351 protein-coding genes, 4 tRNA genes and 3 pseudogenes (1 of these 358 cut by a window edge) are annotated in these 368,874 nt (G+C 69.1%); 183 read left to right on the top strand and 175 right to left on the bottom strand.

Annotated elements, in window-relative coordinates; translation table 11 throughout:
• Positions 1 to 133 precede the first annotated feature (133 nt).
• Positions 134 to 1,111 (top strand): homoserine dehydrogenase, encoded by a 978-nt coding sequence (locus NO930_RS08620; protein ID WP_256403148.1) that lies wholly within the window; start codon positions 134 to 136, stop codon positions 1,109 to 1,111.
• 57 nt (positions 1,112 to 1,168) lie between these two features.
• On the opposite strand, the gene NO930_RS08615 is transcribed toward NO930_RS08620, so the two are convergent.
• The 6 genes from NO930_RS08615 to NO930_RS08590 form a co-directional block, all read right to left on the bottom strand.
• Positions 1,169 to 2,056 carry a class I SAM-dependent methyltransferase gene (locus NO930_RS08615; protein ID WP_256403147.1) on the bottom strand — a complete coding sequence of 296 codons (888 nt, stop codon included), beginning with the start codon at positions 2,054 to 2,056 and terminating at the stop codon, positions 1,169 to 1,171.
• 133 nt (positions 2,057 to 2,189) lie between these two features.
• On the bottom strand, positions 2,190 to 2,666 hold the full coding sequence (locus NO930_RS08610) for a hypothetical protein (protein WP_256403146.1): 477 nt from the start codon (positions 2,664 to 2,666) through the stop codon (positions 2,190 to 2,192).
• Positions 2,667 to 2,732: 66 nt separating this feature from the next.
• Positions 2,733 to 3,569, bottom strand: coding sequence for a deoxyribonuclease IV (locus NO930_RS08605; RefSeq protein ID WP_256403145.1), 837 nt, complete (start codon positions 3,567 to 3,569; stop codon positions 2,733 to 2,735).
• 65 nt (positions 3,570 to 3,634) lie between these two features.
• Positions 3,635 to 4,564, bottom strand: coding sequence for a lipoate--protein ligase family protein (locus NO930_RS08600; protein WP_256403144.1), 930 nt, complete (start codon positions 4,562 to 4,564; stop codon positions 3,635 to 3,637).
• 80 nt (positions 4,565 to 4,644) lie between these two features.
• Positions 4,645 to 6,009, bottom strand: a complete 1,365-nt coding sequence (locus tag NO930_RS08595; RefSeq protein ID WP_137783647.1) for an MFS transporter — start codon at positions 6,007 to 6,009, stop codon at positions 4,645 to 4,647.
• A 105-nt stretch (positions 6,010 to 6,114) separates the two neighbouring features.
• The gene (locus NO930_RS08590; RefSeq protein WP_199242219.1) at positions 6,115 to 7,008 is read right to left on the bottom strand and encodes a TatD family hydrolase; all 894 of its coding nucleotides are present in this window, start codon (positions 7,006 to 7,008) and stop codon (positions 6,115 to 6,117) included.
• Between the two features lie 371 nt (positions 7,009 to 7,379).
• Between NO930_RS08590 and NO930_RS08585 the strand changes: the two genes are divergently transcribed.
• A complete protein-coding gene (locus tag NO930_RS08585) occupies positions 7,380 to 8,288 on the top strand; it encodes a serine/threonine-protein kinase RIO2 (protein WP_256403143.1) in 909 nt (302 codons plus the stop codon).
• Positions 8,289 to 8,362: 74 nt separating this feature from the next.
• Here the strand turns inward: NO930_RS08585 and NO930_RS08580 are convergent, their stop codons facing one another.
• Positions 8,363 to 8,788: a Tfx family DNA-binding protein gene (locus tag NO930_RS08580; protein ID WP_137783664.1), complete on the bottom strand. Its 426-nt coding sequence runs from the start codon at positions 8,786 to 8,788 to the stop codon at positions 8,363 to 8,365.
• 58 nt (positions 8,789 to 8,846) lie between these two features.
• On the opposite strand from NO930_RS08580, the gene NO930_RS08575 reads away from it, so the two are divergent.
• From NO930_RS08575 to NO930_RS08555, 5 genes are all read left to right on the top strand, one after another.
• A complete protein-coding gene (locus NO930_RS08575) occupies positions 8,847 to 9,860 on the top strand; it encodes an extracellular solute-binding protein (RefSeq protein ID WP_137783663.1) in 1,014 nt (337 codons plus the stop codon).
• On the top strand, positions 9,861 to 10,676 hold the full coding sequence (locus NO930_RS08570; RefSeq protein ID WP_256403142.1) for a molybdate ABC transporter permease subunit: 816 nt from the start codon (positions 9,861 to 9,863) through the stop codon (positions 10,674 to 10,676).
• The gene (locus NO930_RS08565; RefSeq protein ID WP_137783662.1) at positions 10,667 to 11,725 is read left to right on the top strand and encodes an ABC transporter ATP-binding protein; all 1,059 of its coding nucleotides are present in this window, start codon (positions 10,667 to 10,669) and stop codon (positions 11,723 to 11,725) included. The genes NO930_RS08570 and NO930_RS08565 overlap by 10 nt, the downstream gene beginning before the upstream one ends.
• A 194-nt stretch (positions 11,726 to 11,919) precedes the next feature.
• A complete protein-coding gene (locus tag NO930_RS08560; RefSeq protein WP_256403161.1) occupies positions 11,920 to 12,705 on the top strand; it encodes an FAD-binding protein in 786 nt (261 codons plus the stop codon).
• Between the two features lie 82 nt (positions 12,706 to 12,787).
• Positions 12,788 to 14,902 (top strand): DUF7997 domain-containing protein, encoded by a 2,115-nt coding sequence (locus NO930_RS08555; protein WP_256403141.1) that lies wholly within the window; start codon positions 12,788 to 12,790, stop codon positions 14,900 to 14,902.
• 85 nt (positions 14,903 to 14,987) lie between these two features.
• Here the strand turns inward: NO930_RS08555 and NO930_RS08550 are convergent, their stop codons facing one another.
• From NO930_RS08550 to NO930_RS08530, 5 genes are all read right to left on the bottom strand, one after another.
• A complete protein-coding gene (locus NO930_RS08550; RefSeq protein WP_256403140.1) occupies positions 14,988 to 15,875 on the bottom strand; it encodes a bile acid:sodium symporter in 888 nt (295 codons plus the stop codon).
• Between the two features lie 130 nt (positions 15,876 to 16,005).
• On the bottom strand, positions 16,006 to 16,542 hold the full coding sequence (msrA, locus tag NO930_RS08545; RefSeq protein ID WP_137784096.1) for a peptide-methionine (S)-S-oxide reductase MsrA: 537 nt from the start codon (positions 16,540 to 16,542) through the stop codon (positions 16,006 to 16,008).
• Positions 16,543 to 16,632: 90 nt separating this feature from the next.
• The gene (locus NO930_RS08540; RefSeq protein WP_137784097.1) at positions 16,633 to 17,382 is read right to left on the bottom strand and encodes an SIMPL domain-containing protein; all 750 of its coding nucleotides are present in this window, start codon (positions 17,380 to 17,382) and stop codon (positions 16,633 to 16,635) included.
• Between the two features lie 59 nt (positions 17,383 to 17,441).
• Entirely contained in the window at positions 17,442 to 19,790 is a 2,349-nt protein-coding gene (locus tag NO930_RS08535; RefSeq protein ID WP_256403139.1) for a formate/nitrite transporter family protein, read from the bottom strand.
• Between the two features lie 178 nt (positions 19,791 to 19,968).
• A complete protein-coding gene (locus NO930_RS08530; RefSeq protein WP_256403160.1) occupies positions 19,969 to 21,243 on the bottom strand; it encodes a TIGR00341 family protein in 1,275 nt (424 codons plus the stop codon).
• A 148-nt stretch (positions 21,244 to 21,391) separates the two neighbouring features.
• Here NO930_RS08530 and NO930_RS08525 point away from each other — a divergent pair, with 148 nt between their 5' ends.
• Positions 21,392 to 21,643 carry a DUF8006 family protein gene (locus NO930_RS08525; RefSeq protein WP_256403138.1) on the top strand — a complete coding sequence of 84 codons (252 nt, stop codon included), beginning with the start codon at positions 21,392 to 21,394 and terminating at the stop codon, positions 21,641 to 21,643.
• A 110-nt stretch (positions 21,644 to 21,753) separates the two neighbouring features.
• Positions 21,754 to 22,635 (top strand): homoserine kinase, encoded by an 882-nt coding sequence (locus NO930_RS08520; RefSeq protein WP_256403137.1) that lies wholly within the window; start codon positions 21,754 to 21,756, stop codon positions 22,633 to 22,635.
• 24 nt (positions 22,636 to 22,659) lie between these two features.
• Here the strand turns inward: NO930_RS08520 and kdgK1 are convergent, their stop codons facing one another.
• Complete coding sequence (gene kdgK1 / locus NO930_RS08515) at positions 22,660 to 23,625, bottom strand: bifunctional 2-dehydro-3-deoxygluconokinase/2-dehydro-3-deoxygalactonokinase (protein WP_321169341.1); 966 nt, start codon at positions 23,623 to 23,625, stop codon at positions 22,660 to 22,662.
• A 210-nt stretch (positions 23,626 to 23,835) separates the two neighbouring features.
• On the opposite strand from kdgK1, the gene NO930_RS08510 reads away from it, so the two are divergent.
• The 3 genes from NO930_RS08510 to NO930_RS08500 all read left to right on the top strand — a co-directional run bounded on the left by NO930_RS08510 (position 23,836) and on the right by NO930_RS08500 (position 28,043).
• The gene (locus NO930_RS08510; RefSeq protein WP_256403135.1) at positions 23,836 to 24,213 is read left to right on the top strand and encodes a hypothetical protein; all 378 of its coding nucleotides are present in this window, start codon (positions 23,836 to 23,838) and stop codon (positions 24,211 to 24,213) included.
• Between the two features lie 212 nt (positions 24,214 to 24,425).
• Positions 24,426 to 26,696, top strand: a complete 2,271-nt coding sequence (gene purL, locus NO930_RS08505; protein ID WP_256403134.1) for a phosphoribosylformylglycinamidine synthase subunit PurL — start codon at positions 24,426 to 24,428, stop codon at positions 26,694 to 26,696.
• A 189-nt stretch (positions 26,697 to 26,885) separates the two neighbouring features.
• Entirely contained in the window at positions 26,886 to 28,043 is a 1,158-nt protein-coding gene (locus NO930_RS08500; RefSeq protein ID WP_137784348.1) for an ABC transporter ATP-binding protein, read from the top strand.
• Positions 28,044 to 28,162: 119 nt separating this feature from the next.
• Here NO930_RS08500 and NO930_RS08495 read toward each other — a convergent pair whose 3' ends face one another.
• Positions 28,163 to 28,309 (bottom strand): DUF7550 family protein, encoded by a 147-nt coding sequence (locus NO930_RS08495; RefSeq protein ID WP_196219603.1) that lies wholly within the window; start codon positions 28,307 to 28,309, stop codon positions 28,163 to 28,165.
• Between the two features lie 140 nt (positions 28,310 to 28,449).
• On the opposite strand from NO930_RS08495, the gene NO930_RS08490 reads away from it, so the two are divergent.
• The 7 genes from NO930_RS08490 (at position 28,450) to NO930_RS08460 (ending at position 41,158) form a co-directional block, all read left to right on the top strand.
• Positions 28,450 to 29,082: a DUF7504 family protein gene (locus tag NO930_RS08490; RefSeq protein WP_256403133.1), complete on the top strand. Its 633-nt coding sequence runs from the start codon at positions 28,450 to 28,452 to the stop codon at positions 29,080 to 29,082.
• 558 nt (positions 29,083 to 29,640) lie between these two features.
• Positions 29,641 to 32,718, top strand: coding sequence for a surface glycoprotein (locus NO930_RS08485; protein ID WP_256403132.1), 3,078 nt, complete (start codon positions 29,641 to 29,643; stop codon positions 32,716 to 32,718).
• Positions 32,719 to 32,722: 4 nt separating this feature from the next.
• Complete coding sequence (locus NO930_RS08480; RefSeq protein ID WP_256403131.1) at positions 32,723 to 36,643, top strand: CARDB domain-containing protein; 3,921 nt, start codon at positions 32,723 to 32,725, stop codon at positions 36,641 to 36,643.
• Positions 36,644 to 36,750: 107 nt separating this feature from the next.
• Positions 36,751 to 38,277: a PGF-pre-PGF domain-containing protein gene (locus NO930_RS08475; protein WP_256403130.1), complete on the top strand. Its 1,527-nt coding sequence runs from the start codon at positions 36,751 to 36,753 to the stop codon at positions 38,275 to 38,277.
• A 239-nt stretch (positions 38,278 to 38,516) separates the two neighbouring features.
• Positions 38,517 to 39,482, top strand: coding sequence for a hypothetical protein (locus tag NO930_RS08470; RefSeq protein WP_256403129.1), 966 nt, complete (start codon positions 38,517 to 38,519; stop codon positions 39,480 to 39,482).
• Positions 39,483 to 39,571: 89 nt separating this feature from the next.
• Positions 39,572 to 39,976, top strand: a complete 405-nt coding sequence (ribH, locus tag NO930_RS08465; protein WP_256403128.1) for a 6,7-dimethyl-8-ribityllumazine synthase — start codon at positions 39,572 to 39,574, stop codon at positions 39,974 to 39,976.
• A 27-nt stretch (positions 39,977 to 40,003) separates the two neighbouring features.
• Complete coding sequence (locus NO930_RS08460) at positions 40,004 to 41,158, top strand: pyridoxal phosphate-dependent aminotransferase (RefSeq protein ID WP_256403127.1); 1,155 nt, start codon at positions 40,004 to 40,006, stop codon at positions 41,156 to 41,158.
• A 127-nt stretch (positions 41,159 to 41,285) separates the two neighbouring features.
• Here the strand turns inward: NO930_RS08460 and NO930_RS08455 are convergent, their stop codons facing one another.
• Positions 41,286 to 42,458, bottom strand: a complete 1,173-nt coding sequence (locus NO930_RS08455; RefSeq protein ID WP_256403126.1) for an MFS transporter — start codon at positions 42,456 to 42,458, stop codon at positions 41,286 to 41,288.
• Between the two features lie 194 nt (positions 42,459 to 42,652).
• Between NO930_RS08455 and gatC the strand changes: the two genes are divergently transcribed.
• The 6 genes from gatC to NO930_RS08425 all read left to right on the top strand — a co-directional run bounded on the left by gatC (position 42,653) and on the right by NO930_RS08425 (position 47,976).
• Complete coding sequence (gene gatC, locus NO930_RS08450; RefSeq protein WP_256403125.1) at positions 42,653 to 42,991, top strand: Asp-tRNA(Asn)/Glu-tRNA(Gln) amidotransferase subunit GatC; 339 nt, start codon at positions 42,653 to 42,655, stop codon at positions 42,989 to 42,991.
• Positions 42,991 to 44,292, top strand: a complete 1,302-nt coding sequence (gene gatA / locus NO930_RS08445) for an Asp-tRNA(Asn)/Glu-tRNA(Gln) amidotransferase subunit GatA (protein ID WP_256403124.1) — start codon at positions 42,991 to 42,993, stop codon at positions 44,290 to 44,292. The genes gatC and gatA overlap by 1 nt, the downstream gene beginning before the upstream one ends.
• Positions 44,289 to 44,795 (top strand): DUF5797 family protein, encoded by a 507-nt coding sequence (locus NO930_RS08440; protein ID WP_256403123.1) that lies wholly within the window; start codon positions 44,289 to 44,291, stop codon positions 44,793 to 44,795. Before gatA ends, NO930_RS08440 begins: the two co-directional genes overlap by 4 nt.
• 70 nt (positions 44,796 to 44,865) lie before the next feature.
• A complete protein-coding gene (locus tag NO930_RS08435; protein ID WP_256403122.1) occupies positions 44,866 to 46,686 on the top strand; it encodes a DNA polymerase/3'-5' exonuclease PolX in 1,821 nt (606 codons plus the stop codon).
• The gene (locus NO930_RS08430; RefSeq protein ID WP_256403121.1) at positions 46,687 to 47,244 is read left to right on the top strand and encodes a Mut7-C RNAse domain-containing protein; all 558 of its coding nucleotides are present in this window, start codon (positions 46,687 to 46,689) and stop codon (positions 47,242 to 47,244) included. It abuts the gene before it with no gap.
• Between the two features lie 48 nt (positions 47,245 to 47,292).
• Positions 47,293 to 47,976, top strand: coding sequence for a DUF7095 family protein (locus NO930_RS08425; RefSeq protein WP_256403120.1), 684 nt, complete (start codon positions 47,293 to 47,295; stop codon positions 47,974 to 47,976).
• A gap of 58 nt (positions 47,977 to 48,034) precedes the next feature.
• On the opposite strand, the gene NO930_RS08420 is transcribed toward NO930_RS08425, so the two are convergent.
• Positions 48,035 to 49,006, bottom strand: coding sequence for a transcription initiation factor IIB (locus NO930_RS08420; RefSeq protein WP_137784087.1), 972 nt, complete (start codon positions 49,004 to 49,006; stop codon positions 48,035 to 48,037).
• Between the two features lie 210 nt (positions 49,007 to 49,216).
• Here NO930_RS08420 and NO930_RS08415 point away from each other — a divergent pair, with 210 nt between their 5' ends.
• The 3 genes from NO930_RS08415 to NO930_RS08405 all read left to right on the top strand — a co-directional run bounded on the left by NO930_RS08415 (position 49,217) and on the right by NO930_RS08405 (position 50,939).
• Positions 49,217 to 50,020 carry a cobalamin-binding protein gene (locus tag NO930_RS08415; protein WP_256403119.1) on the top strand — a complete coding sequence of 268 codons (804 nt, stop codon included), beginning with the start codon at positions 49,217 to 49,219 and terminating at the stop codon, positions 50,018 to 50,020.
• Positions 50,017 to 50,532 carry a DUF84 family protein gene (locus NO930_RS08410; RefSeq protein WP_256403118.1) on the top strand — a complete coding sequence of 172 codons (516 nt, stop codon included), beginning with the start codon at positions 50,017 to 50,019 and terminating at the stop codon, positions 50,530 to 50,532. The genes NO930_RS08415 and NO930_RS08410 overlap by 4 nt, the downstream gene beginning before the upstream one ends.
• A 152-nt stretch (positions 50,533 to 50,684) precedes the next feature.
• Positions 50,685 to 50,939 carry a DUF7123 family protein gene (locus NO930_RS08405; RefSeq protein ID WP_137783614.1) on the top strand — a complete coding sequence of 85 codons (255 nt, stop codon included), beginning with the start codon at positions 50,685 to 50,687 and terminating at the stop codon, positions 50,937 to 50,939.
• Here the strand turns inward: NO930_RS08405 and NO930_RS08400 are convergent, their stop codons facing one another.
• Both NO930_RS08400 and NO930_RS08395 read right to left on the bottom strand, forming a co-directional pair.
• Complete coding sequence (locus tag NO930_RS08400) at positions 50,940 to 51,545, bottom strand: winged helix-turn-helix transcriptional regulator (protein WP_256403117.1); 606 nt, start codon at positions 51,543 to 51,545, stop codon at positions 50,940 to 50,942.
• 75 nt (positions 51,546 to 51,620) lie between these two features.
• Complete coding sequence (locus tag NO930_RS08395; protein ID WP_137783616.1) at positions 51,621 to 52,763, bottom strand: SPFH domain-containing protein; 1,143 nt, start codon at positions 52,761 to 52,763, stop codon at positions 51,621 to 51,623.
• Between the two features lie 161 nt (positions 52,764 to 52,924).
• Here NO930_RS08395 and NO930_RS08390 point away from each other — a divergent pair, with 161 nt between their 5' ends.
• Positions 52,925 to 53,674 (top strand): protein sorting system archaetidylserine synthase, encoded by a 750-nt coding sequence (locus NO930_RS08390; RefSeq protein WP_256403116.1) that lies wholly within the window; start codon positions 52,925 to 52,927, stop codon positions 53,672 to 53,674.
• Between the two features lie 64 nt (positions 53,675 to 53,738).
• Here the strand turns inward: NO930_RS08390 and psmB are convergent, their stop codons facing one another.
• Complete coding sequence (gene psmB, locus NO930_RS08385) at positions 53,739 to 54,470, bottom strand: archaeal proteasome endopeptidase complex subunit beta (RefSeq protein WP_137783618.1); 732 nt, start codon at positions 54,468 to 54,470, stop codon at positions 53,739 to 53,741.
• Between the two features lie 148 nt (positions 54,471 to 54,618).
• Positions 54,619 to 54,792, bottom strand: a complete 174-nt coding sequence (locus tag NO930_RS08380; RefSeq protein WP_199242217.1) for a hypothetical protein — start codon at positions 54,790 to 54,792, stop codon at positions 54,619 to 54,621.
• A gap of 338 nt (positions 54,793 to 55,130) precedes the next feature.
• On the opposite strand from NO930_RS08380, the gene NO930_RS08375 reads away from it, so the two are divergent.
• Positions 55,131 to 55,787, top strand: coding sequence for a uracil-DNA glycosylase family protein (locus tag NO930_RS08375; RefSeq protein ID WP_256403115.1), 657 nt, complete (start codon positions 55,131 to 55,133; stop codon positions 55,785 to 55,787).
• A gap of 320 nt (positions 55,788 to 56,107) precedes the next feature.
• On the opposite strand, the gene NO930_RS08370 is transcribed toward NO930_RS08375, so the two are convergent.
• The 4 genes from NO930_RS08370 to NO930_RS08355 form a co-directional block, all read right to left on the bottom strand.
• Entirely contained in the window at positions 56,108 to 57,340 is a 1,233-nt protein-coding gene (locus tag NO930_RS08370) for an asparagine synthase C-terminal domain-containing protein (RefSeq protein WP_256403114.1), read from the bottom strand.
• A gap of 5 nt (positions 57,341 to 57,345) precedes the next feature.
• Positions 57,346 to 58,029 (bottom strand): PHP domain-containing protein, encoded by a 684-nt coding sequence (locus tag NO930_RS08365; protein WP_256403113.1) that lies wholly within the window; start codon positions 58,027 to 58,029, stop codon positions 57,346 to 57,348.
• Positions 58,030 to 58,159: 130 nt separating this feature from the next.
• A complete protein-coding gene (locus NO930_RS08360) occupies positions 58,160 to 58,426 on the bottom strand; it encodes a DUF7513 family protein (RefSeq protein ID WP_256403112.1) in 267 nt (88 codons plus the stop codon).
• The gene (locus tag NO930_RS08355; RefSeq protein WP_256403111.1) at positions 58,423 to 60,069 is read right to left on the bottom strand and encodes a Na+/H+ antiporter NhaC family protein; all 1,647 of its coding nucleotides are present in this window, start codon (positions 60,067 to 60,069) and stop codon (positions 58,423 to 58,425) included. The genes NO930_RS08360 and NO930_RS08355 overlap by 4 nt, the downstream gene beginning before the upstream one ends.
• Positions 60,070 to 60,385: 316 nt before the next feature.
• On the opposite strand from NO930_RS08355, the gene NO930_RS08350 reads away from it, so the two are divergent.
• From NO930_RS08350 to NO930_RS08325, 6 genes are all read left to right on the top strand, one after another.
• Positions 60,386 to 60,856 (top strand): 30S ribosomal protein S15, encoded by a 471-nt coding sequence (locus NO930_RS08350; RefSeq protein ID WP_137784031.1) that lies wholly within the window; start codon positions 60,386 to 60,388, stop codon positions 60,854 to 60,856.
• Between the two features lie 44 nt (positions 60,857 to 60,900).
• On the top strand, positions 60,901 to 62,127 hold the full coding sequence (locus tag NO930_RS08345) for an exonuclease RecJ (RefSeq protein ID WP_256403110.1): 1,227 nt from the start codon (positions 60,901 to 60,903) through the stop codon (positions 62,125 to 62,127).
• Positions 62,124 to 62,477, top strand: coding sequence for a KEOPS complex subunit Pcc1 (locus tag NO930_RS08340; RefSeq protein ID WP_137783354.1), 354 nt, complete (start codon positions 62,124 to 62,126; stop codon positions 62,475 to 62,477). Before NO930_RS08345 ends, NO930_RS08340 begins: the two co-directional genes overlap by 4 nt.
• Positions 62,474 to 63,121, top strand: a complete 648-nt coding sequence (locus NO930_RS08335) for a 30S ribosomal protein S3ae (RefSeq protein ID WP_256403109.1) — start codon at positions 62,474 to 62,476, stop codon at positions 63,119 to 63,121. The genes NO930_RS08340 and NO930_RS08335 overlap by 4 nt, the downstream gene beginning before the upstream one ends.
• Before the next feature lie 181 nt (positions 63,122 to 63,302).
• The gene (locus tag NO930_RS08330; protein WP_137783355.1) at positions 63,303 to 63,581 is read left to right on the top strand and encodes a DNA-directed RNA polymerase subunit L; all 279 of its coding nucleotides are present in this window, start codon (positions 63,303 to 63,305) and stop codon (positions 63,579 to 63,581) included.
• An 89-nt stretch (positions 63,582 to 63,670) separates the two neighbouring features.
• Positions 63,671 to 64,699, top strand: coding sequence for a glycosyltransferase family 4 protein (locus NO930_RS08325; protein WP_137783358.1), 1,029 nt, complete (start codon positions 63,671 to 63,673; stop codon positions 64,697 to 64,699).
• A 24-nt stretch (positions 64,700 to 64,723) separates the two neighbouring features.
• Here NO930_RS08325 and NO930_RS08320 read toward each other — a convergent pair whose 3' ends face one another.
• Entirely contained in the window at positions 64,724 to 65,041 is a 318-nt protein-coding gene (locus NO930_RS08320; RefSeq protein WP_256403108.1) for a DUF7510 family protein, read from the bottom strand.
• Positions 65,042 to 65,217: 176 nt separating this feature from the next.
• On the opposite strand from NO930_RS08320, the gene NO930_RS08315 reads away from it, so the two are divergent.
• The 4 genes from NO930_RS08315 (at position 65,218) to NO930_RS08300 (ending at position 69,520) form a co-directional block, all read left to right on the top strand.
• On the top strand, positions 65,218 to 66,492 hold the full coding sequence (locus NO930_RS08315) for a Single-stranded DNA binding protein (protein ID WP_256403107.1): 1,275 nt from the start codon (positions 65,218 to 65,220) through the stop codon (positions 66,490 to 66,492).
• Entirely contained in the window at positions 66,489 to 68,093 is a 1,605-nt protein-coding gene (locus NO930_RS08310; protein ID WP_256403106.1) for a hypothetical protein, read from the top strand. The genes NO930_RS08315 and NO930_RS08310 overlap by 4 nt, the downstream gene beginning before the upstream one ends.
• On the top strand, positions 68,093 to 68,875 hold the full coding sequence (locus NO930_RS08305) for a metallophosphoesterase (RefSeq protein ID WP_256403105.1): 783 nt from the start codon (positions 68,093 to 68,095) through the stop codon (positions 68,873 to 68,875). The genes NO930_RS08310 and NO930_RS08305 overlap by 1 nt, the downstream gene beginning before the upstream one ends.
• Positions 68,876 to 68,944: 69 nt before the next feature.
• A complete protein-coding gene (locus NO930_RS08300) occupies positions 68,945 to 69,520 on the top strand; it encodes a putative phosphothreonine lyase domain-containing protein (RefSeq protein ID WP_256403104.1) in 576 nt (191 codons plus the stop codon).
• A gap of 22 nt (positions 69,521 to 69,542) precedes the next feature.
• On the opposite strand, the gene NO930_RS08295 is transcribed toward NO930_RS08300, so the two are convergent.
• The 4 genes from NO930_RS08295 to NO930_RS08280 form a co-directional block, all read right to left on the bottom strand.
• Entirely contained in the window at positions 69,543 to 70,016 is a 474-nt protein-coding gene (locus NO930_RS08295) for a PhlB family protein (RefSeq protein ID WP_137784185.1), read from the bottom strand.
• Positions 70,013 to 71,173, bottom strand: coding sequence for a thiolase family protein (locus NO930_RS08290; RefSeq protein WP_256403103.1), 1,161 nt, complete (start codon positions 71,171 to 71,173; stop codon positions 70,013 to 70,015). The genes NO930_RS08295 and NO930_RS08290 overlap by 4 nt, the downstream gene beginning before the upstream one ends.
• Positions 71,174 to 71,280: 107 nt before the next feature.
• Positions 71,281 to 73,641: a DNA mismatch repair endonuclease MutL gene (gene mutL / locus NO930_RS08285; protein WP_256403102.1), complete on the bottom strand. Its 2,361-nt coding sequence runs from the start codon at positions 73,639 to 73,641 to the stop codon at positions 71,281 to 71,283.
• Between the two features lie 198 nt (positions 73,642 to 73,839).
• On the bottom strand, positions 73,840 to 74,871 hold the full coding sequence (locus tag NO930_RS08280; protein ID WP_256403101.1) for a glutathione S-transferase family protein: 1,032 nt from the start codon (positions 74,869 to 74,871) through the stop codon (positions 73,840 to 73,842).
• Positions 74,872 to 75,143: 272 nt separating this feature from the next.
• Here NO930_RS08280 and NO930_RS08275 point away from each other — a divergent pair, with 272 nt between their 5' ends.
• From NO930_RS08275 to NO930_RS08220, 12 genes are all read left to right on the top strand, one after another.
• On the top strand, positions 75,144 to 75,560 hold the full coding sequence (locus NO930_RS08275) for an NADH-quinone oxidoreductase subunit A (protein WP_137783901.1): 417 nt from the start codon (positions 75,144 to 75,146) through the stop codon (positions 75,558 to 75,560).
• Positions 75,560 to 76,258 (top strand): NADH-quinone oxidoreductase subunit B, encoded by a 699-nt coding sequence (locus tag NO930_RS08270; protein WP_006113007.1) that lies wholly within the window; start codon positions 75,560 to 75,562, stop codon positions 76,256 to 76,258. The genes NO930_RS08275 and NO930_RS08270 overlap by 1 nt, the downstream gene beginning before the upstream one ends.
• Positions 76,255 to 77,919 (top strand): NADH-quinone oxidoreductase subunit D, encoded by a 1,665-nt coding sequence (locus NO930_RS08265; protein WP_256403100.1) that lies wholly within the window; start codon positions 76,255 to 76,257, stop codon positions 77,917 to 77,919. Before NO930_RS08270 ends, NO930_RS08265 begins: the two co-directional genes overlap by 4 nt.
• The gene (locus NO930_RS08260) at positions 77,919 to 78,992 is read left to right on the top strand and encodes a complex I subunit 1/NuoH family protein (RefSeq protein WP_256403099.1); all 1,074 of its coding nucleotides are present in this window, start codon (positions 77,919 to 77,921) and stop codon (positions 78,990 to 78,992) included. Before NO930_RS08265 ends, NO930_RS08260 begins: the two co-directional genes overlap by 1 nt.
• Positions 78,992 to 79,453, top strand: a complete 462-nt coding sequence (locus NO930_RS08255; RefSeq protein WP_049984193.1) for a NuoI/complex I 23 kDa subunit family protein — start codon at positions 78,992 to 78,994, stop codon at positions 79,451 to 79,453. Before NO930_RS08260 ends, NO930_RS08255 begins: the two co-directional genes overlap by 1 nt.
• 49 nt (positions 79,454 to 79,502) lie before the next feature.
• Complete coding sequence (locus NO930_RS08250) at positions 79,503 to 79,769, top strand: NADH-quinone oxidoreductase subunit J (protein ID WP_137783897.1); 267 nt, start codon at positions 79,503 to 79,505, stop codon at positions 79,767 to 79,769.
• A gap of 65 nt (positions 79,770 to 79,834) precedes the next feature.
• Entirely contained in the window at positions 79,835 to 80,110 is a 276-nt protein-coding gene (locus NO930_RS08245; RefSeq protein WP_241996983.1) for a hypothetical protein, read from the top strand.
• Positions 80,107 to 80,427, top strand: coding sequence for an NADH-quinone oxidoreductase subunit NuoK (gene nuoK, locus NO930_RS08240; protein ID WP_137783899.1), 321 nt, complete (start codon positions 80,107 to 80,109; stop codon positions 80,425 to 80,427). Before NO930_RS08245 ends, nuoK begins: the two co-directional genes overlap by 4 nt.
• Before the next feature lies 1 nt (position 80,428).
• Entirely contained in the window at positions 80,429 to 82,456 is a 2,028-nt protein-coding gene (gene nuoL / locus NO930_RS08235; protein WP_256403098.1) for an NADH-quinone oxidoreductase subunit L, read from the top strand.
• A complete protein-coding gene (locus NO930_RS08230; protein ID WP_199242248.1) occupies positions 82,453 to 83,985 on the top strand; it encodes a complex I subunit 4 family protein in 1,533 nt (510 codons plus the stop codon). The genes nuoL and NO930_RS08230 overlap by 4 nt, the downstream gene beginning before the upstream one ends.
• Positions 83,978 to 85,486: an NADH-quinone oxidoreductase subunit N gene (locus NO930_RS08225; protein ID WP_256403097.1), complete on the top strand. Its 1,509-nt coding sequence runs from the start codon at positions 83,978 to 83,980 to the stop codon at positions 85,484 to 85,486. The genes NO930_RS08230 and NO930_RS08225 overlap by 8 nt, the downstream gene beginning before the upstream one ends.
• A gap of 92 nt (positions 85,487 to 85,578) precedes the next feature.
• Positions 85,579 to 85,875: a hypothetical protein gene (locus NO930_RS08220; RefSeq protein ID WP_256403096.1), complete on the top strand. Its 297-nt coding sequence runs from the start codon at positions 85,579 to 85,581 to the stop codon at positions 85,873 to 85,875.
• A 40-nt stretch (positions 85,876 to 85,915) separates the two neighbouring features.
• Here NO930_RS08220 and NO930_RS08215 read toward each other — a convergent pair whose 3' ends face one another.
• Together NO930_RS08215 and srp19 are read right to left on the bottom strand one after the other, a co-directional pair.
• Positions 85,916 to 86,146 carry an H/ACA ribonucleoprotein complex subunit GAR1 gene (locus tag NO930_RS08215; protein ID WP_137783715.1) on the bottom strand — a complete coding sequence of 77 codons (231 nt, stop codon included), beginning with the start codon at positions 86,144 to 86,146 and terminating at the stop codon, positions 85,916 to 85,918.
• 2 nt (positions 86,147 to 86,148) lie between these two features.
• Entirely contained in the window at positions 86,149 to 86,427 is a 279-nt protein-coding gene (gene srp19, locus NO930_RS08210) for a signal recognition particle subunit SRP19 (protein WP_137783714.1), read from the bottom strand.
• 191 nt (positions 86,428 to 86,618) lie between these two features.
• On the opposite strand from srp19, the gene alaS reads away from it, so the two are divergent.
• From alaS to citZ, 5 genes are all read left to right on the top strand, one after another.
• Entirely contained in the window at positions 86,619 to 89,396 is a 2,778-nt protein-coding gene (alaS, locus tag NO930_RS08205) for an alanine--tRNA ligase (protein ID WP_256403095.1), read from the top strand.
• 12 nt (positions 89,397 to 89,408) lie between these two features.
• Complete coding sequence (locus NO930_RS08200) at positions 89,409 to 90,212, top strand: alpha/beta fold hydrolase (RefSeq protein WP_256403094.1); 804 nt, start codon at positions 89,409 to 89,411, stop codon at positions 90,210 to 90,212.
• 51 nt (positions 90,213 to 90,263) lie between these two features.
• Positions 90,264 to 90,980: a type 1 glutamine amidotransferase gene (locus NO930_RS08195; protein ID WP_137782829.1), complete on the top strand. Its 717-nt coding sequence runs from the start codon at positions 90,264 to 90,266 to the stop codon at positions 90,978 to 90,980.
• Positions 90,981 to 91,044: 64 nt separating this feature from the next.
• Positions 91,045 to 92,946, top strand: coding sequence for a PINc/VapC family ATPase (locus NO930_RS08190; RefSeq protein ID WP_256403093.1), 1,902 nt, complete (start codon positions 91,045 to 91,047; stop codon positions 92,944 to 92,946).
• A gap of 127 nt (positions 92,947 to 93,073) precedes the next feature.
• Positions 93,074 to 94,222 (top strand): citrate synthase, encoded by a 1,149-nt coding sequence (citZ, locus tag NO930_RS08185; protein ID WP_256403092.1) that lies wholly within the window; start codon positions 93,074 to 93,076, stop codon positions 94,220 to 94,222.
• Positions 94,223 to 94,273: 51 nt separating this feature from the next.
• Here the strand turns inward: citZ and NO930_RS08180 are convergent, their stop codons facing one another.
• Complete coding sequence (locus NO930_RS08180; protein ID WP_137783477.1) at positions 94,274 to 94,918, bottom strand: FAD-dependent oxidoreductase; 645 nt, start codon at positions 94,916 to 94,918, stop codon at positions 94,274 to 94,276.
• A 303-nt stretch (positions 94,919 to 95,221) separates the two neighbouring features.
• Between NO930_RS08180 and NO930_RS08175 the strand changes: the two genes are divergently transcribed.
• The 4 genes from NO930_RS08175 (at position 95,222) to NO930_RS08160 (ending at position 101,609) form a co-directional block, all read left to right on the top strand.
• On the top strand, positions 95,222 to 96,979 hold the full coding sequence (locus NO930_RS08175; RefSeq protein ID WP_256403091.1) for a 2-oxoacid:acceptor oxidoreductase subunit alpha: 1,758 nt from the start codon (positions 95,222 to 95,224) through the stop codon (positions 96,977 to 96,979).
• 3 nt (positions 96,980 to 96,982) lie between these two features.
• Positions 96,983 to 97,846, top strand: a complete 864-nt coding sequence (locus tag NO930_RS08170) for a 2-oxoacid:ferredoxin oxidoreductase subunit beta (RefSeq protein ID WP_137783475.1) — start codon at positions 96,983 to 96,985, stop codon at positions 97,844 to 97,846.
• A 69-nt stretch (positions 97,847 to 97,915) separates the two neighbouring features.
• Positions 97,916 to 100,261, top strand: coding sequence for a PAS domain S-box protein (locus tag NO930_RS08165; RefSeq protein ID WP_256403090.1), 2,346 nt, complete (start codon positions 97,916 to 97,918; stop codon positions 100,259 to 100,261).
• 115 nt (positions 100,262 to 100,376) lie between these two features.
• Positions 100,377 to 101,609 (top strand): digeranylgeranylglycerophospholipid reductase, encoded by a 1,233-nt coding sequence (locus tag NO930_RS08160; protein ID WP_256403089.1) that lies wholly within the window; start codon positions 100,377 to 100,379, stop codon positions 101,607 to 101,609.
• Between the two features lie 4 nt (positions 101,610 to 101,613).
• Here the strand turns inward: NO930_RS08160 and NO930_RS08155 are convergent, their stop codons facing one another.
• Together NO930_RS08155 and btuC are read right to left on the bottom strand one after the other, a co-directional pair.
• A complete protein-coding gene (locus tag NO930_RS08155) occupies positions 101,614 to 102,894 on the bottom strand; it encodes an ATP-binding cassette domain-containing protein (protein WP_256403088.1) in 1,281 nt (426 codons plus the stop codon).
• Positions 102,891 to 104,033: a vitamin B12 ABC transporter permease BtuC gene (btuC, locus tag NO930_RS08150; protein WP_256403087.1), complete on the bottom strand. Its 1,143-nt coding sequence runs from the start codon at positions 104,031 to 104,033 to the stop codon at positions 102,891 to 102,893. The genes NO930_RS08155 and btuC overlap by 4 nt, the downstream gene beginning before the upstream one ends.
• Before the next feature lie 62 nt (positions 104,034 to 104,095).
• Between btuC and NO930_RS08145 the strand changes: the two genes are divergently transcribed.
• Entirely contained in the window at positions 104,096 to 105,277 is a 1,182-nt protein-coding gene (locus tag NO930_RS08145; RefSeq protein ID WP_256403086.1) for a PGF-CTERM-anchored ABC transporter substrate-binding protein, read from the top strand.
• Between the two features lie 29 nt (positions 105,278 to 105,306).
• On the opposite strand, the gene NO930_RS08140 is transcribed toward NO930_RS08145, so the two are convergent.
• Positions 105,307 to 106,041, bottom strand: coding sequence for an MBL fold metallo-hydrolase (locus tag NO930_RS08140; protein WP_256403085.1), 735 nt, complete (start codon positions 106,039 to 106,041; stop codon positions 105,307 to 105,309).
• A gap of 55 nt (positions 106,042 to 106,096) precedes the next feature.
• Positions 106,097 to 108,094 carry an ATP-dependent DNA ligase gene (locus NO930_RS08135; protein ID WP_256403084.1) on the bottom strand — a complete coding sequence of 666 codons (1,998 nt, stop codon included), beginning with the start codon at positions 108,092 to 108,094 and terminating at the stop codon, positions 106,097 to 106,099.
• 123 nt (positions 108,095 to 108,217) lie between these two features.
• On the opposite strand from NO930_RS08135, the gene NO930_RS08130 reads away from it, so the two are divergent.
• Complete coding sequence (locus NO930_RS08130) at positions 108,218 to 109,777, top strand: glutamate-cysteine ligase family protein (protein WP_256403083.1); 1,560 nt, start codon at positions 108,218 to 108,220, stop codon at positions 109,775 to 109,777.
• An 87-nt stretch (positions 109,778 to 109,864) separates the two neighbouring features.
• On the opposite strand, the gene NO930_RS08125 is transcribed toward NO930_RS08130, so the two are convergent.
• From NO930_RS08125 to NO930_RS08110, 4 genes are all read right to left on the bottom strand, one after another.
• A complete protein-coding gene (locus tag NO930_RS08125) occupies positions 109,865 to 111,109 on the bottom strand; it encodes a glycosyltransferase family 2 protein (RefSeq protein WP_256403082.1) in 1,245 nt (414 codons plus the stop codon).
• 82 nt (positions 111,110 to 111,191) lie between these two features.
• Positions 111,192 to 112,148, bottom strand: a complete 957-nt coding sequence (locus tag NO930_RS08120) for a segregation and condensation protein A (protein WP_256403081.1) — start codon at positions 112,146 to 112,148, stop codon at positions 111,192 to 111,194.
• The gene (gene smc, locus NO930_RS08115; protein ID WP_256403080.1) at positions 112,141 to 115,719 is read right to left on the bottom strand and encodes a chromosome segregation protein SMC; all 3,579 of its coding nucleotides are present in this window, start codon (positions 115,717 to 115,719) and stop codon (positions 112,141 to 112,143) included. The genes NO930_RS08120 and smc overlap by 8 nt, the downstream gene beginning before the upstream one ends.
• 21 nt (positions 115,720 to 115,740) lie before the next feature.
• Positions 115,741 to 116,169, bottom strand: a complete 429-nt coding sequence (locus NO930_RS08110) for a DUF7518 family protein (RefSeq protein ID WP_256403079.1) — start codon at positions 116,167 to 116,169, stop codon at positions 115,741 to 115,743.
• 324 nt (positions 116,170 to 116,493) lie between these two features.
• On the opposite strand from NO930_RS08110, the gene NO930_RS08105 reads away from it, so the two are divergent.
• The 4 genes from NO930_RS08105 (at position 116,494) to NO930_RS08090 (ending at position 119,856) form a co-directional block, all read left to right on the top strand.
• On the top strand, positions 116,494 to 117,072 hold the full coding sequence (locus NO930_RS08105) for a double zinc ribbon domain-containing protein (RefSeq protein ID WP_256403078.1): 579 nt from the start codon (positions 116,494 to 116,496) through the stop codon (positions 117,070 to 117,072).
• 217 nt (positions 117,073 to 117,289) lie between these two features.
• Positions 117,290 to 117,469: a ribbon-helix-helix domain-containing protein gene (locus NO930_RS08100; protein WP_049984220.1), complete on the top strand. Its 180-nt coding sequence runs from the start codon at positions 117,290 to 117,292 to the stop codon at positions 117,467 to 117,469.
• 4 nt (positions 117,470 to 117,473) lie between these two features.
• Positions 117,474 to 118,691, top strand: coding sequence for a cell division protein FtsZ (gene ftsZ, locus NO930_RS08095; RefSeq protein WP_137784159.1), 1,218 nt, complete (start codon positions 117,474 to 117,476; stop codon positions 118,689 to 118,691).
• Positions 118,692 to 118,857: 166 nt separating this feature from the next.
• Entirely contained in the window at positions 118,858 to 119,856 is a 999-nt protein-coding gene (locus NO930_RS08090; protein WP_256403077.1) for a zinc-dependent alcohol dehydrogenase, read from the top strand.
• A gap of 45 nt (positions 119,857 to 119,901) precedes the next feature.
• On the opposite strand, the gene NO930_RS08085 is transcribed toward NO930_RS08090, so the two are convergent.
• The 3 genes from NO930_RS08085 to NO930_RS08075 all read right to left on the bottom strand — a co-directional run bounded on the left by NO930_RS08085 (position 119,902) and on the right by NO930_RS08075 (position 123,232).
• Positions 119,902 to 120,681 (bottom strand): CDP-alcohol phosphatidyltransferase family protein, encoded by a 780-nt coding sequence (locus NO930_RS08085; protein WP_303650505.1) that lies wholly within the window; start codon positions 120,679 to 120,681, stop codon positions 119,902 to 119,904.
• Between the two features lie 71 nt (positions 120,682 to 120,752).
• A complete protein-coding gene (locus NO930_RS08080) occupies positions 120,753 to 121,139 on the bottom strand; it encodes a DUF7475 family protein (RefSeq protein WP_256403075.1) in 387 nt (128 codons plus the stop codon).
• 74 nt (positions 121,140 to 121,213) lie between these two features.
• On the bottom strand, positions 121,214 to 123,232 hold the full coding sequence (locus NO930_RS08075) for an aldo/keto reductase (RefSeq protein ID WP_256403074.1): 2,019 nt from the start codon (positions 123,230 to 123,232) through the stop codon (positions 121,214 to 121,216).
• Positions 123,233 to 123,348: 116 nt separating this feature from the next.
• Here NO930_RS08075 and NO930_RS08070 point away from each other — a divergent pair, with 116 nt between their 5' ends.
• From NO930_RS08070 to NO930_RS08055, 4 genes are all read left to right on the top strand, one after another.
• Positions 123,349 to 124,221, top strand: coding sequence for an alkaline phosphatase family protein (locus tag NO930_RS08070; RefSeq protein WP_303650503.1), 873 nt, complete (start codon positions 123,349 to 123,351; stop codon positions 124,219 to 124,221).
• Between the two features lie 70 nt (positions 124,222 to 124,291).
• Positions 124,292 to 124,669, top strand: a complete 378-nt coding sequence (locus NO930_RS08065) for a 6-pyruvoyl trahydropterin synthase family protein (protein WP_137784108.1) — start codon at positions 124,292 to 124,294, stop codon at positions 124,667 to 124,669.
• Complete coding sequence (locus NO930_RS08060; RefSeq protein ID WP_256403072.1) at positions 124,666 to 125,802, top strand: glycosyltransferase family 4 protein; 1,137 nt, start codon at positions 124,666 to 124,668, stop codon at positions 125,800 to 125,802. The genes NO930_RS08065 and NO930_RS08060 overlap by 4 nt, the downstream gene beginning before the upstream one ends.
• Positions 125,799 to 126,848: a hypothetical protein gene (locus NO930_RS08055; protein ID WP_256403071.1), complete on the top strand. Its 1,050-nt coding sequence runs from the start codon at positions 125,799 to 125,801 to the stop codon at positions 126,846 to 126,848. The genes NO930_RS08060 and NO930_RS08055 overlap by 4 nt, the downstream gene beginning before the upstream one ends.
• Positions 126,849 to 126,920: 72 nt before the next feature.
• On the opposite strand, the gene ncsA is transcribed toward NO930_RS08055, so the two are convergent.
• The 5 genes from ncsA to NO930_RS08030 all read right to left on the bottom strand — a co-directional run bounded on the left by ncsA (position 126,921) and on the right by NO930_RS08030 (position 131,537).
• Positions 126,921 to 127,943 carry a tRNA 2-thiolation protein NcsA gene (ncsA, locus tag NO930_RS08050; protein ID WP_256403070.1) on the bottom strand — a complete coding sequence of 341 codons (1,023 nt, stop codon included), beginning with the start codon at positions 127,941 to 127,943 and terminating at the stop codon, positions 126,921 to 126,923.
• A 133-nt stretch (positions 127,944 to 128,076) separates the two neighbouring features.
• Positions 128,077 to 128,862, bottom strand: coding sequence for a response regulator (locus NO930_RS08045; RefSeq protein WP_256403069.1), 786 nt, complete (start codon positions 128,860 to 128,862; stop codon positions 128,077 to 128,079).
• A gap of 98 nt (positions 128,863 to 128,960) precedes the next feature.
• Positions 128,961 to 129,914: an alpha/beta fold hydrolase gene (locus NO930_RS08040; RefSeq protein WP_137783533.1), complete on the bottom strand. Its 954-nt coding sequence runs from the start codon at positions 129,912 to 129,914 to the stop codon at positions 128,961 to 128,963.
• A gap of 66 nt (positions 129,915 to 129,980) precedes the next feature.
• Positions 129,981 to 131,117 (bottom strand): methylmalonyl Co-A mutase-associated GTPase MeaB, encoded by a 1,137-nt coding sequence (gene meaB, locus NO930_RS08035; protein WP_137783534.1) that lies wholly within the window; start codon positions 131,115 to 131,117, stop codon positions 129,981 to 129,983.
• Entirely contained in the window at positions 131,118 to 131,537 is a 420-nt protein-coding gene (locus tag NO930_RS08030) for a cobalamin B12-binding domain-containing protein (RefSeq protein WP_137783535.1), read from the bottom strand. It lies immediately after the preceding gene.
• 125 nt (positions 131,538 to 131,662) lie between these two features.
• Between NO930_RS08030 and NO930_RS08025 the strand changes: the two genes are divergently transcribed.
• Positions 131,663 to 132,607, top strand: coding sequence for a VOC family protein (locus NO930_RS08025; protein WP_256403068.1), 945 nt, complete (start codon positions 131,663 to 131,665; stop codon positions 132,605 to 132,607).
• 57 nt (positions 132,608 to 132,664) lie between these two features.
• On the opposite strand, the gene pstB is transcribed toward NO930_RS08025, so the two are convergent.
• The 4 genes from pstB to NO930_RS08005 are packed head-to-tail and all read right to left on the bottom strand — an operon-like array spanning position 132,665 to position 137,292.
• A complete protein-coding gene (pstB, locus tag NO930_RS08020) occupies positions 132,665 to 133,495 on the bottom strand; it encodes a phosphate ABC transporter ATP-binding protein PstB (protein ID WP_137784215.1) in 831 nt (276 codons plus the stop codon).
• 1 nt (position 133,496) lies between these two features.
• Positions 133,497 to 135,263, bottom strand: coding sequence for a phosphate ABC transporter permease PstA (pstA, locus tag NO930_RS08015; protein ID WP_256403067.1), 1,767 nt, complete (start codon positions 135,261 to 135,263; stop codon positions 133,497 to 133,499).
• Entirely contained in the window at positions 135,263 to 136,237 is a 975-nt protein-coding gene (pstC, locus tag NO930_RS08010; RefSeq protein WP_137783544.1) for a phosphate ABC transporter permease subunit PstC, read from the bottom strand. Before pstC ends, pstA begins: the two co-directional genes overlap by 1 nt.
• Positions 136,238 to 136,293: 56 nt before the next feature.
• Positions 136,294 to 137,292: a PstS family phosphate ABC transporter substrate-binding protein gene (locus tag NO930_RS08005; protein WP_256403066.1), complete on the bottom strand. Its 999-nt coding sequence runs from the start codon at positions 137,290 to 137,292 to the stop codon at positions 136,294 to 136,296.
• A gap of 237 nt (positions 137,293 to 137,529) precedes the next feature.
• Between NO930_RS08005 and NO930_RS08000 the strand changes: the two genes are divergently transcribed.
• Positions 137,530 to 137,856 (top strand): DUF7853 family protein, encoded by a 327-nt coding sequence (locus NO930_RS08000; RefSeq protein WP_256403065.1) that lies wholly within the window; start codon positions 137,530 to 137,532, stop codon positions 137,854 to 137,856.
• A gap of 5 nt (positions 137,857 to 137,861) precedes the next feature.
• Here the strand turns inward: NO930_RS08000 and NO930_RS07995 are convergent, their stop codons facing one another.
• From NO930_RS07995 to NO930_RS07980, 4 genes are all read right to left on the bottom strand, one after another.
• Positions 137,862 to 140,069 carry a heterodisulfide reductase-related iron-sulfur binding cluster gene (locus NO930_RS07995; protein ID WP_256403064.1) on the bottom strand — a complete coding sequence of 736 codons (2,208 nt, stop codon included), beginning with the start codon at positions 140,067 to 140,069 and terminating at the stop codon, positions 137,862 to 137,864.
• 86 nt (positions 140,070 to 140,155) lie between these two features.
• A complete protein-coding gene (locus NO930_RS07990; RefSeq protein WP_137784519.1) occupies positions 140,156 to 140,869 on the bottom strand; it encodes an energy-coupling factor transporter transmembrane component T family protein in 714 nt (237 codons plus the stop codon).
• The gene (locus NO930_RS07985) at positions 140,866 to 141,624 is read right to left on the bottom strand and encodes an energy-coupling factor ABC transporter ATP-binding protein (RefSeq protein ID WP_256403063.1); all 759 of its coding nucleotides are present in this window, start codon (positions 141,622 to 141,624) and stop codon (positions 140,866 to 140,868) included. The genes NO930_RS07990 and NO930_RS07985 overlap by 4 nt, the downstream gene beginning before the upstream one ends.
• 31 nt (positions 141,625 to 141,655) lie before the next feature.
• Complete coding sequence (locus NO930_RS07980; protein WP_256403062.1) at positions 141,656 to 142,237, bottom strand: biotin transporter BioY; 582 nt, start codon at positions 142,235 to 142,237, stop codon at positions 141,656 to 141,658.
• Positions 142,238 to 142,367: 130 nt separating this feature from the next.
• Between NO930_RS07980 and NO930_RS07975 the strand changes: the two genes are divergently transcribed.
• Entirely contained in the window at positions 142,368 to 142,997 is a 630-nt protein-coding gene (locus NO930_RS07975) for a hypothetical protein (protein ID WP_256403061.1), read from the top strand.
• A 35-nt stretch (positions 142,998 to 143,032) separates the two neighbouring features.
• On the opposite strand, the gene NO930_RS07970 is transcribed toward NO930_RS07975, so the two are convergent.
• Both NO930_RS07970 and NO930_RS07965 read right to left on the bottom strand, forming a co-directional pair.
• Complete coding sequence (locus tag NO930_RS07970) at positions 143,033 to 144,427, bottom strand: signal recognition particle protein Srp54 (protein ID WP_256403060.1); 1,395 nt, start codon at positions 144,425 to 144,427, stop codon at positions 143,033 to 143,035.
• 143 nt (positions 144,428 to 144,570) lie between these two features.
• Complete coding sequence (locus NO930_RS07965; protein WP_137784672.1) at positions 144,571 to 145,419, bottom strand: pantoate kinase; 849 nt, start codon at positions 145,417 to 145,419, stop codon at positions 144,571 to 144,573.
• 135 nt (positions 145,420 to 145,554) lie between these two features.
• On the opposite strand from NO930_RS07965, the gene NO930_RS07960 reads away from it, so the two are divergent.
• The 3 genes from NO930_RS07960 to NO930_RS07950 all read left to right on the top strand — a co-directional run bounded on the left by NO930_RS07960 (position 145,555) and on the right by NO930_RS07950 (position 147,734).
• Positions 145,555 to 146,085, top strand: coding sequence for a zinc ribbon domain-containing protein (locus tag NO930_RS07960; RefSeq protein WP_256403059.1), 531 nt, complete (start codon positions 145,555 to 145,557; stop codon positions 146,083 to 146,085).
• Positions 146,086 to 146,184: 99 nt separating this feature from the next.
• The gene (locus NO930_RS07955; RefSeq protein WP_256403058.1) at positions 146,185 to 146,685 is read left to right on the top strand and encodes a FlaD/FlaE family flagellar protein; all 501 of its coding nucleotides are present in this window, start codon (positions 146,185 to 146,187) and stop codon (positions 146,683 to 146,685) included.
• On the top strand, positions 146,682 to 147,734 hold the full coding sequence (locus tag NO930_RS07950) for an actin-like salactin (protein WP_137783882.1): 1,053 nt from the start codon (positions 146,682 to 146,684) through the stop codon (positions 147,732 to 147,734). Before NO930_RS07955 ends, NO930_RS07950 begins: the two co-directional genes overlap by 4 nt.
• A gap of 86 nt (positions 147,735 to 147,820) precedes the next feature.
• Here NO930_RS07950 and NO930_RS07945 read toward each other — a convergent pair whose 3' ends face one another.
• Positions 147,821 to 148,291, bottom strand: coding sequence for a hypothetical protein (locus NO930_RS07945; RefSeq protein WP_092563717.1), 471 nt, complete (start codon positions 148,289 to 148,291; stop codon positions 147,821 to 147,823).
• Between the two features lie 239 nt (positions 148,292 to 148,530).
• Positions 148,531 to 148,603 (bottom strand) — tRNA-Gln (locus tag NO930_RS07940).
• 319 nt (positions 148,604 to 148,922) lie between these two features.
• Between NO930_RS07940 and NO930_RS07935 the strand changes: the two genes are divergently transcribed.
• Positions 148,923 to 149,282, top strand: coding sequence for a hypothetical protein (locus NO930_RS07935; RefSeq protein ID WP_141651420.1), 360 nt, complete (start codon positions 148,923 to 148,925; stop codon positions 149,280 to 149,282).
• Between the two features lie 57 nt (positions 149,283 to 149,339).
• On the opposite strand, the gene NO930_RS07930 is transcribed toward NO930_RS07935, so the two are convergent.
• Complete coding sequence (locus tag NO930_RS07930) at positions 149,340 to 150,452, bottom strand: ICP22 family protein (protein WP_256403057.1); 1,113 nt, start codon at positions 150,450 to 150,452, stop codon at positions 149,340 to 149,342.
• Positions 150,453 to 150,672: 220 nt separating this feature from the next.
• Here NO930_RS07930 and NO930_RS07925 point away from each other — a divergent pair, with 220 nt between their 5' ends.
• The 3 genes from NO930_RS07925 to NO930_RS07915 all read left to right on the top strand — a co-directional run bounded on the left by NO930_RS07925 (position 150,673) and on the right by NO930_RS07915 (position 153,875).
• Positions 150,673 to 151,845 (top strand): DUF7504 family protein, encoded by a 1,173-nt coding sequence (locus NO930_RS07925; RefSeq protein ID WP_256403056.1) that lies wholly within the window; start codon positions 150,673 to 150,675, stop codon positions 151,843 to 151,845.
• Positions 151,846 to 151,948: 103 nt separating this feature from the next.
• Entirely contained in the window at positions 151,949 to 153,067 is a 1,119-nt protein-coding gene (locus NO930_RS07920) for a DUF5305 domain-containing protein (protein WP_256403055.1), read from the top strand.
• A 55-nt stretch (positions 153,068 to 153,122) separates the two neighbouring features.
• Entirely contained in the window at positions 153,123 to 153,875 is a 753-nt protein-coding gene (locus NO930_RS07915; RefSeq protein ID WP_256403054.1) for a long-chain fatty acid--CoA ligase, read from the top strand.
• 4 nt (positions 153,876 to 153,879) lie between these two features.
• On the opposite strand, the gene NO930_RS07910 is transcribed toward NO930_RS07915, so the two are convergent.
• A complete protein-coding gene (locus tag NO930_RS07910; RefSeq protein WP_256403053.1) occupies positions 153,880 to 155,775 on the bottom strand; it encodes an ABC transporter substrate-binding protein in 1,896 nt (631 codons plus the stop codon).
• A gap of 170 nt (positions 155,776 to 155,945) precedes the next feature.
• Here NO930_RS07910 and NO930_RS07905 point away from each other — a divergent pair, with 170 nt between their 5' ends.
• Positions 155,946 to 156,443 carry a LabA-like NYN domain-containing protein gene (locus tag NO930_RS07905; RefSeq protein WP_137783763.1) on the top strand — a complete coding sequence of 166 codons (498 nt, stop codon included), beginning with the start codon at positions 155,946 to 155,948 and terminating at the stop codon, positions 156,441 to 156,443.
• A gap of 37 nt (positions 156,444 to 156,480) precedes the next feature.
• Here NO930_RS07905 and NO930_RS07900 read toward each other — a convergent pair whose 3' ends face one another.
• From NO930_RS07900 to NO930_RS07870, 7 genes are all read right to left on the bottom strand, one after another.
• Complete coding sequence (locus NO930_RS07900) at positions 156,481 to 157,698, bottom strand: M20/M25/M40 family metallo-hydrolase (RefSeq protein WP_256403052.1); 1,218 nt, start codon at positions 157,696 to 157,698, stop codon at positions 156,481 to 156,483.
• Positions 157,695 to 158,687: a diaminopimelate epimerase gene (locus NO930_RS07895; protein ID WP_256403051.1), complete on the bottom strand. Its 993-nt coding sequence runs from the start codon at positions 158,685 to 158,687 to the stop codon at positions 157,695 to 157,697. The genes NO930_RS07900 and NO930_RS07895 overlap by 4 nt, the downstream gene beginning before the upstream one ends.
• Complete coding sequence (lysA, locus tag NO930_RS07890) at positions 158,684 to 160,108, bottom strand: diaminopimelate decarboxylase (protein ID WP_256403050.1); 1,425 nt, start codon at positions 160,106 to 160,108, stop codon at positions 158,684 to 158,686. Before lysA ends, NO930_RS07895 begins: the two co-directional genes overlap by 4 nt.
• Complete coding sequence (locus NO930_RS07885) at positions 160,105 to 160,944, bottom strand: 2,3,4,5-tetrahydropyridine-2,6-dicarboxylate N-succinyltransferase (protein ID WP_256403049.1); 840 nt, start codon at positions 160,942 to 160,944, stop codon at positions 160,105 to 160,107. The genes lysA and NO930_RS07885 overlap by 4 nt, the downstream gene beginning before the upstream one ends.
• Before the next feature lie 76 nt (positions 160,945 to 161,020).
• Positions 161,021 to 161,833 (bottom strand): 4-hydroxy-tetrahydrodipicolinate reductase, encoded by an 813-nt coding sequence (gene dapB, locus NO930_RS07880; RefSeq protein WP_256403048.1) that lies wholly within the window; start codon positions 161,831 to 161,833, stop codon positions 161,021 to 161,023.
• Positions 161,830 to 162,816, bottom strand: coding sequence for a 4-hydroxy-tetrahydrodipicolinate synthase (dapA, locus tag NO930_RS07875; protein ID WP_256403047.1), 987 nt, complete (start codon positions 162,814 to 162,816; stop codon positions 161,830 to 161,832). The genes dapB and dapA overlap by 4 nt, the downstream gene beginning before the upstream one ends.
• Positions 162,817 to 163,113: 297 nt before the next feature.
• Positions 163,114 to 163,797, bottom strand: coding sequence for a haloacid dehalogenase type II (locus NO930_RS07870; protein WP_256403046.1), 684 nt, complete (start codon positions 163,795 to 163,797; stop codon positions 163,114 to 163,116).
• Positions 163,798 to 163,936: 139 nt separating this feature from the next.
• Between NO930_RS07870 and NO930_RS07865 the strand changes: the two genes are divergently transcribed.
• The 12 genes from NO930_RS07865 to NO930_RS07810 all read left to right on the top strand — a co-directional run bounded on the left by NO930_RS07865 (position 163,937) and on the right by NO930_RS07810 (position 175,845).
• Positions 163,937 to 164,845, top strand: a complete 909-nt coding sequence (locus NO930_RS07865; protein ID WP_256403045.1) for an HD domain-containing protein — start codon at positions 163,937 to 163,939, stop codon at positions 164,843 to 164,845.
• On the top strand, positions 164,842 to 165,360 hold the full coding sequence (locus NO930_RS07860; RefSeq protein WP_137784000.1) for a PUA domain-containing protein: 519 nt from the start codon (positions 164,842 to 164,844) through the stop codon (positions 165,358 to 165,360). Before NO930_RS07865 ends, NO930_RS07860 begins: the two co-directional genes overlap by 4 nt.
• A gap of 69 nt (positions 165,361 to 165,429) precedes the next feature.
• Positions 165,430 to 166,383 carry a rhomboid family intramembrane serine protease gene (locus NO930_RS07855; protein WP_256403044.1) on the top strand — a complete coding sequence of 318 codons (954 nt, stop codon included), beginning with the start codon at positions 165,430 to 165,432 and terminating at the stop codon, positions 166,381 to 166,383.
• On the top strand, positions 166,384 to 167,250 hold the full coding sequence (locus NO930_RS07850; protein ID WP_256403043.1) for an endonuclease V: 867 nt from the start codon (positions 166,384 to 166,386) through the stop codon (positions 167,248 to 167,250).
• Positions 167,251 to 167,367: 117 nt separating this feature from the next.
• Positions 167,368 to 167,640 carry a DUF7385 family protein gene (locus tag NO930_RS07845; protein ID WP_137783451.1) on the top strand — a complete coding sequence of 91 codons (273 nt, stop codon included), beginning with the start codon at positions 167,368 to 167,370 and terminating at the stop codon, positions 167,638 to 167,640.
• A 51-nt stretch (positions 167,641 to 167,691) separates the two neighbouring features.
• On the top strand, positions 167,692 to 168,459 hold the full coding sequence (locus NO930_RS07840) for a nucleotide-binding protein (protein WP_256403042.1): 768 nt from the start codon (positions 167,692 to 167,694) through the stop codon (positions 168,457 to 168,459).
• Complete coding sequence (locus NO930_RS07835; RefSeq protein WP_137783449.1) at positions 168,456 to 169,106, top strand: DUF8054 family protein; 651 nt, start codon at positions 168,456 to 168,458, stop codon at positions 169,104 to 169,106. The genes NO930_RS07840 and NO930_RS07835 overlap by 4 nt, the downstream gene beginning before the upstream one ends.
• A gap of 30 nt (positions 169,107 to 169,136) precedes the next feature.
• The gene (locus NO930_RS07830; protein WP_486607892.1) at positions 169,137 to 169,868 is read left to right on the top strand and encodes a DUF8116 family protein; all 732 of its coding nucleotides are present in this window, start codon (positions 169,137 to 169,139) and stop codon (positions 169,866 to 169,868) included.
• 426 nt (positions 169,869 to 170,294) lie between these two features.
• Complete coding sequence (gene ppsA / locus NO930_RS07825; protein WP_256403041.1) at positions 170,295 to 172,610, top strand: phosphoenolpyruvate synthase; 2,316 nt, start codon at positions 170,295 to 170,297, stop codon at positions 172,608 to 172,610.
• An 84-nt stretch (positions 172,611 to 172,694) separates the two neighbouring features.
• On the top strand, positions 172,695 to 173,762 hold the full coding sequence (gene mfnA / locus NO930_RS07820; protein WP_256403040.1) for a tyrosine decarboxylase MfnA: 1,068 nt from the start codon (positions 172,695 to 172,697) through the stop codon (positions 173,760 to 173,762).
• 245 nt (positions 173,763 to 174,007) lie between these two features.
• Positions 174,008 to 174,688 (top strand): 2,5-diamino-6-(ribosylamino)-4(3H)-pyrimidinone 5'-phosphate reductase, encoded by a 681-nt coding sequence (locus NO930_RS07815; RefSeq protein ID WP_256403039.1) that lies wholly within the window; start codon positions 174,008 to 174,010, stop codon positions 174,686 to 174,688.
• 233 nt (positions 174,689 to 174,921) lie between these two features.
• Positions 174,922 to 175,845 carry a coiled-coil protein gene (locus NO930_RS07810; protein ID WP_137783225.1) on the top strand — a complete coding sequence of 308 codons (924 nt, stop codon included), beginning with the start codon at positions 174,922 to 174,924 and terminating at the stop codon, positions 175,843 to 175,845.
• 203 nt (positions 175,846 to 176,048) lie between these two features.
• Here the strand turns inward: NO930_RS07810 and NO930_RS07805 are convergent, their stop codons facing one another.
• Positions 176,049 to 177,578: a uracil-xanthine permease family protein gene (locus NO930_RS07805; RefSeq protein WP_256403038.1), complete on the bottom strand. Its 1,530-nt coding sequence runs from the start codon at positions 177,576 to 177,578 to the stop codon at positions 176,049 to 176,051.
• A 242-nt stretch (positions 177,579 to 177,820) separates the two neighbouring features.
• Between NO930_RS07805 and sppA the strand changes: the two genes are divergently transcribed.
• From sppA to NO930_RS07790, 3 genes are all read left to right on the top strand, one after another.
• Entirely contained in the window at positions 177,821 to 178,756 is a 936-nt protein-coding gene (gene sppA / locus NO930_RS07800) for a signal peptide peptidase SppA (protein WP_256403037.1), read from the top strand.
• Positions 178,757 to 178,833: 77 nt separating this feature from the next.
• Positions 178,834 to 179,958, top strand: coding sequence for a DUF373 family protein (locus tag NO930_RS07795; protein ID WP_256403036.1), 1,125 nt, complete (start codon positions 178,834 to 178,836; stop codon positions 179,956 to 179,958).
• Between the two features lie 77 nt (positions 179,959 to 180,035).
• The gene (locus NO930_RS07790) at positions 180,036 to 180,860 is read left to right on the top strand and encodes a shikimate dehydrogenase (protein WP_256403035.1); all 825 of its coding nucleotides are present in this window, start codon (positions 180,036 to 180,038) and stop codon (positions 180,858 to 180,860) included.
• Positions 180,861 to 180,904: 44 nt separating this feature from the next.
• Here the strand turns inward: NO930_RS07790 and NO930_RS07785 are convergent, their stop codons facing one another.
• Positions 180,905 to 181,363, bottom strand: a complete 459-nt coding sequence (locus tag NO930_RS07785; protein ID WP_256403034.1) for a transporter — start codon at positions 181,361 to 181,363, stop codon at positions 180,905 to 180,907.
• Between the two features lie 113 nt (positions 181,364 to 181,476).
• Here NO930_RS07785 and NO930_RS07780 point away from each other — a divergent pair, with 113 nt between their 5' ends.
• The 7 genes from NO930_RS07780 (at position 181,477) to NO930_RS07750 (ending at position 187,952) form a co-directional block, all read left to right on the top strand.
• A complete protein-coding gene (locus NO930_RS07780; protein WP_256403033.1) occupies positions 181,477 to 181,962 on the top strand; it encodes a helix-hairpin-helix domain-containing protein in 486 nt (161 codons plus the stop codon).
• 101 nt (positions 181,963 to 182,063) lie between these two features.
• Positions 182,064 to 183,698, top strand: a complete 1,635-nt coding sequence (locus NO930_RS07775; protein ID WP_256403032.1) for an anthranilate synthase component I family protein — start codon at positions 182,064 to 182,066, stop codon at positions 183,696 to 183,698.
• The gene (locus NO930_RS07770; RefSeq protein WP_256403031.1) at positions 183,691 to 184,374 is read left to right on the top strand and encodes an anthranilate synthase component II; all 684 of its coding nucleotides are present in this window, start codon (positions 183,691 to 183,693) and stop codon (positions 184,372 to 184,374) included. The genes NO930_RS07775 and NO930_RS07770 overlap by 8 nt, the downstream gene beginning before the upstream one ends.
• On the top strand, positions 184,367 to 185,359 hold the full coding sequence (locus NO930_RS07765; protein WP_137783208.1) for an aminotransferase class IV: 993 nt from the start codon (positions 184,367 to 184,369) through the stop codon (positions 185,357 to 185,359). Before NO930_RS07770 ends, NO930_RS07765 begins: the two co-directional genes overlap by 8 nt.
• A gap of 86 nt (positions 185,360 to 185,445) precedes the next feature.
• Positions 185,446 to 186,045 carry a DUF5789 family protein gene (locus tag NO930_RS07760; RefSeq protein ID WP_256403030.1) on the top strand — a complete coding sequence of 200 codons (600 nt, stop codon included), beginning with the start codon at positions 185,446 to 185,448 and terminating at the stop codon, positions 186,043 to 186,045.
• A gap of 125 nt (positions 186,046 to 186,170) precedes the next feature.
• Complete coding sequence (locus tag NO930_RS07755; protein WP_256403029.1) at positions 186,171 to 186,641, top strand: Rieske (2Fe-2S) protein; 471 nt, start codon at positions 186,171 to 186,173, stop codon at positions 186,639 to 186,641.
• A gap of 123 nt (positions 186,642 to 186,764) precedes the next feature.
• Positions 186,765 to 187,952 carry a S24/S26 family peptidase gene (locus tag NO930_RS07750; protein ID WP_137783211.1) on the top strand — a complete coding sequence of 396 codons (1,188 nt, stop codon included), beginning with the start codon at positions 186,765 to 186,767 and terminating at the stop codon, positions 187,950 to 187,952.
• A gap of 33 nt (positions 187,953 to 187,985) precedes the next feature.
• Here the strand turns inward: NO930_RS07750 and NO930_RS07745 are convergent, their stop codons facing one another.
• Positions 187,986 to 188,933, bottom strand: a complete 948-nt coding sequence (locus tag NO930_RS07745) for a DUF5658 family protein (RefSeq protein ID WP_256403028.1) — start codon at positions 188,931 to 188,933, stop codon at positions 187,986 to 187,988.
• Positions 188,934 to 189,022: 89 nt separating this feature from the next.
• Entirely contained in the window at positions 189,023 to 189,733 is a 711-nt protein-coding gene (locus NO930_RS07740) for a TetR/AcrR family transcriptional regulator (protein ID WP_256403027.1), read from the bottom strand.
• Between the two features lie 240 nt (positions 189,734 to 189,973).
• On the opposite strand from NO930_RS07740, the gene NO930_RS07735 reads away from it, so the two are divergent.
• Together NO930_RS07735 and NO930_RS07730 are read left to right on the top strand one after the other, a co-directional pair.
• Positions 189,974 to 191,632, top strand: coding sequence for a COG1361 S-layer family protein (locus NO930_RS07735; RefSeq protein ID WP_256403026.1), 1,659 nt, complete (start codon positions 189,974 to 189,976; stop codon positions 191,630 to 191,632).
• Between the two features lie 3 nt (positions 191,633 to 191,635).
• A complete protein-coding gene (locus NO930_RS07730; protein WP_256403025.1) occupies positions 191,636 to 194,116 on the top strand; it encodes an efflux RND transporter permease subunit in 2,481 nt (826 codons plus the stop codon).
• Positions 194,117 to 194,136: 20 nt separating this feature from the next.
• Here the strand turns inward: NO930_RS07730 and NO930_RS07725 are convergent, their stop codons facing one another.
• Both NO930_RS07725 and NO930_RS07720 read right to left on the bottom strand, forming a co-directional pair.
• Positions 194,137 to 195,621: a tubulin/FtsZ family protein gene (locus NO930_RS07725; protein WP_137783592.1), complete on the bottom strand. Its 1,485-nt coding sequence runs from the start codon at positions 195,619 to 195,621 to the stop codon at positions 194,137 to 194,139.
• A 60-nt stretch (positions 195,622 to 195,681) separates the two neighbouring features.
• Positions 195,682 to 196,854 (bottom strand): tubulin/FtsZ family protein, encoded by a 1,173-nt coding sequence (locus tag NO930_RS07720; protein ID WP_256403024.1) that lies wholly within the window; start codon positions 196,852 to 196,854, stop codon positions 195,682 to 195,684.
• A 226-nt stretch (positions 196,855 to 197,080) separates the two neighbouring features.
• Here NO930_RS07720 and NO930_RS07715 point away from each other — a divergent pair, with 226 nt between their 5' ends.
• From NO930_RS07715 to NO930_RS07700, 4 genes are all read left to right on the top strand, one after another.
• The gene (locus tag NO930_RS07715; protein ID WP_256403023.1) at positions 197,081 to 197,512 is read left to right on the top strand and encodes a DoxX family membrane protein; all 432 of its coding nucleotides are present in this window, start codon (positions 197,081 to 197,083) and stop codon (positions 197,510 to 197,512) included.
• A 120-nt stretch (positions 197,513 to 197,632) separates the two neighbouring features.
• Complete coding sequence (locus tag NO930_RS07710) at positions 197,633 to 197,851, top strand: ribbon-helix-helix domain-containing protein (protein ID WP_137783412.1); 219 nt, start codon at positions 197,633 to 197,635, stop codon at positions 197,849 to 197,851.
• Positions 197,844 to 198,569: a queuosine precursor transporter gene (locus NO930_RS07705; protein WP_256403022.1), complete on the top strand. Its 726-nt coding sequence runs from the start codon at positions 197,844 to 197,846 to the stop codon at positions 198,567 to 198,569. Before NO930_RS07710 ends, NO930_RS07705 begins: the two co-directional genes overlap by 8 nt.
• Before the next feature lie 77 nt (positions 198,570 to 198,646).
• Complete coding sequence (locus NO930_RS07700) at positions 198,647 to 199,378, top strand: DUF5781 family protein (RefSeq protein WP_137783410.1); 732 nt, start codon at positions 198,647 to 198,649, stop codon at positions 199,376 to 199,378.
• A 73-nt stretch (positions 199,379 to 199,451) separates the two neighbouring features.
• Here NO930_RS07700 and NO930_RS07695 read toward each other — a convergent pair whose 3' ends face one another.
• Positions 199,452 to 200,831 carry a hemolysin family protein gene (locus NO930_RS07695; protein WP_137783409.1) on the bottom strand — a complete coding sequence of 460 codons (1,380 nt, stop codon included), beginning with the start codon at positions 200,829 to 200,831 and terminating at the stop codon, positions 199,452 to 199,454.
• A 136-nt stretch (positions 200,832 to 200,967) separates the two neighbouring features.
• Between NO930_RS07695 and NO930_RS07690 the strand changes: the two genes are divergently transcribed.
• Both NO930_RS07690 and NO930_RS07685 read left to right on the top strand, forming a co-directional pair.
• A complete protein-coding gene (locus NO930_RS07690) occupies positions 200,968 to 201,228 on the top strand; it encodes a glutaredoxin family protein (RefSeq protein WP_137783408.1) in 261 nt (86 codons plus the stop codon).
• 1 nt (position 201,229) lies between these two features.
• Positions 201,230 to 201,739, top strand: coding sequence for a redoxin domain-containing protein (locus NO930_RS07685; RefSeq protein ID WP_137783407.1), 510 nt, complete (start codon positions 201,230 to 201,232; stop codon positions 201,737 to 201,739).
• 44 nt (positions 201,740 to 201,783) lie between these two features.
• Here the strand turns inward: NO930_RS07685 and NO930_RS07680 are convergent, their stop codons facing one another.
• Genes NO930_RS07680 through NO930_RS07665 form a run of 4 tightly spaced genes read right to left on the bottom strand, consistent with a single transcriptional unit; the run spans position 201,784 to position 206,032 of the window.
• On the bottom strand, positions 201,784 to 202,767 hold the full coding sequence (locus NO930_RS07680; protein ID WP_256403021.1) for a replication factor C small subunit: 984 nt from the start codon (positions 202,765 to 202,767) through the stop codon (positions 201,784 to 201,786).
• 46 nt (positions 202,768 to 202,813) lie between these two features.
• Positions 202,814 to 203,764, bottom strand: a complete 951-nt coding sequence (locus tag NO930_RS07675) for an electron transfer flavoprotein subunit alpha/FixB family protein (protein ID WP_137784175.1) — start codon at positions 203,762 to 203,764, stop codon at positions 202,814 to 202,816.
• Entirely contained in the window at positions 203,761 to 204,549 is a 789-nt protein-coding gene (locus NO930_RS07670; RefSeq protein ID WP_137784174.1) for an electron transfer flavoprotein subunit beta/FixA family protein, read from the bottom strand. The genes NO930_RS07675 and NO930_RS07670 overlap by 4 nt, the downstream gene beginning before the upstream one ends.
• 40 nt (positions 204,550 to 204,589) lie before the next feature.
• Positions 204,590 to 206,032, bottom strand: a complete 1,443-nt coding sequence (locus NO930_RS07665) for a DUF7345 domain-containing protein (RefSeq protein WP_256403020.1) — start codon at positions 206,030 to 206,032, stop codon at positions 204,590 to 204,592.
• A gap of 129 nt (positions 206,033 to 206,161) precedes the next feature.
• On the opposite strand from NO930_RS07665, the gene NO930_RS07660 reads away from it, so the two are divergent.
• Positions 206,162 to 207,496 carry a DUF7094 domain-containing protein gene (locus NO930_RS07660; protein ID WP_256403019.1) on the top strand — a complete coding sequence of 445 codons (1,335 nt, stop codon included), beginning with the start codon at positions 206,162 to 206,164 and terminating at the stop codon, positions 207,494 to 207,496.
• A 76-nt stretch (positions 207,497 to 207,572) separates the two neighbouring features.
• Here NO930_RS07660 and NO930_RS07655 read toward each other — a convergent pair whose 3' ends face one another.
• Entirely contained in the window at positions 207,573 to 207,935 is a 363-nt protein-coding gene (locus NO930_RS07655; RefSeq protein WP_256403018.1) for a hypothetical protein, read from the bottom strand.
• A 157-nt stretch (positions 207,936 to 208,092) separates the two neighbouring features.
• Here NO930_RS07655 and NO930_RS07650 point away from each other — a divergent pair, with 157 nt between their 5' ends.
• The 4 genes from NO930_RS07650 to NO930_RS07635 all read left to right on the top strand — a co-directional run bounded on the left by NO930_RS07650 (position 208,093) and on the right by NO930_RS07635 (position 213,106).
• Positions 208,093 to 209,499, top strand: a complete 1,407-nt coding sequence (locus NO930_RS07650) for a cryptochrome/photolyase family protein (RefSeq protein WP_256403017.1) — start codon at positions 208,093 to 208,095, stop codon at positions 209,497 to 209,499.
• Positions 209,500 to 209,777: 278 nt separating this feature from the next.
• Positions 209,778 to 211,265 carry a cysteine--tRNA ligase gene (gene cysS, locus NO930_RS07645; RefSeq protein ID WP_256403016.1) on the top strand — a complete coding sequence of 496 codons (1,488 nt, stop codon included), beginning with the start codon at positions 209,778 to 209,780 and terminating at the stop codon, positions 211,263 to 211,265.
• 85 nt (positions 211,266 to 211,350) lie between these two features.
• Positions 211,351 to 211,830 (top strand): cation:proton antiporter regulatory subunit, encoded by a 480-nt coding sequence (locus NO930_RS07640; protein WP_137782997.1) that lies wholly within the window; start codon positions 211,351 to 211,353, stop codon positions 211,828 to 211,830.
• Between the two features lie 58 nt (positions 211,831 to 211,888).
• Positions 211,889 to 213,106: a cation:proton antiporter gene (locus NO930_RS07635; RefSeq protein WP_137782996.1), complete on the top strand. Its 1,218-nt coding sequence runs from the start codon at positions 211,889 to 211,891 to the stop codon at positions 213,104 to 213,106.
• A 115-nt stretch (positions 213,107 to 213,221) separates the two neighbouring features.
• Here NO930_RS07635 and ilvA read toward each other — a convergent pair whose 3' ends face one another.
• The gene (gene ilvA, locus NO930_RS07630) at positions 213,222 to 214,433 is read right to left on the bottom strand and encodes a threonine ammonia-lyase (protein ID WP_137782995.1); all 1,212 of its coding nucleotides are present in this window, start codon (positions 214,431 to 214,433) and stop codon (positions 213,222 to 213,224) included.
• Positions 214,434 to 214,779: 346 nt separating this feature from the next.
• On the opposite strand from ilvA, the gene NO930_RS07625 reads away from it, so the two are divergent.
• From NO930_RS07625 to NO930_RS07600, 6 genes are all read left to right on the top strand, one after another.
• The gene (locus NO930_RS07625; RefSeq protein ID WP_256403015.1) at positions 214,780 to 215,850 is read left to right on the top strand and encodes an ATP-binding protein; all 1,071 of its coding nucleotides are present in this window, start codon (positions 214,780 to 214,782) and stop codon (positions 215,848 to 215,850) included.
• 29 nt (positions 215,851 to 215,879) lie between these two features.
• Complete coding sequence (locus NO930_RS07620; protein WP_256403014.1) at positions 215,880 to 217,358, top strand: MATE family efflux transporter; 1,479 nt, start codon at positions 215,880 to 215,882, stop codon at positions 217,356 to 217,358.
• 52 nt (positions 217,359 to 217,410) lie between these two features.
• On the top strand, positions 217,411 to 218,919 hold the full coding sequence (locus NO930_RS07615; protein WP_256403013.1) for a stage II sporulation protein M: 1,509 nt from the start codon (positions 217,411 to 217,413) through the stop codon (positions 218,917 to 218,919).
• 55 nt (positions 218,920 to 218,974) lie between these two features.
• The gene (locus NO930_RS07610; protein WP_137783185.1) at positions 218,975 to 219,589 is read left to right on the top strand and encodes an Hsp20/alpha crystallin family protein; all 615 of its coding nucleotides are present in this window, start codon (positions 218,975 to 218,977) and stop codon (positions 219,587 to 219,589) included.
• 102 nt (positions 219,590 to 219,691) lie between these two features.
• Positions 219,692 to 220,102: an archaeal heat shock protein Hsp14 gene (hsp14, locus tag NO930_RS07605; RefSeq protein ID WP_256403012.1), complete on the top strand. Its 411-nt coding sequence runs from the start codon at positions 219,692 to 219,694 to the stop codon at positions 220,100 to 220,102.
• Positions 220,103 to 220,331: 229 nt separating this feature from the next.
• On the top strand, positions 220,332 to 220,754 hold the full coding sequence (locus NO930_RS07600; protein ID WP_241996861.1) for a type IV pilin domain-containing protein: 423 nt from the start codon (positions 220,332 to 220,334) through the stop codon (positions 220,752 to 220,754).
• Between the two features lie 67 nt (positions 220,755 to 220,821).
• On the opposite strand, the gene NO930_RS07595 is transcribed toward NO930_RS07600, so the two are convergent.
• A complete protein-coding gene (locus tag NO930_RS07595) occupies positions 220,822 to 221,445 on the bottom strand; it encodes a methyltransferase domain-containing protein (RefSeq protein WP_256403010.1) in 624 nt (207 codons plus the stop codon).
• 177 nt (positions 221,446 to 221,622) lie between these two features.
• Between NO930_RS07595 and NO930_RS07590 the strand changes: the two genes are divergently transcribed.
• The gene (locus NO930_RS07590; RefSeq protein ID WP_256403009.1) at positions 221,623 to 222,420 is read left to right on the top strand and encodes a DUF6663 family protein; all 798 of its coding nucleotides are present in this window, start codon (positions 221,623 to 221,625) and stop codon (positions 222,418 to 222,420) included.
• A gap of 80 nt (positions 222,421 to 222,500) precedes the next feature.
• Here the strand turns inward: NO930_RS07590 and NO930_RS07585 are convergent, their stop codons facing one another.
• On the bottom strand, positions 222,501 to 223,475 hold the full coding sequence (locus tag NO930_RS07585) for a C-terminal binding protein (RefSeq protein ID WP_256403159.1): 975 nt from the start codon (positions 223,473 to 223,475) through the stop codon (positions 222,501 to 222,503).
• A 138-nt stretch (positions 223,476 to 223,613) separates the two neighbouring features.
• Between NO930_RS07585 and NO930_RS07580 the strand changes: the two genes are divergently transcribed.
• Positions 223,614 to 223,913, top strand: coding sequence for a DUF7536 family protein (locus NO930_RS07580; RefSeq protein WP_425601443.1), 300 nt, complete (start codon positions 223,614 to 223,616; stop codon positions 223,911 to 223,913).
• Between the two features lie 29 nt (positions 223,914 to 223,942).
• On the opposite strand, the gene NO930_RS07575 is transcribed toward NO930_RS07580, so the two are convergent.
• Positions 223,943 to 224,221: a MarR family transcriptional regulator gene (locus tag NO930_RS07575; protein WP_137783190.1), complete on the bottom strand. Its 279-nt coding sequence runs from the start codon at positions 224,219 to 224,221 to the stop codon at positions 223,943 to 223,945.
• 265 nt (positions 224,222 to 224,486) lie between these two features.
• Between NO930_RS07575 and NO930_RS07570 the strand changes: the two genes are divergently transcribed.
• The 3 genes from NO930_RS07570 (at position 224,487) to NO930_RS07560 (ending at position 226,970) form a co-directional block, all read left to right on the top strand.
• Positions 224,487 to 224,795, top strand: coding sequence for an EMC6-like membrane protein (locus tag NO930_RS07570; protein WP_137783191.1), 309 nt, complete (start codon positions 224,487 to 224,489; stop codon positions 224,793 to 224,795).
• A 1-nt stretch (position 224,796) separates the two neighbouring features.
• Positions 224,797 to 226,617, top strand: a complete 1,821-nt coding sequence (locus NO930_RS07565; RefSeq protein ID WP_256403008.1) for a ribosome biogenesis/translation initiation ATPase RLI — start codon at positions 224,797 to 224,799, stop codon at positions 226,615 to 226,617.
• A gap of 86 nt (positions 226,618 to 226,703) precedes the next feature.
• Positions 226,704 to 226,970 (top strand): HAH_0734 family protein, encoded by a 267-nt coding sequence (locus NO930_RS07560; protein ID WP_137784530.1) that lies wholly within the window; start codon positions 226,704 to 226,706, stop codon positions 226,968 to 226,970.
• A 14-nt stretch (positions 226,971 to 226,984) separates the two neighbouring features.
• Here NO930_RS07560 and NO930_RS07555 read toward each other — a convergent pair whose 3' ends face one another.
• A complete protein-coding gene (locus tag NO930_RS07555) occupies positions 226,985 to 227,641 on the bottom strand; it encodes an L-threonylcarbamoyladenylate synthase (RefSeq protein ID WP_256403007.1) in 657 nt (218 codons plus the stop codon).
• Between the two features lie 110 nt (positions 227,642 to 227,751).
• Between NO930_RS07555 and NO930_RS07550 the strand changes: the two genes are divergently transcribed.
• A complete protein-coding gene (locus NO930_RS07550) occupies positions 227,752 to 228,270 on the top strand; it encodes a metallophosphoesterase (protein ID WP_137783858.1) in 519 nt (172 codons plus the stop codon).
• Positions 228,271 to 228,302: 32 nt separating this feature from the next.
• Here the strand turns inward: NO930_RS07550 and NO930_RS07545 are convergent, their stop codons facing one another.
• The 3 genes and pseudogenes from NO930_RS07545 to NO930_RS07535 form a co-directional block, all read right to left on the bottom strand.
• Positions 228,303 to 231,008, bottom strand: a complete 2,706-nt coding sequence (locus NO930_RS07545) for a TRAP transporter permease (protein ID WP_256403006.1) — start codon at positions 231,006 to 231,008, stop codon at positions 228,303 to 228,305.
• Entirely contained in the window at positions 231,005 to 231,517 is a 513-nt protein-coding gene (locus NO930_RS07540; protein ID WP_394348292.1) for a DUF1850 domain-containing protein, read from the bottom strand. The genes NO930_RS07545 and NO930_RS07540 overlap by 4 nt, the downstream gene beginning before the upstream one ends.
• Before the next feature lie 145 nt (positions 231,518 to 231,662).
• A pseudogene (locus NO930_RS07535) lies at positions 231,663 to 232,707 on the bottom strand (TAXI family TRAP transporter solute-binding subunit).
• Between the two features lie 516 nt (positions 232,708 to 233,223).
• Between NO930_RS07535 and NO930_RS07530 the strand changes: the two are divergent.
• The 3 genes and pseudogenes from NO930_RS07530 to NO930_RS07520 all read left to right on the top strand — a co-directional run.
• Positions 233,224 to 233,367, top strand: a pseudogene (locus NO930_RS07530) (DUF7859 family protein); the annotation flags it as partial.
• 1 nt (position 233,368) lies between these two features.
• Entirely contained in the window at positions 233,369 to 234,547 is a 1,179-nt protein-coding gene (locus tag NO930_RS07525; protein WP_256403004.1) for an inorganic phosphate transporter, read from the top strand.
• 177 nt (positions 234,548 to 234,724) lie between these two features.
• Positions 234,725 to 234,985, top strand: coding sequence for a type II toxin-antitoxin system HicB family antitoxin (locus tag NO930_RS07520; protein ID WP_256403003.1), 261 nt, complete (start codon positions 234,725 to 234,727; stop codon positions 234,983 to 234,985).
• Between the two features lie 133 nt (positions 234,986 to 235,118).
• Here NO930_RS07520 and NO930_RS07515 read toward each other — a convergent pair whose 3' ends face one another.
• Positions 235,119 to 236,393 carry an RNA-guided endonuclease InsQ/TnpB family protein gene (locus NO930_RS07515; protein WP_256403002.1) on the bottom strand — a complete coding sequence of 425 codons (1,275 nt, stop codon included), beginning with the start codon at positions 236,391 to 236,393 and terminating at the stop codon, positions 235,119 to 235,121.
• Positions 236,394 to 236,446: 53 nt separating this feature from the next.
• Between NO930_RS07515 and NO930_RS07510 the strand changes: the two genes are divergently transcribed.
• Both NO930_RS07510 and NO930_RS07505 read left to right on the top strand, forming a co-directional pair.
• Positions 236,447 to 236,581 (top strand): hypothetical protein, encoded by a 135-nt coding sequence (locus NO930_RS07510; RefSeq protein ID WP_007276028.1) that lies wholly within the window; start codon positions 236,447 to 236,449, stop codon positions 236,579 to 236,581.
• Positions 236,582 to 236,654: 73 nt separating this feature from the next.
• Positions 236,655 to 236,828 (top strand): annotated as a pseudogene (locus NO930_RS07505) (type II toxin-antitoxin system HicA family toxin); the annotation flags it as partial.
• Positions 236,829 to 237,021: 193 nt separating this feature from the next.
• Here NO930_RS07505 and ygfZ read toward each other — a convergent pair.
• The 3 genes from ygfZ to NO930_RS07490 all read right to left on the bottom strand — a co-directional run bounded on the left by ygfZ (position 237,022) and on the right by NO930_RS07490 (position 239,217).
• Positions 237,022 to 238,176: a CAF17-like 4Fe-4S cluster assembly/insertion protein YgfZ gene (gene ygfZ / locus NO930_RS07500; protein ID WP_256403000.1), complete on the bottom strand. Its 1,155-nt coding sequence runs from the start codon at positions 238,174 to 238,176 to the stop codon at positions 237,022 to 237,024.
• Positions 238,177 to 238,294: 118 nt separating this feature from the next.
• Positions 238,295 to 238,594 (bottom strand): DUF6432 family protein, encoded by a 300-nt coding sequence (locus tag NO930_RS07495; RefSeq protein ID WP_137783691.1) that lies wholly within the window; start codon positions 238,592 to 238,594, stop codon positions 238,295 to 238,297.
• A 101-nt stretch (positions 238,595 to 238,695) separates the two neighbouring features.
• The gene (locus NO930_RS07490; RefSeq protein ID WP_137783692.1) at positions 238,696 to 239,217 is read right to left on the bottom strand and encodes an archaemetzincin family Zn-dependent metalloprotease; all 522 of its coding nucleotides are present in this window, start codon (positions 239,215 to 239,217) and stop codon (positions 238,696 to 238,698) included.
• Positions 239,218 to 239,256: 39 nt separating this feature from the next.
• Between NO930_RS07490 and NO930_RS07485 the strand changes: the two genes are divergently transcribed.
• Positions 239,257 to 239,754 (top strand): UPF0146 family protein, encoded by a 498-nt coding sequence (locus tag NO930_RS07485; RefSeq protein WP_256402999.1) that lies wholly within the window; start codon positions 239,257 to 239,259, stop codon positions 239,752 to 239,754.
• Positions 239,755 to 239,872: 118 nt separating this feature from the next.
• Positions 239,873 to 240,736, top strand: coding sequence for a TIGR01548 family HAD-type hydrolase (locus NO930_RS07480; protein WP_256402998.1), 864 nt, complete (start codon positions 239,873 to 239,875; stop codon positions 240,734 to 240,736).
• A gap of 66 nt (positions 240,737 to 240,802) precedes the next feature.
• Here NO930_RS07480 and NO930_RS07475 read toward each other — a convergent pair.
• Together NO930_RS07475 and NO930_RS07470 are read right to left on the bottom strand one after the other, a co-directional pair.
• Positions 240,803 to 240,877: transfer RNA gene (locus tag NO930_RS07475), tRNA-Ile, on the bottom strand.
• 115 nt (positions 240,878 to 240,992) lie between these two features.
• Positions 240,993 to 241,065, bottom strand: a tRNA-Asn gene (locus NO930_RS07470).
• Between the two features lie 198 nt (positions 241,066 to 241,263).
• On the opposite strand from NO930_RS07470, the gene cca reads away from it, so the two are divergent.
• On the top strand, positions 241,264 to 242,739 hold the full coding sequence (gene cca, locus NO930_RS07465; protein ID WP_256402997.1) for a CCA tRNA nucleotidyltransferase: 1,476 nt from the start codon (positions 241,264 to 241,266) through the stop codon (positions 242,737 to 242,739).
• A gap of 22 nt (positions 242,740 to 242,761) precedes the next feature.
• On the opposite strand, the gene NO930_RS14090 is transcribed toward cca, so the two are convergent.
• The 4 genes from NO930_RS14090 to NO930_RS07445 all read right to left on the bottom strand — a co-directional run bounded on the left by NO930_RS14090 (position 242,762) and on the right by NO930_RS07445 (position 245,229).
• Complete coding sequence (locus NO930_RS14090) at positions 242,762 to 243,115, bottom strand: hypothetical protein (protein ID WP_256402996.1); 354 nt, start codon at positions 243,113 to 243,115, stop codon at positions 242,762 to 242,764.
• 90 nt (positions 243,116 to 243,205) lie between these two features.
• Positions 243,206 to 243,574: a fluoride efflux transporter FluC gene (locus tag NO930_RS07455; protein WP_256402995.1), complete on the bottom strand. Its 369-nt coding sequence runs from the start codon at positions 243,572 to 243,574 to the stop codon at positions 243,206 to 243,208.
• Positions 243,575 to 243,617: 43 nt separating this feature from the next.
• Positions 243,618 to 243,965 (bottom strand): fluoride efflux transporter FluC, encoded by a 348-nt coding sequence (locus tag NO930_RS07450; RefSeq protein WP_256402994.1) that lies wholly within the window; start codon positions 243,963 to 243,965, stop codon positions 243,618 to 243,620.
• 19 nt (positions 243,966 to 243,984) lie between these two features.
• A complete protein-coding gene (locus NO930_RS07445; protein WP_256402993.1) occupies positions 243,985 to 245,229 on the bottom strand; it encodes an ATP-binding protein in 1,245 nt (414 codons plus the stop codon).
• 117 nt (positions 245,230 to 245,346) lie between these two features.
• On the opposite strand from NO930_RS07445, the gene NO930_RS07440 reads away from it, so the two are divergent.
• Entirely contained in the window at positions 245,347 to 245,823 is a 477-nt protein-coding gene (locus tag NO930_RS07440; RefSeq protein ID WP_137783992.1) for a DUF7382 domain-containing protein, read from the top strand.
• Between the two features lie 74 nt (positions 245,824 to 245,897).
• On the opposite strand, the gene NO930_RS07435 is transcribed toward NO930_RS07440, so the two are convergent.
• From NO930_RS07435 to NO930_RS07405, 7 genes are all read right to left on the bottom strand, one after another.
• Positions 245,898 to 246,749, bottom strand: a complete 852-nt coding sequence (locus tag NO930_RS07435; protein ID WP_137783993.1) for a protein-L-isoaspartate O-methyltransferase family protein — start codon at positions 246,747 to 246,749, stop codon at positions 245,898 to 245,900.
• 40 nt (positions 246,750 to 246,789) lie between these two features.
• Positions 246,790 to 247,425, bottom strand: coding sequence for a protein-L-isoaspartate(D-aspartate) O-methyltransferase (locus NO930_RS07430; RefSeq protein WP_137783994.1), 636 nt, complete (start codon positions 247,423 to 247,425; stop codon positions 246,790 to 246,792).
• Between the two features lie 10 nt (positions 247,426 to 247,435).
• Positions 247,436 to 248,446 carry a hypothetical protein gene (locus tag NO930_RS07425; protein ID WP_256402992.1) on the bottom strand — a complete coding sequence of 337 codons (1,011 nt, stop codon included), beginning with the start codon at positions 248,444 to 248,446 and terminating at the stop codon, positions 247,436 to 247,438.
• 184 nt (positions 248,447 to 248,630) lie between these two features.
• The gene (locus NO930_RS07420) at positions 248,631 to 249,176 is read right to left on the bottom strand and encodes a DUF7344 domain-containing protein (protein WP_256403158.1); all 546 of its coding nucleotides are present in this window, start codon (positions 249,174 to 249,176) and stop codon (positions 248,631 to 248,633) included.
• A gap of 157 nt (positions 249,177 to 249,333) precedes the next feature.
• On the bottom strand, positions 249,334 to 249,876 hold the full coding sequence (locus NO930_RS07415; RefSeq protein WP_256402991.1) for a hypothetical protein: 543 nt from the start codon (positions 249,874 to 249,876) through the stop codon (positions 249,334 to 249,336).
• A 69-nt stretch (positions 249,877 to 249,945) separates the two neighbouring features.
• Positions 249,946 to 250,845 (bottom strand): hypothetical protein, encoded by a 900-nt coding sequence (locus NO930_RS07410; protein WP_049984338.1) that lies wholly within the window; start codon positions 250,843 to 250,845, stop codon positions 249,946 to 249,948.
• Positions 250,846 to 251,087: 242 nt separating this feature from the next.
• On the bottom strand, positions 251,088 to 251,663 hold the full coding sequence (locus NO930_RS07405) for a hypothetical protein (RefSeq protein ID WP_256402990.1): 576 nt from the start codon (positions 251,661 to 251,663) through the stop codon (positions 251,088 to 251,090).
• Between the two features lie 203 nt (positions 251,664 to 251,866).
• Here NO930_RS07405 and NO930_RS07400 point away from each other — a divergent pair, with 203 nt between their 5' ends.
• The 3 genes from NO930_RS07400 (at position 251,867) to NO930_RS07390 (ending at position 257,864) form a co-directional block, all read left to right on the top strand.
• Positions 251,867 to 252,511, top strand: a complete 645-nt coding sequence (locus NO930_RS07400; protein ID WP_256402989.1) for a hypothetical protein — start codon at positions 251,867 to 251,869, stop codon at positions 252,509 to 252,511.
• A 310-nt stretch (positions 252,512 to 252,821) separates the two neighbouring features.
• The gene (gene csg / locus NO930_RS07395) at positions 252,822 to 255,884 is read left to right on the top strand and encodes an HVO_2072 family ArtA-dependent S-layer glycoprotein (RefSeq protein WP_303650478.1); all 3,063 of its coding nucleotides are present in this window, start codon (positions 252,822 to 252,824) and stop codon (positions 255,882 to 255,884) included.
• A gap of 309 nt (positions 255,885 to 256,193) precedes the next feature.
• Positions 256,194 to 257,864 (top strand): DUF7827 domain-containing protein, encoded by a 1,671-nt coding sequence (locus tag NO930_RS07390; protein ID WP_256402988.1) that lies wholly within the window; start codon positions 256,194 to 256,196, stop codon positions 257,862 to 257,864.
• Between the two features lie 427 nt (positions 257,865 to 258,291).
• Here the strand turns inward: NO930_RS07390 and NO930_RS07385 are convergent, their stop codons facing one another.
• Positions 258,292 to 259,848: a hypothetical protein gene (locus NO930_RS07385; RefSeq protein ID WP_256402987.1), complete on the bottom strand. Its 1,557-nt coding sequence runs from the start codon at positions 259,846 to 259,848 to the stop codon at positions 258,292 to 258,294.
• Positions 259,849 to 260,220: 372 nt separating this feature from the next.
• Between NO930_RS07385 and NO930_RS07380 the strand changes: the two genes are divergently transcribed.
• Positions 260,221 to 260,811: a 50S ribosomal protein L15e gene (locus NO930_RS07380; protein ID WP_049984342.1), complete on the top strand. Its 591-nt coding sequence runs from the start codon at positions 260,221 to 260,223 to the stop codon at positions 260,809 to 260,811.
• Between the two features lie 117 nt (positions 260,812 to 260,928).
• Positions 260,929 to 261,321, top strand: coding sequence for a DUF7475 family protein (locus NO930_RS07375; RefSeq protein WP_256402986.1), 393 nt, complete (start codon positions 260,929 to 260,931; stop codon positions 261,319 to 261,321).
• A 71-nt stretch (positions 261,322 to 261,392) separates the two neighbouring features.
• Here NO930_RS07375 and NO930_RS07370 read toward each other — a convergent pair whose 3' ends face one another.
• From NO930_RS07370 to tpiA, 5 genes are all read right to left on the bottom strand, one after another.
• On the bottom strand, positions 261,393 to 262,709 hold the full coding sequence (locus NO930_RS07370; RefSeq protein ID WP_256402985.1) for an RNA-guided endonuclease InsQ/TnpB family protein: 1,317 nt from the start codon (positions 262,707 to 262,709) through the stop codon (positions 261,393 to 261,395).
• A 179-nt stretch (positions 262,710 to 262,888) separates the two neighbouring features.
• On the bottom strand, positions 262,889 to 263,209 hold the full coding sequence (locus tag NO930_RS07365; RefSeq protein WP_137782668.1) for a cupin domain-containing protein: 321 nt from the start codon (positions 263,207 to 263,209) through the stop codon (positions 262,889 to 262,891).
• Positions 263,210 to 263,303: 94 nt separating this feature from the next.
• The gene (gene dnaJ / locus NO930_RS07360) at positions 263,304 to 264,464 is read right to left on the bottom strand and encodes a molecular chaperone DnaJ (RefSeq protein ID WP_256402984.1); all 1,161 of its coding nucleotides are present in this window, start codon (positions 264,462 to 264,464) and stop codon (positions 263,304 to 263,306) included.
• Positions 264,465 to 264,512: 48 nt separating this feature from the next.
• Entirely contained in the window at positions 264,513 to 266,444 is a 1,932-nt protein-coding gene (dnaK, locus tag NO930_RS07355; RefSeq protein ID WP_256402983.1) for a molecular chaperone DnaK, read from the bottom strand.
• 214 nt (positions 266,445 to 266,658) lie between these two features.
• Positions 266,659 to 267,303 (bottom strand): triose-phosphate isomerase, encoded by a 645-nt coding sequence (gene tpiA / locus NO930_RS07350; RefSeq protein ID WP_137784447.1) that lies wholly within the window; start codon positions 267,301 to 267,303, stop codon positions 266,659 to 266,661.
• Between the two features lie 440 nt (positions 267,304 to 267,743).
• On the opposite strand from tpiA, the gene NO930_RS07345 reads away from it, so the two are divergent.
• Positions 267,744 to 268,055, top strand: coding sequence for a hypothetical protein (locus NO930_RS07345; protein WP_256402982.1), 312 nt, complete (start codon positions 267,744 to 267,746; stop codon positions 268,053 to 268,055).
• 36 nt (positions 268,056 to 268,091) lie between these two features.
• Here NO930_RS07345 and NO930_RS07340 read toward each other — a convergent pair whose 3' ends face one another.
• On the bottom strand, positions 268,092 to 268,469 hold the full coding sequence (locus NO930_RS07340; RefSeq protein ID WP_137782941.1) for a zinc ribbon domain-containing protein: 378 nt from the start codon (positions 268,467 to 268,469) through the stop codon (positions 268,092 to 268,094).
• Positions 268,470 to 268,796: 327 nt separating this feature from the next.
• On the opposite strand from NO930_RS07340, the gene NO930_RS07335 reads away from it, so the two are divergent.
• A complete protein-coding gene (locus NO930_RS07335; protein WP_137782940.1) occupies positions 268,797 to 269,645 on the top strand; it encodes a DICT sensory domain-containing protein in 849 nt (282 codons plus the stop codon).
• A 14-nt stretch (positions 269,646 to 269,659) separates the two neighbouring features.
• Here NO930_RS07335 and NO930_RS07330 read toward each other — a convergent pair whose 3' ends face one another.
• The 5 genes from NO930_RS07330 to NO930_RS07310 form a co-directional block, all read right to left on the bottom strand.
• Entirely contained in the window at positions 269,660 to 270,187 is a 528-nt protein-coding gene (locus NO930_RS07330; RefSeq protein ID WP_137782939.1) for a multiprotein bridging factor aMBF1, read from the bottom strand.
• Between the two features lie 90 nt (positions 270,188 to 270,277).
• The gene (locus NO930_RS07325; protein WP_256402981.1) at positions 270,278 to 270,733 is read right to left on the bottom strand and encodes an arsenate reductase/protein-tyrosine-phosphatase family protein; all 456 of its coding nucleotides are present in this window, start codon (positions 270,731 to 270,733) and stop codon (positions 270,278 to 270,280) included.
• A gap of 92 nt (positions 270,734 to 270,825) precedes the next feature.
• On the bottom strand, positions 270,826 to 271,800 hold the full coding sequence (locus NO930_RS07320; protein ID WP_137782937.1) for an arsenic resistance protein: 975 nt from the start codon (positions 271,798 to 271,800) through the stop codon (positions 270,826 to 270,828).
• 46 nt (positions 271,801 to 271,846) lie between these two features.
• The gene (leuS, locus tag NO930_RS07315; RefSeq protein ID WP_256402980.1) at positions 271,847 to 274,561 is read right to left on the bottom strand and encodes a leucine--tRNA ligase; all 2,715 of its coding nucleotides are present in this window, start codon (positions 274,559 to 274,561) and stop codon (positions 271,847 to 271,849) included.
• A gap of 356 nt (positions 274,562 to 274,917) precedes the next feature.
• On the bottom strand, positions 274,918 to 278,004 hold the full coding sequence (locus tag NO930_RS07310) for an FAD-binding and (Fe-S)-binding domain-containing protein (protein WP_137782935.1): 3,087 nt from the start codon (positions 278,002 to 278,004) through the stop codon (positions 274,918 to 274,920).
• A gap of 207 nt (positions 278,005 to 278,211) precedes the next feature.
• On the opposite strand from NO930_RS07310, the gene NO930_RS07305 reads away from it, so the two are divergent.
• A complete protein-coding gene (locus NO930_RS07305) occupies positions 278,212 to 278,580 on the top strand; it encodes a VOC family protein (protein WP_137782934.1) in 369 nt (122 codons plus the stop codon).
• 136 nt (positions 278,581 to 278,716) lie between these two features.
• On the opposite strand, the gene NO930_RS07300 is transcribed toward NO930_RS07305, so the two are convergent.
• The 4 genes from NO930_RS07300 to NO930_RS07285 all read right to left on the bottom strand — a co-directional run bounded on the left by NO930_RS07300 (position 278,717) and on the right by NO930_RS07285 (position 282,142).
• Positions 278,717 to 280,954 (bottom strand): hypothetical protein, encoded by a 2,238-nt coding sequence (locus NO930_RS07300; protein ID WP_256402979.1) that lies wholly within the window; start codon positions 280,952 to 280,954, stop codon positions 278,717 to 278,719.
• 69 nt (positions 280,955 to 281,023) lie between these two features.
• Complete coding sequence (gene hisE / locus NO930_RS07295) at positions 281,024 to 281,350, bottom strand: phosphoribosyl-ATP diphosphatase (protein ID WP_137784587.1); 327 nt, start codon at positions 281,348 to 281,350, stop codon at positions 281,024 to 281,026.
• Positions 281,347 to 281,940: a pyridoxal 5'-phosphate synthase glutaminase subunit PdxT gene (gene pdxT, locus NO930_RS07290; RefSeq protein WP_256402978.1), complete on the bottom strand. Its 594-nt coding sequence runs from the start codon at positions 281,938 to 281,940 to the stop codon at positions 281,347 to 281,349. Before pdxT ends, hisE begins: the two co-directional genes overlap by 4 nt.
• A 37-nt stretch (positions 281,941 to 281,977) precedes the next feature.
• Positions 281,978 to 282,142, bottom strand: a complete 165-nt coding sequence (locus tag NO930_RS07285) for a preprotein translocase subunit Sec61beta (protein ID WP_049984357.1) — start codon at positions 282,140 to 282,142, stop codon at positions 281,978 to 281,980.
• Between the two features lie 193 nt (positions 282,143 to 282,335).
• Between NO930_RS07285 and NO930_RS07280 the strand changes: the two genes are divergently transcribed.
• Both NO930_RS07280 and NO930_RS07275 read left to right on the top strand, forming a co-directional pair.
• Positions 282,336 to 282,605, top strand: coding sequence for a thioredoxin family protein (locus NO930_RS07280; protein WP_092566346.1), 270 nt, complete (start codon positions 282,336 to 282,338; stop codon positions 282,603 to 282,605).
• Positions 282,606 to 282,681: 76 nt separating this feature from the next.
• Complete coding sequence (locus NO930_RS07275) at positions 282,682 to 282,831, top strand: 50S ribosomal protein L40e (protein ID WP_004049145.1); 150 nt, start codon at positions 282,682 to 282,684, stop codon at positions 282,829 to 282,831.
• 71 nt (positions 282,832 to 282,902) lie between these two features.
• Here the strand turns inward: NO930_RS07275 and rad50 are convergent, their stop codons facing one another.
• The 4 genes from rad50 to NO930_RS07255 all read right to left on the bottom strand — a co-directional run bounded on the left by rad50 (position 282,903) and on the right by NO930_RS07255 (position 287,585).
• Positions 282,903 to 285,596, bottom strand: coding sequence for a DNA double-strand break repair ATPase Rad50 (gene rad50, locus NO930_RS07270; protein ID WP_256402977.1), 2,694 nt, complete (start codon positions 285,594 to 285,596; stop codon positions 282,903 to 282,905).
• Complete coding sequence (gene mre11, locus NO930_RS07265; RefSeq protein ID WP_256402976.1) at positions 285,593 to 286,915, bottom strand: DNA double-strand break repair protein Mre11; 1,323 nt, start codon at positions 286,913 to 286,915, stop codon at positions 285,593 to 285,595. Before mre11 ends, rad50 begins: the two co-directional genes overlap by 4 nt.
• A 79-nt stretch (positions 286,916 to 286,994) precedes the next feature.
• Positions 286,995 to 287,261, bottom strand: coding sequence for a DUF7966 family protein (locus NO930_RS07260; RefSeq protein WP_256402975.1), 267 nt, complete (start codon positions 287,259 to 287,261; stop codon positions 286,995 to 286,997).
• Between the two features lie 60 nt (positions 287,262 to 287,321).
• A complete protein-coding gene (locus NO930_RS07255) occupies positions 287,322 to 287,585 on the bottom strand; it encodes a MarR family transcriptional regulator (protein ID WP_092563577.1) in 264 nt (87 codons plus the stop codon).
• Positions 287,586 to 287,723: 138 nt separating this feature from the next.
• Between NO930_RS07255 and pan1 the strand changes: the two genes are divergently transcribed.
• Positions 287,724 to 288,938: a proteasome-activating nucleotidase Pan1 gene (pan1, locus tag NO930_RS07250; RefSeq protein ID WP_256402974.1), complete on the top strand. Its 1,215-nt coding sequence runs from the start codon at positions 287,724 to 287,726 to the stop codon at positions 288,936 to 288,938.
• 29 nt (positions 288,939 to 288,967) lie between these two features.
• On the opposite strand, the gene NO930_RS07245 is transcribed toward pan1, so the two are convergent.
• The 12 genes from NO930_RS07245 to NO930_RS07190 form a co-directional block, all read right to left on the bottom strand.
• The gene (locus tag NO930_RS07245; RefSeq protein ID WP_199242237.1) at positions 288,968 to 289,105 is read right to left on the bottom strand and encodes a hypothetical protein; all 138 of its coding nucleotides are present in this window, start codon (positions 289,103 to 289,105) and stop codon (positions 288,968 to 288,970) included.
• Positions 289,102 to 290,277 (bottom strand): DHH family phosphoesterase, encoded by a 1,176-nt coding sequence (locus NO930_RS07240; RefSeq protein ID WP_256402973.1) that lies wholly within the window; start codon positions 290,275 to 290,277, stop codon positions 289,102 to 289,104. Before NO930_RS07240 ends, NO930_RS07245 begins: the two co-directional genes overlap by 4 nt.
• Before the next feature lie 78 nt (positions 290,278 to 290,355).
• A complete protein-coding gene (locus tag NO930_RS07235) occupies positions 290,356 to 291,288 on the bottom strand; it encodes an SDR family oxidoreductase (RefSeq protein ID WP_137783821.1) in 933 nt (310 codons plus the stop codon).
• Positions 291,285 to 291,752 (bottom strand): DUF5791 family protein, encoded by a 468-nt coding sequence (locus NO930_RS07230; RefSeq protein ID WP_256402972.1) that lies wholly within the window; start codon positions 291,750 to 291,752, stop codon positions 291,285 to 291,287. Before NO930_RS07230 ends, NO930_RS07235 begins: the two co-directional genes overlap by 4 nt.
• 93 nt (positions 291,753 to 291,845) lie before the next feature.
• On the bottom strand, positions 291,846 to 295,091 hold the full coding sequence (locus NO930_RS07225; RefSeq protein WP_425601442.1) for a DUF7286 family protein: 3,246 nt from the start codon (positions 295,089 to 295,091) through the stop codon (positions 291,846 to 291,848).
• On the bottom strand, positions 295,085 to 295,672 hold the full coding sequence (locus NO930_RS07220; RefSeq protein WP_137783307.1) for a DUF7284 family protein: 588 nt from the start codon (positions 295,670 to 295,672) through the stop codon (positions 295,085 to 295,087). The genes NO930_RS07225 and NO930_RS07220 overlap by 7 nt, the downstream gene beginning before the upstream one ends.
• The gene (locus NO930_RS07215; RefSeq protein ID WP_241996875.1) at positions 295,669 to 296,154 is read right to left on the bottom strand and encodes a DUF7285 family protein; all 486 of its coding nucleotides are present in this window, start codon (positions 296,152 to 296,154) and stop codon (positions 295,669 to 295,671) included. The genes NO930_RS07220 and NO930_RS07215 overlap by 4 nt, the downstream gene beginning before the upstream one ends.
• Positions 296,135 to 296,632 (bottom strand): DUF7283 family protein, encoded by a 498-nt coding sequence (locus NO930_RS07210; protein ID WP_137783306.1) that lies wholly within the window; start codon positions 296,630 to 296,632, stop codon positions 296,135 to 296,137. Before NO930_RS07210 ends, NO930_RS07215 begins: the two co-directional genes overlap by 20 nt.
• 101 nt (positions 296,633 to 296,733) lie before the next feature.
• A complete protein-coding gene (locus NO930_RS07205; protein WP_256402971.1) occupies positions 296,734 to 298,542 on the bottom strand; it encodes a type II secretion system protein in 1,809 nt (602 codons plus the stop codon).
• Complete coding sequence (locus tag NO930_RS07200; protein ID WP_256402970.1) at positions 298,539 to 300,506, bottom strand: ATPase, T2SS/T4P/T4SS family; 1,968 nt, start codon at positions 300,504 to 300,506, stop codon at positions 298,539 to 298,541. The genes NO930_RS07205 and NO930_RS07200 overlap by 4 nt, the downstream gene beginning before the upstream one ends.
• Positions 300,507 to 300,539: 33 nt before the next feature.
• Positions 300,540 to 301,010 carry a DUF7311 family protein gene (locus NO930_RS07195; RefSeq protein ID WP_256403156.1) on the bottom strand — a complete coding sequence of 157 codons (471 nt, stop codon included), beginning with the start codon at positions 301,008 to 301,010 and terminating at the stop codon, positions 300,540 to 300,542.
• A 99-nt stretch (positions 301,011 to 301,109) separates the two neighbouring features.
• Positions 301,110 to 301,679: a DUF7310 family coiled-coil domain-containing protein gene (locus NO930_RS07190; protein ID WP_256402969.1), complete on the bottom strand. Its 570-nt coding sequence runs from the start codon at positions 301,677 to 301,679 to the stop codon at positions 301,110 to 301,112.
• Positions 301,680 to 301,801: 122 nt separating this feature from the next.
• Between NO930_RS07190 and NO930_RS07185 the strand changes: the two genes are divergently transcribed.
• On the top strand, positions 301,802 to 302,500 hold the full coding sequence (locus tag NO930_RS07185; protein WP_137783678.1) for a phosphoglycerol geranylgeranyltransferase: 699 nt from the start codon (positions 301,802 to 301,804) through the stop codon (positions 302,498 to 302,500).
• Between the two features lie 33 nt (positions 302,501 to 302,533).
• Here the strand turns inward: NO930_RS07185 and NO930_RS07180 are convergent, their stop codons facing one another.
• The gene (locus NO930_RS07180) at positions 302,534 to 303,163 is read right to left on the bottom strand and encodes a riboflavin synthase (protein ID WP_137783679.1); all 630 of its coding nucleotides are present in this window, start codon (positions 303,161 to 303,163) and stop codon (positions 302,534 to 302,536) included.
• A 131-nt stretch (positions 303,164 to 303,294) separates the two neighbouring features.
• Here NO930_RS07180 and NO930_RS07175 point away from each other — a divergent pair, with 131 nt between their 5' ends.
• Positions 303,295 to 303,600 carry a DUF7533 family protein gene (locus NO930_RS07175; RefSeq protein ID WP_256402968.1) on the top strand — a complete coding sequence of 102 codons (306 nt, stop codon included), beginning with the start codon at positions 303,295 to 303,297 and terminating at the stop codon, positions 303,598 to 303,600.
• A 23-nt stretch (positions 303,601 to 303,623) separates the two neighbouring features.
• Here the strand turns inward: NO930_RS07175 and NO930_RS07170 are convergent, their stop codons facing one another.
• The 8 genes from NO930_RS07170 to NO930_RS07135 all read right to left on the bottom strand — a co-directional run bounded on the left by NO930_RS07170 (position 303,624) and on the right by NO930_RS07135 (position 309,650).
• On the bottom strand, positions 303,624 to 304,892 hold the full coding sequence (locus NO930_RS07170) for a M24 family metallopeptidase (RefSeq protein ID WP_256402967.1): 1,269 nt from the start codon (positions 304,890 to 304,892) through the stop codon (positions 303,624 to 303,626).
• Positions 304,889 to 306,733: a UvrD-helicase domain-containing protein gene (locus NO930_RS07165; protein ID WP_256402966.1), complete on the bottom strand. Its 1,845-nt coding sequence runs from the start codon at positions 306,731 to 306,733 to the stop codon at positions 304,889 to 304,891. The genes NO930_RS07170 and NO930_RS07165 overlap by 4 nt, the downstream gene beginning before the upstream one ends.
• Positions 306,734 to 306,838: 105 nt before the next feature.
• Entirely contained in the window at positions 306,839 to 306,997 is a 159-nt protein-coding gene (locus tag NO930_RS07160; RefSeq protein WP_196219649.1) for a DUF7563 family protein, read from the bottom strand.
• A gap of 88 nt (positions 306,998 to 307,085) precedes the next feature.
• Positions 307,086 to 307,268: an HVO_0416 family zinc finger protein gene (locus NO930_RS07155; RefSeq protein WP_049984376.1), complete on the bottom strand. Its 183-nt coding sequence runs from the start codon at positions 307,266 to 307,268 to the stop codon at positions 307,086 to 307,088.
• 156 nt (positions 307,269 to 307,424) lie between these two features.
• A complete protein-coding gene (gene hisH, locus NO930_RS07150; RefSeq protein WP_137784518.1) occupies positions 307,425 to 308,084 on the bottom strand; it encodes an imidazole glycerol phosphate synthase subunit HisH in 660 nt (219 codons plus the stop codon).
• Positions 308,085 to 308,147: 63 nt separating this feature from the next.
• On the bottom strand, positions 308,148 to 308,759 hold the full coding sequence (locus tag NO930_RS07145) for a uracil-DNA glycosylase (RefSeq protein WP_256402965.1): 612 nt from the start codon (positions 308,757 to 308,759) through the stop codon (positions 308,148 to 308,150).
• A 50-nt stretch (positions 308,760 to 308,809) separates the two neighbouring features.
• Positions 308,810 to 309,463 (bottom strand): endonuclease dU, encoded by a 654-nt coding sequence (locus NO930_RS07140; protein WP_256402964.1) that lies wholly within the window; start codon positions 309,461 to 309,463, stop codon positions 308,810 to 308,812.
• A gap of 4 nt (positions 309,464 to 309,467) precedes the next feature.
• Positions 309,468 to 309,650: a DUF5786 family protein gene (locus NO930_RS07135; protein WP_137784941.1), complete on the bottom strand. Its 183-nt coding sequence runs from the start codon at positions 309,648 to 309,650 to the stop codon at positions 309,468 to 309,470.
• Positions 309,651 to 309,790: 140 nt separating this feature from the next.
• On the opposite strand from NO930_RS07135, the gene NO930_RS07130 reads away from it, so the two are divergent.
• Complete coding sequence (locus tag NO930_RS07130; RefSeq protein ID WP_256402963.1) at positions 309,791 to 310,432, top strand: MBL fold metallo-hydrolase; 642 nt, start codon at positions 309,791 to 309,793, stop codon at positions 310,430 to 310,432.
• 75 nt (positions 310,433 to 310,507) lie between these two features.
• Here the strand turns inward: NO930_RS07130 and NO930_RS07125 are convergent, their stop codons facing one another.
• The 3 genes from NO930_RS07125 to NO930_RS07115 form a co-directional block, all read right to left on the bottom strand.
• The gene (locus NO930_RS07125; protein WP_137783178.1) at positions 310,508 to 310,933 is read right to left on the bottom strand and encodes a DUF7346 family protein; all 426 of its coding nucleotides are present in this window, start codon (positions 310,931 to 310,933) and stop codon (positions 310,508 to 310,510) included.
• 27 nt (positions 310,934 to 310,960) lie between these two features.
• Positions 310,961 to 311,368 carry a DUF7322 domain-containing protein gene (locus tag NO930_RS07120; protein ID WP_137783177.1) on the bottom strand — a complete coding sequence of 136 codons (408 nt, stop codon included), beginning with the start codon at positions 311,366 to 311,368 and terminating at the stop codon, positions 310,961 to 310,963.
• Between the two features lie 75 nt (positions 311,369 to 311,443).
• Complete coding sequence (locus NO930_RS07115) at positions 311,444 to 311,617, bottom strand: DUF7331 family protein (RefSeq protein WP_196219650.1); 174 nt, start codon at positions 311,615 to 311,617, stop codon at positions 311,444 to 311,446.
• Positions 311,618 to 311,718: 101 nt separating this feature from the next.
• Here NO930_RS07115 and NO930_RS07110 point away from each other — a divergent pair, with 101 nt between their 5' ends.
• The 6 genes from NO930_RS07110 (at position 311,719) to NO930_RS07085 (ending at position 320,757) form a co-directional block, all read left to right on the top strand.
• A complete protein-coding gene (locus NO930_RS07110) occupies positions 311,719 to 315,831 on the top strand; it encodes a DNA polymerase domain-containing protein (RefSeq protein WP_256402962.1) in 4,113 nt (1,370 codons plus the stop codon).
• Between the two features lie 137 nt (positions 315,832 to 315,968).
• On the top strand, positions 315,969 to 316,895 hold the full coding sequence (locus NO930_RS07105; protein WP_137783175.1) for an ABC transporter ATP-binding protein: 927 nt from the start codon (positions 315,969 to 315,971) through the stop codon (positions 316,893 to 316,895).
• 52 nt (positions 316,896 to 316,947) lie between these two features.
• Positions 316,948 to 318,375, top strand: coding sequence for a Fe-S cluster assembly protein SufB (gene sufB / locus NO930_RS07100; protein WP_256402961.1), 1,428 nt, complete (start codon positions 316,948 to 316,950; stop codon positions 318,373 to 318,375).
• A gap of 1 nt (position 318,376) precedes the next feature.
• The gene (gene sufD, locus NO930_RS07095; protein WP_137783539.1) at positions 318,377 to 319,597 is read left to right on the top strand and encodes a Fe-S cluster assembly protein SufD; all 1,221 of its coding nucleotides are present in this window, start codon (positions 318,377 to 318,379) and stop codon (positions 319,595 to 319,597) included.
• A 163-nt stretch (positions 319,598 to 319,760) separates the two neighbouring features.
• Positions 319,761 to 320,246 carry an enoyl-CoA hydratase/isomerase family protein gene (locus tag NO930_RS07090; RefSeq protein ID WP_137783540.1) on the top strand — a complete coding sequence of 162 codons (486 nt, stop codon included), beginning with the start codon at positions 319,761 to 319,763 and terminating at the stop codon, positions 320,244 to 320,246.
• A 73-nt stretch (positions 320,247 to 320,319) separates the two neighbouring features.
• Positions 320,320 to 320,757 carry a metal-dependent transcriptional regulator gene (locus NO930_RS07085; RefSeq protein ID WP_137783538.1) on the top strand — a complete coding sequence of 146 codons (438 nt, stop codon included), beginning with the start codon at positions 320,320 to 320,322 and terminating at the stop codon, positions 320,755 to 320,757.
• A gap of 17 nt (positions 320,758 to 320,774) precedes the next feature.
• Here NO930_RS07085 and prf1 read toward each other — a convergent pair whose 3' ends face one another.
• Together prf1 and argS are read right to left on the bottom strand one after the other, a co-directional pair.
• On the bottom strand, positions 320,775 to 322,025 hold the full coding sequence (gene prf1, locus NO930_RS07080; protein ID WP_137783537.1) for a peptide chain release factor aRF-1: 1,251 nt from the start codon (positions 322,023 to 322,025) through the stop codon (positions 320,775 to 320,777).
• A gap of 99 nt (positions 322,026 to 322,124) precedes the next feature.
• Positions 322,125 to 323,906, bottom strand: coding sequence for an arginine--tRNA ligase (argS, locus tag NO930_RS07075; RefSeq protein ID WP_256402960.1), 1,782 nt, complete (start codon positions 323,904 to 323,906; stop codon positions 322,125 to 322,127).
• Positions 323,907 to 324,058: 152 nt separating this feature from the next.
• On the opposite strand from argS, the gene NO930_RS07070 reads away from it, so the two are divergent.
• The 5 genes from NO930_RS07070 to NO930_RS07050 all read left to right on the top strand — a co-directional run bounded on the left by NO930_RS07070 (position 324,059) and on the right by NO930_RS07050 (position 328,114).
• Complete coding sequence (locus NO930_RS07070; protein ID WP_137783457.1) at positions 324,059 to 324,901, top strand: polyprenyl synthetase family protein; 843 nt, start codon at positions 324,059 to 324,061, stop codon at positions 324,899 to 324,901.
• 122 nt (positions 324,902 to 325,023) lie between these two features.
• Complete coding sequence (locus NO930_RS07065; protein ID WP_137783456.1) at positions 325,024 to 325,737, top strand: phosphoribosyltransferase family protein; 714 nt, start codon at positions 325,024 to 325,026, stop codon at positions 325,735 to 325,737.
• Between the two features lie 134 nt (positions 325,738 to 325,871).
• Positions 325,872 to 327,251 (top strand): NCS2 family permease, encoded by a 1,380-nt coding sequence (locus NO930_RS07060; RefSeq protein WP_137783455.1) that lies wholly within the window; start codon positions 325,872 to 325,874, stop codon positions 327,249 to 327,251.
• Positions 327,252 to 327,363: 112 nt separating this feature from the next.
• Complete coding sequence (locus NO930_RS07055) at positions 327,364 to 327,618, top strand: glutaredoxin family protein (protein WP_137783454.1); 255 nt, start codon at positions 327,364 to 327,366, stop codon at positions 327,616 to 327,618.
• 97 nt (positions 327,619 to 327,715) lie between these two features.
• Entirely contained in the window at positions 327,716 to 328,114 is a 399-nt protein-coding gene (locus NO930_RS07050) for a DUF192 domain-containing protein (RefSeq protein ID WP_303650493.1), read from the top strand.
• Positions 328,115 to 328,159: 45 nt separating this feature from the next.
• Here the strand turns inward: NO930_RS07050 and NO930_RS07045 are convergent, their stop codons facing one another.
• From NO930_RS07045 to NO930_RS07030, 4 genes are all read right to left on the bottom strand, one after another.
• Positions 328,160 to 329,653 (bottom strand): sensor histidine kinase, encoded by a 1,494-nt coding sequence (locus NO930_RS07045; RefSeq protein WP_256402959.1) that lies wholly within the window; start codon positions 329,651 to 329,653, stop codon positions 328,160 to 328,162.
• An 84-nt stretch (positions 329,654 to 329,737) separates the two neighbouring features.
• Positions 329,738 to 332,332, bottom strand: coding sequence for a DNA topoisomerase I (locus NO930_RS07040; protein ID WP_256402958.1), 2,595 nt, complete (start codon positions 332,330 to 332,332; stop codon positions 329,738 to 329,740).
• 70 nt (positions 332,333 to 332,402) lie between these two features.
• Positions 332,403 to 333,656: a DR2241 family protein gene (locus NO930_RS07035; protein WP_425601441.1), complete on the bottom strand. Its 1,254-nt coding sequence runs from the start codon at positions 333,654 to 333,656 to the stop codon at positions 332,403 to 332,405.
• Between the two features lie 2 nt (positions 333,657 to 333,658).
• Positions 333,659 to 334,528: a CbiX/SirB N-terminal domain-containing protein gene (locus NO930_RS07030; protein ID WP_137782798.1), complete on the bottom strand. Its 870-nt coding sequence runs from the start codon at positions 334,526 to 334,528 to the stop codon at positions 333,659 to 333,661.
• Positions 334,529 to 334,671: 143 nt separating this feature from the next.
• Between NO930_RS07030 and NO930_RS07025 the strand changes: the two genes are divergently transcribed.
• The 6 genes from NO930_RS07025 to NO930_RS07000 all read left to right on the top strand — a co-directional run bounded on the left by NO930_RS07025 (position 334,672) and on the right by NO930_RS07000 (position 339,972).
• A complete protein-coding gene (locus NO930_RS07025) occupies positions 334,672 to 335,190 on the top strand; it encodes a DUF7523 family protein (protein ID WP_137782799.1) in 519 nt (172 codons plus the stop codon).
• Positions 335,191 to 335,394: 204 nt separating this feature from the next.
• On the top strand, positions 335,395 to 336,210 hold the full coding sequence (locus NO930_RS07020) for a hypothetical protein (protein ID WP_256402957.1): 816 nt from the start codon (positions 335,395 to 335,397) through the stop codon (positions 336,208 to 336,210).
• A gap of 67 nt (positions 336,211 to 336,277) precedes the next feature.
• Positions 336,278 to 337,084, top strand: coding sequence for a prephenate dehydratase (gene pheA / locus NO930_RS07015; RefSeq protein ID WP_137782801.1), 807 nt, complete (start codon positions 336,278 to 336,280; stop codon positions 337,082 to 337,084).
• A 94-nt stretch (positions 337,085 to 337,178) separates the two neighbouring features.
• Positions 337,179 to 337,556, top strand: a complete 378-nt coding sequence (locus NO930_RS07010; RefSeq protein WP_137782802.1) for a DUF7562 family protein — start codon at positions 337,179 to 337,181, stop codon at positions 337,554 to 337,556.
• Positions 337,557 to 337,697: 141 nt separating this feature from the next.
• A complete protein-coding gene (locus NO930_RS07005; RefSeq protein ID WP_256402956.1) occupies positions 337,698 to 338,594 on the top strand; it encodes an E3 ubiquitin ligase family protein in 897 nt (298 codons plus the stop codon).
• Positions 338,595 to 338,670: 76 nt separating this feature from the next.
• A complete protein-coding gene (locus NO930_RS07000; protein ID WP_137782804.1) occupies positions 338,671 to 339,972 on the top strand; it encodes a ribonuclease catalytic domain-containing protein in 1,302 nt (433 codons plus the stop codon).
• Between the two features lie 27 nt (positions 339,973 to 339,999).
• On the opposite strand, the gene NO930_RS06995 is transcribed toward NO930_RS07000, so the two are convergent.
• The 3 genes from NO930_RS06995 to NO930_RS06985 all read right to left on the bottom strand — a co-directional run bounded on the left by NO930_RS06995 (position 340,000) and on the right by NO930_RS06985 (position 342,314).
• The gene (locus NO930_RS06995) at positions 340,000 to 340,725 is read right to left on the bottom strand and encodes a MaoC family dehydratase (RefSeq protein WP_256402955.1); all 726 of its coding nucleotides are present in this window, start codon (positions 340,723 to 340,725) and stop codon (positions 340,000 to 340,002) included.
• 139 nt (positions 340,726 to 340,864) lie between these two features.
• Complete coding sequence (locus tag NO930_RS06990) at positions 340,865 to 342,109, bottom strand: MFS transporter (protein ID WP_256402954.1); 1,245 nt, start codon at positions 342,107 to 342,109, stop codon at positions 340,865 to 340,867.
• A gap of 70 nt (positions 342,110 to 342,179) precedes the next feature.
• The gene (locus NO930_RS06985) at positions 342,180 to 342,314 is read right to left on the bottom strand and encodes a hypothetical protein (protein ID WP_255511552.1); all 135 of its coding nucleotides are present in this window, start codon (positions 342,312 to 342,314) and stop codon (positions 342,180 to 342,182) included.
• Positions 342,315 to 342,768: 454 nt separating this feature from the next.
• On the opposite strand from NO930_RS06985, the gene dpsA reads away from it, so the two are divergent.
• The gene (gene dpsA / locus NO930_RS06980; RefSeq protein ID WP_137782806.1) at positions 342,769 to 343,314 is read left to right on the top strand and encodes a DNA starvation/stationary phase protection protein DpsA; all 546 of its coding nucleotides are present in this window, start codon (positions 342,769 to 342,771) and stop codon (positions 343,312 to 343,314) included.
• Positions 343,315 to 343,368: 54 nt separating this feature from the next.
• Here the strand turns inward: dpsA and NO930_RS06975 are convergent, their stop codons facing one another.
• From NO930_RS06975 to NO930_RS06950, 6 genes are all read right to left on the bottom strand, one after another.
• Complete coding sequence (locus NO930_RS06975) at positions 343,369 to 343,725, bottom strand: amphi-Trp domain-containing protein (RefSeq protein WP_137782807.1); 357 nt, start codon at positions 343,723 to 343,725, stop codon at positions 343,369 to 343,371.
• A gap of 2 nt (positions 343,726 to 343,727) precedes the next feature.
• Positions 343,728 to 343,895 carry a hypothetical protein gene (locus NO930_RS06970; RefSeq protein WP_256402953.1) on the bottom strand — a complete coding sequence of 56 codons (168 nt, stop codon included), beginning with the start codon at positions 343,893 to 343,895 and terminating at the stop codon, positions 343,728 to 343,730.
• 61 nt (positions 343,896 to 343,956) lie between these two features.
• A complete protein-coding gene (locus tag NO930_RS06965) occupies positions 343,957 to 344,358 on the bottom strand; it encodes a metal-dependent transcriptional regulator (RefSeq protein WP_256402952.1) in 402 nt (133 codons plus the stop codon).
• A gap of 11 nt (positions 344,359 to 344,369) precedes the next feature.
• Positions 344,370 to 344,531 (bottom strand): hypothetical protein, encoded by a 162-nt coding sequence (locus tag NO930_RS06960; RefSeq protein WP_158298366.1) that lies wholly within the window; start codon positions 344,529 to 344,531, stop codon positions 344,370 to 344,372.
• 75 nt (positions 344,532 to 344,606) lie between these two features.
• Positions 344,607 to 345,272, bottom strand: a complete 666-nt coding sequence (locus NO930_RS06955) for a thermonuclease family protein (RefSeq protein ID WP_256402951.1) — start codon at positions 345,270 to 345,272, stop codon at positions 344,607 to 344,609.
• Positions 345,273 to 345,942: 670 nt separating this feature from the next.
• Positions 345,943 to 346,014: transfer RNA gene (locus NO930_RS06950), tRNA-Ala, on the bottom strand.
• Positions 346,015 to 346,289: 275 nt separating this feature from the next.
• Between NO930_RS06950 and NO930_RS06945 the strand changes: the two genes are divergently transcribed.
• The 3 genes from NO930_RS06945 (at position 346,290) to NO930_RS06935 (ending at position 349,004) form a co-directional block, all read left to right on the top strand.
• Positions 346,290 to 347,039 (top strand): DUF120 domain-containing protein, encoded by a 750-nt coding sequence (locus NO930_RS06945; protein WP_137783172.1) that lies wholly within the window; start codon positions 346,290 to 346,292, stop codon positions 347,037 to 347,039.
• Positions 347,039 to 347,752 carry a 3,4-dihydroxy-2-butanone-4-phosphate synthase gene (ribB, locus tag NO930_RS06940; RefSeq protein ID WP_256402950.1) on the top strand — a complete coding sequence of 238 codons (714 nt, stop codon included), beginning with the start codon at positions 347,039 to 347,041 and terminating at the stop codon, positions 347,750 to 347,752. The genes NO930_RS06945 and ribB overlap by 1 nt, the downstream gene beginning before the upstream one ends.
• Positions 347,753 to 348,074: 322 nt before the next feature.
• Positions 348,075 to 349,004 (top strand): branched-chain amino acid transaminase, encoded by a 930-nt coding sequence (locus NO930_RS06935; RefSeq protein WP_256402949.1) that lies wholly within the window; start codon positions 348,075 to 348,077, stop codon positions 349,002 to 349,004.
• 70 nt (positions 349,005 to 349,074) lie between these two features.
• Here NO930_RS06935 and NO930_RS06930 read toward each other — a convergent pair whose 3' ends face one another.
• Together NO930_RS06930 and NO930_RS06925 are read right to left on the bottom strand one after the other, a co-directional pair.
• Positions 349,075 to 349,869: a DUF502 domain-containing protein gene (locus tag NO930_RS06930; RefSeq protein WP_256402948.1), complete on the bottom strand. Its 795-nt coding sequence runs from the start codon at positions 349,867 to 349,869 to the stop codon at positions 349,075 to 349,077.
• A gap of 98 nt (positions 349,870 to 349,967) precedes the next feature.
• The gene (locus tag NO930_RS06925) at positions 349,968 to 350,807 is read right to left on the bottom strand and encodes a proline dehydrogenase family protein (protein ID WP_256402947.1); all 840 of its coding nucleotides are present in this window, start codon (positions 350,805 to 350,807) and stop codon (positions 349,968 to 349,970) included.
• Between the two features lie 83 nt (positions 350,808 to 350,890).
• Between NO930_RS06925 and NO930_RS06920 the strand changes: the two genes are divergently transcribed.
• Complete coding sequence (locus NO930_RS06920; RefSeq protein ID WP_137783735.1) at positions 350,891 to 351,433, top strand: CDP-2,3-bis-(O-geranylgeranyl)-sn-glycerol synthase; 543 nt, start codon at positions 350,891 to 350,893, stop codon at positions 351,431 to 351,433.
• Positions 351,434 to 351,504: 71 nt separating this feature from the next.
• Here the strand turns inward: NO930_RS06920 and NO930_RS06915 are convergent, their stop codons facing one another.
• The 3 genes from NO930_RS06915 to NO930_RS06905 all read right to left on the bottom strand — a co-directional run bounded on the left by NO930_RS06915 (position 351,505) and on the right by NO930_RS06905 (position 353,568).
• Positions 351,505 to 351,642, bottom strand: a complete 138-nt coding sequence (locus NO930_RS06915; protein WP_256402946.1) for a DUF7560 family zinc ribbon protein — start codon at positions 351,640 to 351,642, stop codon at positions 351,505 to 351,507.
• A gap of 76 nt (positions 351,643 to 351,718) precedes the next feature.
• On the bottom strand, positions 351,719 to 352,474 hold the full coding sequence (locus tag NO930_RS06910; protein ID WP_256402945.1) for an ABC transporter permease: 756 nt from the start codon (positions 352,472 to 352,474) through the stop codon (positions 351,719 to 351,721).
• Entirely contained in the window at positions 352,471 to 353,568 is a 1,098-nt protein-coding gene (locus tag NO930_RS06905) for an ABC transporter ATP-binding protein (RefSeq protein ID WP_256402944.1), read from the bottom strand. The genes NO930_RS06910 and NO930_RS06905 overlap by 4 nt, the downstream gene beginning before the upstream one ends.
• Positions 353,569 to 353,678: 110 nt before the next feature.
• On the opposite strand from NO930_RS06905, the gene folP reads away from it, so the two are divergent.
• The 4 genes from folP to NO930_RS14085 all read left to right on the top strand — a co-directional run bounded on the left by folP (position 353,679) and on the right by NO930_RS14085 (position 360,328).
• The gene (folP, locus tag NO930_RS06900; protein ID WP_256402943.1) at positions 353,679 to 356,441 is read left to right on the top strand and encodes a dihydropteroate synthase; all 2,763 of its coding nucleotides are present in this window, start codon (positions 353,679 to 353,681) and stop codon (positions 356,439 to 356,441) included.
• A 36-nt stretch (positions 356,442 to 356,477) separates the two neighbouring features.
• The gene (locus NO930_RS06895) at positions 356,478 to 357,914 is read left to right on the top strand and encodes a DHH family phosphoesterase (protein ID WP_256402942.1); all 1,437 of its coding nucleotides are present in this window, start codon (positions 356,478 to 356,480) and stop codon (positions 357,912 to 357,914) included.
• 152 nt (positions 357,915 to 358,066) lie between these two features.
• Entirely contained in the window at positions 358,067 to 359,137 is a 1,071-nt protein-coding gene (locus NO930_RS06890) for an NAD(P)/FAD-dependent oxidoreductase (RefSeq protein ID WP_256402941.1), read from the top strand.
• Positions 359,138 to 359,341: 204 nt separating this feature from the next.
• On the top strand, positions 359,342 to 360,328 hold the full coding sequence (locus tag NO930_RS14085; RefSeq protein WP_256402940.1) for an aminopeptidase: 987 nt from the start codon (positions 359,342 to 359,344) through the stop codon (positions 360,326 to 360,328).
• A 38-nt stretch (positions 360,329 to 360,366) separates the two neighbouring features.
• On the opposite strand, the gene NO930_RS06880 is transcribed toward NO930_RS14085, so the two are convergent.
• The 3 genes from NO930_RS06880 to NO930_RS06870 all read right to left on the bottom strand — a co-directional run bounded on the left by NO930_RS06880 (position 360,367) and on the right by NO930_RS06870 (position 362,467).
• Positions 360,367 to 360,819 carry a DUF302 domain-containing protein gene (locus NO930_RS06880; protein ID WP_256402939.1) on the bottom strand — a complete coding sequence of 151 codons (453 nt, stop codon included), beginning with the start codon at positions 360,817 to 360,819 and terminating at the stop codon, positions 360,367 to 360,369.
• Between the two features lie 98 nt (positions 360,820 to 360,917).
• On the bottom strand, positions 360,918 to 361,214 hold the full coding sequence (locus tag NO930_RS06875) for a DUF5789 family protein (protein ID WP_137783587.1): 297 nt from the start codon (positions 361,212 to 361,214) through the stop codon (positions 360,918 to 360,920).
• Between the two features lie 71 nt (positions 361,215 to 361,285).
• Complete coding sequence (locus tag NO930_RS06870) at positions 361,286 to 362,467, bottom strand: aminopeptidase P family protein (RefSeq protein ID WP_256402938.1); 1,182 nt, start codon at positions 362,465 to 362,467, stop codon at positions 361,286 to 361,288.
• Between the two features lie 207 nt (positions 362,468 to 362,674).
• On the opposite strand from NO930_RS06870, the gene NO930_RS06865 reads away from it, so the two are divergent.
• Together NO930_RS06865 and NO930_RS06860 are read left to right on the top strand one after the other, a co-directional pair.
• On the top strand, positions 362,675 to 362,863 hold the full coding sequence (locus tag NO930_RS06865) for a hypothetical protein (RefSeq protein WP_256402937.1): 189 nt from the start codon (positions 362,675 to 362,677) through the stop codon (positions 362,861 to 362,863).
• Between the two features lie 23 nt (positions 362,864 to 362,886).
• Positions 362,887 to 363,114 carry a DUF7543 family protein gene (locus tag NO930_RS06860; RefSeq protein ID WP_256402936.1) on the top strand — a complete coding sequence of 76 codons (228 nt, stop codon included), beginning with the start codon at positions 362,887 to 362,889 and terminating at the stop codon, positions 363,112 to 363,114.
• A gap of 43 nt (positions 363,115 to 363,157) precedes the next feature.
• On the opposite strand, the gene NO930_RS06855 is transcribed toward NO930_RS06860, so the two are convergent.
• Entirely contained in the window at positions 363,158 to 364,585 is a 1,428-nt protein-coding gene (locus NO930_RS06855; protein WP_256402935.1) for a tRNA(Ile)(2)-agmatinylcytidine synthase, read from the bottom strand.
• A gap of 192 nt (positions 364,586 to 364,777) precedes the next feature.
• On the opposite strand from NO930_RS06855, the gene NO930_RS06850 reads away from it, so the two are divergent.
• The gene (locus NO930_RS06850; RefSeq protein ID WP_137783883.1) at positions 364,778 to 365,749 is read left to right on the top strand and encodes a transcriptional regulator; all 972 of its coding nucleotides are present in this window, start codon (positions 364,778 to 364,780) and stop codon (positions 365,747 to 365,749) included.
• Between the two features lie 36 nt (positions 365,750 to 365,785).
• Here NO930_RS06850 and minD read toward each other — a convergent pair whose 3' ends face one another.
• The gene (minD, locus tag NO930_RS06845) at positions 365,786 to 367,288 is read right to left on the bottom strand and encodes a cell division ATPase MinD (protein WP_256402934.1); all 1,503 of its coding nucleotides are present in this window, start codon (positions 367,286 to 367,288) and stop codon (positions 365,786 to 365,788) included.
• A gap of 180 nt (positions 367,289 to 367,468) precedes the next feature.
• Between minD and ahaH the strand changes: the two genes are divergently transcribed.
• Positions 367,469 to 367,825: an ATP synthase archaeal subunit H gene (ahaH, locus tag NO930_RS06840; protein WP_049984424.1), complete on the top strand. Its 357-nt coding sequence runs from the start codon at positions 367,469 to 367,471 to the stop codon at positions 367,823 to 367,825.
• Between the two features lie 4 nt (positions 367,826 to 367,829).
• Positions 367,830 to 368,874, top strand: partial view of a V-type ATP synthase subunit I gene (locus tag NO930_RS06835; RefSeq protein WP_256403154.1) — the 5' end (the start) only. It continues 1,157 nt past the right edge of the window; 1,045 of the gene's 2,202 nt are visible here — the first part of the coding sequence; it begins with the start codon at positions 367,830 to 367,832; the stop codon falls past the right edge of the window.

The raw sequence follows: 368,874 nt of genomic DNA, 5'->3' as shown, positions 1-368,874 counted from the left end.
CGAGAAACACCTCGAGCGCCAAGCTCCGGCTCGCCGTCGAAGAGGGAGAAGTCAATGAGACGGTCGAGAGCGTCCGCGCCATCGCCGACGAGAAGGATCTACACCTCATCGAGTCGCTGACGGGGGGTGAGGCGTGAGACTCGCGATCGTCGGCGCGGGCGTCGTCGGCCGATCCGTCGCCGATCTCGCTCCCGACCGAGGTCACGAGGTCGTCGCGATGGGCGACTCGACGAGCGCGGTCGTCGCCGACGGCCCGGGCGAGTCGGTCGACGTCGACGCCGCGCTCTCGCGCAAGGCCGAGCGGGGAATCGTCGGCGACGGAGACCCGGCGGACGTGCTCGCGGCGGAGTACGACGCGTTGGTGGAGGCGACGCCGACGACGCTCGGCGACGCCGAACCCGGGTTCTCGCACGTCACCGCGGCGCTGGAGCGGGACCGCCACGTCGTGCTCGCGAACAAGGGGCCGGTCGCGGAGCGGTTCGGCGACCTCCGAGCGGCCGAAGCCGACAGCGCGGGCGAGGTGCGCTTCGAGGCCACCGTCGGCGGCGCGATGCCGGTCCTCTCGACGATCGAGGACCACGGAGCCGCCCACGTCGCCGCCGTCCGTGGCGTCCTCAACGGGACCGCGAACTTCGTCCTCTCGCGCATGGCCGCGGAGGGACTCGACTACGAGCACGTGCTGGCGGAGGCACAGGACCTGGGCGTCGCCGAGGCGGACCCCGCCTTCGACGTGGACGGCACCGACGCGGCGCTCAAGTGCGTCATCCTCGCGAACGTGCTCTCGTTCGGCGCGGCCGACGACCCCGCCGACGCCCGCGAGTTCACCCTCGACGACGCCGACGTCGCAGGGATTCGGAACGTCGCCGGGAGCGCGCTGGACCTCGCCGGCGAAGACGGGCTGACGGTCCGGCTGATCGGCGAGGTCGCCGGCGGCTCGGTCCGCGTCGCGCCGCGGTTGGTGAAGCGCAACTCGCCGCTCGCGGTGTCCGGAACGACGAACGCCGCACAGATCGAGACGGCCTCGGCGGGAACGCTCACCGTCTCCGGGCGCGGGGCCGGCGGAGAGGAGACCGCGAGCGCGGTTCTGATGGACCTCAACCGGCTCAGCTAACGCGGCGACGCCGGCAGCCGCCTGACGACGCGCGGCCGGCGTCGGCCCCGAAGCCGATCAGTCGACCCGCCCGACGGTGACGTCGAACGGGACGCGCTCGACGCGTTCGTACTCGCGGGCGCGCATCGCGTCCACGACCGCGCGGCCCATCTCCCGCCAGCGCCCGCGGAGGTCGTCGTAGGCGTGCTCCGAGGTCGCCGCCACCAGCTCGTCGCGGTGGTCGGCCAGCCCCGCACCGGAGGCTTTTCTCGCCGCCGAGGTCAACGCCGCGTCCGCGTACGGCGGCTCGGTCCGCTTCTCGTGGACGTATCGCCGGGTTCGAACGTCGCGAAGCCCCGCCGCCGCGAACGCGTCGCGGACGCGATCGCCGAGCGCCACGTCGGTCCCGACGCCGTCGACGTACGCCTCCCGCGCCTCGCGCTCCAAGCGCTCTTCGGCCGGGACGGTCGAGGCGACGGTCACGTCCGCGTTGTCCGGTTCGATCGCGGCCACGAGATCGGACGAGACCCGCGTGAACTCCCGGACCGCCGCCGCCGGATCGGGGAGGTTGATCAGGAGCGCCTGACAGACGGCGAGGTCCACGGCGTCGTCGGAGATCGGGAGCCGCGTGGCGTCGCCGGCGAGGTAGGTTTGGGTTCCGTCGGTCGTCTCGCAGTCGGCCGGCTCGCTCTCGACCGTCGCGCGATCGATCGTCTCGCCCTCGACCGCCCCGCTCTCGGCCGCTCCGCGGGCGACCGCGAGGAGGTCGCGGTCGGCGTCGACCCCGATCACGGTCGCGTCCGACGGCGCTTCCGCGGCGAGCACGCGCGTCAGCTCACCGGTGCCGCAGCCGACGTCGAGGACGCGCCGACGGGTCGGCAACTCGAGGTCCGCGAGCGCCTCGCGGCCGTCGTCCCACATCCCGCGGCGGGTGTGTTCGAGGTACTCTGCGGAGAAGCGTCGCACGGGACCGGGTTCGGCCTGAGAGCGAATAAGCGTGCGGGAACGCGGCGCGGTGGGGTGCGGGAACACGGCGCGGTGAGGGCGGGACGCGGCGCGGTGAGGTGCGCTCAGGCGGAACACCGGGAGCCACCGCGCCTCAGTCGGTGTCGTTCGCCGTGCGGCCGTCGGCGTCGTCGCCGACTCCGGCGAGGTCGGCGAGCATGGCGGCGGTGACGCCGGCGCAGTACCCGACGAACGCCCCGCTCACGCCGACGAGCGCGAACGAGACCGTGACGCCTCCGAGCGGCGAGTCGGCCGCACCCACGCCCGGGACGCCGAGGACGGTTCCGACGAGGACGAGCGCGGCGAACACGACCGCGGGAACTACCCCCACGGCGAGACAGGCCGGGCCGCCACAGCGCGCGTAGGCACCGGCGGCCGCGATCGGGGCGGGCGCGTAGAACACGAGCAGGGGGACGAGCCGGTCGGCCAGCGCGGCCGCCCCCTGCAGATCCGCGAGGTCGGCGATAACGGCGCTCGCGAGCGCGATCGCCACGACGACGGCGAACCCGGCGACCATCGCGACGGCCAGCCGCCGTCGTCGTCCGAGGAGGAGCGCCTCCGTGGTGGTCATACCCACGGTATCGTCACGCAATATATATAAAACCGCGTCGGACGCGGGGCTGTCGACCCGCTCGGCTCACTCCGCCCGCAGTTCGCGGACGCGGTCGATGTTCCACGCGAAGCTCTTCCCGTCCTCCGTCGGGGTCTCGAGCGCGAGCGGCACGTCGAGGAGATCCGGGTGGTTGAGGAACCGCTCCATGCCGTCCTCGCCGATCTCGCCTTCACCGATGTGTGCGTGCTCGTCCTTGTTGGTGCCGCAGGCGTGTTTCGAGTCGTTGAGGTGGACGTACCGGAGGTGGTCGAGACCGACCACGTCGTCGAACTCCGCTATCGTCCGATCGACCGCCTCGGGCGTCGAGAGGTCGTAGCCCGCGGCGAAGACGTGGGCGGTGTCGAGACAGACGTCGATGTCGGTCTCGGTGCGGTCGATGACGCCGGCGAGGTGCTCGAACTCGCCGCCGAGTTTCGTCCCCGCGCCCGCGTCGCTCTCGATCAGGATCGTGACGCCGTCGGGCACGTCGATCTCGTCTATCACCGACGCCGCGTTGTCGAGGCCGCCGTCGACGCCCGCGCCGGTGTGTGCGCCCAGGTGGACGTTGACGTAGGGGATATCGAGCGCCTCTGCCGCGTCGACCTCCGCCTGCATCGAGTCGAGCGACTTCTCCCGAAGCCCGTCTTTGGGCGTACAGAGGTTCACGAGGTAGGAGGTGTGGATGACCCACGGCCCCGCAAGCTCGCGTTCGGTCCCCTCGCGGAACCGTTCGGCCTCCTCGTCGCCGATGTTCGGATCCTGCCACACCTGCGGCGAGTGGGTGAATATCTGTCCGCAGTTGCCGCCGACTTCGAGCTGGTTCTCCACGGCGTTGTCCACGCCGCCCGCGATGGAGACGTGCGCGCCGACCTTGAGACTCATACGGATCCCACGCTGCCGTGGGAAAAAGCCCCTTCGGAACGTGGGTTGTCGAGCCGACCAGTCGTCTACCCGTCGCTCCCGGGACGCGTCCGAACCCACGCCGGGTCGCGGTACTTCGTCTCGGCGAGCTCCGCGGCCCGTTCCAGTTCCGCTTCCGTCCACGAGCCGTCGCGGTCGACGTCGGGAGTCACCGTCGTCTCGTCTGTCCCCGCTACTGCGCGGTTACCGGCCGCCTCGTCGATCCCGGCACTTACCCACGCGGCGAGCGCGTCCGCGACCGCGGCCACGGCATCGTCGCGGTCGGCGTCGGTGAGTTCGTCCATGCCGACGACGCGGTCACGGAACGCCGCGGGCGTCACGGGCGGGTCCGCGAACGTTCCGAGGTGGCGCTCGGCGTCGACCGAGAACGTGAGCGAGCCGTGCTGGATCACGGCGTCGCGCTTCCGGTACTGCGCGTTGCCGGCGATCTTTCGCCGCGCCGGGGCGTCGGCCTCGTGTGCGCCGGCCTCGGATGCGCCGGGAGCGGCCGCGACCACGTCGTGTGCGGGGTGGAGTTCCCGGAGGTAACACGCGGGGTGATACAGCTCCGGCGTCGCCTCGTCGACGTAGTCGGCGTCGATCCCGAGCCGGTCGAACGCGTCGAAGATCGGCTCACAGAGCAGGTGATAACAGTCGAGCAGCTCGCCCGGAACCCGACTCGCCGGGACCGCGATCGAGTAGGCGATATCGCCGCGTGCGTCGTGGTAGATCCCGCCGCCGCCGGTCTGCCGTCTGGTCACCTCGATCCCCTCCCGGTCACAGAACGCCCAGTCGACCGTCTCCGGGTCCTGCCGGTAGCCGAGGGTGAGACAGCTCTGCTCCCAGCGGTACGTGCGGACCGTGGCGGGCCCGCCGGCGGCGGCCGTCTCGGCCGCGACCTCGTCGAGCGCCATCTGCATCGGCCCCGGTCGTGCCTCCTCGGCTATCAGCCGCCAGTCGACGGCCGGTGCGGTCATATCAACACCGAACCCGCCGGCTCCGATAGCCGTTTCGTTCGCCGCGTGCCGCCCGAGGCGGGGAGCGGCCCGTCCGCATCTCACCTGTACGCGTCGAACTCCTCGCCGAAGACGAGGAAGTAGCCGGTCCCGACGACGCCGATCGCGGCCGCGATGGTGAACGCGACCTCGGGACTCACGAACTCCCAGAGGAAGCCGCCGAGCGCGGCGCTCGGGATGACGACCGTGTTCCGCAGGAGGTAGTAGGTCCCGGTGACGCGCCCGCCGGCACCGCGCTCTGCGGGCCCGACGATCAGCGCTTTGTGGGAGGGGAGCCCCGCGAAGCGGAGTCCGGAGAACGCGAACACGAGGACCATCGCCCACGGGAGCGGCAAAAGCGGCGTGAGCACCTCCGGTCCGCCGATGAGCACGAGCGGAAAGAGCGCGTACACGGCGAACCCCAGCGCGACGATCGGTTTGAGACCCACGCGCTCTGCGGCCTTCGCCGCCGGGACCATAGAGAGGAGCGCGACCAGCATCTCGACGCCGAGCAGGTAGCCGAAGAAGGCCGCAGGCGAGAGGTCGACGGCGCGGGAGACGCCACCCAGCGCGACCGTGGCCTCGAATCCGACCTCGTAGAACTGCGTGACGACCAGGACGAAGAAGACGTAGACCATCCCGTTCGCGAACCTGACGAGCGTATCGCCAACCAAGAGCGGTCGGAGCGGCTCAGGCATCTCGCGGAGGTCCCGCCTGATCTGCGTTATCCCCGCGAAAGAACTCCCGATCGAGTCTCCGTCCGCGTCGTAGAGGACGTGCTGTGCGACCGTCCCGACGACGCCGAAGACGACCGCCACGGCGAGGACGTACCGGAAGCTCACGGTGAACTCCGGGTGGAGACCGATGAGGACGGCCGCGAGCACCGGACCGACGAGGAAGGCCGTCCGCCGGAACGTCTCGGTGCTGGCGAAGCCGGCGGCCAGCCGCGAGGGGTCGGTCGCCTGCTTGACGACGGCGAACGTCGCCCCCAGCCCGAACGACTTCCAGCCCTGTGCGAACAGGAGCCCGACGAAGATCCAGACCCACGGTTCGACGGTGACGCCGGCGACCGTCACCGACCCGAGAGCCGGGGCAACGAACCAGACGGCGAACCCGAGCGTCGAAACCAGCCCGAACAGCGTGAGCGCGTACCGCGATCCGACGCGATCCGAGATCGCGCCGCCGGGGTACGGGAACACCGCCGAGATGACGTTGCCGACGGTCCCGAAGAGCCCGACGACGAACCCCGACGCGCCCAGCGCGACGATGTACTCGGGGAGAAATCGGTTCGTCATCTGAAACCCGAGGCTGAACGCGAACATCGCGAGCGACAGCACCAACACGTCTCGTTCGAGCGCGAAGAACCGCCGGAACGCGGCTAACGCTCCCGACTCGTCTCGCCCGTCAGCGGATCGGTTTCGTCCCATGGTCTGAGCCGAGCGCACGGACCTACGCTGCCGTCGCGTACGTCGTGCGGGATATTGAACTTCCGGGGCGGAGACGGACCCCCCGTGGGTCGATCCCGCGGCGGTTCACGCCAGACCCAGAATCTCCCGCGGGTTCTCGTAGACGACCCGGCGGACGTCCTCGCGGTCGACGCCGAGGCGGAGCAGGTCGAGCATCGTCCGCTTCATCACGAACGGGTCGTTGTCCATCGCGCCGATGAGGTCCGTGTCGACCACGATCCTGTCGCTACCGTGCGCGTCGATCGCCGCGGCGATATCGCGGGCGTCGATACCGCGGAGCCACGGCGCGCTCACGCTGTACGCGAGATAGCAGTCCGTGTTCTCCAACACGAAGTCACGAACGCTCCGACCGGCGTGGTCGATCACGAGCTGCTCGTCGGGCAGCCCGACTTCGTCGGCGAGCGCGAGGTCGATTTCGACGGCCTCCGTCTTCGGATCGTCCGAGTGTAACACCGGGTCCGTGAAATTGCGATTCCCCTCCTCGTAGCTCTGGACGTGTCTCGGGTCGACGTCACCCTTGCTCGACCCCGGGGTGTGGACGAGCACCGGGAGACCCGTGTCGCGTGCGACGCGGAACTGCTCGCGGACGACCTCTTTCTGACCGTCCAGCGGCCACGACACGGTGTGTTGTGTCGACTCGATTCCCGTTTCGCCGATGGCGATCACCCGGTCGTCCTCGCAGTACTCGGGGAGCACGGAGACGAGCTCCTCGGCGTTCTCGACCCGAGACCACGTGTGAATCCCGACGGCGACGTACTGGTCATAGAAGTGTCGGTGATCGAACGCGGCCGCACGCCGAAGTGCGTCGTCCCACAGAAACCGAACGTCGTCGGCGCTCACCGGGCGGTACGGTGCCCAGTAGTACCCCGCCGCTATCGCGACCGCCGCCTGCCCGCCGCTCAGATCGAATTTCTCTCGGTCGTTCCACGTCAGCGACTGGGTGTGCTGGTGAACGTCCACCCACGGTATGTCGACCGGATCCGGCGCAGCTCCCGCTTCCGGCGGGTCACCTATCGGCCGTTTCGACGGTCCGCTCATCGGTACCGCCGCTCGGGACGCTCAGGGCATCCGAGACGGTCCCGCCTCCGGTCTCGTGTCGATGGTGCGCCGTTCTCGCTTCGATCGGAATGTTCTGTCATGCGTTAACATGACTGTCTCGCCCAACGAGTTATAACGTTACTGAAGCGGCGTCGTAGTCAGGTATACCAGGCAAAGGTTCGTGACTACGATCGACCGTCCCGGAGACCTTGCTTTTGATATTGCGGTATATGATTTATATTCACCTCGTCGAACGCGCGTGCCTTTTAGGATTCGCCGGAGTACGGGTCCGTATGGTTCGAAACGTCGCCGGCGAGATGGCGGACCTCGACGCCGAGGACTTCTATCTCCTCTCGGGCGTCGAGCAGGGGATGCGGTTTTCGGAGTGGGTTCGCCGCGACAAGCTCCCCGAGTACGCCAGCCTGACGCGTGAGGAGGTCGACTACCGGATCGATCGGTGTCTCGACCGCGAGCTGATCCAGCGGAAGACGATCCAGTACGAGGGGTATCAGCTCACCTTCGAGGGGTACGACGCGCTCGCGCTCCGGACGTTCGCCGAGCGCGAGACGATAGACGGCGTGGGGTCGCCGCTCGGGCTCGGCAAAGAGGGCGACGTGTACGAGGTCCAGTCGTTCAAGCCGCTCGCGCTGAAGTACCACCGGGAGGGCTACACCAACTTCCGAGAGGTGAACCGCGAACGGGAGTACACGGCAGACCGCGACCACGTCTCGTGGCTGTACACCGCGCGAAAGGCGGCCGAGCGCGAGTACGAGGCGATGGAGGCGCTGTACCCCGAGGTGTCGGTACCGCGACCGGTCGATCAGAACCGCCACGCCATCGTGATGGACAAATTCGAGGGGGTCGAACTCGCCCGCGCGACGCTCGATCCCGAACAGGCCGTGGGGGTCTTGGATCTGGTGCTCCGTGAACTACAGACCGCCTACGACCTCGGATGGGTCCACGCGGACGCGTCCGAACACAACGTCGCGGTCGCCGAAAGCGGCGTGACGATCTTCGACTGGCCGCAGGCCGTGAGCGTCGATCACGAGAACGCGCGCGAGTTCCTCGAACGCGACGTGGCGAACCTCTGCCGATACTTCGGGCGGAAGTATCCCCACGAGGTCCCAGACGTCGATACCGGCGAGATCGCCGACGCCATCGCCGACGATTCGTTCGAGAGCGTCCGAACACCAAATCCATAAATCACATATCGCAATATGAAATTGAGCGGCACGGGGATAGATGAACCGCGTGCACCGGCGTTGGTGCCGCCGACTCAGATCTCTCCGGTGAAGATCCGCACTTCGCCCTCGGTTGTGAGGCCGACGTCGATGGTCGCTTCGAGTTCGTTCTGGTTCGTGCACCCGTCGAGCGCGCCGTAGAGGTGCGTGTAAAGCTCCGGTCGGCAGTACGCGATCTTGATGCCGGCCTCGTCTCCGTGTGCGTACACGCTGGCGACCAAGTCGTCGAAGCTCGTCCCCGGGGAGACGGAGAACTGGACCGGAGACCGGATCGTCCGAACGAGTTCGAGCGTTCGGCGCGCCTTCTCGACGTTCTGTTCTGCCGCCCGTTCGATGGCGCTGATGTTCGAGTCGGTCGTCCCGAGTCGATCCGCCACTTCCTGTTGGGTGTGTCCGCGTTCTCGGAGTTCGAGCACCTCGACCTGCCGTTCGGTCAGTGTCGTCGAGTCAGCAGCGACCATGTGAGTCAAACAGATGTGTTTGAGATAAGCTTTTCTCCGAAACGCATGTCTTCCCGATATGGTGACTGACCGGCGCTCGTCGAGGCGGGAGTTCCTCGTGACCGCCGGGACGGGCCTCATAGCCGGGAGCGCCGGCTGTACGGGTGGACGGGACCGCGACGGCGGCCGGTCGGCGACGGTCGCTATCCTCGCGGCCGGTAGCCTCCAGAACGCGATCGCGAACGGGCTCAAACCCGCCGTGGACGTTCCGGTCGAAGTCGAGGCGCACGGTTCGGCGACGGTCGCCCGGATGATCGCCGAGGGACAGCGTGACCCGGACATCGTCTCGGTCGCCGACGTGGCGCTTTTCGAACGTCCGCTGTCGCCGCCGTGGTATTCCGTGTTCGCGAGCAACTCGATCGTCGTCGCGTACAACCCGGACACGGTCGGCGGGGAGCGCGTGGCGGAGGCCGGAACCGAGCGGTGGTACGAGCCGATGGCCGAGGGGAGCGTACGGATCGGCCGAACCGACCCCGATCAAGACCCGCTCGGGTATCGGACGCTCTTCGCGCTCGAACTCGCCTCGCGGTACTACGACGACGCCTCGGACCTCGGCGCGCAGATCCTCCGACGAGACCAGACCTATCCCGAGACGTCGCTGATCAGTCAGTTCGAGACCGGGTCGATCGACGCGGCGTTCGCCTACCGGAGCATGGCCGTAGAGCGCGGCTACGAGTACGTCGAGTTACCGGCGCAGATCGACTTGAGTGACCCGCGGTACGCCGAGGAATGGTACTCGAAACCGTCGTACACGCTCCCGAGCGGTCAGGAAGTCCGAGGCGGGCTCATCAGTTACGGGTCGACTGTCCGACACGTGAGCGACGCGGCAGTGGCGGTGTTCGACGCCCACACGACCGGGACGTACCTCGAAGACCACGGGTTCCTCCTGCGCGAGCAGTTTCCCGCTTACACGGGCGAGGTACCTCGGCGCGTCACCCGGACGGCGGACCGATCCGACGAGAATCGATCCCGGCTCGATCGCGACGGAGAATCGCTATCGGCTGCGGTCTCGGACATCACCGTTCTGATTTGAATGACGGCAGAAACACACTCGGACAGATCGGAACGGAACGCGTTCGGACTCGACTGGCTCGACGTGTCGCTTCTCGGCGGCGGCGTGTTGCTCCTGTACTACGTCGTGCCGTTGGTGTCGCTGTTCCTCTCGGTGCCGGTCGGAGACGTCCTCTCCCGGATGAGCGATCCGACCGTCGTGGACTCGGCGACCACGTCGCTGCTTTCTGCCTCGGTCAGCACGGTTCTCGCCGCACTGTTCGGCCTGCCGCTCGCGTACTGGCTCGCGCGCACCGACGGACCGGTGGCGAAGGTCGCCCTCGCGGTCGCGGTCCTTCCGCTGGTGCTCCCACCGACGGTCGGCGGGATCGTGTTGCTCACCGTGTTCGGTCCGGGGTCGCCGCTCGGCGAGGTCGCGGCCGCCGCCGGGCTCCCGCTCACGCGGTCGCTCGCCGGGGTGGTGCTCGCCCAGACGTTCGTCGCGTCACCGTTCGTGGTGGTGACGGCGAAGGCGGCCTTCGAGAGCGTGGACCGAACGCTCGAACACGCCTCGCGGTCGCTCGGGAAGAGCCGACTGACGACCGCCCGCAACGTGACGCTACCGCTCGCCGGACCGGGGATTCTCGCCGGAGTGACGCTTGCGTTCGCGCGGGCGATAGGCGAGTTCGGCGCGACGATGATGATGGCGTATTACCCCCGGACGATGCCGGTCCAGATCTGGGTGTCGTTCGTCGAACTCGGACTGGACAACGCCTATCCGGTGGCGATACTGCTGGTACTGATCGCCGCGACGACGCTCGTGTGCCTCAACACCGTCGCCTCGAACCCATGGGACTGACGCTCGAACTCTCGCGGGTGCACAAAGCCTACGACCAGTTCGACTTCGGCCCGCTGGACCTGCGGGTCGACGACGAGGTGCTCGCCGTCCTCGGCCCGTCCGGAAGCGGAAAGACGACGCTGCTCTCGGCGATCGCCGGGATCACGGCCCCGGACGCCGGATCGATCCGGCTCGGCGGACGAGAGCTGGTCGGGCTGCCGCTCGAAGACCGGCGCGTGGGGATGGTCTTTCAGGAGGGCGCGCTCTTCCCGCACATGACCGCCCGCGAGAACATCGAGTACGCGGCTACGGAAGGCGGCCGCGCGGGGGAGCTCGCGACGCTCCTCGAAGTGGACGACGTGCTCGATCGAACCCCGTCGACGCTCTCAGGGGGCGAACGTCAGCGGGTCGCCCTCGCGCGGACGCTCGCGACCGAGCCGGACGTGCTGCTCCTCGACGAGCCGTTGTCGAGTCTCGACGCCCCGATCCGGACCCGGCTTCGGGACGAACTGCACGGGCTGTTCGACTCGCTCGATATCCCCGTCTTGTACGTCACACACGATCAGCGGACGGCAACGGCGCTCGGGGACCGGATCGCCATCGTTCGAGACGGTGACCTCGAACAGGTCGGAACGCCGTCGGCGGTGCTCACCCGCCCGAACAGTCGGTTCGTCGCCGCCTTCACCGGAAACGAGAACCTCCTCGAAGGGACGGTGGCCGAGGAAACGCCGGACGGAGCGCGGGTTCGCGTCGGCGACTGCGACTTCCGGACGGCCGCGTCGGCCCCCGCCGCGTCGACCGTGACGGTCTGTCTCCACCCGTCGCGGATAGCGGTCGAACCGCCGAACGACGCGACCGGTGACCGCGCGGCGAACGCCGTTTCCGGGACGGTGTGTCGGTGGCTGAACGAGGGGAGCGCGTACCGGCTCGACGTCGACGTCGGGACGGCACAGCCGCTCGCCGTGAACGTGCGCCCGACGACGTTCGAACGCCTGTCGCTGGAGACCGGCGCGGAGGTCCGGGTGCTGGTCCCGCGGGAGTCGATCCACCTGATCCCAGACGGCGCTTGACGGCCCCGAACTGACGCGCGAGGCTGTCTCCCTTACTGTAACCGTCGGGCGCGTCGGCGGGTAGCAGCGGCTCGGCGTGCGAAGCCGGCGGACCGTAAGCGATTACGCTGGCGCGCGCCTGTCGCCGGAATATGGAGACGGAATCCGATGCGCGGCGGAACGAGACGGGGGCGAATGAGACGGGAGCGAACGAGATGGGAGGCGAGCGACGCGGACGCGACGTGGTGGTCGTCGGTGGCGGCGTCGCGGGGCTCTCCGCGGCCGTGTTCACGGCGCGACACGGGCTGGACACGCTCGTCGTCGACGCCGGCGGCTCGGTCCTCAGGCGAAACGCCAGACTGGAGAACTTTCCGGGGTTCCCCGTGGGCGTCGACGCTCGGCGGCTGCTCGACCTCCTCGGCGAGCAGGCCGACGCGGCCGGAGCCGACCGGATCGAGGGGCGAGTCACGCGGGTCGAACGACTCGACGCGTCGGCCGCGGACGACGCGCCGCCCGAGGGCGGCGACGGTGACGCGCGCCGCTTCGGCGTCGAGACCGAGTCTGGCGACCGGTTCGCGGCGAGCAACGTCGTGGCCGCGAGCAAGAACGAGGTCGGGTACCTCGCGGACCTCGCCGGCGTCGGCGTCGTCGACCGCGGGAAGGCGTACCTCGACGTCGACGAGCGGGGACGGACCGGCGTCGAGGGGCTGTACGCCGCCGGTCGGCTCGCGCGGAAGCCCCACCAGGCGGCGGTGTGTGCCGGCCACGGCGCGGAGGTCGGCGTGACGGTCCTCGAAGACGCCGAGCGGCCGTTCTACCACGACTGGGTCACGCCGGACGGGTACTTCACCGACCGCGGTCGGGACCTGCCGCCGGGCTGCGAGGAGATCGACGCGACAGAGCGACGAGAGCGGGAGTCGGACGCCCGCGAGCGGATGCGGTCGGCGTTCGCGGAGCCGCACCCGGACCCGCAGGAGACGCACCCGAGCCTCGAAGAGTAGGGACGACGTCGCCGTCTCCGCCGCCGCACGGCGACGAAATGGTACAAAACATTAATACGATTTCGAGTCAATACGTTCGCAGATGCAGCTTCGAGACGCCCTCGACGACTACAAGCGCACCGCCGGGCACGAGACGCGGTTCCCCGGCGAGCGGCGGACCGTCTCCGGCCGGTTCTCCGGCGGTGACGGCCGTCTCGTCCACGTCGACGGCGACGGCGACCTCCGCGACTTCGGCTATCCGCTGACGGGGCAGACGGGCCTCGTCCGAGCGCGGTTCGGGCTCTCGCTCGACGGCGAGGTCGTCTGGTTCGACGCGGACGCCACGCGACAGCGGTACGTGGGTGGCGCGCCGCTCGTCGAGACCACACACGAGACCGAGGGCGCGACGGTGACCCGCCGTGACGCGACCGTCGGCGACGCTCACGTCACGCGCGCGAGCCTCGCCGTCGACAGCGACGTCGACCTCGCGGCCGAGGACTGCTCGCTCGTCGTGTACGCCCGGTTCGCGCCCGACGGGCGAGACGAGCGCGTCGGTCAGCTCCGGTACGACGACGCGGTCGAGGTGTATCACGCCGACGAACACGACTTCCTCGCGAGCGCCACGGGTTTCGCCGACCTGCGCGGACAGCTTCCGGCGACCTTCGAGGAAGTCCTCGACGACGCGCCGACGGAGCTGCCGCGCGACCGCGACGACGCGCGCTACGACGAGGAGCGGCTCTCGGGGGAAGTCGTCGTCGACGTCCCCTTCGACGACGGGGTCGCGGCCGTCGGATCGCTCCTGACCGACCGGAGCGAGACGAGCCGTGAGGCGGCACGCGAACGGCTCTCGACGCTCCTCGATGACGCGATCGCCGTCGGCACAGACACCGGGAACCGGCTCGTCGAGGCCGCACGCGAGACGGTTCCGGACATGCCGGAGTCGGTCCCCGCCCGCGATTCGGTGGTCGCGGACCTCCGCGTGCTCTCGCTGCTCTCGGCGGAGTCCGGGCTCCGGATCGCCGGCCCCGACTTCGACCCGCACTACCAGCACTCGGGCGGGTACGGCTACACGTGGTTCCGCGACGACGCCGAGATATCGACGTTCGTCTTGGACGCCGACGACCGGCTCGGACTCGGGCTCGGCGACTGGCACGCCCGGTCGGCCGCGATGTACGTCGACGCCCAGCGGCCCGACGGGTCGTGGCCGCACCGAGTGTGGCCCCGGAACGGCGCGCTCGCTCCCGGCTGGGCGAACGCGCGCATCGAGGACGGGCCGGACACGGACTATCAGGCCGACCAGACGGGGAGCGTCATCGCGTTCCTCGCGAGAGCGCGCGCCGCCGACGTCGAGGTCGACGGTCTCGACCGGACGCTCGTCGCCGCGCTCGCGGGACTCGACGAGACGCTCGCGCCGGACGGCCGCCCCGTCGTCTGCCAGAACGCGTGGGAGGATTCGATCGGCCGGTTCGGACACACCGCAGCGACGTTCCTGGAGGCGTACAGCGACCTCGCGCGCCACGGCGAGGGGCTCGACGCCGCGGCACTCGACGCGGACTCGTCGGCCACGAGTCGGACGGACACGGATCTGCCGGACGACCTCACCGCCCACGCCCGCGAGCAGGCCGCGCGGGTGTTCGACGCGATAGACGACCTGTGGGTGCCCGATCGGGGGTGTTACGCGCTGCGCGAGACGGCACACGGAGAGATCGACGACCGACTCGACTCGGCGACGCTGGCGCTGGCGAGCGCGCACCGCTCGTTCGACGCCGTCGGCGATATCGGCGCGGAACGACTGGACCGGCTGGTCTCGCACGTCGAGCGCGTCGTCGAGGGGCTCGCCCGCGAGACTGACGCCGTGTCGGGATTGATACGCTACGAGGGCGACGGCTGGCGGCGTGCGGGCCAGCGCTCGGAGAAGGTGTGGACCGTCTCGACCGCGTGGGGGGCGAACGCCTGCGCCGAACTCGCCGTGCTGCTCGACGCTCACGACGACCCGCGGGCCGACGAGATGTTCGCCCGAGCCCGCGAGCTGCTCGGGTGCGTCTCGCCGGACGGATCGCTGTGTGCGCCAACCGGGTACCTCCCAGAGCAGTTCTTCGACGACGGGACGGCCGACAGCGCGACGCCGCTCGGGTGGCCGCACGCGATCCGGCTCGCGACGGTCGCGCTGCTCGCCGACGCCGACCGCCTGTCGCCGTCTCCCGTCGCCGCCGACTGAGCGCAATAGAGGCGTCGCGGCCCGCCGGAAGAGGCGGCGCGGCCGGCCGGACCGCAGCTGCCGATTTGGCCGCTGCGAGCGGTGTTCAGGTCGCGTCCGCGAGCACGGCCCCGCCGGTCTGCTGAACGACGTAGTAGACGATTATCGCCGCGGTGACGAGCGGGTCCGCGAACGGCAAGGAGACGAGAAGCGCGATTCCGAGGTTCTTGAGGTTGGTGGTGAAACACAGCGCGATCCCCCGCTCCCGACCGATGTCGAACGCGCGCAGACAGCCCGCGGTGAGCGCCGCGCCGACTGCGAAGAGGAGGACCGCGACGCCGACGACGGCGAGAAGCGTCGGTCCGTCGATGCCGAAGACGCCGACGCCGGCGACGGCCGTGTAGATAAGGAGGAGTATCGCGAGCGTCGAGGCTCGATCGACCGTCTCGGTCGAGAGCGCGTCGGCGGGGACGACGACCGTGAGCAGTACCCCACCGCCGACGATCACCGCGAGGTCGGTGAGGATCGAGGCCGTGGGGACGGTGATCCGCGAGCCGACGAGCCGGGTGAGCACGAGAGGCGTCGCCGCGGGCGCGACGAGAAGCGACGCGATCGAGCCGATCGTCGCCAGCTGTGCGTCGCCGCGCGCGAGCCGAGTCCAGATTATCGCGCTTCCGGCGGTCGTCGGGACCGAGAGCGCGATGGCGAATCCGATCACGGCCGCGTCCGAGAGCGCGAGTTCGACGAGTCGCATCCCCGCAAACGGCAACACGACGTACGAGAGGCCGAGCGAGAGCGCGACGATCGCGGCGTACGACGAGTAGTCGATAGCCGCGAACCGGACGCCCCGGAGTGACGTGAACACGAGGAAGACGACGAGCGGCGTGATGAGCGGGTCGAAGTACGGCGACAACTGCGGAGCGAGGACCCCGACGCCGGCGGCTCCGAGGACGAGGAGCACGTTCGAGAATCGCGCGAGTGCGGTTCGGATCATGACGAGTGTCTCGTCGGTCCGACTCACTCTGACGGGGACCGAAATATACCTGCTGGTGACGCGTGCAAATGTCCCGGAACGTCGACGACTCGGCCGGTCGAAACTGTGGTCTCCACCACCACGCGACCGCCTACTCCGCGACCGTCGCCTCGAACTTCTCGCGCACCTTCTCCATCTTCGGCTTCGCGTGGAAGGTGCAGTAGGCGTCGTCGGGGTTCTTCGCGAAGTAGTCCTGGTGGTGCTCTTCGGCACGGTAGAACGTCTCCAGCGGCTCGATTTCGGTGACCACGTCGTCGTCGTACGCCGAGCCGAGCGCGTCGACGTACGCCTCGGCGACCTCCCGCTGCGTCTCGTCGTGATAGAGGACGATAGACCGGTACTGACTGCCCACGTCCGGCCCCTGTCGGTTGAGCTGGGTCGGGTCGTGGATCTCGAAGAACGCCTCCAACACGTCCTCGTAGGCGATAACGGCCGGGTCGAACTCGACTTGCACGACCTCGGCGTGGCCGGTGCTCCCCGAGCAGACCGCCTTGTAGGTGGGATCGTCGACGTGGCCGCCGGCGTATCCGGATGTGACCGACTCGACGCCGGCGAGCTGTTCGAGCGCCGCCTCCGTACACCAGAAGCACCCGCCGCCGAGCGTCGCCGTCTCTCGTGTCTCAGACATGCTCAGTGATAGGGCGCGGAGACGTATGAATCGTGTGCGTCCGGGAGTCTCGGTCGCCCTCTCGGGAGCGCGTCGCGTCCGCGACCGGCGCTACTGCACCTCGTAGACGACGTTGACCGACACCCGGACGCTCACGTCGCCGGTCTCGATGCCCGTCGACGCGCCGCCGGCGTCGCCCTCGGTCAGCGCCGCGGCGTCGGCGACCCGGTACGGCGTCACGCCGGATCCGCCGGTCGAGACGGCGTGGACGCCGTCGATCGTCAGGTCGCTCGCGTTCGCGAGGACGTCGGCGTCGGCGCGGGCGTTCGTCATCGCGTTCTGGAGCGCCCGCTCGCGCACCTCGGCCTCGCGCTCGTCGCTCAGTCCGAACTCGATCCGCTGGACTTCGTCCGCGCCGGAGTCGATCGCGACGTCGATGACCTCGCCGACCGCGTCGACGTCGTCAAGTTCGATCGCGTACTGGTGGACGCCTCGGTACTGCTGGCGCTCGGGATTCTCTCGTGACTCGTACGTCTCGCTCACGTCGTACCGAACGGTCCGGATGTCTTCCTCGGTGAGGCCCCACTCCGTCAGTCCGGCGCGCAGCGAGTCGTCGGCGGCCGCGAGGTCGTCACCGACCGCCTGCGCGTTCGAGCCCGACGCAGTGACCGCCACGCGGATCGTCGCGCGGTCGGGGCTCGCCGCCGCTTCGCCGTCTGCGGCCACGTCGATTCGCCCGTCGAGGGCCGTCTGATCGCCCGCTCCGTTCCCGGGACCGCCGGTCGATCCAGCGAGTCCCGCACAGCCCGCCAGCGCGACGAGCAGCGTCACCCCGACGACAGCAGTGAGTCGTCTGTCCATACGAGAGGACACGTCGCATACCGGCAAGAAGCCGCCGATGAGACAAAGAGCCGTTTGTGTTACCTGCCGCGACCGGAGGCGTTCGAGTCGTCAGCGTCGTCTTCGGCGTCCGCTCCGTCCGCGTCCGCCTCACTCACATCCGCGTCGTCCGCGCCGTCTCCGTCGTCCGTCTCGTTTTCGTCGTCCGCGTCGTCTCCGTCGTCGTGATCGGTGACCACCGCCGGTTCGGGAGACTCCTCGCTGTCGGTCTCCGAATCGGTTTCGTCGTCCGCGTCGTCATCGTCGTCCGCCTCGTCTCCGTCGTCGTGATCGGTGATCACCGCTCGTTCCGGTGGCCGGTCCGCGTCGGCGTCCGAGCCCCGTTCCGCGTCGAGGTCGGCCGTCTCCCCGCTGTCGGGAGCGCCCGCGCGAGTCGGCTCGTCCTCGCTCCCTGCGTCGCCCGCATCGGCGCTCGTGTCGACTTCGGACCCGGTGGTGTCACCGGACGCGTCGGACTGCGGCTCGGCGTCCGCCTCGTCGAGGTCGGCACCGCTCGACTTCTCGGGATCGCGTTCGACGCCGTCGAGGACGGGAGTCGTGTCGCGACGGCCGGAGCCGAACAGCCGCTCTCGGAACGACCGCCTGCTCGGGCGCTCGGCGAGAAGCAGCGAGCAGTCGACGTCGTTGGTGATGTCGATGTGTAGCGAGTTGGAAACGAGCCGTGAGAGCATCCCTTTCTCTGTCGCACCGAGGATGACGAGCGTGTTGTCTGCCGCCTCGCGGACGATCGCCTCCTCGACGTCGCCGCTGTCGTCGACGACTCGCTCGGCGTCCGCCAGCCCGTTCTCTCTCGCCCACGCCGCGAGGAACCCCTCGCCCTCCTCGCGGTTCTCCGGACCGTCGACGACGTGTAACAGCCGCACCGTCGCGCCGGCGGTCCGCGAGAGGACGCTCGCGACCTCCGCGCCGAGCGTCGAGTCGGGACCGCCGGAGGTGGGGAGGAGTATCCGGGAGGTGTCGAGGTCGTGGTCGTTCAAGATGAGGAAGTCACAGGGGAGCTGGTTCGTGAGCTCGTCGATGGGGCGCTCCGCGCGGGCGGCGCTCCAGAGCTGGTCGTCGCCCCAGCCCATCAACACGGCGTCGGGGCGGGTGCGGCGGGCCATGTTGAACACCTCCTCGAACGAGCGGTGCGTGACGACGGTCGAGGTGGAGACGTCGATGTCGTACTCCTCCGCGGTCGCTTTGAGCCCCTCCATCCCCTCCTCGGAGATGTCCGCGATCCGGCCGGCACCCGCAGACAGCGACATCCGCTCCGGGGCCTGCACGACGTGGACGATGTGGACGAGCCCGTCCTCGCGGTCGCTCGCGAGCCGGCTCGCCAGCTCGACGATCTGGCCGTCGGTCCGCGGATTCGTGATCGGAACCATGATCCGGTGGCCCTCGTTGGCGAACAGCGTCGCCTCCGTGGCGTCCAAGATCGGGACGTACGACCGCCCGGCCGCGCGACCGAGCGTCCACTCGGGCACGGTGAGTCGCCGGGTCATTCCCTCGAAGCGCGCCTCTTCGAGCCGCTCCTCGCTCGTCTGGAAGTAGTTCACCAGCGTGACGAGGACGACGCCGCCGATGGTGTTCCCGAGCAACACGGGGAGAACGAACCCGACGATCCCGCCGTACAGACTCACCTCACCGGCGTACAGCCCCAGATCCGCCGCGAACAACAGATACAGGACTTCAGTGAAGGAGACGACGACGTGGTACAGGTCGCCGAGCGGGATCGCGAGGAACGCGAGGTAGACGACGAGCAGCCGGGTGACGGAGTTCGTGGAGGCGAACCCGACCCAGACGACGCCGGCCACGATCAGCCCCGCCATCGCGGCCTTGAAAAAGAGCGGCCAGAAGCCGACCTCGAAGCCGCCGCTGGAGATGTAGATCGCGGCGTCGACCGTCTCGCCCGTGAAGACGCCGCCGTACGAGAGCACGACCGCGCCGAACGCTCCCCCGGTGAAGTTGCCGGCGAGAACGATACTCCAGTGGCGCAGCAGCGTCGGGAGGCTCGCGAGCCGTTCGAGCGTCAGCGCCACCGGCGGCAGGGTGTTCTCCGTGTACAGCTGGTAGCCGCCGATGATGATGTAGACGAACCCGAGCGGATACAGGAGGACGCTCAGTATCGGATGCCCGTCGGTGGACGCCGTGAGCGACGCGTACAGCATGAACGTGATCGTGATCGCGAGCCCCGCGGCGAGCCCGCTGAAGAAGAGTTCGCGGCTCCCGGAGGTCACCTCCTCGTCGGCGGCGGCGATGATCCGCTGGAACACCTCGTCCGACGAGAACCGGTCCCGGACGGCCTCCCCGACCGCCGGCGCGCCGCTGCGGGAGCGCTCGACGACCTCCCGCATCGAATCGTCGTCCGGTGACGTTGAATCGGTCACTACCCTACCACTGGAGCCGCGGTAAAAAGTAGTTCCTCTTTCGGCATCCGCGCCGAAAATGTCTATCTCTACAGTTCACTACCGAGTATCGAGACGTTTCGGATCGAATGTACACTATATTCCGTCGTTCGTCTCGCGCGGGTGCGCTCGGACGGTCGCACGCCCCGGCCCGCGAGCGTCAGGCCCGTGCGACCGTCACGAACCGGACTTCAACGCTGACCTCGCCGCCGATCGTCGCCTCGATCCGATCGTCGAGCGCGGCCGCCACGCCGTCGACCGTCCCGCCCGGCGGCGCGCCGACCGTGACGGTCACGCGCTCGGTGTCGAGCGGCGGGACCGTCCCGCCGCGTTCGACGTCCAGTTCGAGCAGCTCCAGCCCGGGGTCCAGCGTCGCCAGCTCGTCGCCGGTCGCGGACCGGATGTCGGCCTCCGTCGTCGACGCCACGTAGGACTCGTAGGTGACCCCGCCGAGGAACACGGAGAGGACCGCGATGGCGGCGACGAGCACGGCGGCGCGCTTGACGAACGCGGCGCGGGCGTCGTCCTCGCGGAACCAGCGCTGCGGCCTGTACCCCTCGTACCAGAGGACGACGAGCGCGGAGAGGTTAATGGAGAGCACGTTGACGGCGACGATCACGCCGGAGCCGAGCACGAGACGCGGAATGCCGAAGGCGACGCCGATGCCGACCGCGGCCGCGGGCGGGATCAACGCGACGGCGATCATGACGCCGACGAGCGTCGCCGAGACGCCGGTCATCAGCGAGACGATGCCCGCGATCCCGGCACCGATCGCCACGACGAGCACGAGGACGTTGGGCGCGACGCGCTCCGACACCTCGGCGAGTTCGAGCGGGTCGAGCCCCGGCGGGACGAAGGCGAGAGAGCGCACGGCGAACGCGAACACCGTCGCGGCGACGATCGCCACGGCGACGCCGAGTATCTGCATTCGCACGCCGCGCCGGAACGTGTCCTCGTCGTCGACGACGGTTCCGATCGCCGCCGACATGGCGGGACCGATGAGCGGAGCGATCACCATCGATCCGACGACGGTCGCCGGCGAGTCCAACAGGAGTCCAGCGGTCGCGATCACCGCCGAGATGACGGTCATCAACACGTACGTGCCGAGCCCGGAGGCGAGGTCGTCGGCCTTCGTCTGTAGCTCCTCGCGCGAGATGCGGTCGCCGCCGTGTTCGGACTCCTCGGCGTACTCCTCCTCTAGGGCCTCGAACCGCCGAGAGATGACCGTCTCGGCGGCGACGATCACGGTGTAGGTTCGCTCGTCGATGCCCGCTTCACGGAGCCGTTCGAGGACGGGCTCGACGGCGGCGGTCGGCAGGGGGAACGTCGCGACCGCGGTGTACTCGCGCCCGCTCGTCTCGTCGGTGACGACGTAGTCCACCCCCTCGTCGTCGAGCGCACGCACGACGGCCGCGCGCTTCCCCGCCGGAATCATGACCTGAACGAGTCGCACGGTCTGTGCTCTCTCCCGCGGACCTTATAAACGGGCGGTGATCACCGGAGCGGATCGGGGGGTACCGTTCCAGGGCACCCCGCGCGAAACGGAACTTTAATGCGCGAATCCCACACACCTTCGGACAAGAATGCTCTCGCCGCTGGCCATCGACACGTTCCTGCTCGACTACCACCTCGGGCACGTCATACTGCTCGGGTTCATCGTCTCGCTTCTGGGAGCCGTGCCGCTGAAGTCGCAGAAGGTGTTCGCGTCGGTCTTCGCCGGGTTCGGGCTGATCTTCATGATCTCGCCGTTCACGACGATGCCGAAGGTGTACATCCTCGCCGGCATCCCGCTGATCCTCGTCGGCGCGCTGTTGTGGACGATGAGCGGTCGCTGACCGGGCGTCGCCGACCGACGCGCTGAGCGGCCGCGGCTCCTCGGTCGCTCAGCAGTGTCCGCCGCCGGTCGATCCCGCTCCTTTTTGCACCCCGAGCGAAACTGGTCGCCATGGTCACGGTACGAGCACCCGCCACGAGCGCGAACCTCGGCAGCGGGTTCGACGTGTTCGGGGCGGCGCTCACGCGACCGGCCGACGTCGTCACCGTCGAGAAGGCGGCAGAGACGACGATAGAGGTCACCGGCGTCGGCGCGCAGTACATCCCGGAAGACCCCGAGAAGAACACCGTCGGCGCGGTCGTCGAGGCGCTCGACGCCCCCGCGCGCATCCACATCGACAAGGGCGTCCGGCCGGCGTCCGGGCTCGGCTCCTCGGCCGCCAGCGCCGCCGGCGCGGCCGTCGCGCTCAACCGGCTGTACGACCGCGGGCTCTCCCGGTCCGACCTCGTGCCGATCGCCGCGGAGGGCGAGGCGGTCGTCTCCGGCGTCGCGCACTCGGACAATGTCGCGCCCTCGATCCTCGGCGGGTTCACGGTGACGACGCGAGAGGCGACCCACGCGGTCGACGCCGCGGTCCCGCTCGTCGTCTGTCTCCCCGACGTCGCGGTCTCGACGCGGGACGCGCGCCGGGTCGTCCCCGAGACCGCCTCGATGGACGACCTCGTCGAAACCGTGGGCAACGCGGCCACGCTCGCCGTGGGGATGTGTCGGTCCGACCCCGAGCTCGTCGGCGCAGGAATGAGCGACCCGGTGGTCACGCCCGAGCGCGCTCGCCTGATCACGGGCTACGACGACGTGCGGGCCGCCGCCTTCGACGCCGGGGCCGCGGGCGTCACGGTGAGCGGTGCCGGTCCCGCGATCCTCGCGGTCTGTCGCGACGGGGACCGCCGCGGCGTCGCCGCCGCGATGCTCGACGCCTTCGCGGACGCCGGCATCGACGCCCGCGCCTATCAGACGCGGATCGGCCGCGGGTCAACTGTTCTCGACGAGTAGGCCGTCGCGGCTGCCGGACTCGCTCTACCGGTCGATACCGGTCGCCCCGTCGACGACGTCAGTAACCTCGTCGGGCGAGATCACGGCCATGTCACCGCCGATCGTGCGCTTCAACGCGGCGGCCGCGGCGGCCCACTCCAGCGCGTCGGCGACGCCTCCGCCGGCGATACGTTTCGCGAGGTACCCGGCGACGAACGCGTCGCCGGTGCCGATCGCGTCGAAGGTGTCGGCGTCGAAGACGCCCTGTTCGTGTACCGCGCCGTCGCGCAGCGCGACCGCGCCCTCCGCGCCGCGGGTGACGACCACCGTCTCGAAGCCGAAGTCGGCGGCGAGCCCGTTGGCGATGGTGACCGCGTCGCCCTCGCGGTCCAGCACGCGGCGGGCGTCGCGGCGGGGGACGAACAGCGTGTCCACGTGGTCGAACAGGTCCTCGTAGGCGGCGCGGGCGGTCTCCGGGTCCCAGAGCTTCGCCCGGTAGTTCAGGTCGAACGACCGAGTCGCGCCGGCGTCGCCCGCGGCGCGGAGCAGGGCGGCCGTCGTCGCGGCGGCGCGCTCGGAGAGCGCCGGCGTGATCCCCGTCGTGTGGAACCGCGAGGCCGCCTCCAGCGCGCCGGTCGGCAGCTCTTCGGGCTCGACGGTGGTGATCGCGGCGTCGGCGCGGTCGTAGACCACGTTCGTCCCGCGGGGCTCGCCGCCGTGTTCGAGGTAGTACGTTCCGACGCGGCTCGCGGCGGGGTCGGCCCACGCGACGCCGGTGCGGACGCCGTGGCTCCGCAGCTCCGAGACGACGCGGCGACCGAGCGGCGAGTCCGGGAGCTTCGAGAGCCAGACCGCGTCGGCACCGAGCCGCGCCGCACCGACGGCGACGTTGCTCTCGGCACCGCCGGCCTGCACGTCGAACGTCTCGGTCGTCTCCAGCCGCTCGCCGCGCGGCGGCGACAGGCGGAGCATCGTCTCGCCGAACGCCACCAGATCGGTCACGCCGACCACCCGGCCTGTGGGGTCGGCCGAGCGCGCCGGGTCGGCGCGGTCGTCACGGCACCGCTCCTCAGCGCGGTCGCCGTCGTCGTTGCGGTGTGCATGCCGGAGCCTCGACGGGCGAGTACAAAAGGGTCAGCGATCGGTCGAGACGGCGGCGACCGCACTCCGCGTGCGTCGGATCCGGACGCGTTTTTGTTCGCGGAGCCCTATCAGATCGGTATGAACTACCAGCCCGGCGTCTGTAACATCGGACCGGCACAACAGCGGCGGCGGCTCCTGCTCGGGGTCGGGTCGCTCGTCGCCGCCGTCGCCCTCGTCGGCGCGACGTTCGCGCTGTCGTGGCCGCGACTGGTGCTTCTCGCGTCCGTGTTTCCGCTGTACGGGGCGGCGATCGGGGTCATCCAGTACCGCGAGCGGTTCTGTATCGGCTTCGCCGGCATCGGCGTCTTCGACGTCGGCGACGGGACGAGCGAGGTGGCCGACGAGGCGGCGCTGGCGGCCGACCGCGAGAAGGCGGTGCGGCTGAACCTGAAGGCGGTCGCCGTCGCGGTCCCCGTCGCCCTCGCGGTGTACGCCGTCGCCGTCTTCGTCGCGTGACTCGCCGAGCGACAGTCTCGCTCGACGGACGAGTCGGTCGGCGACACCGCCGCAGCGGGCTCTCTCTAACGGTCCCTCCACCGCGATTCGTACGACCTCTCTCGCGGACGCGTCGCTCCTCGCCGCGATCCGTTTCTCGCCGAACACGCCGGAGACCCCACGAACGTGCGCATAGAAAAGCATTAGAACGGGCTCGATAACCACGTAAGTGAATGAGTCTGTCCGATCCGGACCACGAGCTCGTCGTCGCGGAGCTGGGCCGGGAGCCGACGGCGGCCGAGGCCGCGCTGTTCGAGAACCTCTGGAGCGAACACTGCGCGTACCGCTCCTCGCGGCCGCTCCTGTCGGCGTTCGACAGCGAGGGCGACCAGGTCGTCGTCGGCCCCGGCGACGACGCGGCCGTCCTCGCCCTTCCCGAACCGGACGCCGCGGACACCCCCGCGCCCGAGCGCGACGCCGACGACTACGGCGACCAGTACGTCACCTTCGGCGTCGAGAGCCACAACCACCCCTCCTTCGTCGACCCGTTCGACGGGGCGGCCACGGGCGTCGGCGGCATCGTCCGCGACACCATGTCGATGGGCGCGTACCCGATCGCCCTGCTCGACTCGCTGTACTTCGGCGGCTTCGACCGCGAGCGCTCCCGGTACCTCTTCGAGGGCGTCGTCGAGGGGATCTCCCACTACGGCAACTGCATCGGCGTGCCCACCGTGGGCGGCAGCGTCGCCTTCCACGGCGGCTACGAGGGGAACCCCCTCGTCAACGTCGCCTGCGTCGGCCTCACGAACGACGAGCGGCTCGTCACGGCCACGGCCCAGGAGCCGGGGAACAAGCTCGTCTTGGTCGGCAACGGCACCGGCCGCGACGGCCTCGGCGGCGCGTCGTTCGCGAGCGAGGACCTCGCGGAGGACGCCGAGACGGAGGACCGCCCCGCGGTGCAGGTCGGCGACCCCTACGCGGAAAAGCGGCTCATCGAGTGCAACGAGGCCCTCGTCGACGAGGATCTGATCGTCTCCGCGCGCGACCTCGGCGCGGCCGGCCTCGGCGGCGCGTCCTCCGAACTGGTCGCGAAGGGCGGGCTCGGCGCCCGGATCGACCTCGACCGGGTCCACCAGCGCGAGCCGAACATGAACCCGATGGAGATCCTGCTGGCCGAGAGCCAGGAGCGGATGTGCTACGAGGTCGCCCCCGACGACGTCGAGCGCGTCGAGGACCTCGCGGAGCGGTTCGACCTCGGCTGTTCGGTCATCGGCGAGGTGACGGACGGGAACTACGTCTGCGAGTTCGCGGGCGACGGGAGCGACGCGGACGATTCCGAGAGCGAGGTCGTCGTCGACGTCGACGCCGAGTACCTCGCCGACGGCGCGCCGATGAACGACCTCCCGAGCGAGGCTCCCGCCCGGCCCGACCGGGACCTCCCCGACCCGGCCCCCGCGCTCGACGAGGCGGTCGAGTCGGTGCTCGCCGCGCCCTCGACCGCCAGCAAGCGCTGGGTGTACCGCCAGTACGACCACGAGGTCGGGACGCGAACGGCGCTGAAACCCGGCGACGACGCCGCGATCATGGCGATCCGCGAGACGGCGGGAGACGGCGAAGACGACTCCGCGGGCGTCGGCCTCGCGCTCTCGTCGGGCGCGAACCCGAACTGGACCGCGACCGCGCCGTACGAGGGGGCCCGCGCGGTCGCCCTCGAGAACGCGACGAACCTCGCCGCGAAGGGCGCGGTCCCGCTCGCCGCCGTCGACTGTCTCAACGGCGGCAACCCGGAGAAGCCGGACGTGTACGGCGGGTTCGAGGGGATCGTCGACGGGCTCGCCGACGCCTGCGCCGACCTCGGTACCCCGGTCGTCGGCGGGAACGTCTCGCTGTACAACGACAGCGTCGAGGGGCCGATCCCGCCGACGCCGACGCTCGCGCTGATCGGCACGAAGCGGGGGTACGACGCGCCGCCCGCGGCGCTCGACGCGGACCGCGCGGCCGACTCCGAACTGCTCCTCGTCGGCGCGGGCGGGGAGGCGCTCGGCGGGTCGGAGTACCTCGCGCAGGTCGGCGGCTCGGACCGGTTCCCGTCGCTGCCGGACGGGTCGGGTGACGCCGACGGCGAACTCGGTGACGGCGAGGGGCTCGGCGACCTCGTCGCGTCGCTCGCGGCGGTCGCGCGACACGAGTCGACGCTCGCGGCCCACGACGTGAGCGACGGCGGCCTCGCGGTCGCGCTCGCCGAGATGGTGACCGACGACGCCGGCGCGGACGTGCGCCTTCCGGACCGCGTCGCGGCCTTCGAGGAGACGCCCGGACGGCTCGTCGTCCAGACCACGGACCCCGACGCGGTCGCCGACCTCGCGGGCGAGACGCCGGTGCTCCGCCTCGGCGACGTGACGACGGACGGGACGCTGTCGCTCGGCGTCGGCGAGGAGTCCGTCGCGCTCGGCGCCGACGCGATCCGCGACCACCGCGGCGTCATCGACCGCGAACTCGCCTGACCCGGGCTCCGGTCGCGGCGAATCACGGACCCCGGCGGCGCGTCGCCGGGGCGCGATCGTCCGCCGGCCGCGGCGGGCCGTCCCGCGGCGCGTTTTCGACGAGAGAGACCGAGCGATACGTTTTTAGGGATTCCTAAAATAGGTAGCGGCACTCACGGGACACCGGTCGCTCCGGTGCCCGCCACACCGATGGCTCAAACGCAATCAGTCGGAACGACGCAGTCGGACGGGGAACGCGAGGAGGCGAGCGGATCGCCCGACGCGACGCGGCCGGCGACCGCGGAGTCGTCCGACCCGGTGCTGTCGCTGTCGAACGTTCGGAAGGAGTTCGGCCCGGAGACCGCCGTCGACGGCGTCTCGCTCGACGTCCGCCCCGGCGAACTGCTCACCTTCCTCGGCCCCTCCGGCTGCGGGAAGACGACGACGCTTCGCACGGTCGCGGGACTGGAAGAGCCGACCGACGGCCGCGTCGTCCTCGGCGGCGAGACCGTCGCCGGCGACGGCGCGCTCGTGCCGCCCGAGGCGCGCGACGTCGGTATCGTCTTCCAGAACTTCGCGCTGTTCCCGCACCTCACCGTCCGAGAGAACATCGCGTTCGGGCTGGAGGACGCGGACGCGACGGAGACCGAAGCGCGCGTCGACGAGCTGCTCGAACTCGTCGAGATGACCGACCACGGGGAGAAGACGCCGGACCAGCTCTCGGGCGGACAGAAACAGCGCGTCGCGCTCGCTCGCTCGCTCGCGCCCGAACCCGAGGTCCTCCTCTTGGACGAGCCGTTCTCGAACCTCGACGTGCGCCTGCGCGTGGAGATGCGCGAGGAGGTGCGCCGCATCCTGAAGGAGGCCGGCGTCACCGCCGTCTCGGTCACCCACGACCAGGAGGAGGCGCTGTCCATCTCCGACCGCGTCGCCGTGATGAACGACGGGCAGATCGAGCAGGTCGGTCGCCCCGAGGAGGTGTTCGAGCGGCCCGAGTCGAAGTTCGTCGCCTCCTTCCTCGGCCGCGCGTCGTTCCTGGAGGGCCGCCTCCACGACGGGAACGTCGAGACGGAGATCGGTCGGTTCGACGCCGTCACCTTGGAGGGGTACGACACGGTCTACGACGGCGCGCCGGTCGACGTCTTGGTCCGCCCGGACGACCTCCGAGCGACCCCGGCAAGCGCCGAGTTGGCCGACGGCGTCATCGTCTCCAGACAGTACGTCGGCCCCTCCTTCGTCTACCGCGTCGAGCTCGATTCCGGCGACGCGGTCCACTGCCTGCACAACCACGTCGAGGAGTTCGACCTCGACGAGCCCGTCACGCTGGAGCTGTCGGCCGACCACCCGCTGGCGTGGTACCCGAGGTAGCGACGGAGTTCGCTGTAGCGGCGGAGTTCGCTGGACGCACGGAAACGTCGGTCACGACTTTTAACGACTGCCTAAACGGCGGGTTCAAAGCGGTGTACCCGGATCAGAAGGTGACCGGATCAGAAGGTGAACAGGAAGGGGAGCACGTACGCGACCAGGAGTCCGACGAGGGTGACGGCCGCGCCGATACCGACCTCGCGGCTGCCGAACTCTTGCATAGGGGCGGTCACGCGCTTGTCCGGGTCGGGCTCGGAGTGATCGTCCATACCCGCGTGTCGGACCGGGGGATACATAAGCGCACCTGAACGGGCCGGGCAGCGTCGAACGCCGCCGCCGGAGCGAACTCGCGGCACCGTCGGCCGCCACGGAAAGGTTTAGTTATCGCGCGTGAAATTCAGTTTCGTTGATGGATTCGCTCGTCGGCGAGGCCGAGTCGGTGCTCGTCGCAGGTCCGGTACTGTCGGGGCGGCGGCGGGTGCTCCACCGAACGCTTCACGAGCGGTCGGAGCGCCCCGTTCTGGTCTCGACGCGTCAGCCGGCGGGGGCCGCGCGCTCGACGCACCGACGGATGGCCGCCGCGGCCGCCGGAACCGCCGCGGGAGACACCGCAAAAAGCGAGGTGGACGACCCCGTCGTCGTCGACTGCGTGACGAACGCTATCGGCGAGTCACCGGCGGACGACGGCGACGAGACGAAGTACGCACAACACCCGAGCAACCTCACCTCCATCGGCACGAAGTTCACGGAGTGCGTGGAGGAACGCGACGAGGAGTCTGTCGCGGTCGGAATCGACACGGTCTCGCCGCTGCTCGCGTACGCCGACGCCTCCAGCGTGTTCCGGTTCCTCCACATCGTCGTGCAGAAGGCCACCGCGGCCGGTCACCCCGTCGTCGTCGGCATCGACGCGGGCGCACACGACGAGCAGACGATAGAACAGTTCGTTCCCGTCTTCGAGCGAGTGATCGAGACGCGTCGCGCGGGCGACGAGAGGGAGTGTCGGGTCCGCTATCCCGCCCCGACCGAGTGGCGGTCGATCTGAGCTCTGTCCGATCGCGAGGCGGTCGCCACGCCGCTTTGCGAGCACCGCGCGCGAGCGCTCCGTCGACGGCGGGCCGCTCGGAGCCGACGGCCGTTCGGTATGACGGAATCGCACGCCACGGCGTGTCATACGCTCGTCTACCGCACTTTTCATCGAATTTTCACGTTCGGCGGACCTCGAACCGCGCTCGATCGGACCGCCGCAGACGCTCGATCGACCGCCGCCGGGAACCATGTATGCTCAGATTAATTTCACACCGAAACTACATGTAAACACAGCGAAGCGTGTCTGACACCTGTGATGGCGGCACGAGCCCCGAAACCCGCGATCGTCCGCTCGCAGTCTCCGAAATTCCCCACCTCCGGTAGTTTCATATTATAGTAGCTAACTGACTGTCATGTATCGGCGGCGGACGGTTCGGCTGCGTCGGACATCCGGGGGGATATCCGATCGCGGTCACGCCGCTGACGATTCACGACAAACGATGACAGCACGAAATCGGCGGTACGAGACAGGGGTACAGCGACGGCGTTCCCGACGGAACGGGAGTGATGCGCGATGACGGGAGCGTCGCGCCGGAAGCGAGCGCAGGCGGTGCTGTTTTCGGCGATCATGGTACTGTCCATGGTCGCCGTCGGCGTCGGTGGGTTGGCGGGGAGTGCGGCGGCGCAAGGAGAAGTGACCCCAGCAGAGGGAGAGGTCCTTCTCCTCAACAGTAGTGGTACGGAACTCGGAGAAAGCCCTTATGATAGCATTCAAGCAGCAATCGATGCCGCAGACGAGTCACCTGATGCTGAACGCATCGTTGTTGGCTCCGGAAACTACGGGGAAATAGTCACAGTTGATGTTAGTGGCTTGACTCTGGAAGGTGTCGACAAGCCGGTGATTAGGGCTCCAGATGACTTCAGTGGACCAGGTGGAACACCGAATATCGAAGTCGCCGAAAGTGCAACCGATGTCACGATCAGAGGATTTGAGGTTGATACTCGTGGTGTTGGAGGAAGTGTCCCGAGTGGGATTATACTCAACGGTAATGGCGGCAAGGCAATCAATAACACCGTGAGTTACTCTGATGAAGGTGCTAACGGTCAAGGATTTATTTCTGGTAGCGGTGACGGCCTGCTAATAAAGAACAACACCATTGACGATACTGTGATCGCTTACGGGGGAGATGGATCTGTCGAAATACTAAATAACACATTCAAGGGGCCGAAAATCACAGAAGCACTGTGGTCAACTTCTTCTGGCAGTCTAACCATCAGAAACAACAATTTCACTGACGCTGACCCCGGAACAACGACGATAAAACTCACCAATCAGGATGTGACTGTTAACGGTGAAACGGAGGCTAATGGGCAGTTTTCTGCCCTTGCTGATGCCAACGACGGCGTTGAAACAGTCCTACTTCAGGGTGCTAACTTCGCCGGCGTGACCGAAGAGGGCGTAATTAACGATGCAGTCGGGGTCGCAGATACTGGATATACAGTCTATGTCGAGCAAGGAACATATGATATCGAGGAGTCGATTATCCTCGACTCAGAGAACATGGAACTGGTGGGTAATGATGCGACTATCAACGTAACTGCAGATGGCGGGTACTCTGAGTCTACGACGGCTATACAAGTGTATGCAGATGGGACAACCATATCTGGATTTACATTTGAGAATTTCCTACCGAGAGATGGTGCGAATGCGATCAGCGTGTCTGGAGCTGACAACAATGGAGTGCAAGGCGCAACGATAACCCAGAACACATTCGATGCTACGCTTGATGAGAGCGACGATCAAGGAGAATCAGCTTCGACAGCGGTTCTGGCGTACCAGACAACCGGAGAAGTAAATGTTACCAACAATAACTTCGATGTTGACGGGCCGTCAGTCTATGCAGTCTACGGAACGAGTGATACTGACGTAGATGCTACTTCCAACTGGTGGGGATCATCAACTGGACCATCGAGTGATGCAGTGACCGATAATGTAGAGGTCAATCCGTGGCTCGACGCACCTGTTGGCGAAGGCGGCGAGGTCGCTGTCGCAGCGACGGTCGACGGCGAAGAGTTCTCCAGTATTCAGTCGGCTGTGAGTACAGCAAAAGACGGTGATACTGTCATTATTCAGTCCGGTGTCCACAGCGAGAACATCACCGTATCTACGCCGAACGTCACCGTCGACGGCCAAGATTCGGCAGTCATCGACGGACGCATTGATATCCCCGTCGATGAGGTTACTGTCACAAACCTCACTGTTCAAAACGGCGCACCGAGTGGATCCAGTGAGGTAGAAGGCATCTTCATAGGAAACGCAGGAGGCTTCGACGACTTAGACGGCGACGTTACGCTGCGCAACGTGGTCGTCGAGGACGTGCACGGGCACGGCACCGGAAGCACCGTTGAAGGAGTTCACGTCAAGTACTATGACAACGGTGACGAGATAGACGGGATCACGTTCGACAACCTCACCGTCCGAAACGTCACGCAGACCGCGGCCGGTGCAGACGGGGTGAAACTCCAAGCCGAGGTCGATGACGTTTCGATAACCAACTCGACGTTCAGCGATATCGAAGGTGCTTGGGCGTACGGTGTCGTGTCGACGCCGTCCAGCGTCGAGATGGGCGTGCCTGACGACGTGACGCTCCGCCGGAACACGATCGAGAACGTCACTGCGACGGAATATGACGGTATCGGGCTCGGCATCGACGGAAAGGACAAAAATGGCTACGCGGACGCAAGCGATGTCAGAGCCACGCAGAACGACTTCCTCAACAACGATCTCGACATCGTGAACAAGGAACCTGACGGAGGTCCGATGTTCGCACCGCTGAACTACTTCGGCGAAGACGGGCCTAACGTCACCGGTAACGTCGTCTACGATCCCGTCTTGACGACGTCCGAGGAGAACGTTGCGGCTGATTCGCCGCGGAACATCTCTGAGTACGGTTCCGTTCTCGAGCTACAGTCCGACGGATCGCGTGCGCTTGCCGTCGGCTTCTCGGCTCGGCCGGACGAGTCCGTCGGAGAGATCTTCGGTGAGATGGACATCAGCGGGAACGCCTTCGTGTACGACAACGAAGCCGGTGAATACCAGGATATCAGCGGAGACTACGTGCCGAGCGTTGGCGAGGTAGTCGTGCTCACCAGCGAGGGTGGGATAGACGAGACGGTGACCGTCCCAATCGAAACCAACGTCGACAACGAGGCCGCGACGCCGGAGTCCGTCTCACTCAGTAACGGCTGGAACCTAGTGGCGACCGGCGGCACCGTCGGCTTCGATTCGAGCACGCTGGACATCGCCGGTGCAGAAGTGCAAAACGACCTGCAGCTACAGGCACAGCCGAGCCAGCCCGGACTCGCTGAAGGGGAAGAACTCCCGCCGAGTGAGGTGTACACTGGTGCATTCGAAGGAACGTGGATCTTCGTCGACGACGAACCGAACTCCGACGCGCAGCTGGCAACCGGATACGCAGAGGATCAGTCCGTAGAGGAATACGTCTTCGAAGTGGTCTATCCGAACGATCCTCAAGCAGAGTACCCGCCGGTGCCGATAGATCCGAGGTACCCGCCGGAGTTCGCCTACCCGCCAGAACTCATTTACGAGAATCCAGACGCGATTCTCGCGGAAGAGAACACTGACGAATAGACCAATGCACGGAAAACGCATCGCAGCGGTGCTGGTCGCGGTCCTCATGGTCACCTCCATGGTGGCCGTCTCGGGGAGCGTGACAGCCCAAACCGAGGAACCGGACGCCGCGGAGCCGGCGTCGTACTACGGCACCGTCGACGTCGACGGTGCCCCTGCACCGCCGGGGACCGTGATCGAGGCGGTCGCGCACGCGCCCGGTGCGGACCCGACCGCCGGTGACGGCGACATTCGCGACTCGATCACGGTCAGCGAGGACGCGCTGGGTGAGTTCGGCGGACCGAACCTGTTCGACGAGAAGCTCGTCGTCGATCGAACCGCCGACGACCCCGACGACCTGCGGGTGAGCTTCCTCGTCGACGGTCAACTGGCGCGCACGATCGAGTGGCGCGCCGGCGACGTCCGCGAACTCGACCTCGCCGCCACCGACGAGCCGACGCCCGTGTTCGACGTGTCGATCGACGATATCTCGCCCGACTCAGGCGACGCGATCGTCGCCGGACAGTCGTTCACGGTGACGGCGACGGTCGAGAACATCGGCACCGCGAGCGGCGAGGGGACGGTCGACCTTCTCGTCGGCGGTGAGGAGACGGACGAGACGACCGTCGACCTCGATCCGACCGAGAACGAGACGGTAGAGTTCACGGTCGAAACCGACGATGGCGACGCGCCCGGAACCGAGGTCACCGTGGCGACCGCCGACCGGAGCGCGAGCCAGACCGTCGTGATCGAGCGGCCGGACCCGCCGGCGTTCGACCTGACGGAGTTCGAGATCACGGACGGCGAGAGCCAGATCGACGAGGCCGCGCAGGGCGACGAGGTGACGCTCAACGCGACCGTCGAGAACGTCGGCGAGCGCAATGGAAGCGTCACCGTCGACTTCGCGCTCGGCGACGAGGACGTCACGGTCGTCGACGAGTCCGCGGAGGTGTCGGTCGACGCGAGCGCCGACGAGGGGACCAGCAGCGAAACGGTCTCGGTCACCGCGACGATCGAGGACGCGCCGCGGGCGGGCGTGCACACGCTCGACGCGAGCGCGTCGATCCCCGAAGACGCCGCCGGCAGCGAGAGCACGGCGACGCGAGAAGAGACGCTCGACGTCGACTACGAGAGCATTCAGTCCGGCGTCGACGCGGCGGTCGATGGAGACGACACGGTGGCCGTCGCCTCGCCCGACGGCGACGCGTTCACCGAGAACGTCGACGTCACCGAAGGCGTCACCGTCGAAGCCGCTACCGATGGCATTTCGGTCGAGCCGGCTTCCGACGACAACCCAGTGTTCACGCTGCAGTCCGACGCGACCGTCTCCGGACTGACGGTGTCGGAAAACGAGAGTACGAACCCGGACACGGCGATCGCGGTCGCTGGTGACGGTGCGACGGTCGAAGGCGTGACCGTCGACGGATTCACTACCGGCGTCGACGTCGGCGGCTCGAACGCCGCGGTCCGCCGGAGTGCGTTCGCCGGCCAGACCACGAGCGTCGACGTCGGTTCGGCTGCGACCGGCGCGGCGGTCGAGTACAACGAGTTCACCGTCGACGGCGCGGACACCGTCGTCGACATCGACGCGACCGGCGTGCAGGTCACGGCGAACGTCCTCGAACCGGATTCGGGGACCGCCGACGTCGGGATCGCGCTCAACGAGGACGCTCGGGCGAACGTCCGAGAGAACACGATCCTGACGCGGACTGACGACGCCGACGCCAACACCGCGGGTATCGAACTCAACACCAGCGCAAACTTCGGCGATAGCCTTGCCGTGCGGAACAACTTCGACGACTCCGAGACGGAGTTCACTGGCGACAACGGCGTCGACATCCGCGTCGTCGGTGATCAGAGTAACGTCGGAAACGAAACGTTCAACGCGACCCGGAACTGGGCCGGCGGCGGTCAACCGACTGCAGCAGCGCTTGGAAACGCTGAATCGCAGGTTCGGGCTCCGATCTTCGCGTCGGGAGCCGCCCGGCTCTCACCGATTACAGCGGCGACAGACGTCTCCAGCGTCGACACGAGCAACCAGCTCAATGGTTCGGTCGAGCCGGCCAACTTCTCCGTCGGCATCGACTCACCGGCTGCCGACTTCGAGGCCGTCGCCGGCGAGACGCTGACAGTCGACGCGACGATCGAGAACGACGGAAACGCCAGCGGACGGCAGACGATCGCGCTCGAAGACGGTTCGGGAACGACGCTGGACGAGACGATCGTTGAGCTCAACCGTAGCGAGTCAGACGGGGTCTCGCTGTCGTACACGCCCGAATCGACGACGAATGACCTGACGCTCAACGTCTCCAGCGGGGATGACGACGCGCAGGTCACGGGGAGCGTGATCGCTCCCGCCGAGTTCGGCGTGTCCGGACTCGACGCGCCGGACCGGGTGCAGTCCGGGAACACCGTCGACGTGTCGGCGACCGTCGAGAACGTCGGCGACGCGTCCGGAAGCGACGAGATAGAGCTTCGCTTCGGCGACGACGTGACCGGAACCGAGGGAGACGACTACGCGGTGCTCGACACGAGCGGAACCGGTACCCTCGACGGTGGAGCGAGTGCCCCCGTGGAGTTCACTGACGTCGCGCTCGGCGAGGACGGCGTCTCCGAGATCGGCGTCGCGAGCGGCGACACGGTCGTCAGACAGGCGATCGTCGTCGAGCCCGCGGCGGCGTTCTTCGACGTCTCGCTCGATGCCGGCGAATCGGACACCACGGTGACCGCCGGCGAAACGGCGACCGTCACCGCGGTCGTCGAGAACGTCGGCGGACAGGAGGCCGCACAGCTCGTCGAAGTCCTCGTCGACGGTGCGGAAGACGCCGACTCGACCGGTGTGCGAGAACTCGCAGACGGAGGCACGGCTGCCATTCCGGTATCGGTCGACACGGCGACGGGCGCCACGGGAGCGATCGAGGTGGTCGTCTCGACCGACGACGACGAGGTCACGCAGTCGGTCTCGATCGAACAGCCGACTGAGACCGGTGACGGCACTGACGGGGACGACGACGGCACCGACGACACCGACCCCGTCTCCTCCGGCGGCGGAGGGGGCGGTGGCGGCGGAATCGGGTTCGATTCGGACCCGGCCGACTCGCTCGAACTCGACGCGGTCGAGACCGAGACGGTGACGCCCTCGGCCGACTTCGAAGAGAGTCAGCGGGTCGCGGCGTTCGAGTCGGTCGAAAACGTCGAGTCCATCGCGTTCGACTCGACGGATCAGGTCGGCGAGGTCGCGGTCTCGGACGTCGACCCCGCGTCGGCGGACGTGAACCCGCCGGGCGCGGCCGTCACGGTGCAGGAGATATCGGTCCCCGACGACGCGACCGACCGATCGGCGACGATCGAGTTCGGCGTCTCGGCGGACCGACTCGACGCGATCGGAGCCGAACCGAGCGAACTCACCGCGGTCCGGCTGAACGAGGGGGAGTGGGAGACCCTCGATACGACGGTGGCCGCGGAGACCGCGGACGGCGTGACGCTCGAAGCCGAGACGCCGGGCTTCTCCGTGTTCGCGGTGAACGCGGTGAGCGAGCCGGAGGCGGCCGCGGCGGTCGACCCCGGCACGGTGTCCGCCGGTGACGAGGTCACGCTCGACGGCAGCGGCTCGACAGACGAGTACGGCGAGATCGTCGCGTACGACTGGTCGGTCGCCGGGGAGTCGCTCTCCGGCGAGACCGCGACCGCGACGATCGACGAGACGGGCGAGTACGCGGTCGAACTCACCGTCACCAACGACGCCGGCGAGACCGACACCGCCACCGCCGACCTCGTCGTCGGCTCCGGCACAGACGCCGGCGACGGCGCGACCGGCGGTGACGGAACGGACGGTGGAGATCCGACGGACGAGCCCGCGGGGCTCGGGACCACGGCGATCGCGCTGCTCGTGGCTCTCGCGCTGCTCGCGGCCGCGACGGTCGTCTGGGTCCGCCGAAACGGCTGATCCGGACCGCCTGCGACCGGCGGCATGCGGGTCGCAGGTCGCGATCGCCCGTCCGACGGGCCCGACTGAGGAACCGCCCGAACGAACGACCACACGAAACACAACCGATGACAGATCCCACACCCTCGAACCGCACGACGCGATCGACAGACACAGAGCGGCGCACGGCCCGCGCGCCGGCGACCGTCCGCGGGCTCGCAGCGCGAGCCACGCGAGCCACCGGAACACCACTCCGAAGGCGGCTCCACGCGGGGGTGATCGTCCTCCTCGCCGTGCTCGTCGCGACGGCCGCCGTCCCCGGACTCGCCGCGGGACAGGAGGCCGTCCCGGCGTCCTACTACGGCGACGTGACGGTCAACGGCGAGCCGGCCGAACCCGGCACGGAGATCGAGGCGGTCGTCGACGGCACCGTCTACGACACGATCACCGTCGAGGAGGCGGGGTCGTTCGGCGGGTCCGGCCCGTTCGAAGAGAAGCTCACCGTCGAGGAGCCCGACTCCGGTGACACGGTCGAGTTCCGGGTCGGCGACGTGACAGCAGACACGACCGTCACGTGGGAAGAGGGCGACGTGCGCGAGGTGAGCCTCTCGTTCGAGGGTGTCGCGACCGACGGAGGCGATGGAAGCGATGGAGGCGATGGAAGCGATGGAGGCGACGGTAGCGACGGTAGTGATGGAAGCGACGGCGCGAGCGGCGGCGGTGGCGGTGGTGGCGGTGGTGGCGGGGGCGGCGCGGCCGCAGTCGACGAGGGCGACGCAGAGCCGAGCGGCGACGGATCGGTGGTTCAGAGCGCCGAGGCGTCGATCGAGGCCGCCGACGGCGGCGAGGGCGCGCAGGCGACGTTCGACGCCGGCGCGCCGGTGGAGTCCGTCGCCTTCGAGAGCGCAGACGTGCAGGGGTCCGTCGACGTGACGACACAGACGTCCGAACCGGCCGACGTCACCCCGTCGCCGGGCACCGCGGTGCAGGTCTCTGAGATCACCGTCCCCGACGACGCGACCGACGCGCCGGCAACGATCCGCATGCAGGTCTCGGCCGACCGGCTCGACGAGACGGACGCGACCGCTGACGAACTCCGGGTCACCCGGCTGTCGGGCGGCGAGTGGGAGACGCTCGACACGACCGTCGCCGAGGAGACCGCTGATGGCGTGACGCTCGAAGCCCAAACGCCCGGGTTCTCGTACTTCGCGGTGAACGCGGTGAGCGAGCCGGAGGCGGCCGCGGCGGTCGACCCCGGCACGGCGTCCGCCGGTGAAACGGTCACGCTCGACGGCAGCGGCTCGACGACCGAACACGGCGAGATCGTCGCGTACGACTGGTCGGTCGCCGGGGAGTCGCTCTCCGGCGAGACCGCGACCGCGACGATCGACGAGACGGGCGAGTACGCGGTCGAACTCACCGTCACCAACGACGCCGGCGAGACCGACACCGCCACCGCAGACCTCGTCGTCGAATCCGGCACGGACGCCGGCGACGGCACGGACGGCGGGACGGACGACGGAGAACCGACCGAGGAGCCGGCCGGTCTCGGTCTCCCGGCGATCGGCGGACTGATCGCCCTAGTGGTCGTCGCCGCGGCCGCGGTCGCGGTGCGTCGCCGGCGGCGGTCGAACGACAAGAACCCGTTCCGCTGAGGACGGAACCGATCGGTTTTTCGAGTCGTTTTCTGAACCGTTGCCGCGTCGGTTCGTGACCGAGTTCCGAGTCGATCGCTGGATCGATAGCTCCAGCCGCGGCGGCAGTTATCAGCGAAACAAGGAATTCGGACGGATGCGCGGCTGTGTCGGTCGGTGTGTGACCCGCCGCGACCACAGAAATCAGTCGAGATAATTTGCGACGAACAGCTAAACCGGTCGCGTGCGTCTCTCCGCATGTGACAGTGACGGACTGCGGGGAACCGGCACACGAGGGGCCAGACACCGGAGGATCCGAGTCGGCGACACGCGCGGGAACGACCCGTGTCGTCGCCGATGCGGCCGCGCTTCTCGTCGTCCCCGCCGTGTTGCTCGCGGTGTTCACGCTGCCCGAGTCGACGAAACGAGCGGCCGCGTTCTCGTACACCGAGCCGACGCTTCCCACGGCGTTTACCGCCCACTACGTCCACCTGACGGTGCCCCACCTCGTCGGAAACGTGGTCGGCTTCGCGCTGTTGGCGTCGGTCGCGTACGGACTGAGCCTGTTGGCCGGGCGGCGGCGGCTCTTCTTCGCCGCCGCGGCCACGTTTCTCCTCGCGTTCCCGTTCGTCCTCTCCGGGCTGAACCTCGCGGTCCCGCGGAACGCGATCGGATACGGCTTCTCGGGCGTCAACATGGCCTTCTTCGGCTATATCGCCGTCGTCCTACCGCTCGCGATCGACGAGCGGTTCGGCGTCGGGTGGCGACGGTACGCGCCCGGCCAGTTCTTCGTCTCGATCGCGTACATCGCTCTCATCGCGCTGCCCGTGTCCGTCGTTTCCGCCGGCGTCGGGGTCGCCAGCGTCGCGTTCGCGCTCCCGTACGGACGCGAGGCGGTCCGCGACCGTGCCGAGACACGAGGCCGAGCCGCCGCCCGCGACCGGGACGCTTCCCCGAAGCGCGGTCGTGGCGACGGGCACGAACCGCCGCGAGTGACGCTTCGGCGGATCCTCTCTCGGCCGGGGTGCGGCGAGCTGGTCGCGGTCGCCGTCGTCGTGCTGCTCGCGTATCCGTTCATCGGGTTCCCGACCGTCTCGGCCACCGGGCCGCGGGTCAACGTGTACGTCCACTTCCTCGGCTACGCGCTGGCGTTCATCGTGGTTCACGTCTCGCTGCTCGCGGACCGAGACGAGACGACGTGGCGCGACCTGCCGGCCGCGCCGTGACCGATCGAGGAGTCCGGCGGCTCGCGAGCGGGAGGCCGAGACGCCGGTCGAACGGCAGACCTTTGACGCCTCCCGTGTGACCGACGGGTATGGTCTCGCTGGGACTGGTGGTGGCACGGTTCAACGACTCCGTCACGGAGCCGATGGCCGAGGCGGCCCGCGAGGCGGCGGCCGCGCGCGACGCCGTCGTCGTCGACGAGCTGTCGGTGCCGGGCGCGTACGACAGTCCGCTGGCCGCCGACCGGCTCGCTCGCCGCGACGACGTCGACGCGGTCGCCGTCGTCGGAGCCATCGTCACCGGCGACACCGACCACGACCGCGTCATCGCGAACGCGACCGCCGAGACGCTCACGGAGGTGAGCCTCGACCGCGACACCCCCGTCACGTTCGGCGTGAGCGGTCCGGGGATGTCCGGGGCCGAAGCGCGCGAGCGGATCGACAAGGGCGCGGACGCGGCCGACGCCGCGATCGACCTCGCGACAGAACTCGACTGACAGACCGACTCCGATTCACACACGACAATGACTGACGCATACGACTTCTCGGACCGCATCGAACGCGTAGCACCCAGCGCGACGCTGGCGATATCGAACCTCGCCGCCGAAAAGGAGGCCGAAGGGGCCGACATCGTCGATCTGTCCGTCGGCGAGCCCGACTTCGACACGCCGGAGAACATCGTCGAAGCGGGCAAAGACGCCCTCGACGCCGGCCACACCGGCTACACCTCCTCGAACGGGATCCCGCAGCTCAAGGAGGCGATAGCGGAGAAGCTCCGCGGGACCGGAATCGACGCCGACGCCGACGAGGTCATCGTCACGCCGGGCGGCAAGCAGGCGCTGTACGAGACGTTCCAGACGCTGATCGACGAGGGCGACGAGGTCGTCCTCCTCGACCCGGCGTGGGTCTCCTACGAGGCGATGACGAAGCTCGCGGGCGGCGACCTCTCCCGCGTGGATCTGTCTCCGCACGGGTTCCAGCTGGAGCCCGCGCTCGACGAGCTCGCCGAAACGGTCTCCGACGACACCGAGCTGCTCGTGGTCAACTCCCCGTCGAACCCGACCGGTGCCGTCTTCTCCGAGACGGCCCTGGAGGGCGTCCGCGACCTCGCCGTCGAACACGACATCGCCGTGATCTCCGATGAGATCTACGAGCGGATCGTCTACGACGCAGAGCACGTCTCGCTCGCGAGCCTCGACGGCATGGCCGACCGCACGATCACGGTCAACGGCTTCTCGAAGGCGTACTCGATGACCGGCTGGCGGCTCGGCTACATCCACGCGAAGGGCGACTTCGTCGGCGAGGCCGGCAAGCTCCACTCGCACTCCGTCTCGTGTGCGGTCAACTTCGTCCAGCACGCCGGCGTGGAGGCCTTAGAGAACACGGACGAGGCCGTCGCGGAGATGCGGGAGGCGTTCGCCGACCGGCGCGACCTGCTCGTCGACCTGTTCGACGAACACGGGATCGACGTCGACGTCGGCGACGGTGCGTTCTACATGATGCTCCCCGTCGACGAGGACGATCAGGCGTGGTGTGAAGCGGCGATCGAGGAGGCCTCGGTCGCGTGCGTCCCGGGAAGCGCGTTCAACGCACCGGGATACGCGCGCATCTCCTACGCCGCCAGCGCGGAGCGGCTCCGCGAGGCGGTCGACCGGCTCGTCGCGAACGATCTGTTGTAGAGCCGGGCAGACCGCCGAGGATCTGTTGTAGAACTGGCGAATCGCCGACGACCTGTTGTAGACCGGCAGACCGCCGACGAGCCGCTGACCGGGACGCGGCGGGGGTTCCTCTCCATCGAGTGCCGTTTCAGTACCCCGTTCCGAGCAGTTTGTTCCCGACCAACACCGCGAGCGCGACGACGTACAGCCCGGAGAGCAGCGCGAAAGAGACGCCCCAACCGAACAGGTCCGCGGCCAGTCCGACGCCGAAGGAACCGGTCGAGCCGACGACCGTGTAGACGGTGCGGACGAGCCCGAAGCCCGCGCCCCGCTCGGTGTCGCTCAGCGCGTCCATGAACCGCGGGTCGATGGCCGAGAAGAAACTGGAGCCGAGCCCGGCACCGACGACGCCGAGCGCGACGCCGGCGACGCCGGGGACGGCGACGAATCCGGCGGCACCGACCGCGCCGGCGGCGATCGAGATCCCGATCCCGGCGTCGCGGCCGAACCGGTCCGCCGCCTTCCCGGTGGCGACCTGCGCGACCGTCCGGACGACGAAGAACGCGGAGAAGATCGCGGCGGCGGTCCCCGGCGAGTAGTCCCGGAACGCGACGAGGAACGTCGGGAGGAACGACATGACCCCCTGGACGACGTACGTGCCGATCATCGCGACGAAGAGCGGCAGCAGGATCGCGGGCCGCGAGAGCAGTTCGACGAGCGGGGCGAGCTTGAGCCGGTCGCGCATCGGCTGGTCGGGTCGGCGGGGTTCGGTCGGACGGACGCCGCGGACGAACAGCACGAAGACGGGCACGCCGACGACGGCGGCGAGCGCCACCGCCGGCCGCCACCCGTACCTGACGCCGATCCACGCGGCGGCGACGGGGGCGGTCAGCCCGGCGAGCGGCCCGCCGACGGAGTGGAGCCCGACCGCGGTGCCGAGCTCGTCGAACGTCCGCGAGAGCAGCGTCGTCGCGACCGCGTAGTGGAGGCCGGCGGCGAGGCCGAGGAGGACCGCCACGAGCACGAAGGCGGGGAACACCGGCGCGAACGCGAGGAGGGCGCTCATCGCCGCCGAGCCGCCGACGGCGACGAGGATCACCCGGCGCTCGCCGAACCGGTCCGCGAGGATGCCGCTCGGGAACTGCGAGACGCCGTAGGCGAGCCACATGCCCGACAGCGCCGCTCCGATGGCGGTGTTCGACACCGCGAAGTCGTCGACGATGAAGGGGACGACGGGGCTTATCGCCAGCCGGGCGAAGTACGTCACGAAGAAGGCGAGCATACAGAGCGCCAACACGGTGTGGCGGTACTGCCAGTTCATGGGCCGCTCCACCCCGTCGGATCGTCGCATCGTCCGCAGACGCCGACGACCCGTCGCCTACCCCGACACATGCACCCGCCTTTCCGGCGCGGTGAAATGTACCCTCCGATAGCGGTCGGACACGCGCCGCGCGTCGACGGCCGGGCCGTGCGGCGTTCCGAAACCCTTACTCCCGGTCCGGGACACCTCGACGTATGAGCGATACGTCCGAGTCGACGGACGAGGCGGCCGAGGAGACGCCCGCCGAGGGCGACGACGCCGCCGCGGCCGTCGACGCCGACGAGGTCCGTCACGTCGCGGAACTGGCTCGCGTCCGCCTGGACGACGAGGAAGTCGCGGCGTTCACAGACCAGTTCGGCGACATCCTCGACTCCTTCGAGGCCCTCGATGAGGTCCCCGAGACCGACCGCGAGGAGGACCTGATAAACGTGATGCGCGAAGACGAGATCGAGGAGGGACTCACCCAGGAGGAGGCGCTGGCGAACGCCGCCGAGACGGAGGACGGCTTCTTCGTGGGGCCGAAGGTGTCGTGATGGCGGACGATCACAACGCCTTCATCACCGAGGCGACGATCGACGGCGACGCGGACGCCGACGGGCCGCTCGCGGACAAGACGGTGGCGGTCAAGGACAACATCTCGACCGACGGAATCCGGACGACCTGCGGCTCCGAGATGCTCGCCGACTACGTCCCGCCGTACTCCGCGACGGTCGTCGAGCGGCTGACCGAGGCCGGCGCGACGGTCGTCGGCAAGACGAACATGGACGAGTTCGGGATGGGGACGACCACGGAGACCTCCGCGTTCGGTCCCACGCGGAACCCCGCCGACCCGGAGCGCGTCCCGGGCGGCTCCTCCGGGGGGTCCGCGGCCGCGGTCGCGGCGGGCGAGGCGGACGTGGCGCTCGGCTCCGACACCGGCGGCTCCGTGCGCTGTCCGGCCGCCTTCTGCGGCGTCGTCGGAATCAAGCCCACCTACGGGCTGGTCTCTCGATACGGGCTGATCGCGTACGCGAACTCGCTCGAACAGATCGGCCCGATCGCGGGGACCGTCGAGGAGGCGGCGGCCGCGCTCGACGTGATCGCCGGCCCGGACCCCAACGACGGCACGACGCGGGACCTCGCGGACGTGGAGGGGGCGGACCCCGACGCGAGCTACGCCGCGGCCGCCGACGGCGACGTCGACGGGCTCACCGTCGGGATCCCGACGGAGCTGTTCGACGGCGCTGACGAGCGCGTCGTCGAGACGGTCGAGGCCGCGATCGCGGACCTGGAGGCGCAGGGCGCGGAGACGACCGAAATCTCGCTGCCCTCGGTCGAGCACGCGGTGCAGGCGTACTACGTGATCGCGATGGCGGAGGCCTCCTCGAACCTGGCTCGCTTCGACGGCGTCCGGTACGGCCACCGGAGCGAGAGCGACGGGAACTGGAACGAGTCGTTCGCGGAGACCCGCGAGGCGTTCGGCCCGGAGGTCAAACGCCGCATCCTGCTCGGAACGTACGCGCTCTCCGCGGGGTATCACGACAAGTACTACGAGAAGGCCCAAGACGCCCGCGCGTGGGTCCGGCAGGACTTCGACGAGGCCTTCGAGGACGTCGACGTGATCGCCTCGCCGACGATGCCGGTGCTCCCCTTCGAACTCGGCGAGAGCCTCGACGACCCGCTGCGGATGTACCTCGCGGACGCGAACACGACGCCCGTCAACCTCGCGAACCTCCCCGCGGTCTCGGTCCCCGCCGGCGAGGCGGACGGGCTCCCTGTCGGGCTCCAGCTCGTCGGGCCGAAGTTCGGTGAACGGACGGTGATCCGCGCGGCGAGCGCGGTCGAGGGGCGATGAGCCTCACCGACGAGGAGCTGAGCCGGCTCGCCGACGTGGTCCGGCTGCAGCCGACGAAGAACGGCGAACTGCAGGAGGCGTGGGAACTCGAGAGCGGCAGTGAGGTCCATCAGTACCTCGAAAACCACCTCAAGGAGTACTACTACCGCGACGACGACAGCCTGATCCGGTCGACGGTCGAGGCGAACGACCTCGTCGACGTCGAGCCCGGCATCGAGGCCGACGCGGTCGCGAAGGGCGGCGTCCCCGAGACGATCCGCGTCCCCGAGCTGGAGGCGCGGGTGTTCGAGGTGGTCGCCGGCCCCGACGAGCGCTCGCAGTCGGTCGTCGCCGTGCTCGACGCCGTCCGCGACGCGTTCGGTATCGATCCGGACGTCGACGCGGTGCGGCGCGCGCTCCGCAGCCTCGAACGCAAGAACGTGGTCGAGGTCGTCTACCGGACGGTCCCGACGTTCAAACTCGCGGTCGAGCGCGACGCGGTCGCGGTCGAGATCGCGGAGTGAGCCGGCGCGCGTGTCGGCGGCGACCCGGCGACGCAGCGGTATAAGTATCGGCCGGCCGAACGGACGGCCAATGAGCCGGAACGACGAGGTCGCCGACCGCCTCGACGAGTTCGCCGACCTACTCGAAGCGACCGGCGTGGAGTACAAGCCGACCGCGTACCGCCGCGCCGCCGAGAACGTGCGCGAGCACCCCGCGGCCGTCGAGACGCTCGCGGCCGACGGGGAGGACGCGGTCGCGGAGATAGACCGCGTCGGCGACGCCATCGCGGCGAAGATCGTGGAGTACGTCGAGACCGGATCGATCGGGGAGTTGGAGGAGCTTCGCGCGGAGCTTCCGGCCGACATGGCGGCGCTGACCGCGGTCGAGGGCGTCGGCCCGAAGACGGTCGGATCGCTGTACGAGGCGCTCGAAATCACGACGCTCGACGAACTCGAATCGGCGGCGGAGGTGGGCGAGATACGGGAGGTGTCGGGGTTCGGCGCGACGACGGAGCAGAACATCCTCGACAACGTCCCGTTCGCGCGCGAGTCGCGCGAACGCACCCGTCTGGGGGACGCTCGCCCCGTCGCCGACGCAGCGCTGTCGTACCTCGACGCGCTCGACGCGGTCGCGGCCGCCGAGGTATGCGGCTCGATCCGTCGCTGGAAGGCGACGATCGGCGATATCGACCTGCTCGTCGCGAGCGACGCGCGCGAGCCGATAGTCGAGTCGTTCACCGCGTGGCCCGACGCCGACGCGACGATCGAGGCGGGCACCGGGAAGGCGAGCGTCCGCTCGGACGGTACCCGCGTCGATCTCCGGATCGTCGATCCCGACGAGTTCGGCGCGGCACTGCAGTACTTCACCGGGTCGCGCGCGCACAACGTCGCGGTCCGGAACCGAGCGATAGAGCGGGGACTGAAGCTCAACGAGTACGGCCTGTTCGACGTGAGCGGCGTCGACGGCGCGGAGGACGGAGACCGTGACGCGGACGCGGAGAGCGGAGACGACGACGCCGGAGACGACCCAGCCGAGGCGACCGCCACCCGCGCCGGGGAGCGCGTCGCGGGCGCGACCGAAGACGGCGTCTACGAGGCGCTCGATCTGGACCCGATACCACCCGAACTCCGAGAGGACACCGGCGAGGTCGCGGCCGCCGCCGAGGGGGAGCTTCCGGACCTCCTCACACGCGACGATATCCGCGGCGACCTCCACACGCACACCGACTGGTCCGACGGCGGGTTCGCGATCGAAGAGATGGTCGCGGCCGCCGCAGAGCGGGGGTACGAGTACCACGTCGTCACCGACCACGCGACCGGTCCCGGGATGGTCGGTGGCGTCGGCCTCGATGAAAGTGAGATCGCCGAGCAGGCCGACGCGGTCGCCGAGGTGGCAGCGGAGGTCGACGGCATCGAGGTGCTCCACGGGATCGAGGCCAACATCGACGCCGACGGCGACCTCTCGACCGCCGACGAGACGCTCGCCGACCTCGATCTGGTCGTCGCCTCGCCGCATTCGGGGCTCGGACAGGACGCGGATCGCGCGACCGAGCGACTGGTCCGGGCGGTCGAACACCCTCACGTCGACGTGCTCGGTCACCCGACCGGCCGGCTGATCAACGAGCGACCGGGGCTCGACCCGGACGTCGAATCGGTCGCCGAGGCGGCCGCCGCGGCCGACACCGCGATCGAGGTGAACGCGAACCCCGCCCGGCTGGACGCCGACGGCGGGTTCGTACGCGCGGCGATGGAGGCTGGCGCGACGATCGCCGTCAACACCGACGCGCACGCGCCCCGGGAGCTCGACAACGTCCGGTACGGCGTCCACACGGCTCGCCGCGGGTGGGCCGAGACCGCGGACGTGCTCAACGCGCGCTCGCTCGACGATCTGCTGGCGTTCCTCGACGCGTAGATGCCGCCGCAGCCGCCGACTCCCGCCGGCGAGGGGCCGCCGCGGGTCCTCCTCGACGCGATGTGCGGCTCGCTCGCGACGTACCTCCGGATGTGCGGCTACGACGCGGCGTACGCTCTCGATCGAGGCGTCGAAGCCGACGACCGGATGCTGGCGCTCGCAGCCGAGGAGGACCGAACCCTCGTCACCCGCGACCGCGACCTCGTCGCTCGCGCGGAACAGGCCGGGAACGCGGAGGAGAGCGTGACGGATGCGGGCGGTGACGCGGTCCTGCTCACCGAGCGCGACGTGATCGGTCAGCTCCGCGAGTTACGGGCCGCCGGGTTCCCCGTCGAACTCGCGGACGAACCGACGCGCTGTGGGGCCTGCAACGGGTCCGTCGAGCGCGTCGAGCGGAGAGCCGACGTCGGCTCCACCGATCGTCCGGTCGACCGTCCCGAATACGTTCCCGACGACGTCGCCGTCGACAGGCCGGGGTGGCGCTGTCGAGACTGCGGCCGCTGGTTCTGGAAGGGAAGCCACTGGGACGACGTGGGCGCTCGGCTCGACGCGCTCTGACGCGCGCGAGCGTAACGCGTTTGCCCGGCGGCCGCCTACCCGACGGCGATGGAAAGAGATCGGGCCGTCGACAGACTGGAGGCGCTCGTCGACCGCGTCGAGCGCGAGCCGATGCCCGTGCCCGTTCGCGAGGTATGGGCGTTCGGAGACGTGGCGCTCGGGCTCGACCCGATAGAGCGGCTCGACGTCTACCTCACCAAGGACGTGATCATGGGCGGCGACGCCGAGGCGGCCGCCGAGTTCGAGGCGGCGTACGGCATCAAGGGGGTCGGTACCTCCGTCAACGCCGAGTGGGCCGAGGCGCACCCGGACCGCGTGCGCGCGAGCGACAACGGGTACGCGGCTCCCGAGAAGTGTCTCGCGGCGGAACTCGTCGGCAGCGAGGGACAGAGTCCCTCGGGCAGTCGGGCGAATCCCGACGACGAGCCGATCCACCTCGAAGTGTGCAACGCGAGCTTCGAGGACAACGTGCGCCAGCGACTGAAAGGCGCGCTGGCCCGCGACGCCTACGAGGAGGTGCTCGACCCGCGGGGCGTCTGTCTGTGGGTCGACGGCACCCGCGACGAGGAGGCGTTCGACCGGCTGCGGGCGGCGTCGTTCGCGATGCCGACGCTCTCCGACGCGCTCGGTATGCTCGGTGCGGACGAGGAGGTCGCGACCGCGGCCGCGGAGACGCTCGCCGCGAGACGGGCCGAACAGGAGGGCGCGTCGGTGCGGGGCGATATGGTGTGACGCGACACTAGAAGTGTGACGGGGCGCTAGAATAGGGACTCTCGATCGGCGACCGAGATCAGGCGACGAGGCCGTCTTCGGCCTCTAACAGCTCGTGGTACCGGTTTCGGATCGTGACTTCGCTGATGTCGGCGACGTCAGAGACGGCCGCCTGCGTCGTCTTCTCGTTGGTGAGCAGCGCGGCGGCGTAGACGGCGGCCGCGGCGAGGCCGACCGGCGACTTCCCGGAGTGGACGCCCTTCTCTTTGGCGTTGCGCAGGAGGCTCTTTGCGCGCATCTCCGACTCCTCGCTCAGTTCGAGGTCGGAGGCGAACCGCGGGACGTACTGCTCGGGGTCTGCCGGCTTCACTTCGAGCTTGAGTTCGCGCACGACGTAGCGGTACGTGCGGGCGATCTCGGCCTTCTCCACGCGAGACACGTCCGCGATCTCGTCGAGGCTGCGCGGGACGCCGGCCATCCGGGCGGCGGCGTACACACAGGAGGTCGAGACGCCTTCGATGGAGCGGCCGGGGAGCAGGTCCTCGTCGAGCGCGCGGCGGTAGATGACCGACGCGGTCTCGCGGACGTTGTCGGGAAGCCCCTGCGCGCTCGCCATCCGGTCGATCTCGCCGAGCGCCTGTTTCAGGTTGCGCTCTTTCGAGTCGCGCGTGCGGAATCGCTCGTTCCACTTACGGAGCCGCTGCATCTTCTGGCGCTGGCGCGCGCCGAGCGAGCGGCCGTACGCGTCCTTGTCGCGCCAGTCGATGTTCGTCGAGAGCCCCTTGTCGTGCATCGTGTTGGTGGTCGGGGCCCCGACGCGGCTCTTCTCGTCTTTCTCGCGGGAGTCGAACGCGCGCCACTCCGGTCCGCGGTCGACCGAGTCGGCCTCGACGACGAGCCCGCAGTCGGCACAGACGCTCTCGCCGTGCTCCTCGTCGTTGATGACGTTCCCGCTGCACTCCGGACAGCTCAGCGTCTCGTCGGTGCGTTCCGATTCGTCTTCCGTCTCCGTTCGGGAGCGACTCCCCCGTGTGTGTAATCGTTCACTCATGGCGTAACCCTCTCCCGGTAACTGAACACTGCCCGAGAGCGATCTTGCCCGATAGACGGCGGAACCGAACTTAAAACGACCGGAACGTGTCGCCGAAAACCCGACGAAAGAACACGATCTATCACGCGTTACCGGCGATCGCGGGGAAAACGAGCCGGACCGAACGCACCGATCGAAACGCTTGGGCCGGTCGCGCTCGGACGTCGAGCTATGACGTCACCCCGCGTCGTCTCGCTCGCGCCCAGCGCGACGGCGACCGTCTCGGCGCTCGGTGCCGCCGACCTGCTCGTCGGCGTCACCGGCCACTGCGATCCGCCCGACGACGCCGGCAGGGCACACGACCGAGACGGGCCGCCCGAGACGGTCGGCGGCTGGCTGAACCCCGACCTCGACCGCGTCGCCGACCTCGATCCGGACGCGGTCCTCACGAGCGACGGATTGCAGGCCGACCTCGCCGAGACGTGTCGCGACCGAGGGCTCTCGGTCAGCCACCGCGAGCCGGCAGACCTCGACGCGGTCGTCGAGACGTTCGCGGCCCGCGGCGACGACGTGGGGCGACCGGCGGCCGGCGAGCGGCTCGCGTCCGCGGCCCGCGAGCGCCTCGACCGCGTCGCGGCTGCGGTCGCCGGCCGACCCCGACCGACCGTCTACTGCGAGGAGTGGTCCGACCCGCCGATGGCCGCCGGCAACTGGGTCCCCGAAGCCGTCCGCGCCGCCGGCGGCAGGTACCCCTTCGTCGACGCCGGCGAGCGCTCGCGAGAGATCGGGCTCGACGCGGTCGCCGCGGCCGACCCGGACCACGTCGTCGTCCACGTCTGCGGGCGCGGCGATCGCGTCGACCCCGCGACCGTCGACGACCGCGACTGGGCGGTCGACGCGCCGACCCACGTGATCGACGACTCGCTTTTGAACCAACCGAGCCCGACCCTGATAGACGGGATCGAGCGACTGGCGCGGGTGTTTCACCCCACGGCGTTCCGGTCGGCCGACCAGGGCGAGGAGGGAGACGCGTGACCACGTACCGGATCGGCGTGGGCAGCGGGAACCCGGTGAAGCGACGCGCCGTCGAACGGGTGCTCGACGCGGACGCGATCGAATCGGTCCCCGTTCCGTCCGGGGTGAGCGAACAGCCGGTCGGTCGCGCCGAGACGATTGCCGGCGCGGAGAACCGGGCCGCGGCGGTCCTCGGGGAAGGGGCGTACGACCTCGGCGTCGGCATCGAAGGCGGCGTGGCGCGGGTCGACGGAGCGGACGGCCTGTTCCTCGTCATGTGGGCGGTCGCCGACGACGGGGAGCGCGTCGGACGAGGTGCCGGTCCGAGCCTCGCGCTCCCCGACCGTATCGCGGCCCGAATCGACGCCGGCGAAGAGCTCGGACCCGTGATGGACGACGTGCTCGACACCGAGGGCGTCGCTCGCCGCGGCGGGGCCGCCGGCGCGCTCACCGACGGACGCGTCGAGCGCGCCGACGCGCTCGCGACCGCCGTCGCCGGCGCGCTCGGTCCGGTCGTCTCGGGGCTGTACTGACGGGCGACGCCGACCGCCGCCGTTCACGGATCGTACCCAAACGCGCCGCTGGAGCGGTCCGTCGCGAGCACGGGATCCGGAAAACCGCACGACCAGAGCGTGTTAACCCGCTCTACCAACCGCCTTATGTGACGAGCCGACGAGTGTCAGGTATGAGCACGGCATCCCCAGACGCGGCTGTCGTCGAGCCCGCCGGCCTCTCGGCGAAACAGACGCAGATCCTGCGGTACCTCCGCGAGAACGCCGACGACCGGACGTACTTCAAATCGCGGCTGATAGCCGACGACCTCGGCCTCTCGGCGAAGGAGGTCGGCGCGAACATGGGTCCCGTCGCGGACGCCGCCGCCGACATCGACGTCGAAAAGTGGGGGTACTCCTCGGGAACGACGTGGATGGTCACGAGCTGACTACGGGTCGTACGCGACGAGGTCGGCGGCGGCGTCCGCGAACGCGACCGCGTCCGCGTCGAAGGAGTCCGCGTATCGGACCACGAGCGTGAGCAGCCGTTCCGGCTCGGTGAGCGCGTACCCGTCGGTCCGATCGAGGAGGCCGGCGTCTTCGAGCGCGGCCGCGGTCGCGCTCACCGTCGGACGCGACACCTCGAGGGTCGCTGCCAGCTCCGCGCCCGTCGCGTCCGGGTCACGCAACAGCGCGAGGATCAGCCCGCGTGCGGTCTCGCGTCGGAGGTAGCCGAGCGCTCGCTTGTCGAGGTCGTCGAAGCGTCCGGCCGGGAAGTACCGGCGGTAGTCGGCGTCTTTCGTCGATTCGATCTCGCCGGCGTCGGCCAGCGTCCGCAGGTGGTACTGCGCCTCGCCGGTACCCAGCTTGAGGTCGTCGCGGAGCTTCGAGAAGTGCGCGCCGGGCGTCGTCGGAACGTACCCGCGGATCGCCTCGCGGGTCTCGTTGTCGTCCCCGGTGTCTGCGCTCGCCGTTCCGACGAACGGGGCGGCGGCTCCGATGGCGGCGAACCGCCGGAGCGTCTCCCGCTTCCGTCCGTCGAAGTCGTCGGTCACGGCGTTCGCTAGTCGTCGACAGCGCAAAAGCACTTCGTTCGGGGCGAACGGGCTCGAATCGCCCCTTTCGGCGTCTCAGGACTCGGGCTCGCGTTCGACCTCGGCGTCCGCGTCCTCCTCGTCCATCTCTTGGATGACCTCGTCTGCCGACCTGATGTTCGCGCCCGCGTCGCCCGCTTTCACCGCCTCCGCCTCTTTTTCTAGCTCTTCGACGTCCATCTCCGCGGACTCCTCGATCTGTCCGAGGATCTCGTCGATGTCGTCGAGTCCCAGCATGGTGCGCGTCTCCTCGTCGAACTCCTTGCCTTCGAGGCCGTCCATCTGTTGGACGTCGGAGCCGGAGAGCGCCTTGCCGTAGCGGCCCACGAGACTCGTGAGTTCCTGCGGGAGGACGAACGTCGTGGACTCGCCTTTCCCGATCTCTTCGAGGGTCTCCATGCCGCGCTCGATGATGGCGCGTTCGCCCATCGACTCGGCAGACCGCGCGCGCAACACGGTCGAGATCGCGTCGCCCTGCGCTTCGAGGATCTGCGACTGCTTTTCACCCTGCGCGCGGATGATGTTCGACTGCTTGTCACCCTCGGCCTGCTCGACCGCCGAGCGGCGCTCACCCTGCGCTTCGAGGATCATCGCCCGGCGGCGACGCTCGGCGGAGGTCTGTTGTTCCATCGCCTGCTGGACGTCCTTCGAGGGGTTGACCTCGCGGACCTCGACGCTCTCCACGCGGATCCCCCACTCGTCGGTCGGCTCGTCCAGCTCCTTGCGGATCTTCGCGTTGATCTCCTGGCGCTTGTTCAGCGTGTCGTCGAGTTCCATGTCGCCGAGGACGGCCCGTAACGTGGTCTGGGCGAGATTCGAGACGGCCTTCTTGTAGTCGTCCACTTCGAGGAACGCCTTCTTGGCGTCCATCACCTTGATGTAGACGACCGCGTCCGCCGTCACCGGCGAGTTGTCCCGCGTGATCGCCTCTTGGCGGGGGACGTCGAGCGTCTGGGTCCGCATGTCGAACGGGTACGTGCGGGAGACGAACGGCGGGATGAGGTTGATACCCGGTTCGAGCAGCTTCCGATACTCGCCGAACACCGTGAGCGTCTTCTTCTCGTAGGCGTCGACGATCTCGACCGACTGCCACAGGGTGATGATCGCCAGAAGCAGAAAGAGCAGACCGACGCTCACCAGCCCAAAGCCGAGACCGGATTGGAGGGTAATCGGGCCCATACCGACGGTTAGGCCATCGGACGCTTAATACTTCGGCCGCCGCCCGTCGATCGGCTCGGCGGCCGCAGCGGTCTCGGCGGCTCGCTGGACGCGCTCGTCGTGCCGCTCCCCCGCGGCTCGTGATAATAAACCCTAAACCCCGGCTCGTCGACCGATCCGGTATGTACCTGCGGTTCGTCGAGCGGTTGGGGCTCGCGGACGCGGTGACGGTGGCGAACGCGGCGGTGGGCTTTCTCGCCGTCGTGGTCGCGACCGTCGACGCCACGCTCGCAGCTCGACTGATCCTCCTCGCTGCGGTCGCAGACGGTCTGGACGGCGTCGTCGCCCGACACCGCGGCTCGACGGAGGCCGGTCCGTACCTCGACTCGCTGGCCGACGTCGCCTCGTTCGGCGTCGCTCCCGCCGGGCTGGTCGCGTTCCTCGTCCTCGACGCGCGGTCGTTCGCGACCGATCCCCTGTTCGTCGGTGGCGGCGTGGGGGCGGCGGCGCTGTTCGTCGCGGCCGCGGTCGCCCGGCTGGGGATGTACACCGCGTACGACAGCGACAGCCGCGAGACGGTCGGCGTGCCGACCACGCTCGCCGCGACGGTGTTGGCCGCGGGAGTCATCGCTGGATACACCGCGCCGGGGGCGCTCGCCGCGGTCACGGCCGCGTTCGCCCTACTCATGGGGTCGACGATCACCTACCCCGACCTCCACGCGCAGGACGCGCTCGTCATGGGCGTCGTGCAGGCCGCCGTGATCCTCACGCCGGCGGCGCACATGGCGACGGCGCGACTTCCGCCGTGGATCGGCGAGGGGTTCGCGTTCGCGCTGTTGTTCCTCTCGTGTGGCTACCTGCTCCTCGGTCCGCGGTTCTACTGGGGCGACGGGATCCGGTCGCCGGAGGAGACGAGGGAACGACGGGCCTGAGCGCGGGCTGCGGGGCCGCGAACGTCGGAAGGAAAAACAGCGTTGACGGGGAGACGAGACCGCCCTACAGCAGCTCGTCGAACTCCTTGTAGCGGGTGATGTCGACGCCCTCGTCGGTGACGACGGCGACGTTGATCCCGTTGCCGGACGCGAGGTCGCGCTCGACGGCGGACTGGATCGCCTTGGCGGCGACGCCCTTCGCCTCGTCGACGGTGAGTTCGTCGTGGTACTCCTGTTCTAAGACACCGAGGGCGTACTGCGAGCCGGAGCCCGTGACGGTGTACTCCTCTTCGGTCGTGCCGCCGAGGGCATCGATGGAGTAGATGTGTGCGCCGTCGTCGTCGACCCCGCCGAGGATCGGCTGGACGATGAAGAACGCGCCCGTCCGGAGGAGGTTGCCGGTGAGCGTGGAGAGCGCCTCCATCGACATGTCCTTGCCCCGGCGAGTCTCGTAGAGGCTCGTTTCGGCTTTGAGCGTGGAGATGAGGTTCTGTGCGGCGGAGACGGATCCGGCGATGGTGAGCGCGCCGCGGGGGTGGACCTCCTCGACCTTCTGGACGTCCTTCGAGGAGACCATGCCGCCCATGGAAGCGCGCATGTCGGTCGCCATCACGACGCCGTCGGCTGTGCGGATGCCGACGGTCGTCGTGCCGGTCTTCATCTCGCCCTCGCCGTCGGCCTGCGCCGCACGGCGCTCGCTGTGTTCGAACTCGCCGATCTCCGGTCCGAAGACGGGCTGGTCGCGGCCCAACTCGTCGACCGGGCTGCTGGAGAGATCGCCAGTCGGTGGTCGCATTACGCAGTTGTTGGCTCGGCGCGCTGATAAAGGCAACCCTTCGAGGACCGACCGCCGGTTCCGACGGGACTATCAGTCCACCGCGACCGGGCCCGCCTCGGGCGGGACCGCGTGCTCCGTCGCAGCGACACGCCGGGGCCGTGGATCCTCACTTGCTGACGTTCTCGTACGCGGAGCCGGTGGTCTCGACGAGCCGGCCGATGGGGACGTTGATGCCGAGTCGGTTGCGCGCGAAGACGGCAACCGGGAACAGCGAGATGCCGATGGCGACGGTCGCCTGGTGCAGCCCGAAGAGGGCCGCCGAACGGATGCGGTCGAACATTGGTCTTCACCCGAGCCGAGCAGCGGGGTGTATATATACTTTCCGTGGCGCACGTCGTATCGAACCCGTCGCAGTCGTGCGGTTTGGTGAATTTGTATCTCTATGTTGAAATGACTCGGCCGGTCGACCGAGCGATCCGTATCACAGGCCGTGTGAACCCCGTTCGTTTCCATAAGTTATGTGAATTACTACCGACTCGTGCGCCTCGCTTCGCGCGTCGTACGGTTCGGAGTGTCGGACCGTGACCGGCACCCGGTGTCGCCGAGGGCGACCGAGATCGACTGAGGATGGAGAGCGGACCGAACGGGATATATCCGAGCGCCCGCCTATCGGTTCGCGTGCAGAACGTCACGGACCGGACCCGCAACCCGTTCGGGATGCGGCCCGACTGTCAGTCGTACGTCCCCGGCTACGGCGACGCCAACGCGGACTTCCACGTCGTCGGCGATCACCCCGGCGTCCACGGCGGCGTCGAGACCGGCGTCCCGTTCACCGGTGAGCCGTGGTCGGCCGCATTCCTTTCGGCGCTTTCCGACGCCGGGCTGATCGCGGAGTTCGATCCGGACGGCGCGTCAGCGGCCGGCGAGACGCCGATCCGATCCGAGTGTTCGTTCTTCTCGTACCTCCACATGTGTGCGACGGCGGGGACGCCGAGCGAGGACGACTACGCCGACATGGAGCGGTTCTTCGACGCGGAGCTCCGGGCGATCGCTGCCCACGTTCTCCTCCCGGTCGGCGCGCGAGCGACCGACCACGTTCTCCGGCAGTACACCGCGCGGGCGTGGAAGACCGACGTCGACATGGAAGCGCTCCACGCCGAGGAGATCCTCGGGTCCGGCTGGCTCGTCGTCCCGATCAGAGACCCCGCGGAGTGGAGCGACGGAGACGCCGGCCGGCTCGTCGAGTCGCTCCGAGAGCTTCGGTCGACCGACTTCCGCCGAGAGAGCGACCTCGGTCGCTTCATCGCCGGCAGCGACCCGTATCTGGTCAGGTGATCCGAGCGGGCGACCCGCGCTCCACCGGGCGGTCGAGCCGGCCGCTTGACCTCTCCGATCGTCTCGCCTGATACACGTGGAGTTCCGGCGGCACTCTGGGTCGCAGATCGGATCGTTCGACAAGAAGCGGACGGAGGACAGCCCGATCGTCAGCATTTCGCTCGTAGAACAGCTATATTTGTCACTACTGCCCGTGTTTTATAACGGTCGCCGCTTTGTGACACCAGACGCCCGAACGATCGGGCGTCGGCCGTAGGACTGGTACTCCATACGGCGGCTTGGTCAGCATCGGCCCTCACGGGCCTTTTTTCAGCCGAGGCTCAGTCGTCGCTCAACAGCTCGTCGAGGTACCGCCCGACGTGGTCGTCCATGCGACGCTTGAACCCCGCCCGTCGCGCGAGCCGGTCGAGTTCGCGCGAGACGTACGTCCCGTACTGGACCGCCTTCTTGTCGGCCGTTCGGACCGATTCGGGGACGCGTCCCGCCGCCGCGCGGCGCAGGGCGATTTTCCGCTCGCCGCCGGCGGACAGAAGCGCCCCCGGGAGCGCGAGCGCGGCGTCGACGATCCGGTCGTCGAGGAGGGGAGCGACCGGCTCCGCTCCCGCGGCCCGGATCGCGAGCACGTCCCGTTCGAGTTGGTCCGGGAGCGTGCGGACGGTCTCGGTCCGCGCCCCCCGGACGGTGTCCGCGTCGACGCGGTGGTCGTCGGCCGGATCGACGACCTTGCTGTAGCCGCCGAACAGCTCGTCCGCCCCCTGTCCGACCGCGATCCGATCGAACCCGTCGTCGGCGGCCGCCTCGGCGACGAGGTACAGCGGGACCGCGATGGCGACGTCCATCGGGTTCCGTCGCCCCGTGGCGTGAGCGACCGCGCGGGCGGCGCGGACCAGCTCCTCGTGTGTGATCTCGACGACGCGCAGGTCGACCGGTCGGTCCGCCGCCGCGGCCGCCTCACGCGCGGCCGCGACGTCGTGACATCCCTCGAATCCGGCGACGTACCGGGGAGCATTCGGCACCGCGGCGGCGACGACGCCGGAATCGACGCCGCCGGAGAACGCGACGGCGAGGTCGCCGGCCCCGCTCTCGCCGACCGAGCCGGCTCCGTCGGCTCCGTCGGCCGACCCCCCGTCGCGAGCGAGGTCGTCGAGGACGTCGTCGAGCGCGGTGTCGACGGCCGCCTGCCCGGCGTCCGGATCGACGGGTCCGTCGTCGGGGAGGGTCCAGACGCGCTCCGTCCCCTCGGCGGACGCGACGCCGCCGGCGGGAACTGACACCGGATCGTCGAGATCGTGCCGGTCGAAGCTCCAGTTGGTCGGAGCGGTCGGATCGCGGTCGGAAGTGGGTGGGTCACGGTCGGTCTCCGGCGTCGCGTCGCGTTCGACGAAGATCGGCTCGCGGCCGAGCACGTCGCGGACGAGGACGGGGCCGGACCGGCCGGGGGGATCGGCGATCCGCCCCGCGAAGCCGCGGCCGCCGGGAAGCGGGTCGCGCGTGCCGAGGGCCGCCCGAACGCGACCGACCGGCGCGCCGCGGAGCGTGGGCGTCCGCGTCATCGGCGTCAGCGGAGCCCCCGGAGCGCGCGGAGCGCGCGTCGCTTCGCGCCGCCGCCGAACTGCCGGAGCGAGACGCGCCACGGCGTCCGCTTTCCGACGACGCTGGTCCGCCCCTCCCGGATCGCGTCGAGGATCGCGTCGGCGGACCGCTCCTCGGCCGCGACCTCGGTCACCGCCTGTCCGACCATCTCGGAGATGTGCGCGTCGCTTCCGGCGGTCATCGGGAGCCCGTGGCGTATCGCGAACGTCTCCGCCTGTCGGTTCGAGCGGCCGGTGAACAGCCGGGAGTTGTACACTTCGAGGGCGTCGGCGCTCGCCAGCTGCTCGTCGGAGATGTGAGCTGCGACGCCGTGGCGGGACTTCTGGAAGGGGTGGGGAACGACCGCGATCCCGCCCATCTCGCGGATGCGGTCGAGCGTCTCGTCGAAGGGGAGGCCGCTCTCGACGCGCTCGTCGATGCCGAACGCGAGGACGTGGCCCGCGGCGCAGGTCACCTCCATGCCGACGATGCCGACGAGCCCGTAGTCGGCGGCCTTCTCGGCCGCCTCGATGCTGGCGTCGATCTCGTCGTGGTCCGTGACGGCGAGCGCGTCGAGGCCGACCCCCGCCGCCTGCTCCAAGAGGAGGTCGACCGGGTCGCGCCCGTCGTACGAGAGCGCCGAGTGCGCGTGCAGCTCGACCGATAGCACGCGTTCACGTTCGCGAGTCGACTTAAAAAGCGCCTCGGTCCGGAGCGGCCGGCCCCGTTCCGGTGGCACCCCGGCGTGCGGCGGCCGGCACAGGTCGGTGACGCCGGGGAAGGCCGGCGGTGTCGACCGGTCAGAACGCGCTCTCGCCGACCGTCTCGCGGTAAGTGCCCGTGCCGCGGCGCTCGCCCGCGTCCCACGTCTCGACCTCGACGAGCACGCGGGTGTCCACCGCGTCGGCCGGAGCCTCGCCGATCTGCAGCGTCGAGTCGCCGATACGGGCGATCGCCGTCTCGCCCTCGCGGCCCGTCACCATCACCTCGATCGTCTGGCCCGGCTCGTAATCCGGGGTCGAACTCCGGAACGACCAGCCGGCGAGGAACTTGTCGAAGACGCTCATGCGCGCGACACCTCCTCGGAGGTCCGGTCCGGGATGTACTCCCGGCCGAAGCCGGTCACGGCGGCGATCAGGAAGACGATCACGAGGAACCAGCCGTGGAAGACGTACGGGACGGCCTGTATCGGGTTAACGACCATCTCGGGTCCGTACTCCGCGCCGAGCCCGTTCGGTCCGACCATCACCTGATAGCCGACGAGGACGCCGCCGGCCCACGGGAAGATGTAGCCGAGCGCCGACGTGTTGGCGTCGAGAATGTTCGCCCGCCGGTAGCCGTTGATGTTGAACTTCTCGCCGATCCGGGCGATGTACGGCGCGATCGCGATCTCGGCCGCGGTGTTGATCGTTATCATGCCGTTGATCGCGGCGGTGCCGAGCACCATCGTCACCTCGGCGCGGCGGACGGTGGTCGCGACGGAGTTCAACAGGAACTCCAAGATCGCCTCGAACCCGCCGCCGCGGATCATGATCCGCGCCATCCCGACGATCAGGAGGGTGAGCACGATGAGCGGGAAAAAGCCGATCGCGCCGGCGTAGAGGCTCCCCCCGACGCCCGCCGTCTCGCCGACAGCGACGAACGGAAGCGAGGTGAACGCGCCCGCCTCGGTCACCGTGAACACGAGGATATCGGACACGGAGGAGAGCCCGAACGCGAGGTTGAAGGCGATCGCGACGATCAGCCCCCACGAGATCGCCTCGACGATGTGGCGGCCGGCGACCGCGGTCGCGATCACGACGCCCATCGATATCAGGTGGACAAGCCCGGGCGCGGTCGCCGACTCGCGGAGCGCGGCCGCGCCCTCGAGGCTCGCGCCGGAGAGGACGGACCCCATCACGAGGTACGCGACGAACGCGGGCACCGCGGCGAGGATCGCGTACTTGAACCGCGAGGCGACCACGCCGCCGATGTCGGCGTCCTGCGTCACCGCGCTCACGATCGTGGTGTCGCTCACGGGCGCGAGGTTGTCGCCGAAGACGGCCCCGGACAGGATCGCGGCGAAGAGCAGGACGGGGTTCGCGCCGATGAGGACGCCCGCGGGGAAAAACAGCGTCACGAACGCGACGGTCGCGCCGTACCCGGTCCCGATGCCCGTCGCCAGCAGGCCGCAGAGGACGAACGCGGCCGCCGGGAACGTCGCCGCGCCGACGTTCAGCGCGTCGGCGGCGTAGATGAGCCCCTCGACGAACCCGCCGACCTGCAGCGTCTCGGCGAACATGCCCGCCCACAGCCACGCGACGATCGCCGTGGCCGCGACGCGCTGGGTCATCCCCTCGAAGATGGTGTTCGCGTACGCCTTCCAGTCGCCGCGCACGAAGAACATCCCGAGGATGGTGCCGAGAAGCGCTCCGATCACGAGGCCGTTGGTGTCGCCGATGCCGAGGACGCCGCTCTGGAAGATCGCCCAGAGGATGAACACGACGAGCGGGATCGTGCTGGCCCACTTCCCGCCGTAAAAGGAGATCCGCGGGCCGACCGCGGCGTCCGGGTCGTCCGCGAACCCGCCGTCCGCGACGGCGACCGGCTCGTCGTCGGTGGTCGTCTCGGCTCCGCCACCGCCGCTCCGTGGTTCGTCGCCACGCGGCGCGTCGCCCGGTGGCGCGTCGTCGGTTCGATCCGTCGAATCGTCGTCGGGTGGGTTGATCATGTGTCGCTCCTACACCCCCTGTGCCCGACGATCCACCTAAATCCTCGTTTCTGTGCCGCGGCCGAGCCACACGAACACGCTTAAGAACCTCGGCGGCAACCGGTCGAACGGGAACAGCACAGCCGCAGATCCGACGCGCCGGGGCCTCTTCGCCCACGGCTTGGGAATGTGGCAGTGCGCCGACGCCTCCGGCGTCGCGGCCGGGACGGGTCCGCGTTCGCGGGTCCGTCCGCCGGGTCGCTCGCAGCCGCGAGCATCCGGTAGCCGCGTCGTCCGGAGCCGCACGTTGTGGTTGTGCCGTTCCAATTTCGAAACAATGGCACGAATGCACACGCGCCGTCGCGGTTCGTCCGGTTCGGACAAGCCGGCGACGGACGAGAACCCGGAGTGGAGCGACGTCGACGCAGAGGACATCGAGTCCCGCGTCGTCGAACTGGCGGAGCAGGGCCACGACCCCAGCGTCATCGGACTCAAGCTCCGTGACGAGGGCGTCAAGGGCGTCCCGGTCCCCGACGTGAAGCTGGCGACCGGCAAGAAGGTCACCGAGATACTCGAAGAACACGACGCCGACTCCGAGTACCCCGAGGACCTCCGCAACCTGATGGCACAGGCCGTCCGCCTGCGCGAGCACATGGAGGAGAACGGGCAGGACTACCAGAACAAGCGCGCGCTACAGAACACCGAGTCGAAGATCCGTCGCCTCGCGAACTACTACCGCGGCGACGAGATCGACGAGGAGTTCACGTACACCTACGAGCGCGCCGCCGAGCTGCTCGCCGACGAGTAACGCAGACACATCCACCTGCGACGACAGACACGACCCGCCCGACCATGACCGAAGCGACATCCGCCACGACCGCCCCCGACGCCCTCGCCGGCGTCCTCGCCGACGCGCCGTTCGTCCGGCTCGTCGCGACCGACGACGGCGACGCGCTCGCAGCCGCCGGGCTGCTCGCGAGAGGCCTCAGAGCGGCCGGCGCGCCGTTTCAGGTCCGCGTCGACCGCGATCCGGTTCCCGACGACGTCGACGACGGGGTCGCGGTGACTGTCGGCGTCGATCGGGGCGCACACGCGATACCGGGAACGGCCCGGCCGGCGAGCGCTGACGCGTTCGCCGTCGCCCGACAGTTGGGCGTCGACCCGGATCCGATCATCGCGCTCGCGGGCGTTGTCGCCGCCGGTTCCGTCCCCGGCACGGACGGGTCCGGCGACGCGCTCGACGCCGCCGAGCGAGACGGGCTGGTCGAGCGACGCCCGGGAGTCGCGATCCCGACCGCGGACCTCGCGGACGGTCTCGCGGCCTCGACGCTCGTTCGGACGCCGTACTCCGGCGACCCGGAGGCGGCCCACGCGACCCTCGCCGACCTCGGCCTCCCGGCCGAGATGGACGGGGACGCGCACCGGCGGCTCGCGTCGCTCGTCGCCGTCGACGTCGTCGGCGAGGAGGACGCGGCCGCCCGCTCGGCCTCGGCCGTCGAGCGCGCTCTCCGTCCGTACGCGGTAGCGGGAGGTGCGGCACCGGTCGAGACGGTCGGCGGCTACGCCGACGTGCTCGACGCGCTCGCGCGAGAGGCCCCCGGAACCGGGATCGCGCTGGCGATCGCCGCCGACCCGAGCGACGGGGTGCGGACCGCGGCGCTTGACGCGTGGCGGTCCCACGGGCTCGCGGCACACCGCGCGCTGGACGCCGCGACGGTCAGCCGATACGACGGCTGCGTCGTCGCCCGCGTCAAGGGGCGCGAGTCGACGGACGACGCCGGCACGCCGCGTGCCGTCCTCCCGACGGTCGCCCGGCTGCTCCGCGACTTCCGGTCGCCGGAACCGGTCGCCGTCGCGGTTGACGAGACCGGCGGCCGGCTCGCGGCGGCCGCCACGGAACCGATGAGGCTCGGCGACGCCTGCCGGTCGGTCGCGGCCGAGTTCGACGCCGACGGCTGGGGGACCGCCGACCGCGGCGGGCTCGCGGTCGTCGAGCGCGACGGAGCGGCGACGGACGGGCGAAGCGAGCCAGACGCCGACATCACGAGCGCGCTCGCCGCGCTCAGGGAGGCGATATGACCGGGACCGAGTCCGACTCGGCTCGGACGGCGACTCTCCGGACGACCCACGTCGACGCCGCGCTCGTCGCGGCCGCGCTCGCGCCCGACGACACCGAGTCGATGGCGACCCGAGTCGACGGGGACGCGATCGCCTGCGAGATCGAGCGAGGGACGACCGGCGGGCTGCAGTCGACCGTCGACGACTACGTCGTGAACCTACACGTCGCAGACCGGATCGCGGAGCGGGCGCGGGCACACCGAGCCGCCCGCGGTCCGGACGCAAACACAGCAGACAGCGCGAACGCTGCAGACGCCGAAGACGGCGCGAACGCTGTAGACACAGCAGACACCACAGACACCAACACATGAGCGAACGATCCGTATCCAAGAGCAGAGAACAGAAGCGCTGGTACTCCGTGCTAGCGCCCGAACAGTTCGACCGACAGGAGATCGGCGAGACCCTCGCCGAGGAGCCCCAGCAGGTCGTCGGCCGCACGATCACGACGACGCTCGGCGAGCTCACCGGCGACTCCGGCGCGAACAACACGAAGCTGACGTTCAAGATCACCGACGTCGGCAGCGACTCGGCGTACACCGAGTTCGTCAAGTACGAGCTGACGCGCGATTACCTGCGCTCTCTCGTCCGCCGCGGGGCCTCGAAGGTCGAGGCGTCGATCACGGTGCTGACGACGGACGACTACCGGATCCGCGTCCAGCCCGTCGCGCTGACGACGAAGAAGGCCGACCGGTCCCAGGAGAAGGCGATCCGCCGCGTCATGATCGACAAGGTCAACGCGGCCGCCGCGGACCGGACCTTCGAGTCGTTCGTCGACGCGATCGTCGAGGGTAACCTCTCGTCTGCGGTCTACGGCGAGGCGAAGACCATCTACCCGCTGCGCCGCGTCGAGGTCCAGAAGCTGACCCTCGAAGCGCGCCCGTCCGAGGTCGCCGCCGAAGAGGAGGCCGCCGTCGACGTCGACGCCGACGAAGTGGCCGTCGACGCCGACGAGTAACGCCTCGCCGCGCGGACCGACGTTCTCCGTTTATTCCCCTTGGCTAGCGGCCGCGCTTTCCAGCCGTATCGGACCGCTCTCGTCGGCGTTCGGGCCGAGCGGGGGATCTGAGAGGGCGTCCCGCGACCGCCGCGATCAGAGAGACGAAAGCTTGAAACGCCGCTCGCCCGAGGTTTCGAGCATGGAACTGCGGGTCATCGAAAAGACCGACACGGAACTCCGCATCGAGGTCGCCGGTGAGGATCACACCTTCATGAACGTGCTGAAGGGCGTCCTGCTGGAGACCGAGGACGTCGCGGCCGCGACCTACGACGTGAACCCCGAGCAGTCCGGCGGACAGACGGAGCCGGTGTTGACGGTGAAAGCCGAGTCCGGCGACCCGCTCGATCTGGTCGGCGAGGCGGCGGACTCGATCACGGACCAGACGGCCGATCTTCGCGACGCGGTGCAGGCGGCCTGACCGGTCGGCGCGGTCGATTCTCCGAGCGAACGAGGGGCATACCTAAGTGGTGACTCCCGAAACGGATGGGTATGCCGCCGAGCGTACTCATGTTGGGATGGGGGTATCCGCCGAACATCACCGGCGGTCTCGACGTCCACGTCGGTGAACTGTTCTCAGGGCTCCGCGACGACCTCGGGGTCGACGCCACCCTCGTGTTGCCCGCGGAGTTCGCGCCGGACGACGAGCCGGGGCTGGAACCGGTCGAGACGGGCGAGGGCGACGTCGCGACGCGGGTCGAGCGGCTCAGCGACCGGTTCGCCGAGCTCGCGCCCGACCACGACGTGATCCACACCCACGACTGGTTCGGCTACGCGCCCGGCCGACAGGCAGCTCGCGTGTCGGACGCGACGTGGGTGTCGTCGTTCCACTCGCTCGCGAGCGACCGGAACATCGATCCGCCGAAACGCGAAGTGGAGACGGAGCGCCGGCTCGCGAACGCGGCCGACACGAACGTCGCCGTCAGCGAGATCGTCCGCGAGGACATCCGAGAACTGTACGACGCCGACTCCCGCGTCGTGTACAACGGCTTCTCGACGCCGACGTTCTCGGGAAAAGACGTGCGCGCGGACCTCGGGATCGACGGCGAGATGCTGTTCTTCGTCGGTCGCCACACGGACCAGAAGGGTATCTCGCACCTGCTGTACGCGATGAAGAAGCTCCGGGGACGCGACACGACGCTCGTCGTCGGCGGCTCCGGCCACCAGACGGAGCAACTGAAACGGTTCGCAGAGCTGCTCGGCATCGAGGAGCGCGTCGAGTTCGTCGGCTACGTCCCCGAGGAGGAGCTCGGCGACTACTACGCCGCCGCCGACGCGTTCGTCTCGCCCTCCTTCGCGGAGCCGTTCGGGATAACCATCACCGAGGCGCTGGAGGCGGGCACGCAGGTCGTCGCGACGCGCTCCGGGGTCGCCGAGGTGCTCCCCGACGGGTGTCTCGTCGAGGTCGAGACCGACTCGGAGTCTATCGTGGAGGGACTGATCACCGCGCTCGACCGCGACGCGCCGCCCGCGTACGAGCGCCGCGAGTGGTCGGCGGTCGCGGAGGACACGCTCGCGGTGTACGAAGACGTCGCCTGAGACACCTCTCGCGTCGCCGGCGGCCTACTCGTCGCCTCGGAACACGTCGAACTCCGTCGCGGCCGCCGGGTGCGTGATGCGGAACCCGTCGGCGGTCTCGACCACGCCGCGTGTGCTGCCAGAGGTTCCGCCGTACGGACTCTCCTCGCCGTCGATCCCGCTTCCGCCCTGATACGGCGACGTGTACGGCGACTCGGACACCGGCTCGTCGAACCCCTCCGGCGGGAGGTAGATCCGTTCGCCGCCGTCCGACCGGACGACGACGGCGACGTCGCGGGTACCGGTCACGTCGATGACGGTGCGGTCGTCCGTGACGCGCGCGTCGATGTCGATCTCGTCCATGCCTCACGGTCGGACGGGAGCGGTTTAGCCCTACCGGCCGGGGCGGGTCGTCGGACGACGTCGGCGAGGGGGACAGCGGTCACCCGTCTGGCAGGCGAGTCACTGATCTGGTGTGCGAGTCGCTGAGCCGGCGTGCGGGTGAATCCTTTTGTGCGGTCGCGTCGAATCTCGCTTCGATGGACGTCAACAGCCATGCCGAGGAACTCGCCTCCGACCTCGGTGTCGACAAAGAGGAGGTCAAAGCCGACCTGCAGAACCTACTGGAGTACAGCGTCCCGATAGACGAGGCGAAACAGAGCGTTCGCCGGAAGCACGGCGGCGGGGGCGGGGGGTCGACGCCGACGCCCGATTCCGTCGACGTCGGCGATATCACGACCGACCACGACGGCGTGACGGTCACGGTCCGCGTGCTCACGCGAGGGACTCGAACCATCCGCTATCAGGGGGACGACCTCACGATTCGCGAGGGGGAGTTCGCCGACGAGACCGGTGTCGTCTCGTACACGGCGTGGCAGGACTTCGGTTTCGAGCCGGGCGACTCGCTGACGATCGGCAACGCCGGTGTCCGCGAGTGGGACGGGGAGCCGGAGCTCAACCTCAACGACTCCACCACCGTCGCGATCGCCGAGGAACCGGTCGAGGTCGACCGCGAGGTCGGCGGGGACCGCTCGCTCGTCGACATCGAGGCGGGCGACCGCGGTCGAAACGTCGAGGTCCGCGTGCTGGAGGCGGAAGCGAAGACCATCTCCGGGCGCGACGGGGAGACGGAGATAGTCGAGGGCGTCGTCGGCGACGAGACTGCGAAGCTCCCCTTCACCGACTGGCAGCCGCGCTCAGCCCTCGATCCCGGGGCCGACCTCCGGATCGAGGACGTGTACGTCCGCGAGTTCCGCGGCGTCCCCTCGCTCAACCTCACCGAGTTCTCGACTGTGACGCCGCTCCCCGACCCCGTCGAGGTCGCGACCGACGCCCCGCGGCTCTCCGTCTCCGACGCGGTCGCCTCCGGCGGGATGTTCGACGTCGAGGTCGTCGGTAACGTCCTCGAAATCCGGGACGGCTCCGGGCTCATCGAGCGCTGTCCGGAGTGCGGTCGCGTCGTCCAGAACGGCCAGTGTCGGAGTCACGGCGCGGTCGACGGCGAGGACGACCTGCGCGTGAAAGCGATCCTCGACGACGGGACGGACACGGTCACCGTCGTCCTAGACGACGAGCTGACCGCGGAGGTGTACGGCGGCGGGCTCGACGAGGCGCTGGCCGCGGCACAGGAGGCGATGGACAAGTCGGTCGTGTCCGACGATATCGCCGACGAGGTCGTCGGGCGGGCGTACCGCGTCCGCGGGAACCTCTCCGTGGACGATTACGGCGCGACGCTCGACGCGACCGAGTTCGCGGTCGCGGACGACGACCCGGCGGACGCCGCTCGCGCCGCGCTCGCGGAGGTGGGCGAATGAGCGCCGACGGGCCGGGGACACGCGAGGTCGCACGCCGCGTGTTCGCCGCCGAGTTCGACGACGCCTCGCTGTCGTACTCCGAGAGCGACGAGGAGCGCGCCCCGAACTACGTGGTCACGCCGACGGGCGCGCGCGTGAATCGGCTGTTCGTCGCGGGCGTGCTCACCGAGGTCGAGCGCGTGAACGACGAGACGCGGCGCGGACGGGTCGTCGACCCCTCCGGCGCGTTCGTCACCTACGCCGGCCAGTACCAGCCGGAGGCACAGACCTTCCTGGAGCGCGCCGACCCGCCGGCGTTCGTCGCGCTGACCGGGAAAGCGCGCACCTTCGAACCCGAGGACTCCGACCGCGTGTTCACCTCGGTCCGTCCGGAGAGCCTCACCGACGTGGACGCCGACACCCGCGACCGGTGGGTCGTCTCGGCCGCGGAGGCGACGCTCGACCGGCTCGCCGTCTTCGCGCGAGCGCTCGACTCGGACCTCCGCGGAGACGCCCTCCGCGAGGCGCTCGAGGCCGGCGGCGCGCCGGCGGCGCTGGCGGACGGGATCCCGCGGGCGATCGACCACTACGGCACTTCGACGGCCTACGTCGAGGCCGTCCGGCGGCTCGCGGTCGACGCGCTCGAACTCGTCGCCGGCGACCGCGACGAGGTCCGCGCGCCCGAGTTCGCGCCCGACGGCGGCGGCGACGCCGTGATCGGCCCGCTCCCAGAGACCGAGGTGTCGATCGACGCGTCCGCGGACGCCGCGACCGACGCACCCGCGGATGACGGTGGCGCGGACGCGGAACCGGAAGTCGCCGATGCGGAGCCGGAGGCCGCGGACGCGGAGGCGGAGGCGGAAACTGCGGATCCGAAGCCGGAAGCCGCGAACCCGGAGCCCGCGGTGTCGACGACCGACGCGCCCGACTCGGCGACCGAACCGGCAGGTGAGACGAAAGCGGCCGACTCGGCGACCGAACCGGATTCGATCGACGAGGACACTGCCGACGCCGTCGGAGCCGAGGCGAACGAGACCGACGATGCCGGCCCCGAAGACCAACCGAGCGACGCCGGACTGGGCGACTTCGACGCCGGGGGAGACGGAACGGATCCGGCCGGGGACGACGACGGCGAGCCCGCCCCGGACGACATGTACGAACTCGACGACGAGGAGCGCGAGGAGATCGAAGCCGAGTACGGGACTGACTTCTCGACCGGCACGGAGGTCGACGAGCCCGGCGAGGCCGACATCGACGTGCCCGACCCCGACGAGATCGCCGAAGAACCGATCGACGACGCCCCGTCGACCGACGGCGCTGCGACCGATGAAGCGCCGACCACCGAGACCGACGAAGCGTCCGTCGATCCGACCGCCGCCGAGACAGAAGACGACGGCGACGACGCGGACGACGCCGAGACCGACGACGTCGACCTCGAAGCCGCGGCCGTCGACGCGATGGCGGCGCTCGACGACGGCGACGGAGCCGAGCGCGAGGCCGTCGTCGAGCGCGTCGTCGACGAGCACGGCGCGGACGCGGACGACGTCGACGACGCGATCCAAGACGCGCTGATGAGCGGGAAGTGTTACGAGCCCGGCGACGGCGTTCTCAAGCCCATCTGATGGCGCGCGTCGAGCCGGTCGTCGGCGAGCCGGCCGCGGTCGCGGACCTCGGCGAGGAGCGAGCAGTACTCGTCGCCGACGTCCACGCCGGCATCGAGACCGGACTCCGCTACGAGCGCGGCGTCGAACTCGACAGCCGAGCGGATGAGCGGCGCGGGCGGCTCTGTGCGCTTATCGACGAGACGGACGCCGACCGACTCGTCGTCCTCGGCGACCTCGCACACCGGATCGCCGCGCCGGAGGGCGACGAGCGCGAGGAGCTGGCGGCGCTCGTCGGGGCGGTCACCGACCGCGTTCCGCTGACGCTCGTCGAGGGGAACCACGACGCGGGCGTCGCGGAGGCGTTCGCCGACCGCGTCGACGTGATCGGACCGGAGGGGGGTGTGATCGGGACGGACGGCGCGGGCGGCGGTCGGGGCGTCGCCCTCCTACACGGCCACACGTTGCCCGACCCCCGTCTGCTCGACGCCGACGTGGTCTGTATGGGTCACGAGCACCCGCAGGTCCGGCTGGAGGACGCGGTCGGCGGCTCTCGCGTCGAGCGCGCGTGGCTCCGCGGCGAGGTCGATCCGGACGCGTTCGTGGAGGCAGCGGGAGGATCGACCGGAGACGGGGATCCGCCCGAACTCGTCGTCTTTCCGGCGTTCAACGACCGGTCCGGCGGAACGTGGGTCAACGTCGAGGGACGGTCGTTTCTCGCGCCGTTCCTCCCCGCGGCGCTGCCGGACGCGGACGCGTACCTGCTAGACGGGACGCGACTCGGCGACTATCGCCGGGTCTGAGCGCCGCGATCCCGCCGTCTCGTCACGGCCGGCGGGACCGTTTTCCCTCGCGGCGCGGAAACCGGACCCATGGTCACCGACCGCTCGCCCACGGCGATCGACGAGGCCGGGTGGCACTGGCTCCGAGTGAAACACGTGACCGGGTTCCCCCGGCAAGCCCGCGACGGCTACTTCCCGGACCACGACGTGACCCGGCCGGCGGCGACGACCGAGGCGGACCTGCCGGACATCGATCCCGGGGAGAAGCCGCTCCCGGCCGACCGCGAGACCGTCCGCGACGCCGACCGACTCGCGCTGGAGGCGACCTACCTGAGCGGGAAGTGGCTCGTCGAGCGTCCCGCGGCGACGGTCGACGACCTCTGGGAAGCGGTGGTCGAAGACGTCGCGGCCGGGCGGTTCTGGGACGCGAAGGCGACGACCCGCGCCGGCCGCGAGGCGTTCGACGAGACGGAACACGCCGTGCTGGTGTTCACGCCGAACTACTTCGATCGAGCGGACGTCGATCGGGTGCGGCGCCGGCTCAGAGACGCCCACGGAGTGACCGAAGAGATCCGATACCGCCCCGACGCCTACACGCTCGACGGGGTCCACGAGGAGCGGCTCGGCGCGCTCACGGATTCCGCCGCGTCGCGGTTCCGAGCCTGAGACCCGCAAACGGGGCGTCCGGCTACTCGACCGGGCGGAACCGGAACCCGTCCCACTCCTGACTGTCGGGCTCGCGGATGCCGGCTCCGGGCTCGCGGATCTCGTCGGCGTACACCGGTTCGACGCGGTCACCGATCTCGACGCCGAACTGCTCGCCGTCGCCGTCCTCGGAGCCGTCCCCCGAGCCGTCGCGGTCGGCGACCTGTCCGAGCGCGCGGACCGGCGGCCCGTCGTAGCCGTCGCCCATCTCGAACTCGACGATAGCGAGCGTGTTGGGCTCGCGGACGCCCGGCGGCGTCGCCGTCGAGGTCGTCCACGTGACGACCCGCGCCTCGTACTCGCGGAGGTCGATCGATCCCGTTCGGTCCGCGCCGTTCGGGCTCACGGTGTGGGGCGGGTACGTGACCGACCCGTCAGCGTACTCGGCCGCCTCGAAGGTCGGTTCCATGCCCGTCTCCCCGCCGCCGTCCGTTCGCGTTTCGTCGTGGTCGCTCATTGGTTGCCCTCTAAGATCGCGGTAGTCACGCAGTTGCCGAACCCGCCGACGTTGCAGGCGAGACCCGTGTCGGCCTCGACCTGTCGCGCGCCGGCGTCGCCAGTGACCTGTTCGAATATCTCGTACACCTGTGCCACGCCGCTGGCCCCGAGCGGGTGTCCCTTCGATTTGAGTCCGCCGGAGGTGTTGATCGGGAGGTCGCCGTCTCGGTCGGTGACGCCCTCCTCGACCGCCTTCCACCCCTCGCCCTTCTCGAAGAAGCCGAGATCCTCCGACTGGAGGAACTCCAAGATGGTGAACATGTCGTGGAGTTCCGCCACGTCGACGTCGTCCGGGCCGACACCCGCCATCTCGTAGGCGGTCTCGGAGGAGTCGACGACGCCGCCCATCGTCGTCGGGTCGACGCGCTCGTGGACGACGTGGGTGTCCGTCGCACCGCCGATCCCGGATATCACCGCGTACTCGTCCGCGGGAACGTACTCCTCGGCGACGGATTCGGGACAGAGCACGAGCGCCGCGGAGCCGTCCGTGATCGGACAGAAATCGTACAGCCGCAGGGGGTCGGCGACGATCGGTGAGTCGAGAACCGTATCGAGGTCGACCTCCTTGCGGAACTGGGCGTGCGGGTTGTCGACGCCGTTTCTGTGGTTCTTCACGGCGACCTTGCCGAGGCTCTCGCGGGGCGCGTCGTACTCGTCGAGGTAGAGCCGCGCCGTCATCCCCGCGAAGGAGGGGAGCGTGACGCCGTGTTTGTACTCCACCGGGTGCGTGAGCGACGCGATCACGTCGGTCGCTTCCGAGGTGGAGCGGTGAGTCATCTTCTCGCCACCGACCAACAGCGTGAGGTCGCTCGCGCCGGACGCGACCGACTGCCACGCGTTGTACACGCCGGCTCCACCGGAGGCGGACGTCTGGTCGATGCGGGCGGTGTACGCCGGCGTCGCGGCCAAGTCGTGAGCCAGCGCGTTCGAGACGCCCGTCTGTCCCTCGAACTCGCCGCTCGCCATGTTCGAGACGTACAGGTGGTCGAGGTCGTCGCCGTCGACCCCGGCGTCGTCGAGCGCCGCCGCGCCCGCCTCTGCCAACAGTTCTCGCACCCACGCGTCACGCTGCCCGAACCGGGTCATCGACGCGCCGATGATCGCTACGCGTTCCATACCCGTCGGTTCACCGCGGTCGACTAAAACGTACCTCTCTGCGGGCGAGTGAGAGCGCCGGCCCGCGAGCTGCCGTCGGCCGCGAACGCGTCTCGGCTCCGGGCGGGCTACTCCGCGCGGCGTCCGGCGTGCCCGGGGTAGTCGCGCTCGAACCGGGAGCCGATCTCCTCCCGATCGAGCCGTATCACGACCGGTCGCCCGTGCGGGCACGCGTACGGGTTCTCACACGCGTCGAGCCGGTCGAGCAGGTCGACGACCCGCCCCTCGGTCAGCGAGGTGTTGCCGGTGACGGAGGGGTAACACGCCAGGTCCGCGAGCAGCTCGTCGACGACGTCCGCGACGGGCTCGTCGCCCTCGGTCGCGTCGCCCACGAGCGACGAGAGCACGTCGCACAGGAGGTCGGGGTCGAGCGCGGTGTCGAACACCGCGGGGACAGCCTCGACGACGACCTCCCGGTCGCCGGCCCGCTCGGCCCGGAAGCCCATCTCGACGAGCTCGTCCGTGAACTCCGAGAAAAACGCCGCCTCCCGCGCCGTCAGTTCGACGCGGACCGGATCCGCGAGCGCCTGCGCGTCCGCGCCGTCGGCGAACGTCTCGCGGAGCCGCTCGTAGTGGACCCGCTCGTCGGCCGCGTGCTGGTCGATCAACACGAGGCCCTCGGGCGCCTCCGCGACCACGTACGTCTCGTGGAGCTGTCCGAGCACCCGAAGCGGCGGCAGCGAATCGTAGACCCGCTCGCTCCCCGTCGTCTCGCCCCCGAGCGTCGACTGGTCTGTCGGCACGGACCGGGCGGCGCGGTCGGTCGTGGAGGCACGCTCGGGGTCGGACGGGTCGCCGGCTTGCGGGTTCGTCTCAGTGGGCTTCGCCTCGCCCGACTCCGACCGCTCGGTCCGCGGTGACGGGCGGTCAGTCGCAGCCGGCGCAGTCGCGGCGTCTGTGTCCTCCGCGGTCGCCGACGGTTCGGCGTCCGACTCCGTCGCTGGACCTGTCGTCGTCGGATCCGTCGTTGATGGCTCCGCCGTCGGTGGCTCCGTGGTCGCCGTCCCCTCGTCGGATCCGGATTCCGGTCCCGCCGTTTCGGGGTCAGCACTCGCGGTCGCCTCCGGCCGCCGATCCGCGCCGCCGCCCGAAGGCCGGGGTTCGCCGATGTCGTCGACCGCCCACGCGTCCGCGTCGGTGGGGTCGAGTTCGGCGGCTTCGCCGGTCTGGTCGCCTTCGGTCTCGCTCTCGCGGGGGCTCCCGCCCGCCTCGCGTTCGGCGCTGTTCTCGCGCGTGTCCTCCTCGCGGCTCGCGCGCGCCGCGCGCTCGTGATCGGTTCCGGCGCCGCCGACGGCGGCGTGGTCCGGCGACTCCGGACGGACCGCCGTCTCGTCGGGCGCGGACCGTCCGCGCGGGGCCGTCGACCGGACCAGTCCGTGGTCGAGAAGCGCCGACTCGACCGCGGTCTCGACGGCCGACCGCACCGCCGGCTCCTCGTCGAACCGGACTTCGAGCTTGCGGGGGTGGACGTTCACGTCCACGTCGCCGGGGGGGACCTCGACGAACAGCACCGCGAACGGGTACCGGTCGGGAGCGAGCTGGCCGCCGTAGGCGTCGAGCGTCGCGTCGCGAAGCGCGTTCGCGGTCACGTACCGGCCGTTGACGTACGTCGAGAGGTACTCGCGGGTCGAACGCGTCGTTTCCGGGTGCGAGACGAGCCCGGTCACCCGAGAAACGGGCGGCGAGTCGGCGGACCCGCCGGGGTGGTCACCGCCGTCGCCGTCGGTGCGTCCCGCGGGCGTCCACTCGACGTCGATCATCGACTCGGCGACCTCGCGGCCGTACACGGCGAGCACGGCGGACCGAAGGTCGCCGTTCCCCTCGGTCGCGAACGTCTCTCGCCCGTCGTGCTCCAGTGAGACGGCAACGTCTGGATTCGCGAGCGCGTAGCTCGTCGCGACGGTGTTGACGTGGTCGAACTCGGTCGCCGTCCGCTTGAGGAACTTCTTGCGCGCGGGCGTGTTGAAAAAGAGGTCCTCGACCTCGACAGTCGTGCCGGCGGGGCAACCCGCGGGGCGGACGTCGCCGACCTCGCCGCCCTCGACCGTGATCTCCGCGCCGGCGTCTGCGCCCGGCGGTCGCGAGCGGACGGTGAGCCGGGAGACGGCACCGACGGTGTACAGCGCCTCGCCGCGGAAGCCGAGCGTCGAGACCCCGCGATCGAGATCGTCGATGTCGCCGATCTTCGAGGTGGCGTGTTCCGCGACGGCCGCCTCCAGCTGGTCGGCGGGGATGCCGACACCGTCGTCGCGGACCCGGATCCCCTCGGTGCCGCCCGACTCGACGGCGACGGCGACCCTGCTCGCGCCCGCGTCGAGGCTGTTTTCGATCAGCTCTTTCACCACGCTCGCCGGGCGCTCGACGACCTCGCCGGCCGCGATCCGCTGGACGGTCCGCTCGTCCAGACGCTCGATGTTCGGCGACTCCATAGCTGGGATCCGCTCCGTCGACCGCGCACTTGAACCCGTTGGCGACCGCGCCGAGGCGGGCGGGCCCGCGCCTGCGCCGAACTGCGGCGGAGTGACGACAGGCTGAGCGAGGCCGAACAGTTCAGACGACGAACGGTGCCGCCGCCGAAGTGCCGTCGACGACCCCGTCGCCGAACGGTAGCACCGCAAGAGCGGGTGTCAGTCGCCGGCCGTCGGGGTCGGCGCGGTGCCGTCGAGTTCCTCGCGGTCGTGTGCGTCGTCGAAGTCCAGGTCGGGTCCGCGCGCGACGATGCCAGACGGGGTCACGTCCGGGTGCGTCGTGTAGTAGTGCTCTTTGATGTGGCTCATGTTCACCGTCTCCGCGACGCCCGGCGTCTGGTAGAGGTCTCGAAGGTACGGCCAGAGGTGGTCGTACTGGTGGACGAACTTCCGGTTGCACATGAAGTGGGTGTGATACACCTGATCGAAGCGGACCAGCGTTGTGAACATGCAGATGTCCGCCTCGGTCAGGGAGTCGCCGACGAGGTATCGCTGGTCTGCGAGGTGGTCGTTCCAGCGGTCCAACGCCTCGAACAGGTCGTCTATCGCCTCGTCGTAGGCGTCCTGAGAGGTGGCGAACCCGGCGCGGTAGACGCCGTTGTTGATCGGCTCGTAGATGTCGGAGATTGCGTCGTCGACGTCCGCGACGGTCGCCTCGTCGTCGGGGGCGGGGAGCAGCGACGCGCCGTTGCCCAGCTCCGCGAACGCGGTCGACAGCATCCGGAGGATCTCGCGGGACTCGTTGTTGACGATGGTCCCCTCCTTCGTGTCCCACAGGACAGGGACCGTCACTCGACAGGTGGCGTCGGGGTCGGCGTCGACGTACAGCTCGCGGAGGTAGTCGCTACCGTGGAGTCGGTCCGGGGTACAGCCGTCCTTCTCGGGTGAGAACTGCCAGCCGTCCTCCCCCCGCCACGGGTCGACGACGCTCACGCCGATCGCGTCTTCGAGTCCGAGAAGCGACCGCGCGAGAAGCGTTCGGTGCGCCCACGGGCAGGCGTACGAGACGTACAGGTGGTACCGTCCGGCCTCCGGCTGGAACCGCTCGTCCGGCTCGGCGTCGACGTGGGCGGGAACGTCGCTGCCCGCGACCCAGTTCCGGAACGTCGTCGTCCCGCGCTCGAAGGCCCCGTCCGCGTTCGTGGTCTCGTACGCGTCCGTTCGCCACTCGCCGTCGACGAGTTGGTTCATACCCCGACGTGGGGTTCTATGCCCATAACGTGGCCGGGGACACGCGTGTCACCGGCCCGCCGCCGAGTCCGCCGCGTCCGTCCACCGGCTCGGGGACGCCGGCCGCCGTACCGGACCCGCTCGATCGGTCGGCGAAACGGATCGAGGTCAGGGCGGCGCTTCGGCGGCGCTTCGGTCGAAAACGGCTGTTCTCGAGGCAGACGCACGCGGGCGTACAAGACTCAACGCTTATGAGGGGGCGGTCCAAATCCCCGCACGTTACGGAGACCTATATGAGCGATTGGATAGCGATCGGCGCCTTGGCGGCCGTCGGCCTGCTCATCCCCGTCGGGATGATGAGCGTGTCGGCGTTGCTCCGTCCGAGCGTGCCTGAGACCGGTAAAAGTACCACCTACGAGTCCGGCGAGACGCCGACGGGCACGACGCGGATCCGGTTCAACATCCAGTATTACATGGTCGCGTTGTTGTTCGTCGTGTTCGACATCGAGACCGTGTTGTTGTTCCCGTGGGCCGTCATCTACCGTCCGGCGATACAGGCCGGCGTCCCGATGACCGCCCTCCTGTGGCCGATGCTGGCGTTCGTCGGCATCCTCGCCATCGGGCTCGTCTGGGCGTGGCGGTCCGGGGCCATCAGCTGGGCCCGGAGCCCCCGCGCGACCAGCAGAAAGACGGAGCGTGACCTCAACTAATGAGCAGCGATCAACCTTTCATCACCGACGAATCGCAAGTCGTAACCGAGACCCGCGACGCCCGGATGACCGGGCAGGGCGATCGGTTCAACTCTCGGCTTCGGGAGGCGTTCGGCTCCTCGCCGTTCATCCTCACCAAGTTCGACAAGTTCCTGAACTGGTGCCGCGGCTCCTCGATGTTCATGCTGCAGTTCGGGATCGCCTGTTGCAGCATCGAGATGATGCACACCTACGCGGTGAAACACGACCTCGACCGGTTCGGGTCGGGCGTCCCGCGCGCGTCGCCGCGACAGGCCGACGTGATGATCGTCCCCGGGACGATCGTCTCGAAGTTCGCGCCGCGGATGAAACGCGTCTACGACCAGATGCCCGAGCCGAAGTTCGTCGTCGGCATGGGATCGTGTACCATCTCCGGCGGCCCGTTCCAAGAGGGGTACAACGTGATCAAGGGCGCGGAGGAGGTCATCCCGATCGACATCCACGTCCCGGGCTGCCCGCCCCGTCCCGAGGCGCTCGTCTACGGCGTCGTGAAGCTGCAAGAGCGCGTCGCGAACGGCGAAGCGGCACCGGTGACCGTCAAGCCCTACGAGCTTGAGGAGTTCTCGGACCTCGAGCGGGACGAGCTCGTGGACAAGCTCGCAGACCAGATCGACGACGACGAACTCGTCATGCGGTACAACTTCGCTGATTCGCCATGAGCCTCGAACGACCAGACACCGTCGACGACGGGGTCCCGGCGCAGACGCCGGACGAACTCGAAGCCCTGCTCGGTGACCTCGTCGTCGGCCGCGACGACCATCTGAACGCGCCCGGGTTCGTCATCCGCCCGGACACCGTTCAGGAAACGCTCTCGATCCTGAAAGAGCAGGCGGGGTACGACCACCTCTCGGTGGTCACCGCACAGGAGTACGAGAATCGCTACGAGTCGATCTACCACCTGAAAAAGTACGACGATCCGACCCAAGAGGTCAGCGTCGTCGTCCCCGCCGACAAGGACGACCCCGTCTCCGAGACGGGAGAGCCCGTCTTCCGCACCGCCGACTGGCACGAGCGGGAGGCGTACGACCTGATCGGCATCGAGTACGAGGGACACCCAGACCTCCGGCGTATCCTGTTGCCAGAGACGTGGCAGGGCCACCCGCTGTCGATGGACTACGACAGGGACCGGCCGCAGATCGCCACGCTCCCGGAGCACGCGAACCCGCTACAGGACCATCACAAGGACGACGAGTCCGACACGATGTTCCTCAACATCGGGCCGCACCACCCGGCGACCCACGGCGTGCTCCACCTGAAGACGGTGCTCGACGGCGAGCAGGTGGTCGACGTCGAGCCCGACATCGGCTACCTCCACCGCAGCGAAGAGCAGATGGCCCAGTCGGGGACCTACCGCCACCAGATCATGCCGTACCCCGACCGCTGGGACTACATCTCGGCGGGGCTGCTCAACGAGTGGGCGTACGCCCGCGCGGCAGAGGACCTCGCCGACATCGAGGTGCCGGAGTACGCGCAGGTCATCCGCACGATGGGCGCGGAGATGTGCCGCATCGCCGCGCACATGCTCGCGCTCGCCACGTTCGCGCTCGACGTGAACGGCGACTTCACGGCGACGTTCATGTACGCCATCAACGACCGCGAGCGCGTACAGGACCTCTTGGAGGATCTGACGGGCCAGCGGCTGATGTTCAACTACTTCCGGCTCGGCGGCGTCGTCTGGGACCTCCCGGAGCCGCGCGAGGAGTTCTTCTCGAAGACGCGCGATTTCCTCGACCAGCTTCCGGAGTCCGTCGAGGAGTACCACAACCTCGTCACGTCGAACGAGATCTTCCAGATGCGGACGATCGACACGGGGATCCTGCCGCCGGACGTCGCGAAGAACTACGGCGCGACCGGTCCGGTCGCTCGCGGGTCCGGTGTCGACTACGACCTCCGGCGGGACGACCCGTACGGCTACTACGACGAGCTCGACTGGGACGTCGTGACCGAGGACGGCTGCGACAACTTCAGCCGCCTGCTCGTCCGGATGCGCGAGGTCGAGGAGTCGGCGAAGATCATCGAGCAGTGCGTGGACCTGCTCGAAGACTGGCCGGAAGACGAGCGGACGATTCAGGCGAACGTGCCGCGCACGCTGCGTCCCGACGACGACACCGAGATCTACCGCGCCGTTGAGGGCGCGAAGGGCGAACTCGGGATCTACATCCGCGCGGACGGCACCGACAAGCCGGGGCGGTTCAAGATCCGGTCGCCGTGCTTCTCGAACCTCCAGACGCTCCCGGAGATGGCGAACGGCGAGTACATCCCCGACGTCATCGCGGCGCTCGGGAGCCTGGACATCGTGCTCGGGGAGGTGGACCGCTGATGGGGACGGCACCCGCACAGCTGTTCCCCGAGTGGCTCGCGGAGACGTTCGGGCTGCCGGGCGTGCTCGGCGAGGTCGTCGCGGCGCTCATCGCCGCGGCGGTCGTCGGCAACATCGTGCTCGCGTTCACGGGCGTCGCGGGCCCGTGGGCGAAACGGAAGATCACGGCGGCGTTCACGGACCGGATCGCGGTGAACCGCGTCGGTCCCTTCGGGCTTCTCATCATCCCGGCGTCTGCAGTGCAGCTGCTCGCGAAGGAGCTCATCGTCCCCGAGGGCGTCGACCGCCCCTCGTGGGACATCGCGCCCATCATCCTGCCGGCGTCCGCGCTTTTAGGCTTCGCCGTGATCCCGATGGGACGGCTCGGTCCGATAAACTTCCACCTCGCCGACCCCGAAGTCGGGTTCGCGCTGGTGTTCGCGTTCGCGTCCATCGCGTCGGTCTCGCTGGTGATGGCCGGCTACGCGTCGAGCAACAAGTACTCGCTTTTGGGCGGGCTCCGCGCGGTCGCACAGAACCTCGCGTACGAGATCCCGCTCATCGTCACGGCGATGTCCGTCGTGATCTTCTCGGGGACGCTCCAGATGAGCGGCATCGTCGGCGCACAGACGGAGACCCTCGTCACGATCGCCGGACTCGATATTCCGGCGTGGTACGCGTTCGTTAACCCGTTCGCGTTCGTGTTGTTCCTCACGGCGAACCTCGCTGAGATCGGGCGGAATCCGTTCGACATCCCGGAGGCACCGACGGAGATCGTCGCCGGGTACCAGACCGAGTACTCCTCGGCGTACTTCGTCCTCTTCTATCTCGGCGAGTTCGTGCACATCTTCCTCGGCGGCGCGATCCTCGCCGTGACGTTCCTCGGCGGCGCGTCCGGCCCCGGGCCGGAGAGCATCGGCTTCATCTGGTTCGTGGTGAAGCTCTGGGCCTTCTTCCTGTTCACGCAGTGGGCCCGCTCCGCGCTGCCGCGCGTCCGCATCGACCAGCTCATCGAGATCGGCTGGAAGGGCATGTTGGTGCTGTCGTTCGCGAACCTGGTTCTCACGGCCGTAATCGTGGGGGTGATCGCGTAATGATCGGACTCATGAAATCCATGGCGACGACGATGAAACACGCGCTGGACGGGTCGACGTTCACGGTGGAATACCCGGAGGACGCACCCGAGGTGAGCCCGCGGTTCCGCGGCGTTCACAAGTTCAGCCAAGAGCGGTGTATCTGGTGTCGACAGTGCGAGAACGTCTGTCCGAACGACACGATCCAGATCGTTCAAGACGACCAGCGCAACGGGGAGCAGTACAACCTCCACATCGGCCAGTGCATCTACTGCCGGCTCTGTGAGGAGGTCTGTCCCGTCGACGCGATCTTGTTGACCCAGAACTTCGAGTTCACCGCCGACACGAAAGACGACTTCGTGTTCAACAAAGAACAGCTCAAGAACGTCCCGTGGTACAAGGGGATCGACCCGCTGGAGTCCCGGAACCCCGATCGCAGCGCGTGGATCGGGGAGGGAGACGGCGAGGTCGACTACCAGTAGCGGGCGCGTCTCGAAATCTTCAAAGGGACTCTCATAGGAGACACACACAATGGTTTATGCTACCATCGCGTTCGGGCTGTTCGCCGCTGTCACGCTGGCGTTCAGCCTCGGGGTCGTCTTGGCGCGCGACGTGTTCCACGCCGCGTTGCTTCTGGGCGGTGCCCTGACGAGCGTCGCGGTGCACTACGTGATGTTACAGGCGGAGTTCATCGCCGCCATGCAGATCCTCGTCTACGTGGGCGGGGTTCTCATTCTCGTCACGTTCGCCGTGATGCTCACGCGAACGGACACGGAAACGGAGGTGAATAGCGCGTGAGCGACTCGAGTTCCGGCGTCGGCCGGATCGTCCCCGTCATCGCGGTCGCGGCCCTGTTCGTCGTGATGGCTCTCACGGCCCTCTCGGCGGAGTTCGGTGCGGTGGCCGGCTTCCCGGCCGACGCGTCGATCGTTCACAACATCGGGTACGCCCTGTTCGGGCTCGGCGAGTACGACGTGACGACGGTTCCCGCCGAGGGGTTCCTCGCGGCCTTCCTGATCGCCGCAGTGGCCCTCGACGTCGCCGTCGACGGCGCGGTGTATCTGGCCAAACGCGAGGAGGACGGCTCCATCGTCGCGGCCGTCGGGCAGGCGCTCACCGACGGGGGTGAGCGGGAGTGACCGCCGTCGCCGCGTCCATCCCCCCGTCGTGGTACCTGCTTTTGGCGGCCACGGTGTTTTGTATCGGACTGCTCGGCGTGCTCACGCGACGGTCCGCGCTGTACTTCCTCATGAGCGTCGAGCTCATGATGAACGCCGCGAACATCAACTTCGTCGCGTTCGCGCTGTATTACGGCGACCTCACGGGCCAGGTGTTCGCGCTGTTCGTCATCGCGCTCGCCGCCGCCGAGGTCGCGATCGGCATCGGAATCATCCTCGTGTTGTACCGTAACTTCGGCGTCACAGACGTCACCGTTCCAACGGAGATGAGGTGGTAACATGATAGACGTGTTCTCGTACGTTCCGGCGATCGTTCTCCTGCCGTTCTTCTCGTTCCTGGTCGCGCTCGGCGCGGGCAAGTACCTCCCGAAGGGGGGTGCCTTCGGCGGCATCGCCGCGACTGCGGGGTCGTTCCTGCTCTCGTTGTGGGTGCTCGCCACCGTGGCCGGGGGACAGGCAGCGAACCGGACCATCTACACCTGGGCGAGCGCCGGCGGCATCGGCCCGACCGACGTGGAGCTCACGTTTGGCATCCTCGTGGACCCGCTTTCGGCGCTCATGCTCGTCATCGTGACGCTCGTGGCGCTTCTTGTCCACGTGTTCTCGCTGGGCTACATGAACGACGAGGGCGAGACCGGGCTCCCGCGGTACTACGCTGGGCTCGGGCTCTTCACGGCGTCGATGCTCGGATTCGTCGTCGCTGACAACCTGCTCATGGCGTTCATGTTCTTCGAACTGGTCGGGCTCTGCTCGTACCTGCTCATCGGCTTCCACTTCCGGGAGCCGGGGCCGCCGTCGGCGGCGAAGAAGGCCTTCCTGGTCACCCGCTTCGGCGACTACTTCTTCCTGATCGGCGTCGTGGCGGTGCTCGCGACGTTCGGCACCGCGCAGTTCGCCGGACCGGAGTCGTTCCCGGCGCTCGCGGAGGCCGGTGAGGTCGCGTGGACGCCCGGCGGACTCGCCGTGGACACGTGGTTCACGATCGTCGGGCTGCTGGTGCTCGGCGGCGTGGTCGGGAAGTCGGCGCAGTTCCCGCTGCACACGTGGCTACCCGACGCGATGGAGGGTCCGACGCCCGTCTCCGCGCTGATCCACGCCGCGACGATGGTCGCGGCCGGCGTCTACCTCGTCGCGCGGATGTACGGCTTCTACGCGCTGTCACCGACCGCGCTCGCGGTGATCGCCTTCATCGGCGGCTTCACCGCGCTGTTCGCGGCGACGATGGGCGTGGTGAAAGACGAGCTGAAGCAGGTGCTCGCGTACTCGACCATCTCGCAGTACGGCTACATGATGCTCGCGCTCGGCGCGGGCGGGTACGTGGCCGCGGTCTTCCACCTGACGACCCACGCGTTCTTCAAGGCCCTGCTCTTCTTGGGCGCGGGCTCGGTCATCATCGCGATGCACCACAACGAGGACATGTGGGACATGGGCGGGCTGAAGTCGAAGCTTCCCGTCACCTACTACACGTTCCTCGCGGGGTCGCTGGCGCTCGCGGGCATCTTCCCGTTCGCCGGATTCTGGTCGAAAGACGAGATCCTCTACGAGGCGCTCGTCCACGCGCCCGGCGAGCCGCTGCTGTTCGGCGGCTACCTGATGGGGCTGCTCGCGGTTCCCGTCACCGCCTTCTACACCTTCCGGATGGTCTTTTTGACCTTCCACGGCGAGCCGCGCAGCGCCACTGCCCGCGACCCTGAACCCGTTCGCTGGAACGTGAAGGGGCCGCTCACGGTGCTCGGGTCGCTCGCCGTCGTCACCGGCGTGATCAACATGGTTCCGGTCCAGAAGGTGCTCGGGATCGAGGGGATAGACGTGCTCCACCGCTGGCTCGACAACGAGTGGGGCGGAATCGAGGGACTCTCCTCGCACCACTACGCCGACCTCGGTCCGTACAGTAGCGAGTACCTCGTCGGCGGCGAGGTCGGCACGGTCCTCGTCGGCGCGGCGGTCTCGCTCGGGCTGGCGCTTGCCGGCCTCGGGCTCGCGTGGCGGCTCTACGGCGTTCCGTCGCCGACGGAACACACGGCGAAGCTCGGCGGGATCAAAGACGTGCTGTACAACAACTACTACCTCGACGAACTGCAGGTATGGCTCGCGTATCGCACCGAGGACGTGGCCGGCGTGGCCAACGTCTTCGATCAGGGGATCATCGACGGCGTCGTCAACGGCGTCTCGTCGGTGAGCCTCTTCGGCGGGAACCGCATCCGTCGGCTCCAGAGCGGCGTCGTCTCGCAGTACACGGCGCTTCTGACGCTGGGGCTTGTCGCCTTGGTTCTAGTCCTCGGCGTGACCGGGGGGTGGTTCCTGTGATACTCGAAGCGCTCATCGCGGTCGCGTTCGTGAGCGCGCTCGTCGTCCTCCTCGCGCCCAACGAGTGGGCGGGGAAGTTGGCGTTCGCGCTCAGCCTGATCCCGTTCGCGGGGTCGCTGTACCTGTGGTCCGCCTTCGACGGCTCCGGAAACGCGCTCACGGGCGGTGACATCGCGTTCCGAACGCAGGTCGAGTGGCTCGAAGTCGGCGGCAGGTCCGTGTCGTGGTTCGTCGGCCTCGACGGGATCAGCCTCCCGCTCGTGGTTCTCACGACGTTCCTCGTCCCGCTCGCTATCGTGAGTGCGTGGACGCCGATCGACTCCCGGCAGAGCCAGTTCTACGGGCTCATGCTGTTCATGCAGGCCAACCTGCTCGGCGTGTTCACGGCGCTCGACTTCTTCCTGTGGTTCATCTTCTGGGAGGCCGTGCTCGTGCCGATGTACTTCCTCATCGGCATCTGGGGCGGTCCGCGTCGGAAGTACGCCGCGATCAAGTTCTTCGTGTACACGAACGCGGCGTCGCTCCTGATGTTCATCGGGTTCATGTCGCTCGTGTTCGCGCTCGGCGACTCGGTGAGCTCGTTCGCGCTCCCGGAGATCACGCAGGCCATCGCGGCCGGAGACCTCTCGGCGTGGTTCGGGATCGCGCCCGAGCGGATGGCGCTTCTCGCCTTCCTCGCGATGTTCCTCGGGTTCGCCGTGAAGGTCCCGATCGTTCCGGTGCACACGTGGCTGCCCGACGCCCACGTCGAAGCGCCGACGCCGGTGTCGGTGCTTCTGGCGGGCGTGCTCCTGAAGATGGGGACGTACGCGCTGCTCCGATTCAACTTCACGATGCTCCCGAATCAGGCGTCCGCACTCGCGATTCCCATCGCGGCGATAGCCGTCATCAGCGTCATCTACGGCGCGATGTTGGCGCTGGCACAGAAGGACCTGAAACGCATCGTCGCGTACTCGTCCGTCTCGTCGATGGGGTACGTCATCCTCGGGCTCGTCGTGTTCACCGAGTACGGCGTCGGCGGCGCGACGTTCCAGATGGTCGCTCACGGGCTCATCTCCGGGCTGATGTTCATGGCCGTCGGCGTCGTCTACAACGCGACGCACACGCGGATGGTCGGCGACATGGCCGGGATGGCCGACCGGATGCCGATCACGGTCGGGATCCTGGTCGCCGGCGCGTTCGGCTACATGGGGCTTCCCCTGATGGCCGGCTTCGCCGGCGAGTTCTTCATCTTCGTGGGCTCGCTTTCGGCACCGGCGCTCCCGTACGCGCCCGTGTTCACCGCGCTCGCGATGTTCGGTATCGTCATCGTCGCCGGCTACCTGCTGTCGGCGATGCAGAGCACGCTCTTCGGGCCGTTCCACCTCGAGACGGACTACGAGGTCGGTCCCGCGCCGTTCCACGACGTCGCCCCGCTCGCGGTGCTTCTGGTGGCGATCATCGTGCTCGGCGTCGCGCCCGACATCTTCTTCGAGATGATTCGTGACGCAGCCGTTCCCGTGGTCGAGGGGGTGACGCTCGATGGTTAACGCGCCGACGGCGGTGACGGCGCTGCTCCCGGTGTTGCTTTTCGCACTCACCGGACTCGCGCTGCTCTTGATCGACACGATCCGCCCGTCCGGGCGGTCGAACACCTCGATGGCAGTCGTCAGCGCGCTCGGGTCGCTGGGCGCGCTCGGGGCGACCGCGTGGCTCGTGGTCTCTGGAACGGTGGGCGTCGACGCGGGCGCGGTCCGCCTGTTCGCGGACACGATTGCGGTCGACACGATGGCGCTGTTCTTCATCGCCATCTTCGCGTCGGTGACGGCGCTCGTCGTCGTCGCCGCCCACGACTACTTCCACGACCACGCGAACCCCGCGGCGTTCTACTCGCTCGTGCTGTTCGCGACGACGGGCATGGCGCTTCTCGCGGTGGCCAACTCGCTCGCGGTCGTCTTCGTCGCCTTGGAGATGGTGTCGCTGCCGTCGTACGTGCTCGTCGCGTTCTTGAAACAGAACCGCGGGAGCGTCGAGGCGGGGATGAAGTACTTCCTCGTCGGCGCGCTCTCGTCTGCGATCTTCCTGTTCGGGATCTCGCTCGTGTACGCGGCGACCGGGTCGCTGCTGTTCGGTGACGTCGCCGAGGCCGTCGGATCGCTCGACGGGCTCGCGGGCGTCGCCGGGCTCGGCATCGTGATGATCGTCGGCGGCGTGGCGTTCAAGACCGCCTCCGTCCCGTTCCACTTCTGGGCTCCGGAGGCGTACGAGGGCGCGCCCGCTCCCGTGAGCGCGTACCTCTCGTCGGCGTCGAAGGCGGCCGGCTTCGTGGTGGCGTTCCAGCTGTTCACGGAGGCGTTCCCCGTCGGGGCGTCGGTCGGTGCCAACATCGACTGGGTGCTCGCGTTCGGGATCATCGCGGCCGTGACGATGACGCTCGGGAACTTCGCGGCCGCCGTTCAAGAGGAGGTCAAGCGAATGCTCGCGTACTCCTCTATCGGTCACGCCGGCTACGCGCTCATCGGTCTCGCCGCGCTCTCGGCCGGCGGTCAGGCCAACGGGACCGTGATGGGCGCGGCGATGGCGCACCTGCTCGTCTACGGGTTCATGAACACCGGCGCGTTCCTCTTCGTCGCGATGGCGGAGCGGTGGGGCGTCGGTCGGACCTTCGCGGACTACGCCGGACTGGCGCGTCGCGCGCCGGTCGCGTCGACCGCGATGGCCGTGTTCATGTTCTCGCTCGCGGGGCTCCCGCCGTTCGCCGGGTTCTTCTCGAAGTACTTCCTGTTCCAGGCGGCCATCGACAACGGCTTCGTGTGGCTCGCGGCGCTCGGCGCGGTGAACAGCGTGATCTCGCTGTACTACTACAGCCGGGTCGTGAAGGCGCTGTTCATCGACGACCCCGACTCGCCGAGCGCGCTCGACGCGATCGACGTGCGGCCGACGGCGCTGTACGCCGCGGTCGTGTTCGCCGCCGTCGCGACGGTGCTGCTCTTGCCCGGCTTCGGGCCGGTCATCGAGACCGCCGAGGCGGCCGCGTCCGCGCTGTTCTGACCGCCTCGGAGACGGCGGTTGATCCGCTCGTTTTTCGCGTTCGATTCGACCGGTACCCGCAGATATTCGAGTGTCCGGCGCCTCCGATCGGTATGGGACGCACTCGCACGTACCGGTGTCTGGGCTGTCTCGATCACACGCTAGACCGCGAGTTCGACACGTCTCACCTCTCCGTGACGTGTCCGTCGTGTGAGTCGTTCGAGCGGTTCGTCAACGAGGCGGTGTTCCAGACGTTTCGGGAGTTCGAGGAGTCGCCGCCGGAGGAGTTCGACTGGGCGCGGCTGGACCGGACGGAGAAGTTGCTGATCGCAGAACGGCTCACTCGGACGACGAAGACGCTTTCCGACTTCGACGTGGTCGACGGTCCCGACGCGACGGCGGTCGAGTGATCCGGTCACCTCGACGCGAGGGTCGTTCGCCGATGTCGACCTATCGAGCGTACAGTTTCCCGCCGACGAGCGACGCGAGTCCGACGCCGTCGTTCGGCGTCACCGCCACGTAGGGGCGGTCGACGGGACCGAACACGTCGACCACCCGGCCGACCGTCGAGAGCGACTCGTCGACGACGGACGAACCGATCCGCGGCGGTTCCTCGTCGGCGTCGGCGCGGGCGATAGCGAGTCCCCCGGCGGTACGGACGACCGAACCAACTCGCCGCATCGCTACTCTCGGATGACCCCGAGGTAGGCGGCGATCGCCTGCACGAGGTCGTTTTTCGCCGTGTCGTCCGTTCCGCGGACGACGACCATTCCGCGGGGTTCGAACTCGCGGGAGTACGCCTTGTCGCGTTCGATCACCGCGTCGTAGCCGATCTGCTGGACGGCCTTCGCGATCTCGTCGACCGTCGGGTCCTCGACCGCCAGGTCCGTCGGGACGCGGCGGCCCGCGGACCGCGACCGATCGGCGTCGAAGTACGCGGGATAGACGACGTTCTCGACCATATACCGGAGAGGCGAGCGCGCGGCGTAAGGTCGTTTCGGACGCGGTCGGCGTCGTTCGAGGGCCGGTGTGGGCGTCGGATCGCACTCGCACGGGCCGCGCGGGGACGCAGACGACGGGCCCCACGGTCGGCGGAGCCGTTGCGGGATCCACCCCGGAACCCTTTTGGAGCAACACGGGCCACGTTCGTGTAATGAGCGATCTCGAAGCGGAGTACCGTCTCGACTACTTCGAGGAGGAGGGGTTCGAGCGCAAGGAGTGTCCCTCCTGTGGCGCACACTTCTGGACCCGCGACGCCGACCGCGAACTGTGCGGCGAACCGCCCTGTGCGGACTACAGCTTCATCGACGACCCGGGCTTTCCGGAGCCGCACTCGCTGTCGGAGATGCGCGAGGCGTTCCTCTCCTTCTTCGAAGAGCACAGTCACGAGCGGATCGATCCGTACCCGGTCGCGGCGAACCGCTGGCGCGACGACGTGCTCTTGACGCAGGCGTCGATCTACGACTTCCAGCCGCTCGTCACCTCCGGACAGACGCCGCCGCCGGCGAACCCGCTCACCATCTCACAGCCCTGCATTCGGATGCAAGACATCGACAACGTCGGCAAGACCGGCCGACACACGATGGCGTTCGAGATGATGGCTCACCACGCGTTCAACACGCGCGAGGACGCCGAGGCGGAGTACGCCTACGAGGGCGAGGTGTACTGGAAAGACGAGACGGTCCGGTACTGCGACGAGTTGTTCGAGAGCCTGGGGGCCGATCTGGAGGAGATAACCTACATCGAGGACCCGTGGGTCGGCGGCGGCAACGCGGGGCCCGCCATCGAGGTCATCTACAAGGGCGCTGAGCTGGCGACGCTCGTCTTCATGTGCATGGAGCGGGACCCCGACGGCGACTACGAGATGAAAGACGGACACACGTACTCGTTCATGGACACCTACATCGTCGACACCGGGTACGGGTTAGAGCGGTGGACGTGGATGAGTCAGGGGACGGCGACGGTGTACGAGGCCATCTATCCGGACGCCATCGACTTCCTCAAAGAGAACGCCGGCATCGAACACACCGAGGCGGAACGCGAGATCGTCCACCGCGCCGCGACGCTCTCCGGCCGGCTCGACATCGACGACGTCGACGACGTGGAGGCCGCCCGCGGTGACATCGCCGACCGGCTCGACGTCGACGTGGAGCGGCTCCGCGAGCTTGTCGAGCCGCTCGAAGCCATCTACGCGATCGCGGACCACTCGCGGACGCTCGCGTACATGTTCGGCGACGGCATCGTCCCGTCGAACGTCGGGACGGGCTACCTCGCGCGGATGGTGCTCCGTCGGATGAAGCGGCTGGTCGACGAGGCCGGCGTCGACGCGCCGCTCGACGAGCTGGTCGATATGCAGGCCGAGCGGCTCGGCTACGAGAACCGCGACACGATCCGCGAGATCGTTCGCAGCGAGGAGCGGAAGTACCGCAAGACGCTGGAGCGCGGCTCCCGGAAGGTCGAACAGCTCGCAGACGAGTACGCCGGGACCGACGAACCGATCCCGACGGAGACGCTGTTGGAGCTGTACGACTCACACGGCATCCAGCCGGACATGGTCGCCGACATCGCGGCGGAGCGCGGTGCGACCGTCGACGTTCCCGACGACTTCTACGCGCTCGTCGCCGACCGCCACGAGGAGGCCGACGGCGACGACGCGGCCGCGGAGCGCGACGAGCGGTTCGACGACCTCCCCGAGACGGAGAAGCTCTTCTACGACGACCAGGGCCGAACCGAGTTCGAGGCGGTCGTCCTCGACGTGTTCGAGCGCGAGGAGGGGTACGACGTCGTGTTAGACCAGACGATGTTCTACCCCGAGGGCGGCGGACAGCCCGCGGACCGGGGACAGCTCACGGTCGGCGAGACCACGGTCGACGTGACGGACGTACAGGAGGTCGGGGGAGTCGTCCTCCACCGCGCCGACGCCGATCCCGGGAAAGGTGAGTTCGTTCGCGGACAGGTCGACGGCGACCGCCGCGACCGGCTGCGCGCGCACCACACGGCGACGCACCTGATCGGGCACGCGGCCCGCGAAGTGCTCGGAGACCACGTTCGTCAGGCGGGCGCACAGAAGGGGATCGACTCCTCTCGGCTCGACGTGCGCCACTACGATCGGATCACGAGAGATCAGGTCAAAGCGATAGAGCGGGTCGCGAACGAGCTGGTCCGCGATAACGTCCCGGTCCGACAGGAGTGGCCGGACCGCAACGAGGCGGAGGCCGAACACGGATTCGACCTCTACCAGGGCGGCGTCCCGCCGGGAACCAACGTCCGTCTCGTCCACGTCGGCGACGCCGACGTGCAGGCGTGTGCCGGCACGCACGTCGACCGCACCGGACAGATCGGCGCGGTGAAGGTGTTGAAGACGGAGCCCGTCCAGGACGGCGTCGAGCGGATCGTCTTCGCCGCCGCCGGCGCGGCGGTCGAGGCGACCCAGCGCACCGAGGACGCGCTGTACGACGCCGCCGACGCGCTCGACGTCGACCCGCTCGACGTGCCGGAGACGGCAGAGCGGTTCTTCGAGGAGTGGAAGGCGCGGGGCAAAGAGATCGAGTCGCTGAAAGAAGAGCTCGCGGCCGCGCGCGCCTCCGGCGGCGCAGACGCAGAGGAGGTCGAGGTCGACGGGGTGACGGTCGTGGTCCAGCGGCTCGACGGCGACGCGGACGAGCTTCGTGCGACCGCGAACGCCCACGTCGACGACGGAAAGGTCGCCGTCGTCGGGAGCGGTGCCGACGGGTCCGCGAGCTTCGTCGTCGGCGTGCCCGACGACGTCGGTGTCAACGCCGGACAGGTCGTCTCTGCGCTCGCCGACCGAGTCGGCGGCGGCGGCGGCGGGCCGCCGGACTTCGCCCAGGGCGGCGGCCCGGACGCCGACGCGCTCGACGAGGCGCTTGAGGCGGCACCGGAGATCGTCCACCGCGTCCAAGAGGCGTGAGTTGAGACGCCGATGCCGAGAGCAGACAACGCGGGCGTCTCGATCCGGTACGAGGTCGACGCGACCGGCGCGGGCGACCCGGACGAGGCGGTCGTGTTCTGTGGCGACGCCGGCCTCGGCGCGTGGCAGTTCGGCTGGCAACACGCCGCGGTCGCGGGGCCGCACACGGTCGTCACGCCCGAGACGCGTGGCGTCGGCCGCTCCGACGCGCCACCGGGACCGTACTCGGTCGAGACCCTGGCGAGCGACGTCGACGCCGTCTGCGCCGCGGCGGGAGTACGGAACGCCCACGTCGTCGGGTACGGGCTGGGCGGGATGGTCGCGCTCGCGTACGCCCTCACGTCGTCGCGGCCCGCGAGCCTGACCGTCGTCGGGACGCCGCCGTCGGGGGCGGACTACAACGCCCGCGGGGTGTGGGCCGACCCGTCGACGCCGACGGCGGTCGAGGGGTCGCTGACCGGACTCCTCTCCGAGTCGTTCCGCGAGGTGCACCCGGACGTGCTCTCACGGATCGCCGACTGGCGGACGAGAGAGGACGCCGACCGCGAGACGTTCGAGGCGCACCGCGCGGCCGTGGAGGGGTTCGACGTGTCGGATCGGCTGTACGAGATCACGACCCCGACGCTCGTCGTCCACGGCGCGGCGGACACCGTCTGTCCGCGTACGGCCGCGGAAACGCTCGCCGACGGGCTTCCACGCGGCGAGTCGCTCGTCGTCGATGACGCGAGACACCTCGTCGGCGTGGAGGCGTCCGCGGCGGTCAACGACGCGCTGGTCGGATGGCTCGCGGAGCACGCCGCCGATCCGCTCTCCTGAGTGAACCGCGCGCCACAACCGTTTTCAGTGTCTCTGTCCACCGTTCGGTCAATGACACGCCTCCGGTTCGCGCTGTTGAACGCGGCGCAAACAGACGGGAACACCCGGCGGAACTTCCGCCGCGAACTCGACGCCGACCTCGCGGAGTTCGACGCCGCGAACGGCCATCTTCCAGACCACACCGACTTCGACGGCGTCGTGGTCACCGGGTCGCGGTCCTCCGTCTACTGGGACGAGGCGTGGATCCCCCCGCTCGTCGAGTACGTCGCCGACGCCGCCGACGCGGGCGTTCCGGTGCTCGGGGTCTGTTACGGCCACCAGGTGCTCGCAGAGGCGCTCGGCGGCCGCGTCGCCGGGATGGACGGGTTCGAGATCGGCTACAACACGGTGCGACACCGCGGGAACGATCAGTTGTTCGAGGGGATAGACGAGGAGTTCACCGTCTTCACGACGCACGGCGACACGGTCGTCGACCTCCCGCCGAGCGCGACGCTGCTCGCCGAGAACGACCACGGCGTCCACGCGTTCCGCGACGGGCACTGCTGGGGCGTGCAGTTTCATCCGGAGTACGACGTCGACACGGCGCGCGACGTCACGGACGGCAAGCGCGAGCGTCTGGGCGACGCCCGCGTCGACGCCGTCTTGGAGGAGATCACGCCAGACGCCTACGACGCCGCGTGTGAGGCGAAGGGGATCTTCGACAACTTCGTCGCGTACGCTCGGCGGCTGAAAGCCGATCGGGAGTCGGCGGCCGCGGCCGGGGACTGAGCGCGTCCGCTCGGAGCGCGTCCGGGTCGAACACCCTTATACCGCTCCCGCTCGGAGCCACGGTATGAAGGTAGTACCGGACACCAGTGCGGTCGTCGACGGCCGCGTGTCCGAACGCGTCGCCGCCGGGAGCTACGAGTCGGTGACGGTCCTCGTCCCCGAGGCCGTCGTCGGCGAACTGGAGTCGCAGGCCAACGACGGCCTGGAGTCGGGGTGGGACGGCCTGAGCGAACTCAAGCGGCTCGCCGACCTCGCCGACGACGGGACGATCGAACTGCGATACGTCGGGGAGCGCGCGAGCGGCGACGCCCGGTCGCACGCGCACGAGGGCGACGTCGACGCGCTGATCCGCGATCTGGCGACGGACCACGGGGCCACGCTCCTATCGAGCGACATCGTGCAGGCCGAGGTCGCCCGCGCGAAGGGGCTCGACGTCGAGTACGTCGAGCCGGTCGCGCGGGGCGTCGTCGACGATCTCCCGATACAGGACTTCTTCACCGACGAGACGATGTCGGTCCACCTCAAGACCGACACCGTTCCGAAGGCCAAACGGGGCCAACTCGGGGAGATGCGGTACGTCGAGATCGAAGAGGAGCCGACCGACGAGGCGCAGATGCGCGAGTGGGCCAACTCGATCGTCGACCTCGCGCGCCAGTCGAACGAGGGGTTCATCGAACTCTCCGACGACGGGATGGACATCGTCCAGTTCCGCAACTACCGGATCGCGGTCGCGCGGCCGCCCTTCGCCGACGGGATCGAGATCACGGCCGTCAGGCCGATCGCGAAGACGACGCTCGACGACTACGAGTTCGCCGACGAACTCCGCGAACGGTTCCTCGAACGGAAGCGCGGCGTGCTCATCTCCGGATCGCCCGGCGCGGGGAAATCGACGTTCGCGCAGGCGGTCGCGGAGTTCCTGAACGACGCCGACTACGCCGTGAAGACGATGGAGAAGCCGCGCGACCTGCAGGTCGGTCCGGAGATCACCCAGTACGGCGCGCTCGGCGGCGACATGGCGAACACCGCCGACTCCCTGCTCCTCGTCCGTCCCGACTACACTGTCTACGACGAGGTCCGGAAGACCGACGACTTCGAGGTGTTCGCCGACATGCGGATGGCCGGCGTCGGAATGGTCGGCGTCGTCCACGCCTCCCGCGCCATCGACGCGCTCCAGCGGCTCGTCGGCCGCGTCGAACTCGGGATGATCCCGCAGATCGTCGACACGGTCGTCTACATCGAGGCCGGCGAGGTCCACACGGTCTACGACGTCGAGACCGAGGTGAAGGTGCCGGCGGGACTCACCGCAGAGGACCTCGCGCGGCCGGTCATCCAAGTGTCGAACTTCGAGACCGGCCGTCCGGAGTACGAGATCTACACGTTCAACCGGCAGGTCGTCACGGTGCCGCTCGACGACGCGGACGATGGCGACGCGGAGTCCGGGGTCGGTCGGATCGCCAAACAGGAGATCGAACGGGAGATCCGATCGGTCGCGCACGGGCACGTCGACGTCGAACTGAAAGGCAACGACAAAGCCGTCGTGTACGTCACGGAGGGCGACATCGGCACCGTCATCGGCAAGGGCGGCGGGCGCATCAGCGACATCGAGAACCGGCTCGGCATCGAGATCGACGTGCGGACGCACGCGGACAAGCCCGGTGGGAGCGGTAGCGCCTCGACCGGTGCCGGAACCAACGGAACGGGCGGGACGGACGGGAGCGCCGGCGGACAGGTGGGCGACGAGCGCGGCACCGTCGTCGAGCCGGAGATCACCTCCCGGCACGTCGTCATCGACGTCGACGACGGCGTCGGCGAAACCGTCGAAGTCCGCGCGGACGGCGAGTACCTCTTCACCGCTACCGTCGGTCGCGGCGGCGAAGTTCAGGTGTCACGCGGCTCTGCGATCGCGGAGGAGCTCGAAGACGCGATCGACCGGAAGCGGCGGGTGACGGTCGTCCCGGCGCGCTGACTCTCCCGGCGCCGACCGAGACCGCTCCACCGCCTCCGTCGTTCGGTTCAAATGAAGTACCACGATCGTCGAATCGTATCCCTCCTGAAAGATAACGCTTTTTTGGTGGTGGAAGGAACCCTCCTCCATGTCAGACGAGTTAAAGCGCGGGCTCGAAGGCGTCCTCGTCGCGGAGTCGGATCTGAGTTACGTCGACGGCGAGGTTGGCAAGCTCGTGTACCGCGGGCACGACATCGAAGACCTCGCGCGCGGCGCGAGCTACGAGGAGGTGTTGTACCTCCTGTGGTACGGCTCGCTGCCGACGCGCGAGGAACTCGACGCGTTCACCGCGGAGCTCGCGACCGAACGGGACGTCGACGACGACGTGCTCGAAACGGTCCGCACGCTGGCAGACGCCGGCGAGCGGCCGATGGCGGCGCTCCGTACCGCGACGTCGATGCTCTCCGCGTACGAGCCCGAGCCCGACGCGGACCCGGAAGACCTCGAGGCGACGCTCCGGCAGGGACGTCGGATCACGGCGAAGATCCCGACGGTGCTGGCCGCCTTCGAGCGCGCGCGGCAGGGCGAAGACCCGATCGCGCCCGATCCCGACCTCTCGCACGCGGCGAACTTCCTCTACATGCTCACTGGGACCGAACCCGACGCCGTCAGCGCGGAGACGTTCGATATGGCGCTCACGCTTCACGCCGACCACGGACTCAACGCCTCGACGTTCACCGCGATGGTGATCGGCTCGACGATGGCCGACGTCTACTCCGGCGTCACCGGCGGTATCGGGGCGCTCTCCGGATCGCTCCACGGAGGGGCGAACCAAGACGTCATGGAGGTGCTCTACGAGATCGACGCGTCCGCGAAAGACCCCGTCGAGTGGGTGAAAGACGCTCGGGACGACGGCCGGCGAATTCCCGGCTTCGGCCACCGCGTCTACGCGGTCAAGGACCCCCGCGCGAAGATCCTCGAAGAGAAGCTGCGTGACCTCGCCGAGTCCTCGGGCGACACGAAGTGGCTCGACTACACCACCGCGATCGAGGAGTACCTCACCGATCAGGGGCTCTTAGAGAAGGGGATCGCGCCGAACGTCGACTTCTACTCGGGGTCGGTGTACGACTCGCTTGGCATTCCCGTCGACATGTACACGCCCATCTTCGCGATGAGCCGCGTCGGCGGCTGGATCGCACACGTCGTCGAGTATCAAGAGGACAACCGCCTCATCCGGCCGCGGGCGCGGTACACCGGCCCCGACGACGTCTCGTTCGTTCCCGTCGACGAACGCTGATTCGGCCGATCGGTCGCCGGTTCTGACGGGCTGGCCGTCGCAGTCGCGTCGTCAGCCGAAGTTCTCGACTTTCGCCGCGTCCGGGTCGCCGCCGACCGCCTCGATCGCCGCGGTCGCGTCGTCGACGAGGTCGGCGAAGCCGTAGACGAAGAGCGTTTCGTCGGCCGATCCGGTCACCACGTCTTCGAGCGCGTCGCGAAGGTCCGCGTCGGCGTCGAGGAGGTGAACGGTCGCGCCGCGCGCCGTCAGCGCCTCGATCCGGTCGGCGTGTGCCACGTCGGCGTCGCGGTAGACGATCGCCGCCTCGCCGCCGTCGTCGAGCGCGCGTTCCGCGATGGCCACCGCCGGTCCGACGCCGGGGCCGCCGGCGACGACGACCGCCCGATCCTCGCCGTCGTAGTGCTGGTCGCCGTACGGCCCGGAGAGCGTCATCTCGGTTCCGGCCTCCGCGTTCGCGAGGAACGCGGAGAAGTCGCCGCCGTCGTCGGGGTCGATGCCCACGGTGACCTCGAAGGTGTCGCCGACGGTCGGCGAGGAGAGCGTGTAGAAGCGAGCGACCGACTCCCCGCCTATCTCGGTGCCGAGCTTCACGAACTGTCCCGGCTCGGCGTCGAAGCCGTCCGGCGCGTGAAACCGGAGGGCGTACGTGTCGCGACCGACCGTCTCGACCGCGCTGACCGTGGCTGTCGTGTCCATGGCGTCGATCCGGCCGGCGGACACAAACGTGTTCCCGTCGGCGTCGGTCCTGCCCCGGCCGAAACCCCGAGCGGATCGCGTCCGGCCGGCCCACTGACAGTTCGACGAACGTCGAAACACACTGCGACAGAAAGGGTCGATCGTGAGGGAAACAGAGTACGTATGTCCAGTTATTTTTGTATGAGCCATCATATGTTTTTTAAGGAGGCAATAATTGCGATTTAAAACACGGACGTACAGATCTCCGTCGGTGGCTCCTTCCAGAAGTCTTTTGATGAGTCCGGTGAAACGTCCGGCTATAGCATGGCTGCGGACTTCAACTGGGCCGTCGGCGGAGAGGCCGGTGACGGCATCGACTCGACCGGGAAGATCTTCGCGCAAGCGCTCTCTCGGGCGGGTCGGCACGTGTTCACGTCGAAGGACTTCGCGTCGCGTATCCGAGGGGGATACACCGCGTACAAGGTGCGGACGTCCGTCGACAAGGTACAGAGCGTCGTCGACCGTCTGGACGTGCTCATCGCGTTGACCCCGCGGACCATCGAGGAGAACCTCGACGAGCTTCACGAGGGGTCGGTGATCATCTACGACGGCGAGCGGACGACGATGCAGGACGTCGAAATCCCCGACGAGATGATCGGGATCGACGTGCCGCTCAAGCGGCTCGCCGAGGAGGCGGGCGGGGCGATCATGCGGAACGTCGTCGCGCTCGGCGCCGCCTGTGAGGTCGCCGATTTCCCGATCGAGAACCTCGACTCGGCGCTCGAAAAGCGCTTCAAGGACAAGGGACAGAAGCTCGTCGACAACAACAAGGAGGCCGCGCGGGCGGGGCAGTCGTACGTCGCCGAGGAGTTCGATCACGAGTTCGACTACGACCTGGAGACGACCGACGAGGACTACGTCCTCCTCAACGGCGACGAGGCGATCGGGATGGGGGCCATCGCGGCCGGCTGCCGCTTCTACGCCGGCTATCCGATCACTCCCGCGACCGACGTGATGACGTACCTCACCGGTCGAATCGAGCGGTACGGCGGCCACGTCGTGCAGGCCGAAGACGAGCTGTCCGCGATCAACATGGCGCTCGGGGCCGCCCGCGGAGGCGCGCGCGCCATGACCGCCACGTCCGGTCCGGGGATCGACCTGATGACGGAGACGTTCGGGCTCATCGCCACCTCGGAGACGCCGCTCGTCATCTGTAACGTGATGCGTTCCGGCCCATCGACCGGGATGCCGACGAAACAGGAGCAGGGCGACTTGAATCAGATGCTGTACGGCGGCCACGGCGAGGTCCCGCGGTTCGTGCTCGCGCCCACGACGATCGCCGAGTGCTTCTGGAAGACCGTCGAGGCGTTCAACCTCGCCGAGAAATACCAGCTGCCGGTGTACATCACCGCGGACCTCTCGATGGCGGTCACGGAACAGACGTTCACGCCCGAGACGTTCGATATGGACGCAGTCGAGATCGACCGCGGCTTCGTGGTCGACGAGTCCGCGATCGACGACCACATGAGCGAGTCGGGCGGCTTCCAGCCCCACGAGATCACCGATGACGGCATCTCGCCGCGCGCGTTCCCCGGCACCGCTGACGGCGCGCACATGTCCACGGGCCTCGAACACGACGAGCAGGGCCGCCGGACGGAGGACACGGAGATGCGCGTCGAGCAGGTCGACAAGCGCAACCGGAAGGTCGAGACCGCCCGCGAGCGCGAGGACTGGGGTCCACGCGAGTTCGGCGACGCGGACGCCGACACGCTCGTGATAACGTGGGGATCGAACGAGGGCGCGCTCGCGGAGGCGATCGAGTTCCTCGACGACGAGGGGATCGACGTCCGAGTGCTCTCCGTTCCGTACATCTTCCCGCGGCCGGACCTGTCCGAGGACGTGGCGGCGGCGGAGAACGTCGTCGTCGTCGAGTGTAACGAGCAGGGACAGTTCGCCGACCTCGTGGAGCACGACGTGCTCGAACGGGTCGACCGGATAAACAAGTACAACGGCGTGCGGTTCAAGGCCGACGAACTCGCAGCGGAGATAAGAGCCACCCTCGCGGCGGAGGTGGAGGCGTAACCAATGAGCTCAGACATTCGATTCACCGACTTCAAGTCCGACAAGCAGCCGACGTGGTGCCCGGGATGCGGCGACTTCGGCACGATGAACGGCATGATGAAGGCGCTCGCGGAGACGGGCAACGACCCCGACAACACCTTCGTCGTCGCCGGAATCGGCTGCTCCGGAAAGATCGGCACGTACATGCACAGCTACGCGCTCCACGGCGTTCACGGTCGGGCGCTCCCCGTGGGAACGGGCGTCAAGATGGCCCGCCCGGACATCGAAGTGATGGTCGCCGGCGGCGACGGCGACGGCTACTCCATCGGCGCGGGCCACTTCGTCCACGCCGTCCGGCGCAACGTCGACATGACGTACGTCGTGATGGACAACCGCATCTACGGGCTGACGAAGGGGCAGGCGTCGCCGACCTCTCGGGAAGACTTCGAGACGTCGACGAGCCCGGAGGGCCCCAAACAGCCGCCGGTCAACCCGCACGCGCTGGCGCTGGCGTCGGGCGCGACGTTCATCGCGCAGTCGTTCTCCTCCGACGCGCTCCGCCATCAGGAGATCGTCCAGCAGGCGGTCGAACACGACGGGTTCGGCTTCGTGAACGTCTACTCGCCCTGCGTCACGTTCAACGACGTCGACACCTACGACTACTTCCGCGACTCGCTCGTCGACCTGAAGGAGACCGACCACGACCCGTCCTCCCGCGAGGACGCCAAAGACGTCATCTTAGACAGCGAGCAGGAACATCAGGGCGTCATCTATCAGGACGAGGAGTCGGTGCCGTACCACGAGCAACACGGCGTCGACGAGGACATGTCCGTCATTCCCGACGGCGCGCCGGAGGGCGCGACGGACCTCGTCCGCGAGTTCTACTGAACGCGGTCGTCCGATTCGTTTCACCGACGGACAACACAGCTATTTATTCTCGACGCGAGCACCACGGGTATGGACGAGATCCGGGTTCTCCACGTGGACGACGAGCCCGACTTCGCCGATCTCACTGCGGCCTTCCTTGAGCGGATAGACGACCGGTTCACGGTGGAGACGGTCGCGTCGGTCGCGGCGGGCCTCGACGCGCTCGACGAGGGACCGACCGTCGACTGCGTGGTGTCCGATTACGACATGCCGGAACGGTCGGGGATCGAGTTCCTCCGCGCCGTCCGTGAGGACCGACCGCACCTCCCGTTCGTGCTGTTCACGGGGAAGGGTTCCGAGACGGTAGCGAGCGAGGCGCTCCGGGCCGGCGCGACCGACTACCTCCAGAAGGAATCGGGCACGGAGCAGTACGAACTGCTCGCGAACCGCGTTACGAACGCCGTATCGCAGTTCCGCGGTCGGCGCGCGGAACAGCGGCTCGTCGAGGTCGCGGACAACACCGATCAGCTCATCTTCGTCTTCGACGCCGACTGGGGCGAGTTGCTGTTCGTGAGCGCCGCCTACGAGGATCTGTGGGAGCGGCCGATAGCCGAGCTGAAGAGGGATTCGACCGCGTTCCTCGACGGCGTCCATCCCGATGACCGCGGACGCGTGCGAGACGCCATGGACCGGCTCACAGCCGGCGAGTCGGTCGAGCTGACGTTCCGCGTCACGGCGAGTGAAGACACCCTGCGGTGGGTCGAGGTCCGCGGCGAACCGATCCGCGACGAGACGGGATCGGTCGTTCGAGTCGCCGGGTTCGGCGTGGACGTGACCGACGCGAAGCGCCGGCGACAGCGCCAGCGGCGGCAACGGGAGACGCTGCTCCGGTTGGCCACGGACGACGCGGTGGCCGACGGCTCCTTTGAGACGGCGATCCGGACGATCACGGAGGCGACCGCTCGGGTGCTCGACGTCGACCGCGTCAACGTCTGGTTGGCCGATCCCGAACCGGCGATCGAGGAGGGGGAGACTTCCGAAAGGGTCCTTCACTGCGTCGGCGACTACGACCGTCAGGCCGGCGAACACGGCGCGGGAGCCCGGTTGCGGATCGACGAACACCCCACGTACCTAGAGGCGCTCGAAACGAACCGCGCGGTCGCCGTCGACGACGCCGAGAGCGACCCGCGAACGGCCGAGTTGGCGGACTACCTCGCGGACCAGGACGTCGGTGCGCTGCTCGACGGGACGCTCCGGTCCGGCGGCGACGTGATCGGGATGGTCTGTCACGAGCACGTCGGGGGGAGACGCGAGTGGACCGACGACGAGGTCGAGTTCGCGAGCGACGTGGCGGAGATCGTCCACCGCGCGGTCCGGAACCGCGAGCGGGCCGCGCGCGAACGCGACCTCGAACGGTACGAGACGATCGTTCAGTCGCTCGCGGACGCGGTGTACACGCTGGACGACGAGGGGCGGATCGACTTCGTCAACGACGCGTACGCGGAGATGAAGGGGGCGAGCCGCGAGGAGCTGACCGGGAGACCGATACGCGAACTCGTCGGCGACGAGGTGATCGCACAGACGACCGCGATGTACGAGTCGCTGGCCCAACGCGACCAGGACGTCGCCCGGATCGAGTACGACTTCCGGACGATAGACGGCGAGACGATACCGGCCGAACTCCGGTTTACCTCGCTTCCGGGGTCGGAAGACGGGGCCGCGCGCGTCGGGGTGATCCGCGATATCAGCGATCGAAAAGAGCGGGAGCGCGAACTCGAACGGCAGAACGAGCGGCTCGACGCGTTCGCGAGCCTCGTCTCCCACGATCTGCGGAGTCCGCTCCGCGTGGCCGCCGGGAACCTCGATCTCGCGAGGGAGTCGTGTGAGGACCCGCGGCTCGACGACGCCGCGAACGCGCTCGACCGCATGGAGGTCCTCATCGACGATCTACTCGCGGTCGCGCGCGAAGGGAAGCCGGTCGAGGACCGAGAAGAGATTCGCCTCGAAGCCGTGGCGGAGGCGGCGTGGCGGACGGTCGAGACCGGTGACGCGACGCTCGCGGTCGAGGCTGACGCGCGGGTCAACGCCGACGAGAGCCGGCTTCGACAGCTCTTCGAGAACCTCTTCCGGAACGCCGTCGAGCACGGACGTGCCGAGAGGGCGGAGACCGACGGGTCGTCCCTGTCGATCACCGTCGGACCGCTCGCGGATCGGACGGGATTTTTCATCGAAGACGACGGCGTCGGAATCCGTGCCGACGAGCGAGACCGCGTGTTCGAGGGGGGCTACTCCACGGACCCCGACGGAACCGGCTTCGGGCTCACGATCGTGCGGGAAGTGGCCGAAGCGCACGGGTGGTCGATCGACGCGGTCGCCGGTGAGTCGGGCGGAGCGCGGTTCGAGGTCTCGGGCGCGACGGTCGTCGGGAGCGAATGAACGGCGGGCATTCCGACCTCTCTGTTCGGCCAAAATACGCCGGTAGCGAGGGGTCAGCGGTCGGTCACGACCGGTTTCAGCAAGCCTAATTACGTGGGTCCGTATTCACCGGTATATGGTTGACCGCTACGACGTCGTGATCGCAGGTGCTGGACCGGCGGGGGCACAGTGCGCCCGCGATCTGGCGACCCGCGGCTACGACGTCGTCGTCCTCGAAACGGAGCCGGAGGCCGAGTTCCCCCGTCAGAGCAACAAATCGACCGCCGGCACCTTCCCGTCGATGATGTCCGCGTTCGGCATCCCCGACGACGTGGTGATGTCGTACACCGACGACGTGGTGTTGGAGTCGCCGAACAGCTACTACGAGAGCTACCAGCCCGGCGCGGTGTTGGAGTTCGCGGAGTTCAAACGGTTCCTCGTCGAGGACGGTCGGGAGAACGGCGCGGAGTACCGGTTCGACGCGCGGGTCTCGCGGCCGATCCTCGACGACGACGGCGTCGTCGAGGGCGTCAGGTACAACGGCGACGAGGAGGTCTACGCCGAGGTCGTGATCGACGCGACCGGGCCGGCCGCGCCGATCGCGAGCGCGCTCGACGTGGTCGATCTCGAACGCGAGAACCAGGCGATCGGGATCGAGTACGAGATGGAGGGCGTCGAGATGAACCACCCGGAGTACGCCGACCTGCGGCGGGCGATGATGCTCCGGCTCGACCACGACATCGCCCCGGGGGGGTACTCGTGGATCTTCGCCACGGGCGAGGACACGGCGAAGGTCGGCATCTGTTACATCCAGAACGACCGTCACCGCGAGTTCGCAGACGAGGGACAGACCGTCGACGGCTACCTGAACGAGTGGGTCGACAGCGACCCCCGCTTCGCCGACGCCGAGCAGATCGACGGGAAGGTCCACCGCGGCTCCGCCCACATCCAGATGCCGGACGAGATGCACACCGACCGCTTCCTCGCGATCGGGGACACGGTCCCCACCATCGATCCGCTGTGGGGCGAGGGGATCCACAAGGGGATGAAGTCGGCCCGCGCCGCCGCGGCCACCGTCGACCGCTGCCTCACCGACTCCGAGCGCCGCCTCGACGCGGAGAGCCTCGCCGTCTACGAGCGACTCTGGCACCGCGACGTCGCACCGCGGATGAAAGCGCGGCTGATGCTCACGCGCCTTCTGTACCTCGCGCCGAACGAGCGGTACGACCGGTTCATGCGCGACCTCCGCGCGACCGACGAGAACACGCTCGAAAAAGCGAATCAAGGCGACACCGGGGCGATGGCGAAGCTGCTTCACCTCGACGACATCCCGCTTTTGGCCACCTTCGCCCGCGAGCACTTCCTGTAGCGCGTCACTCGATCGCTTCTCTCACGCCGCGTTCGATCGGCGGTCCTCGTCCCTCCGTCTCCGGATCGCCCTCGCCGCTTTCGGACCCGGACTCGCGAACCGCCGCCAGCACCGCCTCGTCGGTCGCGTCTCCGTCGACCGAGACGACGCGGTCGGCGGCCGCGAGAACGGGCGCGTTCGGTCCCGCATCCCCGCCGACCGCGACCGTCACGTCTGCCTCGCTCGCGAGGGCGACCGCGGCCTCCAGCGTCTCGTCGTCGACCGGCTCGAACGCCGGAGCGGAGACGACCGCCGCGCCAGCGTCCGCGGCGACCGCGGCGGCCGCGTCGCCGGCGGGAACGACGCCGACAGACAAGTCGTGACCGGCGGCGGCGAGTCGAGCGATCGTCCTCGCCGCGTCGCGGCCGCTCCCGACGACGTGGATCCGGCGGGTGCCGGACTGCACGGTCTCTCCGGAGGGGTCGTCGGCGTCGACCGCGGCGAACGCCGTCACCGCGGCCTCGCCGGTCGCGGGACTTCGGCCGACGAACGCCTCGGCGTCGAAGGCCGCGCGCAGCGTCTCCGCGGTCAACACGTCTTCCGGCGACCCGGCGGCGTGGACGCCGCCGTTCGCGACGACGACGAGTTCGTCGCAGTACCGGGCGGCCGCGTCGAGGTCGTGGATCGCCGCGAGCGCGCCGCGCCCGTCGTCGACGAGGTCGCGGACGAGTTCGAGCGTCTCGACGGCGTGGTTCACGTCGAGACTCGCGGTGGGTTCATCGAGGAGCAGGGCGGGCGTCTCTTGAGCCAGCGCCCGCGCGAGGAGCACCCGCTGTCGCTCGCCGCCGGACACCGCGGTGATCGGCCGGTCGGAGAACCGAGACACGCCGGCGGCGTCCATCGCCTCGCGGACCGCGCGCTCGTCGTCGGCTCCGTGGCCGTCGAATCGCCCGAGGTGAGGGGTCCGACCCATCTCCACGACGTGTCGCACCCGGAAGTCGAACGCGAGGTTCGTCTCTTGGGGGACGCTCGCGACGCGGCGGCCGGTCTGGCGCGCGGAGAGGTCCGCGACCGCCTCGCCGTCGAGCCGGACCGAACCGGCGTCCGGGGTGATCGTCCCCTTGATAGCCCGGAGGATCGTGGTCTTCCCGGCCCCGTTCGGGCCGACCAGTCCGACGAGGTCGCCGCGGTCGACGCGGAGGTCGACGCCCGAGACGACGGAGACGTCACCGAAGGCGACGGCGAGGTCTTCGACGTCGACGAGCGGGGCGTCGCGGTCGGACGGCTCCGGGGCACCGGGGCTCAAAGCTCGTGCACCTCCCGGTTCACGAGCAGGTAGACGAAGAAGGGCGCGCCGACGGCGGCGGTGACGATGCCGACCGGGAGCTCCGTGCTCCCGGAGCGGGCCACGGTGTCTGCGGCGACGAGGAACGACCCGCCGGCGAGCGCCGCGGTCGGTAGCAGGACGCGGTGGTCAGGGCCGACCACGAGCCGGAGCATGTGCGGGACGATCAGCCCGACGAATCCGATCACGCCGGCGAAGGCGACCCCCGCGGCGGTGATGAGCGCGGAGGCACCGAGCAGGATTCGCTTCGTGCGTTCGACGGCGATGCCGAGCCCGCGCGCCTCCTCTTCGCCGAGAAGCAGGACGTTGAGGTCGCGAGCGTACGCGAGAAGCAGGAGGAAAAGCGGCGGGACGACGGCCGCGGTGACGGCCACGTCGCTCCACGCGGCGCCCGAGAGGTGACCCATGAGCCACGCGACGATACGGCGGAGCGACTCGCCGGCTTGCAGTTGGAGGTACGAGATCACCGCGCCGAGGAACGTCTGGACCGCGACGCCGGCGAGGAGGAGGGTCGCCACCGGCGTCCGACCGCGAGTGGTCGCGATCGCGTAGACGCCGAACGCGGCGGCGAGCGCGCCGACGAACGCGAAGAGGCTCAACCCGGTGCCGTCCGAGACGCCCACGTCGACCGCGCCGACGATCGGGAGAGGGAGGGTGACGGAGACCGCGACGGGAAACACGATGAACGCGACCGCGCCGGTGGCCGCGCCCGACGAGACGCCGATGATCGACGGGTCCGCCATCGGGTTGCGAAAGAAGCCCTGCATGACGGTTCCGGCGGCCGCGAGCGCGAAGCCGACGAGCGCGGCCAAGAGGATCCGCGGGAGCCGCACCCCGACGACGATCTGGCGGTGGACGTCGTCGACGGGGAAGGCGAACGGGGAGCGGTAGGCGACGTCGACGCCCGGCAGCAACAGCGGCCCGCCGCCGAGTGACGTGAACTCGACGCCCACGGGGACGACAAGCGCGTTCACGACCGCCTTCAGCACCTCCGTAGGCGGGATGGTGACCGGACCGATCGCGGCGCTCACCACCATCACGGCGACGAGCGTCGCCGCGAGCGCCGCGGACCACGCCATCGATCGCGTCCACGCGTGCATCTGTTCACCAAGGAGACTTGTGGTAGGTAAGTACTTATTGGGTGCGCGCCGTCGTCGATCCGATGCGACTCACATCCGTCTTCGTCGCGGCCCTGCTCGTGACGAGCGCGATCGCCGGCGGCGTCACCGCCGCACCCGTGGACGCCCAGCCAGCGGCAGCACATGCCGACCACGCCGCCTCCGCTACCGCCGCAGCTTCCGGCGGTGCGGCGCTGCAGGCCGGCGGCGGAGCCACCGACGCGTGTGAATTCCCGGTCGAACTGACTGACGCGACGGGGACGACGGTCACGCTCGACGAGCGACCCGAGCGGATCGTGACGGTGAACCCATCGGCCGCCCAGACGCTCTGGGAGATCGGCGCGCGCGACCGCGTCGTCGGCGTGACGCAGTTCGCGGCGTACCTCGACGGAGCCGGAGAGAAGACGGACGTCTCGGCCGAGGGGCTCGGCGTCAGCGTCGAGAAGGTCGTGAACGCGGACCCGGACCTCGTGCTCGCCCCGAACGCCTCCGCCGATCAGGTCGCGGACCTCCGCGAGCAGGGGCTCACCGTCTACCACTTCCCCGCGGCGACGAGCGTCGACGACATCGCGGCGAAGACGACGACGACCGGTCGGCTGGTCGGCAACTGCGAGGCCGCGGCGGCGACCAACGAGGAGATGGCCGCGGCCGTCGCGGACGCGGAGGCGCGGACCGCGGACGTCGACCGGCCGAAGGCGCTGTACCCGCTCGGCGACGGGTTCGTCGCCGGCGGCGACACGTTCATCGACGAGATCATGCGCGTCGGCGGCGTCGACAACGTCGCCGCCGAGGAGGGAGACGGCTACCCGCAGCTGTCGAACGAAGTGATCCTCCAGACCGACCCCGAGCTGATCATCGTCACCGATCCCGACGCGCCGATCCTCGACGAGGAGCCGTACGCGAGCACGACCGCGGGCGTCGAGCGGAACTACGTCGTGTTAGATCGGAACTACCTCAACCAGCCCGCGCCGCGCAGCGTGATCGAGACGACGACGGCGCTCTCGACCGCGATCGCGGACCGGCAGGCGCAGGCGGAAACGAATGACGACGGGAGCGGAGCGGACGGGAGCGAGACGGACGAGAACGGAGCGGACGGGAACGGGGTGGACGAGAGCGAAACGGAGGCTTCCGACGGGGACGAGACCGGCGCTGCCGCGCCCGGCTTCGGGGTCGTCGCCGCCCTGCTCGCGACGCTCGCGGTCGCGCTGCGAGCGCGTCGGAACTGAGATCGGAGCCCGAAAGACGGCGACGCGACCTACTGGTTCGCCGAGCGCGCGTCGAGCGCGACCGGGATCGACCGCGCGGCCACGTCGCCCGCGAACGCCTCGCCGTCGGCTTCGAGTCGGTCGAAGGTGTCGTAGTGGATCGGGACGACCAGATCGGGGTCCAGCTCCTCGGCGAGGTCGGCCGCCGCGCGGCGGTCGGAGACGAGTCCGCCCCCGCCGATGTTCGCGAGGAATATCGAGACGTCGAGCTCGGCGAACCCGTCGAGCGCGTCGGAGTCGCCGGGCCAGAACACGGTTCGGCCGCCGACGGAGAGGAGGAAGCCACAGCCGAACCCCGGCGGGTGGACCACCGAGCCGTTCGGGCCGGCGTTCGGCCCCTCGGGGTCGTTGTGCGCCGGAACGGACCAGCACGTGACCGCGCCGGCGGGGGTGTCGACGTCCACGCGCGCCGCGTCGTCGACGCGGACCACGTCGTAGTCGGCCGCGAGCGACTCGATCGGATCCACGTCGCGGTCGATCCCGGCCGGGTCGACGGCGTCGTAGATCACGACCGTCGCGTGGTCGGCGGCGACGGACCGGATTCCCGCGGGGTCGTAGTGGTGGTCGTGGGTGACGACGACGAGGTCGCCGTCGCGCGCCCAGTAGTCGTCCAAGACGCCGTATCGGCCGGGGTCGGTGTAGACGACCGGGCCGCCCGCGGCCTCCAGCCGCGCCGTCGCGTAGCCGAGCCACTCGACGGTGAACTCGTCGTATCGAACGGTCATGGAGTGAGTCCGACGCCGACCGTCTTGAGCGTGGCCATCGCGCGTCTCGGTCGGATCACTCGTCCGCGTCATCGACCGACTCGTCATCCGCATCGTCAGCCGACTCGCCATCCGCGCCCGCCAGCCGCTCCACCCGCTCCAGCGAGTCGGCGTCGCCCACGCTCTTGTCCTCGCGGACGCCCACGAACCGCGGGAACCGGAGCGCGTAGCCGGCCGAGTACGTCGGCGACGGCTGGATCTCCTCGTATCCGACCTCGACGACGAGCGCCGGGTCGAACGCGACCGTCGTCCCCTCCTCGCGGACGACGTGCGGCTTCAGCCGTTCCGTGAGATCTGCGAGTTCCGCGTCGGTGACGCCCGTGGCGACTTTTCCCACGGTCGCGTAGCCGCTGGTCGACGCGGTCTCGACGGTGACGTCGGTGTCCGCGGGGCCCGACGCGCCCGACGCGCCCGACTCACCCGACCCTCCCGACTCGTCACGAACCCCGAGTAGGAACGTCCCGAACTGCTCGGCGCGACGTCCCTCGCCCCACTCCGCGCCCACAACGACCGCGTCGAGCGTCTCCACGTCGGGCTTGCGCTTCAGCCAGTCGCGGCCGCGGTCGCCGGGCGTGTACGTCGACTCGGGGTTCTTCAGCATGACGCCCTCGTGGCCGGCCTCCAGCGCGGCTCGCTCGGCGGCCGCGATCGCCTCGGCGTCGGTCGCGACCTCTAGGCCGGCGGCCGCGTCCGGGAGCGCGTCGACGAGCCGCTCGTGACGGACCCGGAGGGGCGAATCGAGGAGGTCTGTGCCGTCGGCGTGGAGGCAGTCGAACGCGTGCAGCCGGAGCCGCACCTCCTCACGCATCCGGTCGACCTCGTGTTTCCGCCGGAAGCGTCGTAACACCTCCTGAAAGGGGAGCGGATCGCCGTCGTCGTCGACCGCGACGACCTCGCCGTCGAGGATGACCGGCGCGTCGACCCGCGATTCGACGTACTCCGCGATCTCCGGGAGGGCGGCCGTCACGTCGTCCATGTTGCGCGAGTAGACCCGGGGGCCGAGGCCGTCGGGTTCGGCGTCGGCTCTCCCGTCGGCGTCGGCCGTCCCGTCCGCGGTCGAGCCGGATCCGGGTTCGCCGCCGGGCGCGTAGTGTATCTGCACCCGCGCGCCGTCGAACTTCGTCTCGACGGCGACCTCGCCGAACGACTCGACCGCGTCGGTCGCGGTCCCCGCCTGCGCGAGCATCGCCTGGACCGGGCGACCGACTTCGAGGCGTTCCTCCCGGAGTCCCGCGACCCCCTCGTCGCGCGCGAGCCGGGCGACGCGTCCGTAGTCGTTCGTCACCTGCAGGGCGCGCTCGACGGCCGAGACCGACTCGCTGTCGGCTCGCAGAGCCGGCTCCTCGCTCCCTGTGTCCTCGCCGTCTGCGTCGCCAGACGCGTCGCCCTCGGCCGTGAGAAACGCCTCCGCGACCGCGTCGCGGACGGTTCCCTCGCCGACGCCGAGTCGCATCTCCCCGAGCACGAGGCGGGCGAGCAGCTTGGCCTCGGCCGGGCCACAGCGGTTGAACAGTCCGAACAGCGCGTCCAGTTTGCGCGACTCGCTGCCGTCGCCCGCGGCGGCCGCGATCGATCGAAGCTCCGCGTCGACCTGGCGAACGGTGAGCGCGTCGCGACCGACGTCTCCGGGCTCGCTGTCCCCGCCGAACGCGGCGAGCCCGCGCTGCCCGCCGAGGTCGAGGTCGGCGGCGACCGCGCCGATCTCGCCTTCGGCCGCGAGCCGGTCTTCGACGTCGGCCGCGGTGACGTTGGGTCCGGCGGCCTTCGCGAGCGCCTCTCGGCACATGGCCGGCCCCACGTCCAGCGTTCGCGTGTCGTGGGCGGGGAACACGCTGCCGAGCAGGAACCGGACGACCGTGGAGAGGTCGTCTGCGTCGATACCGTCGCCCGCGTCGTCGTCTCCGGATGCGTCGCCCGCGGCGACGAGCAGCTCGGCGACCGCGAGCGTCGTCTCGATGTCGCCCGGCTCGTCGGCCAGCCGCTCGGCTCGCTCCGCGAACGCGGCGAACTCCATGCGCCGAGTCGTCGATCGGCGGGCAAAAACGCGCCGGTACGTCGGACGCCGGGGCGTGGTGACCGCTCGCACGCCGCCGATCGGCCGTTGCCCTTTTTAGGTGGGCGGTCCGTCGACCGTCGCATGAGCACCGAGTCCGCCCTCGCCGACGGCGTCCGCGAGGCGCTCGCGGTCGACCCCGACGAGTTCGCCGCCCGCGCCGAGGAGGAGGCGGAGATCGTCAAACAGGAGCTTCGAGACGGCTCGTTCGACAACCACCAGTCGATCGTCGGCTTCGAGTACGAGTTTTACGCCGTCGCGGACGGGCGGTGGAGCGAGGAGTCCCGCGCGGGCGACTACGCGCTGATGCGCGTTCCGCGCCGAATGCTGGAGCTCATGGGCTTCGAAAAGGAGCTCGGCTTACACAACGCGGAGATGTCCACGAGCCCGCAGCCCCTCTCGGACCACGGGCTGATGGCTCAACTCGCGGAGGTCCGCGCGCGGCTGGAGGCCGCCGAGAACACCGCCGGCGTCGAGGGGATGCGGCTCGTCTCAGACGGGATCTGGACCATCCCCCCGGCGGGCGAGACGGCCGCGGGATACCTCACCGACAGCGTCGACGTCGACGGGGTGACCGTCGCGGTCAACATGAGCGACTCGGTCCGGTACCACGCGATGGCCAACACCGAGGGCGCGGGCGCGACGGACGTGTCAGTCGACGCGCCGGGCGTGTCGCTTTCCGCCGACACGGTGATGCCGGAGAGCCTCATCACCTCGATCCAGCCGCACTTCCAAGTCGCGCAGGCGACGACGCTGCCGCGGCACTTCCGGTACGCGCTCCGGATCGCCGGGCCGCTGCTCGCGCTCGGCGTCAACTCTCCCTTCTTCCCGCCGGAGCTGTACGACGACGACTGGGACGGCGAGCGCGTGCTCGCGGAGGGGGCGACCGAGAACCGGATCCACGTGTTCGAGTCCGTGCTCAACGCCCGGACCGACGCGGACAAGGTCCGGTTCCCGCGGGAGTTCCACGACGTGGAGACCGCGGTCGACCGGATCGCCGGCGACGAGACGCTGATCCCGATGCCGGAGTCCGACGGGACGGACCGGTTCGACGACGCGTTCGCGACCTTCCGGACCAAACACGGGAGCTACTGGCGGTGGGTCCGTCCCGTCTTCGAGGGCGCGAGCCGCTCCGCCGCGAACGCCCGCATCGAGTTCCGGCCGATTCCCGGTCAGCCGACGGTCCGCGACTCGATCGCGTTCCAGAGCGCGTTCGCCGGGCTGATGCAGGCGCTCCCGCAGCGCGAACACCCCGTGATCGGGTTGGAGTGGGAGACCGCACGCGACAACTTCTACGCCGCGGTGGCCGACGGACTCGACGCCGACATCGAGTGGATCGGGCCCGACGGCGAGCGAACGACGGACACCGACGCGCTGTTCGCCGACATCCTCGACCACGCGGAGGCCGGGCTCCGGACCGCGGGCTGTGCGGACGACGAGGCGGCCGCGTGGATCGCGCCGCTTCGGTGGCGCGTCGCGAACCGCACCACGCCGGCGAGCTGGAAGCGCGACCGCGTCCGCGCGCGGCTCGACGACGGCGACGACTTCGAGACCGCCCTCTCCGACACCCAGCGAGAGTACATCGACAAGCAGTCAGAGACGCTCATCGACGGCGGGTTCTCCGCGTGGATCGACGGCGAGTGAGCGGTGAGTGGCCGGAAACGAGCGGCAACCGAGCGGGCACGGAGACCGGCGCGATCCGCGGCCGCGGTCGCTGACGGCGGCCGCGCGCTAGTCGTCGAACACGTCGAAGGTGAACTCCTCGTCCGCCTCGCGCATCAGCCGCTCTGCGCCGTCGTGCTCGCTGAGCGCGCCGTCTTCCATCGACTCGTGGACGGATTCGATCACGTCCGGCGTCACCTTTTCCGTCACCTCGAAGGTCGTCACGGGGCTGACGACGCCCCACAGCGCCCCGGCCGAGTGAGCGAGGAAGGCGACGGGCGTCAAGAGGAGGTACAGCGGCCACGTGAGCGGGTGTTTGTCATATGCGGCCGCACCGACGAGCGTGTAGACGAACAGGATGCAGAAAAGCGCCAGCGAGGCGGTCCGATACCACTCCATGCCGGGAGCGGTGCCCGGGAAGACGAGCGACGCGAGCACGAGAAGCGGAACGAGCGGTGAGAACGCCCACGCGATTATCCGCGTGTAGTACAGCGGCCGGTACGCGAGCGGGAGCAGGTGTCCGTCGGCGCGCGTGCCCGAGATCCACCGTCGGCGCTGTTTCGTCATCGCGCGCAGCGACGGGGGAGCCTGATTGCGGAACCGCACGTCGAGCACGGCGAATGAGACGCCGACCTCGTCCGCGGCCCGCCAGATGAAGTTCGTGTCCTCCGTGATCGTCGCCACGTCCCACGTGATCTCGCGTTCGAGCGACGACCGGACCGCCACGCCGCCGCCCCACGCGTACAACGGGTATCGCAGCCGGTGGAACGCGAACTGCTCGTACTGGTAGCCGACCCGGAACACCTCGCTCAGATACGCGATCCGCGAGCCGGTGTACAGCGGTTTCTCCGTGAACTGGACCACGTCGGCGTCCGGGAGCCCCTCGAAGCCGGACATGATCGTGTCCTCGTCGAGGTAGAGGACGTACTCGCGGTCGCAGGGGACGTGTCGGCGCGCCCACTCGACCGCCCGGCCCTTGTTCGTCGCGTCACACTCGAAGGTGCCGGGGACGACGTGGACGTCCGCGCCGTCGACTTCGATGTCCGCCTCGGCGATCACGCGGACGTCGTCGATCCCGTCCGGGACGGCGTTCACCGTCGCCTGTACCACCGGCTCGGCGTCGATGGTCAAGATCCGCACTTGGACGTCGTCGTACCCCCACTCGACCTCCTCGGGGTCGACGCCACCCCCGCGCGCGAGCACGGTCGCCTCGACGAGCCACCACGCGGCAGACGCGCCGTACAACGCGAGGGCGATCCAAAGCGCCGCGACGACGGCGGCGAGCGCCGGGTTGGCGGCGGCGAACTCGATCACTGTCAGTCACCTCTGTCGGAAGCGACATCAACGTGTTGACCTGTCTCAGTCGGACGCGCCGTGACTCTCGCGGACCTCTCGTTCAGTCCGCGACCGCCTCGGAGTCGGCGGTCGTGGCCGCGGGGTCTCTCACCCAGAGGTCGCCGAACAGTTCGTCCTGTTGCAGTCGGACGGTACCGCGGTGTGCCATGAAAAGCAGCGCGAGGTACGTCATGAACGGGCGGCCGCCGGCCGTCTCGATCTCCGCGAACAACACCTCCGTGCGGCCGCGGTCGAAGTGGGTCCGGAGGGCGTTGTCGATCTCCACGATGACTTCCTCTATGTCCTCGTCGTGGGTGCGGTCGGTCGCCTCTCCCGCGGTCGGCTCGCCGTCCCGACGGAACTCGTCGCCCGTGTGGTAGTCGAGCGTCTGCGTGCCGCGGGCGTAGCCGCTCGGCGAGTCGGAGGTGTCGTACTCGCGGGACTGTTTCCACCACGAGCCGCGCTCGGCCTCCCGAAGCTCTCGGACGAGCTCGTCGAGCGTCTCCGGCGACCCCCGAGTGCTCTTGCGGTCGAGCCGCCGGTCGATCTCGGCTTCCAGCTCGTCGACCGGATCGAAATCGCCGTCGGCGGGGTCCGGCGCGCCGCCCTCCATCGCGCGTTCCCACGGCTCCGGCTCAGGCTCGGCGTCCTCGCCGTCGTCGTCAGACAACATTCCGTCGCTTTTCATCCGCAGGAGGACGCTGGCGTAGAACAGCGCGCGGCCGGTGGTCCGAAGGTCCGTCTCGTCGAGCCGGTCCAAGAACGCGTCCGTCACCTGTACGATGTCGATGTCCCACGGCTCGATCTCCCCCTCCTCGGCGAGTTGGACGAGCAGTTCGACGGGTTCGACCTCGTCGTCGTCCGCCTCGGCAGCGCCGCCGTCGCCCGGCGGGGTGGAGTCGTCTCCGCCGCCGAACGCGGGGCCGTCGCCCCCACGGCCGCCGTCGCGCTCGCTCGTCAGGTCGAGGTCGGGAACGCCGCCGCTCGCGCCGGCGTCGGCCGCGCCGTCGTCAGTCATCCGCGGTCACCTCCTCGTCGCCGTCGCCGAACTGCATCCCGGTCACGGCGGAGAGGTTGTCGCCCTGCATGGTGACGCCGATGGCGCGGTCGGAGCGCTCCAAGAGCGCAGAGCGGTGGCCGACGACGACGAACTGCGCGTCCGCGGCCAGCTCCTCTATCATCTCGCCGACGCGCTCTGCGTTGACCGCGTCGAGGAACGCGTCGATCTCGTCGAGCGCGTAGAAGGGGGCCGGGTTGTGCCGCTGGACCGCGAAGATGAACGAGAGGGCGGTCAGCGACTTCTCGCCGCCGCTCATCGCGTCGAGCCGCTGGACTGGCTTGTCCGCCGGCTGCGCTTTCATCGTCAGTCCCTCCTCGAACGGGTCCTCCGGGTTCTCCAAGAGGAGTTCGCCGCTGCCGGCCGACAGGCGCGCGAAGATGTCCTCGAAGTGGTCGTTTATCGACTCGAACGTCTCCATGAACGTCCGTTTCTTCTCCGCCTCGTACCCCTCGATGCGCTCTTCGATCCCGTCGCGCTCCTCGACGAGCACGTCGCGACGCTCCTGGAGCCGATCGAGCGCCTCCTCGACCTCGTCGTACTCGTCTATCGCGAGCATGTTCACCGGCTCTAACGCTTCCATCTCAGACTCCAGCTCCTCGATCCGCGACTCGACCTCGTCGAGGTCGGGTATCTCTTCGGGGTCGTACGCGCCGACCTGTGACTCCAGCTCGTCGATCTCCCACTCCAGCCGGTCGCGGCGGTCGGTGAGGTTCTCCAGCGTCGACTCCGCGTCCGCGACGCGGGACTGCTGTTCGTCGCGCTCGCGGGTCGCCTCCGTGATCGCCTCGCGGAGGTCCTCGCGCTCCGCCTTCAGTTCGGTCAGCTCCTCCTCTAGGTCCGCTATCGCCTCGCGTTTCTCTTCGAGAACGGCCTCTTTCTCTTCGATGGCCGTCTCGTGCTCGGCGACCGCCTCCTCGGCGTCCGCCTTCCGGTTTTGCGCCTCTTCGACCGTGTCGTGGAGATCGTCGAGCGCGTCCTCGGCGTACCCCTTCTCTAACTCCAGTTCGTTCTGTCGGCCGTCGAGCGACCCCATCCGGTCTTCGAGGTCGTCGATCTCGGCGCGGATCTCGTCGGCGCGCTCGGAGAGCTCCGGGATCTTCGAGTCGGCGAGTTCGCCTTCGATCTCCGCGATCGAAGACTCCACCTCGTCGATCTCGGCGTCGAGGCCGTCGATCTCGCTGTCGAGATCGCTCATCTGCTCGTCGACGGACTCGCGTTCCGCCTCCAGGTCGTCGAGTTCCGTCTCCAACTCGTCGATCCGCGATTTCGCCTCCGCGAGTTCGTCTTCGGCGCGCTCCACGTCGGCCTCGAGCGACCGGACGCGCTCCGCGGCGTCCGCCTTCCGGTCGCGGGCGTCGTCGATGTCGCTTTCCAGCCCGTCGATTTCGGTCTGCAGCGACTGTCGCTCGTCTTCTAACTCGGATATCTCCGCCGCGAGCCGTTCGAGCTTGCCGCCGCCGGACTTGGTGAACGAGTAGCGGGAGCCGCCGCCGGAGCCGCCGGTCATCGCGCCGGACTTCTCGACTAAGTCGCCGTCGAGCGTCACCATCCGGTAGTCTCCCATCAGCTCGCGGGCGGTCGCCATGTCCTCGACGACGAGCGTCGAGCCGAGCACGTACGAGAAGATCGACTCGTAGGCGGCGTCGTACTCGACGAGGTTTCGCGCGAAGTCGACGACGCCGGGTTGGGAGGGCTTTCTGGGGAGTCCCCGATCGTCCATCTTCGTGATCGGCAGGAACGTCGCGCGGCCGGCGTTCCGCCGCTTGAGGTAGTCGATACACGTCGACCCGACCCCGTCGTCGTCGACGACGACGTTCGCGAGCCGCCCGCCAGCGGCCGTCTCGCAGGCCTCGGCGTACTCCGCGTCCACTGATCCGAGCTCGCCGACCGCGCCGTGAACGCCGTCGATGCCGCCGTTTTTTACCTCGGTCACCGCGCGGGGCCACGAGGCGTCACCGCGCTCGTCCGCCGCCGCCTCCAGTTTCGCGTACTCGTTCTGCTTCTCGCGGAGGTCGGCCTCCACCTCTTCCAGCCGTTCGCTGACCTCGGCCTTCTCCGCGAACAGGTCCGCGACCCCGTCTTCGATGGTCGACTGGTTCTTTTGTGCCTTATCGAGTTCGCTGTGCAGCTCCGAGATGCGCGCTTTCCGCTCCGGGATCGACTCGCGGGCCTCCTCTAACTCCTCGCGCGTCTCGCTCACCGCGTTCGAGCGCCGGCGGGCCTCGTCGAGGAGCCGATCCTTCTCGCGTTGCAGCTCGTTTTTCTCCTCGCGCAGCGACTCGACGCGCTCTTTTTTGTCGGACAGCTCGGATTTCAGCTCGTCGAACTCGGTGTCTGCGCCCTCGATTTCGGCCTCCACGTCCGCCAGCTCTGAGCGCTTCGTCGCGATCTCCGATTTGACCGACGCCTTCTCGACTTTCACCTCGCGGATCTCGGCGTCGAGGTCGTCTATCGTCTCCTCTTTTCGGTCGATCTGGACGAACGCGTCGCGACGCTCGGTCTCCGCGTCGGCCGCGCGCTCTTCTCCCGTCTCGATTTTGTCTTCGAGCCGCGAGATCTCGCCTTTGATCTCCTCTATCTCCGAGCGGATCTCGATCTGTTCGTCCTCGCCTTTGGTCTCGATCTCGCGGTTGAGGTCGGCGAGATCCCCCTCCAACCGCGTGAGCTTCCCCTGTTTCGCGTCGAGCTCGTCTCTGCGGTCGTCGAGCTCGGCTTCGGCGTCGTCGATGTCGCTCTCGACGTCCGCGAGCGTCTCGCGTTTCTCCTCTAACTCGGAGGCTTTCAGGTAGCCGCGGTACTCCGCTAGCTCGTCGCGGAACTCCTGATACTGGAGGGCGGTCTCGCGCTCGTCTTCGAGCCGGTCGAGCCGGTCTTGTTTCTCGCCGATCCGGAGGTCCGCCTCGCCGATCCGGTCTTCGACCGTGTCGAGTTCCTCGTAGGCGGCCTCCTTCTTTTCGTCGAACTCGGCGACGCCCGCGATCTCGTCGATGATCCCCCGCCGCTGGTAGGGAGTCATGTTGATGATCTCCGTTACGTCCCCCTGCATCACGACGTTGTACCCCTCCGGCGTGACGCCCGCGGCCGCGAGCAGGTCTTGGACGTCGGAGAGGTTCACCGACCGGCCGTTGAGGTAGTAGTACGAGTAGTAGTTGTCCTCCGTCTCCTTGACGCGACGTTTGATCGTGATCTCGGAGACGTCACCGACGTTCTCCGTGCCGGCCGCGGAGACGACCTGCGAGCGATCCAGCGTCCCGTCCTCGTTCGAGAGCACCACCGTCACCGAGGCCTCGCTCGGCCCGTCGGCCTCCTCGTCGCCGTCGTGGCCGGGGTTGTAGATGAGGTCGGTGAGCTTCTGGGCTCTGATCCCGCGGGTGCGCGCCAGTCCGAGCGCGAAGAGGACGCCGTCGATGATGTTCGACTTGCCGGAGCCGTTCGGCCCCGTGACGACGGTGAAGTCGTCATAAAAGGGGATCCTCGTCGTTCGCCCGAAGCTCTTGAACCCGTCCAAAACGACTTCAGTGATGTGCATGTGTCGCGGTGTGACGTCGGCTTACGCGACGATGATGTCGCTGTCCGACTCCGCCTCGTCGTCCGTGTCGGTCTCCGAATCGGTCGCGGCGTCCGGCGTCGTCGCCTCCTGTTCGGGGACGACCACGTCGTCGCCGGCGTCGTCTGCGGCCGATTCGGGGGACGCGGTCTCGTCGCCGGTGCGCTCTACGACCTCGACGTGGTCGTCCGAGTGGGTCCGCCGCTCGCCGTCGGCGTCTGCGTCGGCGTCGGCGTCCGCCTCCTCGTCTGCGGGCTCCGGATCGGGCGCTTCTGCGGTCGCTTCGGTCGCCGCCGTGTCGGCGGGCGCGCTCTGTGCGTCCTCCAGTTGTCTGACGCGCTCTTTCATCTCCACGAGCTCTTCGGTGAGCCCGTTGACCGCTGCCTGAAGTTCCGAGACCTGCCGTTCGAGATCCTCGACGCGATTGCTCATATACTCACGTATGCCCACGCGGGCCGTATAAATCTGCGTCAGACACATGTGTGATCACACCGCATGAGCAACGATGACTCACGGCGGATCGGAACAGACACCCGCCGCACGGCAGGTCAGGTGATTCCACACTGCCGGTGGCCCGTCTCACACAGTGAGACACGTACCAGATATCTGATTATTGGACGCTCATTGGCGACGACGCGTGCCACACGCTCGGACGCGATCCGGTCGCCTGACCGATGTTTCGCGCGGCTGAAACGAGTCTGACGCGGGACAGACGTCAGGGGAAGTTTCTTGTACCATGACCGATATCTCCGGGATATGAGCAAGATCACCTTCCGGGCCGACGACGACCTCGTCGAGCGGCTGGAAGCGTGTGACGCCTCTAAGAGCGAGGTGATGCGGGAGGCCCTCCGGACGCACCTCGGAGACGCGGATTCCGCGTCCGACGCGTCGGACGCCACGCTGGACGCCGCGGTGGCGGACCGGATAGACGACCTCATCGCCGACCGCCTCGACGCCGCGTTAGACGACCGGCTCGGCGATCGGCCCGGCGACCGCGCGTATACGCCCGGAAACGCCGGTGAGATCAACGTAAACGTCACACTCGACGCCAACAATGCCGAAGACGGCGACGCGCGTGTGACACGGGAGACGGCGACAGACGCCGAGTCGGAAACGCGTAAGACGCCGGGCGATCCCGACGTGCAAACACGGGAAAACGTCTGTGGCGGATGTGGCGAAAACGTACCCTCTGACCACGTTTACTGCCCGAACTGTGGTGAAAAGCAGTCGCACCGAGCGTTCTGTGAGTGCGGTGACGAGCTCCGGACCGACTGGGCGTTTTGTCCCGGATGTGGCCGTCGGACCCCGGCGGCGGACGTGTTGAACGATCGGTGATCACACTCCAGACGCTCGTATACGCCCGAATCCCGGCGTTTTCGCCTCGTGTCTTACGTCCGGCGGTAGTTTTATAAGCCTAGCATCGGTGGATACGACTGCGTAAGACGGTCGTCTTACAGCGGCCGTCCGGGGCGGGGGAAGACCTCGCAGTCGGGCGATTCGTCGCTGTAAGACACACGCGTCGCGTGCCTGCCGTCTTACCGGGGGAATACCAATGGAGCGTGTGACACTACGAATCCCGAAACAGCAGATCGACGAGGTCGAACAGATGGTCGAGACGGGGGAGTTCCCGAATCGGAGCGAGGCGATCCGCTCTGCCGTCCGCGACATGTTGAACGAACAGGACGGCGAGCACGAGGAGCGCAGCCGCAACCGCAACTGGGCGAAGGTGTAAACTGATGCAAGATCTCGTTCAAGAGGCCCTCGACAACGCGGAGGCGGAGAAGCGCGAGATGGACGCCAGCATGGACGACGACGACGAGTTCGGGGACCCCCGGATCGTCATCGTCGGTGCCGGCGGTGCCGGAAACAACACGATCAACCGTCTGTACAACATCGGCGTCGACGGCGCGGACACGGTCGCGATCAACACCGACAAACAGCACCTCAAGATGATCGAGGCCGACACCAAGATCCTCGTGGGCAAGTCGCTCACGCAGGGGCTCGGTGCCGGTGGCGACCCCAAGATGGGCGAGCGCGCGACCGAGATGGCCCAAGGGACGATAAAAGAGGTGCTCGGCGACGCCGACCTCGTCTTCGTCACGGCCGGGATGGGCGGCGGCACGGGGACCGGCGCGGCCCCCGTCGTCTCGAAGATCGCGAAAGATCAGGGCGCTATCGTCGTCGGGATGGTGTCGACGCCGTTCAACGTCGAGCGAGCCCGCACGGTGAAAGCCGAGGAGGGGTTAGAGGACCTCCGCAACGAGGCCGACTCGATCATCGTCCTCGACAACAACCGGCTCCTCGATTACGTGCCCAACCTGCCGATCGGGAAGGCGTTCTCGGTGATGGACCAGATCATCGCCGAGACCGTGAAGGGGATCTCGGAGACGATCACCCAGCCCTCGCTCATCAACCTCGACTACGCCGACATGTCGACCATCATGAATCAGGGCGGCGTCGCGGTGATGCTCGTGGGCGAGACCCAAGACAAGAACAAGACCCAAGAGGTGGTCAACGACGCGATGAACCACCCGCTCTTGGACGTCGACTACCGCGGCGCGAGCGGCGGGCTCGTCCACATCACGGGCGGCCCGGACCTGACGCTGAAGGAGGCCGAGGGAATCGCGAACAACATCACGGAGCGGCTTGAGGCGAGCGCCAACGTCATCTGGGGCGCGCGTATTCAGGACGAGTACAAGGGGAAGGTCCGCGTCATGGCGATCATGACGGGCGTTCAGAGCGCGCAGGTGCTCGGCCCCTCCACGCAGAAGCAGGCCGACAAGTCCCGTGCCGCGGTCAACGGCGAGGACCTCGGCGACTCGCGCTCCCGTGCGGCAGAGGCGAGCGGTTCCGCGGGCGGCGCGGCCGCCTCCGGCGGCGAACGCGGCGCGTGGGAGTCCGACGGCGGCAGCGAACCCGTCGAGAAGAACAACGGCCTCGACGTCATCCGCTGAGTTCGACTCGCTTCGACGGTCACCACTTTTTGTAGTTCGTCGCGCGACGGGCGCGAGGACTTAACATCGCGCGAGCCTAGCGGTGTCACGTGTCGACTCTCCAGTCGCCTCGGCCGGTGTGGAACCGACCGACCACCGACCGCACCCTGCACCGAGTAGTGTACCGATGACGGACGCCGCGCTCGCGTTCACGGGACCGAAGGCGGTCGAGGTCCGCGAGGCCGACGTCGGGGATCCGACCGCCGACGAACTCCGCGTGGACACGCGTGCGTCGGCGATAAGCGCCGGCACGGAGCTGCTCGTCTACCGGGACCAGACGCCGTCGGACGTGCCCGTCGACGAGACGCTCGACGCGCTCGACGGGGAGTTCTCGTATCCGCTCCGGTACGGCTACGCCGCGAGCGGCGTCGTCGACGCGGTCGGTGAGGACGTCGACGCGGACTGGCTCGGCCGGTCGGTGTTCGGGTTCGTCCCGCACCAGACGCGGTTCGTGGCCGAACCCGACGACGTGGTCGCGCTTCCCGACGGGACCGAACCCGCGGTCGGCGCGCTCCTCCCGTCCGTCGAGACGGCGACGAATCTCGTCCTCGACGCGGCCCCGCGGCTCGGCGAGCGGGTCGTCGTCTTCGGGGCCGGCGTCATCGGCCTCTGTGTCACCCGGCTGCTCGCGTCGTTCCCGCTCTCCTCGCTCGTCGTGGTCGATCCCGTCGAGCGCCGGCGCGACCTCGCCGTCGGTATGGGTGCCGACCGGACTGAGACGCCGAAAGCCGTCGGCGACGCGGTCTCCGACGCGGACCTCGCGATCGAACTGTCCGGACGGCCGAGCACGCTCGACGACGCGATCGGTGCCGTCGGCTACGACTCGCGGATCGTCGTCGGCTCGTGGTACGGCGCGAAGCGCGCGCCGGTCGATCTCGGCGGGCGGTTCCACCGCGACCGGATCGACCTGATCTCCAGTCAGGTGTCGACTATCAGTCCGTCGCTGCGGGGGCGGTGGGACCGCGAGCGCCGGATGGACGAGGCGCTCGGCTGGCTCGATCGGATCGACGCCGACGCGCTGATCACGCATCGGATCCCGTTCGAGCGCGCACCGGAGGCCTACGAACTTCTCGACGCGCGGTCCGACGACGCGGTACAGGTAATCTTAGAGTACGGCGAGTCGTGACGGGCGACGAGCGCGGCGCGAGCGGTTCGGTCCCGCGCCGGGGGCCTACTCCGGGCCGCCGAGGGTCACGGCGCGGCGCGACACCCGTCCGCTGACGACGAGGTAGTCGCGAGCGAACACGCCGAGCGAGGGCGCGAGGACGACCGGCGCGGCCGCCCGGACGAGGTGATCCGGCGCGGCGGGGACGAGCGCGACGGTGAGGAAGATCATCTGTACGCCCGCCAGGTACTTACCGAGGTCGCTGTCGGGGAGGTCGAAGACCGGGCGGCCACGGGCGCGGCGCAGCCCGACGGCCCCGCGGAAGACGTAGCGCGCGGCGGAAAGAGAGAGGTACCAGACGGGGAGGATCCCCCAGGCGACCGCGACGAGCGGTGCCGCGACGAACCCGAACGTGTCGTACGCCATGTCGAGACGTCTCCCGATGTCTGTCTCGGTCCCGATCGTTCTGGCGACGCGCCCGTCGAGCCCGTCGAAGAGGACGCCGACGCCGTATCCCGTCGCCGCGACCCACGCGACGCCCGCGTCGGGGGACGCGACGGCGAGGCCGGCGACGGCGGCGTAGAGCGCGCCGCGGACGAGCGTCACGCCGTTCGCGAGGCCGAAAAGGCGGGGACCGTCGCCGCGCTCTGTCGACCCGTCCGTCGATTCGTCCGCGGGCGTTCGGACCGCGTCGACGCCGCCGAGTCCGAACGCGACGTACCAGAGCTGGCCCGCCAGACAGAGCCCGGCGACGGCCGCCGGCGGGACGCCCAAACGGCCTGTCGCCGGGAACGCCGTCGACAGGGTGACCGCGAGCGCGACGCCGGAAAGCGGCGGAAAGATCAGTCCCGCGAGCGCCGCGGAGCCGCCGCCGACTCGGCCGCCGAGCGCTCGCCGGGAGGTTCGGTCCGACACGACTACCGACGCAGCAGGACGACGAGCACCGCCACCAACACGACCTGTGCGAGCTTGTCGACCGCGCCGAGCGTCCCCACGTCCGCGGGAAACGCCCGACCGCCGCCGGCGAAGTTGACGACGTACCATAGGAGTATCTGCACGAGCGTGAACGCGATGCCGACCCCGTACAGCGCCCGGCGGCGGTACCCGCGAACCAAGAGGACGATCCCGCCGAGGAACCCGAACCCGGCGAGGACGAAGCTGATCCCGAGCGCCGAGGGGACCATCCGCGCGCCCAAGAGGAGGTGGACGGCCGCGGAGACCAGAGCCGCGAGGATCCCCACCCAGTGGAGGCCGTTCAACGACTCGACGCCGGCGGTCGGCTGTTGTGATGTAGTCGTCGCCATACGACATCCATGTCCCTCACTCACATAGGTATACTGGACGTACCGGCGGCGCGAGCGCCACCGCGGCCCACCGGTCACCCCCCGCGCGGGTCGAACTCGGGGTCGGAGAGCGCGTCGACGCGGGCGAGTTCGTCGGGCGTCAGCCGCTCTGCCGCCGCGGCCGCGTTGTCGACGATGTGCGCCTCGGTGGTGCTCGACGGGATGGGAACCACCCCCCGAGAGACGTGCCACGCGAGCGCGACGCCGGCGGGTGAAAGGTCCCGATCCGCGGCGATCTCGGCCAGAGCGGGCTCGTCGAGGAGCCCCGGCGCGGACAGCGGCGAGTGAGCGACGACTCGGATCCCGCGGTCGTGACAGCGCGAGACGAGGTCGTCTCGCGGGAGGTACGGATGGCGCTCCACCTGCACGAGCGCGGGGTCGACGCTCCCCGTCTCCAAGACCGTCTCCAGTTGGTCCGCGGAGACGTTACAGAGCCCGATCGTCCGCGTCAGCCCCCGCTCGCGGACCGCCTCTAGGTTCCGCCACGCCTCTGCGAGAGACACGTCCGCGGTGTCCGGGTCGCCGTCGGCGTCCTCCGGAAACGCGAGCGCCTCCTGACGCTCGGGAGACAGTTCGGCGAGTCGGCGCAGCTCGCCGGTGTGCGCGAGCGCGGTCGGCCAGTGGAGCGCGTAGCAGTCGAACGCGTCGACCCCGAGGTCGGCGAGGCTCCCCTCGCATGCGGCGAGCATGTTCTCGCGACGGTGGTTCGTGCGCCACGGCTTCCCGAGCAGGAAGACCCGCTCGCGGTCCGGCGCGCCGGGGGCGGCGAGCGCGTCACCGATCCGGTGCTCGTTGCCGTACAGCTCCGCGGTGTCGAGCAGGCGGTAGCCCGAATCGAGCGCGGTCGCTATCGAGTCCGCCCGGTCGACGTACTCGCCGTCGCGGTAGCGCGAGCAGCCGAAGCCGATCGGCGGGAGTCGCAGGGCGCTCGCGCCGTCGCCTCCGCGCGCAGACCCATCCTCGCGCGGCGGGGAGACGACCGGTGCCGCCGGCGGGTCCGCGGCCGCGCCGCGGTCGTCGACGAGGACCGGTCCGCCCTCGTCGGCGGCGGCCTCGATCGCGTTGCAGACGGCGACGACGTGTGCCCCCCGGCGACCGGTCTCGCGAGAGGGGTCGCCGGCCGCGACGCTCGCCGCGAGCCGCTCGACGGCGTCCACGTACGCGTACGGGCTCTCGGGGTGTTGCGGCGGCGCGCTCACGTACTCGCGGCCGACTCGCCCGAAGCGGACGTCGTCGCGATCGGTCGACATCGCACCCGTTCCCCTGAGATACAGCGAGCCGTCGTCGCCGTGCAGTTCCAGCCCGTAGAACTCGCGGGCGCGGTGGGGCGCGTAGAAGCTGGCGGTGAGCCGCACCGTCGGCCCGGCCGCGAACGACAGCGTCGCCTCGACGTGGCTGGGGACCGACGGGCGGCGCTCCTCCCGCTCGGGCCAGACGTCGAGGGCGTCGGCGACCCGCACCCGGTCGACGGGACCGAACCACGAGACGAGGAGCGTGAGCGGGTACACCGCCCCGTCGTACAGCGGGCCGATCTCTAGGAACGAATCCGGGCGGTCGTGCCAGTCGGTGACCCGGCCGACGTGCGCGTGGGCGTACCCCAGTCGGACGGGGCCGAGCCGGCCGTCGGCGAGCAGTCGCCCCGCGCGGCGCTGTGACGGTCCGCGCGGCGTGTCCGGCGCACAGCCGAGCGCGAGCCCGCGCCGACGCGCGAGCGCGAGGAGTTCGTCGGCCTCGTCGGCGTCGAGCGCGAGCGGCTTCTGCGAGTAGACGTGGCGGTCGGCCGCGAGCGCGGTCCGCGTCACGGACGCGTGCGCGGCGTGGCTCGTCAGGTTCACGACGAGCGGCGCGTCGACCGCCGAAAGCGCCGCGTCGACGTCGGTGAAGGCGGGGACGGCCGCGTCGTCGGCGTCGCGGCGGTCACCGTACGCGGTAGCGAGCGCGGCGGCGCGGTCGGCGTCGAGGTCGACGACGCCGGCGATCGAGAGGTCGCTCTCGGACAGCCCCGCGGCGTACTCCTCGGCGATCGCGCCCGCGCCCACGAACAGGCAGTTCACGATCGTACCGGGGAGCCGAGCCACATAGGTGTCCCGGCGGTCGCTCCGTCGGCCCCGGCCGGCGGTGCGGTTTAGTCGTCGCGTCCCGTACGGCGCCCGTGCACCGAGAGCCCGGGATGAGCCGCCTCGGCACCGCCGCCCTCCGCGCCCTGCAGGCGGTCGCCCGGCGGCTCTCCTACGGGACGAACGTCTTCGAGCGCGAGTGGGACGTGCTGGTCGTGCTCGACGCCTGCCGGGTCGACCTGCTCCGGTCCGTGGCGTCCGAGTACGACTTCCTCGGCCCCGTCGAGACGGTCCGGTCCGTGGGCAGTTCCTCCTCGGAGTGGTTAGAGAAGACGTTCGAGGGACACCCGGAGACCGCGCAGACCGCCATGGTCACCGGGAACACGTGGACGGACCGGTATCTGGAGGCGGACGCGTTCGCCGCGCTCGACGAGGTCTGGAAGTACGCGTGGGACACAGAGGTGGGAACCGTGCCGGCCGCGGCCGTGACCGACCGGGCGATCGCGCTCGCCCGCGCCCGCGACCCCGACCGGCTCGTCGCACACTACATGCAGCCGCACCACCCGTTCGTTCCGGACCCGATCGCCGGCGACGACGGACTGGCGCGGACCGGCGAGGAGAGCAACGAGGGAAACCCGTGGGTGCTGCTCCGGCGCGGCGAGGTGGAGGCCGACCGCGTGTGGGACGCCTACGAGGCGAACCTCCGACACGTCCTCGGCGAGGTCGCGGCGCTCGCGAGAAACGTCGACGGCCGGATCGCGGTCACCGCCGACCACGGGAATTGTTTCGGCGAGTGGGGGCTGTACGGCCACCCGATGTACGCGCCGGTCCCCGCGCTGCTCGCGGTCCCGTGGGCGACGGTCGAGGGCGAAGACGAGGGGACGCGCGAGCCGGCGCTCGCGCCGCCGGAACCCCTGCCGGTGTCGCGGGTTCACGGGGACGGCGAGACGGAGCGAGACCGGCTTCGCGCGCTCGGATATCTGTGACCGGACCGACACGCCGAACGTCCTTCCGCAGCCCTCCGGCTTTAGGTTGGTCGCGTCCGTGGGTCGGGTCATGTACGCGACGACGGTCACGACCGACTTCGTGGCCCAGCACTACCTCACGGTCGTCGACGGGGGACCGGAGAGCGTCCCGCACTCGCATCACTTCGAGGTGAAGCTCACGTTCCGCGGCCCCGCGCTGAACGAGCACGGCTACCTCGTCGACATCGACGACGCGGACGCCGCACTCGCCGGGGTCGCCGACCGCTACCGCGACGCGCTGCTCAACGACCTCCCCGAGTTCGAGGGACACAACCCGAGCGTCGAGCGCTTCGCCCGCGTCGTCTTCGAGCGCGTGACCGCGGCCGTGACCGACGACACCGTGCGCGAGCTGGCGGTGACCGTGTGGGAAGACGACGACGCCGCGGCGACGTACGACGCGCCCGTATGAAGGTCGGCCTCACGCTGTACGGGAGCCTCGACGAGCGGTCGGGAGGGTTCCGCTACGACCGGAAGGTCGTCGAAGAACTCCGGCGGTGGGGAGACGAAGTCGAGGTGATCGAACTCCCGTGGCCCTCGTACCCGCGCGGGCTGCTCGACGGCCTCTCTCCCCGGTTCCGGGATCGCCTCCGCGTCGACGTCGACGTGATGCTGCAAGACGAGCTCGCACACCCGTCGCTGTGGCGGCACAATCGCGCCCTGTCGTACCCGATCGTGGGTATCGTTCACCACCTGCGCGCCAGCGAGCCGCGGCGGCTCTCGCCGCTGTATCGATCGATCGAGCGACGGTACCTCGACACGCTCGACGGCGTCGTCTGCAACAGCGCGGCCACCCGCGAGGCGGTGACGGACCTCGGCGTCGACCCGGACGCCGCGGTGGTCGCGCCGCCAGCCGGCGACCGGTTCGAGGGGCCGGACGGCCTCGGCGATTCCGCCGGCGGCGACGACCGAGGGGCGCTCGCAGATCGGATCGCCGACCGCGCGGCCGAGCGCCCGCTTCGAGTCGCGTTCGTCGGGAATCTCGCGCCGCGGAAGGGGCTCGACACGCTGGTCGAGGGGGTCGCCGCCGCGGACGCCGAGATCGATCTCACCGTCGTCGGCCGAGCGGTCGACGAGGGACACGTCGCCGAGGTGCGCCGGCTCGTCGACCGACGGGGGCTCGGGGAGCGCGTCCGGTTCGCCGGGCGGCTCTCGGACGACGAGCTGGCGGCGACGCTGCGGGAGAGCCACGTCCTCTCCGTCCCCTCTCGGTACGAGGGGTTCGGGATCGTCTATCTGGAGGGGATGGCGTTCGGCCTGCCGGCCGTCGCCTCGCGCGCCGGCGGCGCGAGCGACGTCGTCACGGACGGAGAGACCGGGTTCCTAATCACCCCCGACGACCGGGGAGGGGTCGCCGACGCCCTCGACGCGCTCGCGAGCGATCCGGACCGGCTGGCCGAGATGAGTCGAGCCGCCAGACGGCGGTACGAGCGGCACCCGGACTGGAGAGAGACGACGGCGCGGGTCCGGCGACACCTCGCGGCCGTCGCCGAGGGGGACGTGACGGACCGCCGGAACCCGCCGGCCGCGGAGGTTCCGACGTGACGGGGTCGTTCCGGCGGTACCTCCGAGCGAAGCGGTCCGTCGACGACCGGGCGCTCGACCGGCGGCTCGTCGGGCTGCTCCGCGAGCGGCTGGCCGAGCGCGCGACGGGAGCGCACCGGACCGAGCGCGCGACGGAGACGGAACGGTCCGCGCGCGCGTCCGGTCCCCTCCGGGTTCTGGAGGTCGGAGCCGGCGTCGGGACCATGATCGCTCGGCTGATCGACTGGGAGGTGCTCCCGCCGGGACGGACCAGATACGTCGCCGTCGACCGCGACGGCGACACGCTCGACGGGCTCGGCCCCTTCCTCTGCGAGTGGGCGGCCGGGAGGTCCGACGTGTCGGTCGTCGACGCCGGTCCGTCCGCGGACGGTGATTCGGCCGCAGACGGGGGTGCGTTCGTCGTCGAGTCGCCGACGCGCACCGTCGAAGTCGAGCCCGTCGCGGCCGACGCCGTCGACTACGCCGAATCGACCCTCGGGGAGTGGGACGCCGTGATCGGCACGGCGCTTCTCGACGTGCTCGGGCTCGATCGGCTCGACCCGTTGCTCGGCGCGCTCGCGCCCGGTGGCACGTACTACTTCCCGATCACCTTCGACGGTGGGACGCGCTTCCGCCCGTCCCGTCCCGACGACCGAGCGGTCGAGCGGCTGTACCACCGGCACATGGACGAGAAGCCGGGGGGGAACAGCCGCGCCGGCGGGGACGCGCTCGGACGGTTACGCGAGGCCGACGAGTCGACGCTCCTCGGCGTCGCCGGCTCCGACTGGGTGGTGCGCCCCGGCGACAGCGGAGACGGTTATCCCGGCGACGAGGCGTTCTTCCTCCGGCACATCCTCGACACCGTCGAGGAGGCGGTCGGCGAGGTGATCGCCGCAGAGCGGCGGGAAGGAAAGCGACAGAGAACAGGCGAGACGGAGGCGGTCGACCTCTCCGCGGCCGACCTCGACGCGTGGCTCCGCGATCGTCGCGAGCAGGTCGACGCCGGAGAACTCGTCTATCTCACGCACCAACTCGATCTGCTCGGCCGCGTCGACGGCGGGGCGTGATTCGCGGGCTGGTCGACTCGGAGCCGCGGTAAGACGTGATCCGGGCGCTGGTCGGTCCGATCGACGACTGAGTCAGGTCGCCGCCTCGATCGACGCCAGCAGCCGGCACTTCCGGCACACGTCGCGGCTCGTCTTCGAGCCGCAGCGCTCGCACTCGGAGAGGTCGGGAGAAGAGACGGTTCCGTCCTCCGCGTCGCGTTCGCCGTCGCCGGTCGACTCTCCCTCCCCGCTCCCGCGATACGCCTCGGCCGCGAGCGCCGACAGCTCCTCGTAGCCCGCCATGATCGAGTGGCGCGCGCCGGGGTGGTTCTCCTCTAGCTCGTGGATCGTCGACTGGATCTCGCCTCGGTACGCCTCCTCGGCGTGGGGACACTCCGCCATGTGCGTCGGGAGGTCGCGGACGTGACAGTACAGTGCGATCTCCTTTTCGGGCACGTCGCGCAGCGGCTTGGCGCGCGGGACGAACTCGTCCGTCCCCTCGCGCTCGTCGAACGGGCCGAGCGAGGCGTCGAAGTGTTTCGCCACCTGTCGGACGTCGCCTTCGAGGAAGTTCATCATCGCCGTCTGAGCCTCGTCGTCGAGGTTGTGGCCGGTGAGCAGCTTGTCGGCGTCGAACTCCGCGGCGTAGGTTTCGAGCAGGTCGCGGCGGAACACGCCGCAGTACGCGCAGGCGGCCATGTTCTCTGGGTCGCTCTCGACCACGTCGTCCATCTGAACGCCGAACTCCTCCTCGTAGGAGACGACCTCGTGGCGCAGCGAGAGGTCCTCGGCCAGTTCGACGCAGGCGTCGAGGCTGGCGTCGCGGTACCCCTCGATCCCCTCGTGGATCGTTAACGCCAGCATCTCGACGCGAGGGTCCTGCCCGAACACGTCGTCCAGAATCTGCGTGAGCGCGACGCTGTCTTTCCCGCCCGAGAGGCCGATCACCCACCGGTCGGGGTCGTCGGGCGTGGCGTCCGGATCGAGCAGTCCGTCCTCGCGGACCCGGCGTTTCACGCGCTTCTCGACCGACCGGCGGAGGTGCTCGCCACAGAGATGCGCCCCGGAGTAGGCGGCGTGGTGGATCGCGTCCGCCCCGCACTTGTCACACTCCATCGGTGCCGGGTTGCAGACGCGCGGGGATACCCGTTTCGGGGCGGACGCATCGTTCGTCTTGGGTCGGGACGCATCGTTCGGCTCGGGGCGATCGACTCACGGAGTTCGGAGCGGCCGACTCACGAGACTAGCATCAGTCGCTCGCGAGGGAACCACCGACGACCTCGTCGAACGGTGAGACGGCGATCACGATCCGGTCTTCGCTCGTCGTGGTCACCATCTTCGACTCGGCGAACGTCGTCCCGTCGGCGCGGAGCCCGGTGCTCGTCCCGGTCCAGCGCTCGCCCTCCTCGACGGCCGGGAGGATGTGGGTGCGGATGTGTTCGACCTCCGCGTCCGGATGTAGCCGCTGCCACTGCTCGCCGACGAGTTCGTCCGGCTCGTAGCCGTACAGCGCGCCGTACTCATCACCGACGAACTCGAACGTGCCGTCGGGGCTCACGGTGCAGACCCTGTCGAGCGCCACGTCGCCCTCCAGACCGGAGTCGGCCGGAGAGATCCCGTCCGACCCCGACTCGAAGCGCCCGCCGTCGCGGTCGACCGCGCGGCCGACCCGACGCAGAAGCGCCGTATATCCGTCGGCACCGCCGCGCTTGCGGACGTAGTCGCTGACGCCGGCGCGGATCATCTCCGCGGCGATGGCGTCCGGATCCCTCGCCGAGAACAGCAGGAACGGGAGGCTGGGACGGCTCTCCCTCGCCGCCGAGAGCAGTTCGATCCCGGTGTATCCGGGCATGTCGTAGTCGCTGACGACGCAGTCGAACGGCTCCGACTCGATCCGGTCCAGCGCGCTCTCGGGATCCGTCTCCGCGACGGCCTCGTAGTCGATCCCGTCGTCGCGTTCGAGGTGCGTCGCGACGAGCGCTGCGAGCCCCGGCTCGTCGTCGACACAGAGCACTCGGTGAGACGATACGGTCATATCGACGGTTGCCGACCCGCGGATATACCGGTTGCTTCCCAATGCTCAGATCTGATAGCACGCGGCGGGAGATCCGCGTCCGCCGCCCGCAGGTCGCGCTACGCCGTCGCCCCCGCGACGAGCGCCTCCTCTACCGTCTCGACGAACCGATCGGGGTGCTCGACGTGCGGGAGCAGCTTGGCCCGGTCGAAGACGACGAGACGAGCGTCCGCGGCGTCGGCGAGGTCGCGCCCGTTCGACAGCGGGCTCACCTCCGCCTCGCGACCCCACACGATCGTGGGCGGCGTCTCCATCGCGGCGAACGCGGCCGCCAGATCGAGGTCGCTGTTGAGGTACCCGGAGACGAACGAGGCGGGGGCGAACCGGGCGTTCTCGACGTGGCTCGTCCGCCACTCGTAGTCGGTCCACTCCTCGCTCGGGTTCGTCGGATCGTCGTAGCCGTGGTCGGCGTTGAAATACCGGATCGACGGCTTCGAGACGATGAGGTTGAACAGGGCGTCGCCGAGCACCGGCGACCGCAGCAGCTCGCGCAGCCACGACTTCGGTGGGCTCGGCCCGGCAACCGTCGTGGGGCAGACGGTGACGAACCCGCGGACGGACACGTCCGCGGTCGGGTCGTCGGCGTCGACCGCGCGCGCCGCGTACGCCGCCGACAGCGACGAGGCGACGACGGCGGGCTCTGCGAAGTCGGCGAGGAAGTCGCGGACGAAGTCCTCGTACAGCGCCGCGGAGTACCGCAGCGGCGGACGGTCGGACCGACCGAACCCGGGGAAGTCCGGAGCCACGACGTGGTAGTCGGCCGCGAGGTCGTCGAACACCGCGCGCCACTCGCCCGACGACCCGGCGGCGTTGACGCCGTGGAGCAGTATCAGGTCGGGGTCGTCGGGGTCGCCGGCCTCGGTGTACGCCACGTCCATCCCGCGCCAGCGGAACGTTCCGTCGTCGCCGTCGAGCGGAGATTCCAGTTCGCCTTCGTAGCGGAGACCGGTGTTGAGCGCGGCGAGCGCGCCGGTACCGAGGAGGAGACCGCCGGCGAGGTTCCTGAGTCGCATGGAAAACTGTTGGTTCGCGGGCGACTTATACTCGGTGGCCGAGCGACAGACGCGATTCGTGCGGACTCACTCGGTCTCGTTCCCGTCGCGCTCGGCACGCTCCACGCACGCCTCTATCGGGGCGACGACCTCGGCCGCGACGGTGTACGGGTCGGTCTCTCGCCGTCGGACCGCCTCCGCCAGGGCGTCGATACCGCCGTGCCGCTCTATCTCCCCGCTGGCGAGCGTGCCCACGTCGGCGCGGACCAACGTCCGGATCTCCTCGGCGTAGCGCAGGCGTTTCGTCTCCTCGATCTCGCCGGACTCGCGGAGGTGCCGCGCGTGGGCGTCGAACGTCGCGATCAGGTCCTCGACCCCCTCGCCCGTGTTCGCGACGGTCCGAGTCACGTCGGGCGTCCATTCGGCGTCTGACGCGTCGTCGCCCTCGCCGGAACCGTCGGCGTCGTCTACCCCACCGCCGTCACTCTCGTCGTCCGGGTGGGTCGGCGCGTCGAACCCGTGGTGACCCGTGTCCAGTCCCGCAGTCGGGCTCTCGCGCCTGTGGACCATCTCCTCCAGCTCCGCGAGGGTGCGTTCCGCCCCGTCCATGTCGGCTTTGTTGACGACGAAGACGTCGCCGATCTCCAAGATACCTGCCTTCAGCGTCTGGATGTCGTCGCCGGAGCCGGGCTGGACGAGCACGGCCACGGTGTCGGCGGTGCGGACGATGTCGATCTCGTTCTGGCCGGCCCCGACCGTCTCGACTATCACCACGTCCTTCCCGAAGGCGTCGAGCGCCTTCACCGCGTCCGCGGTCGCCATCGAGAGGCCGCCGAGCTGGCCGCGCGCGCTCATCGACCGGAAGAACACGTCCATGTCGCCGACGTTCGACCCCATCCGAATCCGGTCGCCGAGCACCGCGCCGCCGGTGTACGGCGAGGAGGGGTCGACCGCCACGACGCCGACCGTGTCGCCGCGGTCGCGGTAGGCGGCCGCGAGCTTGTCCACGAGCGTCGACTTGCCCGCGCCGGGCGAGCCCGTGATCCCGATCACGTCCGCGCCGCCGGTGTGTTCGTGGAGCCGCGAGACGATCCCGCGGTGGCCCGTCGAGCGGTTCTCGATCCGGGTGATGACGCGGGCGAGCGCGCGGTGGCTCCCGGAGAGCAGCTCTTCGACGAGGTCGGCGTCCGCGTCGCTGAGCGCGGTGGCTGCGGACCCGTCCATCTACGCTCGCTCCGAGACGTTGTTCCGGATGAACTCGATCGTCTCCTCCATCGGGGTACCGGGACCGAACACCTCCGCGACGCCCAGCTGCTTGAGTTCCGCCTCGTCGTCGTCCGGGATGATCCCGCCGACCAAGACGAGGGTGTCCTCGAACGCGTCGTACTCCTTGAGCCCGTCTATCACCTTCGGCACGAGGGTGTTGTGCGCGCCCGAGAGGATGGAGATGCCGAGCACGTCGACGTCCTCTTGGACCGCCGCCTGAACGATGTCCTCCGGTGCGCGGTGGAGCCCGGAGTAGACGACCTCGAAGCCGGCGTCGCGGAACGCCCGCGCGATCACGTGTGCACCGCGGTCGTGGCCGTCGAGCCCGACCTTCGCCACCAGACAGCGGATGGCCCGCTCCTCCTGTTCGACGCTCATGGTCACCACTGCGTCGCGTGCCGTTTTGACTCTAACGGATGTTCGGGACATAGCCCGGCCGCCGGCGGGCGGTCGCGCCGGTATCGACGCATTGATCGCGCGAGCGCCCCTAAACACCGTCAGAGATGAGTGCAGACGACGGCGGCGGCCACCTCCACGACGCGCGGATCGGTCGGGTCGCGCTCCGCGTGGCCGACCTCGACGAGACGACCGCGTTCTACCGCGACGTGATCGGACTGGCGGTGCTGGACCGCGACAGCGACGAGACCGTCCTCGGCATCGGCGAGACGCCGCTTCTCGGCCTCCGGCGCGATCCCGACGGCCCGGACCGGAGCGCGACCGACGCCGGGCTGTTCCACGCAGCGTTCCGCGTCCCGACCCGGGCCGCGCTCGGCGAGGCGCTGGCGCGGGTTCGAGACCGGTGGCGGCTGGACGGCGCGTCAGACCACGGCGTCAGCGAGGCGCTGTACCTCGCGGACCCCGAGGGGAACGGGGTCGAGATCTACCGCGACCGCCCCCGCGAGGCGTGGCCGACCGCGGCGGACGGCTCCGTCGCGATGACGACCGAGCCGCTCGACATCGACGCCGTCGCCGCGGCGGCGGAAACGGGAGGTGACGCCCCAACGGCCGACGGTGACGCGGCCGCCGAGGGCGACGACGGGGCGGGTGACGGTTCCGTCCCGGCCGACCGCGTTCCGCCCGGTACCGACGTTGGACACGTCCACCTCGAAGTCGCCTCGCTCCCCGCGTTCGAGTCCGCCTACGTCGACGGACTCGGGTTCGAGGTCCGGCAGTCGGCCCCGGACGTGCGGTTCGTCGCGGCCGACGGCTACCACCACCACGTCGGCGCGAACACGTGGCGCGGGCGGACGACCCCGGCGACGGGCCGCGGGCTCGACTGGTTCGAGGTCGTGGTCCCCGACGCGGCCGCGCTCGCGGCGGTACGAGAGAGGCTCGACGCGGTCGCGGCCGCTGCGGCCGATGAGACCGAGTTCGCCGTCGACGAGACAGACGGCGGGATCGCGCTCACCGACGCCGACGGTATCGAGGTCCGAATCCGAACCGAATGAGAAGCGGAAAAAACACGGTTCGAACCGCGCCCGCCGGCCGCGACGCCGCTAGTGACGCTACCCGAACTTGCCGGTGATGTAGTCTTCGACGCGCTGTTCTTCCGGGTCCTCGAAGATTTTGGTGGTGTCGTCGTACTCGACGAGGCGACCGCCGGTGAGGAACACCGCGGTCCTATCGGAGATGCGCGCCGCCTGCTGCATGTTGTGCGTGACGATGATGACGGTGTACTCCTCCGCTAGGTCGTCGATGAGGTCCTCGATCTTCGAGGCGGCGACGGGGTCGAGCGCCGATGTCGGCTCGTCCATCAGGATGACCTCCGGGTCCGGCGCGATGGCGCGGGCGATACAGAGGCGCTGTTGTTGGCCGCCCGACAGATCGAGCCCGGAGGAGTCGAGTTGGTCTTTCACCTCGTCCCACAGCGCCGCGCCCTTCAGGGACTCCTCGACGCGCGCGTCGACGTCGCCGTCGAAGCCCTGTATCTCGAGTCCGTACGCGACGTTGTCGCGGATCGACTTCGGGAACGGGTTCGGCTTCTGGAACACCATGCCGATCTTCCGGCGTAAGGCGACGGGGTCGACGTCGTCGTCGTACACGTTCTTGCCGCCGAACTCAACGTCGCCCTCGACCCGACAGACGTCGATCATGTCGTTCATCCGGTTGATACACCGGAGGAACGTGGACTTCCCGCAGCCGGACGGGCCGATGAGCGCGGTCACCCGCTTTTCCGGGATCTCTATCGAAACGTCGTCTATCGCCTGTTCGTCGCCGTAGTAGACGTTGAGGTCGCGCGCGGCGACGGCGGTCGCGCCGGAAACGGCCGATCGGTCGGTCGACTCGGTCTGTACGTCGGTCGTGATGAGCGAATCGCTCGTTGGTGTGTTACTCATGTTAGTTCCCTCGCTCCGCGCGGTTCCGAAGCAGTATCGCCGTACCGTTCATGCCGATGAGGATGATCAAAAGCGTGATGACGCCCGCGGCGACGACACCGTAGCGGAACTCCGCCTGCGGGAAGCCGGCCCACGCGTAGATCTGCATCGGCATCGCGCTGAATCGGTTGAAGAGGCTGCTCGGCGCACTGAACACGGTCGTCGCCGCACCGATCATGATGAGCGGCGCGGTCTCGCCGATCGCCCGTCCGAGCGCGAGGATCGTCCCGGTGAGGATACCGGGGAACGCCTCGGGCAGGACGACGTTCTTCGTCGTCTGCCACCGCGTCGCGCCCATCGCGTCGGACCCGCGCCGGAGGTCGTCCGGGACGGAGCGGATCGCCTCCTGTGCCGAGATGATCGTGATCGGTAAGATGAGAAGCGACAGCGTCAGCGAAGCCGTCACGGCCGTCCCGAATCCGAGGCCGAGCAGGTTCGCGAACAGCCCGAGCCCGAGCAGGCCGTAGACGACCGAGGGAATCGCGGCGAGGTTCGCGATGTTGACCTGCAACAGCCGAGTCAGCGATCCGACGAGCCCGCTTCCCGCCGTGTACTCCTCGAGGAATATCGAGGTGCCGACGCCGAGGACGAACGACAACACCGCGACGAGCGCGATGATGATCACGGAGCCGACGATGGCCGGGTACAGCCCCGCTTCTTCCGGCGTCCGGGAGGGAGCCTCGGTGACGTACGAGACGTCGAGCCACGGGTCGGGCGCGGGCACGCCCCACGCCTCGACGACGAGCGCCCCGGCGATCACGCCGGCGGCGATGAGGAGGGGTAATCCGAGGCCGACCACTCCCTCTCCGCCGTCGATCACGCGGTGGACGTACACGGCCGTCGGCACGCCGGTCACGGCGAGCACGATCAGCGCGGTCGGCCCGGGAACGCCGAGGCCGCCCGCGAGGAATCCGGTTGCGGTCGCGACGGCGAGCGGAACGCCGCCGGCCGCGGCCGCCGCCGTCCGGCTCCCGCGCCCGGCGACGACGAGCGCGCCGACCGCCGCGATCGGGACCGCGAGCGTCCAGAGGTAGATGATGAGATCCGACGGGTACGTCGCGATCACGCCGCGGAGGAACACCGCGGCGACGACGCCGACGAGTCCGACCGGGAGCGCGGCGCTCGCCGCCCGGTCCGCGTCGCGCCAGCGGCCGTACGCGTACAGTCCGGCGGCCGGGAGGACGCCGAGCGTGTACGCGAGGAACCACACCAGTTCGTCGAACACCAGAAACAGGGTCCCGACGGCAAGTCCGACCGCGACTCCTCCGACGAGCCGCCCGAGCAGTCCGAAGCCGACCGCGCCGACGCGTCCCCGGCTGCCGACGTACGTGAGGTATCCGGTGACCGGTGCGACGACGACGAAGAGGTACGCGAGCTGCCAGGAGAGCCGCGGGATATCGACGACGAACGCCTCGATCGCGGTGAAAAGCGCCGCGACGGCGACGAGACCGCCGCCGAGCGCGCCGAGCGCGCGGCGGGTGATAGCGGGGTCGCCGGCGCTGTACAGGCAGAATCCGAGGAACGGGACGACGAGCGTGAGGAAGTACGTCAACAGCCACTCCGGGCTAGCGTTCGCCAGATCGAAGGCGTCGATCGCGACGTACACCAAGAGCACGCCGAGCGCGACGAGGCCGGCGACGCTCGCGCCGAGAGAGAGGTACTCGAAGGCGATCCCTCGGAGCCGGCTCACCTCGCCGAACCCGCCGCCGGTCGCGTTGTCCGTCGCCATCAGTACTCCTCCCGGTAGCGTTCCGCGATGATATCACTGAGCACGTTCATTACGAGCGTCACCACGAACAGCGTGAGTCCGAGCGCGAACATGGAGTCGTACGGGATCGTCCCGCCGGTGAGGTCGCCGCCGGCGATCTGCACCATCGCGACGGTGATCGTCATCCCCGACTCAAGCAGGATGTCCGCGGGGTTGATGTACGGAATTCCGAAGGCCGCCTCCCGGACGGCCGGCATCCGCGCCTGTGCGCCCATCGCGACGACGACGATCATCGTCTCGCCGATCGCCCGCGAGACGGCGAGGATGTACGAGGAGGCGATCCCGGAGACCGACGCGGGGACGACGATTCCCGTCGACACCTCGAACTTCGTCGCGCCGAGGCCGTAGCCTGCCTGTCGAAGTTCGTCCGGGACGGCGCTCATCGCGTCCTCCGAGATCGACGACACCATCGGGATCGTCATGATCCCGACCATGATCGACGCCGACAGTGCGTTGAAGGTGCTCATCTCGGGGAACAGCGTCGCCTTCAACGCCGGCGTGATATACACCAGCGCGAAGTACCCGTACACGACCGTCGGGATGCCGGCGAGGATCTCCAAGAGCGGCTTCAGGATCGAGCGCGCGTTGGGGGTCGCGTACTCGCTGAGGTAGATCGCCGTCAGCGTCCCGACGGGAAGCGCGATGACCGCCGCCGTGATCGTCACGACGAGCGTGCCGATCAAAAGCGGGATGATGCCGAACGCCTGCCCGCCGCCGGCCGGGTTCGGGCTCCAGTTGGTGCCGGTGAGGAACTCGGCGATCGGTATCTCTTGGAAGAACACCACTGCGTCCGACAGCAGCGTCACGAAGATCGCGACCGTCGTGAGCAGGGTGGCCGCGGCACACGCGGCGAAGAGACCGCCGTACGTCCCCTCTTTCAATCGCCTGAGCCCGCTCCGGCGCTGGAGATCGGGGCTTTCGGTACTATCTGTCACAACCAGTGGGGTATCGCACGCTGTCGTAAATCAATACACCGGTTCATGACGCGGGGTTAGCCCTGCGCCTGTTCGATCGCGTCTTCGAGCGTCTGCATCTGCTCTTCTTGGATCTCCTCGGTCGCGGGAACGTACCCCACGTCGCCGGCGACGAGGTCCTCGTTCGTCGTCTGCTCGACGAAGTAGCGCGCGAACTCGGCGACGTGTTCGTTGCCGAGCGAGGAGATCGACGGATAGGTGAAAAGCGGCCGCGAGAGCGGCGTGTACTCGCCGTTCGAGGCGGTTTCGAGGCTCGGCTCGACGGGGCCGTCGCCGTCGTCGATCCCGAGCGCCTTGAGCTGGTCGGGGTTCTGGTAGTAGTAGGAGAAGCCGAAGTAGCCGATAGCGTACTCGCTCCCGCTCACGCCCTGTGCGATCGTGTTGTCCTGTTCTGTCGCCTGATAGTCGCTGGTGTGGCCGCGCTCGCCGAGGATCGCCTCGATGAAGTAGTCGTACGTCCCGGAGGTGTCTGCGGCACCGAACCGGTTTATCTCCTCGTTGGGGAACTCGTCGCGAACCTCGTCCCAGGTCTCGACGGCGTCGGCCTCCCAGATCATCGCCAGTTCCTCGGTCGTGAGCGAGTCGATCCAGTCCGCCTCGGGGTTGACGACGACCGTGAGCGCGTCCGTCGCCGCGACCAGTTCGACGTACTCGACGCCGTTGTCCGAACACAGCTGTTCTTCCTCCGGCTGGATGGGCCGGCTCGCGTTGTTGAAGTCGGTCTCACCGACGCAGAAGAAGTTCGAGAACCCGCCGCCGGACCCGGTGGAGCTGATGTCGATGGAGACGTCCGGGTAGTCCTCGGCGAAGTCCTCCGCGATCGCGCTCATCAGCGGGAACACGGTCGAGGATCCGGCGATGTTGATCGAGCCGGAGAGCGAGTCCGACCCGCCGTCACCGCCGTCTCCCGTGCTCTGCGTACAGCCCGCGAGCGCGAGCGCCCCCGCACCGGCGAGCGTCGCGAGCGATTTCCGACGAGTGATCCCCTCGGTGTCCGCGTCGTGGCTTGCTGCCATCATCCGACCGTGGGCGAGTTTCGGTTAAGTAGTATGCTATGAGCGGTATGGGCCGAACCGTACCGTTCGGTTGGTATATGGACCCATATGTTTTCTATATAGTAATATATAATCAGATCGGCCGAGAGCGAAACGGGATCCCGCCGGAACGGACCGACCCGTCCGCGTCGTCGACACCGCGTCACCGGCCGAGATCGCGGGCGTATTTTTAAGACCCTCCGTGCGAAGACCGGGACGATGCCCCCCTCGACGAACGGGAACCGGATCGCCGTCTCGCTCTCCCGCGAGGAGGCGTGGGTAGCCCACGCCGCGCTGCTCGACGCGGGCGCGGCCGCGGCCGACGCCGGCGACGACGCTCCCGAGCAGTGTCGGCCGATCCGTCGGATCGAGCGCGACCGCGCGCTCGGTGCGGACGGCGCCGAACTCCTCCGTGACGCGCTCGTCGAGTACCTCGGCGACGCCCCGGTACGTGACCGCGCCCCGGGCCGCGAGCTGCTCCGCCGGGTCGACGACGCGGTCGAGGCGACACCGCAGTCGACGCCGCGAGACTCCCAGGAGTTCTGAGACCGCTACGTCTCCGCCTCCACCGCCTCGATCAGCAGCTCCGCGACGTCGACGATCTCGACGTCCGCCTCGAAGCCTCCGGTCTTGCGCCCGTCTTCGAACATCGTCGTACACATCGGACAGGCGACGACGAACTTCTCTATCGCGTCGCCCGCGGCGGTGTCTTCGACCGCCTCGCGGAGCCGCTCCTCGCTCGGCTTGACCGCCTCGTCGTGTTCGGTCCACAGTCCGCCCCCGCCGCCGCCACAGCAGAACGAGTCCGCGCGCGAGCGCGGCATCTCGTACAGCTCCGCGCCGGTCGCGCGTATCAGCTCGCGGGGAGCCTCGTACTCGTCGTTGTACCGCCCGAGGTGACAGGGGTCGTGGTAGGTGACCGCGTAGTCGAGCGCGTCGCCGGAGAGCCCGAGCCGTCCCTCACTCACCAGCCGCTCGACCACCTGCGTCCAGTGGAACACGCCGATCTCCTCCTCGGGGTTCCACGGCTCCTCTCGGTCGAACGGCATCATCGGGTCGTCCGCGAACTCCGCGAAGTCGACCTCGGGGTACTCGTTTCTGATGGTGTTGTACGAGTGCGGGTCCGTACAGACGACGTTCTCGAACTCGCAGTCGGCGAACGTCTCGACGTGATGGCCCGCGAGTTCGAGGTAGAGGAACTCCTCGCCGAGCCGGCGAACGTCGTTGCCGTCGGTCTTCTCGTCGTCGAAGAGAACACCGAACGACACGTCCGCCTCGTCGAAGAGCCGGGCGAGCGCGCGGGCGACCCGCTTGTTCCGGTCGTCGAAGCTCGGGTAGTCGCCGACGTACCAGAGGTACTCCACCGGCTCCTCGCGGGCGTCCGCGACGGTTACGTCGTCGAGGTCGTCCGTCCAGTCGCCTCGCGTCGCCTGCGGCTCGCCGAAGGCGTTGCCCGTCCGCATCACGTCCTGGAAGACGTCTTGGATGTTCGAGTCGACCGCCCCCTCGTCGACGAGCTGGCGGTTCATCCGGGTGAAGGAGGTGAGATGCTCGATGTCGACCGGGCAGGCGTCCATGCAGGCGAGACAGGACATGCAGGACTCCATCGACTCGGCCGCGACCACCCCGCCCTCCTCGGCGACGATTGGGACGGTCCCGCCGTCGGAGGCGGAGCCTCCCGCGCCGCCGTCGGCGCTCGCGACTCCCCCGTCGGTCGCGACCGATCCCCCGCCGCGCGATCCGGCCACCGGATCGTCCGTCACCGACTCGCGGTACGCCTTCAGGTCGAGGATCACGTCGCGGGGGTCGAGGTCCCGCCCCACCGTGTCGGCCGGGCAGGCGTCGGTGCACCGACCGCACTTCGTGCAGGCGTCGCCGTCGAGCAGCTCCTTCCAGGTGAAGTCCTCGATCGACTCGGCGTTGGTGTGATCGAGGTCGGCGGGGACGTTCGGGAGCCGCGCGCCGGCCCGCTCGTCGCGGGCGACGACGTTCGCGAACGACGAGATCATGTGGAACGGCTTGGCGTAGGGGATCCACGCGACGAACGCGAACGCGAGAATCGAGTGGCTCCACCAGGCGACGCCGTAGAGCGCCTCCGCGCCCGCGGGCGTGAGCCCGGCCGTCTCCAGCCCGGTCGCGAGCGCCATCCCGACGAAGCTCACGGTCTCGCCCGCGCGCGCCGGCTGGCCGACGATCCCGATCGCTTCGAGGGCGAACCCGCCGACGCCGAGCAGAAAGAGGATCCAGACGAACGCGTCGTCCTCGCGCGAGGTGTGTTTCCCCCACAGCCGCCCGTCGCGATCGCGGTACCGGCGGGCGATCGCCATGGCGACGCCGACCACGAACAACAGGCCGAACGCGTCGACCGCGAACTGATAGACCAGATAGAACTCACCGACCCAGAACGACTCGCCCGCGAGGGGACGGTACACGTCGATGTCGACCCCGAGAACCGTCGTCGCGACCAGCAGGACGAGGAAGCCCCACAGCACGAACGTGTGCATCACCCCGGCGTAGCGGTCTCCGTCGAACTGGTTCTCGTTGGAGAGCACCGTCCTCGTCGCCGCGAGCGTCCGGGTCGGGAGGCCGGACAGGCGGTCTCGCGGGTCTGCGTCCCCGCGCGCGTACGCCGCGAACCGCGCGTAGACGCCGTAGCAGAACACGGCGATCGCGACCGCGGCGAGCCAGTAGAACGCCGCTTTCCCCACCGGACCGATCGTCCAGAAGGTCTCGCGGGTGGCCGCCTGCATCGGTACCATGATCGATCACCCGGATCGGGCGGGGTTAAACCTTGGTGCGCCGTCGGGCGATCGGTTCGATCGGTCGGTATCGGCCCGCGACCGAGTCAGACGACCCGCCAGACCGTCGCGGCCGCGAGAAGCGCGCTCGCGGCTAGCACCGGCACGTCGGTCCGACCGAACGCGAGCCGCGGGAGCGTCGGATTCCACGCGAAACACCGGGCGGCGAGCGCGGTGCCGAGCCGGTCGGCCCGCCCGAACGCCCGATTGATCCCGGCGGTCGCGACGATCCGGATCCGGTCCGTCACCGCGCGCTCGGCTCCACCGCGCGCGCTGACCGCCTCTCGCGCCGCCGTCAGGTCGCGCCGGAGCAGCGGGAGAAAACGGAACACGAGCGCGACGCCGGCACCGAGGAACTGGCCGGGGCGGCCGGGCACCGCGTGCTGGATCGCCGCCCGCGACTCCCGGACCGGCGTCGATCGGACGTAGCCGGCGGCGACCACGAGGATCAGGAGCACCCGGTAGCTCGCGAGCGCCGTGTCGACCGCGCGGCCGGGGCGGAGCCACGGCGATCCGAGCGTCACGCCGGCGACGACGGGGGCGACCGCGAGCACCGGGAACGCGGCGCGGTAGCTCCAGAGGTCCCGGAGGCCGCCGCCGGCCAGTCGCAGCGACCCGACCCCGAGGAGCGTGAGGGCCGCGAGCCCGCGCGGCGTGGTGTACGCGTACGCGGCGGCCGCGAACGCGATCTGAAACCACAGCTTCGTGCGGGGGTCGAGCCGGTGGGCCGCGGTGTCGTCGGGGACGTACGCGAGGGTCACCGCTCGAACCCCGCCGGCACCCGCACGCCCAGGTCGGGGAGGGCCGCGACCGCCTCCGCCGGCGGGGCGTCGACGACGACCCGCCCGTCGGCGAGCCCCACGACGCGGTCGGCGAGGTCGAGCACGTCGCGGAGGTCGTGGGTGACGGCGATCACGCTCGTCCCGGCCGCGTGGAGGTCGCGGAGCCGCCCGAGGACGGCCCGCCGCGCGGGGTCGTCGAGCCCGGTGAACGGCTCGTCCAAGACGAGGTGGTCCGGATCCATCGCGAGCGCGCCCGCGATCGCGACGCGTTCGCGTTCGCCCCCGGAGAGCGAACCGATCCGGTCGTCCCCCCGGCCGGTCATGTTCACGGCCGCGAGCGCGTCGGCGACCCGGCGGTCGATCTCCGCGCGCGCGTAGCCGAGATTCTCCGGGCCGAAGGCGACGTCGGCGCCGACCGTCGACGCGACCAGCTGGTCGCGGGGCTCCTGAAACACCATCCCGACCGCGGTCCGGGCCGCGACGAGGTCCGCGTCGACCGGCGTCCCGTTGACCGCGACCGTTCCCGCGTCCGGATCGACGAGGCCGTTGAACGTCCGAACGAGCGTCGTCTTTCCGGAACCGTTCGCGCCCGCGACGACGACGAACTCGCCGTCGCCGATCCGGAGCGAGACGTCGTCGACGGCGACGACGCCGTCGGCGGCCGCTCCGGCGTCGCCGTCGGCGCGTCCTCGCGTCCCGCCGTACCGGCAGGTGACGCCGTCGACGTCGATCATGGACTCACCGAACGCTCGATCACGGCGTCGGTCACGCGGCCGCGACCGCGTCGGACCTGACGATCCCGACCGCGGCGGCGATCTTCAGGGCCTCCGCGGGGAGGAACGCGACCGCGCCGACCGTCACCGCCTCGACGGGACCCAGAGAGAGCACGAGCGCGAGGCCCGCGACGCCGAGCGCGTAGATGACGAGGGTTCCGAGGAACATCGCGCCGACGAGGGAGGGGAGGCCGACCGTATCGAGGTCGCGGAGCGTGATCCCGCGGTGGACGACCGCGCCGACGACCGCCGCGGCGAGCGGGTACGACCAGAGGTAGCCGGCGGACTGACCGACCAACTGGCCGACGCCGGCGGAGCCCCCTTGGAACACGGGCGCGCCGAGCGCGCCGGCCGCGAGGTACAAGACGAGCGACGCCGCCCCCCACACCGGACCGAGGTAGATCCCGGCGAGGAACACGCCGAGCACCTGCAGCGTCACCGAGACGGGCGAGACGGGGTTCGGGAACGTGACGTACGCGAACGCGCCGACGAGCGCGGCGAAGAGCGCCGCGCGCGCGAGGTTCGTCGCGGCCTCGTCGCCGACGAGATCGACGGACTCCGTGTTCGTTGCCATGGCCGTGACACGCTCGTAAACCGACTTGAATATATTGGTTGACGAACGCGACGGGGGTTGCGAACCACGTCCACGGACCGGCGGACGCGGACGCGAGGCTTATGTGCGGTGAGCGCGTTGTCTCCCGCCCATGGACGAGAAGACCTCCGATCTCCGCGACATCTTCGTCGAGACCACCGGCGCGGAGACCGTCACCGAACGACAGGCGGCCGGACGCGGGAGCCTCACCGACCGCGACGCGGCGGCGGCAGACGAGCGCGTCCGTGAACTGGTCGCGGCGATGCGCGATCGGTACGGCTTCTCGACCGACCTCGACGACGCGACCTACGCGCGGATCGCGCGCGCTCGCTTCGAGGAACCGGACGACGAGGCGATCGCGGCCCGCCTCGGAGGCGACGAGGCGAGCGAACCCGATCCCGAGGCCGTCCGAGACGCCCGGTTGGACCTCCACCTCGTCTGCGATCGGGACCGCGAGGTCGACGGGGACGCGTTCGCGTACGGGGACGTGAAGCGGCTGACGGCCGCGGGGCGGTCGATAGTCGAGTGCACGGAGGCGCTCGACGCCGACCCCGACACCGTCGCGAGGTACGCTCGGGTCGCCCGCGTCGACCTGACCTCCACCCGCGCGAACGACCGGTTCCGCGACGAGTTCCGCGACCTCCTCACCGACGCCGAGATCGAGGGGTCACACGCCGCCGACGCCCGCGAGGACGGGCTCGAAGAGGCGACGGAGGACATCGAGACGGACGTCTCGTTGTGACGTACGCCACGTGAAAAACGGCGGACGACGGTCGTCTAAAACGGTCCCTTCCCGCCGCCCATCATGTCGCCGAGACCGCCGCCGCCGTCGCCGCCCATCTTCTTCATCATGCGCTGCATGTCGCCCTCGCCCATCCCCTGGAACTGGCCGATGGTCTGTTCCATCATCGAGTGCTGCTCTAAGAGCTGCTGGACCGTCTCCGCGTCCGTGCCGGAACCGCGGGCGATCCGCTCGACGCGCGACTGGCCGACGACGCGGGGGTTCTCCAGTTCCTCATCGGTCATCGAGTCCATGATGCGCTCGAACCGCCGCATGCGGTCCTGGGTGACGTCCATCGCGTCGTCCGGAAGCTGGTCCATCATCCCGCCGCCCATGCCGGGGATCATGTCCATCACCTGGTCTAAGGGCCCCATCCGGTTCATCGCGTCCATCTGCTTTTTCATGTCTTTCAGGGTGAACTCGCCCTGAAGCATGTCCTCGGGGTCCCAGTCGTCGTCCTCCTCCGTGGCCTCCTGCATCGCGCGCTCGACGCGCTCGGAGAGCTGCTTGAGGTCGCCCATCCCGAGCAGCCGCGAGATGAACCCGGAGGGCTCGAACCGCTCGATGTCCTGAACCGTCTCGCCCGTCCCGAGGAAGGCGATGGAAGAGTCGGTCTCGTTGACCGCGGTGAGCGCGCCGCCACCCTTCGCGGTCCCGTCGAGCTTGGTGATCATCACGCCCTCGATGCCGATCGACTCCTCGAACTGGCGGGCCTGGTCTTTGGCCCCCTGTCCGATCGCGGCGTCGAGGACGAGCAGGGAGCGGTCGGGGTCGACCGCCGACTCGATCTCTTCGATCTCGGCGATCAGATCGTCTTCGAGCGCGTGTCGCCCGGCCGTGTCGACGATGTGCACGTCGGCGTCTTGGGTCTCCTCCAGTCCCGTCCGCGCGATATCGACGGGGTCGTCGTTGTCGGGGTCGCCGTAGAAGTCGACCTCGGCGCGCTCGCACATCTGTTTGGCCTGGTCGTACGCGCCCGGCCGGAAGGTGTCGGTCTGGATCACCGCGGGACGGAGCCCCTTCTTCGAGAACCACCACGCCATCTTGGCGGCGGACGTGGTCTTCCCCGACCCCTGAAGGCCGGCGAGCAGTATCGTCTGGTTTTCGAGGGGAAGCTCGGTAGAGTCGCCGACTAGCTCGACCATCTCCTCGTAGACGATCTTGAGGACGTGGTCGCGCGCCGTGGTGCCGCCCGGCGGCTCCTCGTCGAGCGCGCGGGCCTTGATCGAGTCGGACAGCTCCATCACGAGGGAGACGTCGACGTCGGCGGAAAGCAACGATCGCTGGATCTCTTTGACGATCTCCTCGACGTCGCTCTCTTCGAGCCGGCGTTTCCCTTGGAGCTTGTCGAGGCTGCCCCGCAGGGAGCTTCCGAGGTCGTCGAGTACCATTTGCCGGAGCTAGGCGGGCGACGCGGTAAAGCTTTGTTCGTCGGCGGCGGCGTCCGCCCGTCCCGTCGACCGCCTCCTCGTCGACGGCGGCGCGTCAGTCGATCGACTCCTCGTCGACGGCGGCGCGTCAGTCGATCGCCTCGTCACCGACCGCCGACGAGCCGCGCGCCGGCCGGATGGACCCGACACGCGTCGGGGTCGTATCCGGCGTCGGACAGCCCGGTCCCGAGCGCGAAGACGGTCCGACCGAGCATCGCCATCGCGGCCTCGCCGCCCGCCGCCTCGACCGCGTCGACCGCGGCCTCGACCTCGGGCACGAGGAGGTCGGCCGAGCGCGCGAATCCGCGGGCCGCGGCCATCATGGTCGGGAGCCGCGGGTCGGCGCGGAGCCGGTCGAGGGCGGTCTCGCCGGCGGCGGACAGCGCGGTCGTGTCGCCGCCGAGCACCGCCTCCGTCGACAGCTCGCCGAAGGTGACGTATTCGACCCGAGCGTCGGCGGGGATCCCGTCGAGCGCGCCGATCCCCGGCGCGCCCGGTTCGAGCCGGATCGGGACGCCGCCGCGCGCCTGCGCGACCACGTCGCCGAGGCCGGTGCCCCGATCGACTTCCGCCTCGTGGGCGAGGCGGACGAGTTCGTTCTCCGAGCGACCGCAGTCGAAGGCCCGGTTCGCCGCGAGGGCGGCCCCCAAGGCGGCCGCGCCGGACACGCCGAAGCCGGCGCCGATCGGGAGGTCGGTCTCGACGTCGACGTCCACGGCGGGGACGGAGAGCGCGTCGAGCACGTCGTCGACCGCACCGATCGCACCGGCGTCGCCGTCGAGGAGCCGCGTGCCGTCGTCTCCGGCGGCCGCCGACACGCTGACTGTGACCCCGTCAGTCAGCGTCACGCCCGCGCCTCGCGACCCGGCGACCGCCGGTCGGTCGTGCGGGTGCGCGCTGAAGAAGGCCGTGACGTGTCCGGGGACGAACGCGGTCGCCCGCTGCCTGCTCATGCTCCGCCCGAAGCGCGGGTGTCGATTAACGGTTGTTATCCGCGGCGACGCGGGAGACGAAACGCGACCACGCGACCACGCGACGCGAAACGGACACCGCAGGCGGTAAGTAGGGTCCACACGAACTGCCGGCGTATGCGAAACCAGTTGCGCCCCCTCCTCGCCGCCGCCCTGGCGATGCTGTTTCCGGGCCTCGGCCACCTCGTCTTGCGCCGATGGGGACGGGCGCTGCTGTGGCACCTGACTATCGTCGCCGGCGGCGTGGCGCTTTTCGCGTTCTACGACGTGACCGTCGGGGGGTCGATAACCGCCCCGGCGGAGGCCGCCGAGGCCGCCGCGTCGCTCCCGACCGACGTCACGGTGTCCATCGTCCTCCTGTACGGGCTGTCGGCGATCGACGCGTACGTCGTCGGGCGCGCCGACGCCGCCGCGAGAGAGCGAACCGACGCCACCGTCGAAGCGATCCGCCGACGCGCCGCGAGCGCGGACGAAACCGACGGTGCCGGCGATGAGGCCAGCGGATCGCCGTCTCCCGTCGCAGCCGTCACCGGGTCGAGCGACGAGCCGGCGGAGGTCGAGTGTCCGCACTGCGGGAAGGAGACGGACGCCGACCTCGACTTCTGTCACTGGTGTACGGAGCCCCTACCGTGGGCCGACGAGGAGTGAGTCCGACCGGGATTTTTTCTCACGGGTGATAACTGCGGAGCAACTATCATATATCGCCGTCGTGATGTCGGGAGTACGGACGCGAACGACGGACGGAATATGAGTCTGAATCCACGGAGATACGACGTACGGGAGCTGCGTCAGATCGCGGGCGCACCGCGGGTCGACGCAGACGAGGCGGCTCGGGAGCGGCCGCTTCGTCAGCCGAACCGGAACCGAGCGGAGCAAGCCGCCCGCTCGGCCGCGTTCACCGAGCTGCTCCAGCGTCAGCGAGGACGGCGGCTGTCCGCCGACGGACCTCGGCCCGACGACGCCGGAGACCGCCCGTACCTGCGGTCGGTGCCGGCCTCGCCGGAGGCGGAACACGAACTCGGCGAGTGGCTCGGCTACCTCGTCGACGTCGGCGGCCACCTGCGGAGCCGCGACGCGCTGTCGTACTACGCCGAACTCGGGTGGATCGACCCCGACGCGGTCGACGCGCTGACGCGTCGGCTGGAGGGGTTCGACGCACCGCGGTACGACCGGGCTTTCCTCCCCGCAGACCACCGGATCAGCCTCGTCTCCATCGTCCGGATCGCTTCGTGTGCGAGTGAATCATGAGCGACGACGAATCCACGGACATCAACGAATCGGACGAATCGGTAGCGGTGGGAGTGAAACTCGGCAGTACCCGAACGGTGCTCGACGTCCCCGACGGACGGGGCGGCCGCGAGCGCCACTCCATACTCACCTGTCTGGCGACCTACGAGGACGCCATCACCGGCGAAGAGAAGGTGCTGTTCGGCGAGGAGGCGGCGGTCGAGTACCCGGACACGGTGCGCTTTATGCTCCGGTCGGGGCTCCCCGAGGACGAGGAGAGCGTCGCGGACGCGGAGCGGTTCTTCGAGGCGGTCGTGGACGCTCACGACGTGCCCGAGGAGAGCGCCGTCGTCTACGCGGTGCCGACCATCGACAACGAGGAGGGCGTCGAGAACCTCACGTCGGTGATCGAGGGGTCGTCGATCGGCCAGATCGAAGCGCGGAGCTTCCCCGAGTCGCTCTGTGGTTCGATCCCCGCCTACGGCGACGGACTCGACGCGATAGACGAGGTGTTCCTCTCCGTCAACATGGGTTCGACCACGATGGAGGCGTGCGCCTACCGGCGCGGCGAGCAGCTCTCCCCGTTCTCGACCGGCTCGGTGACGGGCAACGAGGTCGACCGGCGGATCGTCGCCGCCGTCGAGGAGGAGAGCCAGGGCCGCGTCCACATCGACCGAACGACCGCTCGCGAATACAAGGAGGAGCACGCGGACGTGTACGACTTCGAGCCGTTCACGGACGTGATCCAGCAGCCCGGCGGCGGGAGCCACGAGTTCACCGTCGACCGCGGCGTGCGCGAGCCGGTCGACCGGTACATCGACGAGGCGGTCGACGTCGTCGCCAACGAGTTCCTGCCGGAGCTCGCGAACGACCACATGAAGCCGTACCAACTCGCGTTAGGCCGTCCTATCGCCGCCACCGGCGGCATGGCGTGCATCCCGGGGCTCACAGAGGAGTTCGAGAAGCGGCTCTCGGCGGAGCTCGACCGCGACGTCGAGGTCGTCTCGCCCGACGACCCCGCGACCGCGGCCGCCGAGGGCGCGGCCCGGATCGCAGAGCGGCTGGTCTGAGACCGCCGCGATCGGATTTTCGATGCGAGCGATAGACCGTTAGCCGCCGCCGGCACGCTCCGGAGACGTCGCCGCGGTCTGCGGGGTCAGACGTCGAACAGCCGCCCCGCGTCGTCCGCCTGCCGGCGGTAGATCCCCCGGCCCTTCAGCCGCGGGACCTCGTGTCGGTGGAGCCGTTCGCTCGCGCAGTCGTACACCAGCGGGAACACGTTCGTTCGCCGTCGCGCGACGGTGTAGGACTGCGCGGCGTCGACGATCGACGGGTCGGGGTCGGCCACCGGGAACACGACGTAGCCGAGCGGCGTCGTCGGCCCCGGCTGCCCGTCGATACGGTCGATGAGCACGTCTCGGAACTCGTCCGTCCGCGCGGTGATCGCTCGCTTATCGAGGTCGGAATCGTCGACGACCGTCGCCAGTACGACGACGTCGCCGATGGACGCGTCGTCGTCGCGTGTCTCCCACATCGGGCCGAACCCGTTCGTCTCGTCGTCGACCGCGTCGAAGCCGTGTTTGCGTCGGTTCGCAGCGACCGCGTCGCGGTACTGGCTCGGATCCATATCCACCCCACGAACTGCATGGTAAAAAATGACATACATGGCGGAGGCGACCGGCGTCTCGCTCAGTGGGGTCGAACCGTTCGGCGTCCGGACTCGACTCCGCGTTGTGACTGTCCCTGGTCACGTCGTTCCCGAAAAGTAGTCCCGGGCGGATTCGAACCGCGGTCACTCCGCTTCGTTCCGTTCCCTGCTTCGAATCCGGCGTTGGGACTGTTCGTGCTCACGCCGTCCGCACGGAATAGTCCCGGGCGGATTCGAACCGCCGTCAATGGCTCCAAAGGCCATTATGATTGGCCACTACACCACGGGACTGCGATGGGAGATTGCCCGTGCGCACTCAAGTAGGTTACTTTTCGCTGACTGGTACACGATGTTGTTTTTCGCTGGCTTGTCACCCTGTTCATGATACCACACCACACAGCTATGTGAGTTGAAACTAAACGTGTCGAGTGAGATGTCGAAACAGGGGACTGATCGACGGCCGCGCGACGAGGCGACCGGTGTCGGTCGCCGCGCGGGGTCCGAGAGACGTCGGGCGCGTTCGAGTCCCACCCGGTCGGTCGAGCCGCGCGCCGCGGTGCGGGGCCGCGGGGCCGGTCACCCGGCGGATGATCGTCGGTTCGGCCGCAGCGTGCTCTGTCTGTCCGGGATCGCGCTGTTGACGGCGACGAAGCTGGCGGACGCGCTCACCACCGGCGTCGGCCTTCGATTCGTCCCGGCGGTGTACGAGGCCAACCCCGTCGCGAGCGCGGTGATGGCGCGTGTCGGCGTCGACACCGGGCTGATCGTCAGCTCGTTCGGTATCGTCGTCGGGATCACCGTTATCACCGAAGCCGCCGCCGTCGCCGTCTCGCTCCGTCGCCGTGACGGCCACCTCGCCCCGCTCGTCCGACTGGCCGGCTACGGGCTCCCGTCGGCGGTGTTCGCCGTCGTCTCCGTGTACAACGCCACGGTGATCGTCGCGGGGCTGCGGACCGCCGAACTGGTCTGACGCCGCGTAGCGCAGAGCCGAAGAGAGCGCGCCACGAGACGGCGGCGTACCGGCGGTTCAGCGTCCGTCGACGATATCTCGGGGGTGGGTCGGATCGGCGTCGGTGACCGCGTCCTGCGTGTCCGCTCCGGTGTGAAGCGTCGCGGTCGAGAACGGGTTCCACCAGCGGCCGGGCGCGAGGTCGGTGAACGAGCGACCACAGGCGGGACAGACGGGATCGGTGAGCATCGAGAGGTCGACGGACGACTCGCAGTGGGCGCAGGTCCCCCGATCGATCCCGTGGTCGATCGCCTCGCGGCGTAGCTCGGCGAGGCCGCGACGCGCGGACGCTATCTCTTCGACGGTGTCGGTCGACCGCTCGACGTCGCTGAGGCGGTCGTCGAGGTCGTCGGTCAGGTCGATCAACCGCTCGAACAGCGCTTCGATCTCGTCGAACTCGCGGTCCACCCACGCCTCGAACTCGTCGTGTGTCGAATCGAACTCGTCGAGCGCCTGTTCGACGGCGTCGAGACGCCGACCGAGAGCGTCGCCGTCGACCGCCTCGTCGAGGCGTTCGACCCGGCGGTTGAGACGCGTGATGTCGTCGGTGATGCGGTCCGTGAAGCCGTCCTGTCTCGACCGCTGGTGTTCGACGTCGAGGGACAGGTCGGACACCTGCCGACGGAGCTCCGTGACGGTTTGGACCAGGTCGAGTTGCGTCTGGAGCGAGTCGCGAAGCTCTCGGATCTCGGCCGTGACGGGGTCGTCTCCGGGCGTGTCGTCGGCGTCGGAGGGCGGGGAGGAACCGTCGCCGCCGGAACGCGACGCGTCGTCGCGATCGGCGTTCTCACCCGTTGGCTCGGCGCTGCCGTCCGTCGAGTCGTCGGCTGCGGGCCACGGGGACGTGGCGGGGTCGTCGGGGCCGTGACCCCCGTCGGCGGGGCTGTGACGGTTCGACGAGCGCCATCCCGGGGGAACGTCTTCGTTCGACGCCGCCGGCGTCCCGGGGCCGCCGGCGGGCGTGTCGGGGACGACGTCGCTCATCTCGTCGAGGACCCAGTAGGCGGAGACGAGCCGGTCTAACAGCTCGCCCTCGTCGAGGTCGCGGGATTCGGCCGTGTGGTGAAGCCACTCTTGGAAGGTGTCGACGTCGATCGACTCCGGCTCGTCCGCTTCCCAAGAGTCTGACACAGGCGTACAGTTGCGTATCCAGCAGGTTAACCGTTGTGTCGGGACGAGCAGTGACCGACGCCGTGCGATAGTTTTTTTACTCTGAAATGACTAGAATTTAGAGAATGCAGCAGTCGCAGCGAGCGGTGGACGGGCCCTCCGCTGAACCACCGCTTCCGGAAACCGGGACATCAGGTCGAACGCGGCCGCGGCACGCCGCGTCGACGCCGTCGTTCCGTCGATGAGCGACTCCGGATCGAACGACACCGAGTCGGCGACAGACACGGGGGACTCCGAGACCGACCGGTCTTCGCGGTTCAGGTCGCTCCGAGCGCGGCTGGACGATATCGAGGGGACGTCGCCGTCCGACGACGGTCGGAGCGGCCCGTCAGGCGCAGGTTCGGCGGGCGGGCCGTCGCTCGACTCGAACGGCGGCTCCGATCCGGACGGCGGTCCGGGCCCGAACGGTAGCTCCGACCGGATCGGCGGAGACGGGACCCCTGAAGGAGGCGACTCGTCAGCGCGCCACGACCGGGGCGATCCGACGGCCGAATCAGACGAGTGGGAGTGGTCGACGGCGGCCGCCGACGCGGACGGAAATAGCGGAGGGGGTGCCGAGACGCGCGGGGCGACCGAGGCGGCCGACACCGACACGGGATCGACCGACACGCGGGCGGGCGGGCGGTCTCGCGACCGCGGCGGACGGGTCTGGGACCGCGACGACGACGGCGGGACCGCAGCCGACAGCGGCCCGCCCGGATCCGGCGGCGCAGACGGCTCGGGGCCGGCGGCGGACGGCGCGGCTCGCGACGGACGCGATCGGAGCCCCGACGCCGGCGGTGAGAGCGGGCTTCCCGTCGACGCCGACCCCGGAACGAGCGTGCTCGTACAGGCGGAATCCCAGGACGGGCACGCGGAACACGTCTGTCACGAACTCCTCGGACTCGAGGGAACCGGGGCGGCCCCGAGGGTGCTTCTCGTCCGATATCAGGAGCTCGACCCGGATCGGCTGGCGCGGATCGCGGAGGGCGCAGACCGGTTCACGCTGATCGCGATCGGCTACAGCCAGTCGGTGCCGGCCTCCGTCGACGACGTCGTCGACACCGTCCGGATCACGAACCCGAACGACATCACCCGGCTGGGAATAGTCGTCTCCGGGAGGGTGGAGGACTGGGCCGACGACGACCGACCGGTCGCGTTCTGTCTCGACTCGCTTAACGTGGTGTTGAACTACCGAGACGTGAAGAGCACGTTCCGATTCCTGCACGTGCTTCTCAACACGCTCCACGGCGGCGGGGCTGTCTCGCACTTCCACGCGGATCCGACGGCCGGGAGCCGACAGGACCTGAACACGCTCAAACCGCTCTTCGACGACGTCGTCGCCGTCGACTCGACCGGAGTGCACACCGAATGACCGCTCGCCGTCGTCGACGGCCGACGCGGGAGCGGGGAGCGTCCACGGCGCGGGAGCGACGTGCGTCCCGGACTCGACCGACCGCTCCTCGTGGAGGGCGCCCGTGAGCGACGTCGATCGGTCGATACGGGTCCGGGCGTTCCTCGAACAGTGGCTCTCGGTGCTTTTGATCGCGGCGGTGCTTCTCGCGGCCGTCGGCGGGTGGTGGAGCTATCAGGTCCACGCGAACCCGGACGTCGAGCGGGAGTCGGTGACCGTCGGCCAGTGGACCGAGTCGACCGCGTTCGATCACAGCTCCGTCGTCGTCAACGACTCGCTGGTGTTCGAGGAGGGCGAGCGCGTCCGGAACCGGCCGGTGTACTACGTGAACCTCGCGGAGGAGCTCGACGTGACCTACAGGTACGCACACACCGCCTCCGAGGGCGCGGTCGACGTGACGACCGACGTCCGTCTCGTGTACCGCGGCGTCGAGGGGGAAGACGTCCTCTGGCAGTACGCGGAACCCCTCGCGAGCGGGAGCGCCGACGGACTCACCGCGGACGGGAACCACACCGTCGACGCGACTGTCGACATCGACGAGGTCTTCGCGAACATCGACACGATCGAACGTCAGCTCGGCGCCGCCGGTACTATCGAGATCCGGGTCGTCGCCGCGTCGAGCGTCGAGGGCACGCTGTCCGGTCGAGACGTGAGCGCCACCTACGAGAGCGCGATGCCGATCACGGTCACCCAGCAGACGCTTCGCGTCCTCGAAACCGAGACGATAGACGAGAGCGGCCAGCGGACCGACACCGTCGAGCGCGTGGTCGAACCCAGCGGGGTCGAAGCGGTCGGGTCGGTGCTCGTGTTCGTCGTCGGGCTCGCCGGGACGGGCGGCCTGCTGGTCGCTCGCCGCCGCGGACTCGTCGACCTCTCGCCGGACGAGCGCGAGATACTCCACGTCCACCAGCAGGAACAGGAGTTCTCCGAGTGGATCACGCGCGGGACGTTCCCCTCGGAGCGGGAGTACGAGGCGACGGTCCTCGTCGACGACCTAGAGGGGCTCGTCGACGTCGCCATCGACACCAACAAGCGCGTCATCAAAGACGAGCAGCTCGGCGTGAGCACGGTGCTCGACGGTGACTACGTGTACGTCTACGTCCGGCCGGACTCGCCGGCGGAAGACTGGCTCGTCAACTACGCCGACATGACGATGGACGAGTTCGAGCAGTTCGACGTGTGAGACGCAAACTGCGCGGAGCCGCGCGCTTTTATCGCTCCCCCGTCTGGACTCGGACATGGACGTCGTCGGCGACCTTCTCGCACGCGACCGGCGGAGCCGCGACACGGCGCTCGTCACGGCCGACGGCCGCGAGCGCACGTACCACGACCTGATCACCAACGCGTACAAGGCGGCGAACGTGTTGCGCTACCTCGGCGCACGCGAGGAGTCGGTCGTCGCCGTCGATCCCGCCCCCGAGTGGCACGCCACGCTCGCGTTTCTCGGTGCCGCCCGCCTCGGCGCGCCGGTTCGGTTCGATCCGGTAGCGGGAATCGCCGCCGGCGATCGCGTCGTGCTCGTGGCCGTCGACGACGAGCCGGGGGTCGACCCGAGACCGGGGACGAACCTCGTCGCGTTCGGCGGCCCGCCGGAGCGTCCGGAGACGACTCACTGGGAACAGGAGCTGTGGAGCGAAAACCCGGCGACTCCGCCGAGTTCGGTGGCCCCGGACGATGCGGTGATCTGCGGCGCGGACGACGGTGGGGGGGACAGAGACGCGGGAGACGGTGACGTCTCGCACGGTGCGCTCCTCGACGCGGCCGCGACGGTGATCGAGAAACACGACCTGACCGCCGGGTCGCGCGTGGCGTTCGGCGGGGATCTCTCGGACCCGCGGGCGGTGGCCGCGGGACTCGTCGCCCCGCTTTCGGTCGGGGCGACCGTGGCGCTCGCCGGTGAGTCGACCTCTGGAGTCGAGATCTCGGAGTCCACAGACGAGACGGGCGACAGGCCTCGATCGGTCGATCTCGGGTCTATCGCGTTCCGGTGACCGGTCACACGTACCGCCACGCCGCTCGGTCCCATCCGTTCGAGAACCGCTCGATCGGCCCGGAGAGCCCGGTGCGGTAGCCGATCGTGGCGTCCGGAAACGCCAACGTCACGTACGGTTGCGCCCGCGCGATCGCGGTGAAGAGCTCGGAAAGCGTCGCGGCGAGCGCCGCTCGATCGGACGCGCTACGAGCGCGCTCGAAGAGCGCCGCGGCGTCGAACTCGGGGTAGTACCCGACGGCGTTGTACGGCGCGGTCGCCCCGTCGAAGCGCGCTGCGGTGGCGAGCGGGTCCCGCGGATGCGTGTTCGACCGGAACACGACTTCCATGTCCCACGGAGCGTCTCCGGTGACGCTCCGAGGACCGGGATTGACCGCCGTCGGCCGCGTCCACGCGACCCGTTCGCTCCGCACTTCGTCGACCAGCGCGTCCGGCACGGCGGCGAGGTCGCCGTCGGCGTCGCGCTCCGGTCTCGGTCGGTCGTCGACCGCGTAGTGCGCAGACGCGAAGCGCTCGCGGGTGGTCCCCTCGACGGCCACGTCGATGCCGAGGTTCGCGTCGAGCTCGTCGGCGACGAAGGCAGCGACCCGGCGGCTCTCGGCGTCCTCGCGGCGGTACAGACCCAGCGAGACGCGGTCGCCGTCCGGCGTGAGCATGTCGTCGCCGTCGAACCCGTAGTCGTGCGTCGACCGGTCGAACGCTCGCCGCGCGAGGTCGCGGGCGTACCCGCGGCCGTGCCGGTCGCCGGATCCGAAGCGGGGGAGCGCGTCCTCCGGCGGGTGGAACTCGGCGAACGGCGGCTGCCACGTGAACTGTGGGGTGGCCGCGCCCCGAAACGCCGACTCGACGAGCGCGTCCGCGTCGATCGCGGCGGACAGCGCCTGCCGAAACGAGCGGTGTCTGAACAGGTTTCCGGGTCCCGCGGTCCACCCGTTGTCGCGCATGTTGACCGCGATACGCTCGGCGTGCGCCTGCGGAACGCGGTCGATCGTGACTCCGCCGTCGTCGCGGTACGCGCCGACTCGGTCGGGCGGAATCGCCGCGCTGTCGATCGCGCCCGCGTCGAACGCGTCGAGGCGGGCCGCGCGGTCGGGGAGCACGCGAACCGCCGCGGCGTCGAAGTGCGGAGCGCCGTCGAACGCCGACGAGACCGCTCCGTCCGGCGAGTCGGCCTCGGCTACGCCGAGGTAGTACCGGTCGTTGCGGGTGAACCGAACGACCTCTCCCGGTCGCCACTCGTCGAGAACGTACGGGCCGAGGTTCCCCGCGAACCCGAGGTGAGCGAGCGTCCGATCCGTGCGGAGCCCGTCGGCGTCACGCGACTCGACGTACGGTTCGAGGAGGGCCCGTGGAACGGGATACACGAGCGGCTCGTAGCTCTCGGGCCACAGCAGTCGCGGTCGCGGGAGTCGGACGCGAAGCGTGCGCGCATCGACGACCGAGAGCGAGACGCCCCGCCAGTGGGCCGCCGCCGGCGACGCCGCCCAGTCGCGCTGGTGGACCTCGCGGACGAGGTACGCGAGGTCGTCCGCGGTCACGGGCCCGTACGGGTCGCTGAATCGCAGCCCGTCGCGCAGCCGGAGCGTCCACTCGCGGCCGTCGTCGCTGGACAGGTCGTACAGCAGGGGGACGAACTCGTCGTCGCCGTCGAACGCGTACCCGGGATCGATCACGCGAGCGATCGCGTTGCCGCCGGCGTTCCCGGCGTTGTATATCGGGTTGAGGGTCTCGATCGGCTCCGTGACGGCCGTCGCGTACGTCGCCGTGTCGGCGTCGGCCGCGCCGAATCCGAGGCTCGAACAGCCCGCGAGGGCCGCCGCCGCGCCGCCCGAAAGCGTCGAGAGGTACCGCCGTCGTCCAACTCCGCGATCTGCGCCCACACCGCCGCGTTCACGTCTCATTCGCTCACTCAGCGCACATGTATATAAAACGGTTCAGATACGCGACGGAGAGACGTCCTCGCGGACGGAGACGCGACCGCCTCCGGACGTGACTACCTCCAGACGCGACCGACGCCGAGCGACGCGCCACAGATCCCAAAAGCCGTAACCCGTCGCGTGGAAACGCCGGTATGAACGAGGTCCATCCCGACCAGCGCGTCGCGGTACTCGCGGATTCACAGAACCTGTATCACTCAGCACAGAGCGTCTACTCTCGGAACATCGACTACTCCGGCCTGCTGGAGGAGGCCGTCGCCGACCGGGCGCTCATCCGCGCCATCGCGTACGTGATCCGCGCCGACTCGCCCGAGGAGGAGAGCTTCTTCGAGGCCCTCCGCGAGATCGGCTTCGAGACGAAGATCAAGGACATCAAGACGTTCGCCGACGGGTCGAAGAAGGCCGACTGGGACCTCGGGATGAGCCTCGACGCCGTCTCGCTCGCGAGCCACGTCGACACCGTCGTGATCTGTACCGGCGACGGCGACTTCGCGCGCCTCTGCACGCATCTCCGCCACGAGGGCGTGCGCGTCGAGGCGATGGGGTTCGGCAACTCCGCCGCCGACGAACTGATCGAGGCCGCAGACGAGTTCGTCGACCTCGCCGAAGAAGAAGAGACGTTCCTGCTGTAGCCGGCGTCGATCCGTATCGTTGTCGCGACCCTGTCGCCTACCGCGACCCGAGGAGCGCCGCGACCGACCGCTCGACTGACTCTGCGGCCGCTTCGACCTCTCGAACCCGGACGTACTCGCGCTCGGCGTGGGCGACCGCGCCCGTCTCGTCCGCCAGGTCGCCGGGGCCGAACACGACCGTCGGCGCGGGCGCGAAGTACGACGCCTCCGTCGCCGCGCCGAACGGCCGCACCGCGCCGCCGCGGTCCGGCGAGAGTCCCGCGTCGTCGCCCGCCGCCCGCGCTGCGCCCGCGACCGCGTCGACGAGTTCGTGCTCGGTGTCCGTCGAGAACGCCTCGAAGAAGGGCGACTCGCGGTCGGTGAGCGCCACGTCGACGCCGACGTCGTCGGGGACCGCCGCGCGGACGGCGGCGGCGAGCGACGACCGGAATCCCTCGGCCGTCTCCGGCGGCACGCTCCGGCGGTCGACCGTGATCGAGCAGTCGGCGGGCACCTGATTCGTCGCGTCGCCGCCGGCGATGACGGTCGGCGTGAGCTTCGGCGCGCCGAGCTGCGGGTGGTCCGTGGCGTCGTCGTCGAACGTCCGGATCGCCGCGAGCGCGCCCTCGGCGGCCGCCACCGCGTTCGCCCCCGCGAACTCCGCGGCGTGTGCCGCGACGCCCGACAGCTCGACGGTCCCCTGGAACCGTCCCTTGGCCGCGGTGCAGGCGTCGAGGCCGGTGGGTTCGCCGACGAGGTACAGGTCGGCGTCGAGGTGCGGATCGCTCCCCGGCAGCGTTCCCGTCAGCGCCGCGGCCCCGAGCGAGAGCGACTCCTCGTCGGGCGTGAGCGCGAGCGTGAGCCGCCCCCGCGCCGGCTCGGCGGCGAGAAAACCGGCCAGAAGCGCCGCGAGCGGCCCCTTCGCGTCGCACGATCCGCGGCCGCGGATCACCTCGTCCGGGCGCTCGCCCCCGTGGCCGCGCTCGCCCTCGACCGCCGGTCCGCGGTCGAATGGGACGTGCGGCGTCACCGTGTCGAGGTGCGTGTTCAACGCGAGGTGCGGGCCGCGGGCGGGCGCGGGAGACGCCTTCTCGGCGACGACGCAGCCGTCCGCGACGACCGCGGTGTCGACGCCGTGCGAGTCGAGCGTCTCGACGACGAACGACCGCATCGAGTCGACCGACTCGTGCGAGGGGATCTGCACCGCTTCTTCGAGGAACGCGACCGGATCGAACGGGTCCGCGTCGGCGGATCCCGGTCCCGGACCACCGCTCATCGCGGGTCCACCGGGAGCGTCCCGCTGAACTCGTGGGCGACGGGGCCGGTGAGGGTCGCGTGTCCGGCGTCCGGAACGACGATTTCGAGGTCCCCGCCCGGCGGCCGGCTCACGGCCGATTCGCCCGCGATCAGTCCGAGCCGGCGCGCCGCGGCGACGACGGCGACCGCGCCGGTGCCGCACGACTGCGTCTCGCCCTCGACGCCGCGCTCGAAGGTCCGCTGGTCGATGACCGCCGTCCCCCCCTCGTCGCTGTCACCATCGGTGCCGTCGCCAGTGCCGTCACCGCCACTGCCGTCGTCGACGACGGCCGCGAGGTTCACGTTCGCGCCCTCCGGGAACACGTCGGCGTGGCGCACCGGGGGCGCGATCGAATCGAGGTCGTAGCTGTCGATCCCGTCCGGGTCGTCGCGGCCGCCGTCGACGAACGCGACCGCGTGCGGGACGCCGGTGTTGACGGCGGTGACGGACAGTCCCGCGACGGGCTCGTCGATAAGCGGCTCGCCGGCGCGGTCGCCCTCGCGGGCGACGGGGACTCGGACCGGGTCGAACGTCGGCACGCCCATCTCGATGGTGGCCGCGCTCGCGTCGTCGGTCACGGTGGCGTGGCGCGTTCCCGCCTGCGTGTCGATCATGAACTCGCGGTCGCCCGTCCGGTCGTGCGCCCAGCGGGCGACGACCCGCGCGCCGTTGCCGCACATCGACGCGGTCGAGCCGTCCGGCTGGACGAGCGTCATCACGACGCGGGTCGGGTCGAACCGCTCCTCGACGCTCAAGAAGAGGACGCCGTCGGCACCGCGGCGACCGGTCGCGCTCGACGGGACGGACCCGTCACCGACGGCGGCGTCGACCGTCACGCCCGTCTCGCGGTCGCAGTGCGCGCGGGCGAACGCCGCGCGGTCGCCGACGGTGTGGGCGTCCGCGTCGACGACGAGGAAGTCGTTGCCCGTCCCGTGGTACTTCTCCACGGGGACGGCGTGAGCGCTCATCGGTCCACCTCCGGCGCGTCGGAATCGCTCGACCGGGGCAGGTCTCGTTCGACCGCCGTGAGGTCCGCGAGGGTCTCGCGGCGGCGGACGAGCCGCGCCGTCCCGTCGGCCAGCGCGACCTCCGCGGGCCGCGGCCGCGAGTTGTACTGGCTCGCCATCTCGTACCCGTACGCGCCGGCGACCCCGATCGCGAGGACGTCGCCCCGCGCGGGGTCGGCGAGCGACCGGTCCGCGGCGAACGTGTCCCCGGTCTCGCAGATCGGGCCGGCGACGGTGACGGGCGCGGTCGCCCGATCCGCCGGGGCCGGCTCGCCGTCGGCTCCGCCGAGGTTGCAGATCGGGTGGTACGCGTCGTACATCGCCGGACGCAGGAGGTCCGTCATCCCGGCGTCGACGCCGACGACGCGCTCGTCCGGCGTCGGCTTCACCGTGTTCACCCGCGTCAGGAGGACGCCGGCGTCGGCGACGACGTACCGTCCGGGCTCTATCGCGAGGTCGACGCCATCGGGGAGCGGCGCGACCGCCTCGCGGGTCGCGTCGGCGACCGCGGGGAGGTCGAGCGGCGGCGCGTCCTCCTCGTAGGGGACGCCGAACCCGCCGCCGACGTCGACGTACTCGATGTCGAGCGCGCGGGGTCTGGCGGCGTCGACGTCGGCGACCGTCGCGTCCGGGGCCGTAAGCTCTCGGGCCAGCTCACCCATCCGGGAGACGAGCTCGCGGTGGCTGTCCAACTGGTCGGAGTCGATCCCGGAGCCGGCGTGGGCGTGGATCCCGACCACCTCGAAGCGGTCTGCGGCCTCGCGGGCCGCGTCGGCGGCGCGGTCGTAGGGTATCCCGAACTTCGCCGCGCCGCCGGTCGTCACCTTCGCGTGGTGGCCGGCACCGACGCCGGGGTTCACGCGCAGACAGACCCGGCCGTCGTAGCCGCGGTCGGCGAGCCGGTCGAGGGTGTCGACCGCCCCGACCGTGACCGTCAGGTCGGGCTCCGCCTCGGCGACGCCGGCGACGTAGTCGAGGTCGCGCGCGGGCGGGTTGACCGCGGTGTAGTGGAGCCGGTCGCCGTCGAAGCCCGCCGCGAGCGCCCGGTCGAGTTCGCCGGCCGAGGCGCACTCCGCGTCGAGCCCGGCGTCGCGAACCGTTTCGAGCACGGCGCGGCCGGTGTGCGCCTTCACCGCGTAGCGCACGTCGGCGTCCGGGAAGGCGTCCCGGAGGCGCGCGCAGTTCTCGCGGACGCGGTCGAGGTCCTGGACGTACAGCGGGGTGTCGTGGACGGCCGCGATCGACCGGAGCCCCTCGCCGTCCCAGTCGGACACGCGGCGGACCGCGGGGCCGCCGGAGCGAGCGTCGCCAGCCGTCCCCGAGCCGTCGGCGTCGCTCGCCGCCCGGTCGCCGGAGCCGCGGTCGGAACCGACGTCGCTCATTCTCGGAGCGCGTCCTCGCGCTGCGTCGCCTCAAGCGTCTCCTCCTCGACGTGCGTGGCGACGACCGCGGGCTTGTACGCGCCGCCCTCGAACAGGTCGTGGTCGCCGACGGACGACTCGACCATGCGGGTGAACGCCCGGCGCTCGGCGGGGAGGTGGCCGTAGAGTACCTCTTCCTCGACGAGATCGTAGACGGGGATCCGGGGGGTGAGCAGGGTGTTCTCGCCGACGATCGAGTCCTCGCCGACGCGGAAGCCCGAAGTGACGCGACAGCCCGCGCCGAGCGAGACGCCGTCCTCGATTATCACCGGCGCGTCCTCGACGGGTTCGAGGACGCCGCCGATCAGGGTGTTCGCGCCGAGCTTGACGTTCGCGCCGAGCTGCGCGCAGGAGCCGACCGTGTCACAGGAGTCGACGAGCGTGCCGTCGCCGACGTGCGCGCCCACGTTGACGAACGAGGGGCTCATCATGATGCAGTCGCTGCCGAGGTACGCGCCCCGGCGGATCGCGGTCCCGTCGGGCGTGTTCCGCGTGCCGCGCTCGCCGAGGTCGGCGGTGTCGCGCAGCGGGAGCACGTCGTGGTAGCGCACGTCCCCGTACTCGCGGGGCTCGGTCGCGCGCAGCCCGAAGTTGAGCAGGATGCCGCGCTTGACCCACTCGTTGGCCTCCCACGAGGTCACGTCGTCGCCGGTCTTCTCGGCGGCGCGCACCTCGCCGGCCTCCAGCGCTTCGAGGAACGCGTCGAGCGTGTCCGCGTCCTCGGCGGTCGCGTCGGCGGCCGTCAGCCCGTCCTGATAGCGGTTCCACAGATCGGATACGTCGGATCGGAGCGTCATTGCGTGGTACGTGGGCGAGGGTCGGTATTTACCCGTCGGTGTGGGGCCGGCGGTCGTGGCGGCACCCGCGGCGGGCTCACGCGTCGTCCCCCGCGTCGAGCACGTCCCCGAAGTCGTACCGGCCCGGGTCGCGGCCGGCGAGCCATACGGCGGCGTCGAGCGCCCCCTCGGCGAACACGCCGCGGTCGCCGGCGCGGTGCGTGAGTTCGATCGACTCCCGGTTGCCGGCGAAGAGCACCTCGTGTTCGCCGGTCACGTCGCCCGCGCGCCGGGCGTGGACGCCGATATCGCCAGCCTCGCGCGGCGTGTCGCCCTCGCGGCCGTGGACGCGCCGGTCGAGGTCGTCGCGGACCGACTCCACGTCGTCGAGGATCGACTTCGCGGTGCCCGAGGGTGCGTCGCGCTTCCCGTTGTGGTGCGTCTCCGTCAGCTCCACGTCGTAGCCGGGGAGCGCGGCCGCGGCCTCGCGGACCGCCCGGCGGAGCGCGGCGACGCCGCGCGCGAAGTTCGACGCCTTGAGCACCGGGACCGCGTCGCCCGCGGCGCGGAGGCTGTCCAGCTGACCGCCCTCGAACCCGGTCGTGCCGGTGACCATCGGGACGCCGGCGTCGGCGCACGCCTCGGCGTACGCGACCGCCGAGGCGGGACCGGTGAAGTCGACGAGGACGTCGGGGGCGTCGCCCTCCTCGCCGCGGTCGCCCGCGATCAGTTCGGGGAGGTCGGCCGCGTCGCGGACCTCGACGCCCGCGACGGGCTCCATCGGCGAGCGGTTCACCGCGACCGCGACCGCGACGCCCTCGCGGTCGATCGCGGCCTCGATCACCTCCCGTCCCATCCGGCCGCCCGCGCCGGTGACGGCGACGCGGAGCGGCGGTTCGGGGCCGCTCATTCCGCGCCTCCGACGGCGGGGACGTCGACCGCCCCCGGCTCGCTCGTCTCGTACTCGGCGAGCAGGTCACGGAGCTGACCGCGGCGCTCCTCGGAGAGCCGCGAGAGCGGCGAGCGGACCCGCGGACCGCCCCGCCCGCGGATGTGCATGGCCTCCTTCACCGGGATCGGATTCGTCTCGGCAAACAGCTCGCGCACGAGCGGGGACAGCTCGTGGTGGAGCGCCCGCGCGCGGTCGTAGTCGCCGGAGAGCGCCGCGCCGACCATCGCGCAGGACCGCTCGGGCTCGACGTTGGCGACCACGCTTATCGTCCCCGTGCCGCCGATGGAGGCCACGGGGAGCGTGAGCCCGTCGTCGCCGGAGAGCACCGAGAAGGCCTCGCCGCGGGTGCGCTCTATCACCTCGCTGATGAGGTTCAGATCGCCGGAGGCGGCCTTGTACCCCTGGATGTTCGGATGTTCCGCGAGTTCGACGGTGACGTCGACCGGGATCGACTGGCCGGTTCGGCTCGGCACGTTGTAGACGATCTGCGGGAGGTCGACCGCGTTGGCGATCGTCCGGTAGTGCTCCAGGAAGCCGGCGGCCTCGGGCTTGTTGTAGTACGGGGAGATGAGGAGCAGACCGTCAGCGCCGGCGTCGGCCGCACGCTCGGAGAGCGAGAGCGCCTCGGCGGTGTTGTTCGAGCCGGTTCCGGCGATCACGGGGATGTCGTCGACGGCGTCGCGAACGGTCTCGATCACCGCGACGTGCTCGTCGTGGCTCATCGTCGCCGACTCGCCGGTCGAGCCGACGGGCACCACGCCGTCGACGCCCGCCCGCTCCATGTACTGTGCGTTGTCTGCGAGCTGGTCGTGGTCCACCTCGTCGTCCTCGGTGAACGGGGTCGTCATCGCGGGGTAGACGCCCTCGAACGGTTCGTCTGTCGCGTCTCGGTCCGTCTCCGCCTGTGCCGTGTACGGGGTCGTTGTTGTCGTGTTCGTCATGGGTTCGCGTCGTGTGTTCGGTCTGGGTCGTGGGGTCGCGCGTCACGAGTCCGCGCCGATAGTCGTGTATCGCGCGATCGTCGTCCAACGGAGCGTCCGCGCGGTCGGGGGTCGTCCGAGACGGGGTTGCCACTCCCGCCGGTGGACGTCTCACGCGCGTTTTTTCGAGAAGAGCCGCGTCGCTGACGGCGACGGCGAGCCGCGTCCGGACGCGGTTCGATTCACACCCGTAGTGGACGCCTCCGTCGCTTATAGATTGTGGCTCGGGCCGAACCTGCCGCGGGAGCGGCTCGCCCGCTATACCCCGAGCGCGTCGGCCAGTTCGTGGAGCGTCTCGACGGTCGCGTCGGGGTCGCCGGCGAACGGCTCCCAGGGCGTCCCCTTCCGGTCGACCCACGCGGCCTGCATCCCGGCGTGGCCCGCGCCGAGCACGTCGAACCACCCCGCGGTGACGTGGACGACCTCGTCGATCGGGGTCCCCGTCCGGGCGGCACCGTGGCGGTACACCTCGGCGGCCGGCTTGAACGTCCGGACCTCGTCGGCGCTTATCGTGTCTTCCACGAGGTCCGCGATGTCGGCGTGGTCGACGAGCGACGCGAGCATCTCCGGGTTCCCGTTCGAGAGGGCGTAACAGTCGTAGCCGCCGTCGCGCAGCCGCTCGATCCCCTCGCGGACGTCGTCGAACACGTCGAGCTCGTGATAGACGGCGAGGATCTCGTCGCGTTCTTCGGTCGAGAGGGCGACGCCGTGGGCGTCGAGCGCGTACTGGAGCGCGTCGCGGTTCATCTCGTAGAAGGGCTTGTACGCGTCGACCTGATTGGCGACGAACGTGTACGCCAGAGAGCGCGACCGCCAGAGACGCGAGACGGGCTCCGGGTCGTCGACGCGGTCGGCGAGCGCCTGCTCCGCGGCGTCCACGTCCACGAGCGTGCTGTACGAGTCGAACGTCACCGTCGACACCCGCTCGGCGTCGAGTCCCATGTCACGACGGATCGACGGCTCTCGACATAAGCCTCCGGACGGCGGCGATCCGCCGGACCGACCGCGAGCCTGCGAGCCGTACGGCCGCCGGACGCGCTCGCCCGAGGCTGTTTTAACCCGACGCCGCCTCTCTCGTCGCATGACCGACCACGCGGACGAGCCGGAGCCGGTCCCCGAAGACGCGGGACAGGCGGCCGACCCGAGCGCGGAGCCGGAACCGCACGCCGACGTCGACGAGAACACGGACGCCGGCCGCCACGAGTACGACCCGAGCGCCGAGCACGCCTTCCCGGACGACCGGCTCAACGAGGTGTTAGACCGAATCGAGTCTGACCCGGAGATCACGGCGTACCTGGAGGCACAGAACGTCAATCCGGTCGACCGGAAGGGGTACAACGACCACGGCGCGAAACACGTCGAGATCGTGCGGGATCGCGCGCTCCGGCTGTACGACCTGTTGAAAGCCGGCGGCGTCGAGTTCAACGGCGCGCTCCAGCAGGGGCTCGACGAGGCGGACGAGCCGGTGATAGTCGCGCTCGCGGCGACGCTCCACGACATCGGCCACGTCGTCCACCGGCACGACCACCCGTACTACTCGATCCCGCTCGCGGCCGACCTCCTCGACGAGTTCCTCGCCTCGTTTTACGGCGTTCCGGATCAGGTGAAGGTCAAAGCCGAGGTGCTCCACGCTATCTTGTGTCACCACACGGAGGAACAGCCGCTGACGCGCGAGGCCGGCGTCGTCCGGATCGCCGACGGGCTCGACATGGAGCGCGGCCGCTCGCGGGTCCCGTACGAGGAGGGCGGTCGGGGGATAAACACCGTCTCCTCGCAGGCGATCGAGCGCGTCTCGCTGCGGGAGGGCGAAGAGACGCCCGCACAGGTCGTGATCCGCATGAACAACGCCGCCGGGGTGTATCAGGTCGACTCGCTGCTCAAAGCGAAGATCGACGGGTCGATGCTCGAGGACCAGATTCGGACGGTGGCGATCAACACGCACCGCGACGGCGACGGCAACGGGTCGATCGTCGACCGGATCGAGCTATGACCGACGCCGAGACGCTCGCCGACCTGCGGACCGGTGCCGACTACCAGTTCGGTTCCGGGGCGGGGGCGGCGCTGTTCCCGCCCGACGAGACGCTCACCGTTCGCCGGTCGAGCGGCGGCCGACCGCGACAGGTGCTCGTCGGCGACGTCGACGACACGCCCGGCAGCGCCGCGGGAGAGCGGCTCGTCTCCTACGGGACCGACGGCCGGTTCACGCTCGGGGTCGCCGGCGGGCGGCGGCTCCGCTCGGCGTTTCCGGCACCCCGACACCGGGTCGTCGTGGGCGAGGAGAGCGAGCCGTTCGTCCGGGAGGGAAAAAACGCCTTCGCGAAGTTCGTCACCGCGGTCGACGACGAGATTCGTCCCGGCGACGAGGTGCTCGTCGTCGACGACGGCGACGCGTTGTTCGCCGTCGGCCGCGCGGAGCTGTCGGGCCCCGAGATCGCGGCGTTCGACACCGGGCCGGCCGTGAGCGTCCGGAACGGGGCCGGACCCGCGGACGGGGACGGTCAGTGACCGGAGGGCGGTCGGCGGGACGCCACGCGGAGCCAAACCGCTTTAGGAGCGCCCGCACAAGGGCGGGTAATGGCGACGTGCGACGTGTGTGGGGAGTACGAGAACCTCCCGTACCAGTGTAAACGGTGCGGTCAGACGTTCTGCGCCGAGCACCGCCTTCCGGAGAACCACGACTGTCCGGGGATCGGCGAGTGGAACGACCCGGGCGGCGTCTTCGACAGCGGGTTCGACGAGGGCGTCGACGGCGGCACCGGGGGCGACAGGGACGGCGGCGTCGCGAGCCGCCTCAAGCGTCGGATCAACCGCGAGACGAGCACCGGCGGGGTCGTGAGCTACGTGCGGGGCAACGCGACCTACGCGATCCTCGCGGCGATGTGGATCACGTTCCTCGCACAGCAGGTCGCGCTGTTCGTCGGGGGACAGGCGCTCCACAACACCCTGTTCGTGCTCCAGTCGAGCGCGCTCGGAAACGTGTGGACGGTCGTTACGTCGGTGTTCGCGCACTCGCCGTTCTCGCTTTTCCACATCATCGGCAACAGCGCCGTAATCCTGTTTTTCGGCCCGCTCGTCGAGCGCGCCGTCGGATCGAGGCGGTTCGTGGCGTTCTTTTTCGTCTCGGGGATACTCGCGGGGCTCGGCCACGTCCTCTTCGCGGTCGCGACGGGCGCGCCGCCGACCGGCGTGCTCGGAGCCAGCGGCGCGGGGTTCGCGATACTCGGCGTGCTCACGGTCTGGCGGCCGAACATGCAGGTGCTCCTCTTTTTCGTGATTCCGATGAAAATAAAGTACCTGACGTGGGGGGTCGCGATCGTCTCCGCGTTCCTCGTCGTCACGAGCGGGACCGGCGGCGTCGGCGGGATCGCCCACCTCGCGCACCTGATCGGCTTCGCGATCGGGCTCGCGTTCGGCAAGCGCAACGAGGGGCTCGCCCGCTCCGCCGGCGGCGCGGGCGGCGTGCAGATGGGCGGCGTGCGCGGGCCGGGCGGCCCCGGTGGCCCCGGCGGTCCGGGCGGCCGGTTCTGAATGGACCTCGTGAACCCGGCGTTCCGACCGGACCCCGCCCTCTCGCGGACCGAGATGAAGTCGCTCCAGCGAGGGATCGCGGCGGCGGCGACGTTCGCGGACGACCACGACCTCACGCCCGAGGCGGTCGCGATAGCGGAGGCGGCGGACCTGACGACCGGACTGCCGACGGCCGTTCCGGACACCGCTTCAGCCGCCGACCTCGCCGAATCCGCCGACGCTCCCGACGCACCGACCGTCGTCGGCGTCGATCAGGCGTTTCTCACGGGCGACGAGGCGGAGCGCGCCGTCTCCGCGGCGGTCGCGGTCCGGGGCGGGAAGGTGATCGAGTACGCGACCGCGACGACGACGCTGTCGATCCCGTACATTCCCGGCCTGCTCGCGTTCCGCGAGGGCGAGCCGGCCTGTGCCGCGCTCCGCGCGCTCGACGCCGATCCCGACCTCCTCGTCTGTGACGGGTCGGGGCGCATCCACTACCGCGAGGCCGGCCTCGCGACGCACCTCGGCGTCCTGTTCGACGTTCCGAGCGTCGGCGTCGCGAAGAGCCTCCTCTGCGGCGAGCCGGACGAGGCCGTCGACGGCCGCCCGGCCGGGTGGCGGACGCCGGTCCGCGCCGACGGCGCGGTAGAGACGGCGGCGAGCGACGCGGGCGGCGACGACCCCCAGCCCGTGATCGGCCACGCGTTCCAGTCGCGTCAGTACCCGAACAGCCGCCGCGTGAACCCGCTGTACGTGAGTCCGGGCCACCGCGTGTCCGCCGAGACGGCGGTCGGCCTCGTCGAGGCGCTGTGTGCCGGGTACAAGCTCCCGGAGCCGACCCGTCTCGCCGACGCGGCCGCGGACGCGGCGAAGCGCGGCGACGACTGACTCCCCCGCCGAGGTCGATACCGACCGCCGCGGCGACGGTGGCGTCTCCGCCGCCTACCCGTGCCACCGATTGCCACAGACAGGCGGTTTATATACTGTGGGCCAAAACAGGGGCGCATGGGAGACGAGGACATGGACGGACCGATGTCTGCGGAGCAGTTCAGATCGCTGCGGGACGGGCTCGTGCGGCAGAGTTCCGGCGGCGGCACGACCGTCTACAAGAACGCGGCCGGCGTCGGCTGTCCGAACCCGGACTGCGACCGCGGCGTGTTCCAGACGCTGTTCGTGAGCGACCACGGCTGGCAGCAGATAGGCGCGACCCGCGACGGGATCGACCTCTGTCTGGTCAACACCGACTCGAAGCGGCTCGTGTTCATCCACGACGAGTGACCGTCAGCGGCCGATAGACAGCTTTTAGCTGGGTCGCGGGGCAGACTGTGCATGGTTGAGGCGTTCGCGGTCGCCAGCGGCAAGGGCGGCACGGGGAAGACGACGAGCACGCTCGCCCTGGGGATGGCGCTCGCCGACGAGCACGACGTCACGGTCGTCGACGCCGACACGGGGATGGCGAACCTGCTCTTTCACACCGGACTCGACGACGCGACCGTGACGCTTCACGACCTGCTCGTCGGGGAGACCGCGACCGACGTCTCGGAGGCGACCTACGATCGGTTCGGCCTCTCCGTCGTGCCCTGCGGCACGTCGCTCGCGGGTTTTTCGGCGGCCGAACCGGCGCGTCTCCGGGCGGTCGTCGCCGAGCTCGCCGCCGACGCCGACGTGCTGCTTCTCGATTCGCCGGCCGCGCTCGGATCGAAGTCGGCGGTCCTCCCCGTCGTGCTCGCCGACCGCGTCGTGATCGTCGTCGAGCCGACGATCCCCGCGCTCTCTGACGGGCTGAAGGTCCAGGAGTACGCCCGGTCGTACGGCACCGAGACGGCCGGCGTCCTCTTCAACAAGGTCCGAGAGGGAGCCGCCGACGTGACGGCGCAGGCGGAGCGACACTTCGGCGGCCCCGTGCTCGCGAGCGTCCCCGACAGCGACGCGGTCCGGGCGGCCCGCCGCGCCGGCGAACCCCTCCTCGCGCACGCGCCGGAGAGCGACCCCGCCGCTCGTTACCGGCGCGCGGCCGGACGGCTCGACGTGCGCGAGGGCGACGGCGACGCCGTCGCAGACCGGTTTCGCAGCGCGGTCGTCCCCGACACGCCATGAGCGGAGACGCGTCGCCGACGCTGCGGATTCCGCGGGGGAACCTCCTGCGCTCCCGCGTCGTCTCGGAGATCGGGACGACGCTGTCCCGCGCGCTCGATCGCGAGGTGACGGGCTACGCGACGGTGGTTCCGCAGGAGACGCTGCTTCTGTCCGGCGAGGCGAAGGGCGTCATCACGTTCGACGACGGCGTTCCGGTGTTGGCGTACAACACGGTGAGCGACAGCGGCGGGGGCGACGCGCTCGCCGAACTCGCCGTCCCCGGTCCGTACCGCGTCGAACTGTACGCGGTCGACGCCGACGGACTGGAGGCCGCCCACCGTGCGGACGCGCTCCGCGTGCCGCCGGGAGCGGTGGCGACCGAACTCGCCGACGACCAGCGGCTCGCCGACCGGACGCGGGCCGCCGCACCCGATGAACGGCTCGCCGAGGCCGACGAAGACGACACCGACGCCGTCACGGCGTTCCTCGAAGACGACGACCGGATCGCGGCGATCCGCGAGCAGGCCCGGGCGGAAGCGGCCGCTCGCGCCGAGGAGTGGGGGATCGGCGACGCGCTCGACGGCTCGGCGGACGAGGACGGATGCGACGACCCGGCCGACCCCGACGGTTCCGGCGTGCAATCGGACGCGGCCGCGTCCGAGCGGTAGCGTTTTGCTCCGGACGCCGCTACGGTCTGCATCACGGTCTTTCGCCTGCTCCGTCTGACGACGCCGGCCGACTTCGCCGAGTGGTACGCGGCGAGCCGCGCGTACACCAGCCACGTCGCCGAGGGGATGGGGTTCGACGGTGCCACCGCGATCGACGGCCCTCGAACCGCGGCCCGCCTCCGCGAGGACTACACGGCGTTGTCGCCGGAGGAGGCGCGCTCGGTCGCGGCCACGCTGCTCGCGGACGGGGCGTTCTCCGAACCGTACTGCGAGTGGCTCCCCCTCTGGTACGAACTGGGGTTGATCGCCCCCGTGCGGTACGGCGAGTGGCGGCTGCGTCGGGTTGCCGCGACCGTCGCCGGCGCGGCGGGCGTGACGGTGACCGCCCCGCGGTACTCCCGACCGCAGGACGTGATCGTCGACGGCGGGCCCGCACTCGACGGCGTGTCCGGGTTCCGAGAGCGGTTCCTGCTCGCCGACTCGATCATCCACCTCGACTGGTTCGTCCGCGTCGCCGCCGCCGACGGCGTCGACGTGCCGAGCGCCCTCGTCGAACGGACCCGCGAGGAATCGCTGGCATACTACGGCGGCGACCGAAACCGGCTCTCGCCGACGGTCCGTCGGTTCCAGCGGCTCCTGTTCGCCGACGACGCGTGGGTCGGTCGAGTAAACGATCGGTACGACCTCGACAGCCCGCTGTTCCGCCTCTGGGAGCGGCTCCTTCGACGGGAACGGGAACGACTCGCCGCCGGAGACGAGTGATCTGCCCGCAGTTTGCCGACGTGCGTTGGTTCGGTCGCTCGCTCTCCCGACGGTCGCGGGGCGGGTTCGATCGGTGAGTTCACGATGTTACAGTACCTGTAACACGTTACTGGCGCGATCGAGCGCGCAGAAGGTAAGTATAGGCAGGCACGGCGCGTATCGGAGCGTACGGACCGATCGGCGGTTCGTCCCCACCCCTCGCGTTTTCGGCCCTCATTCGTCCTTCCGGCCCTCATTCGTCCATCGACGGTTGGCAGGCCACCGTTCCGGTCCGTGCGGCCGCGGCTCCGCGTCGACGACCCCTCTGTCCACCCCGTATCTGGTCAACGAAACTCCCGTGACTACTCGGTTCTGAGTTGTGTTTTATTCATCGTTGCACAGGTCGGAAGCTTCATACGTCGGCTCTCGGATCCTCCGGGTACACGAATGGCAGTACTCTGGCTGGAGGATGTCGACGCCGGCGACGTTGGGACCGTCGGCGGGAAAGCGGCTTCGCTCGGTGAACTCATCGGTGCCGGCCTCCCGGTACCGCCCGGATTCACGGTCACGGCGGGAACGTACCGCGCCTTCATCGAGGAAAGCGGGATCGACGACGAGCTGTTCTCGGCCGTCGACGTCGACCCCGAAGACTCCGCCGCGCTCCGAGAAGCGGAGGAGACGGCCGAGGAGCTGATCCTCGAAACCCCGCTCCCCGACGAGGTCCGCGACGAGATCCTCGAACGGTACCGGTCGATGGGAGACGACGGCGAGGCGTTCGTCGCCGTTCGGTCGTCCGCCACCGCGGAGGACCTTCCCGACTCGTCGTTCGCCGGACAACAGGAGACGTTCCTCAACGTCCGCGAAGCGGACCTCATCCGCCGGGTCAAGGAGTGCTGGGCCTCGCTTTTCACGCAGCGAGCGATCTATTACCGGCAGCAACGCGGCTTCCCGCACGCCGACGTCGACATCGCCGTCGTCGTTCAGCGGATGGTCGACGCCGACAAATCCGGCGTGATGTTCACCAGCCACCCCTCTACCGGGGACCCGCAGATCACGATAGAGGCGGCGTGGGGACTCGGCGAGGCGGTCGTCTCCGGCACCGTCTCCCCCGACAACTACGTGTACGACCGCGAACGCGGTGCCGTCGACGAGGTGACGGTCGCCGAGAAGAAAGTCGAGATGGTCAAAGACCCGGAGACGGGCGAGACCGTACAGCTCGACATCGAGGACGACCGTCGCGAGAGCCGCGTCCTCTCCGACGAGGAGATCGATCGCCTCGTCGCCCTCGGCGAACGCGTCGAGGACCACTACGGAACGCCACAGGACGTCGAGTGGGCGATCCACGACGGAGAGATATTCATGCTCCAGTCGCGCCCGATCACGACGATCCAAGAGAGCGACGACGACAGCACGACGGCGGACGCAGCGTCCGGTACCGGCGACACCACAGACCACGCCGTCGACGCCGCCGGAGACGCCGACGCGGACGTGCTCGTCGACGGCCTCGGTGCCAGCCCCGGCGTCGTCTCGGGCGCGGTCCGGATCGTGCACAAGCTCGACCACCTCGACCAGGTACAGGAGGGCGACGTGATGGTCACGGAGATGACGATGCCTGACATGGTTCCGGCCATGAAGCGAGCCGCCGGCATCGTCACGGACGAGGGGGGGATGACGAGCCACGCGGCGATCATCTCGCGCGAGCTCGGCGTGCCGGCGGTGGTCGGCACCGGCAACGGCACGCGGCTGCTCGAAGACGGACGGAACGTCACGCTCGACGGCGACAAGGGAACGATCCGCGCCGGCACCGACGACGAGGCCGAACCGGGCGAGGAGTTCGAGCCCGTCGAGGCGGCGCGCCCGGAGACCCCGGTCAAGCCCATGACGGCCACGGAAGTGAAAGTGAACGTCTCGATCCCGGAGGCGGCCGAGCGCGCGGCGGCGACGGGCGCAGACGGCGTCGGCCTTCTCCGCATCGAGCACATGGTGCTCTCGCTCGGCAAGACGCCGGAGCGGTATATCGCCGACCACGGCGCTCGGGCGTACCAAGACGAGCTGATCGAGGGCGTCCGGCGGGTGGCAGAGGAGTTCTACCCGCGGCCGGTCCGCGTTCGGACGATAGATGCCCCGACAGACGAGTTCCGCGACTTAGAGGGCGGCGACGGCGAGCCGAACGAACACAACCCCATGCTCGGCTGGCGCGGGACCCGCCGGAGCCTCGACAAGCCCGAACCGTTCCGACAGGAGCTCACCGCGTTCGCGCGGCTGCTGGAGATGGGCTATGACAACCTCGAAGTGATGTTCCCCCTCGTCAACGACGCGGCCGACATCGAGGGGATCAAACGCCACATGCGAGAGTCCGGGATCGATCCCGAGACGAACCGGTGGGGCGTGATGATCGAGACGCCGGCGAGCGCGCTACAGATAGAGGAGCTCGCCGCCGCCGGGATCGACTTCGCCTCGTTCGGGACCAACGACCTCACCCAGTACACGCTGGCGGTCGACCGCAACAACGAGCACGTCGCCGGCCGCTTCGACGAGCTTCACCCGGCCGTGTTGAAACTCATCGGGAACACGATCGAGACGTGTCGAGAGCTCGGCGTCGACACCAGCATCTGCGGGCAGGCCGGCTCGAAGTCGGAGATGGTCGACTTCCTCGTCGAGGAGGGCGTCTCGTCCATCTCGGCGAACATCGACGCGGTTCGCGACGTCCAACACGAGGTGAAGCGGACCGAACAGCGGCTCCTCCTCGACTCGGTTCGCTGATCGGAGCCGGTCGGCCCGCGTCGTGAGCGGATCGCGACGCCGAGAGCGGAACGGGTAAGACGCTCCGCGACAACGCCTCTCCGAATGCAGCAGCCCGAGCCGCAGTCGTTCGACCGGGTGCTCTCTTCGATGTGCACGGAGCCGCATCCGGCGGCACGGGAGGCGGCGGAACGCTTCCTCGCAGCGAACCCGGGCGACCCGGCCACCTACGAGACGGTCGCGTCGTTAGAGGAGCGTGCGGTCGAACTGCTGGCGACGCTCGCGGACCACCCGACTCCGACCGACGCGGCGGGATACGTCACGTCGGGCGGAACAGAGGCGAACGTGCAGGCGGTCCGGTCGGCGCGGAACCGACACGACGCGAGCGACGTGAACGTCGTCGTCCCCGAGAGCGGCCACTTCTCGTTTCACAAGGCCGCCGAGTTGCTCGGCGTCGAACTCCGGACCGTCCCGGTTGACGACGACCACCGAGCGCGGACCGACGCCGTCGCCGCGGCGGTCGACGGAGAGACGGCGCTGGTCGTCGGGGTCGCGGGCAGCACGGAGTACGGCCGCGTCGACCCGATCGCGGCGCTGGCAGAGATCGCACACGACGCAGGCGCGCTGATGCACGTGGACGCCGCGTGGGGCGGCTTCGTCCTCCCGTTCACGGACCGGGAGTGGTCCTTCGGCGACGCCGCGGTAGACACGCTGACGATCGACCCGCACAAGTTCGGACAGGCACCCGTTCCGGCCGGCGGGCTCCTCGCGCGCGACGCGGCGGCGCTGGACGCCCTCGCGGTCGACACGCCCTACCTCGAGACCCGATCGCAGGCGACGCTGACGGGCACGCGGAGCGGGGCCGGCGTCGCCGGTGCTGTCGCCGCGATGGAGGCGCTGTGGCCGGAGGGCTACAGAGACGCCGTCGAGCGAGCCAGCGACAACACCGAGTGGCTCGCCGCGGCGCTCGACGACCGTGGATACGACGTGGTGGAGCCGTCGCTGCCGCTCGTCGCCGCGAGCGTTCCCGAGTCCGAGTTCGACGCCCTCCGCGAGTCCGGATGGAAGGTGGCGCGGACGGCGAGCGGCGCGCTCCGCGTCGTGTGTATGCCGCACGTGACCCGCGACGGTCTCCGAGCGTTCGTCGCCGACCTCGACCGGATACGAGACTGAACGAAACCGCCGCGCTCGGCGGCCGCGTCTGCTGCGGTGGCGGACAGACGGCAGTGGGGGTCCCGAGCGGTTCGCCGTGCGACCGTCTCGACCGACTCGGGGCGAGCGTTACGTCACGGGAACCGATCGTTCGGGTTCGTATGTGAACCGTCGGTCGCATGCTCGGAGAGAGACGCGACGGAATCCCGACGCGGCGGACGCGGCGGACCGAAACGATCATGCGACGAGCGCGCCACCGTCTGAGTATGCACGTCGTCGTCAACGCCGCCCAGAGCGTGGACGGGAAGCTCGCGGCGAGAGACAGGGAGCAGCTCCGAATATCTGGGGCGGAAGATTTCGACCGCGTCGATCGGGTGCGGGCGGCGGCCGACGCGGTGCTCGTCGGCGTCGGAACCGTCCTCGCCGACGACCCGCACCTCACGCTCGACGAGGAGGACCGCCGAGTCGAGCGCCTGCGGAACGGCCGGTCGGGACATCCCGCTCGGGTCGTCGTCGACTCGTCGGGGCGGACGCCGCTCGACGCACGCGTCCTCGACGATGCGGCGACGACGTACATCCTCGTCTCGCCGGGAGCGTCCGCGGAACGCCGGGAGGCGCTCGCGGAGGCCGGCGCGGAGGTGATCGTCGCCGAGAGCGACGACGGCGAGCGCGTCGGTCTGGCGTCGGGAATGGACGCGCTCGCCGAGCGGGGGATCGACCGACTCATGGTCGAAGGGGGCGGCGAGGTTATCTACTCGTGTTTTGCGGCCGGGCTCGTCGATGAACTCCACGTGTACGTCGGGTCGATGGTGATCGGCGGCCGCGACGCGCCGACGCTCGCCGACGGTGAGGGGTTCGATTCGGCGTTTCCGACACTCGATCTCGTCGGGACCGAACGGCTCGACGACGGGATCGTGCTCTCCTACGAGGTGGATGCGGCCCCCTGACCGCCACCATGGTGTGTGACCCCTCAGCACGGATCGGCCGGTACACGGTCCGTGCTACCGGTTTGCACTCGAATCACCGAAGTCTTTATATATACCCCGACGGTATTGTTCGGTACCAGAACGCCTCCGGCGCTGGTGGATCGCACGCTGAAATGAACGGGAGCTCTTGTGAACGGCCCCACACACGACGGCGAGCGGTCGCTATCCCCGGAGCGGTGATGGAGAGATAAAAAATGGTAACGAAAGACGAAGTCATCGAACAGTACGATATCGAGGCGATGGACGAGGCGGACAACGTGGACCTTTCTGAAGACGACTTGGAGAACGGCTCCAAGGGCCAGCTCATCAAACGCGCCGGTCAGCTGCGAGACCGACGCAACGAGCTGAACCAGATGGCCTCCGAGCGCGCCTCCAAGCGCGACGACCTCAACGCGAAGACCCGCGAGAAGGTCGACGAGGCCCAGGAACACCGCGAGAAACGCGACGAGCTCAACGAGCAGGTCCAAGAGCACAAGGACAAGCGCAACGAGCTCAACGCCGAGGCCAACGAACTGTTCGACGAGGTCGAAGAGCTCAAACAGGACATGGAGCTCGGCTCGGGCAAGTCGATCGAGGAGCTCGAATCCGAGATCGAAGACCTGGAGTTCCGCCAGCAGACGGAGGTCCTCGACGCCGAAGACGAGCGCGAACTCATCGAGAAGATCGACGAGAAACGCGAGAAGCTCGCCGAGAAGAAGGAGAAGGTCGACGACACGAGCGAGCTCGACGAACTCGTCGAGGAGGCAGAAGAGGTCCGGTCCGAGGCGTCTCAGCACCACCAGAAGGTGACTGAACTCGCGGACAAGGCCCAAGAGCATCACAACCAGATGATCGAGGCCTATCGCGAGGCCGACGACATCCGCGACGAGGCCGACGAGATGCACGAGCTGTTCGTGGAGGCACAGGAGGCGGCCGACCAGCACCACGAGGACTTCGTGCGCGTCCAGAAGCGTCTGCGCGAACTCGACAAAGAGGAGGAGCGCGAGCGCAAGGACGAGCGCGCCGAGAAGCGCGAAGAGGAGAAGGAGGAAGCCGAGGAGATCTATCAGAAGTTCAAGGAGGGCGAGACGCTCGACACCGAGGACCTGATGAAGCTCCAGAAGACCGGTCTCCTGTAGGCCGGCATCGACGTTTCTGCGGTCTTTTTGCGGTAGGCGGCACTCCCGGTGAGCGGCCGCGATCGCGCTCAGACGCGAATTTCCGCGGTGTCGAAGGGATGCCCGAGGCCGCGGCGTGAGAGGCCGTTTCGGTCGCCGATCGGGTGTCGCGCGACGGCGGTCGGGTGCCGGATCGTCCCTCTCGTCGAGCCGTCACGGCTCGGTCAGTCGCTGCGGGCCGTCTCCTCTTCGGCGACGAAGCGGTCGTACGCGGACGTGAACTCTCCGTCTTCTTCGGCCGCGTCCTCCCACGCGGTGAGACCGCGTTCCGCGGCCGTCCCGGCGATGGAGTTGTCGAGTGCGAACGCGACTATCCCGCCGACGGCCATGCCCGTCGACCCGATGACGTAGACGGTGTTCGCGACGACGTCGGCACCGAGGAGGGGACCGAGCAGGGCGGTTTCGGCCAGTCCCTGTTGGAACGCGCCCGCGTTCCCGACGCTCCGTAGGTACTCAGGGATGGCCAGTCCGGAGAAGAGCGCGATCCCGATGACGAAGATGTTCCGCGACGAGTCGAGGTCGACGTACTTGAGATTCGAGAGCCCGACGCCGACGATCTGTGCGAACATCGCGATGTAGAGGCCGCCGATGATCGGCCCCGGGATGGTTGCGACGAGCTGGCCGAAGTAGCCGACGAACCCGACGAGGATCATGAGCGCGGCACCGATCTGGACGACGTACCGCGAGGCCACGCCGGTGAGGCCGATGGCACCGATGTTCTCGGAGTAGGAGGTCGACCCGCCGGTTCCCATGATCCCCGAGAAGACGTTCATGACCCCCTCCATGCCGATGCCGTGAGTCATCCGTTCGCTGCTCGGAGCGCCCATGCCGGAGAGGCGGGCGACGGCGTGGTAATCGCCGATGGACTCGACTATCGAGGCGGCGATACCGGCGAGCATGCCGATGACGAAGGCGGGCGTGACGCTCGGCGTCCCCCACTGGAACGGGTATATCGGGTGGACCGGATCGGCCGCGGCGACGCTCGCCAAGTCGACGTAGCCGGGCGCGTCCGGCCCGATGACTCCGGAGACGGACAGCGCGGCGGCGAGTATCCACGCGACGACGATACCGAGGAGAACCGGGAACAGCTGGAACACCTTCGATTTCGCCCCGAGGTACTGTGAGAACAGGACGATCGCGACCAGCGTGAGACCGACGAGCCACCAGTTCTGCGTGGCCGTCGTGATGTCGGGAGAGTTGAAAAGCGACAGACCGATGAGGACGATGACCGGCACGATGACGACCGGTGAGAGGTACCGTCGCAACCGCCCCACGAGCCCGAGGTACCCGATCGCCACCTCGGCGAACGCGGCGACGATGATCGCGCCTTGGAGTTGGAGCAGCGCCGCCCGCCACGCGACGATACCCTCCGGTGGATTCGCCGTGACGACGCCGATGACGGCCAGCGCGGGCGCGAGCATCGAGAACGGTGCGCCCTGTACGATCGGGTAGCGGTTGCCGAGCGTCGTCTGCGCGAGGGTCGCGATTCCGGAGACGACGAAGAACGTGCCGACGAAGCGCGGAATGACCGCGTCGGGCATCCCCATCGCGCCGGCGAGGATGAGGGGGACGGCGATGTTCGCGCCCACCATCGTGAGGTAATGTTGGGCGCCCAATAGGAGCGATTTCCCGAGCGGCGGTTTGTCCTCGATCCCGTACTGTACGAATGCGTTTTCGTCCTCGTTCCCTGCCATCGTTGTGGCGTCAATCGCCGCAGGGCTACAAAAGTTCAATCGTTGCAGCGTGACGGCGGACGGGGGTCGACAGACGCCGGAGCCGGATCGAACGCGTGGCCGAGCGGCGGAGACGGTCGTCCGTCTCGGCGCGCGGGCGGCGGATCGCCTCGGCGCGTGGGCGGCAGATCCGGACAAGCGCCCGGCACGCCGAGAGCGCTCTCGTCGACAGTATATATACGGCCGCACGTCTAACCGAAGGCATGGAACGCGATCATCGCTCGAACGGGACGGATCTCCTCGCGGCCGCAGCGGTCGGTGCGACGGCGGCGGTGGCCGGCACGCGGGTCGTCGCTCGACTCACCCGAGGCCGGTTCGGCGACACGGCGGAGTACAACGTCGCGAAGGTGTCCGTGTCCGGACCGATCACCCGCGACACCGGACGGCCCTCGCCGCTGTCGGGACCGGGGGGAGCGACCGCGGACGACGTCGTCGAACAGATCGAAGCGGCCGACGACGACGAGAAGGTGGAGGCGCTCCTCGTCGAACTCAACACGCCCGGCGGGGAGGTGCTCCCGAGCGACGACATCAGGCGCGCCGCGGCGGCGTTCGACGGGCCGACGGTGGCGTACGCGACCGACCTCTGTGCGTCCGGCGGCTACTGGATCGCGAGCGGCTGCGACGAGCTGTGGGCGCGCGACGCGAGCCTCGTCGGATCGATCGGCGTGGTCGGCTCGCGGCCGAACGCGGCGGGGTTGGCCGACAAGCTCGGCATCTCCTACGAGCAGTTTACCGCGGGCGAGTACAAGGACGCCGGCGTTCCGCTCCGCGAGATCGAAGACGACGAGCGCGAGTACTTACAGGGCATCATCGACGGGTACTACGAGCAGTTCGTCGAGACGGTGAGCGAGGGCCGAGACATGGACCCGGAAGACGTCCGCGAGACCGAGGCGCGCGTCTACCTCGGCAGCGACGCCGCGGAGATCGGCCTCGTCGACGAGTTGGGCACCGAGAGCGACGTGGAATCGCGGGTCGAGTCGCTGATCGGTTCAGAGCCCGAGATACGCGAGTTCGAGCCCGAACGGGGGATCGCAGAGCGGCTCGGGTTAGGCGCACAGCGGGTCGCGTTCGCCGCCGGCAGCGGGGCGGCGAGCGTGTTCACCGGCGAGGGCGGCGACGTCGACGTCGAGTTGCGGTGACGACGCCTCGGCGGGTGTGACTCCCTCACAGTCGGGCGACGGGGAGCTTTTTATTCGGGCAGATAGAGTGTCGAGACGTGACGACGCTGGTCATCTGTATCGATCGCTCGGGGGCGATCGGCCGGGCCACGAACGTCCCCATGCCCGTCGCCGGGTGGGAGGCCGTCCGGTCGCTCGTCACGGACGCCGGGCTCAGCGACCCGGAAGACGCCAGCGTCAACTGTCTCCTCGAATCGCTCCGAGTCGCTCGCGACCTGCGCGACGAGCGCGAGGAGTCGGTCGTCGCGGTCGTCTCCGCCGAGAGCGACAGCGCGGTCGGCGCGGACCGCTCTCTCGCCGCGCAACTCGACGACCTCGTGGACCGGTACGACCCCCGCGCGGCGATCGTCGTGGTGGACTCCGCGGAGGACGAACGCGTCCTTCCGATCGTCGAGTCCCGGATCCCCGTCGACTCGGTCGACCGCGTCGTCGTCCGGCAGGCCCGCGACATCGAGTCGACGTACTACCTGCTCAAGCAGTTCCTCGCCGACGAACAGCTCCGGTCGACGGTGCTCGTTCCCTTCGGCGTCGCGCTGCTCCTGTTGCCGGCGCTGTTCTACTGGTTCTCGGCCGGCGCCGCGCTCGCGGGCGTCGCCGGGCTGCTCGGTGCCGCGCTCCTGTACAAGGGCCTCGCCATAGACAGGGTCGTCGCGGGCGCGCCGGAGCGGGTCCGCGAGGCGCTGTACGCCGGTCAGGTGTCGGTCGTGACGTACGTCGTCGCGGCCGGCCTCGCGCTCGTCGGCGGCTTTTTCGGCGTGCTCTCGGCCTCGGATCTCGGACCGGCGGAGCCAGCGATCGTGCGGGCGGTGGAGTTCGCGTTCGCCGCGGTCCCGTGGGTCGCGGTCGCGGGCGTGACGGCGGCGGTCGGCCGGCTGCTCGACGAGCTGATCCGCGACGAGGGGATCCGCACCCAGTACCTCAACCTCCCGTTCGTCATCGTCGCGGTCGGGCTCGTCGTCCGCGGGTTCGCCGGGTACTTCCTCGCACAGGAGGCGATCCTCGACCCCTTTGAGATGGCCGGGTTCGTCGTGAGCCCGGTCCAGCGGCTCGCGGCGTTCATCGTCGGCGGGATCGTGGTCTCGCTCGTCGGCGTCAAGGTCGCGAGCGACGTCGGGACGGAGACGCTCGAAGAGGTCATTGACGCCGACCGGGACGGGAAGTGACCGCGGCCGCGCCCCGCGGCCATCTGCGCGGTGACGTGACCGCGCTCCTTTTGTCGCTCGCAGTCGCGTGAACGCGCATGGACGTATACGGACTGATAGGGAACCCGGTCGGCCACTCGCTGTCGCCGCCCCTTCACGAGGCGGGCTACGAGGCGCTCGGGATCGACGCGCGCTACGTGACGTTCGAACCGGACGCCGACGCCGCCGCCGCGGCGGTCGCGGGCGCGGCCGACCTCGGCGTCGCCGGACTCAACGCGACCATCCCGTTCAAGCGCGACGTCGCGGACGCGGTCGACGCGGATCCGCTCGCCGAGCGGATCGGCGCGGTCAACACGGTCGATTTCTCTCCGGTCCACGAAGGCGACGCCGACCGTCCCCGCGGATACAACACCGACGCGGCGGGCGTGACGCGCGCGTTCGCACACCACGACGTCTCGCTCGACGGGGCGTCCGCGGTCGTCGTGGGGGCCGGCGGGGCGGGGCGGGCCGCGGCGTTCGCGCTGGCCGACGCGGGCGCGGCGGTACACGTCGCGAACCGAACCCCGGAGCGCGCGTCGTCGCTGGCGGCGGAGATCACCGGGGCGAGCGGCGGCGGCCTCGACGACCTGAGCGAACGGGTCGCGGCGGCGGACGTGCTCGTCAACGCGACGAGCGTCGGGATGGAGTCGCCGGACGAGACCCCGGTGCCCGCAGAGCATCTCCACGGGGACCTGGCCGTCCTCGACGCGGTGTACGCGCCGATCGAGACGCGGCTGCTCCGAGAGGCGGCCGACGCGGGCGCGACGACGGTCGACGGCGCGTGGATGCTGCTGTTTCAGGGCGTCGAGGCGTTCGAGCTATGGACCGGCGCGGACGCGCCGGTCGAGGCGATGAACGCGGCGCTGCGAGCGGAACTGGAGTGAGCGGGGGGTTCGGCTCGGCGGGCCGGTGAGGCAGCCGACCGCGACTAGGCGAACCCGGGCGTCGCCAGCAGGCCGGCGACGACGAGGAGGGCGACGGAGAGCCCGGCGGCGCCGTAGAAGAACGGCTTCGCGTCGCGGGCGGGCTCGCGGAGCTTGCCGGTGTCGACGCCCGAGAGGAGCTTTCCGCTCGCGACTTCGACGAGGCCGGTGATCACGAACCAGAGCGCGAGCATCGTCAACACGAGGTGACCCCGACCGCTCCCCGTGAGCGACTCGACCGTGTACAGCGTGCCGGCCATGTGGCCGCCCGTGGCGAGGAACGCCAGCGCGCCGATCCGGGTGATCCACCTGAGGCGGCCGACGATACGCGAGAGCGCGTCGCCGGCGACGTCGCCGCGGAGCGCCGACGGGAGCACGGCGATCGACACGAACAGCACGCTGCCGGTCCACAGGACCGCGAAGCCGACGTGGACCGACCACATGACGGGATTAAGCGCGTCCATACTCACCGAACGCGCCGAGGACACTTATATACCGGCGAGACCGATCCGCGGGCCGGATCCCGGCGCTCTCGCGTCGAGTGCTTTTAACTGTTCCACGGTCGTACCACCGGTCGATGGCCCTACTCCAGAAGATCAAAGAGACGCTCGGGTTCGGGAGCGCCTCCGCCGAACGCGACGAGACGGACACCGAAGTGACGGTCGAACACGAACCGGACGACGCGGACGCAGATCCGGTGGAATCCGCTCCGAACGACGGTTCGGACGGCGAGGGGGAGCCGGTCGCGGCCGAGACGGACGCCGCCGCCTCGACCGAGGCGCTGGTCGACGAGGACGGCGCGGCCGGCGAGACCGAGGAGGCCGCGGAGCCGGCGGAGGCCGCAGAGGGAGCCGACGAGGAGGCGGCGGTCGACGACGACGACGTCGGTCCCGGCGTCGAGAACATCACCGGGATCGGCCCGGCGTACGCCGAGCGGCTGGCCGAGGTCGGGATCGAGACGATCGAGGAACTCGCGGCCGCGGACGCCGGCGACGTCGCCGAGCGAACCAGCGTCGGCGAAAAGCGCGCCGCGACGTGGATCGAGCGGGCGAACGAGTTCTAACCGGGCTCTCTCGGCGGGCCCGTCGCGGTCGGATCCCCGCCCGAACCGGTGTCGACCGGCGGGACCACAACTGTTTCCTCCGCGCCCCCGAACCGTCTCTCATGCAGCGACCGGTACGCACCGGCCGAGACAGGTTCCGCGCCGCCGCAGCCGCGGCGTCGGCCGGCGCTCGGGTTCCGGTCGAGTGTCGCGTCACCGTCGCGGACCCGTTCGCGGCGTACCGACGCGCACGCGACGGGCCGGGCGGCTTCTTCTACGAGACCACCGGCGGCCAGTCCGGCTGGGGCTACTTCGGCGTCGACCCGGTCGAGCGGCTCACCGTCTCCGCCGACGCGGCCGTCGCGGCCGAGTCCTCGACCGGGGACTACCGTCGACCGTCACCGACGCTCGCGGCCCTGGAGGGCCTCGTCGAGGGAGAGACGCTCGCGCGCGGCGACTGCGAGGTTCCCTTCCCCTGTGGCGCGTTCGGCTGGCTCTCGTACGACGTCGCGCGCGAGCTGGAGTCGTTCCCGGCGTCGCCGCCGGAGGGGCGGGGTGCGGTCGACGACCGGGGGCTCCCGCGGCTGCAGGTCGGCGTCTTCGACCGCGTGGCGGCGTGGGAGTGTCCGACGGGCGGCGACGGCGAGAGCGTCACGCTCCGCGTGACAGCGTGTCCGCGGGTGCCGGCCGGCCTCGACGACCCCGAGAGCGACCGGGACGCGCTCGACGGTCTGTTCGACGCGGCGGCGGCGCGGGCGGACGACCTGATAGACCGGGTCGAGTCCGGCGATCCGGCGGTCGGACCGGCACCCGCCTCGGACGCGTCGACGGCGGCGTTCGAGAGCGACACCGGCCGCGAGGGGTACACCGAGGCGGTCCGGCGGGTGAAGGCGGCGATCCGCGCGGGCGACACGTTTCAAGCCAACGTCTCACAGCGGCTCCGCGCGCCGGCGGCGGTCCACCCGGTCGCCGCCTACGACGCCCTGCGGCGGGTGAACCCGGCACCGTACTCGGGGCTGATCGAGTTCTCCGGCGTCGAGCGCGGCGACGCGCGGCGCGGCGTCGACCTCGTGAGCGCGAGCCCGGAGCTGCTCTTGGAGCGCGTTCCGGACGACGAGACCGGCGATCCGGAGGGGGGCACTCGCCTGCGCACGGAGCCCATCGCTGGGACTCGTCCGCGGGGCGAGACGCGGGAGGAGGACGAGGCGCTTGAGGCGGAGCTGACCGACGACGCCAAAGAGCGCGCCGAACACGCCATGTTGGTCGACCTCGAACGCAACGACCTCGGCAAGGTCTCCCGGTTCGGAACGGTCGACGTGACCGAGTACCGCCGCGTCGACCGCTACAGCGAGGTGATGCACCTCGTGAGCCTGATCGAAGGCGAGGCGCGGCCGGGGGTGGGACTCGCGGACGCGATCGCGGCGTGTTTCCCCGGCGGGACGATCACCGGCGCGCCGAAGCCGAAGACGATGGCCATCATCGACGAGTTGGAGGCGACCCGACGCGGCCCCTACACGGGGTCGATGATCGCGGCGGGGTTCGACGGCCGCGCCGCGTTGAACATCGTGATACGGACGCTGGTCCGGCACGCCGACGAGTACCACCTGCGGGTCGGCGCGGGGATCGTCCACGACTCCGAGCCGGACGCCGAGTACGACGAGACGCTGGCGAAGGCCCGCGCGCTCGTGAGCGCCACGGACGAGGCGCTCGCGGCCGGCGGGATGGCCGTCGACCGGCCGGAGGTGACGGATGACTGACGCGCGCCGCGGGGAGAGCGCCGCCGCGGATGGCCGACAGACCGGAAGAGACTCGCCGGCCGGTGGCGGCTGGCGGGCCGGCGAAGGCGACCTCGACGCGCGGATCCTCGTGATCGACAACTACGACTCGTTCGCGTACAACCTCGTCCAGTACGTGGGCGAGGTCGCCGGCGCGGTGACGGTGCGACGGAACGACGCGGTCGACCTCGCGGGGATCCGCGCGATCGACCCCGACGGCGTCGTCGTCTCGCCCGGGCCGGGGACCCCCGCCGACGCCGGCGTCTCGACCGCCGTCTTCGACCTCGACCGCCCCGTCTTCGGGGTCTGTCTGGGCCACCAGGCGATGTGCGCGAGCGGCGGCAGCCGGGTCAGTCACGCGCCCGAGGTCGTCCACGGGAAGCCGTCGACTATCAGCCACGACGGCGCTGGCGTGTTCGCCGGGCTCCCCGACCGGCTCCGCGTCGGGCGCTACCACTCGCTTTGTGTCACGCGCGGGGACCTCCCCGAGGACCTGATCGAAACCGCGCGTACCGAGGACGAGCGGTCGGTCGTGATGGGCGTCCGTCACCGGGAGAAGCCGCACGTCGGCGTGCAGTTCCACCCCGAGAGCATCCTGACGCCGCGCGGCGAGGCGATGGTCCGGAACTTCGCGGAGGTGTGTGCGGACCGTGCCTGAGGACCCGCTGCGGTACCACGTCGACGGCGATCTCGTCCCGGCCGACGAGGCGACGGTCTCCGTCGAAGACCGGGGGTTCGCGTACGGCGACGCCGCCTTCGAGACGCTGCGGGCCTACGGCGGGGAGGTCTTCCGGTGGGACGCGCACGCGGCGCGGCTCGCGGACACCTGCGAGACGCTCGGGCTCGATCACGGCGTCGCAGATTCGGAGTTGAAAGCCCGGATCGACGAGACCCTCGCGGCCAACGGCCTCGCGGACGCGTACGTGAAGTGCTCGGTCACGAGGGGAGTCCAGCCCGGGACGCTCGACCCGAAACCCGACGTCGACCCGACAGTCGTCGTGATCGCGAAGCCCCTGCCTCGCGGGGGGGTCGGAGCGGGAGACGAGGGCACAGGCGCGGACGGCGCGGGCGCTGACGGCTCGGGAGACAGGGGTGAAGGAACCGTCTACGACGGGCCGGCCGCGCTCCAGACGACGAAGACACGCAAGCCCTCGCCGCGCGCGTTCCCCGCAGACGCGAAGACGCACAACTACCTGAACGGGATCCTCGCTCGGCTCGAACTCCGGGTCACGGGCGCGGACGAGGCGCTCATGCTCGACGCCGAGGGAAACGTCGCCGAGGGGGCGACGTCGAACGTCTTCTTCTCCGACGGAACCGCGCTCAAGACGCCGTCGCTCGACGGGCCGGTGCTCCCCGGCATCACTCGGCGCGCGGTGATCGAGATCGCCGACGAGGAGGGGATACCCGTCGAGGAGGGGACGTACGCGCCCGACGCGGTCCGGGAGGCCGACGAGGTGTTCCTCACCAACTCGACGTGGGAGGTCCGACCGGTCGCGACCGTCGACGGGATCGCGGTCGGCGGAACGGGAGGGGAGAGACCCAGCGGGGAGACGGACGCCGCCGCGGGCCCGCTCACCACGCTCCTCTCGCGGCTGTTCGACCGGCGCGTGGAGGAAAGGTACTACGACGGGGAGCGGCTGTGAGGCCCGGCGTCGCGTTCCCGACGTGCAGCCGTGCGAGACGCCCGCCGCGGGCACACCGTTATCCCGCCACGGGCCGTAGGTGACGGATGGCAGACGACAAAAACGGACGCGAAAAACAGGCGGCAGACGAGGACCGCCGACAGCGCGAGCGCGAGATCGCCGACGAACTTGAGCGCGGCGACGAGGGCGAGCCCGCGGTCACCGACGCGGCGCTCGCCGACCTCGAGGCGGCGCTCGAATCGCTGTCCTTCCCGGCGACGGGCCGCGAGATAATCGCGACTGCCGGCGACCACGAGGTCGGGTCGGTCGACGGGACGCACGCCGTCGCGGACCTCTTCCCGGACGCCGACATGGAGTCGTTCGACGCGCCCGCGGCCGTCAGCAAGCGGGTCCGGCGACCCGCTGTCGGGGTCGCGATGAAACGGGTCGTCGAGGCGGCGGCGACCCTCCCGGACGAGGAGTTCGGTCGGTCACAGCACGAGGCCTTCGAGCGGAGCTTTCGGGCGCTGAGCGATGTCGACGGACTCGACGACGACGACGGCGTTCGGACCGTCGCCGACTGGGTCGTCGCCGAGGTTCACGAGAGGCGGACGGTCCCCGGCTCCAGGGACGTGCGCCGACGGGCGGCAGCGTACTGCCGGGAGAACGGCCACGAGGTGCGCGACGACGAGTGGCTCGGGGTCTGAGACGGCCGACGCCACGCAGTACGACCACCCCAGCTAGCCCGGCCAGCCCGCTCAGTCGCGTCGACGGTCTCGGGTGCGAGCGACGAACGCGGAACGTTGAAGCGGGACGCAGGCCACGGACGGGTATGGACGCGGACCGCCGGATCGCCGCCGTGGAGGAGGTTCCAGAGGAGAGCACGCTGCTCGTGACGCTCCGCCCCGTCGACGCCGACGCGGTCGACGACGGCGAGGGAGACGTGGGCGAGTCCGACGACGGCCGGCCGGAGGCCGAGGCGATCCTCACGCGGGCGGTCGGCGAGGTGGCGGCGTTCCGCAACTACTGTCAACACTGGACCGACGTGCGCCTCGACAAGGACGACGGCGCCTTCGTCCGCAACGGCGAGGTGTTCTGTCAGAAGCACGGCGCGACGTTCGAGGCCGACTCCGGCTACTGCAACTTCGGCCCCTGCGAGGGCGCGGTCCTCGAAACGGTCGACGTGACCGTCGACGGCGGCGCGGTGTACCTCACCGACGACGCCTACGAGTTCGTCCGACTCGGTCCCGCCCAGCGCGACGGCGACGCGGGCGACTCGCGGATCGACTTCACCGGGAACTGACCGACGAAGCGCCGCAGAACCGGGCGTGCGCCTCGAACGCTCCGTACGCCGCACACGCCTCTCGTACCGCCGAACGGCATTTATCGAGGGCGAGCGTACACCGCACCGAAGCGCCCCAGCACGATGACTCTCAGATCGCTCGCCGGCTCCGGCGCGACCGCCCTCCTCGTCGGCCTCGTCGTCGTCATGCTGATCGGCCAACAGCTCGGTCAGCCGATCCTCCTCGGGTTCGTGCTCACCGGCAGCATGAACGCCGAGCCGGCCGACATGGCTCCCGGCGACGGGTTCGTCGCGGTCCCGCCGTCGCTCGCCGGCGACGTCGGCGAGGGCGACGTGGTGACCTTCGAGGCCAGGGAGCTGCAAGGGGGCGGGCTGACGACTCACCGGATCGTCGACGAGACGGACGAGGGGTACATCACCCGCGGCGACGCCAACCCCTTCACCGATCAGGACGGCCCGGAGCCGCCGGTACAGGAGTCGCAGATCGTCTCCGTCGCGCTGCAACTCGACGGCGAGGTAGTGGTGATACCGAATATCGGCCTCCTCGTCTTGGGGATGCAAGAGGCGTTCTCTATCGGCGCGTCGGCTCTCAGCGGCGTGCCGGGGTTGGGTGGACTGGCCGACGGCGACGTGGGCACGTCGATGGTCGGCGTCGGACTGCTGCTCTTGGCCTACAGCGTCGTCGCCGAGATGGTCGGCGGCGGCGGGCGGGGGCGGCCGGACCGGTCGGAGCGGTCGCGCAGCCGGCGGAGCGAGACGAGCGCGGTGCTCGTGCTCGTCGTCATCCTGCTTCTCATCACCGTGCCGGCGACCGCGAGCATGGTCGTCCCGTCGGGGACGAACGACATCACGATCGTGAGTTCGCAGACGCCGAGCGGGAACCCGACCGTCATCGAGCGGGGGGGCTCGGTGGAGTACACGTACAACTTCACGAACGACGGGTTCGTCCCGCGGATCGCGGTCGTCGAAGCCGCGAGCACGGGCGTCGACGTGAGCCGGTCCGCGTTGGTGGCGGGTCGCGGCGAGACCGCCTCCTCGACCGTGACGATCCACGCACCGAACGAGACCGGCGCGTACGTCCGGTCCGTCGGCGAGTGGCAGTACGTCCAGTTCCTCCCGGCGTCGGTGATACTCGCGCTTCACGCGATACACCCGTTCGTCGCGGTCGCGGCGATAAACGCCGTCATCGTCGTCGTCGTCACGGCCGTCTACGTCGTCGCCGTCGGACTCGAACCGTTCCGGTTCCGCGACCGTGACCGCGACCTCGCCCTCGCCGACCGCGTCCGCCGACGGATCCGCAAGTGGCTGTGAGCGCGGCCGCGAGCGCGTCGCTCCGCCGAGCCGTCACGTCCCGAGGATCAGCCGGAGGTTCCACCCCGTGAGAAGCAGTCCGAGCCCGGTCGCCGCGACCGGCGGCCAGTAGTAGGAGTACCGCTCGCGGGTGCGTCCCCCCTGCACGCTGATCGATATCAACACGAGGAAGACGAGGAGCTTCAAGGCGAGGAACCCGGGGACGCCGACGGTCGCGAGCAGTCCCCCGACGACGGGGTTCCCCTCGATCAGCCCCGGGACGGCGACGGTCGCGTACAGGGTCGAGACGACGTCGCCCACGCCGTAGGCGAGCGCCGCGACGAACCAGAGCGCGTAGAACGCTCCCGGCCGACTGCGGTAGAGTGGCGGCTCCGCGACGCTCGAGGGCTCGACCGCGGCGGCGGGGCGGGCGTCCGCGTCGTCAGCGGTCGCCGCGTCCGCGCCGTCGGTCCCGCCCGTCGTCCGCTCCAACAGCGTGTCTATCTGGCTGCGCCGGGCGGCGATCTCGCCGGTCAGCTCCCGGTATCGCTCGTCGTCGTCCAACTCCTCGGGGTCGCGTCTGGCCTCGACGCGTCGACGCCGCTCGACGAGCGAGAGGTACCGGTCGAGCGCTCCCTCGACCGCGCCGTGATCGACGAGCCGGGCGACCGTCTCGCGAAGCTCTTCGCGGTCGATCGGCCGCGGGACGTACTCGTCGACGTCGAGGCCGAGGACGGAGAGACCGCTCGTGTCCCCCGACAGCAGCCCGATCTGACAGTCCCCGTTGCGGGCGCGGATCCGACCGACCGTCGCGGCGGGATCAGCTTCGATGAGTCCGGCGTCGAGGAGCACGACGTCGATCTCGTCGTCGAGCGCGTCGAGCCCGCTCTCGACGTCCGCCGCGATGCGAACCGCGTGCGCGTCGAGCCACGCCGCGTACTCGGACGCCCGCTCGGGGTCGGGATCGAAGAGGAGGACGGTACCGTCGGAGTCGCGAGACATTCACGCGGTCACGTCGTGCTCGCGGAGGCCTAAGGGTTGGCGTCACGGCGGTTCCGGCGGACGCGACTCGCCTCGGCCGCCGCCCCCGCTCACGGCTCCGTTTGTGAGTCTGTGTGCGATTTCGTTCGTGAGTCCGCGAACAGCCCCTCGATGACCGTCTCGATCAGCGCCTCCTCGACCTCGTCGTAGGTCCCGTCCGGCACGACGGGCGTCTCCCGCGCCTGCGTGACGAAGAGCAGCGACCGCATGAGCCCGCGGACGACCTCCGGATCGTCGATCCGGAAGTCGTCCCGTTCGACCCACTCGTCCGGCTGCGGTAACACCCGGTCGAAGGCGACCCGCTCGCCGCTGTCTGCGGTGTGGTCGCCGCCGTCGCCGCATCCGACCGTTTCCCCGTCGCCTCCGGAGTCGTGCGTGTCGTCGTAGCTCGTCCCGTTCAGCCGCTCGTCGATCCGCCGGATCTCGCCATCGACGAACAGCCGCCGGATGAGGGGGTTCGACCGCACCTGTCCGAGCGTCGTCCGCAGGATCGTCTCCGCCTCCTCCCGGGGCGTCTCCGCGGCGGCGACCTCGGCCTCCAACGTCTCGAACAGCCGCCCGCGCTCGGCGATCAGCACGGCGAGGTACAGCGCCTCCTTCGAGTCGAAGAACTGGTAGAACGTGCTCGTCCCGATCCCGGCCGCGTCCGTCACGTCACTCACGCGCGTCCGGTCGAACCCGTACCTCGCGAACAGGTCGTGGCCCGCGTCGATCAGATCCGCGCGGATGCGCTCGCGGTCCTCCTCGGAGAACCGCGTCACTGCGCGCCCCCACACGCCGACCGCCGGCCCGTCTCGAACTCCCGGTCTCTCGGTTCCATACCGCCTATGAGATTCCACGAACGAAATATTTATTGATTCGTGAGCCAACTGTCGGTCGTGCACCGAGCTAGTTTCTCCGCCCCGAACAGTCCAGATACGACGCCCCTCCGACCGCGACGAGCGCGCTCCGTCATCCCCGTGCCGACCACGGACGCCGCAGCGACAGAGGCGCGGTAACGCATGCGGACGCGAACGCTGACCGCGATCCTCGTGAGCGCCCTGCTGCTCGCGAGCGGCGTCGGCGCGGGTGCCGTCGGCGCGGAGTTGGCCGGGACGTCGGCCGGCGCGAGCGACGCGCCGGCCGGAACCGCTGCGATCGCCGGCGGCGCGGCACCCGCGCAGGCCTCGAACGTCGGCGGGTCGCCCGACCTCGACGTGTTCGTCTCGAACCCGAACCTCGTCCCCGGTCGGACGAACCAGGTCGAGCTGACGATCGCCAACGACGGGAACCTCCGGTTCGGCAGCCCGGCCGCGGCCGAGACGGCGACCACCGCGCGGAACGTCCGGGTCGACGCCGAGGCGTCGGGGCCGCTCTCCGTCGAGTCCGGCGAGACCGCGATCGGCGGCGTGACGACCACCGCGCCGGGGTCGGTCCCGGTGAGCCTCAACGTTCCCGAGGGCGTCGACCCCGGCACGTACACGCTCGATCTCGACCTCACCTACGCGTACTACTCCTCCGGCGAGGACCGCACCGTGACGGTGTCTCGACAGGTCGACCTCCGCGTCCGCGACGACGCCCGCTTCCAGGTCGTCGACGTCGAGAGCGACACGCAGGTCGGCGACAGCGGCACCGTCGAGGCGACGATCGAGAACGTCGGCGCGGAGACGGCCCGCAGCGCGGACGTGACCTTCAGCACGCAGAGCAACAGCGTCACCGTGAGCGGCGGCCAGTCCGACACGGTCCGCGTCCCGGAGATCGGTCCGGGCGAAACGGCGACGGTCGCCTACGACGTGGGCGTCGCATCGGACCTCCCGGTCCAGCAGTACACCCTCTCCGGCTCCGTCGCGTTCGAGGACCCCGACGGTATCACCCGCACCGACGACGGGCTCTCGCTCGGCGTCCTCCCGCTCGCCGAACAGGAGTTCGCGCTCACCGACGTGGACTCACAGCTCCGCGTCGCCGAGGACGGTGACCTGGTCGGTACCGTCCGCAACGACGGCCCGGTTCGGGCCGAGAGCGTCGTCGTGCGGTACGCCGGCGACGACCAGAGCGTGCTTCCCGCGGAGCGGTCGACCGCCGTGGGGACGCTCGGCGCCGGCGAGTCCGCCAACTTCTCGCTGCCGATCGCGATCGGCGGCGAGGCGGAGGCCGGGCTGCGCTCGCTCGACATGGCGGTCCAGTACCGCAACGACGAGGGCGAGTCCCGAGTCTTCGAGGAACTGGTCGTCGACGCCGAGGTCGCCCCCGAGCGCGACCGGTTCGACGTCGCGATCGAGAACCGAACCATCCCGTCCGGCGGGACCCGCACCGTCGACGTCGCGGTGACGAACAACCTCGACGAGCCCGCGAGCGACGTGGAGGCCCGCCTGTTCGCCGACGACCCGCTGGACACCGGCACCACCGACACGGGGTACGTCCAGTCGCTCGACCCCGGCGAGACCACGACGATGACCTTCGAGCTGACCACCACGGGCTCCGCGACGGCCGGGAGCACCTACCCCGTCTCGTTCGACTTCCGGTACGACGACGCCGACGGCGACAGCCAGCTCACCGACACTTACCGCGTCCCGATCGACGTGACCGAGAGCGAGGAGGGCGGGCTGCCGCTGCCGGTCATCGTCGTGGCGCTCCTCGTCGTCGGGACGGGGGCGCTCGTCCTCTACAGGAGGCGGCAGTAACCGATGTCGCGGTCGCTCGGCGAGCAGACCGAGGCGTGGACGCGGCGACTCAACGACGCGATCGTCGACAGCCCGCGCCGAGTCATCGTCGTCTTCCTCGTGCTCACGGTGGTGTTCGCCGGCGGAATAGGGCTCGTCAGCACGGACACCGAAGCGACCGACTCGTTCACCGAGGGCCTCGACGAGCAGGAGGCGCTCGACGCCGTCAACCAGGAGTTCGAGGACCCGTTCGAACCGGAAAGCGAGTCGACGCAGCTCATACACTCGGGAGGTAACGTCCTGACGAAGGAGGCGCTCCTCAGGGACCTACGGGTCTTAGAGGAGATAGAGTCGCGAGACGACCTCCGCGTCGCCTCCGCGAACGGCCCGGCCACGGTCGTCGCCCAGCGGCTCGACCCCTCGGCGACCACGGCGGCCGAACAGCGGCGCGCGATGGAGTCGACGAGCGCGACCCGCGTCCGGCAGACCGTCCGCGACCTCTCCGAGAACCCGCGGTTCACCGGGACGCTCGCGACGGACTTCAACCCGACGAGCGCGAGCGCATCGGCGTCGATCACGGTCGTCTCACACGACGTCCCGGCGGGGTTCTCTAGCGGTGACCTCCAGGACATCCAGACGACGATCCGGTCCATCGCGGCGGACCAACCCGGCGAGATAACCGCGTTCGGCAGCGGCGTCACGAACGCCGAGACGGCGAACGTCATCGGCGACTCGCTCACCATCGTGATGCCCGTCGTCGTGTTGTTGCTGCTGTTGTTCTTAGTCGTCGCCTACCGCGACCCGATCGACCTCGCGCTCGGGCTGTTGTCGCTCCTGATGACCGTCGTCTGGACGTTCGGTTTCCTCGGATTTTCGGGGATCCCGTTCAGCCAGCAGCTCATCGCGGTTCCCGTGCTGCTGCTCGCGGTCGGGGTGGACTTCGGGATCCACATCATCAACCGCTACCGCGAGGAGGTCGTCGACGGCTACGAGGCCACCGAGGCGATGCGCGAGGCGAACAACCAGCTGATGATCGCCTTCATTATCGTCACCGTGACGACCGTGTTCGGGTTCGGCGCGAACGTCATCTCCGACCTCGGGCCGATCCGGAACATGGGGCTCGCCTCGGGGATCGGGATCATCTTCACCTTCCTGATCTTCGGGCTGTTTCTCCCGGCGGCGAAACTGGAGGTCGACCGGTTTCGAGAGCGGTACGGCGTCCCCGAGTTCAACTCCGCGCCGATCTCCTCGGAGGAGTCGACGCTGGGGAAACTCCTGACGTTCCCGGCGCAGGTCAGCCGGTACGCGCCGGTCGCGTTCGTCGTCGTGTTGCTCGTGACCGGCGGGATGGCCGCGGCGTACGGCAGCGGCGTGGACACCTCCTTCGAGACCGAGGACTTCCTCCCGCCGGAGGAACAGCCCGACTACGTGACCGGGCTTCCGGAACCGTTCGCGCCGAGCGAGTACACCGTCACCGAGACGCTGAACCTGCTCGAAGACCGCTTCTCGACGAACCAAGACCAGTCGGTGAAGTTGTACGTCGAGGGGAACTTCGAGGAGGGCCACGCGCTTGAGGCGCTCGCGGACCCGAACGACGACGCGACGGGCGCGCTCGCCGTCGGCGACGGCGGGAGCGCCCAACCGACCAGCATCGTGACCGTGATTCGGGGACACGCCGAGCGAGACCCCGAGTTCGCCGCGCTGGTCGCCCGCAACGACGTCGACGGCGACGGGATCCCCGACCGCAACCTCGGCCGGATATACGACGCGCTGTTCGCCTCGTCGGCCGGCGACCGCGCCGAACAGTACCTCACGCCGGACCGGCGGAGCGCGCAGGTCGACTACGCGATCGACTCCAGCGCGTCACAGGCCGAGGCGGCCGTCGACGCTCGGGAGTTCGCTGACGACTTCCGGTATGAGGCGACCGCGACCGGTCAGCTCGTCGTCTTCGACGCGGTGACGGACATCATCTTCAACTCCGCGATCCAGGGGCTGATCCTCGCCATGGCGCTGACGGGGGTGTTCCTCGTCATCGCGTACGCCACCTTGGAAGGCAAGCCGCTTCTCGGGATCGTGAACCTCTTTCCGATCCTGATCGCGATCGCGTTCCTCCTCGGAACGATGCGGTACCTCGGCATGTCGCTGAACGCGTTGACGGCGACGATTCTCTCAATCTCGATCGGGCTCGGGATCGCCTACTCGGTGCACGCGACCCACCGGTTCATCGACGAGTTCAACGCGGGCGCGGACGCCTACGAGTCGATGGTCATCACGCTCTCCGGGACCGGCGGGGCCCTCCTCGGGAGCATGCTCACCACCTCGCTCGGGACGGGCGCGCTCGCGCTCGCTATCACGCCGGTGCTCGGCGACTTCGGTCTGTTGATGGCGCTGAGCGTGGCCTACTCGTTCGCGTTCACCGTCGTCGCCCTCCCGCCAGCAGTGCTGCTGTGGGAGCGGTATCACGGCGCGTGGGACGCTTTCGCGGTGCGCGTGACGGGAGCGTAGCTTAGCTCGGCTATCTCGGCTTAGCTCTCCGCGTCGTCGCCCGCCGCGTCGTCGGCGAACTCGAAGTCGTGCTCGCGAGCCGCGCCGGCCTCGCGGTCGCCCGCGTCCGGTCCGTTCGCGTTCGATTCGTCCACGTCCAGTTCTCTCTCGTCCGGTTCTCTCTCGTCCGGTTCGGCCGCATTCGACTCGCCCGCGTCGGTCGCAACGGGGTCGACGTCGGCGGTTCCGCCGTCGGTGTCGGTCGGGGTCACACCGGCCGCGTCCCCGCCGCTCGCACCGGCCGCGTCCCCGCCGCTCGGTTCGAACGCGTCCGCTTCCGTCGCCCGCGCCTGTAGCTCGTCGATCCGCGGGACCGAGGTCACGTTGGCGAAGAGCACCGTCGCGGTGATCGTCTCCGCGTCGGGCAGCGGCTCGTCGCCGGCGAGCACCTCCACGGTCCCCGTCTCCTCTTCGAGGAGGTACCGCCCCGTCTCGAACCCCTTCCGCGAGATCGCCGAGGGGGGACCCGAGAGGATCAACAGCGCGCGGTCGGTCGACGCGATGTCACAGGGCAGCGTCAGCGCGGAGTTGAGCGCCTGCTGGACCAGCCGCTTGACCGTCGCCGCGTCGGTCTCTCTTCCCCCGCGATCGTCGTCTGCGAGCCCGAGGATCCGAAGCAGGCGGTCGATCCAGCCCGACGAGTCGGTATCGATGGTGACCGTCTCGCGGCCGATGGAGGCGATACCGCCGACGTCGAGCGTCCGCCGGATATCGGCGGGGTCGATCCGCATCTCGGAGGGAGAGGTTGGGTCGCGCTCGCCGGCACCGAACAGCCCCACGATCCGCGTCGCGATCGCGTCGTTGATCGCGTCGTATCGGTCCGAGATCGGCTCGGTGCCGTGACTCCACGCTTCGTTGTCGACCGGGAAGACGGCGTCGGCGAGCGGGACGAGCGTCCGGACTCCACGGGCGGCGGTCAGCGCCCGCCTGTCCGACTCGGCCGACGCCGGGAGGACGCCGAGCGCGTACACCGGGCTCTCGTGGACCGCCTGCAGCTCCTCGACGAGCACGCTCCCGACGCCGGAGCCCGTGCCGCCGCCGAGCCCGGCGACGACCATCGTCGCCGCCACCTCCGTCTCGTCGATACGGTCCAGCGCGCGGCGGATCTCCGGGAGATCGGCCGCGGCGACCTCGGCACCGATCTCCGGGTCGCCGCCGACGCCGGGACGTTCGGCGGTCGAGCCTCCCGTCGCACCGCTAACGTCCGCCTCGTCGCGGTCTGCAGCGGTGGGAGCCGTCTCGTCCGCGTCGTCCGCGACGCGCTGGGTGACGGCCGGGTGCGTGTCGCCGATCAGGACCTGCCGCTCGTCCGGGATCGACTCGGTCTCGTCGAACGCGTGCGCCGCGGTGTTGAACGCGAGGACGTTCCCCTCGGTGAACCACCGACCCGTCTCCGCCTCGGCCGCGACCAGCCGGTCGACGATCCGCGTCCCCGCATCGCCGACGCCGATCAGCGCGAGTTTCATGTGTTCCTCGCGGCCGTTCGCCGCCGTCGACCCACGCCGGTGGACCGTCGATTCCGATCGTCAGACGATCGGGTCGAGGTCATTGTTGTCGTCGGTGATCAGCGACTCGATCTCCTCGTCGCGGACCGCGTCCAGCTCGCGGATCTTGTTCTGGGCGTCGACGGCCTGATTCTGTATCTCGTCGATCCGGGGCGTCTCCGTGACGTTCGAGAGCAGGACGACCGCCGCGAGCGTCGAAGAGTTCGGACGGGGGTCGTCGCCGGCGAGCACGTCGACGGTGTCGGCCTCGTTCTCTAACCACTCGCGGGCGGACTCGACGCCCTTCCGGGAGATGACATCCGGCGGCCCGGCGAAGACTATGAGCGCGCGGTCGGCGCTCGATACCTCACAGGGAACGGTGAGCCGAGAGTTGACGGCCCGCCGGACGAGCCCCTTGATCTTGGCCGCGTCCGTCGACTCCGCCTGCGGTTCCTCCGCGTCGTTGAACTTCGAGAGCAGCCCCTCTTTCGGGACGTCGAGGTCGGTCGACGCGTAGCCGATCGAGGAGACGCCGCCGACGTCGAGGGTGCGCATGATGTCGCTGGAGTCCATCGCGTTCTCGCCCACGTCGGACTCGTCGACCTCGCCGGCCGCGAGCAGCGTGACGATCCGGGTCGCCAGCTCCCGGTTCATCTCCGCGTACCCCTGCTCTATCGTCTGGCCGCGCGAGCGCCACGCGTCGTTGTCGAACGCGATGAAGTTGTCGACCTTGGTGACGAACGACTGCAGCGAGCGGGCGGCGTTGAGCGCCGGCCGGCCGCCCTCGTACTGGCCGGGGAGCACGCCGAGCCCGTAGATCGGCTCGTCGTACATCTTCTGTAGCTCCTCGATCACGACCGGCGCGGCTCCGCTCCCCGTCCCGCCACCGAGGCCGGCCGCGACGAGCACCGCGTCGACCTCGTGGATCTCGATGTCGTCGAACACGCGGCGGATCTCGTCGATATCGGTCTTGGCCACCTCGGCCCCGATCTCCGCGTCGCCGCCGACGCCGTGTCCGCGAGCCTTCTTGTGGGTGTCGCCGATGAGGACGCGGCGGTCGTCGGGGATGTTCTCCGGCTTGGCGAGGTCGGTCCGGGCCGTGTTGATGACGAGGGCGTGCCGACAGAGGTCTCGGCCGGTCTCGACCTCGAACTCGATCATCTGGTCGATGAGCTTGCTGCCGGCGTTGCCGACGCCGATGGTCGCGAGCTTCATCGGCCGGTCCTCCGCGGCTGCTCTGTGAGACAGTGCGAATGCGGCTGTCGTCCGACGCGGTCGGTACGGACGCGGATCTCGGTGTTCATGGGGTTGTTGGATGTCTCGTACTCGACGCGTATTAAGTTGTGTCAGACGCGAGAGCCCGCGTCGGCCGAGCGCGTCCGGACGCGCGTCCGTCTCGGAAACGGATCCGTTAACATCGCGACGACCCTCGATCGAGTAGATGGAAGAGACTGACCAGACCTCGGCGAGTACCGCCGACGCGCAGACCGACACGGACTCACGCGACCCCGCACCGCTCATCGGCCGACTGCTCTTCGCCGGCGGGCTGTTCGCGCTTGCGATTCGGAACCTCACGGACCTCGACGGTCGGATCGCCTACGCGGACGCGAAGGGCGTCCCCAAAGCCGACGCGCTGGTCCCCGCCGCGAGCGGCCTCCTGCTCGGCGGGAGCCTCGGCATCGGCGCGTGGAGACTCCCGAAGCTCTCCGCGGGCAGCGTCGCCGCCTTCTTCGCCGGCGTCACGCCGATCATGCACGACTTCTGGGCGGCCGACGAGGACTCGCGCGACGAAGAGCTCACGTCGTTCCTCCAGAACCTGACGCTTTTCGGTGCCGCGCTCGCGTTTCTCACCCGCGCCAGCGGCGACGAGTGAACGCCCGAGCGTGTTTTTCCGCCGACGCGGCTACCCCGGAGAGACGGTGGCCGCCGTAGATATTCTCTGAAGAGCACTCAGATAAGAACGTTCTTGACCGTCCGCGGTGGACGGAGCGGCATGCCCAAAATCAGCGTGGAGATACCCGCCGAACTGCTCGCCGACCTCGACGACCACGTCGGCGACGACGGGAAGTTCGTGAACCGCAGCGACGCCGTCCGCGCGTCGATCCGCAAGACGCTCGACGTGCTCGACGAGATAGACGCCCGCCACGACCGGTTGGAGGACGGGGGCGAAGCGAGCGACGGGACGACTGACCGCGAGGGAACCGATGAGTAGCCGAGCGGACGGCCTCGCCGGCACCGACGGCCCCTTCGCGGTCGACCCGCTGGACCGGTCCGCGGTGGCCGCGATCGCGCTCGTCACGCTGTTCACCGTCGCGCTCGCGACGGCACAGCTCACCGCCGCGAAGGTGATCGCGTTGCCGCTTCCCGTCGCGCTCCCCGTCGTCGGGCCGGAGATCACGCTTCCGGGTGCCGCGCTCGCGTACGCGCTCACCTTCCTCGCGTCCGACTGCTACGCCGAGCTGTACGGTCGCCGCGCGACGCAGGTGGTCGTCAACGTCGCCTTTCTCGCGAACTTCCTCGTGCTCGCGCTCGTGTGGTCGACGCTCGCCGCACCCGGCGTGAACCCCGAGATATCGGCCGCGTTCGAGACCGCGCTCGGCCCCGCGAGTAACGTCGTCGCCGGGAGCCTGCTGGCGTACGTCGTGAGCCAGAACTGGGACGTGTTCGTCTTCCACGCGATCCGCGAGCGCACCGGCAGCGGCCTGCTGTGGCTTCGCAACATCGCGTCGACCGCCACCAGTCAGGCGCTCGACACCGCCATCTTCGTCGGCGTCGCGTTCTACGCGGCCCCGACGCTGCTCGGCGTCGGCTCGCCGCTCCCGCCCGCCGTCCTGCTCGCGCTCGGGCTCGGCCAGTACCTCCTCAAGCTCGCGATCGCCCTCCTCGACACGCCGATCGTCTACCTCGTCGTCGGGCTCGTCAGCGAGTGAGCGGCGCGCGAAGCGTCGATCGGACGGCTGCCGCCGGCGCAAGAGACTTATCGGCCGCACCCGTGTGAAGTATACACATGGATCTCCGCGTGCAGGGAGACGTCCCTCCCGATCCGTTCCTCGGTGCCGCAGACCTGTTCGAGACCGAGTGCTCGCTCGCCGATCCCGTCCACGTGAAGGTGCGCGAGGACCCCGACGAGCGGACGTGGGCCGGTCACTACGACGGCTACCACGTGTTGAACGTCTCGAAGCGCGCCGCCACGAGCGCGATGGCCCGCGAGCTGGCGGTCCACGAACTATCGCACATGGCCCGCTACGAGGAGGGCCACGCCTCGCACGTCCAGTCGACGGAGGAGGCGCTGTACCTTGGTCTCTCCGGCGAGCGCGTCGAGCGACGGAAGCTCGCGCACTGCTATCAGATCGCAAATCACATGAAAGACATCTACGCCGACGACATCACGCTCTCGGTCGCGCCCGCCGACAAGCTACTCGGCTTCCTCGAATCGACCCTCGCGGCCGCCGTCGCCGACAGGCCGACCGTGTCGCGAGACGGCTCGCCGCCGGTCACGGGTGGTGCGGACCCGGAGATCACCGCCGTCAACGCCGCCTTCGCGCTCGCGCTGGTCGAACGCCACGACATCGCCGGCCCCGGTCACCGGATCTACGACCTCGCGCGGGCCGCCGGCAGCGACACCGACGCGGTCGACGTCGACGCGTTCAAAGGGCGGTTCCTCGCGCTCGGTCCCGACCCCTCCGAGAGCGACTACCGGAAGGCCCTCGTCGACGCCGCTCGCGCATACGCCATCTGAGAGGTAGAACTCGCCGTCGAGAGGTAGAGCGTACCGTTGAGAGGTAGCGGATCACCGCGTCGACGGCGGTCGCTCAGGCCGTGTCGTCCGTGGCGGCCTCGGTCCCGCCCGGCTCGCCCGCTGCGGCCGCGTCGACGTCGTCGACGTCGAGCACCGTTACCCGAGCGGACATGATCCGGGTGTTGTCGACGCGCTCGATCCGGATGCGAACGCCGTCGAACTCGATCTCCTCCCCCTCCTCGACGAGGCGGCCGGCGCGGTTGAACACGAACCCGGCGAGCGTCTCGAACTCCTCGCCCTCCGGGAGGTCGATGTCGAGTAAGTCGTTCACCTCGTCGATGTTCACCTCGCCCTGCACGACCGCGACGTTCTCCTCGATGAACTCGACGGGCGCGGACTCGTCGCCCTCCAAGATCTCGCCGACGATCTCTTCGACCATGTCTTCGAGGGTGATGATCCCCTCCGTCGTGCCGAACTCGTCGATGACGGTGACCATCTGGAGGCGGTTGTCCTGCATCTCCGCGAGCAGCTCGTCGGCGTTCTTCGACTCGGGGACGTGCAGCGTCGGCTTGACGACCCGGGCCAGGGACGGCTCGCCCTCCGAGTAGCGCAGCTCACGGACCAGGTCCCGGACGGTCACGACGCCGATGATGTTGTCGAGGTTCCCCTCGTAGACGGGGACGCGCTCGTGGTCCGCCTGGATGCACGTCTCTATCGCCTCCTCGACGTTCGACTCCTTCGCGACCGCCGTGACGTCGAGCCGCGGCGTCATCACCTCCTTGGCGATGGTGTTGTTGAACCGGAAGATGCGGTCGAGCATCTCGCGTTCCTCCTCCTCGATGACGCCCTCCCGCTCGCCCGTCTCGATGATGTCCTGGATCTCGTCGCGGGTGACGTACGTCGATTCGATGGCCGCGGAGCCGCCGATGACGCTGTTGACCCCCTTGACGATGTAATCGAACGTCACCACCAGCGGGTAGAGCGCGTACTCCGAGAGCTTCAGCGGGCGGGCGATCCGCAGCGCCCACGACTCCGTGTTCTCGACGGCGTACGACTTCGGCGCGCTCTCGCCGAAGATCAGCACGAGCGTCGTGATCCCGAACGTGGACGCGAGGACCGACTGTCCGCGAGAGAGGTAGATCCCGAACAGCGCGGTCGCGATGGAGGTCATCGCGACGTTGACGATGTTGTTGCCGACGAGGATCGTCACCAGCAGTCGGTGGGGGTTCGCCTTCATCTCGCGGATCGTCTCCGCGCCCGCGACGCCCTCGTCGACGAGGCTGTCGACGCGGTGTTGCGGGAGCGAGAACATCGCGATCTCAGAGGAGGAGAAGAACGCCGACAGGGCGACTAACAAGAGGATCGCCAGGATTCCGAGGACGGCGATCATATCCAGTCCCGGCAGCGGAAGCTGGAGGGGGTCGACAGCCAGCGCGAGCGACGACGGGCCCATGTTCATTCGTCTTCCGGCGGCACGGGGTTAAAGGATTACCTTCGGGCGGTGTCGTCGGGTGCGAACCGGGCACCGCGGCCGCACACAGCGTGCCGCCGCCGATACGGTTACCCGTTCCGCGTCCGAAACGACGCGCATGACTGAACCACAGATCACCCTGTACCGACTACAGGCGTGTCCGTACTGCGAGCGCGTCGTCCGGACGCTGAACGAGCTCGACGTCTCGTACCGGTCCCGGTACGTCGAGCCGATGCACTCGGAGCGCAACGTCGTCAAGCGCGTCTCCGGTGCCCGGAGCGTCCCGGCGATCGTCGACCCGGAGACGGGCGTGACGATGTCCGAGAGCGCGAACATCGTCGAGTACCTCGAAGGTACCTACGGCGAGGGGGGTGCCTGAGATGCCCGACTTCGACGTCGTTTCCCTGCCCGAGACCGACCACGTCGCCGAGGGCGACACCGCTCCCGACTTCACCCGCCCGCTCGTCGACACGGAGTACTGGGAAGACCGATCGCTCGACTCCGTCGTCGACGGACCCACGCTCCTCGTTTTCCACCCGATGGACGGCGCGTTCCAGGCGACGTACCTCTACAACACGGTCGACGAGCACGGATGGGCCGAGGACCTCGACGTGGTCGGACTGTCCGTCTCCACGCCGTACGCCCACAAGCGCCTGCTCGGAGAGCGCGCCGAGGGCGTCCGGATCTTCTCCGACCCCGGCGCGGGCGTGATCGAGGAGTACGGCCTCGCCCACGACATCGACGGCATGACCGGGATCACGGAGACCCGCCCGGCCGTCTTCCTCCTCGACGCCGACCGGACCGTCGAGTACGCGTGGGTCGCGAGCGAACACCCCGAGTTCCCCGACGCCGAGGCCGTCGACGACGCGGTCGAGGACCTGCTCGACTGAATCGGTCGACGCAGGTGATCTCCCGCGGCCTCTCGTTCGGTCGGCTACTCCGCGAGCGACAGCGCGGCGAGAAGCGACTCCAGTTGCACCTGCTCGTTCGCGCCCTCCGCGATCCGGTAGTCGGCCTCGCCGATCCGCTCCATCAGGCGGACGGCCTCCCGCTCCGTGAGGTCGAACTCCCAGACCGAGCGGTGGAGCTGGTCTATCACGTCCCCGCCGGCCATCCCCGTCTCGGTCAAGAGCGTGTCGAGCGTCGCTCGCGCCTTGGTGAAGTCGCCGTCCAAGGCGTCCGTCACCATCGACTCGATCTCCTCGGGCCGGGCCGTGGCGGTGATCGCGTACACCGCCTCCTCGTCGACGACCTCGCCGGTCGTCGCCGCGGCCTGCAGCGAGTTGATCGCGCGGCGCATGTCGCCGTCTGCGGCGTAGACGAGGGCGTCGACGCCCGCGTCGGTCACCTCGATCCCCTCCGCGGCGGCGATCTCGCGCACCTGCGCGGCCACCGCCTCGTCCGACAGCGGCGAGAACCGGAAGACGGCACACCGAGACTGGATCGGGTCGATGATCTTCGACGAGTAGTTACACGAGAGGATGAATCGGGTGTTATCGGAGAACTGCTCCATCGTCCGGCGGAGCGCTGATTGTGCGTCATCGGTGAGGCTGTCCGCCTCGTCGAGAAACACGATCCGGAAGTCGCCGCCGAACGACGAGCGCGCGAACCCCTTGATCCGGTCGCGCACCACGTCGATCCCGCGCTGGTCGGAGGCGTTGAGCTCTAGGAAGTTCCCGCGCCAGTTGTCCTCGCCGTAGATTTCGCGGGCGATGGCGGTTGCAGCAGTTGTTTTACCAACTCCTGCTTGCCCTGAAAATAAGAGGTGGGGCACGTCGTCCTGTGCGATGTAGCTCTGGAGCCGCTCGACTATCTCCTCTTGGCCGTGGATGTCGTCGAGCGACTGCGGCCGGTATTTCTCGATCCAGATCTCCCGGCCCGTCGCGGTCGCAGCCGGCTGCTCGTCGGCCTCGCTCATTGCCCGATCGGACGACCGGCGGGGTGATAAACGAACCGAGAGGCGCTCACTCGAACTCGTCGACGAGCGCGGGCACCACGTCGAAGAGGTCGCCGACGATCCCGTAGTCGGCGATGTCGAAGATCGGCGCGTTCGGGTCGGTGTTGATCGCGATTATCGTGTCTGCGCCCTTCATGCCGGCGACGTGCTGGACCGCGCCGGAGATGCCGACCGCGAGATACACGTCGGGGGTGACGACCTTGCCCGACTGGCCGACCTGCCGGTTCTTCGGCAGCCAGCCGTTGTCGACGATCGGCCGCGACGCGGACAGGGTCGCCCCGAGCGCGTCGGCCAGTTCCTCGACCAGCTCCAGGTTCTCCTCCTCGCCGATCCCGCGGCCGACAGAGACGAGCACGTCGGCGTCCGCGATGTCGACGTCGCCGCCGCCGACCTCCTCGAAGCCGGTGACGCGAGCGCCCGACTCGGGGAGGTCGACCTCGCTCGTCTCGACGGCCGCGTCGCCGACGCCCTCCGCCGGGGCCCACTCGCCGCCCCGGACCGTGACGACGAAGCGATCGCCTGCCACGTCGACGGTCGTCTCGACCTTCGAGCCGTACATCTCGCGGGTGACGGTCAGCCCGTCGTCGTACGCGACGCCGATCGCGTCGGTGACGATCGGGACGCCGAGGTCCTCCGCGAGCGCGGGCGCGTAGTCGAGCCCGTTGACGGAGTTCGGGGTCACGATCGATCCGGCGTCGATCCGCTCTGCGAGCTGCCGAACGGCCGCCTGGTAGACGGTGTGGTCGAACTCCTCGCCGTTCGGGACCGCGTGGATCGCGTCGACTCCCTCGCGGTTCAGGTCTTCGGCGAAGGCGTCGACGTCGCCGGCGACGACCGCGACGTGGCAGTCGCCCCCGCGTGCGTCGGCTAGCTCCCGACCCGCGGTGATCGCCTCGTAGGAGACGTCTCGAAGCTCTCCGCGGCGGTGTTCGGCGACGACGAGCGCGTCGTCCGTCACGCCACCACCCCCGTCTCCCGCAGGACCTCGGCGAGGCGGCCCGCGGCCGCTGTCGCGTCGCCCTCGATCAGCTCGGCGTCGGACTCGCTCTCCGGCTCGGTCATCGACGTGATCGTCACGTCGCTCTCGACGTCGGCGGCGGCGAGTCCCAGATCGGCCAGCTCTCGCGCGGCTATCTCCTTCTGTTGAGCCTGTCGTATCCCGCGGAGGCTCGCGTACCGCGGCTCGTTGAGCCCGGTCTGAACGGTCAACACGGCCGGGAGGTCGACGTCCGTCAGCTCCTCGACGCCTCCCTCCAGTTCGCGGTGGACGTGCGCGACGCCCGCGTCGGGATCGATCTCCAGATCGTTGACGACCGCGGCGTGCTCGAAGCCGATCCGCTCCGCGAGCGCGACGCCCGTCGCGCCGAACCCGGTGTCGGCCGCCTGGACGCCGCCGAGGATCAGGCCCGGATCCTCGTCTTCGACGACCGCCTCGAGCGCAGTCGCCTTCGCCCTGACGTCCGTGAACCCCGTCTCGAACGCGTCGTCCCAGACGCGGACGGCGCGATCTGCGCCCTTCGCCAAGGCGGTCCGGATCGTCTCCTCGGCCCGCTCCGGACCGATCGTGACGGCGACGACCTCCTCGGCGATCCCGGCTTCGGCCAGCTGTGCCGCCGCCTCGACCGCGTAGTCGTCCCACTCGTTGAGGCCGTATTCGAGATCCGCCGGCGCGATATCCGTCCCCTCGATCGCGAAGTCATCGCTCACCTCAGCGACCTCCTTGACGGTCACCAGAACCTTCATGATCGATACTCCGGCGTTCGGTGTGTAATGGCTTTCGGAACTACCGATCGCCGCGCTCGTCGGGGTCGACTCCGGCGTCGGGGTCGCTCCCGCCGCCGTCGGCGGCGCCGCTTCGCGCACCCGTGTCCGTTCCGCTGTCGGGAAGGGAGATCAGGTTCTCACGACCCAGCCGGAGCTTCTCGACGCGGTCCTCGTCGGTCATCGCCGACAGGAGCTGTGACACCTTCGCGTCTGACCAGCCCGTCTCCGAGACGATGTCGGCCTGTCGCATCCGCCCGCCGTTGTCGGCGAGGAGGTGTTCGACGCGCTCTTCGTCGGAGAGCAGCGACCGGTCGGTCTCGTCGACCTGTTCGCTTCCCTCTACCGAGTCGGACGGGCCCGTCGGTCCGCTCTCGTCCTGACCAGGATCGGTCGGCGTGTCGTCGCTCGCGCCGGCTGCCGGCGGCTCGGTCCCGCTCTCGTCAGCCGCACCGGTTTCGGCCGTGCCACCGGACTCCGCCGCGGTACCGCTTCGCGTCGCCTCGGTACCGTCGGCCGCGAGGCCGCCAGCATCCGACTCGGCAGTACCGGCGTCGCTCGTACCGGAGTCGCCGGCGCTCGCGTCGCCCCCGGTGGCCGTCGACGCGACCGCGTCGACGGATCCCGCGGCGGCGTCGCCTTCGCGTCGGCGATAGCCGACGATGCTGCCGGCGATGATCAGCGCCCCGACCACGATCGCGGCGGCGAGCATCGACCACGGCGGTCCGGGCGTCCCGGTCGACGCGTACACGACCGCGACGCCCTCGCCTTCGTCGAACGTCCGCGGCCCCTCGATCACCACGGCGTTGTCCCGCAGCGACGCCGTCGTGCTCGTGACCGTGTAGCCGTCCGGCGTCGTCACTTCGAGCGTCTGCCCCGGTTCGAGCGACCGCAGCCACGTTCCGTCGGGCGTCGTCAAGGCGTCGCCCAACACGAGCTCCTCGCGGTCCTGCGCCAGGAACGCCGTCCAGACGAACGACAGGCGAAGCTCGCCGACGGCGACCGCGTCCTCGCCCGCGACCTCGAACGACGACGTGTCCTCGTGGACGACGGCTTCGCGTTCGGCCTCTTCGATCCGCATCGTGCGGTTGAGGTTCCGGCTGGCCTCGCGGGCGAACCCCGCGAACAGGCTCGCGCTCGGACCGATGTCGCCGTTCGCGAACCGGTCTCCGACCGTTTCGAACGCCGCCCGATCGGCCTCGTCGGTGAGCGCGTACCTGACGGACACGGTCCAGCGGGCGTCGCCGTCGGAGGCGGGCTCGATCCGGATCCGCGTCGCCGTGGTCGGATCGACGCCGTCGTCGGTCTGTTCGACCACCGGACCACCGGTCACGGCCGCCGCCCGGTCGGCCGGCGACGCGGAGGGGGAGGCGGCCGCGGCTCCCGCGGCGGACGCGAAGACGCCCGCGAGGAGGAGCACGCCGACGGCCGCGGCGAGGAGAACGCGAGACGGAGGGTTCCGCATACACCTCAAAACCACTCAGGCACCGGGCAAAACGCTTTCCATGGGCGGGATGGAACGGCGGCACGGGACGGCGAACGCGCCCGGCGCAGTGGGGTGGATTTTTTATATCGCGCGGCGAACCGTCGCCTAATGAGGGCCCTCCCCGTCGCCGTCGCAGTCCTCCTGTTGCTTGCGCCGGTCGCGGCCACCAGCCTGTCGACCGATCCGGGCCCGACAGCGCCCGCCGCAACGACAGCGCCGACCGACGCGCGCTCGCCCGCCTCGTCGCCGTCGACCGCGCCGGTCGAGGCGGTCTCGTCGCCGTCCACGTCCGCGAGACTCGGTGCATCCGCTCCCCGGCAGGCGTCGGGCGAGAACCGCACCTTCCGGACGCTGTCGGTGGCAGACGGCGGTCCGGTGCGAGTCGAGAGCGCCACCCGCGGCGCGAACCTCGGCCCCTCACTCGACGTCGCGGTCGACGAGACGGACGCGGCGATGGAGACCGCGGCCATCGTCGAGCGGGTCGACGCCGCCGAGACGAGCGGGGACCGCCGACAGCGGATCCTCGACGCGCTCGACAGGGTCGAGCGCGACGAGGCGCGACTCTACGAGCGGCAACGGACCGCCATCCGTGAACACGCCTCTGGCGACCTCTCGAACCGGGCGCTGCTCGATGAGCTCGTCCGGATCGCGGCCGCCGCCCGCGAGTACGACGAGCGTCTCGACACGCTGGACACGCTCGCGGACGAGACGAGCGGCTTCAGCGCACCCCCGCGGCTCGCCGAGCTACGCGTTCGGCTTCAGGTGTACGAGGGACCGGTCCGCGCCCACGCGCTCGCCGCCGCCAGCGCCGCCGTCACCACCGCCGACGTGCACGTTCAGTCGAGCGACGACGCGCTCGTGCTGGCGACGATCGCCGACGGCCAGTACGTCCGGGAGGTGATCCGGCTGGACCGGTGGGACCGCGACGGCGACTCGATCAGCAACGACGCGGCGATCGACGCGGTCTCCGACGCGTATCCGGAGACGGTGGCGCTCCGCCAGCCCGACGCCTTCGGGGCGGGATCGGTTCAGCGGATCACCGTGCCACACGAGTTCGGACTCCTCCGGACGTACGTCAGCGGCGGAACGACGCGGGTGTTCGTCGAGCATCAACGGATCGACCTCGACGCGTTCGCCGACACCGAGCCGGTCACGGAGGCGGGTGACGGCTTCGACGTGACGGTCGACCGGAGCTACGTCGGCGGTCCGGTGACCGTCACCGTCCGCGACGAGGAGAGCGGCGATCCCGTCTCCGGCGTCACCGTCACGAAACGCGTCGGCGACGCCGACAGCCGAGCGATCGGAGACACGAACGGCGACGGCGTCGTCCGAACCCTCTCGCCTGCGGACACCTATCGCATCACGGTCGTCGACGAACCCCGAGTCGTCGTCGTGGAGGGGCTCGATCCGATCGCGACGCCCGCGCCCGTCGAGGACGGGTAGGCCGCGCCGATCACGCTCGGGGGCTCACAGGCCCGCGAACCCGCGGCGTCAGCCGACCGCCGGCCGACACGGCCCCTCAGAGGTCGACGCCGTCCGGGTCGTTCCACTCGTCTTCGTCGCCGTCGTCGGGAGCCCCGCCGTCGGCCTCGGTTCCGGCCGGTCCGAGGGACTTCTCGCCGCGGCGGGACTCGTGGACCGCGAAGCCGGCCTCGCGGCTCTCGCCGCCGCCGGCGTAGGGATCGTCCGCGGGGTCGTAGTCCAGTTCGCCCCGCTCGAAGACGTACGCGAGAAAGCCGAAAAGCGGGACGAAGAAGGCGAGCGCGGTCCACTTCCGGCGGTCCATCCCGTGACGGGGGGCGTCGACGTAGACGTACGCCGCGAATCCGACGAGCCACACGAGCGGGACGCCGACGAGGATGGCGGCGACGAGCGGGTCCATACCGCCGCTTCGCGCACACAGACATAAGCGCACGGGAGGTTCCGACGACGAGAGACCGCGCCGGCGGCGCGAGACGGGACGACGACGCGAGACGGGACGACGACGCGGGACACCCGGTCGGCCGAAGACACTAGCCGACGGAGCCCGTGTCGGTCGTATGCAGCTGTTCTGGCACCGGCGCGACCTGCGGACGCGCGACAACGCCGGGCTCGCGGCGGCCGCGCGGGCGGGGACGGTCCTCCCGGTGTTCGTCGTCGACGACGACCTGCTCGCGACGCTCGGGACGCGACAGCGCGCCTTCTACCTCGGGTGCGTCTCTCGACTCCGGGCGCGCTACCGCGACCTCGGAAGCGACCTCGTCGTCGGAGTCGGCGACCCCGAGACGGTCCTCGCCGACCTCGCCGCCGAGCGCGGCGTCGAGCGGGTGGTCTACAACGAGCACTACCGACCCGCGCGGAGGGAGCGCGCCCGGGCGGTCAGGGAGGCGCTCGCGTCGGGGGACGTGGAGACGGCGTCGCGGACCGACATCGTGTTGGTCGACCCCGGCCGGCTGACGGACGCGTACCCGAACCACGGCGCGTTCCGCGACGACTGGGACGCGGTCCCGAAGGCGGAGCCGTATCCCGAACCCGATCCCGACGCGCTGGTCGGTTCGGCCGACGCTCCGGCCGCGAACGCGGCCTCCGCCGAGCTTCCGACCGCGAGCGCGGACATCGACCTGCCGGAGCCGGGGTACGAGGCCGCTCGCGGGCGGCTCGATCGCTTCCTCGACGGGGGGATCCGGTCGTACGCAGACACCCGGGACGACCTCGCGCGGGCGGTCGAGGCCCCGGGGGTCGCCGTCTCGCGACTGTCGCCGTATCTCGCCGCGGGCGCGATCGGGATCCGCGAGGTGTGGGAGGCCGCGGGCGGCTGTCTCGGCGGCGCGAGCGACGACGGGCGGCGGAACGTGGAGAAGTACCGCGACGAGCTGACGTGGCGCGAGCAGCAGTACCACCTGCTCTACTACGCTCCCGATCTGGCCGAGGAGAACTACAGGACGCTCCCGAACCCGATCGCGTGGCGCGAGGACGACGCGGCGTTCGAGGCGTGGACCCGGGGCGAGACGGGGTACCCGCTCGTCGACGCCGGGATGCGACAGCTCGAAGCGGAGGGGTACGTCCACAACCGACCGCGGCAGGTGGTCGCGAGCTTCCTCACGAAACACCTCCTCATCGACTGGCGGCGGGGAGCGCGTCACTTCACGGCGCGGCTGGTCGACCACGACCACGCGACGAACCACGGGATGTGGCAGTGGATCGCCTCCACCGGCACCGACTCCGTCGACGTGCGGATCTTCGACCCCGTGAGCCAGACCGCCAAGTACGACCCGGACGCCCGGTTCGTGAAGGCGTACGTGCCGGAGCTCCGAGACGTTCCCGCCGACGAGATCGTCGACTGGCCGACGCTCCCGGCGGACGAACGCGAGGAACTCGCGCCGGAGTACCCGGAACCGATCGTCGACCGCGACGCGGCGTACGAGCGCGCAAAGCGCGTGTTCGAGGAGGCGCTCGGAAAGCGATAGAAACAGCGGTGTGCGAGCAGACCACCGTGGCGCGCGCCTGTGAGCGCCCGAAGGGTGCGAACAGCACGCGCGAGGGACGCGGCGACCGAAGCGAAGCGGAGGGAGTCGCGAGGCTGGGGAGGCGTGAGGCGCGGTCGCGGGGCGGTCGCGGGGTGGTCGGAGCGGAGTGGTATGGGGCGCGGCGGTCGGAGCGGGACGGTCGCGGGTCGGGACGCGAACGGACCGCGGTGAGGGCGAATCCGACGATTTAAAACGCTCACCGCAGCAACGAGCCGGTAATGAGTCTCGTCGTTACCGACACCCTCGAAGACGAGCGCGTCGAGTTCACGGCCGATGGCGACGTCACGCTGTACGTCTGCGGCCTGACGGTGTCGGACGACCCCCACCTCGGACACGCCCGCCTCTGGTTCCACGCCGACGTGCTCCACCGCTGGCTGGAACACGAGGGGTACGACGTGCGCCACGTCGAGAACGTCACCGACGTCAACGAGAAGATCACGGCCCGAGTGGGCGAGCGCGACGAGTGGACCGCAGAGCGCGACGTCGCAGAGACGTTCTCCGCGTCGACCTTTTCCGCGATGCGCGGGCTGAACCTGCTGCGCGCGGAGGTGTACCCCCGCGTCACGGAGCACGTCCCCGAGATCGTCGACCTCGTCGCGACCCTTGTGGAGAAGGGGTACGCCTACGAGTCGAACGGTTCCGTCTACTTCGACGTGACCCGCTTCGACGACTACGGGGCGCTCTCGAACCAGAACGTCGAGGAACTGGAGGCGCAGGGCGAGCCGGACGAGCGGTCGGAGAAGCGGCATCCGGCGGACTTCGCGCTGTGGAAGGCCGGCGGCGTGAGCGAGACCGCCGCGCGCGACCACGCGAAACACGACCACGGCGATTCGGTCCCGTCGGGCGAGACGTGGGACTCGCCGTGGAGCGAGGGCCGACCGGGCTGGCACGTCGAGTGCTCCGCGATGTCGACGACGCACCTCGGCGACACGCTCGACGTCCACATGGGCGGACGTGATCTGGTCTTCCCGCACCACGAAAACGAGATCGCGCAGTCGGAGGCGGCGACGGGCGAGACGTTCGCGCGCCACTGGCTCCACGTCGGCCTCTTGGAGATGGACGGTGAGAAGATGTCCTCGTCGATCGGCAACTTCTGGACGGTGCCGGACGCCCTAGAGGAACTGGGCGTCAACGTGGTCCGGACGTTCTACGCCGGGGCCGCCTACCGCTCCGAGCAGGCGCTCACCGAGGAGGCGATCGCCGAGGCCGAGGAGCGGTGGGACCGCCTCTCGCGGACGTACGATCGCGCGGTGGAGGCGCTCGACTCCGTCGACGCTCGTGCGAAGGCCGAAGACGACGACCTGCGCGCGGGCGTCGCGACCGCCCGCGAGGAGTTCGCCGCGGCGATGAACGACGACTTGAACCTGCGGGAGGCGACCGCGGCGCTCTTGGAGCTCACCGACGCCGTGAACCGCCACGTCGACGGGGTAAGCGAGGGCGGCGACGCGTACGACTACCGCGGGCTCCGCGAGGCCGTCGAGGCGTTTGACGACCTCGCCGTCGGCGTGCTCGGACTCCAGTTCAAGGCCGAAAGCGACGGCGAGGTCGGTCTGGCCGACGAGCTGGTCGAACTCGTCGTGGATATCCGAGAGGCGGAGCGAGAGGCGGGGAACTACGAGCGCGCCGACGAGCTTCGCGACGCGCTCGGCGAGGTCGGCGTCGAGATAGAGGACGGGCCCGAGGGGACGACGTATCGGTTCGCCTGAGTCCGGGGGACCCCTCCCGAACAGCGCGTGACGGGGCACACGTCTCAACGTACACACCTATTAGCGTGGGGTCGCTTCCCTCGGTATGCCGATCAGCGAGTCAGATCTCCCGGGCGTCGGAAAGAAGTTCGAGATCGACCTGGACGACGGAGAGATGGTCGTCGTCATCCACAACACGGGCAAACGGGAGGTGTTCCGCCGGAGCGACCCGAACGCCGACTCGGAGAAGGTGTTCGAGTTCTCCGACGACCTCGCGCGGACGATCGGCTCGATCATCGAGGGAGCGCACTTCCAGCCGATCGAGCCGGACACACAGGAGACGACGCTCCCCGGCGGGATCCTCTTGGAGTGGTACGAACTACCGCCGGGATCGCCGCTCGTCGGTGAAACGCTGGAGAGCGCCGACATCGGCAACCGAACCGGCATCTCGATCGTCGCAATCCAGCGCGGCGAGGGCGTCGTCGACAGCCCGGAGGCAGACACGGTGTTACAGGAGAGCGACACGGTGATCGCGGTCGGCACTCGCGAGGACTGCGCCGCGTTCGAAGACCTCCTGACGGAATGATCTGTGGAGACAGCGGCGGACCGCGCCTGACGGCCGCACTCGTCGGGGGTGCTCGCTAGTGGCGCTCCTCGACGTCGGCGTCATGTTCGCCGCGATCGCACTCGCCGGTGCGCTCGCGAGCCGGCTCGGCCAGTCCGTGATCCCTTTTTATATCCTCGTCGGGATGGGGCTCGGCGAGTACGTGCTCGGCCGGGTTCCGCTGCCGGTGGTCGGAACCGTCTCCGTTCCCGAGACGGAGTTCATCGCGCTCGGCGCGGAACTCGGGATCGTCTTCCTCCTCTTTTTCCTCGGATTGGAATTCAACCTCGACCGGCTGCTCGCGCGGCGCTCGCAGATCGGGACGGCGGGCACGATAGACCTCGCGAACTTCGGCGTCGGGCTCGTCTTCGGCTGGCTCGTCTTCGACGCGTTCCTTCCGGCGTTCCTGATAGCGGGAATCGTCTACATCTCCTCGTCGGCGGTGATCACGAAGTCACTCATCGACCTCGGCTGGATCGCCAACGACGAGGCGGAGCCGCTTTTGGGCACGCTGGTGTACGAGGACCTGTTCATCGCCGTCTACCTCTCCGTCGCGTCCGCGCTGGTGCTCGGCGGCGGCGACGTCGCCGCGGCCGCGGTCGACGTGGGGATCGCGCTCGGGTTCATCGCCGGACTGCTCGCCCTCGTGCAGTTCGGGACGCCGGTGTTCGACCGGCTGGTCGCGACCGACAACACGGAGTTCGTCGCGCTGCGGTCGATCGCGGCGGTCGTGTTCGTCGCGGGTGCGGCGCTCGCGCTCGGCGTCAGCGAGGCTGTCGCGGCCTTCTTCGTCGGGATGGCGTTCTCCGCGACTGACTACGCCCACGAGGTCGAGACCCTCTTAGAGCCCGTCCGGGACACCTTCGCGGCGGTGTTTTTCTTCTGGATCGGGCTCGTCACCGACCCGCTGCTGTTCGGCGGGGTCGCGGCGCTCATCGCGCTCGCGGTGGTCGTGACCACGCCGACGAAGCTCGTCACGGGGTTCCTCGCCGGGCGCGCGTTCGACCTCGGCACGCGGCGCTCGACGCGGGTCGGACTCGGGATGACGACGCGGGGAGAGTTCTCGCTCATCATCGCGACGGTCGCCGTCACCGGGGCCGAAAGCGGCGCGTTCGACCCCGCGCTGGCGGCGACGATCAACGCCTTCGCGGTCGGATACGTGCTCGTGATGGCCGTCCTCGGGACGACGCTCATGCAGTACTCCGAGCCGTTCGAGTCGATCGCGGTCTCGTGGCTGGGCGGAGACGATCCGACCTAGCTCCGCCGGGTCTGCGGCGGCCCTGCAGTCCGGCGGTCCGGGGGCCTGCCGTCTCCAGTTCGGGGCCTACCGTCTCGCGGTCCGGGAGAGCCTGACGTCGTCGAGGGGTTCGTCCTTACGAGAGGATCTCGACGTCGTAGCCGTCGGCTTCGAGGGCGTCTACGATGTCGGCGGCGTGTTCGGCGTCGTCGGTCTCTAATTCGAGTTCGAGCTCGGCGGCGTTGACGGCCACGTCGCGGGAGGTGCGGTCGTGGTGGACCGCGTACACGTTCGCGCCGGTGCGCGCGACGATACTGGAGACGCGTTCGAGCTCGCCCGGCCGGTCTTTCAGGTCGATAGTGATCTTGAGGTACCGACCCATCTGGACGAGCCCCCGCCGGATCACGGTGCCGAGCCGGTTGAGGTCGATGTTGCCGCCACAGAGCGCGGCGACGATCGTCTCGTCGTCCGCGTACTCGACCGCCTCCGAGAGGACGGCCGCGAGCGCGACCGCGCCCGCCCCCTCGACGAGCGTCTTCGAGCGTTCCAAAAGGAGGGTGAGCGCCAAGGCGATCTCGCGGTCGTCGACGGTGACGACCTCGTCGACGTACTCCGCCATGACTTCGAGGGTCCGTTCGCCGACGGCTCGCGTCGCGATCCCGTCTGCAATCGTGTCGACGCTGTCGATCTCGACGACCTCGCCCGCGGCGAGCGACTTCGCGGCCGAGGCGGCCCCCTCGGCTTGTACGCCGACCACGCGAACGTCGGGCCGCTGTTCTTTGATCGCGACGGCGACGCCCGAGATGAGCCCGCCGCCGCCGATCGGGACGACCACGGTGTCGAGGTCGGGGCAGTCGTCGACGATCTCCAGCCCGAGCGTCCCCTGTCCGGCCATCACGACCGGGTCGTCGAACGCGTGGACGTAGGTCCGCCCCTCCTCGTGCTCCAACTGGTGGGCGTACGCCTGCGCCTCGTCGTAGTCGACGCCCTCCAACCGGACGCTCGCGCCGTAGCCGCGGGTGGCTTTCACCTTCGAGACCGGCGCGAACTTCGGCATCACGACGGTGGCGTCGACGCCGGCACGGTCGGCCGCCAGCGCGACCCCTTGCGCGTGGTTGCCCGCGCTCGCGGTGACGACGCCGGCGTCGCGTTCTTCGGGCGTGAGCGTCGCGATCCGGTTCATCGCGCCGCGGATCTTGAACGCGCCCGTCCGCTGGAAGTTCTCCAGTTTGAGGTGGACGTCCGCCCCGCTCATCTCGGAGAAGGTCCGCGATCGCTCCAGCGGCGTGTGTCGGGCCACGCCGTCAACCCGCTCGCGTGCCTCGCGGACATCGGAGAGCGTCAGCATGGCTCGGTATCGCCCGGCCGGCCGCTAATCGGTTCCGGTCTGGGCGGCGTCGGCTCGACGCTCGTGTCGACGAGCCGGGGGCTCCGAGGCTGTGGAAGGGGGAATGCACGCGTGTGACGTGCAGGTGAAACAAGCGCGCCTGAATATAAAAAGGTGCGGCTAGCGAGGTGAAAGTGTAACCGACAGACTGCGGCGGCGTCATCCCTCTGTCAGACGGATTTTGCGGGTGTGAGACACACCAACTGCATCCGTCCCGCCGCGCGTGTCACACGGGGAGATGGCTTCGTATCCGCGGCGTGTCCTCGGATCCGCAACGGCTTTGCTCGTCGCCGCGGTTGGTGCGGCCATGCGGACACCCCGCGGCCACCACGCGATCGTCGCGCTCGGGGCCGCCGCGTTCCTCGCGTCCGTGGTCCACCACGGATCCGAACTCAGGTCGACGCCGAGTCTGACTGGCCCGCTCGTCGCGCTGGCCGTCGACGGCGGGATCGCCGTCGCCGTCGTCTACGCCGGACGACGGGTCGGAGCCGCGGAGTTCTCACCCTCCGAGGAGTGGCGGATCGCCCGCTTCACGCTCGCCGGAACCGTTCTCTCTGTCGCCGCTATCGGGGCGACGCTCGCGGTCCGCGGGTTCGAGGGTCGCCCGCTCGCGGAGCCGGCGTTCCCCCTCCTCGTCGCCGCCGGAGCGGGCAGCCTCGGCGGCGCGATAGCCGGCTACCACGCGGCCCGGCAGGCGGCCGAGACTCGCCGGGCGCGGAACGCGGTCCGCGCGCTCTCGATCGTGAACCACCTCCTGCGTCACGACCTCCGCAACGACCTCACGACCATCCGGGGCTACGCCGACCTCGCGGCCGAGGGGAACGGTCGATCCGACGCCGCCGACGTCATCGCGCAGGCCGCGGAGGCGGGCGTCGACCGGATCGAGGAGGCGAGCGCCGTCGCGGACGCGCTCCTCGGGGACGCCGAACTCCGCCGGATAGACCTGACGGACGCGGTCCGCCGCGTGACGGCAGGGGTCGCCGATCGCCCCGGAGTGACCGTCGAGACCGACATCGACGACGGAGCCGCGATAGCGGCCACCGACGGCGTCCGCTCGATCGTCGACAACCTGATCGAGAACGCGGTCGAACACGGCGGCACCGATCCGACCGTTCGCGTCACCGTCCGCGAGGGCGAGGAGACGGTCGTCCTGACGGTCGGCGACGACGGCCCCGGTCTCCCGCCGGAGCGCCACGGTCCGCTGACCGCGGGCGACGACGATGACGGCGGCCTGTGGCTGGTCGCGACGCTCGCGGCCGAGTACGGCGGCGACGTCACGGTCGGCGAGTCGGATCGCGGGGGCGCGCGGTTCGTCGTGACCTTTCCGCGGTTCGACCCGGCGCGGTCGGCGGCGACGACCGCCGACGCCGACACCTAAAAGCCGCGTCCGGCCGACGACACGGTCACATGGACGTCCCGCGGCTTCGAGACGCCTGGAGCCGCGTGTTCGGACTCGCGTGGCCGGTGATGGCCGAACAGACGTTTCGCACCGCGATGCGGACGACGGACGTCCTGGTCACCGCGCTGTTCTCGCCCGCCGCCGTGGTCGCGATCGGGCTCGCCGACCTGTACGCCCGGTTCCCGCTCCGGATCGGGCTCGGCCTCGGCGGGGGCGCCATCGCGCTGTCATCACAGGACACGGGCGCTGGCGTGACCGAATCCCGCGACGAGGCGGTGACGCAGGCGATCCTCCTCGGCGCGCTCGCCGGCGTCCCGTTCGTCCTCTTCGGCCTCCGCTTCGGCGAGCCGGCGATCGACGTCTTCGGGCGGCTCGTGGGGGAGGGCACCGCTCCCGAGGTCGTCGCGCTCGGATCGACGTACCTCGCGATAATCTTCGCGACCGCTCCGGCGCGCCACGTCGCGCTGATCGCCGCCCGGGCGCTGCAGGGGACCGGCGACACCCGCACGCCGATGTACGTGAACGTCGCGGGCAACTCGGCCAACATCGCCGGCTCGGTCCTGCTCGGCCTCGGCCTGTTCGGCCTCCCGAGGCTGGAGGTCGTCGGCGTCGGCCTCGCGACCGCGGGTGCCAACGTCCTGACGGCTGGCCTGCTCTGTGTCGCCGTCTGGGGGCCGTGGACGGACGCGAGCTTCGCTCGGCCGCGCGATCCGACCGTCGCGAGTCAGCTCCTCCGCGTGAGCGCGCCGCGGGTCGTCGAGGGGTTCGGGTCGGAGCTGGCCGAGTTCCCGTTCAACGCCCTGCTCTTGGGCTTCGGCGAGCCGGTCAACGCCGGGTTCCAGATCGGCAGGCGAGTGTACCAGCAGGTCACCGGGCCGCTCTCGCGCGGATACAACGTCGCCGCCTCCGTGCTGGTCGGGCAGGCGCTCGGCGCGGGCGACCCCGAGGCCGCGCGGTTCAACGGGTGGGCGGTCACCGGGCTCGGCGTGGTCACCGTGGGCGCGATCGGTCTCGGACTCGTCGCCGCCGCGCCTCGGCTCGTCCCCGCCTTCAGCGACGACCCGGAGACCGTCACGTACGCGGTCGCGTTCGCCCGAGTCTACGGCGTCGCCGGCGTCGCGCTCGTCTGTTTCTCCGCGCTCTCCGGGTCGCTTCAGGGCGCGAGCGAGACGCGGATTCCGCTCGTGGCGCGGCTCTCGGGGATGGTCGGCTTCTTCGTCGGGCTCTCGTGGCTGCTCGGCCGGACGGCGGGGGTCGGGCCGACGGGGGCCTACGTCGGGGTCCTGCTCGCGTACGCGTGGATGGCGCTCCTCGTCGCCGCGGGGTTCCGGTACACGGACTGGGCCGGCCGCGCGGGCGACCTGATGGCCGAGCGCGGGACCGCTGACCGCGCGGCGGGCGGCGGCTCCGCGACGGGAGACGATCGCGGGACAGACGACTCCGCGAGCGACGATCCCGCGACTGACGACGGTCTGCGGACGAACTGACCGCGCTTGGGTACGCGGACCGATTAAGTGTCGCCCGACCGATGGCCCCCGTATGGACCTGTCCTCCGCTGTCACGACGACGGCTGCGACCCTCCGACGGCGTCCCGGCGACTTGCTCCCGTTCTACTTCCTCGGGACGGCGGTCCCCGTCATCGCCCGCGTGGGTATGTTCGTCGCCCTCGCCGGAATGTACCTCCACTTCGAGCTGACCGGTCGCCTCGCCGACGCCCGCGCGGCGCTCGCGGACGCGGACCTCAGCCCGCCGGACCCACAGGACCCGGAGGCGATGCAGGCGTGGGCCGAGAGCGTCGAGCCGGCTCTCTCTCCGCTCGCGTCACCCACCGCGATACTCCTCCTCGTCGCCGGGGTGCTGACGACCGCGCTCATCGCCGTCCTCGCGTACGCCGCGATCTCCGCCGGCCAGCTGTCGGCGGTCGCTGGCCGCCTCCGCGGCGAGCGGGGACTCACCGCGGGCATCGCCGGTGTTCGCGGCCGGTGGCTCTCGTTTCTCGGAATCTACGTCGCCGAGCTTCTGATATGGACCGGCGCGGCGCTTTCGGGTGCGGCCGCGGTCGCGGGCGGGTTCGCAGTCAACCCCTTCCTCGGTGCCGCCGTCGCGCTCGGGGTGCTCCTCGTCGGGTTCGTGGGCCTGCTCGCGGTCCGGATCGTCTTCGCGTTCGCGCCCGCGGCGATAGTGGTCGACGACGCGACCGCGTTCGAGGCGATCGCGGCCTCTGTGGGGTTCGTCCGTTCGAACCCCGCGGACGCCGCCGCGTACCTCGTTATCGCGATCGGCGTCCTCATCGGGACCGGCTCCGCGGCCTCGGGGCTCGCGTACCTCGGTGCCGGCGCGGTCGTGGCGCTTTTGAGCGCCGTCGTCGTCGCCCCCGCACTCGACGTCCTCAAGACCGCGTTGTACGGCGACTATCGCGACGCGGTCGTCCCCGTCTCCCCGCCGGAAACCGGTCCGATAGACCAGTTCCGCGGGGGCGTCCGACGGGGGTGGGTCGAACTCCTCGCGTTCGTCCGGCGGTCGCCCGGCGCGCACGTCGTCTCGATCGCCGTCGGGGTCGGGTTCGGCGCGCTCGGCTGGCTCGCGGTCGACCCGCTCGTCGGCGCGGTCACCACGTCCATCGAGTCGCGACTCGTCGGGCACGTTCCCCCGGCCGCCGCCGTCAACTTCTTCGGGAACAACTGGGGAGTCGCGATCGCCACGGCGACCGCGGGCGTCGCGCTCGTGATCCCGGCGCTCTCGTCCATCGCGTTCAACGGCGTCGCGCTGGGTGCCACCGCGGCGCTGGAGTCGAACCCCCTCGCGCTCGCCGCGTTCGTCCTCCCGCACGGCGTCTTCGAGATCCCCGCGCTCTTCGTCTCCGGCGCGCTCGGGATCCGACTCGGGGTCGTCTCGTGGCGCACGTATCGCGGGCGGCTCTCCGGCGAGGCGTTCGCGAACGCCTTAGAAAACGCCTTCTGGGTGCTCGTCGGACTCGGAATTCTGCTCGCCGTCGCCGGCTTCATCGAGGGGTTCATCAGCCCGTACTACTGGCGACCGTTCGTCTGAGCGGGCCGATCCCCGTCCGCACGTTCAAGTCGCTCCGTCTCGAATCCTGACCCGTATGACACGACGCGATCCCTTCGACGAGATCGACGACCTGCTCGACCGAATGGGGCGCGAGTTCGAGGAGCTCGGCGAGACGTTCGGAGCCCCCGATGCGACGGGAGCCCCCGGCCTGTTCGGCGCTCGCGACCCGCCCGTGGACGTGCTCGAAGACGACGACGCGCTCACCGTCCTCGTCGACCTCCCCGGCTTCGACGACGACGACATCGACGTCGAACTCCGTGAGGACGCGCTGACCGTCGCGGCCACGCGGGAAGAGACGAGCGAGGCGACGATCGACGCCGCGACGACCGATGACACCCCGAGCGACGGCGGCGAGAGCGACGGAGACGAACCCGACGGAGACGAACCCGACGGAAACAGCGGCGAGACCGACGCGGGCGAGACAGCTACTGGCGGAGACGGGACGGCCGGCGCGGCCCGCGACGACGCGCCCAGCGTCAGATATCACCGGCGCGAGCGTCGCGGTCGGTCGGTCTCCCGAACGATACGCCTCCCCGAGCCGGTCGAACGCGCCGAGGCGACGGCCTCCTACGACGACGGCGTGCTCACGGTCACCCTCCCGAAGCGGTCGGCGTCCGACGCGGGCGGCCATCGCATCGACGTGAACTGAGCGTCGCCGATTCGTCGCCGGTCCCGGAGCGTGACGTGCCACGAGCTAGCAGCGGTGCATCTCCGTTTAATACCTCACGGAGCGTCTGTATGTCTGATACTCATGAACAGCAGTACCCCATTCGACGAGATCGAACAGTTCCTCGGCCGCCCGTTCGGGAACGCCCGATCGTGGGGGCGAGACCTCCGGACGGCGGACGTCGACGTCGCCGAGTACGACGACGAGTTCGTGGTCGTGGCCGATCTCCCCGGCTACGACCGCGAACACATCGACGTGCGCGTCGCGGACGGCCGGCTCACGATCCGCGCCGAGCGCGAGGCGGAACACGAGGACGCCGGCCGCCGGTACCTCCAGCGCGAGCGCCGCAGCGAGTCCGTCACCCGATCGATCGAACTCCCGGCCTCTGTCGACGAGACGGACGCGACCGCCACGTACCAGCACGGCGTGCTCACGGTGACGGTCCCCCGCGCCGGCGAAGAGACCGACGCCGGCCACCGAGTCGACGTGAACTGATAGCCGTGACGGACTGTCAAGCGTGACGAACTGACAGACACAGACGCGCTGTGCGACGCGATTCTCGCGGTCACTTCTTATTAGATACCGCAGCAGACATCCCGTGCGACCCAACAGCCCGCCGGACCCAACGCGGACAGACACCCGTGAGCGTCGTCTCCGTCGACGACGGCCACGACGGCCGCGGCGCTCGCGCTCGAACCGCGGCACCGCGCCGGTCGCAGGCGTCCTGCTGCTCGCGATCACCGTCGTTCTCGCGGGCGGCGTCGTCGCGGCCGCGATGGACGCGCCGCCGGAGCCCGCGCCGTCCGCGGTGCTGTCGCTCTCGGTGACCGACGACCGGATCACCGTCGCCCACCGCGGGGGCGACCCGCTCGACGTGACCGAGCTGACGGTTCGCGTTCGCGTCGACGGCGAGCCGCTCGCCAGACAGCCGTCGCTCCCGTTCTTTTCGGCGGCCGGATTCCGCCCGGGACCGTCCGGAGCGTTCAACACCGCGAGCGGGAACGTCCTGCGGGCCGGCGATACGGCCTCGTTTCGCGTGGCGGGGACGAACCGGCCGACGCTCGAACCGGGACGGACCGTCGCGGTCGAACTCTCGGTCGACGGACGACCGGTCGCGTCGTTGGAGGCGGTGTCGTCTCCGGGGTGAGGTTGGAGGCGGTGTCGTCTCCGGGGTGAGACGAGTCGCGTCCGCGCGAGCGGTCGACGGAGGCGGGCTACTCCTCGGGGACGCGCGCGACGGTCGTGATCGCGCGCGGACTTCTCGGGGTCGCCTGCTGGATGTGGTGTTCGAACGACTCGTAGCCCGCCGCCTCGAACATCCGGTCGGCTTCCGCCTCGTCGTAAAACAGCATGATCGCGTCGGCGAGCCGCTGGAGCACGCGGTTGTGCGGGTAGTCGGGACCGACGACGAGGACCTGTCCGCCCGGCTTCGCGACGCGGCGAAGCTCTCGAAGCCCCTCGACTGGGTTCGGCCAGTACTCGATCGAGCCGGACGACCAGACGACGTCGAAGGTGTCGTCTCGGAAGGGGAGCCGTTCGGCGTCGCCGCGGTAGAAGTTCACGCGGTCGCGTTTCCCGAACTTCTCGAACGCCTTCTCCATCTGGTGGACGCTCTGGTCGAGCCCGTGCACGTCGTCGGCGTGGTCGAGCAGTCCCTCGGTGCCGAACCCGGTGCCGCAGCCGACGTCGAGCACTTTCGGGTCGTCGCCGAACTCCAGCCACGAGAGCGCCTCCGACCGCATCTCCTCGGTCCAGTTGAACCGGTTGACCTGGTCGTACACCTTCGAGAGGTACTTGTAGAACAGGCGGGCGTTCGACTTGTCCTCGAGGATCCCCATTTACCGATTCGTTGGGTCGCCCACCCCATAACGGCACGGATCCGCCGCTGACCGCGTCCGCCGCCGCGACTCGCTGCCGGGCGGCGGGGGCAGCGGTCCGACGGTGCGAGCACCGCACAAAGCGGCGACGACGGCCGTTCCGACCGGCTTATCCGCCCGGACGACTGATCCGGGGACATGGATCCGACGACGAGCGGCCGGTTCCGCGTCCACGACCGCCGCCCGCGGCCGGACATCGAGGGGGCGGACGACGAGGCCGGTGGAGAGCCCGACACGGACGGCGCCGACGAGGAGTTCGTCCTGGTCGAACACGCGGCCGGTCCCGTCGATCCGACCGAACCCGGCGCTGACGACCGGTTCGATCCCCTGTACGCGACCGCCGAGGGGTACGAGGGCGACCTCGCGGACCGTGTGGCGTCGCTAGAGCCCGGCTACGTCGTCGACGCGACGCTGGCGTGGACGGACGGGTCGGCGCGCTTCGCGGACGTCGAGGTCGTCCGCGAGACCAGATTCCGCTACTCCGACGCGGTCGAGGGCATGTTCGAGGCCGCCGTCGACGCGTGGCGGTCGCTCCGCGCGGACGGAGAGGCCGTCGGATCGGTCACCACCCGGTCGAACGACGGCGACCCGAACGGGGCGCTCTACCTGTTCGCCGACGGTCCGGGGGCCGACACCTTCGACGACCTGCGGGCCGGACGGCTCCCGGTCGAGCCCCTCGTCGCGCGGGTGAACGCCTCACGCGGTGACGACGACCCCCGCGAGGTGTTCGTGCTCGCTCCCGCCGACCACGAGTTCGTCGCGGTCTACGTCGTCTTCGACCGGGAGGGCGTGCTCGCACAGACGGTGCGTGACACCTACGGCCTCGGCGCGGGGCTGGCGGCTGGACTCGAGTCGGGCGTGCCCGACGCGGCGAGGGCGGGCGAGGACGACACGGCGGACGCGGACGGCGATTTCGACGCGCTCGACCGGCTGTAACCGACCGGCAGTCCGCGCACGTGGGAGAGCGACACCGGCCGCGCGAGTCGACGAATCGGACGGCACCTCCCGGCCGCCGATCAGAGCCAGTCGGCGTTCGGATCGACTCGTCCCGGCGGGGTCTCGCCGGTGAGCGCGGCCGCGACGTCGGCGGCCGCGCTCCGGTTCAGGTCGTCGCGGGCCTCCTCGCTGTACCACGCCGCGTGCGGCGTGACTATCGTGTCGTCTCGACCGACGAGCGGGTCCGCTGTCGGGGGCTCTTCGTCCAGCACGTCGAGGCCCGCCCCCTTGATCGCGTCGGCCTCCAGGGCGTCGAGCAGGGCGTCGGCGTCGACGACCGGCCCGCGCCCCACGTTGACGAGCACCGAGTGCGAGCCGAGCTTCGCGAGCGCGTCGGCGTCGACGATCCCGCGTGTGGCCTCGGTCAGCGGCGCGTACACGGCGACGTGGTCGGCGCGCTCGAACAGCGCGTCGAACCCGACCGGTTCGACGCCGCGGTCGGCCATCCGCTCGTCGCCGACGAAGGGGTCGTGCGCGATCAGGTCGGCGTCGAAGCCGGCGAACCGGTCCGCCGCCCGGCGGGCGATGGGGCCGAAAGAGAGCAGACCGATAGTCGAGGCGCTCACGCGGTGAACGGGACGGCCCGCCCGCCAGCTCCAGCCGCCGCCGGCGACGTCGTCGTCGTACCGCTTCAGCGACCGGAGGCAGTCCAGAAACAGCGACACCGAGTGAGTCGCCACCTCGTCGGTACAGTAGTCGGGGACGCGAGTGACCGTGACGCCGCGCTCGGTCGCGGCCGCGACGTCGACGTTGTCGACGCCCACCGCGGCCCGCGCGACGACGGCGAGGTCGAGGCGATCGAGCGCCTCCGCCGTGACCGGCGTGTCGATGTCGGTCACGACGGCGTCGGCGCCGCTCGCGGCCTCGATCAGCCGCTCCGTCGAACCCAGTTCGGCGACGTCGACGGTGACCGGCTCGTCGACGCGTTCGGCGAACGCCTCTCGGTACGTCTCCGGGTCGATCATCGGGAACGCCGACAGCACGACGCGAAACATGTTCGTCGCTTCGAGCCCCATCCACTTGACGACTGTCACTCCACTCCTCAGCGCCTCAAACGTCGGTTTTCGATCGTGACGTACGTCCCGCGCCGCGCTTTCGATGCGTCTATGCGCGCTCGCTCGATAGTGACGACCGTGAGCGACGACGACACATCCAAGCCGCCGATGCTCGTCCTCCTCGAATCGCTGGCGTTCTACCGGAACGTCCGCGTGGGCCTCGTCGCGGGGGCGGGGCTCGCGGTGACGCTGTATCTCGTGCGGGCGCTGGAACTTCTCGGACCGGTCATCGACACCCGGGAGTACCCTCTATTCGGCCCCGAGGTCTGGTACGCCCTGCTGGCGTTCGTGCTCGCCGCGACGTTCGGGCTTCTCGTCGCCATCGCGCTCACGATCGCCGAGGCGGCGCGGGGTGCACGCGCGGTGTCGAGAGAGTGAGAACCGAGCGGGCGGCGGCCGTCGGACCGCTAGTCGGCGGTGCAGGACGCGTCGCACTCGTCGCCCGTGAACTCCTGTGCGGGCTCCGTGAGCTTGTAGAGGTTCTGTCTCGCGTCGGCGAAGTAGACGTCCTCGTCGACGACTCCGATGCCCTCCAACCGTTCGAGGGCGTACCGGACGGTTCGCGCGGAGAGCATCGACTCCTGAACGATCCCCTTCTGTGTCAGCGGGCCGTTGTATTCGAGCACCTTGAAGACGAGTTTGGCGCTCGGCGGGAGGTCGTCGAGCCCCTCCTGGGTTCCTTCCATCGTGGCGAATGGACACCGCACATCGTGATAAATGTTGATGGCACGCCCAGTAGCTCGGCTGTCACCGTACCGACTCACGGCCGTGCGGTCCGACGACACCGGGATATACCAGATATAATTGCCGATATATTCGGGCGGTACTGACTACGTGGTCAGCCCTCGTACTCGCGCGCACCGCCCGGTCCGCCGACGCGCGTACGTACACCGGGGTACGGCTGCCGGCCGGAACGAACGGCTTTTCACGGGTGCTCGCGGATCCGGTGGTATGAGCGACGACTCGGAGATAACGGGCCACGCCCGGGGCGTGGTCGTCACGACGATCTGCGCGCTCGCGGGGATCGCCGCCGGCGTCGTCTCGGCGGCCTACGTCGGGACGGATCCGGTCGACGCCGGGAGCACCACCATGGTGTTGATTCTCGCCGCGTTCGTGCTCGTCCAGTACCCCGTGTACAAGGTCATCGGCGTGAGCGACTTCGGCGCGAAGGACAACCTCTACGTGGCGTTTCTGACGTTCACGCTGTGGTTCATCAGCTACTCGGTCCTCGCCGTTTCCGGCGTCGAGCTGGTGGCCTGAGATGGCCGACGACAGCATCGCCGTCGTCGACCTCGATCGGTGCCAACCCGATCGGTGTAACTACGAGTGTGCGAACTACTGCCCGCCGAATCGCACGGGCAAAGAGTGCATCACCGAGCGGGGCGAGGACGCGGCCGAGGGCGACCCGGACCAGATCCACATCTCCGAGGAGATCTGCCTCGGCGAGACCTGTGGCATCTGCGTCGAGAAGTGCCCGTTCGACGCGATCGAGATCATCAACCTTCCCTCGGAACTCGACGAGGACCCGGTCCACCGCTACGGCGACAACGCCTTCTCGCTGTACGGACTGCCGACGCCCGAGCCCGGCACCGTCACCGGGATTTTGGGACCGAACGGGATCGGAAAGTCGACTGCGGTCCACGCGCTCGCCGGCGAGACGGTTCCGAACCTCGGGGACCACGAGTCCGAGGGCAGCTGGGACCGCGTGCTCGATCGGTTCCGCGGCACCGGTCTCCAGAACTACCTGGAATCGCTGAAGGCGGGCGACATCACTGTCGCTCGCAAGCCGCAGTACGTCGACCAGATACCGAACCAGTTCGACGGGAACACCCGCGAGCTGTTGGAGCGCACCGACGAGCGCGGCGCGCTCGACGACCTCGTCGACCGGCTGAACATCCGGCCGGTGATGGACCAAGACATCGACTCCATCTCCGGCGGCGAACTCCAGCGCGTCGCGATCGCGGCGTGTCTCGCGCGTGACGCCGACTTCTACTTCCTCGACGAGATCACGCCCTACTTAGACATCGGTCAGCGGATGATCGTCGCTCGGCTCATCCGCGAGCTCGCGGACGACGACGCGGCCGAGCGCTCGATGCTCGTGGTCGAACACGACCTGGCCATCTTGGATCTGCTCGCCGACACCCTCCACGTCGCGTACGGTGAGCCCGGTGCGTACGGTGTCGTCACCGACCCCAAGTCGGTCCGAAACGGGATAAACGAGTACCTGAAAGGGTATCTCGACAACGAGAACATGCGGATCCGCCCCTCCGCTATCACCTTCGAGGAGCACGCGCCGCGCGTCGCCTCGCGCAGCCAGACGCTGGTGGAGTACCCGGACCTGTCGAAGTCCTACGGCGACGGCGAGTTCGAACTCCACGTCGAGGGCGGCGAGATCAACCGGTCGGAAGTGCTCGGCGTCGTCGGCCCGAACGGGATCGGAAAGTCGACGCTCGCGAAGCTGTTCACGGGCGATCTGGAGCCCGACTCGGGCACGCTCGATTTCGCGCTCGACATCTCGTACAAGCCGCAGTATATCGACATCGACCAGCCGATGCGCGTCGACGCGTTCCTCTCCTCGATCACGGACCAGTTCGGCTCGTCGTACTGGAACACGGAGATCGCCCAGCCGCTCCAGCTCGACCGCGTGATGGAACAGAACCTCGCGGACCTGTCTGGCGGCGAGCGTCAGCGCGTCGCCATCGCGGCGTGTCTCTCCGACGACGCCGACCTCTACCTGCTCGACGAGCCTTCCGCGCACCTCGACGTCGAACAGCGCGTACGGGCGACGACCGCGATCCGCCGGTACGCCGAGAACCACGACGCGACGGTGATGGTGATCGACCACGACATCTACATGATCGATCTGCTGGCCGACCGGCTGATGGTGTTCGACGGCGAGCCGGCCGAACGCGGCCGGGCGTCGCCGCCCCAAGAGATGCGCGACGGGATGAACGAGTTCCTCGCGGACCTGGACATCACGTTCCGTCGCGACGAGCGGACGGGTCGCCCCCGGATCAACAAGCCGGGGTCGCAACTCGACAGCAAGCAGAAGCGCGACGGCGAGTACTACTACTCCGGGTGAGCGCGGCAGACGGAGGCGGCCCTCGCGGTCGTCCACCGATCCGCCGTACCGAAGCGATTAAGCCCGGAACCTGCCAACGTCGGGGCATGCAACACCTCATCATTCGCGGCGACCCCGGCATCCGGCGGGACGCGGTGATCGAGTACGACGGGGAGGAACTGGTCTGCTTCGGCATCAACGTGCAGGGCGGCTGGCACGGCCCGGACGAGCCCCAGCTCTGGTGTACCGTCGGCACCGAAGACGAGCGCGAGGCCTACGACAAACGGGAGTACGTCCCCCACTGGCTCGACGTCGACTCCGTCGACGCGGCCGACGTCGACGTCCTGAGTGAGAAGGGCGAACTCGCGGTCTAAGCCGCGTAGCCAGACTACTCTTCTACCGGCGGGTCGTCGAGCCACGCCTCGATAGCGCCGGCCATCGCGCCGCGGCGGTGGATCCTCCCCGCGTCCGGGTCGACCACGGTGCTCTCCGTGCCGGGCGTCTCGCCGTCGTCGACGACCGCGGCGACGCCCTCGCGAATTCGGTCGTCGAGGTCGGCGGGGCGCGTGACGCTGCCGGCCCCGGAGACGTTGGCGCTCGTCGCGGTGAGCGGACCGGCGGAATCGAGGAGGTCGCGGGCGACCGGATGGTCCGGCACCCGGATCCCGACGCGGTCGCGGCCGGCTGTGAGCGCGTCCGGGACCGCGTCGTCGCGCTCGACGACGACCGTCACCGGCCCCGGGAGGAACGCGCGGGCGAAGTCGACGGCGAGCTCCGTCGGCCGGGTGTACCGCAGCGCGGCGTCGACGCTCGCGACGCCGAGCGAGAGGGGGTTCCCCCGGTCGCGGCGCTTGAGTTCGAACACCCTCCCGACCGCGTCGGGGTCGAGCGCGTCGCCGCCGAGTCCGTACACGGTCTCCGTCGGGTAGACCACGAGGTCGCCGTCGGCCGCCGCCGCGGCCGCGCGTCGAACGTCGGCGTCGAGGCGGCCGCCGCGCGTGACGGGGTCGTCGTGAGCGTCGGGTGCGTCGCTGTCGTCTGTCACGGGAACGGGTAGGCGGCCGACCTGAAAAAGCGTGACGCGTGCGACGCGTGCTCCCCGCGAGCCGCGCCCTCGGGGACGCGTTTTATATCCGGCGCGCGACGACGACTGGTATGCTCGTCGTCGTCTCCGACACGCACGCACGCGAGGAGTCGAAGCTCCGCGGCCGGACGCTTGCGGCGGTTCGCGAGGCCGAAGTGGTGATCCACGTCGGCGACTTCTACCGCGAGTCCGTCCTCGACGCGTTCGAGTCGGCCGCGGGGACGCTTCGCGGCGTGTACGGCAACAACGACGACGCGGGGATCCGCGAGCGGCTCCCCGAAGTCCGGACGGTCGAGTACGCCGGCGTCCGCTTCGCGGTCACCCACCGCCACCGCAGCGGCGACACCGGCCTCGTCATGCTCGGCCGCGGCCGCGACGCCGACGCCGTGATCTGCGGCCACAGCCACCGCCCGCGGTTCGACGACTCGGGCGGCCTCCCGCTCTTGAACCCGGGGAGTCACGCCCAGCCGCGGGGGAACCGTCCGGCACACGCGGAGCTGGAGCCTGTCGAAGAGGCGGACGGAGACGCGCGCCTCGCGGGACGACTCGTCACGCCCGACGACGAGACGTTCGAGCGGTTCACGCTCTGAGTTGGGTTCCCTGAAAACCGGTCGCAGAGCGGTCAGGCCGCCGTCTCGGCCGGCGACTGCTCCGTCCGGGGACCGCTCTCGCGACGGTTCTTCACGGCGAACGCGGCGAACAGGACGAGACCGACGCCGCGCAGCGTCAGGTCGAGCAGGAGCGCGTTCACGGACACCGTCACGCCGGCCAGACCGAGGAGGTCGAACACGGACGCGGAGAGGAGTCCCGGGGCCATGAGCAGCAGCGAACTGAGCGCGAAGGCGACGCGCTCGGCGCGGTTGACGTCGGTGTATAGCGTCCCGATGACCGTCGCGCCGAGCGCGATGACACCGAGGAAGACGCCGGCGACCGGGATCAGGATCTCCGGGACGGAGTAGGACAGTTCGGCGAGGTCGGCGAAGTTGACCACGCGGTACTGCTCACGGATGCCGAGTTCGGCGGCGTTCTCCTTCCGGCGGAGCAGGACGATCCCCGGGGCGAGCACGAACGCGAAGGGGACGATCGCCTTGTTGAGAGAGAGCGAGAACGCCTTCACGCCCGTCTCGAACGGGTCGGACTTCGCGACGCCGCTCGCGGCGTAGGCGGCGACGGCGACCGGGGGCGTGATGTCGGCGATGACGCCGAAGTAGAGGATGAACAGGTGCGCCGCCAGAAGCGGGATTCCGAACTCGACGAGCGGGGTCGCGAGCATCGATATCAGGATGATGTACGTCACCGTCGTCGGCATTCCCATGCCGAGAATGATGCTCGCGACGGCCGTCACGAGCAGCATGACGACGATCGAGCCGCCCGAGAGGGCGAGGAGCAGGGAGGTGAGGTTCGGCCCGAGCCCGGAGACGCTGATGACGCCGGGGATGATCCCGGCGGCGGCGACGGCGATGACGACGGGGACCGCCGTGCGCGCGCCCTCCTCCATCGATTTTACCACGAACGTCCCGACCCGGAACAGCTGGTTGTCGCCGAGGTCGCGGCCGGCGGTCGAGCCGGCCGACTCGGCCGCGTCCTGCACCGTGGGATTGAGATCGAGGATCGCAGACTGCACGTCCGCGTACACGAGCATCGTCACGACGCTGGCGAGCATGGCGTACCAGCCGATCCGGGGACCGACGATCGAGACCGCCTCCGCGACGCCGACGCCGGTGCCCGCGGTACCTCCGACGAGCCCGGTGATCGGAACGCCGGCCACGACGTAGCTCGCCACCTCGGCTCCGAAGACGACCGCGGTCGCCCCGAGGAGGAACGCGCGCGTCTCGTCGCTGTACGCCGCGATGAACGAGATGAGCGCCACCAGGGCGACGAGCGTGAACCACGCGGACCGCGAGACCGAGAGCCGCGCGCCGATGAGGTAGTAGAGCAGCAGGACGATCGGAACGAGGTAGAACCACCCGCGTGTGAGGTGTTCGCCGAGCGTCGCGGCGTCCGGGTCCTCAATCCCGCCGATCCCCTCCTGTACGGCCTTGAGGTGAACCATCACCCAGACGCCGAAGAAGAAGACGATCGCCGGGATCGTCGCCAGGATGATGATCTCGCGGAACGGCGTGGCGGTGTACTGGACCATCAAAAAGGCCGCGGCCCCCATCACCGGCGGGAGGATCTGGCCGCCCGAGGAGGCCGACGACTCGACCGCACCGGAGAACTCCGGCGAGTATCCCGAGCGCTTCATCAGCGGGATCGTGAACGCGCCCGTGGTGACCGTGTTCGCGATGGACGAACCGGAGATCGTCCCCATGAAGCCGCTCGCGAGGATGCTCGCCTTCGCGGGACCGCCCTTTCGCTTGCCGGTGGCGGCGTACGCCAAGTCGATGAACCACTGGCCCGCGCCGCTCATCTCCAAGAACGAGCCGAACAGGATGAAGATGTAAATGAAGCTGACGGAGACGGTAACCGGGATGCCGAACACGCCGTTTTCCGTGTTGTACCAGAGGTTCTGGACGATGTCGGGCCACGTCAGCTCCGGGATGGCGAGCAGGCCGAGGAACGGCGTCCCGGTGCTGATCAGGTACCCCCACCGGGCGTAGACGATGAACGAGCCGACGATGATCATGAGGGGGAGCCCGAGCGTCCGGCGGGTGGCCTCTAACACGAGGAGGACGCCGAGGACGCCGAGAAGCATCGCGTACGAGTACTCGCTGACGAACGGCACTCCGCCGAGGATCGGTTCCAGGAGGGGGTAGACGGCCGTGACCGGTCGCCCCGAATCGATCCCGAACACGCGCATGTTCTGGATCTCGGAGAACTCCGTCAGGAAGTAGAACGCTGAGAGGGCCGCGACGGCCATACAGGCCACGTCGAAGGGCGTGACCCGGCTGCGGTTCGGATCGACGAACGCCCAGCGGACCGCGCCGCGAACCGCCTCGACGATTCGTGCGACCGGATTCGATCGCCCGAGCCGGCCGGTGACGGCGTCCGCGGCGCGGCCGAGGCGGCGCGAGAACGCGCCCTCACCCATCGTGGCCGGAAACATCAGGAACGTGAGCACCAGCGCGAAGGCGACGTGGATCGCGTTCGCTTGGAGCAGTTGGAGGGAGACGTTCACGGCCCCGACGAGAGGGACCGAGATCGAGAACGTGAAACTGCGGGCCGCGAGCGCCAACTGGAAGAGCGAAAAGGAGATGCCGATCACGGCGACGACGAGCGCGGCGAGCCCCTGTAGCGACCGCCGGCGCTCGATCTCGTCGATGAGTTCCTCGGCCTCCTCTCTTGAAATCTCCTCGCCTCCGTCGGAGTGAGTGTCGTTTGTGCTCATATGAGTACGTCCGTCAGCGTCCGATGCTCGATGTGAATGCGAACGTCGGTGGCGTTCGTCTCCGCAACCAAGTCATACTGTTGGTCCGCGACGATCAGGGTGTGGTTCGCGATCCGGCCCGGCGAAACCGACAGCTCTTCGAGGGTGGTGATCGGCTCCGACGGATCGTAGACGAAGGTCCCGTTGACGTTCGTCACGTTCACCCGCGACGGGAGCCCCCAGCCGTACGACTCGAACTCCATGCGCGTGTTCACGAGGGTGTCGCCCTCGACGCGGTACTCGTCGTACACGGGCGTCTTCTCGACGCTGTGGGTGTACTCCAGCGCGACCGTGGTCCCGTCGTCGACGGGTTGGGTAATGTAGTGTTCACCCGTCTCGATGTCCTCGACGACGAGCACCGGTCCGGTCGCTCCCGCGACGGCGACGCCGGCGGCCCCAACGAGCAGCGCGATCGCTGTCACCGCCAGCGCTTGGGCGAGGCGATTTCGTGGGAGTGTGTGACGTGTCACCACGTGTATCTACTCGGGGTACGGTAGTGAATGCTGCGGCATCGAACGCGATGCGAGTGCGCCGCGTCTCGTGAACCGAGACGCGGTCCGGGGGCGGTGTGCAGGCCTCGATCGAGCGGTGATCGAGCGCCGAACTCCGTGCCGATCAGGCGTCGAAGTACGTCGCCGCGCCCTCGTTGAGTTCGATGGACATCCCGTCCTGTGCGCTGTCGACGGTGATGAAGTCCGTCTTGATCGTCAGGTCGTCGAGGTTGTCGAAGATGGCCGCGGTGACCGTCTCGACGGTGTCGGCGTCCACGCCGGAGTGCGTGGCGATCATCGCCTGCACCGCGACGGTCTCGACGGCTTCGTCGACGCCGGTGTAGGTGCCGCCGGGGATGGTGTCGTCGGCGAACCACGAGGCAGCGTCCTTGATGGCCTCGCGGTTGTCGCCCGCGATCGGGACGATGTTGATGTCGTTGGTGTTCGCGAGGTCCTCGATAGCGCCGACCGGCCAGCCGCCGACGACGAACGCCGCGTCGATGTCGCCGTTCGCGAGCTGTTCGGACGCCTGCGAGAAGCCGGCGTTCTGCTCGTTGTAGTCGGTGATCCCGACGGCCTCGAGGATCTGGTTCGCGTTGACCTGCGTCCCGGAACCGAGGTCGCCGGTGTTGATCGTCGCGCCGCTGAGATCGCTTAGGCTCTCGATGCCGGAGTCAGCCAGGGTGACGAGGGTGATCGGTCTCGGGGTACAGCGTCGCGACGCCCTGGAGGCTGTCGATGGCGTTGTCCTGGAACGCCTCGATACCGGTGCCGTTCTTCGCGAAGTAGGCGACGTCGTTCTGGATCAGCGCGAAGTCGGCGGAGCCGTCGGCGAGGCTGCCGACGTTCTCGACGCTCGCACCCGTTGACTGGACGTTCAGCGAGAAGTCAGTGTTCTCCTCAACTATCGTCTTGATCTCGTTCGAGAGCGGGTAGTACGTGCCGCCCGTCCCGCCGGCGTGCCAGCTCAGGCGGGTGCTCGAATCGCCGCCGTCGGACCCGTCGGACCCGTCGTCCATTCCGTCGGAGCCGTCCGAGCCGTCGCCACCGTCGCTTCCGTCGGAGCCGTCAGAGCCGTCGCCGCCGTTCCCGCTACAGCCGGCGAGCGCCGCGATGCCGGCTACGCCTGTCGCTTCGAGGAACCGCCGTCTGGTTTCTTTGGAAGACATACCGTTTGGGTTTCGCGCGTCGCTGGTTTATATTTTTGGCCATTTTTGCCGATTGCTGTTACTATCACAACCCGTGTCTGGACAGCAGTGCCAGAAACACAGCGGCGGGACACACAGTGGTTACGATTCAGTACGGGTGTCGCACACGAGCGACCCCTGCACTGGAACCCGGCGAGCGTCGCGCTCGCCGAGCGCCTCGGCGGACCGGATCCGCGTGGACACGGGGAACCCGCCGGCAGGCAGGGGAGGATATCGACGGTGACGCGCACCGTCGAGGGTTCGGATCGGCGGCGAGTTCGGGGGAACAGAGAGCGTCGATCGCCGGGTGTCCACCGGATTCGGGTGTGGTGGGGGGAGGGCCGAAGCGGGGGGTCGCATCTCCGAGTTAGGCCGGCGGTAGCTTATACGTGGTTTAAGCACAAACCGACGTTTTAGTCACGTGCTTCGTGGGGCGGTCTCTCCTCTCCCCAGCCACGTCGGTCCGCTCGCGTCGCCCGAAACGCCTAACCCCGTGCCGACGGATTCGAGGGTATGCTACCGGTCGAACCGTTGTTCGTCATCATCCTCGTCGGACTGCTGGGACTGCTCTTCTTCGGGTTCCTCCTCGTGCGACGCACCGTGGCCGGACTCCGAGAGGGGTACGAGGACGGCCAGAACTGAGATGGTCGTCGCCACCGTCGCCACGCTCGGCGTCGCCGCCGCCGCCAGCCTCTTCATGGCGTGGTCCATCGGCGCGGGCTCGTCCGGATCGACCCCATTCGCGCCCGCCGTCGGCGCGAACGCTATCTCGGTGATGCGCGCGGGGCTCGTCGTCGGGGTCCTCGGGCTGCTCGGCGCGGTGTTGCAGGGGGCGAACGTGACCGAGGCGGTCGGCACGGAACTGATCGGCGGCGTCACGCTCACGGCCGGCGCGGCCATCGTCGCGCTCGTCACCGCCGCGATCCTCGTCGCGATCGGCGTGTTCGCGGGATATCCGATCGCGACCGCGTTCACCGTGACGGGCGCGGTCGTCGGCGTCGGGCTCGCGATGGGCGGCGATCCCGCGTGGCCGAAGTACGCGGAGATACTCACGCTGTGGGTGCTCACGCCGTTCGTCGGCGGCGGCGTCGCGTACGGCGTCGCCCGCACCCTGATCGGTGACGCGCTCCCGGAACGGCCGCTCACCGCCGGGCTGGCGGGGGTCGTCGGCGCGCTCGTCGCCAACGTCGGCTTCGCGGTCCTCGGTCCCGAGGGCGAACAGGCGTCGATCGCCTCGGCGCTCGGTCCCGGTCTCGGCGTCGGCGCACGGATCGGGATCGGGGCGGTCACGCTCGCCGTGGCCGCGCTCGTCGCCCTCGCGGTGTACGCGGACCTCGGGCGCGACCGCGAGGGCGCACAGCGCCGCTTCCTGCTCGCGATGGGGGGACTGGTGGCCTTTTCGGCGGGCGGGTCACAGGTCGGGCTCGCGATCGGGCCGCTCGTCCCGATCTTCAGCGACGTCGGCGTGCCGCTGTGGGCGCTCCTCGTCGGCGGGGGCGTCGGGCTGCTCGCGGGGTCGTGGACCGGCGCGCCGCGGATGATCAAGGCGCTCGCGCAGGACTACGCCTCGATGGGGCCGCGTCGGTCGATCTCGGCGCTCATCCCCTCGTTCGCGATCGCGCAGACCGCCGTCGCGTTCGGCATCCCGGTCTCGTTCAACGAGATCATCGTCTCGGCGATCGTCGGTGCCGGCTACGCGGCCGGCGACGCCGGCGTGAGCCGGGCGAAGATGGGGTACACGGTGTTCGCGTGGGTCGCGTCGCTCGTCGGGTCGCTCGCGCTGGGGTTCGGCGTGTACTCCGCGGTGCAGTTCGTGCTGTAGGCGGACGTACGCTGCGACTGGGTAGTTAGTAACGCTATTTCAACTGCAGAAATGGCGAGCGAACGACCCATCACGGAACCCACCTACTGAGCGGTGTCGATTTGTGCGCCCGACCTCTTGTACTCCCTTTGCCGCATCCGACAGAACGCTTATTCGAGCGGTCTGCGAAGGAAGGGTATGGCGAGTGCGACACGCGACGCACCCAACGGGGAGGGCGTCGAGTTCATTCACGAAGATGACGGCTCGATCACTGCAAGAGACATCGAGACCGGTGTCGCCTCTTTCGGCGAGACGAAGGCCGAAGCTCTCCGGATGCTTGCTGAGGCGATCGAACTTCACGAAGGCGGCGGCGAGCCCGTCACTGATGCGGACCTCGAAGAGTGGGGCCTCGAAGAGACGGAGCCCGGTGACAAGGAGATTCCCGAATTTATGCGGTGAAATGGTCCGGACGAACTTCTCCGGGCGCGAGATTGCGTCTGTCCTCCACGGCTTCGGGTACAAGCGTGTCGGTCGTGTCGATGACATCCTCCCCGGCGTGAACGCCGGGGTTTCCTCGCGTTGGGGGTATCGCTTACCGACCCACGGAGGCAACTTGCGGGTTCGTGCGCTCCTCGTTGGAACAAGAGCGTGGTAGCTCTGACCAGTCGTGGTCGTTCCACTTGAGGCGCACAGGCCGTGCCATCGGCCGTGCTACGTCGGTCTGCCGTCTCAGGAACGTCTCGCTTGCGGTGAGGTCTGCGTGTCCCTCGAAGCCGCATGGACACGTCAACGTGTCGCGATGGCGCGTCGTCCGGTCCGTGGACCCACACTGCGGACACTCTTGGCTGGTCCACGCTTCCGAGCGGACCTCCACCGAGATACCGTACTCCTCGGCAGTACACGCGAGTCGGTCGATGAACTGCCGGAACGCCCAGAAGTTGTGTGTCTTGGCGTTCGCTTCGACCGACCAGTGCGTGTCGAGTACGTCCGTCAACGCGCCGACGTACACCGTGGAGATGCCCTCGCCGTGCAACCGTTCGATGAGGTCGCGGGCAAGCGCGTCTTGGGCGTGGTCGCGGCGGCGCGTCCGTCGTCGGTACAGCGAGCGTATCCGGTGACTGCTGTACCGGCCGTCGTCCAAGAGCGATTGAAGCCGGGCGATTTCTCGCGTCGTCTCGCGGAACCGCTCGAACAGGTCGCGCCCCTCGTACAGCAGTTGGGTGCCGGTCGAAGTCGAACAGGCGACGAGGTTGTTCGCACCAATATCCAGCGCGGCGGTTTCGTCCGCCAGTGGGTGTGCCAGCCGAGAATTGTCGATCGTGACTGGCTGAAAGGCCCTGAATGATTGTGCGTTCTCGTCCCAGAACAACTCTAACCGTCCCTGCTTGTCGTACTCTTTCCAATTGGGTTCGCCCCGGACTTCGAGCCGGAGACGTTCGCGGTGTCCCAACCCGTACTCGTCTTTCAGGTCTTTTCCGACGAGAATTTCGAGTCGGGAGTATTCGCCCCACTCGACGGTGTACGACGTGTTGCGGATGTACGTTCGGAGTTCGCGACCGTCCTCGGCGTTGCCCCAGTATCCGGGCTTGCCGTTGGCTTCGTCCTTCTTCTTGAGCGCGAAGAACGACCGCCACGCTTCACGGTTCTTCCGTTCGATTTGCTGAACCGTGGACGCGCCGAGCGTCTCGCCGTACCGGCCGCGATACTCGCTGATTTCCCACACGTCCGCGTCGGGGTCGGCGTAGTGTTCGCGGCGCTCGTAGTTGATTTCGTTCCAGAGAGCGGCAGAAGCGTCCAACAGGCGTCGAAGCAACTCCTCGTCCTCGTCAGACTGAGGAACCACGTCGAATGTGTTGGTCCGCTTCATCAACTACTGGTTCGTGCGGTACATTGATAAACCAATGGTTAGCCAATGATGGCATGGCAACGACGGTCCAAATCGAGATAGAGGATGACGAACAGTACGAGCGGTTACGGGCGATCAAGCGGCACAACGGGCTGACGTGGAAGGGGATGTTGCTCCACGCCGCGGAGAACTTGGATACCCCGGACTGAGTGTCGTCGGCGGTTGTTCGGCAGTTGTCGGATTCACGCCCGCCGTGAACGGCGGGACTCTCTCCTTGATTCAGGTAGTCACCTGAAAATGCGGTATGAATCACCAGACACGGACGAAGTCCGAATTGTGACTGTTCCTATGGCGTCAGAAGACGAAATCCCGACCGGAACGCTGCAGTCGATTGCCGACCAGTGCGGAGCCGACGACTTCCACGCGTGGTGTGAGTGGATCGACGAGCATCGGTGACTGTTGGCTAGACAGCTCTGTATTCTGTTTGATTCCGAGTGAGGTCTGCCGAACTCCCGTCCGACCGCACCTCACGCCTCCCCAGCCTCGTCGGTCGCCCTCCGCTTCGCTCCGGACGACCGACTCCCTCGCGCGTGCTCCTCGCGCCCAGGGGCGCTCGGAGGCACGCGCCGACCGCAAAGCGACCGCGACGTTACTCGTCGCTCGGGTACGCCGGCAGCCGCGCGGAGCGCGCGCTCCCGTCGACGAACGGGAGGTCGACGCGGGACGCCGCGGCCTCGTCGCCGTCGACGCGCACGGTGGCACCGTCGAGGTCGGCGTCGAAGCCGACGAGCGCGAGCGCGATGGGGTCGCCGGAGGCGGGGCCGACCGCGGCGCGGGTCACCTCGCCGACCGCCTCGTCGCCGGCGAACACGGCCGCACCGGGCGTCGGCAGGAGCGCGTCGTACCCTTCGGGGTCGGCGTCACCGTCGACCTCGGCGACCGCGTCGGCGAGTCCGTCGAGCGTGAGGCCGACGAGTCGACGGCTCGGCCGTCCCTGGTTCTCGACGCGAGAGACGACCTCCTGTCCGACGTAACATCCCTTCTCGAAGTCGAGGGCGTTCCGCAGACCGAGCACGTTCGGCACCGTCCCCTCCAGTTCGTACTCGAAGAGCGGAGTCCCGGCCTCCGCGGTGAGCGCGTCCCACGTCCGGTAGCCGAACGGGGCGGCGTTGAGGCCGCGGGTGAGCAGGGTGTCGAACACGTCCTCGGCGTCCTCGGCCGCGCAGATCACCTCGTACCCCTCCTCGCCGAGCGGCGAGTCGGTGGCGATCACGGTGACGCCGGCGTCGACCATCGACCCGCGGACGAAAGAGAGGGGTTCCTCTGGCGCGCCGGGGCCGCCGAGCACGGAGGCGATCTTTTCGGTGGATTTGGGACCGTGGACCCCGAACACGCCGAACTCTTCGGAGACGTCCGCTATCTCGACGTCCTGGATGAACACCTTCTCCGACCAGTCGTCGGCGACCGCGTCGGCGCGCTCCGGCGGGAGGAAGACGAGCAGCCGCTCGCCGGCGTTGTACACGTACATGTCCGTCTCGATGCCGCCCTGCGGGTCGAGGAGGAGCGCGTACACACCCTGCCCGTCTTCGGCGGGGACTCGGTTCGAGACCGCGTTGTCGACGAACTCGACGCGGTCGTCGCCGGCGACGGCGAGCACGCCGTACCCCATCTCGATCGCGCCGACGACCTTGCGGACCGCCCCGCCGACGCGCTCGGGTTTCCCGTAGTGGTCGACCACCTGCCGGCCGCCGCGGTCGCGGTACGTCGCGCCGTGGGCACCGTGCGTTCCGGAGACGAGAGTCATACCCTATCGGAGTCGTGCGAGCGGCAAAAGGCCGCCGTCTCGGGGGAGAGAGGTAGTGACGGGATCGGACGAGAAGAGACCCGACCGAGGCGCGACGGAAGCGATCGAACGACGCTGCCTACAGCCCGAGTCGGTCGCGGAGCTGGTCGACGAGCGACACGTCGCCGTCGGCGGCCGGCGCGTCGGGGTCGGGGACGACGCGGTCGTGCGGGTACACGCGGACCCGTTCCGCGCTCTCGACCGTGATGAGCGAATCGGCTTTCAGCGAGGAGAGCGCCTCCTCGACGGCGTCGATGTCGGCATCGACGGCGGCGCGAAGCTCCAGCACCGTCATCCCCTCGTCGCCGCGGTCGACGAGCGCGTCGAGCAGCGCGACCTCGACGTCCGGCCGGTCGCGGTATTCCGGCTTGGCGGCCATACGCGTCGATTGGGCAGGACGGGGTTTACGTCTACCGGCGGATCGGAGATAGAACGGGTCGGAAAAGCGCGGAGACGAACGCGTCCAGCTCGGAGCGGGGCCTACCGAACGAGCCGAGAACAGGTGCCACAGAGGTTCTCTTCTTTCACGTCGACCTCGCGAACCGTGGGCGAAAACGACATCACGCACTTGCTGTTGTCGCAGTGCTCTAACCCGAGCGTGTGACCGATCTCGTGGACGACCTCCTTGCGGACACGGTCGGCGAACACGTCGATAGCGGGCTTGGTCGAGACGCCGCCGTCGGAGGAGGTGCGCAGCCGGTGAGTCGAGATGACGGAGCCGCTGCCGTTGAGGTACGCCAGTCCGAACACGTAGTTCCGGCGGCGGTAGTACAGATCCTGCGACGTGATTCCGATGTTCTTTTCGCCGCCGCCGACGCGACCGACGGTCTCGATGAGATCCTCGGCGCGGTACTGGTCGCGCCCCGCGTCGTAGGCGGTCTCGGGGATCGGCTGGTCGTCGTGGACCGTGACGTCACAGTCGTACACCAATCGGAGCGCAGCGGAGGCCTCCCGTTTCACGCGGGGGGTGACCTCCCCGACAGGAACGATGTCCACGAGCATAGAACTGCTTTTGACCGCCGCGGTCATAAAACTCGCGCCGTGGTATCATCGTCCCGTCGTGCGCTCGTCGAGCCGCTCTCCCGCTACGGCCGCCTGATCGAAATCGGCGTCGGCGACCGTCCCGGGATCGCGATCGCGCTCGCCGACCGCGGCCGCGAGGTGGTGGCGATCGACATCGAGATCGGGGACCGGGTCCGCGCGGCCGCGGACGAGCCCCGCGACGGAACGCTTCGCGTCATGCAGGGGGACGTACTCGCGCTCGCGGACGAGAGCGATGGAAGCGACCGATCGGACTCTGCCATCCCGCGATCGGATCCGCTCTCGGAGCCCGTCGACGCGGTGTACGCGTGTAACCTCCCCGCCGAGCTTCAGCGGCCGACCGTCGCCCTCGCCGAGCGGCTCGACGCCGCCTGCCTGTTCACGACGCTCGGGTTCGAGGAACCGACCGTCGGAGTCCGTCGCCGGTCGATAGGCGGGACCACGCTGTACGTCGCGCGAGAGGACAGAGACGACGACGGCGGGACGCATCGCCGATAGCGGCCGCGCCGATGCGGACTGCGCCGATAGCGGCCGCGCCGATAGCGACCGCGCCGACAGCGACCGCGTCGACCACGAACCCGGAACGTTCTTTCCCGCCGCCGTCGGCTACGGAGGTATGCAGGTCGACGCAGTGGTCCTCGACATCGACGGGGTGTTGGTCGACGTAGCGGACTCGTATCGCCGAGCGATCATCGAGTCCGTCGATCGGGTGTACGCCGAGACGATCGACCGCGACGCGGTCCAGTCGTTCAAGAACGCCGGCGGGTTCAACAACGACTGGGAGCTGACGGACGCGGCCGCCCTGTACGTGCTGGCGCGCCGCGAGGGGCTCGAACTGAGCGTCGAAGCGTTCACCGACCGGGTTGCCGAGGGCGGCGGCGGGCTCGGCGCGGCGAGAGCCGTCGTGCGCGATCTCCCCGGAGTCGAGGAGGCGCGAGTCACCGACCGGTTGGACAGCGATCGGCTCCGAGAGACGTTTCAGGCGCTGTACCTCGGCGAGGAGCTATATCGGGAGTTGGAGGGCGGCGACCCGCCGCTTTCAGCACCGGGGTACATCCACGACGAGCCGACGCTCGTCGACCCGGAGACGATAGCGGACCTGACCGCGCGGTTCGACGTGGGCGTGGTAACCGGGCGACCCGCCGCCGAAGCCGAGATCGCCCTGTCGCGCGTCGGACTCGACGTGCCCGAGGAACACCGGTTCACGATGGACGACTGGGAAGAGGGGAAGCCACATCCACGGGCGCTCGTCGCGCTCGGAGAGCGGTTCGACGCCGACCGGGTCGCGTTCGCGGGCGACACCCTCGACGACGTGCGGACCGCGCGCAACGCCGACGCCGACGACGAGACCCGCGTGTACTACGGGATCGGAGTGCTCACCGGCGGCTTGACAGGCGAGTCCGGACGGGAGACGTTCGCCGAAAACGGAGCCGACGCGGTCGTCGACGACGTGAACGAACTGGTGGATCTGCTGGAGTAGCACCGATCACCACCGCACTCCGACACCGTCGCACCCACGACTCACTCGACTGAGCGCCACAGAAGATGGGCCTTGCCGGATTCGAACCGGCGATCAACTCGTTATGAGCGAGTCGCTTTAACCGGACTAAGCTAAAGGCCCGTACTTCGGAGTAAACGAGACCGACTCTTTAGCGTACCGAATCGGAACAATCGATGGCCAAGACACACTCGTCTCAACGTGCTCAGCGGCTGCTCAGAAATCAAAGTGCGAGAGGCGCCGAAGCCAGGACTCGAACCTGGGACCGCCTCGTTAACAGCGAGGCGCTCTACCAACTGAGCTACTTCGGCTCAATTCTGGATACTCGACTTGTTTTGATAGGGCTTTCGTTTCCGCCCGACTCGGGGGAGGCGAGTTGACACACGGCGGATTTCGCCGGCGGAGAAATAGACGCGGACGGCGACTGGCGGCTGTGCCGCTCCGGCTTTGCGGAAACGCGTTCCGACCGTGACCGACACGTTTTCGGCCGGACCGCGAGATGTCGATCCATGAGCGACACCGAGGCGACCGACCTCGACGCGGTGCTGGCTCGCGTCCGCGATCGGGTCATTCCCGAACCGGAGGAGCGGGAACGGCTTCGAGCGGTCGCCGCCGACCTCACCGCGCGAGCCCGCGAGGCGATCGCCGACCTCCCGGTCGACGCCGACGTGGTGCAAGTGGGGTCGACCGCTCGCGGGACGTGGGTCTCCGGCGACCGCGACATCGATCTGTTCGTCCGGTTCGCCGCCGACCTCGACCGCGAGCAGTTGGAGGAGTACGGACTCGCCGTCGGCCACGCGGTGCTCCCGGACGGACACGAGGAGTACGCCGAACACCCCTACGTGAAGGGGTCCCACGAGGGGTTCGACGTCGATCTGGTCCCGTGTCACGACGTGGAAAGCGCCGGCGAGTTGGTCTCCGCGGTCGATCGAACGCCGTTTCACGACGCGTATCTCTCCGCCCGGTTGGACGACGACCTCGCCGACGACGTGGTGCTCGCGAAGGCGTTTCTGAAGGGTATCGGCGCGTACGGTAGCGACCTCCGCACCGAGGGGTTCTCCGGTTACCTCACCGAGCTGCTCGTGTTGGAACTCGGCGGGTTCGTTCCGCTCGTCGAGTCCGCCCGAAGCTGGCACCCCCCGATGGAGTTCGATCCGGAGAGCCACGCCGAGCGGACGTTCGACGACCCCCTCGTCGTCGTCGACCCGACCGACCCGACGCGGAACGTGGCCGCGGTCCTCTCGGCGGCGAACCTCGCGCGGCTCCAGCACTACGCCCGCGACCTGCTCGCGGCGCCGCGTGCGGAGCTGTTCGAGACGGAGCCGCCCGACCCGCTCGACGCGGCGGGCGTCCGCGACCACGTGCATCGACGAGAGACGACGCCGGTGGCGGTGACGTTCGACGCGCCCGATCTGGTCGACGACCAGCTGTGGCCGCAGCTCCGACGGTCCCTCGACGGGATCGTTCGCGGCCTCGACGCCCACGGGTTCGACGTGCTTCGGGCACAGGCGATGGTGAGCGACGGCACTGATGCAGTACCCCACGGAACCGCGCCACGCGACACCGCCGAGAACGGGTCCGGGAGTGAGGACGCAGGCGGCAAGGGCGGATGGAACGGTCCGATCCGGCGGGCCGCGCTATACGCCGAACTGGAGGTGGCCGAGCGCCCCGCCGTCGAGCGACACGAGGGGCCGCCCGTTGCCGTCAAAAACCACGCGGAGAGCTTCTATCAGTCGTACGCCGACGACGTCGACCCGGACACCTACGGGCCGTTCATCGACGGAAACAGGTACGTCGTCGAGCGCGAACGGGCGTTCACGACCGTTCGCGATTACCTCGAAAGCGACGCCGCCACCGACGTCGCGCTCGGGGCGCAGGTGGACCGCGCCTTCGGCGACCGCGACGTGTTGGTCGGCGACGCCGTCGCGACGCTCGCCGGGGAGTTCGGTGGCGCGCTACGGGAGTTCTACGAGCCGCACCCGTGACGATCGAGCGAGGCGCGGCCGCCTACGCGGACATCCGGTCCGACGCGACGTAGACGAGCGCGACGAGCGCGACGAGGACGAACCCGACGACCGACGCGAGCGCGGCGATGCGCGGGAACACGAGCCAAAACGCGACGTAAAACGAGAACGCGAACGCGAGCAGGCCGACGATGGCGACGCCGCGCGTCGGGTTCTGGACCGCCGCGACGAAGACGCGCTGTGGAAGCGAGAGGTCACCGAACGCGACGGCGTCGTCGCCAGCGTTCCTCCCGTCGCCGCCAGCGTTCCTCGCGCCGTCGACGGCTCGCTCCTCCTCACCGACCGCGGTGTCGCCGTCTGGGCCGGTTCGCGGGCCGGAGTCAGCGTCGTCGGTCACGGCACCGGGTACGGGACGGAGCGGCCTGTACCTGTCGTTCGCTCGCACGCCGGGACGTCCCGCGGCCCGGCTGGCACGCGCGAATCCCACTCAGTCGAGGCCGCCGGTGAGCGCGTCGACGAGCAGCGTTCCGACGAGGAATGCACAGATCGAGGCGGCGAGGTTCACCGCCGCGAAGCGGGCGGCTCGGGTGATTTCTCCGCTTGTAGCGGTCGAGACGGTCTCGACGGCGAATGATGAGAACGTGGTGAACGCCCCGCAGAACCCGACGCCGACGAGGAGCGTCCCCGCGGATCCGACCGGCGCGGCGAGGGTCCCGCCGAGTGCGAGGCTCCCGAGCGCGTTGACGACCGCGATCGACGGACTCCCCTCGATCCGGAGCCCGACCGCGTGGCGGGCCGCGGCTCCGAGCGCGCCGCCGAGTCCGACGAGGAGGACGGCGGAAGCCGCTCCGGTCACCGGTGCCCTCCGATCATCGTCACAGCCGACCGTGCGATCACCCTCACAGTCGCCCTCCGATCAGGAGCCCGACGGCCGCCGACGCGAACCCGAGCGCGTAGCTCGCGGCGACGTACGCGCTGCCGGTGAGGGTGCCGAGCGCCACCGCGTCGCCGACGAACGTGCTGTACGTGGTGAATGACGAGAGCGCGCCGGTCGCGACGAACAGCCGCGTGCGCGTCGTCGCCGCGCTCCCCACGATCACGCCGAGCGCGAGCGACCCGACGAGGTTCACCGCGAGCGTGCCGAGGCCCGTCGTGTCCCCCGCGGCCACGTCGACGCCGTATCGGGCGACAGCGCCGACGAACCCGCCCGCGGCGACGAGGAGGTAACCGAGCCGCGTTCGTTCCATACGTGGGAGTCGGCGCCGGTCATCTTCGGTCTTCGGACTCGCGCGGACCCCCGTCGGGCGTGTCGGGGCTGCAGACCCCACCACCGGCCGAACCGTCGGCGTCCGATCGCTCGGCCGCCGCCCGCGTCCGGCTCGCGCGGGGGCTTCCACCCCCGTGCGGTGTCCGTCGCTCGCGGACGCGGACGGTGTGTACCGTCTCGGTCGCGTCGTCGACGACGAGCGCCTCGCCGGTGCCCGTCGGGAGCCGCGAGGCGAGAGACCCCCCGAGATACGTCGCTTCCGCCTCCGCGAGCCGGGAAACGTCGTCCTCGGCGGTCAGTCGGTGAGCGACGAGGAGGTCCGACTGCGAGACCGCCACGCTCGGCAGGGCCCCGGGGCGCTGCGTCGCGCAGACGAGCGACACGCCGGGCGCGCGACCGCGAGTGAGGAGCGTCCGCAGCGCCGGCTCCGCGACGCCGCCGAAGAAGGCGTGCGCCTCGTCGACGAGCAGCCACGGGAGCCGGTCGAGCCGGCCGGCGACCCGAGCGTCGTAGAGCCCGCGGGCGACCGCTCGAACGACCGCGGCCCCGGCCCGCTCGGGAACCCCGGCGAGGTCGAGCACGGTCGGCGTCCCGTCGGCGGCGAAGCTCTCGACCGGCGCCGCCGCGGCGTCGAAGACGCCCCACGACTCGGCGAGACGGAGGTGGTTGTCGGCGGCGCGGCGAGCGGCCTCCGGTGCTCCGGAGGCGTCGATCCGGCCGCGGACGTCGTCGAGAGACGGCAACGGGACTCCCGTCTCGGGGTCGGGCGACGTTCCGTTCCGTCGGACGCCGGACGCCGCCGCGACCGCGTCGGCGACGGCCCGCCAGAGCAGGCTCCCCGCACCGCTCGTGGGGTCGAGTCCGAGCAGATCCGGCCACGCGCTCGCCGGGACCGCGGCCGGGCGGACGGTCGGCTCGACGACGCGACCGCCGGCGGTGCAGAGGCCGCCGAACACGCCCATCGGATCGACGACGACCGGTGCGACGCCGTCGGCGGCCGCGAGCCCCTCGGCGATGACGCCGAGCGTGTACGACTTCCCGGTCCCGCGCTTTCCGAAGACGACGGCGGCGTGCGGACCGTCCGCGTCGACGCCGACCGCCGCTCCGTCGCTCCCGTCGCGGGCCAGGAACGACCCGAGCCGAACGGTCGGCGGTCGGACGGGCGGCGCGGTCGTCTCGTCGTCGCCGGCCGCCGACTCCCGAGGTGAGACCGAGGCCGCGCCGTCGCGTCCGATCACGTGCATACCGATCGGGGCCGCGGTATCGTACAAAAGCGTCCGGAGCGCGAAGCGACCTCGACGACCGATCGCGCGGTCGAACCGGACCGACCGTTTATATTCAATACCGCGGCCAGCGGGGGTATGTTCGACTCGAAGCGGGACGGACGCACCGCCAACCGACGATCGTTTCGCACTGACCGTCGTGCGATAGAGGGGTTACCGGTCAGACTGGTGATCGCGCTCGTCGTCGGCGTCGCGAGCCTCAGCGTCATGATGGGGATGATCGGCGACATCGACGGACTGGCGGCGACGGAGCTCGACGCCAGACCCCAGCCGGAAGTGACGACGACGGGCGACCAGTCGCTCGCGGTCACGGTGTTCGACCCCGACGGCGCGAGCGTCGCCGACGCGACGGTGATAGTCCGGAGCGGTTCGGCGCGGATCGACGGCGTCGCCACCGGAAAGACGAACGCGGACGGGACCGCGCGCGTCGACGTCGACCCGGAGCTGGGACCGAACCAGCCGGACGGAACGCTCACGATCGAGGTCAAGCCACCGTCAGAGGGCGACTACGTCGACGAGCGGGAGAACACGGAGGTACTCGTCATCGCCGAGTGATCCGATCGTCCGAGGGCGGCCCTCCCCGAGCCACCGCGATCGGCCGAGGGCGGCTGCGGACCGAGAGCGGACCCTTAGAGCCTGTCGTCCCAGTCGATCCACTCCTGTTCCCAGCCGTGGGGAGCGAAGTGACCCTGTGTTGCCCACTCGGCGTCCTCCCTGCGCGTCCGGTTCCGCTCGACGCCGCCCTGCTCGCCGTCGACGAGCATGGGATCGATCCGGACCGGCCCGGCGGTCTCGACGGTACTGAACCCCGGCGGGGCGGTATCGTCCTCGGTCGACGGTCGGGCGCGCGTCTGCTCAGAAGCGGCGTCCGGACCGAGGTCGGCGTCCGGATCCGACCCAGCGTCGCGTTCGCCGTCCGCGTCGGGTTCGATCGCGGCGATGGTCTGCACCGCCGTGCCGCGCGGATAGACGAGCCGTCCGTCCGCGGCGAGTTGGTCGCGGAGCGCGCGCGGCGGCTCGACGACGGCCGCTTCGAGGAGGATCCGGTCGTACGGCGCGTACTCCGGGAGCCCGTTGGCACCGTCCCGTCGGTCGACGAGCACCGCGTCGTAGCCGGCCGCAGCGAGGTTCGACCGCGCGGTCCAGACGGCCTCGCGGTCGATGTCGACCGCGTGTACGTGGCGCGCGCCGGCGATCTCGGCGAGCATCGCGACGGAGTATCCCCCGCCGGCACCGACGACGAGCACCTCGTCGCCCTCGGCGGCCTCCAAGGCCGTGATCAGTCGGACGACGACCTCGGTCGAGAGCGAGCCGGATGCGCCATCGCCGCCGTGACTGCTATCGCCCTCTCTCGGGGTGTCGTCGACGAACGCCTCCCGAGAGACGCGCTGGAGCGCCGTCAGTACGGACGCGTCCAGCGGCTCGTCGAGCTTGTGTTCGAGCCCCTCGATCGCGTCGGCGCGGATCGACGCTTCGTCCATACGCTCGTTCGGTACTCGGTCCTCTAAAGCGGCTCGCTCGTCACCGCATCGGGACGAACCGAACGCCCCCGTGGTCCTCGCGCTCCGTCTCGCCTTCCCGGACGGTGAGACGCACGAGCCGCTGTCGACCCGTCTGGTCACCGACGGGCGCGACGATCCGGCCGCCGGTCTCGACCCGGTCGACGATCGCCTCTGGGACGCCGCCGTCGGGCGCACACGTCACCGACGCGGCCGCGAACGGATCCTCGTCTCGAAACGCGTCTCGAGCGTCTCCCGCGTACACGGTGACGTCGTACCCGAGCCGGTCGAGCCTGTCTCGGGCGGTTCCGGCTAGTTCCGGGACGTACTCGGCCGTGAAGACGTTTCCCGGACCGACGATCTCGGCGAGGACGGCCGCGTGGTACCCGCAGCCGGTTCCCACCTCGAAGACGCGGTCGCCCCGTTCGAGACCGAGCAGATCGGTCATGATCGCGACTATGTGGGGCGCGCTTATCGTCTGGTCATGTCCGATCGGCAGGGGGCGGTCCTCGTAGGCGCTCTGCCGCCGCGGCTCCGGAACGAACGCGTGTCGGGGGACCGCCTCGATCGCGGAGAGAACGGAGGCGTCCACGTCGAGCCGGCGTCGGAGGTCGGCAACCAGGTCTCTGCGGGCCTGTGCGTACTCGGCGTCATTCATGTCGTTCACCTCAGCCGTCCGGACGGGACCCGTCTATCTCGCTGTCTTCGGTCTCTACCTCGACGCTGCTCCCGCCTCCCGTGTCGACGGCGAGGTCTCCGCGGATCGCGCTTCCCTCCATCTCGACTTTGACGCTCGCGCCGCCGCCGGTGGTGATCTCCGTGTCGCCGCCGATAGTGCTCCCTTCCATCGAGAGGCCGAGCGTACCGCCACCGCCGAGCGTGGCGGTGACCCCGCCGCCGATCGCGGCGTTTTCCATCTCGAGTTCGACTTCGGCTCCGCCCGGGGTCTCGATCCGAATCTCACCGCGTATCTCGCTGTCTGCGAGCGATATCGACACCTCCCCGCCGCCCCGTATCTGAATGTCGAGGTCGCCTCGGATCTCGCTCCCCTCCAGTTCGACCGAGACCTTGCCGCCGCCTCCGAGCGTGACCGTCGCGTCGCCGTTGACGACGCTGCCCTCGGCCTCGATCTCGACCTCCCCGCCGCCCCGGAGGTCGACGTCGATACACGGGACGGTCTCGCCTTCGAGTTCGATCTCCGGATCGGTAAGGCACTTCGCGGCCGGGACCTGACACGCGACCGTCGTCGACCGCGTGAGCTCGATCGACTCGTCGCGGTCGGTGGTGACCGCGCGGATCGCGAGGGTGACGTCGTCGGTCGCGCCCGAGGCGCACGAGAGTCCGGCCTCGATGTCGGTCGACTCGCCCGGCTGCAGCGTCCACCGGTCGATCTGCAGATCGGTTCGGGTGATCCCGAGCGACCCGGCGTCGACGACGCCGACCTGTTCGAGCGTCAGCGACTCCGAAAGTCGGTTCGTCACGGTGAACAGCGGCACCGTGTCGCCCGACGTGCCCGTCGGGTCCCGCGGCTCTATCCCGAGGAGCGCGTTGTCGTCGTCCGCGGTCCCGACGCTGAACTGCCGGTCGCCGGTGACCGACGAGAACGCGCCCGTCCCCTGGACGCCGGCGGCGGCGGCACCGCCGGTGAGGAGGACGCCGAGGGCGGCGCGGCGGCTCACGAGGCCGCTCGAATTACCGCGGCTGCGCTTTCGTTTCCGTCCCATCGTGTCCCCGTTCCCCGTGTCGCCTCACTCGTGTTCGTCTCGGTTCGCCCACGCCGTCCGCGCCCGACGGAGCCTGAGGCGTCGTTCCGTGCGAAACGTAGGTGACGTGGACATAAGTATTGCCGTGGCCGAACGCCCATCACGGCGGTTCCTCGCTCCCGCCGAGCCTGTAGCGCCGGTTCTGTATCACCTGCGCGACAGAAGAGACGAGGAACACCGCGAGGATCACCGCGGCCCACCCGATCGCCGGAACGGTCTCCGTGGGGACGAACCCGACCCACACGCCGGCCAGCACGAGCGCGGACAGAAGCGAGACGCCGAGGTAGTAGACCCCCCACGAGATCGACCCTTCGGGGACGACGTCGAGATAGACGTCGAGGGCAGCGGCCTCGTCGGTGAGTTCGATCCGGTCGCCGTCGTACGCGATCATGCCGGCGTCGGCCAGCCTGTCGAGGTGCGTCTGTTGGAGTGAGGTGTACACGCGCTTGCGTTCGGCAGAGGTGAGCTCCGTCACCGACTTGTCCTGCTCGCGGGCGGCGACTCGCTCCGCTAGGTCCGAAAGCGACAGCGGCTCGTCGGTCTGCTTGCAGAAGTGGATCACGTACCGCCGGCGGTGGTTGCTCAACAGGTCGTACAGCTCGTCTTTCTCCGGGCGGGTGTACTCCCGCTGGTCCGTGAGCGACACGCTCACGACGCCTCCGCTCGCGGGTGCGTTCGGCGCGGCGGCAGCGCTCGAACCCGTGGAGGGGCCCTGCTCCCACACATCTCACGCGAAGAGTTCGTTTCAGTCCGTATATACTATTCGGGTGTCGGATCAGAACGGGAGACGGGCGAACGCGACGCTACGGTTCTAAGCCGAGCGCGACCGCGACCGCGTCGGCGTCTTCAACGGTGAGCGCCGCGGCCTCGTCGCGGTAGGTACGGAACGTCTCGATGTGGCCGTTGATCGTCCCGGCGTCCGCGTCTCCGTCGGCCGCCCGCGCTGCCGAGAGGGCCGCCTCCGTGGCGTCGACCTGCAGGGCCGTCTCCGTGACGGCCGTCTCACAGAGCGCGGCGGCGTCGTCCTCGTCGAGTTCGCGGGCGAGGTCGGCCGCCTCGGCGAACCCCTCGTTCGCGGTCCGGTACTCCGTCAGTGCGGTCTCGATCGACTCGATCGCGGCCGGGTACGACTCCTCGTTGAACGCGGTGACTCCCTCGTCGCGGGCCGTCGTGGCATCGTTGCGGGCGACGACCGCGTCGTCGTACGTGGTGACGATCTCTCGCTGTTGCACAACTGTGCCTGAGTCGGTACCAGTGGATCGGTCGAGTAATCTGTCGAGACAGCCACCGAGGCTTGTCATGACCGTGATCCCGGCGGCCACGGTTGCTTTTCGCCGAGAGGACATGCCATGATACTGAATTGAACGCATCAAATAGCTTTGCTCATCACTGCACGGTGCGCAAGCGGTGAGCGGTTAATTACTGGATGTCGGATCGTCGAGCGTCCCGACCGTCAGCCCATCCAACAAGTCGATCGTCGCTCTTCTAGTACCGAACCCGTTACCGCCGAAGTCAGCCTGTGTTTGGAGCGCGTCTCGGACATCAGAGTCGTACGTTGTGTCAACGACGAGATCAACAGTAGTTTCCTCCCCAGGATCCAGCCTGACCGCACTCGCTGGCCGATCGCGAGCGTCGATACCACTGGAACCGCTACCGACGACGCTGTCAGCACTTCCCTGATCTACTTCCGGATCGTCTCCGATAAAACTGCCATTCTTCGCCGGTGAGATCAGACCAGTGACGGAGCCGCCGCCATCGGTGAACTCGAGAGGACCGGGATCGCTCATTACGAACTGGTATGAGGCTCGTGAGAGCGCCGGCGAGAGGCCACCTTCGTCGTTGACCGCGATGTCTCCGCCGTATTGTCCGGTTGCACTGTTGTCGAGAAATCCGGAATCGGTGTCGTTTCGGTCGTACGCAATACCGACATCAACCGGTTCAGAAGTGTCGTTTTTGAGGGTAAACAGCTCGGAGAACGTTGCTGTCTGGCCGAAATCGACTGCAGCGACTAGCCTGAGGTTCTCATTCGCCGCTCCGTTCGTCGCTGCGATTGGTGTTTCAAGACTGCTGTCGAGAGTGTCTTGATCGTCAAAGAAGTCATCAACATCAGCGATATCGTCGAACTGATCTGGGCCGAGGATAGTGTCCCCGTTGACCGCATCTTCGTTCGGCTCGAAATTCAGCGTTTCCTCGACGACCACCCGCAAGTCGGCACTTGATGCCGTTGAATTCGAGAACGCCGCCGACGAGAACACTGCCCCGCTCCCGGTCGCCAGCGCGCCGAGCCCGATCACCATGCTGCGTCGTTTGACCATGTAGCTTCCACCTACTCGATCCTGTGCCGGTATCCACTTAGTAGTGAGTTACCTGAAACGACCGAAGGGCAGGCTTGAACGGGTCCACGAAATCAAGCGTCGATTCAAGCGCCGCTTGAATCCGCACGATGACCGCGCTACACCACCCGATCGGAGCGAGATCCGTTCGAGACATGACTGTTCGTGTCGCACGTTACCACGGCCCAGTCAGTTCCGCGTGTGGGACAAACATCAGAATTCGATCATTCCTCGTCGACCGCAGCGATCTCCAGTCTGACGCTCGCGCCGTCCGGGATCGCGTCGAGGTCGCCGGGCGCGTCGTCTGCGATCAGGTTCACGACCAGTCCGAACGACACCGCGTCGCCGGGGTCGAACGTCTCGTCGGGGGCCGCGAGCAGGGTCGTCCGCCCCTGATCGTCGGTCTCGGTCGGCTCCTCGCCGGAGACGACGCGGAGGGCCTCGGCGGCCGCCGCGCTCTGTCCGTCGGAGTCGTCGCCGGTCGCGGCGAACGCGAAGGCGAGCCGGTCGTAGGGGACCTCGCCCTCGTTCGCGACGACGACGAGGTCCTCGAACCGCGAGATCGACCGGCGGTTCAGCTTCTCGATCTCGATCGCCTCGACGCGGCCGTCGCCGTCAGTCTGGACATAGTCCTCGTCTTCGCCCGCGCGCCCGGGACGGAGGGCAAGCTCCGAGGAGACGACGACGCGGAGGTCGGCCTCCGCCGCGGCGCTGCCGGAGAAGACGGACGCGGAGCTGACGACGGCGCTGCCGAGCGCCGCGGAGGCGAGGCCGATCGCGGTCTGTCGTCGGGTGATCATGCGATGTGCAGCGAGGTGCGCGCTGTGCCCTCGATACGTCACCCGAAGGCTTTGTATTGGTGGGCTTTCCGCCGCGTCCGCGGGGTGGGCACTTCGACACCGGCTGCGCCGGTCGATTCAAGGAGTGCGATACCGGGTTCACGCCGCGCTTGCGGCCGTTCAAGCGAGCCAATACAAAGTGGGTAGAGGGGCAAGGTGTAGATATGGCAAACAGACGCAGCGTTCTGATCGGACTCGGCGGACTGGTCGCGGGCGGCGGCGCGATCTTGAGCACGGGGGCGTTCGACACGGTGGAGGCTCAGCGGACGGTCTCCGTTCAGACCGCGGGCGACGCGGATGGCTTCCTCGGGTTAGAGGCAGCAGATCGAACCGACGACACAGATTCATCACCGGCCAACGCCTCGACGGGCGCAAACCAGAACGAGTACGTTGAGCAGACAGACGGGACGATTCAGATCAATCTCGACGGTGGGAATGACGGCGACGCCGACGACGGCGGGACGGGTCTGAATCAGGACGCGATTACGACATTCCGCAACTTGGTCACGATAACCAATAACGGAACACAGGACATAGGCTCTCTGACGCTGAGTATTTCGCCGGATACCGACGATAGCGTTCCTAGTGGCACATTCCAGTTTACGATCGACGACGGTTCAACTGAGGCTACCATCGACAACGGGAACGAGGCTCTCGGCAGCAACAGCGGTAACGGCGACGTCACGAGCACCCTCAGTCCCGGGACCTCGATCGACTTCGGGATGGTTATCGATCTGATCAACGGGGGGGTCGACGGGGACCTTCCAACCACGGACTACACCCTCACGATTACTGCAAACAGCCAATAGGAAACCCGTACGCAGCGTTCGGTCGATTCTATCGGGTTGGAGTGAGCATCTGATTAGAGAGACGCAGCGGTGAGTTCGCGAGCCGATTCGTTCTGTTGTTCGTGTAGATCGTACACGTGCACGAGCAGATCTCACTTCTATTCTTGCTCAACGCTCTCGCAGAACGGATCGGTCGGCATGGAGTTCGCCATCGACGACATCAGACCTCGACCAACCGATTTCGAAAACGCCCATCTCGACGCCTCTCCCGCCGGTTGTGACGGTTTCACACACCACAGAATACACACAAAGTATTTATAAGAACCACTGTATGGTCATCATGCCCCTATCCCCGAACGCGACAGGAGCGAGTAATCCGACACACGTCGTCCGTCTCGACGCGGATGGCGAATCGAGACGGAGTGTCGAGGACAAAACTGCTGGCGTACTCGGAACGCAGACAACAACGCAAACAATGACAAACAACAATAACACACGCTCGAAGGCCAACGCGGTCTTCTTCAGCGTCCTCATGGTACTCTCCATGGTCGCTGCTGGCTTTGCTGCTGCACCTGCAGCTGCAACCGCTAGTGCTGCGACGATCAATAACGTAGAGGACGTGACGATCAGCGATAGTACAGATACACAAGAAGTGGAGTTTAACGCAACAATTGAGTCATCAAGCGATAGTGTCTACATCGACACTTCCGTGCTTCCGGACGCCATTCTGGAAGGGCAGGATACCGATGTCTCTGTCACACTAAATGACGCCGGTTCGACCGGCGCAACTGGTGGGAATACCAGCGCCGCGTTCGACAGTGATGGTCGAACGAATGTTACTCTGACAGACATGAGTAGTGACGGTGAGGTGAACCTTACTGTTACCCTCACTCACGACACGAGCGGCCTGTCCGCCAGCGATGCTCAGTCTGGAATCGAGTACCAGATTCAGGACACTTCTGGAACCAGTCTCGATTCGGATACGTTTGACCTCAACGCGCCTACCAGCACTCAGCGGACTGCTGGTGAAGACGTTGCGTACAACAACACGCAAGTCTTCCAAGGGGAAGAGGGCGTGACGTTTATTGACGAAAGCGGCCAGGTCGTCGATGCTTCCGACCTAGAAGGAACCTCCGGAAACCGAGAAGGTACACCATTGCAGATGCCGATCCCGGAGGATGAAGAAACAGGAACTTACTCGACTGCTGGTACATCCTACAGTGGAAACAGCTTCGCGGTTTCCGTCGTTGAGCCGCGGATCACTACTGCCGAGGTTCAGCTGAACGGTGACGACATCGAGCAGATCGCTGCCTCGAACGCAGTTACCGACACCAGTGCTAGCCGCAACTTCGAGATTGCTGCAGAGTGGAACTTCGGTAACGCTGAAAATCTCGAAGTCTCTGTCGAGGATCCGAGTGGCTCCGAGATCACCAACGAGGTTATCGACACTAGCAACGACGCGAGCGCTGACGATATCCTCGAAGGTGGGGACGAGTCGGTTGATCTCGACCTAAGTTCCGAGGACGCTGGTGAATACACTGTCATCTTCGAAGGCGAGGGTGACCTCGACCACGACAGTGTGGTTCAGGAATACACCATCGAAACGACCAACCAAGACGAAGTCTCGATCGACACGGCCTCGGACACTGTCACTCAGGGATCCAACCTTGAGTACACCGTGAGTGGCTCTACTGACGGTCAGTTCCACACCGTTGCGATCGAGTCTTCCGACTTCCGTGACGGCTTCACCGTCAGCGACGCTGAGAGCATCTTCCGCAATGTTGAGGATGTCGACTCTGTCGGCGTGTACGACGTTGCAGGCGACACTGACTCGCCCGCTGATGCAGAAGATGTCGACTACGCGTACGCTGTCGTCGAGGTTGACGGCACGACTGCACTCGGTTCGATCAGCACGGACAACCTTGACGACTCGTCGGTCGACCTCGACGTGTACGAAGGTCAGTCTTCGCCGGACGCGAACAAGTCCGACGACGAATCCGTTGACGACGTGAGCTTCGATGTTGAGGAAGGCGAAATCGCACTCAACAGCCCGACTGACACCTACACGATCGGTTCGGAAGTTGACGTGAACGGTACTGCTCAGAGCGCGGACGACGTTGCAATCTACGCTCGCGACAACAGCGACTGGGAACTGCTCGACATCGACACGGACGGCAGTGACGCTGACTCGGATGACTTCATCTCTGTCGACTCCGACGACTCCTTCGAAGAGGAGGATGTGAACCTCCGCGACGCGAGTAACATCCTCGCATTCGAGGGTCAGTACGACATTGGTGTCGTCGACGCTGCGGACCTGCCCAGCGACTACGGCACGCTTACCACGTCTGAATTCAGCAGTGCATCGAGTAGCCGCGACACGATCACTGTCGAAGCCGGTGACCTCACCGCTAACTTCGGTACGGTCAACGGCCAGATTGCGGATGAAGTCGACGATGAGATCGATGTTGACGGAACCGCAGCTGGTCAGGACTCCGTCGTCGTCGCGTTCGTCGGAGAACGTGGTGACACGTACGCTGAAACGATCAGCGTCGACAGCGACGACACGTTCGAAGAGGACGACATCCCGCTCACCGACATCTCACAGGGCTCGGTCTCGGGCCACGTGATTTCGCCCGGCCGTGACGGCGAATTCGGTGCAGATTCGGATGGTTGGACAAGTGCTAGCGAAGTTGCGACCACGATCAACGACTACAGCTCCAGTTCCAACACTGGCGATCAGATCCGTAGCCGGATCCTCGAGAACACGGTTGATGACACCGCGAGCGACGACCTGATCGTTTCGACGAGCTTCCGTCTGAACGATCCGACTCTCTCGATCAACGATGTCTACCCCGAAGAGGCTGAGGCCTCTGGCATCAACCCGGTTGCGACCGGCGAGACGCTCGTCGTTGACGGTGACACGAACCGTCAGTCCGACAACGCGGCCATCACGCTTGAACTCCTGACAGAGGAGGACAACAACGTCGCGTCGGCTTCCACCGACGAATGGGGCAGTGACGGTCAGTGGAGCGCTTCCATGGACACGTCTGACCTCGAGACCGGTACGTACATCCTCGAAGCCGACGACGGCGAGAGTACGGACCGCGTTCAGGTCGAAATCGTCGAGGAGCGCGAAACCACCGACGGTGAGGACGGCTCTGACGACGGTGAGGACGGCTCTGACGACGGTGAGGACGGCTCCGACGACGGAACCGATGACGGAACCGACGACGGTACTGACGACGGTACCGACGACGGCTCCGATGACGGCTCCGACGACGGCTCCGACGATGGCAGTGACTCCACGGACGACGGCACGCCCGGCTTCGGCGCGCTCGTCGCCCTCGTCGCCCTCATCGCGGCCGCGCTCCTCGCGACCCGTCGCGACAACTAACGACCACTAACCACCGAACGAACGCCCGTTCGGCTCACGCGGTTTGCGGTTCCATTTTTCGAACGCGCTCGCACCGACCAGCGACGGCGCTGCGAGTCGATACCAACGGCGACGCTACACCGACGATATGCCGTGATCGACGACAATTGCATGGACACGACACGATACGTCACACTACCAAGCTGGCCACGGCTCTGACGTGTGATCCTCGCGACAACGAATCCGCAGATAGAGCCGCTATATCTGTCGATCACGGACACCCGGGACAGAAAGTATTTACCCCCGACGACGGTACGGGAAACCACGTACATGCACACACGTCTCGCCCTCGTCGCGGCGGTCCTCCTCGTCGGTCTCGGGGGGATCGCTGCGCCGTTCGCCGCCCCCGCAGCGGCGCAGTCTGGCCCCGCCGTCGGCTTCGGCGACGGCCAGACGACGGTCGCACAGGGCGACGTCGCGACGATCGACCTCCAGTTGCGCAACACCGACCAGGCCACCCTCCGAATTCGCTCGTCCGACCAGCAGTACCGGGCCACGCTCCGCGTCCGTGACGGCGACGACGACGGCACCGTCCGCGTCCGCGTCAACACCTTCCGCGGAGCCGACGGTGACGCCGCCGACCGCTTCACCGCCGAGGGCGACGCGGACGCTGCCCGGCTCCTCTCCGAGTCGAGCGCCACCGACGCGTCGGTGTTCGACACCGGGCGCTACAACCTGATCGTCTCGACCGCTGAGACGAGCGTCGCGTCCGTGCTCACCCTCGACGCGCCCGATTCCGGGAGCAGCGACGCCAGCGTCGTCGGCCCTGACGGGTCGGCTCCACAGCCCGACAACCAGACCGGAGCGGAGGCGAACCCGGACGCGGGTGAAGAGGGCGGGCTCGCGAGCGACGAGGCGACCGAAGCGACGGACGGGACCGCGACCGGCGCGTTCAGTGCGTCGTCGCCGTCCGTCTCCGCCGCCCGCGGCGACCGCGTCCGAACGCGCTTCGCCGTCGACGGGCTCGGCGGTATCGTCGAATCGCCCGCACCGGCTCGCAACCTCGTGTATCCGACGGACAGCACGCCGGACGCGCAGACGACGCACGCGGTACAGACGACACCTGAAGACTCCCTGTCGATGCGGTCTGTGACCGTCGACTACGGGGTCGACGGCGGCACGCCGCCCGCGAGCGTCCACCAGTTCTCTCGAAGCGACATCGAGGCGATCGGCGTCGACGAGACAGGAGACGGCTTCGTCGACCGCTCCGTCGGGATAGCCATCCAGAACATCCGGACGAGCACCGACGGCCGCGTGACGCTCACGTTCGACCGACCGATCGCCGTCTCGGAAAACCACACGTTCCGGTTGGCGTACGCGATGGAGAATCCCGACACGACGGGGGCAGAAGACGTCGCAGTGACGCTCCGCGGTGAACGGAAGACACACAGCGAACAAGGGATCGTGCTGTACGGTCCCGCCGGGCAGGGAACGCTCGGATACGGCGTGGACCTCCGGCCGACGACGGCCGACGGCGACGTGCCGATCGCACCGCTCGCGGCGGTCGAGACGAGCTACGACCACGCCGCCGGCGGGCTCGTCGCGACCGTCGACACGGACGCGTTCGAGACCGGCGAGTACGCGATGACGCTCGCGGTGGGCGAGGCCGCTCCCGAGCCCGTCCCGCGAGTGACGCTGCGGCAGCCGTTCGCGGTCGTCGAGCCGTCCGTCGAGTTCACGGACCGGTCCGTGGGCGATGACCCCCGGTTGACCGTGACCGCCGACACCAACCTCGCACCGGGCAGTTCGGTCATCGTCCGCGTGGAAGCCGAGGAGCCGAACGGCGGCATCAGTCAGGTCCTCAACTGCGTGGCCACGGTCGACTCCGCCGGCGGGGTCTCCTGTGCATTCGATCTCCAAAACCCCGCGTCGGACTTCGACATCGAGGTCACCGCCCAACGCAGCGACACCGTTATCGGTGGACCGGTCGAGTACAACTGACCGACCGCGATCGCGTCTCCCGCCGCGCTGCTGTTCTCGTGATGTTCGATCGTTCGAAACCCGCCAGAGACACGTCTCACACGTACCACACGTACCGAGGCGGCGACCCGAATTCGGGAGCCACCGTGCGAGTTGCACCGAGCGATGTCAGCGGAACTGTGCCTCGGACACACCGGACGACGGACACTCCGGACGACGGACACTCCGGACGAGCACGCGTGCATGTCGTCTGCGACCTCCGCCGCCACAGCATGTCCGGAGTGTCTAGCAGCCCCCGAGAGCGTGACGAGTGTGCCGATACGCTCAGAGGCGGCTTCCGGGAAGACGCCGTGGACCCGCGTGACGAGCGCGAGCTAGGCGCGCGGGCGGGATCACGCGACCGTCGAAAGGAGACCCGTCAGCGGAGCGAACGGAACGGGGGTGCGTCTCACACCCAGTGACCGAGTAGGTACGTCGCACCGACGACGACGACGCCGCCGAACGCGTCGCGGGTGCGAAGCGGCACGAGGGAGGGTCCGCTCGCGTCGTCGTCGCGCTCGTCGTCGCCGGTCTCGTCGTCTGTGGCACCGTCGGTCTCGGCTGCGCTCACCACGCCGCTCGTGTCGTTCTCGGGAGCGGACTCCGTGCTCGCGTCGGGGGCAGTCTCGTTCGTCGTCCCCCCGTCAGCTGGCCTGTCGACGGACGGCGTGACGGACGTCGTCTCCTGTCTGTTCCCGTAGGAGACGATGACGTTGACGATCGTGTGGCCGGGGGCGGCCGTGAGAGACCGGTCGAACTCGACGCGGGTCGTCGGCGTGTCAGCCTCGTAGGCGCGAGTGATGTCGAGTCTCTCGCCGGACCGCGTGTCGATCGTTTCGAGCGTCACGCGAGAGATCTGCGCCTCGGAGACGGTGCCGGCGACGCGGACCGTCTCCGCGGTCGCGTTGGTCACGTTCTCGGTGACCGTAACGGTCGGCGAGGGGTCGTACTCGACCGTGAACGTCTGTTCGTGGACGTTGCCGGCGGCGTCTTCGGCGACGAGCCGGAACTCGTTTTCGGCGTCGTACAGCGAAACCGTCGTGTCGATCTCGTGTGTGAACCGGTTCGGGTCCGGCTCGGAATCGGTCCCGGTCAGCAGTACCTGTGACGCGTTGTTGCTGGTCCGGTTGAGCGTCACGCGGTGGAGTTTCGTCTCGTCGCGGACCGTCCCGCGGACGCGGACCGAATCGACGTAGCTCTCGTTCGGCACGTCGAGATCTATTTCAGGATCGGTCTCGTCGTCGACGATGAGCCTAAACGAGTCGACGTTCGTCCGGCCGTTCTCGTCGGTGTATCGGGCGACGATTTCGTTTCGGCCCTCGCCGAGCAGCAGGTCCTGAGAGAAGGAGTCACCGGGGTCGCTGATGCGGTGGAGCGTCCGGTCGGTGGTACAGTCGGACCGGCTGGCACAGTCCGTCAGGTTCGTCTCGTTGCCGTCGCTGTACACGTGCGTCCGTTCGATGCGGATGTGACTCACCGACGACACGGTGTGGAGGGTCCCGGCGAGTTGCACTTGACCGCTCGAAACGTTCGTCTCGTTGTCGGGTCCGCCGAGGACGCTCGTCGAGAACGGAGACGTGTACCGCACGCGCGGAGCGGCGGTGTGTTTCGTCACCGTCGCTTCGAACGTGGCCACGCCGTCGGCTCGCGCGATCACTTCGACCGTGTTCTCGTTCGGGTCGAGATCGAGCGGGATCGCCCGGTCGAAGAACCGAGCGTCGGGCCGGTAGGTGTGGCGGATGTCGCCGTCGACGCGGATCTCGATCAGGTCTATCGTCGCGTTCGCCTCGACGCTGACGTTCGCCGTCGGGTCCGTGAGAACGACGTGTTCGGTGTCGTCGACGAGCGGATCGCCGTCGACCGACACGTCGATCGTCGTCTCCTGTTGTGCCGCGGCGGTATCGATCGGAGCGCCGACACCGACGAGCGCGAGACAGAGGGCCAGACAACACGCAACGCGGAGCACGGCGGTCGACGGTGTCGTATACGAGATCATGTGGAGCGGACTGTCCGGTCGGATCGGGCCGTCGTGCCGACCGAGACCTGTATACGCGTCCCACCGTCTCGTCGGCACTTGACTGTAGTGGGCCAGCTATCACGAGAGATAGCTGGAGGCGTCGGCGGAAGGATCGCGCCCGCCGACCGACCGGTATCGGTTCGCACACACGGCGCGTAGCGAAGCCGTTAAAACCTATCCCGGGGAAACACGAGTAACTCGCTGGTGCGGACACAGCGGGCACTCGCCGCCGGTCGCGTCGACGGCTCGCCGCCGACGTACCGGGACGAGACGACATGTGGCCGCCTCGCGGCTGAATCGCAACCGTCCGCGAACACACCAATGGCACGAAGTTTCTACTCGCACATCAAGGAGGCATGGCGGTCCCCCAAGGAGGGGAAGCTCGCGGAACTGCAGTGGCAGCGCAAACAGGAGTGGCGCGACGAGGGGGCCATAGAGCGGATCGAGCGCCCCACGCGACTCGATAAGGCCCGCGAACTCGGCTACAAGGCCAAACAGGGCGTCATCGTCGCCCGCGTGAGCGTCCGCAAGGGCGGCTCGCGGAAACAGCGGTTCAAGGCCGGGCGTCGCTCGAAGCGACAGGGCGTCAACCGCCTCTCGCGGCGCAAGTCGATCCAGCGCATCGCCGAGGAGCGCGCCTCGCGGAAGTACCGCAACCTCCGCGTGCTCAACTCCTACTGGGTCGGCGAAGACGGCTCCCAGAAGTGGCACGAAGTCATCCTCGTCGATCCCGCCCACCCGGCGATCGAGAACGACGACGACCTGAGCTGGATCACGTCCGACGACCACAAGGGTCGTGCCTTCCGCGGACTCACCTCGGCCGGCACCAAGGGCCGCGGTCAGCGCACGCGCGGGAAAGGCACCGAGAAGACCCGTCCGAGCGTCTCCAGTAACGGTCGGCAGGGCAAGTAGCGCGGCGCGGTTTCGACGCGTCGATTTTCGTCGCCGTTTCGCACACGAACAGTCGCGCGTTTGTCACGGCGTGAGACCCCAAGCCGGAGTTATATGCGCCGGTCGGGAAACACGCTCATGACACCATCGACGGCGTCGACGGAACCGGGGCTACCGAGACATTCGGCCGGCTACATCGCTATCCTCGCCGCCGGAGTCACCGGCGTCCTTCACCTCGTGTTGGCGACGCGAGTGATACAGTTCAGTCAGCTGATGGCCGCCCTGTTCGTTCTCAACGGACTCGGGTTCCTCGGCGGCATCGGGCTCTACGTCTCGGGGAGATGGCGACGAGAGCTGTATCTCGTGGCCGCGGGCTACGCGCTCGCAACCGTGCTCGCGCTGTTCGTCTTCCAAGGGTTCAGCGTGGACGCGTTCTACCGGCAAGGGTCGCCCAATCCGGTCGCCGTCCTCTCTAAGGGCGCTGAGCTAGTCCTCGCTTTGAGCGCGCTGTTCCTCTATTCGCGGGAGTGAGCCGCGCAGGCCCCAGTACAACTTTGACATCCTCCTCCGCCTGAAGGCGGAGGAATCCCGAGGTTGGGATATTAGGGTTTGCAGTCTACCACCTGTGCCTGCGGTTGGAATCCGCAGGACAGGTCATAGAGGTAGACTCCGGGCTGTGCCAACCAGCCGGTACTCCTATCTCCACCCGAATCGGGTACAGACTCGGAGTTACTTTCACCGTTGATGTCGAGACGGATGTTCTCCGCCCCGTTCACGTCGGCGTTGAACGCCGCGTCACACGATTCGCAGACGTACAATCCCCGTTCGACACGCTGACTGTCGTCCTCCCTACCACAGATGCAACACGTCTTGCTCGTGTCGCGCTCTGACACTTCCACGACTTCTATACCCTCGACCCTGGCCTTGTATTCGAGGATGTCCGTGAAGCGGTCGAACGCCCATCCGTGCAGGTCGAGGTTCCCGTGCCGACCCCAGTTCTTCGATTCGCCGTTGTCGTCCTCACGGACGCCTTCTAAGTCACCGACGTTGATACGACCAACCTGTCTTTCAACACACCGTTGAACGATGTGTTTAGCGAGAGCGTGGAAGAAGTGGGTTCGACGCTCCGACCATTTATGATGGAGTCGCGTGGCTCCGTCGCCCCCCGAGTCGTCGCACTTGGCAATCTCTTTCGGGAAGTAGTACCCGTCTTGTTTCAACCGATTGCCGGGGTACAGGTCGGCGTCCTCGGTGCTGTACGCAACGGTGGCGAAGTTGCAGATGCCGAGGTCGATTCCAGCCGTTTCAGTACCGGGGGCGGTGGGCGTCTCGATTTTGTCTTTGCAGACGAGATGCAGTTCCCATCGTCCCTTCGCTCGGTCGTAGACGGCGCGAACCTGTTGCAGGTTCTCGACCGTGACGCCGGGCGCGGTTTCGTACTCGACGAGGATGTACTCTCTTGCTCGGGGGTACTCTTTGTGATTACGGCCTTTTGAGAGGCGAACCCGATTGTTTTCCGTGTCGTTTCGGATGCCTTTCTGCTTCCACGTTACCGTGCTACGAGGGTGTTCTTCGTGGACGCGACGGCCTTGGTCGTCGTAGTAGTTTTCTTTGCGGTAGCCGGGTGGGTTGTCCCTGTCGTCTTTGGAGCCGTACCACGAGTTGAAGGCTTCAGCGAGTTCCTCCAGAACCCGCTGACTGGACTGACTGTGCAGTCCCTTGTACTTGTTGTGGGTCTTCAACTCGTGTTTCAAGTCGCCGTGGTCGGGAATTTCACCGGTTTCGTCCCACACTTCGCGGGAGTGGTAGTTGGCGACGTTCCAGAGCTTGCTGGCACTCCACCCGTGCCGGTCAAGCGACTCCGCTACCTGACCGTGGTTGAGGATTTTCGCTTGGTGGGTTCGGTGGACTTCCAGCATTTGGAAGGCTCTATAACAGGTTATAGTTGCTTTGTAAGTAAAAGTTCGGATTGGGAACAGTGGAATATCCAAGCCTGCTATCGATGGTGGACTGTGGAATGGGTTGTCGGATTCATCACGCGCCTAAAAACGCGGGTATTCTCCTTGTTCTCTATAACGCGCGAGCGCGGCGTGTCCGCTCAGGGCGCGCCGGCGATGACCATCTTCGAGCCGTCGGCCGAAAAAGACAGGTCACGCGTCGAGTCGGCGTCGACACGCACCGCGTCGCCGGGGCCGAGGTCGACGGGGTCGCCGTCGACCGTGAGCGTCGCCTCGCCGTGGATCAACACGTACACCTCTTCGTGGTCGTCTTCGGCGTGGTCGTGTTCCATTCCGTCCCACCCGTCGTCCGCTTCGACGACGGTCACGCCGAGACCCTCGCAGTCGAGCGCGTCGCGGAGGAAGTACATGCCGGGCGCGCGCGGTTCGACGTCGTCGTAGGTGGTCGCGTCGTATCCCATACACCGGGTACGCGGCGGGTGCCGGAAAAGCTACGGGTCGACGAAGACGGGATCCGACGGAACGCACCGGGGCCACAGACCGCTCTCGCGACCGCTAGAAGGAGCTCTTCAGCTTCTCGAAGAACCCGCCGCCGACGTCGATGTCCTCGCCGCCGGCCTCGGCGAACGCCTCCAGCGCCTCGCGCTGCTCGTCGTTGAGCGACTCGGGGATCACCACGCCGACCTGGACGTAGAGGTCGCCCCGGCCGCGGCGCCGCAACCGAGGCATTCCTTTATCCTGCAGCCGGAACGTCTCCCCGCTTTGGGTGCCCGCGGGGACGTCCATCTCGACGCTGCCGTCGACCGTCTCGACTTCGATCGTGTCGCCGAAGACGGCCTGCGGGAACGATATCGCCTCGCTCACGTGGAGGTCGTCGCCGTCGCGCTCGAAGCGGTCGCCCACGTCGACGTCGACTTCGATCAGCAGGTCGCCGTTCGGTCCACCGTTCTCGCCGGGCGCGCCCTCGCGCTCCATCCGCAGGCTCTGTCCGGAGCGGATTCCGGGCGGGATCTCCACGGAGAGCGTCGCCTCTTCTCGCACGACTCCGTCGCCGCCGCAGTCCGCACAGTCCTCGCTGTACAGTTCGCCCTCGCCCTCACAGCGCGGACACGTCGAGGTCTGCTGGACGCGACCGAGCGGCGTCTGTTGAACCTGCTGGACCTGCCCGCGACCGTTACACTGCGGACAGGTCTCCACGTCGGCGTCTGGCGGATGACCCGCGCCGTCACAGGTGTCACAGGCCGTCGGGCGGGTGAGCGTGACCTGCTTGGTCGCGCCCTCGAACGCCTCCTCAAGCGTAATCTCGAGCCCAGTCTTGAGGTCGCGCCCCTGTCGGGGGCGGTTGTCGGGACCCCCGCCGCCGCCGCGGCCGCCGCCGAAGAACTGGTTGAAGATGTCCTCGAAGCCGCCGGCTCCGCCCGCGCCGCCGGCTCCGCCGAACGGGCCGCCCGCCCCGCCGGGACCACCGCCGCCCGTCGCGCCGCGCTTGTCGGCCTCGGTGAACCTATCGTGGCCGAGCTGGTCGTACTGACGGCGCTTCTCTTCGTCCGTGAGCACCTCCTTGGCCTTCTGTATCTTCTTGAACCGCTCTTCGGCGTCCTCGTCGTCGCTGACGTCCGGGTGGTGTTCGGCGGCTTGCTTGCGGTACGCCTGTTTGATCTCGTCTTCGCTGGCGTCCCGCGACACGCCCAAGACGTCGTAGAAGTCTTCGCTCATGCGTTACGTGAATAGTGTGTGGTGATCCGCCGGGGTCGGGTGAATCAGCTACTCGTCGTCTTCGTCGTCGTCGCCGTCGACGTCCTCGAAGTCGGCATCGACGTACTCCTCGTCGTCCGCGTCGGCCGCGCCGCCCGGGCCCGCGCCGCCGGGACCGCCTGCACCGCCCATACCGCCCATGCCGCCGGGACCGCCTGCCGCGCCGCCGGCGCCGCCCGGACCGGCCTGCGCCGCCTGCTCTTGGTACATCTGCTTGCCGATCTCCTGGAGCTCCTCCGAGAGCGCCTCGGTGACGGACTCCAGCTCTTCGGTCTCCGCGTCCTCGTCTTCGAGCGTCTCCTCGACGTCCTCGATCGCCGCTTCGATGTCGCCGACGAGGTCGGCGTCGAGTTCCTCCTCGTTCTCTTCGAGCAGCGTTTCGGCGCGCTGAATGGACGTCTCGGCCTCGTTGCGGGCCTCGATGCGCTCGCGGCGAGCCTCGTCTTCTTCGGCGTGTTGTTCCGCCTCCTCTTGCATCTCCTCGATCTCCTCGTCAGAGAGGCCGACGCCGCCCTCGATGGTGATCGACTCGGCGTTGCCCGAGCCCTGGTCCTCGGCCTCGACGTTGACGATGCCGTTCTCGTCGATGTTAAACGAGACCTCGATCTGCGGGGTTCCGGCCGGTGCCGGCGGGATCCCCGACAGCTGGAACGCCCCGAGCAGCTCGTTCTCCTCGGCGATCTCGCGTTCGCCCTGGAAGACGCGGACGTTGACGGAGGTCTGGTTGTCGGCGGCCGTCGTGAACACCTTCGACTCCTCCGTCGGGATCGTGGTGTTCTTCTCGATGAGCCGCTCGAACAGGCCGCCCTTCACCTCGATACCGAGCGAGAGCGGCGTCACGTCGAGCAGGACGATGTCGTCGACGTCACCGGAGAGGACGCCGCCCTGAACCGCCGCGCCGAGCGCGACGGCTTCGTCGGGGTTGACGTTCTTCTTCGGCTCCTGTCCGACCAGTTCCTCGACCTTCTCTTGGACCTGCGGCATCCGGGTGGAGCCGCCGACGAGGATGACCTCGTCGATGTCGCCTTTGTCGTAGCCGGCGTCCGAGAGCGCCTGCTCCGTCGGGCCGACGGTGCGCTCTAGCAGGTCGCCGGTGAGGTTCTCGAAGGTCGCGCGCGTCACGGACTGTTCGAGGTGGACCGGACCGCTGTCAGTCGCGGTGATGAAGGGGAGGTTGACCGTCGTCTCCTTCTTGCTCGACAGCTCGATTTTCGCCTCCTCGGCGGCGTCTTTCAGCCGCTGGAGCGCCTGCCGGTCCTCGCGGAGGTCGATCCCGTGGTCGTTTTCGAACTCCTCTGCGAGGTGGTCGATGAGCGCCTCGTCCCAGTCGTCGCCGCCGAGGTCGTTGTCCCCGTTCGTGGCGACGACCTCGTAGACGCCGCCGCCGAGGTCCAGCACCGACACGTCGAACGTGCCGCCGCCGAGGTCGTACACGAGGACGGTCTGGTCGGACTCGTCGTCGAGGCCGTACGCCATCGAGGCCGCGGTCGGCTCGTTGACGATGCGCTCGACATCGAATCCGGCGATCTCGCCGGCGTCTTTCGTCGCCTGCCGCTGCTTGTCGTTGAAGTACGCGGGGACCGTGATCACGGCCTTCTCGACGTCGTCGCCGAGATACTCCTCCGCGTCGCGTTTGATCTTCTGGAGGATCATCGCCGAGACCTGCTCCGGCGTGTACTCGTCGTCGCCGATCTCGACGGTGTAGTCGTCCTCGCCCATGTGCCGCTTGATCGACTGGATCGTGCGGTCCGGGTTCTGGACGGCCTGATTCTTGGCCGGCTTCCCGACGAGTCGCTCGTCGTCGTCGGCGAACGCGACGACGGACGGCGTGGTCCGGTCGCCCTCCGCGTTCGCGATGATCTCGGGCTCGTCGCCCTCCATGACCGCGAAGGCGGAGTTGGTGGTACCGAGGTCGATACCGAGAATCTTGTTGCTCGCCATCTTGCCCACAGGTAGCGGCTTGTGTCGGTTAAAGGTTACTAGACGCCGCGATCCGGTCGCGACACCGAACCCACTCACGTCGTGCGATTTGCGGATCGTGTGAGTCCGTCACATCGATGTCTTTATACAGATCCGCAAGCGCAGCAGCCGGCGGGGCGCGCGCAGTCCGGCAGCGACGGGGAACGCGGCCCACCGTTGCGAGCGGTGCGGAAACTCAGAGTCCGCTGACGAGGTCTTCGAGCACCGCCTCCGGGTCGTCCGCCTTCGCGACGCCCGAGGCGAGCAGGACGCCCGAGGCACCGAGGTCGCCGGCGGCGGTCACGTCCTCGCCGGTCGAGACGCCCGCGCCGCAGAACACGTCGACGTCGGGGTCGACCGCGTCCGCGGCCGCGACCGCGTCCTCGACTATCCCCGGGTCCGCGGTCGAGACGGAGACGTCGCCGCCGATGAGTTCCGGCGGCTCGACGGCGACGGCGTCGGGCGAGAGCGCCGCGGCCGCACCGACCTGCGCGGGATTGTTGGCGCAGACGACGGTCTCCAGGTCGGCGCGCTCGGCCGCGCGCACAGAGCCGTCGATGTCGGCGAGTTTGAGCCGGTTTTCGGAGTGGTTTATCAGGGTGCCGGCAGCGCCGTTGTCGGCGACCGCCTCGGCGAGCGTCGAGCCGGTGTGCGAGCCGTGGGCGTTCGGCGAGACGTGCTGGGACCACGTCTCGACGCCGGTGTCCGCGACGCGGGCGATGTCGGCGGCCTGCGGCGAGACCGCGATCCGCGCGCCGGACGCCTCGGCGACGTCGCGAGCGGCCGTCGCTACCTCGATCGGGTCACAGGGGTACGCCTTGAGGTTCACCAGGATGAACATGTTCACAGGGGAGGCCCGCGGCCGCAAATAGGTTCGTGCTTCGGGGTCGTTCCCGACGAACCCCGTGACAGTGAGCCGTGTCGAGAGGACGCGTGTTCGATGCTGTTCTCCGAAAAGCGGCTAGTGCTTCCTCAAGTTCCTGTTAGATCAACTAACAAACAAAACTTTTTAACTGTATCTTCCGGTTGGATTACACAGATTTCATCGACCCTACGACAAAAATGTCCTACTACTGTCCACAATGTGGAACGGAGGTTTCTCAGGGGAATCAGTGCCCGGAGTGCGGACACATCGACGAGCAGTGTTCGAGTTGCGGCACGTCTGTTGCCGAAGAGGCGTGGCTGTGTGAGAACTGCGAGACGCCCAGTTCTTACTGCCCGGAGTGCGGTGGTCGAATAAACGGCGATACCTGTAGGGAGTGCGGTGCCACCCGACCGGCGATGTGTGCTTCGTGTGGAGGGGCAGTCGACGCAGACGCCACGGAGTGTGCCGCCTGTGGATACAATCCCGGCGCGAAGTATCAAAAGCGAGCGAAGTGGACGAAATACATCATGTACATCGTCGCTGCCTTCACCGTCCTCTCGACGGCCGTGGCGCTGGTTCCCGTGCTGTCCGCGGGGGCACCGGGGACGCTCGCGGGGGCTGCGGTGTTGGGCGGGCTACTACAGGCCGTAATCTTGGTCGGTCCGCTGTACCTGCTCACCCGTCGCTGGAGTAAGAAGGGGAACCAGTCCGTGGCGAAGATGTCGTGAGTCTCGACCGATTCGATCCGGCGTGCCGATCCGACGCTAACTGTCTCCGCCGGTGATACTGTTGAGGAAGCGTGCCGTCGAACTCCAGGTACTCACCTCTTTCATTTCCAACTTGGGGATCTCTTCGTTCAGGTTCAGCGAAGTCAGTTTGTCCAGTGGGTTCGGAGCTTCGATGTACTCGATTCTATCGCGCGGGTACAGCCGGGAGCTCCCGTCTTTCATCTGTGCTTTGATCCACTCGCCCTGTTGATTGTAGTCGGCCCGATTGCATTTAAGCGGAACTTCCTGATCTTTGAGATGAATTCTGATTTCGTCGCCTGAGACCTGCTCAATCTCTTCGACTGATTCGCCGCAGTTCCGGCAGAAGTCCTGGCTGTTATCGACTGTGTCACCACAGCTTGGACACGTAACCATGGCTGTCATATCGACGTTTCATGTCAAAATATTTTCGACGGCACAGAGGACGGTACCCTATCGACGGAACCGGCACCCGAATGCCGGTTCGCCGAAACAAACGTCCACGCCGATTACCTAGAGACACCAGTCACGCAGATCCCGCGGAGACAACGCGTGGGACGACGGAGTTCTCAGCCGAGTTCCCGTCTATCGGCCGACTGTGTCAGACGGTGTCGAAGGCGGAGATTCGACGCACCACCGCCGACGTGCTCGGTTCGTCTGCGCTCGGCGCACCCCCGAGAGCATAAACGACCTTATACCCCGGTACTGTGGGTGCGGACGAAGATGTCCCTCATCGAGCTCATCGCGGGCGTGGAAGCTCACGAGGCCACGCTGATCGTCTACAACGCCGACGCCGCGGAGACGGACGCGCTCCGGGATCACTTCGCGGACCGCAACATTCGGATCGTCGACGAACGGAGCGCCGCTGGTCCCGAGGCGTTCGCCGTCTTGGCTCGGGACGGCGAGTTCGTCACCGCGGTCGGCGTCGACGAACTCCTCCCCGGATCCGGTCCACCGAGAGGCGGCGGCGACGCCGGCGAATCGCGACGCGACGGGACCCCGCGGGCCGGGAGGGCGGTCCTCGATCACCTCGACGAGACGATGTTCACCTCGTACTCCCGGGCGGACATGGTGTCGGCCTCCCGCGAGATCGAAGACCGCGCGTGGCGCGTCGGCGACGGCGAACTCCACGCGGGGTTCCAGACGCTCGACGTGCTCACCGGCGAGACGGACACCTACGACGTGCTCGGGGAGAAGACGGACCTCGACGTGCACGCGTACGCGGCCGACGAGGGGAACGCGCCGGACGTCGAGCACTACACGGTCCACGTCGGGCGCACGGCCGAGATCCGCGAGACGTGGTTCGTCGCCTACGACGGCGGCGGACTCGACGAGGCGAAGTGCGCGCTCCTCGCCGAGGAGCGCGCGTCCGGTGAGTTCTACGGGTTCTGGAGCTACGACCCGGAGACGGTAGACGAGATCATCGACTACCTGACGGAGGAGTACGGACCGGCGGCCGACGATGCGCGCGAGAACGGCGAGGCGAACAGACGGGACAACACCGGCGAGGACGACAACGCCGACGGGAGCGACAACGCCGACGAGAACGACGACACCGGCCGAAGCCGGTAAGCCGTCGCGACGGATCAGTCCTTTCGCTTGACCACGTCGCCGAGCGTCATGGTCCCCGCGTCACCGGAGTCCCAGTCGGCGTCGTCGACGGACTCTCCCTCGACGAGCGAGATGTCGAGCGCGCGTTCGAGCTTGCGCTGGACATCGTCCGTGGGAAGGGTGTCGCCGCGTTCGAGTTTCCGGATGAGACTCGCCTTCTCGTTGAGCTGGTCGGCGAGCTCCTCCTGGCTCAGACCGCTCGATTCGCGGGCCGCGCGGATGCGTTCGTCGTAGTCCGTCGCGATCTCGTCCATGTCGTCGAACATGTCTCGGGGACGGGTCGACTGTCCGGACGAAGACGACGAGGACGAAGCGGAAGACGACGAAGACGACGTCCCGGTGTCTGAACTCGTGGAGTACTTGCTGCCGCCGGAGCTCGTGGACTCGTCGCGGACCTCCGTGCCGAAGTCCGTACACGAACTGCAGAGCTCCAGCTCGGCGCCTTCGACCTTCGTCGTCGTCAGCGAGGCCTGCTCGGCACCACACATCTCACACTGGGGCATACACGCCGCTTACGCTCCCGGTGGTATAAAGGGTGCGCCGGCGACACCGAAGTCGACGCGGTCGCCGCTCGAAGGGCGGCGAGTGCGCCGTCACTCCGCGGACGGCGTCTCAGAGACGAGATCGTCGAACAGGGCGGCGACGCGGTCGTCGATCTCGTCGCGGATCGCTCGGACCGCCTCGAGGGGCTTATCGTCCGGGTCGTCGAGCCCCCAGTCGCGGCTCTCTCCGTTCCACGCCGCCGGGCAGACGTCGGAGGCCGAACAGCCCATCGTGACGACGAGATCCATCGCACGTAGCTCGTCGGGCGTTACTTCCCGTGGGGTCCGGTCGCTCAAGTCGATGTCCAGTTCCGCCATCGCCTCGACGACGACGTCGTGGACGCGGTCTGCGGGCCGCGTTCCGCCCGTCACGATCTCGATCCGGTCGGCCGCGTCGCGACGGGCGCGCTCGCGCTCGGCGAGCGCGGCAGCCATCTGACTCCGTCCGGCGTTCTGGACGCAGACGAACGCGACTCGGTGGGTCGGCTGCTCGCTGTGTCGGGTCACGACTCGGTGTCCGAGCGGTACCGGTTTAGTCGTTGCTTCGGAGCGGTATGGAGGCCTATAGAGCGCTCTATCGATCGATCGCGCGTTCTCTTTCAGCGAGCGCCGGCCCACCACCCGCGCTCGCTGATCGCCGCGTGCAACTGCGCGACGGCCCCCAACAGCGGAAGCTCCAGCAGCGGACCGATCACGAGCGCCAGCGGAACGAGCGGCTCGTTCGGAAACGCGACGACGGCGATCGCGAGCGCGGTCGGCGAGTTTCTCGATAATATCGTGTTGTTGAAACAGACGAGCTCTCCGTACGAGAAGTCGAGCGCGCGGCCGACGGCGACCCCCACACCGAGGTTGATCGCGTAGAAGGCGATCACGGGGACCGCCATCAACGCGAGCAGCCGCGGATTCTCGACGATGACTCCGCCCTGCGAGGCGAACATCGCGCCGATCGCGAGGCTCAAAGCGACGATCTGTGTCGGCCCCAGCGTCGGGAGGAACCGCCGGTCGAACCACCGCCGACTCCGCCACCGGATCAGCCCCCACCGAGTCGCTCCCCCGAGCGTGAGCGGGACGACCAACACGAGCACGACGCTCTCCGCCAGCAACCTCACCGGCAACTCGACGAGCGCCCCCGCGAAGACGTACAGGTACACGGGCAACAAGAGGAGCTGTAACACGAGGTTATAGGGGAGAAGCGAGGTCGCGAGGGGCACGTCGCCGCCGGCGATGTCGGTGAAGATCAGGTACCAGTCGGTACACGGCGTGACAAGCAGCATGATGAGCCCGACCCACAGCGCCGGCTGGTCGCGGAGGAAGACGGCACCCAGTCCGACGGCCAGAAGCGGGCTCCAGAGGAAGTTGACGAGGAGGCTCGATCCGAGGACGCGTCGGTTTCCGAACGCGGCGCGGAGCCGCGACAGCGGGACTCCCGTGAACGACGCGAACAGCATCACCATCAGAAACGGGAGGAGGAGCGCGTCCGCGACCGGCGGAACGCCGGACACCTGCCCGAGCGCTAACCCGCCGAGGACGGCTGCCGCGACGAGCACGCTCTGGTACTTCTCGACGGCCACCATTCGTCTGAGCCTCGACCGTCGCCGGCGTAAGTGTGCGGGTCCGCGGCTACTCGGCGATGTCGATCGCGGGACGACCCGGCTCCGCCTTCCGGACGACGCTCTCGTCGGCGTCGGCGGCGCGCTCGACTCGCACCGGGGCGTCGAACTCCCGCTCGATCAGCCACGCGGCCGCGCGGAGCGCGTCGAACTCGTCGTCGCCGGCGAGCGTCTCCCGTAGCGCCTCGCGGTTCGCCTGCAGGTCCTGCCCGTAGTCGGCGGCTGCGTCGCCCCGTTCGCGGATGTGTGACTCCTGCATGAGTTCGGAGATGAGGTTGTCGGCGTCGCTGTCGAGCGCGAGTTCGAGGGCGTCGTACTTCCAGCCGGGCGCGACGACGACGTCGATCCGCTCGGGGTCGTCGATCCCGGCGACGTCGACGATGTCGCGCACGTCCTCGCGGGTGTTCGCCACCAGTCTGCGGCGGCGCTCGACCGTCTCGCGGTCGGCGGTCGCGGCCGGCCAGTCGGCGTCGACGACGAGCCCGTCGCGACCGAGCGTCTCCCACAGCTCCTCCGCGAGGTGCGGCGCGACGGGCGCGAGCAGCCGAACGGCGACGTCGAGACTCCGCTCGTATATCTCGGGGTGCGGTTCGGCGTGCTCGCGGTAGCTCCGAAGCGTCCCCACCAAGTCCTGTGCCTCGCGTAACGCGACGTTGAACGTTAGGTCGTCGTACTCGTCGCCGGCGATGGCGACGGCGGCGTCGGTCTCGGCCGCGACGTACTCGTCGATCGTCTCGCGGTCGGGAGACGAGTCGCTGGCGTCGGCCGCGTCGCCCGGCTCGACCGCATCGGATCCGGCCGTCTCGACGTCGCCTGCGGCGTACTCCTCGACGAGGTCGGAGAGCCGGGCCAAAAACCGGTGCGTCGACTTGACGCCCTCCTCGCTCCAGTCGAAGTCGCGCTCGGGCTGGGCCGCCTGCATCATGAACAGCCGCGCGGTGTCCGCGCCGTACTCCTCGACGATGCGCTGGGGCGAGACCGTGTTCCCCTTCGATTTGGACATCTTCTCGCCGTCAAGCTGCACCATTCCCTGCGCGAGCAGGTTCGTGAACGGCTCGCGGTGTTCGAGCCCCTCCTCGTCGGCGAGCACCTTGGTGAAAAAGCGAGAGTAAAGCAGGTGCATCACGGCGTGTTCGATGCCGCCGACGTACTGGTCGACCGGCATCCAGTCGTTGGCGCGGTCCAGATCGAAGGGCGCGTCGGCCAGGTCCGGCGAGACGTACCGCAGGAAGTACCACGAGGAGTCGACGAACGTGTCCATCGTGTCCGTCTCGCGGGTCGCTTGCGCGCCGCACTCCGGACAGGTCGTCTCCTTCCACTCCTCGGCCGCGTCGAGGGGGTTTCCGGTCGTGTTGATGAACTCGGGTAGCTCGACCGGGAGGTCCTCGTCCGGGACGAGCACGGGGCCGCAGTCGTCGCAGTGGACGACCGGGATCGGCGTCCCCCAGTAGCGCTGACGGGAGATCCCCCAGTCGCGAAGCTGGTACTGGGTGCTCTCCGCGGCGCTCTCGATGTCCTCGGTCAGCCGCTCACGGGCCGTGTCGCTGTCGAGACCGCTGTACGCGCCGGAGTTGACGAGCACGCCGTCGTCGGTGAACGGCTCGTCGCCCACGTCGGGCGCGTCTGGGACCGCCTCCCCGTCCCAGTCGTCGGGCTCCGGCGCGACCACGGGCTCGATGTCGACGCCCATCTTTTCCGCGAAGGCGTGGTCGCGCTCGTCGTGGCCGGGCACGGCCATCAGCGCGCCCGTCCCAACGTCCGAGAGGACGAAGTCGGCGACGAAGACGGGTATCTCCTCGCCCGTGACGGGGTTCGTGGCGGTGAGACCCGTCTCGACACCGTTCGGCTCGTCGCCGTCGGGGTCGGCCTCCTCCTCGATGAAGCGGCGGACCGCGTCGTCCGCCTCCGCCAGCTCCTCGCTGATGGGATGATCCGGCGCGAGCGCGAAGAACGTCGCGCCGAAGATCGTGTCCACGCGGGTGGTGAACGCCTCGACGGAGCCGTGCTCCTCGATAGCAAAGTCCAGCGTCGTCCCGTACTGTCGCCCGATCCAGTTGCGCTGCATCTGGCGCACCGAGTTCGGCCATCCTTCCAAGTCGTCTATGGCCTCCAGGAGTTCGTCCGCGTACTCGGTTATTTTCAGGAACCACTGGTCGAGGTCGCGGGTCTCGACGGGCGTGTCACACCGCCAGCACAGTTCGGCGTCGCCCTCCACCTGCTCGTCCGCGAGGACGGTCTCACAGGATGGACACCAGTTCACCTCGGCGTCGCGCCGCTCGACGAGGTCGGCGTCGGCGAATCGCGAGAAGAGCCACTGGTTCCACTCGTAGTACTCGGGGACGCAGGTTGTGATCTCGCGGTCCCAATCATAGCCGAATCCCATCGACCGCATCTGTCCGCGCATCGTGTCGATGCAGTCGAACGTCCAGTCGCGGGGGTTGGTGTCGCGCTCCTTCGCGGCGTTCTCGGCCGGGAGGCCGAACGCGTCCCACCCCATCGGGTGGAGCACGTCGTCGCCGCGCATTCTGCGGTACCGGGCGTACGCGTCCGTAATCGTGTAGTTGCGGACGTGGCCCATGTGGAGTTTCCCGGACGGGTACGGGTACATCCCCAACACGTAGGTTGGGTCGTCAACCTCGTCCGGCGTTCGGTACGCGTCGGCCTCCGCCCAGGCCGCCTGCCACCGTTCTTCGACCGCGGTGTGGTCGTAACCCTCGTGAGACATCTGCTTATATACTCGTGGTCGGGACGGCGTCGTATAGCTTTCCATCCGGTCGGACCCGGACCGCCCCCGAACGCGCGACCGAAACCCCTGTCGGAGCGTTCGCGAAACCGCCGGAGAGGGTGTTCGGGGCGACAAAATCGAGGCCGATGACGATCTCCAGTCGAACACTGGGGCGGCCGATCTCCAGTCGAATCGACCGGTCGCGGATCTCCAGTCGAAACCGTCCGCGTACCCGAACCCGACCCTCTCATCGTCGATCGCGAGCGACCGCCATTGATCACGGCCGCCCGTCGTCGATCACGGCCGCCCGTCGTTCGATCGCAAGCGATCGCCGACGGAGCGGGCGTCGTCGGCGCTCAGTCGTCCGCGGGTGCCGCGTCGGCCGATCCGGCCTGCGCGGTTCCCGCTGGACCGGTCACCGCCTCGGCGACCTTCTCGATCGGGTGCGGCGGGTTCTCCGTCTCGCCCTCGCGGTCACCGAGCTGGGACCGACAGGACGCGCCCGGCGCGGTCACGGTGTCGCCGGAACTCTCGTCGACCTGATCGAAGAGGATCCGGCCGATCGCCTTCGAGATGTCGTAGTGCTCCGACTCGTAGCCGAAGGATCCCGCCATCCCGCAACACGAGGAGTCGAGCGGGTCGACGTCGTAGCCCGCGCGCCGCATCACGCCGACCGCGTGGTGGTCCTTGTTCGTCGCCTTCTGGTTGCAGTGTCCGTGGTACGTGAGCGTCTCGGCCGGCGCGTCGAACGCCAACTGCTCGTCGACGCGACCGACGTCGAGGTACTCTAACACGCCGTAGGCGGCCGCGGAGACGGCCTCCACGTCCTCGCCGTCGAGCAGGTCGAGGTACTCGTCCTGGAACATGACCGCGTCGGAGGGCTCGACGAAGACGACCGACTGGCCGTCGCGGACTCGCGGCGCGAGCTTCTCGACGTTGGTCTCGGCGCGCTCGCGGGCGTCGTCGAGGAAGCCGGTCGAGAACGCCGCCCGGCCGGAGGGCGCGAGGTCGTCCGGAACCTCGACGCGGACGCCGGCCGACTCCAGCACCTCGACGGCCGCCTTCCCCGCCGCCGGGTAGCTGTAGTTGGTGTAGGTGTCCGGGAACAACACGACGGTGTCGGTCGCGTCCGCGGCGGACACCGTCGAGCCGCCGCGAGACTCGAACCACTCCTCGAAGCTGGTCGAGCGGAAGGTCGGCAGCTCGCGGTCGGGCGCGATCCCCGCGACCGCGTCCATCACCGCGCGGGCACCGGGAACCTTCGACGCCGCGTTCGAGATCGGCGCGAGGGTGCTCCCGAGCGCCGAGAACCGGTCGATGTCGCGGAAGATCCGCTCGCGGAGCCCCGATCCCTCCTCCTCGTGGTGTTCGTGTTTCACTTCGGCTTTCAGCTTCGCGAGGTCGACGCCCGTCGGACAGTCGCTCTTACAGCCCTTACAGCCGACACAGAGGCCGAGAACCTCTTCTTGGAAGCGGTCCGAGTGGATCTCGTCTTCGTCCAGCTCCCCGCTGATGGCGGCCCGGAGCATGTTGGCGCGGCCGCGCGTCGCCTGTATCTCCTCCTCGGAGGCGCGGTAGGTCGGACACATCACGTTGGAGTCCGTCTCCCGACAGGTGCCACAGCCGTTACACAGCTCGACGAGGTGCGAAAAGCCGCCCTCGTCCTCGAAGTCGAGCGCGGTCTGCGGCTCGATGGATTCGTAGGCCGGCCCGTACCGGAGGTTCTCGCGCATGTCGGTGTCGGCCGCGGTGTCGGGGTATCCGCGCTCGTCCGCGGTGTCGCCGTCGACGTAGACGACCTTGCCCGGGTTCATCCGCCACTCGGGGTCGAACGTCGACTTGAGTTCCTGGAACGCGCCCCACAGGTCCTCGCCGTACATCTTCGGATTGAACTCGGTGCGCGCGAGGCCGTCGCCGTGCTCGCCGGAGAACGAGCCGTGATGTTCTAAGACGAGGTCGGTGACGTCCTCGGAGATGGAGTGCATCTTCTCGACGCCCTCCTCCTCTTTCAACGAGAGGATCGGACGGATGTGGAGCGTTCCGGAGCCGGCGTGTGCGAAGTACGCCGCGGACGTGCCGTGGTCTTTCAGCACCTCCTCGAACTGGCCGACGTACTCGGCCAACTCCTCCGGCGGCACCGTCGCGTCCTCGATGAACGGGTACGGCTTGGGGTCGCCTTTCATGCCCATCAGAAGCGGGATCGCCGCCTTCCGGAGCTTCCAGATGTCCGCCTGGTCCTCCTCGGTGTACGCCTCGATCACGTCGAAGGCGTCACCCTCGTCGACGAAGTGCGCGTTCGTATCCGCGATCGCCGACTCGAAGTCGTCGACGAGCTCGGAGTCCCACTCCAGCATGAGCGCCGCGGCGGCTCGGTCCGGGATGGGTTCCGCGTACTGCGCGAACTCCTGTGAGCCGGCCGCCAGCGAGAACACCTCGTCGTCCATCAGCTCGACCGCGCTCACCGGGAACTCCAGCGCCTCCGGGACGGCCTGCATCGCGTCGACGAGCGAATCGAAGGTGTACAGCGCGAGCGCCGTCTCCTCGGGGCGGGTGACGAGTGACACCTCGGCCTCGACGATCGTGCCGAGCGTGCCCTCCGCGCCGACGAACAGCTTCGAGAGGTTGATGACCTCCTCGCCGTCGTCGTTCTCGTAGATCACCTTGTGGAGGTTGTATCCCGACACCGACCGCTTGAGGTTCGGGTACTTGTCGTCGATCTCTCCCTGGTTGTCTTCGACGAGCTGGCGTGTCGTCTCGTAGAGCGCGGCCTCCTGACCGTCGCCGGAGACGATCTCCTCGTACTCCGGCGAGTCGAGGACGACCTCGCGGGTGTGGATGAGCGAGCCGTCCGCGAGCACGACTTTCAGTTCCTCGGTGTACGCGTCGGTGATCCCGTAGCGGACCGAGTGCGCGCCCGTAGAGTTGTTGCCGATGCCGCCGACGACCGTCGCGCGCGCCGACGATGCCGGGTCGGGCGCGAACTTCAGCCCGTCCTCCGCGAGCCGGTCGTCGAGGTGGTCCTGGACCACGCCGGGCTGGACCACCGCACGGCGGTCGTCGGGACGAACCTCGACGATCTCGTCCATGTTCGGCGTGAAATCGAGCACGACACAGCCCGGACCGACCGTCTGCCCGCCGAGCGAGGAGCCCGCGCCTCGCGGGATGACGGGGACGCCGTGGTCGGCCGCGACCCGCATCGTCTCCTGGACGTCCTCGACGGAGCGCGGCGTCACGACGCCGGCCGGCCGCGCCTGATAGATGCTGCCGTCGGTGGCGTACAGGACCTGGGCGTACTCGTCGAACTGGACGTCGCCGTCGACGTGTGCCCGGAGATCGGACGCTAGTTCCCTGAATGCGGCTACGTCCGGCCGGTCGTGACCGAGCGCGGCAGACGACGTGTCGAGGTCGGTGAAGTCATTCCCCCGCGTGGGCTCAGTTGCCATGTTACTACTGGGCGGTACGGAGCGAATAAATCCTTTGTTAAAAATGAATATGATACCGAGTTACCATTCTCGTCGCCATCGCCCGGTTCCCGGGCGAGCGCGCGTTCCCATCGGACTACCGAGTCGTCGTCGCTGCCGGATCGCGGGCGCGTCTCTCTGCGGCGCGGTTCGTCGGGATTTATTGTCCTCCCCGCGAGACGGCGACGCATGGAGATACTCCACACGTGTCTCAACGTCGAAGACGCGGACCGAACGGCCGACTGGTACGTCGAACAGCTCGGGTTCGAGCGCTCGTGGGAGTTCACGACCGAGGACGGCGACACGCGCAACGTGTACGTCGCCGACGACGCGGGCGTGGAGTTCCAGTTGTCCGACACCGACGGCGAGACGCCGAGCGACGACGGCGACCGCTACGACCACGTCGCCGTCGGCGTCGACGACGTCGACGAGACGTTCGAGGCGATCGACCACCACGGCGTCGTGAAGGAGCCGGGCGACCAGCCCGCCGCCGGCGCGCGGACGGCGTTCGTGAAAGACCCCGACGGACACGCCGTCGAACTGATCGAGCCGCTGTAATCGGACGCGTCTCTCGATCGCTTTTTTGTCGACCGATACGAGCGCGGATTCCTTCCGCTGAGATCCCGAACACCGACGAGACGCGTCTCCCGCGACCACCGCCGGCGGCGACGGCGACACTCCGCTCGTCGCCCGGCTACAGCGACCCCGCCGACTGCGCCTGTTCGACGCGTCGCGTCGCCTGTGCCATCCGGTTCTCGGTCGCCGTCGCGAGCCCCGGCGGGAGCCCCTCCCGGGCCGCGGCCAACCGCTCTTCGATCCGCGCGATCCGGTCTGCGACCGCCTCCAACTGCCGGGTCACGCCCGGCGCGTCGCCCTCGCGGGCCCGCGCCTCGGCGCGCTCGGCCGCCTCGACCGCGGCCGCGAGCGCGCGTTCGAGACCGGTGACGGCGTTCGACGGGCCGCCGGCGTCGCCGCCGCCCGCGTTTCCGGCGTCAGCGCGCGTGGCGTCGTCACCGTCATCGCTTTCGTCGTCCTCGGTCGCCGCGACCGCGGCAACCTCTGCGCGGGTCTCCTCGGCGACGTCGGCGACGAACCCGGCCAGCGAGGCCGCGCCCGTCTCGGGACGCTCGATCCGGATCGGCGAACCGGTTTCCGCCCCGGCGTCGTCGACCGACGGAGTGACCCGGTACGCGCCGATCTCAGCCGCCGTGTCGCGCACCTCGGCCGTGTACGCGCCGCCCGCGTGGACGTACACCGCGTCGGTTCCCTCGACCGCGGAGTCGTAGATCCGCCCGGCGAAGTCGTCTTCGAGCGCGGCGCGCGCCAGTTCGGTCTCGCCGGCCGCCTCGCCGATCTCGACTCGGGTCGCGTCTTCGCGGGCGACGAGCGGGATATCGCCCTCGACGCCGGCGGTGGTCGCCTCGTCGGATTCGACGCGCAGCCGCTCGCTGTGCGGCGTCCGTCCCGCGCCGTTGACCGTGATGCGATGCTCGCCCTCCGAGACGCCCTCGGCGACGGCGACGCCGCCGAACGTCGGGACCATCTCGGGGTCGCTCTCGATCAACACGACCGACTCGACGGTCGCCTCGGTCACCGTCAGCCCCTCGCCGTCGGGAGCCTCGGCGCTCTCGATCGCCTCCGTGACGCGGGCGACGAGCCCGTCGAACGCGGCCGCGGCCTCGCCTCCGATCCCCGCCTCGTCGGCGACGGCCTCGTATCGGTCAGCGATCTCCGCGCGGTGGTTTCCGGCGCTGACGTCGACGGCCGGATTCTCGTACCGTGGCTGTTCCCACGGCACGCCGGTCGTCGTAATGTGGCTCGCGACCGCGTCTTCGACGGCCTCCGGAACCGCGAACTCGAAGCTGAGTTGCGGGCCCGTAAAGGCCGATATCCCCTCTAATTCGGCCGTTTCGACGAGATCGTAGGTGACGACCGACTCGGCGACGTCGGTCGCCTCCGGGTCGTCTCGGTCCCGGTGACGGAACGCGACGCCCGTCTCTCGGAGCGAGAGGTCCGTCGGCGGCGCGGCGAGGGCGTCGAGCGAGCGAATCGTGAGCGCCTCGTCGACCAGCGAGTCGGCGGTCACGGCGGGGAGGTCGGGGTGGTCGTAGATCGGCTCTCCCTCGTACTCGGGGACGACGAACGGGAGCCGCATCCCCTCGTCGCGGGGGAGCCCGTACGCGATCGGGACGCCGAGTACGTCCTCTATCGTGTCGACCGTCGCGTTCGTGATATCGGCGAGCAGGCCGTCGCCGCCGACGCGCTGGAATCGGTCCGGGACGTCGTTGACCGACAGCGTGCTGGAGTGTGAGCCGAGTTCGGTGAGGATCCGAGGGACGCGGTCGGGGTCCGGGTCGAGGAACTCGTTGTTCGGGACGCTTCGAGAGTGCGAGCTGGCGACGTACAGCTGCGGCTCGCCGGTGTCGAGGTCGACGAACACGTGGAGCACCTCCCAGTCGTGCCAGTGGAAGTTCGCCGTGAACTGGTCGAACGCGGAGTAGAACCAGAACTGGACGACCGCGAGCGGCGAGTCCTCGTATCGGACGCCGTGATAGAAGACGGTCGGGTCGGGCGGGACGCCGGCCTCGTCGTAGCGCTCGTGATACCCGTCGAACGCCTCGAACCCGTCAACGACGGTATCGCCGTCCTCTTCCGTGGTGTACGGTCGCGGGTCGGTCGGGAACCACGGCTCCGCGGAGTCGAAGTACAGCGTCGGCGCGAACCGAGAGGCGAGTTCGTCGAGGGCGTCGGGATCCATCGCGGTCGTCTCCGAGTCGGGGGATTCACTCCCCGAGGCGGGCGATTCACCCGCCGCGTCGTCTTCCGTCCGATCGCTCGGGTCGCCCGCGCAGCCGGAGACGACGACGGTGCCCGCACCGGCGAGCGAGCCGAGGACGGACCGGCGAGCGACGCCGTCGGTGCGGTCGGTCATTGCATCGTCCACGACCGCAGCGGCGAATAAGTCTTCTGACGCGGTGCAGCGTCGGCTCGCCGGGCGACGCTAGAACCGATCCCGCAGCTCGTCGCGGAGATCGTCGATGTCGAGGTCCTTCATGGCGAGCAGCACCAGCAAGTGATAGACGAGGTCGGCGCTCTCGTAGGTGAGTTCGTCGAGGTCGTCGTCTTTCGCGGCGAGGATCGTCTCCGTCGACTCCTCGCCGATCTTCTCTAACACCGCGTTCTCGCCCTTCTCGTGGGTGAAAAGCGACGCCGTGTACGACCCCTCCGGGAGCTCCGCCTTCCGTGACTCGATGGTGGCGAACAGCTCGTCGAGGGCGGCCTCGTCAGGGACGCTATCGCCCTCGTCGGTGGCAGCGGGATCGCTCACGCCACCACCTCCCGTTCCGGGAAGAAGGCGAGGTCGTGGATCCGCGAGTCGTCGGTGAGTTCCGGGTGGAACGCGGTGGCGAGGACGGGGCCGTCCCGCACCGCGACCGGCCGACCGTCGACGGCCGCGAGGACCTCGACGTCCGGGCCGACGTCGTCGATGAGCGGCGCGCGGATGAACACGGCGTGAAACGGGTCGACGAGTCCGTCGACCGACAGCGCCGCCTCGAAGGAGTCCTTCTGTCTCCCGAACGCGTTCCGGTCGACCGAGACGTCGACGAGCCCGAGCGGGTCGACGCGGTCGTCTTTCGCGTCGCGAGCGCAGACGATGAGGCCGGCGCAGGTCGCGAGCACGGGCTTGCCGGCCGCGACGTGGTCGCGGATCTCGGCGGCGATGCCCTCCCGATGGAGGAGCCGCGATATCGTCGTCGACTCGCCGCCCGGGACGAGGAGGGCGTCGCAGTCGGGCACGAGTCCCGCGTCCCTGATCTCGACGACGTCCACCGGCTCGTCGTGGGCGGCCGCGGCGTTCCGGACGGCCTCGGCGTGTTCGGCCACGTCGCCCTGCACGGCGATGACGCCTGCTTGCATGGCCGCCTATCCGTCGGGGACGGGCAAAAAGGGCGCGCTACGCGACCGTCAGAGAGAGGATCTGGACGAAGACGCCGAAGAGGACGCAGAAGGCGAGGACGGTCTTCGGGTTCATCGTGATCGCGTCTCGGCCTTGGTTGTCGAAGTAGCGGACCAGTCCCGCACTCGACATCAGGCCGCCGGAGTTGGAGCCACTGCTCATACCTCTCGATGGGTCTCACCGCGTTCTAAACGTTTCGCTCGCGTCCCGGAGTCGTCATCGGCCGCCGTGCGCTCGGCTCCGGGTCCGCGGGCCGCAGCCGAGGGCTCGCGGTCCCGTGGTCGGCGGTCCTGTACTCGGAGACGCACGAGTGGGAAACCCTTATGCGCGGTGCGACGGTACGTTGCGGCGGATAATGACTGTTCGACTGCTGGATTTTCACGCAGACTGGTGTGGCCCGTGTAAGACGCAGGACCCGATCCTCGAGGAGATTCAGGAGGACCTCGGCGACGCCTTCGAACTCCAGAAGGTGAACGTCGACGAGGAGCAGGACGTCGCCAACCAGTATCAGGTGCGATCGCTTCCGACGCTGATCGTCGAGAACGACGACGGCGTCGTCGATCGGTTCGTGGGCGTCACACAGCGAGAGGATATCGAAGCGGCGCTCGCCGAGGCGGGCGCGTAGCCGGACAGTCAGACGCGGTCCGTCGCGACCGGCCGCGTCTCGCAAGCTTTTACAGCGTCGCCACGACAGTAGTCGTATGGCCAGTTTCGACGCCGCGGAACGCCGCAACCTCGATCGACACATCTGCATGCGCTGTAACGCCCGCAACTCTCCCGACGCCGACCGCTGCCGCAAGTGCGGCTACACGAAGCTCCGCCCGAAGGCGAAGGAACGCCGCGCCGCATAGAGCGTCGGTCCCTCATCGGCGACCCCGCCGGCCTCCAAGTCGGCCGACATCAAGGTCACCCGACGCCCGACTCAGTCGTCCGCGAGCGACGCGACGTCGAGTTCGGCCGCGTCTTCTCTTCGCACCGTCGACCGGTTCGACCGAGGGTCCTTCTCGACGGTGACGAGTTCGTCTGCGGCACCCACCAGTTCGTCGTCGTGGCTGACGATGAGTATCTGTCGCACGCCGAACCCGCGCATCTCCTCGACGAGGCGCACGAGGCGGGAGACGTGTCCGGAGTCGAGAAAGACCGTCGGCTCGTCGAGGATGAGCGGCGGCGTCGGGGCCGCGCCCTCGATCCCCTCCGAGAGCAGCCGGTAGATCGCACAGCGCAACGAGAGGTTGAACAGCGCGCGCTCACCCCCGGAGAGCTGTTCCGGGTCTAACGCCTCGCCGTCCTTCTGATAGACCGTGAGGACGTACTCGCCGTCGAGTTCGATGTGCGAGTAGGCGTCGTTGCCGTAGACGAGTTCGAACGTCTCGTTGAGGGTGCGCTCCAACTCGGTGACGTTGCGCTGGCGCAGCTCCGCGCGCAGGTCGCCGTACATCGCCTCCAGTTCGCTCGTCTCCGCGTGGAGTGCTTCGAGCGCGTCTACCCGCTCCGCGAGCGATTCGCGCTCCTCGCGGAGGTTCTCTAACTCTCGAATATCGCCTTTCACACCGCCGATCGCGTTCTCGATTTCGGTCCGGCGCTCCGCGAGCCGATCGAGCTCCTCGTCGACCTCGTCGAGGTACTCCTCGGCTCGATCCCTCTTCGCTCTCGCCTCCTCGACCGCGTCGTCGTCGACCGCGTCGGCGACCTCGTCGCGTCGCGCGCGCTTGTCGCCGAGCCGGTCTCGCCGCTCGTCGTTCACCTCCTCTAAGTTCTCCCGTTTCTCGCGGTGCCGGTCGATCGCGTCTTCCGCGTCCGCGACCGTCGAGAGCCGCTCTTCGATCGCGCCCACCGCCTCACGGACGTCTTCGACCGTCGCGAGCGCGTCCTCCAACTCGGCCACGCGGGCCGCGGCCGTCTCGGCCTCCTCCCGTTTCTGAGCGGCGACCTCGCGGGTCTCTTCGGCTTCCTCGCGAAGGTCGGCGGCGCGCTCGCGCTTCTCCGCGGCCGCCTCCCGCTTCCGTTCCGTCTCCGAACGCTTCTCGTCGACCCGCTCATCGAGAGTCTCGACCCGCTCGTCTATCTCGTCGAGCCGATCGGCCGCGCTCGCGAGGTCGTCCAGCTCTTCGACCCGCTCGTCGAGGCCGCGCTCGCGCTCGCGGGCGTCCGCCAGTTCCGCTTCCAGCTCGGCGACTCGCTCGCGGTCCTCGTCGATCCCGCTCGCGTGCGGGGAGTCCTCGACCGGCTGGCCGCACTCGGGACACTTCCCGGCCGCGAGCAGCTCTTCGGCCTCCTCGACGCGCTGGCGGGCGTTCTTCAGCTCCGCGGTCAGCTCCGCGATCCGCTCGCGGACCTCGCCGCGCCGCTCGCGGAGGGCCTCCCGCCGGTCGGTCACCCCGTCGCGATCGACGTCGGCGTCGGCGGTCGCGAACCGCTCGCGCAGCGTCTCGGCCTCCTCGCGGAGCTCCTCGATCGACGCCTCTCGCTCGTCGGCCTCATCCGCGGCCGCCTCGGCCTCGGCGTCGAGGTCGTCGGCCTCGGACTCAACCTCCGCGGCGCGCTCGTCGCGGTCGTCCGCCTTCCCGGCGAGGTTCGTCGCCTGATTCCGGAACGCCTCGGCGCTCACCCGCTCGTCGTCGAGCTCCTCGCGGATCTCGCTCTCGCGGTCGTCGAGCTCCTCGCGGCGCTCGACGATGGCCTCCTCGCTCGCCGCGTCGAGCCCGGCGTCGTCGAGTCGGTCGGCGATCTCGCTTTCGACCTCTCCGATCCGCTCGCGAGCCTCGCGGATCGCGTCGCGGTGCTCGTCTCGCTTCCGTTCGGTCGCCCGGATCGCCGCTTCGATCTCGTCGATCTCCGCTTCGACCGCCTCCAGTTTCTCCCGTTTCTCCGCGTGGGTCGAGAGCGTCTCGGCGGCCGCCTCTCGGGTCTGTTTCGCCTGCTCGCGCTGCGTCTCGTACCGGTCGATCTCCCCCGTGACCGCCGTGAGGTCGCTTTCGAGCTCGTTGAGCCGGTCGTGGAGGTTCTTCGCTTCCTTCGTTCCGATCTGGTCGTCGAGCTGGTCGAGCCGCCCGCGGCGGTTCTCCAACACGTCCTCGACGCCGAGGCGGGCGTCGCCCGCGCGCTCGCGGTACTCCTCCAGCTTCCCGAGCTGGAGCAGGTCGTCGATCGTGTCCTGGCGCTCGCAGGGTGTGGCGTTGATCAGCTTGTTCACCTCGCCCTGCCGGACGTACGCGCAGTTGACGAACGCCTCGGCGTCCATCCGGAGGAGTTCGGTGACGAACTCGCGGACCGCGCGCGCGCCGTCGCGGGTCACGTCGCTTCCGTCCGTCGCTTCGAGGGTGCACTGGTGGTCGATCCGCCCGTCGTACGCCTTGAGTCGTCGCTCGACGCGGTAGGACGCGCCGTCGTGCGTGAACCACAGCTCCACCTCCGTCTCCTCCTCGCCGTTCGTGATCACGTCGTCGAGCGTCCCATCGAGCGCCGTCGAGCCGTACAACGCGAAGAAACACGCCTCCAGGAGCGAGGACTTCCCGCTCCCGTTGAGACCGTGGATGACGGTGACGCCCTCCGTCAGCCGAAGGTCGGCGTCGCCGTAGGGCTTGAAGTTCGAGAGCCGGACGCGGTCGAAGTTCACAGGTAGTCCTCCATGGAGACTTGGCCGTCGGTCGGATCGGAGTCATCGGTGTCCGCGTCGTCATCGGCGTCTGCGTCGCCGTCCGCGTCGTCAGTGCTGTCGGTCGGGTCCGCATCGTCGGTGGACGGTTCGTCGGCGCCGTCAGACGTGTCGATCCCGCCGGACGCCGAGTCCTCGTTTCCGCCCTCTCCCCCGGAATCGAACGCGTCGAGATCGTCGAGCCGCTCTTCGACGCGTCGTTTCACCGTCTCCCTGACGTTGCTGTCTGAGACGGTCTCCGACCGGACCGCGTCCTCGACGTCGGTCGCGGCCGGTGAGAGCGACATCCCGTCGAGGCGCTCGCGGACGGCGTCTTCGGGGTCCGCGAAGCTCACGTCTACCTCGGTCTCCGTCTCGACCTCTCGGCGGTCGGTCACGCGGGCGATGAGCGCGCCCTCGTCGGTCGCGAACGCCTCGACCGCGGCCGGCGTGACCGGGTCGCCCCCGCCGGTCACGTCGACGAGGACGACTGCGTCGTCCAGATCGTGCTGGCGCACCTGCTCGCGAACGCGCGACTCGCCTTCGCCCTCGCGGAGGTCGACCTCGACGAAGACGAACGGACGCGTGTCGAGCGCGCGCCGTCGGATCTCCACGCGGTCGTCGCCGCCCGCGGCGTCCGCGTCGAAGGTGACGAGGTTGTATCCCCTGCCCTCCGTCTCGCTCGCGCTCGCGCGCTCCGTCGATCCCGGGTAGGTGACCCACGTGCCCGCGACCTCGGCGACGTCCGGCGTGTGGTTGTCGCCGAGGAGCATCGCGTCGAACGCCACGTCGCTCTCCGCGAGCACCTCCTCCGTGTCCCAGTCGGCGTAGCCGAACGGCTCGAACAGGCCGTGGGCGACTAAGGCGGCGTACTCCGCGTCGTGGTCGGCGAACGCGTAGTCGAGGTCGTCGCGACGGGAGACGGGAACGTGATCGAGCCCGTAGAAGGCGGTGTCGCCGACGACGGTCGGCGCGTCGCCGAGGCGGGTCGCGAGCCCCAGCCGCTCGAACAGGTCGAGCCACTGGCCGCCCCGCGTCGACTCGTGGTTGCCGACCACCGCGAGGAAGGGAATTCCGGCGTCGTCGAGCCGTCGGAGGACGGAGATCGTCCCCATCAGGTCGGGAAGTTCCGGCCGCCGGTCGTGGAAGAGGTCGCCCGCGTGGACGACGGCGTCGACGTCGCCGTCGACGGCGTCGTCGACCACGGCGGCGAACGCGTCGAGGAAGTCTCGGCGTCGGACCGGCGAGTGGTACTGCGCGTACCCGATGTGGGTGTCGCCGGTGTGGATCACCCGTGTCATCTGTCCGCGTCTTGGCCGGTATCGGGTTTAGGGGTTCCGGGGGAACGGTGCCTCGCCGACGCGACCAGTCCGATCGGGATCAGCCGGCGGCGGCCCGGAACCGCCGATACGCGTCGAGCGCCTCGCGACCTCGCTCTGCCGCCGCGTCGTCGCCGTCGCGCTCGGCGGTCGCGATCGCCTCGCGCAGGCGATCGAGTCCGACGGCGCGGACGAATCCGGCGGCCCGTCTGAGATCAGTGCGCGCGGCGTCCGCCTCGTCTATCACGGCGACGGCGGGAGACGTCGCGGTGTCGGTCCGTGTCGCGAGCGCGGCGAGCGCGCGTTTGACCGCGGTAGTGGAGACCACGGGCGCTCTGCGTCGCTATCGCTTGTCAACGCTCGGGTGTGCGTACACGAAGAGCGCGGCTCACACCGCGAGCGTATACAGGCGCTTTCGCGCGTCGGTGAACGAGAACCGCGCGTCCACGACGCCCTCGTCTTCCAGCCGCGAGAGGGCGTACCTGACCGTCCGCGCCGGAAGCAGCGTCTCCTCGGCGAGTTCGCTCTGGGTCAGGGTGTCGTTGTAATCGAGCACCTTCGCGACGAGCTTCGCGCTCGGCGGAAGGTCTCGCACGTCGCTCCAGCGGTCTGTACTGCTCTCCTCGGCGACGACGGCATCGGTGGTGCTCATGTATACCGCTCTATTGTGAATGCTGTATAATAATATTTGCTATCCATTTTAATTACTGTTAAGAATATTTTAAAGCGCCTCCCGACAGATCGTCCCCCACCCGAAACCTCTTACGCGCGAGACGCTTTATTACGTCCAATGACAGACACCGTCGACGACGTCGAGATGCCCTACGAGGGGTCGGCGTCGAGACAGGAGAAGATCGAGTCGCTCCAAGAGGAGCTCGACGTCCTAGAGTCGCAAAACGAGGAGATGCGCGACAAGCTCCTCGACGCGAACGCCGAGAACAACAAGTACCAGCAGAAGCTCGAACGGCTCACCCACGAGAACAAGAAGCTGAAACAGTCCCCGCTGTTCGTGGCGACGGTCCAGGAGATCACGCCGGACGGTGCGGTGATCAAACAGCACGGTAACAATCAGGAGGCGCTGACGGAGATCACAGACGAGATGCGGGAGAATCTCGACCCCGACGACCGCGTCGCCGTCAACAACTCGCTGTCGGTCGTGAAGAAGCTGGAGAAAGAGACCGACGTCCGCGCCCGCGTGATGCAGGTCGAGCACTCGCCGGACGTCACCTACGCCGACATCGGCGGGCTCGACGATCAGATGCAGGAGGTCCGCGAGACCGTCGAAATGCCCCTCGAACACCCCGACATGTTCGAGGACGTGGGAATCACGCCGCCGAGCGGCGTGCTGCTGTACGGCCCGCCCGGAACGGGGAAGACGATGCTCGCGAAGGCCGTCGCCAACGAGACGGACGCCACGTTCATCAAGATGGCCGGCTCCGAGCTCGTCCACAAGTTCATCGGCGAGGGCGCGAAGCTCGTGCGCGACCTGTTCGAGGTCGCCCGCGAGAATCAGCCCGCGGTCCTATTCATCGACGAGATCGACGCGATCGCCTCGAAGCGGACGGACTCGAAGACGAGCGGGGACGCCGAGGTCCAGCGGACGATGATGCAACTGCTCTCCGAGATGGACGGGTTCGACGAGCGCGGCGAGGTGCGGATCATCGCCGCGACCAACCGCTTCGACATGCTCGACCCCGCCATCCTCCGGCCGGGCCGCTTCGACCGCCTCATCGAGGTCCCCAAGCCCGAGACCGAGGGCCGTGAGATCATCTTCCAGATCCACACCAGGAAGATGAACCTCGCGAGCGACATCGACTTCACCGAGCTCGCCGAGCTGACGCCCGACGCTTCGGGTGCCGACATCAAGGCGATCTGTACCGAAGCCGGGATGTTCGCGATCCGCGACGACCGCACGGAGGTCACCCTCGACGACTTCCTCGACGCACACGAGAAGCTCCGACAGGACGACGAGAGCGGGGCGGACGACTCGCTGGCGTTCGCCTGATCGCGTTTCGCCTGCGTTTTATCGACCGTTCACGCTCCGACGACGACCAGATACGGACCCAGAAACACGAGCGCGAACACCAGTCCGACCGCGGCAGCGTACCCGAGTCCGACGGCCGCGAGCGCGCGCCACTGCTCGCCGATCGTCTGTCCGGGGTCCGCGCTCACACGTCCCCCGCCATCGCGCGGAACAGCGCGTCAGTCAACTCGTCTCGGTCCACCGTCGTCGCGCCCTCGTCGTCGGTCGGATCGACCGTCGGAGTGATCGTCCCGCCGCCCATCCGTGAGTGTCCTCCGCCGTCGCCGTTATCGACGTCCGAGAGCACCGAGTCGATCGCGTTGCCCATGTGGACGCGGTCGTCCCGCGATCGCCCCGAAAGATGGATCGTTCCGTCTCGTTCGCCGATGATGACGACGGCGCTCACCCCCTCCAGCTGGATCAGCTCGTCTGCGGCCTGCGGGATCGCGTCCACGTTGTTCACGCCGCCGACGTCTGCGACGGCGAACGATCCCTCGATCCGGCGGCCCGCGATCGCCCGCGCTTTCACTTCCAGCACCTCCGCGTCGACCGCCGGGTTGGCGATCCGGTCGAGTCGGTCTTGGTCGACGCCCGGGTACAGGTAGGCGGCGGCCGCGAAGTCGGGTTCGCTCGCGCCGACCGTCAGGTGTTTCGTGTCGGCTAAGATCCCGTACAGCAGTCCGGTCGCCGTGTCGGTGGGGAGCGTGAGGTCGCTTTTCGTCTCGCTCGCGTGCTTGTCGGGGGGGACGGGTGTCGCACCGTTCTCCTCGAAGTACTCCGCGACGACGGACGCGGTTGCACCGTAATCGGTCCGGACGTCAGTGAACCGCTCCCCGGATCCGTCACCCGGGTGATGATCGACTACCGCCGTCGGAAGGACGCCGTCGGCCCCCGCGAATCCCCGTGGCTCGTTGTGGTCGACCAACACCACCGACTCGGCGGCGAGATCGCTCACGTGTTCGATGGGGTCTAAATCGAGGTCGAGAACGGTCCGAAACGCCCGGTTCTCCTGGTGCCGGATCTGTCCGGGGTACTGAACCGTCGCATCGACGCCGACCTGGTTCGCGAGGGAGGCGACGCCGAGCGCGGCCGACATCGCGTCGGGATCGGGATTCGGGTGCATCAACACCGCGATCTCGTCCTGTTCGGCCAGCAGCCGACGGAACGTGACGCCGGTCGGGCGGCGGGCGCGGAACAGCGCGTACGCGACGACGACACCGACGCCGACGGCGAGGAGCGCCGCCGCGGCCAGCTCCGGGTTCTCACGCGCGAGCGTAGCCGCTCGCGATAGTCGCCCGTCGGTCACGCTCTGTTCCCACATGTCTGTCCGCGACTCGCTCCCGCTACATGAAGGTTGGTTACGGTTCCGGTTCGACGCGATCGGGGCGGTCGAACGCCGTCACGAGCGTCGCTCGCTTCGAGTCCGAACTGCCCGTATCGCGTCACAGTACCCCTCGCGGTACGTCGGATACGCGAACGCGTAGCCGAGTTCGCGAAGCCGCGCGTTCGAGCAGCGCTTGCTCGTCCGGATCCGCCGCTCGGCCGCCTGAGAGAGGTCGCCGTCGGCGATCCGCTCCGCCTTCGATCGCTTGGCCGGGCGGGGAACGCCGCACGCGTCCGCGAGCCAGTCGGCGAACGCGTGTTTGTCCACCGGCTCGTCGTCGACGACGAGGACTGGTTCACCGCGAGCCGCGTCGGCGTCCAGAACGAACCGGACCGCCCCGGCGGCGTCGTCGCGGTGGACCATGTTCAGGTACCCCGCCGTGACCGGCCCGTCGAGGTAGCGGTCGATCCGGTAGCGGTCCGGGCCGTACAGCCCCGCGAACCGGGCGACGGTCCCGTCGATCCCGGCCTCGCCGGCCTCCTCGATCGCGATCCGCTCCGCCTCCGCGAGGACGCGAGTCTTCTCCGTCGTGGGGTCGATCGGCGTCTCCTCGTCGACCCACGCGCCGCCGTGGTCGCCGTACACGCCGGTCGAGGAGGTGTACACGAGCCGATCCGGCGTCGGCGACCGCGAGCCGTACTCGTCGACGACGTTCCGGAGCCCCTCGACGTACACGGACCGGGCGGCCTCGGCCCCGCGCCCCCCGGAACTCGCCGCGAACACGACCGCGTCGGCGTCGGGGAGCGATTCGAGCGACGCGGGGTCGGTCGCGTCCGCGCGGACGGCAGAGACGCCCCCGTCGGCTTCGTCGACGCGCTCGCCGAGTTCCCGGATCGCGGCGAGCCCGTCGTCTGACCGCCGCACGCCCGACACGTCGTGTCCGCGCTCGGCGAGCTGTCGCGCGAGCTCCGTGCCGACGTACCCACAGCCGACGATAGCGACGTTCATCGCTTCCGGCGCTCGATGAGCGCGGCTATCTCCGCGAGCTCACCGACCGTCATCGCGGCGCGTCCCTCAAGCGCCTGCTGGACTTCCTGTCCGGTCAGGTCCGCGTCGATCCCGGCGGCGATCGTGTCGACGTCGAGTACCGCCGTCGTCATGCCCATCAACAAGTGATCTCTGAGTTCGGCCACGGCGACGTCGGCGTCGCGGTCGTCCGACAGCGCCAGCACCGCCGCGCCGTCGGCCACGGTCAGCTCGTCGACGTCGCCGTCGAGCGCCGCGTCGACGCTCGCGGCGTCCAGTCCGAGGTCCGATGTGAGCCTCGTCCGGCCGGCCTCGGCGGCCGCCTCACGCAACGCCGCGGCGAAGGCCGATCGAAGCTCGGATGCGGTCACGTCTGGCGACTCTCCGGTCGGTACCGTCGACTCCCCGCGTTCGTCCGCCGCGTCGCCGACGACCTCGTGAAACATGGTCCCTATCGACGGGCGGAGCGCAAAACGTCTGTGGTCGCGCGGATCGGTGCCGGGAGCGGCGGGCCCCCAGACGGGGTAGCCGACCCGCGCTCACGACACCGCACAGCCATCGTCTGCGTCCGGTGTGGCGTCCATCGGTCCCGGACACGGCCACCCGCTCGACGTCTCGTCGCGGACTCCGTCGACGTCGCCGACGCCCGGCGGACCGGCCGGCACGGCGACCACGACGACGGTCCCCGTCTCGAAGCGCACCGGCTCCGTCTCTCCGATCGGAATCGAGGTCCCGCCGACGTCGACCGCGACGGTTCCCTCTTCGCGAACGTACTCGAAGCGACTGTCCGGCGTTCCCACGTCGGCTCGCAGCGCGAACCGCGGGTACTCGCCGCGCACCTGCACCCGCCACGCGTTCACCGTCGCCACCCAGTAGCCGGGGACGGGAGCGACCGGCAGCCCCGCGCCGACGCGTCGGACCGGCTTCGGCTCCCACTTCTCGACCGCCTCCTCGCCGTACTCCTCGACGGCCTTCTCTCTCACCGCCTCCGCGGCGCGGTCGCCGGCCGCCGCCATCTCGGCTTCGATGGACTTCTCCATCCGGTCACGGAGCAGCAGCCGAGCGCCGTCCGTCGGCCCCTCGACGAACCGCGCGGGGATCCGGACCGCGTCGCGACCGGCCGCGGTCCGCGTCTGTACCCGGAGCCGCGCCGCGAGCCCCGTCTCCGCGGCCTCCGACAGCGTTCCGACCGCCGCGGCCTCGGCCGCGACGCGGTCCGGATACGTACCGTCGCCGACCGCGACGGCCCGATCGCCGACCGAGTCGTACCGGGTCGCCACGCGGTCGAGTACGTCACGGCGCTGGGTCGCAGAAAGCGACGTCTGCGTGCGAAGCGCGACCGCGAGCTCTCGGTCGACGGCTCGCAGCGATCCGGATACCTGTCCGGCGAGCGCGTCCCGGTCCGCCCGCAGGTCCGGGTCGTCTCCCTCGGCGAGCGCGTCGTCGGCCAGACGCAGCGCGCGCCCGGCGGTCCCCACCCGAACCGTGTCGCCCGTCCCGAGCAGCCGGTCGACGATGCCGCTCGACACGTCGCCGTACGGGACGGTGACGTAGTTGACGTTCCGGACTGCGAGCGGCCGCGTCGTCGTGCCGTTCAGCCCCTCGACGTCCGCCCCGTCGACCGCCGTTCGCGGGAGGTACCCCGGACCGCCGGTCGGGGCGAACGTCACCGCTCCGCCCGGACCGCTCTCGGCCACGGTGTAGGTCCCGGGGTCCCGTGCGGCCTCGCGGCTCGCGATCACGTCGCCGACCGGCGGCCCGTCGAACGCGCCGTTCACGCGGTCGAGGAACCCCGTCGTCGCGGATCGCCGATCGTCTGCGGCCGACTCGAGCTCCGCGACGACGGCGTCGACGAACGCAGCGCGCGCGGCCGTTCGGGCGCGGTCCGCGGCACCGTCGTACGTTCGAGGCGCGTCGATCAGACCGCCGCGGCGGTCGCGGACCGCGTCGGCGAGGTCGGCGTACGGTTCGGCCTCGCCGACCGCGGCGGCCTCCATCGAGGCCGACGTCTCGATATCTCGCACCGCTGCCGACAGCGCGGAGACGTCGTCCGCGATCAGCGCGCGATCGGCGTCAGACCGCCCGCCGTAGACGGTCGCGGATCGCCTGACTGTCCCACGTTCGATCGCGTCGCGCGCGATACGGTCGACGCCGGCGTCGGTGTCGACACCGAGTTCACCGCGAGCGGATGCCGGCGTATCGCGCAGATCGGGGCCGTCGGTCCGACCGCCCGCTCCGAACGTCTTCGCGGGCCGGTCGGGTGCATCGTCGGTCGGCGCGTGCCGTCCCGTGACGTCGACGCGGACCCGGTACCGGTCCGTGGTCCGGTCGTACGTCGTCGTCTTGTGCGTGCTTACCCCGGTTATGGTCCCGTCTGCTCCCTCGTGGACGACCGTCCGCTCCCACCGAGCCTTCGCGGTCCGTTCGACAGACACGGACCGCGTCGCGTCGCCGAACGAGCGCCGCTCTCCCGGCTCCGTGATTCCGGTCGGCGTCCCGCGCGGGACGCCGCTTCCGCGGACGACCGGCGTCCGCTCGTCGCGCTCGACGTCATCGAGGACCCAGTCCTCGGCGAAGTCCGGACGGGGAGGGTCGAGACGCCCGCCGTCGACCGTCTGGATCGTCGACGTTCGAAGCGTCGCAGTCACGCGATACGCGCGGTCGGCGATCGCCGCGGCATCGTCGTGGACCGCGACCGCCGCGACGTCGGCGGCGTGACCGACCGACACCGACGCCCGTTCGGCCTCCCTGTCGCGTTCGGGGTCGTACACCGCCCGTTCTCCGTCGGACGCGCCCTCGGTCTGCGGCGCGGGTGCCGAGAGCACGGCGTCAGTCCACGCCGCCTCGTGGACGCCGGTCGGTTCGAGAAAGTCCACGAGTCCCGTTCGGGCGGTCGCGCGAGCGACGCCGCCACGCGCCGCCGGATCGCTCGCGCCGAAGACGTCCCGCTGTATCCGAACGATCCCCGCGTTCGTCGACAGCTCGACGTGTCTGTTCGCGAGCACGTTCTCGATGGGTGCCCCGCCGTACTGGCCGTATCCGCGGGCCCACGTGGTCGCATAGAGGCTCGCCGTGATCTGCCGTCCGAGGCCCGGCCCCTCGACCGGCCCTCGGTCGAGTCGGGCTTCGAACCGCTCCGTCCGCTCGTGCGCCGAGAGGGTCGGCACCGCCACGACGACGGTTCGGTCCGCGGTCTCCTCCGCGACGGTTCGGCCGTTCCGCGCCGCGGTCGTGGTCACCCCCTCGAACGTCGCGCGCACCGCGGTTCCGTTCGCGGCCGGAGCGATTCGCACGCGCTCGCGTGCGTCGACGAGGTCGCTCGCCTCGTCGACCGGCGGGAGCGACGCGTTCGCGGTGACTGGACCCACGTCGGCCGTGACGTTCGATAGGGCCGCACTCCCGGCGATCGCGAGTCGGATCCGGAACGCGTCCTCGAACGCCGATCCGTCGCGTACCGCCGCTCCAGCGCCGCCGTCGGCGTCCGGCGGTGCGGTTACGGGTTCCGCGGCCGCGGCGTGTGCGGTCTCGCGCGCTGCGACCCGGAGCGCCGCCGTCGAATCGGCGTCCACTCGCTCGACCGCCCGCTCCACGCTTCGGTCCTCGGCGATCAGTCCCTGATCCGCGACGCCCGCGGCGTACGCCGAACTCGACACCAAAAGGAGGACGCCGATCAGCGCGAACGGCACGCGGGCCCGTTCGTCGGCGACGAACACCCGACGCCGCCGGTCGATCGGCGACCACCGGCCGGAGTCGTCCCGGACGCGTCGGTTTCGCACGGTCACCACCGCCTGACCACGATTCGGACGTGGTCGTCCGGCGCAGCGGCGACGTCCGGAACGGGGTGAGTGATCACGGCGACCGTGGTGTCGGCGCTCCGCGGCGGTGGCCTACCGACGGTGACGGCGGTGGGGGTTCCGTCCGCCTCCGCCGGCGTGGTGCCGTTAGTCTCGCCCGGCTCCGAGGACCGATCGGCCGGCCTCGTCGCTCGCACCCGGGCGTCGATCCGCGTTCGGTCGTCGAGCCCCGTCTGGACCGCGGCCAGCGCCCGTTTCTCGAACGTATCTACGGGCCGGTTCTGGTCGGTGGGCACGCCGTCATCCGCGGACGCGTCGTCGTCCGTGGATGCTGCCTGACCGGCGACAAGAAGCGCCAGAAACTCCGCGCGTGTCGCGTGAACGGTTCGGGTTTCGCCCGGAGCTTCCGGGGCCGCGTAGGTCACCGTCACCGTCTCCGTCGCGAGGCGGTCCGCGCTCTCGCTCGCGGTCGGCGTTCCTGCGCCGTTCGGGAGCCCGCCGGACGAGAGCGCGACGACGCTCGCCGAGACGCAAAGGAGCATCACCGTTACGTCAAGCACGGTGCTCGTCATCGCCGCACCGCCGCGTGCAGCGTGCCGCGGACGTTCCGTCCCGGCGCGGTCCGCACGGTCACGGTCCGTCGAGCGGTGTCGATCCGATCGGACGCGAACGGATCGTTCAACTCCGGTGCTCCCGGTCCGGAATCGATGCGCCACGTCTCACCGTCGGCGCGAATCGCGACCGTGGCCGCGTACCGAAGGCGCGGCACCCCGCCCAGTCGGTTCGGGACCACGACGCCGCCGGCGGTGACCGCCGGCTCGATCCGATCGAGCGTCGCCTCGGCGACCGCTCGCTCGGGTGCCGGCGTCGCGTCGTCGATGGCGGTGACGTACAGTCCGAGCGCCGCACCGACGGCCACAACCGCGACGAGCGCGGCGATCGGCTCGACCGCGGCTCGGGCCGTGGACCGGCCGTCCGTACCGGCGGTGTCCGTCTCCGTGCGTCCCGTCGAACCGTCGCGGCCGAACAACCGTTCACCCGACGAGCGTGACATGGACACCTCCGTAGTGAACCCGCCGCACGGTGAGCCGCTCCGGTGCCGGTCGCCACGCTCCGGCGGCGGCGCGGGCGCGGGACGCCGCGGCCGCGAAGGCGTCCGGATCGTCGAACGCCGACGACGGTGGAACGCCGTCGAGCACGGGGCGAAGTCGGTTGATTCCGTCGGTCCGATTCCGGTCGGCGTGTCCCGCTGGCACGGGTGTCACTTTCGGACCGTGTAACGACGCGAATCCGACGCCGCCGTCGCTCCGCAGTCCGATCGATCGCTCCGTGAGTCGCATCTGGCTCGCCGCGAGGCCGTGTTCGGCTCGCGCCGGGTGGGGACCGTCGGCGACCGAGTCGATCGTGTGCGCCACACCGCTCGCGTCCGGCGGCGGAGACGCCGGAAGCGTCGCCGCGACGCCCGCCGCCGCGACGCTCACCAGAGCGAGTCCGAGCCACGCGTAGGTGGCGTCGACGTTCGTCTCGAACATGGGTCGGCTGGCCGCGGCTCGATATATAAGATGCCGGGCAACGTCTGAGACAGGCGGGGCGCTCCGGGACGACCGAGCGGTCGCGGCGTCCGGCCGCCGCGTTATAACAGGAGTCCGGCTCCGAGGAAGGAGACGAGGTACGTCGCCGTCGCGGTCGGCAGGGCGATCCCGATCCGATACGCGACGAGCGTCCGGTCGAACCCCCGCTCGAGCCCCGTCGCGAGTGCGGTGAGCAGTCCCGCGAGTACCAGGACGTACGCGCCGACGATCCGGCCGAGCACCGGCACCGCGAGCGCCGACGACGCCCTCGGCTCGGTCCCGGACCCCACGGACGGTCCCGCAGTGTCCGCCGGAACGCCGCCGGATCCGAGCGCGTCCGCACCCGCAGCGGCCCCGGCTCCGACCGTCGTGACGTCGACCGTGTCGATCCCGGTCGCGAGCGCGATCGTCGCTCCACCGACGAGCGGAGCGAACACGGCTGCGGTGTTCGTCAGCGTTCCCGTCACGGTCGCGAGCTGTCGACGTGCGTCGGCCTCGAGCGCGCGGAGCTCTTCTAACTGGTCTGCCAATTCGAGCAGGACGTCGCCGGCGGGACGACCCTCTCTCGCCGCGACGGCGAGGAGCGCGACCGCCCCGTTGACTCGCGGGGACGGGACCGCAACGGCGGGCCCGCCGCGGCCGAGAAACGCCTCTCGCACCCCGACGCGAAGCGCGTCGCTCCGACGGCCGGCGCGCTCGAACAGCTCGCCGGTCGCGTCGTCGATCCGCTCGCCCGCGTTCGCGACCGCGGCCTCGACCGAGACGCCCTCGGCGACGTCGCCGCCGATCACGGTCATCGCGTCTGGGAGGCTTCGCTCGACCGCACGCACGTCCGCGAGCACAGAGCGGCGGGCGCGGACGGAGACGAGCAGCGCGACGCCGACTCCGACGCCGATCCCCGCCACGGGTGCCGCCCATCGGGCGACTCCCAACGCGGCCGCCACCGCCGCCGTGACACCGGTTCCGACTCCGAGCACCACGGCGTGCGGGCCGCGACTCGGAACGTCCCGGTGATCGCTCCCTATCGCCGGCGGGGCGAACGCGACCGGGCGGCGCGAGAGCAGCCATCCGGACGCGGCGAGCAGGCCGGCGGGCAGCGCGACGAGATACAACCCAGTGACGACGCCCGGGCCGATCGGAACGCCGGACGCCGCGGCCGCGGGCAACAGCGCTATCATCGCCAGCGGAAGGAGGACGCCGAACGCGTACAGCGCGGAGACCGGGCCGCGAACCTCGCCGACGAAGGCGGCGAGCCGATCCGTCGTTCCGGCGATCGTCGCCTCGAGGGCCCGGTCGAGACACCGCCCCCGTCGCTCTGCCGGTGCCGACGCCGCGGTTCTGACGAGCGCTGCGGCGCGGTCGATGGCCGGAAACCAAGGCTGCCACTCGCGGGCGAACGCCCGGAGCCCACTCGTCGGGACGTCTGCGCTCCCCCGCTCGTGACGGGACAGTGCGTCCGCCAAGGGCCCGTTTCCGGTCCGGGCGGCGAACTGGACCGCGCGTTCCGTCGAGGGGTCGAGCCGCATCCGCAACACGAGGCGCCCGACGAGTCCGGGCGCGGCTCCGAGCGCTCGAGTTCGGCGGAGCGAGGCGATCCACACCGGTCCTCGGTGGACGGCGTGCGTCGCGCCGAGCCCAGCGACGAGTCCGGCGAGTCCGCTCGCTGCCGGCCCGAGGGCGAGCAGAGCGACGAGCGCGGCGACGAGGCCGACGACGATCCCCGACCGATTTCCGATCGCGATCACGGCTTCCGGTGGGCGGTTCCACCCGAGAAACGAGAGCGATCGGCGGAGTTCCGGCGATCCCGCCTCGTCGTCGCGTTCCGCGGACACCCGTGTCGAAGCGCCCGCCGATCCGTTCGGATCGGTCATCGGGCCGTACCGCCGTCCGGAGCGTCGGCGTCGCGGCCGGATGCGCCGGTGTCGCGGTCGGCGACGTCGACGGCGGCGTACCGGCTCGGTGCCAGCCGTCGCCGCCGAACCGCGGTCGCGACGCGTTCCGCTCGCCGGGAGATCACCGTTCTGACCTCCGCGTACGACTCGTCCGGCGCGGCGAGCGCGCCGACCAGTCGGCTCTCGCCGCGGTCGATCCGCCCGGTCGGCGCGAGTCCCGTCGCAGTCCGCTCGTACAGCGGCTCGAACTGAGCGTCGCCGTCGCGGTCGACGACTTCGGCGATCACGTCGACCTCGCAGTCGTCGAGGAGCACGACGAGGTCGGTCGAAGCGAACGACGACGCCGGAACCCCGAGGTCCGTGACGACGCGCTCCTTGACGGCGGCCGGGTCCTCTCCGTGGATCGTTCCGAGCACCGTCTCGCCGGTCGCGCCGACGCGCATCGCCTCGTACAGCGCCCGTGCCTCCTCGCCGCGAACCTCGCCGACCACGATCGAACCGCCCCCGAGCCGCAGCGCGGTCCGGACCGCCTCGCTCGGTGAGGGCTCGGCACCGTCGCCGACGCGGAGTCGCTGAGCGTCGCGACCGGCGGCGGCCAGCGCGGCCGCCGGTAGCTCCGGCGTGTCCTCGATGAGGACCGACCGAGTCGCGGACGGAAGCTCCCAGAGGAGCGAGCCGAGCGCGGTCGTCTTCCCGGCACCGCGGCCGCCCGCGACGAGACCGGTCACGCCCCGCTTGACGGCGACGGAGACGAGCCCCGCGGCGTCGGCCGTGATCGTCCCGACGTCGACGAGCCGTGCGAGCGTCCACGCGTCTGGGTCACCTCGGCGGAACGCGAAGGAGAGTCCGTCGCTCGCCGGGGCGGTCGTCGCTGCGACCCGGACCCGACCAGCCTCCGTCTCCAGCGTCGCGTCGAGCGTCGGACTGGCGCGGGAGAACCCCCGCCCGCTCGTTCGTCGAAGCCGAGACGCCAGCGTGGCCGCACCCTCCGGGGGGAGCCGGACGTTCGTGCGACAGCGTTCCCCGTCGACGACCACGCGGAGCGGATTGTCGGTGACGGGTGCCGTCAGCGTGGCGTCACTCACGCGGTCGTCTGCGAAGACGTGCTCGAACACGCCGTATCCCCGGGTGTGTCGCCGAAGCACGTCGACGAGCGTGGGTACCGGATCTCCCTCGACCGCGACCGCTCTGACGGCCCGTCCCGGTGCCCGGTCGCCGCCGACCGGATCGTCGAGGAGCCGGTCTTTGGCCGCCGCGAGCCGCGCGATCGCCTCGTCGTCGAGGTCGGCCGAAGGGGGCGTGAGGTGATACGTCCGCAGGGCCTCTTCGCCTTCGTACAGTCGTACCGTCGCACCGGTGTCGAGGTCCCATCGATCGACGAGCGCGGCTCGCGGCGGCGGTTCGGACGCCACGCGGGTGGCCGCGATCCGCGGCCCGGCGTGTGCGCGGAGCACGTCACCGGTCTCGTCAGCGCCCGCGACCACCTCGGACAGCCCGGATTCGGCGGCGATCCGCCTCGGCGCGCCAGCGCGACCGTCGGCCTCGCGGGCGGCCCCGACCGGGTCTCGACACACCCGGTCTGCGAGCCGCGTCTCATGGAACGCGACCTGCTCGCGGAACCGACCGGCGGCGAGCAGACACGCGGCGGCGCGGCCCGCGTACGTCCGCTCTCTCCCGCCGTGGTGCGTCCGGATCACGTCAGCGTCGCGGTCCGTCAGCGCCGCGACCACTGTCGAGAGGCAGTCGGGACTGGCGGCGAGGTCGCCGCCACCGGGACACTCGTCGGCGTCGACGGCGAGCACGACGCGGTCGTCGACACCGGTCCCGATCGGTTCTCTGAACGCCGGGTCGCACCGACAGCTGGGCGCGTCGCTCTCGACCCACGGAAGCGAGCGGAGCGACCCCCCACCGAGACGCGAGAACGCGGAGCGATCGAATGTCATGGCGGCCGTGGCCGCGGGATCGAATATAAAGCCTCACCCGACGCGGGTTATCCGAACCGTCGGCCCGCCGTCGTCGACATACCGGAGTTCGAGCCTGCTCTCGCCGCCCGGGCGGAGGTCGATCACGCCGGTGACGAGGTCGATCTTCGCGGGGACGGCGTCGACGCGGAGAGGGAGGTACCGGTCGCGTCCGCCGGCGGGTCGGTAGCGCAACGCGATGCGGGAGTCGGGCCGCGGGCCGTCGACCTCGACGAGAGCGAGCCGGTGGATCGTGGCCGCCGTGACACCGCTCGGAGCGCGGACGGTCATGCCTGCGCGAGCGGCGAGCGAGGGATCTTCGACCGCGATCGACCCGGAGACGACGCGCGCCGTCGCCCGCTCGATCCGGTCCACCTCGGAGTCGAGCCGCTCCGCCGTCGTGGTGACACGGGCCGTCTCCAAGGCGGGCATCGACGCGGCGAGGAGCGCGGCGGCGACGGCGACCGTCAACACGACTCGGATCACGGCGATCCGACCGGTCGGACTCGTCGTCCCGACCGGCTCGACCGGTTCGTCCGCATCGGCCACGCAGATCGCGACGCGTCTCGGAGGACCGTCGGGTCGTTACAGCGTCTCACGGAGGCGGTCCAGCGCGTCGCGGCTCCACGGCGTCCCGTCGCTCTCGTCATCGTCGCCGGCCGGACCGGATCCGTCCGCCGCATCCGATCCGCCCGCGCGACCGTGAGACCGAGGCCCGTCGAGCCGGGCGGCGCTCCCCTCGCTTCCGGGGTCGGCAGGCACGGCGGCGTCGAGCGCCGGCGGCGTCGGCACCTCCGCTCTCGGCTCCGAGCCCGCCGCCGGCTCTCCCTGCGCGTCGTCGGAGCGCTGACCGCGGCTCGATCGGGCGAGCGCGAGGTCCGCCCGTCGCTCGACTTCGGCGTTCACAGCGCGGACCGCGCCGGCGTATCCCCGAAGCGCCTGCGTCGCCGCCTCCAGTTCCTCGACGCGCGCCTCGAGATCGGACAGTCGCGAGCCGATCGCCCGTCGCTCGGCGGCCGCCTCCGCGCCGTCTGTCACGTCCGCCACCGCGGCGTCGGACCCGGTGAGCGCCCGTTCGACGGCGCTGAGCCGCTCGTCTATCGCGAGCGACTCGCCGCCGGTCGATCGATCGTCGGATCGGGGTGTCTCTGTCACGCGGAGGCTGGCCGCGGCCTAGTATATAACCGCTCGCAAGACCGGTCACGGGCGGTCGGAACGCTTCCCGCCGCGGGGACGGTTCCGCACCTTTTTGGTTCCGCCCGGAGGATTCGTGTCCGATGAGCAATCCGTGGGACGACTGGGATCACGTGCTGAAAGTCGATCCCGACAAGGAGCTTCGGGACGGGGAGACCTTCGAGGACGTCTGCCGGACCGGAACCGACGCGATCGAGATCGGCGGGACCCTCGACGTCACCGCGGAGAAGATGACGCGGGTCGTCGACGCCGCGGCCGAGTACGACGTGCCGCTGTACCAGGAACCGTCGAATCCGGGCGTGGTCATCGACTCGCCCGCCCTCGACGGCTACCTGATCCCGACGGTGTTCAACGCCGGCGGCCCGTTCTGGATCACCGGTGCGCACAAAGAGTGGGTCCGCATCGACGACCTCGACTGGGACCGCACGCACACCGAGGCGTACATCGTGTTGAACCCGGAGGCCTCGGTCGCACAGCTGACGGAGGCGAACTGCGACCTCGCGGCGGACGACGTCGCGGCCTACGCGAAGATCGCAGAGCGGATGTTCGGCCAAGAGATCGTCTACGTGGAGTATTCGGGGATGTTCGGAGATACCGAGAAGGTCGCTGCCGCCCACGACGCGCTCGACGACGCCACCCTGTTTTACGGCGGCGGCATTCACGACTACGAGTCGGCGAACGAGATGGCCGCACACAGTGACGTCGTCGTCGTCGGCGATCTGCTCCACGACGAGGGCGTCGACGCGGTCCGCGAGACGGTGAAGGGCGCGAAAGACGCGTAGCCGGCGTTTTTCGGAGAGACGGAGCGGTCCCGATCAGTACCCGTCGAGCATGTTTTCGACGTACTTCGCGATCACGTCGACCTCCAGGTGAACCGGGTCGCCGACCGACTTCTCCGAGAGCGTCGTGAGGTCGTGGGTCGTCGGGATGATCGCGACGTCGAACTCGCCGTCTCGCTTCTCGGCGACCGTCAGCGAGATCCCGTCGAGTGTCACCGATCCCTTCTCGACGAGGTAGCGGTCGTGGCCCTCCGGGATCGCGAAGGCGAATCGCCAGTCCTCGCCGACGCGCTCCGTTCCCGTCACCTCGGCCACCGTGTCGACGTGGCCCTGTACCACGTGGCCGTCGAACCGGCCGTCGGCGGGCATCGCGCGCTCGACGTTGACGGCGTCGCCCTCGCGGAGTTCGCCGAGGTACGTCTTCGCGACCGTCTCGCTCGCGAGGAACACCTCGAACCAGCCGCCGGCCGAATCGATTTCCTCCGAATCGCCGTCTTCGCCGCTGAAACCGTACTCTTCGACGGTCAGACAGACGCCGCTGACGCTTATCGACTGACCGTGGTGGAGGTCGTCGAACCCCTCGACGCCGATCTGTAGCCGGAGCCCGTCCGCGGTTTCGGTCCGCTCGCGAACCGTTCCGGTGTCCTCGACGATGCCGGTGAACATACCCGACGTGGGCGCGCGCGACACATATCGGTTCGGCCTTCGCTCGGCGGCGGCGCTCGGTCCGGCGTCTGACCGGCGGCGGGTGCCTCGCGACGAGCCGTTTTTGTTCTCTCGGAATCAACCGAACGGCGATGAGACTTGGCGTGATGGATATGATCGGACTGGCGGCGTCGCTCGCCTTCGCCCTCCCGCTCGCGAACTACGCCGTCATCCGGCTTCTCGCCGGCGAACTCGCGCTCGGCGTCGGCCTCTTCGCCGTCGCCGCCGCGATGGTCGTCCTCCCGCAGTACTTCCTCGACCCCGGCCGTCTCGTCCGCGGGCTCCTCGCCGGCCTCCTCCCCCGACAGCTCCGGAGCGCGCCGTCTGGCGACTCCCCTGAGACGCCCGGAGACGACGCGGCGGCGGAGGACCGGACGGTCAGCGCGCCCGACGAGTAGCGTTCTCCGACGCTGTCGGCGGTTTACCGCGGTTCGGGCGCGATACCGAGCGGATGCTCGGCGAGGGGTTCGTAGCCGTCGTCGGTGACGACGACGAGGTCGCCCAGACGCACGCGGCCGACCGTCGGATCGCGGACGCCCGGCTCGACGGCGATCACGTGGCCCGGTCGCAGCTCCGTCCCGCCCGACGGTGCCTCACACCGGCTCAGCCCGACGCCGCGGACCGGCTCGCCGGTGGCTCCCGCTTCGCCCGGTTCGGGGTTCGGGTCGAACCCGTACGCCGCGAGCTCCGCTGCCGCTTCGCCGCCGACGGTCGCGACCGGCGTTCCCGGCTCGACCTCTGCGAGCGCGGCCTCGCGCGCGGCCTCGACCGCGACGGACGCCCGCCGCTCCCACCCGCCGTCACCGTCGACGACGAAGGTGCGAGTCAGATCCCCGTGATACCCGTCCGGTCCGCGGGGCGAGACGCCGACGACGACGGTCTCGCCCGGTCGGATATCGGTGGTTCCGGCCCGGCGGTGGCTGGTCGCGGACCCACCGACGCCGATCGCCGTGTCGCCGGCGTCGCCGACGCCCTCTGCCGCGAGCGCGACGTTCACCGCCCGCCGCAGGCGCTCGGCGGTCAGAGGGGATCCGTCCCAGCGGAGGGCCGGGCGTCGGTCCGGCCGGTCGTCCCCGGTGGGGCGAGCGCCTTCGACCGCGCTTTCGGCCAGCACCGTTCGCGCGCGAGAGACCCCCGCGACGGCCGCGCGCTGGATCCGGCCGAGCCGGTCGATCTCGGCGTCCGTCTTCAGCGATCTGGCCGTCGCGACCGCGTCGGTCGACGCGAGTTCGTTGCCGGCGCGTTCGAGGTACACCGCCGCGTCGTGCGGGATCGACGCCGGAACGAGGGCGGTCCCGTCGCCGCCCGCGTCGCCGATCAGGTCGCGGACGACTCCGGTCGCGCGCTCGCCCGCGTGGTCGCCGGCGCGGTCGGTGCGCACCTCGCGGGAGATGGAGTCGTGGAACCCGCCGTCCCGGTCGCGCGCGGCCTCGACGAACCGCCGTTCGGCCCGCTCGCGGAGCGCGGACGGCACGCAGTAGACGGCACGTCCCCCGGCGTCTTCCGACGGGGTGACGACAAGCGCGGACGCCCGGTCCGATCCGGCGGCGCGCGTGAGATACCGGAGGTCGTCGTCGAACCGGTCGCCGACCGCGACGAAGGCGTCGGCGTCCGCCGCCGCGACCGCCTCGGTGATCTGGGTGAGATCGGTTCGGGGAGGTCGATGCGGCGAGGCGCTCCCGTCGTTCACGGCTCGGGCTCGGGGACCGCCAGCTCCGCCTGTACCTCGTCTATGAGGTCCTGTGCCGGCTCCTCGCGCAGCTCGTTGAACAGAAGGACGCTGATCGGGAGGGTCGGCGCACCGCTTATCAGGCTCTCCATGATCACCAGCCGCTCGCGGGCACGCGACATTCCGACGTAGAAGACGCGGCGCTCGTTGTCGGTGAGAACGGGGACCGGGCTCGTGGTCTTGGTGAACTCTTCGACCCCGTCGATGTTGGTGGGATCGTCGATGGAGGCCGCCATCTGCTCGACGACCTTCTCCGTGAGGTCGGTCGCGACGAACACGTGGTCGGCCTCGCGGCCCTTCGCCGAGTGGATGGTGCCGACGCGGACGCGAGTCGGGTCCATCCCCTCGTACTCGCCGCCGAAGTACGCGCCCATCGACTTCCGCTGGAAGCTCGTCACCTTCCGCACCATGTCGTCGGCGCTCTCCGCGTCGGGCATGAAGGGGATGAAGTCGTCCAGCTCGTCCGTCGTCACCTCGATCTGCGCGACGTCGTCCGCGTCGGCCGCCTCCTCGCGGTCGTCGAGGAAGTCGTAGAACTCGTCGCGGTCGTGCGTGCCGAACGCCGAGTCCTGTAACATGTCGGCGAGCCGGCGGGCCTCCAGCCCGTTCACGGGATCGCCCGCGTCCGATTTCTCGATGGCGCTGACGTAGTCTTGGATGCGGTCGGTCCACATCCGACCGTCCGTCAGCATCGTGAAGGGGATCCCGTGGTCGATGAACTCGTCGATGAAATCGAACATCTGATAGCGCGCACGGAACAGACACATCACGCTCCCCTCGTCGTCGTCGACCGTGTACCGGACGTTCCGGACGAGTTCGAGCATCGACGGCGACTCGATCGCCTCGACGGTGCCGCCCTCCTTGCGGGGATGCAGATCCTTCTCTTGTCGCTTGTCGATGTGGCGTATCTCCGCGTTGACGACGTTGAGTATCTCGGAGGGGAGCCGGTAGGAGTTCGGGAGGACGACGTCTTCGTCCACGTCCGTGTCCAAGAGGAGGTCGGGGTCGGCACCCTGCCACGCGTAGACGACCTGGTCGTCGTCGCCGGCGATGAGGACCTTCCGCATGTGCGGCCGCCACTCCTCGAAGACGTTGTACTGCAGCGTCGTGATATCCTGGAACTCGTCGATGATCAGGTAGTCGACGTTCGGGACGAGCGATCGCTGGGCGACGCGTTCGAGCATGTCGGCGAAGCCGACGAGGTCGTTGTCGCCCTTGTACGCACGCCACGCGCGGATCGTCTCCGGGATGTCGATCCGGTCGTCGTCGGAAGGCCACGTCGGCGTGTACTTGTTCCCCTGCTGGGCGTTCGGGTCCTCTTCGGGCGGCAGTCTGACCTCTTCGACGTTCCACTGGAAGGGGACGTCGTACCAGTCTGCCACGTCGCGCTCGGTGCGCTGGAGCCACTGCGAGGTGGCGATGATCTTGTTGCCGATCGTCGTCGACCGGGCGGTCCGGCGGCCGGCACCGCCGTGTTGGTCCTCGAACTCGATGCCGTACTCCTCACAGAACGCCTCCTTGTCGTCTTCGCCGACCACGTCGCCGCGGGAGAGGTCGAGCAGCTCGTACGCCTTCGCGTGCATCGTGCTAACGTTCCCCTGGAGGCTCCGCGGCGAGATGTCGAGCCGCTCTGCGAGCCGCTCGCGGATCTCGGCCGCTGCCGCGCGCGTGTACGAGACGACGAGGACGTCGCGAACGTCCGCGCCCTCGTCGTCGAGGATCCCTTCGACGCGGTCCAGAAGCGCCGTGGTCTTCCCGCTGCCCGGACCGCCGAAGAGTCGCGTCACCGTGGGATCGGTCATTATCTACCCCAGATTCCGGTTCTTCTTAAACGCCGTGGGTCAGGGAGACGGCGGGAATGTCGCTCGGCCGGGGTGTGCTCGGTGACGCATCGTCGGAGGCGCGTTTCAGTTGCCCCGGGTTGCGCGGGCCTCGCGGACGTCACCCCCGTCGCGCACGAGATTCTCGCAGGCCGGACAGACGCGCGGACGGTCGACCTCGTTCGGGGTGAACACCCGAACGTAGTCGGCCGTGACGAACGAGCCGCAGTTCTGGCAGGTCGGCATGGTCGTGACTCACGATTGATACTATATAATGCTACCGCCGATTGCGCCCGAAAGAAAGCCGCTCGCCGGTCGACTGACGGGCAGACGGTCAGGTCGGCCGCCAGTCGCAGACGCCACACCGGGCCGTTCCCTCGGGGTGTAGTGCACCGCACTCCGGGCACTGAAGCTTGTTATAGGATCGTTCCCAGCGTACGATCTCTGTCTCGTGGCCGCGATCGGACAGGAACTCGTCGAACACGTCGTCGTCCGAGCTGGGTGCACTACTAGACATGCATGCTAGGTAATGCCATGCGCGTATATATATCTTGCCGTGGTTCTCACGGAACCGCGTGGCAGAGAAGCCGGACACGCATGGAAAAATACGGTAGATATTCCCCGTATCGTGGGTTTTTCGACGGTGTGGCCGCGACGAGCGGTGTCTCCGAGCCTAGCGGTCCGCGCAGAACTCGACGAAGTTCCGCAGGATCTGAAGCCCCGTCTCCCCGCTCTTTTCGGGGTGGAACTGCGTGCCGAACACGTTGCCCGCGTCGTTGGCCACGACGGCGGGGAAGTCGACGCCGTAGTCGGCGGTGGCGACCACGCTGTCGGGGTCGTCCGGTTCGGCGTAGTAGGAGTGGACGAAGTAGGCGTACCGGCCGTCCACCCCGTCGACGATGGGATGATCGCGCTCCACCGACAGCTCGTTCCACCCCATGTGTGGCACCTTGCGATCGACGTCGAACCGAACGTTCGTCCCGGGGACGAGATCGAGGCCGGTCACCTCGCCTTCGCCCTCGTGGTCGGCCTCCTCGCTCGACGTGAGAAGCATCTGCATGCCGAGACAGATCCCGAAGAGCGGGCGACCGGCGTCGGCGTGGTCAGTCAGCGCCTCGCGCAGCGGACCGGCGTTCTCCATCCCCTCGCGGAACGCGCCGACGCCGGGGAGGACGACCCCGTCGGCCTCGGCGAACGCCTCGGGGTCGTCGGTGATCTCGACCGACGCGCCCGCGCGTTCGAGCCCGCGGGTGGCAGACCGGAGGTTCCCGAGGCCGTAGTCGACTAACACGACGTCCGCAAGCGTCTCCGCCGGCGGCTCGAAGGAGCTCATAGGCCCACTCGGAGGGGCACGGAAAAGTCGGTTTCCCTTGCGACAGTCGGCCCGACCGCGACCTCAGAACTCGCCGAGGCGCGACTGACCGTCACCGCCCGATTTCGTCGCGTCGCCGACGCCGGCGACCTCCGCGGCCAGTGCGATCCCCTCGAAGAACCCCTCGCGCTGGCTCCGGTCGTACAGCGTCGCCGCCGGATGGACGGAGAGGAGCACCCGGCGCGACGCGTCCGCGATCCGGGCGTCGACGACCTCGCCCGCCTCCGACGTGATCGCGACCGACCGGTCGAGCAGGTGCTCGCTCGGGACCTTTCCGAGGGTCACGATCAGGTCGGGCGCGAGGCGGTCGATCTCGGCGTCGAGGTAGCCGCGGCAGTTCGCCAGTTCCTCGCCCGTCGGGTCGCGGTTGTCCGGCGGCCGACACCGGACGCAGTTCGTGATGCGCACGTCTGCCCGCGCGAGTCCGGCGTCGCGGAGCGCCTCGTCGAGCACGTCGCCGGACCGCCCGACGAAGGGCTCCCCCCGCTCGTCTTCGTTCGCTCCCGGCCCCTCGCCCACGAACAGCAGGTCGGCGTCCGTCGGGCCGACGCCGTCGACGATCCGAGTCCGGGACTCGACGAGCGCCGGACAGCGCTCGCAGGCGGACACGCGGAGGTCGTCGTCGAGTTCGCTCATGCGCCCGTATCGGCACGGCCGCGACATAAGTGGCCCCCGTTCGCCCCGCGTCACTGCGGGCCGTCCGGGTCGCCGGCTTCGGCCGTCTCGTCGGCGTCGACCGGCCCGTCGACGTCGGCCGTTCCGTCCGCCTCGATCGCCTCGCGGTGCGCGCTCGCCGCGATACCGGCGACCCGGAGCGGCTCCGGCCGCCGAAACCCCTCGCCGACGAGCCCGCGGGCCGCGGCCGCCGCGGCGTCGGTGTCGAGCCCGACGGCGCGGACGAACAGCGGGCTCGACCCGTCTGCCCCGTCCGAGTCCGGCGTCTCGACCCGAACTCGGGGCGGGAGCGACCGGTAGGTCGCGAGGCGGGCCGCGAGCGCGTCCCCGTCGAACGCCTCGCGGAGCGCCGGTTCGAGCCCGGGGCTCGGCTCGTAGCTCACCGAGTACACCGGCGCGTCGAGCACCTCGTGAAGCCGACGGAGGTCGAGGACGTTGAACCACGCGGGGGCGATCCCGTCGCAGGCGACGTGGCGAACGTCCTCGCGGCCGAGCGCGCCGACGAGGTCGGCCACGGCGTCGGCCGCGTCGGTGCCGCCGACCGTACACCGCTCGAAGCCGAGGCCGTCGAGCGTGCCGTCGGCCCTGACGACGGCGCCGGCTACGCGGCTGTGTCGGGTGCCGTCTGAAAACGCGATTCCGAGCGTCCGGCTCGGCGGTCGCACCCGATCAGGTCTCCTCGGATTTGATGTCTTTGAGGCGGTCGAGGAGCTCGTCGTTCGACGCGCCGGGCTCGTAGTCGACCGACCCCTCGTGAGCCGATTCGGCCGCGCGGACTCCGTTGTCGTCGTCGAAATCCGCGTCCAGGTCCTGGTTCTCCTGTTCGGATTCGTCGTAGCTTCCGAAGCCCATGTCTACCCCGAAATAGCGGCTGACGACAAATAAAACCCCTGTCGGTAGCGGGGCTCAGTGCCGGAATCCGTCGTCTGCCGAACTGCACGATTCGTCTGCCGAACTGCACGTTTTTACTCGCCGCGCGACGTCGCGTGTGTATGGAACCGATCACGGTTACCGCAGACGCGGAAGAGTTCACCTGCAACGCGTACCTCGTCCCCGGCGAGGCGACGACGCTCGTCGACGCCGGCACGATGCCCGGCGTCGGGGACGTGATCGCAGACGCGCTCGACGACGCCGGCGTCGACGGGCTCGACCGCGTCGTCGTAACCCACCAGCACCACGACCACGTCGGAGAGCTGGACGCGGTGCTCGACCGCTTCGACGCGACGATGTACGCGAACGGATCGCACCCGCGACGGGACGTGGCGATCGGCGACGGCGACGAGATCCTCGTCGGGGACGAGGCGTGCGAGGTCGTGTTCACGCCCGGGCACGCCGACGACCACGTCTCGCTCGTCGGCGACGCGCGGCTCTACTCCGGCGACGTGTTCGTGTACAACGACGGGGCGTTCGACGACGGCTCGTTCGGTCGCACCGACATGGCCGGGCAGTCGCGCGAGCGCCTGATCGAGAGCCTCCACACGCTCCTCGATCGGGTGCCGGATACCGTCGACGCGATGTACCCCGGACACGGCGACGTCTACCGCGCGAGCGACGGCCCCGACACCGTCCGCGAGGCCCTCGAACGCGCGACCGAACGCGCCGAGCGCCGCGAGCCGAAGTACCCCGACGACTGACGACCACAGACCGACGCCGTGGGGTCGGAGGGGACTACGCGTCGACGGACCCGCCGTCGCGCCCGTCAGATGCGGTCACTCGCCCCGGAGCAGCGCCAGTCCCTCGACGGCGACGGCGGTCGCCTCGTAGCCGCGCCGACCGGCGACCTCGGTTTCGCCGATCAGTCCGGCCGCGCGGAGTTCGGCGACCGTCCCGTGAAGGTCGGACTCGCACATGTCGGCGGTATCGAGCAGGTCGAGCACGGCGATCGGCCCGTCGTCGACGACGATAGCGAGCAGGCCGAGCGAGCGGTCGTCGTGTACCGCTCGCAGGACCCGCCGAACCGCCGCCGGAACGCCGCTGGCCGCGGTCGCGAGGGGAGATTCGCCCGCCACGACCGACAGTTCCTCGTTGTCGACGTACCGCTCCTCGCCGGTGGCCGGATCGCGCACTCGGCTCGACTCCGCGGAGCGTTTCACGAGGAGGTACGTCTCGCCGTCCGCGCCACGAACCGTTTGCATCGAGATGACAGAGCGGCTTCCCGGCTATTACGCTTCCGGGGGCCCGTCGTCTCCGTCGGCGTCGTCGGGCTGGGTCGCGTCCGCAGACTCCGCCGCATCGCGGTCTCGCCGCCACGCGCGGTACGTCTGATACGTTCGGATCCCGGCGAGGAGACCGGCGACGAACAGTCCCGCCCCGATCCGCGTCCATCCCTCGAAGTACCACACCAGCGGTCCGAGCGCGACGAAAAGCACCGCCGCGTTGGCGTAGATCACCGCGGCGACGAACGCCCGGAGCGTCCCCGGGTCCACGTCGCTCGCCCCCTCGAAGTCCCCGTCGTCGTCGAACGACCGCACCGAGGGGGCCTTCGGGATGTCCGGCGTCATCTCGCGCTCGGCGTCGGACTGCTCGCCGAAGGAGACCTCGCCCTCGTCGTCCTCGTCGAAGGGGAACACGGCCACCGGTAGGTCAGGGTGGGCCAAAGGGGTTCCGTCCGCACTGCTCGGCCCGCGCCGAACCGTCCGGGGCGTTCAGAGCGCGTCCGCGAGCCTGACCGTTCGGTTCGCTTCGACCCACGCGAGCGGGTTGGCGGCGTCGAAAAGCACCACGTTTCCGTCGTCCTCGTACACCTCCACCTCGGCGTCGTCCGCGTCGCGCTCGACCGCACGAGACCGCCCGAAGTCCGAACGTGGGTCCGAAGACATGGACATTGGTACGGCGTGGCACGATATATGCCTTTCCGTGGCGGGAGTCCTCGCCGCACCCGAAAGACGGGCTTTTTAGCCGGGTGCGACGAAGGACGCGTATGACTCAGTCGGGGCTGTCGGACTTCTCGTCGTCCGACGTGACGGACGACGGCTCGGGAGGCGGCGCGGCCGACCGCGACGACCTCGCCGCGGAGGAAGCGGCGGTCGTCGCCGGCGGCGGACGCGGCCGCGTCAGCGACGTGGTCGACGTCGACGAGGCGAAGTTCCCGGACTCGACCGGGACCGTCGAGCTGATGATCACGCAGATCGACTACGCCGTCGAGGGGTACGGGAGCGACGAGTACCCGGTCGTCCACGTCTTCGGGCGGCGTCCGGCGGACCGCGTCGACGCCGATCACGACGTCGTCGAACACGTCCGCGTGCTGGGCGTCGAACCGTATTTCTACGTTCCCACGACCGATCTCGACCGCGACCCGGTGGAGGAGTACGACGTGGTGATCGGAACGCGCGAGGAGGACGCCGACGGCGAGACGTACGAGAGCATTCGCGGCGAGCCGCTCACCCGGATCGTCACGCGGACGCCCCGCGACGTCGGGAACATCCGAGACGACTTCGCGACGACGTTCGAGGCGGACATCCTCTTCCCGAACCGCTTTCTGATAGACAACGGGCTCAACGGCGGCATCCGCGTCGAGGAGCGGCGGCTCGACGACGAAGAGGGAACGATTCAGGTCCACGAGGGCATGCTCGAACCCGCGGAGGTCGACGCCGACCTCCGGGTGAACACCTTCGACATCGAGGTCGACGACCGCCGCGGCTTCCCCGAAGACGGCGAGGAGCCGATCATCTGTCTCACGAGCCACGATTCCTACGACGACGAGTACGTCGTCTGGCTGTACGACGCGCCCGAAGCCGAGATCCCGCCCCCGGACGACCTCCCCGGCTACGAGGGGATCGTCGGCGACGAGAGCGCGGACCTCGAGTTCACGGTCCGCACCTTCGAGGAGGAGGCCGCGATGCTGGACGCGTTCGTCGCGTACATAGACGACACCGACCCGGACCTGTTGACCGGGTGGAACTTCGAGGACTTCGACGCGCCGTACGTCCTCGACCGGTTGGAGGTGCTCGACGACGGGAGCCAGTACGACCTCTCCGTCGACCGGCTCTCCCGGATCGGCGAGGTGTGGCGCTCCGGCTGGGGCGGTCCGGACATCAAGGGGCGAGTAGTGTTCGATCTCCTGTACGCCTACAAGCGTACCATGTTCACGGAGCTTGAGTCGTACCGGCTCGACGCCGTCGGCGAGCGGGAACTCGGGGTCGGCAAGGAGCGCTACACGGGCGACATCGGCGACCTCTGGGAGCAGGACCCCGAGCGGCTCTTAGAGTACAGCATCCGCGACGTGGAACTGTGCGTCGAGATCGACCGCGCGCAGGACGTGATCGCCTTCTGGGACGACGCCCGCAAGATCGTCGGGTGTAAGCTGGAGGACGCGACGACGCCGGGCGACGCGGTCGACATGTACGTGCTCCACATGGCGTACGGCAACTTCGCGCTCCCCTCCAAGGGTCAACAGGAGGCCGAGGAGTTCGAGGGCGGCGCGGTGTTCGACCCGATCTCGGGGGTCCGCGAGATGGTGAGCGTGCTCGACCTGAAGTCGTTGTACCCCATGTCGATGGTGACGATCAACGCGTCCCCGGAGACGAAAGTCGACCCCGGCGAGTACGACGGCGACACCTATCAGACCCCGACGGGCGTTCACTTCCGGAAGGAGCCGGACGGCATCATCCGGGAGATGGTGAACGAACTGCTCGACGAGCGCGAGGAGAAGAAGGCGCTCCGAAACGAACACGATCCCGGAACCGAGGCGTACGAACAGTACGATCGCCAGCAGGGAGCTGTCAAGGTTTTGATGAACAGTTTGTACGGCGTCTTTGGATGGGACCGATTCCGCCTGTACGACCGCGAGATGAGCGCCGGCGTCACCTCCACCAACCGTGAGGTGATCGACTTCACCTCCGACGTGACCGAAGAGCTCGATAGAGAAGTAACGTACGGGGACAGCGTTACCGGTGACCGACCAGTCGTCGTCCGGGATCCAGAGGGGATCGTTCGAATCCTTCCCATCGAGGATCTCTTCGATCGAGCCGACCGAGACGCGACCGCAGAGGTCCTTGTCACGGCCGATGGAGGGCCGGTCGCGTCGAGCGTCTTCGGAAAAGACAGGAGACGGCTTCCAGGCTGGGAAGCCCTATCCCTCTCCTCCGATGGAAAGCCGGAGTGGAAACCGATCGAACAGGCGATCCGGCACGAGACGGACAAACCCGTAGTCAGCCTTCAGCACAAGTTCGGCGAATCGACGACGACGCGGGATCACTCCTACGTTGTTGATGATGGTGACGAGTTCGTCGAGACGGCTCCCGAAGACGTCAAGGAGCCGGTTCGGATTCCAGGGTTTCCCAACGTGGACACCATCGACACAATTGACGTGTACGAGGTGTTAAACGGCTACGCTCGGGAGTATGAGGACGGACGTAGCGTCGGCAGCGAAAACGCCAGGTCGAAAACCAAACGGATCCACGCAGACGACCAGTGGGTCTGGTTCGGGCATGAGCACCACGACGCTATTGAGAAGGCAATCAAGGTGCGTCGATACATCGACCTTCGTTCCGAAGAGGGCCGATCGCTCGTCCGACTGCTCGCGGCGTACGTGACCGAGGGAAGCGCCTCTACCATCGAGACTACTGATTCAAAATTCGGTGCGAGTATCGCCGAGTCGCGTGAAGAGTGGCTAGAGGGCCTTCGCGAGGACTACCATCGGCTATTCGAGGGAGCGACAGCTAGTGTCATTGCATCCGACACAGCGGCGGAGCGCAGGGTGGCGTACGAAACCGGTGACGGCGAGCAGTCCGTCACGTACGACGACACCACCTGCAAGCTCCAGATGATGAACGAGCTGTCGGCGGTCTTCTTCCGCGAGTTCGCCGGACAGACGTCACGCGGGAAGCGAGTTCCCGGGTTCGTATTCAGTCTCCCAGACGAATTACAGCAGCTCTTCGTCGACGTGCTCGTCGAGGGCGACGGGTCGCGTGAATTCCCGCGGTATTCTAAGGAGTACGCGGAGCGGAATTTCGACTTCGAGACGACGAGCCGGGAACTCGCTGCTGGGCTGTCCATGCTACTCACCCAGCGCGAGAGGAAACACTCGCTCAAGTACCGAGACGCGAAGGACAGCTACACGATTCGAACGTGCGACTTCTATCGCCGAGGTCGTGATCCGGTCGTGAAAGAGGTGGATCACGACGGATACGTGTACGACCTCAGCGTCGCCGACAACGAGAATTTCGTCGATGGCGTCGGTGGCGTGGTGCTTCACAACACCGACTCCGTTATGCTTTCACTCGGTGATTTATCGAAAGAACGGGCCATCGAGACCTCCTTCGAGATAGCGGATCACATCAACGAGCGCTACGACGACTTCGCGCGCGAAGAGCTCAACGCCGACTCCCACCGCTTCGAGATCGAGTTCGAGAAGCTCTACCGGCGGTTCTTCCAGGCGGGCAAAAAGAAGCGGTACGCCGGCCACATCGTCTGGAAGGAGGGGAAAGACGTCGACGACATCGACATCACCGGCTTCGAGTACAAGCGCTCGGACATCGCCGGCATCACGAAGGAGGTCCAACAGAACGTCATCGAGACGATCGTGACGGGCGACGACATCGACGAGGACATGGAAGAGGTGAAAGCGTACCTCGTGGACGTCATCGCGCGCGTGCTCGACGGCGACGTCGATTTGGAGGAGATCGGCATTCCGGGCGGGATCGGCAAGAAGCTCGACGCCTACGAGACGCCGACCGCACAGGTCCGGGGGGCGAAGTACGCCAACCTGATGCTCGGGACCAACTTCGGGAGCGGGTCGAAGCCGAAGCGGCTGTACGTCGAGAAGGTGCATCCGGACTTCTGGGCGCGGATGGAAGACGAGCGGGGGCTCGATCCGCAGCGTGACCCGCTGTACGGAGAGTTCAAACGCGATCCGGACGTGATCTGTTTCGAGTACGCCGATCAGGTCCCCGAGGAGTTCGAAGTCGACTGGGAGAAGATGCTCGACAAGACGCTGAAGGGGCCGATAGAGCGCGTTATCGAGGCCCTCGGGATGTCGTGGGAGGAGGTCAAAACGGGTCAAGAGCAGACCGGACTGGGCTCGTTCATGTGAACGCGACCGAGGATATCTGAAATCAGTTTTCGATCAGTAGAAAATTTCTTACTAGATTCGAGAGTTTTGACGGGGAGATGCGTAACCATTAACCTCCTAAGTCACCAGTGTTCACCTACGAGGTAACGAGACGATATATGGCAACTCTCGAAATCAACAATCTACACGCACGAGTGGCTGAAGAGGGCGGCGAACGGATTCTCCGCGGTGTCGATCTCACGGTGAACTCCGGCGAGATCCACGCCCTGATGGGGCCGAACGGGTCCGGGAAATCGACGACCGCGAAGGTCATCGCCGGACACCCCGCCTACGAGGTGACCGAGGGCGAGATCCTCCTCCACCTCGACGACGAGGACGTCGCCGACGTCGACGTCGACCTCGACGACGAAGACTACCACTGGGAGCTTCTGGAGCTCGAACCCAACGAGCGCGCCGCGCTCGGTATCTTCCTCGGCTTCCAGTATCCCGCGGAGATCGAGGGCGTCACCATGACGAACTTCCTCCGACAGGCGCTCAACGCCAAGGCGGACGAGCGCGAGGAGCTGTTCGAAGACGAGGACGAAGACGAGGAGTCGGCCGAGGCCGACGCGGACGACGAGGGCTACGACACCTCCCCGATGGAGGGCCCAGCGGACGACGGCGAGATCGGCGTCGCCGAGTTCCAGGAGATCCTCTCCGAGAAGATGGAGCTTCTCGACATGGACGAGAAGTTCATGCAGCGGTACCTCAACGCCGGCTTCTCGGGCGGCGAGAAGAAGCAGAACGAGGTCCTCCAGGCCGCGATGTTGGAACCCGCCGTCGCCGTGCTCGACGAGATCGACTCCGGGCTCGACATCGACCGCCTCCAGGACGTCTCGAAGGGGATCAACGCGCTGCGCGACGAGCAGGGAACCGGTATCCTCCAGATCACCCACTACCAGCGCATCCTCGACTACGTCGAGCCCGACCACGTCCACGTGATGTTGGACGGCGAAGTCGCCAAGAGCGGGGGCGCGGAGCTCGCGGAGCAGCTCGAAGACGAGGGCTACGACTGGGTCCGCGAGGAAGCGTTCGCCGACGCGTAATCGCTCGTGATTACGCAACAACACTATACAACCAGAACGGTAACCAATTGATATGAGTTCACAAGACCACCTGAAAGACACGAACACGGAGGAGCGCTTCGAGTTCAAGAAGGAGGAAAAGTCCGCCTTCAAGAGCGAGAAGGGACTCACCGAGGAGACGGTCCGCGTCATCTCGGAGGACAAAGACGAGCCGGAGTGGATGTTAGAGCGTCGCCTTCGCGCGCTCAAGCAGTTCCAAGAGATGCCGATGCCGACCGACTGGCCCGGACAGCCGGACCTCTCTGAGGTCGACATCGACGAGATCGTTCCCTACATCCGCCCGGACATCGAGGCCCGCGGCGGTGCCGACAGCTGGGAGGACCTCCCCGAGGAGATCCAGGACACGTTCGACAAGCTGGGCATTCCGGAGGCCGAGAAGAACGCGCTCTCGGGCGTCGGCGCGCAGTACGAGTCCGAGATCGTCTACCAGAACATGCAGGAGCGGTGGGAGGAGAAGGGCGTCATCTTCTGTGACATGGACAAGGCGGTCCAAGAGCACGAAGAGATCGTCAAAGAGCACTTCATGACGAAGTGCGTCCCCCCGAGCGACAACAAGTTCGCCGCGCTCCACGGCGCTATCTGGTCCGGCGGCTCGTTCGTGTACGTTCCGGAGAACACCACCGTCGACATGCCGGTGCAGGCGTACTTCCGGATGAACTCCGAGGGGATGGGCCAGTTCGAACACACGCTCATCATCGCCGAGGAGGGCTCCGAGGTCCACTACATCGAGGGCTGTTCCGCGCCGAAGTACTCGGCGTTCAACCTCCACTCCGGCGGCGTCGAGGTGTTCGTCGGCGAGGACGCGCACGTCCAGTACTCCACGGTGCAAAACTGGTCGAAGAACACGTACAACCTGAACACGAAACGCGCCATCGCAGAGAAGGGCGGGCGCATGGAGTGGATCTCCGGGTCGATGGGGTCGAAGGCGACGATGCTGTACCCCTCGACGATCCTGAAGGGCCGCGGCGCGTCCGACAACCACATCACCATCGCCATGGCCGGCGAGGGACAGGACATCGACACCGGCGCGAAGGTGTATCACAACGCGCCGGACACCAAGTCCACCGTCGAGTCGAAATCGATCGCGAAGGACGGCGGTCGCACGAACTACCGCGGGCTCGTTCACATCGCAGACGGGGCGGAGAACTCCTCGACCGCCGTGGAGTGTGACGCGCTGATGTTCGACAACGAGTCGACCTCCGACACGATGCCGTACATGGAGATCAACGAGTCGAAGGTCGACGTCGCCCACGAGGCGACCGTCGGGAAGATCGGCGACGAGGACATCTTCTACCTGCAGTCGCGCGGCCTCGACGACGACGACGCGAAACAGATGATCGTCTCGGGCTTCATCGAGCCGATCACGGAGGAGCTGCCCATCGAGTACGCCGTCGAGCTCAACCGGCTCGTCGAGTTAGAGATGGAGGGTTCGCTCGGATAACATGAGCACGAAAGCAATCGAGAGCCTCTCAGAGGACACGGTACGACGCATCGCCGACGAACGCGACGAGCCCGAGTGGCTCTTGGAGACCCGACTGGACGCCCTGTCGGCGTTGGAGACGGCAGATCTCCCCGACGTGATCCAGACGCCCGGCCGCCTGTGGACCGATCTGGAGTCGCTCGACTTCGAGTCGCTCGTCGACCCGCTGAACCAGTCGGACGCGACCGAGCGCGGCGGCGGCGACGACGACGTCGTCGTGCTCCCGTTCACGGAGGCGTTCGACGAGTACGGCGACGTCATCGAGGCGAACTTCGGCTCCGTGCTCGACCCCGAGCACAACTACCTCACGGCGCTTTCGGTCGCGCTCTTCACGACGGGCACGTTCGTGTACGTCCCGGAGGGCGTCGACGTCGAGGACGTCACCGTCCGCGCGGAGATGAACTCGCGGTCGCTGTTCAGCCAGACGCTCGTCGTCGCCGAGGAGTCGTCGTCGGTGACGATCCTCGAAGCGATCGAGTCGGGAGACGACGAGGCCGCCGTCGAGGGCGATCGGTACTTCTCGAACCTGGTCGAGATCGTCGCCGGTGAGAACTCGAACGTCCAGTTCGGCTCGCTCCAGAACCTCGATACGGACACCTACACCTACTCGCTGAAGCGTGCCGTCACGGATACGTACGCGACGGTCGACTGGATCGAGAGCAACTTCGGCTCGAAGCTGACCCGCTCGGACGTCGAGACCGAACTGAACGGCGACGGCTCCGAGAGCCAGATCGTCGGGACGTTCTTCGGGACCGACGACCAGCACTTCGACATCAACGCCCGCGTGTGGCACCAGGCCGAGCAGACGACGGCCGACCTCGTCACCCGCGGGGTGCTCGACGATGTCGCCCGCTCCGTCTACGAGGGCGTTCAGGACGTCGGCGAGGACGCGTGGAACACCTCCAGCTACCAGCGCGAGAACACGCTGATGCTCTCGGACGACGCCGAGGCCGACGCGTCACCGAAGCTGATCATCCACAACCACGACACCGAGGCGTCACACTCGGCCACGGTCGGACAGGTCGACGCCGAGGACCTGTTCTACTTGGAGAGCCGTTCGATCGACTCGCGCACGGCGCGGAACATGCTCGTAGAGGGGTTCTTCGTGCCCGTGTTAGAGGAGATCGCGGTCGACGAGTTCCGCGACGACGTTCAGGAACTCGTCTTGCGGCGGCTGCAGTAGCCTCACTCCCGGCTTCGGTCGGGGACTCCGACCGGACCGCGCGTGCTGCGCGTTCGTTTTTTTCCCGACGCTCGACGGGCCGCGAGGGGAACGGCTTAAGTCGGACTACGGCCGAGTTGGCGTGTATGCGAACGGGCGTATCGACCGGGATCGGGTGGTCGCCGTGAGCGTGAGCCAGCGTATCGCGTCCGACGACCAGCTCGCCCGGCTGTTACAGATCGGGATCGTACTGGAGGAGGTCGTGGAGGCGCGGGCCCACCATCACTACCAGAGCCTCGACGCCGAGCTCGACGAGGAGATCGAGACGCTGCTCGCGGACGCCGCAGAGGAATCCGCCGACCACCGCGAGCGGCTAGAGGCGCTCATCGAGGGGCTCGGCGTCGACAGCGTCCCGTTCGACGAGATCGAGTCGCTCGTCGACGCCCGGTACGGGCGGACACAGCCCGACGACTTCGACGGCGTGTTGTACGACCAGCTGTGCAACGAAGAGACCGCCTACAAGTTCTACGACGACCTCATCGAGGCGATAGAGGCCTCGGACGCCGAGTTCTCGATCGACCGCGCGGAGCTCATGGAGACGCTCCGGGCTATCCGCGCGGACGAGGCCGAGGGCGTGAGCGAGGTGACGGAGGTCATGGAACGACGATGAACCGAGCGACGAACGTGACGACGGGCCGAGAGACCGGGGCGAAGCGAACGACGACCGCCGACGGAGGGACGCCGTGAACACCGCAGACCAGTACCTCAAGACGATATACGTCGTACAGAAGCAGGAAGACGGCCCCGCCTCGACCGGGTCCATCGCCGACGCGCTCGGCGTGAGTCCGGCGAGCGCCAACGAGATGATCGGTAAGCTCGAATCGCGCGGGCTCGCCGAACACGAGAAGTACAAGGGCGTTCGGCTGACCGACGACGGTATCGTGCAGGCCCGAGACGCCCTGCAGACGTACTGTATCATCGAGCGGTTCCTCGCGAACGTGCTCGCCGTCGACGAGTTCCGTGCGGAGGCCCGGGAGCTGGAAGCCGTGATCGACGACACCGTCGCCGATCGACTCGACACGATAATCGACCGCGAGCCGGAGTGTCCGGACTGTTTCGACCCCGAGACGGACGCCTGCGCGTGCTTGGAGGTCACGGCGGCGGCGGTCGAGCAGGACTGACGGAACGGGGTCCGTTCTCAGACGCCCGTCGAGTACCGGAGGATGCCCGCGATTCCGCCGAACGCGTCGAGCAGCTGCTCGCCCTTCTCGAAGTCGGTCGAGATGAACTTCGTCTCCGTCCCGCGCTGCTCGGCGATGGCCATCAGGTGTTCGATGACGTCCTCGCGCTCCTCGACGTCGGCGTCCTCGCCGCACTCCGAACACTCGTGATCCGGCGTCGAGTGTCGCGCGTCGACGACTTCGTACTCCTCGTGGCCGTTCGGACACTCGTAGACGACGACGTCGGAGCGGAGGTCCTCGGAGATGAGAAGGCGGTCGACCGAACCCATGATCAGGTTCCGGCGGGTCTGCTCGAAGCCGTAGGTCGCCTCCTCGCCGGTGTGGAGCTTCTCGAAGAACTCCTCCATGTTGCGTTTGTCCTCGACTATCTCCTGATCGGCGAGCGCCTCGCTGGCGTTGTCGACGAGGTCTTTGAGACCGGACTCGTCGGTGTAGGCCACGTCGAACTTGCCGAGGACCTTGTCCTGTAGCTCGTGGTGGAGGTAGTCGCCGTCGAGGAACTCGTCTTTCGTCGGCGAGGGGCCGCCGACGAGGATGCCGTCGAGCTCGTGTCGCTTGTCGACGAACAGGTCGTTGGCCATCCCCGCGACCTCCTGATAGAAGTTGTCGATGGCCTCCAAGCGGAGCCGGGCGAACCGCTGTGCGGACTGTCCGCCCTTCCGCTGTTTGCCGGGCACGAGCGAGGAGGCGGACTTGACTGGCTCGATCCGCTTGCCTTTCAGCCACCCGACGTTGGCCTCGCGGCGGTCCAAGACGATGAGCCCGAACAGCCCGGAGTCCTCCAGCATGTGTTCGAGCGGTTCGGTGAGGAACGCGGAGTCGCAGTGGTACCGGAACGACTCCACCGGCTGCGGCGGCGATTCGAGCGTCCGGGTGACCATGTCGGTCTGGCCGCCGCCGGCGTCGATCGCGCCGGAGAAGATCACGATGCCGTTGTCGGGCGGATACGTGTCGTAGTAGCGGAGCCGGTCTTTGATCGACGTGAGCGCGTCCTGGACGTTCGTCCGGGTCTGTTTCGATTTGATGTTCGACGCTTCGCTGTGCTCTTGGGTGACGTGTGCCACCACGTCGGAGATCTGCTTGTCGTCCGGGATGTAGATGGTGACGAGCTGGGTACCGGAGCCCTCGTAGTCTCTGAGCTCCTCTATGACCTTCCGGAACTCGTACTTCCGGCGGTCCTCGTTCGCCTCCTGTGCGTCGCTACTCATTGTCTCAGATACGGTCGCGTGCGTGTAAGTAAGCTTTGACCTGTCGATTCGACCGCGATCGGATGACTCGGGGCCGGAGAGAACGGATCCGCGAGCGACCTACATCGACTCCGGCGCTTCGACCCCGAGCACGTCGAGCGCGTTCGCCATCGTGTGTCTCGCGGCGGCGACGAGCGCGACGCGGGCGGCCCGGAGGTCGTCGCTCTCGGCGGTGACGACCGGACACTCGCGGTAGAAGGCGTTGTACGCGTCGGCGAACTCGCGGGTGAACGTCGCGATCGTGTGGGGCTCTAAGTCCTCGGCTGCGGACTCGATCGCGGCCGGGAACCGCGCGACCTCGCGCAGCAGGTCTCGCGCCTCGTCGGTTTCGAGGGCGCTCGCGTCGACGTCGAGCGGTTCGCCCGGTTCGGGGACGGCCACGCCCTCGGCTTCGGCCTCGTCCAAGATTCCGCAACAGCGCGCGTGGACGTACTGGACGAACGGGGCGGACTGCCCCTCGAAGTCGAGCGCGTCGTCCCACTCGAAGGTGATCGCCTTCGCGGGCTGTTTCGAGACGATGTCGTACCGGACCGCGCCGATCCCGACCTGGTGGGCGATCCGCTCGACGTCGGCGTCGGTCAGGTCGTCGTCGCGGATGCGGTCGTCCATCCGGGACTCGACCGCCTCGCGGGCGCGGTCGATGGCCTCGTCGAGGAGGTCGTCGAGCATCACGCCGGTCCCCCGGCGGGTCGACATCTTCCCCTCCGGGAGGTTAACGTACGAGTAGATGACGTGACCGAGCCGGTCGACGTCGTTGCCGAGGAGTTCGAGCGTCGCGTCGAGCTGGTCGGCCTGCAGCTTGTGGTCCTCGCCGAGCACGGTAACGGCGCGGTCGTAGTTCGCGAACTTCCACTCGTGGTGGGCCAGATCGCGGGTGGTGTAGAGGCTGGTGTCGTCGGAGCGGAGAAAGACGAGGTTCTTGTCTATCCCCCAGTCGTCGAGCTCCAACTGCCACGCGTCCTCCTCGTAGACGGCGTACTCCGTCTCCTTGAGCCGCGCCGCGACCTCGTCTGTCGACCCGTCGCGCATGAACCGAGTCTCCTTGACGAACTCGTCGAACTCGGCGGGCAGGCGCGCGAGGCAGTCTTTCATCCCGCCGAGCACGGCGTCGACGACCTCGCCGACGCGCTCGTACGTCTCCTCGTCGCCGGCTTCGAGCCCCTGGAGGATCGCCGATATCTCCGCTTCCGCGGCCTCGACGTCGTCGGGGTCGGCCGCTTCGAGGTAGGCGTTCCCCTTCCGGTAGTAGCGCACGAGGTCGTACTCGGCGCGGTCGCGGGCGGGTTCGGCGTCGAGGTCGGACTCGTCGAACCGCTCGTACGCCCACGTGAACACCGCCATCTGGCGGCCGGCGTCGTTGACGTAGTAGTGGCGGTCGACGTCGTAGCCGGCGTACGCGAGCAGGTTCGCGACGGCGTCGCCGACGATGGGGTTGCGGGCGCGTCCCACGTGGACGGGGCCGGTGGGGTTCGCGCTCGTGTGCTCGACGACGACGGAGGTGGCTCGGTCGGAGAGCGCGCCGTAGTCGTCGGCGGGGGCGGCCGCGTCGAGGGTGTCCGCGAGGTAGCGCTCGTTCGCGTGGAAGTTCACGTACGGCCCGGCGGTGTCGACGCTCGCGACGTACGCGGCGTCGTCGACGGTGACCGCCTCGGCGACCTGCGCCGCGACGTTCGGCGGGGCGTCGCCGACCTCGCCTGCGAGTCGGAAGGCGACGCTCGAGGCGAGCGTCGCGTCCATGTCGTCGGGCGGGCGTTCGATGCCGAGGTCGTCGGTCGGGAGGTCCAAGGCGGCGAGCGCGTCCGCGAGCGCGGCCTCGACCTCCGACCGGAACTGCCTGAACATACCGTCCGTTCGACCGGCGGGTTAAAAGGGCCTTCCGAAGCGGCTCGGCCGCGAACGCGGCGCTCCGCGGCGACGCGCGGCGTGCGGTGGAGGAGACGGGCTCCGCCGTCCTTCCGTTAGGCCTTTGCGCGGCGGTCCCGTTCGTATACCAGATGGAGTACCTGCAGCGCCGGGTCGCGCTCGTCGAAGAGCGGCTCGAAGCCGTGATCGACGAGGTGGAGCCCGAGGAGCTGTCCGCTGAGGTCGGTCACGTCGTCCTCGCCGGCGGCAAGCGAGTCAGGCCCGCGGTGACGATCCTCGCGTGCGAGGCGTTCGACGGCGACCCCGACGACGCCGTCAACTTCGCCGCCGGGATCGAGTTCGTCCACAACGCGTCGCTCGTGATCGACGACATCATCGACCGCTCCGAAGTCAGGCGGGGAACGCCCTCGGCGTGGGCGGAGTTCGGCTACGGTCCGGCGATCGTCGCCAGCGACGGCCTGCTCGGGGAGGCGTTCGCGCTCTTCTCCGGCGAGCCGCGGGCGATGCGGACCGTCGCGGAGGCGATGGTCGAACTCGGCGAGGGCGAGGCGACGGAGCTCGCCGCCCGCCCGACGAACGAGGAGGAATACATGGAGCTCGCCCGGCGAAAGACCGGCGCGCTGTTCCGAGCGGCAGCCGAACTCGGCGCGGTCGCGGGCGACGCCGACCCCGAGGCGATCGACTCGTTCGGCGAGTACGCAGAGCGCGTCGGCGTCGCCTTCCAGATGCGTGACGACGTGTTGGACGCCACCGCCGACGCAGAGGAACTCGGCAAGCCGACCGGACAGGACGCGGAGATGGACCGCCCCTCGGTGGTGCAGGTCACGTCGCTCACGCCCGGCGAGATCGACGAGCGAGCGCGCGAGCAGTCCGAACTCGCGCTCGCCGCGCTCGACCGCGCTGACCCGCCCGAGACGGAGGCGATCGAGTACCTCCGCGATCTGGCCGAGTTCGTCGTCGTCAGAGAGCGGTAAGGGATCACCGAGCCGATCGGCCGGCGACTCGTCCGAGATGTCCACACCCGTGGGGTCGATCGGGCGTTCTCGCGCGAACGACACTTCGACGTATTCATACTTGTGCGATCACGATCATCGACATGAATCGAGCAGAGAAGGCGGCCCTCCAGTTGCAGGCGGTCGCCGTGCTACGAATGCTCAAGGAGACGCGAACGTACGAGGAGCTGTCCGCGGTGACGGGGCTCCCAGCCGGCGACCTGAACCGCTACGTGAACGGCCACGTGCTGCCCGGTGCAGATCGCGCGAGCGAGGTGGTCGAAGCGGTGGGTCGCGACGCGCTCGCGGACGAGCTTATCGCCCGCGTCTCGTTCGACGACGAGGGGTACGTCGACAACAGCGGCGTCGTCTTCGACCAGTCGTTCCTCGACCTGGTCGCGCCGGTCGCCGCCGAGACGTTCTCGTTCGAGTCGCCGGACGTGATCCTCACCGCGGCGACCGACGGCATCACGCTCGGCGCGGCCATGGCGTCCTTCTTCGACGCGCGGCTCGCGTACGCCAAGAAGTCGAAGGAGACCGCGGTCGAGGAGTTCATCGAGTCGCGCCAGCGGCTCGCCTCCGGGATCGAACTCACCTACTACCTGCCCGCTCGCGCCATCGACGCCGGCGACACGGTGCTCGTCGTCGACGACCTGATCCGGTCGGGCGAAACACAGGAGCTGCTCCTCGATATCGCCCTGCAGGCCGACGCCGACATCACGGGCGTGTTCACGCTCATCGCCGTCGGCGATGAAGGGATGGAGCGCGCGCGAGCGATCACGGACGCCCCGGTCGGCGCGCTGACGACGTTCGAGTAGGCGAGTAGGCACGTTCGCGCATTTTCGGTGACTGATCGGACGCTCGTTCGCCGAATTCACCCACGTTCTTGGATATCGATCCGCCCCGTTCAGCAACACTTATCATCCGATCCGGCGGTATCCACACCCGTTCAATGGGGCTTTCAGACACGCTGGCCGCTCGGTTCGACGTAGAAGCGCACGGCTCAGACGTCCGCACGGAGCTGGTTGCGGGGCTCACGACGTTCCTCGCGATGTCGTACATCATCGTCGTGAATCCGTTTATTCTGGCCGAGGCGATCCAGATCCCCGGGTACGAGTTCTTCGAGGTCGTCCAGATGATCGCCATCGCGACGGTGCTGTCCGCGGCCGTCGCGACCTTCGTCATGGCCGTCTACGCCAACCGGCCGTTCGGGCTCGCACCGGGTCTCGGGCTCAACGCCTTCTTCGCGTACACGGTCGTGTTGGGGCTCGGAATTCCGTGGCAGACGGCGCTCGCGGCCGTCTTCGTCGAGGGCGTGCTGTTCATGCTCTTAACGGCCGTCGGCGCGCGCGAGTACGTCATCCGGCTGTTCCCGGAACCGGTCAAGCGTTCGGTCGGTGCCGGTATCGGGCTGTTCCTGCTTTTCATCGGCTTTCAGGAGCTGCAGATCGTCGTTCCCGACGAGGCGACGCTCGTCACGCTCGGCGGGATCTTCGGGAACCCGTGGGCGATCTTGGGCGTGCTCGGGCTCGTGTTGACGTTCGTGTTGTGGGCGCGCAACGTCACCGGCGCGATCGTCACCGGCATCCTGACCACGTCGCTCGTCGGCTGGGGGCTCACGCTCGCCGGGGTCTTCGAGCGCGGAACGGTCACCCCCGAAACGCTTCCGTCGGCGCAGTACGACATCACGCCGCTCGCGGGCGCGTTCGTCGACGGGCTCGCCGACATCGACCCGCTCACGTTCGGGCTCGTCGTGTTCACGTTCTTCTTCGTCGACTTCTTCGACACCGCCGGGACGCTCATCGGCGTCTCGCAGTTCGGTGACTTCCTCGACGAGGACGGTGACCTCCCCGACATGGACCGCCCGCTTATGGCAGACGCGGTCGGGACCACCTTCGGCGCCGTGGTCGGCACCTCCACGGTGACGACGTTCATCGAGTCGTCGACCGGCGTCGAAGAGGGCGGGAGAACGGGGCTCACGGCGCTCGTCGTCGCCGCCTTATTCCTCGTATCGCTCGCCGTGATACCCGTGGTGGCGGCCATCCCGGAGTACGCCTCCTTCATCGCGCTGATCGTCGTCGGCGTGATGATGCTGCAGGGACTCGTCGAGGTCGACTGGAGCGACCCCGCGTGGGCGGTGTCGGCCGGGCTCACCGTCACCGTGATGCCGTTCGCCTACTCCATCGCCGACGGACTGGCGGCCGGGATCGTCGCGTACCCGATCATCAAGGTCGCGATCGGCGAGGCGAGCGACGTCGACCTCGGTCAGTACGCTATCGCGGCCCTGCTCGCCGCCTACTACGTCCTCCAGACCCGCGGCGTCATCCTCTAGTTGACGCGTCACTCCGCCGGTTGACGCTACCAGCCTCTCGGCGCGCCGCCCGTGCGCGCGGCGCGCACCGACCGCAGTACTTCTTTACGCGTCTGTCCCGTAGCCGTCGCCGATGGCCGACCTGACGCTGTACGAACTAGACGGGTGCCCGTACTGTGCGAAAGTGAAGACCAAACTCGCCGACCTCGGCGTGGAGTACGACTCCGTCATGGTGCCGCGCTCACACGACGAGCGAACCGAAGTCGAGGCGATAAGCGGCCAGACCGGCGTCCCCGTGCTCGTCGACGAGGCCAACGGCATCGAAGGGATGGCCGAGAGCGACGACATCGTCGAGTACCTCGACGAGACGTACGGCGACGCGAGCTGATCGCGAGGCGAAGCTGATCGCAAGGCGGACGCGAACCGATCCCGCCGGGGTGTGACGCCCGCAGTCGACCACGAGGCTATTTATTCGACGGCGTCGACTGACGAGCGTGCGACTCGTCCACCGCCGCGACACGCTCGGCGAGCAGACGGCGGCCGGAGCCGGGAGTGAGGGCGAGACCGAGACCGTCCTCGCCGGCGACGTCGACGTCGCCCGATCGACGCTCGAACAGGGCCGCGGCCTGATGTTTCGGCGCTCCGTCCCCGACGGCTACGCGCTCGTGTTCCCGTTCTCAGAGGCGGATAGCCAGTGGCTCCACATGCTCTTCGTCCCCTTCGCGATCGACGCGCTGTGGCTCGTCGACGGAGAGGTGACGAAACGGAAACGGCTCGCCCCGTTCGTCGGACTCGGCCGCGGACGCGCCGACACGGTCGTCGAGCTGCCGGCCGGCGCGGCCGACGAGGTCGCGGTCGGCGACGAGGTTCGGCTCGTCGAGTGAGCACGCGGCGCAGGAACACCGGTCGAACGACCTCGACCGCACCGCTCACCCGGTCTCGGACGTCTTGAGTTCGATCTCGATCCGACTCCCGCCGTCGCTGCTCTCGGTGATGTTGAGCGTCCCGCCGCTCGCCCCGACGATCCAACTGACGTACCAGAGTCCGAGGCCGCTCGCGTGGTCCAAGGGCGTCTCCTCGCCGGTGAGCACCGCTCGCTCGGCGGGGGGAATACCGGGGCCGTCGTCGTCGACGACCAGCGACGTCCACGACTCGCTCGGCAGCTCCGCGGCCGAGATCTCGACGCGCGGGTGCTCAGTGTCGTTGTGTCGGATCGCGTTGTCGACGAGCTCCGCGAGCGCCTCGGCGAGATAGCCGATCGCGGTGACGGTGACTCCCCCGGGTACGTCGACGTGGATCTCGGCGCGCTCGCGGGGGTCTCTCGGCAGCGACGCGATCGCCTCGGCGACGGTCTCACGGAGGTCGAGCGGCTGCGGATCCGGCCGGTCGGCGAGCAGTCGCTCGACTTTTCGCGCCGTCTCGCCGACCCGAAGCAGCCGCTCTGCGGTGTCGACGACGCGGTCGAGTTCCGCGGCGCGTTGCGGGTCGTCGGTGGCCTCGATCGCCCGTTCCGTGAACCCCGTCACCACGTTGAGGTCGTTGCGGAAGTTGTGTCGTAACACCCGCGTCAACACGGCGAGTCGCTCCTCTCGGAGCGAGGTCGCAGTCACGTCCTCGCCGATCCCGATCGCGCCGACCACCTCGTCGCCGTCGGTGATCGGTCCGAGCGTGAGCCGGTAGGCGACGCGCTCGCCGGCGCGGGTGAGAAGCGTCACCTCGCGGTCGGCGATGTCGCCGTCGCGGTACACCCGTCGGAGCATCTCGGTGACGCTCGCCCCGACCGCGTCGCTTCCGCGGTCGGGACCGGACTCGACGAACAGCGAGGTGAGTTCGGTCGACGACAGTTCGCGTCCCTCGTAGCCGGTGTCCGCGGCGAACTGATCGTTCCATCGGTGGAGAGTGCCGTTCGCGGTGCACTCGAACAACGCGCCCGGAAGCGTCGACGCGATCGCCTCCGTGACGCGCAGCTGTGACCGCAGTTGGCTCTCGGCTCGAAGGCGGTCCGTGACGTCGGTGACCCCGACGATCAGCCACTCGTCTCCGTCGACCGTCGACAGCCGCGGCGTGAGTTCGAGCCGTTGTCGACTCTCATCTCCGTCGACCGCTTCCGTCTCCACCGCGACCGTGCCGGCGTCACCGTCGGCGGTTCGGGCGCGGTCGATCGCCGTGTCGACCGAATCGCCGTCGACTGTGGTCCCGGCGGCAGTGAGGGTGGACAGATCGAGCACCCGCAGCGCCGCGGGCTCCCGATCGAGGAGGGAGACGGCGGGTGAGTTCGCCGCCCGGATCGCGTGCGTCTCCGGATCGCACGCGAGCGCCGGCGTCGGCATCGCGGACAGCACCGACCGGAGGGCGGGCGACACGGGGCCGTCTCCGGACGGGAGATCTCCGCTCGACCCGCCGTCGCCCTCGCGGCGTTCCATCGCTACCTCTGTCGACGCGGTCGCGACTTATTGGTTTGGGGGTGGGATCGACGGAATCGCCGACGGAGCCGTTCGATCGCCGCGTCAGTCGGCGTTCGCCTGCCAGTCGCGGACCGTGTCGGGGCCGACGCCGTCGACGTCGGCCGCGAGTTCGTCCGGGTCGACCGACTTGAGGTCGTCGACGCCGGCGACGCCAGCCGCCTGCAGCTTCGCGGCCGTCTTCTCGCCTATCCCCTCGACGGCCTGTAGCTCGGATCCCTTCTGTCGGGCCGTGAACTCCCGGTAGTTACAGATCGGACAGCCAAGCTCCCACGGCTCGTCGCCCGAGTGGACGCGGAGGTGGGGGAGGTCGTGCTCCTCGCAGGTCTCGTCCGTGACCTCGATCTCGCCGCGACGGGGGAGCGGCAGCGAGTAGTCACAGTCGGGGTAGCGCGTACAGCCGACGAGTCGGGAGCCGGAGCGGAGCCGCTTGATCGCCAGCTTCCCCCCGTGCTCGTCGCCGCAGTCGGGACACGTGCCGATCACCTCGTCCTCCTGTTCGTCCGCCTCGTCGGCCTTGCACTGCGGACAGCCGTGGACGAACGTCTTCCGCCCGGCGAGCATCTTCACGTGCCTGAGGTCGTGCTCCTCGCAGGTCTCGTCGAGGATGAGCGGTTTGCCCGTCGAGGGGAGCGGCAGGGTGTACTCGCAGTCGGGGTAGCCGTCACAGCCCACGAAGTACGACCCCTGCCTGGACTTCCGAACGAGCAGGTCCGAGCCGCACTCGGGACAGGGCCCGAGCGTCTTGTCCGCCTTCAGCGACTTCTGGAGGTGATCTCCGACCGCCTCACGCGACTCGGTGAGGTCGTCGAACACGCGTTCGAGCAGCTCGCGCGACTCCGCGGTCACCTCGTCGTACTCCTTCTCGCCCGCCGCGATCGCCTGCATGTCCTGTTCCAGTTGGGCGGTCATCTCCTCGCTCACGACGTGTTCGGCGAACTCCTCTGCGGCCTCGACGACCGCCTCCGCGAGCCGGGTCGGTCGCGGCGGGTCGCTCTCGATGTAGTTTCGGTCGTAGAGCTTCTCCAAGGTGCGGTGCCGGGTCGCCTTGGTTCCGACGCCGCGCTTTTCCATCTCCTCGATGAGTCGCGACTGACCGTAGCGGCGCGGCGGCTGGGTCTCTTTGGCCTCGGTGTGTCGCTCGTCGAGCGCGAGCGTCTCGCCGACCTCCACGTCGGGGACGATCCGCTCGTCGCTGGAGCGGTACGGATAGACCTCGTGGTAGCCGGCAGAGAGCAGGCGCTTCCCGTTCGCCTTCAGCCGGAGCCCGCCGTCTGCGACGAGGTCGGCCGGGCCGTCCGCGTCCTCGGTGGTCCGGAGCGCGGCGAGCCCGTCCGCGCGCTCGGCGATGGGCGTCGCCTCCCCGTTCGCGAGCGCGACGACGCGCAGCCGCTCCCACGTCGCGGGCTCGGCACAGGTCGCGAGGAACCGCCGCACGACGAGCTCGTACACCTCCCACTCGTCCTCCGAGAGGTCCGACGCCGAGGGGATCTCGCCGGTGGGGTGGATCGGCGGGTGGTCCGTCGTCTCCTCGTCGCCCTCGGTTGGCTCTATCTCGTCCAGTTCCAGCAGGCTCGCGGCGTCGGAGCCGAACGTCGAGGCGGAAGCGAGGTCTTCGAGAAGCTCTCGGGGCTCCAAGTCCTCGGGGTACACCGTGTTGTCCGTCCGCGGGTACGTGAGGTAGCCGTCGGTGTACAGGTCCTCCGCGAGCGACATCGCGCGCTGTGCGGAGTAGCCCAGCGAGCCCGCAGCGCGGATGAACGCCGTGGTGTTGAACGGCGTCGGCGGGTCGTCAGTCTGGGTCCGGCGGGTCACGTCGTCGACGACGGCCGCCTCGGCCGCGTCGAGCGCCTCCGTCAGGATCTCCGCTGTGTCCCCGTCCCAGACGCGCTCGGCCTCGTTGCCCTCGTCGTTCAGGTAGAAGTAGCGCGCCTCGAAGGGGTCGCCGCCGGACTTGGTCAGGTTCCCGTACAGCTCCCAGTAGGACTCGGGGTCGAACGCCTGTATCTCGCGTTCGCGGTCGACGATCAGCTTGAGCGTCGGCCCCTGCACCCGGCCGACGGAGATGAAGTCGTCGCCGAGCTGGCGGGCGGAAAGCGAGAGGAACCGGGTGAGCGCCGCGCCCCACGTGAGGTCGATCACCTGCCGGGCCTCCCCGGCGGCGGCGAGATCGAAGTCCAGGTCGTCGGGGTTCGCGAACGCCTCCCGCACCTCGTTTTCCGTGATCGAGGAGAACCGGACGCGGTCGATCGGCGCGTCCTCGTTGACCTCGCGGACCAGTTCGTACGCCTCCTTGCCGATGAGTTCGCCCTCGCGGTCGTAGTCGGTCGCGATCGTCACCCGAGAGGCGTTTCGCGCGAGCGTGCGGAGGGCCGCGACGATCCCCTCTTGAGTGGGTTGTTTCGTCGTCGGAGCGTCGATGAGTTCGACCGGCTCCACGTCGCGCCAGTCGTTGTACTCCGGCGGGAAGTCGACGCCGACGACGTGCCCGGAGAGGCCGATACAGCGCTTGCCGCCCCACTTGTACACGTTCACGTCGTTTTTCCGCTCCGCCGTCGCGGACTCGCCGCTCAGGATGTCGGCGATGCGCCGGGCGGCGTTGTCTTTCTCCGTGATTATCAGTTCGGGGCCGCGACTCATTGCGCCGAGATACGCCGGTCCTGCGTCTAAAGGTTTCGTGACACAGCGTAAGATCGCGCGTGCGAGGATTCTACTCCTCTGCGTCCTCGTCGGTCGGCACGCCGCCGAGGTTCCCCTCGTCGTCGAACCGCTTGGCGCGGAGGAACCGCGCTCGGTACCGGTTCGCGCCCTCCTTCGTGTCGGCCTCGCGGATCTCGTCGATCCGACCGTCGGCGACCGCATCGATGATGTCTTCCACCTGCTCTTTCTCGCTCGGCGTCAGTTCGAACTCGTAGGTTCGCGGCTGCTCGCTCTCCAGTCTGGTCCACTTGCGCGCGGCGCTCACGACGACCGAGCAGGGCTCCCGGCAGGGGAAGGCGCCGTCGCCGCCGTCGACGTCGAGTTCGGTGTCTGCGTCGTACTCCCACTCGCGCCGTTTGAGACACTGTGAGTCGTCACAGCAGGCCTCCGCGACCCAGTTGACGTGCTCGTGGCCCTCGCCGCGGTCCCACGTCTTGACCACGCCGTAGATGCCGGACTGCCGCTCCATCGTCTCGCGCCAGTGAGTCACGTCGAGGTCGCCCTCGCGCTCGCGGTGCCAGTTGGCGACCGTCGCGGGGTAGACCGTCTCGACGACCTCGTAGGCGTCTCTCGGGCCCAGATCGGCGAACACCCACCCGTCCCGCAGCGTGGGCGCGGTCTTGAGGGGGCGGTAGCGACCCTTCTCGTCCAGTTTCACGATCTCGCGGGCGTCGAGCGGGTCGTCGTGGGCGTCCAGCTCGTCGATCGGGACGCCGGCGTCGTCGGCGTGACGCACGTCGTACCGGCGCTCGCCGCGGTCGGTGACCCGAGCCGTGACCCGAAGCTGCCCCCACGCGCGTTCGATCCCCTCGGCGAGCGCGGCGTACCGCGCCGCGACGGTCGCCCCGTCGGCGTCCTCGATCCACCGCAGGAACGCGCGCCGGGGACCGAACTCGCCGACGACGCGCTCGAAGGCGTACCAGTCCGTGACCGCGGGGGCGCGCTCGGCGAGCGCCGCGTGGAGTTCGCGCTCGCTCAGTCCCGTTCGGGGGTCGTCGCCGGCGGGATCGAGGACGTAGCGGGCGTCGGCGTCGTCAGCGCGGTCGCCGCCCGAGACGGCGACAGCGAACCCCTCGAACCGGATCGGTTCGGGCGCTCCCTCGTCGGGATCGGCGCGCTCTCCGAGCGCGTCGAGGACGGCGTCGAACGCGTCGCTCGGGAGGTCGATATCGGGGACCGCGGGCTCGGAATCGGCCGCCTGCGTCTCGGTCGGCGAGCCGTCGTCGTCCGTTTCGCGGTCCGCGTCGGGAGACTGGTCCGCCACGGTCAGTCCCCCGTGGCGACGCGGGTCGTCTCGCGCACGTCGTCGAGCGCGGTCCCGAGGTCCGCCCCGGCGTCGGCCGCGCGCTCCAGTACCACGTCGGCCATGAGCGGCTCCGTTCCCACCGCGCCCGCGTACCAGATCCGCGTGTCCTCGACCGCGGTCGGCACGTCGTACCCCTCGGTGTGATCTTCACAGAGTCCGACGTCCTCAGGGATGTCCTCTTGGGTGTGGTAGCCGTCGGCGATGAAAAGCGGGACCAAGACGACGTCGTCGCTCTCGAAGAAGTCGGGGAGGTCGTCGACCTCGGGCTCTTCGTCCATGTACAGCGCCTCCACCTCGTCGAAGCGGTCGCGCTCCGCGATCCGGTCTGCGTGGTACTCGATCGCCTTCGCCGAGTTCTCGTTGCGCTCGGTGCCGTGGCCGACCACCGCCAGCCCGAACCCCTCGCCTACGTCGGGGTCGTCCGTGACCGACTCCGCGCGCCGGACGATCACGTCCGTCATCGCGCGGTGGGTCCCCACCGGGCCGCAGTAGCGGACCTCGCGGTCGATGTCCTCGGCGACGAGCGTGGCCTGGTCGGCGGAGAGGCCGTCGGAGCCCCACGCCGAGACGTCCCACCCGTCGAGCCGAAGCTCGCGGGGGATCACCTGCTCCGTGAAGTACCCCTCGGAGACGAAGAGCGGGACGACGTACACCTCGTCGCCCTCGACGGTGCGGAGCACCTCTCGGAAGTGCGGCTCCTCCTTCCAGAATCCGGTCTTCACCTCGTCGAACGCGCCGGTCGCGCGGATCGTGTCCGCGTGGTCGTACGTCGGCGCGCTCGACTCCGGATTCAGGTGCGAGCCGTGTGCGACGATGACGAGCGACTGCATACCGGTTCTGGGGGCGCGCCGCTCTTAGGGACTTCGGAGCGTGCGAGCGCGCGGGAATCCGCTTCGCTGCGCGTTCGCCGGGTCCGCGTCGACGCCCTCCCCGCGACCGAAACGGCCATGTCCGTCGGCGCGGAGCGACCACCATGTCGCTCGCAGCAGACGCACGCGAGGCGGTTCGAGAACGGCCGTTCCTCCGCGACGCGCTCCGCGCCGGCGTGGTGAACCACAGCGCCGCCGCCGCGTGGCTCGTCGCCGACGCCGACCTCGACGGCGACGTCGACGCGGTCGCGACCGCGCTCCGCCGGTTCCGATCGGAGCTTCCCGCCTACGAGACCGCGGGACGCGACGTCAGCGTCTCGATGCGGAGCGGGGTGACGGTAGTCCACGACTGCGACGGCGAGGGGCCGGCGGCCGACGCCCTCGTCCGCCTCGGCGACGCCGCCCTCTGCGAGGGCGGCTCCGACACCGCGATCCTCGCGACCGGCGATGTCGACGCGGCGGCGCTCGCGACGGTCCTCCGCCGCCTCGACGCGGCGGACGTTCGCCCCTCTGTCGCCGCCGTCGTGGGTGACTCGCTCGTCGTCGCCGTGGAACGTCGCGACGGTCCGACTGCGGTGCGGATCGTCGAGGCCGCTCTGACGGCCGTCCCGACCGACGAGTGAGACGACCTCTCGGTCCGGCTCTCGGCGTGCGATCCGGCTGTCTCGGTTCCGCGTCGCAGCCGCCGCGCGCGAAGCCGAACGGACCGGTTCCAGCTCCCGTTCGGGCAGTCCGACGCCTGGCTCCGGTGCGGCCACAGTCGTGTCATGTCATAACATGTACTATAACTGCTCAATTTATTAATGTATAGGATATAACGGGTACTGATGGACACACGCCGGCGTCGGTGGGAAGATGGCGCGACTATCCTCTACGACCGGGCGGTCCGGATCCCGCTCCCGAACGTCGACGCCGAACGGACGCTCCGCGACCACATCACGAGCTTCGCGGACGCCAGCGTTCGCCGGAGCGAACTGCTCGCCGACCCGGACCTCCCGCTCACCGAGGCGTACGGCGTCGAGCTCGACGAGATGCACCGCGGATTCGAGCATCAACTCCGACAGCTCACGGGTGAGGACTACCGCGAGGTCGCGGACGCGTACCTCCGGGGCGAGCGCGACGACTGGGTCGGTGCCCTCGCAGTGTACTACCTGGAGTGTTACTATCGGCTGCAAGAGCGGCTGACGCTCGACGAGGAGATATTCCTCTTGGCGGTGCTCCGGTATCCGGACTGTTTCACCGTGAACCTCAGCTTCGCCGTCGGCGAGGTCGGCGGCGACGCCGTCCACTACGAGTCGCCGCGACACGCCGACACGGACCTCACCACCGACCACCACGAGCGGTACTTCGCGGAGTGCCAGTACTCACAGCGGCAGGCGGCCGAGTACATCAGCGACCGGATTCATCACGTCCGCGACGCCGTTCCGGACCCGGACTCGACGCCTTTCGACGAGCGAAAGTACGGCGGGTTCATTTACGTTACCGGGCGACAGGGATCGGTGTTCTCGGAGTACCTCGGGCCGCTCGACCCGGACCCGGACCGCTTCGACGACGACGCCACGGTTCCGGGACTGGTTCCGGAGGGACCAGAGCTCGAACGCGCGAAACGAGAGCTTCTCGACGGCTCGGAGTTCGTCGCCTGAGGGCACCGCGTCCGTTCGTTTCCGCGCACCCGCACGCTTTTCAGCGGTGACCGTGTTGGTGCGGTCGATGAACGCCGTCACGCTCGGTCCCGCCGGCACGTACTCACACCGCGCGGCGCGAGCCGTCGCCGCCGAGGTGTCGTTCCGTGAATCCGTCACCGCCATCGTCGACGCGGTCGCGTCCGGCGAGTTCGAGCGCGGTGTCGTCCCGATCGAGAACAGCATCGAGGGCTCCGTCACGGAGAGCCTCGACGCCTTGGCCGACTACGACGTCGCGGTCACCCGCGAGGTCGTCACGCCGATCCGCCACGCGCTCTTAGCGCAGGGACCGGAGTTCGAGGTCGTCGCCAGCCACTCGCAGGCGCTCGCGCAGTGTCGCAACTGGCTGGAAGCGGAGCACCCGGACGCCGGCCTCGAAGCGGTCGCCTCGACCGCCCGCGGCGTCGAGCGCGCCCGCGAGGACGCCCGCGTCGCCGGGATCGGCCACCCCGACAACGCCGGCGACGACCTCGAGATCCTCGCCGAGGACATCCAGGACCGCACCTCGAACGCGACGCGGTTCCTGGTGGTCGCGCCCGCGTCCGCCCGGTCCGACGCCGGCGGCAAGACCACCCTGATCGTCTACCCGAACGCGAACTACCCCGGACTGCTCTTGGAGCTCTTGGAGGCGTTCGCCGACCGCAACCTCAACCTCTCGCGGATCGAGTCGCGTCCGAGCGGCGAGCGCCTCGGCGACTACCTGTTCCACTTCGACGTCGACGCCGGGCTCTACGAGGAACACATGCGTCAGGCCGTCGACGACGTCGAGGCGATAGCCGACAACGGGTGGGTGCGCGTGCTCGGGTCGTACGACACCGAACACGTCTTGGAGTAGCCCGAACCGACGGCCGCCGGGTCGCCCGCCGCGTCGTCGGACGAGCGTCAGCCGCGCACCAAATGCTAAGTACGGCGGGACCGAGGCTGTCCGTATGTGGCGAGCCCGGAGAAACCGGGACCGGCGGACGGTGATCTGCATCGCGTGTGGGGACTCGGTGCTGCGCGAGGACGCGCGCGAGTACGACAAGGAGGGCGACCGCTGGAGCCGGCGCGACAAGGAGTTCGAGTACCTCTGTACCGACTGCGACGACGACATCTGCCACCAGCCGCGCGACGGCCTCGAATCGCTGATCCTCTCTATCGAGTCCGACGGCCTCTCGCGCGAGGAGTTCCTCGACCGGTACGCCGACGCCGTGGAGGCGGACGCGACGGACGGCGACGGTTCGGCGACGGACACGTTCGGCGAGACGGACGCGTACGACGCCGGCCGTTCGGACGACACGTCCGAGCGAACCGACAGGGACCGCTGACGCCGGCCCCGCAGCGACCGCTACGACCCCGCCGCGACCGCGTACCGACCCCTATACCGCTACGACCCCGCCGCGACGGCCTCCGGCGTCGCCCGCCCGACCGATACGCATTCCTGCCGTGGGCCGCTACCGGCTCGTCGCATGCTCGCCCTCCCCAAGCCGTCCGTACCGCCCTCACCAGCGCCTCTCCAAACAGCGGTCGACGTCGTCCCGACGCTGATCGGCGTCGCCGCGGCCACGGTCGGAGTCGCGTTCCTCGCGTACGGCGCGCGGGGTTCGCTAGACGCGGTTCGTGTCCTCCGCGCCGCGCCGACCGACCCCCGATCGCTCCGCGAGGGCGACAGTCGCGTCCGGCTCTCCGGACGCGCCGAGACCGTGCCGGAGCGGGCTTCAAAGAGGTCGCCGTCCGCCGACTCGTCCGGTCGCGACAGCCCCGAAGACGATGACGCGACGCTCCCCGCCCCGTTCTCCGACGAAGCGTGCCTCTGTTGTGCCTACGACGTTTCGGAGTACCGCAGCCAGGGGAAGGGGCGATCGTGGGTCACGGTCGACTCCGGAGAGGCGGGAGTTCCATTCCGCGTCGCGACCGGCGGGTCCGCCGTCCGCGTCGATCCCGCGGCCGCAGAGTTCGTCTTCGGCGTCGACGAGGAGTATGAACTCGACGCCGGCGAGCGCCCGCCCGAGCGGATCAGGCGGTTCACCGACGCGTTCGAGGAGGTCGAGGAGACCGACACCGGCTACGAGTTCGGGCCGCTCACCATCGGCGACGATCCCCGGCGGCGCTACCGCCAGCGCCTGCTCCGCCCCGGCGACGAGGTGACCGTGATCGGCGACGCCGAGTCGTTCCCCGACGCGCCAGTCGGCGAGGTGAGATCGGCGATAGCGACCGGGTCGCCGTTCGTCGTCGGCGACGCGTCCGCACGGCAGGTCGCGCGCCGGCTGGTGGGGCGATCGGCGGTGCCCGTCGTCCTCGGGATCGTCTCGTTCGTCGTCGCCGCGCTCGCGCTGTCGCCGCTTGTCGGCGGGGTCGTCCGGTGACGCGACCGCGGTCCGCGATCGGCGACGCCGTCGGTTCCCCGACAGGCCTTTCTAACGCACGCGCGTTGGTCGCCGTATGACTGCCGACGAGCCGAAACCCGGGTCCGCCGAGGACCAAGGCCCCGTGACGATCACGCCGGCGCTCGCCGATCGACTCGCCGAGAAGCGCGAGGAACTGTTCGAGGAGTTCGAGATCCGCGACGAGTTCCCGAGTGAAGTCCTCCGCGAGGCGGAGGCCCGGACCGAGGGAGTCTACGAGGAGATCGAATCGGAGATCGACGAGCGGCGCGACCTCCGCGAGTTGACGACGTGGACGACGGACCCCGTCGACGCGCAGGACTTCGACGACGCCATCTCCATCGAGCGGGAGGACGACGCCTACCGGCTGTGGGTCCACATCGCCGACGTCACCCACTACGTCACGCCCGACACCGCGATGTGGGAGGAGGCGGTCGAGCGCGCGAACACGGTGTATCTCCCCGATTACACGATCCACATGCTCCCGCCCGTGCTCGCGGAGACCGTCTGCTCTCTCGTCCCGAACGAGGACCGACTCGCACACACCGTGGAGATGGAGATCGACGAGGAGACGCTCTCCTTCGAGGACATCGACATCTACAAGTCGGTGATCAACTCGGACGAGCGGCTCACCTACAACGAGTGCGAGGAGCGGCTTGAGGACCCCTCGCTCCCGCTCGGCGAGGAGAACGCGCTCGCGTTCGAGCTTGCGGACCAGATGCACGAACAGCGCAAGGCGGACGGCTCGCTCGTGTTGAACCCGAGCCGCGACCGCGCGCACACCATCATCGAGGAGTCGATGCTGAAGGCGAACAAGGCGGTGACACACACCCTGATGTGGGACCGCGGCGTCGAGGCGATGTACCGCGTCCACCCGCAGCCGACGCCCGACCAGTGGAACGAGGCGCTAAAAGAGATCCAAGAACTCGACGGCGTCTCGATCCCGGGCGACGCGTGGGGCGACGACCCGCGGAAGGCGGTCAACGCCGCGTTGGAGACCTCTCCCGGCCGCCAACTCAACAAGATCCAGCGGGCGGTGCTGAAGGTGATGCCCCGCGCGAAGTACATGAACGACCCGTTCGGCGGCCACCACGCGCTCAACTTCGACATCTACGGCCACTTCACCTCGCCAATCCGCCGACTCTCGGACACGATCAACCACTGGATCGTCCACGAGAACGACGTGCCGGAGAACCTCCTCGAACTCTGTGACCACGCCAGCGACAAACAGAAAGACGGCGAGACCGCAGAGCGGCTCTACAAGCAGTTCCTCCAAGAGGAGGGGCTCGACCCGCACGCGGTGAACAACCGCGGCGTCGAGGTCGTCGAGGACCCCGAGGAGGCGAAACACACGGCCTGAGTCGGCTCGCGCTACGGCCCGGCCCGTTCAGCTCAGGTCCTCCGGCTGCGTGCCGATGCCCTCCGGCCATCCGGTCGGCTGCGCCGCGCTCGGCTCCGCGTGCGACCGTTTCAGAACCATCACCGTGCGCTCTAACGAGAGCACGAGGTCGCCGTTCTGGTTGTACGCGCGCAGCCCGGTGGTGACGATGCCGACGTGGTCGCGCGAGGACGACTCCCGCTTTTCGAGCACCTCCGACTCCGCGAAGATTGTGTCGCCGTGAAACACGGGCTCGTGGTGGCGGATGTCGTCGTAGCCGAGGTTCGCCGTCGCGTTCGCACTCACGTCGATGACGCTCATGCCGACCGCGAGCGCGATGACGAAGGTGCCGTCGACGAGGCGCTCGCCGAACTCCGTCTCCGCGGCGTACGCCTCGTTGAAGTGCATCGGATTGAGGTTCATCGACAGGTTCGTGAACCAGACGTTGTCCGTCTCGGTCACCGTCCGCCCGTAGGGGTGTTTGTAGACGTCGCCGACCGCGAAGTCCTCGTAGTAGCGGCCCTGCCACCCGGCGACCAGCCGGCGCTCCGTGCCGCCGTCTGTCACGGGCGTCTCCTCCGATGCGGTCGGTCCGGTTGCGGGCCTCTCGGCACCGACTCCGTCGATTTCGTCGGTTCCGTCCCCGGCGCGTCCGGCGTTCGGCGTGGTCGTCGCGTCCGGCGTGGTCGTCGTCTTCGATTCGCTCTGATCGTGCGTCTCGTTCGCTCGTCCCATACGCCCGCGACGGCGAACCCGAAAAAGAGCGTTGCGTTCGCGCGCGAGTCGCCGACTCGTCTACGGTCTCGGCCTCGCCGACGCGGCCGAGCGGTCAGTTCCGGCGGTCAGTTCCGGTTCCGGCGGTCAGTTTCAGCGCTCAGTCCCGCCGCGTCGCGAGCCGCACGACCGCGGTCGCACAGAGCGCGCCGACGGTCGCGATCCCGGCCAGCACCACGAACAGCTCGTCCGGTCCCGCTCTGGTCAGGACCGTGCCGGCGAGCGCCGCGCCGAGCGACCCGACCCCGAAGATGGCGAGGTAGGTGAAGCCGAAGGAGAGTCCGCGGGAGTCGGGCGGCGAGTACGCGGCGACCGTCGCCTGCGAGAGCGGCTGGACGGTGAACAGCGCGACGCCGAGGAGCAGCGACACCGCGAGAAACGCCGCGGTGGTCTCGCTCGCAGGAGCGAAAAGCAGCGCGAGCGCGGCCAGCACGGACATGAGGCCGATCAGCCCGCGTTCGGGGCGGACCCGGTCGGCGATGCGTCCGCCGAGGTACTGGCCGAACACCCCGACGGTGAGGACGGCGACGTACAGGTACCGCGCGAGGTCGAACTCCTCGGCGTAGGGGCTCTCGGGGTCGATCAGTTGCACGTCGACGAGCCCCGAGAGCACGTCTCCGAGCAGATCCGGGAGGAAGGTGAGGAACGTTCGGTAGTAGAGCCCGCTCGACACGGCGAACGCCAGCACGAGCACGAACCCGCCGGCCATGAGCGCCCGCGTGTCGCCGACGACGCTGTGGAGCGTCATCGCCGTCGTGTCGGTGTCCGAGCCGCCGCGACCGCTCTCCGCCGACTCCTCGCCGACGTCGACGGTCGCGCCGTAGCCCGCGACGAGGAGCGCCGGGACGGCGAGCAGCGCGGCGACGACCTCCCAGTCGAAGGCCAAGAGGAGGAGCGCGGTCGCGAGCGGCCCGAGGGCGATCCCGAGGTTGCCGCCGATACCGTGATACCCGAGGGCGGTGCCGCGCCGGTCGACAGACGTCGATATCAGCGCGAGTCCCGCCGGGTGGTAGACGCTCGCGGTGACACCCCAGAGCGCGATCGCGAGCGTGAGAATCGGAAGGGTGGGAGCGAGGCTCACGAGGAGAAACGACCCGGCCATGCCGCCCAGACACGCGATGATGAGCGGCTTCGAGCCGATCCGATCGACGAGGATCCCGCCGGGGAGCGCGCCGATCCCGAACAGGCCGTAGCCGATCGTGACGACTCCGCCGAGCGCCGCCGCAGTGGTGGAGAACTCCGCGATCCACACCGTGAGCAGGATCGGTATCGAGAGTTCGTAGGTGTGAACTAGCGCGTGGGCACCCGCGGTGAATCCGACGATCCGGCGCTCGGCTGCGTCCATCGAACCGACGTTTGCCGTCGGCGCTGATAGGTGCCGGGGTTCCCGTCGGGGTTGCCGCGAGGCGGTCGAGCTACACGAAGTTGAGGTACGTGTACACCAGTAGTCCGACGGAGACCACGCTCACGAGTACCAACCACCCGATCATGATCGCACCCATCTGGCGATGCGTGAGGTTCTGTCCCTCGAGTATCTCTGAGACGCCCATAGCGGCACCAATTCACTGAGAGTATATAATGGGTCTGTCTCGCGCAGGCGTCATCGCCACGCCGAGTGGGCGGAACCGCGCTCCCCGGCGGAGGGATACGGTCGGACGCGACCGAGTCCGCACGCGGAGTGCGGCCGTCGAGGCCGGTCGTCAGCGCTCACGGACCTCCCCCCAACTGTCGGGAGACGAGCAGCCGTTCGACCGCGGGCGTGCTGTCGCTGCGGTCACAGAGAAAGCATAATCATCCAGAAAGGTCATGGAGATATCGTGCGGTAATCGATCGGTATCCCACGCCACTTCGACTTCCCAAAACGGCCCTCAGAGGCACGGAAAGCCGAACAAAGCGACGTTACCGCATCTCTTCTCAGAACCTACCGGTCGGGTTTAGGCCGTGCGAAAAATTGTCCACTTACTGAAAAATTTTAAGTCGGTGGGGAACGAACGTAGGGGCGTAATGAGCACACAGAAGACCGTCCGGCAGGAGGCTGGCACCGTCGGCGAGAATCCGGTCCGGCTCGACGAGGAAAAGGCCGCACAGATCATCGAGGCACTGAACGCGGATCTCGCGGACGCGTACGTGCTCTACCACCAACTGCACAAACACCACTGGAACGTCGAAGGCGCGGAGTTCCTCGAGGTCCACGTGTTCTTACAGGAGGTGTACGAGGACGTCGAGGACGCGGCCGACGAGCTCGCGGAGCGGCTTCAGGCGCTCGGCGGCGTGCCGCACGCGAGCATGCCGGCGCTCGTCGAGAACGCCACGGTCGAGGCCGAAGACGAGGACGTCTACGACGTCCGCACGTCGCTGTCGAACGATCTCGAGATGATGGGTGACATCATCGAGAGCTACCGCGACCACATCGAACTCGCCGCCGGTCTCGGCGACTACGCGACCGAGGAGATGCTGCGCGAACAGCTCGAGACGATCGAGGAACACGCCCACCACATCGAACACTACCTCGAAGACGACACGCTCGTCCTCGACTCCGCGGCGAACTGACGGGAGACGCCGCTCCGTCCCGTTGGTACGCTCAGAAGTTTTTCTGCCAGCGCTTCACTCCACGTCCGGCGCGCTCTCGTCGGTCCGCCCCGGCAGCTCCAGTTCGATCTCCAGTTCGGGTTCGTCGACGCCGTCGAAGTCGATCTCCAGTTCCACCGGCTCGCCGAACGCGAAGGGCAGCGTCCACTCGTCGGTAGAGATCGTCAGGTCGTCGGCGTCGCGGAGCTGTTCGCCCACGTCGATCAGGAACGACCCCGCTTCGGCCGCGTCCAAGCGGTACGCCTGTTCGAAGTCTCGGCCGGTCCTGATGACCGCGCGGTCGTCGGCAGCGCTGTCGGCTACGGTGTCGTCGTCGATGTCGTCGGCAGCGGCGGCACTGTCGTCGTCGGCACCGGAGTCTGTGTCGGCCATCGTCACCGGGTCACGTCGATGGTCACGTCGCTCGCGATCCATCCGTCCGTGTTCCCCGATTCGAGGAACACCGACGTCCCGGGACAGCTCTCACAGAGCGATATCTCGGGTCCGTCGCGTGGCTCGGGGGGCGACTCCGGTTCGGAACGAGACTGGGTACCAGCGGCCATTGCCAGTGTTTAGGCAGGCCTAAAACAAAAAGGGTGCGGTTTTCACCGAGACGGCGGGTCGTCACGAGTCGGAGACGAACTGGTGGTTCTCGGGTGGCCCGGGGTCGGCGTCGAGCGGAAGGGTCGACGCCAGCCGGTCGGCGACGAGCGGGCTCACGGTTCCGGCGAGTTCCATCGCCTCCGCCCGGTGATCGTCCAACCCGAGGACGGTCTCGAAGAACCGCAACAGTGTGACGTACGTGTCGTACAGTTCCGCCGCGGCCTCGCGTCCCTCGGGAGTCAGCGTCGCACCCTCGTAGGGTTCGTACGCGACCAGTCCCCGGTCGGCGAGCCGCTGAAGCATCTCCGTCGTCGCCGCGGGCGACCGGTCGACGGCGTCGGCGACCGTTCCGGGCGAGACCGGGGCGGCGTCCCGCTTCTCGGCGAGGAACACGACGAGGAGGTACTGCGAGTCATCGCTCATCGATCCGCGTCTCACCCCTCTACGGACCGACCGTCACTCGCGTCGTCGCGGGCCGTCTCCGAGCGGTCCTCCGGCTCGCCCGTCTCCTCGTCGGAACCGAAGAGCGCGAAGTAGAGCCACGCCTTTGCGTGTGCGCGCGTCCGCCTCGCGGAGCCGCGGTCGTCGCTTCGCATGGTTTTAGGCTACCCTAAAAGAATATAACTGCTTCGGTTTTTAGGCCTGCCTAAATGTCGCCGGTGGCGGGCGCGTCAGCGCGTGGGAACCGACGTGGAGGCGGGGCGGCCGATATCGCGTCCGGGTGCCGGATCGGAACTGCTCACCGGTTCGAAACCCCACAGTCCGACGCCGCCCTCGCGTGCGTCCCGTTCCGCGTCACGGAACGCGTCGCGCATGGTGAACCGGCTGTCGTACAGCCGCGCGTAGCCGTTCGCGAGAAGCCGCTCGTTGACGTTCTCACCGTCGAGGTACACGTATGCGAGGAGTCGACCGAACCCGCCGCGGCGGTCCGCGCGCTCGTCCGTCTCGATCCGGACCGTCTCCCCCGCGAGCGTCTCGGCCGCGTACCGAGCCGCGTTCTGTCCCCACGCGTGGAGGTGATCGCGCCCGGCGGACGTGTCCGGAATTCCCTCGAACTCGTCCGGAGTGACGGACTCGCGAGACGTCTCGGGGGCGTCGACGCCCAACAGTCGGACGGTGTCCGTCTCGCCGTTCGGAAACGCGACCTCGATCGTGTCGCCGTCGATCACCCGCGTGACGGTCACGACCCACGCGGTGCCCGTTTCCGGACCGCCCGAACCCGTCGGCTCGGCCGCATCGGTCGACGGCGACGGCTGATCGCCGGTTTCCGCGAACCCGCCACACCCGGCGAGGAGGACGAGCAGCGTCACCCCGAGCACCGCGATCGTCTCGTTCACGCGTCTCCGGTTCAGTCGCACCCACAAGAATCGTTTGACCCGTGTTCGCCCGGCGTTCGTCCGGTGACGCAGAGACGCCCGGCGCGTCTACCACGCGGGAGCGTCGACGGTGATGGCGGCAGTCGACCGCGTGACGGCCGCGGCCGCGACGCGAGCACAGATATAGACGGTGGTTGCGGGGTCACCGAGCGCAAGCGCCTCCCGACGATTGGACTCGCCTCCGCGTTGGGATCGACCGGGCTCGCCGCGAGGACGGTCGTTGTTTCGGCGAGTACGCCGTAGCACGCGAGGATCGCGGACCTGCTGTGCGAGAGCCGCACCCGATCGAAAGACAGTTTTCACGACTGCCTGCTAGTTCCTCACCGCCGGGGCACGAGGTGTGAACTGTCAGAGGCGCACTGCTCTGCCCGGTTCGTCCGTTCCGGTCGCTCATGCGGACCGCCTCCGTTTCACGACGGATCGGTCCCGACGGCGTCGGAGTGGGCCGGGAGTTCCGGTGAACTCTCTCAGCGCCGATGGTAGTAGCTACATAAGTGTCGAAGCCAAACGGCCGTGAGAGAACGCGAGACTCGACTCTCTGGTCCTGAGGAGTCGAGTGAAATTCAGACGAACTCGCGGGGGTCCCGTGAGCACAGCGAACGGGACCAAGCGAGGGAACGAACGAAGTGAGTGGACTCGCGGGGATTTGAACCCCGGGCCTCTTCCTTGCGAAGGAAGCGATCTGCCGCTGATCTACGAGCCCTCATCGTCGACCAATCGCCGTTCGTATTTGTACCTTACCTTTCTTCGACCTGCACGCGAGTCATTCTCAGTCGCCAGCGCCACGCGAGGGGGTCTGCGAGACCGACGGGATTAGGTGGCTGCCGCACCGAACCTCGTGTACGCAGCGTCGTCGACGCCGTGTCCGTCGTGCGTCGTCCGCGCACCGATACGACGCCCCCTCCCGCAGTAAATAACGATATTGAGACGCATCCCATATTCGTTACACTTTTGCGTTCGCGGGTCCCAGATCGGAACATGGCAGAAGCGACGGCGGCGACGGACCTCGACCCGGCCGCGGTAGCGGCCCTGAAACACGTCGGGCTCGTCGGCGGCTTAACCGAGACGAAGGTGTCGTGTGCGGCGCTCGGCGACCGCCTCGACGCCTCGACGCAGACCGCTTCTCGGCGGCTCCAGAGCCTCGAATCCGCGGGGTACGTCGAGCGCGACGTGGTCGGCGACGGCCAGTGGGTTCGGGTCACCGAGGCGGGAGAGGCGGCGCTGCGCGCGGAGTACGCCGACTACCGCCGGCTCTTCGAGACCGACGTCGACCTCGTCCTCCGCGGTGTGGTCACGAGCGGGATGGGCGAGGGACGACACTACATCACTCTCTCCGGCTACGCCGAGCAGTTCCGGTCGCGGCTCGGCTACGAGCCGTTCCCCGGCACGCTCAACGTCGACCTGAGCGAGGAGAGCGTCCGCCGCCGCGGCGAACTGACCGGAATCGAGGCGGTGCCGATAGACGCCTGGGAGGACGACGACCGGACCTACGGCGCGGCCTCGTGTTACGGCGTCACCGTCGTCGCCGGCGACGAGCGCTACGAGGAGGTCCACGCGATAGTCCCGGACCGTACGCACCACGACGACGACCAACTGGAACTCATCGCACCGGAACGCCTCCGCGACGCCCTCGGGCTCGACGACGGGAGCGAAATCGAGATCCGCGTGGCCGCGGCCGAGCGGGCGGACGACACGGCGACAAACAGCGTCGAGACGGAGGTGGCCTGATGCGCGTCGACGCCGACGGGCCGGACACCGGCCGTCCGACCGCCGATAGCTCGCCGGTCGACCGGGCGCTCGACGCCTTCCGCGCCGGCGATCCGGTCTGCGTCCACGACTTCGCGGACCGCGAGGGGGAGACGGACATCGTCTACCCCGCGGGCGCGGTCGACGAGGCCGCGGTCGCGCACATGCGAAACGACGCCGGCGGGCTGATCTGCGTCGCCGTCGACGACCCCGTCGCGGACGCGTTCGGTCTCCCGTTCCTCGCGGACGCTCTCGACCATCCCGCCGTCGACGACGACCCCGCGTACGACGACCGCTCCTCGTTCTCGCTTCCCGTCAATCACCGCGAGACGTTCACGGGGATCACGGACGAGGACCGCGCCCGGACGATAGTCGAGTTGGCGGCCGCGGCCGCGGCCGTCGACGGCGACCCCGACGGGTACGGCCCCGACGACTTCGCGGCCGAGTTCCGCGCGCCCGGCCACGTCCACGTCCTCCGCGGCGCTCGCGACGGGCTCGACGGCCGGACCGGCCACACCGAACTCGGGCTCGCGATGGCCGAGGCGGTCGACGCCGCGCCGGCCGCCGTGGTCTGTGAGATGCTCGACGACGAGACGGGCTCGGCGCTGTCGCCCGGGGACGCCGCCGCCTACGCCGAACGACGGGGGATCCCCTACGTCGAGGGCGCGGACCTCGTCGACGCGCTCACGGACTGACTCCGAGCCACCGCCGCCCCGCAGCGGTCGGCGCGTGCCGACGAGCGGCCGACAGTGGCGGCCGCGAGTCGCTCGCGCGAGGGAGGTCGGCGGCGGCCGCGATCCGGTGCGGTCCCGCGGCCGCCGCCGACCGAGGCTGGGGAGGGTGAGGTCGCGGTGCCGTGCGAGATGAGAATCGCACCGCCTCCGGGCCGTCGTCCGCCGGATCGAACGGATCGGTTGGGAGACGGGCCGACACGCCGCACGCGGCGCGTCCCGCCGAACCGGAAATCGGGGGCTCGTTTCTCATAAATTTAAGCCCGGAGGTCACGACCGCTCGTACATGGGATTCGACGAGATGGACGTCGACACGATCTGGAAGAACGGGGAGTTCCTCGACTGGGAGGACGCGACGACCCACGTTCTCACGCACGCGCTCCACTACGGAACGGGCGTCTTCGAGGGCGTCCGCTGTTACGACACCGAGGAGGGGCCGGCGGTCTTCCGGTGGGAGGAACACCTCGACCGGCTGTTCGACTCCGCGAAGCTGTACGATCTGGACATCGACCACTCGCGCGAGGAGCTCACCGAGGCGACGCTCGAACTCCTCGACCGGCAGGACCTGGAGTCCGGCTACATCCGACCGATCGCCTACTACGGGTACGACTCGCTCGGCGTCTCGCCCGCCGACTGTCCGACCGACGTCGTGCTCGCGGCGTGGCCGTGGGGCGCGTACCTCGGCGAGGAGGCGCTCAACGACGGCGTCGACGTGATGGTCTCCTCGTGGCGGAAACACGCCTCCTCGCAGGTTCCCACGAACGTGAAGACCACCGGCCTCTACGTCAACTCCATGCTCGCGGGCGAGGAGGCCCGCCGGAACGGCTACGTCGAGGCGATCGTCTTGAACAAGGAGGGGAACGTCGCCGAAGGGCCGGGCGAGAACATCTTCATGATCAACGACGGCGAGATCTACACCACCGGCCCCGCCCAGTCGATCCTGGAGGGAATCACCCGTGACACCGTCATCACGCTCGCCGAAGAGCGGGGATACGAGGTCCACGACGAGGCGATCATCTCCCGCGGACAGCTGTACACCGCCGACGAGCTGTTCTTCACCGGCTCCGCGGCGGAGGTGACGCCGATCCGATCCGTCGACGACACCGAGATCGGCTCGGGAACCCGCGGACCGATCACAGAGGAGCTACAGGACGCCTTCTTCGATCTGGTGGAGCGCCGCACCGACGACCACGACGACTGGTTCACGTACCTGTAGGCGGCTTCGACACCGCGCGCCGGTTACCACCGCTCGCGGCTCCGTCTGCTCCGGCCCAGTCTGCTCCGGGTTACTCTGCTCCCGTGCCGGTCTCCGCCGCTCCGTCCCCGTCGCCGCTCTCGCCGGACGCTCCGGTCCCGCCAGACGCTCCCTCCTCACCGGCCGCGCCGCGGTCGTCGCCCTCGGGGCGGTCTCGCTCTCCCGGGGTTCCGGCGGTAGAGACGCCGCCGAGGCCGCCCGGGCGACCGACGGTCCCGTCCGGTGCCGCCGCCTCCTCGACCGGGACCTGGTGGGCCGACTCCGCGAAGCCGGCAGAGAGGACGCGCGTCATCCCCTCCTCGACGGTCTCGCCGGTCTCTTCGATCTTCTCCGGCTCGACCTCGATGACGAATCCCGTCGTGATGTTTGGTGCGGTCGGCATGAACAAGACGATCTTACCGTCTCGCGTCTTCTTTCCGGTGCGGAACGCCGTCATCCGAATTCCCGGCCACGTCTCCAGGTACACCGGACTCTGGAGTTCGTCCGTCCCGGAGACGGCCGTCTCGATCGCGAGCTTCGAGGCGTTGTACACCACCCGCAACGCGGGGATACGGTTTATCGCGCCGTCGACCGCCGACTCCGCGAGCCGGCCGAGCGTCGTCCGCATGAAGTAGCCGACCGCGAGCACGACCGTCGCGAACACGGCGAGCGCGATGACGACCCGGGAGACGGGTTCTAGCGGCCCGGGGATGACCGCCGGCTGGAGGTCGTCGATGAGCGGGATCGAGGCGATGTAGCGGTAGATCCACTGGAGGACGAGGAGGAGCACCAACAGGGGCGCCAGCACGATGAGACCGCTGGCGAAGTCGCGTTTCCACGTGGACATCTATCGGATCGGTGTGCGGCGGGGGTTAAGAGAGCTTCTACGCCGGGTCGCGTCGCTGACCGGCTGCAGACCGGATCGACCGTCGACCAGACCTCGACTCACCGACCAAGGACCGCCCGGGCGGCGAACGTCAGGTTCTCCCGGCGCTCGCGGACGCGCCGGACGAAGTACGAGAGCCACGCGTCGCCGTACGGGGCGTACTGCGCCACGTCGATCCCCTGCGCCGCGAGGTCGCGCTGGGCGTCCTCGCGGACGCCCATCAGCATCTGCACCTCGTAGTCGGTCCCGAACTCCCGGGCGAGCCGGTCGGCGAGCGCGATCATCGCGGGGTCGTGGCTCCCGACGGCGACGCCGCGGTCGCGGTGTTCGAAGAGGTACCGCAGGTCCTCGCGGTACGCCTCGTCCACGGCCGCCTTGTCCGTGTGCGCGATCGACTCGGGCTCGTCGTACGCGCCCTTCACGAGCCGGATCGCGCCGGGAACGTCGACGAGGCGTTCGAGGTCCGCACGGGTGCGTCGGAGGTTCGACTGGACGCACTGGCCGACGCGCCACGGGTGGTCGGCGGCGATCGACGCGAAGGCGTCGAGGGTCGCGTCGGTGGTGTCTGCGTCCTCCATGTCACACCAGACGAACGCCCCCACCTCGTCGGCGCGGGCGACGATCTCGCGGTAGTGCGTCTCGAACAGGTCGGCGGAGACGTCGAGACCGAGCTGTGAGGGTTTCACCGAGAGGCAGGCGTCGAGGCCGCCGTCGGCGAGGTCGTCGAGCAGCGCGAGGTACGCGTCCACGTCGGCGCGGACGTCGCTCGGGTCGGTGTAGTGCTCGCCGAGCAGGTTCAGGACGACCGCGATGCCGTCCTCGTTGCACGCCCGCGCGTGGTCGAGGGCCTCCGGGACGGTCTCGCCGGCGACGAATCGACGGGCGACGGGCGGAATCATACCTGTACATTCGCCCGGTAGCGACTTTACCGTTCCGCGCGTCGATCCGGGGTATATATACTCCCGCCGAGCGACGCTCGGATATGATCGGTTCGCTCGTCGCGACGGCCTTCTGGGCGATGGTCCCCGCGTACGTCCCGAACAACGCCGCGGTGCTCGCGGGCGGCGGTCGCCCCATCGACGGCGGCCGCGAGTGGCGCGGCGCGCGCGTGCTCGGCGACGGGAAGACCTGGCGCGGCACGGCCGTCGGAACGCTCGTGGGCGTCGTCCTCGCGTTCGCGCTCAACGCCGTCAACGACCCGGCGAGCGCCGCGCTCGGCGTCGATCTTCCTCGGTTCGGGCTCCCCGCCGCGGTCGCGCTGGCGCTCGGCGCGATGTGCGGCGACATCGGCGCCTCCTTTCTCAAGCGTCGGTCCGGCCGCGAACGCGGCGCGGCGTTCCCGGGCGTCGACCAGCTCGACTTCGTCGTCGGCGCGCTCGCGCTCGCCTTCCTCGTCGACCCCGCGTGGGCGACGGACGTGTTCACGCTCCCCGTGATCGCGGCCGTCGTCGTGATGACGCCCGTGCTCCACGTCGTGACGAACGTCGGCGCGTACGCGCTCGGAGTGAAAAACGAGCCGTGGTGATGATCGCCGAGCCGTGACGACCGGATCGGTGCGACTCGACCGTGCGAACGGCCGGCCGCGATCGGCGCGAGCTACTCCGCGGTGAAGTCGTCCTCGCCGGCGGGCGACGTGCACACCGGACAGCCGGTCGCGAGGATCGTCTCCCGCATCTCCTCGTTCACCTCGATGGTCTGTTCACAGTCCGAGCAGGCGAATTCGACGGTCGTCAACACGGGTCCTCTCGTCTCGCCGGGAGGGTGCCGGACGATATAAATGGCCGCCTTCCGGGCGGCCGTCGGGCGAGGCTCAGTCGGTCCGCGGGACGGCGTACGCGCCGACCGCGAGGAACCCGACCGCGAGCACTGCGAGCACCGCCAGATCCGCCGCCCACGCGCCGCCGTCGAAGGTGATGGCCCGCGTGCCGCGCGCGAAGTACGTCAGCGGCGAGGCCGCGACGGCGGGGAGGAACCACTCGGGGAGAAGCGCCGGGGGGACGAACGTCTCGGAGAGGAAAAGCAGGGGGAGCGCGACGGTGTTGCTCGCGGCTATCACGCCGTCCTGCGAGTCCGAGAGCGCGCCGAGGATCGCGCCGAGCCCGCAGAACAGCGCGACCGCGACGGCGACGAACGCGGGGAGGGCCGCGAGCGCCGGCGAAATCACGAGCGTCGCGTCGGTGACCGCGAGCACGAGGCCCAAGATCAGGAGGCTCGCCGCGCCGATGATCCCGACGTTGACGAGCGTGTGCGCGAGCAGCCACTCGCCCCGCGAGAGCGGCGTCGTCGCAAGCTTCTCGAACCGGCCGCCGTCGCGGTGACGAGCGATCTCGGATCCGACCCGCGAGAGCGGCGTGAAGAGGACGACCACGGCGAGGTACCCCGGGATGTAGTATCCGGCGGGTTCCGCGAACAGTCCGCCGCCGGTCGGCTGCGTGCGGACTAACGCCCCGAAGATGACCACGAGGATCACGGGGAAGAAGAACGTGAAGAACACCGCCGTCCGCCGGCGGAGGAACGACCGCGCCGCCGCGGTCGCCTCGGTCCCGATCCGCGCCATCCGGCTCATCTGTCGGCCTCCGCGTCCGCCTCGCCGGCCGCCGCGTCCGACCCGTCGCCCGCTCCCGGCGTCACCGCCTCCGCACGCGGCGAGTACGCCTCGCCCGTGAGCCGCAGGTACACGTCTTCGAGCGACGGCTCGGACCACGCGAGCGACTCGAAGGCGACCCCCGCCGCCCCGAGAGCGTCCACCGCGCCGCCGATGGCTTCGGGCCGGATCCCGAGGATCCGCAGCCCGTGGTCGGTCGGTTCCACCGACGCGTCTCTCGGAACCGAAGCGGCGACCGACCCGTCGAGCTCGGCGGCGACCGCGTCTGCGACCGCGTCGCCCGAGTCCCCGTCTATCGTCACGTCCAGCCGCGGATCGCCGCCGTGTTCGGCGATCAGTTCGTCCGGCGGTCCGACGGCGACGACGCTCCCGTCGCGGAGGAGCGCGACGCGGTCCGCGAGCCGCTCGACCTCGTCCATCGCGTGGCTCGTGAGGAAGACGGTCGTCCCGTCGCCGGCGAGCCGCTCTATCAGCCGGTGGATCGACCGCCGCCCGGCCGGATCGATCCCGGTCGTGGGCTCGTCCAAGAAGAGGAGGTCGGGGTCGTTGACGATGGCGGTCGCGACGCAGGTCCGGCGCTTTTGTCCGCCGGAGAGCGTCTCGTACCACGCGTCCGCGTCGTCGGCCATGCCCACGTCACGGAGCACGGCGTCGGACTCGCGGGCCGCGTCGTAGAGCCCGCCGTAGTAGTCCACGAGTTCGCTCGCCGTCAGCCGCTCCGGCGGGCCGAACGACTGCGGGAGCAGCCCGATCCGCTGGGGGTCCACCTCGCGCGGCGGCACGCCGAACGTCTCCAGCGTGCCCTCCGCGGCCGTCGTCCCCGTCAGCGCGCGGACGAGCGTCGTCTTCCCCGCGCCGTTGGGGCCGATGAGGCCGAACACCTCGCCCGCCTCGACGCGGAGGTCCACGCCGTCGAGCGCGACGACGTCGCCGTAGGACTTCCGGACGCCCTCGGCGACGACGACCGGGTCGGTGCTCGTCGACGCCCGGTCGCCGTCCGCGGAGTCGGTCGCGGTTCGCGTCGCGGCCTCCGTCGCGGCCGCCGTCTCGTTCATGCGAACCGATCGGTCGGCCGCGCGCCTAAGGGTTGCTCTTCGGGCGCGGGACCGGCCGCCGATCGCCCCGGTCCGTTACGCCTAAGCGACGCCGAGTCGACCCACGGTGTATGGACTACCACGAGGCGGCGGCGTTCCTCTTCGACCTCCGCCGCTTCTCGGTCAAGCCGGGGACGGAGCGCGTCTCGGCGCTGCTCGATCGGCTCGGGAACCCCGAAGACGCGGTGTCGTTCGTGCAGGTCGCGGGCTCGAACGGGAAGGGAAGCACGGCTCGGATGACCGAGTCGGTCCTGCGCGAGGCCGGGCTCTCGGTCGGGCTCTACACCTCGCCGCACCTCTCCGCGCTCACGGAGCGGGTCCGCGTCGACGGGCTGGAGATGACCGAAGACGCGGTCGCGGCGTTCGTCAGCGAGGTCAAACCGTGGCTCGTCGAGCGCGCGGCCGCCGGCGAACCCCTCACCTTCTTCGAGGTCGTCACCGCGATGGCGGTCCGGGAGTTCGCGCGCCGCGACGTCGACGTCGCGGTGCTCGAAGTCGGACTGGGCGGCGAGTACGACGCGACCAGCGCGGTCGACCCGGTCGCGACGGCGGTTACCAACGTCTCGCTCGAACACACCGACGTGCTCGGCGACACCGTCGCGGAGATCGCCCGCACGAAGGCGCGGATCGCGGGCGAAGGGACGCCCCTCGTGACCGCCTGCGAGGGCGAGGCGCTCGACGTGGTCCGCGAGGTCGCCGCCGAGGCCGGCGCTCCGGTCGCGACGGTCGCGGGTGCGCGGCCTAACGAGCGATCCGACGCGGACGACGACCGTGACCTCGCCGACCCCGGCCTCTCCGTCGCCTACGGCGGCCGCGTGAGCCCGAGCGACGCCGCGGTGACGCTCGACGGCGAGCGCATCGGCACGTACCGGATCCCGCTCGTCGGGGCACATCAGGCGACGAACGCCGGGATCGCCGCGGCGCTCGCGGAGCGGACGGCGCGCGCGGTCGGAGGCGGCGACGCCGAAGACACCGATCTCGCAGTGCCCGACGCCGCCCTCCGAGACGGGCTGGCGCGGGCGACGTGGCCGGGGCGGTTCGAGGTCGTCGACACCGCGCCGCTGACGGTGCTCGACGGGGCGCACAACCCGGCCGCCTGCGACACGCTCGCGGGGACGCTCGCGGAGTACGACTACGACGACCTCCACCTCGTGTACGGCGCGATGTGCGACAAGGACCACGTCGCCGCCGTCGGCGCGCTCCCCCCCGCCGCCTCCGCCGTCACCTGCCGGCCCGACCTCGACCGCGCCGAGGACCCGAACGTGCTCTCGGCCGCGCTCCGGACCGCGGGCGTCGACCGGGTGACGAGCGGCGACGACGTGGCGGCCGCGCTCGACGCCGCCGTCGCCCGCGCCGACTCCGACGACTGCGTGCTTCTCGTCGGGTCGCTTTTCGCGGTCGCGGAGGCCCGCGCCGCCCGCTTCCGTACCGTGACGCCCCGGCGAGCCGCCGGAGAGCGCGACGTCGTCCGCGCGCTCGACGCGACGGGCGTCCCGCCGGCCGTCGCCGACGAGCGCGTCGCGGGGATCGACCACCGCGTCCTCGCGCTTCGACTGCGCGGCGACCGCGCGGAGCGGATCGCGGCCGCGCTCCGCGCGGTCGGCGGCGAGGCGGTGATCGGCGGCGCGGGCGCCGGCGAGGGGAGCGTCCCGAGCGGCGAGCGCGTGCCCGTCACGCTGGCGGCGACGGTCGCGGAGTTCCGAGACCTGCTGGACCGGATCGACTGGGGGTCGGACCGGGCTCGTCCCGAGAGCGTCGACGGCGGCTCTCGCGTTCCCACTCCCGACCGCGAGTTCGCCGGCATCGCGAGCGACATCGCCGACCGGCTCGACATCCGTGAGGAGTCGGCCCGACCGACGGACGACGCGGCCGACACCCCGGCCGACGACGCGACCACCACCGCGGCAGACTACCCGTGGATCGACGGCACCGCGGTGATGGGCGTGCTCAACGTCACGCCGGACTCGTTCCACGACGGCGGCCGGCACGCGAGCCGCGAGGACGCGGTCGCGGGCGTCGAACGCATGGTCGCCGCGGGCGTCGACATCGTCGACGTCGGCGGCGAGTCGACGCGTCCCGGCGCGGAGCCGGTGCCGGTCGACGAGGAGATCGAGCGGGTCGTCCCGACCGTCGAGGCGATACAGTCGGTGCCGGCCGTCGCCGACGGCGACGTGCTCGTCTCGATCGACACGCGGAAGCCGGCCGTGGCGGCGGCCGCGCTCGACGCCGGCGCGGACCTGATAAACGACGTGACAGGACTCTCGGACCCCGAGATGCGCGAGGTCGTCGCGGACGCAGGCTGTCCGGTCGTGGTGATGCACAGCCTCGACGCGCCGGTCGACCCGACGAACGACCCCGAGTACGACGACGCCGTCGACGACGTGATCGGCGCGCTCCGAGAGCGGCTCGCGCTAGCGGAGACGGCCGGCATCGACCGCGACAAGGTGATCGTCGACCCCGGGCTGGGCTTCGACACGTCGTCCGCCGAGGCGTTCGAACTGATCGACCGCGTCGGCGAGTTCGCCGCGCTCGACTGCCCCGTCCTGATCGGCCACTCGCACAAGTCGATGTACGGCGCGATAGGCCGCGGCCCGGACGACCGCGAGCACGCGACCGTCGCCGCGACCGCGCTCGCGGCGGACCGCGGGGCCGACATCGTCCGGGTCCACGACGTGGCGGAGAACCGCGCCGCCGTCGACGTCGCCGCGGCGGTCGGCGGGTCGCTGCGGGGCGGGTCGACCGACCCCGGCGAATCCGACGGTGTGGGCGAGTCGGGAAGCGCGGCCGACGACGACGCGAGCGACGCGGCCGACGGCAGCGACTCCGGCGAATGACGGCAGCGTTTTCCTTCCCGACTCCCTCGCGGGGGTATGGCCCGGCGTCTGCTGCTCGGCTGTAGCGCGGTCGGGAACACGTTCGTCGAGCGGACGCGCGACGACCGCGACGAGCTCGTCGCGATCACCGACGACAGCGGGTGGGCGTCGACGCTCCGCGACCGCAACGTCGCCGTCGTCGAGGCCGATCCGACGGACCGGTCCGCGTATCCCGCCGACGCCGCGGTCGTCTTCGTCGCGGGAGACGATCCCGCGCGTAACGTCGCCGCCGCGCGCGCCGCGAGCGGCCGATACCCCGACGCGACGATCGTCGCGTACGTCGGGGACGACCCCACGTCCGACCAGCGGGCGACGCTCGACGCGACCGCCGACCGCGTCGTCGATCCCGTCGAGGCCATCGCCGCCCGCGTCCTGGAGGCGACGGGTGCCGACGCCACCGAGGAGCCGGTCCGGCTTCTGTCCGTGCTCCGCGACCTCACCGGCCCGCTGCTCGTGGTCGCACACGACAACCCCGACCCCGACGCCATCGCGAGCGCGCTGGGACTGGCGCGGATCGCCGAGTCGGCCGGCGTCCCGGCCGACTCCTGTTACGGCGGCGAGATCGCTCATCAGGAGAACCGCGCGATGGTGAACTTGCTCGACCTCTCGCTGCGGACCGTCGACGAGGTCGACCTCGACGACTACGGCGGCGTCGCCCTCGTCGACCACTCCCGCGCCGGCATCAACGACAGCCTCCCGGAGGGTCACCCCGTCGACATCGTCGTCGACCACCATCCGCCGCGCGGCCCCGTCGCCGGGGAGTTCGTCGACATCCGACCCGACGTCGGCGCGACGAGCACGCTGATCGAGTCGTACCTCTCGCGTATCGGGATCACGCCCGACCGCGCGCTCGCGACCGCCCTGTTGTACGGGATCCGCATCGACACGAAGGACTTCACGCGGTCGACGTCTATCCCCGACTTCGAGGCCGCGGCGTCGCTGTCGTCGCAGGCGGACGAGGCGACGCTCGAACGCGTCGAGAGTCCGAGCGTGAGCCCCGAGACCCTCCGCGTTATCGCGCGCGCCATCGAGCGGCGCGACGTTCGGGGGTCGACGGTCGCCTCCTGCGTCGGCGAGATAGCCGACCGCGACACCCTCGCGCAGGCCGCGGAGCGTCTCCTCGATCTCGACGGGATCGCGGTGACGTTCGTCTTCGGCTACATGGACGGCGTGATCTACGGCTCGGCCCGGGCCCGCGGCGCGGACCTCGACGTCGGCGAACTGCTCCGCGACGCGCTCGACCCCGTCGGCTCCGCGGGCGGGCACGCGAGCATGGCCGGCGCGCAGGTTCCGCTCGGCATCTTGGAGGATGCGTCGGACTCGGAGTCGTTGACGGAGGTCGTCGAGGCGTTCGTCGCCGGGCGCTTCTTCGAGGCGCTCGACGACGCGCCGTCGCCGCCGACCGGGTCGGTGCCGGAGTTCCCGACGGACTGACGGCCCGGTGCTGGTGTGTGACGGCGCGCTGACGACGTAGTGCCGGAGTTTCCGACGCGCTGACGCCGCGGTGACGCCGCCGTGAACTCGGTGTTCCGAGCGGCGCGCCCGAGGGCGCAACCTACATACTTCGCGACGGCGAACGTCCAGACATGACCGACGACCCCGTCGAACACCGCCGACTGATCATCGCCGGCACGGGAATCTCCGGCCTCACCGCCGGGATCTACGCCGCGCGGTCGAACAACGACCCCCTGATCGTCGAGGGCGACGAGCCGGGCGGCCAGCTCACGCTCACCACCGACGTGGAGAACTACCCTGGCTTCCCCGAGGGGATCTCCGGGCCGGACCTCATCAACAACATGAAAGAGCAGGCGAAGAAGTTCGGTGCGGACACCCGAAACGGGATCATCGAGGACGTCTCGAAGGAGCCCGCGGGGCACTTCCGGGTCGAGCTCTCCGACGGCGACGTCTACACCGCGGACGCCGTGATCGCCGCCTCCGGTGCCAGCGCGCGAACGCTCGGCGTGCCGGGCGAAGACGAACTGATGGGGTACGGCCTCTCGACGTGTGCGACGTGTGACGGCGCGTTCTTCCGCGGCGAGGACATGCTCGTCGTCGGCGGCGGCGACGCGGCCATGGAGGAGGCGAACTTCCTCACGAAGTTCGCGGACACCGTCTACATCGCGCACCGCCGCGAGGAGTTCCGCGCCGAGGACGTGTGGATCGACCGCACGATGGAGAAGGTCGACGACGGCGAGATCGAACTGCTGTTGAACACCGAACTCACCGAGATCCACGGCACGCCCGAAGAGGGGATCGACCGCGTCACCCTCGTCGAGCACCCTGACGGCCATCCGAAGGAGAAGCTGGAGGACGCCGCGACGGCCGACGAGGTCGAGGAGTACGACTTCGACGTGGGCGCGGTGTTCTTCGCTATCGGCCACACGCCGAACACGGACTTCCTAGAGGGGATCGGCGTCGAGACCGACGACGACGGCTACCTGATCACCGAGGGCGGCCGCGGCGGCAACCAGACCGACACGGGCGTCGACGGCCTGTTCGGCGCGGGCGACGTGGTCGACTTCCACTACCAGCAGGCCGTGACCGCAGCCGGGATGGGGTGTCAGGCGGCGCTCGACGCCGACGAGTACCTCACCGAGCGCGAGCGCGCCGACGAGCTGTACGAGCCCGAGCCCGACGCGGCGACCGCGGACGACTGAGTCGACGGCGCACACGCGCGGCCGAAATATAACCGACGGTCAGGCACCGTCGGAAGACGCCGCGCGTGTCTCGGACGCTCGAAGCGATCGGCTCGGTAGCGAGTCGGCAGAAGGCTCCGTTCGTCGCGGCGTCTTTTTTATTAAATTCCGGAATTCGAAACAAACCGCTACACATACCTGAACGTCGAACGCTGTGTTAGCAGCGTGAGAGAACTCGAATACAGCGAGATCAGCCGGGACGTCGTGGAAAACGTTGGAGAGATACGGTCCGACGAGGAGGTCGTCGTCCTCACCGACCCGTTGATGGTACACGTCGCCCGCCCGATCGCGAGCGCGGCCAGGGCGACCGGGGCGACGGTCTCGCTTCTGGTGAAGCCGCGGCTCGACGGACACAACGTCGAGCAGCCGGCGGCGGTCGCCGGCGCGCTCGAAGCGGCAGACGTCGTCATCGACGTGGGGACGTACGACATCGCTCATACGGACGCCAGGAGAGACGCGTCGGAGTCCGGGACGCGCTTCGTCCTCATGCGAGGCGTCTCCGAGGACGTCATGATGGACCAGATGGACACGGACTACGACGCGTTGATGGACGTGACGAGGGCGGTCGCTGCGATCCAAACCGACGCCGAGTCCGCGCGGATAACGGACGAGAGGGGAACGGAGCTATCGGTCAACCTGAACGGTCGCAGCGGGTTCCCGATAGACGACGGGTTCGATCAGGGGCTCGTCGTCCTGCCCGCCGGGAAGTCCGCGATCACCCCGGTCGAAGGGAGCGCGCAGGGCACGGTCGTCGTCGACTACTCGATCGACGGGCTCGGGCAACTCGACAGCCCCGTGGAGCTGACGGTCGAAGACGGGAGAGTCGAGGAGATTTCGGGGGGCACACAGGCAGCGGAACTGTCGAAGCTCGTCGAGTCGGCGGGAGAGTGCGCGCGTAACATCGCGGAAGCCCCGTCTATCGGGACGAATCCGGACGTCCAGCTCACGGGGAACCAAGCCACGGACAAGAAGAGACGGGGCACGATGCACGTCGCGATCGGAGACAACATCACGCTCGGCGGGAGCGTCGCGTGCGATCTCCACCTCGACATGACGCTCACCGAGGCGACGGTCACCTTCGACGGGTTCACCGTTCTCAGCCGGGGAACGTTTCGCGAAGAGGCGGTGCTCGAACACGCTCGAACGCTCTGATCGTTCGGGACGCAGAGCGACTGCTCCCCGGCGACCTATCACTCCCCGGCTTCCAGCTCCGCGAACACGGCGTCGACCATCTCGCCGGTGTCGTCGACGATCGCGTCCATCGCCTCGTCGTCGGCGGGCATGCCGAGCAGCCGAGCGATCTTCATGATCGAGACGTGGTACACCTCCTGTTCGCCCGGTTCGACCTCGCGGATGACCATGTTGCAGGGAAAGAGCCCGCCGATCCGACCGTCGGTCGCGTCGAGCGCGCGGTCCGCCACCGCGGGGTTACACGCGCCGAGCACGTAGTACGGGTCGCGGTCGGCGTTCACCTTCTCGTTTAAAAGTTCGGACGGAGAGAACTCGACGGGGACGCCGAACCCGGCGTCGGTACACACCTCGCGTACGCGCTCGATCGCCGACTCGTGGTCGGTCGAGAGGGTCGCCGTCGTCTCGCCGTACGCCTCGGGGCCGAGTTCGTGCGGATCGAAGGGGATCGCCATGCCCTGGGTCCGAGGCGCTCCAGTAAAAAGCCCGCGACGGGGAAGGGACCCCGGAGCTGGCGGTCAGCGGCCGTCGACGACCGCGGTTCGCCGGCCGACTACTCCGTCGCGACAGGCCCGCGACCCACCAGATCCTCGACCGTCGCGACGAACTCGCTCCGGCTCTCGAACAGCGGGACCTCGGCGTCCGCGAGCACGTCGTCGAGGTCTCGGGGGCCGTCCGGGGTCCGGATCGCGGCGTCGCCCTCCTGGTTCGCCACGTCGCTGCGCGTGGCGGGCCACGTGAGCCGGGACGCGACGCGCGCGATCGGCTCGCCGGCCACGTCCACTCGATCGCCGAGCTCGACGGCCGGTTCGACGTCTTCGGCCTCCTCGGCCTCGTCGGTGTCGCTCATACCCGTCGGTTCCGTTCCGGCCACACTAATGGTTTCGATGCTGCTCCGGGCGGGTCCGCCCGTCTCGCCGGTCAGCGCCAGCCGCGGTCGGTGTCGTTCAGCCGCTCGCAGCCCTCCTCCGTGACGACGACGAGGTCCTCGATCCGACAGCCGAACCGCCCGTCGAGGTAGATCCCGGGCTCGACGGAGAACACCATCCCCGGCTCCAGCCGACGGTCGTTGCCCGCGACGATATACGGCTCCTCGTGGACGTCGAGCCCCACGCCGTGGCCGGTCCGGTGGACGAACGCGTCGCCGTAGCCCGCGTTCTCGACGACCGCCCTCGCCGCCCGGTCGACGGCCTCGGCGGGGACGCCCGGCTCGACGGCGTCGACCGCGGCGGCCTGCGCCTCGCGGACGACCTCGTGGACCTCCGCGTACGCCGCGGGCGGGTCGCCGCCGAAGACGAGCGTCCGCGTCTGGTCGGACGGATAGCCGTCGACCCGCGTGCCGAAGTCGCACACGACGGGCTCGCCCGCGGCGATCTCGCGGTCGCCGTGGCCGTGGTGGGGCTTCGCGCCGTTCGGTCCCGCTCCGACGATCGGCTCGAAGGCGGTCCCGCGACCCCCGTGCGCCTCCATGCGGTCGACGATCCGATCGGCGAGCTCGGCCTCCGTCATCCCCACCGCGTCCGCGCCGAGCGCGCGGAGGTCGTCGACGGCCGCGTCCGCGGCCGCGGCCGCCGCCCGCATCGCCGCCAGTTCGGTTTCGTCTTTTCGGGCGCGAAGGGGCGCGAGCGCCTCGCTCGCGAGCCCCCACGTCGCGTCCGGCGCGACCGCGCGGAGGTCCTGCGTGAACGTCGCCCACATGGTGTCGTCGACGAGGAGCCGACCCTCGCGGAGGCCGCACTCGGCGAGCAGGTCGCGGACGGCGGTCGCCGGGTCGTCGCCGTCCGCCCACGTCCGCACGTCCGCGACCGTCGTCTCCGATCGGACCTGACTCCCGTAGAGAGCGGGAACGAACAGGACGGGATCGTCGCGCGGATGATCGGTCGCCGGAACGACGAGAAAGAGGTGTCTCTCGTCCGGCTCCGCCGTGAATCCGGTGAGGTACCGGAGGTTGCGGCTCGGGAAACAGATCAGGCCCTCGGCGTCGACCTCGCGGAGCCGGTCGGCCGCGCGCCCACGTCGCGTCGCGTGGACGTCGACCGTCGTTTCCGTCCCGGCTCCGCCGCCCGTTCCCGTCTCGCCGTCCGCACCCCGCTCCCCGGTCATACCGGACCTCCGCTCGGCGTTCGGATATACGCCGCGGTCGCAGGTCTGTCGGCTTCCCCACCGTCTCGGTCGCCGAGAGAAGTCGTGAGACGAGTGACCCGCAGACTCGATTACCACTCGCCTCACGGCCTGAGAGCGTCGATTCTCACACGCGTGGATAGTTTCAAGCAACGCATACTTATGTCGGTGTTCGTGGTATCGAAGATCATGGGAACGACACCCGAATCAGAGGCGACCGACGCGGGGCTGTTCGACTGCCCCGAGTGCGACGTGACGGCTCCGTCGGCGTCGGTGCCGTACGACGCGCTCGGATACGCCGTCTGCCCGCGGTGTGCGTACTCGGCCGCGCCGGGGTCGACCGCGCTGGGGCCCGGCCGCCGAACCGCGCCGCTTTAGCCGCCGGAACCACCGGTTCCGGTATGAGCTGGACGCTCGGCCGAGAGGACGACGTGGTCACCGAGTGGGAACGGTCGGACGGATACGCGACGGTGCGGGTCCGCGAGCGCGGCGACGGCGAGTTCGTCGTCCGGCTGGACGTCATGGAGCAGGCGGCAGACGAGTCGACCTACGAGCGCGAGCGGATCGGATCGCGCGAGGCGGCCCTCGACCGCGCCGACGAGTGGCGGACGGCGTTCGACCTCGACTGACGCGCCGCGTTCGGATCGATATCGCCTCCCGGATCGACCTCGCCTACCGCTCCGGACGCGTCGGCGCGTCGAACCCGCCGCGGACGAGCGGCTTCGCCACGTGCCGCCGAGCGCTCGGCGGTACCTCGTACCAACCGGCCTCGAGCGCGCGGTCGACCTCGCGGTCGACCTTCCCGGACGCGTCCGTCCCGCAGTCGCGACAGCGATAGCCCTGATTCCGTCCCGCCGACGACATCGACCGCCCGCAGTCGGGACACGCCGGAACCGCCTTCTCGGTGCGAACGAGGTCGCGGACCGCGAGCTTCTCCAGCTTCAGCGTCCCCGCCTCGTCCGCTCGGTCCGGGAGCGCCCGCCGCTCGTGCTCGCCGCAGACCGTCACGCGGTCGCCCGGGCGGAGCGCGCGGACCCGGTCGCGGAACCGGCCGGTCGGCTCGAACGCGACACAGCGGAGACGGTCGCCGCGGGAGCCGACGGCGTCGACGACGCCACCTTCGTCACCGGAGCCATCATCCTCGTCACCGGGGCCGCCACCCTCGTCACCGGGGCCGTCGCCTCCGCCGTCCGCGACGTCGACGTGGACGTGTCCCCCGCGTTTCGTCTCCGGATCGGTGGCGACGACGCCGTCGACGCGGTAGCCCGCCCCGTCGCGGAGGTCCCCGATCGTCCCCGGCGCGAGGTGCGCGTCGGTGCCCTGGTTCGTCAGGAAGGTCTCGGCGCGCGCCACGGGTTCGCTCTCGATCGACGTGGCGACCTCCCGACAGGCCGCGGCGTCGTCCCCGCGGATCCCGTAGAGGATCGGCCCGGGCGCGTTGGGGACGCACACGACCTCGCCCGTGCCGCGATCGACGGTGTCCCAGACGGTCGGGTACGCCGCGTCGGCGGCGGCGAAGACGCTCTCCGCGTCGACCTCGCGGGGAGTTCCGCAGCGGTCCAGCTCCCGGTACGAGATGTGCTCCACGGTCCAGTCGTCGAACGCCGCCCGCGCGCCGACCGCGGCGAGCGCGCCGATTCGGCCGCGCCCGGCCACGTCGTCCGTGTCTCCCGCGCCGCCGGTGCCGAAGGCGGCGTGGCGATAGCCGCGAGAGTCCGCGAGCGACAGGGCCTCTTCGAGGGCGATCCGGTGCCGGAGCGCACGCCGAGAGAACGCCGCGACCTCAGACGGGAGCGACGCGGGGTCGACGTCGGCGACGACGAGCCCGGGCGAGGTACGCGGGTCGGCCGGGACCGCGAACTCGCGGACGGTGACCGCGGCGACCTCGAACGCCTCGTCGGCGTCGATCTCGTCGACGTGGAGCGCGACGGCGGCGTTCCCGCGGGTCTTGTGTTTCACGGCCGGGTTGAGCCGGACGAGCAGCCGCCGCTCGACCCGACCGCCCGCGGCCGCGAGGCGCTCGGCGAGGCGCGCGCCGACGTACGTCGTGCACATGCCGCGCTCGCGGGAGTCGGTGTCGTCGAGGGCGACGATGACCATGCCCGTGATTCCCGCCTCGCAGACAAACCGGTTTCGGGGCGGCTCGTCGACGACGCGACTCGCCGGCGCGCCGGTGCGGGTCGAGTATATAACGCTGCCGGGGGCGACCGAGGCGAAATCGCAAGCGAGCGGCGCGTTCGGGCGAGCGCGACTGACACAACGCATATATACGCCGAACCGCTTGTCTCGACTATGTCCCGGACTGCGCTGATCGGGAACGTCACCGCGATGCTGGAGGACGCGGGGTTCCGCGTGAGCGACCGGTGTGCGGTCCGGCCAAAGAGCTTCGACGTGGCGGCGCGCCGCGACGAGGACCTGCTGTTACTGAAGATTCTCGGCAACGTCGACGCCCTCGACGCGGAGACCGGCGCGGAGATGCGACGGCTCGGCGAGTACCTGCAGGCCACGCCGATGGTGATCGGGATCCGGACGCGCGACGAGGACCTGAAACCCGGCGTCGTCTACTTCCGACACGGCGTCCCCGTGATCAACCCGGACACCGCCTACGAGCTGTTCGTGGAGGGAATGCCGCCGCTCATCTACGCGGCCCCCGGCGGGCTGTACGTCAGCCTCGACGGCGACCTCCTCGCCGACGAGCGCGAGGAGCGCGGCTGGTCGCTCGGTCGCCTCGCGACCGAGCTCGGCGTCTCCCGCCGGACCGTCTCGAAGTACGAGGACGGGATGAACGCCTCCATCGAAGTCGCGGTGCAACTCGAAGAGCTGTTCGACGAGCCGTTTTCGAGCCCCGTCGACGTGCTCGACGGGGCCGAAGAGGTCCGCGACTCGGACCCGACGCCAGCGGCACCCGACACCGACCCCGACGACGAACACGTCGTCCACGTGCTCACCAAGGCGGGATTCACGGTCCACCCGACGGCGAGGGCCCCGTTCAAGGCCGTCTCCGAGGACGAGGACAGCGCCGTGACGCGCGTGCTCACGGGCCACTCGACGTTCACGCCGGCCGCGGAGAAACGCGCACGGATCATGTCGTCGATCGGCGAGGTGGCGCGCACTCGCTCCGTCTACTTCACGGAGGGAGACGAGCGACGCGAGTCCGTCGACGGCACCGCGCTCGTCTCCTGTGAGGAGCTCGCCGGCATCTCGGACCCGGAGGAGATCCGCGAACTCATCCGCGACCGCGCGGCGGCCCCGTCGGAGGCCTGACCGAGCGGATCGTCACCGAGTCGCGCACTCCGGTCGTCAGCGGCCGAACAGCCGGCTGAAGAACCCGTCGCCGTCCGTTTCGTCTCCGTTCTCGTCTCCGTTCTCGTCGCCCTCGCTCCGATCGTCGGCCTCGCCGCCGTCGTCGCGCTCGTCCGTCTCGTCCCGCTCCGCTCCGGAGCCGCCTCGCTCCGAGAGGACGGTGTTCATCGTGCCGGTGTCGTCGTCCCGGAACGGGACGCTGCCCGCGAGTTCGTCGTCGATGTCGCGGGCCGGTTCCCCCCGTTCAGACGCGTCCTCGGCCGCGTCGCCGGCCTCCGGTTCGTCGGGAGACGCGCCGTGACTCCCCTCGTCGGGAGACGACGGTCGCTCCGACTCGAACGCCGCCTCCCCGGCCTCGTCCTCGATCATCGCTTCGAGGTCGTCGCCGTCGACGTGGTCGTCGCCGACGGTTCGCGTGTCGCCGTCGAGATCGTCGTCCACGCCGCCGTCCCCGGGACCGGGACTGCCTTGAGCCGGTTCACCGGAGCCTGAGTCGGTGCCGCTCTCGTCGCTCGACGCGGGGGACTCGTCCGCGACGATGATGTCACGCTCGTCGGTCGGCTCGCCGAGCCCGCCCGAGTCGGCGTCGGCGACGATGATGTCCTCGCCGTCGTCATCGGACGCCCCAGCGTCGTCGGCTTCGACGCTCTCTTCGGCGGGATCGAGTGGCTCTGGTTCGGGCGCGTCGGAGGACGCCGGTTCGGGCGCGTCGGAGGTCGCCGGTTCGGGCGCGTCGGAGGTCGCCGGTTCGGGCGCGTCGCCCGGCGTCTGGTCCGATGCGGCCGGAGCCGGATCGGGGATCTCCGCGCCGGTCAACGTTCGAGCGAGTTCGCGGTACGCGCGGGTCGCGGGCGCGTCCGGCGCGAACGTCACGAGCGGTTCGTCCGCCGTCGCCGCGCGCAAGACGGCGGGGTCGTCGGGGATCCGACCGAGGACCGGCGCGTCGAGGACGTCGAGTGTGTCGGTGTCCGTCGCGCCGTCGGCACCGACACGCGTGATCGCCGCGCCGGCGACCGTGCCGCCGAGCCGCTCGGTCAGCTGGCGGGTCTTCTCCGTGTCGCCGAGCGCGTTGCGCTCGGCCGTCGAGACGAGGAGGGTCTCGTCCGCGAGCCCGAGCGGCAGCGTCGAGTCGTGCGAGAGCCCGGCGCCCGCGTCGAGGAACACGTAGTCGGCGTCGTCGAAGGCCGCGACGACCTCGCGGAGCCCGGACGGGTCGGCCGCCGCGTACGCGTCGAGGTCCGCCGCCCCCGGAACGACCCGCAGGCCGGCCGGCCCCTCACGGACCGCGTCGAGCGGGTCCGCGCGTCCGGAGAGCACGTCGTGGAGGGTCGTCTCCCCCGGCTCGACGCCGACCGCCCCCGCGAGGTTCGCCATGCCGATGTCGGCGTCGACCGCGACGACATCGGCACCGGCGTCGGCCAGAATCGTCGCTATCGCCGCGGTGGTGGTGGTCTTTCCGACCCCACCCTTCGCCGAGGCGACCGCATACACCGTTGCCATACGGAGACGGTCCGGCGACTGGTACTTAAATGTAGGCGGCCGCTCGGACGCACACGGACGACGACGACAGTGGGTCGTCCCGCTCGACACGTCAGTTCGTTCCGTCCGGGGCGCACAATCCACCGCTCACTTTCGCAAACACCTTATACGTCGCTTCTAGAGTTTCAGGCGATTAGTAGTATGGCGAGACCAGAGGTGCTCGACCGGATCAAGCAGGCTGAAACGGAGGCGGACGAGATCATCGCGGAGGCGGAATCGGACGCCGACGAGCGCCTCGCCGAGGCTCGACGGCGCGCGGAGGAGATCCGCGACGACGCCGAGGAGGAGGCGGCCTCCGAGGCCGAAGAGCGGATCGAAGCGGCCCGCGAGGAGATCGAGGAGCGGCGCGAGGAGATCCTCGAATCGGGTCGTGCCGACCGCGACGAGCTCGAACGCGAGGCCCGCGACCGAGTGGACACAGCCGTCGACTACGCTGTCGAACGGTTCGAAGAAGCGGTCACCAGTCAGGCCGAGGAGGCGGTGGATGCTCAGGCCTGAGCGGATGAGCAAGGTGTCGGTGACGGGCTCGAAGCGCGTCATCGACGACGTGATCGAGGCAGCGTACGACCACCACTCGCTGCACGTCACCGACTACGACGAGCGCTACGAGGGCTTCGAGCCCGGCGTGTCGCTCGACGGGGCCGAAGACGTCAGCGAGCGGCTCGTCACGGTTCGCTCGCTCGAAAGCATCCTCGACGTCGACGACGCGGACGTCGACGCGGCCCGCGCGCTCGACGACGAGGAGCTCGAGGCGGAGCTGTCCGACGTGCGCGAGCGCGTCAACGAGCTCAACGACCAGCGCGACGAGCTGCAGGCGCAGATCCGCGACAGACAAGAGGAGATAGACCGGATGGAGCCGTTCGCGGACCTCGGCATCGCGCTCGACCTGCTCGACGGCTACGGCTCGCTCGAAGTCGTCGTCGGCGAGGCGAAGCCCGACGCCGTCGAGGACGCGCTCGCCGGTGCAGACGGGATCGACGCGTACGAGGTGTTCGCGGGCGGCGACGTCGTCGCCGCCTTCGCGAAGCCCGCCGCGGGAGCCGACGAGGGGGTCCTTCAAGACTCGCTCGTCGGCGTCGACATCGCCCTGCTCGACGTGCCGGACGCCGATGCGAGCCCCGCGGAGTACGTCGCAGAGCTCGAGTCCGAGCAGGCCGACCTCCGAGAGGAACTCGCGGCGGTCGAAGCGGACCTCGCGGACGTGAAAGAGGAGGCCGCGGGCTTCCTGTTGCGCGCCGAAGAGCAGCTCACGATCGAGGCCGAAAAGAAGCAGGCCCCGCTCTCTTTCGCGACGACCGAGAACGCCTTCGTCGCCGAGGGGTGGGTGCCGACCGAGACGTTCGACGAGTTCGAGGCGGCGATCACCGAGGCCGTCGGCGACCACGCCGACGTCGAGGAGCTCGAACGCGCGTCGTTCACCCCCGACGGCGACCACCACACCGAAGCCGTCGCCGACGGCGGTGCCGCGGGCGGCGTCGCCGAGGCGGCCGACGGCGAACGCGAGGCGGCCACGGACGGTGGCCACGCGGCCCACGGGAGCGACGACC

It is taken from the genome of Halorubrum salinum, assembly GCF_024494575.1.
Lineage (GTDB): Archaea > Halobacteriota > Halobacteria > Halobacteriales > Haloferacaceae > Halorubrum > Halorubrum salinum.
This window is presented reverse-complemented; position numbering and strand designations above follow the sequence as displayed.

Bases quoted from the DNA above. Each gene is read 5' to 3' on its own strand.
- NO930_RS08610 (WP_256403146.1), bottom strand. From the start codon at position 2,666: ATGACCACCACGGAGGCGCTCCTCCTCGGACGACGACGGCGGCTGGCC.
- NO930_RS08605 (WP_256403145.1), bottom strand. From the start codon at position 3,569: ATGAGTCTCAAGGTCGGCGCGCACGTCTCCATCGCGGGCGGCGTGGAC.
- NO930_RS08600 (WP_256403144.1), bottom strand. From the start codon at position 4,564: ATGACCGCACCGGCCGTCGACTGGCGGCTGATAGCCGAGGAGGCACGA.
- NO930_RS08595 (WP_137783647.1), bottom strand. From the start codon at position 6,009: ATGGGACGAAACCGATCCGCTGACGGGCGAGACGAGTCGGGAGCGTTA.
- NO930_RS08585 (WP_256403143.1), top strand. From the start codon at position 7,380: ATGGTTCGAAACGTCGCCGGCGAGATGGCGGACCTCGACGCCGAGGAC.
- NO930_RS08580 (WP_137783664.1), bottom strand. From the start codon at position 8,788: ATGGTCGCTGCTGACTCGACGACACTGACCGAACGGCAGGTCGAGGTG.
- NO930_RS08575 (WP_137783663.1), top strand. From the start codon at position 8,847: ATGGTGACTGACCGGCGCTCGTCGAGGCGGGAGTTCCTCGTGACCGCC.
- NO930_RS08570 (WP_256403142.1), top strand. From the start codon at position 9,861: ATGACGGCAGAAACACACTCGGACAGATCGGAACGGAACGCGTTCGGA.
- NO930_RS08565 (WP_137783662.1), top strand. From the start codon at position 10,667: ATGGGACTGACGCTCGAACTCTCGCGGGTGCACAAAGCCTACGACCAG.
- NO930_RS08560 (WP_256403161.1), top strand. From the start codon at position 11,920: ATGGGAGGCGAGCGACGCGGACGCGACGTGGTGGTCGTCGGTGGCGGC.
- NO930_RS08555 (WP_256403141.1), top strand. From the start codon at position 12,788: ATGCAGCTTCGAGACGCCCTCGACGACTACAAGCGCACCGCCGGGCAC.
- NO930_RS08550 (WP_256403140.1), bottom strand. From the start codon at position 15,875: ATGATCCGAACCGCACTCGCGCGATTCTCGAACGTGCTCCTCGTCCTC.
- msrA (WP_137784096.1), bottom strand. From the start codon at position 16,542: ATGTCTGAGACACGAGAGACGGCGACGCTCGGCGGCGGGTGCTTCTGG.
- NO930_RS08540 (WP_137784097.1), bottom strand. From the start codon at position 17,382: ATGGACAGACGACTCACTGCTGTCGTCGGGGTGACGCTGCTCGTCGCG.
- NO930_RS08530 (WP_256403160.1), bottom strand. From the start codon at position 21,243: ATGATTCCGGCGGGGAAGCGCGCGGCCGTCGTGCGTGCGCTCGACGAC.
- NO930_RS08525 (WP_256403138.1), top strand. From the start codon at position 21,392: ATGCTCTCGCCGCTGGCCATCGACACGTTCCTGCTCGACTACCACCTC.
- NO930_RS08520 (WP_256403137.1), top strand. From the start codon at position 21,754: ATGGTCACGGTACGAGCACCCGCCACGAGCGCGAACCTCGGCAGCGGG.
- NO930_RS08510 (WP_256403135.1), top strand. From the start codon at position 23,836: ATGAACTACCAGCCCGGCGTCTGTAACATCGGACCGGCACAACAGCGG.
- purL (WP_256403134.1), top strand. From the start codon at position 24,426: ATGAGTCTGTCCGATCCGGACCACGAGCTCGTCGTCGCGGAGCTGGGC.
- NO930_RS08500 (WP_137784348.1), top strand. From the start codon at position 26,886: ATGGCTCAAACGCAATCAGTCGGAACGACGCAGTCGGACGGGGAACGC.
- NO930_RS08495 (WP_196219603.1), bottom strand. From the start codon at position 28,309: ATGGACGATCACTCCGAGCCCGACCCGGACAAGCGCGTGACCGCCCCT.
- NO930_RS08490 (WP_256403133.1), top strand. From the start codon at position 28,450: ATGGATTCGCTCGTCGGCGAGGCCGAGTCGGTGCTCGTCGCAGGTCCG.
- NO930_RS08485 (WP_256403132.1), top strand. From the start codon at position 29,641: ATGACGGGAGCGTCGCGCCGGAAGCGAGCGCAGGCGGTGCTGTTTTCG.
- NO930_RS08480 (WP_256403131.1), top strand. From the start codon at position 32,723: ATGCACGGAAAACGCATCGCAGCGGTGCTGGTCGCGGTCCTCATGGTC.
- NO930_RS08475 (WP_256403130.1), top strand. From the start codon at position 36,751: ATGACAGATCCCACACCCTCGAACCGCACGACGCGATCGACAGACACA.
- ribH (WP_256403128.1), top strand. From the start codon at position 39,572: ATGGTCTCGCTGGGACTGGTGGTGGCACGGTTCAACGACTCCGTCACG.
- NO930_RS08460 (WP_256403127.1), top strand. From the start codon at position 40,004: ATGACTGACGCATACGACTTCTCGGACCGCATCGAACGCGTAGCACCC.
- NO930_RS08455 (WP_256403126.1), bottom strand. From the start codon at position 42,458: ATGAACTGGCAGTACCGCCACACCGTGTTGGCGCTCTGTATGCTCGCC.
- gatC (WP_256403125.1), top strand. From the start codon at position 42,653: ATGAGCGATACGTCCGAGTCGACGGACGAGGCGGCCGAGGAGACGCCC.
- gatA (WP_256403124.1), top strand. From the start codon at position 42,991: ATGGCGGACGATCACAACGCCTTCATCACCGAGGCGACGATCGACGGC.
- NO930_RS08440 (WP_256403123.1), top strand. From the start codon at position 44,289: ATGAGCCTCACCGACGAGGAGCTGAGCCGGCTCGCCGACGTGGTCCGG.
- NO930_RS08435 (WP_256403122.1), top strand. From the start codon at position 44,866: ATGAGCCGGAACGACGAGGTCGCCGACCGCCTCGACGAGTTCGCCGAC.
- NO930_RS08430 (WP_256403121.1), top strand. From the start codon at position 46,687: ATGCCGCCGCAGCCGCCGACTCCCGCCGGCGAGGGGCCGCCGCGGGTC.
- NO930_RS08425 (WP_256403120.1), top strand. From the start codon at position 47,293: ATGGAAAGAGATCGGGCCGTCGACAGACTGGAGGCGCTCGTCGACCGC.
- NO930_RS08420 (WP_137784087.1), bottom strand. From the start codon at position 49,006: ATGAGTGAACGATTACACACACGGGGGAGTCGCTCCCGAACGGAGACG.
- NO930_RS08415 (WP_256403119.1), top strand. From the start codon at position 49,217: ATGACGTCACCCCGCGTCGTCTCGCTCGCGCCCAGCGCGACGGCGACC.
- NO930_RS08405 (WP_137783614.1), top strand. From the start codon at position 50,685: ATGAGCACGGCATCCCCAGACGCGGCTGTCGTCGAGCCCGCCGGCCTC.
- NO930_RS08395 (WP_137783616.1), bottom strand. From the start codon at position 52,763: ATGGGCCCGATTACCCTCCAATCCGGTCTCGGCTTTGGGCTGGTGAGC.
- NO930_RS08390 (WP_256403116.1), top strand. From the start codon at position 52,925: ATGTACCTGCGGTTCGTCGAGCGGTTGGGGCTCGCGGACGCGGTGACG.
- psmB (WP_137783618.1), bottom strand. From the start codon at position 54,470: ATGCGACCACCGACTGGCGATCTCTCCAGCAGCCCGGTCGACGAGTTG.
- NO930_RS08380 (WP_199242217.1), bottom strand. From the start codon at position 54,792: ATGTTCGACCGCATCCGTTCGGCGGCCCTCTTCGGGCTGCACCAGGCG.
- NO930_RS08370 (WP_256403114.1), bottom strand. From the start codon at position 57,340: ATGACGCGGACGCCCACGCTCCGCGGCGCGCCGGTCGGTCGCGTTCGG.
- NO930_RS08360 (WP_256403112.1), bottom strand. From the start codon at position 58,426: ATGAGCGTCTTCGACAAGTTCCTCGCCGGCTGGTCGTTCCGGAGTTCG.
- NO930_RS08355 (WP_256403111.1), bottom strand. From the start codon at position 60,069: ATGATCAACCCACCCGACGACGATTCGACGGATCGAACCGACGACGCG.
- NO930_RS08350 (WP_137784031.1), top strand. From the start codon at position 60,386: ATGGCACGAATGCACACGCGCCGTCGCGGTTCGTCCGGTTCGGACAAG.
- NO930_RS08345 (WP_256403110.1), top strand. From the start codon at position 60,901: ATGACCGAAGCGACATCCGCCACGACCGCCCCCGACGCCCTCGCCGGC.
- NO930_RS08340 (WP_137783354.1), top strand. From the start codon at position 62,124: ATGACCGGGACCGAGTCCGACTCGGCTCGGACGGCGACTCTCCGGACG.
- NO930_RS08335 (WP_256403109.1), top strand. From the start codon at position 62,474: ATGAGCGAACGATCCGTATCCAAGAGCAGAGAACAGAAGCGCTGGTAC.
- NO930_RS08330 (WP_137783355.1), top strand. From the start codon at position 63,303: ATGGAACTGCGGGTCATCGAAAAGACCGACACGGAACTCCGCATCGAG.
- NO930_RS08325 (WP_137783358.1), top strand. From the start codon at position 63,671: ATGTTGGGATGGGGGTATCCGCCGAACATCACCGGCGGTCTCGACGTC.
- NO930_RS08320 (WP_256403108.1), bottom strand. From the start codon at position 65,041: ATGGACGAGATCGACATCGACGCGCGCGTCACGGACGACCGCACCGTC.
- NO930_RS08315 (WP_256403107.1), top strand. From the start codon at position 65,218: ATGGACGTCAACAGCCATGCCGAGGAACTCGCCTCCGACCTCGGTGTC.
- NO930_RS08310 (WP_256403106.1), top strand. From the start codon at position 66,489: ATGAGCGCCGACGGGCCGGGGACACGCGAGGTCGCACGCCGCGTGTTC.
- NO930_RS08305 (WP_256403105.1), top strand. From the start codon at position 68,093: ATGGCGCGCGTCGAGCCGGTCGTCGGCGAGCCGGCCGCGGTCGCGGAC.
- NO930_RS08300 (WP_256403104.1), top strand. From the start codon at position 68,945: ATGGTCACCGACCGCTCGCCCACGGCGATCGACGAGGCCGGGTGGCAC.
- NO930_RS08295 (WP_137784185.1), bottom strand. From the start codon at position 70,016: ATGAGCGACCACGACGAAACGCGAACGGACGGCGGCGGGGAGACGGGC.
- NO930_RS08290 (WP_256403103.1), bottom strand. From the start codon at position 71,173: ATGGAACGCGTAGCGATCATCGGCGCGTCGATGACCCGGTTCGGGCAG.
- mutL (WP_256403102.1), bottom strand. From the start codon at position 73,641: ATGGAGTCGCCGAACATCGAGCGTCTGGACGAGCGGACCGTCCAGCGG.
- NO930_RS08280 (WP_256403101.1), bottom strand. From the start codon at position 74,871: ATGAACCAACTCGTCGACGGCGAGTGGCGAACGGACGCGTACGAGACC.
- NO930_RS08275 (WP_137783901.1), top strand. From the start codon at position 75,144: ATGAGCGATTGGATAGCGATCGGCGCCTTGGCGGCCGTCGGCCTGCTC.
- NO930_RS08270 (WP_006113007.1), top strand. From the start codon at position 75,560: ATGAGCAGCGATCAACCTTTCATCACCGACGAATCGCAAGTCGTAACC.
- NO930_RS08265 (WP_256403100.1), top strand. From the start codon at position 76,255: ATGAGCCTCGAACGACCAGACACCGTCGACGACGGGGTCCCGGCGCAG.
- NO930_RS08260 (WP_256403099.1), top strand. From the start codon at position 77,919: ATGGGGACGGCACCCGCACAGCTGTTCCCCGAGTGGCTCGCGGAGACG.
- NO930_RS08255 (WP_049984193.1), top strand. From the start codon at position 78,992: ATGATCGGACTCATGAAATCCATGGCGACGACGATGAAACACGCGCTG.
- NO930_RS08250 (WP_137783897.1), top strand. From the start codon at position 79,503: ATGGTTTATGCTACCATCGCGTTCGGGCTGTTCGCCGCTGTCACGCTG.
- NO930_RS08245 (WP_241996983.1), top strand. From the start codon at position 79,835: ATGGCTCTCACGGCCCTCTCGGCGGAGTTCGGTGCGGTGGCCGGCTTC.
- nuoL (WP_256403098.1), top strand. From the start codon at position 80,429: ATGATAGACGTGTTCTCGTACGTTCCGGCGATCGTTCTCCTGCCGTTC.
- NO930_RS08225 (WP_256403097.1), top strand. From the start codon at position 83,978: ATGGTTAACGCGCCGACGGCGGTGACGGCGCTGCTCCCGGTGTTGCTT.
- NO930_RS08220 (WP_256403096.1), top strand. From the start codon at position 85,579: ATGGGACGCACTCGCACGTACCGGTGTCTGGGCTGTCTCGATCACACG.
- NO930_RS08215 (WP_137783715.1), bottom strand. From the start codon at position 86,146: ATGCGGCGAGTTGGTTCGGTCGTCCGTACCGCCGGGGGACTCGCTATC.
- srp19 (WP_137783714.1), bottom strand. From the start codon at position 86,427: ATGGTCGAGAACGTCGTCTATCCCGCGTACTTCGACGCCGATCGGTCG.
- alaS (WP_256403095.1), top strand. From the start codon at position 86,619: ATGAGCGATCTCGAAGCGGAGTACCGTCTCGACTACTTCGAGGAGGAG.
- NO930_RS08200 (WP_256403094.1), top strand. From the start codon at position 89,409: ATGCCGAGAGCAGACAACGCGGGCGTCTCGATCCGGTACGAGGTCGAC.
- NO930_RS08195 (WP_137782829.1), top strand. From the start codon at position 90,264: ATGACACGCCTCCGGTTCGCGCTGTTGAACGCGGCGCAAACAGACGGG.
- NO930_RS08190 (WP_256403093.1), top strand. From the start codon at position 91,045: ATGAAGGTAGTACCGGACACCAGTGCGGTCGTCGACGGCCGCGTGTCC.
- citZ (WP_256403092.1), top strand. From the start codon at position 93,074: ATGTCAGACGAGTTAAAGCGCGGGCTCGAAGGCGTCCTCGTCGCGGAG.
- NO930_RS08180 (WP_137783477.1), bottom strand. From the start codon at position 94,918: ATGGACACGACAGCCACGGTCAGCGCGGTCGAGACGGTCGGTCGCGAC.
- NO930_RS08175 (WP_256403091.1), top strand. From the start codon at position 95,222: ATGGCTGCGGACTTCAACTGGGCCGTCGGCGGAGAGGCCGGTGACGGC.
- NO930_RS08170 (WP_137783475.1), top strand. From the start codon at position 96,983: ATGAGCTCAGACATTCGATTCACCGACTTCAAGTCCGACAAGCAGCCG.
- NO930_RS08165 (WP_256403090.1), top strand. From the start codon at position 97,916: ATGGACGAGATCCGGGTTCTCCACGTGGACGACGAGCCCGACTTCGCC.
- NO930_RS08160 (WP_256403089.1), top strand. From the start codon at position 100,377: ATGGTTGACCGCTACGACGTCGTGATCGCAGGTGCTGGACCGGCGGGG.
- btuC (WP_256403087.1), bottom strand. From the start codon at position 104,033: ATGCACGCGTGGACGCGATCGATGGCGTGGTCCGCGGCGCTCGCGGCG.
- NO930_RS08145 (WP_256403086.1), top strand. From the start codon at position 104,096: ATGCGACTCACATCCGTCTTCGTCGCGGCCCTGCTCGTGACGAGCGCG.
- NO930_RS08140 (WP_256403085.1), bottom strand. From the start codon at position 106,041: ATGACCGTTCGATACGACGAGTTCACCGTCGAGTGGCTCGGCTACGCG.
- NO930_RS08135 (WP_256403084.1), bottom strand. From the start codon at position 108,094: ATGGAGTTCGCCGCGTTCGCGGAGCGAGCCGAGCGGCTGGCCGACGAG.
- NO930_RS08130 (WP_256403083.1), top strand. From the start codon at position 108,218: ATGAGCACCGAGTCCGCCCTCGCCGACGGCGTCCGCGAGGCGCTCGCG.
- NO930_RS08120 (WP_256403081.1), bottom strand. From the start codon at position 112,148: ATGACTGACGACGGCGCGGCCGACGCCGGCGCGAGCGGCGGCGTTCCC.
- smc (WP_256403080.1), bottom strand. From the start codon at position 115,719: ATGCACATCACTGAAGTCGTTTTGGACGGGTTCAAGAGCTTCGGGCGA.
- NO930_RS08110 (WP_256403079.1), bottom strand. From the start codon at position 116,169: ATGAGCAATCGCGTCGAGGATCTCGAACGGCAGGTCTCGGAACTTCAG.
- NO930_RS08105 (WP_256403078.1), top strand. From the start codon at position 116,494: ATGAGCAAGATCACCTTCCGGGCCGACGACGACCTCGTCGAGCGGCTG.
- NO930_RS08100 (WP_049984220.1), top strand. From the start codon at position 117,290: ATGGAGCGTGTGACACTACGAATCCCGAAACAGCAGATCGACGAGGTC.
- ftsZ (WP_137784159.1), top strand. From the start codon at position 117,474: ATGCAAGATCTCGTTCAAGAGGCCCTCGACAACGCGGAGGCGGAGAAG.
- NO930_RS08090 (WP_256403077.1), top strand. From the start codon at position 118,858: ATGACGGACGCCGCGCTCGCGTTCACGGGACCGAAGGCGGTCGAGGTC.
- NO930_RS08080 (WP_256403075.1), bottom strand. From the start codon at position 121,139: ATGGCGACGACTACATCACAACAGCCGACCGCCGGCGTCGAGTCGTTG.
- NO930_RS08070 (WP_303650503.1), top strand. From the start codon at position 123,349: ATGAGCCGCCTCGGCACCGCCGCCCTCCGCGCCCTGCAGGCGGTCGCC.
- NO930_RS08065 (WP_137784108.1), top strand. From the start codon at position 124,292: ATGTACGCGACGACGGTCACGACCGACTTCGTGGCCCAGCACTACCTC.
- NO930_RS08060 (WP_256403072.1), top strand. From the start codon at position 124,666: ATGAAGGTCGGCCTCACGCTGTACGGGAGCCTCGACGAGCGGTCGGGA.
- ncsA (WP_256403070.1), bottom strand. From the start codon at position 127,943: ATGGAGTGTGACAAGTGCGGGGCGGACGCGATCCACCACGCCGCCTAC.
- NO930_RS08045 (WP_256403069.1), bottom strand. From the start codon at position 128,862: ATGACCGTATCGTCTCACCGAGTGCTCTGTGTCGACGACGAGCCGGGG.
- NO930_RS08040 (WP_137783533.1), bottom strand. From the start codon at position 129,914: ATGCGACTCAGGAACCTCGCCGGCGGTCTCCTCCTCGGTACCGGCGCG.
- meaB (WP_137783534.1), bottom strand. From the start codon at position 131,117: ATGGACGGGTCCGCAGCCACCGCGCTCAGCGACGCGGACGCCGACCTC.
- NO930_RS08030 (WP_137783535.1), bottom strand. From the start codon at position 131,537: ATGAGCGTCGAACAGGAGGAGCGGGCCATCCGCTGTCTGGTGGCGAAG.
- NO930_RS08025 (WP_256403068.1), top strand. From the start codon at position 131,663: ATGAGTGCAGACGACGGCGGCGGCCACCTCCACGACGCGCGGATCGGT.
- pstB (WP_137784215.1), bottom strand. From the start codon at position 133,495: ATGAGTAACACACCAACGAGCGATTCGCTCATCACGACCGACGTACAG.
- pstA (WP_256403067.1), bottom strand. From the start codon at position 135,263: ATGGCGACGGACAACGCGACCGGCGGCGGGTTCGGCGAGGTGAGCCGG.
- NO930_RS08005 (WP_256403066.1), bottom strand. From the start codon at position 137,292: ATGGCAGCAAGCCACGACGCGGACACCGAGGGGATCACTCGTCGGAAA.
- NO930_RS08000 (WP_256403065.1), top strand. From the start codon at position 137,530: ATGCCCCCCTCGACGAACGGGAACCGGATCGCCGTCTCGCTCTCCCGC.
- NO930_RS07995 (WP_256403064.1), bottom strand. From the start codon at position 140,069: ATGGTACCGATGCAGGCGGCCACCCGCGAGACCTTCTGGACGATCGGT.
- NO930_RS07985 (WP_256403063.1), bottom strand. From the start codon at position 141,624: ATGATCGACGTCGACGGCGTCACCTGCCGGTACGGCGGGACGCGAGGA.
- NO930_RS07980 (WP_256403062.1), bottom strand. From the start codon at position 142,237: ATGGCAACGAACACGGAGTCCGTCGATCTCGTCGGCGACGAGGCCGCG.
- NO930_RS07975 (WP_256403061.1), top strand. From the start codon at position 142,368: ATGGACGAGAAGACCTCCGATCTCCGCGACATCTTCGTCGAGACCACC.
- NO930_RS07970 (WP_256403060.1), bottom strand. From the start codon at position 144,427: ATGGTACTCGACGACCTCGGAAGCTCCCTGCGGGGCAGCCTCGACAAG.
- NO930_RS07965 (WP_137784672.1), bottom strand. From the start codon at position 145,419: ATGAGCAGGCAGCGGGCGACCGCGTTCGTCCCCGGACACGTCACGGCC.
- NO930_RS07960 (WP_256403059.1), top strand. From the start codon at position 145,555: ATGCGAAACCAGTTGCGCCCCCTCCTCGCCGCCGCCCTGGCGATGCTG.
- NO930_RS07955 (WP_256403058.1), top strand. From the start codon at position 146,185: ATGAGTCTGAATCCACGGAGATACGACGTACGGGAGCTGCGTCAGATC.
- NO930_RS07950 (WP_137783882.1), top strand. From the start codon at position 146,682: ATGAGCGACGACGAATCCACGGACATCAACGAATCGGACGAATCGGTA.
- NO930_RS07945 (WP_092563717.1), bottom strand. From the start codon at position 148,291: ATGGATCCGAGCCAGTACCGCGACGCGGTCGCTGCGAACCGACGCAAA.
- NO930_RS07925 (WP_256403056.1), top strand. From the start codon at position 150,673: ATGAGCGACTCCGGATCGAACGACACCGAGTCGGCGACAGACACGGGG.
- NO930_RS07915 (WP_256403054.1), top strand. From the start codon at position 153,123: ATGGACGTCGTCGGCGACCTTCTCGCACGCGACCGGCGGAGCCGCGAC.
- NO930_RS07910 (WP_256403053.1), bottom strand. From the start codon at position 155,775: ATGAGACGTGAACGCGGCGGTGTGGGCGCAGATCGCGGAGTTGGACGA.
- NO930_RS07905 (WP_137783763.1), top strand. From the start codon at position 155,946: ATGAACGAGGTCCATCCCGACCAGCGCGTCGCGGTACTCGCGGATTCA.
- NO930_RS07900 (WP_256403052.1), bottom strand. From the start codon at position 157,698: ATGAGCGGTGGTCCGGGACCGGGATCCGCCGACGCGGACCCGTTCGAT.
- NO930_RS07895 (WP_256403051.1), bottom strand. From the start codon at position 158,687: ATGAGCGCTCACGCCGTCCCCGTGGAGAAGTACCACGGGACGGGCAAC.
- lysA (WP_256403050.1), bottom strand. From the start codon at position 160,108: ATGAGCGACGTCGGTTCCGACCGCGGCTCCGGCGACCGGGCGGCGAGC.
- NO930_RS07885 (WP_256403049.1), bottom strand. From the start codon at position 160,944: ATGACGCTCCGATCCGACGTATCCGATCTGTGGAACCGCTATCAGGAC.
- dapB (WP_256403048.1), bottom strand. From the start codon at position 161,833: ATGAGCGGCCCCGAACCGCCGCTCCGCGTCGCCGTCACCGGCGCGGGC.
- dapA (WP_256403047.1), bottom strand. From the start codon at position 162,816: ATGACGAACACGACAACAACGACCCCGTACACGGCACAGGCGGAGACG.
- NO930_RS07870 (WP_256403046.1), bottom strand. From the start codon at position 163,797: ATGGGACTCGACGCCGAGCGGGTGTCGACGGTGACGTTCGACTCGTAC.
- NO930_RS07865 (WP_256403045.1), top strand. From the start codon at position 163,937: ATGACCGACCACGCGGACGAGCCGGAGCCGGTCCCCGAAGACGCGGGA.
- NO930_RS07860 (WP_137784000.1), top strand. From the start codon at position 164,842: ATGACCGACGCCGAGACGCTCGCCGACCTGCGGACCGGTGCCGACTAC.
- NO930_RS07855 (WP_256403044.1), top strand. From the start codon at position 165,430: ATGGCGACGTGCGACGTGTGTGGGGAGTACGAGAACCTCCCGTACCAG.
- NO930_RS07850 (WP_256403043.1), top strand. From the start codon at position 166,384: ATGGACCTCGTGAACCCGGCGTTCCGACCGGACCCCGCCCTCTCGCGG.
- NO930_RS07845 (WP_137783451.1), top strand. From the start codon at position 167,368: ATGGGAGACGAGGACATGGACGGACCGATGTCTGCGGAGCAGTTCAGA.
- NO930_RS07840 (WP_256403042.1), top strand. From the start codon at position 167,692: ATGGTTGAGGCGTTCGCGGTCGCCAGCGGCAAGGGCGGCACGGGGAAG.
- NO930_RS07835 (WP_137783449.1), top strand. From the start codon at position 168,456: ATGAGCGGAGACGCGTCGCCGACGCTGCGGATTCCGCGGGGGAACCTC.
- ppsA (WP_256403041.1), top strand. From the start codon at position 170,295: ATGGCAGTACTCTGGCTGGAGGATGTCGACGCCGGCGACGTTGGGACC.
- mfnA (WP_256403040.1), top strand. From the start codon at position 172,695: ATGCAGCAGCCCGAGCCGCAGTCGTTCGACCGGGTGCTCTCTTCGATG.
- NO930_RS07815 (WP_256403039.1), top strand. From the start codon at position 174,008: ATGCACGTCGTCGTCAACGCCGCCCAGAGCGTGGACGGGAAGCTCGCG.
- NO930_RS07810 (WP_137783225.1), top strand. From the start codon at position 174,922: ATGGTAACGAAAGACGAAGTCATCGAACAGTACGATATCGAGGCGATG.
- NO930_RS07805 (WP_256403038.1), bottom strand. From the start codon at position 177,578: ATGGCAGGGAACGAGGACGAAAACGCATTCGTACAGTACGGGATCGAG.
- sppA (WP_256403037.1), top strand. From the start codon at position 177,821: ATGGAACGCGATCATCGCTCGAACGGGACGGATCTCCTCGCGGCCGCA.
- NO930_RS07790 (WP_256403035.1), top strand. From the start codon at position 180,036: ATGGACGTATACGGACTGATAGGGAACCCGGTCGGCCACTCGCTGTCG.
- NO930_RS07785 (WP_256403034.1), bottom strand. From the start codon at position 181,363: ATGGACGCGCTTAATCCCGTCATGTGGTCGGTCCACGTCGGCTTCGCG.
- NO930_RS07780 (WP_256403033.1), top strand. From the start codon at position 181,477: ATGGCCCTACTCCAGAAGATCAAAGAGACGCTCGGGTTCGGGAGCGCC.
- NO930_RS07775 (WP_256403032.1), top strand. From the start codon at position 182,064: ATGCAGCGACCGGTACGCACCGGCCGAGACAGGTTCCGCGCCGCCGCA.
- NO930_RS07770 (WP_256403031.1), top strand. From the start codon at position 183,691: ATGACTGACGCGCGCCGCGGGGAGAGCGCCGCCGCGGATGGCCGACAG.
- NO930_RS07760 (WP_256403030.1), top strand. From the start codon at position 185,446: ATGGCAGACGACAAAAACGGACGCGAAAAACAGGCGGCAGACGAGGAC.
- NO930_RS07755 (WP_256403029.1), top strand. From the start codon at position 186,171: ATGGACGCGGACCGCCGGATCGCCGCCGTGGAGGAGGTTCCAGAGGAG.
- NO930_RS07750 (WP_137783211.1), top strand. From the start codon at position 186,765: ATGACTCTCAGATCGCTCGCCGGCTCCGGCGCGACCGCCCTCCTCGTC.
- NO930_RS07745 (WP_256403028.1), bottom strand. From the start codon at position 188,933: ATGTCTCGCGACTCCGACGGTACCGTCCTCCTCTTCGATCCCGACCCC.
- NO930_RS07735 (WP_256403026.1), top strand. From the start codon at position 189,974: ATGCGGACGCGAACGCTGACCGCGATCCTCGTGAGCGCCCTGCTGCTC.
- NO930_RS07730 (WP_256403025.1), top strand. From the start codon at position 191,636: ATGTCGCGGTCGCTCGGCGAGCAGACCGAGGCGTGGACGCGGCGACTC.
- NO930_RS07725 (WP_137783592.1), bottom strand. From the start codon at position 195,621: ATGAAACTCGCGCTGATCGGCGTCGGCGATGCGGGGACGCGGATCGTC.
- NO930_RS07720 (WP_256403024.1), bottom strand. From the start codon at position 196,854: ATGAAGCTCGCGACCATCGGCGTCGGCAACGCCGGCAGCAAGCTCATC.
- NO930_RS07715 (WP_256403023.1), top strand. From the start codon at position 197,081: ATGGAAGAGACTGACCAGACCTCGGCGAGTACCGCCGACGCGCAGACC.
- NO930_RS07710 (WP_137783412.1), top strand. From the start codon at position 197,633: ATGCCCAAAATCAGCGTGGAGATACCCGCCGAACTGCTCGCCGACCTC.
- NO930_RS07705 (WP_256403022.1), top strand. From the start codon at position 197,844: ATGAGTAGCCGAGCGGACGGCCTCGCCGGCACCGACGGCCCCTTCGCG.
- NO930_RS07700 (WP_137783410.1), top strand. From the start codon at position 198,647: ATGGATCTCCGCGTGCAGGGAGACGTCCCTCCCGATCCGTTCCTCGGT.
- NO930_RS07695 (WP_137783409.1), bottom strand. From the start codon at position 200,831: ATGGGCCCGTCGTCGCTCGCGCTGGCTGTCGACCCCCTCCAGCTTCCG.
- NO930_RS07690 (WP_137783408.1), top strand. From the start codon at position 200,968: ATGACTGAACCACAGATCACCCTGTACCGACTACAGGCGTGTCCGTAC.
- NO930_RS07685 (WP_137783407.1), top strand. From the start codon at position 201,230: ATGCCCGACTTCGACGTCGTTTCCCTGCCCGAGACCGACCACGTCGCC.
- NO930_RS07680 (WP_256403021.1), bottom strand. From the start codon at position 202,767: ATGAGCGAGGCCGACGAGCAGCCGGCTGCGACCGCGACGGGCCGGGAG.
- NO930_RS07670 (WP_137784174.1), bottom strand. From the start codon at position 204,549: ATGAAGGTTCTGGTGACCGTCAAGGAGGTCGCTGAGGTGAGCGATGAC.
- NO930_RS07665 (WP_256403020.1), bottom strand. From the start codon at position 206,032: ATGCGGAACCCTCCGTCTCGCGTTCTCCTCGCCGCGGCCGTCGGCGTG.
- NO930_RS07660 (WP_256403019.1), top strand. From the start codon at position 206,162: ATGAGGGCCCTCCCCGTCGCCGTCGCAGTCCTCCTGTTGCTTGCGCCG.
- NO930_RS07655 (WP_256403018.1), bottom strand. From the start codon at position 207,935: ATGGACCCGCTCGTCGCCGCCATCCTCGTCGGCGTCCCGCTCGTGTGG.
- NO930_RS07650 (WP_256403017.1), top strand. From the start codon at position 208,093: ATGCAGCTGTTCTGGCACCGGCGCGACCTGCGGACGCGCGACAACGCC.
- cysS (WP_256403016.1), top strand. From the start codon at position 209,778: ATGAGTCTCGTCGTTACCGACACCCTCGAAGACGAGCGCGTCGAGTTC.
- NO930_RS07640 (WP_137782997.1), top strand. From the start codon at position 211,351: ATGCCGATCAGCGAGTCAGATCTCCCGGGCGTCGGAAAGAAGTTCGAG.
- ilvA (WP_137782995.1), bottom strand. From the start codon at position 214,433: ATGCTGACGCTCTCCGATGTCCGCGAGGCACGCGAGCGGGTTGACGGC.
- NO930_RS07625 (WP_256403015.1), top strand. From the start codon at position 214,780: ATGCGGACACCCCGCGGCCACCACGCGATCGTCGCGCTCGGGGCCGCC.
- NO930_RS07620 (WP_256403014.1), top strand. From the start codon at position 215,880: ATGGACGTCCCGCGGCTTCGAGACGCCTGGAGCCGCGTGTTCGGACTC.
- NO930_RS07615 (WP_256403013.1), top strand. From the start codon at position 217,411: ATGGACCTGTCCTCCGCTGTCACGACGACGGCTGCGACCCTCCGACGG.
- NO930_RS07610 (WP_137783185.1), top strand. From the start codon at position 218,975: ATGACACGACGCGATCCCTTCGACGAGATCGACGACCTGCTCGACCGA.
- hsp14 (WP_256403012.1), top strand. From the start codon at position 219,692: ATGAACAGCAGTACCCCATTCGACGAGATCGAACAGTTCCTCGGCCGC.
- NO930_RS07595 (WP_256403010.1), bottom strand. From the start codon at position 221,445: ATGGGGATCCTCGAGGACAAGTCGAACGCCCGCCTGTTCTACAAGTAC.
- NO930_RS07590 (WP_256403009.1), top strand. From the start codon at position 221,623: ATGGATCCGACGACGAGCGGCCGGTTCCGCGTCCACGACCGCCGCCCG.
- NO930_RS07585 (WP_256403159.1), bottom strand. From the start codon at position 223,475: ATGTTTCGCGTCGTGCTGTCGGCGTTCCCGATGATCGACCCGGAGACG.
- NO930_RS07575 (WP_137783190.1), bottom strand. From the start codon at position 224,221: ATGGAAGGAACCCAGGAGGGGCTCGACGACCTCCCGCCGAGCGCCAAA.
- NO930_RS07570 (WP_137783191.1), top strand. From the start codon at position 224,487: ATGAGCGACGACTCGGAGATAACGGGCCACGCCCGGGGCGTGGTCGTC.
- NO930_RS07565 (WP_256403008.1), top strand. From the start codon at position 224,797: ATGGCCGACGACAGCATCGCCGTCGTCGACCTCGATCGGTGCCAACCC.
- NO930_RS07560 (WP_137784530.1), top strand. From the start codon at position 226,704: ATGCAACACCTCATCATTCGCGGCGACCCCGGCATCCGGCGGGACGCG.
- NO930_RS07550 (WP_137783858.1), top strand. From the start codon at position 227,752: ATGCTCGTCGTCGTCTCCGACACGCACGCACGCGAGGAGTCGAAGCTC.
- NO930_RS07545 (WP_256403006.1), bottom strand. From the start codon at position 231,008: ATGAGCACAAACGACACTCACTCCGACGGAGGCGAGGAGATTTCAAGA.
- NO930_RS07525 (WP_256403004.1), top strand. From the start codon at position 233,369: ATGGTCGTCGCCACCGTCGCCACGCTCGGCGTCGCCGCCGCCGCCAGC.
- NO930_RS07520 (WP_256403003.1), top strand. From the start codon at position 234,725: ATGGCGAGTGCGACACGCGACGCACCCAACGGGGAGGGCGTCGAGTTC.
- NO930_RS07515 (WP_256403002.1), bottom strand. From the start codon at position 236,393: ATGAAGCGGACCAACACATTCGACGTGGTTCCTCAGTCTGACGAGGAC.
- NO930_RS07510 (WP_007276028.1), top strand. From the start codon at position 236,447: ATGGCAACGACGGTCCAAATCGAGATAGAGGATGACGAACAGTACGAG.
- ygfZ (WP_256403000.1), bottom strand. From the start codon at position 238,176: ATGACTCTCGTCTCCGGAACGCACGGTGCCCACGGCGCGACGTACCGC.
- NO930_RS07495 (WP_137783691.1), bottom strand. From the start codon at position 238,594: ATGGCCGCCAAGCCGGAATACCGCGACCGGCCGGACGTCGAGGTCGCG.
- NO930_RS07490 (WP_137783692.1), bottom strand. From the start codon at position 239,217: ATGCTCGTGGACATCGTTCCTGTCGGGGAGGTCACCCCCCGCGTGAAA.
- NO930_RS07480 (WP_256402998.1), top strand. From the start codon at position 239,873: ATGCAGGTCGACGCAGTGGTCCTCGACATCGACGGGGTGTTGGTCGAC.
- cca (WP_256402997.1), top strand. From the start codon at position 241,264: ATGAGCGACACCGAGGCGACCGACCTCGACGCGGTGCTGGCTCGCGTC.
- NO930_RS07450 (WP_256402994.1), bottom strand. From the start codon at position 243,965: ATGGAACGAACGCGGCTCGGTTACCTCCTCGTCGCCGCGGGCGGGTTC.
- NO930_RS07445 (WP_256402993.1), bottom strand. From the start codon at position 245,229: ATGCACGTGATCGGACGCGACGGCGCGGCCTCGGTCTCACCTCGGGAG.
- NO930_RS07440 (WP_137783992.1), top strand. From the start codon at position 245,347: ATGTTCGACTCGAAGCGGGACGGACGCACCGCCAACCGACGATCGTTT.
- NO930_RS07435 (WP_137783993.1), bottom strand. From the start codon at position 246,749: ATGGACGAAGCGTCGATCCGCGCCGACGCGATCGAGGGGCTCGAACAC.
- NO930_RS07430 (WP_137783994.1), bottom strand. From the start codon at position 247,425: ATGAATGACGCCGAGTACGCACAGGCCCGCAGAGACCTGGTTGCCGAC.
- NO930_RS07415 (WP_256402991.1), bottom strand. From the start codon at position 249,876: ATGTCCTCTCGGCGAAAAGCAACCGTGGCCGCCGGGATCACGGTCATG.
- NO930_RS07410 (WP_049984338.1), bottom strand. From the start codon at position 250,845: ATGGTCAAACGACGCAGCATGGTGATCGGGCTCGGCGCGCTGGCGACC.
- NO930_RS07405 (WP_256402990.1), bottom strand. From the start codon at position 251,663: ATGATCACCCGACGACAGACCGCGATCGGCCTCGCCTCCGCGGCGCTC.
- NO930_RS07400 (WP_256402989.1), top strand. From the start codon at position 251,867: ATGGCAAACAGACGCAGCGTTCTGATCGGACTCGGCGGACTGGTCGCG.
- csg (WP_303650478.1), top strand. From the start codon at position 252,822: ATGGTCATCATGCCCCTATCCCCGAACGCGACAGGAGCGAGTAATCCG.
- NO930_RS07390 (WP_256402988.1), top strand. From the start codon at position 256,194: ATGCACACACGTCTCGCCCTCGTCGCGGCGGTCCTCCTCGTCGGTCTC.
- NO930_RS07380 (WP_049984342.1), top strand. From the start codon at position 260,221: ATGGCACGAAGTTTCTACTCGCACATCAAGGAGGCATGGCGGTCCCCC.
- NO930_RS07375 (WP_256402986.1), top strand. From the start codon at position 260,929: ATGACACCATCGACGGCGTCGACGGAACCGGGGCTACCGAGACATTCG.
- NO930_RS07370 (WP_256402985.1), bottom strand. From the start codon at position 262,709: ATGCTGGAAGTCCACCGAACCCACCAAGCGAAAATCCTCAACCACGGT.
- NO930_RS07365 (WP_137782668.1), bottom strand. From the start codon at position 263,209: ATGGGATACGACGCGACCACCTACGACGACGTCGAACCGCGCGCGCCC.
- dnaJ (WP_256402984.1), bottom strand. From the start codon at position 264,464: ATGAGCGAAGACTTCTACGACGTCTTGGGCGTGTCGCGGGACGCCAGC.
- dnaK (WP_256402983.1), bottom strand. From the start codon at position 266,444: ATGGCGAGCAACAAGATTCTCGGTATCGACCTCGGTACCACCAACTCC.
- tpiA (WP_137784447.1), bottom strand. From the start codon at position 267,303: ATGTTCATCCTGGTGAACCTCAAGGCGTACCCCTGTGACCCGATCGAG.
- NO930_RS07345 (WP_256402982.1), top strand. From the start codon at position 267,744: ATGTGTGCTTCGTGTGGAGGGGCAGTCGACGCAGACGCCACGGAGTGT.
- NO930_RS07340 (WP_137782941.1), bottom strand. From the start codon at position 268,469: ATGGTTACGTGTCCAAGCTGTGGTGACACAGTCGATAACAGCCAGGAC.
- NO930_RS07335 (WP_137782940.1), top strand. From the start codon at position 268,797: ATGTCCCTCATCGAGCTCATCGCGGGCGTGGAAGCTCACGAGGCCACG.
- NO930_RS07330 (WP_137782939.1), bottom strand. From the start codon at position 270,187: ATGCCCCAGTGTGAGATGTGTGGTGCCGAGCAGGCCTCGCTGACGACG.
- NO930_RS07320 (WP_137782937.1), bottom strand. From the start codon at position 271,800: ATGGTGGCCGTCGAGAAGTACCAGAGCGTGCTCGTCGCGGCAGCCGTC.
- leuS (WP_256402980.1), bottom strand. From the start codon at position 274,561: ATGTCTCACGAGGGTTACGACCACACCGCGGTCGAAGAACGGTGGCAG.
- NO930_RS07310 (WP_137782935.1), bottom strand. From the start codon at position 278,004: ATGGCAACTGAGCCCACGCGGGGGAATGACTTCACCGACCTCGACACG.
- NO930_RS07305 (WP_137782934.1), top strand. From the start codon at position 278,212: ATGGAGATACTCCACACGTGTCTCAACGTCGAAGACGCGGACCGAACG.
- NO930_RS07300 (WP_256402979.1), bottom strand. From the start codon at position 280,954: ATGACCGACCGCACCGACGGCGTCGCTCGCCGGTCCGTCCTCGGCTCG.
- pdxT (WP_256402978.1), bottom strand. From the start codon at position 281,940: ATGCAAGCAGGCGTCATCGCCGTGCAGGGCGACGTGGCCGAACACGCC.
- NO930_RS07285 (WP_049984357.1), bottom strand. From the start codon at position 282,142: ATGAGCAGTGGCTCCAACTCCGGCGGCCTGATGTCGAGTGCGGGACTG.
- NO930_RS07280 (WP_092566346.1), top strand. From the start codon at position 282,336: ATGACTGTTCGACTGCTGGATTTTCACGCAGACTGGTGTGGCCCGTGT.
- NO930_RS07275 (WP_004049145.1), top strand. From the start codon at position 282,682: ATGGCCAGTTTCGACGCCGCGGAACGCCGCAACCTCGATCGACACATC.
- mre11 (WP_256402976.1), bottom strand. From the start codon at position 286,915: ATGACACGGGTGATCCACACCGGCGACACCCACATCGGGTACGCGCAG.
- NO930_RS07255 (WP_092563577.1), bottom strand. From the start codon at position 287,585: ATGAGCACCACCGATGCCGTCGTCGCCGAGGAGAGCAGTACAGACCGC.
- pan1 (WP_256402974.1), top strand. From the start codon at position 287,724: ATGACAGACACCGTCGACGACGTCGAGATGCCCTACGAGGGGTCGGCG.
- NO930_RS07240 (WP_256402973.1), bottom strand. From the start codon at position 290,277: ATGTGGGAACAGAGCGTGACCGACGGGCGACTATCGCGAGCGGCTACG.
- NO930_RS07235 (WP_137783821.1), bottom strand. From the start codon at position 291,288: ATGAACGTCGCTATCGTCGGCTGTGGGTACGTCGGCACGGAGCTCGCG.
- NO930_RS07230 (WP_256402972.1), bottom strand. From the start codon at position 291,752: ATGTTTCACGAGGTCGTCGGCGACGCGGCGGACGAACGCGGGGAGTCG.
- NO930_RS07220 (WP_137783307.1), bottom strand. From the start codon at position 295,672: ATGACGAGCACCGTGCTTGACGTAACGGTGATGCTCCTTTGCGTCTCG.
- NO930_RS07215 (WP_241996875.1), bottom strand. From the start codon at position 296,154: ATGTCACGCTCGTCGGGTGAACGGTTGTTCGGCCGCGACGGTTCGACG.
- NO930_RS07210 (WP_137783306.1), bottom strand. From the start codon at position 296,632: ATGTTCGAGACGAACGTCGACGCCACCTACGCGTGGCTCGGACTCGCT.
- NO930_RS07205 (WP_256402971.1), bottom strand. From the start codon at position 298,542: ATGACCGATCCGAACGGATCGGCGGGCGCTTCGACACGGGTGTCCGCG.
- NO930_RS07200 (WP_256402970.1), bottom strand. From the start codon at position 300,506: ATGACATTCGATCGCTCCGCGTTCTCGCGTCTCGGTGGGGGGTCGCTC.
- NO930_RS07185 (WP_137783678.1), top strand. From the start codon at position 301,802: ATGAGCAATCCGTGGGACGACTGGGATCACGTGCTGAAAGTCGATCCC.
- NO930_RS07180 (WP_137783679.1), bottom strand. From the start codon at position 303,163: ATGTTCACCGGCATCGTCGAGGACACCGGAACGGTTCGCGAGCGGACC.
- NO930_RS07175 (WP_256402968.1), top strand. From the start codon at position 303,295: ATGAGACTTGGCGTGATGGATATGATCGGACTGGCGGCGTCGCTCGCC.
- NO930_RS07165 (WP_256402966.1), bottom strand. From the start codon at position 306,733: ATGACCGATCCCACGGTGACGCGACTCTTCGGCGGTCCGGGCAGCGGG.
- NO930_RS07160 (WP_196219649.1), bottom strand. From the start codon at position 306,997: ATGCCGACCTGCCAGAACTGCGGCTCGTTCGTCACGGCCGACTACGTT.
- NO930_RS07155 (WP_049984376.1), bottom strand. From the start codon at position 307,268: ATGTCTAGTAGTGCACCCAGCTCGGACGACGACGTGTTCGACGAGTTC.
- hisH (WP_137784518.1), bottom strand. From the start codon at position 308,084: ATGAGCTCCTTCGAGCCGCCGGCGGAGACGCTTGCGGACGTCGTGTTA.
- NO930_RS07145 (WP_256402965.1), bottom strand. From the start codon at position 308,759: ATGAGCGAACTCGACGACGACCTCCGCGTGTCCGCCTGCGAGCGCTGT.
- NO930_RS07135 (WP_137784941.1), bottom strand. From the start codon at position 309,650: ATGGGCTTCGGAAGCTACGACGAATCCGAACAGGAGAACCAGGACCTG.
- NO930_RS07130 (WP_256402963.1), top strand. From the start codon at position 309,791: ATGGAACCGATCACGGTTACCGCAGACGCGGAAGAGTTCACCTGCAAC.
- NO930_RS07125 (WP_137783178.1), bottom strand. From the start codon at position 310,933: ATGCAAACGGTTCGTGGCGCGGACGGCGAGACGTACCTCCTCGTGAAA.
- NO930_RS07115 (WP_196219650.1), bottom strand. From the start codon at position 311,617: ATGTCTTCGGACCCACGTTCGGACTTCGGGCGGTCTCGTGCGGTCGAG.
- NO930_RS07110 (WP_256402962.1), top strand. From the start codon at position 311,719: ATGACTCAGTCGGGGCTGTCGGACTTCTCGTCGTCCGACGTGACGGAC.
- NO930_RS07105 (WP_137783175.1), top strand. From the start codon at position 315,969: ATGGCAACTCTCGAAATCAACAATCTACACGCACGAGTGGCTGAAGAG.
- sufB (WP_256402961.1), top strand. From the start codon at position 316,948: ATGAGTTCACAAGACCACCTGAAAGACACGAACACGGAGGAGCGCTTC.
- sufD (WP_137783539.1), top strand. From the start codon at position 318,377: ATGAGCACGAAAGCAATCGAGAGCCTCTCAGAGGACACGGTACGACGC.
- prf1 (WP_137783537.1), bottom strand. From the start codon at position 322,025: ATGAGTAGCGACGCACAGGAGGCGAACGAGGACCGCCGGAAGTACGAG.
- argS (WP_256402960.1), bottom strand. From the start codon at position 323,906: ATGTTCAGGCAGTTCCGGTCGGAGGTCGAGGCCGCGCTCGCGGACGCG.
- NO930_RS07070 (WP_137783457.1), top strand. From the start codon at position 324,059: ATGGAGTACCTGCAGCGCCGGGTCGCGCTCGTCGAAGAGCGGCTCGAA.
- NO930_RS07065 (WP_137783456.1), top strand. From the start codon at position 325,024: ATGAATCGAGCAGAGAAGGCGGCCCTCCAGTTGCAGGCGGTCGCCGTG.
- NO930_RS07060 (WP_137783455.1), top strand. From the start codon at position 325,872: ATGGGGCTTTCAGACACGCTGGCCGCTCGGTTCGACGTAGAAGCGCAC.
- NO930_RS07055 (WP_137783454.1), top strand. From the start codon at position 327,364: ATGGCCGACCTGACGCTGTACGAACTAGACGGGTGCCCGTACTGTGCG.
- NO930_RS07045 (WP_256402959.1), bottom strand. From the start codon at position 329,653: ATGGAACGCCGCGAGGGCGACGGCGGGTCGAGCGGAGATCTCCCGTCC.
- NO930_RS07040 (WP_256402958.1), bottom strand. From the start codon at position 332,332: ATGAGTCGCGGCCCCGAACTGATAATCACGGAGAAAGACAACGCCGCC.
- NO930_RS07030 (WP_137782798.1), bottom strand. From the start codon at position 334,528: ATGCAGTCGCTCGTCATCGTCGCACACGGCTCGCACCTGAATCCGGAG.
- NO930_RS07025 (WP_137782799.1), top strand. From the start codon at position 334,672: ATGTCGCTCGCAGCAGACGCACGCGAGGCGGTTCGAGAACGGCCGTTC.
- NO930_RS07020 (WP_256402957.1), top strand. From the start codon at position 335,395: ATGGACACACGCCGGCGTCGGTGGGAAGATGGCGCGACTATCCTCTAC.
- pheA (WP_137782801.1), top strand. From the start codon at position 336,278: ATGAACGCCGTCACGCTCGGTCCCGCCGGCACGTACTCACACCGCGCG.
- NO930_RS07010 (WP_137782802.1), top strand. From the start codon at position 337,179: ATGTGGCGAGCCCGGAGAAACCGGGACCGGCGGACGGTGATCTGCATC.
- NO930_RS07005 (WP_256402956.1), top strand. From the start codon at position 337,698: ATGCTCGCCCTCCCCAAGCCGTCCGTACCGCCCTCACCAGCGCCTCTC.
- NO930_RS07000 (WP_137782804.1), top strand. From the start codon at position 338,671: ATGACTGCCGACGAGCCGAAACCCGGGTCCGCCGAGGACCAAGGCCCC.
- NO930_RS06995 (WP_256402955.1), bottom strand. From the start codon at position 340,725: ATGGGACGAGCGAACGAGACGCACGATCAGAGCGAATCGAAGACGACG.
- NO930_RS06990 (WP_256402954.1), bottom strand. From the start codon at position 342,109: ATGGACGCAGCCGAGCGCCGGATCGTCGGATTCACCGCGGGTGCCCAC.
- NO930_RS06985 (WP_255511552.1), bottom strand. From the start codon at position 342,314: ATGGGCGTCTCAGAGATACTCGAGGGACAGAACCTCACGCATCGCCAG.
- dpsA (WP_137782806.1), top strand. From the start codon at position 342,769: ATGAGCACACAGAAGACCGTCCGGCAGGAGGCTGGCACCGTCGGCGAG.
- NO930_RS06975 (WP_137782807.1), bottom strand. From the start codon at position 343,725: ATGGCCGACACAGACTCCGGTGCCGACGACGACAGTGCCGCCGCTGCC.
- NO930_RS06970 (WP_256402953.1), bottom strand. From the start codon at position 343,895: ATGGCCGCTGGTACCCAGTCTCGTTCCGAACCGGAGTCGCCCCCCGAG.
- NO930_RS06965 (WP_256402952.1), bottom strand. From the start codon at position 344,358: ATGAGCGATGACTCGCAGTACCTCCTCGTCGTGTTCCTCGCCGAGAAG.
- NO930_RS06960 (WP_158298366.1), bottom strand. From the start codon at position 344,531: ATGCGAAGCGACGACCGCGGCTCCGCGAGGCGGACGCGCGCACACGCA.
- NO930_RS06945 (WP_137783172.1), top strand. From the start codon at position 346,290: ATGGCAGAAGCGACGGCGGCGACGGACCTCGACCCGGCCGCGGTAGCG.
- ribB (WP_256402950.1), top strand. From the start codon at position 347,039: ATGCGCGTCGACGCCGACGGGCCGGACACCGGCCGTCCGACCGCCGAT.
- NO930_RS06935 (WP_256402949.1), top strand. From the start codon at position 348,075: ATGGGATTCGACGAGATGGACGTCGACACGATCTGGAAGAACGGGGAG.
- NO930_RS06930 (WP_256402948.1), bottom strand. From the start codon at position 349,869: ATGTCCACGTGGAAACGCGACTTCGCCAGCGGTCTCATCGTGCTGGCG.
- NO930_RS06925 (WP_256402947.1), bottom strand. From the start codon at position 350,807: ATGATTCCGCCCGTCGCCCGTCGATTCGTCGCCGGCGAGACCGTCCCG.
- NO930_RS06920 (WP_137783735.1), top strand. From the start codon at position 350,891: ATGATCGGTTCGCTCGTCGCGACGGCCTTCTGGGCGATGGTCCCCGCG.
- NO930_RS06910 (WP_256402945.1), bottom strand. From the start codon at position 352,474: ATGAGCCGGATGGCGCGGATCGGGACCGAGGCGACCGCGGCGGCGCGG.
- NO930_RS06905 (WP_256402944.1), bottom strand. From the start codon at position 353,568: ATGAACGAGACGGCGGCCGCGACGGAGGCCGCGACGCGAACCGCGACC.
- folP (WP_256402943.1), top strand. From the start codon at position 353,679: ATGGACTACCACGAGGCGGCGGCGTTCCTCTTCGACCTCCGCCGCTTC.
- NO930_RS06895 (WP_256402942.1), top strand. From the start codon at position 356,478: ATGGCCCGGCGTCTGCTGCTCGGCTGTAGCGCGGTCGGGAACACGTTC.
- NO930_RS06890 (WP_256402941.1), top strand. From the start codon at position 358,067: ATGACCGACGACCCCGTCGAACACCGCCGACTGATCATCGCCGGCACG.
- NO930_RS06880 (WP_256402939.1), bottom strand. From the start codon at position 360,819: ATGGCGATCCCCTTCGATCCGCACGAACTCGGCCCCGAGGCGTACGGC.
- NO930_RS06875 (WP_137783587.1), bottom strand. From the start codon at position 361,214: ATGAGCGACACCGACGAGGCCGAGGAGGCCGAAGACGTCGAACCGGCC.
- NO930_RS06870 (WP_256402938.1), bottom strand. From the start codon at position 362,467: ATGACCGGGGAGCGGGGTGCGGACGGCGAGACGGGAACGGGCGGCGGA.
- NO930_RS06865 (WP_256402937.1), top strand. From the start codon at position 362,675: ATGGGAACGACACCCGAATCAGAGGCGACCGACGCGGGGCTGTTCGAC.
- NO930_RS06860 (WP_256402936.1), top strand. From the start codon at position 362,887: ATGAGCTGGACGCTCGGCCGAGAGGACGACGTGGTCACCGAGTGGGAA.
- NO930_RS06855 (WP_256402935.1), bottom strand. From the start codon at position 364,585: ATGGTCATCGTCGCCCTCGACGACACCGACTCCCGCGAGCGCGGCATG.
- NO930_RS06850 (WP_137783883.1), top strand. From the start codon at position 364,778: ATGTCCCGGACTGCGCTGATCGGGAACGTCACCGCGATGCTGGAGGAC.
- minD (WP_256402934.1), bottom strand. From the start codon at position 367,288: ATGGCAACGGTGTATGCGGTCGCCTCGGCGAAGGGTGGGGTCGGAAAG.
- ahaH (WP_049984424.1), top strand. From the start codon at position 367,469: ATGGCGAGACCAGAGGTGCTCGACCGGATCAAGCAGGCTGAAACGGAG.